This window comes from Pseudomonas peradeniyensis, from assembly GCF_014268935.2.
GTDB lineage: Bacteria > Pseudomonadota > Gammaproteobacteria > Pseudomonadales > Pseudomonadaceae > Aquipseudomonas > Aquipseudomonas peradeniyensis.
Genome location: NZ_JABWRJ020000001.1, coordinates 1,812,628 through 2,165,014 on the forward strand (window position 1 = coordinate 1,812,628; position 352,387 = coordinate 2,165,014).

General features: G+C 64.4%; 315 protein-coding genes, 4 tRNA genes and 3 pseudogenes (1 of these 322 cut by a window edge). 208 read left to right on the forward strand and 114 right to left on the reverse strand.

All coding sequences use genetic code 11. The features are described 5' to 3' along the window. Together HU751_RS07885 and HU751_RS07890 are read left to right on the forward strand one after the other, a co-directional pair. Positions 1-999, forward strand: partial view of a GNAT family N-acetyltransferase gene (locus tag HU751_RS07885; RefSeq protein WP_186735654.1) — the 3' portion only. Its footprint begins 174 nt before the window's first position; the window shows 999 of its 1,173 coding nt (coding positions 175-1,173); the start codon falls outside the window, past its left edge; its stop codon occupies positions 997-999. Next, positions 971-1,747, forward strand: coding sequence for a ChbG/HpnK family deacetylase (locus tag HU751_RS07890; RefSeq protein ID WP_186735652.1), 777 nt, complete (start codon positions 971-973; stop codon positions 1,745-1,747). Before HU751_RS07885 ends, HU751_RS07890 begins: the two co-directional genes overlap by 29 nt. Here HU751_RS07890 and HU751_RS07895 read toward each other — a convergent pair. Continuing rightward, positions 1,744-3,987 (reverse strand): putative bifunctional diguanylate cyclase/phosphodiesterase, encoded by a 2,244-nt coding sequence (locus tag HU751_RS07895; RefSeq protein ID WP_186735650.1) that lies wholly within the window; start codon positions 3,985-3,987, stop codon positions 1,744-1,746. The genes HU751_RS07890 and HU751_RS07895 overlap by 4 nt on opposite strands. 136 nt (positions 3,988-4,123) lie before the next feature. Between HU751_RS07895 and HU751_RS07900 the strand changes: the two genes are divergently transcribed. The 4 genes from HU751_RS07900 to HU751_RS07915 all read left to right on the forward strand — a co-directional run bounded on the left by HU751_RS07900 (position 4,124) and on the right by HU751_RS07915 (position 10,988). Then, a complete protein-coding gene (locus tag HU751_RS07900) occupies positions 4,124-7,252 on the forward strand; it encodes a dermonecrotic toxin domain-containing protein (RefSeq protein WP_186735648.1) in 3,129 nt (1,042 codons plus the stop codon). 97 nt (positions 7,253-7,349) lie between these two features. Beyond that, complete coding sequence (locus tag HU751_RS07905) at positions 7,350-8,969, forward strand: NADP-dependent glyceraldehyde-3-phosphate dehydrogenase (RefSeq protein ID WP_186735646.1); 1,620 nt, start codon at positions 7,350-7,352, stop codon at positions 8,967-8,969. Positions 8,970-9,239: 270 nt separating this feature from the next. Beyond that, positions 9,240-9,707 (forward strand): VOC family protein, encoded by a 468-nt coding sequence (locus tag HU751_RS07910; protein WP_186735644.1) that lies wholly within the window; start codon positions 9,240-9,242, stop codon positions 9,705-9,707. A gap of 87 nt (positions 9,708-9,794) precedes the next feature. After that, entirely contained in the window at positions 9,795-10,988 is a 1,194-nt protein-coding gene (locus tag HU751_RS07915) for a DUF8534 domain-containing protein (RefSeq protein ID WP_186735642.1), read from the forward strand. Positions 10,989-11,071: 83 nt separating this feature from the next. On the opposite strand, the gene yiaY is transcribed toward HU751_RS07915, so the two are convergent. Then, positions 11,072-12,220, reverse strand: a complete 1,149-nt coding sequence (gene yiaY / locus HU751_RS07920) for an L-threonine dehydrogenase (protein WP_186735640.1) — start codon at positions 12,218-12,220, stop codon at positions 11,072-11,074. A gap of 356 nt (positions 12,221-12,576) precedes the next feature. On the opposite strand from yiaY, the gene HU751_RS07925 reads away from it, so the two are divergent. From HU751_RS07925 to HU751_RS07955, 7 genes are all read left to right on the forward strand, one after another. After that, positions 12,577-14,685: a type VI secretion system Vgr family protein gene (locus tag HU751_RS07925; protein ID WP_217862535.1), complete on the forward strand. Its 2,109-nt coding sequence runs from the start codon at positions 12,577-12,579 to the stop codon at positions 14,683-14,685. Then, on the forward strand, positions 14,682-15,254 hold the full coding sequence (locus HU751_RS07930; RefSeq protein ID WP_186735966.1) for a DUF4123 domain-containing protein: 573 nt from the start codon (positions 14,682-14,684) through the stop codon (positions 15,252-15,254). The genes HU751_RS07925 and HU751_RS07930 overlap by 4 nt, the downstream gene beginning before the upstream one ends. Further along, entirely contained in the window at positions 15,251-16,090 is an 840-nt protein-coding gene (locus HU751_RS07935) for a hypothetical protein (protein WP_186735964.1), read from the forward strand. Before HU751_RS07930 ends, HU751_RS07935 begins: the two co-directional genes overlap by 4 nt. Next, positions 16,083-17,960: a hypothetical protein gene (locus tag HU751_RS26805; protein WP_225933246.1), complete on the forward strand. Its 1,878-nt coding sequence runs from the start codon at positions 16,083-16,085 to the stop codon at positions 17,958-17,960. The genes HU751_RS07935 and HU751_RS26805 overlap by 8 nt, the downstream gene beginning before the upstream one ends. Before the next feature lie 2 nt (positions 17,961-17,962). Continuing rightward, entirely contained in the window at positions 17,963-18,901 is a 939-nt protein-coding gene (locus HU751_RS26810) for a hypothetical protein (RefSeq protein ID WP_225933247.1), read from the forward strand. A gap of 89 nt (positions 18,902-18,990) precedes the next feature. Continuing rightward, positions 18,991-19,920 (forward strand): hypothetical protein, encoded by a 930-nt coding sequence (locus HU751_RS07950; RefSeq protein ID WP_225933248.1) that lies wholly within the window; start codon positions 18,991-18,993, stop codon positions 19,918-19,920. A gap of 3 nt (positions 19,921-19,923) precedes the next feature. Continuing rightward, positions 19,924-20,193 (forward strand): PAAR domain-containing protein, encoded by a 270-nt coding sequence (locus tag HU751_RS07955; RefSeq protein ID WP_186734355.1) that lies wholly within the window; start codon positions 19,924-19,926, stop codon positions 20,191-20,193. 81 nt (positions 20,194-20,274) lie between these two features. Here HU751_RS07955 and ilvA read toward each other — a convergent pair whose 3' ends face one another. Then, positions 20,275-21,837, reverse strand: a complete 1,563-nt coding sequence (gene ilvA, locus HU751_RS07960) for a threonine ammonia-lyase, biosynthetic (RefSeq protein ID WP_186734356.1) — start codon at positions 21,835-21,837, stop codon at positions 20,275-20,277. A 248-nt stretch (positions 21,838-22,085) separates the two neighbouring features. On the opposite strand from ilvA, the gene HU751_RS27010 reads away from it, so the two are divergent. Both HU751_RS27010 and HU751_RS07965 read left to right on the forward strand, forming a co-directional pair. After that, a complete protein-coding gene (locus tag HU751_RS27010) occupies positions 22,086-22,214 on the forward strand; it encodes a hypothetical protein (RefSeq protein ID WP_264082595.1) in 129 nt (42 codons plus the stop codon). A gap of 122 nt (positions 22,215-22,336) precedes the next feature. Next, complete coding sequence (locus HU751_RS07965) at positions 22,337-22,891, forward strand: RNA 2'-phosphotransferase (RefSeq protein WP_186734357.1); 555 nt, start codon at positions 22,337-22,339, stop codon at positions 22,889-22,891. 273 nt (positions 22,892-23,164) lie between these two features. On the opposite strand, the gene HU751_RS07970 is transcribed toward HU751_RS07965, so the two are convergent. The 16 genes and pseudogenes from HU751_RS07970 to HU751_RS08040 all read right to left on the reverse strand — a co-directional run bounded on the left by HU751_RS07970 (position 23,165) and on the right by HU751_RS08040 (position 41,673). Beyond that, complete coding sequence (locus HU751_RS07970) at positions 23,165-23,443, reverse strand: colicin immunity domain-containing protein (RefSeq protein WP_186734358.1); 279 nt, start codon at positions 23,441-23,443, stop codon at positions 23,165-23,167. Next, a complete protein-coding gene (locus HU751_RS07975) occupies positions 23,436-23,738 on the reverse strand; it encodes a contact-dependent growth inhibition system immunity protein (protein ID WP_186734359.1) in 303 nt (100 codons plus the stop codon). The genes HU751_RS07970 and HU751_RS07975 overlap by 8 nt, the downstream gene beginning before the upstream one ends. A gap of 75 nt (positions 23,739-23,813) precedes the next feature. Beyond that, positions 23,814-24,101, reverse strand: a complete 288-nt coding sequence (locus tag HU751_RS07980) for a DUF8617 domain-containing protein (protein ID WP_496197678.1) — start codon at positions 24,099-24,101, stop codon at positions 23,814-23,816. Positions 24,102-24,423: 322 nt separating this feature from the next. Continuing rightward, the gene (locus HU751_RS07985) at positions 24,424-24,627 is read right to left on the reverse strand and encodes a hypothetical protein (RefSeq protein ID WP_186734361.1); all 204 of its coding nucleotides are present in this window, start codon (positions 24,625-24,627) and stop codon (positions 24,424-24,426) included. Between the two features lie 378 nt (positions 24,628-25,005). Beyond that, complete coding sequence (locus HU751_RS07990) at positions 25,006-25,455, reverse strand: hypothetical protein (protein WP_186734362.1); 450 nt, start codon at positions 25,453-25,455, stop codon at positions 25,006-25,008. Between the two features lie 97 nt (positions 25,456-25,552). Next, positions 25,553-26,299 carry a hypothetical protein gene (locus tag HU751_RS07995; RefSeq protein ID WP_186734363.1) on the reverse strand — a complete coding sequence of 249 codons (747 nt, stop codon included), beginning with the start codon at positions 26,297-26,299 and terminating at the stop codon, positions 25,553-25,555. Between the two features lie 443 nt (positions 26,300-26,742). Beyond that, entirely contained in the window at positions 26,743-27,012 is a 270-nt protein-coding gene (locus HU751_RS08000; RefSeq protein WP_186734364.1) for a hypothetical protein, read from the reverse strand. Beyond that, entirely contained in the window at positions 26,993-27,229 is a 237-nt protein-coding gene (locus tag HU751_RS08005; RefSeq protein ID WP_186734365.1) for a hypothetical protein, read from the reverse strand. Before HU751_RS08005 ends, HU751_RS08000 begins: the two co-directional genes overlap by 20 nt. Before the next feature lie 373 nt (positions 27,230-27,602). Then, a complete protein-coding gene (locus HU751_RS08010; protein ID WP_186734366.1) occupies positions 27,603-27,923 on the reverse strand; it encodes a hypothetical protein in 321 nt (106 codons plus the stop codon). 423 nt (positions 27,924-28,346) lie between these two features. Then, a complete protein-coding gene (locus HU751_RS08015) occupies positions 28,347-28,601 on the reverse strand; it encodes a MafI family immunity protein (RefSeq protein ID WP_133595281.1) in 255 nt (84 codons plus the stop codon). A gap of 6 nt (positions 28,602-28,607) precedes the next feature. Beyond that, positions 28,608-28,970: pseudogene (locus HU751_RS27245) on the reverse strand (EndoU domain-containing protein); the annotation flags it as partial. Positions 28,971-30,287: 1,317 nt separating this feature from the next. Further along, positions 30,288-36,776: pseudogene (locus tag HU751_RS08020) on the reverse strand (two-partner secretion domain-containing protein); the annotation flags it as partial. A gap of 48 nt (positions 36,777-36,824) precedes the next feature. Beyond that, positions 36,825-38,534 carry a ShlB/FhaC/HecB family hemolysin secretion/activation protein gene (locus HU751_RS08025; protein WP_217862536.1) on the reverse strand — a complete coding sequence of 570 codons (1,710 nt, stop codon included), beginning with the start codon at positions 38,532-38,534 and terminating at the stop codon, positions 36,825-36,827. A gap of 192 nt (positions 38,535-38,726) precedes the next feature. Beyond that, the gene (locus HU751_RS08030) at positions 38,727-40,145 is read right to left on the reverse strand and encodes a short-chain fatty acid transporter (protein WP_186734369.1); all 1,419 of its coding nucleotides are present in this window, start codon (positions 40,143-40,145) and stop codon (positions 38,727-38,729) included. A gap of 137 nt (positions 40,146-40,282) precedes the next feature. Next, positions 40,283-40,939, reverse strand: a complete 657-nt coding sequence (locus HU751_RS08035) for a CoA transferase subunit B (RefSeq protein ID WP_050705131.1) — start codon at positions 40,937-40,939, stop codon at positions 40,283-40,285. A gap of 35 nt (positions 40,940-40,974) precedes the next feature. Continuing rightward, positions 40,975-41,673, reverse strand: a complete 699-nt coding sequence (locus HU751_RS08040; protein ID WP_110739717.1) for a CoA transferase subunit A — start codon at positions 41,671-41,673, stop codon at positions 40,975-40,977. Between the two features lie 118 nt (positions 41,674-41,791). Here HU751_RS08040 and HU751_RS08045 point away from each other — a divergent pair, with 118 nt between their 5' ends. From HU751_RS08045 to HU751_RS08065, 5 genes are all read left to right on the forward strand, one after another. Next, a complete protein-coding gene (locus HU751_RS08045) occupies positions 41,792-42,697 on the forward strand; it encodes a LysR family transcriptional regulator (protein WP_050705129.1) in 906 nt (301 codons plus the stop codon). After that, positions 42,685-43,506: an aldo/keto reductase gene (locus HU751_RS08050; RefSeq protein ID WP_186734370.1), complete on the forward strand. Its 822-nt coding sequence runs from the start codon at positions 42,685-42,687 to the stop codon at positions 43,504-43,506. The genes HU751_RS08045 and HU751_RS08050 overlap by 13 nt, the downstream gene beginning before the upstream one ends. Before the next feature lie 104 nt (positions 43,507-43,610). Then, positions 43,611-44,309: an AzlC family ABC transporter permease gene (locus HU751_RS08055; RefSeq protein ID WP_186712331.1), complete on the forward strand. Its 699-nt coding sequence runs from the start codon at positions 43,611-43,613 to the stop codon at positions 44,307-44,309. Beyond that, complete coding sequence (locus tag HU751_RS08060) at positions 44,306-44,620, forward strand: AzlD domain-containing protein (protein ID WP_062574311.1); 315 nt, start codon at positions 44,306-44,308, stop codon at positions 44,618-44,620. The genes HU751_RS08055 and HU751_RS08060 overlap by 4 nt, the downstream gene beginning before the upstream one ends. Next, the gene (locus tag HU751_RS08065; RefSeq protein WP_186734371.1) at positions 44,617-45,450 is read left to right on the forward strand and encodes an AraC family transcriptional regulator; all 834 of its coding nucleotides are present in this window, start codon (positions 44,617-44,619) and stop codon (positions 45,448-45,450) included. The genes HU751_RS08060 and HU751_RS08065 overlap by 4 nt, the downstream gene beginning before the upstream one ends. Here the strand turns inward: HU751_RS08065 and HU751_RS08070 are convergent. Beyond that, positions 45,410-46,219 (reverse strand): AraC family transcriptional regulator, encoded by an 810-nt coding sequence (locus tag HU751_RS08070; RefSeq protein WP_186734372.1) that lies wholly within the window; start codon positions 46,217-46,219, stop codon positions 45,410-45,412. The two genes, HU751_RS08065 and HU751_RS08070, sit on opposite strands and share 41 nt — an antisense overlap. Positions 46,220-46,327: 108 nt before the next feature. On the opposite strand from HU751_RS08070, the gene HU751_RS08075 reads away from it, so the two are divergent. Both HU751_RS08075 and HU751_RS08080 read left to right on the forward strand, forming a co-directional pair. Then, on the forward strand, positions 46,328-47,479 hold the full coding sequence (locus tag HU751_RS08075; protein ID WP_186734404.1) for an MFS transporter: 1,152 nt from the start codon (positions 46,328-46,330) through the stop codon (positions 47,477-47,479). A 15-nt stretch (positions 47,480-47,494) separates the two neighbouring features. After that, positions 47,495-47,722 carry a hypothetical protein gene (locus HU751_RS08080; RefSeq protein WP_023630605.1) on the forward strand — a complete coding sequence of 76 codons (228 nt, stop codon included), beginning with the start codon at positions 47,495-47,497 and terminating at the stop codon, positions 47,720-47,722. 77 nt (positions 47,723-47,799) lie between these two features. On the opposite strand, the gene HU751_RS08085 is transcribed toward HU751_RS08080, so the two are convergent. The 5 genes from HU751_RS08085 to HU751_RS08105 form a co-directional block, all read right to left on the reverse strand. After that, on the reverse strand, positions 47,800-48,282 hold the full coding sequence (locus HU751_RS08085) for a copper chaperone PCu(A)C (RefSeq protein WP_186734373.1): 483 nt from the start codon (positions 48,280-48,282) through the stop codon (positions 47,800-47,802). After that, a complete protein-coding gene (locus HU751_RS08090; RefSeq protein ID WP_028690719.1) occupies positions 48,283-48,891 on the reverse strand; it encodes an SCO family protein in 609 nt (202 codons plus the stop codon). It lies immediately after the preceding gene. Positions 48,892-49,182: 291 nt separating this feature from the next. Continuing rightward, entirely contained in the window at positions 49,183-49,767 is a 585-nt protein-coding gene (gene nfuA / locus HU751_RS08095; RefSeq protein WP_023630602.1) for a Fe-S biogenesis protein NfuA, read from the reverse strand. A 57-nt stretch (positions 49,768-49,824) separates the two neighbouring features. Further along, the gene (locus HU751_RS08100; RefSeq protein WP_186734374.1) at positions 49,825-50,859 is read right to left on the reverse strand and encodes an acyltransferase family protein; all 1,035 of its coding nucleotides are present in this window, start codon (positions 50,857-50,859) and stop codon (positions 49,825-49,827) included. A 190-nt stretch (positions 50,860-51,049) separates the two neighbouring features. Continuing rightward, positions 51,050-53,350, reverse strand: coding sequence for a fatty acid cis/trans isomerase (locus HU751_RS08105; protein WP_186734375.1), 2,301 nt, complete (start codon positions 53,348-53,350; stop codon positions 51,050-51,052). Positions 53,351-53,522: 172 nt separating this feature from the next. Between HU751_RS08105 and metH the strand changes: the two genes are divergently transcribed. The 4 genes from metH to HU751_RS08125 all read left to right on the forward strand — a co-directional run bounded on the left by metH (position 53,523) and on the right by HU751_RS08125 (position 60,317). Beyond that, positions 53,523-57,230, forward strand: coding sequence for a methionine synthase (metH, locus tag HU751_RS08110; protein ID WP_186734376.1), 3,708 nt, complete (start codon positions 53,523-53,525; stop codon positions 57,228-57,230). Positions 57,231-57,404: 174 nt separating this feature from the next. Beyond that, positions 57,405-58,517: a saccharopine dehydrogenase family protein gene (locus HU751_RS08115; RefSeq protein WP_186734377.1), complete on the forward strand. Its 1,113-nt coding sequence runs from the start codon at positions 57,405-57,407 to the stop codon at positions 58,515-58,517. A gap of 1 nt (position 58,518) precedes the next feature. Further along, positions 58,519-58,998 (forward strand): DUF2269 family protein, encoded by a 480-nt coding sequence (locus HU751_RS08120; RefSeq protein ID WP_186734378.1) that lies wholly within the window; start codon positions 58,519-58,521, stop codon positions 58,996-58,998. A 164-nt stretch (positions 58,999-59,162) separates the two neighbouring features. Continuing rightward, a complete protein-coding gene (locus HU751_RS08125; protein ID WP_186734379.1) occupies positions 59,163-60,317 on the forward strand; it encodes a cysteine desulfurase family protein in 1,155 nt (384 codons plus the stop codon). Positions 60,318-60,338: 21 nt separating this feature from the next. On the opposite strand, the gene HU751_RS08130 is transcribed toward HU751_RS08125, so the two are convergent. Beyond that, complete coding sequence (locus tag HU751_RS08130) at positions 60,339-62,507, reverse strand: TonB-dependent receptor (RefSeq protein ID WP_186734380.1); 2,169 nt, start codon at positions 62,505-62,507, stop codon at positions 60,339-60,341. A 263-nt stretch (positions 62,508-62,770) separates the two neighbouring features. On the opposite strand from HU751_RS08130, the gene HU751_RS08135 reads away from it, so the two are divergent. Next, a complete protein-coding gene (locus tag HU751_RS08135; protein ID WP_186734381.1) occupies positions 62,771-63,628 on the forward strand; it encodes a CAP domain-containing protein in 858 nt (285 codons plus the stop codon). Positions 63,629-63,761: 133 nt separating this feature from the next. Here HU751_RS08135 and HU751_RS08140 read toward each other — a convergent pair whose 3' ends face one another. After that, positions 63,762-64,742, reverse strand: coding sequence for a GlxA family transcriptional regulator (locus HU751_RS08140; RefSeq protein ID WP_186734382.1), 981 nt, complete (start codon positions 64,740-64,742; stop codon positions 63,762-63,764). A gap of 101 nt (positions 64,743-64,843) precedes the next feature. Here HU751_RS08140 and HU751_RS08145 point away from each other — a divergent pair, with 101 nt between their 5' ends. After that, entirely contained in the window at positions 64,844-65,455 is a 612-nt protein-coding gene (locus HU751_RS08145; RefSeq protein WP_186734383.1) for a LysE family translocator, read from the forward strand. An 11-nt stretch (positions 65,456-65,466) separates the two neighbouring features. On the opposite strand, the gene HU751_RS08150 is transcribed toward HU751_RS08145, so the two are convergent. Then, on the reverse strand, positions 65,467-66,663 hold the full coding sequence (locus HU751_RS08150; protein ID WP_186734384.1) for an MFS transporter: 1,197 nt from the start codon (positions 66,661-66,663) through the stop codon (positions 65,467-65,469). A 107-nt stretch (positions 66,664-66,770) separates the two neighbouring features. After that, positions 66,771-67,670, reverse strand: a complete 900-nt coding sequence (locus tag HU751_RS08155; protein WP_186734385.1) for a LysR family transcriptional regulator — start codon at positions 67,668-67,670, stop codon at positions 66,771-66,773. 75 nt (positions 67,671-67,745) lie between these two features. On the opposite strand from HU751_RS08155, the gene HU751_RS08160 reads away from it, so the two are divergent. After that, positions 67,746-68,075 (forward strand): cupin domain-containing protein, encoded by a 330-nt coding sequence (locus HU751_RS08160; protein WP_186734386.1) that lies wholly within the window; start codon positions 67,746-67,748, stop codon positions 68,073-68,075. Here the strand turns inward: HU751_RS08160 and HU751_RS08165 are convergent. Beyond that, positions 68,066-69,433 carry an MATE family efflux transporter gene (locus HU751_RS08165; RefSeq protein WP_186734387.1) on the reverse strand — a complete coding sequence of 456 codons (1,368 nt, stop codon included), beginning with the start codon at positions 69,431-69,433 and terminating at the stop codon, positions 68,066-68,068. The two genes, HU751_RS08160 and HU751_RS08165, sit on opposite strands and share 10 nt — an antisense overlap. A 104-nt stretch (positions 69,434-69,537) precedes the next feature. On the opposite strand from HU751_RS08165, the gene HU751_RS08170 reads away from it, so the two are divergent. Further along, on the forward strand, positions 69,538-70,131 hold the full coding sequence (locus HU751_RS08170) for a TetR/AcrR family transcriptional regulator (protein ID WP_186734388.1): 594 nt from the start codon (positions 69,538-69,540) through the stop codon (positions 70,129-70,131). A gap of 228 nt (positions 70,132-70,359) precedes the next feature. Next, complete coding sequence (locus tag HU751_RS08175) at positions 70,360-72,765, forward strand: glucose/quinate/shikimate family membrane-bound PQQ-dependent dehydrogenase (RefSeq protein ID WP_186734389.1); 2,406 nt, start codon at positions 70,360-70,362, stop codon at positions 72,763-72,765. A gap of 53 nt (positions 72,766-72,818) precedes the next feature. Here the strand turns inward: HU751_RS08175 and HU751_RS08180 are convergent, their stop codons facing one another. The 3 genes from HU751_RS08180 to arcD (HU751_RS08190) all read right to left on the reverse strand — a co-directional run bounded on the left by HU751_RS08180 (position 72,819) and on the right by arcD (HU751_RS08190) (position 76,613). Then, the gene (locus tag HU751_RS08180; RefSeq protein WP_186734107.1) at positions 72,819-73,829 is read right to left on the reverse strand and encodes an ornithine carbamoyltransferase; all 1,011 of its coding nucleotides are present in this window, start codon (positions 73,827-73,829) and stop codon (positions 72,819-72,821) included. A 69-nt stretch (positions 73,830-73,898) separates the two neighbouring features. Next, a complete protein-coding gene (gene arcA / locus HU751_RS08185) occupies positions 73,899-75,152 on the reverse strand; it encodes an arginine deiminase (protein WP_186713869.1) in 1,254 nt (417 codons plus the stop codon). Positions 75,153-75,185: 33 nt separating this feature from the next. Continuing rightward, a complete protein-coding gene (arcD, locus tag HU751_RS08190) occupies positions 75,186-76,613 on the reverse strand; it encodes an arginine-ornithine antiporter (protein WP_110738303.1) in 1,428 nt (475 codons plus the stop codon). A 425-nt stretch (positions 76,614-77,038) separates the two neighbouring features. On the opposite strand from arcD (HU751_RS08190), the gene arcD (HU751_RS08195) reads away from it, so the two are divergent. Beyond that, positions 77,039-78,466, forward strand: a complete 1,428-nt coding sequence (gene arcD, locus HU751_RS08195; RefSeq protein WP_186734106.1) for an arginine-ornithine antiporter — start codon at positions 77,039-77,041, stop codon at positions 78,464-78,466. A gap of 54 nt (positions 78,467-78,520) precedes the next feature. Here the strand turns inward: arcD (HU751_RS08195) and HU751_RS08200 are convergent, their stop codons facing one another. The 6 genes from HU751_RS08200 to gap form a co-directional block, all read right to left on the reverse strand. Beyond that, positions 78,521-78,934: a YbaN family protein gene (locus HU751_RS08200; RefSeq protein WP_186734105.1), complete on the reverse strand. Its 414-nt coding sequence runs from the start codon at positions 78,932-78,934 to the stop codon at positions 78,521-78,523. 49 nt (positions 78,935-78,983) lie between these two features. Further along, the gene (locus HU751_RS08205) at positions 78,984-79,589 is read right to left on the reverse strand and encodes a biliverdin-producing heme oxygenase (protein WP_062360424.1); all 606 of its coding nucleotides are present in this window, start codon (positions 79,587-79,589) and stop codon (positions 78,984-78,986) included. Between the two features lie 148 nt (positions 79,590-79,737). After that, positions 79,738-82,344: a TonB-dependent receptor gene (locus tag HU751_RS08210; RefSeq protein WP_186734104.1), complete on the reverse strand. Its 2,607-nt coding sequence runs from the start codon at positions 82,342-82,344 to the stop codon at positions 79,738-79,740. Between the two features lie 125 nt (positions 82,345-82,469). Next, complete coding sequence (locus tag HU751_RS08215) at positions 82,470-83,438, reverse strand: FecR family protein (RefSeq protein WP_186734103.1); 969 nt, start codon at positions 83,436-83,438, stop codon at positions 82,470-82,472. Positions 83,439-83,530: 92 nt separating this feature from the next. Next, positions 83,531-84,043, reverse strand: a complete 513-nt coding sequence (locus tag HU751_RS08220; RefSeq protein WP_186713872.1) for a sigma-70 family RNA polymerase sigma factor — start codon at positions 84,041-84,043, stop codon at positions 83,531-83,533. Between the two features lie 255 nt (positions 84,044-84,298). Beyond that, positions 84,299-85,300 carry a type I glyceraldehyde-3-phosphate dehydrogenase gene (gene gap / locus HU751_RS08225; RefSeq protein ID WP_050704137.1) on the reverse strand — a complete coding sequence of 334 codons (1,002 nt, stop codon included), beginning with the start codon at positions 85,298-85,300 and terminating at the stop codon, positions 84,299-84,301. Between the two features lie 266 nt (positions 85,301-85,566). Here gap and edd point away from each other — a divergent pair, with 266 nt between their 5' ends. From edd to HU751_RS08280, 11 genes are all read left to right on the forward strand, one after another. Then, entirely contained in the window at positions 85,567-87,393 is a 1,827-nt protein-coding gene (edd, locus tag HU751_RS08230; protein ID WP_186734102.1) for a phosphogluconate dehydratase, read from the forward strand. Continuing rightward, positions 87,390-88,346 (forward strand): glucokinase, encoded by a 957-nt coding sequence (locus HU751_RS08235; RefSeq protein WP_186734101.1) that lies wholly within the window; start codon positions 87,390-87,392, stop codon positions 88,344-88,346. The genes edd and HU751_RS08235 overlap by 4 nt, the downstream gene beginning before the upstream one ends. Positions 88,347-88,501: 155 nt before the next feature. Further along, positions 88,502-89,197, forward strand: a complete 696-nt coding sequence (locus tag HU751_RS08240) for a response regulator (RefSeq protein WP_189657396.1) — start codon at positions 88,502-88,504, stop codon at positions 89,195-89,197. Beyond that, positions 89,181-90,635 (forward strand): ATP-binding protein, encoded by a 1,455-nt coding sequence (locus tag HU751_RS08245; protein WP_186734099.1) that lies wholly within the window; start codon positions 89,181-89,183, stop codon positions 90,633-90,635. Before HU751_RS08240 ends, HU751_RS08245 begins: the two co-directional genes overlap by 17 nt. A gap of 179 nt (positions 90,636-90,814) precedes the next feature. Further along, positions 90,815-92,032 (forward strand): D-mannose isomerase, encoded by a 1,218-nt coding sequence (locus tag HU751_RS08250; RefSeq protein WP_186734098.1) that lies wholly within the window; start codon positions 90,815-90,817, stop codon positions 92,030-92,032. A 115-nt stretch (positions 92,033-92,147) separates the two neighbouring features. Continuing rightward, a complete protein-coding gene (locus HU751_RS08255; protein ID WP_186734097.1) occupies positions 92,148-93,434 on the forward strand; it encodes an ABC transporter substrate-binding protein in 1,287 nt (428 codons plus the stop codon). A 124-nt stretch (positions 93,435-93,558) separates the two neighbouring features. Beyond that, positions 93,559-94,467, forward strand: coding sequence for a carbohydrate ABC transporter permease (locus HU751_RS08260; RefSeq protein ID WP_050704143.1), 909 nt, complete (start codon positions 93,559-93,561; stop codon positions 94,465-94,467). Further along, a complete protein-coding gene (locus HU751_RS08265; RefSeq protein WP_084943463.1) occupies positions 94,460-95,305 on the forward strand; it encodes a carbohydrate ABC transporter permease in 846 nt (281 codons plus the stop codon). The genes HU751_RS08260 and HU751_RS08265 overlap by 8 nt, the downstream gene beginning before the upstream one ends. Before the next feature lie 3 nt (positions 95,306-95,308). Beyond that, positions 95,309-96,457, forward strand: a complete 1,149-nt coding sequence (locus HU751_RS08270; protein ID WP_186734096.1) for an ABC transporter ATP-binding protein — start codon at positions 95,309-95,311, stop codon at positions 96,455-96,457. Positions 96,458-96,516: 59 nt separating this feature from the next. Further along, a complete protein-coding gene (locus HU751_RS08275) occupies positions 96,517-97,860 on the forward strand; it encodes a carbohydrate porin (RefSeq protein ID WP_186734095.1) in 1,344 nt (447 codons plus the stop codon). Between the two features lie 118 nt (positions 97,861-97,978). Beyond that, positions 97,979-98,833: a D-hexose-6-phosphate mutarotase gene (locus HU751_RS08280; RefSeq protein ID WP_186734094.1), complete on the forward strand. Its 855-nt coding sequence runs from the start codon at positions 97,979-97,981 to the stop codon at positions 98,831-98,833. On the opposite strand, the gene hexR is transcribed toward HU751_RS08280, so the two are convergent. Next, positions 98,826-99,689 carry a DNA-binding transcriptional regulator HexR gene (gene hexR / locus HU751_RS08285; protein ID WP_172402443.1) on the reverse strand — a complete coding sequence of 288 codons (864 nt, stop codon included), beginning with the start codon at positions 99,687-99,689 and terminating at the stop codon, positions 98,826-98,828. The two genes, HU751_RS08280 and hexR, sit on opposite strands and share 8 nt — an antisense overlap. Positions 99,690-99,880: 191 nt before the next feature. On the opposite strand from hexR, the gene zwf reads away from it, so the two are divergent. From zwf to HU751_RS08300, 3 genes are read left to right on the forward strand one after another with little or no spacing between them, the layout of a single operon-like run. Continuing rightward, positions 99,881-101,350 carry a glucose-6-phosphate dehydrogenase gene (gene zwf, locus HU751_RS08290; RefSeq protein WP_186734093.1) on the forward strand — a complete coding sequence of 490 codons (1,470 nt, stop codon included), beginning with the start codon at positions 99,881-99,883 and terminating at the stop codon, positions 101,348-101,350. Continuing rightward, positions 101,337-102,050: a 6-phosphogluconolactonase gene (gene pgl, locus HU751_RS08295; RefSeq protein WP_186734092.1), complete on the forward strand. Its 714-nt coding sequence runs from the start codon at positions 101,337-101,339 to the stop codon at positions 102,048-102,050. The genes zwf and pgl overlap by 14 nt, the downstream gene beginning before the upstream one ends. 17 nt (positions 102,051-102,067) lie before the next feature. After that, positions 102,068-102,742 carry a bifunctional 4-hydroxy-2-oxoglutarate aldolase/2-dehydro-3-deoxy-phosphogluconate aldolase gene (locus HU751_RS08300; RefSeq protein WP_050704151.1) on the forward strand — a complete coding sequence of 225 codons (675 nt, stop codon included), beginning with the start codon at positions 102,068-102,070 and terminating at the stop codon, positions 102,740-102,742. A 286-nt stretch (positions 102,743-103,028) separates the two neighbouring features. On the opposite strand, the gene leuA is transcribed toward HU751_RS08300, so the two are convergent. From leuA to xseA, 3 genes are all read right to left on the reverse strand, one after another. After that, a complete protein-coding gene (gene leuA, locus HU751_RS08305; RefSeq protein WP_186713889.1) occupies positions 103,029-104,702 on the reverse strand; it encodes a 2-isopropylmalate synthase in 1,674 nt (557 codons plus the stop codon). Between the two features lie 369 nt (positions 104,703-105,071). Beyond that, positions 105,072-105,899 (reverse strand): M23 family metallopeptidase, encoded by an 828-nt coding sequence (locus HU751_RS08310; protein WP_186734091.1) that lies wholly within the window; start codon positions 105,897-105,899, stop codon positions 105,072-105,074. Between the two features lie 3 nt (positions 105,900-105,902). Further along, entirely contained in the window at positions 105,903-107,282 is a 1,380-nt protein-coding gene (xseA, locus tag HU751_RS08315; protein ID WP_186734090.1) for an exodeoxyribonuclease VII large subunit, read from the reverse strand. A 111-nt stretch (positions 107,283-107,393) separates the two neighbouring features. Here xseA and HU751_RS08320 point away from each other — a divergent pair, with 111 nt between their 5' ends. Beyond that, on the forward strand, positions 107,394-108,185 hold the full coding sequence (locus HU751_RS08320) for an N-acetylmuramoyl-L-alanine amidase (protein ID WP_189657394.1): 792 nt from the start codon (positions 107,394-107,396) through the stop codon (positions 108,183-108,185). Here HU751_RS08320 and HU751_RS08325 read toward each other — a convergent pair. Beyond that, complete coding sequence (locus HU751_RS08325; RefSeq protein ID WP_186734088.1) at positions 108,173-109,072, reverse strand: LysR family transcriptional regulator; 900 nt, start codon at positions 109,070-109,072, stop codon at positions 108,173-108,175. The genes HU751_RS08320 and HU751_RS08325 overlap by 13 nt on opposite strands. Before the next feature lie 97 nt (positions 109,073-109,169). On the opposite strand from HU751_RS08325, the gene HU751_RS08330 reads away from it, so the two are divergent. The 4 genes from HU751_RS08330 to guaA all read left to right on the forward strand — a co-directional run bounded on the left by HU751_RS08330 (position 109,170) and on the right by guaA (position 113,744). After that, complete coding sequence (locus HU751_RS08330; protein ID WP_186734087.1) at positions 109,170-109,925, forward strand: sulfite exporter TauE/SafE family protein; 756 nt, start codon at positions 109,170-109,172, stop codon at positions 109,923-109,925. A gap of 50 nt (positions 109,926-109,975) precedes the next feature. Then, a complete protein-coding gene (locus HU751_RS08335; protein WP_186734086.1) occupies positions 109,976-110,533 on the forward strand; it encodes a sugar ABC transporter ATPase in 558 nt (185 codons plus the stop codon). Positions 110,534-110,619: 86 nt separating this feature from the next. Then, the gene (gene guaB, locus HU751_RS08340) at positions 110,620-112,089 is read left to right on the forward strand and encodes an IMP dehydrogenase (protein ID WP_050704157.1); all 1,470 of its coding nucleotides are present in this window, start codon (positions 110,620-110,622) and stop codon (positions 112,087-112,089) included. A 77-nt stretch (positions 112,090-112,166) separates the two neighbouring features. Further along, a complete protein-coding gene (guaA, locus tag HU751_RS08345; protein ID WP_186658345.1) occupies positions 112,167-113,744 on the forward strand; it encodes a glutamine-hydrolyzing GMP synthase in 1,578 nt (525 codons plus the stop codon). An 81-nt stretch (positions 113,745-113,825) separates the two neighbouring features. On the opposite strand, the gene HU751_RS08350 is transcribed toward guaA, so the two are convergent. Then, complete coding sequence (locus HU751_RS08350; RefSeq protein WP_186734085.1) at positions 113,826-116,123, reverse strand: autotransporter family protein; 2,298 nt, start codon at positions 116,121-116,123, stop codon at positions 113,826-113,828. Between the two features lie 260 nt (positions 116,124-116,383). Then, positions 116,384-117,169 (reverse strand): alpha/beta hydrolase, encoded by a 786-nt coding sequence (locus tag HU751_RS08355; protein ID WP_186734084.1) that lies wholly within the window; start codon positions 117,167-117,169, stop codon positions 116,384-116,386. Between the two features lie 329 nt (positions 117,170-117,498). Between HU751_RS08355 and HU751_RS08360 the strand changes: the two genes are divergently transcribed. Next, on the forward strand, positions 117,499-118,881 hold the full coding sequence (locus HU751_RS08360) for a multicopper oxidase family protein (protein ID WP_186734083.1): 1,383 nt from the start codon (positions 117,499-117,501) through the stop codon (positions 118,879-118,881). Beyond that, positions 118,881-119,366, forward strand: coding sequence for a tRNA adenosine(34) deaminase TadA (tadA, locus tag HU751_RS08365; protein ID WP_186734082.1), 486 nt, complete (start codon positions 118,881-118,883; stop codon positions 119,364-119,366). The genes HU751_RS08360 and tadA overlap by 1 nt, the downstream gene beginning before the upstream one ends. 31 nt (positions 119,367-119,397) lie before the next feature. Here the strand turns inward: tadA and HU751_RS08370 are convergent, their stop codons facing one another. The 4 genes from HU751_RS08370 to mltF form a co-directional block, all read right to left on the reverse strand. After that, on the reverse strand, positions 119,398-121,608 hold the full coding sequence (locus HU751_RS08370) for an alpha-ketoglutarate-dependent dioxygenase AlkB (RefSeq protein WP_202892801.1): 2,211 nt from the start codon (positions 121,606-121,608) through the stop codon (positions 119,398-119,400). Then, complete coding sequence (locus tag HU751_RS08375) at positions 121,605-122,696, reverse strand: AAA family ATPase (RefSeq protein ID WP_186734081.1); 1,092 nt, start codon at positions 122,694-122,696, stop codon at positions 121,605-121,607. Before HU751_RS08375 ends, HU751_RS08370 begins: the two co-directional genes overlap by 4 nt. An 11-nt stretch (positions 122,697-122,707) precedes the next feature. Then, positions 122,708-123,514 (reverse strand): class I SAM-dependent methyltransferase, encoded by an 807-nt coding sequence (locus HU751_RS08380; RefSeq protein WP_186734080.1) that lies wholly within the window; start codon positions 123,512-123,514, stop codon positions 122,708-122,710. Positions 123,515-123,617: 103 nt separating this feature from the next. Further along, complete coding sequence (mltF, locus tag HU751_RS08385) at positions 123,618-125,075, reverse strand: membrane-bound lytic murein transglycosylase MltF (protein ID WP_186734079.1); 1,458 nt, start codon at positions 125,073-125,075, stop codon at positions 123,618-123,620. A gap of 325 nt (positions 125,076-125,400) precedes the next feature. On the opposite strand from mltF, the gene purL reads away from it, so the two are divergent. Further along, positions 125,401-129,300: a phosphoribosylformylglycinamidine synthase gene (gene purL, locus HU751_RS08390; RefSeq protein ID WP_186734078.1), complete on the forward strand. Its 3,900-nt coding sequence runs from the start codon at positions 125,401-125,403 to the stop codon at positions 129,298-129,300. 2 nt (positions 129,301-129,302) lie between these two features. After that, the gene (locus tag HU751_RS08395) at positions 129,303-129,614 is read left to right on the forward strand and encodes a YqfO family protein (RefSeq protein WP_050704166.1); all 312 of its coding nucleotides are present in this window, start codon (positions 129,303-129,305) and stop codon (positions 129,612-129,614) included. 87 nt (positions 129,615-129,701) lie between these two features. Here the strand turns inward: HU751_RS08395 and nagE are convergent, their stop codons facing one another. The 5 genes from nagE to HU751_RS08420 are packed head-to-tail and all read right to left on the reverse strand — an operon-like array spanning position 129,702 to position 136,785. Beyond that, entirely contained in the window at positions 129,702-131,360 is a 1,659-nt protein-coding gene (nagE, locus tag HU751_RS08400) for an N-acetylglucosamine-specific PTS transporter subunit IIBC (RefSeq protein ID WP_186734077.1), read from the reverse strand. Between the two features lie 12 nt (positions 131,361-131,372). After that, positions 131,373-133,916 (reverse strand): phosphoenolpyruvate--protein phosphotransferase, encoded by a 2,544-nt coding sequence (ptsP, locus tag HU751_RS08405; RefSeq protein ID WP_186734076.1) that lies wholly within the window; start codon positions 133,914-133,916, stop codon positions 131,373-131,375. A gap of 18 nt (positions 133,917-133,934) precedes the next feature. Then, positions 133,935-134,957, reverse strand: a complete 1,023-nt coding sequence (locus tag HU751_RS08410) for an SIS domain-containing protein (RefSeq protein WP_186734075.1) — start codon at positions 134,955-134,957, stop codon at positions 133,935-133,937. Then, the gene (gene nagA / locus HU751_RS08415; RefSeq protein ID WP_186713904.1) at positions 134,954-136,042 is read right to left on the reverse strand and encodes an N-acetylglucosamine-6-phosphate deacetylase; all 1,089 of its coding nucleotides are present in this window, start codon (positions 136,040-136,042) and stop codon (positions 134,954-134,956) included. Before nagA ends, HU751_RS08410 begins: the two co-directional genes overlap by 4 nt. 11 nt (positions 136,043-136,053) lie before the next feature. Continuing rightward, the gene (locus HU751_RS08420) at positions 136,054-136,785 is read right to left on the reverse strand and encodes a GntR family transcriptional regulator (RefSeq protein WP_110738341.1); all 732 of its coding nucleotides are present in this window, start codon (positions 136,783-136,785) and stop codon (positions 136,054-136,056) included. Between the two features lie 752 nt (positions 136,786-137,537). Between HU751_RS08420 and HU751_RS08425 the strand changes: the two genes are divergently transcribed. Then, the gene (locus tag HU751_RS08425) at positions 137,538-137,777 is read left to right on the forward strand and encodes a hypothetical protein (protein WP_186734902.1); all 240 of its coding nucleotides are present in this window, start codon (positions 137,538-137,540) and stop codon (positions 137,775-137,777) included. Then, positions 137,774-138,016 (forward strand): DUF3077 domain-containing protein, encoded by a 243-nt coding sequence (locus HU751_RS08430; protein ID WP_186734900.1) that lies wholly within the window; start codon positions 137,774-137,776, stop codon positions 138,014-138,016. The genes HU751_RS08425 and HU751_RS08430 overlap by 4 nt, the downstream gene beginning before the upstream one ends. Before the next feature lie 124 nt (positions 138,017-138,140). Here the strand turns inward: HU751_RS08430 and tatC are convergent, their stop codons facing one another. From tatC to tatA, 3 genes are read right to left on the reverse strand one after another with little or no spacing between them, the layout of a single operon-like run. Beyond that, positions 138,141-138,875, reverse strand: a complete 735-nt coding sequence (tatC, locus tag HU751_RS08435; protein WP_186734898.1) for a twin-arginine translocase subunit TatC — start codon at positions 138,873-138,875, stop codon at positions 138,141-138,143. Next, positions 138,875-139,162, reverse strand: a complete 288-nt coding sequence (gene tatB / locus HU751_RS08440) for a Sec-independent protein translocase protein TatB (protein ID WP_050704175.1) — start codon at positions 139,160-139,162, stop codon at positions 138,875-138,877. The genes tatC and tatB overlap by 1 nt, the downstream gene beginning before the upstream one ends. After that, on the reverse strand, positions 139,162-139,380 hold the full coding sequence (tatA, locus tag HU751_RS08445; RefSeq protein ID WP_186734896.1) for a twin-arginine translocase TatA/TatE family subunit: 219 nt from the start codon (positions 139,378-139,380) through the stop codon (positions 139,162-139,164). Before tatA ends, tatB begins: the two co-directional genes overlap by 1 nt. Before the next feature lie 136 nt (positions 139,381-139,516). On the opposite strand from tatA, the gene gspK reads away from it, so the two are divergent. Together gspK and HU751_RS08455 are read left to right on the forward strand one after the other, a co-directional pair. Beyond that, positions 139,517-140,482, forward strand: a complete 966-nt coding sequence (gene gspK, locus HU751_RS08450) for a type II secretion system minor pseudopilin GspK (protein ID WP_186734894.1) — start codon at positions 139,517-139,519, stop codon at positions 140,480-140,482. 194 nt (positions 140,483-140,676) lie between these two features. Then, complete coding sequence (locus tag HU751_RS08455) at positions 140,677-140,847, forward strand: hypothetical protein (protein WP_186734892.1); 171 nt, start codon at positions 140,677-140,679, stop codon at positions 140,845-140,847. Positions 140,848-140,922: 75 nt separating this feature from the next. Here the strand turns inward: HU751_RS08455 and HU751_RS08460 are convergent, their stop codons facing one another. Then, a complete protein-coding gene (locus tag HU751_RS08460; RefSeq protein ID WP_186734890.1) occupies positions 140,923-142,968 on the reverse strand; it encodes a PhoX family protein in 2,046 nt (681 codons plus the stop codon). Between the two features lie 218 nt (positions 142,969-143,186). On the opposite strand from HU751_RS08460, the gene HU751_RS08465 reads away from it, so the two are divergent. From HU751_RS08465 to HU751_RS08520, 12 genes are read left to right on the forward strand one after another with little or no spacing between them, the layout of a single operon-like run. Next, complete coding sequence (locus tag HU751_RS08465; RefSeq protein WP_186734888.1) at positions 143,187-144,830, forward strand: bifunctional UDP-sugar hydrolase/5'-nucleotidase; 1,644 nt, start codon at positions 143,187-143,189, stop codon at positions 144,828-144,830. Continuing rightward, positions 144,827-145,246, forward strand: a complete 420-nt coding sequence (locus HU751_RS08470) for a type II secretion system protein N (protein WP_186734886.1) — start codon at positions 144,827-144,829, stop codon at positions 145,244-145,246. The genes HU751_RS08465 and HU751_RS08470 overlap by 4 nt, the downstream gene beginning before the upstream one ends. A gap of 3 nt (positions 145,247-145,249) precedes the next feature. Then, a complete protein-coding gene (gene gspD / locus HU751_RS08475) occupies positions 145,250-147,202 on the forward strand; it encodes a type II secretion system secretin GspD (protein WP_186734884.1) in 1,953 nt (650 codons plus the stop codon). Continuing rightward, the gene (locus HU751_RS08480) at positions 147,202-148,650 is read left to right on the forward strand and encodes a GspE/PulE family protein (RefSeq protein ID WP_186734906.1); all 1,449 of its coding nucleotides are present in this window, start codon (positions 147,202-147,204) and stop codon (positions 148,648-148,650) included. Before gspD ends, HU751_RS08480 begins: the two co-directional genes overlap by 1 nt. Before the next feature lie 2 nt (positions 148,651-148,652). Continuing rightward, the gene (gene gspF / locus HU751_RS08485; protein ID WP_186734882.1) at positions 148,653-149,849 is read left to right on the forward strand and encodes a type II secretion system inner membrane protein GspF; all 1,197 of its coding nucleotides are present in this window, start codon (positions 148,653-148,655) and stop codon (positions 149,847-149,849) included. Positions 149,850-149,863: 14 nt separating this feature from the next. Further along, positions 149,864-150,298, forward strand: coding sequence for a type II secretion system major pseudopilin GspG (gspG, locus tag HU751_RS08490; protein WP_186734880.1), 435 nt, complete (start codon positions 149,864-149,866; stop codon positions 150,296-150,298). 1 nt (position 150,299) lies between these two features. Further along, positions 150,300-150,842, forward strand: coding sequence for a type II secretion system minor pseudopilin GspH (gspH, locus tag HU751_RS08495; protein ID WP_186734878.1), 543 nt, complete (start codon positions 150,300-150,302; stop codon positions 150,840-150,842). Next, a complete protein-coding gene (locus HU751_RS08500) occupies positions 150,839-151,207 on the forward strand; it encodes a type II secretion system protein (protein WP_186734876.1) in 369 nt (122 codons plus the stop codon). The genes gspH and HU751_RS08500 overlap by 4 nt, the downstream gene beginning before the upstream one ends. Continuing rightward, entirely contained in the window at positions 151,204-151,794 is a 591-nt protein-coding gene (locus HU751_RS08505; RefSeq protein WP_186734874.1) for a prepilin-type N-terminal cleavage/methylation domain-containing protein, read from the forward strand. The genes HU751_RS08500 and HU751_RS08505 overlap by 4 nt, the downstream gene beginning before the upstream one ends. Next, positions 151,791-152,852: a GspL/Epsl periplasmic domain-containing protein gene (locus tag HU751_RS08510; protein ID WP_186734872.1), complete on the forward strand. Its 1,062-nt coding sequence runs from the start codon at positions 151,791-151,793 to the stop codon at positions 152,850-152,852. The genes HU751_RS08505 and HU751_RS08510 overlap by 4 nt, the downstream gene beginning before the upstream one ends. Then, positions 152,849-153,235: a type II secretion system protein GspM gene (gspM, locus tag HU751_RS08515; RefSeq protein WP_186734870.1), complete on the forward strand. Its 387-nt coding sequence runs from the start codon at positions 152,849-152,851 to the stop codon at positions 153,233-153,235. The genes HU751_RS08510 and gspM overlap by 4 nt, the downstream gene beginning before the upstream one ends. After that, complete coding sequence (locus HU751_RS08520; protein ID WP_186734868.1) at positions 153,232-153,891, forward strand: general secretion pathway protein GspN; 660 nt, start codon at positions 153,232-153,234, stop codon at positions 153,889-153,891. Before gspM ends, HU751_RS08520 begins: the two co-directional genes overlap by 4 nt. Position 153,892: 1 nt before the next feature. Here the strand turns inward: HU751_RS08520 and HU751_RS08525 are convergent, their stop codons facing one another. The 4 genes from HU751_RS08525 to HU751_RS08540 all read right to left on the reverse strand — a co-directional run bounded on the left by HU751_RS08525 (position 153,893) and on the right by HU751_RS08540 (position 161,173). Next, complete coding sequence (locus tag HU751_RS08525) at positions 153,893-155,575, reverse strand: ShlB/FhaC/HecB family hemolysin secretion/activation protein (RefSeq protein ID WP_186734866.1); 1,683 nt, start codon at positions 155,573-155,575, stop codon at positions 153,893-153,895. A gap of 175 nt (positions 155,576-155,750) precedes the next feature. Next, complete coding sequence (locus tag HU751_RS08530; RefSeq protein ID WP_186734864.1) at positions 155,751-159,800, reverse strand: hemagglutinin repeat-containing protein; 4,050 nt, start codon at positions 159,798-159,800, stop codon at positions 155,751-155,753. A 234-nt stretch (positions 159,801-160,034) separates the two neighbouring features. Then, positions 160,035-160,598, reverse strand: coding sequence for a L,D-transpeptidase family protein (locus HU751_RS08535; protein ID WP_186734862.1), 564 nt, complete (start codon positions 160,596-160,598; stop codon positions 160,035-160,037). A 20-nt stretch (positions 160,599-160,618) separates the two neighbouring features. Further along, entirely contained in the window at positions 160,619-161,173 is a 555-nt protein-coding gene (locus tag HU751_RS08540) for an NUDIX hydrolase (RefSeq protein ID WP_186734860.1), read from the reverse strand. Positions 161,174-161,310: 137 nt separating this feature from the next. Here HU751_RS08540 and HU751_RS08545 point away from each other — a divergent pair, with 137 nt between their 5' ends. The 5 genes from HU751_RS08545 to purT all read left to right on the forward strand — a co-directional run bounded on the left by HU751_RS08545 (position 161,311) and on the right by purT (position 164,522). Further along, positions 161,311-161,910, forward strand: coding sequence for a CoA pyrophosphatase (locus HU751_RS08545; RefSeq protein ID WP_186734858.1), 600 nt, complete (start codon positions 161,311-161,313; stop codon positions 161,908-161,910). Between the two features lie 45 nt (positions 161,911-161,955). Beyond that, entirely contained in the window at positions 161,956-162,480 is a 525-nt protein-coding gene (locus tag HU751_RS08550) for a gamma carbonic anhydrase family protein (RefSeq protein WP_186734856.1), read from the forward strand. Then, complete coding sequence (locus HU751_RS08555; RefSeq protein ID WP_028691596.1) at positions 162,470-162,667, forward strand: DUF1289 domain-containing protein; 198 nt, start codon at positions 162,470-162,472, stop codon at positions 162,665-162,667. Before HU751_RS08550 ends, HU751_RS08555 begins: the two co-directional genes overlap by 11 nt. Before the next feature lie 86 nt (positions 162,668-162,753). Continuing rightward, complete coding sequence (locus HU751_RS08560; RefSeq protein ID WP_050704194.1) at positions 162,754-163,221, forward strand: VUT family protein; 468 nt, start codon at positions 162,754-162,756, stop codon at positions 163,219-163,221. Between the two features lie 119 nt (positions 163,222-163,340). After that, positions 163,341-164,522, forward strand: a complete 1,182-nt coding sequence (purT, locus tag HU751_RS08565; protein WP_050704195.1) for a formate-dependent phosphoribosylglycinamide formyltransferase — start codon at positions 163,341-163,343, stop codon at positions 164,520-164,522. A 78-nt stretch (positions 164,523-164,600) separates the two neighbouring features. Here purT and HU751_RS08570 read toward each other — a convergent pair whose 3' ends face one another. From HU751_RS08570 to HU751_RS08580, 3 genes are all read right to left on the reverse strand, one after another. Then, entirely contained in the window at positions 164,601-165,905 is a 1,305-nt protein-coding gene (locus HU751_RS08570) for an MFS transporter (protein WP_062574980.1), read from the reverse strand. Positions 165,906-166,147: 242 nt separating this feature from the next. Beyond that, positions 166,148-167,335, reverse strand: a complete 1,188-nt coding sequence (locus tag HU751_RS08575; protein WP_186734853.1) for a transporter associated domain-containing protein — start codon at positions 167,333-167,335, stop codon at positions 166,148-166,150. A 9-nt stretch (positions 167,336-167,344) separates the two neighbouring features. Then, positions 167,345-168,154: a cytochrome C assembly family protein gene (locus HU751_RS08580; protein ID WP_186734851.1), complete on the reverse strand. Its 810-nt coding sequence runs from the start codon at positions 168,152-168,154 to the stop codon at positions 167,345-167,347. Between the two features lie 218 nt (positions 168,155-168,372). On the opposite strand from HU751_RS08580, the gene ffh reads away from it, so the two are divergent. From ffh to HU751_RS08610, 6 genes are all read left to right on the forward strand, one after another. Continuing rightward, positions 168,373-169,749, forward strand: a complete 1,377-nt coding sequence (ffh, locus tag HU751_RS08585) for a signal recognition particle protein (RefSeq protein WP_050704199.1) — start codon at positions 168,373-168,375, stop codon at positions 169,747-169,749. A gap of 232 nt (positions 169,750-169,981) precedes the next feature. Next, positions 169,982-170,233: a 30S ribosomal protein S16 gene (gene rpsP / locus HU751_RS08590; protein WP_011535318.1), complete on the forward strand. Its 252-nt coding sequence runs from the start codon at positions 169,982-169,984 to the stop codon at positions 170,231-170,233. 5 nt (positions 170,234-170,238) lie between these two features. After that, complete coding sequence (gene rimM / locus HU751_RS08595; protein ID WP_028691589.1) at positions 170,239-170,775, forward strand: ribosome maturation factor RimM; 537 nt, start codon at positions 170,239-170,241, stop codon at positions 170,773-170,775. Between the two features lie 3 nt (positions 170,776-170,778). After that, entirely contained in the window at positions 170,779-171,531 is a 753-nt protein-coding gene (gene trmD / locus HU751_RS08600; RefSeq protein ID WP_028691588.1) for a tRNA (guanosine(37)-N1)-methyltransferase TrmD, read from the forward strand. A 42-nt stretch (positions 171,532-171,573) separates the two neighbouring features. After that, positions 171,574-171,924, forward strand: coding sequence for a 50S ribosomal protein L19 (gene rplS / locus HU751_RS08605; protein ID WP_011535315.1), 351 nt, complete (start codon positions 171,574-171,576; stop codon positions 171,922-171,924). A 100-nt stretch (positions 171,925-172,024) separates the two neighbouring features. Next, on the forward strand, positions 172,025-172,432 hold the full coding sequence (locus tag HU751_RS08610) for an acyl-CoA thioesterase (protein ID WP_186734849.1): 408 nt from the start codon (positions 172,025-172,027) through the stop codon (positions 172,430-172,432). A gap of 105 nt (positions 172,433-172,537) precedes the next feature. Here the strand turns inward: HU751_RS08610 and HU751_RS08615 are convergent, their stop codons facing one another. Continuing rightward, positions 172,538-174,358, reverse strand: coding sequence for a cation:proton antiporter (locus HU751_RS08615; protein ID WP_186734847.1), 1,821 nt, complete (start codon positions 174,356-174,358; stop codon positions 172,538-172,540). Positions 174,359-174,426: 68 nt separating this feature from the next. On the opposite strand from HU751_RS08615, the gene xerD reads away from it, so the two are divergent. The 10 genes and pseudogenes from xerD (at position 174,427) to HU751_RS08665 (ending at position 185,868) form a co-directional block, all read left to right on the forward strand. Further along, entirely contained in the window at positions 174,427-175,323 is an 897-nt protein-coding gene (gene xerD, locus HU751_RS08620; protein WP_050704202.1) for a site-specific tyrosine recombinase XerD, read from the forward strand. 105 nt (positions 175,324-175,428) lie between these two features. Beyond that, entirely contained in the window at positions 175,429-179,802 is a 4,374-nt protein-coding gene (locus HU751_RS08625) for an RHS repeat-associated core domain-containing protein (RefSeq protein WP_225933251.1), read from the forward strand. Then, complete coding sequence (locus tag HU751_RS08630) at positions 179,799-180,257, forward strand: hypothetical protein (RefSeq protein ID WP_186734845.1); 459 nt, start codon at positions 179,799-179,801, stop codon at positions 180,255-180,257. Before HU751_RS08625 ends, HU751_RS08630 begins: the two co-directional genes overlap by 4 nt. Beyond that, positions 180,258-180,497, forward strand: a pseudogene (locus HU751_RS27250) (RHS repeat-associated core domain-containing protein); the annotation flags it as partial. It abuts the gene before it with no gap. A 367-nt stretch (positions 180,498-180,864) separates the two neighbouring features. Continuing rightward, on the forward strand, positions 180,865-181,230 hold the full coding sequence (locus HU751_RS08640; protein WP_202892804.1) for a hypothetical protein: 366 nt from the start codon (positions 180,865-180,867) through the stop codon (positions 181,228-181,230). A 63-nt stretch (positions 181,231-181,293) separates the two neighbouring features. After that, positions 181,294-181,572 (forward strand): hypothetical protein, encoded by a 279-nt coding sequence (locus HU751_RS08645; protein ID WP_050704205.1) that lies wholly within the window; start codon positions 181,294-181,296, stop codon positions 181,570-181,572. 176 nt (positions 181,573-181,748) lie between these two features. Beyond that, positions 181,749-182,498, forward strand: a complete 750-nt coding sequence (locus HU751_RS08650) for a thioredoxin fold domain-containing protein (RefSeq protein ID WP_028691584.1) — start codon at positions 181,749-181,751, stop codon at positions 182,496-182,498. A gap of 81 nt (positions 182,499-182,579) precedes the next feature. Further along, positions 182,580-183,884: a homoserine dehydrogenase gene (locus HU751_RS08655; RefSeq protein ID WP_186734843.1), complete on the forward strand. Its 1,305-nt coding sequence runs from the start codon at positions 182,580-182,582 to the stop codon at positions 183,882-183,884. A 54-nt stretch (positions 183,885-183,938) separates the two neighbouring features. Continuing rightward, positions 183,939-185,348: a threonine synthase gene (thrC, locus tag HU751_RS08660; RefSeq protein WP_186735954.1), complete on the forward strand. Its 1,410-nt coding sequence runs from the start codon at positions 183,939-183,941 to the stop codon at positions 185,346-185,348. Between the two features lie 154 nt (positions 185,349-185,502). Next, positions 185,503-185,868 (forward strand): response regulator, encoded by a 366-nt coding sequence (locus tag HU751_RS08665; protein WP_186735952.1) that lies wholly within the window; start codon positions 185,503-185,505, stop codon positions 185,866-185,868. A 240-nt stretch (positions 185,869-186,108) separates the two neighbouring features. Here HU751_RS08665 and HU751_RS08670 read toward each other — a convergent pair whose 3' ends face one another. Both HU751_RS08670 and HU751_RS08675 read right to left on the reverse strand, forming a co-directional pair. Then, entirely contained in the window at positions 186,109-186,987 is an 879-nt protein-coding gene (locus HU751_RS08670) for a TIGR02285 family protein (protein WP_186735951.1), read from the reverse strand. 10 nt (positions 186,988-186,997) lie between these two features. After that, entirely contained in the window at positions 186,998-188,197 is a 1,200-nt protein-coding gene (locus HU751_RS08675) for a CaiB/BaiF CoA transferase family protein (RefSeq protein WP_186735949.1), read from the reverse strand. A 141-nt stretch (positions 188,198-188,338) separates the two neighbouring features. Here HU751_RS08675 and HU751_RS08680 point away from each other — a divergent pair, with 141 nt between their 5' ends. The 3 genes from HU751_RS08680 to HU751_RS08690 all read left to right on the forward strand — a co-directional run bounded on the left by HU751_RS08680 (position 188,339) and on the right by HU751_RS08690 (position 192,690). Beyond that, positions 188,339-188,881, forward strand: coding sequence for a YaeQ family protein (locus HU751_RS08680; RefSeq protein WP_050704212.1), 543 nt, complete (start codon positions 188,339-188,341; stop codon positions 188,879-188,881). 30 nt (positions 188,882-188,911) lie between these two features. After that, positions 188,912-190,621, forward strand: coding sequence for a single-stranded-DNA-specific exonuclease RecJ (gene recJ / locus HU751_RS08685; RefSeq protein WP_186735947.1), 1,710 nt, complete (start codon positions 188,912-188,914; stop codon positions 190,619-190,621). A 962-nt stretch (positions 190,622-191,583) separates the two neighbouring features. Then, positions 191,584-192,690, forward strand: a complete 1,107-nt coding sequence (locus tag HU751_RS08690) for an NADH:flavin oxidoreductase/NADH oxidase (protein WP_186735889.1) — start codon at positions 191,584-191,586, stop codon at positions 192,688-192,690. A 1-nt stretch (position 192,691) separates the two neighbouring features. On the opposite strand, the gene HU751_RS08695 is transcribed toward HU751_RS08690, so the two are convergent. Both HU751_RS08695 and HU751_RS08700 read right to left on the reverse strand, forming a co-directional pair. Further along, positions 192,692-193,024, reverse strand: a complete 333-nt coding sequence (locus HU751_RS08695; RefSeq protein WP_186735888.1) for a type II toxin-antitoxin system HicB family antitoxin — start codon at positions 193,022-193,024, stop codon at positions 192,692-192,694. Next, complete coding sequence (locus HU751_RS08700; protein WP_050704364.1) at positions 193,021-193,275, reverse strand: type II toxin-antitoxin system HicA family toxin; 255 nt, start codon at positions 193,273-193,275, stop codon at positions 193,021-193,023. The genes HU751_RS08695 and HU751_RS08700 overlap by 4 nt, the downstream gene beginning before the upstream one ends. 255 nt (positions 193,276-193,530) lie before the next feature. Here HU751_RS08700 and HU751_RS08705 point away from each other — a divergent pair, with 255 nt between their 5' ends. The 15 genes from HU751_RS08705 to HU751_RS08780 all read left to right on the forward strand — a co-directional run bounded on the left by HU751_RS08705 (position 193,531) and on the right by HU751_RS08780 (position 210,597). Next, the gene (locus HU751_RS08705) at positions 193,531-194,214 is read left to right on the forward strand and encodes a tellurite resistance TerB family protein (protein ID WP_186735887.1); all 684 of its coding nucleotides are present in this window, start codon (positions 193,531-193,533) and stop codon (positions 194,212-194,214) included. Positions 194,215-194,342: 128 nt separating this feature from the next. Then, positions 194,343-195,965 (forward strand): methyl-accepting chemotaxis protein, encoded by a 1,623-nt coding sequence (locus tag HU751_RS08710; RefSeq protein ID WP_186735886.1) that lies wholly within the window; start codon positions 194,343-194,345, stop codon positions 195,963-195,965. Positions 195,966-195,970: 5 nt separating this feature from the next. Further along, the gene (locus HU751_RS08715; protein WP_186735885.1) at positions 195,971-196,492 is read left to right on the forward strand and encodes a chemotaxis protein CheW; all 522 of its coding nucleotides are present in this window, start codon (positions 195,971-195,973) and stop codon (positions 196,490-196,492) included. Continuing rightward, positions 196,489-197,742 carry a CheR family methyltransferase gene (locus tag HU751_RS08720; RefSeq protein ID WP_186735884.1) on the forward strand — a complete coding sequence of 418 codons (1,254 nt, stop codon included), beginning with the start codon at positions 196,489-196,491 and terminating at the stop codon, positions 197,740-197,742. Before HU751_RS08715 ends, HU751_RS08720 begins: the two co-directional genes overlap by 4 nt. Beyond that, the gene (locus tag HU751_RS08725; protein WP_437181039.1) at positions 197,739-198,404 is read left to right on the forward strand and encodes a chemotaxis protein CheW; all 666 of its coding nucleotides are present in this window, start codon (positions 197,739-197,741) and stop codon (positions 198,402-198,404) included. The genes HU751_RS08720 and HU751_RS08725 overlap by 4 nt, the downstream gene beginning before the upstream one ends. Then, a complete protein-coding gene (locus HU751_RS08730) occupies positions 198,401-200,695 on the forward strand; it encodes a hybrid sensor histidine kinase/response regulator (RefSeq protein WP_186735880.1) in 2,295 nt (764 codons plus the stop codon). Before HU751_RS08725 ends, HU751_RS08730 begins: the two co-directional genes overlap by 4 nt. Next, positions 200,692-201,705 (forward strand): chemotaxis response regulator protein-glutamate methylesterase, encoded by a 1,014-nt coding sequence (locus HU751_RS08735; protein ID WP_186735878.1) that lies wholly within the window; start codon positions 200,692-200,694, stop codon positions 201,703-201,705. The genes HU751_RS08730 and HU751_RS08735 overlap by 4 nt, the downstream gene beginning before the upstream one ends. A 51-nt stretch (positions 201,706-201,756) precedes the next feature. Continuing rightward, complete coding sequence (locus HU751_RS08740) at positions 201,757-202,761, forward strand: response regulator (RefSeq protein WP_050704372.1); 1,005 nt, start codon at positions 201,757-201,759, stop codon at positions 202,759-202,761. Between the two features lie 1,066 nt (positions 202,762-203,827). Then, positions 203,828-204,923 (forward strand): peptide chain release factor 2 gene (gene prfB, locus HU751_RS08750; protein WP_139121065.1). Its coding sequence is split into 2 segments (ribosomal slippage): positions 203,828-203,899 and positions 203,901-204,923, totalling 1,095 coding nucleotides; the frame shifts between segments, so codons are not numbered across the junction. 93 nt (positions 204,924-205,016) lie between these two features. Then, positions 205,017-206,519 carry a lysine--tRNA ligase gene (lysS, locus tag HU751_RS08755; protein ID WP_186716337.1) on the forward strand — a complete coding sequence of 501 codons (1,503 nt, stop codon included), beginning with the start codon at positions 205,017-205,019 and terminating at the stop codon, positions 206,517-206,519. A gap of 207 nt (positions 206,520-206,726) precedes the next feature. Then, on the forward strand, positions 206,727-207,431 hold the full coding sequence (locus tag HU751_RS08760) for a TetR/AcrR family transcriptional regulator (protein ID WP_062360515.1): 705 nt from the start codon (positions 206,727-206,729) through the stop codon (positions 207,429-207,431). Positions 207,432-207,460: 29 nt separating this feature from the next. After that, positions 207,461-208,009 carry a LolA-like protein gene (locus HU751_RS08765; protein WP_062574967.1) on the forward strand — a complete coding sequence of 183 codons (549 nt, stop codon included), beginning with the start codon at positions 207,461-207,463 and terminating at the stop codon, positions 208,007-208,009. Between the two features lie 92 nt (positions 208,010-208,101). Further along, entirely contained in the window at positions 208,102-209,379 is a 1,278-nt protein-coding gene (locus tag HU751_RS08770; RefSeq protein ID WP_028691572.1) for a flavohemoglobin expression-modulating QEGLA motif protein, read from the forward strand. Then, complete coding sequence (locus HU751_RS08775) at positions 209,351-210,274, forward strand: alpha/beta hydrolase (protein WP_186735766.1); 924 nt, start codon at positions 209,351-209,353, stop codon at positions 210,272-210,274. The genes HU751_RS08770 and HU751_RS08775 overlap by 29 nt, the downstream gene beginning before the upstream one ends. Further along, on the forward strand, positions 210,271-210,597 hold the full coding sequence (locus HU751_RS08780) for a PA3694 family proteiin (protein WP_028691570.1): 327 nt from the start codon (positions 210,271-210,273) through the stop codon (positions 210,595-210,597). The genes HU751_RS08775 and HU751_RS08780 overlap by 4 nt, the downstream gene beginning before the upstream one ends. 162 nt (positions 210,598-210,759) lie before the next feature. On the opposite strand, the gene lptF is transcribed toward HU751_RS08780, so the two are convergent. The 3 genes from lptF to HU751_RS08795 form a co-directional block, all read right to left on the reverse strand. Beyond that, positions 210,760-211,548 carry a lipotoxin F family OmpA-related lipoprotein LptF gene (gene lptF, locus HU751_RS08785; protein ID WP_186735768.1) on the reverse strand — a complete coding sequence of 263 codons (789 nt, stop codon included), beginning with the start codon at positions 211,546-211,548 and terminating at the stop codon, positions 210,760-210,762. 49 nt (positions 211,549-211,597) lie between these two features. Further along, entirely contained in the window at positions 211,598-212,011 is a 414-nt protein-coding gene (locus tag HU751_RS08790) for a DUF4398 domain-containing protein (RefSeq protein WP_186735770.1), read from the reverse strand. A 255-nt stretch (positions 212,012-212,266) separates the two neighbouring features. After that, positions 212,267-212,611, reverse strand: a complete 345-nt coding sequence (locus HU751_RS08795; protein ID WP_050704382.1) for a hypothetical protein — start codon at positions 212,609-212,611, stop codon at positions 212,267-212,269. A 144-nt stretch (positions 212,612-212,755) separates the two neighbouring features. Here HU751_RS08795 and ppc point away from each other — a divergent pair, with 144 nt between their 5' ends. The 7 genes from ppc to HU751_RS08830 all read left to right on the forward strand — a co-directional run bounded on the left by ppc (position 212,756) and on the right by HU751_RS08830 (position 219,902). Continuing rightward, positions 212,756-215,383, forward strand: a complete 2,628-nt coding sequence (gene ppc, locus HU751_RS08800) for a phosphoenolpyruvate carboxylase (protein ID WP_186735772.1) — start codon at positions 212,756-212,758, stop codon at positions 215,381-215,383. A gap of 258 nt (positions 215,384-215,641) precedes the next feature. Beyond that, positions 215,642-216,292 (forward strand): adenylate kinase, encoded by a 651-nt coding sequence (gene adk / locus HU751_RS08805; protein ID WP_028691565.1) that lies wholly within the window; start codon positions 215,642-215,644, stop codon positions 216,290-216,292. Positions 216,293-216,382: 90 nt separating this feature from the next. After that, on the forward strand, positions 216,383-217,057 hold the full coding sequence (tsaB, locus tag HU751_RS08810; protein ID WP_186735774.1) for a tRNA (adenosine(37)-N6)-threonylcarbamoyltransferase complex dimerization subunit type 1 TsaB: 675 nt from the start codon (positions 216,383-216,385) through the stop codon (positions 217,055-217,057). Between the two features lie 132 nt (positions 217,058-217,189). Continuing rightward, positions 217,190-217,480 carry a hypothetical protein gene (locus HU751_RS08815; RefSeq protein ID WP_028691563.1) on the forward strand — a complete coding sequence of 97 codons (291 nt, stop codon included), beginning with the start codon at positions 217,190-217,192 and terminating at the stop codon, positions 217,478-217,480. A 3-nt stretch (positions 217,481-217,483) separates the two neighbouring features. Continuing rightward, the gene (locus HU751_RS08820) at positions 217,484-218,353 is read left to right on the forward strand and encodes a DUF72 domain-containing protein (protein WP_186735776.1); all 870 of its coding nucleotides are present in this window, start codon (positions 217,484-217,486) and stop codon (positions 218,351-218,353) included. A gap of 22 nt (positions 218,354-218,375) precedes the next feature. Beyond that, positions 218,376-219,206, forward strand: coding sequence for an isocitrate lyase/PEP mutase family protein (locus HU751_RS08825; RefSeq protein ID WP_186735778.1), 831 nt, complete (start codon positions 218,376-218,378; stop codon positions 219,204-219,206). Between the two features lie 6 nt (positions 219,207-219,212). Then, complete coding sequence (locus HU751_RS08830) at positions 219,213-219,902, forward strand: extensin-like domain-containing protein (protein WP_186735780.1); 690 nt, start codon at positions 219,213-219,215, stop codon at positions 219,900-219,902. Between the two features lie 2 nt (positions 219,903-219,904). On the opposite strand, the gene HU751_RS08835 is transcribed toward HU751_RS08830, so the two are convergent. Then, complete coding sequence (locus HU751_RS08835; RefSeq protein ID WP_186735782.1) at positions 219,905-220,525, reverse strand: energy transducer TonB; 621 nt, start codon at positions 220,523-220,525, stop codon at positions 219,905-219,907. 96 nt (positions 220,526-220,621) lie between these two features. Here HU751_RS08835 and HU751_RS08840 point away from each other — a divergent pair, with 96 nt between their 5' ends. Continuing rightward, entirely contained in the window at positions 220,622-221,404 is a 783-nt protein-coding gene (locus tag HU751_RS08840; protein WP_186735783.1) for a class I SAM-dependent methyltransferase, read from the forward strand. A gap of 948 nt (positions 221,405-222,352) precedes the next feature. Here the strand turns inward: HU751_RS08840 and HU751_RS08845 are convergent. Continuing rightward, on the reverse strand, positions 222,353-222,994 hold the full coding sequence (locus HU751_RS08845) for a TetR/AcrR family transcriptional regulator (RefSeq protein WP_084942489.1): 642 nt from the start codon (positions 222,992-222,994) through the stop codon (positions 222,353-222,355). 171 nt (positions 222,995-223,165) lie between these two features. Between HU751_RS08845 and HU751_RS08850 the strand changes: the two genes are divergently transcribed. Both HU751_RS08850 and HU751_RS08855 read left to right on the forward strand, forming a co-directional pair. Then, positions 223,166-224,266, forward strand: coding sequence for an efflux RND transporter periplasmic adaptor subunit (locus HU751_RS08850; RefSeq protein ID WP_186734243.1), 1,101 nt, complete (start codon positions 223,166-223,168; stop codon positions 224,264-224,266). Positions 224,267-224,272: 6 nt separating this feature from the next. Continuing rightward, a complete protein-coding gene (locus HU751_RS08855) occupies positions 224,273-227,338 on the forward strand; it encodes an efflux RND transporter permease subunit (protein ID WP_186734242.1) in 3,066 nt (1,021 codons plus the stop codon). 65 nt (positions 227,339-227,403) lie between these two features. Here the strand turns inward: HU751_RS08855 and HU751_RS08860 are convergent, their stop codons facing one another. Together HU751_RS08860 and plsB are read right to left on the reverse strand one after the other, a co-directional pair. Then, positions 227,404-228,093, reverse strand: coding sequence for a DUF4197 domain-containing protein (locus HU751_RS08860; protein ID WP_050704395.1), 690 nt, complete (start codon positions 228,091-228,093; stop codon positions 227,404-227,406). Between the two features lie 65 nt (positions 228,094-228,158). Beyond that, positions 228,159-230,648, reverse strand: coding sequence for a glycerol-3-phosphate 1-O-acyltransferase PlsB (plsB, locus tag HU751_RS08865; RefSeq protein ID WP_186734241.1), 2,490 nt, complete (start codon positions 230,646-230,648; stop codon positions 228,159-228,161). A gap of 228 nt (positions 230,649-230,876) precedes the next feature. On the opposite strand from plsB, the gene HU751_RS08870 reads away from it, so the two are divergent. Further along, positions 230,877-231,086, forward strand: coding sequence for a cold-shock protein (locus HU751_RS08870; protein WP_011535295.1), 210 nt, complete (start codon positions 230,877-230,879; stop codon positions 231,084-231,086). Between the two features lie 64 nt (positions 231,087-231,150). Here the strand turns inward: HU751_RS08870 and HU751_RS08875 are convergent, their stop codons facing one another. From HU751_RS08875 to HU751_RS08890, 4 genes are all read right to left on the reverse strand, one after another. After that, positions 231,151-231,528, reverse strand: a complete 378-nt coding sequence (locus tag HU751_RS08875; protein ID WP_186734240.1) for a hypothetical protein — start codon at positions 231,526-231,528, stop codon at positions 231,151-231,153. Positions 231,529-231,545: 17 nt separating this feature from the next. Next, entirely contained in the window at positions 231,546-232,358 is an 813-nt protein-coding gene (locus HU751_RS08880; protein WP_186734239.1) for a putative RNA methyltransferase, read from the reverse strand. Then, a complete protein-coding gene (gene dapE / locus HU751_RS08885; protein ID WP_186734238.1) occupies positions 232,358-233,509 on the reverse strand; it encodes a succinyl-diaminopimelate desuccinylase in 1,152 nt (383 codons plus the stop codon). The genes HU751_RS08880 and dapE overlap by 1 nt, the downstream gene beginning before the upstream one ends. 138 nt (positions 233,510-233,647) lie before the next feature. After that, positions 233,648-236,248 carry a glycosyltransferase gene (locus HU751_RS08890; RefSeq protein ID WP_217862537.1) on the reverse strand — a complete coding sequence of 867 codons (2,601 nt, stop codon included), beginning with the start codon at positions 236,246-236,248 and terminating at the stop codon, positions 233,648-233,650. A gap of 288 nt (positions 236,249-236,536) precedes the next feature. On the opposite strand from HU751_RS08890, the gene tcdA reads away from it, so the two are divergent. After that, entirely contained in the window at positions 236,537-237,346 is an 810-nt protein-coding gene (tcdA, locus tag HU751_RS08895) for a tRNA cyclic N6-threonylcarbamoyladenosine(37) synthase TcdA (RefSeq protein WP_186734236.1), read from the forward strand. Positions 237,347-237,437: 91 nt separating this feature from the next. On the opposite strand, the gene HU751_RS08900 is transcribed toward tcdA, so the two are convergent. The 4 genes from HU751_RS08900 to HU751_RS08915 form a co-directional block, all read right to left on the reverse strand. Next, positions 237,438-237,848, reverse strand: a complete 411-nt coding sequence (locus tag HU751_RS08900) for a SufE family protein (RefSeq protein WP_186734235.1) — start codon at positions 237,846-237,848, stop codon at positions 237,438-237,440. Beyond that, a complete protein-coding gene (locus tag HU751_RS08905; protein WP_186734234.1) occupies positions 237,845-239,050 on the reverse strand; it encodes an aminotransferase class V-fold PLP-dependent enzyme in 1,206 nt (401 codons plus the stop codon). Before HU751_RS08905 ends, HU751_RS08900 begins: the two co-directional genes overlap by 4 nt. Positions 239,051-239,140: 90 nt before the next feature. Then, complete coding sequence (dapD, locus tag HU751_RS08910) at positions 239,141-240,175, reverse strand: 2,3,4,5-tetrahydropyridine-2,6-dicarboxylate N-succinyltransferase (RefSeq protein WP_050704404.1); 1,035 nt, start codon at positions 240,173-240,175, stop codon at positions 239,141-239,143. Positions 240,176-240,217: 42 nt separating this feature from the next. Next, positions 240,218-240,565: an ArsC family reductase gene (locus tag HU751_RS08915; protein WP_186734233.1), complete on the reverse strand. Its 348-nt coding sequence runs from the start codon at positions 240,563-240,565 to the stop codon at positions 240,218-240,220. Positions 240,566-240,845: 280 nt separating this feature from the next. On the opposite strand from HU751_RS08915, the gene HU751_RS08920 reads away from it, so the two are divergent. After that, the gene (locus HU751_RS08920) at positions 240,846-242,492 is read left to right on the forward strand and encodes a Na+/H+ antiporter (protein WP_186734232.1); all 1,647 of its coding nucleotides are present in this window, start codon (positions 240,846-240,848) and stop codon (positions 242,490-242,492) included. Between the two features lie 6 nt (positions 242,493-242,498). Here HU751_RS08920 and HU751_RS08925 read toward each other — a convergent pair whose 3' ends face one another. From HU751_RS08925 to map, 4 genes are all read right to left on the reverse strand, one after another. Further along, positions 242,499-243,236 (reverse strand): zinc metalloprotease, encoded by a 738-nt coding sequence (locus HU751_RS08925; RefSeq protein WP_186734231.1) that lies wholly within the window; start codon positions 243,234-243,236, stop codon positions 242,499-242,501. Positions 243,237-243,358: 122 nt separating this feature from the next. Beyond that, entirely contained in the window at positions 243,359-244,552 is a 1,194-nt protein-coding gene (gene dapC / locus HU751_RS08930) for a succinyldiaminopimelate transaminase (RefSeq protein ID WP_186734230.1), read from the reverse strand. A 21-nt stretch (positions 244,553-244,573) separates the two neighbouring features. Next, on the reverse strand, positions 244,574-247,276 hold the full coding sequence (locus HU751_RS08935; RefSeq protein ID WP_186734229.1) for a [protein-PII] uridylyltransferase: 2,703 nt from the start codon (positions 247,274-247,276) through the stop codon (positions 244,574-244,576). 25 nt (positions 247,277-247,301) lie between these two features. Then, a complete protein-coding gene (map, locus tag HU751_RS08940; RefSeq protein ID WP_186714680.1) occupies positions 247,302-248,084 on the reverse strand; it encodes a type I methionyl aminopeptidase in 783 nt (260 codons plus the stop codon). Between the two features lie 348 nt (positions 248,085-248,432). Between map and rpsB the strand changes: the two genes are divergently transcribed. From rpsB to ispD, 23 genes are all read left to right on the forward strand, one after another. After that, complete coding sequence (gene rpsB / locus HU751_RS08945) at positions 248,433-249,170, forward strand: 30S ribosomal protein S2 (protein WP_028690678.1); 738 nt, start codon at positions 248,433-248,435, stop codon at positions 249,168-249,170. A gap of 185 nt (positions 249,171-249,355) precedes the next feature. After that, positions 249,356-250,219: a translation elongation factor Ts gene (gene tsf, locus HU751_RS08950; RefSeq protein WP_050704410.1), complete on the forward strand. Its 864-nt coding sequence runs from the start codon at positions 249,356-249,358 to the stop codon at positions 250,217-250,219. A 177-nt stretch (positions 250,220-250,396) separates the two neighbouring features. Further along, positions 250,397-251,140, forward strand: a complete 744-nt coding sequence (pyrH, locus tag HU751_RS08955; RefSeq protein WP_028690676.1) for a UMP kinase — start codon at positions 250,397-250,399, stop codon at positions 251,138-251,140. Next, positions 251,137-251,694 (forward strand): ribosome recycling factor, encoded by a 558-nt coding sequence (frr, locus tag HU751_RS08960; RefSeq protein ID WP_028690675.1) that lies wholly within the window; start codon positions 251,137-251,139, stop codon positions 251,692-251,694. Before pyrH ends, frr begins: the two co-directional genes overlap by 4 nt. Before the next feature lie 19 nt (positions 251,695-251,713). Next, positions 251,714-252,469, forward strand: coding sequence for a polyprenyl diphosphate synthase (gene uppS, locus HU751_RS08965; protein ID WP_028690674.1), 756 nt, complete (start codon positions 251,714-251,716; stop codon positions 252,467-252,469). Beyond that, positions 252,469-253,284, forward strand: coding sequence for a phosphatidate cytidylyltransferase (locus tag HU751_RS08970; RefSeq protein WP_186734228.1), 816 nt, complete (start codon positions 252,469-252,471; stop codon positions 253,282-253,284). Before uppS ends, HU751_RS08970 begins: the two co-directional genes overlap by 1 nt. Then, complete coding sequence (gene ispC / locus HU751_RS08975) at positions 253,281-254,471, forward strand: 1-deoxy-D-xylulose-5-phosphate reductoisomerase (protein ID WP_186734227.1); 1,191 nt, start codon at positions 253,281-253,283, stop codon at positions 254,469-254,471. The genes HU751_RS08970 and ispC overlap by 4 nt, the downstream gene beginning before the upstream one ends. 42 nt (positions 254,472-254,513) lie before the next feature. After that, on the forward strand, positions 254,514-255,866 hold the full coding sequence (rseP, locus tag HU751_RS08980) for a sigma E protease regulator RseP (protein ID WP_186734226.1): 1,353 nt from the start codon (positions 254,514-254,516) through the stop codon (positions 255,864-255,866). A 76-nt stretch (positions 255,867-255,942) separates the two neighbouring features. Next, entirely contained in the window at positions 255,943-258,303 is a 2,361-nt protein-coding gene (bamA, locus tag HU751_RS08985; RefSeq protein ID WP_028690670.1) for an outer membrane protein assembly factor BamA, read from the forward strand. Positions 258,304-258,347: 44 nt separating this feature from the next. Further along, on the forward strand, positions 258,348-258,851 hold the full coding sequence (locus HU751_RS08990) for an OmpH/Skp family outer membrane protein (RefSeq protein ID WP_023629834.1): 504 nt from the start codon (positions 258,348-258,350) through the stop codon (positions 258,849-258,851). A 1-nt stretch (position 258,852) separates the two neighbouring features. Next, a complete protein-coding gene (gene lpxD / locus HU751_RS08995; RefSeq protein WP_186734225.1) occupies positions 258,853-259,908 on the forward strand; it encodes a UDP-3-O-(3-hydroxymyristoyl)glucosamine N-acyltransferase in 1,056 nt (351 codons plus the stop codon). A 112-nt stretch (positions 259,909-260,020) separates the two neighbouring features. Further along, complete coding sequence (fabZ, locus tag HU751_RS09000) at positions 260,021-260,461, forward strand: 3-hydroxyacyl-ACP dehydratase FabZ (protein WP_003252314.1); 441 nt, start codon at positions 260,021-260,023, stop codon at positions 260,459-260,461. Further along, complete coding sequence (lpxA, locus tag HU751_RS09005; protein WP_028690667.1) at positions 260,458-261,234, forward strand: acyl-ACP--UDP-N-acetylglucosamine O-acyltransferase; 777 nt, start codon at positions 260,458-260,460, stop codon at positions 261,232-261,234. Before fabZ ends, lpxA begins: the two co-directional genes overlap by 4 nt. A 1-nt stretch (position 261,235) precedes the next feature. Continuing rightward, positions 261,236-262,363: a lipid-A-disaccharide synthase gene (lpxB, locus tag HU751_RS09010; protein ID WP_186734224.1), complete on the forward strand. Its 1,128-nt coding sequence runs from the start codon at positions 261,236-261,238 to the stop codon at positions 262,361-262,363. 1 nt (position 262,364) lies between these two features. Then, a complete protein-coding gene (rnhB, locus tag HU751_RS09015; protein WP_186714674.1) occupies positions 262,365-262,988 on the forward strand; it encodes a ribonuclease HII in 624 nt (207 codons plus the stop codon). A 167-nt stretch (positions 262,989-263,155) separates the two neighbouring features. Beyond that, the gene (gene dnaE / locus HU751_RS09020) at positions 263,156-266,680 is read left to right on the forward strand and encodes a DNA polymerase III subunit alpha (RefSeq protein ID WP_186734223.1); all 3,525 of its coding nucleotides are present in this window, start codon (positions 263,156-263,158) and stop codon (positions 266,678-266,680) included. A gap of 105 nt (positions 266,681-266,785) precedes the next feature. Beyond that, entirely contained in the window at positions 266,786-267,733 is a 948-nt protein-coding gene (locus HU751_RS09025; protein WP_186714672.1) for an acetyl-CoA carboxylase carboxyltransferase subunit alpha, read from the forward strand. A 98-nt stretch (positions 267,734-267,831) separates the two neighbouring features. After that, positions 267,832-269,127: a tRNA lysidine(34) synthetase TilS gene (tilS, locus tag HU751_RS09030; protein WP_186734222.1), complete on the forward strand. Its 1,296-nt coding sequence runs from the start codon at positions 267,832-267,834 to the stop codon at positions 269,125-269,127. 270 nt (positions 269,128-269,397) lie between these two features. Then, the gene (gene pyrG, locus HU751_RS09035) at positions 269,398-271,026 is read left to right on the forward strand and encodes a CTP synthase (RefSeq protein WP_186714670.1); all 1,629 of its coding nucleotides are present in this window, start codon (positions 269,398-269,400) and stop codon (positions 271,024-271,026) included. 3 nt (positions 271,027-271,029) lie between these two features. Continuing rightward, positions 271,030-271,875: a 3-deoxy-8-phosphooctulonate synthase gene (gene kdsA, locus HU751_RS09040; protein ID WP_028690660.1), complete on the forward strand. Its 846-nt coding sequence runs from the start codon at positions 271,030-271,032 to the stop codon at positions 271,873-271,875. 153 nt (positions 271,876-272,028) lie between these two features. After that, the gene (gene eno / locus HU751_RS09045; RefSeq protein WP_050704422.1) at positions 272,029-273,318 is read left to right on the forward strand and encodes a phosphopyruvate hydratase; all 1,290 of its coding nucleotides are present in this window, start codon (positions 272,029-272,031) and stop codon (positions 273,316-273,318) included. 157 nt (positions 273,319-273,475) lie between these two features. Then, positions 273,476-273,757, forward strand: coding sequence for a cell division protein FtsB (ftsB, locus tag HU751_RS09050; RefSeq protein ID WP_011535259.1), 282 nt, complete (start codon positions 273,476-273,478; stop codon positions 273,755-273,757). Further along, positions 273,754-274,461, forward strand: coding sequence for a 2-C-methyl-D-erythritol 4-phosphate cytidylyltransferase (gene ispD / locus HU751_RS09055; RefSeq protein ID WP_186734221.1), 708 nt, complete (start codon positions 273,754-273,756; stop codon positions 274,459-274,461). The genes ftsB and ispD overlap by 4 nt, the downstream gene beginning before the upstream one ends. Before the next feature lie 169 nt (positions 274,462-274,630). Here ispD and HU751_RS09060 read toward each other — a convergent pair whose 3' ends face one another. Further along, positions 274,631-275,533, reverse strand: a complete 903-nt coding sequence (locus tag HU751_RS09060) for a LysR substrate-binding domain-containing protein (RefSeq protein WP_186734220.1) — start codon at positions 275,531-275,533, stop codon at positions 274,631-274,633. Positions 275,534-275,641: 108 nt separating this feature from the next. On the opposite strand from HU751_RS09060, the gene HU751_RS09065 reads away from it, so the two are divergent. From HU751_RS09065 to rpoS, 8 genes are all read left to right on the forward strand, one after another. After that, complete coding sequence (locus HU751_RS09065) at positions 275,642-276,754, forward strand: S-(hydroxymethyl)glutathione dehydrogenase/class III alcohol dehydrogenase (RefSeq protein ID WP_016712915.1); 1,113 nt, start codon at positions 275,642-275,644, stop codon at positions 276,752-276,754. Between the two features lie 10 nt (positions 276,755-276,764). Beyond that, positions 276,765-277,613, forward strand: coding sequence for an S-formylglutathione hydrolase (gene fghA / locus HU751_RS09070; RefSeq protein ID WP_186734219.1), 849 nt, complete (start codon positions 276,765-276,767; stop codon positions 277,611-277,613). 76 nt (positions 277,614-277,689) lie between these two features. Beyond that, positions 277,690-278,163, forward strand: coding sequence for a 2-C-methyl-D-erythritol 2,4-cyclodiphosphate synthase (gene ispF / locus HU751_RS09075; RefSeq protein ID WP_028690655.1), 474 nt, complete (start codon positions 277,690-277,692; stop codon positions 278,161-278,163). Next, positions 278,160-279,218, forward strand: a complete 1,059-nt coding sequence (gene truD, locus HU751_RS09080) for a tRNA pseudouridine(13) synthase TruD (RefSeq protein ID WP_186734218.1) — start codon at positions 278,160-278,162, stop codon at positions 279,216-279,218. Before ispF ends, truD begins: the two co-directional genes overlap by 4 nt. Further along, positions 279,206-279,955 (forward strand): 5'/3'-nucleotidase SurE, encoded by a 750-nt coding sequence (gene surE, locus HU751_RS09085; RefSeq protein WP_186714664.1) that lies wholly within the window; start codon positions 279,206-279,208, stop codon positions 279,953-279,955. The genes truD and surE overlap by 13 nt, the downstream gene beginning before the upstream one ends. A gap of 38 nt (positions 279,956-279,993) precedes the next feature. Further along, positions 279,994-280,632 carry a protein-L-isoaspartate(D-aspartate) O-methyltransferase gene (locus HU751_RS09090; RefSeq protein WP_186714697.1) on the forward strand — a complete coding sequence of 213 codons (639 nt, stop codon included), beginning with the start codon at positions 279,994-279,996 and terminating at the stop codon, positions 280,630-280,632. A 184-nt stretch (positions 280,633-280,816) separates the two neighbouring features. Then, positions 280,817-281,671 (forward strand): peptidoglycan DD-metalloendopeptidase family protein, encoded by an 855-nt coding sequence (locus HU751_RS09095; protein WP_186734217.1) that lies wholly within the window; start codon positions 280,817-280,819, stop codon positions 281,669-281,671. Between the two features lie 105 nt (positions 281,672-281,776). After that, positions 281,777-282,784 (forward strand): RNA polymerase sigma factor RpoS, encoded by a 1,008-nt coding sequence (rpoS, locus tag HU751_RS09100; protein ID WP_011535249.1) that lies wholly within the window; start codon positions 281,777-281,779, stop codon positions 282,782-282,784. A 634-nt stretch (positions 282,785-283,418) separates the two neighbouring features. Here rpoS and fdxA read toward each other — a convergent pair. Together fdxA and mutS are read right to left on the reverse strand one after the other, a co-directional pair. Beyond that, positions 283,419-283,742, reverse strand: a complete 324-nt coding sequence (gene fdxA / locus HU751_RS09105; RefSeq protein WP_050704429.1) for a ferredoxin FdxA — start codon at positions 283,740-283,742, stop codon at positions 283,419-283,421. A 140-nt stretch (positions 283,743-283,882) separates the two neighbouring features. Then, positions 283,883-286,456 (reverse strand): DNA mismatch repair protein MutS, encoded by a 2,574-nt coding sequence (gene mutS / locus HU751_RS09110; RefSeq protein WP_186734246.1) that lies wholly within the window; start codon positions 286,454-286,456, stop codon positions 283,883-283,885. A 446-nt stretch (positions 286,457-286,902) separates the two neighbouring features. Here mutS and HU751_RS09115 point away from each other — a divergent pair, with 446 nt between their 5' ends. Further along, complete coding sequence (locus HU751_RS09115; RefSeq protein ID WP_202892803.1) at positions 286,903-288,657, forward strand: S-type pyocin domain-containing protein; 1,755 nt, start codon at positions 286,903-286,905, stop codon at positions 288,655-288,657. Further along, a complete protein-coding gene (locus HU751_RS09120; protein WP_186734216.1) occupies positions 288,657-288,920 on the forward strand; it encodes an immunity protein in 264 nt (87 codons plus the stop codon). Before HU751_RS09115 ends, HU751_RS09120 begins: the two co-directional genes overlap by 1 nt. 199 nt (positions 288,921-289,119) lie before the next feature. Here the strand turns inward: HU751_RS09120 and HU751_RS09125 are convergent, their stop codons facing one another. Then, on the reverse strand, positions 289,120-289,323 hold the full coding sequence (locus HU751_RS09125; protein ID WP_186734247.1) for a hypothetical protein: 204 nt from the start codon (positions 289,321-289,323) through the stop codon (positions 289,120-289,122). 114 nt (positions 289,324-289,437) lie between these two features. Between HU751_RS09125 and HU751_RS09130 the strand changes: the two genes are divergently transcribed. From HU751_RS09130 to recX, 25 genes are all read left to right on the forward strand, one after another. After that, entirely contained in the window at positions 289,438-290,184 is a 747-nt protein-coding gene (locus HU751_RS09130) for a LexA family transcriptional regulator (RefSeq protein ID WP_082337656.1), read from the forward strand. A 461-nt stretch (positions 290,185-290,645) separates the two neighbouring features. Further along, positions 290,646-290,993, forward strand: a complete 348-nt coding sequence (locus tag HU751_RS09135; RefSeq protein ID WP_186734215.1) for a phage holin family protein — start codon at positions 290,646-290,648, stop codon at positions 290,991-290,993. Positions 290,994-291,018: 25 nt separating this feature from the next. Then, a complete protein-coding gene (locus HU751_RS09140) occupies positions 291,019-291,207 on the forward strand; it encodes a Com family DNA-binding transcriptional regulator (RefSeq protein ID WP_186734214.1) in 189 nt (62 codons plus the stop codon). Between the two features lie 46 nt (positions 291,208-291,253). Then, entirely contained in the window at positions 291,254-291,751 is a 498-nt protein-coding gene (locus tag HU751_RS09145) for a hypothetical protein (protein ID WP_186734213.1), read from the forward strand. Beyond that, on the forward strand, positions 291,748-292,308 hold the full coding sequence (locus HU751_RS09150; protein WP_186734212.1) for a phage baseplate assembly protein V: 561 nt from the start codon (positions 291,748-291,750) through the stop codon (positions 292,306-292,308). The genes HU751_RS09145 and HU751_RS09150 overlap by 4 nt, the downstream gene beginning before the upstream one ends. A 92-nt stretch (positions 292,309-292,400) precedes the next feature. Then, positions 292,401-292,733, forward strand: a complete 333-nt coding sequence (locus HU751_RS09155) for a hypothetical protein (RefSeq protein ID WP_050704437.1) — start codon at positions 292,401-292,403, stop codon at positions 292,731-292,733. 103 nt (positions 292,734-292,836) lie between these two features. Then, positions 292,837-293,163 (forward strand): GPW/gp25 family protein, encoded by a 327-nt coding sequence (locus HU751_RS09160; protein WP_028690641.1) that lies wholly within the window; start codon positions 292,837-292,839, stop codon positions 293,161-293,163. Next, positions 293,160-294,041 carry a baseplate assembly protein gene (locus HU751_RS09165; RefSeq protein ID WP_186734211.1) on the forward strand — a complete coding sequence of 294 codons (882 nt, stop codon included), beginning with the start codon at positions 293,160-293,162 and terminating at the stop codon, positions 294,039-294,041. The genes HU751_RS09160 and HU751_RS09165 overlap by 4 nt, the downstream gene beginning before the upstream one ends. Position 294,042: 1 nt before the next feature. Then, positions 294,043-294,654, forward strand: a complete 612-nt coding sequence (locus HU751_RS09170; RefSeq protein WP_186734210.1) for a phage tail protein I — start codon at positions 294,043-294,045, stop codon at positions 294,652-294,654. Further along, positions 294,647-297,082, forward strand: coding sequence for a phage tail-collar fiber domain-containing protein (locus HU751_RS09175; RefSeq protein ID WP_225933254.1), 2,436 nt, complete (start codon positions 294,647-294,649; stop codon positions 297,080-297,082). The genes HU751_RS09170 and HU751_RS09175 overlap by 8 nt, the downstream gene beginning before the upstream one ends. Continuing rightward, the gene (locus tag HU751_RS09180) at positions 297,082-297,471 is read left to right on the forward strand and encodes a phage tail assembly chaperone (RefSeq protein WP_186734209.1); all 390 of its coding nucleotides are present in this window, start codon (positions 297,082-297,084) and stop codon (positions 297,469-297,471) included. Before HU751_RS09175 ends, HU751_RS09180 begins: the two co-directional genes overlap by 1 nt. Next, positions 297,468-297,893, forward strand: a complete 426-nt coding sequence (locus HU751_RS09185) for a gp53-like domain-containing protein (RefSeq protein ID WP_186734208.1) — start codon at positions 297,468-297,470, stop codon at positions 297,891-297,893. Before HU751_RS09180 ends, HU751_RS09185 begins: the two co-directional genes overlap by 4 nt. Positions 297,894-297,897: 4 nt before the next feature. Further along, the gene (locus HU751_RS09190; protein WP_186734207.1) at positions 297,898-298,317 is read left to right on the forward strand and encodes a tail fiber assembly protein; all 420 of its coding nucleotides are present in this window, start codon (positions 297,898-297,900) and stop codon (positions 298,315-298,317) included. Between the two features lie 80 nt (positions 298,318-298,397). Further along, a complete protein-coding gene (locus HU751_RS09195; RefSeq protein ID WP_069016700.1) occupies positions 298,398-299,564 on the forward strand; it encodes a phage tail sheath subtilisin-like domain-containing protein in 1,167 nt (388 codons plus the stop codon). A gap of 13 nt (positions 299,565-299,577) precedes the next feature. Next, positions 299,578-300,087 (forward strand): phage major tail tube protein, encoded by a 510-nt coding sequence (locus HU751_RS09200; protein ID WP_023628885.1) that lies wholly within the window; start codon positions 299,578-299,580, stop codon positions 300,085-300,087. 12 nt (positions 300,088-300,099) lie between these two features. Next, positions 300,100-300,402, forward strand: coding sequence for a phage tail assembly protein (locus HU751_RS09205; protein ID WP_028690637.1), 303 nt, complete (start codon positions 300,100-300,102; stop codon positions 300,400-300,402). Positions 300,403-300,527: 125 nt separating this feature from the next. After that, positions 300,528-302,822: a hypothetical protein gene (locus HU751_RS09210; protein WP_186734206.1), complete on the forward strand. Its 2,295-nt coding sequence runs from the start codon at positions 300,528-300,530 to the stop codon at positions 302,820-302,822. A gap of 9 nt (positions 302,823-302,831) precedes the next feature. Beyond that, positions 302,832-303,677 (forward strand): phage tail protein, encoded by an 846-nt coding sequence (locus tag HU751_RS09215; protein ID WP_186734205.1) that lies wholly within the window; start codon positions 302,832-302,834, stop codon positions 303,675-303,677. Beyond that, positions 303,652-303,858, forward strand: coding sequence for a tail protein X (locus tag HU751_RS09220; RefSeq protein WP_186734204.1), 207 nt, complete (start codon positions 303,652-303,654; stop codon positions 303,856-303,858). Before HU751_RS09215 ends, HU751_RS09220 begins: the two co-directional genes overlap by 26 nt. A gap of 114 nt (positions 303,859-303,972) precedes the next feature. Beyond that, positions 303,973-305,007 (forward strand): phage late control D family protein, encoded by a 1,035-nt coding sequence (locus HU751_RS09225; protein ID WP_186734001.1) that lies wholly within the window; start codon positions 303,973-303,975, stop codon positions 305,005-305,007. Positions 305,008-305,224: 217 nt separating this feature from the next. After that, complete coding sequence (locus HU751_RS09230; protein WP_186714650.1) at positions 305,225-305,776, forward strand: glycoside hydrolase family 19 protein; 552 nt, start codon at positions 305,225-305,227, stop codon at positions 305,774-305,776. Positions 305,777-305,808: 32 nt separating this feature from the next. Further along, positions 305,809-306,270 carry a lysis system i-spanin subunit Rz gene (locus tag HU751_RS09235; protein WP_186734004.1) on the forward strand — a complete coding sequence of 154 codons (462 nt, stop codon included), beginning with the start codon at positions 305,809-305,811 and terminating at the stop codon, positions 306,268-306,270. A gap of 59 nt (positions 306,271-306,329) precedes the next feature. Beyond that, positions 306,330-306,812: a CinA family protein gene (locus HU751_RS09240; protein ID WP_186734000.1), complete on the forward strand. Its 483-nt coding sequence runs from the start codon at positions 306,330-306,332 to the stop codon at positions 306,810-306,812. 104 nt (positions 306,813-306,916) lie between these two features. Next, the gene (gene recA / locus HU751_RS09245; RefSeq protein WP_186733999.1) at positions 306,917-307,993 is read left to right on the forward strand and encodes a recombinase RecA; all 1,077 of its coding nucleotides are present in this window, start codon (positions 306,917-306,919) and stop codon (positions 307,991-307,993) included. An 8-nt stretch (positions 307,994-308,001) separates the two neighbouring features. Next, entirely contained in the window at positions 308,002-308,472 is a 471-nt protein-coding gene (gene recX / locus HU751_RS09250) for a recombination regulator RecX (protein ID WP_186733998.1), read from the forward strand. A gap of 52 nt (positions 308,473-308,524) precedes the next feature. Here the strand turns inward: recX and HU751_RS09255 are convergent, their stop codons facing one another. Beyond that, positions 308,525-309,643 carry an LOG family protein gene (locus tag HU751_RS09255; protein WP_186733997.1) on the reverse strand — a complete coding sequence of 373 codons (1,119 nt, stop codon included), beginning with the start codon at positions 309,641-309,643 and terminating at the stop codon, positions 308,525-308,527. Between the two features lie 303 nt (positions 309,644-309,946). On the opposite strand from HU751_RS09255, the gene HU751_RS09260 reads away from it, so the two are divergent. Then, complete coding sequence (locus tag HU751_RS09260) at positions 309,947-310,153, forward strand: hypothetical protein (RefSeq protein WP_186714648.1); 207 nt, start codon at positions 309,947-309,949, stop codon at positions 310,151-310,153. Position 310,154: 1 nt separating this feature from the next. Here the strand turns inward: HU751_RS09260 and HU751_RS09265 are convergent, their stop codons facing one another. Next, complete coding sequence (locus HU751_RS09265; protein ID WP_186714647.1) at positions 310,155-310,574, reverse strand: quorum-sensing-regulated virulence factor family protein; 420 nt, start codon at positions 310,572-310,574, stop codon at positions 310,155-310,157. Between the two features lie 214 nt (positions 310,575-310,788). On the opposite strand from HU751_RS09265, the gene HU751_RS09270 reads away from it, so the two are divergent. From HU751_RS09270 to HU751_RS09280, 3 genes are all read left to right on the forward strand, one after another. Then, entirely contained in the window at positions 310,789-311,499 is a 711-nt protein-coding gene (locus HU751_RS09270; RefSeq protein WP_186714646.1) for a tRNA-uridine aminocarboxypropyltransferase, read from the forward strand. 257 nt (positions 311,500-311,756) lie between these two features. Further along, positions 311,757-312,407 carry a response regulator transcription factor ErdR gene (erdR, locus tag HU751_RS09275; RefSeq protein WP_110738443.1) on the forward strand — a complete coding sequence of 217 codons (651 nt, stop codon included), beginning with the start codon at positions 311,757-311,759 and terminating at the stop codon, positions 312,405-312,407. 77 nt (positions 312,408-312,484) lie between these two features. Continuing rightward, positions 312,485-312,850 (forward strand): diacylglycerol kinase, encoded by a 366-nt coding sequence (locus HU751_RS09280; protein ID WP_050704455.1) that lies wholly within the window; start codon positions 312,485-312,487, stop codon positions 312,848-312,850. A gap of 4 nt (positions 312,851-312,854) precedes the next feature. Here the strand turns inward: HU751_RS09280 and finR are convergent, their stop codons facing one another. Then, positions 312,855-313,781, reverse strand: a complete 927-nt coding sequence (gene finR / locus HU751_RS09285) for a LysR family transcriptional regulator FinR (RefSeq protein WP_186714645.1) — start codon at positions 313,779-313,781, stop codon at positions 312,855-312,857. A 120-nt stretch (positions 313,782-313,901) separates the two neighbouring features. On the opposite strand from finR, the gene fpr reads away from it, so the two are divergent. Next, entirely contained in the window at positions 313,902-314,681 is a 780-nt protein-coding gene (fpr, locus tag HU751_RS09290; RefSeq protein WP_050704457.1) for a ferredoxin-NADP reductase, read from the forward strand. 96 nt (positions 314,682-314,777) lie between these two features. Here the strand turns inward: fpr and tsaA are convergent, their stop codons facing one another. From tsaA to rimO, 5 genes are all read right to left on the reverse strand, one after another. Continuing rightward, positions 314,778-315,470, reverse strand: a complete 693-nt coding sequence (gene tsaA / locus HU751_RS09295; RefSeq protein WP_186733996.1) for a tRNA (N6-threonylcarbamoyladenosine(37)-N6)-methyltransferase TrmO — start codon at positions 315,468-315,470, stop codon at positions 314,778-314,780. Between the two features lie 6 nt (positions 315,471-315,476). Next, the gene (locus HU751_RS09300) at positions 315,477-315,938 is read right to left on the reverse strand and encodes a YehS family protein (protein ID WP_050704459.1); all 462 of its coding nucleotides are present in this window, start codon (positions 315,936-315,938) and stop codon (positions 315,477-315,479) included. Between the two features lie 50 nt (positions 315,939-315,988). After that, entirely contained in the window at positions 315,989-316,699 is a 711-nt protein-coding gene (locus HU751_RS09305) for an rRNA pseudouridine synthase (protein ID WP_186733995.1), read from the reverse strand. 121 nt (positions 316,700-316,820) lie between these two features. Further along, the gene (locus tag HU751_RS09310; protein WP_186733994.1) at positions 316,821-317,279 is read right to left on the reverse strand and encodes a GNAT family N-acetyltransferase; all 459 of its coding nucleotides are present in this window, start codon (positions 317,277-317,279) and stop codon (positions 316,821-316,823) included. Positions 317,280-317,364: 85 nt separating this feature from the next. After that, on the reverse strand, positions 317,365-318,696 hold the full coding sequence (gene rimO, locus HU751_RS09315) for a 30S ribosomal protein S12 methylthiotransferase RimO (RefSeq protein ID WP_050704462.1): 1,332 nt from the start codon (positions 318,694-318,696) through the stop codon (positions 317,365-317,367). Between the two features lie 236 nt (positions 318,697-318,932). Here rimO and HU751_RS09320 point away from each other — a divergent pair, with 236 nt between their 5' ends. Beyond that, the gene (locus HU751_RS09320) at positions 318,933-320,843 is read left to right on the forward strand and encodes a potassium transporter Kup (protein WP_186733993.1); all 1,911 of its coding nucleotides are present in this window, start codon (positions 318,933-318,935) and stop codon (positions 320,841-320,843) included. 102 nt (positions 320,844-320,945) lie between these two features. Here the strand turns inward: HU751_RS09320 and HU751_RS09325 are convergent, their stop codons facing one another. The 5 genes from HU751_RS09325 to HU751_RS09345 form a co-directional block, all read right to left on the reverse strand. Continuing rightward, the gene (locus HU751_RS09325) at positions 320,946-322,238 is read right to left on the reverse strand and encodes a virulence factor family protein (RefSeq protein ID WP_186714639.1); all 1,293 of its coding nucleotides are present in this window, start codon (positions 322,236-322,238) and stop codon (positions 320,946-320,948) included. Further along, a complete protein-coding gene (gene mprF, locus HU751_RS09330; RefSeq protein ID WP_186733992.1) occupies positions 322,238-324,880 on the reverse strand; it encodes a bifunctional lysylphosphatidylglycerol flippase/synthetase MprF in 2,643 nt (880 codons plus the stop codon). Before mprF ends, HU751_RS09325 begins: the two co-directional genes overlap by 1 nt. A 253-nt stretch (positions 324,881-325,133) precedes the next feature. Next, positions 325,134-325,210 (reverse strand) — tRNA-Met (locus HU751_RS09335). 125 nt (positions 325,211-325,335) lie between these two features. Then, a tRNA-Met gene (locus HU751_RS09340) sits at positions 325,336-325,412 on the reverse strand. A 136-nt stretch (positions 325,413-325,548) separates the two neighbouring features. Beyond that, positions 325,549-325,625: transfer RNA gene (locus HU751_RS09345), tRNA-Met, on the reverse strand. 210 nt (positions 325,626-325,835) lie between these two features. Here HU751_RS09345 and dinB point away from each other — a divergent pair. Beyond that, on the forward strand, positions 325,836-326,894 hold the full coding sequence (dinB, locus tag HU751_RS09350; protein WP_186734003.1) for a DNA polymerase IV: 1,059 nt from the start codon (positions 325,836-325,838) through the stop codon (positions 326,892-326,894). 31 nt (positions 326,895-326,925) lie between these two features. On the opposite strand, the gene HU751_RS09355 is transcribed toward dinB, so the two are convergent. The 3 genes from HU751_RS09355 to HU751_RS09365 form a co-directional block, all read right to left on the reverse strand. Continuing rightward, positions 326,926-327,879, reverse strand: coding sequence for a YceB family lipoprotein (locus tag HU751_RS09355; RefSeq protein WP_186733991.1), 954 nt, complete (start codon positions 327,877-327,879; stop codon positions 326,926-326,928). 21 nt (positions 327,880-327,900) lie between these two features. Then, positions 327,901-329,616 carry a proline--tRNA ligase gene (locus HU751_RS09360; protein ID WP_186733990.1) on the reverse strand — a complete coding sequence of 572 codons (1,716 nt, stop codon included), beginning with the start codon at positions 329,614-329,616 and terminating at the stop codon, positions 327,901-327,903. Positions 329,617-329,772: 156 nt separating this feature from the next. Further along, the gene (locus HU751_RS09365) at positions 329,773-331,089 is read right to left on the reverse strand and encodes an OprD family porin (RefSeq protein ID WP_186733989.1); all 1,317 of its coding nucleotides are present in this window, start codon (positions 331,087-331,089) and stop codon (positions 329,773-329,775) included. Between the two features lie 762 nt (positions 331,090-331,851). Here HU751_RS09365 and HU751_RS09370 point away from each other — a divergent pair. Continuing rightward, on the forward strand, positions 331,852-332,271 hold the full coding sequence (locus HU751_RS09370; protein ID WP_050704470.1) for an HIT family protein: 420 nt from the start codon (positions 331,852-331,854) through the stop codon (positions 332,269-332,271). Positions 332,272-332,273: 2 nt separating this feature from the next. Beyond that, entirely contained in the window at positions 332,274-332,486 is a 213-nt protein-coding gene (locus HU751_RS09375) for a SlyX family protein (RefSeq protein WP_225933256.1), read from the forward strand. Between the two features lie 16 nt (positions 332,487-332,502). On the opposite strand, the gene HU751_RS27075 is transcribed toward HU751_RS09375, so the two are convergent. Then, positions 332,503-333,096: a cold-shock protein gene (locus HU751_RS27075; RefSeq protein ID WP_186733988.1), complete on the reverse strand. Its 594-nt coding sequence runs from the start codon at positions 333,094-333,096 to the stop codon at positions 332,503-332,505. A 267-nt stretch (positions 333,097-333,363) separates the two neighbouring features. On the opposite strand from HU751_RS27075, the gene HU751_RS09385 reads away from it, so the two are divergent. From HU751_RS09385 to HU751_RS09470, 18 genes are all read left to right on the forward strand, one after another. Then, complete coding sequence (locus HU751_RS09385) at positions 333,364-333,837, forward strand: Dps family protein (protein ID WP_028690591.1); 474 nt, start codon at positions 333,364-333,366, stop codon at positions 333,835-333,837. 182 nt (positions 333,838-334,019) lie between these two features. Next, on the forward strand, positions 334,020-334,352 hold the full coding sequence (locus HU751_RS09390; RefSeq protein ID WP_225933257.1) for a ribbon-helix-helix domain-containing protein: 333 nt from the start codon (positions 334,020-334,022) through the stop codon (positions 334,350-334,352). A gap of 89 nt (positions 334,353-334,441) precedes the next feature. Beyond that, on the forward strand, positions 334,442-334,663 hold the full coding sequence (locus HU751_RS09395; RefSeq protein ID WP_050704473.1) for an FmdB family zinc ribbon protein: 222 nt from the start codon (positions 334,442-334,444) through the stop codon (positions 334,661-334,663). Between the two features lie 94 nt (positions 334,664-334,757). Next, complete coding sequence (gene aspS, locus HU751_RS09400) at positions 334,758-336,533, forward strand: aspartate--tRNA ligase (RefSeq protein WP_186716297.1); 1,776 nt, start codon at positions 334,758-334,760, stop codon at positions 336,531-336,533. A 110-nt stretch (positions 336,534-336,643) separates the two neighbouring features. Further along, positions 336,644-337,396, forward strand: coding sequence for a YebC/PmpR family DNA-binding transcriptional regulator (locus tag HU751_RS09405; protein WP_062574893.1), 753 nt, complete (start codon positions 336,644-336,646; stop codon positions 337,394-337,396). Between the two features lie 148 nt (positions 337,397-337,544). Then, positions 337,545-338,069, forward strand: a complete 525-nt coding sequence (gene ruvC, locus HU751_RS09410) for a crossover junction endodeoxyribonuclease RuvC (protein WP_050704476.1) — start codon at positions 337,545-337,547, stop codon at positions 338,067-338,069. Between the two features lie 108 nt (positions 338,070-338,177). Next, entirely contained in the window at positions 338,178-338,795 is a 618-nt protein-coding gene (ruvA, locus tag HU751_RS09415) for a Holliday junction branch migration protein RuvA (RefSeq protein WP_027919956.1), read from the forward strand. Then, positions 338,792-339,838, forward strand: coding sequence for a Holliday junction branch migration DNA helicase RuvB (gene ruvB, locus HU751_RS09420; RefSeq protein ID WP_011535158.1), 1,047 nt, complete (start codon positions 338,792-338,794; stop codon positions 339,836-339,838). Before ruvA ends, ruvB begins: the two co-directional genes overlap by 4 nt. A 125-nt stretch (positions 339,839-339,963) precedes the next feature. After that, positions 339,964-340,416 (forward strand): tol-pal system-associated acyl-CoA thioesterase, encoded by a 453-nt coding sequence (gene ybgC, locus HU751_RS09425; protein ID WP_186733987.1) that lies wholly within the window; start codon positions 339,964-339,966, stop codon positions 340,414-340,416. Between the two features lie 2 nt (positions 340,417-340,418). Continuing rightward, positions 340,419-341,114 carry a protein TolQ gene (tolQ, locus tag HU751_RS09430; RefSeq protein ID WP_023628695.1) on the forward strand — a complete coding sequence of 232 codons (696 nt, stop codon included), beginning with the start codon at positions 340,419-340,421 and terminating at the stop codon, positions 341,112-341,114. A 14-nt stretch (positions 341,115-341,128) separates the two neighbouring features. Then, positions 341,129-341,581 carry a protein TolR gene (gene tolR / locus HU751_RS09435; RefSeq protein ID WP_011535155.1) on the forward strand — a complete coding sequence of 151 codons (453 nt, stop codon included), beginning with the start codon at positions 341,129-341,131 and terminating at the stop codon, positions 341,579-341,581. Then, positions 341,581-342,645, forward strand: coding sequence for a cell envelope integrity protein TolA (gene tolA / locus HU751_RS09440; RefSeq protein ID WP_186733986.1), 1,065 nt, complete (start codon positions 341,581-341,583; stop codon positions 342,643-342,645). The genes tolR and tolA overlap by 1 nt, the downstream gene beginning before the upstream one ends. A gap of 47 nt (positions 342,646-342,692) precedes the next feature. Next, positions 342,693-343,943 carry a Tol-Pal system beta propeller repeat protein TolB gene (tolB, locus tag HU751_RS09445; RefSeq protein ID WP_044488355.1) on the forward strand — a complete coding sequence of 417 codons (1,251 nt, stop codon included), beginning with the start codon at positions 342,693-342,695 and terminating at the stop codon, positions 343,941-343,943. 54 nt (positions 343,944-343,997) lie between these two features. Next, positions 343,998-344,495 carry a peptidoglycan-associated lipoprotein Pal gene (gene pal, locus HU751_RS09450; protein ID WP_028690581.1) on the forward strand — a complete coding sequence of 166 codons (498 nt, stop codon included), beginning with the start codon at positions 343,998-344,000 and terminating at the stop codon, positions 344,493-344,495. A gap of 6 nt (positions 344,496-344,501) precedes the next feature. Then, positions 344,502-345,311: a tol-pal system protein YbgF gene (gene ybgF, locus HU751_RS09455; protein ID WP_050704480.1), complete on the forward strand. Its 810-nt coding sequence runs from the start codon at positions 344,502-344,504 to the stop codon at positions 345,309-345,311. A 160-nt stretch (positions 345,312-345,471) separates the two neighbouring features. Further along, the gene (gene queE / locus HU751_RS09460) at positions 345,472-346,119 is read left to right on the forward strand and encodes a 7-carboxy-7-deazaguanine synthase QueE (protein WP_050704519.1); all 648 of its coding nucleotides are present in this window, start codon (positions 345,472-345,474) and stop codon (positions 346,117-346,119) included. A gap of 10 nt (positions 346,120-346,129) precedes the next feature. After that, positions 346,130-346,804, forward strand: a complete 675-nt coding sequence (gene queC, locus HU751_RS09465; RefSeq protein WP_050704481.1) for a 7-cyano-7-deazaguanine synthase QueC — start codon at positions 346,130-346,132, stop codon at positions 346,802-346,804. A gap of 61 nt (positions 346,805-346,865) precedes the next feature. Further along, positions 346,866-346,941: transfer RNA gene (locus tag HU751_RS09470), tRNA-Lys, on the forward strand. A gap of 71 nt (positions 346,942-347,012) precedes the next feature. Here HU751_RS09470 and HU751_RS09475 read toward each other — a convergent pair. The 3 genes from HU751_RS09475 to HU751_RS09485 all read right to left on the reverse strand — a co-directional run bounded on the left by HU751_RS09475 (position 347,013) and on the right by HU751_RS09485 (position 352,174). Continuing rightward, positions 347,013-348,299: an NAD(P)/FAD-dependent oxidoreductase gene (locus HU751_RS09475; RefSeq protein ID WP_186733985.1), complete on the reverse strand. Its 1,287-nt coding sequence runs from the start codon at positions 348,297-348,299 to the stop codon at positions 347,013-347,015. A gap of 53 nt (positions 348,300-348,352) precedes the next feature. Continuing rightward, positions 348,353-349,906, reverse strand: coding sequence for an amino acid permease (locus HU751_RS09480; RefSeq protein ID WP_186733984.1), 1,554 nt, complete (start codon positions 349,904-349,906; stop codon positions 348,353-348,355). A 486-nt stretch (positions 349,907-350,392) separates the two neighbouring features. Beyond that, the gene (locus HU751_RS09485) at positions 350,393-352,174 is read right to left on the reverse strand and encodes a phosphoethanolamine transferase CptA (protein ID WP_186733983.1); all 1,782 of its coding nucleotides are present in this window, start codon (positions 352,172-352,174) and stop codon (positions 350,393-350,395) included. Positions 352,175-352,387: the final 213 nt, after the last annotated feature.

A 352,387-nucleotide genomic window follows, 5' to 3' on the forward strand; every position in this document is an offset into this window, starting at 1 on the left:
TACCAGGACGAACGCCTGTGCCTGTGCCTGCCCCTGGTTCGCGCCCGGGAGCCCTTCGGCCCGCTGTTCGCGCCGGTGGTACGCCACCTGGGCTATCCGCTGAGCGACCGCATCGCGCTGCTCATCGACCTGCCGGCGCTGTACGCCGACCAGGTCCTTCAGGCCATCCGCAAACACCTGCCCCATGCCCTGCTGCAACTGAACGAGGTGCCGGACAACGCCGAGCACGAAGGCTGGCTGCGCCAATGGGCCGGCGCCAGTTCCACCTGGCAGCAGCGCCTGACCTGCCGCGTGCCGGTGCACCGCATCAACGAACAGGATCGCCAGGAGGTCAGCGGCGATCCGCGCTACAAGCTGCGCCGCGCGCGCAAGCGGATCAACGCCTGCGGCGCCAGCGTGCGCCGGGTCATGGCGAGCGCCGAGAACATGGCTGAACTGCTCGACGCCATCAGCGCCGTCGAGGCCGTGAGCTGGAAAGGCGACGACGAGGTCGGCATCTTCTCCGGTCCCCAGCGCCGCCAGTGGATGGACCAGGCCTTCACCGCGCTGGCCGGCGAAGGCCTGGTGTGCCTGGTGCTGCTGGAGTTGGACGGGCGCTGCATCAGCTACCGCCTGGGCTTGGTGGAGCGCGGCCGGGTCTACGACTACAACCTCGCCTTCGTGCCCGAACACCGTGACCTGGGCAGCGGCCGCGTGCTGCTGGAGGAGTGGATCCACTGGGGCCTGGACGCCGACTGGAAATGGATCGACGCCTCGCGGGTGAGCCTGGACAACTCCAGCCACCAGCTGCATGAACGCATGACCGGCCAGCTCGAACAGTGGCGCCTGAGCAGCTACAGCTGGCGCCCCGACGGCGTGCTGCTGGGCCTGGCGCAGCGCTGCTGGCACTGGCTGAAACCACGCCTGCGCAGACGCTCGCCGCGCAACGAAGCCGATGTTGTCGCCCCCACCCCGCCACAGGAGCGCCCGGATGCCATCCCAGGTCATAGTCAACGCTGATGATTTCGGCCTCAGTGCCCACACCAACGCGGTCATCCTGCACGCCTTCCAGGCCGGGCTGATCAGCTCGGCCACGGCCATGGCCAACATGCCGGCCTTTGCCGCCGCCTGCGCGTTGGCCCAGCAGCCGGCGCTCAAGGGACGCATCGGGCTGCACTTCAACCTCACCTACGGTCGCCCGCTGAGCCAGGCAATCCTGGCCGAGCCACGCTTCTGCACGCCCCACGGCGAGTTCGACCTGCGCCTGAAGCAACGCACCCTGCGCCTGTCACGCCGCGAGCGGGCCGCCGTGGAAGCGGAGTTGGAGGCCCAATGGAAACACTGCCTGGATCATGGCCTGATGCCCAGCCACCTGGACTCGCACCAGCACGTGCACAACATCTGGCCGGTGGGCACCGTTGTCGCCCGCTTCGCCCGCGACCAGGGCGTGCCGGTGCGCCTGGCGCGCAACCTGGGGCACAACATCGGGCCGACCAAGCGCGCGTTCAAGACCCTGCTCAACTGGCGCCTGCGCCAGCTCGCCGGGAGCACCGCCGACTTCGTCTGCACCCCGGCCGACCTCAAGGCCGGCCTGGCTCCCGAGCATGGCGTGCTGGAGCTGGTGGCCCATCCCAGCGCGCTGGGTGGGCATGATTTCGGCGACGCCTACCTGGCCAGCGGCGAATCGCTGCTGGCGCTGGTCGAGCAACGCCTGGGGCAGGTGCCGCGGGTGGGGTATGCGAGCCTGAGCATCGAGCAAGCGAGCTAACGCCCCGGCGGCCGATGCCGCCGTTCGTGGTTCTCGGCCAGCCAGCGACGCAGCGCTTCGGCCGGCATCGGTCGTCCGAGCAGGAAGCCCTGGCCCTGATCGCAGCCGGCATGGCGCAGGAAATCGTATTGCTCCTGGGTCTCGATGCCCTCGGCGGTGATGCGAAAACCCAGGGCATGGCCCAAATCGATGATCGCCCGGGCGATGGCCACCGCGTCATCGTCGCCGGGCAGGTCCTTGATGAAGGCGCGGTCGATCTTCAGGTGATCGATCGGCAACGCGCGCAGGTAGGCCAGCGACGAATAGCCGGTGCCGAAGTCGTCCACCGCCGTGGCCACGCCCATGGCCTGCAGCTGCGCCAGCACCGCGCAGGCCTGCTGCTGGCTCTCCATCAGCAGGCTCTCGGTGATCTCCACTTCCAGCAGGTTGGCCGGCAGGCCATGGCGCTCCAGCGCCGAGGCCAGGCTGGTGACGTAGTCGCTGCGCTCGATCTGCAAGGCCGCGACGTTGATCGCCAGCGGTCCGGGCAGGCCATCGCCGGCGCGCCACTCGGCCAGTTGCGCGCAGGCCAGCTCCAGCACCCGCTCGCCGAGCGGGATGATCAGCCCGGTGCGCTCGGCCAGGGGAATGAACTCCCCCGGCGAGACCAGGCCATGCTCGGGGTCGCGCCAGCGCAGCAGGGCCTCGACGCCCTCCAGCTGCCCGCTGAACAGATCGACCTTGGGCTGGTACCACAGCTCGAATTCGTTGTGCTCCAGCGCCCGGCGCAGGTTACGTTCCAGCTCCAGGCGCTGCTGCAGGCGCTCGGTCATGTCCGGGTGGTAAGGCCGCCAGGCATCGCGCCCGGCTTCCTTGGCCGCGTACATGGCGGTGTCGGCGTGGCGCAGCAGGCTATCGGCGTCCTCGCCATGCTGCGGGCACCAGGCCAGGCCGATGCTGCCGGTGACCAGGGCGGCGTTGCCATTGAGGTCGAATGGCCGCTGCAGGCAGCGCAGCAAGGCGCGGACCTGATGGTTCACCTGGCCCTGGGCGCCTTGCAGCATGAACACGAATTCGTCACCGCCCAGGCGGCACAGGCGGTCCTGGCTGTCCAGCTCCTGCAAGAAGCGCGCGGTCGCCTGCTGCAGCAACAGATCGCCCATCGGATGCCCGAGGCTGTCGTTGACCTGCTTGAAACCGTCGATATCGAGCATCAGCACCGCCAGGCCATGCCCCTGCAGGATCGCCGCGCCCAGCTGCTGCTGGAACAGGATCCGGTTGGGCAGTCCGGTGATGGTGTCGTAATGGGCCAGGCGTTCGAGCTGGGCCTGGTAGCGCTGCAGCTCGCGGTTGCGCTGTTCGAGCAGGCGCTGCTTGCGGTTGAGCTGGGCGACGAACAGGCTGAACAGCCCCGTGCAGCTCAGGGCGAACAGGAACAACGGCGAACCGAACAGGTCCAGCCCCGACCAGCCGCCCCGTGGCGCCGCCACCAGTTGCCAGACGCCACCCGGTACTTCCACGTTCATCTTCACCTGCGACGTGTCAAACAGCTTTGGATCGCCCCAGATCAACGCACCCTCGGCGCCCTTGCCGTCGACGCCCCGCACGGCAACCTCGAACTCGGTATCCGGGCGCAATCCCGCCGTCAGCAGCAAGCGGTCGATATCGGCGACGATCGACACATTGCCCCAGTAGAAGCGCACGCCGCGCTTGCCAGTGACGAACACCGGGCGACGGTAGACCAGCGCCCGGCCACCCTGGTACAGCTGCAGGGGACCGGCCAGCACCGGCTGGGCCTGGTCGCGGGCCGAGCGCACCAGCGGAAACTGATCCGGCAGCTGGCGATAGTCCAGCCCGATCAGCCGCTCGTTGCCCGCCATCGGGTAGACATCGCTGATCACATCCCCCGGCGCCAGTGCGATATGACGCATGTAGGGGACCGACTGCACGGCATCGCGGGCCATGCCGTGAAAGTGCGCCGGGCTGATGCCACCGTCGGCGCTGATCAACTGGGCGATGCCTTCGGCCTCGCCAAATGCCGCGCCCAACTGGGCTTCCAGGGTGCCGCGCATCCCTGCCAGGCGGGCCGCAAGGTTGCCAAGTTGCTCACTGCGCTCGCGCTGCGCATCCAGGTGCCCCAGGGCCACCGACAGGCCGATGCCCACCAGGGCGAGACCGACCGGCAGCAGGCGATTGAGCGATTGACGCAACGTTCCGATTGGAGTCGGCGTGGGTTCTTGAGGGTGCTGAGGCGTGATCATAGGCAGGCGATGGCAGGCAATTACGCAGTTATCGGCGCTGCGCGGCCAATATTGAGGTTTGTTTTGCCGGTACAAACTTGTACCTCCGACAGCCCCGTCACGGCTGCTCTGATGTGCGCTTTGCAAGGAGCCACAGATGACAGCGGATACCTTCCACCCACACCACGCCCTTCTGCAACGCCGACTGCCCACCTGGGCAAGGGAGGCCAGTGCCGAACACTGGCAGCAACTGAGCGACGCCATCCTGCCGGCGCAGGGCCTGCCCGGCGCCGAGGCGGCCTGGTTCGCCAATGCCGCGCCGCACCTGCGTGAAGCGGTCCAGACCAGCCAGACACGCCTGATGCAGGCGCAACGTGCGCTGGCACGACACCTGCGCGGCTTGAAGAACATCAACGAATTCGCCGACCCCCTGCTCAGCGAACGCTTGCGCACGCAACACGGATTCAGCGCGCCGCTGCGCAGTACATCACTGGTCTGGGTGAAGCACCTCTACAGCTTCCAGGCCTACCTCACCCACCACGAACATCGCAGCCTGCTCGAAGCTGGCCTGCACAACTTCAGCGACGCCGTGACCTTCAACCGCGACAGCGCCCTCGCCCTGGACGGCGACTGGCAGGTCAGCCAGAGCGTGGTCACCGGCAAGACGACCCTGGGCGACAGCGAAACCGTAGTCGACATCGACCTGCCTTCGGAGCAGATCCGGATCAAGCCCCTGGCACTGACACCCGAGGCGTTCGCCAGGACCTGTCGCGAACTGGACCTCGGCCAGGCTTACCAGGATCACCTCGATACCGCCTTCGCCGAGTCCGGCGTGCGCCCGGCGGCGCGGCGCGTTCACCAGGACAGCCTGCGTCTGGCGGCGGACCTGGCGCGCGTACGCCACCAGCTCAGTGGCGCGCAATGGGATGCGCTGCAGGCATTGCTGGACGATGGCAAGGCGCTGCCCTGCAACCAGCTGAGCCTGTTCGGCATCACCCTGCACGAGGCGACCCTGATCGACACCGGCACTCCGGGCATCGTGCTGTACCTGCCGGGACAGGCAGACAGCCTGCGCGCCTTCGATGACCTCGAAACCCTGCACCGCCAGTTACGCAGCGACTTGCAGCAAGAGCCGTTTCACCAGGCTTTCATGGCTTACGTTCCAAGCGAGCAACAGGGCCGGTTCGCCAGCCGCCTGCGCCAGAATGCCGGTGGCAACCTGCGTTTGCGCACCCTGCCCATCGCCGCAGACCTGTACGACTTCCTCCACGACGATCACGTGGCACGCCTGAAGCACGAGGCCGGACAACTGGCCGTGCCCACCGCGCAGGCCGACGAACAGGCGCTCAAGGCGCGCAAGGCCCTCTGGGCCAGCGCCGGCCTCGACATGCTGATGATCGCCGGCATGTTCGTCCCCGTCTTGGGCACGGTCATGACCGCAGTGATTGCCTACCAACTGCTGGATGAAGCCTACGAAGGTTATGAGTCCTGGCAGGTCGGTGATCGCGAGCAGGCCATGGCCCACCTCAAGTCGGTGGGCCTGAACCTGGCGCTGATCGGCGGGCTGCATCTGGCCGGCAAGGCCGTGTCACGCCTAGCCAGCAGCCCGTTGATGGAGAGCCTCGAACCCGTCACCCTCGAAGACGGCAGCCAGCGCCTGCGGCGCGTCGATCAGCGTGACGAGAGCGTCCTGAAGAACGCCCTGAAGGGGCTGTATCTTCCCGAGCAAGCCAGCCTGCTGAGCGAGCGCCTGATCATCAACGCGATGCCGCAGCTGCCTGGCTGGCCGGAGCAACTGCGCCTGGAGCTGCGGGCCGCGTCCCCCCAAGGCCCGCTGCTGTTGGTCGCCGGTACCCAGGACGCCAGTCGTGTCTGTACCGTGCTCAAGTCTGCCGAGGGCTACGAAGCCTACCTCGGAGAACGACCGGTCCCCTTGCAACAGGACCACAACCTCTGCCGTGCTATCGTGCAGGCCCTGTCCTCCGGCGACCGTGCGGCCCTTGGCCTGACCGCCACCGACGTCGATCAACTGCGCCGCAAGATCCACGCGCTGGCCCTGTCGAACCCTGCAATGGCCGGACCTCTACTGAAGGACTCGACGTCAGGCTGGGGCAGCCACGGCCAACTGCGCGGCGGCATGGACGAGCCTGCACCGCCCGCGCAGCACATCGACGTCGGCGCATTCTCGCGCCGCTACCGCGCACTCTACCCCGAAACAGCCGATTACCAGGTCAATGAACAACTGACCCAATGGTTCGAGGCCGGCCTGGACCCGGCGCAGCAGCTCGCCGAACTGGAACGGCAACTGCTTGCATTCCGCGACCAGATGCGTGCCTGGGCAGGCAACAACCCGCTACGCCAGGCCGCCGCACGACGGCTGATGAGCAACTGGCAACGGATCTCGGAGTACTCCGAGGAAGAGGGCCAGGTCATCCACCTTGTCAGCCTGACCGACCTGGCCCTGACCAACGAAGACCTGGTCTCGTTGGCATTACCTGATCGCTTCACCCATATACAGCGCATCGACCTGGCCACCAACCCCGCCCTGAGCGAACTGCCCGCGGAGTTCCTCGAACGGTTTCCCCACTTGCAACGCCTGCACCTGATGAACTGCGGCTTCGAGCAAATACCAGCGGTAGCCGTGCCACATTCACTGGAATGTCTCGATATGCAAGGTAACAGCATCCTCTGGAACGACACCAACCAGATTGCCCTGGATCGCCTCGACAATCTTCGCTTGCTCGACCTGTCCCACAACCCGCTGGCCCGCAGCCCGGACCTGAGCCGCCTGGCCACGCTGGACATGCTCAACCTCAACACCTGCGAACTGACCGACTGGCCAAGCGGCATCCGCGGCGATGATGACTGGCAGCCCATCATTTTCGATCTTCGCGATAACCGCTTCACCCATTTGCCGGACGACCTGCGCCTGTCACGGGTGGCAGGCCAGGCCCTGTGGCTGGAGAGCGCCGAACTCAGCGAGCGCGTCAGCCAACAGATCCAGGCCTACTACGAGCACAATGGCGTCGACCTGCTGGTGGCCGACGCCGAGTACGAAGAGATCCTGGAGGACACCGGTGTCGACGACTGGAGCATCTGGAACACCTTGCCGCTGCAGTATCGCCGCGACCTGCGCGGGCTGCAGGACCTGCCGGACTACACTCAGCCGCAACTATGGCAGCGCCTGCGCACGTTCGCCGACCCTCGAGCCATGGACTATGGCCTGTCGATCGGCGCGATGCGGCTGATGGACGACGAGGTGTTCCCGCCGCCCTTCGAGGAATGACCGCGTGCGGCTGCGCCAGGCTGGCAATTTTCAGCCGGTCGGCGCATGCTCGCAGGCTGAAGCGTTTCACCATCCGGATTTGAGAGGTGCAGTACCCATGGACCGTCTGCTCGATTCGCTGTTTCCCACCCCCGAGGACATCCCCGAAGCCTGGCGCCTGGGCGCGCCGCTGGAGCAACGCGACTATCTGGTCGGCGGCGAGCTGCGCCGCTGGGACGGGCCGCTGGCCACCGTGCGCAGCCCGGTTTGGCTCAAGGAGGGCGACAGCGAACGCCAGGTGATCCTCGGCAGCGCGCCGCTGCTGGACGCCGACACCGCGCTGACCGCCCTCGACGCGGCCGTGGCCGCCTACGACAAGGGCCGCGGTGCCTGGCCGAACATGCGCGTGGCCGAACGCATCCAGCATGTCGAGGCCTTCCTGGCGCGCATGCGCGAGCAGCGCACGGCGGTGGTCAAGCTGTTGATGTGGGAGATCGGCAAGAACCTCAAGGACTCGGAAAAAGAGTTCGACCGCACCTGCGACTACATCGTCGACACCATCGACGCGCTCAAGGACCTCGACCGCCGTTCCAGCCGCTTCGAGCTCGAACAGGGCACCCTCGGCCAGATCCGCCGCGCGCCGCTGGGCGTGGCGCTGTGCATGGGCCCCTACAACTACCCGCTCAACGAGACCTTCACCACACTGATCCCGGCGCTGATCATGGGTAACACGGTGGTGTTCAAGCCGGCCAAGTTCGGCGTGCTGCTGATCCGTCCGCTGCTCGAGGCCTTCCGCGACAGCTTCCCGCCGGGGGTGATCAACGTCATCTACGGGCGCGGCCGCGAGACCGTCAGCGCGCTGATGGCCAGCGGCAAGGTCGACGTGTTCGCCTTCATCGGCACCCACAAGGCCGCCAGCGACCTGAAGAAGCTGCACCCGCGCCCGCACCGCCTGCGCGCGGCCCTGGGCCTGGACGCCAAGAACCCCGGCATCGTCCTGCCCCAGGTCGACCTGGACAACGCCGTCGAAGAGGCCGTCACCGGCGCCCTGTCGTTCAACGGCCAGCGCTGCACGGCGCTGAAGATCCTGTTCGTGCACGAAGACGTGGTCGATGCCTTCCTCGACAAATTCCAGCGCAAGCTCGCCGCGCTGAAGCCGGGCATGCCCTGGGAGCCGGGCGTCGCGCTGACGCCGCTGCCGGAGCCGGGCAAGGTCGACTACCTCGACGGTCTGGTGGCCGACGCCACCGCCAAGGGCGCGCGGGTACTCAATGAAGGCGGCGGGCACAGCCGTGGCTCGTTCTTCTATCCCGCCCTGCTCTACCCGGTCAGCCAGGACATGCGTGTCTATCACGAGGAACAGTTCGGCCCGCTGGTGCCGGTGGTGCCCTACCGCGACCTGCAGACGGTGATCGACTACGTGCTCGACTCCGACTACGGCCAGCAGCTGAGCCTGTTCGGCAACGACCCCGAGACCGTCGGCGCGCTGGTCGACACCTTCGCCAACCAGGTCGGCCGGATCAACCTCAACGCCCAGTGCCAGCGCGGGCCGGACACCTACCCGTTCAACGGCCGCAAGAACAGCGCCGAGGGGACCTTGTCGGTGCATGATGCATTGCGGGTGTTCTCCATTCGTACTTTGGTGGCGACCAGGTTCCAGGAGGCGAACAAGGAACTGATCAGCGAGATCATCCGTAATCGGCAGTCGAGTTTCCTGACGACCGACTACATTTTCTAAAGCTTCACACACTTCCCCTGTAGGAGCGGCCTTGTGTCGCGAAAGGGGCGCGCAGCGGCCCCAGATTTTCAGCGTAAAAGCATCAATCGCCGGGGCTGCTACGCAGCCCTTTCGCGACACAAGGCCGCTCCTACCCCTGACCGCATGAGCCACAAAACAGGTTTTTAATCGACAATCGATATAACGCGACTGTCGATTTTCCATCCGCGTAGACGACTCTAATTACCAGGCTGTTGCACACAACAACCCACGTGAAAGGAGCTTACGAAAATGCCAGTCAAACCCATCCCCGAAGGCCAGCACAGCATCACCCCCTACCTCGGCATCAGGGAGGCCGCCAAGGCCATCGAGTTCTACAAGCAGGCCTTCGGCGCCATCGAAATGTTCCGCCTCGAAGGCCCTGACGGCAGCATCGGCCATGCCGAGCTGAAAATCGGCGACTCGTCGCTGATGCTCGGCTCACCCTGTGACATGGAGGGCGGCCTCAAGCCCAGCGAGGACATCAAGGCCCCGGGGGTCGGCCTGCACTTGTATGTCGAGGACTGCGACAAAGTCTATGCCCAGGCCCTGCGTGCTGGCGCGACACAAGTGCGCGAAGTGCAGGACCAGTTCTACGGCGACCGCAGCGGCACCCTGATGGATCCGTTCAACAACCTGTGGTTCGTCTCCACCCACAAGGAAGACCTCACCCCCGAGGAAATCCGCGCCCGCGCCGCCAAGCTGTTCAGCGGCCAGTGAGCGGCGGGCCCCAGGCCGCAAGCTTCAAGTTGAAAGCCGCCGCGCTTTGCTGGAAGCTTGAGGCTTGTAGCTTGGAGCTGCCTCTCAATGCGTATCATCGAAAAATCCGGCGCGCAGGTGCGCAGCCTGACCCTGGCCGAAGAGGAACTGTTGGCCAATTTTGCCACCGGCACCCTGGCCGGCCCCCGCCTGCTGCAGGCCAACCAGTGGCTGATGAAAGTGCGCAGCGCCAACCAGTGGCTGGCCTGCGATTGCCGCCAGGACGCCCTGCCGGTGCTCAACGTGTCGCTGAACGGCAACACCGGCACCCTGTTCCTGCGCAACAACCCCGACACCCCCGAACACACCCCGGGTTGCCCGTTCAGCAAGGATGAGCGTGAGGTCGGCACAAGCGCCGAGGACAACACGCCTCCCGCGGCCTGGCTGGCCCCGGATGCGCCGTTGCGGCTGCTCGGGGACTACCGCCGTACCAGCGATGGCGAAACGGCCACCGGAGCACGCGATCCCGGCGAGCGCCGCGAGCAGCAACGCCTGCTGTCGCTGCTGCTGACCTGGATCGAGGCCAGCGGCCTGAACGTCTACGCCACCCACCTGAAGAAGGACCTCACCGCCCAGTTCGCCGAGCTGCGCGGCGTCGCCGGGCGCTACCCGCTGCTGGAACGGGTGCCGGCCAGCAACTACCTGGAAACGCGCCTGGACATGAAGCACATGATGATGCTCAAGGCGCGCCTGCGCGAGGCCACGGTGTTCGGCAACCATCGCCGGCATGGCCTGCTGCTCGACTGCGTCGACCAGATCAAGGGCCGCAAGCTGTTCAACAACCGCAGCGAGGACGGCTTCGACTTCCAGGGCCACCACCACTACTGGGGCGGCAACCGCGCTTCAGGCCCCTTGCTGGCCCTGGCGCTGTACTCGCCGGCCACCGCCGGCAGCCATTTCTACGAACTGATCCATGTCGCCAGCGTGCCGGTGCTGTCACGCGGGCACCTGTTCCCGGTGTACCGCGACGAAGAGCGCGAACCGCTCAAGGCGCTGGTGTCGCTGATCGACTGGATGGCGAGCAAGGGCGTCAAGGTGCTGATGCGCCGCCCGGTGATCGGCGGCCAGGTGATGGACGAGCTGGTGCTGACCTCGGACCAGGACCGGGTGCTGTCGGTGTCGTTGCTGGAGCAGCCGATCGGTCCGGAGCCGGATGCCGAGAACTTCAAGCGCTACGCCGACTTCAAGAGCCTGGAGACCTTCCGCAAGTACGTGGCCGGGTTCTTCATGCGCGAACGCTGAGCAAGCCCCACAAGGGCCGGTTTGCACGGCCCTCGTGGGAACGGGCTTGTATGGGAGCGGGCTAGCCCCGCGATGACGCCGGGCTAGAACGCCGCCTTGAAGATCGCCTCGATCTCCACCTGGCTGGCCACCCGCGGATTGGTCAACCCACAGGCATCCTTCAAGGCATTGGCCGCCAGCACCGGCACATCCTCGACCTTGGCCCCCAGTTCCGCCAACCCGGCCGGTATGCCGATGGCCGCCGCCAGGTGCTCGATGGCCGAAATCGCCGCCCCGGCCCCCTGCTCCGCGTCCAGCGCGCAGACCTTCACCCCCATGGCCTTGGCCACATCACGCAGGCGGGCGGCGCTGACCTTGGCGTTGAAGCGCTGCACATGGGGCAGCAGCACCGCGTTGCACACACCATGGGGCAGGTCGTAGAAGCCGCCCAGCTGGTGCGCCATGGCGTGCACATAGCCCAGCGAGGCATTGTTGAACGCCATGCCCGCCAGGAACTGGGCATAGGCCATGTTTTCCCGCGCCACCAGGTCGCCGCCGTCGGCGACCGCCTGGCGCAGGTTGTCGCTGATCAGGCTGACGGCCTTGAGCGCGCAGGCGTCGGTGATCGGCGTGGCGGCGGTGGAGACATAGGCCTCGATGGCGTGGGTCAGCGCGTCCATGCCGGTGGCGGCGGTGAGGCCCTTGGGCATGCCGACCATCAACGCGGGGTCGTTGACCGAGAGGATCGGCGTGACGTTGCGGTCGACGATGGCCATTTTCACGTGGCGCGCCTCGTCGGTGATGATGCAGAAGCGGGTCATCTCGCTGGCCGTGCCCGCCGTGGTGTTGATCGCGATCAGCGGCAGCTGCGGCCTGGCCGAGCGATCCACGCCTTCGTAGTCGCTGATATGCCCGCCGTTGGTGGCGCACAGGGCGATGCCCTTGGCGCAGTCATGGGGCGAGCCGCCCCCCAGCGAGACCACGCAGTCGCAGCCCTCGCGACGCAGCATCGCCAGGCCCGCCTCGACGTTGGCGATGCTCGGGTTGGGCTTGGCGCCGTCGAACACCCGCGAATCGATGTCGCGCATGGCCAGCATCCCGGCGATGCGCTCGGCGACGCCGGCCTTGGCCAGCCCGGCATCGGTGACAATCAGTGCCTTGCGCAGGCCATAGCCGGCGATAGCGGTCATCGCCTCGTCCAGGCAGTCGATGCCCATGATGTTCACGGCGGGGATGAAGAACGTGCTGCTCATGGCCGGATCCTCTCAAGCTGACGGTAGGTTTTCAGCATCCGCCGGAATGGGCGTGGAGGCGTTGATCCAGGGCAAGACTGATGCGTGCCGGGGTTCGAGAAAACGAATCTAGTTGTGTCTGACCGGATTCTTTTACCAAGTAGTAACAATTAATAAAACACCAACTAAGAAACATCCTACAAACCCACCAAAACAAGAACGCAAAGTTTATTTAATTATTTTAAATAGCGTTCTAGCCTAGGCCTTCGTCTTTGCCAGGGACATTTTCTTGCTCGCCATTTACAGGGTCCTACGGACTCTACGGCAGCCCTGACAATTCCAGATAACAACTAGTTACATATAAACACTGGAGTGCCATGACCCGCCAATCCGACCTGAGCTACCGCTTCGAGCCCCTGGCCAGCCAGGACCCGTTCGAAGTGGTCTCGTTCACCCTCGACGAAGCCCTCAGCACCCCGTTCCGGCTGGTGCTCGAACTGGTCAGCTACGAAGACAACGTCGACTTCGGCCACCTGCTCGACAAGCCCGCGCTGTTCACCATCCTGCGCGGCCAGCGCCCGATGCGCCACGTCCACGGCCTGATCAGCGCCTTCAGCCAGGGCGACACCGGCAACTGCCGCACCCGCTACCAGGCCGTGATCGAGCCCAAGCTGGCCCGCGCCGGGCTGCGTTCGAACTGGCGCATCTTCCAGCAGCAGAGCGTGCCGCAGATCCTCGAAACCCTGTTCAAGGCCCAGCGCATCACCGACTTCGAACTGGGCCACAGCTTCCCCCACGCGCCCCGCGAGTTCTGCGTCCAGGCCGGCGAAACCGACCTCGCCTTCATCACCCGCCTGGCCGCCGAGGAAGGCTTCATCTACCGCTTCGTCCACAGCGCCAAGGGCCACCGCCTGCTCGTCAGCGACCGCGTGCTGACCCTGGGCATGATCAGCTCCAGCCTGGTCAAGCCCGAGGACGATGACGACGACGAAGGCTTCATCGACGACGACTACCCCGATCCACTGGCCGTGCTCTACCACGCCAACAGCGGCGGCGACCAGGCCCGCCCCTGCCTGCGCCGCCTGCACTACCGCGAACAGGTGCGCACGGCCCGCCAGGTGCAGCGCGACTACTCCTTCACCCACCCGGCCTACCACCTGCAGCAGGAGTTCAACGCCAGCGACCTGCAGCACCAGGCCGACGACTACGAGCGCTTCGACTACCCCGGCCGCTACAAGCGCGACGAAGTCGGCATCCCCTTCACCCGCACCCGTCTCACCGCCCTGCGCCACGATGCGCGCATCGCCGAGGTCGAGGGCGACGACGTGCGCCTGCAGCCGGGCCTGAGCTTCGATCTGGTCGAACACCCCCGCGCAGACCTCAACATGCATTGGCGGGTGGCCAGCGTGCGCCACGAGGGCGCGCAGTTCACCAGCCTGCAGGAGGAAGCCGCCGGCGCCGAGCAAGGCACGCGCTACACGCAAAAGGCCCTGCTGGTACCTGGACGCATCGAATGGCGCCCCGAGGCGCCGCCCAAGCCGCGCATCGACGGCCCGCACATGGCCACCGTGGTCGGCCCCGAGGGCGAAGAAATCTTTTGCGACGAGTGGGGCCGGGTCAAGGTCAGCTTCCCCTGGGACCGCGAGAGCCGCGACAACGAGTACAGCTCCTGCTGGGTCCGGGTCTCCCAGGGCTGGGCCGGCGGCGGCTGGGGCGCCATGGCCATCCCGCGAATCGGCCAGGACGTGGTCATCCAGTACGTCAACGCCGATCCCGACCAGCCGATGATCACCGGCCGTACCTACTGCGGCAACCAGCGTCCGCCCTACGAACTGCCCAAGCACCGCACGCGCATGACCATCAAGAGCAAGACCCACAAGGGGCAAGGCTTCAACGAGCTGCGCTTCGAGGATGAGCTGGGGCAGGAAGAGGTGTTCATCCATGCGCAGCGGGACCTCAACGCCAAGATCAATCACGATGAAAGCCACACCGTGGGCAACGATCGCACCCTCTCCACCGGCCGAGACAGCAGCACCTGCATTGCCCGCGACGCGACACTCAGCACCGGTCGCGACCGCCGCGACCATGTGCGCCAGGACTGCTTCACCGACATCGACCGCAACCTGGTGCACACCATCGGCAACGCCTGCAGCGAGACGATCGGCAGCGACCACCACCTGAGCATCGGGCGTGACCAGACGCTGATCATCGAGGGCACCCAGACCCTCGAGGCCCGCACGGCCCAGCGCCTGCTGACACCGTCGTACATGCTGCAGGGCACCGAGCGAATCCATATCCGCGGCCCCGCCGGCAAGATCATCCTGGACGCCGACGGCATCACCCTCGAAGCCCTCAACATCCGCTTCAAGGGCAACGTCACCTACCATCCCCCGGTCCAGGCCCAGGTCGAGGCCATCGAAGCGGCAATCCGCGAAGGGACGCCCCTCATCGAGGAATGCCCATTTGCCGGGGAGGACGACGCATGAGCCTGCATCGGCAACTGAGCGAGGCCGGTGCGCCAGTCAGCGCCGACCAGCCTCTGTACCTGCTGGCGGAGGCCTGCGCCGTGCCTGGCCTGCCGGGGCGGCTGGAGTTCCATGGCGCGCATTACCAATACCTGTGGCACCTGCACCTGCGCCCGGGCCTGGAAAACCATGCGCCACTGCTCCTGCAACTGTTGCCCGGCGCTGACCTCGATACCTGGCTCGCAAGCCGACAGGCGACGTTCGCCTGCTCCGTGGTCCAGAGCACCCTGCCGCTCGCGGAACTGGCATCGCACTTGCGGCGTTTCGGCAAAGTGCAACAGGGTAGACAGCGTTACTTCCTGCGCCTTGGCGATCCCGCTTCGCTGCACCTGTATGTGGCCTCATTGGCGCAACAACCGCAGGCCCTGGCAGACCTGTTCGCCCATGGCCGCATACGCCAGCTGTATTTCCATGTCCCCCAGACCGGCCTGGCACAAGGCGTTCAACCCTTGTTCGAACAAACCGCGCAAGACTGCGAACAGGACGGCTGCCTGGCCTGGCTGGCACCGTCCATGGAGGTCGCCCGGTGAAACTGCCCACCCTCGACCTCGACGCCCTGACCACGGCCTCCCGGCAAAACGCCAATCGCCGGCTTGTCCGTTACCTGAAAGAGCACTTCGATGCGCTGGCGCATCTACCCATCACCCAGGAGCGTCTTCCCCATCTGATCGACCAGGCGGGCAGCATCACCTGGAGCAGTGACTCCCCCGACGCCACCGAGTACGCCACGCAGACCTTGATCCACGTGCTCCTGGGGCTCGCTTGGTGGAACGACCCCAGCTGCCAGCCACTGTGCTCGCAGCTTGAGGTCGATGGGCTGCACCATGACCAACGGCTGCACCTGCTGACCGCGCAGGCGATTGCCCAGGGCAAGCGCCAGCAGGCTGTGCTGCCCGGCATGCTTGCCGTCCTCCTCGACCTGCTGGGCTGGCATGACGACACCTGGGAGATGGATCGGCTCTGGGACACGCTGGCCCGGCTCATGACCCACCGAGGCCTGGCGCTGGAGACGCATGAGGAGATCTACCGCACCTACGAAACGGATGCCTGTGAGCGCTATGGCCTGCCGCCCCTGGTCCATCGCGAGCTCAATGGCCAGGAAGTGCTCGCCTACCGTCATTACGGCTGGCGCATCCCGAAGCTCTCCGATGCATTGGCACAACAGCCCGCACTGCAACGTAGCCAAATAGTGCAGCACATCTTGCTGGCGATCGTGTTCGGCCGCGCCTTCTTCCTCAGCGCGGCGTTCACCGAGTGGATGGCGGCACTGGACCAGCAAACATCCTCCAGGGAAAAACGCGCCACGCTGGCCGGGCTACTGACGACTTATCAACGCACGCTGGTGGAGGTCGTGACCCATGCCTGAAACAGCCCTTTCATCCCAAGACAAGATCTACCAGGACGTCCTCGACGGCAACCTGCCCAAGCCCGTCGAGCTGTGCATCCCCTGCACCCTCCCCGGCGCGATGTTCTCCCTCGAGGGCGACGAGGGCTGCGACTTCCTGCTGGGCATTCCACGCCAGGGCGTCGGCCCCGCCTGGTTCCGCGACAACCCATGGATCCGCGACACGGCCCGCAACCACCGCGACACCTTTCTGCAGCAGGTCCTGGAGCAGGCCGGCTGCACCTACGGCGACGCCTGGCTCGCCGAGTTCCATGCCTTCGCCGCGCGCGAAAAACTGCAGCTGGTCTGCGTCGACGAGCAGATGCGCCTGGACGACCTGGCGCCGCCCGTGCTCGACCACATGGGCGTGCGCACCCACCAGGGCATGGGCTTCGAACTGCACAGCAATTTCTTCTTCGCCGACCACAGCATCTACTTTGCCACCTTCACCCACGCCCGCTGGTCCGAAGCCCCCCGCGAGGAGTACCTGGACGACCAGGGCGAACGGCACATCAGCCCGCCCTACACCTGGCATTCGCCCAGCGGCCTCTACCCCATCGACCAGGCCTGCACGCAACTGGCCACCCACTTCGCCGAGGCCAAGGCCAGGTCGCGCACCTGGGAGGGCGTCAAGGGCGCCGCCGAACTCGCCCTCGGCCTGCTGGCCACGGTACCGGTGGTGCGCGGCATTCGCGGCGGCGTCAGCGCCGGGCGCTACGCCTTCCTCGCCCTGGAGGGCGCCCTGGCCGCCGACGCCATGGTCGACGGCAGCAGCCGCATGATCACCGGCGAAGGCCTGAGCATCGGCGAAGCGTTCTTCACCGAGCTGGCCAGCCTGGCCAACCCCACCACCGCCGAGGCCCGGGGCAAGCAGGTGTTCATGGCCATCAACCTGGCCCTGCTACTGCCCAACGCCCTGGGCGGCGCGCGCTGGTTGATGCATAAGCTGCGCCCCGGCAGCGTCACCACGGTACGCCTGGACAACGCCGCACTGACCGAGGAGCAGGTACGCCGCCTGGGCCGGCGTGAGGCCGGCGAGGTCAGCGTGCTCGAGACCCGCATCGACCGCCCGGCCCGCGACGGCGGGCTGGCGGTGCGCGCCAGCGAGCTGCACGCCATCGACCGCAACGCCAGCCGGATAGCGCTGGAGGTGGTCGGCGGGCGTGCCGACTACGCCTACATGGCCACGACGATGCGCGACCGCCTGGTGGCGCTGATCAGCCACGCCGTCGGGCCGGTGCGCATGGGCGGCGGCCTGACCCGGGTGGTGGCCGATGCAGGCGAAGAGGCACTGGCCGCGGCGCTGGTCAGCCACTGGAAGGTCAAGCCGGAGAACATCCTCGGCATGAGCACCCATCCCTCGCGAGCCAGCCAGTTCGGTTTGAAGAACAAGAGCGACCAGGGCATCGACATGCTGGTCTACGTGCCGCCACCGCCATCGATGAGCGTGCGCAACCCGACGAACCAGCAGATGCGGCATCACATCGATGGGATCAAGGGGGTGGCGCCGATGGAAGAGTTGCAGTTTGCCGAGGGGACGTTGCTGGTGATCGAGGTGAAGACGACATTGGGGAAAACCAAGACGCCGGGGTTTCTAAAGACCCAAGAAAACGGTGGAAAAGCCAATATCAGGAGAATTCAGCGGCTTATTGAGAGAAAAACCCAAGGGTGGGATCCCCATAAACTAATCAACTCAGACTCAAACGTCATAGACAAAATTGACGCCATCAACACTGCATTCAACGATAGAAAAATATCCTATATGCACGCCCAAGTATTTTTCGACGCACAGGGCTCCCTGAGCAAACTAACAAATAACATGACAGGCATTCAAATCAATCACTGGAACTAAAAATGACAAAAAACATATCTGTACGCCTTCAGAAAAACATTGATAAAATTCCCTCTTGGGGAATGAGCAGCTTCCCAGCCAGGGAACATTTGATCATTGATTATGCTAATGGAACCGGAAACTTCCACAAAGCAAGCCAGCAGTTATTTTCAATAGGTATGACTGAGTTAGGGAGCATCCTAGCATCAGCCACAATCAAGCAACACTTTGCGACCAGAATGGAGTTCTCCAATGCAATCATAAAAATGCTTACCGCAGACACAATTCGAACACATAAACTTAAAGGCACTCAAGAATTAGGTCTTGCAACACTGGATGACCTTACCCACCTCATGCTTTGTACACTGGCTTGTGGCCAGTTCAACTTAATTCACCCAGTTCATCAGACTGTCTTCGCAGGCCTTGGGCATGGCTATGGAGTAAGTGATGGACACGATCTCCCTATCGGCACCACACTACGTTACGCCGCCTTCGGTCTAGCAATCATTGGCGACTGGCTGGGCAAACCACTGGACCTCGACAAGCACGCCTTGCCCCGTGATCCAGCCTGGGGCCAACTGGTTGCTCATTGGCGCGAGCCTGACCCCGATAAACTCTTGCCTATCCTGATGGCAGCCTGCGATACCCATGTCGAGCGCATCGCCCTCAACTCCCGCGAACTTGATTCAGGCAACTTCGAATTCGGCTCTCCCTTCGAGGCCGTCTACCCTGCCGAGATTCTCGCCATTCTGAACCTGCGGCGATCACTGAAGCTGGCTAATCCCTTCATCGATCACCCATTGATGACAACCCCCTATGCGGCGCTCACCTGCCCGCCGGGCACCCGACTTGATAAAGACGAGTTGCTGGACCGCTTTCTGATCGCTGTCTGCAAGTACAACCCGGAGGCCATGCCAGAGGGGCTCTACGAAGCAGTACTGCAGAAACCACCGTTGGGTTGAGATCGGTAATTTCCCGATACATCCACGCCGCACCAAATAATCACTACCAGAGCATCCAACGACATACAACTGAACATGTGGAACTAACCATGAAAAAAAATCGCTTGCAGCGCAGCCTGCACGACCTGAGAAATTGGGCATCAGACATTACGCCTTACCACACCCACCATCTTGACCATTACCTTTTCAATGGTGGTGAACTTGGTTTGGCCTGTGACGCTCTTTTCAGGCAAGGGTTGAAAGAAGTAAAAAGAAATCTCCTGTTAGCGATGACGGAGAACAAGATCATTTCCTCCGCAAACCTTAGATCTGGTACAGCACGAATGCTTATCAGCGACGCCATACTGATTGAGCGACTTAGAAACACCAACCGCTCAGAAATTTCCACCCTCGATGGGGCCACTCATCTTATGTTCTGTGCAGCTGCAAATGGCCAGCACCAACTTCTAGAGGTTTTTTATAACGTTGTCCTCAATGGGCTAAACAATGGTTATGGTCTTCGGGATGGTCACGACCGTCCCATCGGCACCACTCTCCGATACGCCGCCTTCGGTCTGGCAATCATTGGCGACTGGCTGGGCAAACCACTGGATTTCGACAAGCACGTCCTGCCCCGTGATCCAGCCTGGGGTCAACTGGTCGCCCACTGGCGCGAGCCCGATCCAGCGAAACTGCTACCCATCCTGATGGCAGCCTGCGACACCCATGTCGAGCGCATCGCCCTCAACTCCCGCGAACTTGATTCAGGTAAATTCGAATTTGGCTCTCCCTTCGAGGCCGTCTACGCTGCCGAGATTCTCGCCATCCTCAATCTGCGACGATCACTGGGCCTGAGCAATCCCTTCATTGATCACCCACTGATGACAACCCCGTACGCGAAGCTCACCAGCCCGCCAGGCACCCGGCTTGAAAAAGACGAGTTGCTGGAACGTTTTATGGCTGCAGTCTGCAAATACGATCCACAAGCCATGCCGGAAGGACTTTACCAAGCCGTCATGCACACAATCGAGGAGCCTTGAGCCATGGCCCGACACGGCGCGATTCGCAAGGGTGACCGTCACAGCGGTGGCGGTCGGATGATCGAGGGCCGCGGTGTACTGATCGATGGTGTGCCGCAATGTGTGCTCGGCGATCGCGCAGCCTGCGCGCTGCACGGTGGTGAGTTCGCGCTGGTATCCAGCGCTGACAACACCGTGCTGTTCAACGACATCCCCTTGGTGTTCGAACCTGCGCAGCTGGCGTGTGGCTGCAGCGTTTTGTCTTCCTGCAGGCCGAGTAATGCCAGAGCGTAAGCTAACCAGGGGAGGTTGGCTGGCAGTGCCGTCGCCATCGCGGGGCAAGCCCGCTCCCACACTGCTCCAGTGGCGGCATGTTTACCCCATGAACAGACGGTAAGCCGGATTCTCCGTCTCGTCCCAGTACTGATAGCCCATCTCGTCCAGCGCCTGTGGCAACCTGGCCAGTTCGTCGTCCGGCACCTCCAGCCCGGCGAACACCCGCGCTTGTGCCGCGCCGTGGTTGCGGTAGTGGAACAGGCTGATGTTCCAGCGCTTGCCTAGGCGCTCTAGGAAGCCCAGCAGCGCCCCCGGACGCTCGGGGAACTCGAAGCGCAGCACCCGCTCGCCGGCCCCCGGCGCCGCGTGGCCGCCGACGGTGTGGCGCACGTGCAGCTTGGCCAGTTCGTTGTCGGTCAGGTCGAGCACCTGGTAGCCCTGCTCGTGCAGGCTGGTTAGCAGCTGCTCCCGTGGGTCGTGCTGGGGGTGGGTCTGCACGCCGACGAACAGGCGCGCCTCCTTGCCCGGGTAGTAGCGGTAGTTGAATTCGGTGATCTGGCGCTTGCCCAGGGCCAGGCAGAAGGCGCGGAAGCTGCCGGGGCGCTCGGGGATGGTCACGGCGATGATCGCCTCGCGCTGCTCGCCCAGCTCGGCGCGCTCGGCCACGTGGCGCAGGCGGTCGAAGTTGACGTTGGCACCGGAGTCGATGGCCACCAGGGCCTGGCCCTGCAGACCCTCGCGGGCCACGTAGCGTTTGATGCCGGCCACGGCCAGGGCGCCGGAGGGCTCGGTGATCGAGCGGGTGTCATCGTAGATGTCCTTGATCGCCGCGCACAGCTCGTCACTGCTGACCGTCACCACCTCGTCGACGAAGTGGCGGCACAGCTCGAAGCAGTGCGCGCCGATCTGCGCCACCGCCACGCCGTCGGCGAAGGTGCCGACCTGCGGCAGGATCACCCGCTCACCGGCGGCCATGGCGGCCTGCAGGCAGTTGGAGTCCTCCGGCTCGACGCCGATCACCTTGACCTCGGGGCGCAGGTACTTGACGTAGGCGGCGATGCCGGCGATCAGGCCACCGCCGCCGACCGGAACGAAGATCGCATGCAGCGGGCCGGGGTGCTGGCGAAGGATCTCCATGGCCACGGTGCCCTGCCCGGCGATGACGTCGGGGTCGTCGAACGGCGGCACGAAGGTCGCGCCGTCGCGATCGGCCAGTTGCAGGGCATGGGCCAGGGCGTGGGGGAAGCTTTCGCCGTGCAGCACCACATGGCCACCCCGTGAACGCACGCCTTCGACCTTGAGCGAGGGGGTGGTGGTGGGCATGACGATGGTGGTCTTGATGCCCAGGTGCGAGCCGGCCAGGGCCACGCCCTGGGCGTGGTTGCCGGCCGACGCGGTGATGACGCCGCGTTCGCGCTGGGTGGGGGTCAGGCGCGACAGCCGGGTGTAGGCGCCGCGGATCTTGAAGGAGAACGTCGGTTGCAGGTCTTCGCGCTTGAGCAGGACCTGGTTGCCCAGGCTGGCCGACAGGGCCGGCGCCGCTTGCAAGGGGGTTTCGATGGCCAGGTCGTACACCGGGGCCGAGAGAATCCGGCGCACTTGTTCGGACAGCAGTTGCTGGGGCGTAGCCGGGGTACGCAGGGTGGCGCTGAGGCTGGTCATCGATGACTCCTGGTTTTTTTGTAGTGCCCAGGAGTCAGAGAGAAGAAACCCGCCTCCAGGGCGGGTTCAGTGCATGTGTGCGCTAGCCCGCCAAGCTGATAATGGCGGTAATAATGCTGAGGGCGCGACGCTGCGGGAATAGGTTCATGGGGTGGGAAGCTAGCGTGGGGGACAGGCGCAAGTCAAGGACTTCAGCTTTGGCTCAAGCGTGTTGGTTTGAGTGTTTGTATGCACATTTATTGGCGAGGGTGATCATCAAGGCAGGCCTGGAGATGGCCGGGCTGCCGGTGGACGAGCCACGGCGGCGGGTGTTCGGGCTGGATGCCCAAGGCCGCGACCAGATGAAGACGCTGCTCGACGCCTTGCGTCAGGGCTAGTGTCAGCGACGTGCCCGTGGGAGTCCGCTCCCACAGGCCATCTGCACGCTTGAGAACTCAACCCCGAACCCGGAGAATGTACCGACCCAAACGACCAGAAGCCATGGAAAAGGACCTTTCCAGTGAACCAGAAACAACGCGACGCCCTCAGCAAATTCCTCAGCTACGTACTGCGCCACGCCCCCGAATCCATCGACCTGTCCCTCGATCGCGACGGCTGGGCCGATGTCGACGCGCTGATCCACGGCGCCGGCCGGCAAGGTCATGCCTTCGACCTGCACGCCCTGCGTGAAGTGGTCGAGACCAATGACAAGCGTCGTTTCACCCTCTCCGACGATGGCCGCCGCATCCGCGCCGCCCAGGGCCACAGCAGCGCCCAGGTCGAAGTGCGCCACGTCGCCAAGACGCCACCCGCCCTGCTCTATCACGGCACCGCCAGTCGTTTCATCGCCTCCATTGAAGCCCAGGGCCTCATCCCCGGCAGCCGCCACCATGTGCACCTGAGCGAGGACCCGCAGACCGCGCTGGCGGTGGGCAAGCGCTATGGTCAGCCGGTGCTGCTCACGGTCGATACCCGGGCCATGTGCGCAGCAGGAACAGTGTTCTACCAAGCCGACAACGGTGTCTGGCTGGTAGACCAAGTGCCAACGGCCCATCTGTCACGCCAAGCCCTGTAGGAGCGGCCTTGTGCCGCGAAAGGGCTGCGTAGCAGCCCCAGCGATATCAGCTTGATGCACGAATCCTGGGGGCGCTTCGCACCCCTTTCGCGACACAAGGCCGCTCCTACAGGGGAATGTGCAAAGCCTGGGACTAGGCTCTACCAAAAGGGGACAGATTTATTTTCTCCATGAAGATTCCGGCGCTGTTGGAGTCAGTTTCCATGTCCGTGATTTCTACACCTGGGTTCTCTGTGGTCAGCGGTGCCTCTTCTTCCTGCGGCGAGGTGAGCATCAACAACCCTTCAGTGCTTCGTAAGCACACCAAATGCAATGGCGAACCTGCTCTGCGCCAAGATAATAATCTGGATCGCTCTGAAGCAAGCGCTCATTCGTCGTGAAAGCATCAAGATCGCCGAACAGCTTGTCTAGTATGCCATAGGCTTCCTCGAAAAGAGGAGACTGCTCGTTTTTAAAAAGTTCAAAATATAGTTCGGAAAATCGCTCAAGTGAATATGCTCCAGCCAAATAGCCTTTGATCAGGATCATATAGGACGATATTGTCTCATCCATTTTTATCACCATCAGTCAGTACCTCCCGAACCATACGCAGCCAACCAGCATAATCCAGACCTTCTGAGTCGGGCGCAAAAAAGCAACCTACTTCCCGTACCACTATATATTCAAGCGCCTCCTCAGAGAAACTGAAATCCAGCAACTCATCAATCTCTCGCACACCTGCCACAAGCACTTCTTTTCGCTCGTCCACAAGCATACTGCGCAACGCCTCAGCGCTGTTGAAATATTCTTCCGGCCAATCCTGATGAAAGTAGCAACCCAGTAGATGAGAGAGCACGGAAAACTTCATAGACACCCAAGTCGAAGATGTGAAAACATGGAAACTCCAGACCCAGCCCCCTGCGCTATCATGTACGCAGCACGCTCAGGCCCTTTCCTCAAGGTAAGGGTAGTACTCTGGCTCGCCCTCCTTCTTTATCCAGATGCGTCCGCACTCCGGGCAGGCAATAACATCTCTGCTCAGGGCATCTATCTGCTCGAAAAACGCCTCAAATGAAACCTTCCTTTTGTCAGCCTGTTCCGCCAGCTCGTACAACAGCTTGTTCGGAACCAGCGTAAACTCCTCTGAAACAGGAGAGCTGACCAGGCTAATCACATGAGTGCACCTGCATAGAAATTTAGCCAACGTTAATCCCTCAAACAATTCCAGCATTCAGGCATTAAAAGAATCAAAGCCTTCAGCATAGGAGTTACTTACGCATAGCTTCTTACGAGGTCAATACTTGCAACACATCGCCGACCTTCATTCTTGCCATTTGAAATCTCTCAAACTTGGCACAGGTCTCCCTTGCCCAGCCTGGCTGCAACCAACTCATTGTGCTAGGCTCTGTACGAAATGTATCTGCACTCGCCCATACTGCGTTGAAACGGGGCTCGGAATGCTCATGTACTCCAGTACACTCCGCTTCCTCCCCCCGTTTCGCCTTGTCTGGCCTTCGCGCAGACACATTTCGTACAGACCCTAATCGCTGCTGTCACCCCTGCTCTTCCAGCGAATTGTCCACGTACATCAGCACGCACGTACCTCTGCCCTTCACAACCACACTGATTGGCTTGCTGGTCTCACCACTGTCCAGCGAGAGCTCGACCAGCAGCTGCTGATTCTCGAAGGACTGCTGCTCCCGGATCAGTTGTTCTATGGTTTTTCCGCGGCTTTCCCAGTCAATGCGTTCTGCCATTTGATCGCCTGTTCATTTCAGTGCTCATGTTAGAAGCGAGCTCAGGTCACGATGCGTTTAGCCGTCTGGCTATTTTCCTGGCTGCATGCCGTATCTGTTGAGTTTCCCCCGTCGTGCTCAACGCGTCCAGTTCCTGCTTCAGCCCCTGAGATCGCGGGACGAACAGGGCCCAGTTCAAAGCCAGGCCAGACCAAAACTCACTTGGGCTTCTGAGCCCTGCCCTGACAACTTCCTCGAACGGAAACAACTCCATGAACCTTGCGGATAGCCCACGGCGCTCAAGTCCATCAACCATCTTGCAACGAACCGTTTGCATCCCCTTTTTTGCCCGCGTTAGCTTTGCCCCAGCGCCTGCGCGCCCCTCAGACAACGTGGCGTTTACTCCACAAGCTCAATCTCAACCACCAATACGGCGCAGTTCAGCTTCACATCCCCCCCGCTGCATTCGAGCTTCACACTACTACCTGCCTGCGTCACCGAAATCCCAGCTTCTCCAACCCATGCCTGAACCAGATCACCGGCACGCCAGACATTCCAGAGTCTCAACTCTGCCGATGCTTTTGCCTTCACATCGAAGGTGACAACATCTGGACTGGTATCGGCCCACAGGATGACTTCCGCATGGGACTGCTCATTGATCTCGATGTCCCCTTTCACCGCCTTGATACGCAGCCCCGGCACCGAGGGCGCGTTGCACGCCAGGCGGCGAACTACGAACGTGTTGCGGCCTGCCCGTAATGGGATCTTGTGTATGGGGACAAAGGTACGCCCGTCCCGCTCGACGGGGGCACCCTGTGTTTTTTGAAACTGTTCAGACAGTGATTCCATCTTCGACTCAATATCCCGCTCGTCTGTAGGGGTCAACTATCGCATGGTCCTGAGGCCAGCGAGGAAAAAACTGGCGCGAGGCCAGTGTCGATGATGTTCAAATCGAAGGCTCTTCCTTGATGAGAAAAAGCCCTTCTCGAAACAAACGCTTAAGCTCAGCGCGGCGCTTTGAAAACAACGAAAAATCATCCACCACATCTTGAATATTATTGGTAACCCTCACCAAGTAACCATTACCTATTCTCTCAACAGGAAAGCCTGATGCCGCAATGAGATCTGCATTGACCTCCTGGGAAAATTCGTCTCCATAAAACATCCCCCAACCGACATTCGGAATATCTGGTTTCAATGCAGCATTGAACGAACCGATCTGAAAGCTACCCGTCCTTTCTGCGGGGTTTAGCTCGGGGTCAGTAAAAGGATGAAGCATTGCAAGTTGAGGAGGGAAAATTTCACACCATACCTTGAAGAGCGAATACCAATCAACCTTATCGCTATACGCTGCCTTGAAGGCAATCTCCCCTGGAACACGTTGCCCACGAGCATTTCTAAATGCATGAACAACACTGCCCAAGGACTTGATCGATTTTTTTCTTCTCCAGGCAAACCCCTGATAAAAGCCCGACAAGACGCCATTAGCACGACTCGACCCCTTAGCAGCCCAAATACGCTCGCACAAGGCCTTTTCCAAGAAAGACTCCGTGAACTTATCTGGATTATCCGACACCTGCTCCGGAAGCAGTAACCCTCCGTTCAGGCTCAACGAATCAATAAGCTTTTCGCCAACACCCCAGCCAGTCGTTTCGGTTTTTGTTCTGATTGCCACTTGGATATATGATTTCATAAGCTGTCAAAACCTCGCCAGATCACCTGTAACGGATTGTACCTGCAGACATCAACGTGTAGTGGTCTAATGAAACCGGACACCCATTTAGGCGAAAATGCTCGCCACAGGGAGGTGTCTGATGACCAAGCAACGCCGTACCTTTACACCTGAATTCAAGCGCGAAGCAGCCGACCAGCGAAAAAGGAGCGAAAAAGGGGACGAGCGAAAAAGGGGACCGATTTATTTTCCATACTCGAACTTCAGCGCGCCCCGCCTCCAGCGCTCAACCTCCTCACTGAGTCCTTAAACACTAGGCTTCGCCGTCATCTAGGCCATGCAACAGAAGGGAATAAAGTAGAATAAATAAATCTGTCCCCTTTTCAGCCAATCTGCCCCCTTTTCAGCCCGCCTCTTTTCAATATTTCTACTTCGCATAAAACTCAACGAGAACACCTGCAAACCTATACCCTGTAGCCCGCAAGCCTCATGTGCGCAAGCACCATTTCATCAAATACCTCATCAGACACTCCCCTATTTGACCTGACACTCTTCCAATTCCAAACAACCGAAAGAATTTTACTATCCAAGAGATCGCACTCTCCAAGAAGAATATTAGCCAAATCATATTTATCCAATCTTGGATTTCCCTCCAGCACTCTATTTAGCACAACGCTTGGCAGCATCCCACCCAGAATTTGCACCAGCAAATCGTTATTTTCCGAAAGTAGCATGGATCACCCCATTAACGTCCTCAACCTTTAAGACCTTAGTATACCCATACTTCTGAGACATCCGACCAGCCCACGTATTCAAAGCAGCATTTTCTTTTGTCATTCCATTCGCGACATTCTGTAAATACTGAGCAGTATTGACACTACCAGCACCCTCCATCCATGTGCCGCGAATTTGATTTACTTTGACCCAAAAGGGGGCAGGTTTATTTTTCATGCTCTAACTTCAGCGCGCCCCGCCTTCAGCGCTCAACCTCCTCACTGAGTCCTTAAACACTAGGCTTCGCCGTCGCCTAGGCCATGCAACAGCAGAGATTAAAGTAGAATAAATAAATTCGTCCTCTTTTCCCTCGCCCCCTTTTCACACTCTTCCTGAGCACTTCTACTATCGTGGTCCGACCAAGCAGCAAAAACTGAGGCTTGGAGAGAAGCCGGACAGCCGCTCCAAAATCCCTCAAGTACGCCCTCATCCGAAATGGATTTTGGTGCAAAAACGATCTTAAACAGTTCAAATTCTTATCAGTCATTTGAACGCCTGGACATCCCACCCACCACTACCCCAGTTTTTTCACCAAATACCATGGAGACTCTTAAAACACCTCATGCCTAAGCAACTTAAACCCCGCCTGCCTCATAATTCTTTCTAAAGCAGATGAACGATCTGTAGCATTTATATAAAGCAGGACCGTATAGTCCGGATAATTTTGTTCTACCGCATCACCATCGAAAGGATCAACATTCAGCTTTAGAACAAAAACCTCTGCATCACCCCCACCCAAAACATAATAAATACCTCCTTGATAAGAGCTATCTCTTTCCTCGAAAGCTTCTCCCAAGGTTCGTTCAACATTAACTTTCGCCGAGAGAAGACCTAAATCTTTCGCACCATACAAATCATACGCAACAGTCATTTTTGCAAGCTCATACAGCGAAAAAAGGGGACCAGCGAAAAGGAGCGAAAAAGGGCAGCGAAAAAGGGGACAAACGAAAAAGGGGACAGATTTATTTTTCACACTCTAAATTTCGACTTGCCCCATTTCCAGCGCTAGGCGTCCTCACTAACATCTTCAACATCAAGCTTCGTCGCCGCCTCGGCTATGCAAAGGCAGAAATCAGAGTAGAAAATAAATCTGTCCCCTTTTCAGTCCGCCAACGTCAAATGCCTCCCCAGTTTTAGACTTTTACCTGTTACGGCACTTCCTTGAAGAATTGGCTCTATATTTTCATAGCCAGCACGTGCCAAACCATCTCGCGTATCTGTGCCAAAGCGCACGAAATCATCTGCACTTGAAAAACCCTTTTGGATTACACCCCCTTTTGCACCAACAGTAAATCTATGACTTCAAGCCCTTCAGATGCTTGAATGGCCCCTCTTCCAAAGAGAACCCCATATCCAAGGCCAATTGAATAGCTTCGGCATATTCCTCATCACTTATAGATACATCATATTCGCAAATATGGTCACACAAAATCTCGAAAGCCAGACTCTCTTCACTATATCCGACATAATCTAATGCTCCCTGAAGCAGCGTAGAATCTAGCCGCCCCTGGAATCGCTCTCCAAATTTGACAATACGATCAGCGTACATAGAGACCTACTTTATGGGCTTATAGGTTGGAATTGGTGCATTATCGGGAAAGGCCGTGACCACCTTGCCTGTAGCTGGCTGGTAAACAACACGCATACGAACTCCGTCACGCACTTCATAAGCAACCCATTTGGCAGGATCGCCTTTGCTTGTATAAATCCCGCCAGTTCCTGTTTGGGCGTACCACTTGGTATTAGGAGACGTCGCAATGTCGCCAACCTCGTGAACTATTTTAACTGCCGACCAACTCTGAGGGAAAACTGTCTTCCCTGGTTGACCTGGCCACATATGGCCACCACTTCCAGGCTTGTCGCCATACAAAATATGTTTTTTAGCTTCAGGGGAAAGAATATCGACATAATCCTTTCCAGTCGCTTTTGCACCACCAAAGCCTGACGCACCTGCCCCGGGCCTAGATGCAATGATATCCCTTTCCGCCGCCGCCAGCTCAGCAAGGTTCCCCCCCACCTTCGGCTTGAGCCCTGACTCCGTATAGAAATACAGCTTTCCGTCCGAAGCCAGGTATTCAAAGCTGCCCGTCCTGCTGTTGAATACGGTTTGGTATCCATCCAGCTTGGCCACATTGGCGCCAACCCCACTGGCATCGAGATACCAGGCAGGTAGCCCGACCACCTCTCGAGCTGCAGCGCCCGCACCGGCCACGGTGCCCGCCCTCGCCGCCTCCTCGCTGGCTGCCAGCGCTCTAGCAACCTGCCCCAGTTTGGCCACCCGATTGACCGCGACGAAGTTCATGTAGAACTGCATCTGCCAGTCCATCTCGACCCTTGCCGCTTCCTCGGACTTGCCCTGCAGGCGCAGCAACCGTGATTGCACTTGCGCATCCTGCTTGGCCTGCAGGAACGACTTGACGACTGCCTGCGGGTCGCGGGCCGAGGTCATCAGTTCATTAAGTATTCCTGTCGTAGTACGCTCAGGTTGCTTGACCAGTCCCTCGGCCAGCCCGGCAAGGTCCTTGAGGACGCCACTCAGGGCATCGCCAATCCCTTTGCCTGCACCTACGGCGTCCCCGCCCAAGTCGACTTTTTCGAAGTTCAGGTTCTTCTGGTAATAGTCGGCCCCCTTACCCGTCAGCGTGAACTCGCCATTCAACCTTGCATTATTGAAGTCAGCGCTGTGGTTCGTCGCATATGCCTCCAGCAACCCTAGCGTCTGCTCCGTGGTGTAACGCTTGTCTGGGTCCTCTATTACCGGGACGTCTCCCATGGCCTGGGGCACGTCGAAGCGCTTGGCCAGTGGCGTCAGTGCCTGGGCCAGGTACCTCATGGTGACGGGGTCGATAACCAGGCCTTCCTTGGTCAACATCTCCTGCCATTGTTTGTCGGTGAGGTAGGCGAATGCCCGGGCCATGCGTTGCTCGGCCTCTTCGGGGCTGATGCCCTGCGCCTTGGCCAACGCCTCGGCCTGGCCCTTGATCAGGCGCATTTCGTCCGGGTGCGCCTGACGGTTGTACTGGTCGGCCATCTGCGCGACCCAAGAACCCTTGTGGATATCGCCCCCAGCCAAGCCGGCCGAGGTCATGCCGATCAGCTGGGCGAACGCTTCTCGCAACTCGGGCTTGGATGCGAAACGCTCCTTGAGCACGCCGGCCATGGCCTGGCTGGCCCCCGCCGCCACGGCACCCGTGATGAAATCGCCCCCCGTCGCCGAAGAAATGGCGCCACCGGCCAGTGCGTGCAGTGTGGTGCGGCCAATACCCCCTTCTTTCCACATCGCCGCAGTGCTGTTGTCCTTGGCCGACTCCGCCATGCTGACCTGCTTGTCGGCATAGGTCCCGATGTTGTTGAAGGCCACGGCAGCCGCGACGGTCGCCGCTTGCGAGACCAGCCCCTGGAGCAGGTTGTCGCTGAGGCTGCCGCCATTGACCGCCGTCTTGACCAGACCGGACGTCAGGCCGATAGCACCGGCATGCAGGCTGAAGCCACCGATACCTTCCAGGGTGCCCAGGTTGAAACCATTGGTTTTGTTGAATGCCGCATCGGTGCCGCGCAACGCCGGGGTGATGAACTTCTGCGCCAGCCCGGCGACCGCCATGGAGATCGCGGCATTCTTCAGGCTGTCCTTGCTGAACGTCTCCTTCAGCGCCTTGCCCAGGTTGCCCTTGTTGTTGATGGTGCTGGCCGCGCCGGTAGTCGCCAGGCTCGTGGCACCGGCCAACGGCACGCCTGTCAGCCCCAACCCCGCCGGGCCCATGGCCACGGCCATCAGAATGGCGATGGCCAGCTGGGCGGCCGGGCCAAGGCCGGAGTTGTTGTACTTGAAGCTGGTATGGATCTCTTGCACCTGGCGCCAGTCGACGCCGCCTTGCGCTTCCAGGTCCTTGAGCCAGGCCAGCTTGGGATCGGCCTTGACCATCGCGTCGATGGACTCATGCACCGACTGCTGGTTGACCTGCCGCACATCCGCGCGAATCTTGCCGACGGCGTTGATCAGTACTTCGCCCTGGGCCACCAGTTCGCTCTGACGCAAGGTCTCGTCGCTACGCCCCTTGCCCTTCATGCTGAACCAGCCGGCGTCGGACTTGCTCTTCTCGTGGCTCTCGTCGTGCAGGTCCTTGACCCCTTCGAAGGTGATGTCACCCCCGCTGTCCAGGGTCAGGTCGGCGCCACTGGTGAGTTTGGCGGCCTGGTAGAGCTGGTCACCCTTGCTTACCAGGTGCAGGTCGGCGCCGCTGGTAATCTTGCTGCCGACATGGGTGAGCTGGGTAACTTCGTCGCGCTGGGTCTGCTTGCTGCCCCAGCCTCCCTTCTTCTTCATGTCGTAGAGCGAGTAGTCGCGCTCCTGCCCGGCGATCAGGCTGATATCGTTGCCGGCATAGACATACGCCTCGTCACCGGCTTGCAGATTGCTGGCCACCAGGTTGACGTCGGTGCCGGCAACGGCATTCAGGCCGCTTCCGGCACTGAAGCTGGCCGCGACCAGACGGCTGTGCTCCTCGACTTCGTGGATTTTCTTGTTGCCTTTCTTGCTGCGGCTGTCGATCGCATGGGAGTCTTCACCGGCCACCAGGCTGATATTGCCCACGGCACTGGCTTCAAGGCGCTTGCCCGCCTTGGCGCTGCTCGCCTCGACATACAGATCACGGCCTGCCTGCAAGTTGACGTTGCCTGCGGCCTCCAGGCTGGAGCCCAGCTGGGTGACCGTATCTTCCGTGCGCAACCCACGGCGCAGGGCTTCGCGAGTGATGGTGCGATCCTGCACGGCAAGCAGGTTGATGTCGCCTCCGGCCTTGGCTTTCAGGTCGCCACCGCTGCTGATCTGGCCCTTGTTGGTCAGGTCGCCAGCGGCATTGAGGTTCATGGCGCCACGCGCCCGGATGATGGCGCCGGCATCCAGATGGGTCTTGCTCCCCGCACCCACCACCACTTCGGTAGCGGTACGGTCGTTGAGGATCTCGCCCTTGAGCGACTCAAGGTCGACCCGGTTGCCACGGATCTCACCGGCCAGGGCATTGCGGATGCTGTCCTGGGCCATCAGGGTCAGGTGTTCATTGGCCACGGCCAGGCCGCCCTGGTACAGACTGCCGCCGGCTACGGCCGTCAGGTCGTTGCTCGCCCGCAGGCTACCGACACTCTTCAGGTCGCCGCCGGTGACCAGGTTTAGGTCACGCCCCTGGATCAGGCTACCGCCACGCAGGTTGCGCGAATCGACCTTGGCCAGGTACAGCACCGGGGCCAGGACCTTCTCGCCCCCGACAACCCGCTCTTCCATCCAAACGATGTCATGGGTCAACGCCGCGACCTGTTCGCCGGTAAGGCCCACGCCCACGCTCAGGCCAAGGGCATCCTTGCTGGCCACGGCGTTGTCCATCAGGTACTTGAACTGCTCGTAGTCACTGGCCAGGCCATCGGCGAGGAAGCGCTGGCCGGTCTGCGCGCGCACTGCATCGGCGATCAGGCGCGTCTCGTAGCGGCCGTCGCCAAGGCGGCGCCAAGCCTGGTCGGGGTCGAAGCCGAGGTTGCCGAGCAGATAGTCCGAGGCCATGAAGCGCCCCAGGTCGGTAAGCTCGGGGTTGGTCTCGATCAGGTAGTGGGCGGTCGGGTCCTGAGTACGCACGAACAAGCCGTACTCACCCTGCGGCAAACGGAAACTCGGCAAGGCGGTCGGGTCGACGCTGACGAACGGGGCGCCGCTGAAGTCGACCGGGACGAAGCTGATCTGGGTGCTGCCGTCGGCAGCCGTGGTTTCGACACGTTTGACATCGGCTGGCAAGCCCGGATCACCGGCCTGGGTGCCGATTACTATGCGTACCCCACCCGCTCCTACGGCCGCACTGTCCAGGGTCTTGGCGCTGAGCTGGGCATTGCTCTGTGCATCGAGGGTGCCGTTGACCAGCTCGCCGCTGACGTTCAGCGCCAGGGTGCCACCGGCCTGGACGGTGCCGACGTAGGCGGTGTCGGTACCGGGCTCGACGCGGGTAATGGGCTTTTCACTGGGGTACATGGTCACGGCGGCCGGTATCGGCGCCTGCTTGTCCGGCGGCAGGCCTCGGTTCACCGCATTCCAGGCGTTGGTGGCCGCCTCGGTGACACGGTAGGCGCCCTTGCTCACCCCCTGCAGCCAGTAACTGACCTCCTCGATCTCCTTGTCCAGGGTCCGACCACGGTTGTGGAAGTTCACCGCACTGGCGGTCAGGTCGCCGTTGGCTGCCAGCAGGCTCTGGCGGTTGTCCACCGTGCTCGCATCGAGCGCCATGTCACGGTTGGCCAGCAGTCGAGCCGCGGGCGAATCGCTTTCGATGGTGCCTTTGTAGGTGGTGGTGACGATGTAGGATCCGGAGTGACTACGACCGCTGCAGTCAGTGCAGTTGATGCGGATGTAGCGGTCGGCGATGGTCCGGCCGGGGACGAAGATAGCCTTGGCGTTCTCCAGTGAATCGACCTTGAGGTCGATGCTGCCTTCACTCTCGATACTGCCCGAGAGGTTCTGCAGGCTCGCCGCCCGGCCTCCACCCAACGCCGCGTAACTGAAATCGCCCTTGCTGTAGATGTCGGCGTAGCGGTTGAGCAGGCTGCTACTGCGCAGCGCCAACGGACCGCCGGCGAACAGCAGGCTGTCCTGCTGGTTGTTGATCGCCCCGCTGGCGCGCAGGGTCGCCTTGCCCTGGGCGCCGAGGGTGCCCTGGTTGTCGATGCTCGCGGCCGTGATGTCCAGAATCTGGCTGCTGGTCAGCCGGCCACGGTTGCTCAGCGCACCGCCCAACTGCACGGTCATCGCCTCTTTGCTGGCGATACGGCCACCGTCCTGGGTCAGGTTGGCGCCGTTGATGCTCATGGCCTTCAAGCTGGAGAACAGGCCACGGTTGATCAGGTCGCCGGCAATCTCCAGGGTCAGCTTGCCGTCGGTGACCAGCTCGCCGGCATTGGTCAGCTGCGTGCCGGCCAGGCGCAGGTCGCTGGCACTGGCGATACGCTCGCCTGCGCCCAAAGTGATTGCCTGCAGGCCACTGACATCCAGGGCGCCATTGCTGTGCCAGGTGCCCACGCCGGTGACGTTGGCAAAGGTCCAGATGCCCTTGCCCATGCTGCTGAGGGTGCCCTGGCTACCACTGAAACTGTTGGCATCAAGCACCAGGCTGCCGAGCCCGGCGTGCTCCACGCTACCGCCCTGGTTGAGCAGGCTTGCGGCCTTGACCTCGAGGTCGGTGGTGGCGCTGGCAATACGGCCACCGCGGTTGTCCAGCACACCGCTCAGCGCGATGCTGGCCTTGTCGCCGGCATGGGCGATCAGCTTGCCGCCGCTGTTGTCCAGGCTCTGGCCCTTGAGCTGCACGGTGTCGCTGGCCTCGATCAGGCCGCTGCGGTTGATCAGGCGCTGCACGGTCAGTTGCTGGTTGCCGGCCAGGCTGGTCAGGCTGCCGTTGCTGTTGTCGGCATCGCCGGCCACCAGGGTGATGGCGCTGGCGGTCAGGCTGCCCTGCTGGTTGTCCAGGCGGCCTGCGCCGAGCAACAGTTCGGCCAGCGAGCCCCCAGCGACCAGCTTGCCTTGCTGGTTGCGCACGGCGGCGGCCTTGACCAGCAGGCCTTCGCTGCCGGCCAACACCTGGCCACCGACACGGTTGTCGACGCTGTCGGCGACCAGCTCCAGGCGGCTGCCGAGCAACTGCCCCGCGCGGTTGTCCAGGGTGCCGTGGGTAGCGCTGGTCTTCACCGTCTTCTGCCCGACCACCACGCCGGCCTGGTTATCGATACTGGCGGCGTCAATGTCCACATTGGCGACAGTCGCCTGCAAGCGTCCGCCACTGTTGTTCACGGCGCCGCTGGCCTTGACGCTCAGCGCGCCCTCGTCAGCCACCACGCGGCCTTTCTGGCTGTTGTCCAGTGAGGTGCCATCGAGCGTGACGCTGGCGCCCAGCAGGGCGCCGCCTTTGTTGATCAATGCACCGCCGTCGACCTGCAAGTGGGTCTTGGCCTGCAAGGTGCCGCCGCTGTTGTCCAGGCGCTGGTGCGCGGTGACGGTCGCCGTGCCCTCGGTGGCCACGACGCTGCCACCCTGGTTGTCGAACTGACCGGCCGTGACGACAAGGCTCTTGCCCACCACGCTGCCGCCCCGGTTGGCCAGGCTGCCCGCCTTGAGCTGCTGGTGGCTGGCAGAGAGCGTGCCGCCCAGGTTGTTCAGTTGCGTCACGTCGACGGTCAGCTGGCCATCGCTGGCGATCAGGCCTTTGACCCCGTTGTTGACCTGGCCGCCGTTTACCTGCAGTTCGCTTACCCCAAGCACCTGGCCGCCCTGGTTGTCCAGGCGCTCACGGGCGCTGACGGTGGTGCTGCCGTCGCTGCTCAAGACGCCGGCATCGCGGTTGTCCAGCACCCGGCTGGTGACCTTCAGCGCGCTGCTTGCGAGGATTTGGCCGTTGCGGTTGTCCAGTGTGTCGGCCGCCAGGGTCTGGCGTTGGCCTTTGAGCGCGCCGCCACTGTTCACTACGGTATCGCTGACCGTCAGCGTCAAGTCGCGGCTGGCCACTATCTGCCCGCTGTTGACCAGGCCGGTGCTGGTGAGGGTCAGGTCGGCATTATCGTTGCGGCGCTGGTCCGCCTCGACCCCGGCCTCGATCACCCCCTGGTTGCGCACCTGCGCGCCGTCCACCGTCACGTGCTGACGTGCCGCCAGGCTCTGGCGCACTTGCACGTCGCCGCCGCTGCGCACGTTGGCCTCGCCCCCGGCGTAGGTGTTGCCGGTCAGCTCCACCTCGCCGGCCTTGAGCTGAATGTCGCGGCTGGCACTGGCGTTGGCCAGGGTCAGCTTGCCACTGGCGTCGATATCCAGGTCGCCGCCTGCGGCCGCCACGTCGCCGGCCAGGCGTACACCCACGCCCTGTTCGGTACCCACCAGGCGGATCGCCCCGGCGTACATGCCGCCCAGCGCCGTGCTGTCGATGGCCAGGCTCGGCGCCGCGCTGCCATCGCTGGCGCGGGCGCTGGCCTTGAGGGTGTCGGCATCGACGTCGTTGCGCCCGGTGACGATATCCAGTTGCTTGGCGTGCAGCTTGGCGTTGACCTTGGCGCTGCGGGTGATCAGCTCGAAGCTGTCGAGGTTGCCGGCATCGAGCCCGGTGCCTTCGATGGCAATGGCACCGCCCTCGACCCGGTAGCTGCGCACCTGGCCGTTGTCGAGGATCGGCTTGCCGGTGCTCAGGGTCACCCGCGGCGTGTTGATGAAGCCGCAGCCGTCGCAGGTAATGCCGTGGGGGTTGGCGACGATGACCCGGGCGCTCTGCCCGGCCACCTCGGTGTAGCCGCGCATGATACTGGGGTTGCTGCCGGTCACCTCGTTGAGGATGGTGCTGGCCGCCGTGCCCTGCAGGTTTGGGTTGCCGAGGATGATCCCGCCCAGCTGGGTGCCCTGGGTGCGCCCGGTGGCATTGTTGAGGATCAGCCCCTGCTGGCCGACGTTGTAGTCGCTGAACTGGTTGTGTGACAGGCCGCTGCCGTTGGGCGCGGCGATGTTGACGATGGGCACGCCGTTGCCTGCCTGGCCCAGGCTGGTGCCTGGGGCGCTGACCGCGATACCGTCGGCCTGGGCCCAGATCGGCTGCCAGAACATGACGTTGGCCAGCAGAAACGCCAGGCCGCGCTTGGGCAGGCCGCAGAAGCGCTCACGGGGCTGAATTTGGGCCGAGCGTTGGCGGGCCAGGAAGGCAAACAGGCGGACGTCCATGTGGAATCTCGTGGGTAAGGCGGGGATGAGTCGGGTGAGTCAGATGAGTCAGATGAAGAAGTCGAGGCGGAAATACACTGGGCGTTCCTTTTCGGTCAGCACGTCAGGGCGTTCCAGGCTGTGGGCGAAGGTCACGCTGGCAGCCATATGTTGGCCGCGGGCGAACAGCTCCAGCGAGTGGCTGCTGGCACGGCCGTGGTACTCGCCGTTGTAGCGATCGTTGCGGATCACCCCGAGGTCGTAGCCCAGGCCCAGGCCGTACTCGGCCACCAGCGGCTGCAGCAGCGGCCAGTTCACCGGACGGGTCCAGCGCAGGTCGTTGCGCCAGTAGCCGCCGCTGTCGCCGGACAGCGACTGGTCCTTGAGGCCGCGCACCGACGACAGCCCGCCGAGGCTGATGCGCTGCGGGCTGAACAGCACGTCCTCGCTGCGCTGGCCGGTGGCCAGGCTGGTGAAGCTCAGGCGCTCGCCGAACAGGTCGAAACCCTGCACATAGCTGAGCGTGGCGCTGTACTTGCGGTAGCGCGCCACCGGCTGGCCCGGGCGTGGATGGCCATTGTCCTGGGCGTCAAAGGCGCCGATGCCTTCCTGAGTGCCCAGGTCGACGTTGACGAAGGCATTGCCCAGGCGCCGGCCATGGTTGATGCCGAACTGCGCCTCGCTCAGGCGGTTGCTGCTGCCTTCCAGGCGGCTGTCCTCGATGTAGTTGTTGGTGCGCAGGTGGGCCATGCCGGCATTCAGCGAAGTCTTGCTGGTGGCATCGCGGTGCACCACGCGCTCGGCGCGCAGCTGGTGGTTCTGGCTGTCGCCGGTCTGCTTGAAGGCAAAGCCGTTGGCCTGGGCCAGGGAGCGGTATTCGCTCTCGCTATAGCTGTAGCTGAAGTTCCACCAGCCCCACGGCAAGTTGTAATACAGCACGCCGTTCTTCGAACCCTGGGTATGGTCGCTGACCACGTCGTGCCCACCGCGCAGCATCAGCTGGTCGGCCAGGCCCAGCGGGCTGTCCCATTCCAGGCCGAGGTTGAGCATCTGCTCGCCGGTGCTGCGCTGGCCTTCGTTGTTGCGCGACAGCGAGGCGCGCCAGGGTTTCTGTTGGGTGTTGCGCACCAGCACTTCGCTGCCGCCGACGGCCTTGCCCGGGGTCAGCTCCATCTGCGCCTTGTTCGACGGCAGGCGGTTGAGCTGGTCGACCATCTGCTCGATCTCGCGCAGGTTCAGGCGCTGGTCGATATCGCCGGGGAAGGTCATGGCCAGCTCACGCTCGCTCAGGCCGCTGGCCGGGTCCGGGCGCAGCCCTTCCAGGCGCCCTTCCACCACCAGTACCTGCAGATGACCCGAGGACAGGTCCTGCTGCGGCAGGTAGGCGCGGCTGGTGACCAGGCCACGGCCCAGGTAATGGTCGGTGATGGCCTTGAGCAAGGCGTTGAGCTGGGTGACGCCCAGGCACTGATCGATGAAGGGCTTGAGCAGGCGCTCACGGTCGGCGGCGGGCAGGCTGTCGGCGCCCTTGAGCTCGATGGTGTGGATATCGAAGCAGCGGGTATCTTCGGACCGTTGCTGCTGGGTAGGTTGCGCGCTTTCGCCGGGCAGGTTGCGCAGGTCCTCGAGCCGCCGTTGCTGCTCTTCGAGCAGGCGGTTCTGGCGTTCGCGAATCAGGTCCTGGTCACCCGGTGAAACGGCCCAGGCCAACGGGCTGCACAGTGTTGCAACAAATGCGAAGCGCGCATAATTGCGCGCTGAGCGAAGACGTACCGGCATACCTGTCTCTGGTGATCAACGTAAAGTGGCGCGCATAGTAAGTGGCCATCATATTGACGTCAATTTGCCATCACCCAGCTTTTCCCGTTTTTCCGCCAGCGGCTGCACAAGCGCCGATCCATAGCGCTTGCAGCCGTCCACCGTCCGCCCATCAGACACCCTCCCAAGCAGGCGTCTGATGGGCCTGCCTGATCAGGGCATTACAGGCGGGACATAGTGCAGTGTGGTGCCCAGTGCCCACAGCAACACCAGCACCAGTGGCACATGCACCAGCAACTGCACGAACGAGAAGCCGATCAGGTCACGTGCCTTGAGCCCCAGCACCCCCAGCAGCGGCAGCATGTAGAAGGGGTTGATCAGGTTCGGCAGCGCCTCGGCGGCGTTGTAGATCTGCACCGCCCAGCCCAGGTGGTATTGCAGGTCGTTGGCCACCAGCATCACGTAGGGCGCCTCGATGATCCATTTGCCGCCGCCGGACGGAATGAAGAAACCGAGCACCGCCGAGTACACGCCCATCAGCAGCGCGTAGGTGTCATGGGTGGCAATCTGGGTGAAGAACACCGAGATGTGGTGGGCCAGGGTCTGGGCGTCCGCGCCCTTGACCTGGGTGAGGATGGCGGCGATCGAGCCGTACAGCGGGAACTGGATCAGCACCCCGGTGGTGGTCGGCACGGCGCGGGTCACTGCGTCGAGGAAGCTGCGCGGACGCCAGTGCAGCAAGGCGCCAAGCATGATGAACAGCAGGTTGTAGGTGTTCAAACCGGAGATCGCGGTGATCGCAGGCTTGGTGGCGAACTCCTGGTACAGCCAGCCGGCGGCCAGGGCGACCAGCAGCAGGATCAGGATCGGGCTGTATTCCAGCCATTCACCCGGGCGGGTGCGCTGTGGCGACGGCGGCGCGCTGAAGCTCGGGTCGACGCCGCAGCCCTGGGCGCTGCGGGCGCTGTTCGGCCCGGGAGCGGTGGCATAAGCCACGACCAGCGAGACGACCACCAGCGCGGCGAGCATCACCCCGGACTGCCAGAGGAAGATGGTCTCGGTGAACGGAATCACCCCGGTGATCGACAGGATCGACGGCGGCAGGCTGGCCGGGTTGGCCTGCAGCTGCGCGGCCGACGACGACAGGCCCAGCGCCCACACCGCGCCCAGGCCCAGGTAGGCGGCGGCGCCGGCGGCGCGGTAGTCCATTTTCAGGTCGCTGCGACGGGCCAGGGCGCGCACCAGCAGGCCGCCGAACACCAGCGACAGGCCCCAGTTGAGCAACGACGCGAGCATCGAGATCAGCGCCACCCAGCACACCGCCGAGCGGCCGTTCTTCGGCAACCGCGCCAGGCGGTCGATCAGCCGGGCGGCGGGCGGCGAGCTGGCGACCACATAGCCACCGATGACCACGAAGGCCATCTGCATGGTGAACGGGATCAGGCTCCAGAAGCCGTCACCGAAGGCCTTGGCGGTGTCGGTGGGCTTGCCGCCCATGGCCAGGGCGCCGAGGGACACCAGCATCACCGCCAGGGCGGCGAACACCCAGGAGTCGGGGAACCAGCGTTCGGCCCAGTTGGAGCAGCGCAGGGCAAAGCGGGCGGAGCGGCTGTCTTGGATATCAGCGGCCACGATGTTTTCCTTTTTCTGATTTTTATAGGACTGAAACGGCGTCGCCCCATCGCGGGGCAAGCCCGCTCCCACGAGGGATGCGTGGTCCTTCGTGGGAGCGGGCTTGCCCCGCGATGGGGCGCTTGCAGCGGTATTGCTTAGAAGGTCATTTCCTTCACATCGTCGGCCACGATCAGCTTGCCGGCGGTCTTCTCGATGATTTCCTCGACGCTCACGCCCGGGGCGGTCTCGCGCAGGATGAAGGCACCGTTTTCGATCTCAAGATACGCCAGGTCGGTGAGCACCTTGCGGATGCAGCCGGCACCGGTCAGCGGCAGGCTGCACTTGGGCAGCAGCTTGGACTCGCCGTCCTTGGAGGCGTGGGTCATGGTGACGATGATGTTGTCGGCGCCGGCCACCAGGTCCATGGCGCCGCCCATGCCCTTGACCAGCTTGCCGGGGATCATCCACGAGGCGATGTTGCCCTGCACATCCACCTCGAAGGCGCCAAGCACGGTGAGGTCGACATGGCCGCCACGGATCATGGCGAAGGATTGCGCCGAATCGAAGATCGACGCGCCACGGCGGGCGGTGACGGTCTGCTTGCCGGCGTTGATCATGTCGGCGTCGATGGTGGCTTCGGTGGGGAACTCGCCCATGCCCAGCAGGCCGTTCTCCGACTGCAGCATCACTTCCATGCCCTCGGGCACGTAGTTGGCCACCAGGGTGGGGATGCCGATGCCGAGGTTGACGTAGTAGCCGTCCTTCAGTTCACGGGCGACGCGTTGCGCCATTTGTTCGCGGGTCAATGCCATGGTCAGGATCTCTTTGTTGTTCTTGAGGACGGCGCTCAGGCCTTGACGGTGCGCTTTTCGATGCGCTTCTCGAAGGTGCCGACGATGACCCGGTCGACATAGATGCCCGGGGTATGGATCTCGCTGGGCAGCAGCACGCCGGGCTCGACGATCTCCTCGACCTCGACCACGGTGATCTTGCCGGCGGTGGCGGCCAGCGGGTTGAAGTTCTGCGCGGTGTTGCGGTACACCACGTTGCCGTAGTGGTCGGCCTTCCAGCCCTTGACGATGGCGAAGTCGCCGGTGATGGATTCTTCGAGGATGTACTTGCGGCCGTTGAACTCGCGCACTTCCTTGCCTTCGGCGACCGGGGTGCCGTAGCCGGTGGCGGTGAAGAAGGCCGGGATGCCGGCGCCGCCGGCACGCATCTTCTCGGCCAGGGTACCTTGCGGGGTGAGTTCCACTTCCAGTTCGCCGCTGAGCAGCTGGCGTTCGAACTCGGCGTTCTCGCCGACATAGGAGGCGACCATCTTGCGGATCTGCCGGTCCTCGAGCAGCACGCCCAGGCCGAAACCGTCGACGCCGCAGTTGTTGGACACCACGGTCAGGCCCTTGACGCCGCGACGCTTGATCTCGGCGATGAGGTTTTCGGGGATGCCGCACAGGCCAAAGCCGCCGGCCAGCACGGTCATGTCGTCGGTCAGGCCCGCCAGAGCCTCTTCATAAGTTGCTACACGCTTGTCCAGTCCGGCCATGCTCAGTCGCCTTTTGTAGTTGTTGGAACCGTACGGTCATCTTCACTGTAGTCGACTGATTTGTTAATTTTGTTTTCATCATCGATTGATAACTTTTACAAAACAAAGGGCCCGCCCCATGAACGTCAAGCAGCTGCGCGCCTTCGTCACCGTGGCCAAGTACCAGAGCTTCGCCCAGGCCGGCGAGCACCTGCATGTCTCGCAACCGGCGCTGAGCCTGACCATCAAGGCGCTGGAGGACAACCTCGGCGGCGCCCTGCTCACCCGCACCACCCGCAGCGTCAGCCTGACCCCCGAGGGCGAGGTGTTGTTGCCGCTTGCCCGACGCCTGCTGGCCGACTGGGACGACACCGAGGAGATGCTGCGCCAGCGTTTTACCCTGCAACTGGGGCGGGTCTCGGTGGCGGCCATGCCGGCCTTTGCCGGCAACCTGCTGCCGCAGTCGCTCAAGGTGTTTCGCCAGCGCTACCCCAAGGTCAACGTCACCGTGCACGATGTGATCAACGAGCAGGTGCTGGAACTGGTGCGCCACCGTCGCGTCGAACTGGGCATCGGCTTCGAGCCCGAGAGCAGCGAGGCGCTGCGCTTCCACCCGCTGTACCTGGACCGTTTCGTCGCGGTAGTGCCCGCCGACTCGCCCCTCGCCCGCCAGCCCCAGGTGCGCTGGCCGCAGCTGCTGGCCGAAGACTTCATCGCCCTGCAGCGGCCTTCCGCGGTGCGCCTGCTGCTGGAGCAGCACCTGGCCGCCAACCATGGCAAGCTGGCGGTGGCCTTCGAAAGCCACCAGCTGTCGACCATCGGCCGCATGGTCGCCAGTGGCCTGGGGGTCAGCGCGGTGCCGGCACTGTGCATCGGGCAGATGCAGGAGCTCGGCGCCCGCTGCGTGCCGTTGGTCGAACCGACCGTGGAGCGGCGCATCGGCGTGATCGCCCTGAGCGATCACAAGCTGTCCAAGGCTGCCGAGGCGCTGCTCGATGTGCTGCTGACCCATACCCATCCACAGGAGGTGACATGCGTTACGTGAATCTGGCGGGCTCCCGCGTTCCGGCCATCGGCCAGGGCACCTGGTACATGGGCGAGGATCCTGGCCGCACGGCTGCCGAGGTGGCGGCACTGCAACAGGGTATCGAGCTGGGCCTTAGCCTGATCGACACCGCCGAGATGTACGCCGAGGGCGGCGCCGAGCGCGTGGTCGGCCAGGCCATCGCCGGGCGCCGCGACCAGGTGTTCCTGGTCAGCAAGGTCTATCCGCACAATGCCAGCCGGCGCGGCGTGCCGGCCGCCTGCGAACGCAGCCTCGAACGCCTGGGCACCGACTGCATCGACCTGTACCTGCTGCACTGGCGCGGCCAGTATCCGCTGGAGGAGACCGTCGAGGCCTTTGAGCGCCTCATCGAACAGGGCAAGATTCGCCGCTGGGGCGTGTCCAACTTCGACCTCGACGACCTGCGCGAGCTCGACAAACCCGCCTGCGCCACCAACCAGGTGCTGTACAACCCGGCCGAGCGCGGCATCGAGTTCGACCTGCTGCCCTGGAGCCAGCAGCAGGGCCTGCCGACCATGGCCTACTGCCCGCTGGCCCAGGCCGGACGCCTGCTGCGACATCCCGTGCTGGGCGACATCGCCGCGCGCCATGGCGCCACGCCGGCCCAGGTGAGCCTGGCCTGGGTCACGCGCCAGGAGGGCGTGATCGCCATTCCCAAGGCCACCGACCCGGAGCATGTGCGCCTGAACGCGGTGGCGGCAGGGCTGATGTTGAGCGAAGCAGACCTGCGGGCCATCGACCAGGCCTTCCCCGCGCCGACCCGCAAGCAGCGCCTGGCAATGGCCTGAACCCCTACAGGGGCCGGCATGATCGACAACAAAGCAAGATCGTTCAAGCCGCCCCCGCGCCGCTCTGTCATGCTGGCCTGCCCTGTCGATTCGTTGTCGTTCCCATGTCCAGTCCACCGCTCGCCCGCCACGCCTTCCTCCACGGCGCCATCGCCATCCTGCCGCTGTCCCTGGCCGTCGCGCCCTGGGGCCTGCTGGCCGGCTCCATGGCCATCGAGGCTAACCTCAGCGCCTGGCAAGGCCAGGGCCTGTCGGCCATCGTCTTCGCCGGCGCCGCGCAACTGGTGGCCATCGGCATGCTCAAGGGTGGTGCCAACCTGCTGTCGATCCTGCTCACCACCCTGCTGCTGACCTCGCAGCACTTGCTCTACGGGCTGTCCATGCGCCCGGTGATGTCCGGCTTGCCGACCCGCTGGCGCCTGGGCCTGGGCTTTCTGCTCACCGACGAATTCTTCGCCCTGACCAGCCACCACGACCAGCAGCAGTTCAACCGCTGGTACGCCCTGGGGGTCGGCCTGACCTTCTATGTGGCGTGGAACCTGTTCACCCTGGCCGGCATCGTCCTCGGCCAGAACATCCCGCACCTGGACCAACTGGGCCTGGACTTCTCCATCGTCGCCACCTTCGTCGCACTGATCGCGCCGCTGGTGCGCAACCTGCCGACCGTGGTGTGCGTGGCGGTGTCGCTGTTCTGCTCGGTGCTGTTCAGCTACTGGCACTGGGAAACCGCCCTGGTGGTGGCAGGCCTGCTGGGCATGGCCGCTGGCTTTATCTGCCAGAAATTTTCCGGAGGTCGTTCATGATCTGGCTGCTGATCGTCGCCATGGGCGCGGTGGTGTTCCTCAACCGCTACGCCTTCCTCGAACCACGCCTGCCGCTGCGCCTGAGCTCCAATGCGCGGCAGTTCCTCGGTTTCGCCGTGCCCGGCATGCTCACCGCGATCTGCGGGCCGATCATCTTCCTGCCCGGCCACCAGCTCGAGCTGAGCCCGCTGAACCCTTACCTGCTCGGTTCGCTGGTAGCGATCGCCCTGGTGCTGTTGACCCGCAGCGTGTTGCTGAGCATGCTGGCGAGCATGCTGATCTTCTTCCTCCTGCGCAGCTGGCTGGCATGACCACGCCCCTGCGCGAACAGGCCCACCTGTGGCAGGCGCCCGCCCTCGGCGACGTCGAGATGCTGCACGCCCGCTACATCCAGCAACGCTTCGCCCCGCATGTGCACGAAGGCTATGTGTTCACCGTGATCGAATCCGGCGCCCAGCGTTTCTGGCACCGCGGCAGCGAGCACCTGGCGCCGGTGGGCAGCATGGTGCTGATCAATCCCGACGAGCTGCACACCGGTGCTACCGCCCACGAGGCCGGCTGGCGCTACCGTGGTTTCTACCCCGAGCACGAGCGGGTCACCGGCGTGCTCGACGAACTGGAGCTGGGCCGCCACGGCCTGCCGCGGTTCAAGGACAGCGTGATCCAGGACCCGGCCCTGGCCGCCGCGTTCAGCCAGCTGCACCAGTTGTCCGAGTCCTGCGCCAGCGCCCTGGAGCAACAGACCGCCTGGCGTCAGGCGGTGCTGGCGCTGGTGCAGCGCCACGGCCACTGCGCCGAGCCCGCCGCCCCTGGCAACGAGCCGCTGGCCGTGGCCCGCGCCCGTGAGCTGCTGGAGAGCCAACTGGCCGAGCCGCCCTCACTGGAAGCCCTGGCGGCGGCGGTGAACCTGTCGCCGTTCCATTTCGCCCGGGTGTTCCGCCAGGCCACCGGCCTGCCGCCCCACGCCTGGCTCAAGCAGCGCCGCCTGGCCCGCGCCCGGGAGCTGCTGCGCAGCGGCCTGCCGGCACTGGAAGTTGCCTTTGTCCTGGGCTTCGCTGACCAGAGCCACCTCAGCCGCCAGTTCAAGCAGGCCTATGGCGTTACCCCGGGGGCCTATCGCCAGGCCTGTCTGGGCCTGTAGCCGCGCCACGGTTCCAGGCGCCTGGCGTGGTGCCGGTCATGCCGCGAAAGAACGCGATAAAGGCGCTGTCGGTGGCGAACCCCAGGTCGTCGGCGATAGCGCCCAGCGGCCGCTGCAAAGCCAGCTGCTCCATTGCCCGCAGCAACCGCCACTGCTGGCGCCATTGCTGATAGGACATGCCGGTATCCCGGCGCAGCAGGCGGCTGATGGTCTTCTCGCTGGCGCCGACCTGTTGCGCCAGTTCACCCAGCGCCGGCGGCAGGCGCTCGAGCCGCGCGACCAACCCGGCCAGGCGACGATCGCCGGGCAATGGCAGGAACATCGGCTGGTGAGGTGCCAGGCGCAACTCACCCAGGCACAACGCCAGCAAATGCGTTTGGTCGCCTCGGTCCCAGGCCGTGTCGAACGGCGCTTGGGCGATGCGCTCGAGCAGTTCGCGCAGCAACGGGTTGACGCTGATGATCGTCACCTCCGCCGGCAACCCCTCGCTGAGCACGGCACTGAAGTACAGCGAGCGATAATCCACCGTCTCGCGCATGCGCGCCCGATGCTCCAGCCCCGCCGGAATCCATGCCGCCTGGGTTGGCGGCAGCAGGCACAGGCGCCCGGGGGTCTGGATGCGCACGCAGCCCTGGCGGGTGAACAGCACCTGGCCGCGGCCATGCCGGTGGCGCCCGGAGTCGTGGTCGCCCAGGGCCGAGCAGATGCCCAATACCGGCGCATCGAGAGCATCAGGGTCGAAGTGGGCGTCGGGGGCTAACCAGGCCATAACTGTGATTGTCCGATTTCAACGATAGATCAGCACAATTGCGATAATAGCCCACGATATAACGTCCCTACCATGAACACCCGTTTGTACTGCAAGGTGTTCAATCTCATGCTTTCCCGTACCTGGCTGGCCCTGGCGACCGCCCTGCTGATGTTTCCTCAGGTTGCCGAAACCCTCTACAGCCCTGCCCTGGTCTCCTTGGCCGAAGCATTCGCCGTCAGCCCTGCCCAGGCTTCGCTGACCCTGTCGCTGTACTTCGTCGCCTTTGCCGTCGGCGTGCTGGCCTGGGGGCGTGCCTGCGACCTGTGGGGGCGGCGCCCGGCCATGCTTGCCGGCCTGTTGCTCTACACCGGCGCGGCGCTGGCGGCATTGCTGGCGGTCGACTTCAGCCAACTGCTGCTGGCGCGGATCGTGGCGGCCTTCGCCGCAGCGGTGGGCTCCGTGGTCACCCAGACCGTCCTGCGCGATCGCCACGCCGGCCCTGAACTGGCCCGGGTGTTCTCGTTGATCGGCGTATGCCTGGCGCTCAGCCCGGCGCTGGGGCTGGTCAGCGGCGCCTGGCTGGAGCGGCTGTTCGGCTATCACGGTGTGCTCGCCGGCCAGCTGCTGATGGCCGCGCTGTTGCTCGCCTGGAGCTGGCGCGGCCTGCCCGAGACGCGCCCCGCCGCGCAGGCGACGCCCGCGCTCGGCCGGGTGCTGCGGCGCCTGCTGCGTGACCGTCGCGTGCTGCTGGCCAGCGCCCTGGTGGCGGTGTTCAACATCAGCGTGTTCAGCTGGTACAGCCTGGCGCCGTTTGTTTTCGAGCGCCTCGGCGCCAGCCCGTGGATGGGCTACTCAGGCGCGGCGCTGGCGCTCGGCTCGCTGCTGGGCGCGCGTCTCAATGCATGGTTGCTGCAACGCGGGGTGGCCATGGCGCGCCTGCTGCGCCTGGCGTGCCTGCTCGACCTGCTGGCAGCGCTGGCACTGCTGGGGATGGGCGACAGCCTGTGGACGGTGCTGGCCATGGCCCTGGTGATGTTCGCCTTCGCCATGGCGATTCCGCTGGTGCTGGGCTCGGCGCTGGTCGACTACGCCGACTGCCGTGGCACGGCGGGTGCGTTGTTCGGCCTGTTCTACTACCTGCAGATCGGCGTGGGACTGCTGCTGGCGGGCACTTGCCAGACCCTCGGGGCGACGCTGTTCGCCTGTGCCCTGGCGGCCTGGTTGCTGGCCATCGGCTACGAGCGGCCTGGCCGGGCGCTGCTACACTCAAGGGGCTGAATGGAGGATCGCGTCATGTCCGAACGAGAAATCACCACGCTCCTGTCGCTGATGAGCCAGCGCCAGGCCTGCCTGAGCAGCGCCTGCAAGGAGATCGCCGACTGGATCGACCGCCAGGGCGATGTGCCTGCCGCCGGCAAGATCCGCGCCAGCCTCAAGGCGCTGGAGGCCGAGGACGCGCAGGTGCGCAAGACCCTGACTTCGCTGAACATCGAGCGGCCGCTGCCACGTTTTCGTAGCTGACCGCCGAAAAGCATCGCGGGTCAAGCCCGCTCCCACCGATCGCGTGGGAGCGGGCTTGACCCGCGACAGTGGCCGTATCAGTGGTTCATGTGCATATGGTCATGCCCGCCGCCAGCCTCGGCGTTGAGCGCGCGCACCGGCGCCTGCACCTGCAGGGTTTCCTTGACGCCCTTGGCATCTTCGATGGTCAGGGTCAGCGGCACCTGCTCGCCTTCCTTCACTTGCTGGTTCAGGCCCATCAGCATCACGTGGTAGCCGTTCGGGTCCAGCTTCACCGCCTTGCCCGCCGGCAACTCGACTGACTTCACCTCACGCATGCCCATCACATCGCCGTTCATGGTCATCTCGTGCACCTGCACGGTCTTGGCCACGGGCGAAGCAACGCTCACCAGCTTGCTGTCGCTGCTGGCGGTCAGGGTCATGAAGGCACCGGTCGACTGCTGGTGCGGCACGCTGGCGCGGACCCAGGCGTCGCTCACGGTGGTCTGGGCGAACGCCGGCAGGGTCATGCCCAGCAGGGCCAGGGCGGCCAGGCCGCGTTTGATCGGTTGCATCGACATTCAGCAGATCTCCATCAGGGTGACCAGGTCTTCGGCGCATTCCTTGGCATTCAGGGAATGGCCCAGGCTCAGGCGCAGGGTGCCACGTGTATCGTAGACGTAGCTGGTGGACGAGTGAGAGATGGTATAGGTGTCGCCGGCCGGGACCTTTTCGTAGAACACCTTGAACTCCCGGGCCACCTCGGCGATTTCCTCGGGGGTGCCGGTCAGGGCGACGATCGACGGGTCGAAGGCCTTGGCGTAGGCGTCGAGCACCTCGGGGGTGTCGCGTTCCGGGTCCAGGGTGATGAACACCGGCTGGAACAGCTCGCGGTCACGACCCCTGAGGATCTTCCTGATCTGGACGATCCGCGCCAGCGCGGTCGGGCAGACTGCCGGGCACTGGGTAAAGCCGAAGAAGATCATCGGCATCGAGCCGTAGAAGCTCGACAGGGTGCGCTCGTTGCCTTGAGTGTCCTTGAGCTTGAATTTGCGCCCGAGGATCTCGTTGCTCATGTTCTTGCCGTACTTGAAGTCCAGGCCCCGGGCCGGGTTGCAACCCGCCAGCAGGCCAAGCCCCAGTACGCCCATCCCGGCGACAACCGCGCGCCGGGTCAACAGATCATTCATGGAACCATCCTTTACAGGGAAGGTGCCGACCCCTGGGATGGGCCGGCCAGAAAACCGGGGCATTCTGTCACGCTCCCCCCGCACCATCCACCCGACATCCGGCCAATCGGGCTGCAGCCCTTTGTTTACGGGGCGCGACCGGTTGTCGCAGGGGTTGAATCCGTAACACTTTGTTGCTAGGGATCAATGCGCAAAGCCTGAAAAGCATCGCGGGGCAAGCCCGCTCCCACACCGTGATCCAAGCGGGACCCAGGCGTGGGAGCGGGCTTGCCCCGCGATTGGAAAGCCGCCTTAGTAGTAGGCGTTTTCCTTCTGGCTGTGGTCGGTCACGTCACGCACGCCCTTGAGCTCCGGAATGCGCTCGAGCAGGGTGCGCTCGATGCCTTCCTTCAGCGTCACGTCGGCCTGGCCGCAGCCCTGGCAGCCGCCGCCGAACTGCAGCACGGCGATGCCGTCGTCGACCACGTCCACCAGGCTCACGGCGCCGCCGTGGCTGGCCAGACCCGGGTTGATCTCGGTCTGCAGGTAGTAGTTGATGCGCTCGTTGATCGGGCTGTCTTCGTTGACCATCGGCACCTTGGCGTTCGGCGCCTTGATGGTCAGCTGGCCGCCCATGCGGTCGGTGGCATAGTCGACCAGCGCGTCCTCGAGAAACGGCACGCTGACCGCGTCGAGGTAGGCGGTGAAGCTCTTCAGGCCCACCGGCTGGTCGTCGGGCTTCTCCTCGCCCGGCTTGCAGTAGGCGATGCAGGTCTCGGCGTAGGTGGTACCCGGCTGGGTGATGAAAATACGGATGCCGATGCCAGGCGTGTTCTGCTTGGAGAGCAGATCGGCCAGGTAATCATGGGCGGCGTCGGTAATGGTTATAGCGCTCATGGAAGTTCCTCACAGACTTGCCGGCAGTGTACGCCAACCCGGCCTTCGAACAAAGTCCTAGCATTTGACTCGGGATAGCGCCAGCGCGGGCTCCTGGCCGTCACGCCCCGTGAGTCCGGCCTTGAGCCGCCCATACAGGCCACGCTCCAGCCAGTGGTAGCTGAGCCACGACATTAGTCCGATTGACGGCACGCACAAGGCGAATACCAGGTACGGGTTCAGACGCAGGCGTTCGCTGGCGAACAGGCCGCCGTACAGTACCAAGACATGCACCAGGTAGACCGAATAGGAACAATCGCCCAGCGCCTTGAGCACCCGATTGCCCTTGAAGAAGGGCTCCAGGGCGATGAACGCCAGCACCACCAGGGCGCTGGGCAGGCCCCAGTGCAGCAAGCGCTGGGAGGCATCCAGGTGATACAGCGCATAGCCCGCCACGCCAAGCAGCCCCAGCGGCAGCCACAGGCCCTGGCGAATCAGCCCGCGGCGGTACAGCACGCCCAGGCCGATACCCAGCAGGAACTCATAGACGATGTCGTTGCTGTAGAAGCGACTGAGCACGCCGAGGCGGCCCAGCACCTCGCTGACCAGCAGTAGCGCCGCCGTCACCAGCAGCAGGTGATGGCGCTGGCGCACCAGGAACGCCAGGCCGAACAACAGGTAGAAGAACACCTCGAAGTTCAGCGTCCAGCCGACGTTCAAGGTCGGGTACAGGCCGTAGCCGCCCGGGTTTTCCGCTGGGATGAACAACAGCGACAGCAGCAGGTGCTGCCATTCGAACACCTGGTGCGGCATCCAACGGCTGGCGACCAGCATCAGCGCGGCCATCAGCAGGGTGTAGAACCAGTAGGCGGGCACGATGCGCAGGGCGCGGTTGAGCAGGAACTGAGCGGGCGCGATGTCCTTGTCGCGGGTCGAGAGGTAGATCACCAGGCCACTGATGACGAAGAAGATGTCCACCCCTACCGCACCACGGTCGGCGAGCAGTTGGCCGATAGGGCCGGTGGCATTGAAGTCGAAGAAGATCTGCATGAAATGGTGGCAGACCACCACCCAGGCGGCGAATGCCCGGAGAGCCTGAAGCGAATACAGCATGAAAAACCCTGCGATCGTCGATGCATTGAGGCCCGGCGAGCGCTTCGCGCTCGTTTCGCCGGCAAGCCGGCTCCCACAGGGTTCGCGTACGTCTGTGGGAGCCGGCTTGCCGGCGATGGGCTGCAAAGCAGCCCCAGGGCCTACCCATCGATTCCGACCGCAATAGCGCCGGAAAGGTCAGGCCAACCGATCAGAGGTTCTCGTAGCGGTTCATGTCCAGCACCCCCGCCTCCACCGGCTCGGTCTCCTTGATGTAGCTGTTCAGGTCATGGAAGTAGCGCCAGAACTCGGGATGGCTGCGACGCACGCCCCAGCGCATGACGATGCGCTCGAACTTCGCCGTGTCGTCCCGCGCCGCCTCCATGTCCTCGACGAACTCCGGCACATCGGCCGCCGGGATGTTGAAGATGAAGTTGGGGTAGCTGCTGAGCACGCCCGGGACCAGGGTCAGGGTGTCCAGCCCCGGCTGATAGCGGTAGGCCTCGCCGAGCAGGAACGCCACGTTGCTGTGGGCGCGGTTGCGCAGCAGGCTGTAGACCTGACGCTGGCCGCCCTGCCCCTCGATGCGCAGCATGGTCGCCTCGGGCAGTTGGCCGATCACCTTCAGCCCTGCGGCCGGGCGCGACACCAGGCGGCTCAGCGACTGCTCGACATCGCGCAACTCCTGGGACAGGCCGGGCCGCGAGCAGTAGGCGCCCTGGCAGCGGTTGATCGGGTCGGGCGCCACGTTCAGGCTGCCGGTGCGCTGCAGCAACTGCAGGCCGAAGTCACGCTTGGGGTCGTGCTTGTCCAGCTTCAGCGCGCTCGGCGTGCTGGTGTCGATGTCCTCGTAGTCCATCCACATCTTCACCTTGCCGCTGTTCTGGTACCAGTTGCCGAGGATCTCGCTACGCTTGCCGGCCGGCATCAGGCGCAGGAAGTTGACCTCGGCGCCATTGCGGATCAGGTCGAAGTACAGGCGGGTCTGCAGCTGGTGCGAGACGTTGCCGAACACGTCGAAGTTCACCGCCAGCTGGTAGTAGGTGCGCTCGAACAGCGGGTAGTCGAACAGCCACATCGTCAGCGGCACGTCACCGATCAGGCCCTTGGTCACCGAGGCGCTGTCGAAGTGGCGGAAGATGCTCAGCAGCGCGTTGTCGTTGCCGGCCCACAGGGTCGACCAGCTCGGCGCCGGCTGCTCGGCATAGGCCTCGCGACGCAGCGCCTCGTACTCGTTGCGCTTGTCGCGGTAGGCGTGCCACAGGCTCAGCACGCTGCCGACGTCGTCGATCTGCCCGGGCATCGCCAGCAGCGGCGTGGCCTCGCCCCGGTACTCGGCATCGGTGATGTACAGGTCGTGGGCCGGTTCCTGGAACAGCGCCCAGAAGTTGTCACGAATCACGTCGGTGGCGATCTGCCCGCGGCATACCGGGCCACGAATGAAGGTGCGGACGAAGTACTCGGCGTTGTCCAGCATGAACTGGTAGCGGGCCACCGCCGGGATCGCCTCGAAGGTCTCGAACGGGTTGGCGCGGTGGCGCGGACCGTAGCCGGGCAGCGACGAGGCATGCCAGTCGCCGCTGTAGAACAGCTGCTTGACCCGCTTGAGCTTCTGCGGCCCCATCGGGTAGGTGATGTGGGTCTTGTGGACGATCACGCCCTGCACCGGCATCAGCCGGTAGTAGAAATCGGTGCCCGGCGGGTCGTTGGGACGGCGGGTGGCGATCAGGTCCACCGCCTGGCCGCTCGGCGTGCGCGACCGCACCCACTGGAAGAAGTGTCCGGGCTCACCGCCGACGAAGTGGATGTGCGCCAGGAACAAGTGCTCGTACAGCCAGCGGCCGACCAGCGCCTCGGTCGAACCCGGGCGGTTGAGCAGCTCTTCCCAGTCGGCGATCTGCTTGGCCTCTGCCGCGCTGGGCTGGATCGGCGTCTTCTCGACCGGAGCGCCTGCGGCCAACCAACGCTGCAGGGTCTGGTACTCCTGGTCGGTCAGGCCGGTGACCGCCAGCGGCATGCCCTCTTTGGGGTGGGCGCCGGCGTAGGCGTCGAACTCGTGGGGCAACGGGCACATGTTGTTGCGGTTGAGCCCCAGGACGATCTCCTCGGGCAGTTTGGCATTGGGCGTGAGCGGGGTCTTGTGACCCAGCTCGAGCATGCGCGCCATCAGCGCCGCCTGGCTGCCCTGCTTGTCCAGCACCGAGTAGAAGCCCTGCTTGCGCCAGCCGGCTTCGTCGCGGGCGTCGTAGAACAGCCGCGTGGTGGGCACCGCCTGGCTGCGCTCGCCCTGGTAGACCGGCACCTTGGAAGCGCCGCGCTCGGCGCCCTCGGCGCTGCCCAGGTTGAGCTGGCAGGCAGCATCGTTGCAGGCGTGGCAGGCCACGCACTTCTCGGTGAAGATCGGTTGGATATCCCGGGTGTATGAAATCGTCGGGCTCGCTTGGGGGGCCTGCCCGAACGCCGCGCCACTGATGAGCAAGGCGAAGGCGCTGGCAAATATGCGATGCAGCATGTGCCGAATGTCCTGGTTACTTGAAGCCATCACGATGTGCCTGGCGGGTCCTGAGGTGTTGGGGCGCGCACCAACATGAAGGAAATTCATGCAAATGGGCAGTACGCCTAAAATCCGTGCAGCTTTGTTATTATTCGGCACCTTCTGATATTCGCCCGACCAGGTAGTTCCTATGTCCGACCGCAGCGCTCGTTACCAAGCACTCCAGAAAGCACTCAAAGAGCGCATCCTGATCCTCGACGGCGGCATGGGTACTATGATCCAGAGTTACCGCCTCGAGGAACACGACTATCGTGGCACGCGCTTCGCCGATTGGCCAAGCGATGTCAAAGGCAACAACGACCTGCTGCTGCTCAGCCGCCCGGATGTCATCGCCGCGATCGAGAAAGCCTACCTGGACGCCGGCGCCGATATCCTCGAGACCAACACCTTCAACGCCACGCAGATTTCCCAGGCCGACTATGGAATGGAAGCGCTGGTCTACGAGCTCAACGTCGAGGGCGCGCGCGTTGCCCGCCAGGTGGCCGACGCCAAGACCCTCGAGACCCCGGACAAGCCGCGCTTCGTCGCCGGCGTGCTCGGCCCGACCAGCCGCACCTGCTCGATCTCCCCCGACGTCAACGACCCGGGCTATCGCAACGTCACCTTCGACGAACTGGTGGAAAACTACATCGAGGCCACCCGTGGCCTGATCGAGGGCGGCGCCGACCTGATCCTGATCGAGACCATCTTCGACACCCTCAACGCCAAGGCGGCGATCTTCGCCGTGCAGCAGGTGTTCGAGGAGGACGACGTCGAACTGCCGATCATGATCTCCGGCACCATCACCGACGCCTCCGGCCGCACCCTGTCGGGCCAGACCACCGAAGCCTTCTGGAACTCGGTGCGCCACGCCAAGCCGATCTCCGTCGGCCTGAACTGCGCCCTTGGCGCCAAGGACCTGCGCCCGTACCTGGAAGAACTGGCGACCAAGGCCGACACCCATGTGTCCGCCCACCCCAACGCCGGCCTGCCCAACGCCTTCGGCGAGTACGACGAGACCCCGGCGGAGATGGCCGCGGTGGTCGAGGAGTTCGCCGCCAGCGGCTTCCTCAACATCATCGGCGGTTGCTGCGGCACCACCCCGCCGCACATCCAGGCCATCGCCGAGGCGGTCGCCAAGTACAAGCCGCGTGCGATTCCGGACATCCCCAAGGCCTGCCGCCTGTCGGGCCTGGAGCCGTTCACCATCGATCGCCAGTCGCTGTTCGTCAACGTCGGCGAGCGCACCAACATCACCGGTTCCGCCAAGTTCGCCCGGCTGATCCGCGAGGAGAACTACACCGAGGCCCTGGAAGTCGCCCTGCAGCAGGTCGAGGCCGGCGCCCAGGTGATCGACATCAACATGGACGAAGGGATGCTCGACTCCCAGGCCGCCATGGTGCGCTTCCTCAACCTGATCGCCGGCGAGCCGGACATCTCCCGGGTGCCGATCATGATCGACTCCTCCAAGTGGGAGGTGATCGAGGCGGGCCTTAAGTGCATCCAGGGCAAGGGCATCGTCAACTCGATCTCGATGAAGGAAGGCGTCGAGCAGTTCAAACACCATGCCCGCCTGTGCAAGCGCTACGGCGCGGCCGTGGTGGTGATGGCCTTCGACGAGGTCGGCCAGGCCGACACCGCCGCGCGCAAGCGCGAGATCTGCCAGCGCAGCTACGACATCCTGGTCAACGAGGTGGGCTTCCCGCCGGAAGACATCATCTTCGACCCGAACATCTTCGCCGTCGCCACCGGCATCGAGGAGCACAACAACTACGCCGTCGACTTCATCGAGGCCTGCGCCTACATCCGTGACCACCTGCCCTACGCCCTGAGCTCGGGCGGCGTGTCCAACGTGTCGTTCTCGTTCCGCGGCAACAACCCGGTGCGCGAGGCGATCCACTCGGTGTTCCTCTACCACGCGATCCAGAACGGCCTGACCATGGGCATCGTCAACGCCGGCCAGCTGGAGATCTACGACGAGATCCCCGCCGCCCTGCGCGAGAAGGTCGAGGACGTGGTGCTCAACCGCACCCCGCACGGTACCGACGCCCTGCTGGCGATTGCCGACGACTACAAGGGCGGCGGCGCCACCAAGGAAGTCGAGAACGAAGAATGGCGCTCGATGCCGGTGGACAAGCGCCTCGAACATGCGCTGGTCAAGGGCATCACCGCCTACATCGTCGAAGACACCGAAGAGTGCCGCCAGCAGTCGGCGCGCCCGATCGAAGTCATCGAAGGCCCGCTGATGAGCGGCATGAACGTGGTCGGCGACCTGTTCGGCGCCGGCAAGATGTTCCTGCCCCAGGTGGTGAAATCCGCCCGCGTGATGAAACAGGCCGTGGCTCACCTCATTCCGTTCATCGAGGAAGAGAAAGGCGACAAGCCCGAGGCCAAGGGCAAGATCCTCATGGCCACGGTCAAGGGCGACGTGCACGACATCGGCAAGAACATCGTCGGCGTGGTGCTCGGTTGCAACGGCTATGACATTGTCGACATGGGCGTGATGGTCCCGGCCGAGAAGATCCTGCAGACCGCCCGTGAGCAGAAATGCGACATCATCGGCCTGTCCGGCCTGATCACCCCGTCGCTGGACGAAATGGTTCACGTCGCCCGCGAGATGCAGCGCCAGGACTTCCACCTGCCGCTGATGATCGGTGGCGCCACCACCTCCAAGGCGCACACGGCGGTGAAGATCGAGCCGAAGTACTCCAACGACGCCGTGGTCTATGTCACCGACGCCTCGCGCGCGGTGGGCGTGGCCACCCAGCTGCTGTCCAAGGAGCTCAAGAGCGGCTTCGTCGAGAAGACCCGTCAGGAATACGTCGAGGTGCGCGAGCGCACCGCCAACCGCAGCGCCCGCACCGAGCGCCTGAGCTACGCCCAGGCCATCGCCGCCAAGCCGCAGTACGACTGGGCCGCCTACCAAGCCGCGGTGCCCGCCTTCACCGGCGTCAAGGTGCTGGAGGACATCGACCTGCGCACCCTGGCCGAGTACATCGACTGGACGCCGTTCTTCATCTCCTGGGACCTGGCCGGCAAGTTCCCGCGCATCCTCACCGACGAAGTGGTCGGCGAGGCCGCCACGGCGCTGTACAAGGACGCCCGCGAGATGCTCGACAAGCTGATCGACGAAAAGCTGATCAGCGCCCGCGCGGTGTTCGGCTTCTGGCCGGCCAACCAGGTCGAACACGACGACATCGAAGTGTACGGCGACAACGGTGAAACCCTGGCGACCCTGCACCACCTGCGCCAGCAGACCATCAAGCCCGACGGCAAGCCGAACTGGTCGCTGGCCGACTTCGTCGCGCCGAAGGACAGCGGCGTGACCGACTATGTCGGCGGCTTCATTACCACCGCTGGCATCGGCGCCGAGGAAGTGGCCAAGGCCTACCAGGACAAGGGCGACGACTACAGCTCGATCATGGTCAAGGCCCTGGCCGACCGCCTGGCCGAAGCCTGCGCCGAGTGGCTGCACGAGCAGGTGCGCAAGGAACACTGGGGTTACGCCAAGGACGAGCACCTGGACAACGAGGCGCTGATCAAGGAGCAGTACAGCGGCATTCGCCCGGCACCTGGCTACCCGGCCTGCCCGGACCACACCGAGAAGGAAACCCTGTTCCGCCTGCTCGACGGCACCGCCATCGGCGAGACCGGCCCGAGCGGCGTGTTCCTCACCGAGCACTTCGCCATGTTCCCGGCGGCGGCGGTCAGCGGTTGGTACTTCGCCCACCCGCAGGCGCAGTACTTCGCCGTGGGCAAGGTGGACAAGGACCAGATCGAACAGTACAGCGCCCGCAAGGGCCAGGACATCAGCGTCAGCGAGCGCTGGCTGGCGCCGAACCTGGGCTACGAGGGCTGAGTCCAGCCCTGCGTTGCCCCCTGTGTAGGAGCGGCCTTGCGCCGCGAAAGGGCCGCAAAACGGCCCCAGCGATCTTTAGATTCTGGGGCTGCTATGCAGCCCTTTCGCGGCGCAAGGCCGCTCCTACACACAGGGCACGCGTGAACCTCCCGACACATGCACAAGGACCCCCGCATGTCCCGCAGAATCCTGGTGATCGGCGCCTACGGCAACTTCGGCCGGATCATCTGCCGCCACCTGCAGCAGATGCCCGCCGTGCAACTGGTGATCGCCGGCCGTAACGCCAACAGCCTCGCCCGACTGGCCACCCAACTCAGCGGCAGCGAAAGCTGGTGCGGCGACGCCATGGCCCCCGGCTTTGCCGACGCACTGCGCGCACTGCGCATCGACTGGGTGATCCACACCGGCGGCCCCTTCCAGGGCCAGCCCTACCGCGTGGCCGAAGCCTGCATCGAGGCGGGCGCCAGCTATTGCGACCTCTCCGACTGCCGGGTGTTCGTCAACGGCATCGAGCGCCTGGACGCCCGCGCCCGCCAGGCCAATGTCGCGCTGCTTAGCGGCTGCAGCTCGGTGCCCAGCCTGTCGTCGGCGATCCTCGACGAACAGCGCCATCACTTCAGCCGCATCGAGCGCATCGAGCACGGCATTTCCTCCTCGGCGAAGATGCCCGGCCTGTCCACCATCGAAGGCGTGCTGGCCTACGCCGGGCGGCCGATCCGCCAGTGGCGCGACGGACGCCCGCACGCCGTGGACGGCTGGCTCGGCCTGCAGCTGCGCCACCTGCCCGGCCTGGGCTGGCGCCTGCTGAACAACGTCGATGTACCGGACATGGACATCTTCGCCGAGCGCTACGGCGCCCAGGACCTGGCGTTCAAGGCCGGCTCCGGGCTCATGGCCGGCGGCCTGGCCAATGCCGCGCTGGCGTTGCTGGTCAAGTACGGCCTGGTGCGCGACCCGCTGCCCTGGGCGCGGCGCCTGCATCGCCTGGGCGGCCATTTCGAGCGTTTTGGCGATGGCATGAGTGCGATGTACCTGGATGTCCGCGGGCTGGACATGCAGGGCCAGCCACTGCGCCTGCAGGCCCAGGTCAGCGCCAGTGACGACAAGGGCCCGGAAATCCCCAGCTGCGCGGCGGTGGCGCTGATGACCAGGGTGATCGAGGGCCACACCCCGCCCCCGGGCGCCCGCCCCTGCGTCGGCGAGATCAGTGTCGAGCAGTACCTGGCGGCCATCGGCGAACCCGACAAGGTGCGCTACAGCGTCAGCTTCCAGCACGGGCGAGGCTGAAATGAGCTACCTGCTGCTCAAGTACCTACATGTGATCGCCGCGGTGTTCCTGTTCGGTTTCGGCATGGGCTCGTACCTGTACCTGATCGCCGCGAACCGCAGCCGCGACCCACGGGTGATCGCCGCCGTGGCCAGGATGGTGGTGCGCTTCGATGCCTGGATCACCACGCCCGCCGGGGTCCTGCAGTTGCTGACCGGCTACGCCATGGTCAGCATGAGCGGCATGCCGTGGTCCACGGACTGGCTGCAGGGCGCGCTGCTGATCTTCTTCACGGTGGGCGCCCTGTGGCTGCCGGTGCTGCTGTTGCAGACACGCATGCAGCGCCTCGCCGCCCAGGCCGTCGAGCATGGCACCGCGCTGGGTGAGGACTATCAGCGGCTGTACCGCCCCTGGCTGTGGATGGGGGTCGCGGGGTTTGCCGGTATGTTCCTGATCGTGCTGGTGATGATCACCAAGCAGGCACCGTGGCAATGGCTTTGATCCAGGCAAGAAAAAAATTCTAAATACATAGCAAAAAAGAATAGAATTTTTTTCGAAAATCGCCCTGGAACGGGGAAAAGGAAAAACATTCATATCGGCAATTGCCTAGGATGGTGTCCATGGATGCCGACAGGCGGCGTCCACGCACGGACCCGCCCGCGATCATGCCCAGCACCCCGCTCTACTTCGATTACGCCGCCACCACTCCGGTCGATGACCGGGTCATTGCCGCCATGCTCACCTGCCTGGGCCGCGAAACCAACTTCGGCAATCCCGCTTCCAGCGGCCACTTCCATGGCCAGGCCGCCCGCGAGGCCGTCGAACAGGCCCGCCGCCAGGTGGCCGAGCAGGTCGGCGCCCAACCCGACGATCTGGTCTGGACCTCCGGCGCCACCGAATCCAACAACCTGGCGCTCAAGGGCATCGCCCAGGGCTTCGCCCAGCCGGGCCACCTGCTGACCAGCCAGCTCGAACACAAGGCCATCCTCGACACCGCCGCCGAACTGGAGCGCCAGGGCTGGACGGTGACCCGCCTGGCGCCCGACGCCCATGGCCTGATCCAGGCCGAGGCCGTGCAGGCCGCGCTGCGTCCGGACACGCGCCTGGTGTCGCTGATGGCGGTGAACAACGAACTGGGCACCGTGACCGACTTCGCCCGCATCGGCGAGCTGGTCCGCGACCATGGCGCCCTGCTGCATGTCGACGCGGCGCAGGCGGTGGGCAAGGTCCGCATCGACCTGGCGCACCAAGCCGTCGACCTGATGTCGTTCTCGGCGCACAAGGTCTACGGCCCCAAGGGCATCGGCGCCCTCTATGTCGGCCCCCGCGCCCGCCCTGCCATGCGGGCGCAGATGCACGGCGGCGGCCATGAGCGCGGCCTGCGCTCCGGCACCCTGGCCACCCACCAGATCGTCGGCATGGGCAGCGCCTTCGCCCTGGCCGGCCAGCCCGGCGAGGCGGAGTTCCAGCGCCTGGAGCAGCTCGCCCGGCGCCTGTGCGACGGCCTGCTGGCCCTGCCCGGGGTCACCCTCAACGGCTGCCCGGTACAGCGCATTCCGCACACCCTCAACCTGTGCATCGACGCCAAGGGGTTCAACAGCCTGGCCCTGGCCGGCGAGCTGGCGCTGTCCACCACCTCGGCCTGCAATTCGGCGAGCAACGCCGCGTCCCATGTGCTGCTGGCTCTCGGCCTCGACGAGCGCCAGGCGCGCAACAGCGTACGCCTGAGCCTCGGGCGCTACACCAGCGAGGCGGACGTGGACACGGCGCTGGCGGTGTTCGGCCGGGTGGTCGGGGCGGCGGCGGTAGCGCTCTGGTAGGCCACGCCGCCGGTACAGACGTCAGAAATCCAGGGTTCCCGAGAACTTCACCAGCCTCGGGTCGCCCTGGGTCAGGTACCCGCCATTGGCCGAGGCCCAGTAGTTCTTGTCGGTCAGGTTCTCTACGTTGACCCGCAAGGTCACGGCCTTCTCCTGCACCTTGAAGCGGTAGCGCGCACCGACGTCGAAGCGGTTCCAGGTCGGCAGGCTCAGGGTGTTGGCCGGGTTGGCGTACTGCCCGCCGGTGCGCAGCATGCGCGCATTGAGCGCCACCCCCTCCAGGCCCGGCACGTCCCAGTCGACACTGGCGTTGAGCTGGAAGGTTGGCACGCCGACGGCATGGTTGCCATCGGCCGTGCCGCCCTGGGTGTTCTTCAGCTCGGTGTCCATGCGCGTGCCACCGGCCATCAACCGCAGCCCCGGCAGTGGCTCGCCGAACACGCTGAGTTCGAGCCCCTTGTTGACCTGCTCGCCATCCTGGACGAACACGTTGCCCTCGACGAAGCCATCGGTGGGGCGCTCGATGCGGAACACCGCCAGGTTGGCGCCGAAGCGCTGGTAGTCGAGCTTCACCCCCGCCTCCACCTGCTTGGTCTTGGCCGGCGGGAACACCTCGCCGACGTTGACCACCTGCCCGGACGCCGTGGCCCCCTGGGCCAGGCCCTCGATGCGGTTGGCGTACAGCGAGACCGACGGGTTGAGCTTGTAGACGATGCCATACACCGGGGTGGTGACCGCCTCGTCATAGAAGGCGTTGCGCCCCAGGTCCGGGCCAGGGCCGTCGTAGGCGTAGCCTTCGACCCGCAGTTGCTGGCGGCGCACGCCCACCGTCAGCAGCAGCGTGTCGTCGAACAGGCCCACGGTATCGGACACCGCGATGCTGCGGTTGCGGGTCTTGCCGGTCACGCCGGGGTCGTCCAGCTTGCCGCCGACGAAGGTCGGTGTGGTCGGCTTGGGCAACGGGTCGGTGCGGTAGATATTGGTGGCCTGGGAGTTGTAGAAGACGAAGGCGTTCTCCTGCTGGGTCCAGATGCTCGCCGCGCCGATGTTCAGCTGGTGGCTGACCGGGCCGGTCTGGAAGCGGCCGTTGATGCCGCCCATGAAAGTGGTGTTGTCCTCATTGTGGGGGATCTTCGAGCCGCCGATGGTGGCACCGCCGGTGGCTGCGTCGGTAAGGATCGGCGTGCCGTAGAAGCCGTTCTCGTGGGTGTGCTTGACGCCGCCGGCCAGGTAGCCGCTCCAGTTGTCGTTGAAGTCGTAGTCGCCGCGCACCATGCCGAAGGTGTCCTCGGTCTCAGTCCAGGCCCAGTCCTGGCCGTAGTTGTGGTCGGCGTCCGGCGCGCGCGGGATGTCGGTCAGTCCCGCGCCCAGGCGTACCGAGTTGCGCATATGGTTGACCCGCTGCTTCTGATAGCCGAAGTCGCCGGACAGGCGGAAATTGTCGCCGCGGTAGTCAAGGCCGGCGACGAACAGCTTGCTGCGCTGGTCCTGGTCGTCGACCGCAGTCTCGCCCTCGCGCTGCGAGAGGTTCAGGCGCACACCGAAGCGATTGTCCGCGCCGAAGCGCTGGCCGAGGTCCAGGTGCTCGCCGATGCGCCCGTCGCTGCTGATGTCCTGGGTGTAGCGACGGGTCGGGGTGTCGCCGGCACGCTTGGGCTGCAGGTTGACGTTGCCACCCAGGCCCGTGCCGGTGGGGCTGGCGCCATTGAGAAAGGCATTGGGGCCCTTGAACACCTCGACCCGTTCCACCGCATCGGTGGAGATCATCTGCCGTGGCAGCACGCCGTACAGCCCGTTGAACGCCACATCGTCGCCGTTGAGCGGCAGGCCACGGATGACGAAGACCTGGGACTGGTTGCCAAAGCCGAACGACTGGCGCACCGACGGGTCGTTGAGCAGCACGTCGCCGACATCCTCGGCCTGTTGCTCCTCGATCAGTTGCGCGGTGTAGCTGGTCATGGTGAACGGCACGTCCATCATGTCCTGGTTGCCCAACACGCCCATCTGCCCACCCCGGGCCACCTGGCCGCCGGCGTAGGGCTCGGGCAGCTCGCCGGCGGGGGCCTTGAGCGCCTCGGCGTTGATCGCGGTGGCATCCAGCTCGATGGCGCCATCGGCGGCATGGGCGCCGACGGCAACGGAACAGCAAAGCGCCAGCAGGGTCGATTGATACGGACAGGTACGTGCCATGGAGGGCTCCCGGACAATGGGTAGAGGCCTTCCTGGCGAGTGAGAAACCTAGAGTGACTGAGTAGTGTTTCTAGCTGATAGTGCGAATTATTACCAAACCATCGCACTTTTTCGCCGACCAGCGGTCTACCCCCTCTTTTGCCAACCGCAATCGATTGCCAAGGCTCGTTTTTTTCACACTGCACAGGGCCGGGCCAAAAGCCTTGCGCTTGTGTAGGATGGGCAGCGCAGATCCAGACGCTGCCAGTTACAGGGAGATCCACATGCGCGTCCCATCCGTTGCCTGCCTCATCGGCCTGACGCTGGGCCTGCTTTGCGCGACCAGCGCCCAGGCCTTCACCGGTGAAGAGGCGCAACTGATCGATACGATCAACGTCTACCGCAGCCAGGCCCAGCGCTGTGGGGGCGAAGCCTCGCTGGAGCTGCCGCCGCTCAACAGCGACACCCGCCTGGCGCTGTCGCCCGAAGGCACCCGCGACCTGCAGCAGGCCATGACCCGCGCCGCCTACCCGATGGTCAACGTCCAGGCCATCAGCCTGTCCGGCCCGCGGGATGCCCTGGCAGCGATGAAGGCCGTCGAGGAGAGCTTCTGCCAGGTGGTGCTCGATCCGCAGTTCGTCGACATTGGCGTCAGCCAGGAGGGCCGCGACTGGCGCATCGTTCTGGCCCGGCCGCTGCTCAGCGCCCGTCTGGGCGACTGGCAGGCCGAAGGGCAGAAACTGCTGCAGGAGATCAACGCCGCGCGCAAGCTGCCCCGCCAGTGCGGCGGCCAGCCCTTCGCCGCCGCCCCGGCGCTGGCCTGGAGCACGACCCTGGCGGGCGTCGCCGCCAACCACACCCGGGCCATGGCCAACCAGAACTTCTTCGACCATATCGACCGCGATGGCCGCACCCCGGGCGACCGGGCGGAGCTGGCCGGCTACCTGTACCGGCAGATCGGCGAAAACATCGCCGCCGGACGCGACACCGCGCGCAAGGTGGTCGACGGCTGGCTGGCCAGCCCTGGGCACTGTGCCACGCTGATGAATCCGGACTTTCGCGAGCTGGGGGCGGCGTATGCGGTGGATCCGAAGAGCGATGCTGGGATCTACTGGACGGGGTTGTTCGGTACGCCGCAGTAGAACCAGCCAGGCACCGTCCCTGTAGGAGCGGCCTTGTGTCGCGAAAGGGCTGCGCAGCAGCCCTGTCTCGGTGAAACGCTGAAATTGCCGGGGCCGCTTTGCGGCAAATCCTATTAGCGACACAAGGCCGCTCCTACAGGGACGGCGCATGGCCCGAATTGCGCAACGCCAGCGCCGTGCAACCAAACCGCCGCCGCACCCACTTGCCCAGGTAGCTGGCATCCCCCATTCCCACCTCATCGGCGATCTGCGCCAGGCTGTGGCTGGAGTTGAGCAAACGCCAGCGCGCCTGCTGCAGACGCAGTTCCTGCCACCAGGCCTTGGCGCTCATGCCATGGCAGGCCTGGAACTGGCGGTCGAGCTGGCGCCGGCTGATGCCCAGCTCGGCCGCCAGCGCCTCCACCGGCAACTGCGCCGCCAGGTGATGGCGCATCAGCGCCGTGGCGCGCTGCACCTGGCGCCCTTGCCCGGCGTCGGCCTCCAGCGAACGCAAGGCGTGAAGGCTATCCCGGCTCTCGTCCACCAGCATGTCGGCCAGGCCCTTGAGCGCCCGGGCGCGGCCACTGGCGCGGGCGATCAGCTCCACCGCCAGGTCGATAGCCGCCGTGCCGCCGGCACAAGTGATGCGCTCACCGTCAAAGCAGAACAGCTGCCCGGTCAACAGGCGCACGCGGGGAAAGGCCAGGCGAAACTCCGCTTCATGGCGCCAGTGCACCACCACCTGGTGGCCGTCCAGCAGGCCACAGGCCGCCAACAGGAAGGCCGCGTTGTCGACACACACCAGCTTCACCCCGGCCTTGCTCGCCTGCTTGAGCAGGGCCTTGTAACGCGGTGCCAAAGCCGCCGTGGCACTGGCGTTGCGCCCACCGAACAGCACCAGGTGGTCGTAGTCATCCCAACGGATGTCCGTAGGGGTTGCCTCGACCTGAACAATCGCCGCGCTGCTGGAAACCACCGGATCCCGGTCCAGCCCAAGCACGGTCCAGCGGCAATAGCGCTGGCGGCTGTAGTCCTCGTCGTCGGCGGAGAAGCGCAACTTGTCGAGGAACGCGCCGAACGGCAGCAGGGCGAACTCCGGCAGCGGCAGGATCAGCAGGCGTAGGTCGGGCGTCATTGTGGGATGTCTAGATATGACTGTTGAATGACCAGATACTACCCCACATTCCCACTACCCTGCCCTACACTGGCGCCCTGCTCATCCACAAGGCTTCTCTCATGGCACTCGACACCTGGCTCATCTACCTGCTCGCCAGCATCGGCCTGTCGCTGACCCCAGGCCCAAACAGCCTGCTGGCCCTGACCCATGGCGCGCTGTATGGCGCCCGCCGCACGCTGTTCACCATCCTCGGCGGCGTACTGGGATTCAGTCTCCTGATCGCCCTGACCATGTTCGGCCTGAGTGCCCTGCTGCAGGCCTCGGCCTCGCTGCTGACGGTGCTCAAGTGGGTCGGCGGGGCCTACCTGGTCTGGCTCGGGATCCAGCTGTGGCGCACACCGGCGCTGCACCTGGAGCAACCGCGCGGCGGTGTGGCGCTGAGCAATGCCGGGTTGTTCCGCCAGGGCTGCCTGTCAGCGCTGGCCAACCCCAAGGTGCTGCTGTTCTATGGCGCGTTCCTGCCCCAGTTCATCGACCCGCAGCGCGGCCTGCTGGTGCAGTTCGTAGTGATGGCGGCGACCTTCGCCAGTGTCGAATGCCTGGTGGAGTACCTGCTGGCGCGCCTGGCGTTTCGCATCCGCCCGTGGCTGGCCAAGGGCGGCCGCGGGTTCAACCGCTGCTGCGGGAGCCTGTTCGCGCTGATCGGCGTGGCCCTGCCGCTGGGACGATAGACGCCCCGGGATCAACGCCGGGGAACGCTCAGGAACACCATCAGCGCCAGCGCCGGCAGTCCCGCGCCCAGCAACGCCACGCCACTCCAGCCGTACTGCGCATACACCCCGCTGGCCAGCGCCGAACCCAGCGCCCCACCGAGGAAGATGCTGGTCATGTACAAGGCATTCAGCCGGCCACGGCTGGCCGGGTCCAACGCGTACACCTCACGCTGGCCGATGACCATGTTCATCTGCACGGCGAAATCCAGCAGCACCCCGGTCAACCCCAGGCCGATGACGCTGGCACCGGGCGCGCTCAGGCCCAGCAGCAACGCCAGCGGCGCCAGGGCCATCGCCAGCAGCGAAGCGCGTCGCGCATGGCCGGCATCGGCCAACCGCCCGGCCAGCGGCGCCGCCACCGCGCCCACCGCCCCGACCAGGGCGAACAGCGCGATCTGGCTCTGCGACAGGCCGTGCTCGCCGGCCAGCGCCAGCGGCACCGCCGTCCAGTACAGGCTGAACGCGGCGAACATCAGCGCCTGGTACAGCGCCCGCTGGCGCAACACCGGATGGCGGTGCAACAGCACCAGCAACGAGGCCATCAGCCCGGCATAGCTGGCCTTGTGCTCCGGCACCCGGCGCGGCAAGGTCAGCGCCAGCAGCAGGATGATCGCCACCATGACCCCGGCGGCACCAACAAACACCGCGCGCCAGCCGAAGTGATCCGCCACCAGGCTCGCCAGCGGCCGCGCCAGCAGGATACCCAGCAGCAACCCGCCCATGATGTTGCCGACCACCCGGCCACGCTCACGCTCCGGCGCCAGGTGCGCCGCCAGTGGTATCAGCATCTGCACCGCCACCGAGCTGAAGCCGATCAGCAGCGCATACAGCAGGAACATCTCGCCCTGCCCGTGGCCACTGGTGCCGGCGAGCAACAGGCTGCCGGTGGCCAGCACCGCCGTGGCGATCATCAGCCGGCGGTTCTCCAGCAGGTCGGCCAGCGGCACCAGGAACAACAAACCCAGGGCGTAGCCGATCTGGGTCAGGGACACGATCAGGCTGGCGCGCTCGGTGGACAGCCCCAGGTCCGGCGCGATCAGGCCGACGATGGGCTGGGCGTAGTAGATGTTGGCGACGATGGCGCCGCAGCAGAACGCCAGCAGCGTCACCAGGGCCCGGCTCAGGCCCGGGGCCGATGCCTGGGCAACGGCGAGGGAGGAATTCATTCGAGGGTACCTCGGCTTGCGAAAGGATGTGCGCGAAGGGTGACGGACAACCGCCCCGACGAGAATCCATCGCCCGCGCAACGGGCCTTTGCGTGGCGCGCAACGCCTCAGCCGGTTAGCAACCCCTCGCAGAAGGCGACGAACGCCATGACCCGGCGCGAGCCACGGTGGTTGGGCAGGTACAAGGCGTTGATGCTGGCGCTGGCCGCCCCCGGGCTCACCGTCCAGTCGGCGAACAGCCGCTGCAGGCGCCCGGCCTCGACATCCTCGCGCACCAGCCAGTCGGCCAGCAGCGCCACGCCGCTGCCGGCAATGGCTGCCTCGCGCAACAGGTCGGCGTTGGCGCTGCGCAACGGGCCGTTGACGTCCAGTTCCAGGCGCTGCTCGCCCCGGCTCAACCGCCAGGGCCGCGCCGACTGGCCGTAGCGAAAGCGCAGGCAGGCGCACGCGGCCAGTTGCTGCGGTTCGCTCAGCGGCGGCTGCTGGTGCAGGTACGCCGGGCTGGCCACCAACCAGCGCTCGAAACGCCCCAGCGGGCGACACACCAGGTCATCGCTGGGCGCCGGCTCGCCGAGGCGGATGCTCAGGTCGTAGCGGCCATCGAGCAGGTCGTCGAAGCGGTCGCTCAGGTCGATGTCCAGCTCCAGTGCCGGGTGGCGGGCAAGGAACGCGCCCAGGTGCGGGGCGATCACCCGGCGACCGAACTCCACCGGCAGGCACAGGCGCAACACCCCGACCGGCTCCTCGCCGCGGTCGGCGACGCTGGCGTCGGCCTCGGCCAGGGCCTCGAGGATCTCGCGGGCCCGCTGGTAGTAGCTGGCGCCGGCTTCGGTCAGGCTGACCTGGCGGGTCGAGCGGTTGAGCAGGCTGGCCCCCAGCTCGAGTTCCAGGGCGTCGACCTGGCGGGTCACCGAGGAGGTCGCCACCCCGAGCCTGCGCGCGGCGGCGGAAAAGCCGCCGGCCTCGGCGGTGGCCATGAACACCTTGAGCGCCAGCAGCTTGTCCATCGTCAATCTTCCATGGGGCAAAGGCCGAAACCTTCCTACAATCACCGGCTGGAATCAACCACGCGCGAGACGCCCATGCCCGACAACCTGTTCACCGCCTTGCCCCCGCTCGCGCCCGACGCCGACGAGCAGTTCACCGACCTGCTGCGGCGGCCGGGCCTGCGCATCGAGCGTATCGTCTCCAGCGGCCAGGCCAGCCCGCCGGGGTTCTGGTACGACCAGGCCGAGGGCGAATGGGTGGTCGTGCTCAGCGGCAGCGCCGGGCTGCGCCTGGAGCACGAGCCACACACCCGCGTGCTGCGCCCCGGCGACCATCTGGACATCCCGCCCGGTTGCCGCCACCGCGTGGAATGGACCGAGACCGGCGTGGCCACGGTGTGGCTGGCGGTGTTCTATCAGGGCTGAGCCAAGGCCGCCGTGGCGGGCATCGCCTGCAACCGATAGAACCGCCACGGCAGCATCACCGCCGCCACGGCCAGGCCGCAGGCGAAGCCAACCCACACACCTACCGCGCCCAGCGAGGAGTGGAAGGCCAGCCAGTAGCTCAGCGGCAGCGCCAGCAACCAGTAGCTGACCATGGTCACGCCCACCGGCCAGCGATAGTCCTGCAGGCCGCGCAAGGCGCCCAGCGCGGTGGACTGCAGACCGTCTGCCACCTGCATGGCCGCGACCACCACGAACATCGGCACGGCGATGGCGATCACCTGCGGATCGTCGCTCATGGCTTCGGCGATGGAGCGTCCGAACAGCGCCAGCAGCACGGTGGCCACCAGCATCCAGGCGGTGACGCTGGCGAAGGTGGCGCTACCGATGGCACGGATGCGCGCCGTCTCGCCGCGCCCCTGGGCCTGGCTGATGCGGATGCTCACCGCCGCAGCCATGCCCAGCGGCAGCATGTACAGCAGCGCGCCGATCGACTGCACCACCTGGTTGGCCGCCAGGGCCGCATTGCCCAGCCAGCCGAGCATCCAGGCGGCGATCACCACCGCACCGGCCTCGGCGAGATACCCCAGGCCCAGTGGCCAGCCCTCGCCCAGCAGCGTGCGCCAGCTCAGTCGCGGCCCCTGTGGCGCCTGACGGTAACGCGCCAGCGAAGGCGCCAGGCGCCAGTAGGCCAGGGCCAGCAGCACCGCCAGCGATTCGGCGATCACCCCGGCGACGCCCGCGCCCAGCAGGCCCAGCGCCGGCAGGCCGAAATGGCCGTGGATCAGCCCGTAGCTCAGCGGAATGTTGAACAGCACCGCGCTCATCACCAGCAGCACGCCCACCCAGGGCCGGCCGATGGCTTCCAGCACATCCTTGAACACCACCGCCAGGCAGTACGGGATCAGGAACACCGCCATCGCCTGCCAGTACGGCGTCAGCAGCGCCACATCGGGCAGCGGCACGCCCAGCCATTGCACCAAGGGCAGACAGGCCAGCATCGCCAGGCAGCCGAGAATGCCCACCAACAGGCCATAACCCAGCCCGGCGCGCAGCGTGCGCGCCACGGTGCCAGGGTCATCGGCGCCGTAGGCATGGCCGACGCGCACGCTCAGGGTAGCGAGCATGCCGTACAGCCCGGCATGGAAGATTAACCCGGCGCTGCTGGTCAGCGCGACACAGGCCAGCACCACGGTGCCCAGCGAGGCCAGCAGCACGGTATCGGTCAGGCTGATCAGCTCGGCCGCCGACAGGCCCAGCACCAGCGGCAGCGCCAGGCGCAACAGGCCGGGCAGCTCGCCCAGCCAGGCAATATTCTTGGGTGAAACGAGGGCAGTCACGGTAGTAACCTCCAATTGACATACGCCGCGTATGCTAATGCCATTTATTGACATACGCAACGTATGCTAATTTGCAGCCATCGCTTTTTTACCCGGAGCCCTCCATGCCCACCCCTCGCCGCAGCCGCGCCGCCATGAGCGCGGACACCACCGAACGGCTGATCGCCGTCGCCCGCCGCCAGTTCGCCGAAAAGGGCTTTGCCGCCGTGGTGATGGACGAACTGTGTGCCGAAGCCGACCTCACCCGCGGCGCCCTGCACCACCATTTCGGCGGCAAGGCCGGGTTGTTCATCGCGGTGGTGGAGCACCTGCTCGAGGAGATCAACCAGGCAATCGACGCCCGCTACGCCACCCACGACGACCCGTGGGAGGGTTATATCGACACCTGCCTGTACTACTACGACCTGCTGCACGAGCCGGCCCTGCGGCGCATCCTGCTGCAGGACGCCCCCGGGGTACTCGGCCCGCGCCTGCGCGAGCTGGAGGAAGCCAGCTACATCGGGCCCATGGCCCAGGGGCTGGTGGAGTTGCAGCAGGCCGGCAGGCTGCGCGCCTTCGACGCCGTGGCCATGGCGCACCTGATCAACGGCGCGATGGGCGACAGCGGCATGTGGGTGATCGCCCAGGACGATCCGCAGGCGGCGGCGGAACGGGTGAAGGGGGCGCTGCGCTGTTTGATGGAGGGGTTGCAGGCCTGAGTCCATTATGGCGCGCGGCTGCGTGGGAGCGGGCTTGCCCCGCGATGGCGTCCCCCCAGCCAACCTGGTTGTAGCGACTGGCCTCATCGCGGGGCAAGCCCGCTCCCACGTGGACGGTTAATCGCCTGCTCTAACTGCGACAATCGGCCACGAATCAAAATGTACTAACTTGTTAATTAGCTTGCTAAGGGCTTAAACTTCCCGCATTCCACCTGCGAGATCCCTGGCATGAAAGACTCACCCCGCGCCTGCGGCGCCTCAACCTTCATCCTGGTCGGCCTGGGCGTCGTCATCGCCCTGCTCGGCCTGCTCCTGGCCGCCGGCGGCGTCAAGCTGGCCGGCCTGGGCGGTTCCTGGTACTTCCTGGTCGGCGGCCTGGCCATGGCCTTCGCCGGCCTGCTCATCGCCCGTCGCAAGCCGGCAGGCGCCTGGCTGTACGCGCTGTTCCTCGCCGGCACCGCGATCTGGGCCGTGGCCGACACCGGGCTGGTGTTCTGGCCGCTGTTCTCGCGGCTGTTCATGTTCGCCGCCATCGGCCTGGTGGTGGCGCTGCTGTATCCGCAACTGGTCCGGCGCCCTGCGCGTGGCGCCTATGGCGTCGCCGGCCTGCTGGGCGTGGCGCTGGTGATCGCCGCCGGCAACATGTTCGTCGCCCATCCCAGCGTCGCCCCCACTGGCAAGGGCCCGGGCCTGACCCCGGTGGAGCCGGGCCAGCAACAGAAAGACTGGGCCCATTACGGCAACACCGAGGGCGGCAGCCGCTTCGCCGCGCTGGACCAGATCAACCGAGGCAACGTCGAGCAGCTCAAGGTGGCCTGGACCTACCACACCGGTGACGTCGCCCTCAGCGACGGCAACGGCGCCGAAGACCAGCTCACCCCGCTGCAGGTAGGCGACAAGGTGTTCATCTGCACCCCGCACAACAACCTGATCGCCCTCGACGCCGACACCGGCAAGGAACTGTGGAAGAACGCCATCAACGCCCAGTCCAAGGTCTGGCAGCGTTGCCGTGGCATGGCCTATTTCGACGCCAGCGCGCCGATCGCCCAGCCATCCCAACCCGACAGCACACCGGTCAGTGTGGCCAGCGTGCCAGCTGGCGCCAACTGCCAACGCCGCCTGCTGACCAATACCATCGATGCCCGCCTGATCGCGGTCGATGCCGACACCGGCGCGTTCTGCGAAGGCTTCGGCGACAACGGCCAGGTCGACCTCAAGGCTGGCCTGGGTAACGTGCCGGACTCTTACTACCAGCTGTCCTCGGCGCCGCTGATGGCCGGCACCACCGTGGTGGTCGGCGGCCGCGTCGCCGACAACGTCCAGACCGACATGCCCGGCGGCGTGATCCGTGGCTTCGATGTGATCACCGGTGCCCAGCGCTGGGCTTTCGACCCGGGCAACCCGCAGGACCGCGACGCCCCGCAAGACGACCGGACCTACGTACGCAGCACCCCCAACAGCTGGGCGCCAATGTCGTACGACCCGGCGATGAACACCCTGTTCCTGCCGATGGGCTCCTCGTCCACCGACATCTACGGCGTCGAACGCAGCGAGCTGGATCACACCTACGGCGCTTCGGTGCTGGCGCTGGACGCCACCACGGGCAATGAAAAGTGGGTGTACCAGACCGTGCACAACGACCTCTGGGACTTCGACCTGCCGATGCAGCCGAGCCTGATCGACTTCAAAAAGGATGACGGCAACACCGTACCCGCGCTGGTGATCGGCACCAAGGCCGGGCAGATCTACGTGCTCGACCGCGCCACCGGCAAGCCGCTGACCCAGGTCGACGAAGTACCGGTCAAGCCGGGCAACATACCCAACGAGCCGTACTCGCCGACCCAGCCGAAGTCGGTGGGCATGCCGCAGATCGGCGCGCAGACCCTGACCGAATCGGACATGTGGGGCGCTACCCCGTATGACCAACTGCTGTGCCGCATCGACTTCAAGAAGATGCGCTACGACGGCCTGTACACCGCGCCAGGCACCGACCTGTCGCTGAGCTTCCCGGGCTCGCTGGGCGGCATGAACTGGGGCAGCCTCTCCACCGACCCGGTGCATGGCTTCATCTTCGTCAACGACATGCGCCTGGGCCTGTGGATCCAGATGATCCCGTCGCAGAACAAAGGCGCCGCCGCAGGTGGTGGCGAAGCACTGAACACCGGCATGGGCGCGGTGCCGCTCAAGGGCACGCCGTACGCGGTGAACAAGAACCGCTTCCTGTCGGTGGCCGGTATTCCGTGCCAGGCGCCGCCGTTCGGCACCCTCACCGCCATCGACATGAATACCCGGCAGGTCGCCTGGCAGGTGCCGGTCGGCACCGTCGAGGACACCGGCCCCTTGGGCATCCGCATGCACCTGCCGATCAAGATTGGCCTGCCGACCCTGGGCGGCACCCTGTCCACCCAAGGCGGCCTGGTATTCATCGCCGGTACCCAGGACTTCTACCTGCGCGCCTACGACAGCGGCAACGGCAACGAGATCTGGAAGGCCCGCCTGCCGGTCGGCAGCCAGGGCGGCCCGATGACCTATGTATCGCCGAAAACCGGCAAGCAGTACGTGGTGGTCACCGCTGGCGGCGCACGCCAGTCTACCGATCGTGGCGACTACGTGATGGCGTACGCCCTGCCGTAAATCACGTCGCCTGTATCGCCGGCAAGCCGGCTCCCACAGAGTCAAGGCCGCTGTCAGAGGTCAGCCAGGGTCGACACCAGGATCGCCTTGATCGTGTGCATGCGGTTTTCCGCCTGCTCGAAGGCGATGCACGCCGGCGACTCGAACACGTCATCGGTCACTTCGATGCCGTTGGCCAGGTCCGGATACTGCTCGGCGATCTGCTTGCCGACCTTGGTCTCGGAGTTGTGGAACGCCGGCAGGCAGTGCATGAACTTGGTGCGTGGATTGCCGGTGGCTATCATCAGCTCCTTGTTCACCTGGTAGGGCTTGAGCAGTTTGATGCGTTCGCCCCAGGCTTCGATCGGCTCGCCCATTGATACCCAGACGTCGGTATGCACGAAGTCGACGCCCTTGACCGCGGCTTTCGGGTCTTCGGTCAGGGTGATGCGCGCGCCGCTTTCCTCGGCGTATTTATGGCAGCGCTCGACCAGGTCATCATGGGGCCACAGGGCCTTGGGCGCGGCGATGCGCACGTCCATGCCGAGCTTGGCGCCGATCAGCAGCAGCGAGTTGCCCATGTTGTTGCGGGCGTCACCCAGGTAGGCGTAGCTGATGTCGTGCAGCGGCTTGTCGCTGTGCTCACGCATGGTCAGCACGTCGGCGATCATCTGGGTCGGGTGGTATTCGTCGGTCAGGCCGTTGAACACCGGTACACCGGCGAACTTGGCCAGTTCCTCGACGATCTCCTGCTTGAAGCCACGGTACTCGATGGCGTCGTACATGCGCCCGAGCACGCGGGCGGTGTCCTTCATGCTCTCCTTGTGGCCGATCTGCGAGGAGTTGGGGTCGATGTAGGTGACGTTGGCGCCCTGGTCGTAGGCGGCGACTTCGAAGGCGCAGCGGGTGCGGGTCGAGGTCTTCTCGAAGATCAGGGCGATGTTGTTGCCCTTCAGGTGCTGCTGCTCGGTACCGGTGTACTTGGCGCGCTTGAGATCGCGGGACAGGTCCAGCAGGTAGCGCAGCTCGCGGGTGCTGTGATGTTCGAGGCTGAGCAGGTTGCGATTGTGGATGTTGAACGCCATGACGGTTCTCCTTGGATTCGGTGAGGTGTCCGGCCGCCGCCTCGTGGGCGCGGCCGGGTTCGATGGGCGTTAGTAGTCGATAGGGTCGCGCACGATCGGGCAGGTCATGCAGTGGCCGCCGCCGCGGCCCCGGCCCAGTTCGCCGGCGCTGATGGTGATGACCTCGATCCCGGCCTTGCGCAGCAGGGTGTTGGTGTAGGTGTTGCGGTCATAGCCGATGACCACGCCGGGCTCCACGGCCACCACGTTGTTGCCGTCATCCCACTGTTCGCGCTCGGCGGCGAAGCTGTTGCCGCCGGTCTCGACCACGCGCAGCTTGACCCCCAGGTGCTCGCCGACCACTTCGATGAACGATTTGTTCTCGCGGCGCACGTCCATGCCATACGGCTTGCTTTCGTCCGGTCGGATGATGAACGGCACAATTTCCTTGACCACTTCCGGGAAGACCGTGACCAGGTCGCGGTCGCAGAAGCTGAACACGGTGTCCAGGTGCATCGCGGCGCGAGATTTCGGCAGGCCGGCGACGATGACTTTCTCCACCGCGCCCTTGGCGAACAGGTTCTGTGCCAGTTGGCCGATGGCCTGGCGCGAGGTGCGCTCGCCCATGCCGATGAGCACGACGCCCTTGCCGATCGGCATCACGTCGCCGCCTTCGAGGGTGGCGTTGCCGTGGTCCTTGTCCGGGTCGCCGTACCAGACCTGGAAGTCGGCGTTGGTGAACTCCTTGTGGAACTTGTAGATGGCGGTGGTCAGCAGGGTTTCCTGGCGTCGCGCCGGCCAGTACATCGGGTTGAGCGTCACGCCGCCGTAGATCCAGCAGGTGGTGTCGCGGGTGAACTGGGTGTTGGGCAGCGGCGGCAGGATGAAGCTGGAGTGGCCCAGGTAGTCGTTGTACATCTTGACCACGCTGGCGCCTTCGCTTTCCGGCAGGTCCTGGCCGGCCACGCCGCCGATCAGGAATTCGGCCAGGTGGCGTGGCTCGAGACCTTCGAGCCAGCTGCGCACTTCATTGGTGAGGCCGACGCCGACGGTGTCGGAGGTGATCTTGCGGTCGAGAATCCACTTCAGCGCGTCGGGCTGCTGGACGATGTCGGTCAGCAGGTTGTGCATCTCCAGCACATCGACGCCGCGCTCGCGCATCTTGGTGACGAAGTCGAAGTGGTCGCGCTTGGCCTGGTCGACCCAGATCACGTCGTCGAACAGCAGTTCGTCGCAGTTGCTCGGGGTCAGGCGCTTGTGCGCCAGGCCCGGGCTGCAGACCATCACTTTGCGCAGTTTGCCGGCTTCGGAATGGACGCCGTATTTCTGTTTCTCAGTGGACATGGTGAATCCTCCTGTAAAGCGAAGACGTGGGGTTCAGAGAGTCAGGAAGCCGTCGTACAGGCCGTAGGCCGCCACCAGGGCGCCCGCGACCACGGCGGCGAAGATCAGTTTTTCCACGCTGGTGAAGATCGGTTGGCCGACCTCGCGCTTGGCCTTGGCGAACAGGATCGCGCCAGGGGCGTAGAGCAGGGCCGAGAGCAGCAGGTATTTCACGCCGCCGGCGTACAGCAGCCAGATCGCGTAGAGCAGGGCGATGCCGCCGATGATCAGGTCTTTCTTGCGTTCGGCCAGGGCCTGTTCGTAGGTCTCGTTGCGCCAGGCCAGCAGGAAGGCATAGGCCGCCGACCACAGGTAAGGCACCAGGATCATCGAGGTGGCGAGGTAGATCAGCGACAGGTAGGTGCTGTTGGAGAACAGGGTGATGACCAGGAAGATCTGCACCATGGCGTTGGTCAGCCACAGGGCGTTGGCCGGCACATGGTTGGCGTTCTCGCGGCGCAGGAACTCCGGCATGGTGTGGTCCTTGGCGGCGGCGAACATGATCTCGGCGCACAGCAGCACCCACGACAGCAGGGCGCCCAGCAGCGAGATGATCAGGCCGACGCTGATCAGCACCGCGCCCCAGTGGCCGACCACGTGTTCAAGCACCGCGGCCATCGACGGGTTCTGCAGCTTGGCCAGCTCCGGCTGGGTCATCACGCCCAGCGACAGCACGTTGACCAGCACCAGGAACAGCAGCACGGTGACGAAGCCGATGACCGTGGCCTTGCCGACGTCGGAGCGTTTTTCCGCACGGGAAGAGAAGATGCTCGCGCCCTCGATGCCGATGAACACCCACACGGTGACCAGCATCATGTTGCGCACCTGGTTCATCACGCTGCCCAGCTCCGGCGTGCCGACAGCCCAGATGTCCGCGGTGAATACGTCGAGCTTGAAGGCGAACAGGCAGATCAGCGCGAACAGCGCCAGCGGCACGACCTTGGCCACGGTGGTGACCAGGTTGATGAAGGCGGCTTCCTTGATGCCGCGCAGCACCAGGAAGTGCACGGCCCACAGCAGGATCGAAGCACCGATCACCGCCGCCGGGGTGTTGCCTTCACCGAACACCGGGAAGAAATACCCCAAGGTGCTGAACAGCAGCACGAAGTAGCCGACGTTGCCCAGCCAGGCACTGATCCAGTAGCCCCAGGCCGAGGAAAAGCCCATGTAGTCGCCGAAGCCGGCCTTGGCGTAGGCGTACACCCCGCCGTCAAGATCGGGCTTGCGGTTGGCCAGGGTCTGGAAGACGAAGGCGAGGGTGAGCATGCCCACTGCGGTGATGGCCCAGCCGATCAGCACGGCGCCGACGCCGGCGCTGGCGGCCATGTTCTGGGGTAACGAGAAGATCCCGCCACCGATCATCGAGCCGACGACAAGTGCTACAAGTGCACCTAGTTTTAGTTTTCCGGGAGAATCAGACATTTAACGACTCCGTACCAGGAGAAAGTTGACCTCAGAATAAATCTGACGCCTGGATCATTCGCTGACTTAGATCAGTTCATGCCCGCATGAAGATCAGAAAAATCCTTCACGCGCCTCCTGGAGGATGCCGACAGCTCTGACGCAGGCCTTGTGCGCTGGCACCTCCATGCCCTTCTAGAGCAAACGCTCCGTTTCGCCTGCGAACTGAGAAGTTAGTCCGTTTTGCGGTTTTCGCAAATTTTTCACAGCAAATAGCGACGGGTTTAGACGATCCGCAAAGTAGTCGACTAATGTGGTTTTTATTAAGGTTTCGGTATAGACAGCATGGTTATGAGTGCTATAGGTTTAATGGCTTTATTTGATAAAAAACTTGTAACAATAATGTCGGCCAATACGTTCACGCGCGCCCGCGCACGAGGAGTCCTATGAGCGAACCGGGACAGAAACTGCGCCTAGGTGCGCTGATCGCGCTGGTGGTCGGGTCGATGATCGGTGGCGGGATCTTCTCGTTGCCGCAGAACATGGCCGCCCGCGCCGATGTCGGGGCGGTGCTGATCGGCTGGGGCATCACCGCGGTGGGGATGCTGGCGCTGGCCTTCGTGTTCCAGACCCTGGCCAACCGCAAGCCGGAGCTGGACTCCGGGGTGTATGCCTACGCCAAGGCCGGGTTCGGCGACTACATGGGGTTCTCCTCGGCCTGGGGCTACTGGATCAGTGCCTGGCTGGGCAACGTCGGCTACTTCGTATTGCTGTTCAGTACCCTTGGTTTCTACTTTCCTGTGTTCGGCGAAGGCAACACGCCGGTGGCCATCGGTTGCGCCTCGCTGCTGCTGTGGGCGGTGCATTTCCTGGTGCTGCGCGGCATCAAGGAGGCGGCCTTCATCAACCAGGTGACCACCGTGGCCAAGGTCGTGCCGCTGCTGATGTTCATCGTCATCGCCGCCTTCGCCTTTCGCGCCGACATCTTCACCCGTGATATCTGGGGCCTGAGCAATCCGCAGTTCGGCAGCGTGCTGGAGCAGGTGCGCAACATGATGCTGGTGACGGTGTTCGTGTTCATCGGCATCGAGGGCGCGAGTGTCTATTCGGGGCGGGCGCTGCATCGCTCGGATGTGGGCAAGGCCACCGTGGTTGGCTTTCTCGGCGTGCTGGCGCTGTTGGTACTGGTCAACGTGCTGTCGCTGGGGGTGATGACCCAGCCGGAGCTGGCCGGCTTGCAGAACCCTTCGCTGGCCTCGGTGCTGGAGCACATCGTCGGGCCCTGGGGGGCGCTGTTGATCAGCATCGGCCTGGCGGTGTCGCTGCTGGGCGCTCTGCTGTCGTGGGCGCTGCTGTGCGCCGAGATCCTCTACGCCACCGCCCGGGACAAGACCATGCCGCGCTTCCTGGCGCGGGAGAACGCCAACCAGGTGCCGGCCAACGCTCTGTGGCTGACCAATGTGATGATCCAGGGCTTCCTGCTGATCACCCTGTTCTCGGCGGGGACCTACACCAGCCTGATCTACCTGGCGTCATCGATGATCCTGGTGCCGTACTTCTGGTCGACGGCCTATGCCGTGCTGCTGGCCTGCCGCGGTGAAGGTTACCAGGGGCAGGCGGGGCTGCGGCGCAAGGACCTGCTGGTGGCGGCGATCGCGCTGTTGTACGCGGTCTGGCTGCTGTATGCCGGAGGGCTCAAGTACGTGCTGTTGTCGGCGCTGCTGTATGCGCCCGGGGTGATCCTGTTCGCCCGCGCCAAGCACGAGCAGGGGCAGGTGCTGTTCACTGCGTGGGAGAAATTGATCTTCGCGGCGGTGCTGGTGGGGGCGGGGCTGGCGGCGTATGCCCTGTATTCTGGGTTGTTGAGCCTTTGACCTTGCAGGCACCGACTCAACGTCGGTGTCATTTGGCGCCCTGGCGCAAATGAATCAGCCTTGCAGTTCGACGGCGCCTGCTGGCGTCGGACGTTCCGGGCGCGACCAGATCCACAGGTTGCCCAGGGCCATGCCGGTGATGGCGAGGAACACCGGCCAGTGGTGTTCGAGGAAGGTCAGCATCAGGCCGGCGCACAGCAGCATGCTGATGGTCGCGCTGACCTTGGCGCGGCGCTGGATCACCTTGCCGTTGCGCCAGTTGTAGAGGATCGGGCCGAACAGCCGGTGGTTCTCCAGCCAGGCGGACAGGCGCGGCGAGCTGCGAGTCGCGGCCCAGGCAGCGAGGAGGATGAATTCGGTGGTGGGCAGCCCGGGAATGACGATGGCCACCAGGCCAATGCCCAGGCTGACATAGGCCAGGATCGCGTAGAGCAGGCGGGACAGTTTCGAGCGGGCGATTCGGGTCATGGTCTCACTGCAACGGTGTGGCCGCCCGCAGGCGGCCGGGTAAAGCGTGTCAGGCCAGCGCTGCATCGGCGGCGTAGGCATGCTTGAGCAGCTCGGTGAAGCGCTCGAAGGCGGCGACCGCGCCACGCTCGGCGGCGGCGTCTTCCTCGGGCGATAGGTCCAGGCTGTCGAGGATGCGGGTGAACTGCTTCCAGCCTTCGGCACGGCCACCGGCCGGCTCGCCCAGGTGACGGGCACCGAAGGTCTCGGACAGCTCCAGGGCCACGGCGCGCTTGATCAGGAACGCGGCACCCAGTTTGGAGCCTTCGGAGACGAAGATCCAGCCCAGTGCCTCGCCCAGGCTTGGCTTGCCCAGGGCGCCGGCGAAGGGCGCGGGTACTTCGGTGTCGAGGTCGGCCAGGTCCAGGCGGGCCTGTTCGGCGCGGCAGCGCGCGGCGAGGTCGGGCACGATGGCGATCAGTTGCGGGTCGGTATACAGCGCCTGCAGCTCGGACTGGAACAGGTACTGGGCAACCACGAAGCGGGCGAAGCTTTCACGGCTGTCGAACGGCTTGTGCGACTTGACCAGGGCATCCAGCTCGGTGTGCGGGGCGTGGGTGACCTGGTTCAGGCGCTGGGAGCGCAGGGCGGCGCGTTCGGTGGAAGGGGCGGTCATGGGGGCATCCTTGGAAAATGGGGCTGTCTAGTGACAAGACGAAAGAGAAGACGCAGGACAGTAAAAAAACCTCACCTGCGAAGTGAAATCATTCTCATGATTTGAAACGGGCGGCACCTGCATTGCCGGCGCCGCCCTTTTCAGCCGATTAGATATCCCATACCAGGTTGATAGCGAAGTTGCGCCCCGGCGCGGTCAGGCGGTCGAGGTTGGCCGGCTGGGTCACGGCAGCTTCGCCCACACGGTTCTCGTCACCGACCATGGCGTACTTGCGCACGTCATCCCACTGCCAGTACTTCTTGTCGGCCAGGTTGTAGATGCCGCCGTTGACGGTCAGGTCGTCGGTGATCCGGTAGAAGCCGGTCAGGTCCAGCACACCGTAGCCGGGCGTGCGGAAGTTCGAGCTGGAACCGTCGGGGGCGAAGAACTTGGTGTCGTCCACGCGGTTCTTGCGCTTGACCACGGTCCAGCTGAGCTGGGTGCCATAGTCGACCTGCTCGTAGCCCAGGCCAAACACGCCGGTCAGCGGGTTGACGCTGTTCAGCGGTTGCCCGGTGTCGTCGTTGCGCCCGTAGGCGTAGGCGATGGAGCCGACGGTGTACAGGCCTTCAGGCGCGCCGAAGCGATCCAGGTTGAGGCGGCCCTTGACTTCGGCGCCCTTGATGGTGGCGTGCTTGATGTTGTTGGCCTGGAACGAGGTCCCCAGGTTGGTCGACTGCACGGCCTCTTCGTTGATGAAGTCGCGGTACTTGTTGTAGAACACCGCGACATCGAAGTTGCCGGCGTCGAAGTTACCACGCAGGCCGGTTTCGTAGCTCTTGCTCTTCTCAGGCTCCAGCCCCGGGTTGGGCTCGACCACATAGCCGCCGGCGAGGTTTTCGAAGCGGCCCCAGATCGCCTTGGCGCTCGGTGTGCGGAAACCTTCGGCGTACTGCCCGTACCAGGTGTAGTTGTCGTTGAAGGCATAGGTCACGCCCAGCTTGGGCGATACGCGGTGCCATTTCTTGTCGTCGTCGTTCAGACGGCTTTGCCCGGTGGGGCTGGTGCTCTGCACGCCGCGCAGGTATTCGGCGGTCATCTTCGGATCGATGCGGGTGTAGTCGTAGCGAGCGCCTGGCAGGAAGGTCCAGTTGTTCCAGCGGATCTCGTCCTGGGCGAACAGGCTGTAGGTGTTGACGGTCGGATCCGGGAAATCGCTGACCGGTGCCGGGGTGTCGGCCGGGCTGATCTGGCCGATGAATCGGCAGGCGCCGCCCACCACCAGGCAGGTGCCCTTGCCGGTGCGCAGGCCGGTGATCTTTTCGTGTTTGAGCGTGGTGCCGTAGGTGAGCAGGTGGTCGGTTTCACCGATGCGAAACGCCTTGTCCAGCTGGGCATCAAGCACCCATTGGCGGTCCTTGTAGGTGGTGTCGCGTTCGCGCAGCACCGTGCGGCTGAACGGGAAGTAGATTTCCGAGGTTGCCTGGTCGGTCTTGGCGATCTGGTAGTTCAGGCTCCACTTGACGTGGTCGGCGACCAGCGAATCCAGACCGAATTCATGATTGATGCCGAAACGCTCGCGGGTGACGGTATCGTTGCCGGTGCGGCTGCGGTACATGCCCATGGGCGAGCCACCGTTGAACGGTCCGCCCACTGCGCTGAGGATGTTCTGGTCGCGATCATCCTTGTAGTGCTCGTAGGTCAGCCCGAGGCGCGCGTCGTCGGCGTAGTTCCAGCCCAGCTTGGCCAGCACGTTGGTGGTGCGAACGTCTTCAGGGTTGGCTTTGGTCCGGTTGATGCCGACGCCGCCGTGCCCGCCATAGGACTCGGTCTCATGGCCATTGCGCTGGCTCAGGTGCAGCAGGCCGTCGAAGTCACCCTGGCGGCCCGCGACGGTGGCCGAGGTCAGCCAGCTTTCGTCGGCGGAGCTGTAGCCGGTCTTCAGGCGTGCACCGACATCCTTGCCTGGCTTGATGATGTCTTCGGGGTCAAGGGTGTAGTAGCTCACCGCGCCGCCGATGGCGTTGCTGCCGTACAGCACGGAGGCCGGGCCACGCAGGATCTCCACGCGCTTGACGATCTCGGGATCGACATAGTTGCGCTGGGTCTGGGCGTAGGGGCCGTTGAAGAAGCTGTCCGGGATCGACACACCGTCCACTTGGGTCAGCACCCGGTCGCCATCGATACCGCGAATGTTGTAGCCGTTCAGACCGCTGCGCTGGCCTGTGCCGGACACCGACACACCAGGTTCGTAGCGTACCAGTTGCTTGATGTCGTTGACGTTCTGCCGGTCCAGTTGCTCACGGGTCTGCACGCTGACGGTGCTCGGCACCTGGCTGACATCCTGGGCGCTGCGGGTGGCGCTGACGGTCACCTGTTGCAGGGCGATGGCGTTGCCGGCCGACTGGCGTTCGAGCACCACGTTGCCGTTGCCGATCTTGCGGAAGCTAAGGCCGGTGCCACGCAGCAGGCGCTGCAGCGCCGCCTCCGGGGCCAGCGAGCCCTGCACGCCTGGCGAGGCTACGCCATCGGCGAGCTCGGCGCTGAAACCGACCTGCCAACCGGTCACCTTGCTGAAGGCGTTGATGGCCTCGACCAGCGGCTGCTGGGCGATGGCGAAACGGTAGTCGCCCATGCGCGGGCTGCTGGCCTGGGCCGGTTCCACGGCCAGCGCCGGCAGGCTGCAGGCGCCGCTGGCGAGCAGGGCCAGGGTCAGCAGGGACAATTGCCCGCGACGGCGGGAAGAAGTGGACGGGCGGGTCTGACCTGTGGGCATCGAAAGCGCTCCCTGTCGCGCGTGAGTTATAGGCGGTGCTTGTTCTCGTTTTCGAACGAGAATCAATCGTATTGGCTATAACGAGACGGGCGAGCCAGGGTGATCGCGTAAAAAAACTTGCCGGGTCAGTTGAGAATCACCACGGCAGGGTACTCGTGCAGTTGCGCCGAGGTGATATGGGCGAGGGCGCGCAGGGTTTCCAGCGGCTGGTCGAGGCGGTAGTTGCCGGTGACCGCGACCTGCTCCAGGTGAGCGTTGCGGTTGATGATAAAGCCCGGGTAGTAGCGGCGGACTTCCGCGAGCACCTGGCTCAGCGGGCAGTTCTCGAACACCAGGCGGCCCTCGATCCAGGCCAGGTCCTTGCTCATGTCGGGGCGCTGGCGCTGGCCGAAGCCCTTGGGGCCGACGCTGATGCTGTCGCCGGCGCTCAGGCGGATGCGCTGGTCGCTCGTGGCCTGCAGGTCGACATCGCCGCGCTGAACCCGTACCTGGGCCTCGCCATCGAGGTAGCGTACGGCGAAGTCGGTGTCGCGCACGCTGGCGCGTAACGGGCCGGCCTGGACTTCCAGGGGCGGCTGGTTGGTGTTGGATACCTGGAAGTACGCCTCGCCCTGCAGCAGGCGGGCGACCTTGCGGCCTTCGCGCTCGTCGCTGGCGAAGGCCGAATTGGTGTTGAGCAGCACCTTGGCGCCTGGGTCCAGTTCCAGGCGCTGGCGTTCGCCGACCACGGTCAGATGGTCGGCCTGCAGGCGCACCGGCAGGTTGCCGAAGGTGAACAGCCCGACCAGCAGCACGGCGGCTGTGGCCAGCGGTTTCCAGTGGCTGCGCAGGCGCCCGGCGAGCGAGCGCTTGCGGTTGTGCTGCAGCTGACTGGCGGCCTGGCGCAGCGAGGCGCCGTTCCACAGTGCTTCGGCTTCGACATAGGCCTCGGCGTTTTCCGGCTCGGCCCCCAGCCAGTGCTCGAAGGCGAGGGTATCCTCCTCGCTGGCGCACTGCAGGCGGATCAACCAGTCGAGCGCCTCCTCGCGGGCACGGGCACGGGCGCGGGCATCAGGCTCGGCGGGTGACGGGCGAGGTGTGGGGCGGTCGGTCACGGGGGATCCTTGCTTGGGGCTTTTTTGCGCATGATCAGTGCAGACCCGGCCCGTGGCAAGGGCTTTGCGCGAGGCAGCGGCGAGCGGTCGCATCACTGGTGACGATCGGCCACGCCCATGCAGATGGCCATGATCAGTTTCAGCTCTTTCTGCACCGTGCTGGCCGAGACCTTCAGCTGGTCGGCGATTTCCAGGTAGCTGGCGCCGTGCAGGCGGCTGAGGATGAAGATGCGCTGCTGGCGTTCGCTGAGCTGGCCGAGGCTGACGCTCAGGTGCTTGAGCAGCTGCTCGGCGTGGGCGGCGTCCTCGCTGCTGGCCGAGGGCGCGGCGACATTGTGCAGGACCTGTTCGGGCACATCGTCCACCAGCGTGCGCGCCTGCACCCGACGTGCCCGCAGGTGGTCCAGGGCCAGGTTGCGGGCGGTCTGGAAGACGAAGGGTTCGAGGTGCTCGATCGGCCGCTCGCCCAGGGCGCGGGTGACCCGCAGGTAGGTTTCCTGCAGCAGGTCCTCGGCGGTGCTGGGGTTGCCCACCATGCGCTGCAAGGTGCGCAGCAGGGAGAGGCGCTGGGTGAGGAACACTGAGTTGAACCGGGACTGACTCACGGGGAAACCTGGTCGCTTTTCGGGTGAATGATAATGCTTATCATCCATGCTCGAGGTCAAGCGCGGAAATGTCACGAACAGGTAAATATTGCGGTTAACGCGGTCTCTGTAGGAGCGGCCTTGTGCCGCGAAAGGGGCGCGAAGCGGCCCCAGGATTTCAGCGTCGATGCAAAAAGAGCTGGGGCTGCTATGCAGCCTTTTCCGGCCGGTCCGACGCCTCGGCAAGGCCGCTCCTACAGGGAACCGTGCAAAACGTCACCTGGCGTTGAACAACGCCAGGCAGTTGTCCAGCATGCGGTTGGAGAAGCCCCATTCGTTGTCGTACCAGGCCAGCACCTTGAGCATGCGCCCGTTGGCGCGGGTGTGGTTGGCGTCGAAGATCGACGACAGCGGGTTGTGGTTGAAATCGCACGACACCAGCGGCAGGGCGTTGTAGCCCAGCACCCGCGAGTGGCGGCTGGCCTCGAGGAACAGCTGGTTGACCTCGTCGGCGCTGGCCTCGCGCTTGAGGTTGACCGTGAGGTCGACCAGCGACACGTTGATCACCGGCACCCGCACGGCCATACCGGTGAGCTTGCCAGCCAGTTCCGGCAGCACCAGGCCCACGGCTTCGGCGGCGCCGGTCTTGCTCGGGATCATCGACTGGGTGGCCGAGCGGGCACGGTACGGGTCGCCGTGGTAGACGTCGGTGAGCACCTGATCGTTGGTGTAGGCGTGGATGGTGGTCATCAGGCCTTGCTCGATGCCGAACTCGCGGTGCAGCACCTGGGCGATCGGCGCCAGGCAGTTGGTGGTGCACGAGGCGTTGGAGATGATCTGGTGCGAGGCGCGCAGCACATCGTGGTTGACCCCGTACACCACGGTGGCGTCGGCGCCCTTGGCCGGCGCGCTGACAATCACCTTGGCGGCGCCGGCCGTCAGGTGCGCGGCGGCCTTGGCGCGTTCGGTGAACAGCCCGGTGCACTCGAACACCACGTCGATGGCCAGGGTCTTCCAGGGCAGTTCGGCGGGGTTGCGGATGGCGCTGACGGCGATGCGGTCGCCATTGACGGTGAGGCTTTCGTGGTCGGCCTCGACGCTGGCGTCGAAAATGCCGTGGACGCTGTCGTACTTGAGCAGGTGGGCGTTCATCGCGCTGTCGCCCAGGTCGTTGATGGCGACGACCTGCAGGTCCTGGCGGTAGCCCTGCGTGTACAGTGCGCGCAGGACGTTGCGTCCGATGCGGCCGAATCCGTTGATGGCGATGCGTAGGGTCATGGCGTTACCTCTGGCAGTCGGGTGAAGCCTGTGGCACAAAGAGCAGCTTCACTGAAACGGTTTTGTTGTTGGAATTACAAGATTATTCACCGAGAGATAGAAAACAAGCCTTTTTGCTGGCAGTATTTTGTTTAAACATACAACGAGTGGTCGGGTCAGCCCCATTTCGAACGGTCCAGGCACCTTTTTCAAGAGCCTAGGTCGCAATCGTTTGGAGGGGAAATGGCCAGTGGAGGCCGCCCCACAGTTAGCCTGGAGTCCAGTACATGCATCCGCGCATCCTTGAGGTCACCGAACGGCTGATCGCCCGCAGCCGCCGTACCCGTGAATGCTACCTTGAGCTGATCCGTGGGGCGGCCAGTGACGGACCCATGCGCGCCAGCCTGCAGTGCGCCAACTTCGCCCATGGCGTGGCCGGCTGTGGTGGCGAGGACAAGCAGACCCTGCGCCTGATGAACGCCGCCAACGTGGCCATCGTCTCGGCTTACAACGACATGCTCTCGGCGCACCAGCCGTACCAGCACTTCCCCGAGCAGATCAAGCAGGCCCTGCGCGAAGTCGGCTCGGTCGGCCAGTTCGCCGGCGGCGTGCCGGCCATGTGCGATGGCGTCACCCAGGGCGAGCCGGGCATGGAGCTGGCCATCGCCAGCCGCGAAGTGATCGCCATGTCCACCGCCATTGCCCTGTCGCACAACATGTTCGACGCCGCGTTGATGCTGGGCATCTGCGACAAGATCGTTCCCGGCCTGATGATGGGCGCGCTGCGCTTCGGTCATCTGCCGACCATTTTCGTGCCGGGCGGGCCGATGGTCTCGGGCATCTCCAACAAGGAGAAGGCCGATGTGCGCCAGCGCTACGCCGAGGGCAAGGCCACCCGCGAGCAACTGCTCGAATCGGAAATGAAGAGCTACCACGGCCCGGGCACCTGCACCTTCTACGGCACCGCCAACACCAACCAGCTGGTGATGGAGGTGATGGGGCTGCACCTGCCGGGCGCCTCGTTCGTCAATCCGTACACGCCACTGCGCGACGCCCTCACCGCCGAAGCCGCGCGCCAGGTCACGCGCATGACCAAGGCCAGCGGCAACTTCATGCCCATCGGCGAGATCGTCGATGAAAAGGCGCTGGTCAACTCGATCGTCGCCCTGCACGCCACCGGCGGCTCGACCAACCACACCCTGCACATCCCGGCCATCGCCCAGGCCGCCGGCATCCAGCTGACCTGGCAGGACATGGCCGACCTGTCCGAGGTGGTGCCGACGCTGTCCCACGTCTATCCCAACGGCAAGGCCGACATCAACCACTTCCAGGCCTCCGGCGGCATGGCGTTCCTCATTCGCGAGCTGCTCGATGCGGGCCTGCTGCACGAGGACGTCAACACCGTGGCCGGGCATGGCCTGCGCCGTTATACCCAGGAGCCGTTCCTCGAGGATGGCCAACTGGTGTGGCGCGAAGGGCCGAAGGACAGCCTCGACGAAAGCATCCTGCGCCCGGTGGCGCGGCCGTTCTCCGCCGAGGGCGGCCTGCGGGTCATGGAGGGCAACCTCGGACGCGGCGTGATGAAGGTGTCGGCGGTGGCGCCGGAGCATCGCGTGGTCGAGGCGCCTGCCCGGGTGTTCCACGACCAGCAGGCGCTGGCCGATGCGTTCAAGGCCGGCGAACTGGAGCGCGACTTCGTCGCCGTGGTGCGCTTCCAGGGCCCGCGTTGCAACGGCATGCCCGAGCTGCACAAACTGACACCGTTCCTCGGCGTACTGCAGGACCGCGGCTTCAAGGTAGCGCTGGTTACCGACGGGCGCATGTCCGGCGCCTCGGGCAAGATCCCGGCGGCCATTCACGTGTGCCCGGAGGCTTTCGACGGCGGTCCGCTGGCGCGGGTGCGCGATGGTGATATCGTGCGCGTCGATGGTGCCGAAGGTACGCTGCGGATCATGGTCTCGGCCGAGGAACTGGCCAGCCGTGAACTGCCCGAGCCGCCCACGGGCAATGACCTGGGCTGTGGGCGCGAGCTGTTCGGCTTCATGCGCGTGGCGTTCAGTTCCGCCGAACAGGGCGCGAGCGCCTTCACCTTGGCCCTGGAGAACCTCAAATGAAGGCCTTGCTGGTCGGCGACATCGGTGGCACAAACGCACGTTTCGCTTTGTGGCGCGACAACGGGCTGCAGGCGGTCCAGGTGCTGGCCACCGCCGACTACACCAGCCCCGAGCAGGCCATCGAGGCCTACCTCGCCGACCAGGGCATCGCCCGTGGCGGCCTGGCGGCGGTGTGCCTGGCGGTGGCCGGTCCCGTGGACGGCGACGAATTCCGCTTCACCAACAACCACTGGCGCCTGAGCCGCAGCGCGTTCTGCCAGACACTGCAGGTCGAGCGTCTGTTGCTGATCAACGATTTTTCCGCCATGGCCCTGGGCATGACCCGGCTGCGCGACGGTGAGTTCCGCGAGGTCTGCGCAGGCCTCGCCGACCCGTCGCGCCCGGCACTGGTGATCGGCCCCGGCACCGGCCTGGGCGTGGGCAGCCTGCTGCGCCTGGGTGAGCACTGGCTGGCGCTGCCGGGGGAGGGCGGGCATGTCGACCTGCCGGTGGGCAATGCCCGCGAGGCGGCGATCCATCAGGAGATTCACCGGCAGATCGGCCATGTCAGCGCCGAGACGGTGCTCAGTGGCGGTGGGCTGGTGCGCTTGTACCAGGCGATCTGCGCGCTCGACGGCGCCACGCCGACGCACAAGACCCCGGCGCAGATCACCGACGCGGCCCTGGCCGGCGAGCCCCGGGCACTGGCGGTGATCGAGCAGTTCTGCCGCTTCCTCGGGCGGGTGGCGGGCAACAACGTGCTCACCCTGGGCGCCCGGGGTGGGGTCTACATTGTCGGCGGGGTGGTTCCGCGTTTCGCCGAGTTGTTCCTGGGCAGCGGATTCGCCGCGAGTTTCGCCGACAAGGGCTGCATGAGTGGTTATTTCGCCGGGGTGCCGGTATGGCTGGTGACGGCGGAGTTTTCCGGGTTGCTGGGGGCCGGGGTGGCCTTGCAGCAGTCACTGGAGCACTGATTCCTGTGGGAGCGGGTTTACCCGCGAATACTGTAGTTGCTTCACCGACGCATTCGCGGGTAAACCCGCTCCCACAGGGCCCCGTACAGCAGGCATGAAGACCTGCGTTTACAAGAGGACTGACCATTGTGACCACTGCCGGCAAATCGATCCTGATGGTCGACGACGACCAGGACATTCGCGAACTGTTGCAGACCTACCTTGCCCGCTGCGGCCTGCAGGTCCATGCCGAACCCGATGGCCAGGGCTTTCGCCGCGCCCTGGACGGCAGCTCCTACGACCTGGTGATCCTCGATGTGATGCTGCCCGACGAGGACGGCTTCAGCCTGTGCCGCTGGGTCCGCCAGCACCCGCGCCAGGCGCGGGTACCGATCATCATGCTGACCGCGAGCTCCGACGAGGCCGACCGGGTCATCGGCCTTGAGCTGGGCGCCGACGATTACCTCGGCAAACCCTTCAGCCCACGTGAACTGCAGGCCCGGATCAAGGCCCTGCTACGCCGCGCCGATTTCGGCCAGGCGGCGCCGGCCAGCGCGGTGCTGGCCTTCGACGACTGGCGGCTGGACACGATCAGCCATCGCCTGTTCCACCGCGATGGCGAGGAGGTGATCCTCTCTGGCGCCGACTTCGCCCTGCTCAAGCTGTTCCTCGACCATCCGCAGCAGATCCTCGACCGCGACACCATCGGCAACGCCACCCGCGGACGCGAGCCGATGCCGCTGGACCGTATCGTCGACATGGCGGTCAGCCGCCTGCGCCAGCGCCTGCGCGACACGGAAAAACCCCCTCGGCTGATCCGCACCGTACGCGGCAGCGGCTACCTGCTGGCGGCCAATGTCTGCCCGGCCTAGCGAGCGCCGCTGGCGCCTGCTGCCGCGCTCGCTGCTGGGGCGCATGCTGCTGCTGACCTTGCTGGTGGTGTTGCTGGCCCAGGGGCTGTCGAGCCTGATCTGGGTGGCGCAACTGCGCGCCAGCCAGCTGCAGGGTCTGCGTGCCAGCGCCGGCAGCCTGGCTCATTCGATGAGCGCCAGCGTCAGCTACTTCCGTTCGCTGCCGGTGGCCTACCGACCCATGGTCCTCGACCAGTTGCGCAGCATGGGCGGGACGCGCTTCTTCGTCTCGCTCAACGTCAAGCCGCTGGAGATGCCGGTGCTGCCGATCACCCCGCGCAAGCAGGCGGTGATCGATGTGTTCCAGGAGGTGTTGCACGAGCGCCTGGGCCAGCAGATGGAGATCTCCGTTGAGTTCGTCAGCCCCGACGACCTGCGGATCTTCAACAGCGGCCTGAAACTCGATGAGCTGCCTCGCTCCTGGGCGCACTACTCGTTGACTCTGGAGCCGCTCAACCCGCCGGTGCTGGTGACCCAGATCCGCCTGGGCGAGGGTGAGTGGCTGTACATCGCCTCGCTGCTGCCCGAGCCCTACACCAGCCTCGAGGCCGAGCGCCTGCCGCGTCAGCAGATCGGCTTCATCGCCATGACCACCGCCTTGCTGTTGCTGTTCATCGGCTTGTTGGTGCACTGGCAGAGCCGGCCGCTCAAGCGCCTGGCGCGGGCGGCGCGGGAAATGTCGCTGGGCGCCGACGTGCCCCCGGTGGCCGAGGGCGGCGGCAGCGAAGTGGTCGAGGTGGGGCGGGCGTTCAACAGCATGCGCGAGCGCATCAGCCGCTATCTCACTGAGCGCGCCCAGCTGTTCAGCGCCGTCTCCCACGACCTGCGCACGCCGATCACGCGGCTGCGCCTGCGGGTCGAGCTGCTCGAGGACGAGAAGCTGCAAGCGAAATTCAGCCGCGACCTCGACGAACTGGAGCTGCTGGTCAAGGGTGCGTTGCAGTGCGTGAAGGACACCGATATTCACGAGAACATCGAGCCGATCGACCTCAACCAGGTGCTGGAGATGCTCGCCGAGCCTTACCTCGGCGACGGCCGCATCACCCTCGAGGGACAGGCGCTGGCGCCGTACCCCGGCAAGTCGCTGGCCCTGCGCCGCTGCATCGGCAACCTGATCGACAACGCCATCAAGTACGGCGAGCGGGCGCACCTGCGGATCCTCGACAGTGTCGAGAGCTTCGTCCTGCAGGTGGACGACCAGGGGCCGGGGGTGCCGGAGCAACGTCTTGAGCAGGTGTTCGAGCCGCACTTCCGGTTGGCCGGGCAGCAGCAGGGCTATGGGTTGGGGCTGGGGATCGCGCGCAACATCGCCCACAGCCATGGCGGCGAGGTGAGCCTGTTCAACCTGCGTGAGGGTGGGTTGCGGGTGACTTTGTATCTACCCCGTACCGCCGAATGAGCCCTCATCGCGGGGTAAGCCCGCTCCCACGCCAACATGCGCGGCTGGCGTGGGAGCGGGCTTGCCCCGCGATAAGGGCTTCGATGTAACGATGTGGTGACAATCGAGCCGGTCTTCGTGACATGCCAGCCAGGACGGCTGACTAGAATCGGCTGACAACAACAAGGAAGACCACGCCCATGGCCAACCGCTGGATCGACTCCCCGACACACCATGCCTGGCTCGACGCCGAGGCCCTGCGCCTGCTCGCCTTCGCCAGGGCTTCGCGCCTGCCCCAGGGGTTCGGCAACCTCGACGACGAAGGCCGCCTGCCCCGTTGCGCCTTGGCCGAGACCATGAACACCGCGCGCATGACCCACAGCTTTGCCCTGGCGCATATCCAGGGCGTTCCGGGTTGCCGCGAGCTGGTCGAGCATGGCGTCGAGGCCTTGCTGGGCCCGCTGCGCGACCAGGAGCACGACGGCTGGTACGCGCAGCCTGAAGGCCACGGCGACACCGGCAAGGCCGCCTACCTGCATGCCTTCGTTGCCCTTGCCGCCAGCTCGGCGGTGGTAGCGGGTGTCACACCGGCCCAGGCACTGCTGGATGCTGTGGTCCAAGTTATCGAGCAGCGCTTCTGGTGCGAGGAGAAGGGTGCCCTGCGCGAGTCGTTCTCCCGCGACTGGCGGCAGGCGGAGGCCTACCGTGGCGCCAACAGCAACATGCACGGCGTCGAGGCGTTTCTCGCCCTGGCTGATGTGACCAGCGATACCCTGTGGTTGCGCCGCGCCCTGCGGATCGTCGAACGCTTGATCCTGGCCCAGGCCGCCGCCGATGGTTTGCGGGTCACCGAGCATTTCGACGAGCACTGGCAGGCATTGCCCGACTACAACCGCGACAACCCCGCCGACGGCTTCCGCCCCTATGGCACCACGCCCGGTCATGCCTTCGAATGGGCACGCCTGGTGCTGCACCTGGAAGCGGCCCTGCAACGGGCGCAACTGCCCGCGCCCGAGTCCTTGCTGCGCGCCGCCAGGGGCCTGTTCGACAGCGCCTGCAAGCATGCCTGGCAGGCCGATGGCACGCCGGGGCTGGTCTACACCCTGGACTGGCGCAACCGCCCGGTGGTGCGCGAGCGCCTGCACTGGGTGCATGCCGAGGCCAGCGCCACCGCTGCGGCGCTGTTGCGGCGTACCGGCGAGGCGCAATACGAACATTGGTATCGCTGCTTCTGGGACTTCATCGCCAGCCACTTCATCGACCGCAGCCACGGCAGCTGGCACCACGAGCTGGACCCGGCGCTGCTGCCCAGTGCGCGGATCTGGGGCGGCAAGCCCGACCTCTACCACGCCTACCAGGCCCTGCTGCTGCCGCGCCTGCCGCTGGCGCCGAGCCTGGCCACGGCCCTGGCTATGTAACCAGATGATGACATTCGCGCATCCGTTCGTTACCTGGCGGCGGGCGCGGGCTCCTTACACTCCATGCCATGCAAGCGACAGTCTTGCCTCGCATAACAACAAGAAAGGTATTCCCATGCATTCGACGCTTCGTCTCGCCGCCGCGATCTCCCTCGCCTCACTCTGCTCGCTCAATGCCCATGCCGCCGAATCCAAAGGCAACGTGGAGGTCGTCCATTGGTGGACCTCCGGTGGTGAAAAAGCTGCCGTCGACGTGCTCAAGGCCCAGGTCGAGAAAGATGGTTTCACCTGGAAGGACGGTGCCGTGGCTGGTGGTGGTGGCGCCACCGCGATGACCGTGCTCAAGAGCCGCGCGGTGGCCGGCAACCCGCCCGCCGTGGCCCAGATCAAAGGGCCGGATATCCAGGACTGGGCCGCGACCGGCCTGCTCGATCCCGATGTGCTCAAGGATGTGGCCAAAGCGGAGAAGTGGGACAGCCTGCTCGACAAGAAGGTCGCCGACACCGTCAAGTACGACGGCGACTACGTGGCCGTGCCGGTCAACATCCACCGCATCAACTGGCTGTGGATCAACCCCGAAGTGTTCAAGAAGGCCGGCATCGACAAGGCGCCGACCACCCTCGAAGAATTCTATGCCGCCGGTGACAAGCTCAAGGCCGCCGGCTTCATCCCGCTGGCCCACGGTGGCCAGCCGTGGCAGGACAGCACCGTGTTCGAGAGCGTGGTGCTCTCGGTGATGGGCGTCGAAGGCTACAAGAAGGCTCTCGTCGAGCTGGATGAAAAGGCCCTGACCGGCCCCGAGATGGTCAAGGCGCTCACCGAGCTGAAGAAAGTCGCCACCTACATGGACCCTGACGGCAAGGGCCAGGACTGGAACCTGGAGGCGGCCAAGGTCATCAACGGCAAGGCCGGCATGCAGATCATGGGCGACTGGGCCAAGAGCGAATGGACCTTGGCCAAGAAAACCGCCGGCAAGGACTACCAGTGCGTGGCCTTCCCCGGCACCGACCAGGCCTTCCTCTACAACATCGACTCGCTGGTGGTGTTCAAGCAGAAGGACAAGGGCACGGCGGCGGGCCAGCAGGACATCGCCCGCAAGGTGCTGGGCGAGGAGTTCCAGAAGGTCTTCAGCACCAACAAGGGCTCGATCCCGGTGCGTAACGACATGCTCGCCGACATGGGCAAGCATGGCTTCGACAGCTGCGCCCAGACCGCGGCCAAGGACTTCCTGGCCGACGCCAAGACCGGTGGCCTGCAACCGAGCATGGCGCACAACATGGCGACCACGCTGGCGGTGCAGGGGGCGTTCTTCGATGTGGTGACCAACTACATCAACGATCCGAAGGCCGATCCTGCGGATGCGGCGAAGAAACTGGCCGCCGCAGTCAACGCCGCCAAGTAACCCCGATCACGGGGCAAGTCGCATCGGCGCACCGCCGCTCCCACGATGAATCCACTGTCGGCGTGGGAGCGGCGGTGCGCCGATGCGACTTGACCCGCGATTCGGTGCATCGGGAATCCAGATCATGACCACAGCAACCGCCCGCCTGCGGGCCTCCCCCCTGGACGCGCTGCAGCGCTGGCTACCGAAGCTGGTGCTGGCGCCGAGCATGTTCATCGTCCTGGTGGGCTTCTATGGCTACATCCTGTGGACCTTCGTCCTCTCGTTCACCACCTCGACCTTCCTGCCCACCTACAAGTGGGCGGGCCTGGCGCAGTACGCCCGGCTGTTCGACAACGACCGCTGGTGGGTGGCGAGCAAGAACCTGCTGTTGTTCGGTGGCCTGTTCATCGGCATCACCCTGGCCATCGGCGTGTTCCTCGCCGTGCTGCTCGACCAGCGCATCCGCCGCGAAGGATTCATCCGCACCATCTACCTGTACCCCATGGCCCTGTCGATGATCGTCACCGGCACCGCCTGGAAGTGGCTGCTCAATCCCGGCATGGGCCTGGACAAGCTGCTGCGCGACTGGGGCTGGGAAGGCTTTCGCCTGGACTGGCTGATCGACCCCGACCGCGTGGTCTACTGCCTGGTGATCGCCGCCGTGTGGCAGGCCTCGGGCTTCATCATGGCGATGTTCCTCGCCGGCCTGCGCGGCGTCGACCAGTCGATCATCCGCGCCGCCCAGCTCGATGGCGCCAGCCTGCCGCGCATCTACTGGACCGTGGTGCTGCCCAGCCTGCGCCCGGTGTTCTTCAGCTCGCTGATGATCCTTTCGCACATCGCCATCAAGAGCTTCGACCTGGTGGCGGCGATGACCGCCGGCGGCCCGGGCTATTCCTCGGACCTTCCGGCCATGTTCATGTACTCGTTCACCTTCAGTCGCGGGCAGATGGGCATGGGCTCGGCCAGCGCGATCCTGATGCTCGGCGCGATCCTGGCGATCCTGGTGCCGTACCTGTATTCCGAATTGCGGGGCAAACGCCATGACTAGCCTGACCGACAAACCCGCACTGAACCTCAGCCGTATCGCCATCCACGCCGTACTGCTGCTGGCCGTGCTGCTGTACCTGGTGCCGCTGGTGGTGATGCTGCTGACCAGCTTCAAGACCCCCGAGGACATCGGCAGCGGCAACCTGCTGAGCTGGCCGACCGCGTTCACCGCCATTGGCTGGAGCAAGGCCTGGGCCACGGTCAGCGGCTACTTCGTCAATTCGATCCTGATCACTGTGCCGGCGGTGCTGATCTCCACCGCGATTGGCGCGCTCAATGGCTATGTGCTGTCGATGTGGCGCTTCCGTGGCTCGCAACTGTTCTTCGGCCTGTTGCTGTTCGGCTGCTTCCTGCCGTTCCAGACCGTGCTGCTGCCGGCCTCGTTCACCCTCGGCAAGCTGGGCCTGGCCAGCACCACCAGCGGGCTGGTGCTGGTGCACGTGGTGTACGGCCTGGCCTTCACCACGCTGTTCTTTCGCAACTACTACGTGAGCATCCCCGAGGCGCTGGTCAAGGCCGCGCGCCTGGACGGCGCCGGGTTCTTCACCATCTTCGGGCGGATCATCCTGCCGATGTCGACGCCGATCATCATGGTCTGCCTGATCTGGCAGTTCACCCAGATCTGGAACGACTTCCTGTTCGGCGTGGTGTTCTCCAGCGGCGACTCGCAACCGATCACCGTGGCCCTCAATAACCTGGTCAACACCAGCACCGGGGCCAAGGAATACAACGTCGACATGGCCGCGGCGATGATCGCCGGGCTGCCGACGCTGCTGGTCTACGTGGTCGCGGGCAAGTATTTCGTGCGCGGGCTGACCGCCGGCGCGGTCAAGGGGTAAGTCATGGCAACACTCGAACTTCGCAATGTGCACAAGACCTACGGCGTGGGCCTGCCGGACACGCTCAAGGACATCCAGCTGGCGATCAAGGACGGCGAGTTCCTGATCCTGGTCGGCCCCTCGGGCTGTGGCAAGTCGACGCTGATGAACTGCATCGCCGGCCTGGAAAGCATCAGCGGCGGGGCGATCCTCATCGACGACGAGGACGTCAGCGGCATGAGCCCGAAGGATCGCGACATCGCCATGGTGTTCCAGTCCTACGCGCTGTACCCGACCATGAACGTGCGCGACAACATCGCCTTCGGCCTGAAGATCCGCAAGATGCCCCAGGCCGCCATCGACCAGGAGGTGGCGCGGGTCGCCAAGCTGCTGCAGATCGAGCACCTGCTCGAGCGCAAGCCCGGGCAGCTGTCCGGTGGTCAGCAACAGCGCGTGGCCATGGGCCGGGCTCTGGCGCGGCGGCCGAAGATCTACCTGTTCGACGAGCCGCTGTCGAACCTCGATGCCAAGCTGCGGGTGGAGATGCGCACCGAGATCAAGCTGATGCACCAGCGCCTGAAGACCACCACGGTGTACGTCACCCACGACCAGATCGAGGCGATGACGCTCGGTGACAAGGTGGCGGTGATGAAGGACGGCATCATCCAGCAGTTCGGCACGCCGCAGCAGATCTACAACGATCCGGCCAACCTGTTCGTCGCCAGCTTCATCGGCTCGCCGCCGATGAACTTCATCCCGGTGCGCCTGACGAAGCAGGACGGCCGCGTGCTGGCGCTGCTCGACAGCGGCCAGGCGCGCTGCGAGCTGCCGCTGGGCGTGGCGGCGGACGAGCTGGAAGGCCGCGAGATCATCCTCGGCGTGCGCCCGGAGCAGATCGCCCTGGGGGCGGAGCAGGGCAATGGCCTGCCGGGCATCCGCGCCGAAGTGCAGGTCACCGAGCCCACCGGCCCGGACCTGCTGGTGTTCGTCACCCTCAATCAAACCAAGGTCTGCTGCCGCCTGGCACCGGATGTGGCATGCCGGGTCGGCGACAGCCTCAACCTGCAGTTCGACCCGGCGCGGGTGCTGCTGTTCGACGCCGGCAGCGGCGAACGCCTGGACCTTGCCGCCACCGCCGTAAAGGACAACGTGACGCGTTTCAAAGGCCGATAAGCCAAACGCGAACGCCGTTAAACCGTTCTGTTAATAACAAGAAAAGAGGACGCAAAGGGATGGAACATCGCAATCGCATCAGGACGCTGGGTTCACTGGCACTGCTGGCCGTGGTCGGCAGCAGTGGGGCCCAGGCCGCCGAGGCTTTCTCGTCGGAATCGAAATGGATGACCGGCGACTGGGGCGGCACCCGCACCGAGTTGCTGGAGAAGGGCTACGACTTCACCCTCGACTACGTCGGCGAGGTGGCCGGCAACCTTAACGGCGGCTACAACGACGACAAGACCGCGCGCTACAGCGACCAGTTCGCCCTGGGCGCGCACCTGGACCTGGAGAAGATCTTCGGCTGGAAGGACACCGAGTTCAAACTGGCGATCACCGAGCGTAGCGGTCGCAACCTGTCCAACGACCGCATCAGCGACCCGCGCGCCGGGCAGTTCAGCTCGGTGCAGGAGGTCTGGGGGCGGGGCCAGACCTGGCGCCTGACCCAGATGTGGATCAAGCAGAAGTACTTCGACGGCGCGCTGGACGTGAAATTCGGCCGCTTCGGCGAGGGCGAGGACTTCAACAGCTTCCCCTGCGACTTCCAGAACCTGGCGTTCTGCGGCTCGCAGGTGGGCAACTGGGTCGGCGGCATCTGGTACAACTGGCCGGTCAGCCAGTGGGCGCTGCGGGTCAAGTACAACATCACCCCGGAATTCTTCGTCCAGGTCGGCGCCTACGAGCAGAACCCGTCGAACCTTGAGACCGGCAACGGCTTCAAGCTCAGCGGCAGCGGCACCAAGGGCGCGATCCTGCCGGTGGAGGCGGTGTGGTCGCCGAAGGTCAACGGCCTGCCGGGCGAGTACCGCCTGGGCTACTACTACAGCACCGCCAAGGCCGACGACGTCTACGACGACATCAACGGCAACCCGCAGGCGCTGACCGGCGCGGCGTTCAAGTCGCACTCCAGCAAGCACGGCTGGTGGGTGGTGGCGCAGCAGCAGGTCACCGCCCATGCCGGCGACGTCAATCGTGGCCTGAGCCTGTTCGCCAACTTCACCGTGCATGACAAGGCCACCAACGTGGTCGACAACTACCAGCAGGTCGGCCTGGTCTACAAGGGCGCCTTCGACGCCCGGCCCAAGGACGACATCGGCTTCGGCATCGCCCGCATCCACGTCAACGACGACGTGAAGAAGCGCGCCGAGCTGCTCAATGCCCAGAGCGGTATCAATGACTACGACAACCCGGGCTTCAAGCCGCTGCAACGCACCGAGTACAACGCCGAGCTCTACTACGGCTTCCACGTCACCAACTGGCTGACCGTGCGCCCGAACCTGCAGTACATCAAGAGCCCGGGCGGTGTGGACGAGGTGGATAACGCGCTGGTCGCGGGGTTGAAGATTCAGTCGTCATTCTGAGAAAAATTGTTGTAAATTTACGCCATCCATCTCGACCTACCGCTAACCACTGGCCAGCAGTGGTTAGCGGGCACGGGTCGAGACAGCGCTATCTCGAACAACAAAAGAGCTCGGAACCATGCCTGAACATCCGCTACATCGCTTCTTCACCTCGCAACGGCCCAGGCCGACCTTCGAGTGGGAGCGTTACCAGCAGCGCGATGTGCTGATCATCGACCATCCACGCTGCCAGGCGGTGTTCAGCCGTCAGGGCGCGCAGCTGCTGCATTTCCAGCCGGCCGGCGAAAAGCCTTGGCTGTGGTGCGCCGAGCAGTGGCCGCAGGTGGGCGCCATCCGTGGGGGCGTGCCGGTATGCTGGCCATGGTATGGCCGTCATCCCAGCGAGGACCTGTGGCCGGCTCACGGCTGGGCGCGCCTGCTGGACTGGAAGCTGGTGGACAGCCTTGAGGACGAGCAGGGCGTGACCCTGAAGTGGCGCCTGGACCTGTGCGACTGGCAGGTCGACCTGCACGCCCGGCTTGGCGCGAGCATGGAGTTGAGCCTGAGCACCGAACACCAGGACAGCGAGCCCTGCCAGCTGAGCCATGCGCTGCTGGCCTACTGGCGAATCAGCGACGTGTCGAAGATAGCGCTGTCCGGACTCGAGGATATCCAAGGCTACGATCGCCTCAATCGCCAGGCCTGCCGCGAGGATGGCGCGCTGACCCTCAAGGGCGGCTGCCAGAAGGTCTATCCCGGTACACCCAAGGTGCAGTTGCAGGACCCGGACTGGCAGCGCGAGCTGTGCATCGACACCGGCGACAGCGACGACACCGTGGTCTGGCACCCAGGCAATCGCCCGTTGATGGGCGTGACCGGGCGTGAATGCCAGGGCTTCGTCTGTGTCGAGGCGGCCAGCGGCAGTGGCGAGGGCCTGAGCCTGGCGCCGGGGGAGCGGGCGCACCTGCGGCTGCAGGCGCACCGGCTCAGTTGAGGTCGTCGTCCTCGATCGGGTAGCGACTGGCGTTGAGGCTTTCCTTGATCTTGCGCAGGTGCGGCTGGAAGTCCACGCCGCGGCGCAGGGTCATGCCGGTAGCGAGCACGTCGAGCACGGTGAGCTGGATGATCCGCGAGGTCATCGGCATGTAGATGTCGGTGTCTTCCGGCAGCGGAATGTGCAGGCTCAGGCTGCAGGCCTGGGCCAGGGGCGAGCCGGCGGCGGTCAGGCCGAGCACCGAGGCGCCGTTTTCCCGGGCCAGGCGCGCCACCTCGACCAGCTCGCGGGTGCGCCCGGTGTAGGAAATGATCACGAACAGATCGCCGGTGTGGGCCACCGAGGCCAGCATGCGCTGCATCAGCACATCGGCATGGGCCGATACCGCGAGGTTGAAGCGGAAGAACTTGTGCTGGGCGTCGAGGGCCACGGGGGCCGAGGCGCCGAGGCCGAAGAAGTGGATCTGCCGGGCCTGGATCATCATGTCCACGGCACGGCTGACCTGCTGCGGGTCGAGCGCCTGGCAGGCGCTGTCCAGCGAGGCGATGGCGCTGCCGAAGATCTTCTGGGTGTAGGCGGCCGGATCGTCGTCGGCCTCCACCGCACGGCTGACATAGGCGGCGCCGCTGGCCAGGCTCTGCGCCAGCTGCAGCTTGAGCTCGGGGTAGCCGCTGACGCCGAACGAGCGGCAGAAGCGGTTGACCGTCGGTTCGCTGACCTTGGCCGCCTGGGCCAGGGCGGCGATGCTGAAGCGGGTGGCCTGTTGCGGGTTGAGCAGGATGACTTCGGCGACTTTGCGTTCGGCCTTGTTCAGCTCGTCGAGGCGGCCCTGGATCTGTTCCAGGAGGTTGCGCACGCGGTCCATGGTGTGTCCTTGGGTCGGGAAGCAGGCTTTTTGCGGTGGCGTGTATCGTACTGTCGGTAAGATTGTCACACCACTTGTCTGTAATGGCTGTATTCAATGTTGTGGTTTTTACTACATTAACCCTTGAAAAGCAGGGTTGAAACCGGTATTCCTAGTCCAACATTTATAAAAGAACCAACATCATGGCCGCGATCAGTGTCGAACCCTGCACCTTCGCCCTCTTTGGCGCCCTCGGCGACCTGGCATTGCGCAAGCTGTTTCCCGCGCTCTACCAGCTCGACCGCGCCGACCTCCTGCACCCGGACACCCGCCTGCTGGCCCTGGCCCGCGAGCCGGGCAGCGTGCAGGAACACCTGAATAACATCGAAGCCCATCTGCGCCGCCATGTGCCGGAGGCCGAGATCGATGCCGCTTCCCTGGGGCGCTTCCTCGGGCGCCTGAGCTACCTGCACCTGGACTTCGTCGAACCCGAGGGCTACCAGGCCCTGGCCGAACAGGCGCCGAGCGGGCAGCCGCTGATCGCCTACTTCGCCACGGCGGCGGCGGTCTACGGCGCGATCTGCGAGAACCTCGACAAGGCCGGCCTGGCCTCGCGCACCCGCGTGGTGCTGGAAAAGCCCATCGGCCACGACCTGGAGTCGTCGCGCCGGGTCAACGACGCCGTGGCGCGGTTCTTCCCCGAGAGCCGGGTCTACCGCATCGACCACTACCTGGGCAAGGAGACGGTGCAGAACCTGATCGCCCTGCGCTTCGCCAACAGCCTGTTCGAAACCCAGTGGAACCAGAATTCCATCTCCCATGTGGAGATCACCGTCGCCGAGAAGGTCGGCATCGAGGGCCGCTGGGGCTACTTCGACAAGGCCGGCCAGCTGCGCGACATGATCCAGAACCACCTGCTGCAGCTGCTCTGCCTGATCGCCATGGACCCGCCCAGCGACCTGTCGGCCGACAGCATTCGCGACGAGAAGGTCAAGGTGCTCAAGGCACTGGCGCCGATCACTGGCGAAGGCCTGAGCACCCATGTGGTGCGCGGCCAGTACATCGCCGGTTTCAGCGACGGCAAGCCGGTGCCGGGCTATCTGGAAGAGGACAACGCCAACGCCCAAAGCGACACCGAGACCTTCGTCGCCCTGCGCGCCGATATCCGCAACTGGCGCTGGTCGGGGGTGCCGTTCTACCTGCGCACCGGCAAGCGCATGCCGCAGAAACTGTCGCAGATCGTCATCCATTTCAAGGAAACCCCGCACTACATCTTCGCCCCGGAACAGCGTTTGCAGATCGGCAACAAACTGATCATCCGCCTGCAACCGGACGAAGGCATTTCGCTGCGGGTGATGACCAAGGAGCAGGGCCTGGACAAGGGCATGCAGCTGCGCAGCGGCCCGCTGCAGCTGAACTTCTCCGACACCTGGCGCAGCGCGCGGATTCCGGACGCCTATGAGCGTCTGCTGCTGGAAGTGATGCGCGGCAACCAGAACCTGTTCGTGCGCAAGGACGAGATCGAATACGCCTGGAAATGGTGCGATCAGCTGATCGCCGGCTGGAAAACCAGCGGCGACGCGCCCAAGCCCTATGCGGCCGGTTCCTGGGGGCCGATGAGCTCGATTGCATTGATCACTCGCGATGGGAGGGCCTGGTATGGCGATATCTGAACTGCAACTGCCGGCGACGGTGAAGGCGCATCAGCTGGCTGATGCGAAAACCCTGGCGGCGACCCTGGCCCGTGATGTGGCCGAGCGCCTGCGCCAGGCCATCGCCAGCAAGGGCCAGGCCTGCGTGGTGCTGTCCGGCGGCCGCAGCCCGGTGCCGTTTCTCGAGAAACTGGCGGCAGAGGCGCTGGACTGGTCGAAGGTCACCGTGAGCCTGGCGGACGAGCGCTGGGTGCCGGTGGCGCACGACGACAGCAACGCCGGCCTGTTGGCCCGTCACCTGCTCAAGGGCGGTGCGGCCAAGGCGCGCTTCATCGGCCTGTACCAAAGCGCCGCGACCCTGGAGGCCGCCGCCGAGCAGACCGACCAGGTGCTCGCCGACCTGCCGCCGATCGATGTGCTGGTGCTGGGCATGGGCGACGACGGCCACACGGCCTCGCTGTTCCCGGCCAGCCCCAACCTGCGCCAGGGCCTGGCCAAGGTCGGTGAGCGTCGCTGCCTGCCGATGCTGGCGCCGAGCGTGCCGCACCAGCGCCTGAGCATGACCCGCGCGCTGCTGGCCAGCGCCGGCTTCATCGCCCTGTCCGTGCAAGGCGCGGGCAAGCTCGCCACCCTGCGTGCCGCCCTGGCGGCCGAAGACCCTACCGAAATGCCGATTCGCGCCTTTCTTCACGACCCCCTGGACATCTACTGGTGCCCATGAGCCAAGGATCCATTGTCATGACCACCCTCGAACGCCCACAGCCTTTGCTCTCGATGGCCGACAAAGCCGCGCGGATCGACGCGATCTGCGACAAGGCGCGCATCCTGCCGGTGATCACCATCGCCCGTGAGGAAGACATCCTGCCCCTGGCCGACGCCCTGGCTGCCGGCGGCATCCGCACCCTGGAAGTGACCCTGCGCTCGCAGCACGGCCTGAAGGCCATCCAGGTGCTGCGCGAGCAGCGCCCGGAGCTGTGCGTCGGCGCCGGTACCGTGCTCGACCGCGGCATGTTCGCCGCCGTCGAAGCCGCGGGCGCGCAGTTCGTCGTCACCCCGGGCATCACCCAGGACATTCTCGAAGCGGGCGTGGACAGCGACATTCCGCTGCTGCCGGGCATCAGCACGCCGTCGGAAATCATGATGGGCTATGCCTTGGGCTACCGCCGTTTCAAGCTGTTCCCGGCGGAGATCAGTGGCGGCGTGGCGGCGATCAAGGCCTTTGCCGGCCCGTTCGGCGACATTCGCTTCTGCCCGACCGGCGGGGTGAACCCGGCCAACGTGCGCAACTACATGGCCCTGCCCAATGTGATGTGCGTGGGTGGCACCTGGATGCTCGACAGCAGCTGGATCAAGAACGGTGACTGGGCGCGGATCGAGGCGTGCAGCGCCGAGGCGATGGCGTTGCTGGACTGAAAGATTTCGTTGTGTGCTACACGGCTTGTGGGGCGCTTGGTCGGCGCCCCTTTTTTTTGCCTGCAGTTGCGCTTTGGGGATTCACGCATCCCCCTGTAGGAGCGGCCTTGTGCCGCGAAAGGGGCGCGCAGCGGCCCCCGGTTTCAGTGTTCATGCAAAGATCGCTGGGGCCGCCTTGCGGCCCTTTCGCGGCACAAGGCCGCTCCTACGCGGGCGGACGCAGGCCAAAGCAACAAGCATGAAAAAGCCCGCATCGGGGATGCGGGCTTCGATCATCGGCGAAGGCTTACGCCGCCTTGGCTTGCTGCTGGCTCAGCGACCGGTTCAGCGCGCTGAACAGCGCCTTGAAGCTGGCGGTGGTGATGTTCTCGTCGATACCCACGCCGTGCACCGGACGTCCACCGGCCACGCGCAGTTCGATGTACGCCGCCGCCTTGGCGTTGGTGCCGGCACCGATGGCGTGCTCGTTGTAGTCCATGATCTCCACGCTGACCGGCAGGCCGGCGACCAGCGCTTCCAGGGCGCCGTTGCCCTTGCCGTGCCAGTGCAGGGTGGTCTCGCCTTCACCGGAGACTTCCACCTGCACGTGGCTGCTGCCGTTCTCTTCCTGCAGGCGGTGGCTGACCAGCGCATACGGTGCGTTGGCCTGGAGGTATTCCTTCTGCAGCAGCTTGTAGATCTGCTCGGCGGTCATTTCCAGGCCGAGACGGTCGGTCTCGCCCTGTACCACCTGGCTGAACTCGATCTGCATGCGGCGCGGCAGGCTGATGCCGTATTCCTGCTCGAGCAGGTAGGTGATGCCGCCCTTGCCCGACTGGCTGTTGACGCGGATCACCGCCTCGTAGCTGCGGCCGATGTCGGCCGGGTCGATCGGCAGGTACGGCACTTCCCACAGTTCGCCGTCCTGCTGCTTGGCGAAGCCCTTGCGGATGGCGTCCTGGTGCGAGCCGGAGAAGGCGGTGTGGACCAGGTCGCCGACGTACGGGTGACGCGGGTGCACCGGCAGCTGGTTGCACTCCTCGACGACCTTGCGCACGCCGTCGATGTCGGAGAAGTCCAGCTGCGGGTCGATGCCCTGGGTGTAGAGGTTCAGGGCGAGGGTGACCAGGTCGACGTTGCCGGTGCGCTCGCCGTTGCCGAACAGGCAGCCTTCGGCACGGTCGGCGCCGGCCATCAGGCCCAGCTCGGTGGCGGCGATGCCGGTGCCACGGTCGTTGTGGGTGTGCAGGCTGATGATCACGCTGTCGCGACGGTTGATGTTGCGGCAGAACCATTCGATCTGGTCGGCGTAGACGTTCGGCGTGGCGACCTCGACGGTGGCCGGCAGGTTGAGGATGATCTTGTGCTCGGGGGTCGGGTTCCACACCTCGATCACCGCGTCGCACACTTCCTTGGCGAATTCCAGTTCGGTGGCGCTGAAGGTTTCAGGCGAGTACTGGAAGGTCCACTGGGTGTTCGGCTGCTGGGCGGCGTACTTGACGAAAAGCTTGGCGGCGTTGACCGCGATGTCCTTCACGCCCTGCTTGTCCTGGTTGAAGACGATGCGGCGGAACGACGGGCAGGTGGCGTTATACAGGTGCACGATGGCCTTCTTGGCCCCGCGCAGGGACTCGAAGGTACGGGCAATCAGGTCTTCACGGGCCTGGGTCAGCACCTGGATGGTGGTGTCGTCCGGGATGTGGCCGTCTTCGATCAGGGTGCGCACGAAGTCGAAGTCGGTCTGCGAGGCCGACGGGAACGAGGCTTCGATTTCCTTCACGCCCACCTGCACCAGGGTCTTCCAGAACCGCAGCTTCTTCTCCGAGTCCATCGGCTCGATCAGCGACTGGTTGCCATCACGCAGGTCGGAACTGCACCAGATCGGCGCCTGGGTGATGGTCTTCGACGGCCAGGTACGGTCGGGCAGGTCGATGGTCGGGAACGCGCGGTATTTCTTCGATGGGTCTTTGAGCATGGTCATGGAAGCAATCCTTTTTATGTGCGGCCGTGATCGGGCCTGCCAAACGAAAACGAGAGAAAAAGGCGAGGCGACGCGATTCACCCTGGTAGTCGGGCGCTGACCAGGCAGAGGCTGCGGTGTTGTCGGAGCAGGGTGCTGAAGATGTTCATAGGCTCAACCCTAACCAGTGGGTTGGGGGATGGCAAGCATTGCGGGAAAATTGAGAGGAATGCTTAAAAAAACGATGCTTCTGAGTTTTTGTGGCCGTTGATTAGGGTTTGTTGAGATTTTATTGCGTGATGTTTTTTCGTTGCGCAAATCGCGGGGCAAGCCCGCTCCCACGATCCCACCATGGCTGCGTGGGAGCGGGCTTGCCCCGCGATTGCGCTTTCAGGGCTGGAACGCGCCGATGAAAATTGCCGGATCGACCCGCGCATCGTTGAGGCTGACGTTCCAGTGCATGTGCGGCCCGGTGGCCCGGCCGGTCGAGCCCACGCGGCCGACCACCTCGCCCCGGCGCAGCACTTGCCCCGGCTTCACGTCGATCTTCGACATGTGGCAGAACATGCTGATGAAGCCCTGGCCATGGTCGACGAACACCGTGCGGCCATTGAAGAAGTAGTCGCCCACCAGGATCACCTTGCCGTTGGCCGGGGTCTTGATCGGCGTGCCGGCCGGCACGGCGAAGTCAAGGCCCGCATGGGGGTTGCGCTCCTCGCCATTGAAGAAGCGGCGCACGCCGAACTTGCTCGACAGCGGGCCGTTGACCGGCTTGTCGAGAATCAGGTTGCTCGGCAGGGTCGGGCTGAAGCTGCGGTAGGCCTTGACCTGCTCGGCCAGCTCGCGGTCGATGCGCTTGAGGTCCTCGGGCTCGGGGTTGACCTGGCGCTTGTTCTTCAGGGTGATGTGCTGTTCGGGGTATTTCTTGCTGCCCACGCTGAAGCGGATGTCGCGCCCACCCTGGCTGAGCACGGCGCTGCCGGGCTTCTGGGTGAGCGGGATGCCGACGATGGCCAGCCAGTTGTCCTGCTCCTTCACCACCAGCACCGGCTTGCCGTCGAAGCGGGCGCTCGGCGCGCTGGCGGCCGGCCCCAGGTTGACCACGGCCACGCCGCCGGGCACCGGCTTGTCGAGGGCGCGGGTGATGTAGCTGGCCTGGGCCGCAGTGAGCGGCAGCAGCAGGGCGAGGGCGAGCAGGGGCGCGAACAGGCGGGGCATGTGTCAGTCCAGTAGCGAGAGGGTGACCGGAGTCTGGTGGTTGTCCTCGACCCGCACCTTGAGCTCGCCTTCGTTGAGACGGGCGGTCAGGCGCTGGCCGTTGTGGGTCTGCGCGGCGCTGCGGATGGCCTGGCCGCGCTCGTCGAGGAGGATGCTGTAGCCGCGGGCGAGGGTGGCCAATGGGCTGACCACCTGCAGCGTCTGCAACTGCGCCTGGAAGCGCTGGCGGCGGTCCTTGATCACCTCGCGCATGGCCCGTGGCAGGCGTTCGGCCAGGCTGTCCAGGCGCTGCTTGAGCAGTTTCAGGTTACGTCCCGGGTGTTGCGCGGCCAGGCGCATGTCCAGGCGGCCGAGGCGTTCGTGGCGTCGGCTCATGGTCAGCGCGAAGGCGCGGCGCAGGCGCATGTCCAGATCGTCCAGGCGCTGGGCCTGCTGGCGCAGGCGTTCGCCCGGGTGGCGCAGGCGCCGGGCCAGGCCCTCCACGCGCAGGCGGTCATGGGCCAGGCGGCTCTGCATGCGCAACAACAGGCGCCGCTGCAGGCTGTCCAGGCGCTGTTGCAGGCCGCTGCTGTCGGGGGCGAGCAGTTCGGCGGCGGCTGATGGTGTGGGCGCACGCACGTCGGCGACGAAGTCGCTGATCGACACGTCGGTCTCGTGGCCCACGGCGCTGACGATCGGCGTCACGCAGGCAGCCACGGCACGGGCCACGGCCTCTTCGTTGAAGCACCAGAGGTCTTCCAGCGAGCCGCCGCCTCGGGCCAGGATCAGCGCGTCGAAGCCCTGCCGGTCGGCCATCTGCAGGGCGCGGACGATCTGCGCGATGGCCTCGCGGCCCTGCACGGCGGTGGGGATCAGGTTCAGTTCGACCTGCGGCGCGCGGCGCCGGAACACGCTGATGATGTCGCGGATCACCGCGCCGGTGGGCGAGGTGACGATGCCGATGCGCTGCGGGTGGGCCGGCAGTGGCTGCTTGCGTTCGGTGCTGAACAGCCCCTCGGCGCCGAGCTTTTCCTTCAGCGCCTCGAAGGCCAGGCGCAGGGCGCCGTCACCGGCTGGTTCAACGGTATCGAGGATCAGCTGGTAGTCGCCGCGGCCCTCGAACAACGAAACCTTGCCGCGCACCTTTACCGCCAGGCCGTCACGCAGGGCCTGGCGCACGCGGGCGGCGTTCTGCCGGAACAGCGCGCAGCGGATCTGCGCGCCGCTGTCCTTGAGGGTGAAGTACATGTGGCCGGAGGCCGGGCGGGCGAGGTTGGAAATCTCGCCTTCCACCCAGACGCTGCGGAACACGTCCTCGAGCAGCACGCGGGCGCGGCCGTTGAGCTGGCTGACGGTGAGGACCTCGCGGTCCAGGCCGAGTCGTTCGAAAGGGTCTCTGATCATGCCGGGCATCATAAAGGAGCTATCGCGCGGATGCACTGTGCCGGCTGCTGGCATGCCCAACCTTGGGAGCATTTCCGGCTGCCGGCTCCGATACACGGCGATGCAGTCTGGATGCCTGATTCCTTGAGGAGATTCGCCGTGTACCCCATAGATGCCCATACCTACCGCTCCAAGGCTTTCAACCGACGGGTGCGCTTCCTGGTGCTGCATTACACAGCTGTCAATTTCAACGGCTCGATCAATGCGCTGGTCAACGGCACCCAGGTCAGTGCCCATTACCTGGTGCCCGACCCGTCCGATCCGAGCTTCGCGAGTGCAGGTTTCGACGCGATGCGCACCTTCAACCTCGTCGACGAGAACGAGCGCGCCTGGCACGCGGGTGTCAGCGGCTGGGCCGGACGCAGCAACCTGAACGATACGTCGATCGGCATCGAGATCGTCAACCAGGCGTCGGTGAGCTACGGCCAGTTCGTGTTCCCGCCCTATCACCCGCAGCAGGTGGAAGCCTTGATCCAGCTGGGCCAGGCGATCCTGCAGCGCTATCCGGACATCACGCCGACCCAGGTGGTCGGCCATAGCGACATCGCCATTGGCCGCAAGAGCGACCCGGGCGCTGCTTTTCCCTGGCAGGCCCTGCACCAGGCCGGTATCGGTGCCTGGTATGACGAGGCGCGCAAGGCGTACTACCAGCAGCGCTTCGCGGGCTGCCTGCCGCAGAGCAAGGTCGTTCTCGACAAGCTTCGCCGATACGGCTACAGCTTCCCGACGAGCCCTGATCCGGCTCAGGTGCGTGCGCTGCTCAGGGCGTTCCAGCTGCATTTCCGGCCGGGCAACTTTGACGGTGTGCTGGATGCCGAGACTGCGGCGATCGTCTTTGCCCTGGTGGAGCGCTACATGCCCTGATCGCCCTGTGTTGAACTCAGGCGGTCCAGCAGTTTTCTCGACAGCGCTCCCGCGTCGCGTCGGCAGGCCAGGGCGACGGTGCTCTGGCAGGCCTCGGCCAGCGGCACGAAGCTGACCGAGGGCGGGGCGATCTCGCGCATGCTCAGGGGCAGCAACGCCACCCCGAACCCCGCCTGGATCAACTGCAGCTGCGTGGTCTTGCGTGACACCACCTGCGCCGCCTGGGGAAAGAATCCCTCGTTCATGCACAACGACGCCGACAGGTAGCTCAACCCGCCGCGCTGACGATGGGGAATGGAAATGAAGCGTTCCTCGCGCAGTTGCCCCAGCCGGACACTGCCCACCGTGGCCAGTGGGTGGCTTGCCGCCACCGCCAGCAGCAGGGGCTCGTCGAACAACGCATGCAGCTCAACGCCCTCGTGCTGGCGCAGCACCGGCAGGCGCAGCAGGCCGATCTCCAGACGGCCCTCGGCGATGTCCTCCAGTTGCGCCTCCGACGATTGCTGGGCGATCTCCAGGGAGACGCCGGGGTTGTCCTCCAGGTAACCGCCGAGGCGCTGCAGCAGTTGACCTGTCAACGGCACGGTACTGGAGTGATTCAGCCGCAGGCTGCCGCGCAGGCCCTGGCCGACCTCGCGGGCCAGGCGTTCGGCCTTGTCCAGGTCGGCCAGCAGGCGCCGGGCGCGGTCGAGGAAGGCAACCCCGGCGGCGGTCAGCCGTGGCTGGCGGGCGGTGCGTTCGAACAGTGCGGCCCCCAGGTGCAGCTCCAGCTCCTTGATCTGCCGGCTGAGGGCCGACTGGGCGATGTACAGCCGCTCGGCGGCGGCGCTGAAACTGCCGGCCTCGGCGATTTCGACGAAATAGCGCAGCTGACGGATCGAAGTCATGTCATGCCTTTTTCAGATAGCTCATGGCGTAAAGGCATATTAGTCGGCATGGCTGGTCGCTGGCTAACCTTCAGTGGTCTCCCGAGGAACTGCCGTGATGCTCGCTCAACTGTCGTTTTCCATGCTCGATTGGCTACCCATCCTGCTGGGTGTGGGGGTGGCCTATATCGTCTTCGGCATCGCCGGCTTCGGCACCGCGTTGGTCGCCGGCCCCGTGCTGATCCATTTCATGCCGCTGTCGCGGATCGTTCCGTTGCTGGTGCTGCTGGACTTCGTCGCCGCCTTCGGCAACCTGCTGCCGTCGCGGCGCGACGTGGTGCGCGGCGAACTGCTCAGGCTGCTGCCGTTCATGGCCGTGGGCTGCACGCTGGGCGTGGTGTTCCTGCTGCGCCTGAAGTCGGATGTGCTGCTGTTGCTGATGGGGCTGTTCGTCACCGCCTACGCGGTCTATGGCCTGGCGGTGAAGGTGCGGCCGGCGAGCCTGTCGGGCGCCTGGGCGGTGCCCATGGGCACGGTGGGCGGGTTGTTCGGCGCCTTGTTCGGTAGTGGTGGTTTCTTGTACGCGATCTACCTCAGCGCACGGCTGGAGGCCAAGGAGCAGGTGCGGGCGACCCAGGTCGCGCTGATCAGTTGCAGCACGGTGGTGCGCCTGTCGCTGTTCCTGATCGCCGGGGTGTATGCCGACGCCAGCCTGTTGCTGCTGGCCGCCTGCCTGCTGCCGGTGATGTTCGTCGGTACCTGGCTGGGCCGACGGTTGACCCTGAGGCTGTCCCGGGAGGCCTTCGTACGGCTGGTCACCTGGCTGGTGCTGGCCAGCGGCCTGGCGTTGATCGGTCGCTACCTGAGTGCCTGAGCAGGCGGTAGAATTGCGCCATTACCGCAGTTCGCAGGCCCGCCCCAAGCATGAACACCCAGAGCATCATCGTCCCCAAGCTGTCCACCGTGCCGGTTCACGAAGCCCGTGCCCGCGCCATCCTGCGCTGGCTGGTGCGCGAAAAGATCATCGAGGAGCAATTGAGCACCTGTGGCCGCACCGGCAACCGCATGGGTCATGCCCTGGCCGAGGGCGCGCGCAAGGTGGCCCTGCACCCCGATAAGCTGCCGTTCGGCGCACAGGTCAATGGCCTGGAGGTGATGCTCAAGCGCTGCATCTACACCCCCACCGACGGTTTTCTCGAGGAGGCCGGCTGCCCGGAGTGCCGGCGCGAGGTGGGCGAGCCGCTGTTCGAGAGCCTGGAGGAGTGGATGCCGGGGGTGAGCGACAACTTCACCTGCCCGCTGTGCGGCTTCGAGGATGACATCAATGGCTTCCTCTACCTGCAGCCGTGTGCCTTTTCCAACCTGGGGTTCATCTTCAATAACTGGGGCGAGGCCGGGTTCACCCAGGCCTTCCTCGACAGCTTCGCCGACTGGCTGGACCAGCCGGTTGCGGTGGTGCAGGTAAAACTGCCGCACGGCTGACCGAAGGCCCTTATTTTGCATTGAGCGGCGCGCCATGGATGGGTATAATGGCGCGCTTCCATTTTTCCCTCCCGGGAGCCCCCGCGATGCTGCGTATCAGCCAAGAAGCCCTGACCTTCGACGATATCCTCCTTGTACCTGGCTACTCCGAGGTACTGCCCAATGAAGTCAGTCTCAAGACCCGTTTGACTCGTGGCATCGAGCTGAACATTCCCCTGGTCTCCGCCGCCATGGATACCGTGACCGAAGCGCGCCTGGCCATCGCCATGGCCCAGGAAGGCGGCATCGGCATCATCCACAAGAACATGACCATCGAGCAGCAGGCCGGCGAAGTACGCAAGGTCAAGAAGTTCGAGGCTGGCGTGGTCAAGGACCCGATCACCATCGACGCCGACGCCACCGTGCGCGACCTGTTCGACCTGACCCGCCTGAACAACATCTCCGGCGTTCCGGTGCTGGCGAACGGCGACCTGGTCGGCATCGTCACCTCCCGTGACGTGCGCTTCGAAACCCGCCTGGACGCCAAGGTCCGCGACGTGATGACCCCCAAAGAGCGTCTGGTCACCGTCCGCGAAGGCGCCGACAAGAACGAAGTCCGCGAGCTGCTGCACAAGCACCGCCTGGAAAAAGTCCTGATCGTCGACGACAAGTTCGCCCTCAAGGGCATGATGACCGTCAAGGATATCGAAAAAGCCAAGGCCTACCCGCTGGCCAGCAAGGACGACCAGGGTCGCCTGCGCGTCGGCGCCGCGGTCGGCACCGGCAAGGACACCGGCGAGCGCGTTGCCGCCCTGGTGGCCGCCGGCGTTGACGTGGTGGTGGTGGACACCGCCCACGGTCACTCCAAAGGCGTGATCGACCGCGTTCGCTGGGTCAAGGAAACCTACCCGCAAGTGCAGGTGATCGGCGGCAACATCGCCACCGGCGCCGCCGCCAAGGCCCTGGCTGAAGCCGGCGCCGACGCGGTCAAGGTCGGTATCGGCCCGGGCTCGATCTGCACCACCCGTATCGTCGCCGGTGTCGGCGTGCCGCAGATCAGCGCCATCGCCAACGTCGCCGCCGCACTGGAAGGCACCGGCGTGCCGTTGATCGCCGACGGCGGCATCCGTTTCTCGGGTGACCTGTCCAAGGCCATCGTAGCCGGCGCTTCCTGCGTGATGATGGGCTCGATGTTCGCCGGTACCGAAGAAGCCCCGGGTGAAGTCGAACTGTTCCAGGGTCGTTCCTACAAGGCCTACCGCGGCATGGGCTCGCTGGGTGCCATGGCACAGGCGCAAGGTTCCTCCGACCGTTACTTCCAGGACTCCTCGGCCGGCGCCGAGAAGCTGGTACCGGAAGGCATCGAAGGCCGCGTGCCGTACAAGGGCGCCCTGGCCGCGATCATCCACCAGCTGATGGGCGGCCTGCGTTCGTCCATGGGCTACACCGGCAGCGCGACCATCGAAGAGATGCGTACCAAGCCGGAGTTCGTGCGCATCACCGGTGCCGGCATGGCCGAGTCCCACGTGCATGACGTGCAGATCACCAAAGAAGCCCCTAACTACCGCGTAGGCTGAGGCTTCCAGCAATTACCGAACGGGGCTGTCATACACAGCCCCGCGTCGTTTCCGATTTCCACTGACGAGATTGAGTCATGGCCCTCGACATTCACGCTCACCGCATCCTGATCCTCGATTTCGGTTCCCAGTACACCCAGCTGATCGCCCGCCGTGTGCGCGAGATCGGCGTGTACTGCGAACTGCACCCGTTCGACATGGACGATGAAGCGATCCGCGAATTCAACCCGCGCGGCATCATCCTGGCCGGTGGCCCCGAGTCGGTCCACGAAGCCAACAGCCCACGCGCCCCGCAGGCCGTGTTCGACCTGAAGGTCCCGGTGCTGGGCATCTGCTACGGCATGCAGACCATGGCCGAGCAGATGGGCGGCAAGGTCGAAGGTTCCGACCTGCGCGAGTTCGGCTACGCTCGCGTCGACGTGGTCGGCAAGAGCCGCCTGCTCGACGGCATCGAAGACCACGTCGATGACGACGGCGTGCTGGGCCTGGACGTGTGGATGAGCCACGGCGACAAGGTCACCCAGATGCCGGGCAACTTCAGTGTGCTGGCCAGCACCCCGAGCTGCCCGATCGCCGGCATGTACGACGACGCCCTGGGCTACTACGGCGTGCAGTTCCACCCGGAAGTGACCCACACCAAGCAAGGCGGTCGCATCCTGTCGCGCTTCGTCCAGGACATCTGCGGCTGTGAGGCCCTGTGGACCGCCTCGAACATCGTCGAGGACGCCATTGCCCAGGTGCGCGCCCAGGTGGGTTCGGCCAACGTCCTGCTCGGCCTGTCCGGCGGCGTCGACTCCTCCGTGGTTGCCGCGCTGCTGCACCGCGCCATCGGCGACCAGCTGACCTGCGTGTTCGTCGACAACGGCCTGCTGCGCCTGCACGAAGGCGACCAGGTGATGGCCATGTTCAAGGAGAACATGGGCGTCAAGGTGATCCGCGCCGATGCCGAGAAGCAGTTCCTCGACAACCTGGCCGGCGAAGCCGACCCTGAGAAGAAGCGCAAGATCATCGGCCGCACCTTCATCGACGTGTTCGATGCCGAGGCCAGCAAGCTGGAGAACATCCAGTTCCTCGCCCAGGGCACCATCTACCCCGACGTGATCGAGTCGGCCGGCGCCAAGAGTGGCAAGGCCCACGTGATCAAGTCGCACCACAACGTCGGTGGCCTGCCGGAGGAGATGAACCTCAAGCTGGTCGAACCGCTGCGCGAGCTGTTCAAGGACGAAGTGCGCAAGATCGGCCTGGAGCTGGGCCTGCCGTACGACATGGTCTACCGCCACCCGTTCCCAGGCCCGGGCCTGGGTGTGCGCATCCTCGGCGAAGTGAAGAAGGAATACGCCGACATCCTGCGTCGCGCCGACCACATCTTCATCGAAGAACTGCGCAAGGCCGACTGGTACCACAAGACCAGCCAGGCGTTCGTGGTGTTCCAGCCGGTCAAGTCGGTCGGCGTCGTCGGCGACGGCCGTCGCTACGCCTGGGTCGTGGCCCTGCGTGCCGTCGAGACCGTGGACTTCATGACCGCGCGCTGGGCGCACCTGCCGTACGAGCTGCTGGAAACCGTCAGCGGTCGTATCATCAACGAAATCGACGGTATCTCCCGCGTCACCTATGACGTGTCGAGCAAGCCGCCGGCTACCATCGAGTGGGAATGATCCCGCGTCCGGCATAGCCTGACAGCCTGAAACGACAAAGCCCGCATCAGCGGGCTTTGTCGTTTCAGGCGAAGACGTTGATCAGAAGTCGTAACGCACGTTCGCACTGAAGGTGTCTGCGTTGAAGCCGCTGCTGGCCAGGTAGTTGTACGTGCCTCCTACGCTCCACGCGCCCACGCGGTAGTTTGCACCCAGCCCCAGCTCGTAGCTGTCGCGCGCGGGTTTCGCGCCCGTGGTGGTGAACGGGGTGCCTCCGAGCACGAAGGTGGAGGTGGTGCTGGCCTTGTCAGCGATGAAGTCGTGCCAGGCCATCAGCTTGGCTTCCGGTTCCAGGGTGCCCACACCTACGTCGAAAGCGGCCGCCAGGCGAGCGCCCAGGCCCATCTCGCCTATTTCATAGCGCTGGCTGCCAACGTTGAGGGCGGCTGAGCTGCCTTTTTCACGGTACGAATCAATCGACACGTTGGCATAGCGCGCACCGACCTGTGGTTCCAGCAGCCACTGCTTGTCGAGCTGGAAGGTGTAGCCTGCCAGGGCGTTGATGCCGAAGATTTCACTGTCGTAGTCGGCCTTGGCGCGGGTACCGGCAATGTAGCGTTTGGACTCGTTGTCGTTCCAGCCATACATCAGCGAGGTGTCGACGAAGAAGTTGTCACGGGCCCAGTTGCCGTACAAGGTCAGTGCATGGCCGCTGACGTCGGTCTTGCTGCCCAGGTCGGATTTGACGTCGCTGGTGAGGTAGCTGTATGCCACGCCCAGGGTGGTATTGGCGTCGAGCTTGCCGTCAGCACCCACGGCGATGCCGTGGGTATTTGCGTCGTAGCCGTCGACGCCGTGGCGGCTGTCCTGGTTGGCATCGCTGGACAGCGCTTGCAGCCATACGCCTTGTTCTGCCAGGACGTCACCGGAGGACTGGCCATTGCGCGCTTTGCTGGCGCGACGGTTGATGGCGCTTGTGACCAGGTTCTGGCCGCTGGTGGCGGCATGAATCACCCCACGGCTGACATCCGGGGTCAGGGTTTCGGCAAGTTTGGCCAGCTCTTCGTTGGTGGCGGCGTTGGCGAAACGCTGGAACACCGGGTCGCTTTCGTCCATCAGGCCCAAGACGGTGTTCTTGAGCGGCTTGATCGCGTTCACCGCGTTGTCCGAGCCACTGGCACCCTGCAGGCTCTGTGTGATCGCCTCGTCACTGCGGGTGGCGACCAGCGCTTTGAGATCCTGGCCTTCGATGCCGAAGCTTTTCACCTCGAGCAGTGCCGAGGAGGAAACCACGGACAGGTTCTGCGGATCTTCCCAGGTGCCTGAGTTGATGAGGGTGTAACGAGTGCCCTGGGCTGGTGTACGGAAGTCGTCGGAGCGAGCTTGCAGTTCGACCTGGCTACCCTCGGAGAAGTAGGTGTTGCCTGTGACTTTGAGGATCGGCGTTTCAGGCAATGTGTCGTTATCCAGCAGCAGACGCAGGCGCGCAGTGTCGCTGTCCAGGTCGAGGCCGCCCACGATGGTCGTCTGCGGGCGGAGCAGCGTCAGGCGACCACCGTCGATATCGACGTAACCGGCACGGATGGTCGAACCATCGAATATTGCTTCACCGCTCACCAGCACACCGTTCAAGCCCAGCAGGTCACCTTTTACTTGCCCTGCGTGCCAGTAGAAATACGAGGGCGAGGTGTTGTCGTCCGCCAGGATTGCCGCAGTGCCGCCTTCGATCAGGCCACCTGTCTGCGTGATGGCGAAAATGCTGAAACCGCCCGAGGGGTCGAGGCTGACAAAGTGAATGCCCACCCCATCGGCCGAGATCGTCCCGCTATTGTTGATAGCGGTCTTGAAGTCGCCACCCAACACTTGAGCGGTGAAGCGGGCGTTCTCTACTTCGATACCCGCAGAGTCGATGCCGCGAGCGGTGATAGTGCCTGAGTTGTTGATGTTCGCCTGGGTCGAGGTGATCATCATGCCATTGGCACCTTCGCCAGTCACAGTGATGTTGCCGTTGTTGTTCACTTCACCCGCGATCTTCGCCAGGTACAGGTCCAGCCCCATGGCGCTGTTGCTGTTTACCGTAATGTCGCCCTGGTTGACCAGGTCGCCAGTGGCGGTGGAATTGAGGGTCATGCTGATACCCGACAGGACGTCGCTGGTGTTCGCCGCCGCCAGGTTGATTTTGCCCTGGTTGACCAGGTTGCCTGCCAGGGTCACGTTAACCAACGTTACACCTGCGTTCTGCGATGTGCCGGTGAAGGTGACGTTATTGAATACATCACCGGAGCTGTTGTAGGCCCCTGTACCCAGGTCATGGTTGAGGTCGGGTGCGGGTGTGGCATGGGCAGTAGCCGCGGCGACAGACAGCGCCAACAGCGAGCGGCGCAAGAGGTAGATGCTCAAGACAGTCGTATCCTTACAGGGAGAAACCGGCAGGGAACACTGCGCATCAGCGTTTGTTATAGGCATCCCAGCCAGCGTGTCGGTGAAGTGCTGATTTTAAACGCGTGCAATCTACACGATGCCTGCAGGAGAATTCATCATGAAAAAGACAAATCCGAACGAATAAGCCCAAAGAATGCTTCGAGGCAGCTTTTTGGAGCTTCCCCTTCAGTATTAACGGAACTCAACGATCAGGCGAAGAGCCTCGTCCAAGCCAGGTCTTAGGGGGCCGGTGCCAGTGGCGTTTGAGCCCATTGACTCCATGTTGCCTCCCACCCTCTGTCATGGCTTGCTTGTGGCACAAGGACACATTGGGAGAGGGGGGAGCCAAGCGCCTGTTGGTAACTGTCGGCCAAGCTGGCCGGGATGATCGGGTCTGCTGCTCCAATGAAATGACGCTGGGGTAGCGAGGCGAGCCGATCGCGATAGTCCAGCGGATCCAATGAGCCCTCGAGTGGCGACAAGCCTTTCATCCTTGCCCACAGATGTGGACTGAGGTTGCCAGCGAGGCTTTGCACCTGGGTAACGTCGTTGCGCTGCGCCGCCAACAGCAAGGCGAGGGCGGCGCCACCTGAATACCCCACCAGTTCGAATTCCCTGTTGGCATATCGCTGCTTCAACTGGTCCAGCGCGTGGCTGAGGCGGGTAACCACCTCACTGGAGAATCGTCGATGGGTCCAGAGGGAGGATTGGCAGGCAGCGGCCATGATGAACTGGCAGGGGCGTGCCAAATACACATTCGGGGTTGGATCATTGAGCGCCAGCCGTGGCACCAGCAGATTGTGTGGGCTCGGGTCCAGGCTGGGTTGAGTGGCCGTCGACCAGGCGTGACCATCGCCTTCCAGGTAGACACGCAGGCGGGTCATCTTTTCTGCAGGGTGCGGCGCTAGCATGACGAGCGGGTAAGTGTGGCCCGGGAGCACCTGTAATGGTCGGCCGTGCTCTTCGCCCAGTTGTTGCAGCGCCTCGCGCGGCGATTGGCAGGCGATCAAAAGCGCGCTGAGCATTAGCATCCAGATGCTATGCAGGCTGGTCGATAGCCACCGACAGCAAGCGTATCTGCTCACCCAGGGTCACAACACATGAGGCAAAGTCTCGTATCGCAGCGTACGGGGACGGTGCGTGATAGTGCAGGTGCCTTGGTTGAATTGCTAGCCTGAGTAGTTATTTTCGGCGCGGTGTCCTGTCCCGGCTGCGGTGGCCAGGGTGTCCTGCCCGTCAGCCGTTGCGACAACACTTCACTTAATCTTTCCTATTTGCAGGTGTATCGTATTCGCCCTTCATCGCCAGCCGCAGTTGGCGGACTGATTGTGCAAAACACGAGGTACCCGCACCGATGTCCTTTACCCGTCGACAAATGCTCAAGGGCCTGACCGGCCTCGTGGTGGTAGGCCTGGGCGCCGGAGGCGCGGCACGCTACTGGTTGGGCAAGGTCGAGGACGACAACGCCGGGCACGACTACGAGCTGATCGCCGCGCCCCTGGACGTCGAGCTGGTGCCGGGTTTCAAGACCGAGGCCTGGGCCTTCGGCCCGTCGGCGCCGGGTACCGAGCTGCGGGTGCGCCAGGGCACCTGGCTGCGGGTGCGCTTCATCAACCGTCTGCCGGTCGAGACCACCATCCACTGGCACGGCATCCGCCTGCCGCTGGAGATGGACGGTGTGCCCTATGTCTCGCAATTGCCGGTCAAGCCGGGCGAATACTTCGACTACAAGTTCAAGGTGCCGGATGCCGGCAGCTACTGGTATCACCCGCATGTCAGCAGCTCCGAGGAGCTGGGCCGCGGCCTGGTCGGGCCGCTGATCGTCGAGGAACGCGAGCCCACGGGCTTCCGGCATGAGCGCACCCTGAGCCTGAAGAACTGGCACGTGGACGAGCAGGGCGCCTGGCTGCCATTCAGCATCCCCCGCGAGGCGGCCCGCAACGGCACGGCTGGGCGCCTGATCACCATCAACGGCCAGGCTGACTCGGTTACCGAGCTGCCGGCCGGGCAGGTGGTGCGGGTACGGCTGCTGAACCTGGACAACACCTGGACTTACCGCTTGAACCTCAAGGGCAACTGCGAGGCGATGATCTACGCCCTCGATGGCAACCCGATCACTCCGCGGCCGCTGGACGACGAGTACTGGCTCGGGCCGGGCATGCGCATCTGCCTGGCGATCCGCATCCCCGAGGCGGGTGAAGAGATCTCCCTGCGTGATGGCTTCGTGCGCCTGGGCACCTTGCGCTCGGTGGCCAGCAGCGAGGCGCCCGGCGACTGGCCCAAGGCCCTGCCGCCGAACCCGGTGGCCGAGCCGGACCTGGAGAACGCCGAGAAGCTCAACTTCAATTTCGAATGGGTCGGCAAGGTCTCGGTGAACACCGAGAACGGCAAGCCGCCGAGCCTGTGGCAGATCAACGGCCAGGCCTGGGACATCACCGACAAGACCTGCGCCGATCGGCCGATCGCCACGCTGCAGAAGGGCAAGAGCTACATCCTCGAGCTGAAGAACATGACCCAGTACCAGCACCCGATCCACCTGCATGGCATGAGTTTCAAGGTGATCGCCTCCAATCGGCGCAAGATCGTCGAGCCGTGGTTCACCGACACCTACCTGCTGGGCAAGAACGAACGGGCGCAGGTGGCGCTGGTGGCGGACAACCCGGGTACCTGGATGTTCCACTGCCACGTCATCGACCACATGGAAACCGGCCTGATGGCCGCGATCGCGGTGGTCTGATGCGACCGCAGATCATCGATCGCAGCCGCGACCAGGAGTTCATGCGCCTGGCCCTGGAACTGGCGGCCCAGGGTGCCGCCATGGGCGAGGTGCCGGTGGGCGCGGTACTGGTGCAGCATGGCCAGGTGATCGGCCAGGGCTTCAACCGGCCGATCATCGACAGCGACCCCAGCGCCCACGCCGAAATGGTGGCGATCCGCGCTGCGGCCAAGTCCGCCAGCAACTACCGGTTGCCGGGCAGTACCCTGTACGTGACCCTGGAGCCATGCAGCATGTGCGCGGGGCTGATCGTCCATTCGCGGGTGGCGCGGGTGGTCTACGGGGCGCTGGAGCCCAAGGCGGGGATCGTGCAGAGCCAGGGGCAGTTCTTCAGCCAGGGGTTTCTCAACCATCGGGTGATGGTGGAGGGCGGGGTGATGGCGCAGGAGTGCGGACAGATTCTCAGCGATTTCTTCAGGGCCCGCAGATCAAGAAAAGGTACTTAATCTATAGAACCCTGGGAAGAACACTTATCGTTTATTTGTCATTGCTTATTTTAACTTTCCTAAATGTGATAGAAATTCTGCGTGATCTAAGGAAGTCTTTTTCATACTTTCTTTGAGGTATTTCATGAGTCCACTCATAGCGCGCAGGACCATCGAGCACGGTAGCGCTACGTTGCTTGAGCATTATGTCAGCTTTTTGACTGCCCTTTCTGAATATCATTTGCCAGCTTTCTAGCAAGCTTATGGTAATTACTGGGCCTTTGAAGCAATCAATGCAGTCAATGTGGCGGCTAATGCCCTGCTGTAAAATATACTCATTAATAATTACTTGGTCGGCCAATTCGGGCATTAACCCTTCTATAACCAGTCTATGGGCAAGATCTTGTGCCCAGTCTGGCAGTGGGCCGAGGTAAGCTGACGGCGAGATGCCCCGGGCTCTGTAGTCGTATTTCCAACCGTAATGTTGGACGCGCCTTTTTAATTCGGTTGACCATGGTGAATTATTAATTGTATTTACAAGATGTCGCTCCTGTTCTTCGCTGATGAAGTCAGGTACGGATCTTAGCCCTGCTACAGGAAAGTCTGAAGGCTCCTGTGTTGAGGTGGGCGCGGTACTAGTTGGTAGAGGGTCTAATTTATCTAAAGGCCCAGGAAGTCTGTTATCTACCGTGGCAGTAGCAATCCAGTGTTTGAAAATGTCTTTGTCCAGTCGTTTCACTATTGAAGTGGGGTCGCTGAATGGTAAGTAAAATTCCCCGCGAACGACCAGGCTTCTGTTGGTGCGAGGCTTACCAGTTTCCAGTTTAATTCTGCCTGAGCCCTGTATTGCGTTACGGCCGTTTTTGATCTTGATCGCTTGGAATAATGCTTCTGGGCAATGAGAGTGAGCGATCTCGATGGCTTGATTTTGAATGTCTGGTGAATCGAGATCGGCAGCGTACCATCGGCCTCGACGACCTAGTTTTTTTTCCGCCCAGACATGTGAGTCAGATAAAAGTAGCGCCTTATTGTTCTCTGTTTTTAGAGCTAATATCTGTGCTGGAGCAGAGGGCCACGCAATTTTTTTCTTGGTCGCCAAAGTCCATGTCTGTATGTCGATTAGCTTGCGGCTGCTTGAATTGTTGCGAAAACGGATATCGAGGTTTCGGTAACCATTAAGCAAGCCCGAAAGAATTGCGCCGCTCCAGAGTACGGAAGGAGGAAGTAGTGGTAGAGTAGAGCGCCAGGTAGTAAATTGTTCTGGTCTTGGACGCAGCAAGATCAGTTGTAAAATGAACCCCATTGGGTCATTTTGGATGATTGCAGTGTCTATTACTTTTTTGTTATCTAGTATCGCGCTTGTGCAATGAAGTAATTCGTCCAGAGATTCAGGAGGCACGCCTAGACGACGCGCCTCGTCGCAAACCTGTTCCAATACCTCGTGGGGTCTCCATGCTTCACGTATTTTTACGCGTGCGAACACCGTAAGCATTGCTCGCCATAAAAGCACGGAGCGCTCCTGCGTTTTTTGCGCAGGGCCAGAAATTAGATACCTCCAAGGAGTGTCTAGAAGCCAAGGGGCATCAGTGTCGGCTACTTTTCTAGGGCGGCTTGGTCTATCAGGCTTGCTGAGCATTTTGCAGAGCATGCTCAGCCAGGAAGAAATTGTCGGTACGCTCCATGTTGCCATAGCAGCAGCACCACGCAGGGCGTTCCATAGCTCGGGCGGTCTGAGGGTTTGCTCAAACTTGGGAGGAAGTGATGCTGGCACATGTTGGAAATGCTCTACCATCACGAGCTGCTCGTCGAGCGCAATATTCGCGAAACCATTAGCCATGGCCGTGATATGAGCTTTCCTTTCCTCTGTGGTTACGCTGAAGCGTTTTACAGAGAATAGAGGAAGGGGGCCTGGCCAGATGATTTGCTTATCGTTTGGCTGAATTGAAGAGCGTTTTGCCTTGATCCACTTGCCCTTGCGCAAAATTAAAATCTGCGTGTCCGGAAGCTCGTAGGGATCGATCCAGGCTAAGATATCGGTTGATGGAGTCTCTGTCGTGATTGGAGCTAAGACCCCAAGGCTCAACAAAGTGTCGCTGGACCGAACGGGCCACCATTCTTCTGCCAAAAAGCTCAACCATTCCCTGTGGTCAATGTTCAAGGCAAGCAGTAGTGGTGACGCAGAGGACGTCACCCGACGAGGATCTCTTGCAAGATCTTGATCTTCGAAAAGAGGAAGCGTTTCAGGAGAGGGGGCCTGAGTCATCGTATGAGTAGCTTATCGTCGGGAAGGTTGGCAAGTTCAGCCTGCGTCATTGGGCGGGGGCCGTCTAGCAAAATCAGATCATTTTTTGCTCTGGCGCAGAGCATGTACATTCTGCGGCATGCTTCGACAGTCAGCTTCGACGCAGATTGGTGAAGATCTTGCAGGTAGACGCAGTCGAACTCAAGCCCAATGACGGACTCGCTGGTGAGGATGGTGATGCCAGGGCTCAGTAAGCTAATACCGTGCTCCGCATCCGGTTCTGCCTCGCTGGTGTAAGTGTCGATGCGTGTGTCTATGGGAAGCGCTTGGCTAAGCAGGGAATGCAGGTGCTCGACGTCCCGTGTGCGACGGACCACCACACCGATGGATTGGTTTTGGTTGAGGTATCGAATGTGAACGTCTTGAGCAACTGTGGTCCAGTCGGTGAACCGCTCCAGTCGAGGTACTGTACCGCTGTGGCCTAGTTCGACATTCCCGGGAGCAACGACCTGTGAACGGTGGAAAAACTGGGCGAGCATCGCGATTTCTCGCGTATTTCGGTGATTGTTATGTAGGTGCATAGGGCGCGGCATTGGGGCATTTAGGATATCCTGAATGGTAGACCGCTCATTTAGGTCTGTTGTCTGAGCTTCGTCAGCGAAAACTGTAATATATCTAGCTCCGTGCTTTACAAGCCATGGATAGAAACCATGTGGAAGGTTCTGACCTTCATCAACGATGATATGATCATATCGTGGTGATGTAGGGCGGGCGTCGTAATCAGAGATGATAGTGGCCCAGTCGAAAACGTAACCTTGTTTTGGAATGTCACCTTGTAAGCGGTAGCGATAGTCTCCAGGAACAAACTTGTGCATAGTGCTGACATCGATCGTCCTGTCTCCGAGTTGGGTCGCAAGGGCAGTCAACATTCGGTTTTTCGTGATTATCAGAGTCTTTTTTTTCATCCGCAGGAGCATTTGTGCGCGGTGGACAGCTAAGGTTGTTTTACCTGAGCCAGGGGGGCCAACAACGAAAAGGTTCTCGTGGGGGCTTGCATCGTAAATGTCAAGCTGCTCTGGGATGAGGTCATCATATTGCGGGAGTTGCATTGCGCTGACACCTAAAAGCTGGCGGGTTTATAGAAAAGCGCGTAGTGCACCGAACGGGTCTTATTTCTGTGTGCTATGTGCGTTTGGTCGTCGGCCGGGCAGCGAAAACCAGCCTCCTCTAGCTGCTCTTTGAAGGCAGGGAATTTTTGCCCGGCGAGTGGGTGAGTTGTATTTGTGTAGAGGAGTAATGAGGGGCCGCGGCTGAATGTATCAGCAATATTCACGATTGATTTGACCAGAGGTTCGACTTCAATCGTACTGCTTGCGAGAAGGTAGGAGGCAACAAATATCTTTGGGTTTATCCTTGCGCCTATGGGGGGCTCGATGTCATCTAAACTTTCATAAAAATTGAACGTAGAGTAGCGACTGAGGGCGTTCATATCCTGAGCGCATTGCGCGATCTCTCTTCCTAATTCACGCATCGACTCATATAGGTCAATACCGTGGTAGGTTATTACATGCCGTTGATCAAGCGCGGTTGCAAGGGAGAGGCCTGCTGTGAATGGTCCACAGCCAATGTCGTATACGTAAGGGTCGCAAATAGTGCTATGTGCAGAGAACAACTGGCCGAAAGCTTCATCAAGCTCAGTCAGGTGACCAGGTTGGTTAAGCAGTGCGTAGAGGCGTGCTTTATCTATACCACTGAGGTTTCTATAGGGTTTGTCAAAGTCTGCTTGTCCAAACCGTATGGCTTCCCGGAATACGTCACTGATAGTGTAACCTAGCAAATTGCCATCAGTGGAGCGAGGGTCTAGATGAATGGGGTCTCGTACGACCTTCTGCAAAGCATTCTCACGCCAGTCGGCGATAACATTCACTTGTTCAAGTCCTTATGCCCGGTCAGCCGTCAGTGGCGCCAATCGGAATAAGTACTGTGAAAATAGCGATATGTCAATATGCCAGTATTCGAGGCGGATTCGTTTACATCGGCGGCGACTGCTCCGCCGGCTTGTCCTTGTTCACTGCGGGCACATGCAGATTACCCTCGGCCACCTGGCCCTCGAGCTGCGGCTGCGTGACCCAGGTGAGGATGTCGTAGTAGCGGCGGATGTTGGCCACGAAATGTACCGGCTCGCCGCCGCGGGCGTAGCCGTATTTGGTCTTGCTGTACCACTGCTTCTGCGACAGGCGCGGTAGCATCTTTTTCACGTCCAGCCACTTGTTCGGGTTCAGGCCTTCGCGCCTGGCCAGGGTGCGGGCGTCTTCCAGGTGGCCGCTGCCGACGTTGTAGGCGGCCAGGGCGAACCAGGTGCGGTCCGGCTCCTTGATGCTGTCGTCGAGCTGGTCCTTGACCAGCATGAAGTACTTGGCGCCGCCCTGGATGCTCTGCTTGGGGTCCAGGCGGTTGGACACGCCCATGGCCTGGGCGGTGCGCTGGGTCAGCATCATCAGGCCGCGCACGCCGGTCTTGGAGGTGACCTCCGGCTGCCACATCGACTCCTGGTAGCCGATCGCGGCGAGCAGGCGCCAGTCGACCTGCTCGACCTTGGAGCTGGTCTTGAAGTGCTTCTCGTACTTGGGCAGGCGCTGCTGCAGGTGCTGGGCGAAGGTGTAGGCACCGACGTAGCCGAGGACATCGACGTGGCCGTAGTAACGGTCCTTCAGGCGCTGCAGGGTGCCGTTCTTCTGCGACTTGTCGAGAAACTCGTTGATCTCGTTGAGCAGGCTGTTGTCTTCGCCGGCGGCCACCGCCCAGCGCTGGTCGCGGGTGTCGCCCAGGTCGAAGGCCACGCGCACGTTGGGGAAGTACACCTGGTTCATGGCCAGCTCGTTGGAATCGACCAGGGTCAGGTCGATCTGGCCCTCGTCGACCATGCGCAGCAGGTCGACCACCTCGACGGCGTCGGACTCCTCGTACTCCAGCCCCGGGTTCTGCTTTTTCAGCTCGGCGAGCTGGTCGGCGTGGCTGCTGCCCTTGAGCACCATGATCTTCTTGCCCACCAGGCCCTTGGCGCTGGTCGGCCGCGAGCGGCCATTGCGGTAGATGACCTGCGGGGTCACCTCGAGGTAAGGGTGGGAGAACTTCGCCTGGGTGGCGCGGCGCTCGCTGCTGACCAGGCCGGCGGCGGCCAGCACCGGGCCGGACGGCTTGCCCAGCTGGTCGAACAGCTCGTCGAGGTTGTCGGCGGTCTCGATCTCCAGCTTCACGCCCAGGTCGTCGGCGAAGCGCTTGACCAGTTCGTATTCGAAACCGGTTTCGCCGTTGCGGTCCTGGAAGTAGGTGGCCGGGCTGTTGCGGGTAATCACGCGCAATACGCCATCCTCCTTGACGCGTTCGAGGGTGCTGGGTTTTTCAACGCAGGCACCGAGCATCAGGAAGAGTCCGGTTGCGAGGAGCCATCTGGCGCATCGCTGGCGCAAAGCAGTGTGGGCGAACATAGGGTGCAGTATACGCAAAGGACCGGCGGCGCCATATCTCGACAATATGTGGCTTGTCTGGTAGCACGTCGCTGTGCCTGCGACAGGGCGCAGCAGGTCGTGGGAGCGGGCTTGCCCCGCGATTCGCCTGTTCAGGCAATCTCTTTGCCGGCAGGTGTCATCGCGGGGCAAGCCCGCTCCCACGATGAAATGCCCTGGATTTTTTTGACCCGAAAGTCCGGTTCCACCGCCCGGCAGCATTGGCTTTGAGCGGGTGCCGAAAGCCTGCGAATTAGGCTAGAATGCACGGCCTCTAAGCACACCCCTTCCTGAGGCTGTCCCGACGATGTTGATCCTGCGCGGCGCTCCTGCCCTTTCTGCCTTTCGCCACGGTAAATTACTCGAGCAACTGAGCCAGAAAGTCCCCGCTGTTACTGGTTTGTATGCCGAATTCGCCCACTTCGCCGACGTCGACGGCGAGCTGACCGCCGACCAGCAGCAGGTGCTGGGCCGTCTGCTCAAGTACGGCCCGAGCGTACCGGTGCAGGAGCCAGCCGGCCGCCTGTTCCTGGTCGTGCCGCGCCTGGGCACCATCTCGCCCTGGGCATCCAAGGCCAGCGACATCGCCCACAACTGCGGCCTGCAGTCGATCCAGCGCCTGGAGCGCGGCATCGCCTACTACGTCGCCGGTAACATTTCCGACGCCGACGCCCAGGTGCTTGCCGCCGAGCTGCACGACCGCATGACCCAGCGCGTGCTGGCCAAGCTGGAAGACGCCGCCGACCTGTTCAGCCACGCCCAGCCCAAGCCGATGACCTCTGTGGACATCCTCGCCGGTGGCCGCGCCGCCCTGGCGCAGGCCAACATCGACCTGGGCCTGGCCCTGGCCGAGGACGAGATCGACTACCTGGTCAACGCCTTCCAGAACCTTGCGCGCAACCCGAACGACATCGAACTGATGATGTTCGCCCAGGCCAACTCCGAACACTGCCGCCACAAGATCTTCAACGCCAGCTGGGACATCGACGGCCAGGCGCAGGAGAAGAGCCTGTTCGGCATGATCAAGAACACCTACCAGATGCACAGCGAAGGCGTGCTGTCTGCGTACAAGGACAACGCCTCGGTGATCGTCGGCAGCGTCGCCGGCCGCTTCTTCCCGAACCCTGAGACCCGCCAGTACGGCGCGGTACAGGAGCCGGTGCACATCCTGATGAAGGTCGAGACCCACAACCACCCGACCGCCATCGCCCCGTTCTCCGGCGCCTCCACCGGCTCCGGCGGCGAGATCCGCGACGAAGGCGCCACCGGCCGTGGCGCCAAGCCCAAGGCCGGCCTGACCGGCTTCACCGTATCCAACCTGCGTATCCCGGGCTTCGAGCAGCCATGGGAGAAGCCGTACGGCAAACCTGAGCGCATCGTCGACGCCCTCGACATCATGATCGAAGGCCCACTGGGCGGCGCCGCGTTCAACAACGAATTCGGCCGTCCGGCGCTGACCGGCTACTTCCGTACCTTCGAGCAGGGTATCAACACCCCGCACGGTGAAGAAGTCCGTGGCTACCACAAGCCGATCATGCTCGCCGGCGGCATGGGCAACATTCGTGAAGATCACGTGCAGAAGGGCGAGATCACCGTCGGCGCCAAGCTGATCGTGCTCGGTGGCCCGGCCATGCTGATCGGCCTGGGCGGCGGCGCCGCCTCGTCGGTCGCCACCGGCGCCAGCTCGGCTGACCTGGACTTCGCCTCGGTACAGCGCGAAAACCCGGAAATGGAACGCCGTTGCCAGGAGGTCATCGACCGCTGCTGGCAGCTGGGCGACAAGAACCCGATCGCCTTCATCCACGACGTCGGCGCCGGCGGCATCTCCAACGCCTTCCCGGAGCTGGTCAACGACGGTGGCCGCGGTGGCCGCTTCGAACTGCGCAACGTGCCCAACGACGAGCCGGGCATGGCCCCGCACGAGATCTGGTCCAACGAATCGCAGGAGCGCTACGTGCTGGCGGTCAGCGCCGAGGACTTCGAGCGCTTCCAGGCCATCTGCGAGCGTGAGCGTTGCCCGTTCGCGGTCGTGGGCGAGGCCACCGAAGAGAAGCACCTCACCGTCACCGACAGCCACTTCGACAACACCCCGGTGGACATGCCGCTGGACGTGCTGCTGGGCAAGCCGCCGCGCATGCACCGCTCGGTCACCCGCGAAGCGGAGCTGGGCGATGAGTTCGACCCGAGCACCCTGGAACTCAAGGATTCGGTCGAGCGCGTCCTGCGTCACCCGGCCGTGGCCAGCAAGAGCTTCCTGATCACCATCGGCGACCGCACCATCACCGGCCTTGTGGCCCGCGACCAGATGGTCGGCCCGTGGCAGGTACCGGTGGCCGACTGCGCCGTCACCGCCACCAGCTTCGACGTCTACACCGGTGAAGCCATGGCCATGGGCGAGCGCACACCGCTGGCCCTGCTCGACGCCCCGGCGTCCGGGCGCATGGCGATCGGCGAGACCCTGACCAACCTGGCGGCCTCGCGCATCGAGAAGCTGTCCGACATCAAACTGTCGGCCAACTGGATGTCCGCCGCCGGCCACCCGGGTGAAGACGCCCGTCTGTACGACACCGTCAAGGCCGTCGGCATGGAACTGTGCCCGGAGCTGGGCATCACCATTCCGGTCGGTAAAGACTCGATGTCGATGAAGACCCAGTGGAGCGAAGCGGGCGAGCAGAAGAGCGTCACCTCGCCGATGTCGCTGATCATCACCGGCTTCGCCCCGGTCACCGACATCCGCAAGACCCTGACCCCGCAACTGCGCATGGACAAGGGCGAAACCGACCTGATCCTGATCGACCTGGGCCGTGGCAAGAACCGCATGGGCGCCTCGATCCTGGCGCAGACCCACGGCAAGCTGGCCGCCCAGGCGCCGGACGTCGATGACGCCGAGGACCTCAAGGCGTTCTTCGCCGTGATCCAGGGCCTGAACGAAGACGGCCACCTGCTGGCCTACCACGACCGTTCCGACGGCGGCCTGCTGACCACCGTGCTGGAAATGGCCTTCGCCGGCCACTGTGGCCTGGAGCTGGAACTGGGCAACCTGACCAGCAAGCGCGAGAAAGTCGCGGCCATCCTCTTCAACGAAGAGCTGGGCGCGGTGATCCAGGTCCGTCAGGACGCCACGCCGGATGTGCTGGCGCAGTTCAGCGCCGCTGGCCTGGGTGAGGATTGCGTCGCCGTGATCGGCCAGCCGATCAACAACGGTGAAGTACTGATCAACTTCGAAGGCGAAGAGCTGTTCAACGGCGATCGCCGCCTGCTGCAGCGCCAGTGGGCCGAAACCAGCTATCAGGTCCAGCGCCTGCGCGACAACGCCGACTGCGCCGACCAGGAATTCGACGCCCTGCTCGAAGAAGACAACCCGGGCCTGTCGGTCAAGCTGGGCTACGACGTCAACGACGACATCGCCGCGCCTTACATCAAGAAAGGCGTGCGTCCGCAAGTGGCGATCCTGCGCGAGCAGGGCGTCAACGGCCAGGTCGAGATGGCTGCCGCCTTCGACCGCGCAGGCTTCGCTGCGGTCGACGTGCACATGAGCGACATCCTGTCTGGCCGTGTCGACTTCGAAGCCTTCAAAGGTCTGGTGGCCTGCGGCGGCTTCTCCTACGGCGACGTGCTGGGCGCCGGTGAAGGCTGGGCCAAGTCGGCGTTGTTCAACGCCCGTGCCCGCGACACCTTCCAGGCCTTCTTCGAGCGTACCGACAGCTTCGCCCTGGGCGTGTGCAACGGTTGCCAGATGATGTCCAACCTGCACGAGCTGATCCCGGGCACCGAGTACTGGCCGCACTTCGTGCGCAACCGCTCGGAGCAGTTCGAGGCGCGCGTGGCCATGGTCGAGGTGCAGAAGTCCAACTCGATCTTCCTGCAGGGCATGGCCGGTTCGCGCATGCCGATCGCCATCGCCCACGGTGAAGGCCATGCCGAATTCACCAGCGAAGAGGCACTGCTGGAAGCCGACCTGTCCGGTTGCGTGGCCCTGCGCTACGTCGACAACCACGGCAAGGTCACCGAAGCCTACCCGGCCAACCCGAACGGCTCGCCGCGTGGGATCACTGGCCTGACCAGCCGCGACGGCCGCGTGACCATCATGATGCCGCACCCGGAGCGGATGTTCCGCGCCGTGCAGAACTCCTGGCGCCCGGATGAGTGGCAGGAAGACGCGGCCCTGATGCGCATGTTCCGCAATGCGCGGGTGTGGGTGAACTAAGGGTGTACAAGCTCGCCTTCTTCGTCCCCGACAGCCATGTCGAGGTGGTCAAGGCCGCCGTGTTCGCCGCTGGTGGCGGACGCATCGGCGACTACGACCACTGCGCCTGGCAGACCCTCGGCCAGGGTCAGTTCCGCCCGTTGGACGGCAGCCAGCCGTACCTCGGGCAGACCGGCCAGGTCGAGGTGGTCGAGGAGTGGAAGGTGGAGCTGGTGGTGGCTGATGCGCTGATCGCCCAGGTGGTCGCCGCGCTCAAGCAGAGCCACCCGTATGAAACGCCGGCTTATGAGGTCTGGCCGCTGGCTGACTTCTAGAACGGCGTTGAATGACATCGCGGGGCAAGCCCGCTCCCACAAGGTATCAACAGGCCTTGTGGGAGCGGGCTTGCCCCGCGATGCTTTTCAGCCCTGTAAGGCAGTGCCCAGTGCTGGAGCCTTGCTGCCCACCAACAGATGCCACACCCCACCCGCCTGCGGACTCACTCCCTGGCAGCCCAAGGCGGCCAGGCGTTCCTGTTCTACCTTGGACTCATCCCTGACCCGTACCCGCACCCGGCTCGAGGCCACGCACTGGGCTTCCAGCAGATTGTCGCGCCCGCCCAGGGCCTGCAGCCATTCATCCGCGACGACCGTCTCGGTGACCACGGCGGCCTTCTCGACAACCGGTGCCGCCACCCGCGCATGGGGCAGTTCCCCGCGAATCTCGTCGGCCAGTGCATCGGCCATCGGCCCCACCACCACCTGCAGGCTGCCACCGGTACCGGGGCGTACCACGGCGAGGGCGCCGAGGGCTTTCAGGTCCTGGTCGCGGGCCAGGTTACGGTCGGCCAGTACCAGGCGCAGGCGCGTGGTGCAGGCATCCACGCCCTGCAGGTTGGCCGCGCCGCCGAGGGCGTCGATGTAGCGCCGGGCCCTTGGCGTATCGCTGCCCTCGGCCTGGCTGGCCACCTGTTCCTCGCGGCCGGGTGTCTTCAGGTCGAAACGGCGGATGCAGTAGTCGAACACGAAGTAGTAGACCAACCCATAGAGCACGCCCACGGGGAACACCAGCCAGCCGTTGCTCGAACGCCCCCAGCCCAGGGCCATGTCGATGCCGCCGCCGGAGAAGGTGAAGCCCAGGCGGATCCCCAGTAGGTCGCAGATGGCCATGGACAGCCCGGTCAGCAGTGCATGGATCAGGTACAGCAGCGGCGCGAGGAACATGAAGGCGAATTCGATCGGCTCGGTGACCCCGGTCAGCGCTGAGGTCAGCGCCATCGACAGCAGCACCCCGCCGATCAGTTTGCGCCGGGCCGGCAGGGCGTGGCGGTACATGGCCAGGCACGCGGCGGGCAAGCCGAAGATCATCACCGGGAACATGCCAGTCATGAACTGGCCGGCGTTCGGGTCGCCGGCGAAGAAGCGCGCCAGATCGCCGGTGACTACCTGGCCGCTGGCCGCCTGGAAGCTGCCGAAGACGAACCACACCAGGTTGTTGAGGATATGGTGCAGGCCGGTGATGATCAGCAGCCGGTTGAGCACGCCGAAGAAGAATGCGCCGATGCTGCCGCTCTCCAGCATCAGCTGGCCGAGTGCGTTGATGCCGTGCTGGATCGGCGGCCAGATCAGGCCGAACAGCAGCCCGAGGAACACCGCCGACACTCCGGTGGCGATCGGCACGAAGCGCCGGCCGCCGAAGAACGCCAGGTAGTCCGGCAGCTGGATGTCCTTGAAGCGGTTGTACAGGCCGCCGCCGAGCAGGCCGCAGATGATCCCGGCGAGCATGCCCATGTCGATCTTCGGATCGATCACCTTCAGCGTCGCCACCAGCACCAGGTAGCCGATGGCACCGGCCAGGCCCGCGGTGCCGTTGTTGTCGCGGGCGAAGCCCACGGCGATGCCGATGGCGAAGATCAGCGCCAGGTTGGCGAAGATCGCTTGGCCTGCGTCATGCACCAGGGCGATGTCGAGCAGGTCGGTGTCGCCGAGGCGCAGCAACAGGCCGGCGATGGGCAGGATGGCGATGGGCAGCATCAAGGCGCGGCCGAGCCGCTGCAGGCCCTGGATGAAGTGCTGGTACATGGTGCGCTCCGATTATTGTTGTAGGGCCACGGGGGCCGCGGGTTGGGCATGGGATTGCGCGGCGAAGTCGCGGCAGGCCTGGCGTACGGCGCCGGCGCTGGCCAGGCCCAGCAGGCCCTGGCTGAAGCGGCGGCAGGCGCTGGCGTCGAGCTGACGGACCAGGGCCTTGATCTCACCGATCTGTGGCGTGCTGACCGACAGCTCGGCCACGCCGAGGCCGACCAGCACCGGCGTGGCCAGCGGGTCGGAGGCCAGCGCGCCGCACACGCCGACCCAGCGGCCGTGTTTCGCCGCGCCCTGGCAGGTCAGCTCGATCAGGCGCAGCAGCGCCGGGTGCAGGGCATCGACCCGCGCCGCCAGCCCTGCATGGTCACGGTCCATGGCCAGGGTGTACTGGGACAGGTCGTTGGTGCCGATGGAGAAGAAGTCCGCGTGCTCGGCCAGGCGCTCGGCGAGCAGCGCCGCGGCCGGCACCTCGATCATCACCCCCAGTTCGGCGCGTGCCGTCACGCCCAGTTCGGCGGCCAGCCGGTCGAGGCGCTGGCGGATGGCGATCAGCTCGTCGACCTCGGTGACCATCGGCAGCATGATCCGGCAGCGCCGCTGCGGGCTGACCTGGAGCAGGGCGCGCAGTTGCTGGTCGAGCAGCTCCGGACGGACTTGGCCCAGGCGGATGCCGCGCAGGCCCAGCACCGGGTTGGCCTCGGCCGGCAGGGGCAGGTAGTCGAGCTGCTTGTCGCCGCCGACGTCGATGGTGCGGATGATCACCGGGCGCTCGGCCATGGCGTCGAGCACCGCCTGGTAGGCGTTGCGCTGCTCGGCCTCGTCCGGTGCGGTGGGGCGGTCGATGAACAGGAACTCGCTGCGCAGCAGGCCGATGCCGTCGGCGCCCAGAGCCAGGGCCTGGGCGGCCTCCTCGGCACTGGCCACGTTGGCCGCGACCTCGATCAACTGGCCATCGCGGGTACGCGCGCCTTGCTGCGCGGCGGCCTGCTGGCGCTGGCGGATTTCGCGGCGCTGCTGCAGGTGGCAGTGGACCTCGGCCAGGCGTTGCGGCGCGGCCTGGGTTTCCAGGCGGCCCTGGTCGGCGTCCAGCACCAGGGGCGTGCCGACGGGCAGGTCGAGCAGCGCTTCGCCCACGGCCACCAGGCATGGCAGGCCGCGGGCACGGGCGAGGATGGCGACGTGCGAGGTGGCGCCACCGGCGGCCATGCACAGCCCGGCGACATCGTGACGGGCGAGCAGCAGCAGGTCGGAGGGCGTCAGTTCGTGGGCGACGACGATGGCCGCCGGCGGCAGGCGCAGTTGCCGGGTTTCGCCGAGCAGGGCGCGCAGCACTCGCTGCTGCAGGTCATAGAGGTCGTTGGCGCGCTCGGCCAGCAACGGGTTGCCCAGGCTGCGCAGGACCTGGCACTGGGTCTCGATGGCGCGGCTCCAGGCATGGCTGGCGGCGACGCCGCCGGCGATATGCTGGCGGGCGTCGCCGAGCAGGGCCGGGTCGTCGAGCAGGGCCAGGTGGGCCTCGAGGATCGCCGCCGCGTCCTCCTGGCCGCGAGGCAGGTGCCGCCAGTCGCGGTCGATGGCATGGCGGACCTCGGCCAGGGCAGTGTTCAGCGCCTGGTGCTGCTCGGCGGGGTCGTTGTCGCCGCTGTCCGCCGGCAGGCTGATGCCGTCCAGGCGCGCCAGTGGCCCGAGGGCGAGGCCGGGGGCGGCGCAAACCCCGTTGAGCACGCCGGGCTCGGCATTGGGTTTGGGCGTGGCGACGCTTGTGGGGGCATGCGCGGCATGGCGTTCACCGACCGAGGCGGTCTGCACGGCGGCGATCAACGCCTGCAGCGCAGCCTGGCTGTCCGGCCCGGTGCAAATCAGTTCGACTTCGGCGCCTTCACCAACGCCCAGGCCCATGACCGCCACCAGGCTGGTGAGGTCGGCCTCGCGCTCGGCGAAACGCAGCACGGCATGGCTCTGGAAGCCTTGCGCGGTCTGGCGCAGCAGGGCGGCTGGGCGGGCGTGCAGACCGCCGTGATGAGCGACACGGGCATGACCGCGTGCACGCTCATGGCTGACCGGGCGTGCCTGCGCTTCGCTGCCTGTGGCCTCGACCTCCAGCAACGCCGCGCCCAGGCGCGAAGCGCCTGTGTCCAGTCGCGTCAGGCCAAAGCCCGGGCCATTGCTGACCAGCATCACGGTGACCAGGCTGACGCAGTGCTGCGCCACCAGGTCCATGTCGAAGCGCACCAGCGGTTGACCCAGGGTCACCTGGTCGCCCAGCGCCACCAGCGGCGAGAAGCCGCGCCCCTGCAACTGCACGGTGTCGACACCGATATGCAAGAGGACTTCCGCGCCGTTGGCCGCGCGCAGGGTCAGCGCATGGCCGGTGCGGGCCAGTTGCACCACTTCGCCCGCGCAGGGCGCGTGCAGCACGTCGTTCAACGGGTCGATGGCGACGCCGTCGCCCAGGGTACCGCTGCTGAACACCGGGTCCGGTACCTGGTCCAGCGGTACCTGCGGTCCGGCGAGCGGGGCATGGAGGATGATCTTGTTATTGTCGGGCATGCGCTGTTCCTCGCGGCTTCACTGCGTGCAGGTCACTTTGCTCAGGTGGCGCGGCTGGTCGGGGTCGAGGCCGCGGGCCTCGGCCAGGGCCGCGGCCATGATGTAGAAGCTCTGGATCGCCAGCAGCGGGTCCAGGGCCGGGTGTTCGGCGCAGCTCAGGGTGAGGTCGCGCCCGGCGATATCGGCCGGCGCCGCCAGCAGCACGCGGGCGCCGCGCTGACGCATGTCGGCGGCCAGCTGCAGCAACCCGGCCTGCTCGACGCCACGGGGGGCGAACACCAGCAACGGGTACTGGGCATCGATCAGGGCCATCGGGCCATGGCGCACTTCGGCGCTGCTGAAGGCCTCGGCCTGGATCACCGAGGTTTCCTTGAGTTTGAGCGCGGCCTCCTGGGCGATGGCGAAGCCCGCGCCACGGCCGATCACCATCAGGCGCTCGCTGTCGCGCAGGGTGTCGATGGCCGGGGTCCAGTCCTGCGCGGCGGCCTCGCGCAGCTGCGCGGGCAGGGCAAGGCCGGCTTCCAGCAGGGCGCGGTCCTGGCCCCAGTGGGCGACCAGGCGGGCGCCGGCAGCCAGGGTGGCGACGAAGCTCTTGGTCGCCGCCACCGACAGCTCAGGGCCTGCGCACAGCGGCAAGTGGTGCTGGCAGGCCTGCTCCAGGGGCGAGCCTTCGGCGTTGACCAGCGAGACCGTGGTCGCCCCGCACTGGCCCAGGCGGCGCAGGCTGTCGACCAGGTCCGGGCTCTGGCCCGACTGCGAGAAGCCCAGCGCCACCTGGCCACGCACCCGCAGCGGTGCCTGCTGCAGGGTCACCACCGACATCGGCAGCGAAGCCACCGGCAGCCCCAGTTGCTGCATGGCGATGTAGGCGAAGTAGCTGGCGGCGTGGTCCGAGCTGCCTCGGGCCACGGTCAGCGCCACTTGCGGATCGAGCCGGCGCAGCTGTTCGGCCAGGGTTTCCAGGCGAGGGTCCAGCGTCTGTGTCTGACGTTCGACGACCTCGGCGCAGGCGCGGGCTTCTTCGAGCATCCTTGAACTCATGCGGTTTCTCCTTCGATCATCACAGCGGTCAGGTTCAGTTGGCGGTCCAGCAGCACCGCGTCGGCCCAGGCGCCCGGTTGCAGGCGGCCACGGTCGGCGATGCCGAGATAATCGGCGGGATGGCGGGACAGGCGTTCGGAGGCTTCGGCCAGCGGCAGGCCGATCTTCACCAGGTTGCGCAGGGCCTGGTCCATGGTCAGGGTGCTGCCGGCCAGGGTGCCGTCGGGCAGGCGCACGCCGCCCAGGCACTTGGTCACGGTGTGGCTGCCCAGGCGGTATTCGCCGTCGGGCATGCCAGCGGCGGCGGTGGAGTCGGTCACGCAGTACAGGCACGGGATCGAGCGCAGGGCCACGCGCATGGCGCCGGGGTGCACGTGCAGCAGGTCGGGAATCAGCTCGGCGTAGCGGGCATGGGCCAGGGCCGCGCCGACGATGCCCGGCTCGCGGTGGTGCAGCGGGCTCATGGCGTTGTACAGGTGGGTGAAGCTGGTGGCGCCGGCCTCCAGGGCCGCCACGCCTTCTTCGTAGCTGCCCAGGGTGTGGCCGAGCTGCAGGCGGATGCCGCGCTGGCTCAGGGCCTGGATCAGCGGCAGGTGGCCGGCGATTTCCGGGGCGATGGTGATGACCTTGATCGGCGCCAGGGCCAGGTATTGCTCCACCTCGTCGAGCAGTGCCTGGTGGGCGAAGTTCGGTTGCGCGCCGAGCTTGCCGGGGTTGATGTACGGGCCTTCCAGGTGCACGCCGAGGATGCGCGCGCCCTGGCGCGGGTGCTTGAGGTGCTCGCCCAGTTCGGCGAGCACGCGGGTCAGTTCCTCGCGGGGCGCGGTCATGGTGGTGGCCAGCAGCGAGGTTGTGCCGAAACGCCGGTGGGTGCGGGCGATGGTGGCGAAGGCGTCGCCGCCCTGCATGATGTCGCTGCCGCCACCGCCGTGCACGTGCAGGTCGATGAAACCGGGCAACAGGTACGGCAGGTCGTTGGCCTGCGGGTCGCACGGCGTACCGTCGATGGCCCGGATGCGGCCGTTTTCGAGGTGCAGTTGTCCGCGCACCCAGCCGTCGGGGGTGAGGATGTTGGCGATGTCCATGGGGGCTCCGGTCAGCGTCGCAGTTCGGCGACGAAGTCGTAGTAGTCGTTGCGGCAGTAGGTGTCGGTCAGCTCAATGGCGGTGTTGTCGTCGAGGTAGCCGATCCGGGTCATCAGCAGCATGGCGGTGCCGGGGGCGATGCCCACCTGGGCGGCCAGCTCGTCGCCGGCGTTGATCGCGCGGATGTGTTGCAGGGCGCGGACCACCGGGCGGCCGAGCCGGTCGAGGTGCTGGTAGAGCGAATCGCCGATGGCCTGCGGGTCGCCGAGCAGGCGGGCGGGCAGGGTGCTGACCTCCACCGCCATGACGATGTCGTCGGCCTTGCGCAGGCGCTTGAGGTGGACCACCTGGTCGGTGGGCGATAGACCGAGGCGGATCAGTTCGTCGTTGCTCGGGGTGCCGATGCTGCGCTCGAGCCACTGGGAGCTGGGCACGAAGCCTTTCATGCGCAGCATTTCGCTGAAGCTCGACAGGCGTGACAGGGGCTGTTCCAGGCGCGGGGTGATGAAGGTGCCGGAGCCCTGGATGCGATGGATCAGGCCTTGTTCGAGCAGGACCTCGAGGGCCTTACGCGCGGTGACCCGGGAGATGTCCAGGGTTTCGCTGAGGGTGCGCTCCGAGGGCAGCGCCTGGTCGGCTGTCCATTGACCGGCGTGGATGGCCTGCTCAAGGTTGCGCGCCAGCTGCAGGTAGAGCGGGGTGGCGCTGGTGTCGTCGGGGCGCAGGGCCGATAGAGGACGCATGGGCGGTGTCCGGTATTGTTGTTGGGTGGAAATTAATACCACTTTAATACCAGGTCAATACCACTGGTCTGGATGAATGTGCCGATGGGATTTTTTTGGCGATCAGGATGTATGTCGATAGAGATTTGGCGCCTATGAGATCGAGCGCCGCCCGCGCGGCGCATCGCGGATGAATCCGCTCCTACATTTGTTGCAACGTACCGAACCTGTCAGGCCATGGTTGCCAGCCTTGGGGCATGTCTTGAGACAAGCGGGGCGGCGGCAACGTCCACCGAAAAACCGCGTCGAGCGCACTAGGCTTACAACCATGGCCTATCAGGCATGGCCACGTTGCAACAAATGTAGGAGCGGATTCATCCGCGATGCGCCGCGCGGGCGGCGCTCGATCTCCCAGGCGCAGAATCCCTCTCGGCGAACACCCCAGCCCCCCAAAATCCTATGTCAGACATTTCCGAACCTGAAACCAAATGCTTCAGCCAGCAAAGCTTGGGAACTATCCTACGCGCTTGCCGGAAGCCGCCGCGTTGTCGGGGAAATACCCCAGGGATAACTTCATCGGGTCGCCAGATTTGGTGACCGGGTGTGAGAACCCGCATCACGAAGAACGCCGCTCTGCTATGGCAGCCGTGCGCGGGCAGGTTCTGCCTGACCGGTTTTCTTCGTGACCGGGTTCTCACACCGTGTACGGCTGCCACCCAATCATGTGAGAACGATCAAGTGGCGGTTCCTGATAATCACGAAGGAACTTCCCAATGAAAAAACGCGTACCTGATCCACCCCGTCTCGCACCCTTCATCAGCATCCGTTCCACGCTCACCCGCGATGAGGCCATGACCGCCGCCGTCGAAGTGGCCACCGCCATTTCCGATGTCCTCGATATCTACTTCAAGACCGAACCCGGAGAAGCCCAGGACCGCCTGTTCACCGCCAGCGACTACCTAGGCCAACTGGCCTGCGCCCTGCTCGAACACAAACCGGAGGCCCGACCATGACTCGTGGCCATACCGCAGGCCGCACGGTTTGCCTGGATCTGTTCAAGGTCGAGCCAGGCGTTTGCTTCGAGGATGCCTTCAGCGAGTTGTCGGTGCTGCTTGGCTGCATCCGCCACCTGACCTGCGAGGCGGAAATGGAAGGTGACCTGCTGGCCGGCAGCTCGGCACGGATCCTCAGTGCCATGGCCAAGGCGTTGATCGATGACATGGAGGTAGGGTTGAACAGGAAGACCTCATGAGACCCGGGGGCCGCTTTGCGGCCCTTTCGCGACACAAGGCCGCTCCTACAGGAGTACGCGAATCCCTGTAGGAGCGGCCTTGTGTCGCGAAAGGGCTGCGCAGCAGCCCCGGCAATCCATCGGTCTACCCCGCCCGGCGCACCAACCCACACGCCAGCAACCCCACCTCGAACAGCACCCACATCGGCACCGCCAGCAGGGTCTGGGAAAACACATCCGGCGGCGTCAGGATCATCCCCACCACGAAACACCCGACGATCACATAGGGCCGGCTGCGCCGCAGCGTGGCCACGTCGGTCAGTCCCACCCAGACCACGATGAAGGTCGCCACCGGGATCTCGAAGGCCAGGCCGAACGCCAGGAACAGCGCCATGATGAAGTCCAGGTACAAGCCGATGTCGGTCATCATCGCCACCCCGTCCGGGGTCACGCTGGCGAAGAAACCGAACATCATCGGGAACACCAGGAAGAACGCGAAGGCCATGCCGCCGTAGAACAGCAGGATGCTCGACACCAGCAGCGGCAGGGCAATGCGCCGTTCGCGGCGGTACAGCCCCGGGGCGATGAAGCCCCAGGCCTGGTGCAGCAGCAGCGGCATGGCGACGAACAGCGCGCACATCGCCGTCAGCTTGAACGGTGTGAGGAACGGCGAGGTGACGCTGGTGGCGATCATGCTGGCGCCTTCGGGCAGGTAGCGGCGCAGCGGTTCGGAGATCTGCGTGTACAGCGTCTGGGCGAAGGGGAACAACCCGCAGAACACCAGCGCGACCACCAGCAGGCAGCGCACCAGGCGCTTGCGCAGGTCGCGCAGGTGGTCGGTCAGCGGCATGCGCGCCGCCTGGTCGAGGGCGAGGGTCATCAGGCGCTTTCCTTGGTATGGGCGACCGGGGTCGGGTCGTTGGCCGGCGTTGCGTCGAGCTGGATGCCCTGGCGGATCTCCTGCTCCAGGCGCTGCAATGGCGCGGCATCCAGGGCGGGCATGTCGATCTCCCTCTCTACCTGCGCCTTCAACGCATTCAGCGCCCGGCGTGCCTGGCCCAGCCCCCGGCCGAGGGTGCGCGCCGCCACCGGCAGGCGCTCGGGGCCGAGCACCAGCAAGGCGACGATGCCGACCAGCAGCAGTTCGGTGAAGCCGATCTCGAACATCAGGCCTGACGATCCGTCTGCGTCTGCTGTACCGGCTGATTGTTCAGCACCTGCGGTTGTTGCTCGACGTTGTTGTCGGCTGTACCGCCCATGGACTTGCGAAAGCCTTGGATCGCTTCACCGACATCACTGCCCAGCCCCTTGAGACGCTTGGTGCCGAACAGCAGGAAGACGATCAACAGCACGATCACCAATTGCCAGATTCCGATGCCACCCATGTAAGACCACTCCTGTCAGGCCAAAGAAAAAGGAAGGCCAATCCTGCCCTGCGCAGATGACGGGCACATGACTGCCATCTGGTTGAAACAACGGGCGTGTTGACTGGCGCTTTGCAGTGGCCACGGGAAGATAGGGATGGGGCGCAGGCGACAACAGGGCGCGGCACTGCTGATGGTGCTGGTGGTGTTGGCGATGCTCGCGGCGGGGCTGGCCTGGCTGGTTGAAGATGGCCGGCGCCAGGTGGACGAGGTGCGCCTGTTGCACCAGCGGGTACAGGTGCGGGCCATGGAGCAGGCCGGGCTGGCCTATGCCTCCCAGGCCCTGCGCGATCCGGCCTGGCGGGCCAGCCCGCTGTTCTGGCAGGCCCTGCGCGGGCAGCCGCTGGCCTATGACTTCGGTGCCGGCAAGGCGCAACTGCGGGTGATCGACCAGCACGGTTGCTTCAACGTGAATGCGTTGTTGGGCGAGGATGGCCCGCGGGCCGAGCGTCAACTGCGCCAACTGCTCGGTGACGACATGGCCGCCGAGCGGATGGTCGATGCCCTGGCCGACTGGCTGGACGCCGACAGCGATGCCCGCTTGCAAGGGGCCGAGAGTGCCCAGTACCTGCGCCAGCAGCCGCCCCGGTTGGCGGCCAACCAGCCGATGCTCGACACCAGTGAGCTCAACCTGCTGCTGGAGCCGGACAGTGGTCGGCAAGGCCGCTACCGAATGCTCTGCGCACTGCCCTCGACCGGCGGCTGGCGACTAAATGCCAACGCCCTGGGTCTGGAACACCTGCCGTTGCTGGAGGCCCTGTACGAGGGGCAGTTTTCCCGTTCGATGCTCAGCCGCATCATCAGCGGCCGGCCGGCGGCGGGCTATGTGGATGCCGCGGCATTGCGCCAGGCGCTGGGCGCGGTGGATGACGAGACCTTCGCCCGGCTAAGCGAAGGGTTGTTGCTCAACAGCGGCCATTTCGTGCTGCAGCTGTCGTTCGAGGAAGAGGGGCGCACGCTGCGCAGCCAGTTCCAGATCGAGGCGCTGGGCGTGGTGCAATGGCATGCGCGGGTGCCGGCGCAGCAGGTGCGGGTCAGGGGGCGGGAGCCCGTAGCCTGGTAAGGCTTGGTTACTGATGGTTGGAAATTCGCTACGTATCGTAGGAAATGTCGGATGAGTCGATCCGTTCAGCATGGACGGTGACGCGGGCGGCTAAGCTATCCGCCGACCACATGGTCTACTGGGCAAGATGCTAGCCTCGCCTGAGGCATGCCACGCTGGCGCGCAAGGCGTGCCCTGCGACAAGGAGCATGAATATGAGAATTGAGTTGCGTACACCACTGGTTCGCAAACCGACCCCCGCCAACACTGCGAAGAAGCGTGAGATGACCAGCGAGGAGTTGTCCAAGGCGATGGCCGAGCGGGCAGAGAAGATCCTCAAAGGGGAGCCCGTCGAACCGGTGGGCTGGAGCCTCGAGGTCTACTGAGCCTCAGTCGAACCGAAAGAAGCCGCCCATGGGCGGCTTTTTCGTTTGTCACAGTGCGTATGCCGGTCGCATCGATCAGGCAGTGCCGATCTCCCCACCATCGTTACGCTGGATCACCACCGTCGAAGCCCGTGGCCGCACCGAGGTGCCGGTCGGCGTGACATCGGTGGCCTTGTCGGTGGTCGGCCAGTTGTCCGGGTGCTGGATGTTGACGAACATCGTCTTGTTGTCCGGGGTGAAGGTGATGCCCGTCACCTCGCAACCGTTTGGCCCGACGAAGAAGCGGCGCAGGGCCGCCTGGTTGGTGGCGTTGACCGGGATCTGCTTGCCGTTGGCGTCCACCAGGTCGGTGGGGATCACCGCCAATACCTGGTCGTTGGTGTAGCTGGTCAGGGTGGCCTCGCCGTTGTCGGTCTCGAACCACAGCACGCCGCGGCTATCGAAGCTCATGCCGTCGGGGCTGGCGAACTGGTTCAGTTCGGTCAGGCCCGAGCGGTTGATGTCCGGGGCGCCGGCGGCGTTGGCGCCGAACACGAAGATGTCCCAGGTGAAGGTCTTGTGGTCGTCGCTGTCGTGCCAGCGAATGATGTGGCCGTGACGGTTCGGGCCACGCGGGTTGGCCGCGTCGACCTTGGCGGCGGTGCGCGCGCTGTTGTTGGTCAGGGTCAGGTAGACGTCGCCGTTGAGCGGGTTGACGGCGGTCCACTCCGGGCGGTCCATGGGCGTGGCGCCCACGGCGTCGGCAGCGCCACGGGTGTTGAGGATGATCCCCGGCAAATCGGTGAACAGTGCGCCGAGGGTGCTGCCGCCGGTGGTCGGGGTGGCGACGTCGAGCAGCAGCCAGGCGCCGGTGCCGTTGGCGTCGAAGCGGGCTACGTAGAGCTTGCCCTTGTCCATATATTTGGCACCGGTGGCCAGGCGGTCGGCCGGGTTGGCGTCGGCCGGGTCCCACAGCGCGTCGGAGACGAACTTGTACAGGTACTCGTTGTTGGAGTCGTCGCCGGTGTACCAGACCAGCGGCTTGCCGGCCACCGGCAGGCCCGGGCAGCAACCCTCGTGGCGGAATCGGCCCAGGGCGGTGCGCTTCACCGCCAGGGTGTTGCTGGTGTACGGGTCGATCTCGACGATGTAGCCGTAGGTGCTGGCTTCGTTGCGGAAGTCGTCGGTGGCGCTGGCGCCGGTGGGGGTGATGTCGAAGCGGGCGAACTCGCCGGCCACTTCGCTGGCGTCACCGGCCGCGGTTTCCCACTTGTACTGGCCGCTGCTGCTGGAGACGCCGATGCGCACCTGGTTGGCCGGGCGGGTGCCCTTGTTGACGAAGATACCGGGCCAGTTCTCCTCGCAGGTCAGGTAGGTGCCCCACGGGGTATAGCCGTTGCCGCAGTTGTTGTTGGTGCCGCGGCACTGGGTGCCGGTGGGCGAGAACTTGGTCTTGACGTGGTCGGTGCCGCGCATCGGGCCGGCAATGTCCATCAGCGAGACGGTGGTGAAGCGGCGGTTCAGCGGGTCGTTGTTGACCACCTGCCAGCGCCCGGCGACCTTGCTGATGCGCACCACGCCCGCGCCATGGGCGTTGATCTCCTTGCGCACCTCCTCGACCGGGCGCTTGCCGGCGACGGTGGTGGGGCCGGCCGGGTGCAGGGCGGCGGTGTCGATGTACTCGAAGTTGATCGCCAGCAGGCCATCGCTGGAGCTGCCGTTGATGGGGAAGAAGTGCATGCCATCGTGGTGCATGCCCATGGCGTTGGCCTGGTCGGTGGAGGTGTTGCTGCCGTCGGCCTTCCAGGGGTTGGCGGTGGCGTTCAGCGGCGTGCCCCAGGGCGCCAGCACATAGGCGCTGTAGCCGGCGGCAACCACGCAGGCATCGGTGCGCGAGCCTGGGATGGAATTGAAGCCCAGCTTGAGTTTCGGTTTTTCCGGCTGGGGCGCCGGATCGTCATTGTCGGAACCGCCGCCGCCGTCGAAGCAACCGGTCAGGCCGGTGCCGGCGATCATGGCGATGGCGGCGCCGAGGCTGCCGCGCACCACGGCGCGGCGGCTCAGGTAGGTGTCCATGACACTGGCCATCGGCAGGTTGCCGCTCAGGTTCCGGTCCAGGTTATCGCCGGTATCTCGACTCATCAGGGTGTCCTTTTTTGGCTGAGTTGAAGGAAACCGCGACTGTAGACGGCAAGTATGTCGATTGATTGGCAGAAATGTTAAAGGGCGTTTAAAACGCGCTGCTATTACTAAAGGCCTAATCAAGGCTGTTTTGGAATTAGCAGCGGATTTCTGCCATCAAACTGTCACGCCAACGCCGCAATATCCGGGTCCCAACGTGAACAGGGATGGCGGAGTCGATGGCAAGCAGTGTGGGCAGGCGCGAGGTGATCGGGTGGATGGGCGTCGGTGCGCTGGCGCCGCTGCTCGGCGCCTGTTCCGCGCTGCCGGGGCCGCGTGGCGGCAGCGACCGGGCGCTGGACCTGCTGTATGTGGCCGACACCCTCGATGCCCGTCAGCCGGGCCAGGCCGTGGTACCGGCCACGCGCCTGGGGCCGGTCAGCCATCTGGGCCGCGCGCCGTGGATGAGCGGGCCCAACGCCAGTGCCGGGCAGCCGGAGCTGGCGCCGTTGCTCGACGCGGGCTTGGCCGGCCAGGCCCGTACCGGCGGTTACGCGGTGCTCGCGGCACTGCTCGAACAATTGCGCGCCGACGCCGGTAGTGAGCAGTGCCTGACCCTGGAGAACGGCCAGTGCTGGAATGGCAGCGGCCTGGCCTACCTCACCCAGGGCGAAAGCGGCGTGCAGGGCAGCCAACTGCTGGGCAGCGAGGCGCGGGTCAGCAGCGATGAGCGGGTGCTGTGGCCGCAGCGCAGCGCCGGGCTCTATCGCCAGTCTTCGTCTATTACCCTCGGCGCCGGCCTTGCCGACACCCAGGCCAAGGCGCTGGGCGTTGAAGGCGTCAAGGTGTTCCAGCGCGCAGGTGTGCGCATTGCGGTGGTGGGGGTCACCGACCCTTACGCCCAGGACCAGAAAGCTTCCCTGAAACAGTGGTACCAGTCGCTGCAACCGAGCTTCCAGCAGGCCCGGCGCGAGGCCGATCTGGTGGTGGCGCTGGCGGATGTCGGTACCGGCCCCGGTCTGTGGCTGGCCGAGCGGGTGCCGGAAGTGGATGTGCTGTTGTGCGCCCGTGGTCAGGACCTGTGGCCCGCGCCGGTACTGGCGAGCCAGGCCAGTGGCCGGCGGGTGCCGGTGCTGTTCGCCGGCTGCCGGGCCAGTGGCGCGTTTCGCCTGCGTTGCCGCCAGGCCGGTGGCCAGTGGCAGTTCGAGGCGCGTTTTTTTCCGGCCTTCGAGCACAGCCTCGGCGCGCCAGCCCAGGCCCGCGCCAGCCAGTTGCGCGGCGAGCTGCAACGCCAGCGCAGCGGCCACGCCGCCTGGCTCGACCAGCCCCTGGCCCGCGCCCCTGAGGCGCTGTGGCGTCGCGATACCCGTGGCGGCAGTTGGGACCGCGTGCTGCACCAGGCCCTGGCCGATGATTCGAGCATGCCTGTGCTGCTGCCTGGCCTGCGTTACGACTTCCCGCTGCGGGCGGGCGAGCCGATCACCCGCGAACACCTGATCAACCTCACCGGTGGCTACCCCGCGCCAGTGGTCGAAGCCCCGGCGCGCCAGGTCGAACAGGTGCTGGAGAACGCCGCCGAGCAACTGTTCGGCGATCCACTGCTGCTGGACAACAGCCAGGACCTGCCGCGCTGGCAGAGCCAGAACTGGCAGGTGAGCTACAGCCCCAACGGCAAGCGCATCATCGGCCTGCAGCCGGTCGAGGGCCTGTGCCGCACCTTCGGCCTGCACTTCGATGCCCAGGCCGGCGTACCGCTGTGGCAGACCCTGGAAGCCTGGTTGACCCGGCAGACGCCGGGCTGGGCACTGGCAGCGCTGCAATTGCCAGCGGTGCGCTACGTCCAGGGCCATCCGGGCTGGCACCCGCACCAGGTGGCGGCGTGACTTCGCGCCTGGTCAGCTTCGCCTTGCTGACCCTGGCAGGTTGGCTGGCGGCGCAGTGCGTGCTGCTGCTCAGCCGCCAGCCGCTGCCGGCCACTGCGCCCGTTCAGGCGGACGTCGCGCTGCCGGGCCTGCTGGTGGAGCACTGGCAGGCCCCCGCCGATGACGCAAGCATCCCCATCACCCGCCTGCCCCTGGCCTACCTGGGCGGGCTCAAGGCCCAGCCGCTGTCGGCCAGCGTGGTGGTGCTGCGCCATGGCCAGCAGGTGCGCACCCTCGGCCGTGGCCAGCGCCTGGCGCCGGGCATCGTGCTGCAGGACATCGACGCCGATGGCCTGATCTTCGACAACAACGGGCGGCGCGAGCGTCTGCCCTGGCCGCCACGCCCCGCCGTGACCGGCTTCAAGCGCCAAGGATGAATGATGATCGCAAGGTACTGTCTGGCCGGGCTGCTGATGCTCGGCATGTCCCTGGCCCGGGCCGAAGAGCCGGAGGTGTTCGCCGACGACGGCACGCCGCTGTACGAGGTCAATTTCGTCGACACCGAGCTCGGTGAGTTCATCGATAGCGTGTCGCGCATCACCGGCACCACCTTCATCGTCGATCCGCGGGTGCAGGGCAAGGTCACCGTGCGCACGGTCGATCGGCATGACGCTGACGCCATCTACGATATCTTCCTGGCCCAGTTGCGGGCCCAGGGCTTCGCCGCCGTGGACCTGCCCAACGGCAGCGTGAAGATCGTCCCCGACCAGGCCGCGCGCCTGGAGCCGGTGCCGGTGGAAAGCGCCGGCAAGAAGTCCGAGGGCAGCGATGGCGTGGCCACTCGCGTGTTCAATGTACGCAACGCCGCCAGCGAGCAGATGCTCGGCATCCTCAAACCACTGATCGACCCGCGGGTCGGCGTGATCACCCCGTACCCGGCCGCCAACCTGCTGGTGGTCACCGACTGGCGCAGCAACCTGGAGCGTATCGACAGCCTGCTGCGCCAGCTCGACCAGGTCAGCGACGAGCCGTTGCAGGTCATCCCGCTCAAGCATGCCAGCGCCGCCGATACCGCGGGCCTGGTGACCCGCCTGCTGGCCCGCGAGCAGGGCAGTGATGCCGCCCAGGTGGTCGCCGACCCGCGCAGCAATGCCTTGCTGGTACGCGGCAGCGCCGACAGCCGCGAGCGGGTGCGGGCTTTGCTGGCCCAGCTCGACCGGCCCGGCGACAACCTGCGCAGCAGCAATACCCAGGTCATGTACCTGCGCCACGCCAATGCCGCCGAGGTGGTCAAGGTGTTGCGCGGCCTGAGCCAGGCCGGCGCGGTGCCGGCCGCCGAAGGCGAGGGCAAGGATGCGCCGCCGGTGCCGGCGGCCAGCGATTCGGGGATCCGCCTGGAGTACGAGGAGGGCACCAATGCCGTGGTGATGGTCGGCCCGGACAGCGAGCTGGCGGCCTTCCGCAGCATTGTCGAGCAGCTGGACATCCGCCGGGCGCAGGTGGTGGTCGAAGCGATCATCGCCGAGGTGTCCGACAGCAGCGCCCAGGAGCTGGGCGTGCAGTGGCTGTTCGCCGACGAGAAGTTCGGCGCCGGCATCGTCAACTTCGGCGGCAACGGGGTGAACATCGCCAGCATCGCCGGGGCCGCCAGCAGCGGCGACAACGAAAAACTCGGCAAGCTGCTGTCGGCCACCACCGGCGCCACCGCCGGCATCGGCCATATCGGCGGCGGCTTCAATTTCGCCATGCTGGTCAACGCGCTCAAGGGCAAGAGCGGCTTCAACCTGCTGTCCACGCCAACCCTGCTGACCCTGGACAACGCCGAAGCGTCGATCCTGGTCGGCCAGGAGGTGCCGTTCGTCACCGGCTCCGTCACCCAGAACAACGCCAACCCCTACCAGACCATCGAGCGCAAGGAAGTGGGGGTGAAACTGCGCATCAAGCCGCAGGTCAACGTCGACAACAGCGTGCGCCTGGACATCGTCCAGGAGGTGTCGTCGATCGCCGACTCCAGCGCCGCCAGCGACGTGATCACCAACAAGCGAGAGATCAAGACCAAGGTGATGGTCGAGGACAACGGCCTGGTGATACTAGGCGGGCTGATCAGCGATGAACTCTCCACCAGCAACCAGCGCGTGCCGTTGCTCGGCGACATTCCCTACCTGGGCCGGCTGTTCCGCTCCGACGCCAGCAAGAACACCAAGCAGAACCTGATGGTGTTCATCCGCCCGCGCATCCTGCGTGACGGCGAGAGCCTGGCCGGCCTGAGCCAGCAGAAGTACCAGAGCCTGCAACAGAACACGCCACTCAAGCTGCCGTCCCTGGCCGAGGGCCTGCCGTTGCTGCAGGTGTTCCCCTCCAGCCGGGCGCGCCTCGAAGGCGGTGACTGGTGATGCTGCCCTATCGCCTGGCACGCCAGAGCGGCGTGGCCATGGCGCCGACCGAGGGCGGCTGGCAGCTGTGGCTGCGCGGCGACGCCGACAGCGACCAGTTGCAGGAGCTGTTGCGCGTACATGGCCTGCCGGCCAGCCTGGAACGTCTCGACGGCGCGCAGTTCGACGAGCGCCTCGGCCAGCTCTACCAGGCCGGCGAGGCGGCGACCGAGGCCCTGATCGAAGGCATCGGCGAGCAGGTCGACCTGGACAGCCTGATGAGCGAGATGCCGCGCATCGAGGACCTGCTGGAAAGCGACGACGAAGCCCCGGTGATCCGCCTGATCAACGGCCTGTTCGGCCAGGCCTTGCGCCTGCGTGCCTCGGATATCCATATCGAGACCTTCGAGCAGAGTCTGGTGGTGCGCCTGCGCGTCGACGGCCACCTGCGCGAGGTGCTGCGCCCGCCGCGGGCGCTGTCGGCGATGCTGGTGTCGCGGATCAAGGTCATGGCCCGGCTCGATATCGCCGAGAAGCGCCAGCCCCAGGACGGTCGCATCACCCTGCGCGCCGCCGGGCGCGAGGTGGATGTGCGGGTCTCGACCCTGCCCGGCATCCATGGCGAGCGGGTGGTGATGCGCGTGCTCGACAAGCAGGCCAGCCTGCTGGCGCTGGACAACCTGGGCATGCCCGCCGCCGTGCTGCGTGGGCTGCGCGGCTGCCTGGCGCGGCCCAACGGCATCGTGCTGTCCACCGGCCCCACGGGTTCGGGCAAGACCACCACGCTATACGCCAGCCTCAACAGCCTGAACGACGGCAGCCGCAACATTCTCACCGTCGAGGATCCGGTCGAGTACGCCATCGCCGGCATCGGCCAGACCGCCATCAACCCCCGCGCCGGACTGACTTTTGCCAGCGGCCTGCGCGCGATCCTGCGCCAGGACCCGGACGTGATCATGCTCGGCGAGATCCGCGACCAGGAAACCGCGCAGATCGCCGTGCAGGCCAGCCTCACCGGGCACCTGGTGCTGTCGACCCTGCACACCAACAGCGCCGTCGGCGCGGTGACCCGCCTGCGCGACATGGGCATCGAGCCGTTTCTGATCGCCTCGTGCCTGCGCGGCGTGCTGGCCCAGCGCCTGGTGCGGCGACTGTGTGCCTGCGCGGTGGCCCAGCCACTGCAAAGCGCCGAGCGCGAGCTGTGGCCGGAACTGGGCAGCCTGCGCGAGAGCTATCACCCGGTTGGCTGCGAGCATTGCCAGGGCAGTGGCTATATCGGTCGGCTGGGGCTGTACGAATTCATCGAGCTGGATGCCGGGCTGGTCGCCTTGCTCTACGACGGCGAGAGCGAGCTGGCCATGCAGGCCTACCTGGATGGCCGTCGGCAGAGCCTGGTGGCTGAGGCCCGCGATTGCCTGGCCCGTGGCGAGACCAGCCTGGCCGAAGTGCTGCGCGTGGTGCAGGGCTGAGCATGCCGACCTATCGCTACCAGGCCGTGGACATGAACGGCAAGGCGCACAAGGCCAGCGTGCAGGCCGACAGCGAGCGGCATGCGCGCCAGTTGCTGCGCGAGCAGGGGCTGTTCGCCCGGCAGTTGCAGCGCCAGGACAGCGCGCAGCCCCGTCGCCAGCGCCTGACCCGCGCCCAGCTGTGCGAGCTGACCCGCCAGCTGGCGACCCTGATCGGTGCCGGCATTCCACTGGTCGACGCCCTGGCCACCCTGGAGCGGCAACTGCGCCAGCCGGCCCTGCATGCGGTGCTGGTGACCCTGCGTGGTTCCCTCGCCGAAGGCCTGGGGCTGGCCCGTAGCCTGGCACGCCAAGGCGCGCCGTTCACCGGGCTGTATTGCGCGCTGGTCGAGGCCGGCGAGCGCTCCGGGCGCCTGGGCCAGGTGCTGGCGCGCCTCGCCGATCACCTGGAGCAGGTCCAGCGCCAGCGCCACAAGGCGCGCACCGCGCTGATTTATCCGGTGGTGCTGATGGGCGTGTCGCTGGCGGTGGTGATTGGCCTGATGACCTTCGTGGTGCCCAAGCTCACCGAGCAGTTCGCCCATTCCGGGCAGAGCCTGCCGCTGATTACTTCGCTGCTGATCGGCATTAGCCAGGGGTTGGTCCAGGCCGGGGCGTACCTGTTGGCGCTGGCGATCGGGCTGGCCGTGGCCGGCGGCTGGCTGCTGCGCAAGCCGCACTGGCGTCTGCGCCGCGACGACCTGCTGCTGCGCCTGCCGCGTGTCGGCGCGCTGCTGCAGGTGCTGGAGAGCGCGCGCCTGGCGCGCAGCCTGGCGATTCTCTGCGGCAGTGGCGTGGCGCTGCTCGAAGCCTTGCAGGTGGCCACCGAGACGGTGGGCAACCTGCGTATCCGCGCTGCCATGGCGCAGGTACGCCAGCAGGTGCAGGGCGGTACCAGCCTGCACCGGGCGCTGGACGGCGCCGGCCAGTTTCCGCCGCTGTTGGTGAACATGGTCGGCAGCGGCGAGGCCAGCGGCACCCTGGCCGACATGCTCGAGCGCGTGGCCGATGACCAGGAGCGCGGCTTCGCCCGCCAGGTAGACACCGCCATGGCGCTGTTCGAACCGCTGATGATCCTGGTGATGGGCGCGGTGGTGCTGTTCATCGTGCTGGCGGTGCTGCTGCCGATCATGCAGCTCAACCAGGGATTGCAACTGTGACAAGGAGACTTCTCATGCAACAACGACGCAACCGCCAGGGTGGCTTCACGCTGATGGAAATCATGGTGGTGATCTTCATCATCGGCCTGCTGATCGCCGTGGTCGCGCCCAGCGTGCTGGGCAACCAGGACAAGGCCATGAAGCAGAAAGTCCTGGCCGACCTTGCGACCCTGGAGCAGGCGCTGGACATGTACCGCCTGGACAACCTGCGCTTCCCCAGCAACGAACAGGGCCTGGCGGCGCTGGCAAAGAAACCGACCCAGGAGCCGCTGCCGCGCAGCTGGCGCAGCGATGGGTATATCCGTCGTCTGCCGGAAGATCCGTGGGGCACGCCGTACCAGTACCGCATGCCCGGCGAGCATGGCCGGGTCGATGTCTATTCGCTGGGCGCCGATGGCGTGCCGGGCGGCGAAGGGCTCGATACCGACCTGGGCAACTGGGCGCTCTGAAATGTCTGCCCGAAGTGAGTGCAACTGCGTGGGAGCGGGCTTGCCCCGCGATGGCAATGTTGGCCATGCCACCGCTATCGCGGGACAAGCCCGCTCCCACGCTGTCGCGATCCAACAGCGTGGCTTCAGCCTGCTCGAACTGCTGGTGGTGCTGGCCATCGCAGCGCTGATGACCAGCCTGGCGGTGGCCTGGCTCGACAGCGGCAGGAGCAGCGTCGACCAGACCCTTGACCGCCTGGCTGCCGCCACCGTGGCCCAGGCTGACCTGGCGCGCCATGCCGGGCAACTGCGGGGGATACGCTGGAACGGACAGCGGCCTGAGTTCGTGCGCCGTCAAGGGGATCAATGGCAGGTGGAAGCCGTGGCCTTGGGCGATTGGCCCAAGGGCCTGCGCCCGGACTGGCCCGCCAGCCAGACGCCCGCACTGCTGTTCACCCCCGATGGCTGGGCCCGCCCGGGCACCGTGCGCTGGCGCTGGGCCGAGGGCGGTCGGCGTTGGGACTGGGACCGCAGTGGCCAGTTGCGCGTGAGCGTGATGCCATGAAGCGCGGGCAACGGGGGTTCACCTTGCTCGAAGTGAGCGTGGCCCTGGGCATCGCCGCAGTCCTGGCGGTGATCACTAGCCAGGTCCTGCGCCAGCGTCTGGCCGTACAGGACACCGTGCAGCAGCATCGCCTGGGCCTGCTGTGCGCCCGTGAGCTGCAGGCGCGTTTCGTCGTCGAGCAGTACTGGCCGGCGGCCAACCAGGACAGCGGTGTGCTGGTCGAGGGCGGGCAGGCCTGCCATTGGCAGCTGCAACTGCGCCGTACCGGCGTGCGCGACCTGCGTCGCGGCGAACTGCTGCTGCATGCCGACCGCGACCAGCGCCTGCCGCTGGGGCAGTACACCGTGTTCCTGGAGCGGCCATGAAGCGGCGCCAGGCGGGCATGACCCTGGTCGAACTGCTGGTGGCTCTGGCCCTCACCGCCTTGCTCGGGGTGTTGCTGTCGGCACTGGTCAACGGTTGGCTGAAGGTGCGCGAGCGGCTCGACGAACAGGTGCGCGAAACTGGCGTGCTGGATTTTTGCCTGGCGTTGGAGCGGCGTTTCGACAGCCCGGTGCTGCGCCGTGTGTATGAACAGCGTCTGCCGCTGGCGCCGCGCTGGCTCGACTGGCAACCCGACCGCCAGCAACTGCTGTGGGTGGCCGCCGCTGCCTGGCCCCAGGCTGAGGGCGGCTCGCGCCTGCAACGCCAGCGTCTGCGTTTCGAGCCCCGCGAACAACGCCTGCTGCTGGAAACCTCGGCCGAGCTCTACGCTGCCTCGACCCCGCAATGGGTGATGCGCGAACGGCTGGAGCGGGTCAGCGCGATGAACATCCTCTACCACCAGTCCGGCCGCTGGCTGGCCTGGCCTTCCGAACAACCGACGCACCCCGGGCGGGGTGTGCGCGTGGAGCTAGTGCGTGATGGAGCACCGTTTACCTGCACCTTCGTTCTGCCCTGGGGGCGCTCATGAAGCTTGAATGGCGCCGCCGGGCGCCGACCCAACCCTGGCTGCTGCTGCGCCCCGGTGAGGTCTGGGAGTGGCTGCTGGTGATTCAGGGCCGTCCGGTGCGCGAGGGACTGGGGGAGCCACCGCCAGGGCTTGAGGCGCGCGTCGCCCTGATCGTCCCCGGCGAACATTGCAGCCACTTCCAAGTGGCCGCGCCGCCGGGGCTCAAGCGCGAGGAGTGGCCGTTGCTGGTCGAGGACCGCTTGCTGCAAGGCGTCGATGAGGTGCTGTGTGCCTGTATCGGGCGTCACGCGGGGCAGGTGCAATTGCTGGTGGTGGCGCGGGCGATGCTGGACGAATGGCGTGCACAGTGCGCCGCCTGGGCGCTGCCGGTGGAGCGTTGCTGGGCTGAGTTCCAGCTGCTACCCGACAGCGTGGGCGCGGCGGGTTGGCATTGGCGACGAGGGACGACGAGCCTGTACAAAAGCCAGGCGCGTTGGTTGGCCTGGCCACAGGTGCTCGGCCTGCCGCCGGCGTTGGACTGGCTGGCCGATGACGCCGAATGCATCGAGGGCCCATGGCCAGAGGTGCTGGCGCCGCTCGATGGCCTGCCGGGGGTGTTCGAGGCGCGACGTGCCCGCTCACGCCCGTGCTTGCCGGGCGGGCAATCGCGCCTGGCCGTCGCCTGCCTGGCGCTTGCCCTGGCGTGGGGCGGACTGTGGTGCGGGCAACAGTGGCGACAGGCCCAGGTCTATCGTGCCCAGGTGCTGGCGGTGACCGGTCCCCAGGCGACACCGCGCCAGGCGGCGCTGGCGCTCAGGCGCCTGCGGGACGACGCCGGTGAAAGCCAGGTGCGCCTGCGTCTGCTCGATGCGGTGCAGGCGCAGGTCCACGCCTGGTTGAGCGATCACCCTGGCTGGCAGGTGCGGGCGGTGCGGTACGACGGCCAGCGCTGGCACCTGGAGCTGGAAGGCGAGGGCGACGTCGCGCCCTGGCAGGACATGGCCACGGCGATCGGCGTGCAGGTCCAGGTGGAAGATGAAGCGCGTCGCGTGGTGTTCGACCTGGGGAGCGCAGCATGAATCGCGAATGGTTGCAGCAGCATCGGCTATCGCTGGCCTGGGGCCTCGTCGCGCTGTTGGTTGCGCTGCTGGCGCTGCGCGAGGGTATCGCCTATTGGCGCGAGCAGGCGCAGTGGCGGGCGCTGGCCGAATCGCTGACGGTGCAAGCGCAGCAACCCGCATTGACCCTGGAAGGGCTGCACCAGTCGGCCCAGGCGCGACACATCGAGTTGGCCGAGGTGCAGCCCGAGGACGAAGGCTGGCTGGCGCGTGGCAAGGTGGCCGATGCCCAGGCGCTGCAGGGCTGGTTACAGGCCTTGCGCGATGATGGCGCGCAGCCTTTGCAGTGGGGATTGGAGCGGGATACCGAGGGGCTGCGCTTTACCGTGCGGTTGCGGCCATGACGCGGCGGGCAGGTCTGTGGGTGGCCCTGGTGTTCGGCCTGACACTGTTGGCCGAGCTGCCGGCGCGCTGGCTGGTCGCGGGGTTCGGGCTACCGGCCGAGGGCGTGAGCGGCAGCCTGTGGCAAGGGCAGGCCGCCCGGCTGGGTGCGGCAGGACCGCTGCAATGGACATGGCGACCATGGCAGCGCGACCTGCAGGTGCGCTTGGGCTTTCAAGGCCAGGGTTGGCAAGGGCGCCTGAGCGGTTGGCCGTGGCGTTGGCAGGCCGGGCTACAGGCAGTGGGCGCGCAGCCCAGCACGGCCCTGGGATACCGCCTGACCGGGCAGTGGCAAGGGGGCATCAGCCTGCAAGGCTCGGGGCAGCGTTGCCTGGCCGCCGATGGGCGGATCACGGTGGCCGACCTGGCGTTGAGTGCACCGTGGTCCCTGGGATTGGGGCAGGGGACGCTGGAAATGGACTGCCGCCAGGGCTGGCGGCTGGTCGCTGGGCTGGTTCGCCAAGGGCAGCACCAGCTCGGCCTGGAGGCCGACCTGGTGGCACGACGGGCGCAGCTCGACTTCGCAATGTCGGCCGATGCCGGCCTGACGCCGGTGTTGCGCGGCCTGCAATGGCTGGGGCCGGAGGACAGCGTCGGGCAGCGCCGGCTGAGCTGGTAGCTCAGATGTTCAGTGACCACTGCGCGACCCAGAAGCCTTGCTCCAGCGCCTTGCGTGGTCGATCGCTGGCATACAGCCCGCGCTGGTAGTCCAGGCGCAGCTGGCTGCGTGGCAGGCTCAGCTCGACGCCTGCCGAGGCGCCGACCAGGCGCTGCGACGGGCTGCTGCGAGCATAGCGGGCCCAGCCCAGGTCCAGGCCTAGGGTGGGGCGCACCTGTACCAGCAACGGAAGTGGCTGGCTCAGGGTATTGCGCCAGGCGCCAGCGCTGGCGCCGGAGACGTTGTGCTGGCGGAAACCACGCACGGCCGAATGATCGCTCAGTGACATCTGTTCGACGGCGGGCAGCACATGGGGGCTGTATTGCAGGGCCAGTTCGCTCTGCCAGCGCCATGGCCACTGGACGGGGCCTTGGCGCAGGTGCAGCAGGTTGACGCGGTACTTGGTGAAGTCCGGTCGTGGCGCCTGCTTGTGGACGAACGGGCGGTCGGCGCCGAGCCAGTGCATGCCCTGGCTCAGCCCCAGGTAGGCGTTCCACAGCCCGCCTTCGAGCCAAAGCAGGTTGAGGCCGGCCTCGACGGTGGCCAGGGTCGGGCTCTGCAGGGCCAGCACGGCAGGGCCGAAGCGGTTGACCAGTTGCTTGCGGTCCAGCCGGGCGCTGGCGCTGAGCATGCCCTGGTGATTGCGCCAGAGCACGCGCTCGACGCCGAGGCCGAAGAACTCGCTGCGACCGCTGCTGGCATGGCGGGTGTTCGGGATCGGCGCGCGGTAGCGCATGCGGCTGGCGTTGAGGGTGAAGGTCCAGCGGCCATGGGGCAGGCTGTAGTACAGGTTGGTCCCTTCGCTTTGCCCGGGCGCGCCGAACACCACTGAGTTCAGCGACAGGCGCAGGTCGTCGTTCAGCCCCAGCGGGCTGTCCAGGCCAAGGCCGAGGGTGAGCCGATGTCGGCCGGTGTGCTCACCGCCGCGGTTGTCGAAGTGGGCGTCCAGGTGCGCGGGCGAGGCGACCCGTCGTGGTTCGACCACGACACGGGTGCCGCCGCGCAACTCACCCGGCAGCAGGGCCATCTCCAGGTCATAGGCGCGTAGCCGGTTGAGCTGATCCAGGCCCTGTTCGAGGTCCGGTAGATAAAGCGGCTGGCCCAGCTGGTCGGGGAACGCGCCGCGTAGCGAGAGTGGCAGGTCGGCGTCGGCCAGCTCGATCGACTCGATGAGCCCTTCGACGATGACTATGTCCAGTGGCGCGCCGTGCTCGGGCGGGCTGGCCACATAGGGACGGCTGGTGGGGTAGCCGGCCTCGACGTAGTGCCGGGTCAGTTGCTTGAGCAGGTGGTCGATCTCGGTGACGCCCATGCACGAGGAAGACCATGCGCGCACGGTCGGTTCCAGCTGTTGGCTATCGAGTGTGCGGTTGCCGGCCAGGCGCACGCCGCTGATCGCCCAGCAGTGCTGGTCGGGCGCGGTGAGGGCTGTGTCGGTGGCGTCCAGGGCAGTGGAGGGCTGGGGACGTTGCCAGCGTTCAAGGCGCTGTTGCTGCTCCAGCTTTCGTAGCGTCTGCTGCTGGTCGCGTAGTTGCTGGCTGGCCGGGTCGGCCTGGGCCAGGGGGATTGCCGTTGCGAGGAAGGCAAGCAGGAGTTGGGGGATGTGTCGCGTATTGGCGATTGAGTGGGGTCGTTGTGTGGTCATTGGCATCTGGTCTGGTCACGGAGCCGTTGTGCAGGGAGCAGAGTTCCAGCGTGGGAGCGGGCTTGCCCCGCGATGCGGTGTATGGCACCGGCATAGCCGGTGATCGCGGGGCAAGCCCGCTCCCACGTTTCCCCAGTTAAATCAAGGAATTACGTTATGTTCCATGAAAGCGGACTTAGTACCTGCGGCCCTCCTCGATCTTCGAAACGTACTCGACGCTGCGGTTGTGCCCGCTGGTGCGGACCAGGCCGATGTCGAGTGGCTTGTCGCCGTTGTCGGCACCGTCATTTCCCTTGATCTTGTTCTTGATGAACGAGAACAGTGTGCCTGCCAGCTCGACGGGCGAGAGCGACGCATCGACCTTCACCTCCCGCTGGTAGTCGCGACCACTCAAGGCCTTGCGGGTGACCCCGCCATAGCCAAGCTCGACCTGGCCTTCGCTGGCACGCAGCGTGGCGCCGGCCAGACGGGTATCGCCGTCAACCTCCAGTTCAATGCCTTGGGTGCCCGAAAGCAGGGTCTGCTGGTTGACGGTGTCGTTCTTGCGCTGGTTGTAATCAGCCTTGAGAGAGGGAGTGAACTTTGCCGTGATGCTGTCCCAGAGCGCTCCGGCTATTTCTCCGATGTTGCCGCTGGCAAGCGCCTCCAGTGGGCTGGTCGATTCGACAGGGCCTTCGGCGGCTTGCTTCTGGGTCAGGCTGGCGTCGACATTGAGGGTCTGACTGTCGACCCGGTCCTGGCGGCTGGTGACGAGCAGTTCGCCGCCGACCTTGCCTTCTATTCGCTTGGCCAGCACCTGGGCGCCTTCGATACGGGTATCGCCCTGGCTGCGCAGGTCGACCAGGTCGGCGCGCAGGTTGCTGTCGAGCCAGGTGGTGTTGTCGCGTTTGTCCAGCTTGAGGGCGACCTGGCCGTTGATGCCGCCGAGCGCCGTGGCCGCCAGCTCGAAGCCGCCGCCAGTGGTGATGGCAAGGTTGTCATGTCGCTCGGTGTTGCCAGCCGCCTCGATCAGCACACCGCCATTGCGGGCATCCAGGCCAACCCGGCTGGCACTGGCCTGCAGCCCTTGCACCTGCAGCGCGATCCCTTCACGGGCGAGGCTGGTGAGCTGCAGCGCGCCCTTGCCGGTGAACTGCGCGCCAACGGCTGTGCTGCCCTGTTCGTTGACCCAGGCAATGGTCCCATGGCCGCTGAGGTCGCCACCCGTGGTACCACCGGTGATATCCAGCCCGCCACCCAGCGTCCTGCCCTCGCTCTTGCGCGAGTCGTGGGCGGCCGTCACGCTCAGTACACCATCGCTGTGCAAGCGGATATCGCCCTCACGGCTGCTGATACGCGTGGCTTCCAGGCGCATGTCCCCCGCGCTGGACAGCACGACCGTGCCTTTGCCGTCGATCTGCGCGACCTGTGCCTTGCTGGTGTGCTCCTCGAGCGTGCTGTGCGTAAGACTGCCGTCCAGGCCGCCCCGGGGGCCGAGCAGGCCGATACCGCCCTTGGCCGCCAGGCTGGCATCAAGCCTTGTCTCGGTCTTGCCGGTTAGGTCGTGGGCCGCAGCCAGGGTCAGGTTGCCGGCACTGTTCAGGCTGACCGTCGCATTGCCGCCATCGATGCGGGTACCTTCGTAGTGCCCATCACGCCCAAGTTGCACCCGTACACCGTTGCTGCCGCGCAGGCTGCCGACACGGGCCAGCGACGTGTGCTCCAGCTGTATCAGGCTGTCGTGCTTGCCTTCGAGCCTCGCGTTGACGTCGGTGCCCAGGGTGGTGCCCACCTGCAGGCCGCCACCTTGTGAGCTGTTATTTATCTCACGGGTTTTCCGGTCTCTGGCGGCCAGTGCCTGGTGGTCATCGGCTTCGATTCGCAAGCTGCCGGCCCTGGCGTTGTAATCGCTACCCTCGTCCTTGATGTGTCTGGCCTGGACAGTGACATTGCCACTGGTGAATGTGCTGACTTGTGCGGTGTTGTCGGTGTCTTTCTGCAGATGTGCCTGGTGCCCGATGGACAGTCCGACGGCGGTCTTCGGTGGGGCCAATGTGTCCGTGAGCGAGGCGGATGCAGCGTTATCGGTTTGCTTGCCGCTGAACAGGCGTTCGATAGGGCGGGTAATGTGCTGGTAGTCGGTGCTGACGCCAAGGTGGCCATCCCAGTTGTCGAGGCGGGTCTCGGTTTCCCTGGTATTGGCTGCCGCACGGTTGTCGATGCTGTCGGCGGTTACCTGCAGTGTACCTCCTGCCTGTAGCCGCGCCGCCGTGGTGGTCAGTTTCGTGGTGTCGAGCAGCAGGTCGCCGCTGGTCTGCAAGGTGCTGCGGCGCACCCTGGCCTCACGTTCGTTCTGGCCTGTCGGACCACGGTAGGCGTCGACACCGAGGCCCAGACGTTGCGTGCCGCCGGTGACGCTCAGCGCCGCGCTGGAGCGGGTATCGATCGTCTGCCTGGCCTCGCCGTTGTAGGCGGCGCCAAGGTCGACTTCGCCGGCCGAGACCCGGATGCCCCCGGCGCTGGCCTTTACGTCGGAGCTACTGAGGGTCAGCTTGCGGTCACTGCGCAGGTTGACGGATGCGCCGCTGAGGGTGCTGGCGGCCTGGCGCGTGGCGGCGGTCTGCTCGTCACTGTGCAACACTTCATAGCCGACACTTGCTGTGTACTGGCGCGAGCCTGGTTGGCTATCCTGCCCTGGCTGGGCCTGGCCGGCTCTGGCGGTGACGTGGCGCTTGTCGGTGGAGCGCTGGGTGTGGGCCTGCTCCTCCATGCTTTCGATGCTCAGCTCACCTTTGGCCTCAAGCGCCAGGGCCCTGCGGGCTTCGAGGGTGGCACCTCGAACCTGAAGATCGCCAGCGGCACTGGCGACGAGAGTACCGCCCTTGAGCGTGCTAGGTTTGACCTGCTCCGTATAGGACCGACTGTCGCTGTCCGTGTGGTTCAGATAGACGCGATGGTCGACCTGCTCATTGACCGTCTCGCTGTTTACCGCGCCGCTGATTGTCAGCTTGCCGCCGCTGCTCAGTCGCAGGTCGTTGTCGGCTTCGAGCTGCGCGGCGGTCAACTGCAGGGCGGTGCCTGCCCGCAGGTTCAGGCTGTCCTCGGCGCGCAACCGGCTGCCCAGTTGTTGGCGGCTGGTCGTCAGGGTGTTGCCTTCCCGGCTTTCGACCGGGACGAACAGCCATTCCCTTTTCCAGCTGATAGGGTCTACCTGCACCCTTTCCCGGGTGACGGTGTCCAGGGTCAGCTTCTTTCCGGCATTGACCTCGATCTGCCTGGCCTTGCCCTGGGTGGTGGTGAGCCGCAGGTCGCCGGCGGCGTTCAGGTCGAGCTTGCCGGTGCTGCTGGTGAGGCTGGCCTGGCGTCTGTCGCTGCCCTGCACATGCAGGTCACCGGCGGAATGGATAATCAGATCCCGATCCGCGAGCAGGCTGGTGTCACCGACCTGTACGCCGGCGCCTTCGGCGGTGCTGACGATGCGGATGCGCCCCCCCTGCATGGCGCCAAGCAGCTTGGCATCGATGGAGGCGCTGGCGGCGGGCAGGTGCTCGAGGACCTCGCGGTTACCGGCATCGATCCGGTTGCGACCAACGGTCAGGTTCAACTGGCCCTGGGCCAGGAGGGGACCTTTGCTGTCGATGCGCGGGGCGATCAGGTCGAGGGCGCCGCTGGCATTGCCAAGGCCGCCTCCCAGCACCTGCAGGGTGCCGCTGGCACTGCGGCTGTCGAGGTGCTTGAGCTGGCCGTCCTGGATGTCCAGGTTGCCGACCAGGAATCCGGCACGGGTGGTGTTGATGAAACTGCCACCGTTGAGGGTGATGCCATTGGGATTGGCGAGCAGGTAGTCGGCCTTGTGGCCAAAGATTTCTTGCGGGCCTTCGATCCGCGAGGCGTTCCGACTGACCACCTCGTTGAGGATGGTCGAGGCGGCCTGGCCCTGAAACTGCGGGTTGGCGTGTAGCTGACCGGCCAGCTGTGATTGCCCGGCCTGCAGGGCGTTGTTCAGTATCACGCCGTGCTTGCCGACGTTGTAGTCAAGGAACTGATTGTGCGACAGGCCGCTGGCATTGGGCGCGACGATGTCTATGACCGGCACGCCATGGCCATTGTCGATGATCGGGGTGCCGCCAGGGCCGGGCGTCGGCGTGAGGGCGCCTTGCGCCTCGACCTGGGTGCTGCCCAGCAGGGCGAGGAACACCGCCCAGCGTAAAGTGTCCGGTCTGGTCGTGAGAGCAGGGATGTGCATGAGAACCTCGCAAATGATGTATGAAACCGAGAAATCATTTGCGGGAATTTTAAGAATGCTGGTAATGGCATTTGTATGGCTCAAAGCCATCGCACAGTAGAAAGGAAGGCTACTGTGTGCGTAGGAAAAGTGAGCAGTTATGCGTCGAAAGGGAATATAGGCGGTGAAAGACAAAGGCCTGCCCCGCATGAGCGGGACAGGCCTTTGTTTTAATCGAAAGCTGTCGAGGGTGGTTCAGGGCCGGATTTCGATCAGCGTGCCGTCCTTGACCATGCTCCACACCTCGCGCATGTCGTCGTTGCGCATGGCGATGCAGCCCTCGGTCCAGTCGAGGGTGTGGAAGTACCACTCGGGGTACTCCTCGTTGATCGGCGTGCCGTGGATCATGATCATGCTGCCGGCGGCCACGCCTTCGCTGCGGGCCTTGGCGGCATCGGTGATGTTCGGGTAGGAGATGTGCATGGCCAGGTTGTAGCGGTCGCTGACCTTGCGCCAGTCCAGCCAGTACAGGCCTTCGGGGGTCTTCTTGTCGCCCTCGCGCTGCTTGGCGCCCTTGGGCTGCTTGCCCAGGGAGATGCGGTAGGTCTTGAGCGGCTCGCCGCGGCTGATCAGCTGCAGGCGGCGTTCGGACTTGATCACCAGCACCTTGTCGATCAGCCGTTCCTGCTGGACGCCGCCAGCGGCGGGCTGGACCGGCGACGGCACGGCCGACGGCGTCTTGCGGATGATGGTCTCGGTGAAGGCGGCTTGCGACACCGAGGCGACACTGAGGCAGAAGAGGGCAAGCAGCCAGCGCATGAAACCGTATCCCTGAAGACTTATGTGGTGGACGACGAAACGTTCATCGGCGGCAGGTATTCATGGCCTATCGGGTAGTGCTGCCTGATGCGGTCGCGATAATAGCATTCTAGTGTGCGTGTGACGGTGCGGAAAGCCAGCTCGCCCCAGGGAATCTCGTGTTCCTCGAACAGGCGCACCTCCAGGCTCTCGACCCCCACGGCGAAGTCCAGGTCGGCCAGTTCGGCGCGGAAGAACACGTGCACCTGGTTGATGTGCGGCAGGTCGAACAGCTGGTACAGGCTCATCTCGGTGACCCGGGCGCAGGCCTCCTCGACGGTTTCGCGACGGGCGGCGGCATCCAGGGTCTCGCCGTTTTCCATGAACCCGGCGGGCAGGGTCCAGAAGCCCCGGCGCGGCTCGATGGCGCGGCGGCACAGCAGCACCTGCGAGCCGCAGGTGGGCAGCACCCCGGCGACGATGTTGGGGTTCTGGTAGTGGATGGTCTGGCAATGGTCGCAGACATACCGCAGGCGGCTGTCGCCTTCGGGGATCCGCTGGGTGACCGGTTGGCCGCACGCGCTGCAGAATTTCATGCTTACATTCATTCCAATGGGGTCGGACTATCTTGGCGCGCCCGGCCCGCCCACCGCAAGCGGCCTGCGGGCGGGGCTTGGGTGCCTCGCGGCTTTGGTGCATCATGCACAGCAGGCCTTGGACACGAGAGTGCGTAATGCTGGACGAGCTTCTTCGCCGAATGAGCAACCATACCCCCGCGTCACTGGAGACGGACCGCCGTTTCCCCGAAGCGGCGGTGTTGCTGCCCATTACCCGCAGCGAAGAGCCGGAGCTGGTGCTGACCCTGCGCGCCCAGGGCCTGTCGACCCACGGCGGCGAAGTTGCCTTTCCCGGTGGCCGACGCGATCCGGAAGACCCCGACCTGGTGTTTACCGCCCTGCGCGAGGCCGAGGAAGAAATCGGCCTGCCGCCCGGGCTGGTCGAGGTGATCGGGCCGCTGAGCCCGGTGATCTCGCTGCACGGTCTTAAAGTGACACCGTTCGTCGGCTTGATCCCCGACTATGTCGAGTACCGCGCCAACGACGCGGAAATTGCCGCGGTGTTCACCGTGCCGTTGGAATTCTTCCGCCAGGACCCTCGTGAGCATACCCATCGTATCGACTACCAGGGACGCAGTTGGTACGTGCCCAGCTACCGCTACGGCGACTACAAGATCTGGGGGCTGTCGGCGATCATGATCGTCGAACTGGTCAACCTGCTGTTCGATGCCGGCATCAGCCTGCACCAGCCACCCGAGCGTTTCATCAAAAGCTGAGCGGGGCACACCCCGCCACTGACGTTCAACCGTGAGGAGCGATACATGAAATACCGCCTGGGCGACCTGCGGGTCGAGACCCATCCCGAGAGCTGGACCGCGCCCAACGCCACCCTGATCGGCAAGGTGCGCCTGCAGGCGCGTGCCAGCGTCTGGTTCGGCGCGGTGCTGCGCGGCGACAACGAGCTGATCGACATCGGCGAGGACAGCAACGTCCAGGACGGCACGGTGATGCACACCGACATGGGCGCGCCGTTGACCATCGGCCGTGGCGTGACCATCGGCCACAACGTCATGCTGCATGGCTGCACGGTCGGCGACTACAGCCTGATCGGCATCAACGCGGTGATCCTCAACGGGGCGCGGATCGGCAAGCATTGCATCATCGGCGCCAATGCGCTGATTCCCGAAGGCAAGGAAATCCCCGACGGTTCGCTGGTGATGGGCTCGCCGGGCAAGGTGGTGCGCGAGCTCACCGAGCAGCAGAAGCGCATGCTCGAGGCCAGCGCCGCGCACTACGTGCACAACGCCCAGCGCTATGCGCGCGAGCTGGTGATCGATGAAGACTGACGAACGGCCCGTGGCCTCGCCCTGCGTCAGCATCTGCGCGCTGGACGAGCAGGATATCTGCACCGGGTGCCAGCGCACGGTGGACGAGATCACCCGTTGGGGGCGGATGGACAACGAACAGCGCCGGGAGGTGCTGAAGAAGTGCCATGAGCGGGCGCTGGCGGCGGGTCTGGTGATAGGCCTGTAATACTGACGCCCGTGGCGTGGGAGCGGGCTTGTCCCGCGATGGGGCCGGCGCTAATCTGTGCGGCTGGCCCACCGAACGCAAAGACCATGTTCTATCTCATCGCCTATATCAGCAGCGTGGTGCTGATCAACTACGCCTTTTCCAGCGCGCCGCACCTGGACGTGATCTGGTCCGCCTGGGGCGGATTGGTGTTCATCCTGCGCGACATGGTGCAGACCCGCTACGGCCACGGTGCGCTGTTGGCAATGCTGGTAGCGCTGGTGCTGTCCTATGCGACGTCGGAGCCGGCCATCGCCTTGGCCAGCGCCACCGCGTTCTTCGTCTCCGAGCTGATCGACTGGCTGGTGTTCAGCGTCACCCGCCGGCCCCTGCGTGACCGCCTGTGGCTGAGTTCGGCGCTGAGCATCCCGGTGGACACCTTCATCTTCTTCGGCATGATCGGCGCGCTAACCCCGGCGGTGATCGGCACGGCGCTGGCCTCGAAGTTCGCCGGGGTCACGGCGGTGTGGTTGATCATGGCTTGGCGGGCACGGCGCGCGGCGCTGGCCGGCTGATCGTCGTCGCTACCATCGCGGGGCAAGCCCACTGCCATGGAATCTTGTAGAATACGGGTCCATTTTTCAGCGGGCGGCAGCCAGCGTGGCGCGGCCCCGGACGCCTTCGAGGACCTGAAATGACCCGTATCGGAACCCCATTGTCGCCCACCGCGACCCGTGTACTGCTGTGCGGCTGCGGCGAGCTGGGCAAGGAAGTGGTGATCGAGCTGCAGCGCCTGGGTGTCGAGGTGATTGCCGTGGACCGTTACGCCAATGCGCCGGCCATGCAGGTCGCGCACCGCAGCCACGTGATCAACATGCTCGACGGCGTCGCCCTGCGCGCGGTGATCGAGGCCGAGAAGCCGCACTACATCGTGCCCGAGATCGAGGCCATCGCCACCGCCACCCTGGTCGAGCTGGAAAACGAAGGCTTCAACGTGGTGCCCACCGCCCGTGCCACCCAGCTGACCATGAACCGTGAAGGTATCCGCCGCCTGGCGGCCGAAGAGCTCGACCTGCCGACTTCGCCGTATCACTTCGCCGACACCTACGAGGACTACGCCAAGGCCGTGGCCGACCTGGGCTACCCGTGCGTGGTCAAGCCGGTGATGAGCTCCTCGGGCAAGGGCCAGAGCCTGCTGCGCGGCGACGATGACCTGCGCAAGGCCTGGGACTACGCCCAGGAAGGCGGCCGCGCCGGCAAGGGCCGGGTGATCATCGAGGGCTTCATCGACTTCGAGTACGAGATCACCCTGCTGACCGTGCGCCATGTGGGCGGCACCACCTTCCTCGCGCCGGTCGGACACCGTCAGGAGAAGGGCGACTACCAGGAGTCCTGGCAGCCCCAGGCCATGAGCCCGAAGGCACTGGCTGAGTCGCAGCGCGTGGCCCAGGCGGTCACCGATGCGCTGGGCGGGCGTGGCTTGTTCGGCGTGGAGCTGTTCGTCAAGGGCGACCAGGTGTGGTTCAGCGAGGTCTCGCCGCGTCCGCACGACACCGGCCTTGTGACCCTGATTTCCCAGGACCTGTCGCAGTTCGCCCTGCATGCCCGGGCCATTCTCGGCCTGCCGATCCCGGTGGTGCGCCAGTTTGGCCCATCCGCCTCGGCGGTGATCCTGCCGGAAGGCCAGTCGCAGCAGACCAGCTTCGCCAACCTCGGTGCCGCCCTGAGCGAGCCGGATACCGCCATTCGCCTGTTCGGCAAACCGGAGATCAACGGCACCCGTCGCATGGGCGTGTGCCTGGCCCGCGACGAGTCGGTCGAGGCGGCGCGAGCCAAGGCGACCCGTGCTTCGCAGGCGGTAAAGGTCGAGTTCTGATCTGCAACGATCGCGGGGCAAGCCCGCTCCCACGCCAGTATCAGTCTGGCGTGGGAGCGGGCTTGCCCCGCGATTGATTCAAAGCTCGGTATTACGGGTTTCTTTCAGGCACAACACGGCAATCAGGCTGATCACCGCCGCCACCGACACATACCCTCCCACCCAGCTCAATCCCCCCATGCTCACCAGTTTCTGGGCAAAGAACGGTGCCGCCGAGGCGCCGACGATGCCGCCCAGGTTGTAGGCCGCCGAGGCGCCGGTGTAGCGCACATGGGTCGGGAACAGCTCGGGCAGCAGCGCGCCCATCGGCGCGAAGGTCACCCCCATCAGGAACAGCTCGATGGCCAGGAACAGCGCCACGCCCGTGGTCGAACCCGAGGTCAGCAGCGGCTCCATGGTAAAGCCCGAGGCGATCGCCAGCAGGCCGCCGACCACCAGCACCGGCTTGCGCCCGTAACGGTCGCTGAGCCAGGCCGACAGCGGTGTGGCCAGGGCCATGAACACCACGGCGAAGCACAGCAGGCCGAGGAAGGTCTCGCGGCTGTAGCCCAGGGTGGTCACGCCATAGCTGAGCGAGAACACCGTGGAGATGTAGAACAGCGCGTAGCACACCACCATCGCCGCGGCGCCCAGCAGGGTCGGCAGCCAGTAGCGGGCGAACAGGTCGACCACCGGCATCTTCACCCGTTCGTGACGGGCCACCGCCTTGGCGAACACCGGGCTCTCCTCCAGCTTCAGGCGCACATACAGGCCGACCAGTACGAGCGCCGCGCTGAGTAGGAACGGAATGCGCCAGCCCCATTCGCGGAACTGCTCATCGCTGAGCACCAGGGCCAGGGTGAGGAACAGGCCGTTGGCGGCGAGAAAGCCGATCGACGGGCCCAGCTGCGGGAACATGCCGAACCAGGCGCGCTTGCCCTGTGGCGCGTTTTCGGTGGCCAGCAGCGCCGCGCCGCCCCATTCACCGCCCAACCCCAGGCCTTGGCCGAAGCGCAGCAGGCAAAGAATGATCGGGGCCCAGACGCCGATGCTGTCATAGCCGGGCAGCACGCCGATCAGTGTGGTGGACACGCCCATCAGCAGCAGCGAGGCGACCAGCGTCGACTTGCGTCCGATGCGGTCGCCGAAGTGGCCGAACAGCGCCGAGCCCAGCGGGCGGGCAAGGAAGGCGATACCGAAGGTGAGGAAGGCCGCGAGCATCTGCGCGGTGCCGGAGCCGGACGGGAAGAACACCGGCCCGATCACCAGCGCGGCGGCAGTGGCGTAGACATAGAAATCGTAGAACTCGATGGCGGTGCCGATGAAACTGGCGGTGGCCACCCGGGCCGGTGAATTGACCGGTGTTGCCGAGGCAGGTTCGGCGTAGGTGCTGCTGGTAGTCATGCGAAGGTCCCTGACAGTCATGCTCCATGGGGCACGGCCCATGTGACGGGCACACGGGAGCCGGAGCGTATTGTTGTTGGTCGCGCGACTGACGATAGCCCAGGGGATAGGCGGTGAGCGGTTGCTGTTCGGGGTGCTGAAGCAGGACCGCGGGGCGTGTCAGTGGTGCGGACTGGCCGTCGGGCGCCGGGTGCGGGTAGCGAGCGGGACGGCAGGGCTGGGTAAGCGTGACCTGAGTATAGCTAGCGAGTCAGTGTCCAGACCAGTACCTTGCTTGCGCAATTATCCTCGGTTTCGAGGATTTCCAGCCGATATCTGCCAATTTTCAGGCAGACTGCGCTTGCAGGGATGCTTTCCAGCGCCTCGGTGACCAGGCCGTTGAGGGTTTTTGGCCCGCCGTCGCAGGGCAGGTGCCAGCCCAGGGTGCGGTTGATCTCGCGCAGCGAGGCGGTCCCTTCGATGACGAAGCGGCCGTCGGCTTGAGGATGGACGTGAGGATTGTCCAGGCTCTGCTCGTCCTCGAATTCGCCGACGATCTCCTCGAGGATGTCCTCCAGGGTGACGATGCCCAGCACCTCGCCGTATTCGTCCACCACCACGCCCATGCGCCGCTGCTGCTTGTGGAAGTTCAGCAACTGCATCTGCAACGGCGTGCTTTCGGGGACGAAGTAGGGTTCGTAGCAGGCCGCCTGGAGTTTCTCCGGGGTCAGCTCGGCCCGTGGCAGCAAATGGCTGATCAGCTTGGTGTTGAGTACCGCTTCGACCTGGTTGATGTCGTTGTGGTAGACCGGCAGGCGGGTGTGACGGCTGACGATCAGCTGCTCGATGATGCGTTCGATGGGGTCGTCGAGGTTGATGCCGTCGACTTCGTTGCGCGGCACCAGGATGTCGTTGACGGTGATCTTGTCCAGCGCCTGCAGGCCTTCCAGCAGGCCGTTGCGGGTGTTGTCGACCGGGCCGTCCTCGTCGAAGTCGTCGTCTGCCTGCGGGTGCAGGGCCACCGCGGTGGGCTGCACGCGGAACGGGCGCAGGATCAGCCTGGCGCAGCCATCGAGCAGGCAGCCCAGCGGCTGCAGCAGCGCCAGTGGCCACTTCAGCAGGTTGCCGCCCAGGCTCATGAAGGCTTGCGGATCGCGGCGGGCCAGGCGGCGCGGCAGATAGTCGGCGAGCACCAGCAGGGTGAAGGTGGCCCCGAGGCCCGCCAGCCAGAAACCGTGCTCACCGTCGTAGCGCTGGCCGATCAGGCAGGCCAGGCCCAGTACCAGCAGCTTGCCGAGGCTGGCGCCGAGCACCAGACCCTGGGCGGGGAGGGTGGCGTCGCCCTGGCCAGCGGCTTGCTGGCGGGCGCTGTCGACCGCTGTGAACAGCGCCGACCACAGCAGCGCCAGTGCGATGATGCCGAGCAGCGGGGCGTACGGCAGGGTGTCCATGGGCGGCCGTCAGATATGCAGGATGAATTCGCGGACCAGCTTGCTGCCGAAATAGGCCAGCATCAGCAGGCAGAAGCCGGCCAGGGTCCAGCGGATCGCCTTGTGACCGCGCCAGCCAAGGCGTGTGCGGCCCCACAGCAGCACGCTGAACACGATCCAGGCCACGCAGGCCAGCAGGGTCTTGTGCACCAGGTGCTGGGCGAACAGGTTATCGAGGAACAGCCAGCCGGAGATCAGCGACAGCGACAGCAGCACCCAGCCGGCCCAGAGGAAGCCGAACAGCAGGCTTTCCATGGTCTGCAGCGGCGGGAAGTTGCGGATCAGCCCGGACGGATGCTTGTGCTTGAGCTGGTGGTCCTGCAGCAACAGCAGCAGGGCCTGGAACACGGCGATGGTGAACAGGCCGTAGGCCAGGATCGACAGCAGGATATGCGCGAGGATGCCGGGCTCTTCGTTGATCAGCGGCACCGTGCCGGGCGGGGCGAACTGGGCCAGCAGCGCGGTCACCGCGCCGAGCGGGAACAGCAGCACCAGCAGGTTCTCCACCGGGATGCTCAGGCAGGCGAGCAGGGTCAGGCCGATCACCGCCACGGCGATCAGGCTGGCGGCGCTGAAAAAGTCCAGGCTTAGGCCCAGGGGCGTGATCAGCTGGAAGAACAGGGCGCCGCCCTGGGCGACCACCGCCAGCGTGCCGAGCAGGCCCAGCAGCCGTTTGTCGGCGCGGGCGCCACGGGCCAGTCCGGTGGCCTGGTAGACGGTCGCGGCCAGATAAAGGAAGGCGGCGAGCAGATTGGGGATGAGGCTGGGTGAAGAGAACATAAGTCCTGGCAGGCAAGCCCTAAAGGGACGGAGTTTGGCATAGATCGCGGTGGGCAAGGAAGACTGCGTATCAATCGCGGGGCAAGCCGATGGTCCCGAGCGAGGTGTGCGCAGGAAGCAGTCTCCGCTATAATCGCCGCCTTGCTCTGCCCGGCGCGTGTACATGTTCACCTGGGCATCTGAAAAACCTCGGCTCCACTGGGCCTGAAAGGATCACCATGTTCGAAAACCTGACCGACCGCCTGTCACAGACGCTGCGCCATGTCACCGGCAAGGCCAAGCTGACCGAAGACAACATCAAGGACACGCTGCGCGAAGTGCGCATGGCCCTGCTCGAGGCCGACGTCGCCCTGCCGGTGGTCAAGGATTTCGTCAACAGCATCAAGGAACGCGCGGTCGGCACCGAAGTGTCGCGCAGCCTGACTCCGGGCCAGGCCTTCGTGAAGATCGTCCAGGCCGAGCTGGAAAGCCTGATGGGCGCGGCCAACGAAGAGCTGACCCTCAACGCCGCGCCACCTGCCGTGGTGCTGATGGCCGGCCTGCAGGGCGCCGGTAAGACCACCACCGCCGGCAAGCTGGCGCGTCACCTGAAAGAGCGCAAGAAGAAGAGCGTGATGGTGGTGTCGGCCGACGTCTACCGTCCGGCGGCGATCAAGCAGCTCGAAACCCTGGCCAACGACATCGGAGTGACCTTCTTCCCGTCGGATATCAGCCAGAAGCCGGTGGCCATCGCCGAGGCGGCGATCCGCGAAGCCAAGCTCAAGTTCATCGACGTGGTGATCGTCGACACCGCCGGCCGTCTGCATGTCGATGCCGACATGATGGACGAGATCAAGGCGCTGCACGCCGCGGTCAAGCCGATCGAGACCCTGTTCGTGGTCGACGCCATGACCGGCCAGGACGCCGCCAACACCGCCAAGGCCTTTGGCGACGCCCTGCCGCTGACCGGCGTGGTGCTGACCAAGGTCGACGGCGACGCCCGTGGCGGTGCCGCGCTGTCGGTACGCGCCATCACCGGCAAGCCGATCAAGTTCATCGGCATGGGCGAGAAGACCGAGGCCCTGGAGCCGTTCCACCCGGATCGTATCGCCTCGCGCATCCTCGGCATGGGCGACGTGCTCAGCCTGATCGAGCAGGCCGAGCAGAACATCGACAAGGCCAAGGCCGACAAGCTGGCCAAGAAGCTGAAGAAGGGCAAGGGCTTCGACCTCGAGGACTTCCGCGACCAGCTGCAACAGATGAAGAACATGGGCGGCCTGGGCGGCCTGATGGACAAGCTGCCGAGCATCGGTGGCGTGAACCTGTCGCAGATGGGCAATGCCCAGGGCGCGGCCGAGAAGCAGTTCAAGCAGATGGAGGCGATCATCAACTCCATGACCCCGGCCGAGCGTCGCGACCCCGACCTGATCAGCGGTTCGCGCAAGCGCCGCATCGCCCTCGGCTCCGGCACCCAGGTGCAGGACATCGGCCGCTTGATCAAGCAGCACAAGCAGATGCAGAAGATGATGAAGAAATTCTCCGCCAAGGGCGGCATGGCCAAGATGATGCGTGGCCTTGGCGGGATGCTGCCGGGTGGCGGCATGCCAAAACTGTAAAAGAATCCGGTGGGCTTCCTTATATGAGGAAGCCCGCCAGACCCCCGCTACGGCGGGACCATGGCCACCGCGAGGTGGCCCAAACCGGCAGAACTGAGCGGCAGGCCCCGGCATTGCCGAAAAAGGCATTTGCAAATGTCCGTGTATTCCCCGAGAATATGCGGCCTTTTGGGCACCCGTGTGCCCATTGGGCATTCAGTTTTGCAGCACCGACTATAGGAACGATGTTCACATGGTAACCATTCGTCTGGCCCGTGGCGGCTCGAAAAAGCGCCCATTCTACCACCTGACCGTGACCAACTCGCGTAACGCCCGTGACGGCCGTTTCGTTGAGCGCGTTGGCTTCTTCAACCCGATCGCATCGGGCGCCGAAGTCAAGCTGTCGGTCAACCAAGAGCGCGTCACCTACTGGCTGAGCCAGGGCGCACAGCCGTCTGAGCGCGTTGCTCAGCTGCTGAAGGAAGCTGCCAAGGCTGCAGCCTGAGCAGTATGAACGCGACGCCAGAAAAGGCTGATGACCTCATCGTCGTTGGCAAGATTTTTTCGGTTCACGGCGTTCGCGGCGAGGTGAAGGTGTATTCCTTTACCGATCCGATTGAAAACCTGTTGGATTACCCGCGCTGGACGCTCAAGCACGAAGGCAAGGTAAAACAGGTCGAGCTGGTCAGCGGTCGTGGCTCCCAGAAGGGCCTGGTCGTGAAACTCAAAGGCCTCGATGATCGTGATGAAGCCCGTCTTCTGAGCGGTTACGAAATCTGCATCCCGCGGAGCCTTTTGCCCAACCTGGCAGCCGACGAGTACTACTGGTACCAGTTGGTGGGCCTGAAGGTCATCAATCAGGACGAACAACTGTTCGGCAAGATCGATCACCTGTTGGAGACCGGCGCGAACGATGTAATGGTGGTCAAGCCCTGCGCAGGCAGCCTGGATGATCGCGAGCGTCTGTTGCCCTATACCGGGCAATGCGTGCTGGCAATCGACCTGGAAGCAGGCGTGATGCGGGTTGAGTGGGACGCGGACTTCTAGACGATGGGTAACCTTCGCGTAGACGTCATCACGTTGTTCCCCGAGATGTTCTCGGCCATCACGGAGTACGGCATTACCAGCCGCGCGGTGAAACAGGGGTTGCTGCAAGTGACCTGCTGGAACCCGCGGGACTACACCACAGATCGCCACCACACCGTGGATGATCGGCCGTTTGGCGGTGGTCCGGGCATGGTGATGAAGATCAAGCCTCTGGAAGACGCCCTGGTTAGCGCCAGGCAGGCAACCGGAGCATCGGCAAAGGTGATCTACCTTTCGCCACAAGGCCGCAAGCTGACCCAGCAGGCGGTCAAAGGCCTGGCCGAACAGGAATCGTTGATCCTGATCGCCGGTCGTTATGAAGGCATCGACGAGCGCTTTATCGAGGCTCATGTCGATGAGGAGTGGTCGATTGGCGACTATGTGCTTTCCGGTGGCGAGCTGCCGGCCATGGTACTGATCGATGCGGTTACACGGCTGCTGCCCGGAGCTTTAGGGCATGTGGACTCGGCGGAGGAAGACTCTTTCACCGACGGTCTGCTGGATTGCCCGCACTACACCCGACCTGAGGTGTATGCGGATCAGCGTGTTCCCGACGTGTTGCTAAGTGGCAACCATGCACATATCCGGCGTTGGCGGATGAAGCAGTCCCTTGGTAGGACCTTCGAACGACGCGCCGATCTTCTGGAAAGTCGCTCGCTTTCTGGAGAAGAGAAGAAGCTGCTCGAGGAATACATCCGCGAGCGGGACGATAGTTAAACGTATCGATGGTGGATCAAGTATCCATCTTAGGAGCACAGCATGACCAACAAGATCATCCAGCAGCTCGAAGCCGAGCAGATGAGCAAAGAGATCCCGACCTTCGCACCAGGCGACACCGTTGTCGTTCAGGTTAAAGTGAAGGAAGGCGACCGCTCGCGTCTGCAGGCGTTCGAAGGCGTCGTTATCGCCAAGCGTAACCGCGGTCTGAACAGCGCCTTCACCGTGCGCAAGATCTCCAGCGGCGTTGGCGTAGAGCGTACCTTCCAGACCTACAGCCCGCAGATCGACAGCCTGGCCGTGAAACGTCGTGGTGACGTGCGTAAAGCCAAGCTGTACTACCTGCGCGACCTGTCCGGCAAAGCCGCTCGCATCAAGGAAAAACTGTCCTGAGTACAGTTTGCCTGGCGGCCTAGGCCGCCTTGCGAGAAAAAAGCAGCCTTCGGGCTGCTTTTTTGCTTTCTGCAACCCGACCTTGCGATGTGACCCGAAGATGACCACCCGAGACCAGGAAATCCAGCGCCGCACCGAGCTGTCGGTGACCCGCGTGACCAAGGCGGTGTTCCCCAACACCACCAACCACCACAACACCCTGTTCGGCGGCACCGCCCTGGCGTGGATGGACGAAGTGTCGTTCATCGCCGCCACCCGGTTCTGCCGGTTGCCGCTGGTGACCGTGTCCACCGATCGTATCGATTTCAAGCACCCGATCCCGGCCGGTTCGATCGTCGAGCTGGTGGGCACGGTGATCAAGGTCGGCAACACCAGCCTGCAGGTGCAGGTGGATGTGTTCGTCGAGAACATGTACCTCGATGGCCGCGAGCAGGCGATCCATGGCGTGTTCAGCTTTGTCGCCATCGATGAGGACAAGCGCCCGGTGCCGGTGCTGCCGTTGGCCTGATTGCCCTCGCGTTGGTTTGACGCGTTCCTGTAGGAGCGGCTTCAGCCGCGATCACCCGCAACGCGGGTGCCAGGCATTCATCGCGGCTAAAGCCGCTTCTGCAGGTCAATGCGCCACAGGCTGCTCGGTTAGCTCCGGCTCCACCAGTGCCACCAATGTCCATCCAGGCTGCGGCTTGAGCGGATTGTCCGGGCTGGCCACATGCACCCAGCCTTGCCCGTCCCGGGCGAACAGCAGCGTGGCCCGCAGGCCATGCAGTTGCTGGTAATCGCTCCAGCCGAAGGCCTCGGTCAGCGTGGTGCTGTACAGCTCGGCACCCTGGTGCAGCAGCTTGGCCAGCTGTCCATAGGTCATCGGGCTCGACCCGAGCAATTGCCCGCGATGCTCCTCGCTGGCCCGGTGCTTGTCGCTGCGCTGTTTTTCCAGGCCGCTGGCCAGCACGAACAATCGGGCCTGGCCGAAGTCATGGCGAAAACGCGCACAGGCCAGGGCATTGAGCTCGCCCGCCGGTGACAGCCCCAGCAGATGGCCCAGGCCGACCAGGTCGAGGTGGGCGTCGGCGTGCTGCGAGGCAGGGTTGCCGAAGTAGGTCGGCAGGTTGTCCATGCGCGCGGCGCGGATGTTCTCCCAGCTCGAGTCGGTCAGCAGCACCCGACAGCCCAGTTGCTGCAGGGCCTTGGCGACTGCCCGCGCAGGCGGGTTGGCGCCGACCACGAGGAACCCGCTCGGCGCCGGCTCCGCCACCTTCAACAGGCGGGCCAAAGGCCTGGCGGTGGCGCTTTGCAGCACCACGGTGCCGATGATCACAGCGAAGGTCAGCGGCACCAGCAGCAGCGCGCCGTCGTGCCCGGCCTGGTCCAGGCGAATGGCGAAGATCGCCGACACGGCCGCCGCCACGATGCCCCGTGGCGCGATCCAGGCCAGCAATGCCCGTTCCCGCCAGCTCAGCGGCGAGCCCAGGGTCGACAGCAGGACATTCAGCGGCCGTGCCAGCAACTGGATCACCAGCAGCAGCGCCAGTACCGCCGGCCCCAGGGCCAGCAGCGCGTGCAAGTCGAGTCGCGCGGCCAGGAGAATGAACAGCCCGGAGATCAGCAGCACGCTGAGGTTCTCCTTGAAATGCAGGATCTGCCGCACGTCCACGCCGGGCATGTTGGCCAGCCACATGCCCATGAGCGTGACCGCCAGCAGGCCCGATTCGTGGACGATCTGGTTGGCGGCGATGAAGATGCCCAGCACCGCCGCCAGCGAGGCCAGGTTGTGCAGGTATTCCGGCAGCCACTGCTCGCGCATGACCTGCCCGAGCAGCCAGCCACCGGCAACGCCCAGCGCGCTGCCGCAGAAGATCACCCCGGCAAAGGTCGCCAGGCTGTGGCTCAGGCCGTCGCCGGCGGCGCTGGCGATGATGAAGCTGTATACCACCACCGCCAGCAGCGCGCCGATCGGGTCGATGACGATGCCTTCCCAGCGCAGGATGTTGGCGATCGCCGCCTTCGGTCGCACCACCCTCAGCATGGGCACGATCACTGTGGGGCCGGTGACCAGGGTCAGGGTGCCGAACAGGATCGCCAGCGGCCAGTCGAAGCCCAGCAGCCAGTGGGTGGCCAGGGCGATCACCAGCCAGGTGCTCAGCGCGCCGACGGTGACCAGGCGGTGCACCACGCTGCCGATCTCGCGCCATTGCGACAGGTGCAGGGTCAGGCTGCCCTCGAACAGGATCAGCGCCACCGCCAGCGACACCAGTGGCATCAGCAGCGGGCCGAACAGCGCCTGGGGCTGCAGCCAGCCCAGCACCGGCCCGGCGAGGATGCCGCACAGCAGCAGGAACAGGATCGCCGGCAGCTTCAGGCGCCAGGCCAGCCATTGGCAGAGCAGGGCGGCAGCGCCGATGCCGCCGACACTCAAAAGAATCTGCTGTTCGTTCACGCGGGCTCCCTCTGCATGCCGTGTTATGAAAGACTAAGCGTCATTTCGTCGTTTGCCACCGAGTCTTCATGCCTGCACTGGACCACCCCCTGATCGACCAGTTCCTCGATGCCCTTTGGCTGGAGAAGGGGCTGTCCGACAACACCCGCGCTTCGTACCGCAGCGACCTGGCGCTGTTCAATGGCTGGCTGCAGGAGCATGGCGTGGCACTGCCTGATGCCGGGCGTGAGCTGATCCTCGACCACCTGGCCTGGCGTTTCGACCAGGGCTACAAGCCGCGTTCGACCGCGCGTTTTCTTTCCGGGGTGCGCGGGTTCTTCCGTTACCTGCTGCGCGAGCGGCTGGTCGCTGTCGACCCGACGCTGCAGGTGGACATGCCGCAACTGGGTCGGCCGTTGCCGAAGTCGCTGTCGGAGGCCGATGTCGAAGCCCTGCTGCAGGCGCCGGACCTCGGCGAGGCCATCGGCCAGCGCGACCGTGCCATGCTCGAGGTGCTCTATGCCTGTGGCCTGCGCGTGACCGAGCTGGTCAGCCTGACCCTGGACCAGGTCAACCTGCGCCAGGGCGTGCTGCGGGTGATGGGCAAGGGCAGCAAGGAGCGCCTGGTGCCGATGGGCGAGGAGGCGGTGGTGTGGATCGAGCGCTACCTGCGCGATGGCCGAGCCGAGTTGCTGGGCGGGCGCCCCAGCGACGTGCTGTTTCCCAGCCAGCGCGGCGAGCAGATGACCCGCCAGACCTTCTGGCACCGCATCAAGCACCAGGCGCGGGTGGCCGGCATCGACAAGCCGCTGTCGCCGCACACGCTGCGCCACGCCTTTGCCACGCACCTGCTCAACCATGGCGCCGACCTGCGCGTGGTGCAGATGCTGCTGGGCCACAGCGACCTGTCCACCACGCAGATCTACACCCATGTGGCCAAGGCGCGGTTGCAGGAACTACACGCTTTGCATCACCCTCGAGGTTGACGCTCGGGCGATCATCCAGCAGATTCCGACACCTCAAACGCTCGATATGGAAATCAAGCATGACCAGGTTCAAGTGCCCTGCAGCCGTGCGGTTGCCGGTCAGTAATGTCTGACGCCCTGTGGGCCGCCCGCGAGGGCGATGCGCTGATGCACACCTCAATGATGGCCGACATCGTCAGCGGCGTGCTGGAAGTGGCCGCCAACGTCGCCATCGGCATGCTGGCCACCGCGGCGGTAACCGCGGCGTTGGGCCTGACCGTGGCCACTGGCGGCCTCGGCTGCTTCGTGCTCGGCGCGGTGGTGGGCATCGTGGTCGGCGTGGTCATGAGCAAGACCGGGGCCGACAAGGGCTTGAGCAGTTTATGCGAGGGTATCGGCAACTTCCTGTTCCCGCCCTCGGTGCAAGCCAACATCCTCAGCGGCTCGAAGAATACCCACACCAATGGCAAACCGGCCGCCCGCGCTGCCGGCGTCATCGTTGCCGCCGCTGCGCCCGCTGGCAGCGACGCGGCTCAGCCACCGGCCGAGGAGGAGGAAGAAAGCTTCCTCGACATGGCCAAGGGCTTTTTCTCGCAGATGTGGCGGCCTACGGTCGCCAGCCCGGCGCCGAACACCGAGCCTGCCGACGACGACAAGATCCTCTGCAGCAAGCATCCGCCGATGCCGCCGCAGTACCTGGCCGAAGGCTCGAGCAAGGTCACCATCAACGGACACCCGGCCTGTCGCAGCGGCGATCGCAGCACCTGCGAGGCGGTGATCGTCGACGCCGGGCTGGTCTCCGATAATGTGCGCATCGGCGGCGACTCGATCGTGGTCCGCGAGATTCGCAGCGGCAAGACCCCGGGCATCGGCCTGGCGATTACCGCCTTGATGATGCTGCGCGGGCGCGGCGGCAAGTTCTACAGCAAGTTCGGCTGCATGGTGATTGGTGGCATCGGCAGCGCCGTCACCAGCCAGGTGACCGGCGCGATCACCAGCGCCATCGCCGGCTCACCCAACCCGGTCCACAGCGCCACTGGCGCCAAACTGTTGAGCGGCGAAGCCGAGCTTGATTTCAGCCTTCCGGGCTTGATCCCGTTGGACTGGCAGCGCTACTACAACAGCCGGGATGAACGCCGCAACGGCCTGTTCGGTGCTGGCTGGAGCGTCGATTACGAAGTCTTCGTCGCTATCGAGGCACATCCTGAAGGCGGCGAGCGCCTGCTGTTCACCGACGAACAGGCACGGGTCGTCGACATGGGCCATATCCCTCTTGGTGATGGCGTGTTCAGCGCCGGCGAAGGCCTCAGCGTGCGTCGCGCGCACAATGGCGAGCTGCTGATCGAAAGCGTCGACGGTCTCTATCGCCTGTTCCAGCCCGCCCCGAACAATCCGCAGCGCCTGCGCCTGGCGCAACTGGGTGACCGCAACGACAACCGCATCTACCTGGACTACGACAGCAACGGCCGCTTGCTCAGGCTGCGCGATACCTTCGATGTGGTCCAGGTGCAGGTGGTTTACAGCAGCCAATGGCCAGCCCGGGTCAGCCATATCGAGCGATGGTACAGCGACGAGTCGAACGAGCTGCTGGTCAGCTATGCCTATGACAGCAACGGCGACTTGGCCGAAGTCCGCGACGCCAGCGGCCAGGTGCAACGGCGCTTCGCCTATGACCAGGGCCGGCGCATGGTCGAACACCAGCTGCCCAGCGGCCTGCGCTGCTTCTATGAATGGACTCGTGCTGCAGACGACTGGCGCGTGGCCCGGCACTGGACCGACGACGGTGACGAGTACCGTTTCGACTACGACATCGAGGCTGGCATCACCCGGGTCACCGACGGCCTGCAGCGGGTCAGCAGCCGCCACTGGAACCCGCAGTACCAGATCACCCAGTACACCGACGCCCTCGGCCACACCTGGCGTTTCGAGTGGAACGACGAACGCCAGTTGCTGGCCGCCACCGACCCGCAGGGCGGGCAATGGCAGTACCTGTACGATGAGTCCGGCAACCTCTGCGAAAGCATCGACCCACTGGGCCGCAGTGAGGCGACCCAGTGGCTGGAACACTGGTCGCTGCCCCGGGTACAGACCGACAAGGCCGGCAGGCGTTGGCGCTATCGCTACGACCAGCGCGGCAACTGCAGCAGCGAAACCGACCCGCTGGGCCACACCACCCGCTACCGCCATGACGAACGCGGCCAGGTGGTGGAGATCATCGATGCGGCGGGCAAGCACAAGCACCTGCGCTGGAACGAATTGGGCCTGCTGATTGAACAGGTCGATTGTTCGGGGTATCCGACCCGCTTCAGCTATGACCGGCGCGGGCATCTGCAGGCGGTCACCGATGCCCTCGGCGAACGTACCGAGTACCAGTACGATGCCCAGGGCCGATTGCTCGGCTCGCAATTGCCCGATGGGCGCAGTGAGCACTATCAGCTTGATCGCAACGGCCAGCTCAACAGCTATACCGACCCCGCCGGGCACTCCACCCAATACCGCTATAACCGGCGTGGCCAGGTGCAGCAGCGTATCGATCCGCATGGTCGGCGGGTGCAGTTCAGTTACGACGCCTACGGGCGGCTGCTGGCGCTGACCAATGAAAATAGCGAAAGCTACAGGTTCAGCTGGGACCTGGCTGATCGCCTGACTGAACAGCAGGATCTGGACGGCAGCGCCAGCCGCTATCACTACGACCGGCTGGATAACCTCAGTTGCGTTGAGTACCTCCCCGCCCCCCAAGGCGATGCTGAAGCGATCATTCATCAATTGCACCGGGATGCCGTCGGGCGCTTGATCGAAAAGCGCACCGATGATGGTGAAACCCAGTACAGCTACGATCCCCTTGATCAACTGACGGCAATCAGCTTCACCGACAAGGCAGGCAACAGCGAGCAACTGGCCTTCGCTTACGATGCCCTTGGCCAATTGCTGGAAGAGCACAGCGCCAATGGTGTGCTGCAACATCACTACGACGAACTCGGCAACCTGGTCCAGACCCAGCTGCCCGACGGCCGCTGGCTCAACCGCCTGTACTACGGCAGCGGCCATCTGCATCAGCTCAACCTCGACGGCAAGGTGATCAGCGATTTCGAACGCGACCGCCTGCATCGTGAAGTGCTGCGCACCCAGGGCCGGGTCAGCACCCGCAGCGAGTACGACCGCAGCGGTCGTTTGCGCTCACGCCTGCGCCGCCCCAACCACCAGCCGCCGCAACTGCCGGCTACGGTACAGCAACGTTTCGATTTCGACTCGGCAGACAACCTGATCGGCCGTTTCAACCAGCAGCCCGGCAGCCAGCACCAGCAATTGCTGCACTACGATGCCAGCGGCCGGATCATGGCCAGCCAGGACGCTGGCCAGGGCCAGAGCGAAACCTTCGCCTACGACGCTGCCGCCAACCTGCTCGACGGCCCCCAGGCCGGCATCGGCCTGGTACGTCATAACCGCTTGCTCACCTACCAGGACAAACGCTACCGCTACGACGGCTTCGGCCGCCTGATCGAGAAACGCAGCAGCCGACGTGGCATCCAGCACTTCAGCTACGACGCCGAGCACCGCCTGATCCAGGTGCGCAGCCAGCACGGTGGGCGCGAACGGATACTGAACATGCGCTACGACCCGCTCGGACGGCGTGTCGAGAAAAGCGAATATGACGATCAGGGCAATCTGCTCGACCAGACCCGCTTCGCCTGGAATGGCCTGCGCTTGTTGCAGGAGCATCGCTACAGCCAGACCAGCCTTTACCTGTATGTCGAAGACAGCCACGAACCCTTGGCGCGGGTTGACGGTGCGGGGCAGCACCAGCAGGTGCGCTACTACCATAACGATCTCAATGGCCTGCCCGAACAGTTGACGGATGACAGTGGCGAGGCGGTCTGGCAGGCGCGCTATCAGGTCTGGGGCAATACCCTGCAGGAAGTGCGTGAGGCGCATTTCATCGAAGAGCAGAACCTCAGGTTTCAGGGACAGTACCTGGACCGTGAAACGGGCCTGCACTACAACACGTTTCGGTTTTATGATCCGGATGTCGGGCGGTTCACGCAGCCGGATCCGGTGGGGCTTGAGGGCGGGCTGAATCTATACTATTACGCGCTTAATCCTTTTACCTGGCTTGACCCGCTCGGTCTGACCAGTTGCGGCACACCGAGGAAGTCCGCAAATCCGGCAAAAGTCATTAATGATCTTAAGGCATTCGGCGGTAGGCGTTTCCGTTTTGGCGGTAATACATTCAAACTTGACAAGAGTGGTATGAAGCATATTCTTGAGCGTCATCATCCTAAATACTGGGATGGCTCGGTCAAGGCGCGTCAAAGTTTCCTGTCTCCGAAATTATCGATCCAAGATGTTTCGAGTGTTGTTCGCGATGTCATGAGGCAGAATAGAGATGTGTTGGTCGGTAAGGGTACTGTTGGTAAATACCAGGTCAGTGGTACTTCCGGGGGTGTAGAGTACGTTGTTGGACTTAATAACGGCAGAGTAGGGCAATTGTATCCAAAATGAAGAATAAAATTATTATTGAAACCTATGTAAAGACGGGTGAACGGTTTGCCGATTTCTTCGAATATGAAGGAGGATTTAATGGCCAGGCGTCTATCGAAGGTGCGCTGGTTCTTACGATTGATGGCACAGCGCTTATTGACAGAAGCATGTTTGATTACGTCGATGACCTGTGGAGCTATTTGTCAGAAGGATTGCTACAGGTCAGTGAAGGCAAATCGTTTAGCTGTTTTTTTCCTGACCAGCCCATCGAAGTCAAACTGACTCCCAGCAACGGTCGTCTGCAGGTGAGCGTCACCTGCCATAGTGAGGTTTCTGTTGCAGTCGATAAAGATGAATTTGTCAGGGTCATGAGCGAGCACGCACGCAAATTTTTCACCTGGTTGCAGGCGATAGAGCCTGGCGCCAAAGGTACTTGCGATTACGCACTGGGACACCTGAACAAAATTCGTCGGTAACATCAGGTCTGGGGCAATACACTACATGAAGTGCGCGAAGCGCATTTCATCGAAGAGCAGAACCTCAGGTTTCAGGGCCAGTATCTGGACCGTGAGACGGGTCTGCACTACAACACGTTTCGGTTTTATGATCCGGATGTCGGGCGGTTCACGCAGCCGGATCCGATAGGGTTGCTGGGTGGCACGAATCTTTATCAGTATGCGCCGAATCCGAACGGGTGGGTTGATCCGCTTGGATTATCTCCTGTTAGTCCTAAAACGATTTTATTCTCACAAGACAGTATTAATGGTGTGTTTGAGGATGGAAGAAGTGTTAATGGATTAACGCATAGACTTATAAATGATCCCTCGTATATAAATTAAGTTGAGCTAATCAGAAAAGTCAGGATGCAGGATTTACCCACTAATGTTCAAGAGCGCTTATTGTCTCAAGGAGCACATAAAGATTCAGTGTCTAGCTTGGATAATAGAAGGCTGTGCGCGGCTAAAGAAGCTGGTGTATCCAAAATCCCATCCAGATGGGCAACTCCAGAGGAATTGTCTAAAATAAATCTTGATCGAAGGTTTTCAACTGGTGATGGTGGTGAATCGATAAGGACAAGAGGTTGTGGCTAATATGAATGTTAAGGCAATAGAAACAAGATATGGTCTGATTTATGGGCGAGATGCTTTGGTTCTTTTAGGGGCTGAATTAATACTCTATCCTTTTAAATTTGTCATTAAAGCATCGTTATCTTTGCGTTCCTGCAAGCCAATGATTACAGACGCACCTGATGTTAGCGTTGAGTTTTTGTTTAGTGATATTAAAAGTATGTCTGTGTATAAAATGGATGATTACCCATATGAAAAACACTCTCTGTCGAGCTTTGATTTGATAGATAACATAGATGGAGATGGATTTCAGCATATAGTTCTTAGCACTTATGACCATGTTTTCGATGTGATTGGAAAATATGATATTAAATATTCTTAGATGAATTTCTTAATAAACCGGGAAAGAGATTCTGATTCTCCAGGTTTATTATAGGGTTTTGTAATGCTGGACATCTCCTATCTGTCGGACACGCTAGGCGACAAGCCCTACCTTCAACTGAGTGACGCTGAGGTGAAGCGTGTGCAGGGCGCATTTATTGAGTTGCGTGAAAAGACGGGGCTTTATATCGATCCTTATGGGCGATCCAGGATTTATCCCAGACAGCAGAAGATGTTGATTGCGCTGCTGTTACAGGACATTGATCGCGATGTGCTTGCTTTGGTTGATTTTCTGAAAGTTTCCAGTGATGCAGATGAGGTCTTGCTGGTAGACGGTGATTGATAGCCGAGGTGACCGCCGCCCCCTGGCGCACGCAGCCTTGCGCTCCCGATCGAGCACGCCTCGACCGCCGCCGCTTCTGTGGTAGGCTTGGACGGTTTGCACCGAGGGCCGCAATGACACCCCGTTTTCAGTACGGGCGTGCTGCATCCGGCCCCGTCCGCCTTCAGGAGTACCCCATGCGCGTGACCCAGATTTTCGCCGCCGCCGCCCTGGCGTTGGCCAGTACCTTTGCCGTCGCCGCGGCCACCGATGCCAACGCCGGTGCCGAGCAGGCGATCCGCAAGTCCTTGCAGAACCTCGAGCTGGAAGTGCCGGTCGAGAGCGTCAGCAGCAGCCCGCTCAATGGCCTGTACGAAGTCAAGCTGCAGGGTGGTCGCGTGCTGTACGCCAGCGCCGACGGCCAGTTCGTCATGCAGGGCTACCTGTTCCAGATCCAGGACGGCAAGCCGGTCAACCTCACCGAGAAGACCGAGCGCCAGGGCATTGCCAAGCTGATCAACGGCATTCCGGTTGGCGAGATGGTGGTCTACCCGGCCAAGGGTGAAACCAAGTCGCACATCACCGTGTTCACCGACACCACCTGCCCGTACTGCCACAAGCTGCACGCCGAAGTGCCGGAGCTCAATCGCCGTGGCATCGAAGTGCGCTACGTCGCCTTCCCGCGCCAGGGCCTGGGTTCGCCGGGTGACGAGCAGCTGCAGGCGGTATGGTGCTCCAGCGATCGCCGCGCGGCGCTGGACAAGATGGTCGACGGCAAGGAGATCAAGGCCGCCAAGTGCGCCAACCCGGTCAGCAAGCAATTCCAGCTGGGCCAATCGATTGGTGTAAATGGCACGCCGGCGATCGTTCTACAGAATGGCCAGGTGATTCCGGGTTACCAGCCGGCGCCGCAAGTGGCCAAGCTGGCCCTGGCAGAGAGCAAGTAATCAATTCAGACGCCGTCGTCATGGGGTGACGGCATGTTTCACGGTCGGCGCAGGTGCCGGCCGTTCTATGGGGAGTTCACAGTGAAACCGGTCAAAGTAGGCATCTGTGGGTTGGGGACCGTCGGTGGCGGAACCTTCAATGTACTTCAGCGCAACGCCGAGGAGATCGCCCGCCGTGCCGGGCGCGGTATTGAAGTGGCACAGATTGCCATGCGCTCGCAGAACCCGAATTGCCAGATTACCGGTACCCCCATTACCGCTGATGTGTTCGAAGTTGCGAGCAACCCTGAGATTGATATCGTCATCGAGCTGATCGGCGGCTACACCATCGCCCGCGACCTGGTGCTCAAGGCCATCGACAACGGCAAGCACGTGGTCACCGCCAACAAGGCGCTGATCGCCGTGCACGGCAACGAGATCTTCGCCAAGGCCCGCGAGAAGGGCGTCATCGTCGCCTTCGAAGCCGCCGTGGCCGGCGGCATCCCGGTGATCAAGGCGATCCGCGAGGGCCTGTCGGCCAACCGCATCAACTGGCTGGCCGGCATCATCAACGGCACTGGCAACTTCATTCTCACCGAAATGCGCGACAAGGGCCGCGCCTTCCCCGACGTGCTGGCCGAAGCCCAGGCGCTGGGTTATGCCGAGGCCGACCCGACCTTCGACGTCGAAGGCATCGACGCCGCGCACAAGCTGACCATCCTGGCGTCCATCGCCTTCGGCATCCCGCTGCAGTTCGACAAGGCCTACACCGAGGGCATCACCCAGCTGACCACCGCCGACGTCAACTACGCCGAGGCCCTGGGCTACCGCATCAAGCACCTGGGCGTGGCCCGTCGCACCGCCGACGGCATCGAGCTGCGCGTGCACCCGACGCTGATCCCCAACGACCGCCTGATCGCCAACGTCAACGGCGTGATGAACGCGGTGATGGTCAACGGTGACGCCGCCGGTTCCACCCTGTACTACGGCGCCGGTGCCGGCATGGAGCCGACCGCCTCGTCGGTGGTCGCCGACCTGGTCGACGTGGTTCGTGCAATGACTTCCGACCCGGAGAACCGCGTGCCGCACCTGGCGTTCCAGCCGGACGCACTGTCGGCCCACCCGATCCTGCCGATCGAAGCCTGCGAAAGTGCCTACTACCTGCGTATCCAGGCCAAGGACCACCCGGGCGTGCTGGCCCAGGTCGCCAGCATCCTCTCGGAGCGCGGCATCAACATCGAGTCGATCATGCAGAAGGAGGCCGAGGAACAGGACGGCCTGGTACCGATGATCCTGCTGACCCACCGTGTGGTCGAGCAGCGCATCGACGACGCCATCGTCGCCCTGGAAGCGCTCCAGGACGTGATCGGCAAGGTCGTGCGCATCCGCGTCGAACAGCTCAATTAATTCCGGCGGCGGGCCGCGACGGCGGCCCGCGCCCAGCATCGAAGGTTTGCACCCATGCGCTATATCAGTACCCGCGGCCAGGCTCCGGCCCTGAACTTCGAAGACGTCCTGCTGGCGGGCCTCGCCAGCGACGGCGGCCTGTACGTACCCGAGAACCTGCCGCGCTTCACCCAGGAAGAGATTGCCTCCTGGGCGGGCCTGCCGTACCACGAACTGGCTTTCCGGGTGATGCGCCCGTTCGTCGACGGCAGCATCGCCGACGCCGATTTCAAGAAGATCCTCGAAGAGACCTACGGCAACTTCGCCCACGCCGCCGTCGCGCCGCTGCGCCAGCTCAACGGCAACGAGTGGGTTATGGAGCTGTTCCACGGCCCGACCCTGGCCTTCAAGGACTTCGCCCTGCAACTGCTCGGCCGCCTGCTCGACCATGTGCTGGTCAAGCGTGGCGAGCGCGTGGTGATCGTCGGCGCCACCAGCGGTGATACCGGCTCGGCCGCCATCGAAGGCTGCCGCCGTTGCGACAACGTCGACATCTTCATCCTGCACCCGCACCAGCGCGTGTCGGAAGTGCAGCGCCGGCAGATGACCACCATCCTCGGCGACAACATCCACAACATTGCCATCGAAGGCAACTTCGACGACTGCCAGGAGATGGTCAAGGCCAGCTTTGCCGACCAGTCGTTCCTCAAGGGCACCCGCCTGGTGGCGGTGAACTCGATCAACTGGGCGCGGATCATGGCCCAGATCGTCTACTACTTCCACGCAGCATTGCAGCTCGGCGGCCCGGCCCGTTCGGTGGCGTTCTCGGTGCCGACCGGCAACTTCGGCGATATCTTCGCCGGTTACCTGGCGCGCAACATGGGCCTGCCGATCAGCCAGCTGGTAGTGGCGACCAACCGCAACGACATCCTGCACCGCTTCATGAGCGGCAACCAGTATGTCAAGGATTCCTTGCACCCGACCCTGTCGCCGTCGATGGACATCATGGTCTCGTCCAACTTCGAGCGCCTGCTGTTCGACCTGCACGGTCGTAATGGCGCCGCGGTTGCCCAGCTGATGGACACCTTCAAGCAAGGCGGTGGTTTCAGCGTCGAGCAGGATCGCTGGACCGAGGCGCGCAAGCTGTTCGACTCGCTGGCTGTCACCGACGAGCAGACCTGCGAGACCATCGCCGAGGTGTTCAAGGCCACCGGTGAAGTCCTCGACCCGCACACCGCGATCGGCGTCAAGGCTGCCCGCGAGTGCCGCCGCAGCCTGGATACGCCGATGGTGGTGCTGGGCACCGCGCACCCGGTCAAGTTCCCCGAGGCGGTGGAGAAGGCCGGTGTCGACAAGGCCCTGGAGCTGCCGGCGCACCTGAGCGATCTGTTCAGCCGCGAGGAGCGCTGCACGGTGCTGGCCAACGACCTGAAGACCGTCCAGGCCTTCGTCAGCCAGCATGGCAACCGCGGCAAGCCGCTGTAAGCCGAGCGCTATGCGAAAAGCCCGTCCTAGACGGGCTTTTTTGTGTCCGCGACACAGGGTTTCGATCTTTCAGATTTTTCCCATGTAGTTCGGCGCCTGCACCTACTAGAGTGGTTTCTCCAACCTACAAGGCTCACTGCTCCAGAGGTGGCTCATGCGTCAGCTCAATGTCCTTATCCATCAGGGTCGGCCCTCTCACCAGATGCTCTTGCACCAGGCCTTCAATGCGCAGGGTGTGTACAACGTCCGGCTCACCGACGACGTACCGACCGCGACGGCGCGACAGCGGCCTGTGGATGTGCTGGTGCTCGACCAGGGCATGCCCTGGCGCCATGCGCGGCGCTTGTTCAAGTACCTGGTTCAGGCTTCCTGCGCGGGCGGGTTGCTGTTTGTCGGGTGTGGCGGCGCTGGGGGGAAAGACCTCGCGCTCGAGGCACGCGAGCATGGTTTGAACGTGCTGGCGGAGTTGTCCTGGCCGATGTCGATGGTGGGGCTGGAGCGGGCGCTGGAACGCCTCTAGTCGGCCGCAGGCTGGGGGCGTCCGGCACGGGTGATCGCCGACCTGCAACATCAGCGGCAGATGCAGGGAACCTTTGCCTCACCAGCCCATCAGAATTTGTAAGGGCCGTCTGATGGTGCTTTGCTCCGGTACCGTCCAGGCTGTCACTGGAAGTCCCAAGGACTTTCGCTTGACCCTGGTCGTCCTCCCCAGCGGCCGGGGTTTCTTTTTGCCTTGAACCTGGGGGTTGCCCGGAGAGCGTCAGCGTATCGGCGGTTCACCCTGCTCGAAGAAGTGCCTGGCCTGCTCCAGGTAGTCTTCCTGCAGTCCAGGATCCAGCCAGTGGGCGTAGAGGTCAGGCAAGGTATCGCGACGCAATGCCGGCAGCAGTTGGTCGATATGGGCGATCGCCTCGCGCCCCAGCGGGGTATCCGAGCAGCCTACATGCAGGAACTGGTAGCGGTTTACGCCAAGGATGGGGTGGAAACTGTAGTCGTCCAGCGAGCCATTTTGCTGCTGGATCAGGTAACGCATCTCCGGCCAGTAGCCGAGCACCAGTTGCAGGCGGCCCAATTGCTGCATCTGCAGCAGGCTGGCCGTGGCATCGTTGCCGTAGTGGCGGCTGAAGGCGGTATCAGGCAATTGCCGGAGCACCTCGTCGACCTGCACGCTGTAGCTGCGCTCGGCGACGATGCCCAGCTTCAGGCGGGTCTCGGCCAGCAAGCGCTGCAGGTCGACCTGCTGGCCGTCCAGGTACGGCGCGAGCAGGGCCTGGTCCTGCTTGCGCACGATCAGGCCACTGCTCAGCACGCCCAGCGAAGGTTGGGAGAAATGCACATACCTGGCGCGCTCGGGGGTCCACAGCAGGGTCGGGTCACAGGTGAAACTGCGCTCCTGGAGCATCTGCAGGCCCCGGGCCCGGTTGACCCGAACGATGCTGTGGTCGTACTCGGGCATCTGGGCGATCAGCATCGGCAGCAACTGGTCGATCACCCCCTGGCCCTTGGCCGGCCCTTCGAAGATGGTGAACGGCGGCAGGTCGCGCACCAGCCACAACAGGCGCTCCCTGGCCTCGGCCGATTGACCCGCGAGTGCGAACAGCAACAGGCAGAGCACGATGGGCAAATGGCGGATCCGCATGGTGCGTGGGTCAGACCGTGCCGGCCGCGCGCAGGCGGGCAATGGCGGCTGCGTCGTAGCCCAGGTCGGCCAGCACCGTGGCCGTATGCTCGCCCAGTGCCGGGCCGACCCACTCGGCGGAGCCCGGCGTGTCGGACAACTTGGGCACGATGCCCGGCATCTTGAATGGCTTGCCGTCCGGCAGCCGGGCCTGGAGGAACATCTCGCGGGCGAGGAACTGCGGATCGCCCAGCATGTCCTCGGCGGAGTAGATCCGGCTGGCCGGTACCTCGGCATCGTTCAGCACCTGCATCACCTCGGCCAGCGGCAGGCTGTTGGCCCAGCGGTCGATGACCCCGTACAACTCGTCGCGGCGGGCATCGCGGCCGTCGTTGGTGGCCAGGGTCGCATCGTTGGCCAGGTCGTCGCGGCCAATGGCCTGCATGAAACGCTTGAAGATCGCATCGCCATTGGCGCCGATCTGCACGTGACGGCCATCGGCGGTGGTGTGGATGCAGGAGGGGGTGATGCCCGGCATGATGTTGCCGGTGCGTTCACGGATGAAGCCGAATACATCGAACTCCGGGACCATGCTTTCCATCATGGCGAAGATCGCTTCGTACAGCGCCACGTCCACCACCTGGCCCGCGCCGCCGTTGACCTCGCGATGACGCAGGGCCATCAGCGCGCCGATCACGCCCCACAGGGCGGCAATGGAGTCGCCGATGGAGATCCCGGTGCGTACCGGCGGGCGGTCCTCGAAACCGGTGATGTAGCGCAGCCCGCCCATGGACTCGCCGACCGCGCCGAAGCCCGGCTGGTCTTTCATCGGCCCAGTCTGGCCAAAGCCCGACAGCCGCACCATGACCAGGCGCGGATTGAGGGCATGGAGCACGTCCCAGCCCAGCCCCAGCTTCTCCAGCACGCCGGGGCGGAAGTTCTCGATCAGGATGTCGGCATCGGCCAGCAGGCGCTTGAGCACGTCGCGGCCTTCCGGATGCTTGAGGTTGAGGGTCAGCGACTGCTTGTTGCGGGCCTGTACGAACCACCACAGCGAGGTGCCTTCATAGAGCTTGCGCCATTTGCGCAGCGGGTCGCCGCCATCGGGGGACTCGACCTTGATCACCTCGGCGCCGAATTCGGCGCAGATCCGCGAGGCGAACGGGCCGGCGATCAGGGTGCCGAGCTCGATGACTTTCAGGCCGGCGAGGGGTTTGCTGGGCGTAGGCATGGGGCATCCGTGGCGGCTGGGCGTGTGCGCAGGTTGTATCACAGCTCGGCGGTGGCAGGTATATCGGTGTTGTCTGATCCGACGCTGGCGCCCGGGATCAGTTAGACTGTGCGACTTTCTCTCGCAAGAAGCCTATTGCCCATGGCCCAGCCGTCCACCACCTACAAGTTCGAACTGAATCTGACCGACCTCGACCGCGGCGTGTACGAGAACGTCCGCCAGACCATCGCCCGTCATCCTTCGGAAACCGAAGAACGCATGGCCGTGCGCCTGCTGGCCTATGCCCTCTGGTACAACGAGCAGCTGTCCTTCGGTCGCGGTTTGTCGGATGTCGATGAGGCGGCCCTGTGGGAAAAGAGCCTGGACGACCGCATCCTGCACTGGATCGAAGTCGGCCAGCCCGACGCCGACCGCCTGACCTGGTGCTCGCGGCGGACCGAGCGCACCAGCCTGTTGGCCTACGGCAGCTTGCGCGTCTGGGAAAACAAGGTGCTCGGCGCGGTCAAGGGCCTGAAGAACCTGAGCATCGCCGCCGTGCCGCAGGACGTGCTGGAAGTCCTCGCCACCGACATGCCGCGCACCATCAAGTGGGATGTGATGATCAGCGAAGGCACGGTGTTCGTCACCGACGACCGTGGCCAGCACGAAGTGCAGCTGCAGTGGCTGCTCGGCGAGCGCGGCTGACCTGATTCACAGCGGATTATCGAAGACCCCATGCGTATCGAACCTCGTCCCCTGCCGTCGCCCCTGCCATTGCTGGGCAACCTGCCACCCCTGCTGACCCGCCTGTACGCCGCCCGTGGCGTACAGTCCGAGGCTGAACTGGACAAGAGCCTGGCACGCCTGCTGCCGTTCCAGCAGCTCAAGGGCATCGATGCGGCGGTGGACCTGCTGGTCGAGGCGCTCGACCAGCGCCAGCGCATTCTCATCGTCGGTGACTTCGACGCCGACGGTGCCACCGCCAGCACTGTCGGTGTGCTTGGCCTGCGTCTGCTGGGCGCGGCACATGTCGATTATCTGGTACCCAATCGCTTCGAATACGGCTACGGCCTGACCCCGGAGATTGTCGAGGTCGCCCTGCAGCGCCAGCCGCAGTTGCTGATCACCGTGGACAACGGCATCTCCAGCGTCGAGGGTGTGGCGGCAGCCAAAGCTGCCGGGCTCAAGGTGCTGGTCACCGACCACCACCTGCCGGGCGAACAGTTGCCCGCCGCCGATGCCATCGTCAACCCGAACCAGCCAGGGTGCGGGTTCCCGAGCAAGTCCCTGGCCGGCGTGGGGGTGATCTTCTACGTGCTGATGGCCCTGCGCGCGCGGCTGCGCAGCCTGGGGCGCTATGAGACGCAGCCGCAGCCGAACATCGGCGAGCTGCTCGACCTGGTAGCGCTGGGCAGTGTCGCCGACGTGGTGCCGCTGGATGCCAACAACCGCATCCTGGTGCACCAGGGGTTGGAGCGTATCCGTGCCGGCCGTGCCCGCGCCGGGCTCAAGGCCATCCTCGAGGTGGCGCGGCGCGATCATCGACGCATCACCTCCACCGACCTGGGCTTCATCCTCGGCCCTCGGCTGAATGCCGCCGGGCGCCTGGACGACATGAGCCTGGGTATCGAATGCCTGTTGTGTGAGGACGCGGCGTTGGCGCTGGACATGGCCCAGCAGCTGGATGGTCTGAACCAGGACCGCAAGTCCATCGAGCAGGGTATGCAGCGCGAGGCGCTGGCCCAGCTCAAGGATCTGCCGGTCGAGTCCATGCCCTATGGCCTGTGCCTGTTCGACGCCGACTGGCACCAGGGGGTGATCGGTATCCTCGCTTCGCGGTTGAAGGAGCGTTACCACCGTCCGACCATCGCCTTCGCCGATGCGGGGGAGGGGATGCTCAAGGGCTCGGCGCGTTCGGTGGCGGGGTTCCATATCCGTGATGCGCTGGATGCCGTGGCGGCGCGGCATCCGGCCCTGATCAGCAAGTTTGGCGGGCACGCGATGGCGGCGGGGTTGTCGTTGCCGGCCGAGCATTTCCCGGCGTTTGCCGAGGCGTTCGATGAAGAGGTACGGCGTCAGCTGCGTGAGGATGACCTGACCGGTCGGCTGTTATCGGATGGCACCCTGGCGGTCGAGGAGTTTCACCTTGACCTGGCGCGGGCATTGCGCAATGCCGGGCCGTGGGGGCAGCACTTTCCTGAGCCGTTGTTCCATGGGGTGTTCCAGCTGGTCGAACAACGGGTGGTCGGGGAGCGACATCTGAAGGTGGTGCTCAAGAGCGAGTGTGGGGCGGTGCGGTTGGATGGGATTGCCTTTGGGGTTGATCGGGAGGTTTGGCCGAATCCTACTGTGCGGTGGGTGGAGTTGGCTTACAAGCTGGATGTGAATGAGTTTCGGGGGAATGAGAGTGTGCAGTTGATGATTGCTCACATGGAAGCTCGGTGATTTTGTTTTGATTAGTTAATTGGTTAACTGGTTGTTTTGAGGGTTGTATGCGCATTCATTTGTGATGTCGACGCTTATTCACCTTTCCGCCCTTACGGCGGGTAACTTTTTGAAGGATCAAAAAGTCACCAAAAAATCCTCGCTCCATTCATCCGGCCCTACGCTTCGCTCCGGGTCCCCTCACTCCGGCCTTGCTCCCGGGAGGACCGCGCTGCAGGGCCCATCCTGGGCCCCAGCGCTTGATGGGCATCCATGCCCGTCACCTCCCTCCGCAAGTCCTGCGTTCGGCCTCCTGAAGTCGCGAAGTTACGAGCGGCGCCTGGACTGGCGCAGCTGTCGCTAGTTGAAATTTAATTGATCTCTCGATTGTATCGCGGGGCAAGCCCGCTCCCACGCGATAGTCGCCGTTATATATAACCCTGTAGGAGCGGGCTTGCCCCGCGAAAGGGCCGGAACAGCCAATACATAACTAATGGCCAAAAAACTAACTTCGCATTTCTTGCTCTTGCTCTTGCTCTTGCTCTTGCTTCTAAGCGCGCAATAGTCCAGGCGCCGCCAATTGCGACTTCAGGAGGCCGAGCGGAGTTCTTGCGGAGGGAGGTGACGGCCATGGATGGCCGTCAAGCGCTGCGCCCCAGGATGGGGCGTTCAGCGCGGTCCTCCCGGGAGCAAGAACGGAGCGAGGGAACCCCGGAGCGAAGCGTAGGGGCCGGATGAATGGAGCGAGGATTTTTTGGTTCCTTTTTGATCCTTCAAAAAGGGACCCGCCGTAAGGGCGGAAAGGTGACTATGCGTCCCCATCGCCAATGAATGCGCATAAAAAAATCAAAACAATCATCCCCGAACCCAAGACCCCAGAACACCCCCCACCCCATGGTCTAGTCTGAAACCTACCGGTACCGGCCCACCCCCAAACCACAAAAGCCGGCCCGGAAACCATTGGAGTCCCTGGGAGGTGCCCCATGAGCCTGCTGCTCGAGCCATACACCCTGCGTCAGCTGACCCTGCCCAACCGCATCGCCGTATCCCCCATGTGCCAGTACTCCGCCGTAGACGGCCTGGCCAACGACTGGCACCTGGTCCACCTCGGCAGCCGCGCGGTCGGTGGCGCGGGTCTGGTAATCAGCGAGGCCGTCGCGGTCACCGCCGACGGACGCATCACCGCCGAGGACCTCGGCTTGTGGACCGACGACCAGATCAAACCCCTGCAACGCATCACCCGTTTCATCACCGCCCAAGGCGCCGTCCCCGGTATCCAGCTGGCCCATGCCGGGCGCAAGGCCAGCACCCACAGGCCGTGGCTCGGCAAGCAGGGCAGCGTCAAGATCGAGGAGGGCGGCTGGCAACCGGTCGGGCCGTCGAAGATAGCCTTCGACCCGCAGCACACCCCGCCACGTGAATTGACCAAGGACGAGATCCAGGACGTGGTCGCCGCGTTCGTCGCCGCGACCGAGCGGGCATTGCAGGCCGGCTTCAAGGTGGTCGAGATCCACGCCGCCCACGGCTACCTGCTGCACCAGTTTCTCTCGCCCCTGAGCAACCAGCGTCGCGATGAATACGGCAGCTGTTTCGAGAACCGCATCCGTTTAACCCTGCAGGTTGCCGAGGCAGTACGCAAGGCCTGGCCGCAGGAACTGCCGCTGTTCGTGCGGGTATCGGCCACCGATTGGGTCGAGGATGGCTGGAACCCGGACGAGACCGTCGAGCTGGCCCGTCGCCTGCGCGCCCTGGGTGTCGACCTGATCGACGTGTCTTCAGGGGGCACCTCGGTCAATGCCGAGATTCCCACCGGCCCCGGCTACCAGACCCGCTTCGCCGAACGGGTACGCAAGGAGTCGGAAATCGCCACCGGCACCGTCGGCATGATCACCGAACCGGCCCAGGCCGAGCATATCCTGCGCACCGGCCAGGCCGATGTGATCTTCCTTGCCCGCGAGCTGCTGCGCGACCCGTACTGGCCATTGCATGCCGATGACGACCTGGGTGGCAACAAGGCGACCTGGCCGGCGCAGTATCAGCGGGCCACCAGCCGGGCCAACCCCATCCACGAGTCGGACCTGCGCGACTGACTCAGCTACAGGCCGCCTGGCTGAGGATGTCGCTGACCCACTGGTTGATGCTCTTCTGCGCCAGCTCGGCCTTGGCCGCCACGCTGGCGTGGAGGGTGGGCTCCAGGCGCAGGCTGAGTTTTCCGGAGTAGGTCTTCTGCGGTTCGCGCCCCAGGCGCTGGCAGGTTTCGAGGTAGTCGTCGACGGCTTCCTCGAATGCCTGGCGCAGTTCGCTGATCGATTCGCCATGGAAGCCGATCACATCGCGGATGCCGGCGACATGGCCAACCAGCAGCTGGTCTTCGTCGCTGTATTCGATGCGGGCCGAGTAGCCGCAGTAGTTCATTACATTCATGGGGTAACTCCTGCCTGCTCCAGGAACTGGCGGGCATCGCGCACCTGATAGGGCTTGGCGTGCCGGTCGGGGTGAGGGCGATGGAAGGTCGCGACCTCGCCATTGAGCTCGAACCGCACGCGTGAACCCCTGCCTTCGATCACCCGGGCACCGAGCGAAACCAGCAGGGACTCCAGGCGCGACCAGTCCAGCGTTCGTGGAACGGGCTTCTTGAAGACGAGTTCGAGTAACGCACGTTGATGATTATTCATGGTATCAGTCTGTGATACCAGTGCCGCAAAGCTCAATAGATCAACGGTAGGGCGCCGCAGGGGCAACCCGTGGGAAATGTCGCGCGGTTGTGCGGAAAAACCGCTGCGCCATGGTAACGCTCCCTACTGGAAGCAACTGGCGCAGCCAACAAACCAAACTGGGCAACATCCGGATGCAAATGCGTTAAGCGTGGCTTCAGCTTGCAGGCCTACTCTGGAGGCCTACCTACTTTGGATGCTTGCGAGGTCTGCCAGATGAACACCCGTGGTCTGCTCGATCAGCTATTGAAAACCGGTCAATCCATGCTGCAGAACCAACAGGGCAAGGGCACCAGTCACAAGGGCTCCGGGAGCCTCGGCAGCCTGTTGTCCGGTGCTGGCGGTGGCGCATTGGCGGCCGGCGCGATGGGCCTGCTGCTGGGGAACAAGAAGGCGCGCAAGTACGGCGGCAAGGCGCTCACCTACGGCGGATTGGCCGCGCTTGGGGTGCTGGCCTACAAGGCCTATGGCAACTGGCAGGCGCGCCAGGGCGCGGGCAATCACGAACCGCAGACCCTCGACCGCCTGCCGCCGGCCCAGGCCGAACAGCATAGCCAGGCCGTGCTTCGGGCGTTGGTGGCCGCGGCCAAGTCCGACGGTCATATCGACGAGCGCGAGCGGGCGTTGATCGAAGGCGAGTTCACCCGCCTGGACAGCGACCGCGAATTGCAGCACTGGCTGCATGCCGAGCTGAACAAGCCGTTGGATCCGGCCGAGGTCGCCCGCGCCGCGCAGACCCCGGAAATGGCCGCCGAGATGTACCTGGCCAGCGTGATGATGGTCGATCAGGAGAACTTCATGGAGCGCGCCTATCTCGATGAATTGGCCCGCCAGCTACGCCTCGACCCGAACCTGCGCCAGGAACTGGAGAACCAGGTCAAGCTTGCCGCGAGTCAATGAACCGGCATTTGGCCACCTGAACGGGCACGGACGCCTGAATACCGCTGCATTCAGCCGCAATTGAACGGGAAGCCTGGGCTATACTTCGGCGATTTTTCCCGCTCGTATCGAATTCCTGAGGGCTGAATGTGAAGAACTGGACCTTGCGCCAACGGATCCTGGCAAGTTTCGCCGTGATCATCGCCATCATGCTGCTGATGATCGTGGCCGCTTACTCGCGGCTGGTGGCGATCGAGTCCAGCGAGGAAGCCGTGGGGTCCGACAGCATCCCCGGCGTCTACTACAGCTCGATGATCCGCAGTGCCTGGGTCGACAGCTACGTCACCAGCCAGCAGTTGGTGGGGCTGTCCAACCACCGTGAGATCACCACGGCCGATCTTGAACTGTTCAAGAGCTTCGATGATCGCCTCAAGAAGCACATGGCCAGCTATCAGGCGACCATCCGCGACGCGGCCGACCAGGCGGCGTTCGACGATTTCACCCGTCTGGAGGAGGAGTATGTCAAGCTCGTCGACCAGGTCCTGGAAACCTATCGCCAGAAGAACTATCCCGAAGCCCAGCGGCTGATCATGGATGTGCTCACGCCTGCCTGGAAGGAAGGGCGCCAGCACCTGAACGAAGTGATCGAGCGTAACCGCGAGTCCGCCGACAAGGCCACCAACGACATTGTCAGCGCGGTCAATACCGCCAAGGGCAGTATGATCGTCTCGTTGCTGCTGGCCATCATCGCCGCCGGTGTCTGCGGTCTGTTGCTCATGCGTGCTATCACCGCACCCATGCTGCGCATCGTCCATGGGTTGGACGGCCTGCGCTCCGGTGACCTGAGCATGCGCCTGAACCTGGACCGCAAGGATGAGTTCGGCGCGATCGAAGGGGGCTTCAACGAGATGGCCGAGTCCTTGGCCAACCTGGTGGCCCAGGCCCAGCGCTCGTCGGTGCAGGTGACCACCTCGGTCACCGAGATCGCCGCCACCTCCAAGCAGCAACAGGCCACCGCCACCGAAACCGCCGCCACCACCACCGAGATCGGCGCCACGTCGCGGGAAATCGCCGCCACCTCGCGCGACCTGGTGCGCACCATGACCGAAGTCACCAGCGCCGCCGACCAGGCTTCGAGCCTCGCCGGCTCCGGTCAGCAGGGCCTGGCACGCATGGAAGAAACCATGCACCAGGTGATGGGCGCCGCCGACCTGGTCAATGCCAAGCTGGCGATCCTCAACGAGAAGGCCAGCAACATCACCCAGATGGTGGTGACCATCGTCAAGGTCGCCGACCAGACCAACCTGCTGTCGCTCAACGCCGCCATCGAGGCGGAGAAGGCCGGCGAATACGGTCGCGGTTTCGCCGTGGTCGCCACCGAGGTGCGGCGCCTGGCCGACCAGACCGCCGTGGCCACCTACGACATCGAGCAGATGGTGCGCGAGATCCAGTCGGCGGTGTCGGCGGGGGTGATGGGCATGGACAAGTTCTCCGAGGAAGTGCGCCGCGGCATGTTCGAGGTGCAGCAGGTCGGCGAGCAACTGAGCCAGATCATCCACCAGGTGCAGGCGCTTGCGCCGCGGGTGCTGATGGTCAACGAGGGCATGCAGGCCCAGGCCACCGGCGCCGAGCAGATCAACCAGGCGCTGGCCCAGCTCAGCGATGCCAGCACCCAGACCGTCGAGTCGCTGCGCCAGGCCAGCTTCGCCATCGACGAACTGAGCCAGGTGGCCGCCGGGCTGAGGGGTGGTGTGTCGCGGTTCAAAGTCTGACGACGATGAACGACATGTCCCCCCGCGAGGCGCGCGCCACCACTGAAAAGGGCGTGCTGTACCTGCAGTTTCGCATTGCCGACCAACGTTTCGCCCTGGATGTGCGCGAGGTGATCGAGGTCCTGCCGCATCGTGCGCTCAAGCCCATCGCCCAGGCTCCGGCCTGGGTGGCCGGCGTGCTCGCCCATCGCGGTGCGCTGGTGCCGGTGATCGACCTGTCGGCACTCAGTTTCGGCTCCCCGGCCCAGTCGCGCAGCAGTACGCGACTGGTGCTGGTGCACTACCGCGCCGATCCGCAGCGTCCGCAGTTGCAGCTGGGATTGATCCTGGAGCAGGCCACCGACACCCTGCGCTGCGCTCCCGACGACTTCCAACCCTATGGCCTGGACAATGCCGAGGCGCGTTACCTCGGGCCTGTGCGCCAGGACGCCCGGGGTTTGTTGCAACGCATCGAGGTGGACGACCTGCTGTCGGATGCGGTGCGCGTGTTGCTGTATCCGCTGGAGCCAGGGCAGGTGCAGGTATGAGTGAGCAGCGTTTTTTCCGTTTCCTGCAGGAGCGTATCGGCCTGGACGTCGAGTCGGTCGGCACGGCGATGGTCGAGCGTGCCTTGCGCCAGCGCTGCACACTCGTGGCGGCGGTAAACCTGGACGACTACTGGGTACGCCTGCAGCAGTCGACCGATGAGCAGCAGGCCCTGATCGAGGCGGTCATCGTTCCGGAGACCTGGTTCTTCCGCTACCCCGAATCCTTCACCGCGCTGGCGGGCCTGGCCCACAAGCGCGTGGCCGAGCTGGCCGGCGCCCGGCCGCTGCGGATCCTCAGCCTGCCGTGCTCTACCGGCGAGGAGCCGTATTCGATCGCCATGGCGTTGCTCGACGGCGGGCTGAACCCCGGGGCATTCCGTATCGACGGCATCGACATCAGCCCCAGCTCGGTGGCCAAGGGCGAGCAAGGTGTCTATGGCCGCAACTCGTTCCGCGGCAGTGAGCTGGCCTTTCGCGAGCGGCATTTCAGCGTCGTCGACGAGGCCCATCGCCTGGATGAGCGGGTGCGCCAGCAGGTCAGCCTGCAGGTGGGCAACGTGCTCGATCCGGCGCTGCGGGCGCGTGAAGGCCTCTACGATTTCGTGTTCTGTCGTAATCTGCTGATCTATTTCGACGTACCGACCCAGCAGCGGGTGTTCGAGGTGCTCAAGCACCTGACCCATGCCCAGGGCGTGCTGTTCATCGGTCCGGCCGAGGGCAGCCTGCTGGCGCGCCTGGGTATGCGACCACTGGGGATTGCCCAGTCGTTCGCCTACGTCCGTCAGGATGAAGCGCCGCCGGTCATCATCGCCAAGCCGGCGCCGGTGGCCCGCCCAGCAGTCGTGCCACCCGTGCCAGCGCGTATCGTGACGCTACCGCCGCGGGTCGGCAGGCCGAATGCCGTGCCAGTCGCCAAGCCGATGCCGGCCAAGGATGAGGCGCAACTGCTGGCCAGCATCGCCCAGCATGCCAATGCCGGTGACAGCGCCCAGGCCAGGGAAGGCTGCGAGCGCTATCTGCGCAAGTTCGCGCCCAAGGCACAGGTTTACTACTGGATGGGGTTGCTCAGCGATACCGAGGGCGATGCCGCGCAGGCCATCACCCATTACCGCAAGGCCCTCTACCTTGAGCCGCAGCACCCGGAGGCGCTGATGCACCTGGCCATGCTGCTGGCCGCGCAGGGCGACGAGGCGGGCGCGCGACGCCTGCAGGAGCGTGCCGCTCGGGCTGGCCGGGAGTCTGAACGATGAGCGGCGGATACCATATGCAACTGATTGCCCACGATGACGAGCAGATCGATGACTGCTGGAACCGTATCGGGGTGCATGGCGACAAACAGTGTCCCTTGCTGCCGCGGCATGTGCACTGCCGCAACTGCGAGGTTTATGCCGAGGCAGCCACGCGCCTGCTCGACCGTTATGCGCTGATCCAGGATGAACAGCTCGAGGCACCCGCTGTGCAGGAGGAGGCGGTCGGCCGCTCGATGCTGCTGTTCCGCCTGGGCGAGGAATGGCTGGCCCTGGCCACCGCCTGCCTGGCCGAGATCGCCCCGTTGCAGCCGGTGCACTCGTTGCCTCACCAGCGTTCGCGGGTGCTGCAGGGGGTCGCCAATGTGCGCGGGGCGCTGGTGCCTTGCCTGTCGCTGGCCGACCTGCTGGGCGTGCCGGTCGAGGGGGGCGGCGAGCGTGGCGGGCGGAGCATGCCGCGCATGCTGATCCTGGCGGCCGAAGGTGGGCCGGTGGTGGTACCGGTGGACGAGATCGACGGGATCCATCGCCTCGACCCGGCGAGCCTGGACAATGGTCGCGATGCGGCGCACTTCACCGCGGCGGTGCTGCAGTGGCGCGGGCGCAGCGTGCGTGTGCTGGATGAACAACACCTGATGTCAGCCGTGAAGCGGAGCCTGTCATGACCCCGGAGCAAATGCGCGATGCGTCGCTGCTCGAGCTGTTCAGCCTGGAGGCCGAGGCCCAGACCCAGGTGCTCAGCGCGGGCCTGATGGCGCTGGAGCGCAACCCTGCGCAACCCGATCAGCTCGAGGCCTGCATGCGTGCGGCGCACTCGCTCAAGGGGGCGGCACGGATCGTCGGCATCGACGCCGGGGTCAGTGTCGCCCATGTCATGGAAGACTGCCTGGTGGCCGCCCAGGAGGGCCGCCTGCTGCTGCGCCCCGAGCATATCGACGCACTGTTGCAGGGCACCGATCTGCTGATGCGTATCGCCACGCCGGGCGATCAGGACAGCGAAGCCGCCGTGGCGGTGTTCCTGGCACAGATGGCGGCCTTGCTCGACCCCTCGGCGCCCTTGCTGGCCAACGCGCAGCCGAGCACAGCGAACCTGCCGCCAGTCGTCCAGCCCGCACCGCCGGAGCCTGAGCCCCTGTCGCCACCTGAACCCGACGTCGAGGCAGAGCCGGTGCCTGCCCGCAAGGTCGGAAAACGCGGTGGCGAGGGCGGCGAGCGGGTGTTGCGGGTCACCGCCGACCGACTGAACAGCCTGCTGGACCTGTCGAGCAAATCGCTGGTCGAGACCCAGCGCCTGAAACCCTACCTGGCCACCCTGCAGCGCCTGAAGCGTATGCATGGCCAGGGCATGCGGGGGCTTGATGGACTGAAGGCCCAACTGGAGGAGAGCGGCCAGGGGCCTGAAGTACTCGAAGCCCTGGCCCAGACCCAGCAGTTGCTGGCCGAAACCCAGCAAATCCTGTTGCAACAGGCGGCTGACCTGGACGAATTCGGCTGGCAGGCCAGTCAGCGCGCGCAGTTGCTCTACGACACGGCTTTGGCCTGTCGCATGCGTCCGTTCGCCGATGTGCTGACCGGGCAGAGCCGGATGGTCCGCGACCTTGGCCGCTCGCTGGACAAGCCCGTGCGCCTGCTGGTCGAGGGCGAGAAGACCCAGGTCGACCGCGATGTGCTGGAAAAGCTCGAGGCTCCGCTGACGCACCTGCTGCGCAACGCGGTCGATCACGGTATCGAGCTGCCCGAGCAGCGCCTGCTGGCCGGCAAGCCGAGCGAGGGCACGGTACGCCTGCGCGCCTCGCACCAGGCCGGACTGCTGATCCTCGAATTGTCCGACGACGGTGCCGGTATCGATCTGCAGCGCCTGCGCCGTAGTATCGTCGAGCGAGCACTGTCGCCGGCCGAGACCGTGGCGCAGATGAGCGAGGCCGAGCTGCTGACGTTCCTGTTCCTGCCGGGCTTCAGCCTGCGCGACACCGTCACCGAGGTGTCCGGTCGCGGTGTCGGGTTGGACGCGGTGCAGCACATGGTCCGCGAACTGCGCGGCTCCATCGAGCTGACCCAGGTGGCTGGGCAGGGCTGCTGCTTCCACCTGGAAGTGCCATTGACCCTGTCGGTGGTGCGCAGCCTGGTGGTCGAGGTGGGCGGCGAGGCCTATGCCTTCCCACTGGCGCATATCGAGCGCACCGTCGAAGTGCCGGCCGAGGCCATCGTGCAGATCGAAGGCCGTCAGCACTTCTGGCACGAAGGGCGGCATATCGGCCTGGTGGCTGCCAGTCAGTTGCTCAACCGGCCGGCGGCCCAGGGGGATGAACAGAGCCTGCGGGTAGTGGTGATCCGTGAGCGCGATCAACTCTATGGGGTGGCGGTCGAGCGGTTGATCGGCGAACGGGTGCTGGTGGTGATGCCACTGGACGCGCGCCTGGGCAAGGTCCAGGACATTTCCGCCGGCGCCCTGCTCGATGATGGCTCGGTGGTGCTGATCGTCGATGTCGAGGACCTGCTGCGCTCGGTGGACAAACTGCTCAGCACCGGCCGCCTGGAACGTATCGAACGGGGCGGGCGGGGCGGCAAGGGCGTGGCACGCAAGCGCATCCTGGTGGTCGACGACTCGCTCACCGTACGCGAGCTGCAGCGCAAACTGTTGGGCAACCGCGGCTATGACGTGGCGGTGGCCGTCGATGGCATGGACGGCTGGAACGCCCTGCGCAGTGATGATTTCGACCTGCTGATCACCGACATCGACATGCCGCGCATGGACGGTATCGAGCTGGTCACCTTGGTAAGGCGCGACAACCGCCTGCAATCGCTGCCGGTGATGGTGGTGTCCTACAAGGATCGTGAAGAAGACCGGCGTCGTGGACTGGATGCCGGTGCCGACTATTATTTGGCCAAGGCCAGCTTCCACGACGATGCGTTGCTGGAGGCGGTCGTGGAGCTGATCGGAGGTGCCCAGGGATGAGAATCGCCATCGTCAACGACATGCCCATGGCCGTGGAGGCCCTGCGCCGTGCGTTGGCCTTCGAGCCCGCGCACCAGGTGATCTGGGTGGCGGGCAATGGCGCCGAGGCGGTGCGCCTGTGCGCCGAGCAGACCCCGGACCTGATCCTCATGGACCTGATCATGCCGGTGATGGACGGGGTCGAGGCCACCCGCCGGATCATGGCCGAGACTCCCTGCGCCATCGTCATCGTCACGGTGGACCGCAAGCAGAATGTGCACCGGGTGTTCGAGGCCATGGGCCATGGCGCCCTGGATGTGGTCGATACCCCGGCGCTGGGCGCGGGCGACGCCCGGGAGGCGGCCGCGCCGCTGTTGCGCAAGATCCTCAACATCGGCTGGCTGATCGGCCAGCAGCGTCCCAGCGCCGCCCGTGCGGTGGCCGCGCCGCTGCGCGAGACTTCGCAGCGCCGTGCCCTGGTGGCCATCGGCTCGTCGGCCGGTGGGCCGGCGGCGCTCGAGGTACTGCTCAAGGGCCTGCCGCGCAGTTTCCCGGCGGCCATCGTGCTGGTCCAGCATGTCGACCAGGTGTTCGCCGCCGGCATGGCCGAATGGCTCAGTACCGCGTCCGGCCTGCCGGTGCGCCTGGCCCGCGAGGGTGAGCCTCCGCAGCCGGGGCAGGTGCTGCTGGCCGGCACCAACCACCATATCCGTCTGCTGAAGAACGGCGAGCTGGCCTACACTGCCGAGCCCGTCAACGAAATCTACCGGCCCTCGATCGATGTGTTCTTCGAGAGCGTGGCGCGCTACTGGTCTGGTGATGCGGTGGGCGTGCTGCTTACCGGGATGGGGCGCGACGGCGCCCAGGGCCTGAAGCTGATGCGCCAGCAGGGCTTCCTGACCATCGCCCAGGACCAGCAGAGCAGCGCGGTATACGGCATGCCCAAGGCCGCCGCGGCAATCGACGCGGCGGTGGAAATCCGTCCGCTGGAGCGAATTGCCGGGCGACTGATGGAAATCTTTTCGAAATGACGATATGTATTGAGGCGCGCCGCGTGGCCGGCGGTCAACGGGTGACTACGGATGAATGATCTACCGATCGAAGGTTTCACGACCATCAACGAAAGCGCGGCGATGGTCCTGCTGGTCGATGATCAGGCGATGATCGGCGAAGCGGTGCGCCGTGGTCTGGCCCATGAAGAGAACATCGACTTTCACTTCTGCGCCGACCCGCACCAGGCGGTGGCCCAGGCCATGCGCATCAAGCCCACGGTGATCCTCCAGGACCTGATCATGCCGGGCCTCGACGGCCTGACCCTGGTGCGCGAGTACCGCAACAACCCGGCCACCCAGGACATCCCGATCATCGTCCTGTCGACCAAGGAGGACCCGCTGGTCAAGAGCGCTGCCTTCGCCGCCGGGGCCAACGACTACCTGGTGAAGCTGCCGGACACCATCGAGCTGGTGGCGCGTATTCGCTATCACTCGCGCTCGTACCTGACGCTGCTGCAGCGTGACGAGGCTTATCGCGCCCTGCGGGTGAGCCAGCAGCAGTTGCTCGACACCAACCTGATGTTGCAGCGGTTGATGAACTCGGACGGGCTCACCGGGCTGTCCAACCGCCGTCACTTCGACGAGTACCTGGAGCTGGAGTGGCGTCGGGCTATTCGTGAGCAGCAGCAGTTGTCGTTGCTGATGGTCGATGTCGACTACTTCAAGGCGTTCAACGACAGTTTCGGCCACCTGGCCGGTGACGAGGCCCTGCGTCAGGTGGCCGAGGCCATTCGCGGCTGCTGCTCGCGGCCGACCGACCTGCCGGCGCGCTATGGCGGCGAGGAGTTCGCCCTGGTGCTGCCCAATACTTCGCCTGGTGGCGCGCGGCTGGTGGCGGAAAAGCTGCGCCAGACCATCATGGGCCTGAAGATTGCCCACACAGTGCCCGAGGCGGCCTCGCACCTGACCGTTAGCATCGGTCTGGCGACCTTGACGCCGAGTGTCGGCAGTCATTGCCGGCAACTGATCTCGGCGGCGGACAAGGGGTTGTATCTGGCCAAGAATAGCGGGCGTAATCAAGTCGGTATTGCCTAAGAGAGTTCCTGCAGGGTGTTAGTGTTTTCAGAACTTCACTAACCCTGCGGGACCGGCTTGTCGGCAGAGGTATAAACAACAATTGCTGGCTGAAACCTAAACTCCAATCTCTTCGCTCTTCGCTCTTCGCTCTTCGCTCTTCGCTCTTCGCTCTTCGCTTTTGCTTCTAAGTGCGCGGTAGATCAGGCAACACCAATTGCGACTTCAGGAGGCCGAGCGGAGTTCTTGCGAAGGGAGGTGACGGGCATGGATGCCCGTCAAGCGCTGCGCCCCAGGATGGGGCGTTCAGCGCGGTCCTCCCGGGAGCAAGAACGGAGCGAGGGACCCCGGAGCGAAGCGTAGCTGGGAAGCGGCGAAGCGTAGGGGCCGGATGAATGGAGCGAGGATTTTTTGGTTCCTTTTTGATCCTTCAAAAAGGGACCCGCCGTAAGGGCGGAAAGGTGACTTTGCGTCACCATCGCAAATGAATGCGCATATAACTTTCAAAACTCATGCTCTAAAAGTCAAAGTCAAAGTCAAAGTCAAAGTCAAATGCGGTCGGTGTCGGTTTTAATAGTTGTAAGTGCATTCATTTGTGATGTCGACGCATAGTCACCTTTTCGCCCTTACGGCGAGTCCCTTTTTGAAGGATCAAAAAGGAACCAAAAAATCCTCGCTCCATTCATCCGGCCCTCCGCTACGCTCCGGGTCCCCTCACTCCGGCCTTGCTCCCGGGAGGACCGCGCTGCAGGGCCCATCCTGGGCCCCAGCGCTTGACGGGCATCCATGCCCGTCACCTCCCTCCGCAAGGCCTGCGCTCGGCCTCCTGAAGTCGCGAAGGTACGGGCGGCGCCTGGGCTGACGTAGCTGTCGCTAGTTGAGTATGGCGCTAGACTCTTGATCGGCAACGGCAACGGCAACGGCAACGGCAACGGCAACGGCAACGGCAACGGCAACGGCAACGGCAACGCCGGGAATCGGGCGTAAAGGGGTTTGCGCCCAGACCGCCCGGCGGGTCTGCCGCCAGACCCCAGACTCGGTTATACTCGCGGGCTTTTCACCGAATTCGTACGAGAGCTGCCCGCCCATGGAAATCCAACCGATCCTGAACACCATCAAGGACCTCACCGAGCGTTCCCAGTCCATTCGGGGGTATCTTTGACTACGATCACAAACATGATCGTCTGGTCGAAGTAAACCGCGAGCTGGAAGACGCCGCTGTCTGGAACAAACCCGAGTACGCCCAGGCCTTGGGCCGCGAGCGCGCCATGCTGGCGCAGGTGGTCGAGACCCTCGATAAACTGTCCAACGGCCTGACCGACTGCAAGGACCTGCTCGACATGGCTGTCGAGGAGGGCGATGAAGGCGCTGTCAGCGATGTCGAGACCGAGCTGCAAGGGCTTGAGGAATCCCTCGCCCAGCTCGAGTTCCGTCGCATGTTCAGCGGCGAGATGGACCCGAACAACGCCTACCTGGACATCCAGGCCGGCTCCGGCGGCACCGAGGCCCAGGACTGGGCCAACATCCTGCTGCGCATGTACCTGCGCTGGGCCGACAAGCGCGGCTTCGACGCCACCATCATCGAACTGTCCGAAGGCGAAGTCGCCGGCATCAAGGGCGCCACCGTGCACATCAAGGGCGAGTACGCCTTCGGCTGGCTGCGCACCGAGATCGGCGTGCACCGCCTGGTGCGCAAGAGCCCGTTCGACTCCGGCGCCCGTCGCCATACCTCGTTCTCGGCGGTGTTCGTCTCGCCCGAGATCGACGACAAGGTCGAGATCGAGATCAACCCGTCCGACCTGCGCATCGACACCTACCGCTCCTCCGGTGCCGGTGGTCAGCACGTCAACACCACCGACTCGGCGGTGCGTATCACCCACGTGCCGACCAACACCGTGGTGGCCTGCCAGAACGAACGCTCCCAGCACGCCAACAAGGACACCGCCATGAAAATGCTGCGGGCCAAGTTGTACGAGCTGGAAATGCAGAAGCGCAACGCCGCCTCCCAGGCCCTGGAAGACAGCAAGTCGGACATCGGCTGGGGCCACCAGATCCGCTCCTACGTGCTCGACGACTCGCGCATCAAGGACCTGCGGACCGGCGTCGAGCGCAGCGACTGCCAGAAGGTCCTGGATGGCGACCTCGACCAGTACCTGGAAGCGAGCCTCAAGCAGGGGCTGTAAACCGTACACCACCGCCGCGATACGAGGCCCAGGGCCCGTATCGCGTGCCCTGCCCGACAGGGGCAACGAACACCTGATGGAAAGAATGACGACATGAGCGACCTCAAGACCGAAGCGCAAGACCTGCAACAGGAAGAAAACGCCCTGATCGCCCTGCGCAAGGAAAAACTTGCCGCCGAGCGCGCCAAGGGCAATGCCTTCCCCAACGACTTCCGCCGCGACAGCTACTGCAACGACCTGCAGAAACAGTACGCGGACAAGACCAAGGAAGAGCTGGAAGCAGCCGCCATCCCGGTCAAGGTCGCCGGTCGCATCATGCTCAACCGGGGTTCGTTCATGGTCATCCAGGACATGACCGGCCGCATCCAGGTCTACGTCAACCGCAAGACCCTGCCGGAAGAAACCCTGGCCGCGGTCAAGACCTGGGACCTGGGCGACATCATCAGCGCCGAAGGCACCCTGGCCCGCTCCGGCAAGGGCGACCTGTACGTCGAGATGACCAGCGTGCGCCTGCTGACCAAGTCGCTGCGCCCGCTGCCGGACAAGCACCACGGCCTGACCGACACCGAGCAGCGCTACCGCCAGCGCTACGTCGACCTGATGGTCAACGAGGAAACCCGCCACACCTTCCGTGTGCGTTCGCAGGTGATCTCGCACATCCGCAAGTTCCTCATCGAGCGCGACTTCCTCGAAGTCGAAACCCCGATGCTGCAGACCATCCCCGGCGGCGCCGCGGCCAAGCCGTTCGAAACCCACCACAACGCCCTGGACATGGCCATGTTCCTGCGCATCGCGCCGGAGCTGTACCTCAAGCGCCTGGTGGTCGGTGGCTTCGAGAAGGTGTTCGAGATCAACCGCAACTTCCGTAACGAAGGCGTTTCGACTCGTCACAACCCTGAATTCACCATGCTCGAGTTCTACCAGGCCTACGCCGACTACCGCGACAACATGGACCTCACCGAGGAACTGTTCCGCGAGCTGGCGCAGCTGGTACTGGGCAGCACCGATGTGCCGTACGGCGACAAGGTGTTCCACTTCGGCGAGCCGTTCGTGCGCCTGTCGGTGTTCGACTCGATCCTCAAGTACAACCCGGAGCTCACCGCCGCCGACCTGCAGGACGTCGACCGTGCCCGCGAGATCGCCAAGAAAGCCGGCGCCAAGGTGCTCGGCCACGAAGGCCTGGGCAAGCTGCAGGTGATGATTTTCGAAGAGCTGGTCGAGCACAAGCTGGAGCAGCCGCACTTCATCACCGAGTACCCGTTCGAAGTCTCGCCGCTGGCCCGTCGCAACGACGACAACCCGGCCGTGACCGACCGCTTCGAGCTGTTCATCGGTGGCCGCGAAATCGCCAACGCCTACTCCGAGCTCAACGATGCCGAAGACCAGGCCGAGCGCTTCCTGGCCCAGGTGGCCGAGAAGGACGCCGGTGACGACGAGGCCATGCACTACGACGCCGACTTCGTCCGCGCCCTGGAATACGGCATGCCGCCGACCGCCGGTGAGGGCATCGGCATCGACCGCCTGGTGATGCTGTTGACCAACTCGCCGTCGATCCGCGACGTGATCCTGTTCCCGCACATGCGTCCACAGGCCTGAGCGATCTGAACAAGCCGCCTTTCGAGGCGGCTTTTTCATGCCTGAAGCTTTATGTTGTCAGTGCGGGCCTCATCGCGGGGCAAGCCCGCTCCCACAGTTGCACCGCAGGGCTTGAGCGTTGTGGTGTAACGTGGGAGCGGGCTTGCCCCGCGATGAGGTCGGCACCGGTAACCCACTGTTCATGAGGTACCTCCAGTGACCCCCGCAATGCCCCACCAGGGCGCCGCCGGCATCGCCACCGCCGTCGCCGAGAGCGTGCAGTACCAGGGCCGCAAGACCGCCCGCCAGGGCAGCGAGCAGCGCCGCCAGCAGATCCTCGACGCCGCCATGCGCATCGTCGTGCGCGATGGCGTGCGCGGCGTGCGCCACCGCGCCGTGGCTGCCGAGGCCGGCGTGCCGTTGTCGGCCACCACCTACTACTTCAAGGATATCCAGGACCTGCTGGCCGATACCTTCGCCCAGTATGTCGAGCGCAGCGCGGCCTACATGGCCAAGCTCTGGACCAACACCGAAGGCGTGCTGCGCCAGTTGCTGGCCCAGGGCGACGGTACCCCCGAGGCCCGGGCGCACCTGGCCGATGAAGTGGCGCGCATGCTGGCCGACTACGTCCTGCGCCAGCTGAACAACCGCCGCGACTTCCTCATGGCCGAGCAGGCCTTCCGCCAGGAGGCGCTGCTGTGCCCGCGCCTGGCCGAACTGGTGCAGGCCCACGAGCAGATCCTGCTGCATGGCGCGCGACAGATCCTGCAGGTGGTCGGTTCGCGTCAGCCCGAGCAGGATGCCCAGATGTTGACGGCGATAATCGAGCAGATGGAATATCAGGGCCTGCTCAAGGATGCGAATGCGCAGGCCGATGAGCAGATGCTCGCTATCCTTGTCCGATACCTGCAGATGGTGCTGGCCTCGGCCTGAGTGGCGAACGACTTTTCAAGGAGAACCTGATGAAAGCCTGGCGTGTGGTGTTGTTGACCTTGTCATTCCTCCTGCTGGGCGGTTGTCTGGTGACGTTCGACGAGCCGCTGCCGGCCAACCAGCCGGCGCCTAAGGCCCTGCTCGGGCAGTGGAGCAGCAAGGACGCCTGGGGCCAGCCGCTGAAGCTGAGCATCAGCCGCGCCGGCGGCAACACCTACAAGGCGGTGGCCCGTGCCCAGGGCAAGGCCCCCGAGGAATACGCCTTCACCGTGGCCCGGCATGGCAACCGCTGGTACCTGTCGGCCGGCGTGCCCAAGCGCCTGGGCGGCAACTTCCTGATCGGTGGCTTCGAGGTGATCGACGGCAAGCAGCTGGTGGTCTACAACCTCGATGTCGAGCAGGTGCAGCAGGCCGTCGCCAAGAAAGAACTGAGCGGACGCAATACCGAAGTGCCGGAAGATAACGGCGAGGGCGTGCTTATCGACAGCCCCACCGAGCGGGTGCTGGCGTACCTGGACGATCCCGCCAACTCCGATCTGTTCGTCGAGGTGGCGCGCTTCCAGCGTTCCGGTAAATAGCAGTGAGCATACCGGCCTCGTCGCGGGGCAAACCCGCTCCTGGTTGTGGGAGCGGGATTGCCCCGCGATGAGGCTCCAAGAAGGAGTCCCGCGTGGACGAGTACCAGCAGACCATACGCACGTTGTCCGACCGCATCGTCGCCACCCAGACCCCGATCCGCGTGCTCGACGCGGTGAAATGGGACGACGGCATCCGCCAGGGCTTCCTCAAGGCCAAGGGCAAGGAGCCACCGGCGGTGGACCGTGCCTACTACCAGAACCGCCCGCTGTCGTTCGACTCCAGCGCGGTGAAGGCCGAGTTCCAGAGCATCGAGCGCGACATCACCCGGCAGTTGGGCCAGTTCAACCCGGTCGGGCAGATCATGCGGCGCATGTGCAAGGAATACCGCATGGTGGTGCGCATGCTCGAAGCACGCGGCACCGAGGACTTCGGATTGATCTCCCAGGAGCTCTACGGCGCCGCCTCCGATGCCTTCCACGCCGGTGATCCGACCCTGGCCGACCTGGGCCTGATGCTCTCGGACTACCTGAACAACATCGACGGTCGCGGCGACCTGAAGGACGAGCCGAAGAACCTCACGGCCAAGGAAGCAGTGGAGATCCTCCAGCGTCGCCTGAACAAGGTGTTCGGCGAGGCCGAGGAGACCATTCGTGTGTTCGAGTCCGACGGCATCGTCGCCGACGCCGCGGCCGGCGCCGACTACATCAAGGTGCGCGCCGACGCCATGTTCAACAGCCGCGACGTGCGCGCCCTGGAAGTGCATGAAGGCCTGGTGCACGTCGGTACCACCCTCAACGGCCTGAACCAGCCGATCTGCACCTTCCTGGCCAAGGGCCCGCCCTCGTCGACGGTGACCCAGGAGGGCTTGGCCATCCTCATGGAGGTGATCGCCTTCGCCTCCTACCCCAGCCGCCTGCGCAAGCTCACCAACCGCACCCGTGCCATCCACATGGTGGAGGAGGGCGCCGACTTCCTGCAGGTCTTCGAGTTCTTCCGCGGCCAGGGCTTCGAGATGGGGCAGAGCTACAGCAACGCCAGCCGGGTGTTCCGTGGCTCGGTGCCCAACGGCCTGCCATTCACCAAGGACTTGTCCTACCTCAAGGGCTTCATCATGGTTTACAACTACATTCAGTTGGCCGTGAAGAAGGGCAAGCTCGAGCAGATCCCATTGCTGTTCTGCGGCAAGACCACCCTGGAAGACATGCGCACGCTGCGCCAGCTGGTCGAGGAAGGGCTGGTCGAACCGCCCAAGTACCTGCCCGAGCAGTTCCGCGACCTCAACGCGCTGTCGGCCTGGATGTGCTTCTCCAACTTCCTCAACCACCTGAGCCTGGACCGTATTGAAGCCGACTACGCGAACATTCTCTGACGCCTGCCGTCACCTCGCCTTCGGCTTCGGGTTGCTGCTGTTGGGCGGCTGCAGCAACCTGCTGTTCTATCCCGAGCCCGGCCAGCCGTTCACCCCGGAAAAGGCCCGCCTGCAGTATCAGGACCTGACCCTCCACGCCGCCGACGGCACGCGCCTGCATGGCTGGTGGCTGCCCGTGCCGGCGGGTACCGAGGTCAAGGGCACGGTGCTGCACCTGCATGGCAATGGTGGCAACCTGGCCTGGCACCTGGGCGGCAGCTACTGGCTGCCGAAGGCGGGCTACCAGGTGCTGATGATCGACTATCGCGGCTATGGGCTGTCCCAGGGCAAGCCGACATTGCCTGAAGTCTATGGTGACATCGGCGCGGCGCTGGACTGGCTCGACAAGGCGCCCCAGGCCCAGGGCAGGCCGCTGGTGCTGCTCGGCCAGAGCCTCGGCGGGGCCATGGCCATCCACTACCTGGCCCAGCACCCCGAGCAGCGCCGACGCTTCAGCGCCCTGGTGTTCGATGGCGTGCCGGCCAGCTACCGGGCGGTGGGGCGTCATGCACTGAGCACTTCGTGGATGACCTGGCCGCTGCAGGTGCCGCTGTCATGGCTGGTGCCGGACGGCGACAGCGCGATCAACTCGATCGCCCGCCTGGACAGCCCGCCGAAGCTGTTCTTCCACAGCATCGACGACAACCTCGTGCCGTTGGACAACGGCCTGCGTCTGTACCGCCAGGCGCCGCCGCCCCGGGTGCTGCAGCTTACCCGGGGCGACCATGTGCAGACTTTCGCCGACCCGACCTGGCGCCAGGTGATGCTGCGCTTCCTGGAAGACCCTACCCATTTCAACGGCCTGCGCCGCTTGGCCGAAGTACCCAACTACCCTGACGAGAAGAACAAGCAATGAGTGAAGAACGCAACGCCATCCCGCTGATCCTGACTGGCGTCGGCAGCATCATCGTGACGGTGGGAGCCCTCTGGTACTACGGCTACCTGCATTTCGCCAAGCCCGAGGATGCGCTGTTACTGCAGGATTTCACCATGCTCAAGACCATTCCGGGGGAAGACTACAAGGTCTCGCTGACGCCGGCACCACAGGTGGCACAGTGCATCGATGGCGTGCTGGTGCTGTTCGACACCGAGCAGAAGGGCCTGACCGGGGTGCTGGTGGACAACCGCAAACGCGCGGTGCGCTGCATGGGGCAGGAGACGCCGCAGCAGGTGCAGTGAGCGTGTCCTGACTTTCAGATGGGGTCGGTGCTAGGGCAGGTTCAGGAGGATGTTGTCTGCGTGGGAGCGGGCTTGCCCCGCGAAGTGTCGCACGCACGATGTTCAATCCCAAACCATGAAAAACCCCGCCATCAGGCGGGGTTTTCACTCAAGCGCCAGCGATTACTGGATCTGGCTCACCGCCCGCGGCGCCACCGGCTGGTTGTCGTTGGAGATGGTCACCTCCACCCGACGGTTCTGCGCGCGGCCCGAGTTGCTGCTGTTGTCGGCCACCGGGTACTCCTTGCCGTACCCCTGGGCGACGATGCGCGCAGGATCCACGCCGGCACGTACCAGTGCCATGCGCACCGCGCCGGCGCGGCGCTCGGACAGGGTCTGGTTGTAGTTGGCCGAGCCGACGCTGTCGGTGTAGCCCTCGACGATCACCTTGCGCTCGGGGTTCTCCTGGAGGAACTGGGCCAGTTTGGTAACGTTGGGGTAGGCGCTGCTCTTGAGCACGGCCTTGTTGAAGTCGAACAGCACGTCACCGAAGGTCACCAGGGTGCCACGGTCGGTCTGCTTGGCGTTCAGGCTGTCCTGCAGCTTCTTGATCTGCGCGTCGCGGGCGTCCAGCTTGGCCTGGGCGCGCTGGGCGGCGGCGTTCTTGAGTTCGGCCTCGGCGCCGCGCAGGGCGATGGTCTGCTTGGCCACTTCGACACGCTGGTTGGTCAGGTAGGCGAGCTGGTCGACCTTCTTCGAGTCCTCGCGCTCCATGTAGGCCTTGTCGGCCTTGTTCAGCCAGTCCTGGGCGTCCTTGGTCTCGAGGGCGGCCACCTTGCTCGACTGCGGGTCGCTCTGCAGGGCGGAGAAGTTGGTGCGGGCCGACTCCAGGTTGGCGTTCGGGTCGTGGGAGCAGGCGGCGAGGCCCACGCTCAGGGCCAGCAGGGCGGGAATCATGACGTAGTTGCGCATAGTGTTCATCCTTTGATCGTTAACGAAGGCTCATGAGGCTGGGCAGGGCTCATTCGGCGCTGCGCAGGCCTTCCTCGCGTACGTCGTTGATGCCTTGACGGGCATCCTGCACGGCCTTCTGGGCCTTGGCCGCCTGGGCCTTGCGCTCGGCGACGCGGGCGTCCCATTCGGCCTGCTCAGCCAGCAGCTTGGCCTGGTCGTACTGCTTGTCGTGCATGGCGATCTCGGCCTTCTTGAACTTGTCCTGGGCAGCCTTCATCTCCACCGCGGCGAATTCGGTGCCACCGGCACTGACCGCCGAGTTGACCGCCGATTGGGTCACGGCGTACTGCTCGGTGGGCGGCTTGCCCGCGCAGCCGGCCAGCACCAGGCTGCTGCTCAGGGCCAGCGCGGCCAGCTTGAGCCCGCGCAGGTGAGTGGAGGAAGGTTGTGCGATGCGGGTCTTCATGGTGGTCAACTCCATTGGGTCACTCCTGTTAAACGACGATGCCACGTGGTGGCTATCGCTGTTCCCCTGTGGCCAGCGTCGGGCGCAAAGGCCCGTGTTTACAGGGTTTTGCCGTGATGGCTATTGGCTGTGACCGAGGCGTTTTTTGAATAGTTCAGAAAAATTTGCACGCTAAAGGTATTTTTTTCTGACTAATCAGTCAGCGGAATTTCCGTGGAACTTCCGCTGTGGATGACGGTATGCCGGGTCTTGCCCGGCACCCGGAAAGGCTCAGTGCGACTGCTCTTCCCGAACCCGGCCAAGGGCCTGCAGGTGGCGCCGGGAGAGGGCCAGGAAGCGTGGCGTGGGGCCGATGTCCTCGTACAGCGGGTCGCCTTCCTCGTCGGTGGCGATCACCTGCTGGCCCTTGATGTAGGGAAAGCTGGCCTCAAGCTCTTCAAGCGCCGCCGCCACCAGTTCGCCCAGCAGTTCCTCGGGGCTGCGCTTGGGGTACATGTCGATCAGCGCGGCCAGGCGCGCTTCGGCTTCCATGTCCAGGTGCAGGACATGGCCGGTGGGGCTCAGGCGGCCGGCGGCGTTCTGTTCCCAGTGCTGGGCGAGTTGGCGAATTTTCATGATGACCTCTGTCAAAGCCTGGTAATGGCATTGCTTCGGATGTCCTGTGTTCACTTTAGTCGCTCTGGCCGCTTCCGGCTTGCCAGGCGCGGGCGCGAGTGGGCACTCTTGGGCGCATGCGGTTTCCTGGAGTGGAGAAGGCTGATGAGTGATATCGATCTGCGCTTGCGCGAGGATGTGCACCTTTTGGGAGAACTGCTGGGCGAGACCATCCGCCAGCAGCATGGCGAGGCGTTCCTGCAGAAGATCGAGGACATCCGCCACAGCGCCAAGGCCGATCGGCGTGGGCAGGGCGAGCGACTGAGCTCGACCCTGGGCGACCTGGCCGAGGAGGACCTGCTGCCAGTGGCGCGGGCGTTCAACCAGTTTCTCAACCTGGCCAACATCGCCGAGCAGTACCAGCTGATCCGTCGCCGCGATGCCGACCAGCCCGAGCCGTTCGAGGCGCGGGTGCTGCCGGAACTGCTGACGCGGCTGAAGGCGGCGGGCCACGGCAACGATGAGCTGGGCCGGCAGCTGGCCAGGCTGAACATCGAGCTGGTGCTTACCGCCCATCCCACCGAGGTGGCCCGCCGCACCCTGATCCAGAAGTACGACGCCATTGCCGCGCAACTGGCCGCGCAGGATCATCGCGACCTCGTTCCCGGCGAGCGCCAGCAGGTACGCGAGCGCTTGCGCCGCCTGATCGCCGAAGCGTGGCACACCGAGGAGATCCGTCGCACCCGGCCGACCCCGGTGGATGAAGCCAAGTGGGGCTTCGCGGTCATCGAGCACTCGTTGTGGCAGGCGATCCCCAACCACCTGCGCAAGGTCGACGCGGCCCTGTTCGAGGCCACCGGGCTGCGCCTGCCGCTGGAGTCGGCGCCGGTGCGCTTCGCCTCCTGGATGGGCGGTGACCGCGACGGCAACCCCAACGTTACGGCGGCGGTCACCCGCGAAGTCCTGCTGCTGGCGCGCTGGATGGCCGCCGACCTGTTCCTGCGCGATATCGACGGACTGGCCGCCGAACTGTCCATGCAGCAGGCCAGCGCCGCGTTGAAAGACAAGGTCGGCGACAGCGCCGAGCCTTATCGCGCCCTGCTCAAGCAGCTGCGTGACCGCCTGCGCGCCACCCGCGCCTGGGCCCATGCCTCGCTGACGAGCACGCAGCCGGCCAGCGCCGCGGTGCTGGTGGACAATCGCGAGCTGATCGCGCCGCTGGAGCTGGCCTACCAGTCGCTGCATGAATGCGGCATGGGTGTGATCGCCGACGGCCCGTTGCTCGACTGCCTGCGCCGGGCGGTGACCTTCGGCCTGTTCCTGGTCCGCCTGGACGTGCGCCAGGATGCCGCCCGCCACCGCGACGCGCTGTCTGAAATCACCGACTACCTCGGCCTCGGTCGCTATGCCGAGTGGGACGAGGAGCGCCGCATCACGTTCCTTCAGGCTGAGCTGAAAAACCGTCGCCCGCTGTTGCCGGCGCACTTCCAGCCTCAGGCCGAGACGGCCGAGGTGCTCGCCACCTGCCGCGAGATCGCCGCCGCGCCTGCGGCGTCGCTGGGGTCGTACGTGATCTCCATGGCCGGCGCGGCCTCTGATGTGCTGGCGGTACAGTTGCTGCTCAAGGAGGCCGGGCTGACCCGGTCAATGCGCGTGGTGCCGCTGTTCGAGACCCTGGCTGACCTGGACAACGCAGGCCCGGTGATGGAACGCCTGCTCGGTTTGCCGGGCTACCGCGCCGGCTTGCAAGGGCCGCAGGAGGTGATGATCGGCTATTCCGACTCGGCCAAGGACGCCGGCACCACCGCGGCGGCCTGGGCCCAGTACCGCGCCCAGGAGAACCTGGTGCGCATTTGCCGCGAGCACCAGGTCGAACTGTTGCTGTTCCATGGCCGGGGCGGCACGGTCGGGCGCGGCGGCGGCCCGGCCCACGCGGCGATCCTGTCGCAACCGCCGGGCTCGGTGGGCGGGCGTTTCCGCACCACCGAGCAGGGCGAGATGATCCGTTTCAAGTTCGGCTTGCCGGGTATTGCCGAGCAGAACCTCAACCTCTACCTGGCCGCCGTGCTGGAGGCGACCCTGTTGCCGCCGCCACCGCCGGAGCCGGCGTGGCGCGCGTTGATGGACCAGCTGGCCGCCGATGGCGTCAAGGCCTACCGCGGCGTGGTGCGCGAGAATCCGGACTTCGTCGAATACTTCCGCCAGTCCACCCCCGAGCAGGAGCTCGGTCGCTTGCCGCTGGGCAGCCGCCCGGCCAAGCGCCGCGCCGGGGGCATCGAGAGCCTGCGGGCGATTCCGTGGATCTTCGGCTGGACCCAGACAAGGCTGATGCTGCCGGCCTGGCTGGGCTGGGAAACGGCGTTGAACAATGCACTGGCACGCGGGCAGGGGGCGCTGCTGGCGCAGATGCGCGAGCAATGGCCGTTCTTCCGCACCCGCATCGATATGCTGGAGATGGTCCTGGCCAAGGCTGATGCACAAATCGCCGAGGCCTACGACGAACGTCTGGTGCAACCCGAACTGCTGCCGTTGGGCGCGCACCTGCGCGACCTATTGTCGCAGTCGTGCCAGGTGGTACTGGGCCTGACCGGGCAGCCGGTGCTACTGGCGCACAGCCCGGAAACCCTGGAATTCATCCGCCTGCGCAACACCTACCTGGACCCGTTGCACCGCCTGCAGGCCGAGCTGCTGGCGCGCTCGCGCAGCCGTGAAGCCGCTCTGGACAGCCCGTTGGAGCAGGCCTTGCTGGTGACCGTGGCAGGGATCGCGGCAGGTTTGCGCAATACCGGCTGAGGTCGTTCGAGACCGGTCTCGGTGATTGGCGGGGTTGCTCCTGCGCCAACCCCCGACGGCCGGTTGCGCCGGGCGCAACCAGTGCCCCGGCCAGCGGCGGGCGGCCCGTTCCTGGCACTTTTGGACGCTTGTCGGGGGGGCGGGCGCTGTGTATCTTGAGCAGCCTTTTGACCGATTTTACGGTCTCGTCCGATTTTCCGGAGTTGGCCTTGTGCGCCGAATCCGTTGATTTGCAAAGAAAAATATGAGGAGCACAAGATGCGCGTAATTCTGCTGGGAGCTCCCGGGGCCGGTAAAGGTACTCAGGCAAAGTTCATCACCGAGAAGTTCGGTATTCCGCAGATCTCCACCGGTGACATGCTGCGTGCCGCCGTCAAGGCCGGAACCCCGCTGGGCCTGGAGCTGAAAAAGGTCATGGATGCCGGCCAGCTGGTCTCCGACGAGCTGATCATCAGCCTGGTCAAGGAGCGCATCGCTCAGCCGGACTGCGCCAACGGCTGCCTGTTCGACGGCTTCCCGCGCACCATCCCGCAAGCTGAAGCCATGGTCGCCGCCGGTGTCGACATCGACGCCGTGGTCGAGATCGCCGTGGACGACGAAGAAATCGTCGGCCGCATGGCCGGTCGCCGTGTGCACCTGGCCTCGGGCCGCACCTACCACATCCAGTACAACCCGCCGAAGGTGGAAGGCAAGGACGACGTCACCGGCGAAGACCTGATCCAGCGCGACGACGACAAGGAAGAAACCGTGCGTCACCGCCTGTCGGTCTACCACAGCCAGACCAAGCCGCTGGTGGACTTCTACCAGAAGCTGTCGGCCGCCAACGCCGGCAAGCCTAAGTACAGCCACATCGAAGGCGTCGGCTCGGTCGAGTCGATCACCGCCAAGGTGCTGGCAGCCCTGAGCTGATCCATCACCGTGCGTCACGACGGCCCGCTTGCGGGCCGTTGTCGTTTATACTGCCGCTCTTTTTCCCCTGTCGCCTGGATACCTCGTTCGATGACCACCTTGCTGGCCCTGGATACCGCCACCGAAGCCTGTTCCGTCGCGCTGCTGCACGACGGCAAGGTGACCAGCCACTACGAGGTGGCCCCACGCCTGCACGCGCAGAAGCTGCTGCCGATGATCAAGCAGCTGCTGGCCGACTCGGGCGTGGCGCTGAGCGCGCTGGACGCCATCGCCTTCGGTCGTGGCCCGGGCGCCTTCACCGGCGTGCGTATCGCCATCGGCGTGGTCCAGGGGCTGGCTTTCGCCCTCGAGCGTCCGGTGCTGCCGGTGTCCAACCTGGCGGCACTGGCACAGGGCGCGCTGCGTGAGCGGGGCGTGCAACAGGTGGCCGCGGCCATCGATGCGCGCATGGACGAGGTGTATTGGGGCTGCTATCGCGCCGAGCAGGGTGAGATGCGTCTGATCGGCCAGGAAATGGTGCTTCCACCCGAGCGGGTTGCGCTGCCGCAAGACCTGGATGGCGAGTGGTTTGGCGCCGGCACCGGTTGGGGCTATGCCGAGCGGCTGGCCGTGCAGGTCGCGGCCAGCGATGCCATCGCGCTGCCCAATGCCCTGGATATCCTCACCCTGGCCGGCTTCGCCTGGGCGCGGGGCGAGGCGGTCGTCGCCGAGCAGGCGCAACCGGTCTACCTGCGCGATAATGTGGCTACGCCCAAGGCGCGTTGAATGCAGTTCGTCGGCTATCGCCGTTCACGATAAAACCTTTTGCGCGTTCTGTGGTCCAGTTATCAGTTCGGGCATTAGCGAAGGATTCCTGATGCTGCTAAATTGCCATCATTGATCCTGAGTGCCCCTGTCATGCGTATCGACGGCTTCTCCTCACAGAGCTACCCCATCAAGCGCGCGCCTCGCAAGGCGCCGGCGCGTGACGAAGCCATCGACGAAGCCGACGCCGAGATCATCGAGGACATCGACGCGCAGGTCAGCCGTGCCAGCCGTCGCGGCGAGAACCTGCCGGCCCGCCAGCAGGACCTGATCTTCCCCCGCGCCCGCGACCGGCGTACCTCCACGGCGCTGGCCAGCTACCTGACCACTGCCGGCTTCACCGACTGGGAGATGGAAGTGCTGGGGCTGGACCTGTACATTTGATGGATGACGCCATCACCCCTCCCTTATTTCCTCGGTTGCCCGTCCTGGGCTGAAAACGCCTGGCGCGAGTACCTGTACCCCGCCGACGCCCGCACTAGCGAGTTCCTCGGGCTGTACAGCCAGGTATTCAACGCCGTCGAAGGCAACACCACGTTCTATGCCCGGCCAGCGCCAGCAACGGTAGAGCGTTGGTCGCAGATCATGCCGACGGGGTTTCGCTTCACCGCCAAGTTTCCTGGTGATGTCAGCCACGCGGGCGATCTGCGTGAACAGCTCGACTCGGCGCTGGACTTCACACGGCTAATGGCTCCCTTGGGCGAGCGCGTGTCGCCTTACTGGCTGCAATTGCCGGCGATGTTCGGTCCGGCGCGCCTGGGCGAGCTTGCGCACTTTCTCGACGGGATCGGCGTGCCGGTGGCGGTGGAGGTGCGCAACGACGCGTTCTTTGCCCGTGGCGAGGAGGAGCGTCAGCTCAACCGCCTGTTGCATGAGCGTGGTGTCGAGCGCATCTGCCTGGATCCGCGTGCGCTGTTCAGCTGCGCTTCGCGCGAGCCCGCGGTGCTCCATGCCCAGGCCAAGAAGCCCAAGGTGCCGCCGCGCCCGGCAGCCTTTACCCAACATCCGCAGGTGCGCTTCATCGGCCATCCCGAGCTCGAGGCCAACGAGCCCTTTCTCACGCCCTGGGTGGACAAGGTCGCCGCCTGGATCGAGGAGGGGCGCCGCCCGTACGTATTCCTGCATACCTCGGACAACCGCCTGGCCGCGGCACTGGCCCAGCGTTTTCACCAGCGCCTGATGACCTTGTTGCCAGGCTTGGCGTCGCTGCCTGAATTGCCGCGCGCCCCTGAGGTCGAACAACTGGGGCTACTGTGATCTGACTGTCGGAGGTTGAACCATGGATGTGCAAACCCTGCGAGCCGAAGCCTTCAAGGCACTGCATGAGCGTGATGGCGCGTTCGTCATTCCCAACCCGTGGGATGCCGGCTCCGCACGGATGCTGGCCAGCCTGGGCTTCGAGGCGCTGGCCACCACCAGTGCCGGGTTGGCGTTCAGTCTCGGGCGGCCGGATGCCGAAGGCGCGCTGACGCTCGAGGAAACCCTCGACAATGCCCGCGCCATCGTCGATGCCACGCCGCTGCCGGTGGCGGCCGATCTGGAAAACGGCTTCGGCGACTTGCCGGAAGACTGCGCGCAAACCATCGTTCGCGCTGCCGGGGCGGGGCTGGTGGGTGGTTCGATCGAAGATGCCAGTGGGCGCAACGATGCGCCGATCTACGATTTCGAACTCTCCGTGGCACGGGTGCGCGCCGCCGTCGCGGCCGCCCGCAGCCTGTCCTTCCCCTTCACCCTCTGTGCCCGCGCCGAGAACCTGCTGCACGGGCGTCTCGACCTGGACGACACCATCCGCCGGTTGCAGGCCTATGCCGAGGCCGGAGCGGACGTGTTGTACGCGCCCGGCCTGCGCAGCGTCGACGAGATCCGGGCGGTGGTGCAGGCTGTAGCGCCCAGGCCTGTGAATGTGCTGATGGGCATGCCGGGGGTGACGTTGAGCGTGAATCAGCTGCAGGACCTTGGCGTGAAGCGCATCAGTGTCGGCTCCTCGCTGGCGCGGGTGGCGTTGGGCGCTTTCCAGCGGGCCGCGCTGGAGATCCGTGAGCAGGGCACCTTCGGCTATGGCGAGCAGGCTCTACCATTTGCCCAGCTCAATGACTTGTTCCGCCGTTGAGGGCCCATGGGTAGAGCGTTGACTGCGTTGGTCAGCCTGCTGTTGGTTGTGCTGCTCGCCTGGTTGATGGGCTGGCGCCCGCCGGCTGCCTGGAACCCCTGGGCCGCTCTGGATGTTCGGCAACCCCCGAATCTGCTGACGCCTTACAAGCTGTCGCGTCTGCGCGACGATCCCGAGCTATGCCGCCAGGCGTTGCAGACCACCACGCTGCGTTATCGACCGCAGAGTGACAGCCCGCCGCAGGCTGCTTGCCCGCTGCGCAACGTCTGGCGTGTGGAGGGCGGGCAGGCGCGCTTGAGCAGCAGCTTCCTCGCCAGTTGTCCGCTGGCGGTGGCCTATGCACTGTTCGAAATGCATGGATTGCAGCCGGCGGCGCAGCGGGTGTTCGGTCAGCCGGTGACCCAGGTCGATCATCTGGGCAGTTTCGCCTGCCGCAATGTCTACCACCGCAAGCAAGGCCGGCTCAGCCAGCATGCCACGGCCAATGCGCTGGATATCAGTGGTTTTCGTCTGAAGGATGGTCGGCGCATCGTGCTGGCCCAGGATTGGTCGGGAGAAGGCCCCAAGGCTGACTTCCTGCGGCAAGTTCAGGCGGCGGCCTGCGAGAGCTTCAGCACGGCGCTGGGGCCGGACTACAATGCCGCGCACCACAACCACTTTCACCTGGACATGGGCTTCTGGCAGATCTGCCGTTGATCTCAGGCGTGTACGCGCACGTTGTTCAGCACCACCGGGCGCGCCCAGTGGATATCGAACTCCAGGTCGTTCTGCTGCTTGGCCAGCGTCTGCTCGTCGAAGGGTTCGGGCGCAGGGTCGAGCAGGTTGGTCTCGAACTCGGCTATCGGCAGGAACAGTGGTCGTGGCGATGGGCCGGGGCCGGGCTCGGCGGTGGGGTGGCCCTGGCTCATGACCACCGGGCGCAGCCAGCTGTTGCTGATATCGAGCTGGCGCTGTTGTTCGATCAGTTCGACGGTGCCGAAGGGCTCGGGGGCGGGCGGCAGCAGCTTGGCTTCCAGTTCCGCCTTGGGCAGGAACAGCGGCTCGGGCGGGGCAACCTCGGTGTCATGAACCGGCAGGGCGCGCTGGGCGTCGATCAGGGCCAGGGCACGGGCGCCGCCGACCGGTTCGCCGCTGTCCTGGTCGCATTGCATCAGCGCCTGGCTGAAGGTGTCGACTTCGCCTTGCGATTGCTCTGCCATGGCCTGGGCGAAGAAATCCTGCCACAGGTGGCTAACGCCACCCAGTGCCTGGGTATTCTGTCGACCGTAGTTGCCGACTGGCGACAAGTAGGTCAAGCCGATGGGAAGAGTGTCTGACATGGCAGTCGCGGACGTTGAGCTCTGGCAGAATAGCGGGATATTGCCTGTATCGGCTCTGGCCGGGGTTTCATTAATTTTTTTCGAGTGCGGGAACGGATGGTAGAGCAGCAGCAAGGCGCAGGTATCAGGGTCGAGGCACTGGCCCCGCAATTCCAGGCGCAGGCCGAGGCATGGGCCGAGCGGCTGGGCTTGCCGTTGGTCGATGAAGCCGCGGAATTTGCCGTGCAGCTGGGGGGCGAGGGGCTGCAGATCCAGCAGCTCGGGCCACAGGCGCCGGGGCCGGTGCGGGTGGATTTCGTCGAGGGGCAGGCGGCGCACCGGCGGCTGTATGGGGGTGGTAACGGGCAGATGATCGCCAAGGCCGTGGGCATCGCCCAGGGCGTGCGGCCGCAGGTGCTCGATGCTACGGCGGGGCTGGGCAAGGATGCGTTCGTACTGGCCAGCCTGGGTTGCCAGATGACCCTGATCGAGCGTCAGCCGTTGATTGCCGCGCTGCTGGAAGATGGGTTGGTGCGGGCGCGGGGGGATGAGGAGATTGCTCCGATTGTTGCGCGCATGCGGTTGTTGACTGGTAATGCGATCGAGCGGATGCGGGCTTGGGAGGGGGAGGCGCCGCAGGTGATCTACCTGGATCCGATGTTTCCGCATCGGGACAAGAGTGCCTTGGTGAAGAAGGAAATGCGGGTGTTCAGGCCTTTGGTCGGCGATGACCTGGATGCGCCGGCTTTGCTCGAGGCGGCTTTGGCGCTTGCCACGCATCGGGTGGTGGTCAAGCGGCCGCGCAAGGCGCCTATTATCGAGGGGGCCAAGCCGAGTCATAGTCTGGAGGGGAAGTCGAGTCGGTACGATATATATCCCAAGAAGGCTCTGAAGGCTTGACTGTTCGTTAGTTCGTTAGTTCGTTAGTTCGTTTGTTCGTTGGTTCGTTGGTTCGTTGGTTCGTTGGTTTTGGGCGGTGTTTGTCTTTAAAGTTGTATGCGCATTCATTTGCGATGTCGACGCTTATTCACCTTTCCGCCCTTACGGCGGGTTACTTTGGTCGTGGCCAAAGTAACCAAAGCCGTGGCGCTCCATTCATCCGGCCCTCCGCTTCGCTCCGGGTTCCCTCACTCCGGCCTTGCTCCCGGGAGGACCGCGCTGCAGGGCCCATCCTGGGCCCCAGCGCTTGACGGGCATCCATGCCCGTCACCTCCCTCCGCAAGACCTCCGTTCGGCCTCCTGAAGTCGCGAAGTTACGGGCGGCGCCTGCACTGGCGCAGCTGTCGCTAGTTTAAACTTAGTTAATCTCTAGATCGTATCGCGGGGCAAGCCCGCTCCCACGCAGATGATTCAGCTTGGGGCGGTAATAGCGTGGGAGCGGGCTTGCCCCGCGAAAAGACCGGAATAGCCAATAAATAATTAACAGCAAAATAAATAACTTCGCATTTCTTGCTCTTGCTCTTGCTCTTGCTCTTGCTCTTGCTCTTGCTCTTGCTCTTGCTCTTGCTCTTGCTCTTGTTCTTGCTTCTAAGCGCGCAATAGTTCAGGCGCCGCCAATTGCGACTTCAGGAGGCCGAGCGGAGTTCTTGCGTAGGGAGGTGACGGCCATGGATGGCCGTCAAGCGCTGCGCCCCAGGATGGGGCGTTCAGCGCGGTCCTCCCGGGAGCAAGAACGGAGCGAGGGAACCCCGGAGCGAAGCGTAGGGGCCGGATGAATGGAGCGAGGATTTTTTGGTTCCTTTTTGATCCTTCAAAAAGGGACCCGCCGTAAGGGCGGAAAGGTGACTATGCGTCACCATCGCCAATGAATGCGCATAAAAAAATCAAAACAATCACCCCGAACCCAAACTACCCCCGGAAAGCCCGAACAAAAACCCCAACAGCCTCCCGCACATGCGCCTCAGCCTCATCCCCACTCAGCGCCTGCGCACACCCCAGCAACAACCGATAATCCGGCGCCCCCTTCACCAGGCAGAAGAAATGCTCCGCCGCCCGCAACGGGTTGTCGATCCGCAGCAACCCCCGCTGGTCGACACAATGCAGCAGCGCCGCCATCCCGGCCATCACCCGCTTCGGCCCCGCCTCGTAGAAATACTGCCCAAACCCCGGATCCTGGCTACCCAGGGCAAAGATCAGGCGACTCAGCTTGACCGCCTCGTCACTGCTGATCAGCGCCTGGAACCCCCGGGCAATGTTCAGCAGCACATCCTCCACCGCCACCCCTTCCGGATACTCGAACATCAAGTCAGGCAACTGGTTCTGGCAGGTGGACATGACCGCCGCGCCAAACAGCGTCTGCTTGTCGGTGAAATGGCTGTAGACGGTGAGCTTTGAAACACCTGCCGCCGCAGCGACCGCATCCATGCTGGTGTTGGCATAGCCAAGGCTGAGGAACAGGTGCTTGGCGGCTTCGAGGATGGCCTCGCGCTTGGCCAGGTCCTTGGGCCGGCCTGGGCCGATGGGTGCGTCGTTGGACATGAGGGACCGCATTCAGTGTGAAAGGGACACATCTTACCGGGTCGTGAAGGTGTCGGCTGCAGCATACGTCGCAAGGCTAATATGGATTTTCTCTGACACGCCCGCTTCCCCGGCCCGGTTCGCTGACTTAATATACTCGTCAGTATAAATATTCGATGCGCCCTCTGCCAAAGGTCATTCATCATGTTGCGTCGTGCGTTGTCCCTCGCCCTGCCGGCAGCCGCCGTGCTCCTGCTTTCCGCCTGCGGCCAGGAGGCCGCGCCACCCGCCGCGCCGCGCCCGGCGCTGGTGGTTCAGCCGCAACCCGCGCAGGCTTCGGCCGACAGCTATCCGGGCGAGGTGCGCGCGCGCTTCGAGCCTGAACTTGCGTTCCGCATCGGCGGTAAGGTCAGCAAGCGCCTGGTGGAAGAGGGGCAGCGGGTCAAGGCCGAGCAGCCGCTGGCCGAACTCGATCCCCAGGACGTGCGCCTGCAACTGGAGGCCAACCGCGCCCAGCTGGCGGCGGCCGAGGCCAACCTGGCGCTGGTCCGTGCCGAACGCGACCGCTATCAGAAGCTGCTGGACCGGCAGATGGTCAGCCGCTCCCAGTTCGACAACGCCGAGAACCTCTACCGCGCCGGCCAGGCGCGGCTGAAGCAGGCCAAGGCCGAGTTCGAAGTGGCCGGCAACCAGGCCGAGTACGCAGTGCTGCGCGCGCCCCAGGCCGGGGTGATCGCCAAGCGCCAGGTCGAGGTGGGCCAGGTGGTGGCCGCCGGGCAGACCGTGTTCACCCTTGCCGCCGACGGTGAGCGCGAAGTGGCCATCGGCCTGCCCGAGCAACAGTTCGCCCGCTTCGCCGTCGGCCAGGCGGTGAGCGTGGAGCTGTGGTCGCATCCGAACCGACGCTTCGAGGGCCGCATTCGCGAGCTTTCCCCGGCGGCGGACCCGCGTTCGCGGACCTTTGCCGCACGCATCGCCTTCACCTCCAACGATACGCCGGCCGAACTCGGCCAGAGCGCCCGGGTGTTCATTGACCATGCCGAACGCTCGCCGCTGGCGGTGCCGCTCTCGGCGGTGACCGCCGAGGCCGGCCAGGCCTATGTCTGGAAGGTCGGCAAGGACAACCGCCTGGAGCGCGCTCAGGTGCGCCTGGGCGCCTATGGCGCCGACAGCGTGCCGGTGCTCGAAGGGCTGCAGGCCGGCGACTGGGTGGTCGCCGCGGGCGGTCATGTACTGCGCGAAGGGCAACAGGTGCGGCCTGTGGACCGTAGCAACCGTGAAGTGAACCTGGCGGCCAAGGAGTAAGTCCCGATGGGTTTCAACCTTTCCGCCTGGGCGCTGCGCAATCGCCAGATCGTGTTGTTCCTGATGATCCTGCTGGCGGCGATCGGCGCCATGTCCTACACCAAGTTGGGGCAGAGCGAGGATCCACCCTTTACCTTCAAGGCCATGGTCATCCGCACCCTGTGGCCCGGGGCGACCGCCGAGGAAGTGTCGCGCCAGGTCACCGAGCGCATCGAAAAGAAGCTGATGGAGACCGGCGAGTACGAGCGGATCGTCTCGTTCTCGCGGCCTGGTGAGTCCCAGGTCACCTTCATGGCCCGCGACTCGATGCATTCCGCGGACATCCCCGAGCTGTGGTACCAGATCCGCAAGAAAGTCGCGGACATCAAGCACACCCTGCCGCCCGAGGCGCAGGGGCCGTTCTTCAATGACGAGTTCGGCACCACCTTCGGCAACATCTATGCCCTGACCGGCGCCGGCTTCGACTATGCGGTGCTCAAGGACTACGCCGACCGTATCCAGATCCAGCTGCAACGGGTCAAGGACGTGGGCAAGGTCGAGCTGATCGGCCTGCAGGACGAGAAGGTCTGGATCGAACTGTCCAACGTCAAGCTGGCCACCCTGGGCGTGCCGCTCGCCGCCGTGCAGCAAGCGCTCCGCGAGCAGAACGCGGTGAGCACCGCAGGCTTCTTCGAAACCCCCAGCGAGCGCCTGCAATTGCGGGTCAGCGGGCGCTTCGACAGCGTCGAGCAGATTCGCCAGTTCCCCATCCGCGTAGGTGACCGCACCTTCCGTATCGGCGACGTCGCCGACGTGCAGCGTGGCTTCAACGACCCACCCGCGCCGCGCATGCGCTTCATGGGCGAGGATGCCATCGGCCTGGCGGTGTCGATGAAGGACGGCGGTGACATCCTGGTACTCGGCAAGGCCCTGGAAACCGAGTTCGCCCGCCTGGCGCAGAGCCTGCCGGCGGGGATGGAGCTACGCAAGGTGTCTGACCAGCCGGCGGCGGTGAAGGCCGGGGTCGGCGAGTTCGTGCAGGTACTGATCGAGGCCCTGGCGATCGTCCTGCTGGTGAGCTTCTTCTCCCTGGGCCTGCGTACCGGCCTGGTGGTGGCGCTGGCCATTCCGCTGGTGCTGGCCATGACCTTTGCCGCCATGCACTACTTCGGCATCGGCCTGCACAAGATCTCGCTGGGGGCGCTGGTGCTGGCCCTGGGGCTGCTGGTGGACGACGCGATCATCGCGGTGGAGATGATGGCGATCAAGATGGAGCAGGGCTACGACCGGCTCAAGGCGGCGAGCTACGCCTGGACCAGTACCGCGTTCCCGATGCTCACCGGCACCCTGATCACCGCCGCCGGTTTCCTGCCGATCGCCACGGCGGCTTCGAGCACGGGGGAGTACACCCGCTCGATCTTCCAGGTGGTGACCATCGCCCTGCTGACCTCCTGGGTCGCCGCGGTGGTGTTCGTGCCCTACCTGGGCGAGCGCCTGCTGCCGGACCTGGCCAAGCTTCACGCGGCCCGCCATGGTGCCGACGGGCATGCCCCCGACCCTTATGCCACGCCGTTCTACCAGCGTGTCAGGCGGGTGGTGGAGTGGTGCGTGCGGCGGCGCAAGACGGTGATCGTCCTGACCATCGCCGCGTTCGTCGGCAGCATCCTGCTGTTCCGTTTCGTGCCGCAGCAGTTCTTCCCGGCCTCCGGCCGTCCGGAGCTGATGGTCGACCTGAAGCTGGCCGAAGGCGCCTCGCTGAACAACACCGCCGAACGGGTCAAGCAGCTGGAGGCGCTGCTCAAGCAGCAGGACGGCATCGCCAACTACGTCGCCTACGTCGGCACCGGCTCGCCGCGCTTCTACCTGCCGCTGGACCAGCAGCTGCCGGCGGCGAGCTTTGCCCAGTTCGTGGTACTGGCCAAGTCGCTGGAGGACCGTGAGCGGCTGCGCAGCTGGCTGATCGGCACCCTCGACCAACAGTTCCCCGACCTGCGCTCGCGGGTCACGCGCCTGGAAAACGGCCCGCCCGTGGGCTATCCGGTGCAGTTCCGCGTCACCGGCGAGCACATCGAGAAGGTCCGCGCCCTGGCCCGCGAGGTGGCGGCCAAGGTGCGCGAGAACCCCCATGTGGTCAACGTGCACCTGGACTGGGAAGAGCCGAGCAAGGCGGTCTACCTGGATATCGACCAGGACCGCGCCCGGGCGCTGGGGGTGAGCACCGCGCACCTGTCGAGCTTCCTGCAGAGCTCGCTGACCGGCAGCAGCGTCAGTCAGTACCGCGAGGACAACGAGCTGATCGAGATCCTTCTGCGCGGCACTCCGGAGGAGCGGCGCGAACTGGGTAACCTCGGCAGCCTGGCGGTGCCCACCGAAAACGGCCAGAGCGTGGCCCTGTCGCAGGTGGCGACCCTGGAGTACGGTTTCGAGGAAGGCATCATCTGGCACCGCAACCGCCTGCCCACCGTCACCGTGCGCGCCGACATCTACGACAAGGAGCAGCCGGCGACCCTGGTCAAGCAGATCCAGCCGACCCTGGCCCAGATCAAGAGCGAGCTGCCCGATGGCTACCTGCTGGAAGTGGGCGGTACGGTGGAGGACTCCGAGCGTGGTCAGCGCTCGGTGAACGCCGGCATGCCCTTGTTCATCGTGGTGGTGCTGAGCCTGCTGATGATCCAGCTGCGCAGTTTCTCGCGGATGTTCATGGTGTTCCTCACCGCGCCCCTCGGGCTGATCGGCGTGACCCTGTTCCTGCTGGTGTTCCGCCAGCCGTTCGGTTTCGTCGCCATGCTCGGGACCATCGCCCTGGCGGGGATGATCATGCGCAACTCGGTGATCCTGGTGGACCAGATCGAACAGGATATCGCTGCGGGGATGGAGCGTTGGCAGGCGATCATCGAGGCCACAGTGCGGCGCTTCCGGCCGATCGTGCTGACCGCATTGGCGGCGGTGCTGGCGATGATTCCGCTGTCGAGGAGCGTGTTCTACGGGCCGATGGCGGTGGCGATCATGGGCGGGTTGATCGTCGCCACGGTGTTGACCCTGCTGTTCCTGCCGGCGCTATATGCGGCGTGGTTCAGGGTCAGGAAGGACTGACAACATCGCGGGTCAAGCCGCTCCCACGGTGGGAGCGGGCTTGACCCGCGATCGGAACCGACGCCTCAGAGTGCGCCGAACACCTTCTTGGCCAGGCTGGTCGCTGCACCGGCCGGGTTCTGGCGAATGCTCTCTTCCTGCTTGGCGATCATCTCGAACAGCCCGTCCAGGGCCTTCTCGGTCACGTAGCTCTCGATGTTGGCGCTCTTGGCATCGACCACGCCCAGGCCTGCGGCCTGCCCGGCGAAGTTGTTGTACTGCTGGGCCAGGCCGACCTTGTCGGTGGCCTGCTTGACGATCGGCAGGAACTTGGCGCGGATCTGCTCGCGGCTGCTCTTGTTCAGGTACTGGGTGGCCGAGTCCTGGCCGCCGCTGAGGATGCCCTTGGCATCGGTCACGGTCATCTTCTTCACCGCGTCCACCAGGATCGCCTGGGCTTGCGGCACTGCAGCCTCGGCGGCCTTGTTCATGCTGGTTTCCAGGGCCTCGACCTGTTCACCCTTGCCGAACATCTTCATGGCCTTGGCGGCCTTGCCGAGGTTGCCCGGCAGTTCGATGCGCACGTCGGGGTTGTTGCTGAAACCGCCGGGGGTGCTCAGTTGCTTGACGGCGATCTGAGCGCCTTGGGTGAGGGCGTCCTTCAGGCCGCCGGAGGCGTCGCTCTGGGACAGGTCGCCGAGCGACAGGGCCAGGGCGCTGGCCGACAGCAGCAGGCCGGCGCACAGGGTGGTGAAGCGCAAGGAGGAGCGAATCATGGGGATTTCCTTATGGGCAGAATGGAGCAGGTTCAGCGTATCGGGTAGACCGGGATCGGGCCAGTTCACTCAACCGCCACAGGTTCCGGTGTTTCATCGCGGTGCAAGGCTACCTGGCGGATCGACAGGCGCAGCTCCGCCGACAGTACCCGCTTGGCCACGCCTTCGGCCAGCTCGGCAAGCTTGTCGTGGTAACCCAGCTTGCCATCGTCGTCCGGTTGCAGCACGCCTTCGCGCACCAGGGTCTGGATGAAGTGGCGGAACAGGGTCTTGTCGAAGAACTCCGGGGCATTCAGGCCATGCAGGATCGACAGGCGCTGGGCCATCATCACGCACAGCTCCTCCAGCTCCTCGGCGCTCAGCGTGTGCTGGCCGCTGTTGAGCAGCAACGAGGTGGCCATGTAGAAGCGCTGCAGGGTCTGGGTGATGGTGCGCGCCAGCAGCGTCAGCAGGACGAACTGCCGCGAGCTGGGTGCTGGACGCATGTAGATGTCCTGCTCCCTGCGCAGCAGCCCCTGCTCGACCAGCGCGGTCAGCCACTGGTCGATGACCTCGTCCAGCTGCTCGGGCGTCCAGCGCAGGAACAGCTCGGCCTGCAGGTACGGATACAGCGCCCTTACGTACTGGCCCAGCAGATCGCGGCTCATGCGCGAGCTGCTGAGGAAGAAGCTCGCCAGCAGCCCTGGCAGGGCGAAGATGTGCAGCACGTTGTTGCGGTAGTAGGTCATCAGCACCGCGTTGGCTTCGTCCAGGTAGAGGATGCGGCCCAGCGCGTCCTTCTGCTCGGCCAGCAGGTCCATGCCCAGCACGTGGTCGATCAGCGCCTTGCCGTCGCCATCGGGCAGGGTGGTGTGAGGCGAGTAGGGCACCTGGCGCAGCAGGGCCAGGTACAGGTCGAGCACGCGGGTCAGGGCGCGCTCGTCCAGGGCCAGGCGGCTGGTCGACAGCAGGGCCAGGGCCACCAGGTTGACCGGGTTGATTGCCGCGGCTTCGTTCAGGTGACGGGCGACCGTCTCGCCCAGGCGGGTGGTGGTGTCGTTGAGCCAGGCCGGGCGGAACTGCGGGCCGAGCGGCTGATCGCGCCAGCCGGGTTGCTGTTCGTCGAGGAAGCTATTGAGGCGGATCGGCTCGCCGAAGTTGACGTAGACCTGGCCAAAGCGCTGCTTGAGCGCGCCGATGACCTTGAAAATGTCGAAGATAGACTCCTTCTTCTTGCTGGCGCCGCGTAGCTCGCCCAGGTAGGTGCGGCCTTCGAGCACCCGCTCATAGCCGATGTACACCGGGACGAAGACAATCGGCGTGCGCGAGGAGCGCAGGAAGCTGCGCAGGGTGATCGCCAGCATGCCGGTGCGCGGCTGCAGCATGCGCCCGGTGCGCGAACGGCCGCCCTCGACGAAGTACTCCACCGGGAAACCCTTGGTGAACAGGGTGTGCAGGTACTCGTTGAACACCGCGGTGTACAGCGGGTTGCCCTTGAATGTGCGGCGCATGAAGAAGGCGCCGCCGCGGCGCAGCAGGCCGCCGATCACCGGCATGTTGAGGTTGATGCCGGCGGCGATGTGCGGTGGCGTCAGGCCGTTGCGGAACAGCAGGTAGGACAGCAGCAGGTAGTCGATGTGGCTGCGGTGGCAGGGCACGTAGATCACCTCGTGGCCGGGGGCGATGCCCTGCACCTGCTCGATGTGGTTGACCTTGATGCCGTCGTAGATCTTGTTCCAGAACCAGCTGAGCACCACTTCGAGGAAGCGGATGGCAGTGTAGGTGTAGTCCGAGGCGATCTCGTTGCCGTAGTGCAGCGCCTTGGCTTCGGCCTTGGCGTAGGGGATTTTCTCGCGGTCGGCCTCGTCGCTGATGGCCTGGCGCACCAGCGGGTCGTGCACCAGGCCCTTGACCAGGTTGCGTCGGTGCGAGATGTCCGGGCCGATCACCGCGGTCTTCAGGTTGCGGAAATGCACGCGCATCATGCGCTGGGCCATGCGCACGGTGCGCTCATGGCCCTTGTTGTGCTGCACCAGTTCGCGCAGGTGGATCGGCGCGGAGAACTGCACCCGGGTCTTGCGCCCCAGGATCAGCACGCTGAGCAGGCGGCGCAGGCGGCCGGTGACGGCCCAGCTGTCGGCGAACAGCAGCTTCCATGGGCTCGACTCGCTGGCGGGGGTCTGGCCCCAGAACACGCTGACCGGAATGATCTGCGCGTCTTCCTCGGCGTGCTGGCTGATCGCCGCGACCAGGCGCTCCAGCGTCGGTGGCGCGCCGCGTTTGTCCTGGCGGCCGAGCCAGTCAGGCTCGGGAGTCAGGTAGAAGAACGCCGCAGGCTCCTGCAGCGGGCCGACGGCCACCGGCAGCACCGGGCGTGGCAGCCCCGCCTTGGTGCACTCGTGGTCGATCACGGCCAGGTCGGTGAGCGACGGCGAGGAGAGGGCGTAGAACACCGGTCGGCTGCGGTCGAGCTTGAGCGTCAGCGAGGACTGGTTGATGGTTTCGGAGCGCACCCACAGGTAGAGAACGCGACGCAGGGCGCCGAAGATGAGGCGGCGCAGGGGAGAACGGGTCATGGGGTGGGGCCCTGGGTGAAAGTTTTCGTGTTTTACAGCCCGTTAGTCTGCCGTATCTGCGTAAGTTCAGCAAAATTCGGCCAAAAATGACCCTGTCATGAATTTTTTTTGTTCCCTGTCATATACTCGGCCTGCCGCTTGCAGGATATTCGTGCAAGCTGCGTCGGCGCGGACGGTGAACCCGCGCCAGCAAGGCGATCTTCAAAATAAAAATCCGGAGTAGTTCAGATGTCGTCTCGTGAGACTGGGAATGTGAAGTGGTTCAACGATGCCAAGGGTTATGGCTTCATTCAGCGCGAAGGTGGTGCGGACGTGTTCGTCCACTATCGGGCTATCCGCGGTGAGGGGCATCGCACCCTGGTCGAAGGGCAGCAGGTCGAGTACGCCCTCGTGCAAGGCCAGAAAGGCCTGCAGGCCGAGGACGTGGTAGGGCTCTGAGCCTCGCGGCTGTACGCTCAAGCTGCAAGTTGACCGTGGAACTTGCAGCCTGATGCGAACGCCTTCAGCTAGTGCGCCAGGTGATTTCCTGTTCACCGTCGGCGCTGATGCGGATCCAGCGATCGGCATCTTCTTCCCCGTCTTCCTCCGTCCAGCTGCCAGGCGCGCAACGCACTTCGACGTTGAGTGCAACGAATGCTGCGCGTGCGCAGGCGATATCGTCGGCCCATGGGGTCTGGTCGCTTTCCAGGTACAGGCTGTTCCATTTCCCCACAGCCTTCGGTAACCAGGTGACCGGAATGTTACCGGCCGTGCACTTGAAGGTCTGGCCTTTCTGCTTCCATTCGCTGCACGGGCCCAGGGCCTGGGTGAGCCAGTCGGCGATCTGCTTGTGATCGACGTCGTCGTCCTTGAGGTAGATCTCGATATCGGGTTGACGCATGGGGGGCTCCAGTGTGCTCAGTCTTGGCGCACGAAATAGTCATAACGCATGGAAACGGTGACCTCGAAGGGTTCGGGCTGGTCGATCACCCGCGCGCGCTTCTCGGCGCTGGCGCGCCAGCCGTGCGGGGTCATGGCCAGCAGGTCGGCGCGGGCCTTGGCGTCGGCCAGGCTCAGACGGAATTCGAGGATCTCGCCGTGGGCGTGGGCCATGCCTTCGGGGACCAGGGCCAGGTGCTTGTCGTCGGCGTACGGGCGCACTTCATCGTAGAGCACCTCGCGCAGCTCCATCAGGTGGCCGCTGGTCGGGCCGACCCGCATCAGGCCGCCGCCGGGGGCCAGCAGGCGCTTGGCCTCCTGCCAGTCGAGCGGGCTGAACACGCTGGCGATGAAGCCGCAGCTGGCATCGGCCATGGGCACGCGGGCCATGCTGGCGACCATCCAGGTCACCTCGGGGGCGCGGCGGCAGGCGCGCTTGACCGCCTCGCGGGAGATATCCAGGGCGTAGCCGTCGGCCGCTGGCAGGGCCTGGGCGATCTGCGCGGTGTAGTAGCCTTCGCCGCAGCCGATGTCCAGCCAGGCCTGTGGCTGGCGCTCGGCGGCCAGTTGCGCCAGGCGCCGGGCCACTGGGGCGTAGTGGCCGGCGTCGAGGAAATCGCGGCGGGCTTCGACCATGGCCTGGTTGTCGCCCGGATCGCGGCTGTTCTTGTGCTGCACCGGCAGCAGGTTCAGGTAGCCCTGGCGGGCGCGGTCGAAACGGTGGCCGGCGGGGCAGGCCACGCCGTTGTCGAGTCGCGCCAGGGGCGCCTGGCAGAGTGGGCAGGCGAGCATCAGGCGAGCAACCGCACCAGGGTCTGGTAGTAGATCTCGGTCAGCAGGTCGAGGTCGCTGGCCAGGATGCGTTCGTCCACCTGGTGGATGGTGGCGTTGACCGGACCGAGCTCGACCACCTGGGTGCCCATGGTGGCGATGAAGCGGCCGTCGGAGGTGCCGCCGCTGGTCGATGGACGGGTCTCGCGACCGGTGACCGCCTTGATGCTCGACGACACTGCATCGAGCAGATCGCCCGGCTCGGTGAGGAACGGCAGGCCCGACAGTGCCCAGTCGATGCTCCATTCCAGCTGATGCTTGTCGAGGATCGCCGCGACGCGTTGCTGCAGGCCCTCGACCGTCGATTCGGTAGAGAAACGGAAGTTGAACAACGCGGTCAGCTCGCCCGGGACCACGTTGGTGGCGCCGGTACCGGAGTTGAGGTTGGAGATCTGGAAGCTGGTCGGCGGGAAGAACGCGTTGCCTTCGTCCCAGTGCTCGGCGGCAAGTTCCGCCAGGGCCGGCGCGGCCAGGTGGATCGGGTTGCGCGCCAGGTGCGGGTAGGCCACGTGGCCTTGTTTGCCGCGCACGGTCAGCTTGGCGCCAAGCGAGCCGCGACGGCCGTTCTTGACCACGTCACCGAGCAGGGTGGTGCTGGACGGTTCGCCGACGATGCACCAGTCCAGGCGTTCGTTGCGTGCCTTGAGGCGCTCGACCACGGCCTTGGTGCCATGGTGGGCCGGGCCTTCCTCGTCGCTGGTGATCAGGAAGGCGACCTTGCCGCGGTGGTTTGGGTAGTCGTGCACGAAGCGCTCGCTGGCCACCACCATGGAGGCCAGGCTGCCCTTCATGTCGGCGGCGCCACGGCCGCAGAGCATGCCGTCGGCATCGATCAGCGCCTCGAACGGTTCATGCTGCCATTGCTGCACCGGGCCGGTGGGGACCACATCGGTGTGGCCGGCGAAGCACAGCACCGGGCCATCCTGGGCGCCATGGCTGGCCCAGAAGTTGTCGACGTCCTCGATGCGCATCGGCTCGAGCTGGAAGCCGACGGCGCCCAGGCGGTTCATCATCTGGGTCTGGCAGTCGGCATCGACCGGGGTGACCGAGGGGCGACGGATCAGGTCGCAGGCCAGTTGCAGGGTAGGCGAGAGCTCGGCTGGGGCCGTCATTGAGGGACTCCGGGGGCAAGGCAAGGCGGGAAACTGGGGCGTTATCTTATATCAAATGATGTTTGCGGACACGCTGTGCTTCGTGGGAGCGGGCTTGCCCCGCGATCGATCGCGGGGCAAGCCCGCTCCCACGAAGCATCAAACGACCTGTGCTTCGCTTACCTTGTCTGCCGGCTTGGGCAACGACGACAGCAACGCCATCACCAGCGCCGCCAGGTACGGCAACGACTGCACCAGCAACATCGCCACCCAGAAGCGCATGTCCGAACTCGGCAGCCCCTGCACCAGGTAGATCCCCAGCGCCGCGCCCCACAGCAACAACATGATGAACAGCTCTTCGCGGGCCTCGGAAATCGCCACCAGCAGCCCATGGCTGTCGGCGTTCTTCGGCGTGCGGAAGAACGGCATGCTGCTGGTGAAGAACCCGTACAGCACCGCCTTGGCGATGGTGTGCGACAGCGCCAGCCCCGCCAGCGCGGCGGCGAAGGCGTCCTTGAGGTTGACCCCCACCGCGCGGCGGTAGAGGAAGACGATCTTGCCGACCTTGAAGAAGAACAGCGCCAGCGGTGGAATGGCGAACATCATCAGCGGTGGGTCGACCCGGTGCGGCACGATGATCATCGCCGCCGACCACAGCAGCGCGCCGACGGTGAAGAAGATGTTCATGCCGTCGGCGATCCACGGCAGCCAGCCGGCCAGGAAGTGGTAGCGCTGGCCACGGGTCAGTTCGCTGTCCTTGCCGCGCAGCAGGGCGCCGGCATGGTGCTTGATGATCTGGATGGCGCCGTAAGCCCAGCGGAAGCGCTGCTTCTTGAAGTCGATGAAGGTGTCGGGCATCAGGCCCTTGCCGTAGCTGTTGTGGGCGTAGGCTGCCGACAGGCCCTTCTCGAACACCCGCAGGCCCAGCTCGGCGTCCTCGCAGATGCACCACTCGGCCCAGCCCAGTTCCTCGAGCACGCTGCGCCTGGTCATGGTCATGGTGCCGTGCTGGATGATCGCGTCACGGTCGTTGCGGGTGACCATGCCGATATGGAAGAAGCCCTTGTATTCGCTGTAGCACAGCTTCTTGAAGGCGCTCTCGTGCTGGTCGCGGTAGTCCTGGGGCGACTGCACCACGGCGATCTTCGGGTCGGCAAAGTGCGGCACCATGTGCTTGAGCCAGTTGCGATCGACACAGTAGTCCGAGTCGATCACCGCGATCACCTCGGCGTCCCTGGCCGTGTGCGGGATCAGGTAGTTCAGCGCGCCACCCTTGAAGCCGGCCAAGGGGGCTACGTGGAAGAACCTGAAGCGCTCGCCGAGCTTCTCGCAGTGGGCCTTGAGCGGCTCCCACACGGCCGGATCCTTGGTGTTGTTGTCGATCACCAGCACTTCGTAGTCCGGATAATCCAGCGCGGCGAGGGCGTCCAGGGTCTGCTTCACCATCTCCGGCGGCTCGTTGTAGCACGGCACATGTACAGAGACCTTCGGCCGATAGGCGCTGTCGCCCTGCACGGGCAGGAACTCCCGCCGCCGCTTGTGAATCCACACCGCCTCGGCCAGTTCGTGGGCCTCGGTCAGCAGCACGATGAACACCCCGAGGGCGCCCAACGCCAGCAGCACGCCCACGGTGAGGCTGAACCAGGTGCTGTACTGCTGGCTGTAGTCGTAGGCGATCCACACCAGTACCGACCCGCACAGGAAGGTGATGAAGGTGAGGAAGGTGCGCCCGCGCTGGCGTAGTGCCGAGCCGTCGATCAGCAGGATGGCCAGAGCGATCATCGCCAGCACCACCGAGGCCACGGCCAGGGCGCGCCACTGCGGGATCGCCACGATCGGGCCCTCGAAGTTGAATTTCTGCTGGCGCTCGGCGTTGTACACGCCCCAGTAGGCGCCCACCGAGCCTTCGTCGCTGGCCTTCCACGGCTGGTCGTAGGCCTCGATGACGAAATAGTTGTAGCCGCGGCGGTTGAGGGTGTTGACCAGGGTACGCAGGTAGATGGCCTGGTCGGCCTGGTTTGCGTCGACGCCGCTGGCGCCACCGCGCATGCGGCCGTTGCTTGGCCAGCCGACCTCGGACAGCAGCAGCGGCTTGCGTGGGAACTGCTTGCGCAGCTCGCGGGCACGATCGAGGACGAACTGCACCGAGTCCTTCATGGGCTTTGACTCCCAGTAGGGCAGGATGTGTGCCGCGACCAGGTCGACGTGCTTCGCCAACTCCGGATGCTCCTTCCAGATGTGCCACTGTTCGCTGGTGGTCACCGGTACCTTGACCGCAGCGCGGACCCGGTCCAGATAGCCGATCAGTTGCTCGGGCGTGACCTCCTCGCGAAACAGTGTTTCGTTGCCGACCACTACCCGCACCACGCTGCGCGAGGTGTTGGCCAGGCCGATGGCCTTTTCGATCTCCCGCTCGTTGCGTTCCAGGTCGTTGCTGATCCAGATCCCCAGGGTGACGCGCAGGCCAAGTTCTTCGGCCAGGCGCGGGACCTCGGCCTGGGTACCCTCGACGGTGTAGATACGGATGTTGTCGGTCAGCTTGTTCAGTTGCTCGAGGTCCTGGCGGATTTCGTCCTCGCTGGGGTACTGGCCTTTCTGCGGGCTCTGGCCGAGACGGAAGGGCGAGTAGGAGAAACCGGAAATCTGTTCCGGCCAGGCGGGGGCGGATACCGGGCGGTTGATCAAGGCCCAGAACCCGGTGAACAGCGCGGCGATGGCCAGGACCACTACCAGGTTGAGACCGAATTTGCGTGATGACATAGGTGTTAGAGGTTCCGAAGAGGGGAGCGAGGCATCGCCGCTGGGGCGTGGGTCCTACGGATTCCGGGGAAGGTAATCCGTTGGATTGTCGACAGAGGATGTAGTTCTCGGTCCGCCTGGCTGTCGTCCAGATATAGTTGCTTGATAGGACATTAAAGCAGGCATGGCAGGATTTTTTCCAACCCGTGGTCGCTCTGGCACGCCCAGGTGGCGTGATCGGGCCGTGCGCTATGCCCGCGAACCCATGGCTTGACCTATAATGCGCGCCGGTTTTTTCGGGGTATCAGCATGAGCACAGAAGATCCACGCTTCGCCGGCGTCGCCCGGCTCTACGGCGACGACGGCCTGCAGCGCCTGAGTCAGGCCCACGTGGCCATCGTCGGCATTGGCGGGGTCGGCTCGTGGGCGGCCGAGGCCCTGGCCCGCAGCGGCGTGGGCGAGATCAGCCTGTTCGACCTGGACGATGTCTGCGTAAGCAACACCAACCGTCAGGCCCATGCCCTCGAAGGCCAGGTCGGCCGGGCCAAGGTCGAGGTGATGGCCGAGCGCCTGCGGGCAATCAACCCGGCCTGCACGGTGCACGCGGTGGCCGATTTCGTCACCCGCGAGACCATGGCCGAGTACATTACCGAGCAGATGGACTGCGTGATCGACTGCATCGACAGCGTGATGGCCAAGGCGGCGCTGATCGCCTGGTGCCGCCGCCGCAAGATCGCCATCGTCACCACCGGTGGCGCCGGCGGGCAGATCGACCCGACCCAGATCCAGATCGGCGACCTCAACAAGACCTTCAACGATCCACTGGCTTCACGGGTGCGCTCGACCCTGCGCCGCGACTACAACTTCTCGCGCAACACCAGCCGCAACTATGGCGTGCCGTGCGTGTTCTCCAGCGAACAGCTGCGCTACCCCAAGGGGGATGGCAGCGTGTGCCTGCAGAAGAGCTTTGTCGGTGAAGGCGTGCGCCTGGACTGCGCCGGTGGATTCGGCGCGGTGATGATGGTGACCGCGACCTTCGGCATGGTCGCGGCGAGCAAGGCGGTGGAGAAACTGGTAGCAGGGGCGCGGCGGCCTTCGGAGCGGATCAAGGTCGAATAGGTTCTCGCGGGGCAAGCCCGCTCCCACGAGTACGGAACAGTCAGGTGTATGCGTGGGAGCGGGCTTGCCCCGCGATGAATCCAACAGCGATTCAGTTCTGGGCAGCGAGTTCGGTCATCCTCAGCAACACCGCATGCAGCCCGTTGCTGCGCGACGGCGACAACTGCCGCTCCAGCCCCAACTGGGTAAACCAGGCGCTCAGGTCGAGCGCTGCCAATCGATCGCTGGCCAAACCCTGTACCCGCACCAGCAGCAGTGCCAGCAAGCCGCGCAGCAGCCGTGCATCACTGGCGGCTTTGAAATGCCACTGACCATTTTCCTGTTGGGCCACCAGCCACACCAGGCTCTCGCAGCCATGCACCCGGTTGGCTTCGGTCTTGTCGCTGTCGTCCAGTGGTTCCAGCCGATCACCCCATTGCATCAGCAACCGCGCCCGTTGCTCCCACCCGCGCGCCTGCTCGAAGCTTTCCAGCGCCTGGCTGGCCTCGGCCGACAGGCTCATCGCAGCAGCTCCAGGCCCTGGTCGAGCGCGTCGAAGAAGCGTTGCAGGTCGTCGCTGTCGGAGTAGAACCCTAGTGACACGCGGATCGCGCCGTCCAGGCCCAGGTGCCTGAGCAGCGGCATGGCGCAATGATGCCCGGCGCGCACGGCGATGCCCTGTTCGGTCAGCAGGTGGGCGATATCGGCGTTGTGCACGCCATCGATGACGAAACTGGCCAGCGCCGCCTGAGGCGAGCCGAGCAGGCGAACCCCCTCGCGATCAGCCAGGCCGCGCACCAGGTGCTGGTGCAGGGTGGCCTCATGGGCGGCCACCGCATTGGCGTCGAGGCTGGCCAGGTAATCCAGGGTAGCGCCCAGACCGATGACACCGGCGATCGGCGGCGTGCCGGCCTCGAAACCCAGCGGTGCCGGACGGAAGCTGGCGTCCTGATAGTCCGCCATCTGCACCATCTCGCCGCCGTACTGCCAGTGGCGCAACAGTGCCAGCGCCTGCTGGCGGCCGTACAGCACGCCCACGCCATCCGGGCCGTAGAGCTTGTGGCTGGAGAACACATAGAAATCGCAGTCCAGTTGCTGCACGTCATGGCGACCATGGACCACGCCCTGGGCGCCATCGACCACGCTCAGCGCGCCTTGGGCTCGGGCATGGGCCAGCAATGGCGCCAGCGGCTGCCAGGTCCCCAGCACATTGGACAGCTGGCTGATAGCCAGCAAGCGGGTGCGCGGGCCGATCAATTGCAGGGCCTGTTCCAGGTCGACATGCCCCAGGTCGTTCACCGGCAGGATCACCAGGCGCAGTTGGCGCCGGTGCGCCAGTTGTTGCCAGGGCAGCAGGTTGGCGTGGTGCTCCAGGGCGCTGACGGCGATTTCGTCACCTGACTCGAAGCGGTGTTCCAGGCCATAGGCCAGCAGGTTCAGGGCCGAGGTGGCGCCGTGGGTGAAGACGATCTGCCGCGAGTCGGCGGCATTGAGCCAGGCGGCGACCTTGTCGCGGGAGCCCTCGAAGGCCTGGGTGGCCAGGGCGCCGGGCAGGTGCTGGGCGCGGTGCACATTGGCGGCGCCATGGCCATAGTAATGGCTCAGGGCATCCAGCAGGGCCTGGGGCTTCTGGGTGGTAGCGGCGCTGTCCAGGTAGGTCTGGTGCTGCCGTTGCAGGGCGCCGATGGCGGGGAAATCGGCACGCCAGGGGGAGGGCTGGAACATGTTAGCGGGGCCTGGAATAAAAATCGGGTCTGCCCACAAGCAAAGCCTGGGAGCAGACCCGATCTTATCACTTCAAACCCGGGCAGGTTCTCAGTTGTGCGCGTGCAGCGCCTCGTTCAGCTCGATGGCCGACTTGTGGGTCTTGCACTCCACCGCGCCATTGAGCGAGTTGCGACGGAACAGCAGGTCGGTCTGGCCGGCCAGGTCGCGGGCCTTGACCACCTTGACCAGCTGGTTGTTCTCGTCCAGCAGGTTCACCTTGGTACCAGCGGTGATGTACAGGCCGGCCTCGACGGTGTTGCGGTCGCCCAGCGGAATACCGATGCCGGCGTTGGCGCCGATCAGGCAGCCTTCGCCGACCTTGATGACGATGTTGCCGCCACCGGACAGGGTGCCCATGGTCGAGCAGCCGCCGCCCAGGTCCGAACCCTTGCCGACGAACACGCCAGCGGAGACGCGGCCTTCGATCATGCCTGGGCCTTCGGTGCCGGCGTTAAAGTTGACGAAACCTTCGTGCATGATGGTGGTGCCTTCGCCGATGTAGGCGCCCAGGCGCACACGGGCGGTGTCGGCGATGCGCACGCCGGCCGGCACGACGTAGTCGGTCATCTTCGGGAACTTGTCCACCGAGAACACTTCCAGCAGTTCGCCTTTCAGGCGTGCTTCCAGTTGCAGCTCGGCCAGCTCGGCCAGGTCGACCGCGCCCTGGTTGGTCCAGGCGACGTTCGGCAGCAGCGGGAAGATGCCGGCCAGCGATACGCCGTGCGGCTTGACCAGGCGGTGCGACAGCAGGTGCAGCTTGAGGTAGGCCTCGGGGGTGGAGGTCAGCGCGCCGTCTTCGGCCAGCAGGGTGGCGACCAGCGGCTTGTGGCTCTCGGCCAGGCGGGTCAGCAGCGCGGCCTGGGCGGCATCGACGCCCTTGAGCGCGTCGGCCAGCTGGGCGGCCTGGGCGGTGGTGAAGGCGATGGCCTGGTTGCCCCCTTCATAGCCCAGCACCGGCGCGATGGCCGCGACCAGTTCGGCGGACGGCTTGAGCACGGGTTGTGCGTAGAAGACTTCCAGCCAGGCGCCCTGGCGGTTCTGGGTGCCGACACCGAAGGCCAGGCTGAACAGCGATTGAGACATGCGATTACCTCGTACGAAAAGGGGATGGAGCGTAATGCGGGATCAGGCCAGCGCCGCGGCGTACAGGTCGGGCTTGAAGCCGACCAGCGTGCGCTCGCCGAGGTCGAGCACCGGACGCTTGATCATCGACGGTTGGGCGAGCATCAGTTCGACGGCCTTGGCCTGGTCGAGGTCGGCCTTGCTGGCGTCGTCGAGCTTGCGGAAGGTGGTCCCGGCGCGGTTCAGCACGGCTTCCCAGCCGTGCTCGTCGCACCAGCGGTTCAGGCTGTCGCGGTCGATGCCCTGGGTCTTGTAGTCGTGGAAGTCGAAGCCGATGGCCTTGTCTTCAAGCCAGGTGCGGGCCTTTTTCATGGTGTCGCAGGCTTTGATGCCGTAGAGAGTGTAAGCCATTGAATGCCTGGGGCAGCCTGGTCGGGCCGGGCGTCCCCGATGCTCCTTGAAGATTGGGTGGGCCGATTATGCGGCATCGATGGGGCTGGCGCCACGGCTGCGGGCTGGAAGGCCGCGCCGATGTGTTTCACCGCTTCTCGCGTAGCATTGTGTTACATATTCCCGGCCAGGCTGCGACTATCGTGCAGCGGTCCACGATAGCGCATCCCCGCTAACATATTGTTTCAATGGCGATGTTTCGCCTCGCTGTGGTTTCTCCGATCAAACAGGAAGCTTGCCGATGCAGTCAGCCTATACCGTTCTAATCCTGCTGATGCTGGTGAGCGTGTCGAAACTGGTCGGGCGGGTGCTGCCGCTGCCCCTGCCGCTGGTGCAGATCGGCGCCGGCGCCTTGCTGGCCTGGCCGACCCTGGGCCTGCACGTGGCGCTGGACCCGGAACTGTTCCTGTTCCTGTTCCTGCCGCCGCTGCTGTTCGCCGACGGCTGGCGCATGCCCAAGCGCGAACTGTGGCGCATCCGCGGGCCGGTGGTGGCGCTGGCGGTGGGGCTGGTGCTGTTCACCGTGGTCGGCGCCGGCTACTTCATCCACTGGTTGCTGCCGAGCATTCCGCTGCCGGTGGCCTTCGCCCTGGCGGCGGTGCTGTCGCCCACCGACGCCGTGGCCGTTTCGGCCATCACCCAGGACCGCCTGCCGACACCACTGATGCACATGCTTCAGGGCGAGGCGCTGATGAACGACGCCTCGGGCCTGGTGACCTTCAAGTTCGCCCTGGTGGCGGCGATCACAGGAGTGTTCTCGTTGACCGAGGCCAGCCTGACCTTCGTCCTGGTCGCCCTCGGCGGCCTGGCGGTGGGGGTGGCGCTGAGCTGGCTGGTCGGGCGCCTGCGCATGTGGATGATCGCCCGCGGCTGGGACGACCCGGCCACCCACGTGGTGTTCATGCTGCTGTTGCCCTTTGCCGCCTACGTGCTCGCCGAACGGCTTGGCGTGTCCGGCATTCTCTCGGCGGTGGCCGCCGGGATGATGCAGAGCTGGCTGGACCTGCTGCCCCGGCAGACCAGCACCCGCCTGCTCAACCGCAGTGTCTGGTCGCTGCTGGAGTTCGCCTTCAATGGCTTGATCTTCCTGCTGCTGGGCCTGCAGTTGCCGGACATCATCAAGGCGGTGGTGAGCGACGAGGCCGCCGCGTGGCCAACGCTTGCCTGGCGCTGCCTGGACGTGGTGGCGATCTTCGCCGCGCTGGTGCTCTTGCGGTTCATCTGGGTGCAGAGCATCTGGCGGGCCATCGGCGTGGTTAGACGCTGGCGTGGCAAGCCCGCGCTGGTGCTGATGCCGACCGCGCGCTCCTGCTGGTTGCTGACCCTGGGCGGCGTACGCGGCGCGGTGACCCTGGCGGGCGTGATGTCGGTGCCGCTGCTGATCGGCGCGGGCAAGGCTTTTCCCGAGCGCGACTTGCTCATCTTCATCGCCGCCGGGGTGATCCTGCTGTCGCTGGTCAGCGCCTGCATCGCTTTGCCGATCCTGCTGCGCGGCGTGACCAAGAGCCCGGACGAGCGCTTGCACCAGGAAGTGCAAGAAGCCTGGCGGCGCACCGCCGAGGCGGCGATCCATGCGCTCGAGGCCGAAGAGGTGATCGATGCCAACGCGCCGCAGGATGCCGCCCAGGCGACCCTGGCCACTGAGCTCAAGGCGCGGCTGATGGCCGAGTACCGCGACGAACTGGACAGCTACAACGACAGCGCCGAGGCCAGGGCGCTGGCCGAGCAGATGGATCAGCTGGAGCGTCGTCTGCGCCTGCGGGCCCTGCGTGCGCAGCGGCTGGAGTTGTACGAGCTGCATCGCCAGCACCTGGTGGGGGATGAAGTGGTCCGCCAGGTGCTGGGCGAGCTGGACCTGAGCGAGGCCAATCTCGGGCAGGTCCGCTAAGCAGTGCTATTTACATGAGGCCGGATAGACCAGGCGCATGAAGCGCTTGTCCTTCTTGCTGATCTTCAGGTTGTGGCTGCGCTTGAACGCGTGGCGCGTGAGTTTCTGCCTGATGCGGTAATGCATGATCGACTGCCTGTCATAGGGCAGGATGAGCAGGTCGCCGTTATCGGGCAGTGGCAGGAATTGAATGGCGAGGTCCTCTTCGATCAGGTCGGCGAGCTCATCCGGGCTGCTGGCCTCGTCGGCCAGGACCGCTGCCAACAACTTGCGCACCGCGTCCAGGTCCCAGGGAATGTTGGCCCGTGGGTGTTGGTGTTCATGCTCCATGCCCAATGCGTGTCCGAACTCATGCAATACGAACGACTCGAACAGCGGGTCGGACAGCTTGCTTCCCAAGGCCATGGTGGGGCCATCCACATCCTGGGCCTGGGTTCCCAGGAAACTGAAATTCACGCCTTCCTGCACATCGGTCTGGATGCGGATCTCGGCTTCTTCGACATCGTTGTCGAGGAGTTCGAATTTCAGGTTGGCGTATTTCAGCCATTGGCACGCGGTGTCGAAAATCGATTTCTTGAGCCACGGGCATGGCGTGCCGATGAAGGAGATCCTGAGCGTCTGGCCTGGACGCCAGAACACGGAATGATCGGCCACCGAGCGTTTCTTGCGCGGCTTCATCGCCTGGGGTAGTTGCAGCTTCTGGCGTAGGCGGTAGATCGCGTTTGCCACAAGAACATCGGACATCGTTGTGCACCTTCAGGGGTTGAGAGGTGCCAACTATCGGTCGTCAGCGTTCTGTGCTGACGGTACTTAATGCTTGTCTCGATTTGGATTGCGCCCCCCCCTGTGAGGAGGGGCGCCTGCCATTAACGACCGAGGAACGCGCGAATCCGCTCGGCCGCCTCGATGCACTCGGCCAGCGGCGCTACCAGGGCCATGCGCACGCGCCCGGCGCCCGGGTTGACCCCATCTACTTCGCGGGAGAGGTACGAACCTGGCACTACGGTCACATGCTCGGCCTCGAACAGGTCGCGGGTGAAGTCGGCGTCGCTGCCCGGCACCTTGGCCCACAGGTAGAAGCTGCCGTCCGGGCGTTGCACGTCGAGCACCGGCTGCAGGATGTCGAGCACGGCGTCGTACTTGGCGCGGTACTGGTCGCGGTTTTCTCGTACATGGGCCTCGTCCTGCCAGGCGGCGATGCTGGCCAGCTGGGTTTGCACCGGCATGGCGCAACCATGGTAGGTGCGGTACAGCAGGAACGGCTTGATGATTTCGGCATCGCCGGCGACGAAGCCCGAGCGCAGCCCCGGCAGGTTGGAGCGCTTGGACAGGCTGTGGAACACCACGCAGCGCTTGAAGTCATTTCGGCCCAGTTCCGCGCAGGCGCTGAGCAGGCCCGGTGGCGGCGCGTCCTCGTCGAAGTACAGCTCGCTATAGCACTCGTCGGCGGCGATCACGAAGTCGTGCTCGTCGGCCAGGGCGATCAGCTTTTTCAGGGTGTCCATTGGCACCAAGGCGCCGGTGGGGTTGCCCGGGGAGCACAGGAACAGGATCTGGCAACGCTTCCAGACATCGGCCGGCACGGCGTCGAAGTCCGGGTTGAAACCGTTGTTTTCCAGGCAGGGCAGGTAGTGCGGGGAGGCGCCGGCCAGCAGGGCCGCGCCTTCGTAGATCTGGTAGAACGGGTTGGGGCTGACCACCAGGCCATCTGCCGAGCGATCGACCACGGCCTGGGTGAAGGCGAACAGCGCCTCGCGGGTGCCGTTGACCGGCAGGATATGGCGGTCGGCGTCCAGCCAGCCGGCCGGCACGCTGAAGCGCCGCTCGCACCACTGGCCGATGGCCTGGCGCAGGGCCGGCAGGCCCAGGGTGCTGGGGTAGACCGCCAGCTTGTCGAGGTTGTCGGCCATGGCCTTGGAGACGAAGGCCGGCGATTCGTGCTTCGGCTCGCCGATCGACAGGGCGATCGGGCGTTTGTCCGCCGCCGGCTTCACGCTCCCCAGCAGGGCACGCAGTTTCTCGAACGGGTAGGGCTGGAGCTGGGTCAGTGCTGGGTTCATTGGCGCAAGGTCTCGTTATCGTCAAAAGGTCATGCGGGTGGGGCTGGCATCGCTGGCCTGGCCGGCCTGCAGCTGCTGGACGATGGCCTCCTGCAGGCGGCTGCACAGCTGCGGGTCGGACAGCGGCTGGTTGTCGGCGTCGGTGATGAAGAACACGTCCTCCACGCGTTCGCCGAGGGTGGCGATCTTGGCGTTCTGCAGCGAGATGTCGAACTCCAGGAAGATCCGCCCGATCCGCGCCAGCAGGCCGGGGCGGTCCGGTGCGGTGATCTCGAGGATGGTCACCGGGCGCTGGGCGTCGTTGAGGATGGTCACCTGCGGCGGGAAGTCGAAGTGCTTGAGCTGGCGCGGCACCCGGCGCTGGATGATTGCCGGGTAGTCCTCGGGGGTACGCAGCGCTTCGGTCAGGCCGTCGCGGATCTGCCTGACCCGCTGCGGGTTGTCGCCGATCGAGCCGCCGTCGTTGTCGAGCACGATGTAGGTGTCGAGGGTGAACTGGCTGCTCGAGGTGATGATCCGGGCGTCGTGGATGTTCAGGTTGAGCTGGGCCATGGCGGCCACGGTCACGGCGAAGAAGTCATGCTGGTCGGGGGCGTAGATGAAGATCTGCGTGCCACCTTCGAACTCGCGCTGGGTGGTTTCCTTGATCAGCACCAGCGGCCCGCCGTCGGCCGGCTGCTGGAGGATCGCGTCGCTGTGCCAGGCCACGTCAGCGGCGTTGTGCTTGAGGAAGTAGTCGTCACCCAGTTGCGACCAGAGTTGTTCGACGTCGTCCGGGTCGGTGCCTTCGCGCACCAGGATGTCCAGCGCCGCGCTCTGGGTCTGGCGGATCTGCTCCTCGCGGTCCAGCGGGTTCTCCAGGCCCCGGCGCAGGGCGCGCTTGGTCTCGGTGTAGAGCTGGCGCAGCAGGCTCGCCCGCCAGGAGTTCCACAGGCTGGGGTTGGTGGCGTTGATGTCGGCCACGGTCAGCACGTAGAGGTAGTCCAGGCGTGTCTCGTCGCCCACGTGCAGGGCGAAGTCGTTGATCACCTGCGGGTCGGAGAGGTCCTTGCGCTGGGCGGTGGTGGACATCACCAGGTGGTTCTGCACCAGCCAGACGATCAGCCGACTGTCCCATGCAGGCAGCTGGTGGCGCGCGCAGAAGGCCTGTGCGTCCACTGCGCCCAGCTCGGAGTGGTCGCCCTGGCGACCCTTGCCGATGTCGTGGTAGAGGCCGGCCAGGTAGATCAGCTCGGGCTTGGGCAGGCGCCCCATGAGCTTGCTGGCCAGCGGGAATTTCTCGGAAACCGGGGTGTACTGCAGCTTGCGCAGGTGCTTGATCAGGTTGAGGGTGTGGGCATCGACCGTGTAGATGTGGAACAGGTCGTGCTGCATCTGCCCGACGATCAGGCCGAACTCCGGCAGGTAGCGGCCGAGGATGCCGTAGCGGTTCATCCGCCGCAGGTTGCGGTGGATGCCGATCTCGCACTTGAACAGCTCGATGAACAGGCTGGTGTCGCGGATATCGTTGCGGAACTTGTCGTCGATCAGGTGGCGATGCTCGCGCAGCAGGCGCACGGTGTCGGCGCGCACCCCCTTGATCTCGGGGTGCTGGGCCATCAGCACGAAGATCTCCAGCATGGCGAACGGGGTGCGCCGGAAGACGTTCGGGTTGACCGCTTCTATATAGCCGTCGTGCAGGCGGAAGCGCGCGTTCAGCGGCTGGGTGGCGCCGCTGTCGTCATCGGCGAGGATCACCTCCTCGAAGTGCTGGATGATCAGGTCGCACAGCTGGCTGATGCTCATCACCACCCGGTAGTACTGCTGCATGAACTGTTCGATGGCGCGCTTGGGGTTGTCGTCGGTGTAGCCCAGCAGCGCGGCGATGCTGCGCTGGTGGTCGAACAGCAGGCGGTCCTCGGCGCGTCCGGCGAGCATGTGCAGGGCATAGCGCACGCGCCAGAGGAAGGCCTGGGACGAGGCCAGCAGTTCGTTCTCGCTTTCCAGCAGGAAGTCCTCGCCGGCCAGGGCGTGCAGGTTCAGGGTGCCGTACTGGCGCCGGGCCACCCAAAGCACCGTCTGGATGTCGCGCAGGCCGCCCGGCCCACCCTTGACGTTGGGCTCGAGGTTGTACTCGGTGTCGTTGTACTTGTGGTGGCGGGCCTTGAGCTCGGCGCGCTTGGCCAGGAAGAACTCCTTGCTCGGCCACATGTGCGCGGTGCTGGTGGCGTCGAGCATGCGTTGGCGCAGCGACTCGGGGCCGGCGATGGTGCGGCTTTCCATCAGGTTGGTGATGACCGTGAGGTCGGCCCGGGCCTGCTCGGCGCATTCGTCGACGGTGCGCACGCTCTGGCCGACTTCCAGGCCGATGTCCCACAGCAGCGTGAGGAAGCGCTCGATGGCGTCGCGATACTGCTCGTGCTCGGCGGCGTCGAGCAGGATCAGCAGGTCGATGTCCGAGAACGGGTGCAGCTCGCCGCGGCCATAGCCGCCCACCGCCACCAGGGCGATGCCGTCCGGCGCGCCCCAGCTGAACTGGTGCCAGGCCTGCTGCAGGATGTTGTCGACGAACCAGGCGCGGTCCTCGATCAGCCGGCGGATCTCGCGGCCTTCACGGAAACGCTTGTCGAGCACCTCGCCGGCCATGCGGATGGCCTTCTTGAAAGCGGCGATGGGGCTTGCCTTGAGGGCCAGTTCCGCCTGGAACTGGCCGCGGTCGAACAGCTCGGGATCCACCTGGGGCATCGAGTCGCGTTCCTGTTAGTCAGTATCAGGCCGAGGTGCGCGGGAGGGTGTCGTCCTTGCGCAGGGTGAAGATCTCGTAGCCGCTGGCGGTCACCACCAGGGTGTGTTCCCACTGGGCAGAGAGCTTGCGGTCCTTGGTGATGGCGGTCCAGCCGTCACCCAGTACCTTGGTGTCGGCCTTGCCCTGGTTGATCATCGGCTCGATGGTGAAGGTCATGCCTTCCTTGAGTTCCATGCCGGTGCCGGCGCGGCCGTAGTGGAGGATCTGCGGTTCTTCGTGGAACACCTTGCCAATGCCGTGGCCGCAGAACTCGCGGACCACCGAGAAACCGTTCTTCTCGGCGTGTTTCTGGATCACTTCGCCGATGTCGCCCAGGCGGCAGCCGGGCTTGACCAGCTCGATGGCCTTGTACAGGCACTCCTGGGTGACCTTGGACAGGCGCTCGGCCCATGGCGCGACGGTGCCGACATGGAACATGCGGCTGGTGTCGCCGTGGTAGCCGTCCTTGATCACGGTCACGTCGATGTTGATGGTGTCGCCGTCCTTGAGCGCCTTGTCATTGGGAATGCCATGGCAGACCACATGGTTGATCGAGGTGCAGATCGACTTGGGGAAGCCCTTGTAGTTGAGAGGGGCGGGGATCGCCTGCTGGACGTTGACGATGTAGTCGTGGCACAGGCGGTCGAGTTCTTCGGTGGTGACGCCGGGCTTGACGTGCTCCTCGATCATTTCCAGCACTTCGGCGGCCAGGCGGCCAGCGATGCGCATCTTCTCGATGTCTTCTGCGGTCTTGATGGTGACGGTCATGAACAGGCTCTCTACGGCGCCCTGTGTGGCGCGAACAAACGGGAAAGACCGGATTCTACCAGAGCGCGGCGGCGATCTGTCGGGAGAGTCCCGTGGATCCGGTGGTCTATTGAAGGCATTCTGGCCGCAAAGCACGGGTGCTGCAAAAGCCACTGACGGACGAAGCATCATCCGGGTTCCGTTCGCGCTCGGCCTGTGGTATAAAATGCGCCGCTTTCGGGGGATGTCCTCCGTCAGCTCAAACCCACACACGTGTCGACACGATGGCCTGGGTGCCCGGTTTCCCTGGAAGCACGGGTTGGTCATTGGGATACGTGGAGGCCCAACCCGACTTATCAAGGAACTATCATGTCCCAAGTCAACATGCGCGATATGCTGAAGGCCGGTGTGCACTTCGGCCACCAGACCCGTTACTGGAACCCGAAAATGGGCAAGTACATTTTCGGCGCGCGTAACAAGATCCACATCATCAACCTGGAAAAAACCCTGCCAATGTTCAACGAAGCTCTGTCCTTCGTAGAGCGCCTGGCCCAGGGCAAGAACAAGATCATGTTCGTCGGCACCAAGCGTTCCGCCGGCAAGATCGTCGCCGAGCAAGCTGCTCGTTGCGGTTCGCCATACGTTGATCACCGTTGGTTGGGCGGCATGCTGACCAACTACAAGACCATCCGCGCCTCGATCAAGCGTCTGCGCGACCTGGAAACCCAGGCCGAAGACGGCACCTTTGCCAAGCTGACCAAGAAAGAAGCCCTGATGCGTTCGCGCGATCTGGAAAAGCTGGACCGCAGCCTGGGTGGTATCAAGGACATGGGCGGCCTGCCTGATGCTCTGTTCGTGATCGACGTCGACCACGAGCGCATTGCCATCACCGAAGCCAACAAACTGGGCATCCCGGTCATCGGCGTTGTCGATACCAACAGCAGCCCGGAAGGTGTTGACTACATCATCCCAGGTAACGATGACGCCATCCGCGCCATCGAGCTGTACATGACTTCGATGGCTGACGCCGTCATCCGCGGCCGCAACAACGTTGCCGGCGGCACTGAAGTCTACGCTGAAGAAGCGGCTGCACCTGCTGCTGAGTAATTGACGCCTGGCGTCTACTTGGCACGCAAAAAGGGGGCTTGGCCCCCTTTTTGCCACCTTGAAATCCTGCTGTCAGCAACGACCCCGCATCATGGGCGAGCTGATATAAAAGCAGCGATTTGCAGAATTTAACGCCCGTGACGAGCGGGTGGAATGGTTGAAAAACTTTCCAAGAGGATTTTGAAATGGCAGCAATTACTGCGGCGCTGGTCAAAGAACTGCGCGAGCGTACCGGCGAAGGCATGATGGATTGCAAAAAGGCCCTGGAAAAGGCCGGCGGCGACATCGAGAAAGCCATTGACGACATGCGTGCCTCGGGCGCCATCAAGGCCGCCAAGAAGGCTGGCAACGTCGCTGCTGAAGGCGCTATCGCCGTCAAGACCGACGGTAAATCCGCCGTTCTGCTGGAAGTGAACTCGCAGACCGACTTCCTGGCCCTGCAAGACGACTTCAAGAACTTCGTTGCCGAAAGCATCGAAGAAGCCTTCGCCCAGAAGCTGACCGACGCCGCTCCGCTGATCGCCTCGCGTGAAGCCGCCCGTGAAGCCCTGGTTGCCAAGTGCGGCGAGAACGTCAACATCCGTCGCCTGGTGCGCGTTGAGGGTGACGTTGTCGGTGCCTACCTGCACGGCAACAAGATCGGTGCCGTTGTTGTCCTGAAAGGCGGCGACGTCGATCTGGCCAAGAACATCGCCATGCACGTTGCAGCCTCGAACCCAGAGTTCCTGGACGCGTCGGAAATCTCCGCCGAGGCCATCGAGCGCGAGAAGAACGTCTTCCTGCAGCTGAACGCCGACAAGATCGCTGGCAAGCCGGAAAACATCGTTGAGAACATGATCAACGGTCGTATCTCCAAGTTCAAAGCCGAAGCCTCGCTGAAAGAGCAAGCCTTCGTCATGGATCCGGAAGTCAAAGTCGGCGCGCTGGCCAAGAAAGCCGGTGCTGAAATCGTTTCCTTCACCTACTTCAAGGTCGGCGAAGGCATCGAGAAGCCGGTTGACGACTTCGCTGCCGAAGTTGCCGCCCAGGTAGCTGCCGCCAAGCAGTAAGACGGATTCGTCTGTCGCCCCGAAGAGGCTGCCCGCTTACGCGCGCAGCCTCTTTGTCAAAGCGGGAGCGGTTCACGAGACCGTTGCTCGCTGACGCATGAAGTGCGTCACGCTAGAGTTACGCGCAGGCTGAAACAGCCCGCCAGATTTTTACAAACGCCGCAGGAGAGATTCGCAATGGCTCAGCAGGGCAGTGGTCATCAGGCTCGCTATAAACGCATTCTACTCAAACTTAGCGGCGAGGCCCTGATGGGCTCGGAAGAGTTCGGGATCGACCCCAAGGTCCTGGATCGCATGGCGCTGGAAGTCGGCCAGCTGGTCGGCATCGGCGTTCAGGTCGGCCTGGTGATCGGTGGCGGCAACCTGTTCCGTGGCGCGGCGCTCAGTGCAGCCGGCATGGACCGCGTTACCGGTGACCACATGGGCATGCTGGCCACCGTGATGAACGGCCTGGCCATGCGCGACGCGCTGGAGCGGGCGAACATCACCGCCATCGTCATGTCGGCCATCTCCATGGTGGGCGTGACCGATCACTACGATCGCCGCAAGGCCATGCGCCACCTGAACTCCAAGGAAGTCGTGATCTTCGCTGCCGGTACCGGCAACCCGTTCTTCACCACCGACTCCGCCGCTTGCCTGCGCGCCATCGAAATCGATGCCGACGTGGTATTGAAGGCAACCAAGGTCGATGGTGTATACACTGCAGATCCATTCAAGGACCCGCATGCCGAGAAGTTCGATCATCTGTCCTACGATGAAGTGCTGGATCGCAAGCTGGGCGTAATGGACCTCACGGCAATCTGCCTTTGCCGCGATCACAAGATGCCGCTGCGCGTCTTCAACATGAACAAGCCCGGCGCCCTGCTCAACATTGTGCATGGTGGTGCGGAAGGAACTCTGATCGAGGAAGTTCAAAAATGATCAACGACATCAAGAAAGACGCCCAGGAGCGCATGGGCAAGTCCCTCGAGGCCCTGGCCCGCAACCTGGCGGCGATCCGTACCGGTCGCGCCCACCCAAGCATCCTGGACAGCGTCAAGGTGCCGGCCTGGGGCAGCGACATGCCGCTGAACCAGGTGGCCGCGATCACCGTCGAGGACGCCCGTACCCTGAAGATCGTCGCCCACGACAAGAACCTCAGCGCCGCCATCGAGAAGGCCATCCTGACCTCCGACCTGGGCCTGAACCCGTCCAGCGCCGGCACCACCATCCGTGTGCCGATGCCGGCCCTGACCGAGGAAACCCGCAAGGGCTACACCAAGCAGGCCAGCGGCGTTGCCGAGGACGCCAAGGTCGCTGTGCGCAACGTGCGTCGCGATGCCCTGGCCGACCTGAAGAAGCTGACCAAGGACAAGGAAATCAGCGAGGACGAAGAGCGTCGCGCGGCTGACGAGATCCAGAAGCTGACCGACAAGTTCGTCGCTGAAGTCGATGCCGCCTTCAAGGCCAAGGAAAAGGACCTGATGGCCGTTTGAGGCCAGGGTTGCTCTCTTAATGGAAAAGACCAAGTCGGCGGCACCGGGCTCGGTGCCGCGTCATGTCGCGATCATCATGGATGGCAACAACCGCTGGGCGAAGAAGCGTCTTCTGCCCGGCGTCGCCGGCCACAAGGCCGGCGTGGATGCCGTTCGCGCGGTGATCGAAGTCTGCGCCGAGGCCAAGGTCGAGGTGCTCACGCTCTTCGCCTTCTCCAGCGAGAACTGGCAGCGTCCGGCCGAGGAGGTCGGCGCGCTGATGGAGCTGTTCTTCTCGGCATTGCGTCGCGAGGCCAAGCGCCTGAACGACAACAACATCAGCCTGCGCATCATCGGTGATCGCTCGCGCTTCCACCCTGAGCTTCAGGCGGCGATGCGCGAAGCCGAAGCGGCGACGGTGGGCAGCAACCGCTTCATCCTGCAGATCGCCGCCAATTACGGCGGCCAGTGGGACATCGCCCAGGCCGCGCAGCGCCTGGCGCGGGAAGTCCAGGCCGGCCACCTGCGCCCCGAGGACATTACCCCGGACCTGCTGCAGACCTGCCTGGCCACCGGCGACCTGCCGTTGCCCGACCTGTGCATCCGCACCGGCGGCGAGCACCGCATCAGCAACTTCCTGTTGTGGCAGCTGGCCTACGCCGAGCTGTACTTCTCCGACCTCTACTGGCCGGACTTCAAACACGAGGCCATGCGCAACGCGCTGGCCGATTTCGCTTCGCGCCAGCGCCGCTTCGGTAAGACCAGCGAGCAGGTCGAAGCCGGAGCCCGTGCTTAATGCTTAAACAACGCATCATTACCGCGCTGATCCTGCTGCCGATCGCGTTGGGTGGTTTCTTCCTGCTCAACGGCGGGGATTTCGCCCTGTTCATCGGCTTCGTGGTAACGCTCGGCGCCTGGGAGTGGGCACGCCTGGCCGGCCTGGTGGCGCAGCCGCTGCGCATCGCCTACGCCGCCGTGGTGGCGGGCGGCCTGATGCTGCTCTACCTGATGCCCGACCTCGCGCCCTGGGTGCTGGGCGCCTCGGTGATCTGGTGGGCCCTGGCCACCTGGCTGGTGCTGACCTACCCGCGTAGCGGCGAGCTGTGGAGCAGCGCCGCCTGTCGCCTGCTGATCGGCCTGTTGGTACTGCTGCCTGCCTGGCAGGGCCTGGTGCTGCTCAAGCACTGGCCGCTGGGCAACTGGCTGATCCTGGCGGTCATGGTGCTGGTCTGGGCTGCCGATATCGGCGCGTACTTCTCCGGCCGGGCCTTCGGCAAGCGCAAGCTGGCGCCGCAGGTCAGCCCGGGCAAGAGCTGGGAGGGCGTCTATGGCGGTCTCGCGGTCAGCCTGCTGATCACCCTGGCCGTGGGTTTCGCCCGCGACTGGAGTATTGGCCAGGTGCTGCTGGGGCTGCTGGGGGCTGTCGTTGTAGTGATGTCCTCGGTGGTCGGCGACCTGACTGAAAGCATGTTCAAGCGCCGTGAAGGCATCAAGGACAGCAGCAGCCTGCTGCCGGGTCATGGCGGCGTGCTCGATCGCATCGACAGCCTGACCGCGGCGATTCCGATGTTTGCCGTGCTGCTGTGGGCGGCTGAGTGGGGTGTGATGTGAGTGCCGTGCAACGCATAACCGTGCTGGGGGCCACAGGCTCCATCGGCCTGAGCACGCTGGACGTCATTGCTCGACACCCTGACCGTTACCAGGTGTTCGCCCTGAGCGGCTATTCGCGAATCGACGAACTGCTGGCCCTGTGCGAGCGTCATCGTCCGGCGTTCGCCGTGGTGCCGAACGCCGAGGCGGCCATGCGCCTGCGTCAGGGGCTGGCCGCAGCGGGCTGCGCCACCGAGGTGCTCGAGGGCGAGGCCGGGTTGTGCCAGGTAGCCGCTGCGTCCGAGGTGGATACCGTGATGGCGGCCATCGTCGGCGCCGCCGGCCTGCGCCCGACCCTGGCCGCGGTCGAGGCGGGCAAGAAGGTGCTGCTGGCCAACAAGGAGGCCCTGGTGATGTCCGGGGCCTTGTTCATGGATGCAGTGCATCGCAGTGGTTCGGTGTTGCTGCCGATCGACAGCGAGCACAACGCGATCTTCCAGTGCATGCCCGGCGATTACGCCCGTGGCCTGGGCGCTGTTGGCGTGCGCCGGATCCTGCTGACCGCCTCCGGTGGACCGTTCCGCGAAACCCCTGCTGAAGCATTGCTGGATGTAACACCGGAGCAGGCCTGCGCGCACCCGAACTGGTCCATGGGTCGCAAGATCTCGGTTGACTCGGCCAGCATGCTGAACAAAGGCCTGGAACTGATCGAGGCCTGCTGGCTGTTCGATGCCAAGCCGTCGCAGATTGAAGTGGTGGTGCACCCGCAGAGCGTCATTCACTCGCTGGTGGATTACGTCGATGGCTCGGTGCTTGCCCAGCTGGGCAACCCGGACATGCGCACGCCGATCTCCAACGCCCTGGCCTGGCCGGAGCGTATCGATTCGGGCGTCGCGCCGCTGGACCTGTTCGCCATCGCCCGTCTGGATTTCCAGGCGCCCGACGAACAGCGCTTCCCATGCCTGCGCCTGGCGCGTCAGGCTGCCGAGGCGGGCAACAGCGCGCCGGCGGTGCTCAACGCCGCCAACGAAGTGGCCGTCGAGGCGTTTCTCCAGCGGCGTATCCGCTTCCCGGAGATCGCGGTTATGATCGAACAGGTGCTCGACCAGGAGCCCGTGGTGGCATTGCCCACCCTCGAGGCGGTGTTCGCCGCCGACCAGCGTGCCCGGGAGCTGTCCCGGGAATGGCTGCGACGCCACGGCCGCTGAAGCCTGCGGCCGACTCCGCCGAATGTCATCCGGAGATTGGACATGACTGCGCTCTACATGATTGTCGGTACCCTGATTGCACTGGGTGTACTGGTTACCTTCCACGAGTTCGGCCACTTCTGGGTGGCGCGGCGTTGCGGGGTCAAGGTCCTGCGCTTCTCGGTTGGCTTCGGCACGCCGCTGGTGCGCTGGCATGACCGGCACGGCACCGAGTTCGTCGTCGCCGCGATCCCCTTGGGCGGCTACGTCAAGATGCTCGACGAGCGCGAGGGCGAGGTCCCGCCGGCACTGGTCGAGCAGTCGTTCAACCGCAAGTCGGTCCGTCAGCGCATCGCTATCGTGGCCGCCGGTCCCATCGCCAACTTCCTGCTCGCCATCCTGTTCTTCTGGGTGGTGGCCATGCTGGGTTCGCAGCAGGTGCGTCCGGTCATCGGTGGCGTCGAGGCCGGAAGCCTGGCGGCCAGTGCCGGCCTGAGCGTCGGCCAGGAAATCGTCTCCATCGATGGCGAACCGACCAATGGCTGGTCAGCGGTCAACCTGCAACTGGTGCGCCGCCTCGGCGAGAGCGGCACGCTGCGGGTCGGGGTGCTCGACGAGGGCGCGACCACCGAGCGCCAGCTCGATGTTTCCCTGAATCATTGGCTCAAGGGCGTCGACGAGCCGGAGCCTATCCAGTCCCTTGGCCTGCGCCCCTGGCGTCCGGCGGTGGTGCCGGTGCTGGCCGAGATCGATCCGAAGGGGCCAGCGGCGGCGGCCGGGCTCAAGACCGGTGACAGGCTGCTGGCGCTCGACGGCGTGGAGCTGGCCGACTGGCAGCAGGTGGTCGACGCGGTCCGCGCCCGTCCCGAGAAAAAGGTCAGCCTGCGCATCGAGCGCGACGGCGCGCCACTCGAGGTTGCCGTCACCCTGGCGCGCAAAGGCGAGGGCCAGGCTTCCGGCGGCTATCTGGGCGCTGGGGTCAAGGCCGCCGAGTGGCCGGCGAAGATGCTCCGCGAGGTCAGCTATGGGCCGCTGGAAGCAGTCGGCGAGGGACTTTCCCGCACCTGGAACATGAGCGTCCTGACCCTCGAATCGCTGAAGAAAATGCTGTTCGGGGAGCTCTCGGTAAAAAACTTGAGCGGACCGATAACCATTGCTAAAGTGGCGGGCGCTTCAGCCCAGTCGGGCGTTGGGGATTTCCTGAATTTCCTGGCCTACCTGAGCATAAGCCTGGGGGTTCTGAACCTGCTGCCCATCCCGGTACTGGATGGGGGGCATTTGCTGTTCTACCTGATCGAGTGGGCGCGCGGTCGTCCGCTCTCGGATCGGGTGCAAGGTTGGGGGGTCCAGATCGGTATCAGTTTGGTCGTCGGGGTGATGTTGCTCGCCCTGATCAACGATCTGGGTCGACTATAAAAGCTTCGCTCAATCGCGAAAACCTGCCGCCTTGTCGCGGCAGGTTGTTTATTGCCAGTTGGAATAAAAGGACTTCATGAAACGTCTGCTGCTAACTGCGGTGCTCTCCGCACTGATGATCGCTGAAGTTCACGCCGAGTCCTTCACCATCTCCGATATTCGTGTCAACGGCCTGCAGCGGGTGTCCGCCGGCAGCGTGTTCGGCGCGTTGCCGCTGAACGTCGGTGACCAGGTCGACGACCGCCGTCTGGTCGAATCGACCCGCTCGCTGTTCAAGACCGGCTTCTTCCAGGACATCCAGCTGAACCGCGACGGCAATGTCCTGATCATCAACGTGGTCGAGCGCCCCTCGGTGTCGAGCATCGAGATCGAAGGCAACAAGGCGATCAGCACCGAAGACCTGATGAAGGGCCTGAAACAGTCGGGCCTGGCCGAAGGCGAGATCTTCCAGCGCGCGACGCTGGAAGGCGTGCGTAACGAACTGCAGCGCCAGTACGTGGCCCAGGGCCGCTACTCCGCCGAGGTCGACGCCGAGGTCGTGCCGCAGCCGCGCAACCGCGTCGGCCTGAAGATCAAGATCAACGAAGGCACCGTGGCCGCGATCCAGCACATCAACGTGGTGGGCAACACGGTCTTCGACGACGAGACCCTCGGCCAGCTGTTCGAGCTCAAGACCACCAACTGGCTGTCGTTCTTCAAGAACGACGACAAGTACGCCCGGGAAAAACTCTCCGGTGACCTGGAGCGCCTGCGTTCCTACTACCTGGACCGCGGCTACATCAACATGGACATCGCGTCCACCCAGGTGTCGATCACCCCGGACAAGAAGCACGTCTACATCACCGTCAACATCAACGAGGGCGAGAAGTACACCGTCCGCGACGTGAAGTTGTCCGGTGACCTGAAAGTGCCGGAAGACCAGGTCAAGTCGCTGCTGCTGGTGCAGCCGGGCCAGGTATTCTCGCGCAAGGTGATGACCACCACTTCCGACCTGATCACCCGTCGTCTGGGCAACGAAGGCTACACCTTCGCCAACGTCAACGGCGTGCCGCAGCCGAACGACCAGGATCACACCGTCGACATCATGTTCGTCGTCGATCCGGGCAAGCGTGCCTACGTCAACCGCATCAACTACCGCGGCAACACCAAGACCGAAGACGAAGTGCTGCGTCGCGAAATGCGTCAGATGGAAGGTGGCTGGGCCTCGACCTACCTGATCGACCAGTCCAAGACTCGCCTCGAGCGCCTGGGCTTCTTCAAGGAAGTCAACGTCGAGACGCCGCCGGTACCGGGCACCGACGACCAGGTCGACGTGAACTACAGCGTCGAAGAGCAGGCCTCCGGCTCGATCACCGCCAGCGTCGGTTTCGCCCAGAGCGCCGGCCTGATCCTGGGTGGCTCGATCAGCCAGAACAACTTCCTCGGTACCGGTAACAAGGTCTCCATCGGCCTGACCCGTTCCGAATACCAGACCCGCTACAACTTCGGCTATGTCGATCCCTACTTCACCGCCGATGGCGTGAGCCTGGGCTACAACGCCTTCTACCGCAGCACCGACTACGACGACCTCGACGTCGACGTGGCCAGCTATGCGGTGGACAGCCTCGGTGCCGGTGTCAGCCTCGGCTACCCGATCAGCGAGACTTCGCGCCTGACCTACGGCCTGACCGTGCAGCAGGACAAGATCAAGACCGGCCGCTACACCGTCGACGAGATCTTCAAGTTCCTCCAGGACGAGGGCGACAACTTCCTGAACTTCAAGGCCTCGATCGGCTGGTCCGAGTCGACCCTGAACAAAGGCGTACTGGCTACCCGCGGTCACTCCCAGAGCCTGACCCTGGAAACCACCGTGCCGGGCAGCGACCTGTCGTTCTACAAGCTCGACTACCGCGGCCAGCTGTTCAAGCCAATCAACAACGACTACACCCTGCGCCTGCACACCGAACTGGGCTATGGTGATGGTTTCGGCTCGACCTCCGGCCTGCCGTTCTATGAAAACTACTACGCGGGCGGCTTCAACTCCGTGCGCGGCTTCAAGGACAGCACCCTGGGCCCACGCAGTACCCCGAGCCGTGGCGCTGCGGTGACCGGCAACCAGGGCACCATCGCCGACCCGGACCAGGATCCACTGCCGTTCGGTGGTAACGTCCTCGTCCAGGGTGGCGTGGAGCTGCTGTTCCCGCTGCCGTTCGTCAAGGATCAGCGTTCGCTGCGCACGTCCGTGTTCTGGGACGTGGGTAACGTGTTCGACACCAACTGCGGCTCGAAGCCCGATTGCACCAAGGTCGGTTTCTCGGACATGGCCAGCTCGGTCGGTCTGGGCGTGACCTGGATCACCGCGCTGGGCCCGTTGAGCTTCAGCCTGGCGATGCCGATCAAGAAACCGGACGACGCCGACACGCAAGTGTTCCAATTCTCTCTGGGCCAGACCTTCTGAGGTCGGCCCTTGCATAACGACAACGGATTATCCAGGAGTGCATCGTGCGTAAGTTGACCCAACTGGCCCTCGTGGCCGCGGCGCTGGTCGCCACCCCGGCTTTCGCCGAAATGAAAGTTGCCGTGCTGAACTATCAGATGGCCCTGCTGGAATCCGACGCGGCCAAGAAGTACGCCGTTGACGCCGAGAAGAAGTTCGGCCCGCAACTGACCAAGCTCAAGGGCCTGGAAAGCAGCGCCAAGGGTATCCAGGATCGCCTGATCAAGGGCGGCGACAAGATGCCTCAGCCTGAGCGTGAACGCCTGGAGCTCGAGTTCAAGCAAAAAGCCCGCGACTTCCAGTTCCAGTCCAAGGAGCTTAACGAAGCCAAGGCCGTGGCCGATCGCGACATGCTCAAGCAGCTCAAGCCGAAACTCGACGGCGCTGTCGAGGAAGTGATCAAGAAGGGCGGTTTCGACCTGGTTCTGGAGCGTGGCGCGGTCATCGATGTCAAACCGCAGTACGACATCACCCGCCAGGTCATCGAGCGCATGAACCAAGCCCGTTGATATGACCGTGACCATGACGCTCGGCCAGCTGGCCGAGGCCCTCGGGGCCGAACTCAAAGGCCCCGAGGCGCTGCAGATCACCGGGCTGGCCACCTTGCAGGAGGCCGGTTCCGGGCAGTTGAGCTTCCTGGCCAACAAGCAGTACCGCAAGTTCCTGGACGACTCCTCGGCCAGCGCGGTATTGCTCAAGGCCGAGGACGCCGAAGGTTTTGCCGGCAACGCCCTGATCGTTCCCGACCCTTACCTGGCCTATGCACGCATTTCACACCTGTTCGATCCGAAGCCCAAGGCTGTGGCGGGAGTCCATCCCAGCGCCGTGGTAGCCGAGGATGCCCAGGTGGATGCCAGCGCCAGCATCGGCCCGTTCGCGGTGATCGAGAGCGGCGCGCGCATTGGCGCCAATGTGACGGTCGGCGCGCACTGCTTCGTCGGTGCCCGCTGCGTCATCGGCGAGGGTGGCTGGCTGGCCCCACGGGTCACGCTGTATCACGACGTGACCATCGGCAAGCGCGTGGTCATCCAGTCTGGCGCGGTGATCGGTGGCGAGGGCTTCGGCTTTGCCAACGAGAAGGGTATCTGGCGCAAGATTGCGCAGATCGGCGGCGTCACCCTGGGTGATGATGTGGAGATCGGCGTGAACACCGCAGTAGACCGCGGCGCGCTGTCGGACACCCGTATCGGCGATGGCGTCAAGCTCGACAACCAGATCCAGATCGCCCACAACGTGCAGGTCGGCGACCACACGGCGATGGCGGCCTGCGTCGGGATTTCCGGCAGCACCCGCATCGGCAAGCATTGCATGATTGCCGGCGGCGTCGGGATGGTCGGCCACATCGACGTCTGCGACAATGTCTTCGTTTCCGGCATGACCATGGTGACCCGCTCGATTACCGAGCCGGGTGGCTATTCTTCCGGTACGGCCATGCAACCCTTGGCCGAGTGGCGCAAGAGCGCCGCTCGCATTCGCCAGCTGGACGAGATGTCCAAGCGTCTCCAGCAGCTGGAAAAGCGTGTCGACACCGTGACCTCAGGTGGCCAGCCGACATCAGAAGGCTGATACCATTTACTGAGCAAGCGTTACAGTCGCTAGCTGGCTCCTCTTTGGATCTGCAAAAGGAGCGTGTGGTCAGCACCTGCGCTCCCTATTCTTATACAGGCTTCCCCCCGAAATGATGGACATCAACGAGATTCGCGAATACCTGCCTCACCGTTACCCGTTCCTGCTGGTGGACCGTGTGACGGACCTGGACTTCGAGGCCCAAAGCATTCGTGCCTACAAGAATGTCAGCATCAACGAGCCGTTCTTCAATGGCCACTTCCCGGCGCATCCAATCATGCCGGGCGTACTGATCATCGAGGCGATGGCCCAGGCGGCCGGGATTCTCGGATTCAAGATGCTCGACGCCAAGCCGGCGGACGGCACCCTCTACTACTTCGTCGGCTCCGACAAGCTGCGCTTCCGCCAGCCGGTGCTGCCGGGCGACCAGCTGGTGCTGGAAGCCAAGTTCCTCAGCCGCAAGAGCATGATCTGGAAATTCGAGTGCCGGGCCCTGGTGGACGGCAAGCCGGTCTGCTCGGCCGAGATCACCTGCGCGGAACGCTCCCTATGAGTTCGATTGACCCAAGGGCGATCATCGATCCCTCGGCCAAGTTGGCCGAGGGCGTCGAGGTCGGCCCCTGGTCGATCGTAGGCCCCGATGTGGAAATCGGGGAGGGTACCGTCATCGGTCCTCACGTGGTGCTCAAGGGGCCGACCCGTATCGGCAAGCACAACCGCATCTACCAGTTTTCCTCGATCGGCGAAGACACTCCTGACCTGAAGTACAAGGGTGAGCCGACGCGCCTGGTGATCGGAGACCACAACGTGATCCGCGAGGGTGTCACCATCCACCGCGGCACCGTGCAGGACCGTTCGGAAACGACCCTGGGCGATCACAACCTGATCATGGCCTATGCCCACATCGGCCACGACAGCGTCATCGGCAATCACTGCATCCTGGTCAACAACACCGCGCTGGCGGGCCATGTGCATGTCGGCGACTGGGCGATCCTGTCCGGCTACACGCTGGTGCACCAGTACTGCCATATCGGCGCCCACGCGTTTTCCGGCATGGGCACCGCGATCGGCAAGGACGTACCGGCCTACGTCACCGTGTTCGGCAGCCCGGCCGAGGCGCGCAGCATGAACTTCGAAGGCCTGCGCCGTCGCGGTTTCAGCGACGAAGTGCTGCACGCCCTGCGCCGCGCCTACAAGATCGTCTACCGCCAGGGCCTGACCGTCGAAGAAGCGCTCAAGGAACTGGATGAGCTGGTCACGCAGTTCCCCGAAGTCGACCTGTTCCGCCAATCGATCGCCAATTCCGCACGCGGCATCACCCGCTGACATGGCCCAGCTCTGCGTGGCGCTGGTCGCGGGCGAGGCCAGCGGCGACATTCTCGGTTCCGGCCTGATGCGCGCCATCAAGGCACGTCATCCCGATGTACGGTTCATCGGTGTTGGCGGTCCCTTGATGGAAGCCGAGGGCATGACCTCCTACTTTCCGATGGAACGCCTGGCCGTCATGGGCCTGGTCGAGGTGCTCGGGCGCCTGCGCGAGCTGCTCAAGCGGCGCAAGGAGCTGATCCAGACACTGATCGGCGAAAAGCCCGACGTGTTCATCGGCATCGACGCCCCTGATTTCACCCTCAATATCGAACTCAAGCTGCGCCAGGCCGGGATCAAGACGGTGCATTACGTCAGCCCGTCGGTCTGGGCCTGGCGGCAGAAGCGCGTGCTGAAGATTCGCGAGGGTTGCGACCTGATGCTCACCCTGCTGCCGTTCGAGGCGCGCTTCTATGAAGAGCAGGGCGTGCCGGTGCGTTTCGTCGGCCATCCGCTGGCGGACACGATTCCCCTGGAGGCCGACCGTGGCGCGGCGCGTGCCGAACTGGGGCTGGGCGAAGGCCCGGTGATCGCGCTGATGCCCGGCAGCCGGGGTGGTGAGGTGGGGCGCTTGGGTGCCTTGTTCCTCGATGCCGCCCAGCGCCTGCGCGAGCTGGTGCCCGGCGTGCGCTTCGTGCTGCCGTGCGCCAATGCCACCCGGCGTGCCCAGGTCGAGCAGATGCTCGAAGGGCGCGAGTTGCCGCTGACCCTGCTGGATGGCCGCTCGCACCAGGCGCTGGCCGCCTGTGACGCGGTGCTGATCGCCTCCGGCACCGCCACCCTGGAAGCGATGCTGTACAAGCGACCGATGGTGGTGGCCTACCGCCTGGCACCGCTGACGTACTGGATCCTCAAGCGCATGGTCAAGAGCCCGTACGTGTCGCTGCCCAACCTGCTGGCCCAGCGCCTGCTGGTACCGGAGCTGCTGCAGGACGCCGCCACCAGCGAAGCCCTGGCGCAGACCCTGGCACCGCTGGTCAAGGACGGCTCGCAGCAGACCGACAGCTTCGACCAGATCCACCGCACCCTGCGCCGCGACGCCTCCAACCAGGCGGCCGACGCGGTGCTCGCCCTGTTGAAGGACCGCTGACATGCAGATGGGACTGGATTTCAACCTGGTTGAAGAACTGGTGGCCGGCGTCGATGAAGTGGGCCGTGGCCCGCTGTGCGGCGCGGTGGTCACCGCGGCGGTGATTCTCGACCCGCGCCGGCCGATCCTCGGCCTGAACGACTCGAAGAAACTCACCGAGGCCAAGCGCGACGCGCTGTTCGACGAGATCCGCGAAAAGGCCCTGAGCTTTTGCATCGCCCGGGCCGAGGTCGAGGAGATCGATCGCCTGAACATCCTCCAGGCCACCATGCTGGCCATGCAGCGCGCGGTCGAAGGGCTGCACATCACGCCGAAACTGGCGCTGATCGACGGCAACCGTTGCCCGAAGCTGGCCGTGCCGGCGGCGCCGGTGGTCAAGGGCGACTCCCAGGTGCCAGCGATCGCGGCGGCCTCGATCCTGGCCAAGGTCACCCGTGACCGCGAGATGAGCGAGTTCGAGCTGATCTACCCGGGTTACGGGATCGGCGGGCACAAGGGTTATCCGACCCCGGTGCACCTCGAGGCCCTGGCCCGTCTTGGGCCGACGCCCATTCATCGGCGCTCGTTCGCGCCTGTTCGGGCCGCATGGGAAGCCCGTGAAGGCATTTCCACCTCGCTGATCTGATCGGCGCCATTCATCGCGGGGCAAGCCCGCTCCTACGCCGAGCTGTGTGGGGGCGGGCTTGCCCCGCGATGCATTCTGCAATCAACCGCTGACCTCCAGGCGAGGCAAGCGAAGAGCAATACGCTACAATCCCGCCCTTGTCGTTCAGCACTGCTACAGGATCCTCCATGTCGGTCTCCTTCGTTCACCTTCGCGTGCACTCCGAATTCTCCCTGGTCGACGGCCTGGTGCGGATCAAGCCGCTGGCCAAGGCCCTGGCCGGGATGAACATGCCGGCGGTGGCGATCACCGACCAGAGCAACATGTGCTCGCTGGTGAAGTTCTACAAGACCGCCATGGGCGCCGGCATCAAGCCGATCTGCGGCGCCGACCTTTGGCTGGCCGGGGCCGATCCCGAGGCACCGCTGTCGCGCATCTGCTTCCTGGCCATGAACCCCAAGGGCTATCGCAACCTCACCGAGCTGATCTCCCGTGGCTGGACCGACGGCCAGCGCAATGGCCTGGTGATCATCCAGCGCGACTGGATCGCCCCGGCCAGCGAGGGGCTGATCGCCCTGTCCGCAGGCAAGGAAGGCGATATCGGCGTGGCCCTGATGGCCGGACGCCAGGACGAGGCCGAGGCGCTGCTCGGCGATTGGATGGGCATGTTCCCGGATCGTTTCTACGTCGAGCTGCAGCGCACCAATCGCGCCGGTGACGAAGAATACGTGCACGCCGCCGTGGCCCTGGCCGACAAGCTCGGCGCGCCGCTGGTGGCGACCAACGACGTGCGCTTCATCAAGCAGTCTGACTTCGATGCCCACGAGACCCGCGTGTGCATCGGCGAGGGCTGGACCCTCGACGACCCGCGCCGCCCACGTGGCTACAGCGACCAGCAGTACCTCAAGTCGCCCGAAGAGATGGCCGAGCTGTTCAGCGACCTGCCGGACGCCATCGCCAACACCGTGGAGATCGCCAAGCGCTGCAACATCACCGTGCAGCTGGGCAAGTACTTCCTCCCCGATTTCCCCACGCCCAACGGCATGGGTATCGACGACTACCTGCGCCATGTCTCCCACGAAGGCCTGGAGGAGCGCCTCGCGGTGCTCTGGCCGAAGGAGACCACGCCCAACTACGAAGAGAAGCGCCAGGTCTACCTGGACCGCCTGAAGTTCGAGCTGGATATCATCATCCAGATGGGCTTCCCCGGTTACTTCCTGATCGTTATGGACTTCATCAAGTGGGCGAAGAACAACGACGTGCCGGTTGGTCCGGGCCGGGGGTCGGGTGCCGGTTCCCTGGTGGCCTATGTACTGAAGATCACCGACCTCGACCCGCTGGCCTATGACCTGCTGTTCGAGCGCTTCCTCAACCCTGAACGTATTTCCATGCCCGACTTCGACGTCGACTTCTGCATGGATGGCCGCGACCGGGTGATCGACTACGTGGCCGAGGCCTACGGGCGTAACGCGGTGAGCCAGATCATCACCTTCGGCACCATGGCCGCCAAGGCGGTGGTGCGCGACGTGGCGCGGGTGCAGGGCAAGTCCTACGGCCTGGCCGACCGCCTGTCGAAGATGATCCCGTTCGAAGTGGGCATGACCCTGGAGAAGGCCTACGAGCAGGAAGAGATCCTGCGCGACTTCCTCAAGAGTGACGAGGACGGCCGCGAGATCTGGGACATGGCCCTCAAGCTCGAAGGTGTCACCCGCGGTACCGGCAAGCACGCCGGTGGCGTGGTGATCGCGCCGACCAAGCTCACCGATTTTTCGCCGATCGCCTGTGACGAAGAGGGCGGCGGCCTGGTGACCCAGTTCGACAAGGATGACGTCGAGGCCGCGGGCCTGGTGAAGTTCGACTTCCTCGGCCTGCGGACCCTGACCATCATCAAGTGGGCGATGGAGATCATCAACCGCGAGCAGGCCAAGAAGAACCTGCCCGACGTCAACATCGACTTCATCCCGCTGGACGACCGCAAGACCTACGAGCTGCTGCAGAAAGCCGAGACCACGGCGGTGTTCCAGCTCGAATCCCGTGGCATGAAGGAGCTGATCAAGAAGCTCAAGCCCGACTGCCTGGAAGACCTCATCGCACTGGTGGCGCTGTTCCGTCCGGGCCCGCTGCAATCGGGCATGGTCGACGACTTCATCAACCGCAAGCACGGCCGGGCAGAGCTGGCCTACCCGCACTCCGACTACCAGTACGAAGGCCTCAAGCCGGTACTCGCGCCAACCTACGGCATCATCCTGTACCAGGAACAGGTGATGCAGATCGCCCAGGTGATGGCCGGCTACACCCTCGGTGGCGCCGACATGCTGCGTCGGGCCATGGGCAAGAAAAAGCCCGAGGAGATGGCCAAGCAGCGCGGTGGTTTTATCGAAGGCTGCGTGGCCAACAACATCGATGCGGACCTGGCCGGTAACATTTTCGACCTGGTAGAGAAATTCGCCGGCTACGGCTTCAACAAATCCCACTCCGCCGCCTATGGCCTTGTGTCATACCAGACCGCCTGGCTGAAGACCCACTACCCGGCGCCGTTCATGGCCGCGGTGCTGTCGGCGGATATGCACAACACCGACAAGGTGGTGGTGCTGGTCGAGGAAGTGCGCAGCATGAAGCTGCGCCTGGACGCGCCGGACGTGAACTTCTCCGACTTCAAGTTCACCGTCAACAATGACGGGCGCATCGTTTATGGCCTGGGCGCGATCAAGGGCGTGGGTGAAGGGCCGGTCGAGGCGATCGTCGAAGCCCGTGCCCAGGGTGGCCCGTTCAAGGACCTGTTCGACTTCTGTGAACGGATCGACCTCAAGCGGGTCAACAAGCGGACCCTCGACGCGCTGATCCGCAGTGGTGCGCTGGACCGCCTGGGGCCGCACTTCCATGACGAGATCAAGGCTTATCAGGCCAACATCGACATCAACCGTGCGACCTTGCTGTCGGCGCTGGGCGAGGCGGTCAAGGCTGCCGAGCAGGCCGCCCATACCGCGGACAGTGGCCACGTCGACCTGTTCGGCGGCATGTTCGACGAGGCGGATGTCGATGTCTACGCCAACCATCGCAAGGTGCGCGAGCTGACCCTCAAGGAGCGCCTCAAGGGTGAGAAAGACACCCTCGGCCTGTACCTGACCGGTCATCCTATCGACGAATACGAGACCGAGATCCGCCGCTTCGCCCGCCAGCGCATCGTCGACCTCAAGCCGGCGCGGGACACGCAGACCATCGCCGGCATGATCATTGCCCTGCGGGTGATGAAGAACAAGAAGGGTGACAAGATGGGTTTCGTCACCCTGGATGACCGTTCCGGGCGTATCGAGGCCTCGCTGTTCGCCGATGCCTTCATGGGCGCCCAGGCCTTGCTGCAGACCGACGCCATGGTGGTGGTGGAAGGGGAGGTGAGCAACGACGACTTCTCTGGCGGCCTGCGCCTGCGGGTCAAGACCGTGATGACCATGGAGGACGCCCGGACCAAGCTGGCCGAGAGCCTGCGCCTGAAGGTCGGCCACGACGCCCTCAAGGGCGATCGGCTGAAGTGGCTGGGCGAGCTGATCACCCGCCACCGCGGTGGTTGCCCGATCACCCTGGAGTACACCGGCAGCGACGCCAAAGCCATGCTGCAGTTCGGCGACCAGTGGTCGATCGACCCGGCCGATGGCCTGATTCAGGCACTGCGTGACCAGTTCGGGCGTGAGAACGTCTTCCTGCAATACCGTTGAAACGACGCATTTTAATCTCGACCTTTATGCGCCTGATCCCTTAAGGTAGGGCGCCAAACGGATCAACCGGCCGGCCGCCTGGCCGTAGACCCAAGACGGAAGCCTATGAACCCGAATTTCCTCGATTTCGAACAGCCGATTGCCGACCTGCAAGCCAAGATCGAAGAGCTGCGCCTGGTGGGCAACGACAACTCGCTGAACATCAGCGATGAAATTGCCCGTCTGCAGGACAAGAGCAGCACCCTGACCGAGAGCATCTTCGGCAACCTGACCAGCTGGCAGATCGCCCGCTTGGCCCGTCATCCTCGCCGTCCGTACACCCTCGACTACATTGACCACATCTTCACCGAGTTCGAGGAGCTGCACGGCGATCGTCACTTTGCCGACGACGCGGCCATCGTTGGTGGCACCGCGCGCCTGAACGACAAGCCGGTCATGGTCATCGGTCACCAGAAGGGCCGTGAAGTACGCGAGAAGGTACGCCGCAACTTCGGCATGCCGCGCCCTGAAGGCTACCGCAAGGCCTGCCGCCTGATGGAAATGGCCGAGCGCTTCAAGATGCCGATCCTGACCTTCATCGATACCCCGGGCGCCTACCCGGGCATCGACGCCGAAGAGCGCAACCAGAGCGAGGCCATCGCCTGGAACCTGCGCGTGATGGCGCGCCTGAAGACGCCGATCATCGCCACCGTGATCGGTGAGGGTGGTTCCGGCGGTGCGCTGGCCATCGGCGTGTGCGACCAGCTGAACATGCTGCAGTACTCCACCTACTCGGTGATCTCGCCGGAAGGTTGCGCCTCGATCCTGTGGAAGACCGCCGACCGCGCGGCTGATGCCGCCGAGGCCATGGGCGTTACCGCCGAGCGCCTGAAGAGCCTGAACATCGTCGACAAGGTCATCCCGGAGCCGCTGGGCGGTGCCCACCGTGATCCGGCGAAGATGGCGGCGAGCGTTCGCGCCGACCTGATCGAACAGCTGGACATGCTCGGCAAGCTCGACAACGACGCGCTGCTCAAGCGCCGTTACGATCGCCTGATGAGCTACGGCCTCTGATCGTAGTCTGACGCCCTCGATCGCGGGGCAAGCCCGCTCCCACGTTCTGTAGCGTGGGAGCGGGCTTGCCCCGCGATGCGATTTGAAGAGGGACTGCTATGCTCGACCTCACTGCGCAACTCACCCCCTGGCTCAACGCCCCCGCCTGGTACGTCGCCTTCTCCGGCGGCCTGGACTCCACCGTCCTCCTGCACCAGCTCGCCGAATACGCCCGCCACCATTCAACGCCGCCCTTGCGCGCGATCCATGTCCACCACGGCCTGCAAGCCGCCGCCGATGCCTGGCCCGATCACTGTCGAGCGGTGTGCGCCGCCCTGGGTGTCGATCTTGATGTGATTTCTGTCCAGGTCGCCCCCGGCGCCAGCCTGGAGCAGGCGGCCCGCAATGCCCGCTACGGCGCCTTCGAAAAACGGCTGGGCGCAGGCGAGGTGCTGTTCACCGGCCAGCACCGTGACGATCAGGCCGAAACCCTGCTGTTTCGCCTGCTGCGCGGCGCCGGCCTGCGTGGGTTGTCCGCCATGCCGCAACAGCGGCCGCTAGGGCAGGGCAGGCTGGTGCGCCCGTTGCTGGGGCTGTCGCGCCAGCAGTTGCAGGCTTACGCCGACAGGCACGGGCTGGTATGGGTCGACGACCCTTCCAACAGCGACACCACCTTCGCCCGCAACTTCCTCCGTGGCGAGGTCTTGCCGATGCTGCGCCAGCGCTGGCCCCAGGCCGAAGCCAATCTGGCGCGCAGCGCGGAACACCTGGGCGAGGCATTGGGCCTGCTGGATGAGCTGGCCGCCAGCGACCTGGCGAGTGCCTGCGACAATGCGCCGCTGCCCTGGTTGGAATTGGATTCACTCAGATTCGAGGCGCTCACCGCACTGTCCCTGGCGCGTCAACGCAATGCCTTGCAGTTCTGGCTCAGCCAGCGCACCCGCCTGCCCGACAGCCGCCACTGGGCCGGCTGGAACGATCTGCGCGATGCGGCAGCCGATGCCTGTCCGGTCTGGTGTCTGACCGACGGCGAACTGCATCGCAGCCATGGGCGTATCTGGTGGCTGAGTGGCGATTGGCTGGCTGCGGTGTCGGGTGATTACCCCTGGCTCGACAGCGGGCAACCGTTGCGCCTGCCGGGTAATGGCAGCGTTCGCCTGATGTCGGGCCCGTCAGGTGAAGGCCTGCACATCCGCTATCGCCAGGGCGGCGAGATCATGCAGTTGTCCGGCCGCGGTCGGCGCGATCTCAAGCGCCTGCTCAATGAACTGCAGGTCCCGCACTTCGTGCGCCCGCGCCTGCCGCTGCTGTATCGCGGCGAGCAGTTGCTGGCGGTGGCCAACCTGCCCGAGCTGGCGCAGGCGGATTGCCAGCTGCATTGGCAGCCGCCGACGAACGTGCAAGGTTTGAGCTGAAGGGTACATTCAGGTAGACTACCCTCCCTTCTTGATACAGCTTCTGTGGGTTGCGCAAAAACACAGGAGTTGCCGATTACCAAGCAGTTTTTTGCTGGGCTGATTTCTTAAAATGACGAGCGAGCTCCATGCCGGGGATACCCCTGGTCTGTACAGACGCGGCAGTTTTTCGAGATGCACTGTGATTGACGCAGGTGATCGGGGGCTTCGGCCTTCCTTCGCTTTCTCCGGCGGCGCTGGCCGCCTTAACGCAGACTTCTAGGGTTTTTCATGACGCGCTACATATTCGTCACGGGCGGTGTTGTTTCTTCATTGGGGAAAGGCATTGCCTCGGCTTCCCTGGCGGCCATCCTGGAAGCGCGGGGGCTCAAAGTCACCATGCTCAAGCTGGACCCGTACATCAACGTCGACCCGGGCACCATGAGCCCGTTCCAGCACGGTGAAGTATTCGTCACCCATGACGGCGCCGAGACCGACCTCGACCTGGGCCACTACGAGCGGTTCATCCGCACCACGATGACCCAGAACAACAACTTCACCACCGGCCGTATCTACGAGCACGTGCTGCGCAAGGAGCGTCGTGGTGATTACCTGGGCGCGACCATCCAGGTCATCCCGCACATCACCGACGAGATCAAGCGCCGTATCATCAAGGGCGCCGGCGATGCCGACGTCGCGCTGGTCGAGATCGGCGGCACCGTGGGTGACATCGAGTCGCAACCGTTCCTCGAGGCGATCCGCCAGCTGCGCGTCGAAGTGGGCTCCAAGCGCGCCATGCTGATGCACCTGACCCTGGTCCCGTACATCGCCACCGCCGGCGAGACCAAGACCAAGCCGACCCAGCACTCGGTCAAGGAGCTGCGCTCCATCGGCCTGCAGCCAGATGTGCTGATCTGCCGCTCCGACCACCCGGTCGATGCGTCGTCGCGTCGCAAGATCGCGCTGTTCACCAACGTCGAAGAACGTGCGGTGATCTCGCTGGAAGACGTCGACACCATCTACAAGATCCCAGGCGTCCTGCACGCCCAGGGCCTGGACGACTTTGTCGTCGAGCGCTTCGGCCTGCAGTGCAACAGCGCCGACCTGTCCGAGTGGGACAAGGTCGTCGACGCCAAGCTCAACCCTGAGCAGGAAGTGACCATCGCCATGGTCGGCAAGTACATGGAGCTGCTGGACGCGTACAAGTCGCTGATCGAAGCGATGAGCCACGCCGGTATCACCAACCGGACCAAGGTCAACCTGCGCTACATCGACTCCGAAGACATCGAGAACCAGGGCACCAGCCTGCTCGAAGGCGCCGATGCCATCCTGGTCCCGGGCGGTTTCGGCCTGCGCGGCGTGGAAGGCAAGATCACTGCGGTGCAGTATGCCCGTGAGAACAAGGTCCCGTACCTGGGCATCTGCCTCGGCATGCAGGTGGCCGTGATCGAGTTCGCCCGCAACGTGATGGGCTGGAAAGACGCCAACTCCACCGAGTTCGACCGCAACAGCGGCCACCCGGTCGTCGGCCTGATCACCGAGTGGGCCGATGCCACCGGCGCGGTCGAGACCCGTACCGAAGCCTCCGACCTGGGCGGCACCATGCGCCTGGGCGCCCAGGACTGCCAGCTGGCGGCCGGCTCCAAGGTTCACGACTGCTACGGCAAGGACGTGATCACCGAGCGTCACCGTCACCGCTACGAGGTCAACAACAACCTGCTGCCGCAGCTGGTCGACGCTGGCCTGGTGGTTTCCGGCCGTTCCGAGGACGGCGCGCTGGTCGAAGTGGTCGAGTCCAAGGAGCACCCATGGTTCGTCGCTTGCCAGTTCCACCCGGAATTCACCTCGACCCCGCGTGACGGCCACCCGCTGTTCAGCGGCTTCGTCAAGGCTGCCCTGGCACAGAAGAACAAGGCCTGATCCATGACTCAGAAGATCATTCGCGTCGGTAACATCGAGATCGCCAACGACAAGCCGTTCGTCCTGTTCGGCGGCATGAACGTCCTGGAGTCCCGTGACCTGGCCCTGAAGGTCTGCGAGGAGTACGTGCGGGTGACCGAGAAGCTCGGCATCCCGTACGTGTTCAAGGCCAGCTTCGACAAGGCCAACCGTTCGTCGGTCAACTCGTACCGCGGCCCCGGCATGGAAGAAGGCCTGAAGATCTTCGAGGAGATCAAGCAGACCTTCAACGTGCCGGTGATCACCGACGTGCACGAGCCCTACCAGTGCGAGCCGGTGGCCAAGGTCTGCGACATCATCCAGTTGCCGGCCTTCCTGTCGCGCCAGACCGACCTGGTCGTGGCCATGGCCAAGACCGGTGCCGTGATCAACATCAAGAAGGCGCAGTTCCTGGCGCCCCACGAGATGAAGCACATCCTCGCCAAGTGCGTCGAGGCCGGCAACGACCAGCTCATCCTCTGTGAGCGCGGTTCGAGCTTCGGCTACAACAACCTGGTCGTGGACATGCTCGGCTTCGGCATCATGAAGCAGTTCGAGTACCCGGTGTTCTTCGACGTGACCCACTCGCTGCAGACCCCGGGTGGTCGCGCAGACTCCGCAGGCGGCCGTCGCGCCCAGGTCACCGACTTGGCCAAGGCCGGCATGAGCCAGGGCCTGGCAGGCCTGTTCCTCGAGGCCCATCCGGATCCGGACAACGCCAAGTGCGACGGTCCGTGCGCCCTGCGCCTGGACAAGCTGGAGCCGTTCCTGGCCCAGCTCAAGCAACTGGACGACCTGGTGAAAAGTTTTCCGACGGTAGAAACCGCGTAAAGCTCGTTTCTCGGGTAAAGTACCGCCCGTTCCACCCCTGACCTGTCGGTCAGGGGCTCCCTTCGCCAGGCCTGCCCGTGCCATGTCGCCTGGTGAACGGCAAGAATTCCCAAAAGCTGCGTTGTTTTCGTCAATTCTGGAGTGCTTACAACAATGGCAAAGATCGTCGACATCAAAGGTCGTGAAGTTCTCGATTCGCGTGGCAACCCCACCGTGGAAGCCGATGTACTGCTCGACAACGGCATCATCGGCAGCGCCTGCGCGCCGTCGGGTGCCTCCACTGGCTCGCGCGAAGCGCTGGAGCTGCGTGATGGCGACAAGAGCCGTTACCTGGGCAAGGGCGTGCTGAAGGCCGTCGGCAACATCAACGGCCCGATCCGCGACCTGCTGCTGGGCAAGGACCCGGCCGACCAGAAAGCCCTGGACCGCGCCATGATCGAGCTGGACGGTACCGAGAACAAGGCCAAGCTGGGCGCCAACGCCATCCTGGCCGTGTCCCTGGCCGCCGCCAAGGCCGCCGCCCAGGACCTGGACCTGCCGCTGTACGCCCACATCGCCAACCTCAATGGCACCCCGGGCCAGTACTCCATGCCGGTGCCGATGATGAACATCATCAACGGCGGCGAGCACGCCGACAACAACGTCGACATCCAGGAGTTCATGGTGCAGCCGGTTGGCGCCAAGACCTTCTCCGACGGCCTGCGCATGGGCACCGAGATCTTCCACCACCTCAAGGCCGTGCTGAAGGCCCGTGGCCTGAACACCGCCGTCGGTGACGAAGGCGGCTTCGCGCCGAACCTGGCTTCCAACGAAGACGCCCTGGCAGCCATTGCCGAAGCCGTCGAGAAGGCCGGCTACAAGCTGGGCACCGACGTGACCCTGGCCCTGGACTGCGCGGCTTCCGAGTTCTATGAAGACGGCAAGTACAACCTGTCCGGCGAAGGCAAGTCGTTCGATGCCGAAGGTTTCGCCGACTACCTGAAGGGCCTGACCGAGCGCTTCCCGATCATCTCGATCGAAGATGGCCTGGACGAGTCCGACTGGGCTGGCTGGAAGATCCTGACCGACAAGATCGGTGCCAAGGTGCAACTGGTCGGCGACGACCTGTTCGTGACCAACACCAAGATCCTCAAGGAAGGCATCGAGAAGGGCATCGGCAACTCGATCCTGATCAAGTTCAACCAGATCGGCTCGCTGACCGAGACCCTGGAAGCCATCCAGATGGCCAAGGCCGCCGGCTACACCGCGGTGATCTCGCACCGTTCCGGTGAAACCGAGGACTCGACCATCGCCGACCTGGCCGTGGGTACCGCCGCCGGCCAGATCAAGACCGGTTCGCTGTGCCGTTCCGACCGCGTCAGCAAGTACAACCAACTGCTGCGCATCGAAGAGCAACTGGGCGCCAAGGCTGTATATCGCGGCCGTGCCGAGTTTCGCGGCTGAGCAAGAGATGGTAAAAAGGCAGCAGCCGGGGCCGGCTGAACGTTCGCACTGATCGTTCGGTCGTTTCCACGGGTTTCTGTCGACGAAGCCTGGCCTCGGCCAGGCTTCGTGCTATCGGAAGCTCGCTGCGGCGGCCTTTTTTACCCTGGATATCTTCATGCGCAGTCCCTATTGGTTGTTCCTCGTCCTGCTCCTGCTGCTCGGCGGCCTGCAATATCGCCTTTGGGTAGGCAATGGCAGCCTGGCGCAAGTGACCGAACTCAAGCAGCAGATCGCCGACCAGCATGCGGAAAACGAGCGCCTGCTGGAGCGCAATCGCGTGCTCGACGCTGAAGTCCTGGAGTTGAAGAAAGGTATGGAGACCGTGGAAGAACGGGCTCGTCATGAACTGGGGATGGTCAAGGAGGGCGAAACCCTCTACCAGTTGCCGCAGAAATGACAAATGAACTGCCGGCCTTCTGGGCCGTGATTCCCGCTGCGGGCGTCGGTGCCCGCATGGCTGCCGACCGTCCCAAGCAGTACCTGCAACTGGGCGGGCAGACGATTCTCGAGCACAGTCTCGACTGTTTCCTCGACCATCCCATGCTCAAGGGCGTGGTGGTCAGCGTGGCTGAACAAGACCCTTACTGGCCCGGCCTGCGCTGCGCCAGCGATCCGCGCATCCAGCGCGCCCCGGGCGGCCGTGAGCGCGCCGACTCGGTGCTCAACGCGCTGTTGCTGCTGCACGCCCAGGGCGCATCGGATGACGATTGGGTGCTGGTGCACGACGCCGCGCGGCCGAACCTGGCGCGCAGCGATCTGGACAAGTTGCTGTCAGCCCTGGCTGAAGATCCCGTCGGTGGATTGCTCGCCGTTCCCGCCCGGGACACGCTCAAGCGTGCCGACGGCGAGGGCAGGGTGGCGGCCACGGTCGATCGCAGTACTGTCTGGCAGGCCTATACCCCGCAGATGTTCCGCCTGGGCATGTTGCATCGGGCGCTGGCCGAGTGCCTGGTGTCCGATGTGGCGGTTACCGACGAGTCGTCGGCCATCGAATGGGCCGGTTATGCGCCGCGCCTGGTCGAAGGGCGCAGCGACAACATCAAGGTGACCCGGCCGGAAGACCTGGAATGGTTGCGCCAGCGCTGGGCCGGGCGACGCTGAAATAGGCGCTGCTGATGCGGGCGGCGTGGGAGCGGGCTTGCCCCGCGATGCGGCGTTTGGCACCGGCTACGCCGGTGATCGCGGGGCAAGTCGCATCGGCGCACCGCCGCTCCCACGCTGGAACTCTGTTCCCTGCTCGACAGCGTAGCCCGAAGGGCTGGGCGATCTCCTACAGGGGGGGGCTGCTATATTCCGGCAACTGCGCCAACCCTTCCTTCAGGTAATCGACCAACCTGCGCACCTTCGGTGACAGATGCCGCTGCTGCGGATACAACGCCCACACCGCCGTATTCGGCGGCTGATGCCCTTCCAGCAACGACACCAGTGCCCCGCTGTGCAAATGCTCAAGCACGTAGTAGTCCGGCAACTGGCACAACCCCATGCCTTGCAGCGCCGCATCCAGCACCGCTTGGCCGCTGTTGCAGCGCCAGTTGCCCTGCACCCGCTGGCTGATCTCGCGCCCCTCCTGCTGCAGCGCCCACAGGTCCGAACTACCCACCAGGCAGTTGTGCCGCGCCAGCTCCGACAGGCTGTGCGGCCGCCCATAGCGCTCCAGGTAGGCTGGCGATGCGCACAGGTACATGCGCCGCGGCGCCAGGCGCGTGGCCACCAGCCGCGAATCCTGCAGGCGCCCCAGGCGAATCGCCAGGTCCATGCCTTCATGCAACAGGTCGAGGGTGCGGTTGCTCAGCTCCACGTCGACCCGCAACTGTGGGTACTGCGCCATGAAGCGCGTCACCAGCGGCACGATGAAGCGTTCGCCATAGGCCACCGCGCAGGTCATGCGCAGCAGGCCCTTGGGTTCGCTGGCCAGGTCGCCCATGGCCCGCAGCGCCTCCTCGCGGCCATCCTGCAGGCGCTGGCAGTGCTGGAGAAAGGTCTGCCCGGCTTCGCTCAGGGTCACCCGCCGGGTGCTGCGGTACAGCAGCCGCGTCTGCAGGCGTTCTTCGAGTCGGGCGATCTGACGGCTGATGTGCGAGGACGACACCCCCAGGCGTTCGGCGGCGGCGGTGAACCGGCCCGATTCGGCCACCGCGACGAACTCGTCGATGCCCTCCCAGCGACTGCTCATGGATTATCCCTGCATGGCAATAATGTTTTGTGAATGCCTGGATTATTCATCAAAAGGCTGTGAATTACACTGCCAGCCAGTAACCGCCCCCTTTTCTGGAGACCTTTGATGATCAAGTCCCGCGCCGCCGTCGCCTTCGAGGCCAAGAAACCCCTGGAAATCGTCGAAGTGGACGTGGCCATGCCCAAGGCCGGTGAAGTGCTGCTGCGTGTCGTCGCCTCGGGTGTCTGCCACACCGACGCCTACACCCTGTCCGGCGCCGACCCGGAAGGCATTTTCCCGTCGATCCTCGGCCATGAGGGTGGTGCGATTGTCGAAGCAGTAGGCGAGGGCGTCACCTCGGTGGCGGTCGGCGACCATGTGATCCCGCTGTACACCCCGGAATGCGGCAAGTGCAAATTCTGCCTGTCGGGCAAGACCAACCTGTGCCAGGCCATTCGCGCCACCCAGGGCAAAGGCCTGATGCCCGACGGCACCACCCGCTTCAGCTACAAGGGTCAGCAGCTGTTCCACTACATGGGCACCTCGACCTTCTCCGAGTACACCGTGCTGCCGGAAATCTCCGTGGCCAAGATCCAGAAGGAAGCCCCGCTGGAGAAGGTCTGCCTGCTCGGTTGCGGCGTGACCACCGGTATCGGCGCGGTACTCAACACCGCCAAGGTCAAGCCGGGTGACACCGTGGCCATCTTCGGCCTCGGTGGCATTGGCCTGTCGGCAGTGATCGGCGCGGTCAAGGCCAAGGCTTCGCGCATCATCGCCATCGACATCAACCCGGCCAAGTTCGAGATCGCCCGCCAGTTGGGCGCCACCGACTGCATCAACCCGAAAGACTACGACCGCCCGATCCAGGAAGTGATCGTCGACCTCACCGACGGCGGCGTCGATTTCTCCTTCGAGTGCATCGGCAACGTGCAGCTGATGCGCGCGGCGCTGGAGTGCTGCCACAAGGGCTGGGGCGAATCGGTGATCATCGGCGTGGCCGGTGCCGGCCAGGAGATCGCCACCCGTCCGTTCCAGCTGGTCACCGGCCGCGTCTGGCGCGGTTCGGCCTTCGGTGGCGTGCGGGGGCGCAGCGAGCTGCCGAGCTACGTCGAGATGTCCGAGAAGGGCGAGATCCCGCTGGACACCTTCATCACCCACACCATGGGCCTGGAGGACATCAACAAGGCCTTCGACCTGATGCACGAAGGCAAGAGCATCCGCAGCGTGATCCACTTCTGAGGGCCTCGCCATGACCCTGGAAAACCTCTCCTGCCAGAAGAGCTTCGGCGGCTGGCACAAGCGTTACCGGCACAGCTCCAAGGTGCTCGGCTGCGACATGGTGTTCGCCGTCTACCTGCCGCCCCAGGCCGAGCAGGGCGAGAAGCTGCCGGTGCTGTACTGGCTCAGTGGCCTGACCTGTACCGACGAGAACTTCATGCAGAAGGCCGGTGCCCAGCGCCTGGCCGCGGAGCTCGGGCTGATCATCGTCGCCCCGGATACCAGTCCGCGTGGCGAGCAGGTGCCGGGCGATCCGGATGGTGCCTGGGACTTCGGCCTGGGCGCAGGGTTCTACCTCAATGCCACCCAGCAGCCCTGGGCCCAGCATTACCGGATGCACGACTACGTGGTGGAGGAGTTGCCGGCCCTGATCGAGGCGCACTTCCCGGCGTCCGACCAGCGCAGCATCAGCGGTCACTCGATGGGCGGACACGGCGCGCTGGTCTGCGCCCTGCGCAACCCCGGGCGCTACCGTTCGGTGTCGGCGTTCTCGCCGATCAGCAACCCGATGGATTGCCCCTGGGGCGAGAAGGCGTTTTCCCGCTACCTGGGCGAGGACCGTGCGCGCTGGCGCGAGTGGGACGCCAGCGTGCTGCTGGCCGAGGCCGGGCAGTGCCCGGCGTTACTGGTGGACCAGGGCGATCGCGATGACTTCCTCGACAAGCAGCTCAAGCCGCAAGCTTTGGAGCAGGCAGCGCGCAAGGGTGGCCATGCGCTGACCCTGCGCCTGCAGCCGGGCTATGACCACAGCTACTACTTCATCGCCAGCTTCATCGAGGAACACCTGCGTCATCATGCGGTGGCGTTGGGCAGGGTTTAAAGGTCGATGGCTGAGCGGCCCAATACTGCATGAAAGCAGGTAGAATCACGCCCTGACTCAATCAGGGCGTTTTTCTATGCGTATTGGCCACGGCTACGATGTCCACCGTTTCTGCGACGGTGATTTCATTACCTTGGGCGGGGTGCGTATCCCCCACAAGTTCGGCCTGCTGGCCCATTCCGACGGTGATGTGCTGCTGCACGCCCTGAGCGATGCCCTGCTCGGCGCTGCGGCGCTGGGCGACATCGGCAAGCATTTCCCCGACACCGACCCGCAGTTCAAGGGCGCCGACAGCCGCGTGCTGCTGCGCCACGTGGTCGCCGTCGTGCGCGACAAGGGCTGGAAGGTCGGCAACGTCGACGCCACCATCGTCGCCCAGGCGCCGAAGATGGCCCCGCATATCGAGACTATGCGCCAGCAGATCGCCGCAGACCTGCAGGTCGAACTCGACCAGGTCAACGTCAAGGCCACCACCGAAGAAAAGCTGGGCTTCACCGGCCGCGAGGAGGGCATCGCCGTGCACGCGGTCGCCCTGCTGCTGCCAGCATGACCGAACTCGAACTGCTGGGCCCACGGGCCTCGGGCGAAGCCTTGGGCACTGCGGTGCTCAAGGCGGTGGCCGAAGACTTCCAGGTCGATGAAGTCCTCGATATCCCGCTGTCCGGCCAGGGCGAGCACCTGTGGCTGTGGGTCGAGAAGCGTGACCTCAACACCGAGGAGGCGGCCCGCCGCCTGGCCCGCGCCGCCGGCGTGCCGGTGCGCGCCATCAGCTATGCCGGTCTCAAGGACCGCCACGCCCTGACCCGCCAGTGGTTCAGCCTGCATCTGCCGGGTAAGGCCGACCCCGACCTGTCCCGCGCCGAGGACGACACCCTGCGGGTGCTCAAGCAGGTGCGCCACCAGCGCAAGCTGCAGCGTGGCGCGCATTCGGCCAATGGCTTCACCCTGCGCCTGACCGCGCTGCAGGCCGACCACCAGGCCCTCGATGCCCGTCTTGAACAACTCAAGCAGCAGGGCGTGCCCAACTACTTCGGCAGCCAGCGCTTCGGCCATGCCGGCGGCAACGTGCACGACGCCCAGGACTGGGCCGCCCGCCAGGCGCTGCCCGAGCAGCGCAACGTGCGCTCGCGGCTGCTGTCGGCCGGGCGCAGCTACCTGTTCAACCAGGTGCTGGCGGCTCGGGTGGCCGATGGCAGCTGGCAGCGCGCCCAGGTCGGCGACTTGCTGGCGTTCACCGACAGCCGCAGTTTCTTCCCGGCGGGGGAGGCCGAGTGCAGCGACCCGCGCCTGGCCATTCTCGACCTGCACCCCACCGGCCCGCTGTGGGGCGAGGGGCAATCGCCCTGCGCCGGCGCGACCCAGGTGCTCGAGAGCGAGGTCGCCGACCGCCATCCGGCGTTGTGCCAATGGCTGGCGCGAGCGGGCATGGATCACGAACGGCGCATCCTGCGGCTCCCTATTGGGCGTCTGTCGTGGCATTATCCCGAGCCTGATATCCTGCAACTGGAATTCGTCCTTCCGGCCGGATGCTTCGCCACCGTGGTGGTGCGCGAACTCGTCGATCTGGTGCCGGCAGGGCAGACGGACAGCCCATGCGTATTCTGATTTCGAATGACGACGGTGTTACCGCACCCGGCATCGCCGCGCTGCATGAAGCGTTGGTTGATTACGCCGAGTGCGTGGTGATTGCCCCGGATCAAGACAAGAGCGGCGCCGGCAGTTCGCTGACGCTCGACCGGCCACTGCACCCGCAGACCCTGGCCAACGGCTTCATCAGCCTCAACGGCACGCCCACCGACTGCGTGCACCTGGGGCTCAACGGCCTGCTGCCGGAAACCCCCGACATGGTGGTGTCCGGTATCAACCTGGGCGCCAACCTGGGGGATGATGTGCTGTATTCCGGCACGGTCGCCGCCGCGCTGGAAGGGCGTTTCCTCGGCGGCACCTCGCTGGCGTTTTCGCTCTTGTCGCGCCTGCCCGACAATCTGCCGACCGCCGCCTATATCGCCCGGCGCCTGGTCGAGGCGCAGTCGCGCCTGGAGCTGCCGCCGCGCACCGTGCTCAATGTCAACATCCCCAACCTGCCGCTGGAGCACATCCGCGGTATCCAGCTCACCCGCCTGGGGCACCGGGCACGTGCCGCGGCGCCGACCAAGGTGGTCAACCCGCGGGGCAAGGAAGGCTACTGGATCGCCGTGGCCGGCGATGCCGAGGACGGCGGGCCGGGCACCGATTTCCATGCGGTGATGCAAGGCTACGTGTCGATCACGCCGTTGCAGCTGGACCGCACCTTCAATGATGCCTTCGAGCGCTTCGACGGCTGGCTGGAGGGCGTGCTCTGATGCGCGAACAGGACGATCTGCAGCGTCGCGGCATCGGCATGACCTCCCAGCGTACCCGGGAGCGGCTGATCCAGCGTCTCTGCGAAGAAGGCGTGTCGAACGCCAAGGTGCTCGAGGCCATTCGCCGTACCCCGCGCCATCTGTTCGTCGATGAAGCCCTGGCCCATCGAGCCTACGAGGACACGGCGCTGCCGATCGGCCACAACCAGACGATCTCCCAGCCGTTCATGGTCGCCCACATGAGCGAGCTGTTGCTGGAGGCCGGGCCCCTGGACAAGGTGCTGGAGATCGGCACCGGCTCGGGCTACCAGACGGCGATCCTGGCCCAACTGGTGGAACGGGTGTTTTCGGTGGAGCGGATCAAGGTCCTGCAGGACCGGGCCAAGGAGCGCCTGGTCGAGCTCAACCTGCGCAACGTGGTGTTCCGCTGGGGCGACGGCTGCGAAGGTTGGCCGGCGCTGGCGCCGTACAACGGCATCATCGTCACCGCGGTTGCACCCGAGGTGCCCCAGGCACTGCTCGACCAACTGGCGCCGGGTGGGCGCATGGTGATCCCGGTCGGGCCAGCGGGGGAGACCCAGCAACTGATGCTGATCGTGCGCGAAGAACATGGCTTCTCACGCCGGGTGCTCGGGGCCGTGCGCTTCGTGCCCCTGCTCAACGGCCCGCTGGCCTGAGCGGCGCAACGGAATATTTGCGCCGGCGACGAATTCTTGCGCCTGGCCCCTGTCTATCTGGCGTGGCGTTTTTCGTACACCGATCAGGCCAATTGCGAGTCACCCCTGGCAGGGTGGCTCGGTTATAATTGAAACAATATTGCATTTTGTATCGTCATTATTTGACAGCATGAGGGGAGCGCGGGTGGGTCACACAGGCATGCGGCAGCGCAAGGAACGGTCGGTATTGAAGCTTCTGGTGATTGCGCTGGCCATGGGCACCCTGCTGGCTGGCTGTTCCAGCACCAGCTCCAACGGCGCCCGCGTGGTCGACCGCAACAACGCCGCGCCCAAGCGCCCGACCGTCACTTCGGGGCAGTACATCGTCAAGCCCGGTGACACGCTGTTCTCCATCGCCTTCCGCTATGGCTGGGACTACAAGGAGCTGGCGGCGCGCAACAACATTCCCGCCCCCTACACCATTCGCCCGGGTCAGCCGATTCGTTTCAGCAGCGGCGCGGGGGGTAGCACCACGGTTGTCAGCAGCCCTTCTTCGTCGAGCAAGACCACCGTCATCCGCCGACCGGTCGCGACCACGACGCCAGCGACCGGTAATGGCAAAAGTGCCACTACTGCCTCTTCCACCACCTCGCAAACGGTTGCCCAGGTGCCCGCCGCAGAGCGCGCCGTCGGCGGTTGGACGTGGCCGGCGAACGGCGTGCTGATTGGTAAATTCGCTTCAAACGGTAGTTTGAATAAAGGCATTGATATCGCCGGTGATTTGGGACAGCCTGTTTTTGCTGCGTCTGATGGAGCGGTGGTCTACGCCGGCAGTGGCTTGAGGGGCTATGGCGAGCTCATCATCATCAAACACAGCGATACCTACGTCAGTGCCTACGGTCACAACCGCAGGCTTTTGGTTCGGGAGGGGCAGCAGGTCAAGGCAGGGCAGACGATCGCAGAAATGGGGTCCACGGGCACTGATCGGGTGAAGCTGCATTTCGAGATTCGCCGCCAGGGCAAACCCGTCGATCCTCTCCAGTTCCTGCCACGCCGTTGATCATTGTCCCGGCCTGTTCCTTGGATGTAGAGGGGACAGGCTCCAGCGCTGCCATGGAAGGGTGACGCTCGAGTCTGAGTTCGAACTCAGCAAAGGACTATAACAATGGCTCTCAGTAAAGAAGTGCCGGAGTTTGACATCGACGATGACCTCCTTCTCATGGAGACAGGCATCGTTTTGGAAACGGATGTGGTGTCAGACGAACCTGCTGTACCTTCGGTTCGGACCAAGTCGAAACAGGGCGCGTCGCTCAAGCAGCACAAGTACATCGACTACAGTCGCGCACTTGATGCCACTCAACTGTATCTCAATGAAATCGGCTTCTCACCCCTGCTTTCGCCAGAGGAAGAAGTGCATTTCGCGCGCCTGTCGCAAAAAGGCGACCCGGCTGGTCGCAAGCGCATGATCGAAAGCAACCTGCGCCTGGTGGTCAAGATCGCCCGCCGTTACGTCAATCGTGGCCTGTCGTTGCTCGACCTGATCGAGGAAGGCAACCTGGGCCTGATCCGTGCGGTGGAGAAATTCGACCCCGAGCGGGGCTTCCGCTTCTCGACCTACGCGACCTGGTGGATCCGCCAGACCATCGAGCGGGCGATCATGAACCAGACCCGCACCATTCGCCTGCCCATCCACGTGGTCAAGGAGCTCAACGTCTACCTGCGCGCTGCCCGCGAGCTGACGCAAAAACTCGACCACGAGCCGTCGCCGGAAGAAATCGCCAGCCTGTTGGAGAAGCCGGTGGCCGAGGTCAAGCGCATGCTCGGCCTGAACGAGCGGGTGTCCTCGGTGGATGTCTCGCTCGGCCCTGACTCGGACAAGACGCTGCTCGACACGCTCACCGACGACCGCCCCACCGATCCGTGCGAACTGCTGCAGGACGACGACCTGTCGCAGAGCATCGACCAGTGGCTGGGCGAGCTGACCGACAAGCAACGCGAGGTGGTGGTGCGGCGTTTCGGCCTGCGTGGGCATGAAAGCAGCACCCTCGAGGATGTCGGCCTGGAGATCGGCCTTACCCGCGAGCGTGTGCGGCAGATCCAGGTCGAAGGCCTCAAGCGCCTGCGAGAGATTCTCGAGAAGAACGGCCTGTCCAGCGAGTCGCTGTTCCAGTAGTCACTGACGTGTACCAGGCAAACGCCCCGACGTGTTCGGGGCGTTTGCGTTCTGGCGCAGGCGACAATCTCATTGGCTGATCTGACGCCATCGCGGGGCAAGCCCGCTCCCACGCTACAAGGTTCCAACGTTCTGGAGCTGGACGCAAAACCTGTAGGAGCGGGCTTGTCCCGCGAAGGCGTCCTCGGCTCCAATCTCATAGCCTGCTCCTGACAGCCCCCCAAAGTATTTATTTCTCCACCCTCGTAGCATCGCGTGTAAGCATTCGCTTACTCGTCATGTAAGTGATCGCTGTAGGGATCAGTAAATCAATGTCGTTTCCAGTGGCGTACTTTTTCTAACTATATGAAATATATGAACTTTCTAAATATCAAAAGATGTGTCGCCTGAATCATCCTGAGATATTCGTCGCTTGTTCCGTACCGGGGAATCGCTAGTATTCGAACTGTGTCAAGGGACAGACACAGGCCTTCAAGGATGACGGCCAGGGACATCGCGGGACGCGATTCATCAGGATGATGATTGGGACATACAGGGACTACGGAAAAAATGTGGGCGGGTCAAACCGCCCCTTTTTTTTGCCCGTCGGAAATGAAAAAAGGCCCTTTCGGGCCTTTTTCGCAACTGGGCGCGATCAGCGCTCCAGGTCGGCAATCTTGCCCGTCTTGCCATCCCACTCTTCGGCGTCCGGCAGGGCGTCTTTCTTCTCGGTGATGTTCGGCCAGATCTCCGCCAGCTCGGCGTTCAACTCGATGAAGTTCTCCATGCCGGACGGCACTTCGTCTTCCGAGAAAATCGCCTGGGCCGGGCACTCCGGCTCGCACAGCGCACAGTCGATGCACTCGTCCGGGTGAATCACCAGGAAGTTCGGGCCTTCGTAGAAGCAGTCCACCGGACAGACTTCCACGCAGTCGGTGTACTTGCATTTGATGCAGTTGTCGGTGACGACGAAGGTCATTTCTAATTCTCTCCTCAGGCGACGGCAGCTTGCCCTTCCTTACCAGGGCAGCGCGGTTCACGGTGCTGGCTGCAGGCCAGGCTAATAACCTGCAGTGCTCGCAAACCGCGCCGGATTCTACCAGCTTGCGCGGTGGGCCGTTATAACAGGTTTTTCAGTTGATATAGCATTTCGATAGCTTGGCGCGGCGTCATGTCGTCCAGGTCCAGCTTGCCCAGCTTCTCGATGGCCGGGTGTGGCAGGCTGGCGAACAGGTCGCTCTGGTGCGGCACGTGAGGCATGTTGTCGCGCGTTGGCGTGACCGGCGCCTCGTGGGGCAGGCTGGCGGTCTCCAGCCGGCCGAGGTGCTCGCGGGCGCGCTGGATCACCGCCGCCGGCACGCCCGCCAGTTGCGCCACGGCCAGGCCGTAGCTCTGGCTCGCCGGGCCCGGCAGGACGTGGTGCAGGAACACGATGCGTTCGTTGTGCTCGGTGGCGTTCAGGTGCACGTTGGCCACCAGCGGTTCGCTGTCCGGCAGCACGGTCAGTTCGAAGTAGTGGGTGGCGAACAGCGTGTAGGCGCGCAGCTGGGCCAGGCGCTCGGCGGCGGCCCAGGCCAGCGACAGGCCATCGAAGGTACTGGTGCCGCGGCCGACTTCGTCCATCAGCACCAGGCTGCGGTCGGTGGCGTTGTGCAGGATGTTGGCGGTCTCGCTCATCTCGACCATGAAGGTCGAACGTCCGCCGGCCAGGTCGTCGCTGGAGCCGATACGGGTGAAGATGCGGTCGACCGGTGACAGTTCGCAGGCGGCGGCCGGGACGAAGCTGCCGATATGGGCCATCAGCACGATCAGGGCGGTCTGGCGCATGTAGGTGGACTTACCGCCCATGTTCGGGCCGGTGATGATCAGCATGCGCGTGCTGTTGTCCAGGCCCAGGTCGTTGGCCACGAACGGCGTGGTCAGCACCTGCTCGACCACCGGGTGACGGCCCTGCTCGATGCGCAGGCATGGCTCGTCGACGAAGCTTGGGCAGTTCAGGTCCAGGTTCAGGGCGCGCTCGGCCAGGTTGCTCAGCACATCCAGCTCGGCCAGGGCGGCGGCGCTGTCCTGCAGTGGCGCCAGGTGCTCGATCAGGGTTTCGAGCAGGGCGTCGTAGAGCATCTTCTCGCGGGCCAGGGCGCGGCTCTTGGCCGACAGCGCCTTGTCCTCGAACGCCTTGAGCTCGGGGGTGATGAAGCGTTCGGCCCCTTTGAGCGTCTGCCGGCGGATGTAGTCGACCGGCGCCTGCTCGGCCTGCTTGGTCGGCAGCTCGATGAAGTAGCCGTGCACGCGGTTGTAGCCGACCTTGAGGTTGGCCAGGCCCGTGCGGGCCTTCTCGCGGGCTTCCAGGTCGATGAGGAACTGGCCGGCGTTCTCGCTGATCGCCAGCAGCTCGTCCAGCTCGCTGTCGTAACCGGTCTTGAGCACGCCACCGTCGCGGATCACCGCCGGCGGGTTGTCGATGATCGCCCGTTCCAGCAGGCCGGCCAGCTCCGGGTAGGTGCCGGTGATCGCGGCCAGGCGTGCCAAGTGCGGCGCCTCCAACTCGGCCATGGCGTTCTGCAGCTCGGGCAGGGCGCCGAGGGCGTCGCGCAGGCGCGCCAGGTCACGGGGGCGGGCGTTGCGCAGGCCGATCCGCGCGAGGATCCGCTCGATGTCACCGATTTCCTTGAGCTGCGGCTGCAGCTTCTCGAAACGGTAGCCGTCGAGCAGGCAGCGGATCGAGTCCTGGCGGGCCTTGAGCACCTTCAGGTCGCGCAGCGGACGGTTCAGCCAGCGGGTCAGCAGGCGGCTGGCCATGGCGGTCTGGCAACGGTCGATGACCGATTGCAGGGTGTTGTCGCGGCCACCGGCCAGGTTGATGTCCAGCTCCAGGTTGCGGCGGCTGGCGGCATCGAGGATGACCGTGTCGTCCATGCGCTCGTGGCGCAGGCTGCGCAGGTGCGGTAGGGCGGTGCGCTGGGTTTCCTTGGCGTAGGTCAGCAGGCAGCCGGCGGCGCCGATGGCCAAGGTCAGCTTGTCGCAGCCAAAGCCCTTGAGGTCCTGGGTGGCGAACTGCTGGCAGAGGCTCTTGCGCGCCGTGTCGCGGTCGAAGTCCCACGGTGCGCGACGGCGGGCACCGGGGCGCTTCTCGGCCGGCAGGCCCTGCGGCCAGTCGTCGGGGATCAGCAGTTCCACCGGGTTGATGCGCTCGAGCTCGGCCAGCAGGTTCTCCCAGCCCTTGATCTCCTGCACGCTGAAGTTGCCGCTGGTGATGTCCAGCACCGCCAGGCCGAACAGGCGCTCGTCACCGAGCAGGGCGGCGATCAGGTTGTCGCGGCGCTCGTCGAGCAAGGCCTCGTCGCTGATCGTGCCCGGGGTGATGATGCGCACCACCTGGCGCTCCACCGGGCCCTTGCTGGTGGCCGGGTCGCCGATCTGCTCGCAGATCACCACCGATTCGCCGAGCTTGACCAGCTTGGCCAGGTAGCCTTCCAGCGAGTGGAACGGAATCCCGCACATGGGAATCGACTGGCCCGCCGACTGCCCGCGGGCGGTCAGGGTGATATCCAGCAGTTTCGCGGCTTTCTTCGCATCTTCGTAGAAGATCTCGTAGAAATCGCCCATGCGGTAGAACATCAGCTGGTCCGGGTGCTGGTTCTTCAGCTTCCAGTACTGCTGCATCATCGGGGTGTGTGCGGAGAGATCGGAGATTGCTTTATTCATCAATAGGCTATGGCTTTCTGCGCGTGGCATGGGGCTGGATTGGGGCATTGACGACCTTTTGCCTCGCCCCCCGTTCGACGGGCAGCAGGGTACCACAAATGCGGTTGTAGATCGGGGGGGGCGCAGTCCTAAGACCCTGTTCTTCGAGAGCGAGATCAGGCGCTTCACTGCCCAGCTAAAATACGCATGACGCTGTGATAAATTAGGCTGTTTTCGCTAATTTTCGGCGAAATTAATGGATGTTTAAGCAAAATAATAAAGTGTAATAGCGTTGCAAGAAAGCGGCGCTTGCCAAAAATACTGTATGCATGTACAGTATTTTGGCTGCAAACCTGTGTTCCTTGCTGGAGCACCAAGCAGCTGACGAATGTAGTCGCCTGCCGCTGAAGGCGGCGAACTACTTAAATGGAGATTACTTTCATGGATAGCTTTGGATGACAATTGAACTTCCCGATAGCATTGTCGAGGCACGACCACCCTCGGACCCTAATGGTGTATTGACTGGTCCAATTGGTCGGGGTAGGAATCACGAGTTCACTCATATCGAGGAACAACGGATGCTTTCTGCTGCGAACAAGAGGGAAGAAAAAACACGAAAAACTATTGCGGATGAGTACCCTGGCCGGGAGGAGAAAATTGCGAAAAATACCAATGATGAAGTTGCAAGGATCAGATCCGGCAATTTAACTGAGCACGGTGCATCGGTTGAAGGGCTTCAGGCTGTTAGGGCTTCGCTGGAAAGAGTGATTGCGGAAACAGCTGTGCAGCACAATGCGAAATTTGCATTGGCGATGAATTACAATGGGCAGGATCCAACGGTTTTCAATCCGATCCGTACTCAGCCAGGTTTTCGTTGGCGTGATGCGCTGGACTATAAATTCAACGAGTTAAACTGGGAACGTTCGTATGAAGCGTTCTACGATGCCAGGCTTTATAAACATGCGCTTTCGCTGTTAGACAAGCATCTTGCGAATGTCAAAGCGGAAATTAAAAGGCTGGCTGAGCAAACGGTTCTTCAACCATTTGATCATAGCACCTACCGCTTGACGGCAAATGGTGTTCCCGCTGTTACCTTGCCGGGCTTGGGTACGATCCCCGTTGCGCAAACAGCTACTGTGTTGCGTCAAGGTATCGCGGATGCGGTTTCCGCTCTAGGGCGGCTGGCGCTAGCAGGGCCAGGAGCCTCTATCGCAACCTTCCTGACCTTGGTTACCTATTCCACGCCTACCGCCAGTGAAAAACAGGACCGTATACCCGAGCGGTTTCGATTCGCTTTGGGCGTGAATGCTGATCAGCTTGGACTAGCCGCAGGTACCAACCTGCAGCAGATTGCTGCATCCCAAGGCAGTGTCGAGCTGCCATGGCGCTTGATAAACCGAATTCTAAATGATGGTCATGTCGGTGTTTCGGTTGCTAAAGCCGACGGCATGAACGTGTCAAAAAGTGTCCCTGTGCGATCGGCGGCATTTGACCCTAAATCAGGCCTTTATACAGCGGTGTTGCCAAGTCGAGCCCATGACCGGCCCGCTATCACGCTGACCTGGACACCGTCGACCCCTCCAGGAAATCACTCCTCGAGTAGTAGTACGCCGGCAGTGCCACCGCCTGTCCCCGTTTACAATGGGGTGGAACTGAAACCGCAAGTGATCAAGCCTGAAGTCTACCCAGGCATCTTGCCCGACGTCAGTGACCTGATCATAACCTTCCCTGCTGACGCGGGCTTGCCTGCGGTTTATGTGATGTTCAGCAATCCGTATGGTGAGACCAACGCGAAAGGGCGATACAGTGGTCGGGCCTTTAATACAGAGAAAGCGGGAGGACCGATTCTTGATCTTGATTGGCGCTCGGCAGTGATTGATCAGGCGGGTGTGTCGGCTGTGAAATTGCATACTGCACGCTTCGGCGAGTCACCTGATAATACAGTCATGATTGACCGGTTGGAACGAATCCTGAAAGGGACGTTGAAAATTTCTGATACGGATAAACGTTTTTATACTCATGAGCTCAGGGAGCTGGAGCGCTATAGGGCACTGGGTGTTAAAGATGGCGAGCGTCCTGACAATCTGGCTGAGGTTTGGAATAATACTCATACGGCAACACTGGAAGATTACAAAATTAATGAAAGGACACAACCTCTCTATACCGCAGAGGCTGAAGAGGCATATTTCAAGGGGGCTGGAGGTCAGTAATGTTGGATTTTGAAAGTATTGTTAAAAATGAAAGTGTAGAAGATGTTTTATTGTACTTCTCGCTGAGAACTCCTTACCCTGCTATCGATCGGATGTATGTCAAATATCACTTTGACGTTGTCGCGAGTGGTGAGTTGATAAGCACGTACCAACGGCTGGTGCGTGAGGGCAAGCTGCGTGAGCACGGGCAGGCGTTGCCTGAAAAAGGTCCACACTGGAGAGCGCCTGATTTTATTCTTCAAAAGAAATACGGGCTTAAGTAGCTGATGCGCTACGGGGTCTAGATGAGTGCAATCGTATAGCCTCAGTATTTTATTGAGCCACAGAACATGATGATGGCAAGTAGCGCGCTAGCTGTCGTGCTACCTGGCATGGATTCTTTTGCGCCTCGTCACGTTGCAAGCGTGGGTGCTCGGCATCGTATCCGACCGATTCAGCTGAGCAGGCTGTTCGTGCTGGGCGTCAGACCGGGTGGCCAAACAGTTGGTTGAGGAGGATCAGTTCCAGAACGACGACCAACACACAGATCATCACGAAACCTCGGCTAAAGACTCGCTGTGGCCGTTCGCGTGAAGGCCATTCCTGGAAGTTCAGGGCAGCCATCAAGGCAATGCACAATCCGAGATACAAATAGGTGGGCCAGCGGCGCCGAGGCGAAAGGTCCATGCCGTTTTGCGATCCTTGGTGAGAAAAGGGCGACGATAGCAATGGCCTGGGAGAGGGGACAACCGGTCTTTTCCTATTGCCTGGCCATTGCATTTCCGCTTTCGCGGTTGCATTATGCGCATTATGCAAAAACGCAACGTAGCCTCCGTACTCAGAGAACTGCTCGCCCGCCACGGCCTGTCCCCCACAGAGCTGCATCGGCGCACGGGCGTGCCTCAATCCACCCTGTCGCGGATCCTCAGCGAGAAGATCGTCGATCCTTCGGACAAGCACGTCTCGAAGATCGCCGAGTACTTCGGCGTGAGCACCGACCAGTTGCGCGGCCGTGTCGAACTGGGCGAGTCCCGTGACGCGGCCCCGCTCGCCCAGGGCCATGCGGCCCTGAGCGATATCAGCCTGTGGGACGATGAAACCCCCGTCGAGGACGACGAGGTGTCCGTTCCTTTTCTTCGTGAGGTCGAGTTGGCAGCAGGATCAGGAAGATTCGTCATCGAGGAAAGCGAGAACGCTCGCTTGCGCTTCGGCAAACGCAGCCTGCGCCACAATGGCGTGCAGTTCGACAACGCCAAGTGCGTGACGGTACGCGGCAACAGCATGCTGCCGGTGCTGCGCGATGGCGCCACGGTCGGGGTCAATACCGGTAAAAGCACCATCGGCGACATCATCGACGGTGACCTTTATGCCATCAATCACAATGGCCAGCTGCGGGTGAAACAGGTGTACCGCCTGCCTACCGGGATTCGCCTGCGCAGCTTCAACCGCGACGAGCACCCCGACGAGGACTACAGCTTCCAGCAGATGCAGGAAGAACAGATCAGCCTTCTTGGCCACGTCTTCTGGTGGGGCATGTACGCCCGTTGATCCCCAGCCCTCGATAAAAACCCGCCTCGGCGGGTTTTTTTCGCCCTCAGAAACCCCCTACACCCACGTCAGATCAGGCCTCCATGCATAGGAGCAAGAGCTGATGCATAAATTTTTGAATTTGTGCATTGACTGCATATGCATGAATGCATAAAATGTATCCCAAGCCGGACGCAAACCGGTTGAGATACAGGCAGCGATGAACAGGCCTCGACTGTTCAGAGGGTTGGCAACTGGCCCGGGTGTGCAGCGTAAAGCACCACGATCAGTTATCCGGCGGGCAGGCGGCCGCGGTCGGAGTCACTAATTTGAAGCGCAACCGCACGGCGTCACCAGTCGTGGCCGGCGGTTACACCGCGCATTACTGAAAAGCCTGCGGAGCGGGCTTTTTGGAATGCCGAGTCAAGCCAATCACGATCCGCCGGCCTGTCGCCGGCGGGCAACACACAGGAGACAGGAACGTGACGAACGAGCAACAGACGTTGCTGGAGATGCCGCTCTGGCTGGTGATCCTCCTGGCATTGCTGGGCGGACTTTCCGGCGAGATGTGGCGCGCCGACAAGGCCGGTGCCCGCGGCTGGGGGCTGCTCAGGCGGCTGGCGCTGCGCTCCGGGGCCTGCATGGTCTGCGGGGTGTCGACGGTCATGCTGCTGTACGCCAGCGGCATGTCGATCTGGAGTGCCAGCGCCTTCGGCTGCCTTACCGCCATGGCCGGCGCCGACGTGGCCATCGGCCTTTACGAGCGCTGGGCCGCTCGGCGACTGGGATTGGGCGAGCAGCCAGCAACTGTGCGCCAGGACGAAGAATGAACGTGGCAACAAGGAAGATAGGCGGATGTTCAACGATTTTCGCTGCGGTAAATGCAACCGCTTGCTGGCCCGCATCGGCGGGTCGGCGCTGGTCCAGATCAAGTGCTCGCGTTGCGCGACCTTGAACCACATGAAGGCCACGGGCCTCGACAACGTGCCGACGAGCGATCAGGACGGGCCGCAGGGCCCGGCTCCCGTTCAATCGATCCGGTAGGAGAGGCCCTCATGACAGGTCGTACCCGCATTCAAGGAGCACAATCATGAGCGAATTGGCCCAGTTGTACGCGGCCGTCACCTCCACCCTGCGGGCGGCGTTGCCGGCCTTCGCCACGGTCGCCACGGAGGGCGACGCCACGCTCGAGCCAGCCCTGCCGGCCTTGGTGCATGGCGTGTTGCGCATGCGCGGCGACGAGGCGCTGCGTGACGGTCGCTCATTGCTGATGGCGACCTTCGAGGCCCGCGTCACCGCCCAGGGCACCCCCGCGCAGGCACGAACGCAGGCCGGCGTGCTGGCGGCGCAGCTGATCGATGTGCTGCGCCAGCAGTCCTGGGGGCTTGATTACGTCGAGGGCGCACGGGACATCCTCGCCGAGGCCGAGGGCACCACCTGGCGGGTGCAATGGGAACAACCGGTCCTGCTGGGGAATGTCCATTGGCCCTGGCCCGACCAGCCGCCGGGCAGCCTGATGCTGGGCTTCGCCCCGGACACCGGGCCAGGCAACCAGGACAAGTACCTGTCACCGGAGGACCTGGCATGAGCTACGCCAGTGCCATGCACGATCGCATGCTGGCCAGCCTGGTGATCCCCTGCCGGGTGGTAGCGGTGGACCTGGCCGCGGCCCGGGTGCGGGTGTCCGACGGCGGCGGCTGGACCAGCGCCTGGGTGCGCTGGCATGCCCAGGCGGCCGGCAAGGCCCGCCACTGGCGGGTGCCGAGCCTGGACGAGCAGGGCGTGCTGATCAGCCCCAGCGGCGAGCCGGCCCTGGGCACCTTCGTTCCGGGGTTGTACGGCAATGCCGGGACGGCGCCGGACAACCGCGACCATGTCGAGGTCTGGCGCTTCGACGATGGCGGCTCGCTGGCCTACGACTGGCAGGCCAGACGCTATGACATCCAGCTGCCCAGCGGCCAGGCCACGGTCAAGGTCGGCGCCAGCACCCTGGTGGTCAGCGACAACGCCATCACCCTCGACGCCGCATCGATCACACTGACCGGCAAAGTTGCCATCAACGGTCCGCTGACGGTCAGCGGCGATATCAACGGCGGTGGCCGGATCATTGATACGGCGGGAAACACCGCCAACCACAAACATTGAACTACGGCCTTGAGCCCAGCAAGATCGCCATTGAGCGACATGAACGCGGCGTGTGCCGCGACCCATCATTTCGACTCAAAAGGTAAAGCAACATGGAAGCAGTAAAAGTAGGCAAGCATTTCTTCAACGCCCACCCAACCGCCGTCAGCCAGGTCTTCAGCGCCGCGGATAACAAGGATGGCGTGTACCTGCGCACCGCCACCCTGTGCACCGGCGGCGGCATCCTCAACCTGTACACCGGCCCGAAGGCGCCGGCCTACCTCGGTGACATGAGCGTCCACGCGATCATGGGCGGGATCAACGGCGGCATCGATTCGCAGTACACCCTGCCTTATCAGCTGTTCATCCCGGCGGGTTACGGCCTGTGGACCGTCGCCAACAACGCCACGGCGGCCGTCGCCCTGACCTACGACTTCGTCTCCTGAAACGGCTGCCCGGCTTGTCCGGGCAACCCTTTCCTGCCTGCCAGGTGATAACCATGCGCTATCCGAACAGGCTACCTGGAGCCTCAATTCCAGGAGGTGCCCCATGATCGGTATGGACCGCCGCACCGGCCAGCCCCTGTCGGGCGTGGCCCACCTGCGTCAATCCATCGAGGACATCCTCACCACGCCGCTGGGCAGCCGGCGCATGCGCCCGGAGTACGGCAGCCAGCTGCGCCGCTACGTCGACCTGCCGGTCAACGAAGGCTGGAAGAGTGCGGTGCAGGCCGAGGTGGCCCGAGCCCTGGGGCGTTGGGAGCCGCGGCTGAAGCTGGAGCGGGTCAAGGTCGTCGCCGTACTTGATGGCCAGGTCAGCCTGGCCCTGAGCGGTCGTTACCTGGGGGATGACGCCCTGGTGGAGGTGACTGTATGAGCCAGGTCGACCTATCGAAACTGCCTGCCCCGCAATTGCTTGAGGACCTCGATTTCGAGGCGTTGTACCAGGAAGACCTGGCCAGCTTCCGCTCCCAGCTGGGCGACGGCTGGACCGCCAACCTGGAAAGCGACCCGGTGACCAAGCTGCTCGAAGTCGGTGCCTACCGCAAGCTGCTCAACCGGGCACGGGTCAATGACGCGGCCAAGGCGCTGTTGCTGGCCTATGCACAAGGCAGCGATCTCGACCAGCTGGCGGCCAACGTCAGCCTGCAACGCCTGGTGATCCAGGCCGCGGACCCAAGCACGATTCCACCGACCGAGGCGGTGCTCGAGTCCGACGACGCCCTGCGCGAACGGGTGCAACTGGTCTACGAAGGCCTGACCACCGCCGGCCCGCGCAACAGCTACATCCTCCATGCCCGCAACGCTTCGGGGCGGGTCGCCGACGCGACCGCCGAGAGTCCGTCGCCGGCGGTGGTGGATGTCACTGTGCTGAGCCTGGACAGCGACGGTGTGGCCAGCCCCGAGCTGCTGGCGCAGGTAAACGCCTACCTCAACGACGACGATATTCGCCCGGTCGCCGACCGGGTCAATGTGCGCAGCGCCGAGGTGTTGCCGTACCGCGTCGAGGCGGTGCTGCACATGGCCGACAATGGCCCGGAGTTCGAGGCGATCCTCAGCGAGTGCCGGCGTCGCCTCCAGGCCTGGGTCAATCCGCGTCGACGCCTTGGCGTCGAGGTCGCCCGCTCCGGGATCGACGCGCAGTTGCACATCGATGGCGTGAGCCGTGTCGAGCTGGTCGGCTGGAGCGACATTCGCCCGAGCAAGGCCCAGGCGGCCTGGTGCACCTGCATCGAACTGCGGCGGGGGGGCTGACATGCAGAGTCTTCTGCCGCTCAACCGCACGCCGCTGGAACGGGCCATCGAGGTGGCGGCCGACGAGGACCTCAAGGTCACGTTGCGCAGCCTCTACAACCCCGACACTTGCCCGGCGCACCTGCTTTACCAGCTGGCCTGGGCCTGGTCGGTGGACCGCTGGGACGACAACTGGAGCGAGGCGATCAAGCGTTCGGTGATCCGCTCGGCGTTCTTCGTCCACGCCCACAAGGGCACCCTCGGCGCCCTCCGGCGAGTGGTCGAGCCGTTCGGCTACCTGATCGAGGTGCAGGAATGGTGGCAGAGCCAGCCTGCCGGCGTGCCGGGGACCTTTGCCCTGAAGGTCGGGGTGGCGGACAGCGGCATCGACGAACAGACCTACCAGGAGCTTACCCGCCTGATCGAGGACGCCAAGCCGGTAAGCCGGCATCTGGTTGGCCTCGACATCAGCCTGGAAAGCCTCATCCCTGCGTATCAGGCTGTCGCTCTCTATGAGGGTGAACTGCTGGAGGTGCATCCCTGGCAGGCATCGGACATCGATGTGCATGTGGGCGCCTACAACCTGGTAAACGACCAAACTCTGGACATACTGGACATCTACCTCAATGGCTAACTCAACCACGCAATTCGGTGGGTTCCTGACCAACGTGGGCATTGCCCAGCAGGCCAACACCGCCGTGCTGGGGCTGCCCTGGAACATCACCCACATGTTGATCGGTGATGCCGGTGGCGAGCCTTCGCAAACGCCGGACCCTACACCGAAACCTACCCAGACCGCGCTGGTGCGCCAGGTCTACCGGGCGCAACTGAACGCCCTCTATCAATCGCCTGCCGATCCCGGCGTGCTGGTCGCCGAGCTGGTCCTGCCGCCGGAAACCGGCGGCTGGTGGATCCGCGAGCTGGCGCTGGAGGATGCCAACGGCAACTTCATCGCCGTCGCCAAACCGGCGCCCAGCTACAAGCCGTTGCTGGCGCAAGGTTCCGGACGTACCCAGACCATTCGCATGCACGTGGTGTTCGGCAACCTCGCCAATGTCACGTTGAAAGTCGACCCGAGCATCGTCCTTGCGACACGTGACTATGTGGACAAGGCCCGCGAAGCGGCCGAGCTCTACGCTCGCAACCAGCTCAAGGCGCACGTGGAGGCCGCCGACCCGCACCCGCAGTACCTGCGCCGCGCCGATGCGGCCAAGGACGTCGGGCCGCTGGCGTGGCTGGGTGTCGCCACTGGCACCGCCGATGCCCTTACGCTGAAGCTCAAGAGCGGTGAGTCGGCCCTGGCGGCCTACGCCGCTGGCCAGCGCTTCCAGTTCCAGGCCAGCGCCACGAACACCGGCGCCGTGACGGTGCGTATCAATGGCTTGGCTGCCGTGGCAGTGAAGAAGTCCGGCAATGCCGGCCTGGTCGACCTGGTAGGCGGGGACATTCGTAGTGGCGTCTTGTACGACCTGAACTATGATGGGACCTGCTTCCAGCTCGGCGGTGGTGTCGGTGCCAGCAAGGCGTTCGAGCGTTTCTCGTTCGAGGCGTCGGTCGGCCAGACCGTCTTCAACCTGGCGCACACCGTCGGCAGCACCATCGTGCTGCGCAATGGCCGTGAGATCACCGACTACCTGTCCGATGGCCTGAAGATTACCTTCAAGGCACCGTGCAGCCTTGGCGAGGCGGTCGAGATCCTGGCGTTCAGCTCGTTCTCAGCGGCCAACACCTACACCAAGGCCGAAATCCAGACGCTGCTGACTACTGCTTCGGCGCTGCCAGTGGGCAGTATGTTGCCGTTCCCCAAGGGAACGGTGCCGCCGGGGTTTCTGGAGGTTGACGGTAGCGTGCAGAGCGCGACGGTTTACCCAGACTTGGCCGCTTATCTGGCCGGCTCGTTCAACAAAGGGGATGAGCCGGCAGGTTACTTCCGACTGCCGGACTCGCGGGGCGAGTTCCTGCGCGGCTGGGACCATGGGCGGGGGGTCGATCCGGGCAGGGGTGTTGGGAGCTGGGCAGCCGACTCTCTGCTCGACCACTACCATGCGGTGTATTCCGCCGAGCCAGGCTTTGGGAAGCTGCCGATTGACGCCAATGTCGTCGGAAGCGCGGGGGATCTGGGGTCGATCGTCAAGCCCGCCGGCAGCTCAGTTCTCGATGCGACTCTCACCTCAAACGTGTTCCTCCCAAATGCCGCGAAAGGCGGTAAGGAAACCCGCCCCCGTAGCCTGGCAGTCATGTGGTGTGTCAAGGCTTGGAACACGCCGGTGAATCAGGGGCAGATCGATGTTTCAGCGCTCGCTACGCAGGTGCAGGCACTTCGCCAGGAAATTTCCGGCGCGTTGCCATTACCTGCCCTGGACTATCCGACAGTCGGCACCACGGATGGTCGTCTCGCCGTTACCTCAGCCGCAGTCGCAGGAAACGGCGGCACTGTGTCGATTCCTGCTGGAATCGCGATTGCTTTGGCCGAGGCGGACGAGCTGGTCGAATTGGGACGGTTGCGGACAATGAAGACCTTCGCCTGGACCAGCGTGCCTCTGGTTGTTAACGCGACCCTTTATCTTCGCGCAAAGATTAAAGACCGATCGCTGTATTTCTACGTTGCGCCTGGTTCAGACACGGACGTGGTGCCTGTCTCTTTGCGTTCAGACTCAGGGCAGATTGCTTCAGGCTTCGATTCGACGGTGATTGATGTGTTGTTGGCCAAGATTGTCACTGGAGCGGCAGGCTCTGTTCCTAATGTGCTTCCACTCGCTAACCGCAGGCGCCTCGAGGCTGTCGCTTTCTGGTCTGGAGCCGTTGGCAATTACACGCTTGCACTGAATTGGGCGCGTGCTCCGCGCGCCTACATCGCCAGTTTTGCGGATCATGACGACAATACAAAATCCGATTACTCGATCGTTGCCGAGCCCGTTGGTCTCCATGCCAATGGGAGTGTCATCGGAGCGGCCACTGGATTCAGTGATCGTTACACCGGTCGAGTCGGTATCAGTTCCTGGATCCCAACCATCACAACAGGCGCAGGCAAGATCAACGCACGAGTACGCTGGGAGGCATGATGAAAGCATTGATTCAGGAGGGTGTTGTTGTCGGCTTTGTAAGCGGCGATGCGTTCGGCGAGAGTTTGCCCGATACGCTACCTGTAAATGTTGGTTGGCGCTTTGAGAACGGCGAGTTCCTTGCGCCCGCTGAACTGACGGCAACTGATCTCATATCCAGGGAGCGAGCATGGCGTGACATTGAACTGACGAGAGTGGTCTGGTTACGAGACCGTCACCGCGACCAGTTAGAGGTCGGTATGGACACTCACTTCACTCAGCCACAATTCACTGAGCTTCTGCAATACCTTCAGGCACTGCGCGACTGGCCCCAGTCTGCCGTTTTCCCTGAAATTTCGGCGCGCCCCGTGCAGCCAGCATTTCTTTTATCGGCGAGGGTTGAGCAATGAGTCGCGCGGACATTCTGGCGGTTAATGACAAGGCCGTTCAAGACTTCGTCATCGACGGTGAAGTCAGCGAAGCGGAAATCACGGCCGGCGCCGCCCAGGGCCGCAAATGGTTTAGCCTGCGCCGGCTTCAGTGGGGGCTGCTCTACAGCCTGGGGACTAACGGTTACGTGCGTCTGCCCTGGTGGCTTGCCGGACTGATCTTCCAGTGGGGCTACATCAACAAGCCAAGCGCGGCGATGGTTCCCGTGTCCTGGCCCATGGCATTTACGCGAGGTTTCGGCCGCTGCGTCGCCGTCTTCGGCGGTTCGGGCAATCCGAACGCTCCAATTTCCGTGGGCTCGCCATCGCTGACGGGGGCAAATCTTTATTCGAGTTACGGCGGCGAAGGTGTCGACGTGAGCTACTGGGTAGTGGGGTGGTAGGAGGATGAAGCGATTTTACAGTCAGTCAACAGGCACCACCTACCTGGTAGGCGTGCATCAGGACATTCCGGCGGATGCCTTAGAGATTCCTGAGACGCTGTATCTGGAGGTCATCACAAACCGCCCTCGCGACAAGATGTTGGCTCACGATGAGCGCGGGTTGCCGTTCTTGATCGATGTGCAGATTAACCCAGCCGTGCTGGAGCGCGAATGGCGTGATGTGGAGATCGCTAAGCATGAGTGGTTGGTCTCACGTCACCGTGCGGAGATCGATCTACGGCGTGAGACAACGATAAGCGCAGAGCGTTTTGCTGAATTGCAGGGGTACCTGCAAGTGCTGCGTGACTGGCCACTAGCGCAGGCTTTTCCAGACGCCGCTGAGCGTCCGACACCGCCGACGTGGCTTGTTGACCTAATTCCCTGACGCCCCATTTGCCGGGGCGTTTTCTTTCTTGCTGGACCAACGGCCTCGCACTGCGGGGCCTTATCATATCTGGAGATTTTATGAGTGGATTCTTCCACGGCGTCACCGTGACCAACGTCGACACCGGCGCCCGCAGCATCGCGCTGCCGTCGTCCTCGATCATCGGCCTGGTCGACACCTTCACCGAAGGCCCGGGCGTCACCGCCAAGGCCAATGACCTGATCCTGATCACCAGCGAGCGCGAAGCGGTCGCGGCGTTCGGCCAGGACGCCGCGATCACCAAGGCCTGCCGCGCCATCTACAGCCGCGCCAAGGCGGTCATCGTCGCCTGCGGCGTGGCCAAGCTCGAAGACGCCGCCGAGCAGACCTCGGCGATCATCGGCAACGTGCTGGCCGACGGCAAGCGTACCGGCCTGCAGGCGCTGCTCGACGGCAAGAGCCGCTTCAACGCCCAGCCGCGCCTGCTGGTCACCCCCAAGCACAGCGCCACCCAGGCCGTCGGCACCGCCCTGGTGGCGCTGGCCGACAAGCTGCGCGCCATCGCCATCATCGACGGCCCCAACACCACCGATGAAGCGGCCATCGCCTACGCCAAGAACTTCGGTGCCAAGCGCGCCTTCCTGGTCGATCCGGGTGTGCGCTACTGGGACAACGCCGAAGAGGCCACCGTCGACGCGCCGGGTTCGGCCTGGGTCGCCGGCCTGTTTGCCTTCACCGACCGCGAGTACGGCTTCTGGGCTTCGCCTTCGAACAAGGAGTTCGTCGGCATTACCGGCACCACCCGCGCCGTGGAGTTCCTCGATGGCGACGACACCTGCCGCGCCAACCTGCTGAACAACGCCAACATCGCCACCATCATCCGCGACGACGGCTTCCGCCTGTGGGGCAACCGCACTCTGTCGAGCGACCCGAAATGGGCCTTCGTCACCCGCGTGCGGACCATGGACATCGTCATGGACGCGATCCTCTACGGCCACAAGTGGGCCGTCGACCGCTCCATCACCGCCACCTACGTCAAGGACGTCACCGAGGGCCTGCAGGCCTTCATGCGCGACCTGAAGAACCAGGGCGCGATCATCAACTTCGAGGTCTTCGCCGATCCGGAGCTGAACACCGCCAGTCAACTGGAGCAGGGCAAGGTGTACTGGAACATCCGTTTCACCGATGTGCCGCCTGCCGAAAACCCCAATTTCCGTGTCGAAGTCACCAACCAGTGGCTGACCGAAGTCCTCGATTCCGCCGCTTAAGGAGCGCATCCACATGGCAATGATTCCCGAAACACTGGCCAACCTGAACCTGTTCGTCGATGGCGTCAGCTTCCAGGGCGACGTGCCCAGCCTGACTCTGCCCAAGCTCACCCTGAAGATGGAAGAGCACCGTCCCGGCGGCATGGACATGCCGGTCGAGATGGACCAGGGCATGGAGAAACAGGAAGCCGCCTTCACCACCACCGGCGTGCGCCGCGAGTCGCTGAAATTCTTCGGCCTGGCCGACGGCACCGCCTTCAACGGCACCTTCCGCGGCGCCTTCAAGGGCCTGAAGGGCAAGATCAACCCGGTCATCGTCACCCTGCGCGGCTCGCTGAAAGAAATCGACATGGGTGACTGGAAGTCCGGCGACAAGGCCGAGATCAAGCACAGCGTCGCCGTCACCTACTACAAGCTCGAAGTCGATGGCCGCCTGGTCTACGAAATCGACGCCCTGGGCATGAAACGGGTGATCGACGGCGTCGACCAACTGGCCGCCCAGCGTGCCGCCCTGGGTCTTTAAGGAGAACACTCGATGGCTCAAGCGAAGAAACTGCCGCAATGGCTGACCGTCGACGCCGAGCGCGTGACCGTGCGCCTGTCGCGCCCCAGCGAGGCCAACGGTGTGCAGGTCGACAGCCTGTCGCTGCGCGCACCGACCGTGCGTGACATCCGCAATGCCCAGGCCGGTGGCGTGGGCGATGACGAGCAACGCGAACTGAACCTGTTCGCCTCGCTGGCCGAGGTTGGCGTCAAGGACCTCGAGGGCCTGGCCCTGAAGGACTACAGCCGCCTGCAGACTGGCTATTTTCGCCTGGTGCAGGACGACGAGGTTTGACCCTGCCCGGCAGAAGGCCGCCGCCAGGCGGTTGGCCAAGGAGCTGAACTTTTCCGCCAGCGAAATCATGACCATGTCGTACAGCGACATGGTCTGGTGGCTGGCGGAGTGACAAGGAGCAAGCCATGGCGAACACACAGGTGTTCACCCTCGGCGTCACCAGCGACCAGGCATTGGGCAGGACCGTCGACAGCTTGCGTGGCCAGGTCGAGCGCCTGCGCAGGCAAGCGGACGGTACCCGGCTCGGGCGGTTGATCGGCGAGGTCATCCGCCTGGGGCTCGAGCTGGACAAGGTGGGCCAGGCCGAAAGGCAGCTGGATAACGACCAGGCATGGGCACATGAGGCGCAGATCGACCGATTGCGCCGTGAGGGGAACGAGGTCGAGCGCTTGCGCAGGCTTTACCTGTCACTTGGGCGCAAGCCGCTGGAACTGCGTGCGATGGTGGTGGCCTCGAGCGCGGCCGCCGCCAAGGAATCACCAGCCCCTACGTTGGAGCAGCGCAAGGCGGCCTTGCTGGAGGGGACGAGCCCCGCGCCACGGCCGAGCCGGGGTGATCCGCCCGAGGCGCGCAGCGCGGAGCAGGGGCGTGTGCCTCTGGAATCGGCGAATGCGGGTTTGGCGGTGCTCAAGGCTGGAGCGGTCGGTGCCGGTACTGTCGCTGTAGCAGCTGGCACTGCCTGGGGAGCCCGTTCGTATTATCAAAGCCGAACGCCCGAAAGACAAAGCGAGATCACCAAGGGCCTGAAGGAGAATGGTGGCAAGGCTGCCGCTAAAGGCCTCACCAAGCTTGGCTTGGTCATGCTCAAGGACAAGGGCGAGGACAAGGCCGAGGCTGCTGGCGCAGCGCTTGGAGGCGTACTTGGCAACCTGGGAGCGGAGCTCCTGGGCGGTCTGACCAAGAACAAGCAGATCCAGAAGTACGGCGGTGAAATCGGCGAGATGATCGGCGAAGGTGTCGGCGGATTTTTCGGCAAGAAAGTCTTCGGCTGGTTCTCCGATACGCCCGCCGCCAACGATGCCCCAGACAAGGACAAGGCCGCAGCTGACGCTTCAGCTCAAGGTTCTGTCGATGCACCCGAGGGGACCGCCACGCCGCCAGGAGAGGCCCGAAGCGCTGTACCCGAGAGCGCTGCTGCAACGCAAGAACGCCCCCCCGAAGGGCCCGCCAATGGGGCTCGGGAGATCATGAAGGGCGGATTGATCGCGGCAGGCGCACTGGGTGGTACCGCGTTTGCCGCCTGGGGCGCGCGGACCTACCAAGGGCAATCTCCCGAGCGACGCAGCGAGATCACCAGCGGTCTCAGGGAGAACGGTGGCAAGGCCGCCGCCAAGGGCGCCACCAAGCTTGGCCTGGCCGTGCTCAAGGACAAGAGCGAGGACCAGGCCGAGGCGGTAGGCGCCGCTTTCGGCAGTGTACTGGGGAGCCTTGGGGCGGAACTGCTCGGAGGCGTGACCAAGAACAAGCGGATCCAGAAGTACGGCGGTGAGATTGGCGAAATGATCGGTGAAGGTCTTGGCGGCCTGGCTGGCAAGACGCTCCATGGATTGTTCTCCGACAAGCCCGCCGCCAACGAGGCTCCTGCCGACAAGGCCAAGACTTCCGCGACTGCCGCTCGCATGCCGAAAGCGGGTGACGATGCCGAGGAGCCTGAGGAAGAGGAGGAGGAAGAAGAGGTCGACGAAGCCGAGGACGAGGCGGCCTTCTTCGAGGGGCAGGAGGCTGTTCCGGACAGCCCGTCAGCCGCCGCATCGGCAGCCAGCGCTATCGGGCTCGCCGGTACTGCGGTCACGGGCCAGGTGGGTAGGGCGGTGGCCGGCAATGCCGGCGCCTCGGTGGCAAGGCGAGTGTTCAGGCGCATTCCTGGTGCCAACTTGCTCGACACCGGTATGCAACTTGCCGAGACCTACAACAGCGATGCCACCCCCGAGCAGAAACTCGAGGGATATGGCACCGCCGTCGGAGGCCTGGGAGGCGGCCTGGCCGGTGCTGCGGCAGGTGCCGCCATCGGGTCGGTGGTACCGGTGATCGGCACCGCGATCGGTGGCCTGATCGGTGGCGTGCTGGGCAGCATGGGAGGTGAAAGTATCGGTGGCTGGCTGGGCAAGGCGCTGGGTTCGGGCAAGGAAGAGCCCGCCGCCAAGCCGGGCCTGGGTGAGGCGGCACGGGCAATGGATAGCCCCGCAGCACAGCCGCCGGCACCTGCACCACCGGTAGCGGCGGCCACGCCAGCGGTCCCCCCCGCGCCGATCAACCAGCAGTTCACCTTCACCGCCAACATGCCGGTCACGTTCAGCAACAGTCTCGATGACCCGTCGGTGTTGCAACAGTTGGAGGCCATCGCCCGTCGTCAGCTCGAGGAGCTCATGCGTCAGGCCCGTTCCGCGCAGTTGGCCGACACCCCACATATCGCACTTTAAGGAGGATCCATGACCTATCTGGAGCAGCTGCAAGCCACGCTGCATGCCCTGGTCAAGGCGGGAGAGGCAGGGCGTCGGCGTGCCGATGCCATGCTCGATCCGATGAACGACGCGATCGTCCATATACAGGGCGCGGTGGGTGAGCTGGAAGGTTTGCCGGTGGTCGGCCCGATCATCGGGGCCAAGCTGCAGCGCACCATGCGCGCGATAACCAATGCCCAAGCCCGGGTTGCCAAGGTGGTGGCCAAGTACGACCAGGCGGTGGCGGTGGTGCGTCAGGTACGCGATCGCATCGACGGTTTCGCCGCTCATGCCGCCAAGGCCGGTGCGGCGATTCGTCGTGTGGTGGGGGAGGTGCGCTCGACCGTCAATGGCGTGCTGTCGACGCTGGGCTTCGCGCCCGAGGCGACGCCTGCTGCCGAAGCGGTCAAGGCGTTCCCGCACTTGCTGGTGCTGCAACCGCTCAAGGCGGGCGCGGCGCCGTACTACTTCAACCTGGATACCGCCGCCTTCGACCAATTGCGCCGGCAGACGCGTTTTCGCTGGGCCGGGCAGGAGCGCCTGAGCCGCGAGAGCGCCCAGCAGGCGGTCAGCCTGGGCGAGGAGAGCATCAACATCCGTGGCGCGATCTTCCCCGGCTTCAAGGGGGGGCTCGGTCAGTTGCAGACGCTGCGTAGCATCGGCCGCCAGCTGCTGCCGCTGTCGTTGACCACCGGCTACGGCGAGGTGCTCGGCACCTGGTGCCTGACCAGCATCGAGGAGGAGCAGAGCGTCCTGCTGGCAGGCGGCATTCCGCGCAAACAAGGGTTTTCACTGGAGTTCGTGAGCTATGGCCAAGACTTGCACAACGTCTGAGGGTGACCTGCTCGATACCCTCTGCCAGCACTATTACGGCCATCTGTCCGGCACGGTCGAGGCCGTTCTGGATGCCAACCAGGGCCTGGCGGACGAGGCGCAGCCGTTTCGCGCCGGGGTGAGGATCCTGTTGCCGGAACTGCCGACGACGACGAGCAACAGTCTGCAGCTGTGGGATTGAGCACTCACCTTTCCTGAACTGCACGTGGGAGCGGGCTTGCCCCGCGATGGCGCCGTCGCGGGCAAGCCCGCTCCCACGCCGTCCTTGCTACATCAACACTGCGGAGCTCCACCCATGCAACCTCAATTTCGTATCATCGCGGACGGCAATGACATCACCACGCTGCTTAACGACCGCCTGTTGCTGTTACGCACCACTGATAAACCAGGTATGGAGTCCGACGAGTTCGAACTGCGCCTCGATGCCCGCGACGGCGCCCTGGCCTTGCCAGCAAGGGGTGCAGTGCTCGAGGTGCACCTGGGTTACGCCGGGCAGGCGCTGAACCGCCTGGGCCGCTACACCGTGGATGAGGTCGAGCTGTCCGGCCCACCGGACACCCTGGTGATTCGCGGCAAGGCCAGCGACCTGCGCGGTAGCGGCAAGACCATCCGCAGCGGCAGCTGGGAGAACGCGACGCTGCAGCTCATCGTCGCCGAGATCGGCGCCCGCAATGGCTGGCAGGCCGTGTGCCCGGTGGCCGTGCAGGTGCCGCGAGTGGACCAGTACAGCGAGTCGGACTTCAACTTCATCACCCGCCTGGCACGCCTGCACGACTGCACCGCCAAGCTCGCCAACGGCCAGTTGCTGGTGCTGCCGCGCCAGGGTGGCCAGAGCGCCAGCGGCAAGCCCCTGGGGGTGATCGGCATTGCCCGCAGCGACGTCAGCCAGTGGCAGTTTCGCCTGGCTGACAAGAGTACCCACAAGGCCGTCAGGACCCGCCACCAGGACAGCGCCAGCGGGCGCCTGCAGGCGGTGGAACTGGTCAATGGCGATGCTCCGGACGGCCTGCAGCCTGTCTACACCGACCGCCACCTGTACCCCAACCGCGCGGCGGCGGAACAGGCCGCCCGCGCCCGCCTGGCCAGCTTCAACCGCGACACCGCCAGCGTGCGCCTCGACATGCCCGGGCGCACCGACCTGTTTGCCGAGCGCGCCATCGATGTCCAGGGCTTTCTGGCCGGGCTCGATGGGCACTACCTGATCGAGTCGGTCGAGCAGGTGTTCACCAGCAGCGGCTGGCGCACCACCGTGCAGTGCAACGGCGGCCGCCAGGGCAAGGCCAAGGCCAAGGGGGCCGCGCCTCGGCGGGCGGGTTCGCTCAAGGCCTGAAACGGGGCGGTGAGGGTTTCCCGATGCCTGCCGGCGGTGGCGCTCCCTATAGTCGCTGTCAGCCGGCCGCATCACCCTGTTTCCGAGCTCCAGATCAGGTGCGGCGCTCGCCACACCTTGAATCCTGTGAAAGCCAAGCGCTTCGAGCCATCGCCCATGAGCGAGCCACAGGCGGCACCGGCCGCCTTTCGATCAGACCGCAATGGAGAATGCACCGATGCCGCTCACTGAACAGCAACTCAAGCAGATCTACCCGCTCGCCGGCCAACGCGTCGCCGCCTTCCTGCCGGCGCTGAACACGGCCATGGCCAACTGGGAGATCGACCACCCCAAGCGCATTGCCGCGTTCCTGGCCCAGGTCGGCCATGAGTCCGGCCAACTGCGTTACGTCAAGGAGCTGGGCAACGACCGCTACCTGGCTCGTTATGACACCGGCACCCTGGCCCTGCGCCTGGGTAACACCCCCGAAGCCGACGGCGACGGCCAGCGCTATTGCGGCCGTGGCCTGATCCAGGTGACCGGACGCAACAACTACCAGGCCTGCAGCCGTGCGCTGTTCGGCGACGAACGCCTGCTGGCGCAGCCGCAGATGCTCGAACAGCCGCGCTGGGCCTGCGAGTCGGCGGCCTGGTTCTGGCACTCGCGCGGGCTCAATGCCCTGGCCGACCAGGGTGAGTTCAACCGCATCACCCGGCATATCAACGGCGGCCTGAACGGCTTGTCGGAACGGCTCGAGCTGTGGGCGCGGGCGCGGGAGGTACTGTGCTGAACCGCCTGCAACCGGTGTTGTGCCTCGGCTTGATGGCGCTGTCCGCCGCGTTGGCCTGGCAGCTGCAGGGCTGGCGCCTTGGACGTCAGCTGGCCGAGCAGGAACAGGCGCTGGTGCAGCAGCGCCTTGACCAGGCCGAGGCGCTGCACGGCCTGCTGCTCGCCGAGCGCGATCAGCGCCAGGGCCTCGAACAACGCCTGCACGACAGTGAAACGAAGCATTTCCAGGAGCTGACCGATGCCCAACAGACTCAGGCTCGCCTGCGTGACCGCCTTGCTACTGCCGATCTGCGCCTGTCGGTCCTGGTCGAGCGCGACACCGCCTGTGCCCCAGTGCCTGCCGCCGCCGGCGCCGGCGGCGTGGATCATGGCCCCGTACGCGCCCGACTTGACCCGGCGCATGCTCGACGAATTGTCGCCATCACCGACGACGGCGACCGTGGACTGATCGCCTTGCGGGCGTGCCAGGCCTATATCCGTGCGCTGTCGCCCTGAGCGCTTGCCAGCAGGGGCGGGAGTGGTAGGGTAGGGCGCAGTCTTGCCAGGAGCTAGCCATGGACTCGATCACCGTACTCTCCACCCGCCTGGGCGAACACCTGCGGCGCTTCAACGCCCAGGTGAGCACTGCTGAATCCTGCACCGGCGGCGGCATCGCCGAGGCGATCACCCGCATCCCCGGCAGCTCGGCCTGGTTCGAGGCCGGCTACGTCACCTATTCCAATGCCCAGAAGACCCGCCAGTTGGGCGTCCCCGAGGCGTTGTTCGCCCAGGTGGGGGCGGTCAGCCAGGAAGTGGTCGAGGCCATGGTGCGGGGCGCCCAGGCCGCCAGCGGAGCGCGCTTCGCGGTGGCGGTCAGTGGTGTGGCCGGGCCAGACGGCGGTTCGCCGGCCAAGCCGGTGGGCACGGTGTGGCTGGCCTGGGCCGACGGAACCCACGTGAGCAGCGAGCGCCGACACTTCGACGGCGACCGCGAAGCGGTGCGCCGACAGACGGTGATCGCCGCGTTAGACGGCTTGTTACAGCTTGGCGCGGAGTAAATCGCCCGACGGGGGTTTGCGGAAACGAATCGCTGTGGAATAATACTGGCTACTTATACAGTTATTCCGGCCGTCAGGGCCACGTCGAACACGTGAGGATTTCAATGGACGACAACAAGAAGCGCGCCTTGGCTGCGGCCCTGGGTCAAATCGAACGCCAATTTGGCAAGGGCGCGGTCATGCGCATGGGCGACCACGAGCGCCAGGCCATCCCTGCCATTTCCACCGGTTCCCTGGGCCTGGACATCGCCCTGGGCATCGGCGGCCTGCCGAAAGGCCGTATCGTCGAGATCTACGGCCCGGAATCCTCGGGTAAAACCACGCTGACCCTGTCGGTCATCGCCGAAGCCCAGAAGAACGGTGCCACCTGCGCCTTCGTCGACGCCGAGCACGCCCTCGACCCTGAATACGCCGGCAAGCTGGGCGTCAACGTCGACGACCTGCTGGTCTCGCAGCCGGACACCGGCGAGCAAGCCCTGGAAATCACCGACATGCTGGTGCGCTCCAACGCCGTCGACGTGATCATCGTCGACTCCGTGGCCGCCCTGGTACCGAAGGCCGAGATCGAAGGCGAGATGGGCGACATGCACGTCGGCCTGCAGGCCCGCCTGATGTCCCAGGCGCTGCGCAAGATCACCGGTAACATCAAGAACGCCAACTGCCTGGTCATCTTCATCAACCAGATCCGCATGAAGATCGGCGTGATGTTCGGCAGCCCGGAAACCACCACCGGTGGTAACGCCCTGAAGTTCTACGCCTCGGTGCGCCTGGACATCCGCCGTACCGGCGCGGTCAAGGAAGGCGACGAAGTGGTTGGTAGCGAAACCCGCGTCAAGATCGTCAAGAACAAGGTTTCGCCACCGTTCCGTCAGGCCGAGTTCCAGATTCTCTACGGCAAGGGTATCTACCGCAACGGCGAAATCATCGACCTGGGTGTGTCCCAAGGCCTGGTGGAAAAATCCGGTGCCTGGTACAGCTACCAGGGCAACAAGATCGGTCAAGGCAAGGCCAACGCCGCCAAGTACCTGCAAGAGAACCCGGCCATTGGCAGCGAGGTCGAGAAGCAGATTCGCGACAAGCTGCTGACCGCTGGTGCCGCCGCCGCTGCAGCAGCTGCCGCCAAGGCCGGTGCAGCCGAAGCCGATGCCGACGACCTGGCTGACGCCGACGCCGGTTATTGATTGGCCCCATGTCCGTCGTACTCGACACCCCCGTCGCCGTTCGGCGGACAGCCATGGACCTGCTCGCACGCCGCGAGCATGGTCGCGTCGAGCTGACGCGCAAGCTGCGTCAGCGTGGCGCACCGGACGAGCTGATCGAGCCTGCGCTTGATCGGCTGGCCGAAGAAGGGCTGCTTAGTGAAGCCCGCTATCTGGAAAGCTTCATCCGCTACCGGTCCAGTGCCGGCTACGGCCCCGCGCGAATTCGCGAGGAGCTCGGCCAGCGCGGTTTGAACCGTGGCGATATCGACCAGGCCCTGCGCGACAGCGAAGTGGACTGGGCGACGCAATTGCGTGATGTCTGGCATCGCAAGTTCGCCGGGCAACGCCCGCAAGACCCACGCAGCCGGGCGCAGCAGACGCGCTTTCTCGCCTACCGTGGTTTCCCCATGGACATGATCGGCCGGCTGCTCAGCGGTCGCGATCTCGACGATTATTGATGCCCTGTACGGCTGACGCCCATGCGTGTCAGCCGTACAGGGCATTTTGCGTTCAGCTGACCCGCAAGGCTTCCCGGGCGCGCTGGGTGGTGTGCATCGGCTGGGGTTTGGCCCAGTTCTCCGGCAGGTTGATGAAGTCCACCAGTTCGCGCAGGCGGCCCTGGTCGCGGCCGTTGAAGGCGAAGGTCAGGCGCGTCAGGTGGCTGAAGTTGCCTTCCTCGTGTTCGGCGCCGCTGTCCGCTTGCTGGTGGTACCTGCCGCTCAGGCGCAAGTCGGCGAAGCCTTCCTCCACATCATGCAGGGCCGCCTCGCTCAAGGGGTGGTGCATGCGGATCACGAACTGGCTCTTCAGCCAGCGGCTGGAGTGGTAGTTGCTGTAGAACTGGTTGATTTCCTCGACCGCCTCGTCGGCGCTGTGCACCAGGCGCACCAGCTTGAGGTCGCTGGGCAGGATGTAGCGGTTCTCTTCGAGCTGGCGGCTGATGAAGGCCAGCGCGTCCTGCCAGAAACTGCCGCCGGGCGAGTCGAGCAGCACCACCGGCACCAACGGGCTCTTGCCGGTCTGGATCAGCGTCAGTACCTCCAGCGCCTCGTCGAGGGTGCCGAATCCGCCGGGGCAGAGCACCAGCGCGTCGGCTTCCTTGACGAAGAACAGCTTGCGGATAAAGAAAAAATGGAACGGCAGCAGCTTGTCGGTGCCATTGACCGTGGCATTGGCGTGCTGCTCGAACGGCAGGGTGATGTTGAAGCCCAGGCTGTGGTCGGTGCCGGCGCCTTCATGGGCGGCGGCCATGATGCCGCCGCCGGCGCCGGTGATGACCATCAGGTCCGAGCGCGCCAGCGTTGCGCCCAACTCTCGGGCAAGCGCGTACATGGGGTGTTCCATTGGTGTGCGTGCCGATCCAAACACGGTGACCTTGCGTCTTCCCTTGTAGTGCTCGAGGGTGCGGAACGAATGGTCGAGCTCGCGCAGGGCCTGCAGGGTGATCTTGGCGTTCCAGCGGTTGCGGTCGTCATGGGCCATGCGCAGTACGGTCAGCAGCATGTCGCGGTACAGCGGCAGGTTGGGACTGTTCGGCGCGACCAGTTGCAGTTGTTCGTCGATCTTGCTCAGGTCGATGCCGTTGTCCCTGAAATGGTTGAACAGCAGCTCGTTCGATTGGTAAGGCATTCAACGTCTCCTTCTGCAGCAAAACCTCTGACCGGGTCGATGGCGTGTCCCGGCCGCGACACTGCGTGTGTCGCTGGCTGCTGTGGCTCGAGTGTGCCCCCCGAGCGTTGCAGTAGGCCTTCAAGGCCATGTTGCAGTGGCAATTCCATCGCGTTGTCGTTGTTATGGGTACTCGTTATCAATCTAGACGCTGGCGCGGCTTCGTGCCGCCACAGGCGCGCACTACCGCCGGTCAGGCGCAAACCAGTGCTGGCGGGACTTTGGTTAACTGGGGGCAGTAGGGCGATACAGCGAGGTGGCGGTATGCACCGGCTGGTGATCGAGGTGGATGGGCAACTGTTGCAGTTGCTCGAGTACGAGGCCAAGGCTCATCACCTGAGCCTTGAGGGGGAGTGCGTGCGTCGGCTGCAGGGCGCCGAGGCGCATTCGCGTTACCTGCAGGCCCTGCTGGCTGAGTTGCGCGCCGATGATGAGCAGCGGCGCGCCAGAAACAGCGATCAGCTGGCCTGAATCACTTCTTCTTGTTGCCGGCTGTGCAGCTGGCGGCGTCGAAGGCCTGGTCCATGACCGGCTGGTTGGTCTTGTAGACGGTGAAGCGGTAGACCATCACGGCGCCCTTGGACATCAGCTGGCGGTAGCCGTTGTTGCGGCACACGCTGTCACCCAGCTGGCTGCGAACCTGCGCGGGATTGGCCTGCATGCGCTGGGCGTGCTCCTGGCGTACGCTCAGGTGGTTGACCAGTGCCTTGCCTTCGACGGTGTAGCCCTGGTCGAGGATGTCCTCGTTGATGGCCCGCGGGGTGCCGACGCTGCTTTCCTTGGCGACCTTCTGCAGCATCTGGTTCAGCTCGTATTCCTGCTTGGACGCAGCTTGGGCGGCCAGGGGCAGGGCGAGCAGCAGGCTCAGGGTCGGGACGATAAGACGCAGCATGGATCTCTCCTGGTTCGATGACTGGCGCTTTGACCAGCGCCGGCGGGCGGCGTTCCATGAAAGCGCAGGGTTTCCAGGCCGCCAGAACCTGTGATTATAAAGGAGCGGCGGCGCTGGCTGCACGGCAAATGACGTGGGCTCTGGTAGACTGGGCGCCTTGTTTTCATCGAGTTGTCGCCGTGCCCCTCCCACTTCCCTGCCAAGGCCTGCTGCCATGAGCCACGCGGTAGCGCGCCTGCGCGCCGAGCGCCTGGCGCGCAGCATCAAACCCTTTGTCGCCCGAGGCTCGCGCGCCGAGCGCTGCCCGGACTGCCGGGTGATCGCCACGCACTGCCTGTGCGCCTGGAAACCCCGGGTGCCGGCCGAGTCCGGCATGTGCCTGCTGATGCACGACACCGAGCCGTTGAAACCGACCAACACCGGCTGGCTGATCGCCGATGTGATCGAGGACACCTCGGCCTTCGGCTGGCTGCGCACCTCGGTGGACGAGGGGCTGCTGGCGCTGCTGGACGATCCCCGCTGGCAGCCCTACATCGTCTTTCCAGGCGAGTTCGTCAAGGAAGAGCGGGTGGTCAGTGAGGTCGTGCGTGAGCCGGGCAAGCGCCCGTTGTTCATCCTGCTCGACGCCACCTGGACCGAGGCGCGCAAGATGTTCCGCAAGAGCCCCTACCTCGACCGCTTCCCGGTACTGAGTCTGCAACCGGAGCAGATGTCGCGCTATCGCCTGCGCCGTTCCAAGCGCGACGACCACTTCTGCACCGCCGAAGTGGCCGCCATGTGCCTGGAGCTGGCCGGTGACGGCCAAGCCTCGCAGGCCCTGGACGCCTACCTGGACGTCTTCAGCCTGCACTACCTGAGCGGCAAGCGGCGCCTGCCGCTGGACGAGCAGGACGAGGTCCACCAGCGTTTGCATACCTTCCTATAGTCCAAGGGGCAGGCGCCGCGGATTGGTTCATACTGTCGGGGCTGGCAGCCAGGGTAGGCGGGTTCGACCGGGCAATTGGCTTGACCACCCGGAGCGTGCTCGGCATCCTTGGCGCCGCTTCGGGCACGACGAAGCTGCTGTTACCCCGGACTTCGCCGTGCCATCCCGGCCGGCGGCCCTGCCGTTCGCGCCATGAGTTGCCCGCCAGGCGTCTCCCGTATCCCCTGCGCCTGGCACAGAACAGGATCCATAGATCGATGGCCACATACGAAATCCTGATTGCCGATGACCACCCGCTGTTTCGCAGCGCACTGCGCCAGGCCGTTACCCTCGGCCTGGGCCCGGACGTGCGCCTGGTCGAGGTGGCGAGCATCGCCGAACTGGAAACCAGCCTCACCGAGAAAGCCGACTGGGACCTGGTCCTGCTGGACCTGAACATGCCCGGCGCCTATGGCTTCTCCGGCCTGGTCCTGCTGCGCGGCCAGTACCCGCAGATCCCGGTGGTGATGGTCTCGGCCCAGGAAGAGGCGGCCGTCGTGGTCAAGTCCCGCGAATTCGGCGCCAGCGGTTTCATCCCCAAGTCCAGCGAGCTGGGCAAGATCCAGGAAGCGGTGCGCAATGTACTTGACGGCGACGTCTGGTGGCCGCCGCAGGCCTTCGACAAGGTCGATGTGTCGGCCGAGGCGAAGGCCGCCAGCGAAGGCCTGGCCAGCCTCACCCCGCAGCAGTTCCGCGTGCTGACCATGGTCTGCGAAGGGCTGCTGAACAAGCAGATCGCCTATGAGCTGAACGTTTCCGAAGCGACCATCAAGGCCCACGTGACGGCGATCTTCCGCAAGCTGGGGGTGCGCACTCGGACCCAGGCGGCGCTGCTGCTGCAACAACTTGAATCGGTTTCGGCCAGCTAAGTACCCGTGCATTCACGCTTTTTTGACTCCGACTGGACTAGCCTGCGGGCCTTTCTCCGGTGAAGTGACGGACACACATGTCGCCATTCAAAGGCCAGACCGGCCTCAAACGCATCGTCAACGCCGCCGGCTATTCGCTGGACGGCCTGCGCACCGCCTTCAAGGGCGAGGCCGCTTTCCGTCAACTGGTGCTGCTCAACGTGGTGCTGGTGCCGCTGGCCTTCTGGCTGCCGGTCAGCCGCGGTGAGCGGGCAATCCTCATTGCCGTGTGCCTGCTGGGGCTGATCGTCGAATTGCTTAATTCGGCGGTGGAGGCGGCCATCGATCGCATCTCCCTCGATCGCCACCCGCTGTCGAAGAACGCCAAGGACATGGGCAGCGCCGCGCAGTTGGTGGCCATGAGCATGGTCGCGGTGGTCTGGGGCGTGATCCTGCTCGGTTGAGCCTTCAGGCGATCGGTGGCAGCACGATCTCGTCGCTGCGCCGAACGCCGGCGGTGAAGCTCCGGCACAGCTCGAGGAACTCGCGCATGGCCGAAGTCTGGTACTTCTGCTTGTGCCAGATGAAGTAGAACTGCCGCGCCAGGTCCAGGGTCGGGGTTTCCACCGGCACCAGGCTGCCGCGGCGGAAGGCGTCACGCAGGGCCAGACGCGAAATGCAGCCGATGCCAAGGCCCGACTCCACGGCGCGCTTGATCGCCTCGGTATGTTCCAGTTCCAGGCGGATGTTCAGGTTGGCGCGGTGATGGCGCATGGCCTGGTCGAAGGTCAGGCGCGTGCCCGAGCCCTGCTCGCGCAGGATCCAGGCTTCATGGGATAACTGCTCGATACTGGCATGGCCGACCTTCGCCAGGGGATGCTGGGGCGCGCAGAACACCACCAGTTCGTCTTCCACCCAGGGCTGAACCTCCAGATCGGGGTGGTTGCAGTCACCCTCGATTAGACCCAGGTCAATTTCATAGTGGGCGACCTGTTGCACGATATGCGCAGTGTTCTGCACGTGCAGCTTGACCTGGCTTTCCGGGTGCACCTGCATGAAGCTGCCGATCAGCAGGGTGGCCAGGTAGTTGCCGATGGTCAGCGTGGCGCCGACGGCCAGCGAGCCGAACCCTGACTTGCCGTTGAGCAGGTCCTCGATCTCCTTGGCCTGGTCGAGCAGGGCCACGGCCTGGGGCAGCAGTTGATGGCCCAGGGCATTGAGGCTCAGGCGTTTGCCAGCGCGGTCGAACAACTGGCAGCTGGATTGGCGTTCCAGTTCGGTGATCGAGGTGCTGGCGGCCGATTGCGACAAGGCCAGCACGCCAGCGGCCCGGGACACGCTCTGGTGCTGGGCGACGGCGACGAAGACCTGGAGCTGACGGAGTGTGAATCGCATATCTATATAACCGATAACACATATCTTGATAATTCAGTTAACAGATATTGTCGCTGCCCCTAAACTATCGCGCAACTGCGCGTCTTGCGCGCGCCGCGTTTTCCTTCAGGAGCCCCATCGATGAGCAACATGAACCACGAACGTGTCCTCAGTGTGCACCACTGGAACGACACCCTGTTCAGCTTCAAGTGCACCCGTGACCCGGGCCTGCGCTTCGAGAACGGTCAGTTCGTGATGATCGGCCTGCAGCAGGACAGCGGCCGTCCGCTCATGCGCGCCTACTCCATCGCCTCGCCGAACTGGGAAGAGCACTTGGAGTTCTTCAGCATCAAGGTGCCGGACGGCCCGCTGACCTCGCAGCTGCAGCACCTGAAGGAAGGCGACGAGATCATCATCAGCAAGAAGCCTACCGGTACCCTGGTGCTCGACGACCTGAACCCGGGCAAGCACCTGTACCTGCTGAGCACCGGCACTGGCCTGGCGCCGTTCATGAGCGTCATCCAGGACCCGGAGACCTACGAGCGCTTCGAGAAGGTGATCCTGGTCCACGGCGTGCGCTACGTCAACGAAGTGGCCTACCGCGAGTTCATCACCGAGCACCTGCCGCAAAACGAGTTCTTCGGTGACGCGGTGCGCGACAAGCTGATCTACTACCCGACCGTGACTCGCGAGCCGTTCGAGAACCAGGGTCGCCTGACCGACCTGATGCGCAGCGGCAAGCTGTTCACCGATATCGGCCTGCCACCGATCAACCCGCAGGACGACCGTGCAATGATCTGCGGCAGCCCGAGCATGCTCGACGAAACCAGCGAAGTGCTGGACAGCTTCGGCCTGAAGATCTCCGCGCGCATGCGTGAGCCGGGTGATTACCTGATCGAGCGTGCGTTCGTCGAGAAGTAAGGCGAGCCGCGCTAATAAAAAAACGCAGACCTGAGTCTGCGTTTTTTTATGCTCGCAAAACAGGTTCGCCGCGATAGGTCCCGCAACGACACCAAATCATTCCGGTGTCACCTCCAGCACCCGGATCCGATCCGGCTGGGGATAATGCCAGCGCACCTGCACGTCCCAGAACTTCACCCCATACACGCGCTCGGGTGGCGGTACCTGGTAGGCAGGCCTTGGGTCCTGCGCAAGACACTGTTCGATCAGCTCCACCAATGGCTGATCCAGGCGCAGTGCATGGTCGCGGGCCTGGTGCAGGGCGCTTTCGCTCCATTCGACGGCAATCGCCTCTGGTGCATCTTTGGCCATCAGGTTGCTCGCGCCGACAATGCTGTCGGCATAGGGCACGTAAGGCTTGATATCCAGCACCGGGGTACCGTCCAGCAGGTCGATCCCCGACAGCAGCAAACGCCCAGGCTCGACGCCTTCCAGGCGCACCACCGACTGGCCGATGCCATTGGGCCGATGGGTGGCCCGGGTGGCGAACACTCCCATGCTCTTGTTGCCGCCCAAGCGCGGTGGCCGCACTTTCAGGCGTGGCTTGTCTTCCAGTGCCTGATGGAACAGGAACAGCAGCCACACATGGCTGACCTGATCCAGGCCTTCGACGGCATCGCCCTGGTCAAAGGGCGGCAGCAGCTCCAGCACGCCACGAGCGGCCGGCGCCAGCTGAGGCTGGCGCGGGATGGCGAACTTCTCCTTGAAGCAGGAGCGGACGATGCCGACCGGCGAGACGGTATGCTGCATCACGGCTCAGCCGCGCACGCGAAGGGTCAGGCCCTTAAGGAAGTTGCGCAGCAACTGGTCGCCGCAGGGGCGGTAGTTGTCGTGGCCGACCTTGCGGAACAGCGCGCTCAGTTCAGGCTTGGACACCGGGAAGTTGACCGAATTGAGCACCGCGTGCAGGTCGTCTTCCTTCAGTTCGAAGGCCACCCGCAGCTTCTTGAGCACGGTGTTGTTGGTCACCGGCACTTCGATCGGCTGCGCTGGGCGGCTGTCGTCGCGACCGCGACGGTGGATCACCAGGCCGTCGAGGAAGTGCGCCATGACCTTCTCCGGGCAGCGCACGAAGCCGGGTTCCTCTTCCTTCTTGACGTAGCCGGCGATGGCCTCGGCGGAAACTTCCAGGCCTGAGAGCTTGATGATCTCGGCCAGCTTCTGGTCGTTGGCCTTGAGCATGTAGCGCAGGCTGCGCAGTACATCGTTGTGGTTCATTGCAGCGAATCCTGTTCTGTTGCCGCGTCAGTCATTGCGCGGCGGTAATGCTAGAAGCGTTCTGTAGCGGCCACATAGCGCCACTGGCCCAGCGGCAGCTTGCCCATCGACACGCCGCCCAGGCGAATGCGGCGCATCGCCAGGACCTTGAGGCCAGCGGTCTCGCACAGTTGTTCGATCAACCCGGGCTGCGGGTTCTTCAGGACCATGCGCAGGTTCTGTTCGTTCTGCCAGCTGGCCTTTGCTTTCGGCAGTTCGACGCCCTTGCGCTCGACACCGCGGGCCAGGCGCTCGATGGCGCCGGGCTTGGCCTCGCCGCTGACCTGGACGATATATTCCTGCTCCATGCGGCGCAGGTCGGCTTCGAGCTTGCGGGTCACCCGCCAGTCCTGGGTGAACAGTTGCAGGCCACTGGCACCTGGCAGCAGCGGGGCGATACAGGCCTGGCGGGCGAAATGCCCGTGCAGCGGACGCACGCCTTCGCGGTGCGCTTCGCTGAGGCTGGCCATGCTCATGCCCGCCTGGGCGCTGGCGGCGTCCTGCCCGGGCTGCTGGTTGAGTAGCAGGGTCACCGGTTCAAGTGTTTCGGCACGGGCGCCCGGGAGCAGTTCGACGTGTTGCCCGGCGACCTTGAACTGCGGCTGCTCGACCACCTCGCCGTCGACCGTGACCCAGCCTCCCTCGATGTACAGTTCGGCCTCTCGGCGGGAGCAGCCAAGCTGTTCGATGAGGCGTTTGGAGAGACGAATGGGTTCGGACATGGACACGGGCATCACGCGGCAGGGAAAGCTTTCATTGTACCTGCCTGCGCGGGGCAGCGGCTGCAAATCGATGTCATTTCCGCCATTTCGGAGCGGGGTGGTGGTTTCCTTGGCTTTTGTCCTAGGACGTTGTACGAACCAGCCTCATATGCAGCAGGGGATAGGGCTGCCCCAGACCGTCGGTTTCAGAGCGTCCGTACACCTCGAAGCCTTCGTGCAGATAGAAGCCCAGGGCCTGGGGGTTCTGCTCGTTGACGTCCAGACGTTCGGCATTGAGCTCGCTCACTGCATGTCGCAGCAGACGCTGGCCGATACCCTGGCCACGGTGCTCCGGCGCGACGAAAAGCATGTCGACACGGCCGTTGGCCACGCCGGCGAAGCCGAGGATGCGTCGCCTGGCGTCCTTGCAGCAGACCAGCATCACCGCGTCGAGGTACTTGCACAGCACATACTCGCGCAGCAGCACGATGTAGCCGTCGGGCAGGAAGTCGTGGGTGGCGCGCACCGACGCCTCCCACACCCGCACCAGTTCTGGGTAGTCGCTCAGGTGGGGCGTTTGCAGCGTGACGGTGGGCGACATCCTGTAATCCTCAGGGCCATTGAGGAAAACATAGATGCAAAAAAATACCCCGCCAGTGGGCGGGGTATCTTCAGGCGATCATCGCTCAGACGGGCTCGGCCCACATGTCGTACTCGTCGGCATCGACGATGCGGCAACGGACCTTGTCGCCCGGCTTGAAGCCGTGGTCGCCGTCGATGAACACGTTGCCGTCGATTTCCGGCGCGTCGAAGAAGCTGCGCCCGACCGAGCCTTGTTCCTCGACCTCGTCGATCAGTACTTCGATTTCCTTGCCGATACGCTGTTGCAGGCGCGCGGCGCTGATCGCCTGCTGGTGGGCCATGAAGCGGTCCCAGCGTTCCTGCTTGACGTCGTCCGGCACTTCATCCAGGCCCAGGTCATTGGCCGGGGCGCCTTCGACCGGCGAGTACTGGAAGCAGCCGACGCGGTCGAGCTGGGCTTCGGTCAGCCAGTCGAGCAGGTACTGGAAGTCCTCTTCGGTCTCGCCGGGGAAGCCGACGATGAAGGTCGAACGGATCACCAGCTCAGGGCACTGCTCGCGCCAGCTCTTGATGCGCGCCAGGGTGCGGTCTTCGAAGGCCGGGCGCTTCATCGACTTGAGCACCTTGGGGCTGGCGTGCTGGAACGGAATGTCCAGGTACGGCAGGATCTTGCCGGCGGCCATCAGCGGGATCACGTCGTCGACGTTCGGGTACGGGTAGACATAGTGCAGGCGCACCCAGGCGCCCAGGCTGCTCAGTGCCTCGCACAGCTCGAGCATGCGGGTCTTGACCGGGCGACCGTTCCAGAAGTCGGTCTTGTACTTGACGTCGACGCCGTAGGCGCTGGTGTCCTGGGAGATCACCAGGATCTCCTTGACGCCAGCCTTGACCAGACGCTCGGCCTCGCTCAGCACTTCACCGACCGGACGGCTGACCAGCTTGCCGCGCATCGACGGGATGATGCAGAAACTGCAGCTGTGGTTGCAGCCTTCGGAAATCTTCAGGTAGGCGTAGTGGCGCGGGGTCAGCTTGATGCCCTGGGGCGGTACCAGGTCGATCAGCGGGTTGTGGTCCTGACGCGGCGGTACCACCTCGTGCACGGCGTTGACCACCTGCTCGTACTGCTGGGGGCCGCTGACCGACAGCACACTCGGGTGCACATCGCGGATATTGCCTTCCTCGACACCCATGCAGCCGGTGACGATGACCTTGCCGTTCTCCTTGATCGCCTCGCCGATCACTTCCAGCGACTCGGCCTTGGCGCTGTCGATGAAGCCGCAGGTGTTGACCACCACCACGTCGGCGCCATCGTAGGTAGGCACGACTTCATAGCCTTCCATGCGCAGCTGGGTCAGGATGCGCTCGGAATCGACCAGGGCCTTTGGGCAACCCAGGGAAACGAAGCCGACCTTTGGGGTGGCGGGAGTGGTGGACATGGCTAACCTCGGTATTGAATACAGGTCGCCCGGCTGGAATCGCGGGCGATCTTGACGGGCGCTTTTTGGCGCCTCTGATCAAAAAGTGCGCAATTCTAGCGAGCACAAGGTCGCTTTACCAGCAGAAATACGACGAACGCTGCGCTATGCTTCGCGCCGTTGCGCCGGGGCATCCGGGATGGTCCGGCGCGGGTAGGAATTCAACCGGTCTAGTTGGCCTTCTGCGGGAGTGGTCGATGGTTCAGGCAAGCAGTCACGCCGAAGGCGGGCACGAGGGCAAGCAGGGGGCTGCGAAGTCGCTGGGGCTGCTCGTGGCAGCTGTTGGGGTGGTCTATGGCGATATCGGCACCAGTCCGCTGTACACCCTCAAAGAGGTCTTCACCGGTGGTTACGGCGTGCAGGTCAATCACGATGGAGTACTGGGCATCCTGTCGCTGATCCTGTGGTCGCTGCTATGGGTGGTGTCGTTCAAGTACGTGATGTTCATCCTGCGCGCCGACAACCAGGGCGAGGGCGGGACCATGGCGCTCACCGCGCTGGCACGGCGCGCCACGGCTGAATACCCGAAACTGCGGGCACTGATGGTCGGCTGTGGTCTGGTCGGTGCCTCGCTGTTCTACGGCGACAGCATGATCACCCCGGCGGTATCGGTGCTGTCTGCGGTGGAGGGCATGGGCCTGGCCTTCGAAGGCATCGACCACTGGGTGGTGCCGATCTCGCTGGTGGTGCTGGTGGCGCTGTTTCTGGTGCAGAAGCACGGTACCGAGAAGATCGGCAAGCTGTTCGGCCCGATCATGGTCACCTGGTTCGTGGTGCTGGGGGCGCTGGGGGTACACGGCATCTCGCAGAGCCCTGAAGTGCTCAAGGCCTTCAACCCGGCCTGGGCGCTGAATTTCTTCATCGTTCATCCGGGCATGGGCGTGGCCATACTCGGTGCCGTGGTGCTGGCGCTGACCGGCGCCGAGGCCCTGTATGCCGACATGGGCCACTTCGGCCGCAAGCCCATCGCCCGCGCATGGTTCGCCCTGGTGCTGCCGGCGCTGGTGCTCAACTACTTCGGCCAGGGCGCGATACTGCTGCAGAACCCCGAGGCCGCGCGCAATCCGTTCTACTTGCTGGCGCCGAGTTGGGCGCTGCTGCCGCTGGTCGGCCTGGCAACCATGGCCACGGTGATTGCTTCCCAGGCGGTAATCTCGGGTGCCTTCTCCCTGACCCGCCAGGCCATCCAGCTGGGCTACGTGCCGCGCATGCAGATCCAGCACACCTCCAGCGACGAGCAGGGGCAGATCTACATCGGTGCGGTGAACTGGACGCTGATGGTCGGCGTGGTGCTGCTGGTGATCGGCTTCGAGTCGTCCGGCGCCCTGGCTGCGGCCTATGGCGTGGCGGTGACCGGCACCATGCTGATGACCACCATCCTGGTCTCGGCGGTCATGCTGCTGCTGTGGAAGTGGCCACCAGTGCTGGCGGTCCCGCTGTTGGTGGGCTTCCTGTTCGTCGACGGGCTGTTCTTCGCCGCCAACGTGCCGAAGATCGTCCAGGGCGGCGCCTTCCCGGTGCTGGCGGGGATCGTGTTGTTTGTGCTGATGAGCACCTGGAAGCGCGGCAAGCAGATCCTGGTAGACCGCATCGACGAGGGCGGTTTGCCGTTGCCGGTGTTCATCGGCAGCATCCGCGTGCAGCCGCCGCACCGGGTCGAGGGCACCGCGGTGTTCCTCACCGCCCGGCCCGATGCCGTGCCCCATGCGCTGTTGCACAACATGCTGCACAACCAGGTACTGCACAGCCAGGTGGTGCTGCTGACGGTGGTCAGCGAAGACCGGCCACGGGTGCCGGAGCAGGAGCGGTTCGAGGTGGAGGCCTATGGCGACGGGTTCTTCCGGGTGCTGCTGCACTTCGGCTTCATGGACGAGCCGGACGTGCCGGCGGCGCTGAAGCTGTGCCATTTGGACGAGCTGGACTTCAGCCCGATGCGCACCACCTACTTCCTCAGCCGGGAAACGGTGATCGCCTCGCGCCTTGAAGGCATGTCGCGCTGGCGCGGGAACCTGTTCGCGTTCCTGCTGAAGAACGCCAACGGCAACCTGCGGTTCTTCAACCTGCCGCTCAATCGGGTAATCGAGCTGGGAACGCAGGTCGAGATCTGAGGGCGAAAGCATCGCGGGGCAAGCCCGCTCCCACAAGGATTACACAGGTCCTGTGGGAGCGGGCTTGCCCCGCGATGGGCCGCAAAGCGGCCCCTTTCCCCATCATTTCTCAGCGACGTTGGCCTTTCCCTGGCGGGTCTCGATCTCGCCGATCAGGCGCTTGGCCAGCGCCGGGTAGTTCTCGTCGAAGTGATGGCCGCCCGGCAGCTTCATGCGCTCGCCCACGGCCGTCTTGTCGGTGCAGCCGCTTTCGTCGGTCTCTTCCACGCCGTAGATGCATACCACCTTCGCTGCCGGCAGCCTGGCCATCTCAGGCCCGGTCGGGGCCTCCTGACCTTCCTTGCCCAGCCAGCCCTCCACCTCGATCTCGAAGCTGCCGCTGCGGGCGAAGGCCAGCAGGATCACCGCGTCGATGCGCTTCTGGTCTTCCTCGGAGAGGCGGTTGTAGATGGCCGGCAGCACGTCGGCGCCGAACGAGTAACCGGTCAGCACGAAGCGCTTGGTGCCCCATTTCTGGCGGTAGTGCTGCATCAGTTCGGACAGGTCGGCGGCGCTCTGTTCCGGGGTCTTGTGCTGCCAGTAGTAGCGCAGGGTGTCGATGCCCACCACCGGATAGCCGAGCTTGGCCATCTCGCCGGCCACGTCGCGGTCCAGGTCGCGCCAGCCGCCGTCGCCGGACAGGAACAGGGTCACGGTGTCGGTGGTCTGCCCAGCCGGGACTTCCACCACCGGGATCGCCAGGGCGTTGCCGTCGTGGCCGACCAGGGCCTGGGTCAGCTGGGCCTTGAGCACCTGGGGCAGGTGGATGTCGTAGTCGGCGATGCTGGTCTCGGCGTTGGCCTGGTCGCGCACGAAGGCGGCGCTGGCATCATCCGGGTTGTCATTCCAGGCCACGTTCCAGTGGCCGTGGGCGGCAGACTTGGGCAGGGCGGCCTGGCAACCGGGTTGCTCGAGGGTGAAGTCCACCGAGATCGCCCGGGCCTTGTCGTCGCCCTGCGCGGCCAGCCAGCGCCAGGCCTGGGCCGCGCCCGGGCCGATGCCGGCGACCAGGGTCGGCTTGTCGGCCAGGCGGGTGAGGGCCTGGTCCATTGCCGCCTGCTGCTTGGCGCAGTCGGCGGGCGGCAGGATCACCTGCACCAATTGGGCTTCGCCGGCCTGGCTCAGGTCGAGCAATTGCTTGTCGGTCAGGGCCTGGTCCTGGGGCACGCCGATGGCCACCCGGGCCTTGGCGTGCACGCCGGGGGTGGCACGGGTAAGGGCGCTGCCGTCGTCGAGGGTGAGGTGCTCCAGGCGCGCCTCGGGCGCCGGCCGGGTCCACAGCCAGAAGGCCGCGCCGCCGGCCAGCACGGCCAGCAGCAGGGGAATCAGTACGTACAACCAATAGCGTCGGATCATCAACGTTTCACCAATCCAGTCAGGCCGCCAGCGATCAGGGCGGCGGTGTCAGCCAGTGCCACCAGCGGGTCGAGCCCGGCCGGCACGGCCATGTAGCGGGGTTCCCAGTCCGGCTGGAACTTGTCCTTGAAGCGCCGCAGGCCCTGGAAGTTGTAGAGCTGCTCGCCGCGCTGGAACACCATCGAGCCCAGGCGCTGGGTCAAGGGGGCGCCACGGCGCGGCTGCAAGCCGGAGAGGGGGACCATCCCCAGGCTGAAACGGCCATAGTCATGGCTCTTGTAGTGCAGGATCAGGCCGACCATCATGAATTCCATGGTCAGTTTCGGCGCTTCCGGGTGCGCGCGCATCAGGTCGAGACTGGCCAGCTCGTTGCTGTGGGTCTCCAACAGGTTGGCGAAGGCCACCGGGCGGCCCTGGAAGCGGATCAGCGCGATGCGGAAATGCTGCAGGTACTCGGGGCTGAAGCGGCCGAGGGAGAAGCCTTTCTCGCGCACGTTCTTGCCGCCGAGCCAGGCGTCGGAGATTTCCTTGAGCTCGTCCAGCGGCGCCTGGCCGGGCTCGTGGATCTCCAGGCTCAGGCCGTCGCGTCCGCCTCGGTTCCAGGTGTAGCGCAGGTCTTTCATTTCCTTGCCCTTGGCCTCGATGTCGAAGCGCCGCAGGTCGACCCGGGCTTCTTCGCCGAGCTTGATCGCGGTCAGGCCGATGTCCATGTAGAACGGCAGGTTCTCCGCCCGCACCTGGTAGAACACCGGGCGCGCATGGTGCAGGTCGCACAGGTCGCGGAACTGCCAGATCATCTCGGCGCGCTCCTGGGCCGGGCCGATCGGGTCGTACAGGGCCACCAGGCTGCGACCGCGGCGGGCGTACATGAGGAAGGCGTTGTCGTTGGGGTGGAACAGCAGCGCCTTGTCGCCGGTCAGGGCCAGGCCGCCGTCGGGCTGGTCGGAGGCCAGCAGGATGCGGTTGGCGCGTTGCAACTCGTCCTCGGTCGGCAGGTGGATGACCGGGCGGGCGGTGCGCAGCAGCCAGGTCAGGGCGACGATCACCAGCAGCACGGCGCTGCCGAGGGCGGCGCGCAGGCCGCGCGGCGCGTCGGCGTCGAGGGTGAACTGCCACCACAGCTTGTGGGTGTAGGGCACGTCCTGGTAGGCGAACAGCAGCAACCACACCGAGGCACCGACCACGCAGGCGCTGGCCACCAGGTACACCGGCGAGAACGGCAGTTCCAGCAAGCGGCTGGGGCGGTAGAACGAGCGGCGGAACAGGGCGAGCAGGGCGGCGGTGAAGCACATCAGGCTGGCTTCTTCCCAGTCGAAGCCCTTGAGCAGCGACAGTACCGCGCCCACCAGCAGCAGCACCGTGGTCAGCAGCCAGGCAGCCGACAGGCGCCGGCGCAGGCCCTGGGCAAGCAGCAGGCAGAGCACGCCGATCAGGCTGGCGCCGAAGTGCGAGGCATCGATCAGGCGGTGCGGAATCAGGAAGCCCATGTGTTCCAGGCGGCTGTCGATTTCCGGGGTGGCGCCGGAGAACAGCAGCACCACGCCGGAGAGGAATACCAGGATCGCCAGCACTGGCGCGGCCAGCCCCGAGGCGGCGCGGATCGCCTGCTGGGTGACCATCAGGCGCCGGGCCTCGTTGGCCAGCAGCAGCACACAGGCCACCAGCAGCGGCATGACCACGTAGATCAGCCGGTACAGCAGCAGCGCGGCGGCCAGCGGCGCGGCCCCCAGCTGGTTGGCGAAGGCCGCCAGCAGGATCGCCTCGAACACGCCGACGCCGCCCGGCACATGGCTGAGCACGCCGGCGGCGAGGGCGAGCAGGTAGACCAGCACGAAAGCGCCGAACGGCGGCGCTTCTGGCAGCAGCAGGTAGAGCACGGTGGCGGCGGCGGCGACATCCAGCGCGGTGATTAGCAGTTGCAGCGCGGTCAGTCGGGCGCCCGGCAGGCGCAGGGTGCGGCGGCCGAACTGCACCAGCAGGTTGTCGGCCAGCGGTTGTTCGGGCAGGCGCCGGCGATACAGGCCCATCACCAGGGCGGCGGCGGCCACCAGCACGGCGACTGCGATACCGCCCAGCAGCGGTGCTGGCAGGCGCAGTGCGGTTGCCGCCGCCGGCAGATCGCTCAGGGTGGCCAGTGCCGCCAGGGGCGGGAGGGCGCAGCCCAGCGAGAGACTGGCAAAGACCGTCATGCGCGCGACTTCCGCTGCGCCCAGGCCTTGGCGCGCGTAGAGGCGATAGCGTACTGAACCGCCAGACAGCATCGACAGGCCAATGGCGTTGCCGATGGCGAAGGCACTGAAGCCGCCCAGCACCAGGGTGCGTGGCGGCAGTTGCACGGCCGCGTAGCGGCTGGCCGACCATTCATAACCCAGCAGGATGACGAAACCGACCACGGTGGCCAGGACCGCGCCGAGCAGTGCATTGGCCGGTACGCTGAGCATGGCATCGTGCAGGGCATAGATGTCCAGTTCGCTCAGCAGATGGCGACAGGCGATCAGGCCCATGGCGAACAGCACCAAGGTCACTGCCAGCCCCAGCGGTTGGCGGTACTTGCTCAGGCGCTCCAGCCAGGGCAGGCGCTGGGCAGCCGTGGGCAAGGCCGCCGTCAGCGGTGCCTGGGTTTCGGGAGTGGGGGCGGTCATGGGGTGCCTCGTGCGGTCTGCGCGAGGTGGAGGCAAGGTACGGCCAAGTGAAAGTCCCTTTGGAAAAACGTATCCGAATATTACTCCGGGCCGACGGCTTAATCTGTTTCAGGATAGTTAAAGATAGTTCATTCAGCCGCAGGGGCACGGCAAGGGAGGCAGGTAGCGGGGAAGGGGCAATTGGCTTTTGTGGAGCCTGAATGCAACAAACCCCGCACTATCTTGCGACAGGCGGGGCTTGTTCTGACGAATATGGTTGCGGGAGCCGGATTTGAACCGACGACCTTCGGGTTATGAGCCCGACGAGCTACCAGGCTGCTCCATCCCGCGTCAGAGGGGCGCATTCTACAGATTGGCCATGCACTGTCAAGTGCTAACAGTGAGTGAAACGTCATTTGGTTGATCAGCAGACAATAAAAAAGGCCACTGTCGAGACAGTGGCCTTTTTTTGAATCTGGTTGCGGGAGCCGGATTTGAACCGACGACCTTCGGGTTATGAGCCCGACGAGCTACCAGGCTGCTCCATCCCGCGCCTGTGGAACCGAATTCTACCGATTTCTAGTTTGCTGTCAAGCGTTACTGCTTGATTTTCCATGGGTTTTTAATAATCGGAAATCGAAATGCAATAAAAAAAGGCCACTGTCGAAACAGTGGCCTTTTTTTGAATCTGGTTGCGGGAGCCGGATTTGAACCGACGACCTTCGGGTTATGAGCCCGACGAGCTACCAGGCTGCTCCATCCCGCGCCTGTGGGATCGAATTCTACGGATTTCCTTTTCGGTGTCAAGCATTAATTCAAAAAAATCCTTTTTTGTTCAAACCCTTAGCGTCTCAGATCGGCACGCGGCTCAGTCGTGACGGGGCTTGCAGGCCGATCGTCCCGCACAGGCTGTTTCGTGGCGGGGGCATGGGATATTATCTGTATGAATTTACAGTAGTGGCTGTCGTCCATGTCCCTGCGCAAGATCATCCACATTGATTGTGACTGTTTCTACGCCGCCATCGAGATGCGTGACGACCCGCGCCTGGTCGGTCGCCCCATGGCGGTGGGCGGGCAGCCGGGGCAGCGCGGGGTGATTGCCACCTGCAACTATGAGGCGCGTGCCTATGGGGTTCGTTCGGCGATGGCGTCCGGGCATGCCCTGAAGCTGTGTCCGGACCTAGAGATCGTCAAGCCGCGCTTCGAGGCCTACCGCGAGGCGTCGCGGGAGATCCATACGATCTTTCGCGACTACACCGAGTTGATCGAGCCCTTGTCGCTGGACGAGGCCTACCTGGATGTCAGCGACAGCCAGTGGTTTGCCGGCAGTGCCACGCGCATTGCCGAGGATATTCGCCGTCGAGTGGCCCAGCAGCTGCACATTACGGTTTCCGCCGGGGTGGCGCCGAACAAGTTCCTGGCCAAGATCGCCAGTGACTGGCGCAAGCCCAACGGTTTGTTCGTCATCACTCCGGATCAGGTGGAGGAATTCGTTGCGAACCTGCCGGTGGCGCGCTTGCACGGAGTCGGCAAGGTGACGGCGGACAAGCTCTCGCGGCTGGGGATCGATACCTGCCTGTCGCTACGCGACTGGTCGCGGCTGGCGCTGGTTCGCGAGTTCGGCAGTTTTGGCGAGCGCCTGTGGGGGCTGGCGCGGGGGATCGACGAGCGGGCGGTACAGAACGACAGCCGGCGACAGTCGGTCAGCGTCGAGAACACCTACGACCATGACCTGCCCGACCTGAACAGCTGCCTGGAAAAATTGCCGGAGCTGTTGGCCAGCCTGAACGAGCGGATAGCGCGGATGGACAGCAGCTATCGGCCCGACAAGCCCTTCGTCAAGGTCAAGTTCCATGACTTCAGCCAGACCACGATGGAGCAGGCGGGGGCGGGTAGGGATCTGGAGAGTTACCGGCAGTTGCTCAGTCAGGCGTTTGCCCGGGGCGGCAAGCCGGTGCGGTTGTTGGGTGTGGGGGTGAGGCTGCGCGACCTGCGCGGGGCGCATGAGCAGTTGGAGTTGTTCGGAGATAAATAGAAGAGGGGCTGCAAGGCAGCCCCTTTTCGTGTTACTGCACGCCTGGATCGGCCACCAGGCGCCCGGTGGCCTTGGTCAGCGTCTGCAGGAATTCCTGTTGCAGTTCCGGATCGTTGCGGGTCAGCTCGATCAGGCTCTGCTCCAGTTCACTGGCTTCTTCTTCCAGGCCCAGCTCCGACAGGCGCTTGACCCGATGCACCCACTGGCCGACATCATCATCCTCGAGGTCATCGAAGATCAGCTCGTGAGCCTCGAGCAGCTTGCCGCGCAGGTTGCCGCTGACCAGCAGGCTGGCATCGCCGCGCACCTGGTTGTCCTCGTCGGCCACCTGCAGGTGCAGGGTGCCGATATGGTTGAGGTTCTGCTCGGAGAACGGGCTGTCGAGCAGGTTCAGGCGCAGCACACCGTTCTTGTCGGTAGTCAGCTCGTGGGTCATCTTGCCGGCTTTGACCTCGACCAGGCGCTCGTTCCACGGCAGGCTGATGGACTCCTCGCGCTTGCCCTTCTCAACCTCGTCGATACCGGCCAGGTTCTGCTGGGCGCGACCGTTGGACGGCACGTTCATGAACGGGTTGACGCCCGCCACGCCATAGCTGAGCCAGTCGTGGGTGACGCTGTCCGGCAGGTTGCCCAGGGCGAACACGTTGACCACGTTGGCGCCGATACCGGCCACCACCGCTACCGCGCCAAGCGGGATCTCGTAGATCTCCCGCCAGGGTTGGTAGGGGGTGTAGCGGTCGTAGCGGCGGGTCACCTCGAACTCGGTGACCTCGAAGCGCTTGAGCTCATGGATGCGCACACGTCGTTGCGGAAGCTCCATCACCTTCGGCTCGCCGACATCGATCTGCAGACTGTGCTCGAGCAGCTTGCGCTCGACGCGCTCCTCGTGGTCGCTGCGCTGAGACATCTGGTTGGCGCAGCCGCTGAGGAGCAGGGCACCGCACAGTGCGGCGCCCCCCAGGGTGTAGGTACTTCGCTTGGACATGATCACTCGCGTAACGGGTTATCAGCGGCGGATGCGGGCCTGCAGGAAGGTCAGCACGTCCGCGAGCGGCAGTGCCTGGGCCTCCGATTCGGTGCGGTGCTTGTATTCCAGGTTGCCGTCGGCCAGACCACGGTCGCTGACGACGATGCGGTGCGGAATGCCGATCAGCTCCATGTCGGCGAACTTGATGCCGGGGCTGGTCTTCTTGTCGCGGTCGTCCAGCAGCACTTCGAAGCCGGCGGCGGTCAGTTCGGCATACAGCTTGTCGGTGGCTTCGCGGACCACATCGGTCTCGTAGCGCAGCGGTACCAGGGCGATCTGGAACGGTGCCAGGGCGTCGTTCCAGATGATGCCTTTTTCGTCATAGCTCTGCTCGATGGCGGCAGCGACCACGCGGGACACGCCGATGCCGTAGCAGCCCATGGACAGTACGACAGGCTTGCCGTTCTCACCCAGCACCTGGCACTTGAGCGCCTCGCTGTACTTGGTGCCGAGCTGGAAGATATGGCCGACTTCGATGCCGCGCTTGATCACCAGGGTACCCTGGCCGTCCGGGCTCGGGTCGCCCTCGACCACGTTGCGCAGGTCGGCGACCTGTGGAACCGGCAGGTCGCGCTCCCAGTTGACGCCGAAGTAGTGCTTGTCGTCGATGTTAGCGCCGATGCCGAAGTCGCTCATCAGGGCGACCGAGCGGTCGATGATGCATTCCAGCGGCAGGTTCAGCGGGCCGAGCGAGCCTGCGCCGGCACCGATGGCGGCGCGCAGCTCGGCGTCGGAAGCCATGACCAACGGGTCGGCGACCTGCTCCAGCTTGGCAGCCTTGATCTCGTTGAGCTCATGGTCGCCACGGACGATCAGGGCGACCAGCTTGCCTTCCTCGGCGCCATGCACGATCAGGGTCTTGACGGTCTTCTCGATCGCCAGGCCAAAGTTTTCCACCAGTTCGGCGATGGTCTTGGCATTCGGGGTGTCGACCAGGCGCAGCTCTTCGGTCGGGGCCGGACGCACGGTTTCACGCGGGATGGCCTCGGCCTTCTCGATGTTGGCGGCGTAGTCGGAGGTGTCGCTGAAGATCACGTCGTCCTCGCCGGAGGAGGCGAGCACGTGGAACTCGTGGGAGTAGCTGCCACCGATGGAGCCGGTGTCGGCCTGCACCGGACGGAAGTCCAGGCCCAGGCGGGTAAAGATGTTGGAGTACGCCAGGTGCATGCGGTCGTAGGTTTCCTGCAGGGAAGCCTGGTCGGCATGGAAGGAGTAGGCGTCCTTCATGATGAACTCGCGGCCGCGCATCAGGCCGAAGCGCGGACGGATCTCGTCACGGAACTTGGTCTGGATCTGGTACATGTTCAGCGGCAGCTGCTTGTAGCTGGACAGCTCGTTGCGCGCCAGGTCGGTGATGACCTCTTCATGGGTCGGGCCGACGCAGAAGTCGCGCTGGTGGCGGTCCTTCAGGCGCAGCAGCTCGGGGCCGTACTGCTCCCAGCGGCCGGATTCCTGCCACAGTTCAGCCGGCTGGATGCTCGGCATCAGCACTTCGAGGGCACCGGCAGCGTTCATTTCCTCGCGGACCACGGCTTCGACCTTGCGCATCACCCGCAGGCCCATCGGCAGCCAGGTGTACAGGCCGGAGGCCAGTTTGCGGATCATGCCGGCACGCAGCATGAGCTGGTGGCTGATGACCACTGCATCGGCAGGGGTTTCTTTTTGGGTGGCGAGCAAATATTGACTGGTGCGCATGGTGGGCCGTGTCGATTGCCTGAATGTGAAATGACCCCGCATTGTACGGGGGCGAAACGAAAGCGTACAGAATGCAGCAGTAAGGCTTTTCTGTCAGCCACGAAAAAGCCCGGCGATCGCCGGGCTTCTTCATTTTCGGGCGTCGCAAACCTGGGTTTACAGGATGCTCAGCGGGTACTCGACGATCAGGCGCAGTTCGTCGATGGAGTTGGAGCCGTAGTACACGCCGTCCGCGGAGCGGTAGGTAGCTTGACGCACGCGCAGGCTCAGGTCCTTGGCCGGGCCGCTTTGCAGGACGTACTTGACGTCGATGTCGCGTTCCCATTCCTTGCCGTCGTCGGTGGTGCGGGTGGTGGCGCCGGTGCCGCGAGCGTAACGGGTCATGAAGGTCAGGCCAGGGATCCCGTACTCGGCGAAGTTCAGGTCGTAACGGGCCTGCCAGGACTTCTCGTCTTCGGCGTTGAAGTCGGAGCGGGCGATGGAGTTGGCCAGGAACACGGTACCGCCACCGTCGACGCCATAGGCATAGTCACCGTCGCCGCTGACTTTCTGGTAGGCCAGGGTGAAGGTGTGCGCGCCGATATTGTAGGCAGCCGAGAGGCTGGCGGCGATGTTGTCGAGCTCGTTGGTGCCATCCGCTTTCTTGACGAAGGCGCCGGTGCGGTTTTCACCGATGGACTTGGTGTCATAGATGTTGAAGTCGAACACCAGGCCTTGCTTGTCGCTGATCGGCAGCGCCCAGTTGACGTTGCCGTACCACTTGCGGAAATGGTCTTCGACGCGGGAGTAGTACAGGGTGGTGCTCAGGCTGTCGGTGATGGCGTAGGTGCCACCGAAGACGTTCGCTTCGGTCAGACCAGGGCGCTTCTCACGCGCATCGTTGAGACCACCGATGCTGTCCTTATAGCTTGCCGCCTGTGCATCGAGACGGGTGAAGTGACCGGCGTTCAGTTCCAGGCCCTTGATTTCCTTGCTGGTCAGCAAGAAGCCTTCGGCAACTTCAGGCAGCAGTCGGCTGTCGTCGGTGGCAAAGACCGGCATGGCGGTGTACTGGCCGCCATATTTCAGGACGGTGTCGGAAATACGGAATTTGACCGCGCCGTAGCCCTTGGAGTAATCGTCTTGCGAACGGCCGTCAGAGCCGGTAGGGAACAGGCCGGTGCCGGCGCGGCCCTTGCCGCTGTCGACCTTGACGCCCAGCAGGCCGATGGCGTCGACGCCGACGCCGACGGTGCCTTGGGTGAAGCCGGACTCGAAGGTGCCATGGAAGCCCAGGCCTGTTTCTTCTGCACGGCTCTGGTCGCCAGCCGGGGCATTACGGAAGTCACGGCTGAAATACAGCATCCGGGTCTTGACATTCAGCTTGCTGTCTTCGACGAAGCCCTTGGACTCGTCCTGGGAAGAGGCGATAGCCAGCTGCGAAGTCCCTGCCGCTACGGCCAGGGCGATCATGCTCCACTTCATCACGCGCATCGTGATTTGCTCCTTTGGTTTTTAGGAAGAGTACCGCCGCACCCGGGTATTTTAGTTATGGGGCCGGCTCTTTCTTGTTATGTCGGCGAAAATGTATATCACGCGGACTATTCTTGGCGATATGGGTAAAAACAACCTTTCGGTAACTTTATGGCCATGTCGCTGTTGGTTGTCTCCATGTCGCAAATCACGCCTGTCATATAATGGCGTACAACTCCAGCGCTGTCTCGAAACCGTCATATTTGTATAAATACAAAGTACGGCTTGTGAAACTCCCTGGTTTATCCGATGCCGCTGTTGTTATTTGTCGCGTTCACCCTGCAATGCAGGGGTCGTGCCGACTTGGCGTGAAACGAATGCAACAAGCGTGCTCAAAATCACGAACGCTTGATGAAATTTTCACATTTGCCTCGAGCGGGGCTGGAAAACCTCCGCAAACACGGGGCGCGACCAGTTCGTCGGCGGGTCGCGATCCTTCCTTGTGTTTGCTTGGGAAGCTGCCTTCCAAGTCAAGGTGTTACCGCCGATTGTTTATCCTGGCTGTTTTATGTGAAGGATGTGTGGCGAAGGTCTGACGAGCGGCATCATTTTGGTGCGAAAAGTAGCGCAGTGTTACCGAAGCGGGGCGTTGATGTTGTCATTCGCGTGCCACAAATGCCCAGGATCGACGTCGACGGGTGTGGCAGCGGTCGAAGCGGAGTATCCTTGCGCGCCTGTGCCCGACCGCTCGGAAGGGCTGTATCGCTTGTAAGGAGGTTTGCCGTGTTCACCCTCGATTCGCGTCTGCAGGAGGATTCCCTGGTGCTGGGCGATCTGCCGCTGTGCCGCCTGCTGCTGAGCAAGGATGCCAACTACCCCTGGTTCATCCTGGTGCCGCGTCGCGCCGATATCACCGAAGTGTTCGAGCTCGAGGAGGCCGACCAGCAGCAGCTGTGGGTCGAGACCACCGCCCTGGCCGAGGCGCTGAAGGATGCCTTCGCCGCCGATAAGATGAATGTCGCGGCCCTGGGCAACGTGGTCAGCCAGTTGCACATGCATGTGATCGTGCGGCGCCAGGGCGATGCCGCCTGGCCTGCCCCGGTCTGGGGCAAAGTGTCGGCCATCGGCTACACCCAGGAACAGGTCGATGGTATTCGCCAGCAAGTGCGCGCGCTGCTGGGTGAAAGCTTCAAGGAGGCTTGAGGATGTCGCAGGAGCTGGAAGTGCGCATGATCGAGCTGGAGACCCGCCAGGCGTTCCAGGATGACAGCTTGCAGGCGCTCAATGATGTGATTGTCGAGCAGGGCCGGGCGATCGAACGCTTGCAATTGCAGATGGCGGAGCTGATCAAGCGCTACGAGGAGATGGCCGGCCAGCAGGGCGGCGGGGGAGAGGAAGCGCCGCCGCCTCATTATTGAGCGCGGCGGCAAAGGGTCAGCGGCGCGCGACGGCGACCACGTCTTCGGCCTGCAGGCCCTTGTCGCGGTGCATCACCGAGAACTCCACGCGCTGGCCTTCGACCAGCACCCGGTGGCCCTCGCCGCGGATGGCGCGAAAGTGCACGAAGATATCGTCACCGGAATCGCGGGAGATGAAGCCGAAGCCCTTGGAGGTGTTGAACCACTTCACGGTGCCGGTATCGCGATTTCCGACGTCATGCGAGGTGCCCTGGCTGGAGCGGGCCTTTCGCGTGCTGCGAACGAAGCCGGCAATCAGGTGCAGGGCGCAGGCCAGGACAGCACAGGCCAGTGCTGCCAGGTTGCCCAGCTCCGGGCGGGCCAGCAGGGTCACGGTCTGTAATACCACGGCCAGCACCAGCAGCAGGCTGGCGGCGTGTTGCAATTGCTGGCGCATGCCTTTGTAGTACTGCGGCAGTACCGGGGCAATGACCAGGTTGAGCAGCCCGAGCAGCGCCAGGTAGACGGCCTCGGGTTGTTGCAGGAAGGGTGTTGCGTCAGCTTTCAGGCTGGGTATGAGCGATAGCAGCAACGCTGCCAGGCCCGTCACCAGATGGACGATCTTGAACATTGGTTTGGCTCACATTGATAAGGCCGATCACAGGATGAGCTGGTCGCACGGTGCGCGTGAACGGTAGGCGCGAAAACGTGGCGGGCCAGCCTATGCACCCGGCATTGACAATCCGCACGGGTGGCACACTGCCTATTTAACAGCAAAGACGCAGGCTTCTCAAACCGGCTGGCGCGGGCGGCCCTGTGCCGCATGCGCCGGGCGGCAACTCTTGTTAGAGTGTTTGCTGCCCGCTTGATGATCAAGCCTTATGGAAAGGGGAGCTTCATGGCAATCGATATCGGTATCAGTGAAGAAGATCGCAAGTCCATCGTCGATGGATTGTCCCGCCTGTTGTCGGATACCTATGTACTGTATCTGAAAACCCATAACTTCCATTGGAACGTCACCGGTCCGTCGTTCCGCACCCTGCACCTGATGTTCGAGGAGCAATACAACGAGCTGGCCCTGGCGGTCGATTCGATTGCCGAGCGCATTCGTGCCCTGGGATTCCCGGCGCCGGGTTCCTACGCCTTCTATGCCCGCCACTCCTCCATCAAGGAAGAGGAGGGCGTGCCGCCCGCCGAGGAAATGATCCGCCAGCTGGTGCAGGGGCAGGAGGCGGTGGTGCGCACCGCGCGCAGCATCTTCCCGGTGGTGGACAAGGTCAGCGATGAGCCGACCGCCGACCTGCTGACCCAGCGCATGCAGGTCCACGAGAAAACGGCGTGGATGCTGCGAGTCCTGCTCGACGGAAACTGATTGCCGGTTGCTTGTCGTTCTGCCCAATGAACACGGGCTCGATACCGTTGACGGTATCGGGCCAGGGCGTTTGTGGGGAAGACTTTGCCGCTGCTATCGAGCTGGTCGATGGCGCTTCATGACGGTCATGGACCCATTCGGCTGACGAACGGGGTGTGGTTTCGTGACGATGGAGCGGTGCGATGGGCGATCCGATGCGTGGTATCGACGGTAATGCAAGGCAGGGAGGAGGCAATCCGCGTCTCGACCCGTTCAGGCGGGATTTCGACATGACCCAGGCCGGGCCCGTGTCGCGCTCGGTGCGGCTCAACGGCTTTGCCACCTGCCTGCGCCTGGAGGTGGTGTATTGGCGCATCCTGGAGCGCATCGCCCAGGCCAACCGTTGTTCGGTGAGCGCCGTGTTGTCCTATGTGGATCGCGAGGTGCACCTGCGCCATGGCGGGGTGAGGAATTTCAGCGGCCTGGTCAGGGTGATCTGCGTCGCCTGGCTGCAGGAAGCGCGAGACGCGCACTGATCGCCGGGCTGCACTGCTCTCCTTTACCATATATAATCCCGCTCTTTGCTGCCTTGGGCAGCGTGCGATGTGGTTGACGAGAGACACCCATGCCCCTGTACGACTATCAATGTGCATCCTGCGAACACCAAATGGAGGTGTTGCAGAAGATCAGTGCCGCGCCGCTGACCGATTGCCCGGCGTGCCAGGCGCCGGCATTGAAGAAGCTGCTGTCGGTCCCCGGCTTTCGCCTGAGTGGCAACGGCTGGTACGAGACCGACTTCAAGACCGGGGCGAAAAAGAATCTGGCAGGCGGCGACAAGGCCGACTGAGTTGAATTGCATCCGCCAGGTCTTGCAGTATTAGCCCCTTGGGCGGCCAAGACCTCCACCGAACACACGAATCACGAGAAGCGAAACCACGATCATGATGCGCAGCCATTATTGCGGCCAACTGAACGAGTCCCTGGACGGCCAGGAAGTCACCCTTTGCGGCTGGGTCCATCGTCGCCGCGACCACGGCGGGGTGATTTTCCTCGACATCCGTGACCGCGAGGGCATGGCCCAGGTCGTATTCGACCCGGATCGCGCCGAAACCTTCGCCGCCGCCGACCGCGTGCGCAGCGAATATGTCGTGCAGATCACCGGCAAGGTACGCAAGCGCCCAGAAGGCGCGGTGAACGCCAACATGGCCTCCGGTGCCATCGAGATCCTCGGCTACCAGCTGAACGTGCTCAACGAAGCGGAAACCCCGCCGTTCCCGCTGAACGAATACTCCGATGTCGGCGAGGAAACCCGCCTGCGCTATCGCTTCATCGACCTGCGCCGTCCGGAAATGGCCGACAAGCTGCGCCTGCGTTCGCGCATCACCAGCAGCATCCGTCGCTTCCTCGACGAAAACGGCTTCCTCGATGTCGAAACACCGATCCTGACCCGTGCCACCCCTGAAGGCGCGCGCGACTACCTGGTGCCGAGCCGCACCCACGCCGGCAGCTTCTTCGCCCTGCCGCAGTCGCCGCAGCTGTTCAAGCAACTGCTGATGGTCGCCGGCTTCGACCGCTACTACCAGATCGCCAAGTGCTTCCGTGACGAAGACCTGCGCGCCGACCGCCAGCCGGAATTCACCCAGATCGACATCGAGACCAGCTTCCTCGACGAGTCCGAGATCATGGGTCTGACCGAAAGCATGATCCGCAAGCTGTTCAAGGAAGTGCTGGACCTGGAGTTCGGTGAGTTCCCGCACATGACCTTCGAAGAAGCCATGCGCCGCTACGGTTCCGACAAGCCGGACCTGCGTATTCCGCTGGAGCTGGTTGACGTCGCCGACCAGTTGAAAGATGTCGACTTCAAGGTCTTCGCCGGTCCAGCCAACGATCCGAAGTGCCGCGTCACCGCCCTGCGCCTGCCGGGCGGCGCCAGCATGCCGCGCAGCAAGATCGATGAGTACACCAAGTTCGTCGGCATCTACGGCGCCAAGGGCCTGGCCTACATCAAGGTCAACGAGCGCGCCAAGGGTGTCGAGGGTCTGCAGTCGCCGATCGTCAAGAACATCCCCGAGGCCAACCTCAACAACATCCTCGACCGCGTAGGCGCCGTGGATGGCGACATCGTGTTCTTCGGTGCCGACAAGTTCAAGATCGTCAGCGAGGCTCTGGGCGCGCTGCGTATCCGCCTGGGCCACGACTTCGAGCTGCTGACCTGCGAGTGGGCGCCGATGTGGGTCGTCGACTTCCCGATGTTCGAAGAGAACGAAGACGGCAGCTTCACCGCGCTGCACCACCCGTTCACCGCGCCGAAGTGCACCCCCGAAGAGCTGGAGGCCAACCCGGCCACCGCGCTGTCGCGTGCCTACGACATGGTCCTGAACGGCACCGAGCTGGGTGGCGGTTCGATCCGTATCCACCGCAAAGAGATGCAGCAAGCGGTGTTCCGTCTGCTGGGCATCGAAGCGGCAGAACAGGAAGAGAAGTTCGGCTTCCTGCTCGACGCCCTGAAGTTCGGCGCACCGCCGCACGGTGGCCTGGCCTTCGGCCTGGATCGCCTGGTCATGCTGATGACCGGCGCCCAGTCGATCCGTGAAGTGATCGCTTTCCCGAAAACCCAGAGCGCCGCGTGCGTCATGACCCAGGCCCCTGGCCTGGTCGACGCCAAGGCCCTGCGTGAGCTGCACATCCGTCTGCGCGAGCAGACCAAGGTCGAGTGATCGACCGGGGCGCCTCGGTCACGGGGTGCCCCCGCGCTTGATGCGCAGGATTCTTCACGTTCCGCCCTTCGGGGCGGAACCTGTTTCTGTTTCAAGGATTCGGAGTCGTTATGGCTGGTCATTCCAAGTGGGCGAACATCAAGCACCGCAAAGAGCGCCAGGATGCCAAGAGAGGCAAGGTCTTCACCAAATGGATCCGCGAACTGACCGTCGCGGCCAAGCAGGGCGGTCCTGACCCGGCCTCCAACCCGCGCCTGCGTCTGGCGCTGGACAAGGCCCTGGGTGCCAACATGAGCCGCGACATCATCGATCGCGCCGTGGCCCGTGGTGCCGGCACCAACGAAAGCGACAACGTCGAAGAGCTGAGCTACGAGGGCTACGGCCCGGGCGGCGTGGCGATCATGGTCGAGGCCATGACCGACAACCGCAACCGTACCGCCGCCGCCGTGCGCCATGCCTTCACCAAATGCGGTGGCAACCTGGGCACCGACGGCTCGGTGGCCTACCTGTTCGAGCGCAAGGGGCAGATCAGCTTCGCCGCCGAGCTTGCGGTCGACGAGGACGCGCTGATGGAGGCCGCGATGGAGGCCGACGCCGACGACGTGGTGGCCAACGACGATGGCTCCTTCGAGGTGTTCACCTCGTTCAACAGCTTCTATGCCGTGCGCAATGCGCTCGAAGAGGCCGGCTTCAAGGCCTCGGACGCAGAGATCGTGATGCAGCCGACCACCAGCGCCGAGCTGGACAAGGACGGCGCGGAGAAGGTGCTCAAGCTGATCGACATGCTCGAGGACCTGGACGACGTGCAGAACGTCTACTCCAATGCGCAGATCTCCGATGAGATCATGGAAACGCTGGGCTGATAAGCATTCGGCTACCAGTGCGCCTGTACTGGCGCAATCGCGGGGCAAGTCCGCTCCCACGAGACCGGCAAATGCTGGCGTGGGAGCGGGCTTGCCCCGCGATTGCGTCCAGCAAAACCTTATGCATCGACGACTGACTGCACATGCTATGACTCTGATTCTTGGTATCGACCCCGGCTCGCGCATCACCGGCTTCGGCGTGGTCCGCCAGACCGCCCGTGGTTGCGAATATGTGGCCTCGGGCTGCATTCGCACCGGCGGCGGCGAGTTGCCCGAACGTCTGCAGATCGTCTTTCGCGGGGTGAGCGAGATCATCCGCGAGCATGGTCCGGTGACCATGGGCATCGAGCGGGTGTTCATGGCGCGCAACGCCGATTCGGCGCTCAAGCTGGGCCAGGCCCGGGGCGCGGCCATCGTTGCCGCGGCCGAGGCGGGCCTGGAGATCGCCGAGTACAGCGCCAGCCAGGTCAAGCAGGCCGTGGCCGGCACCGGCGGGGCCAATAAAGAGCAGGTGATGATGATGGTCATGCACCTGCTCAAACTGACCCAGAAGCCGCAGATCGACGCCTCTGACGCCCTGGCAATCGCCCTGTGCCATGCCCATACCCGTTCCAGCCTGATTCCCCATGGGCTGGCGACGGCGCGGCGGCGCGGCGGACGCTTGCGTCTGTAACCGCTTCATGCGCTGATACACATTTTGTCCGGGTGACGCGCGCTCCCGGCGCATTTGCTGATAGGGTGGACCGGTTTTCGACCGGCGCCCGAGAGGAAGGATCGGAACGTGATTGGACGTTTGCGTGGCACCCTGGCGGAAAAACAGCCGCCACACCTGATTATCGACGTCAACGGCGTGGGCTATGAGCTGGAAGTGCCGATGACCACCCTGTATCGCCTGCCCAAGGTCGGCGAGCCAGTGACTGTGCATACCCACCTGGTTGTGCGTGAAGATGCCCATCTGCTCTATGGTTTCGCGGAAAAACGCGAGCGCGAGCTGTTCCGCGAGCTGATCCGCCTGAACGGCGTGGGGCCGAAGCTGGCGCTGGCGCTGATGTCCGGCCTGGAAGTGGACGAACTGGTGCGCTGCGTGCAGGCCCAGGACGCCTCGGTCCTGGTGCGCGTGCCCGGCGTCGGCAAGAAAACCGCCGAACGCCTGCTGGTCGAACTCAAGGACCGCTTCAAGGCGTGGGAAACCTCCCCGGCGATGTTCACCCTGGTCTCCGACGGCCCGTTGCCGGTCGCCAGTGAGTCCTCGGCCGAGGCCGACGCGGTCAGTGCCCTGGTCTCCCTGGGCTACAAACCACAGGAAGCGAGCAAGGCGATTGCCGCGATCAAGGACAAGGCGGGCCTGAGCAGCGAGGAGCTGATCCGTCGCAGCCTTAAAGGGATGATTACCAAGTGATCGAGACCGACCGCCTGATCGCCGCCAGTGGCCGCGACCGCGAAGAAGTCCAGGACCGCGCGATCCGCCCGCTGCGCTTGGACGAGTACATCGGCCAGCCGGTGGTGCGCGAGCAGATGGCGTTGTTCATCCAGGCCGCGCGCGGGCGCAACGAGTCCCTCGACCATACCCTGATCTTCGGCCCGCCGGGCCTGGGCAAGACCACCCTGGCCAACATCATCGCCCAGGAGATGGGCGTGTCGGTCAAGAGTACCTCGGGCCCGATTCTCGAGCGCCCGGGCGACCTCGCGGCAATGCTGACCAACCTCGAGCCCCATGACGTGCTGTTCATCGACGAGATCCACCGGTTGTCACCAGTGGTCGAGGAGGTGCTCTATCCGGCGATGGAAGACTTCCAGCTGGACATCATGATCGGCGAAGGCCCGGCCGCGCGCTCGATCAAGCTCGACCTACCGCCGTTCACCCTGGTCGGCGCCACCACCCGCGCCGGCATGCTGACCAACCCGCTGCGCGACCGTTTCGGCATCGTCCAGCGCCTGGAGTTCTACAGCAACAAGGACCTGGCCACCATCGTCAGCCGTTCGGCCGGTATTCTCGGGCTGCCGATGGACGACAAGGGCGCCTTCGAGATCGCCCGCCGGGCGCGGGGTACGCCACGGATCGCCAACCGCCTGCTGCGGCGGGTGCGCGACTTTGCCGAAGTGCGCGGCAAGGGCGAGATCACCAAGGCCGTCGCGGATATGGCGCTGAACCTGCTGGATGTCGACGAACGTGGCTTCGATCACTCCGACCGGCGTCTGCTGCTGACCATGATCGAGAAGTTCGACGGCGGTCCGGTGGGGCTCGACAACATTGCCGCAGCGATCGGCGAGGAACGTCACACTATCGAGGACGTGCTCGAACCCTATCTGATCCAGCAGGGCTACATCATGCGTACCCCGCGAGGCCGCGTGGTGACCCGACACGCCTACCTGCATTTCGGCCTGAACATCCCCGGACGCTTCTGCGAAGGTGGCGAATATGCCGCCCAGGACGACGAATGACAGATCGAATCGGGTTTTTCGTGGTCCTACCGCTGGCACGGCGCAGGCTCGCTGGCAATACGACATTATCGATGCAAAAACAGTTGCCGGGGCGGATTGGCAAGTTCAGGAGTAACCACTAGAGTATGCGCGCGCAAAATGGGCTGGAACCGTTCGCACACCGCTGTCGCGTCTATTACGAGGATACCGACGCCGGTGGCGTGGTGTATTACGTCAACTACCTCAAGTTCATGGAGCGCGCCCGCACCGAGCGGCTGCGGCACCTGGGGTTCTCCCAGGCCCAGCTGGCGCAGGACAACCTGTTGTTCGTGGTCCATTCCAGCGAGGCGCGCTATCACGCGCCGGCCCGCCTGGACGATGAGCTGCGGGTGACCGCGCAAGTGCTTGAATTGAATCGTGCCAGCCTGCGCTTCGTGCAGCAGGTGTGGCGAACACAGGATGAAGTGCTGCTCTGCGAGGGGCAGTTCCTGGTGGCCGCCGTGCGCGCCGACACTTTCAAACCCCGGGCCATTCCCCCAGAACTGCGCGACGCATTCCTGGCGGACGGCGCGGGTACTCAATCGAACGCAGGAGAATAAGCGTGGAAGCAAACGTCGTCGACCATACCTCCATGTGGAGCCTGGTCGCCAATGCCAGTGTCGTGGTTCAGCTGGTAATGCTGACCCTCGTGGCAGCCTCGGTGACCTCTTGGATCATGATCTTCCAGCGCAGCACCATGCTGCGCGCCGGTCGTCGTGCACTGGACGCTTTCGAAGAGCGCTTCTGGTCGGGCATCGACCTGTCCAAGCTGTACCGTCAGGCAGGCAGCAACCCTGACCCGGACTCGGGTGTCGAGCAGGTCTTCCGCGCCGGCTTCAAGGAATTCTCGCGTCTGCGCCAGCAGCCGGGCGTTGACCCGGACGCGGTCATGGAAGGTGTCGGTCGTGCCATGCGCGTGGCGATCTCCCGCGAGGAAGAAAAGCTCGAGCAGAGCCTGCCGTTCCTGGCCACCGTCGGTTCCACCAGCCCGTACATCGGTCTGTTCGGTACCGTGTGGGGCATCATGAACTCGTTCCGTGGCCTGGCCAGCGCCCAGCAGGCGACCCTGGCCACCGTGGCCCCCGGTATCGCCGAGGCCCTGATCGCCACCGCGATCGGCCTGTTCGCCGCGATCCCGGCCGTTATCGCCTACAACCGTTTTGCCGCGCGCAGTGAAGTGCTGATTGGCCGCTACTACACCTTCGCCGACGAGTTCCAGGCGATCCTGCACCGCAAAGTACACACCAGCGAAGAGTGATCAGGTAGAAACCCATGGCCCGAGTTCGCCACAAACGCAAGCCGGTCGCCGAGATGAACGTGGTGCCCTACATCGACGTGATGCTGGTGCTGCTGGTCATCTTCATGGTGACCGCCCCCATGCTCAACCAGGGCGTGAAGGTGGACCTGCCCAAGGTTTCCAGCGAAGCCTTGCCGCAGGACAACAACGTCCAGGTCCTGACCATCTCGATCAAGGCCGACAAGACCTACTACTGGAACCTTGGCAGCGAAGTCGACACCGACAAGCAGATGGACAAGGCCATGACCTTGCCGGAAATGACCGGTGCGGTGACCAAGATCATCGCCGCCGGCCGTGACCAGGGCAAGCAGACCCAGGTCTTCATCCGTGGCGACAAGGCCGTCGACTACGGTGCGGTCATGGGCGCCATGGGCGGGTTGCAGAAGGCCGGTGTCGGTAACGTTGGCCTGATTACCGAGGCGCCCTGATGCAGCAGCGAGAGCCATCCGCCTCGGAAAGCTACTTCTGGCCCAGCGTCTGGGCCATTGGCCTGCATGTGCTCGTGTTCGGCATGCTGTTCGTCAGCTTTGCCATGACCCCCGAGCTGCCGCCGTCCAAGCCCATCGTCCAGGCCACGCTCTACCAGCTCAAGTCCAAGAGCCAGGCGACCACCCAGACCAATCAGAAGATTGCCGGGGAAGCGAAGAAAACCGCCTCGCGCCAGACTGAGGTCGAGCAGCTGGAACAGAAGAAGATCGAGCAGGAGGCCGTGAAGGCCGCGGAACAAAAGAAAGCCGACGCCGCTCAAAAGGCCGAGGAGGCTCGCGAAGCCGCCGAGGCGAAGAAAGCCGAGGCCGCCGAGCAGAAGAAAGCCGCCGAGGCCAAGAAAGCCGAGGAGGCGAAGAAGGCCGCTGAAAAGCAGCAGGCTGACATCGCCAAGAAGAAGGCTGAGGAAGAGGCCAAGAAACAGGCCGAGGAAGAAGCCAAGAAAGAAGCTGCGGAAGAGGCGAAGAAGAAAGCCGCCGAAGACGCGAAGAAAAAAGCAGCCGAGGACGCCAAGAAGAAAGCGGCGGCCGAGGACGCGAAGAAGAAGGCAGCTGAAGAGGCCAAGAAAAAGGCCGCGGCAGATGCCCAGAAGAAAAAGGCACAGGAAGCGGCCCGCAAGGCGGCAGAAGACAAGAAGGCCCAGGCGCTCGCCGAGCTGTTGTCCGACACCACCGAGCGGCAGCAGGCGCTGGCCGACGAGCAGGGTGACCAGGTGGCCGGCGACTTCGACGACCTGATCCGTATGCGCGCGGCCGAAGGTTGGGCGCGTCCGCCATCTGCGCGCAAGGGCATGACGGTAGTTCTGCAGATCAACATGCTGCCGGACGGCACCATCACCAACGTGAGTGTGGCCAAGTCCAGCGGCGACGGTCCGTTCGACAGCTCGGCCGTGGCCGCGGTGAAGAACATTGGTCGGTTGACCGAGATGCAGGGCTTGAAGCCGAGCGATTTCAATCCGTATCGTTCATTCAAGATGACATTTACACCTGAGGATCTAGCGTTGTGATTAAACGTCTGAGAGGACTCCTGGTCTTGCTCTGCTGCGTGGCAGGCATGGCCATGGCAGAGGAAAAGAACATCCTGGTCACCAGCGGTAGCGACCGGGCAACTCCCATTGCGGTAGTGCCGTTCGGCGTGCAGGGCGGCAGCGTGCTGCCCGAAGACATGGCTGACATCATCAGCAACGACCTGCGCAACTCCGGCTACTACGGGCCGATCCCGCGGCAGAACATGATCAGCCTGCCAACCCAGGCCAGCGAAGTGATCTTCCGTGACTGGAAAGCCCTGGGCGCCCAGTACGTCATGGTCGGCAGCATCGTTCCGTCCGGTGGCCGCCTGCAGGTGAGCTACGCGCTGTTCAACGTCGCCACCGAGCAGCAAGTGCTGACCGGCAGCGTTGCCGGCGGCGTCGACCAGCTGCGCGACATGGCCCACTACATCGCCGACCAGTCGTTCGAGAAACTCACCGGCATCAAGGGTGCGTTCTCCACCCGCATGCTGTACGTGACCGCCGAGCGTTTCTCGACCAACAACACCCGCTACACCCTGCAGCGTTCGGATTACGACGGTGCCCGTGCAGTGACCCTGTTGCAGTCGCGTGAACCGATCCTGTCGCCGCGTTTCGCGCCGGATGGCAAGCGTATCGCCTATGTCTCGTTCGAGCAGAAGCGCCCGCGTATCTTCATCCAGCACATCGACACCGGCCGCCGCGAGCAGATCACCAACTTCGAGGGCCTGAACGGCGCCCCGGCCTGGTCGCCTGACGGCACCCGCCTGGCGTTCGTGCTGTCCAAGGACGGCAACCCGGACATCTACGTGATGAACGTGGCCTCGCGCCAGATCACCCGCGTGACCGCAGGCCCGGGTATCAACACCGAGCCGTTCTGGGGCAAGGATGGCAACACCCTGTACTTCACCTCCGACCGTGGCGGCAAGCCGCAGATCTACAAACAGTCGGTCGGTGGTGGTGGCGCCGAGCGCGTGACATTCGTGGGCAACTACAACGCCAACCCGAAACTGTCGGCGGACGAGAAGACCCTGGTGATGATCCATCGTCAGCAGGGCTTCACCAACTTCAAGGTGGCCGCTCAGGACCTGCAACGCGGAAGTGTAAAGATTCTCACCGAGACCAGTCTTGATGAGTCTCCCACTGTTGCGCCAAACGGCACCATGCTAATCTACGCCACCCGCCAGCAGGGCCGGGGAGTCTTGATGCTCGTGTCGCTTAACGGCCGCGTGAGGCTCCCACTTCCTACCGCTCAAGGCGAAGTCAGAGAACCGTCCTGGTCCCCTTACCTGAACTGATTGCGGCGTAACACGTTTTGCTTAACACACTGGGGTTTCATTAGGAGTTTCACGATGGAAATGCTGAAGTTTGGTAAATTCGCTGCGCTGGCTCTGGCCATGGCCGTAGCTGTAGGTTGCTCCTCGAAGGGCGGTGACAACGCTGGTGAAGGCGCTGTTGACCCGAACGCTGGCTACGGTGCCAACACTGGCGCTGTTGACGGCTCCCTGAGCGAAGAAGCCGCCCTGCGCGCAATCACCACCTTCTACTTCGAATACGACAGCTCGGATCTGAAGCCAGAAGCCATGCGCTCCCTGGACGTTCACGCCAAGGACCTGAAAGCCAACGGCAACCGCGTTGTTCTGGAAGGCAACACCGACGAGCGCGGCACCCGCGAGTACAACATGGCTCTGGGTGAGCGTCGTGCCAAGGCCGTTCAGCGCTACCTGGTTCTGCAGGGCGTTTCCCCTGCTCAGCTGGAACTGGTTTCCTACGGCGAAGAGCGTCCAGTTGCCACCGGCAACGACGAGCAGTCCTGGGCTCAGAACCGTCGCGTAGAACTGCGTAAGTAAGTTCTTATGCGTATGTGCCGTCGTGCTGTAACCGTCCTCGCACTCAGCCTGCCCCTTTCGGCGTGGGCTGCGGTTCCCGTAGTAGATGACAACGCGGGTGGCTATCCACCTGCGGGTTATGGCACGAGCGGCGCCTATGCCGGAGCAGGGGCTTCGGCCCCTGCTTCTGCAAATGGCCAGCTGTTCATGCAGCTGCAGCAGATGCAGGACCAGATTTCCCGCCAGCAAGGCATCATCGAAGAGTTGCAGAACGATGTGTCGCGCATGAAGCAGGAAAACCTCGAGCGCTATCAGGATCTCGACCGCCGCCTCAGCAGCGGTGCCGCGCCTGCCGCGACTCCAGACAATTCCTCCACCGGTGGCGCGAACAACGCAGCCACGGGTGCCGCCGCCGGCGCCAGCGCCGCGCAGCCACCGGCCGCCAGCAGCGAGCCGGGTGATCCGGCGAAAGAGAAGCTGTATTACGACGCCGCTTTCGACCTGATCAAGCAGAAGGACTTCGACAAGGCCAGCCAGGCCTTCAACGCCTTCCTGCGCAAGTACCCCAACAGCCAGTACGCCGGCAATGCCCAGTACTGGCTTGGCGAGGTCAACCTGGCCAAGGGCGACCTGCAAGGCGCCAGCCAGGCGTTCGCCGAAGTTGGCCAGAAGTACCCGAAACACAGCAAGGTGCCGGATTCGCTGTACAAGCTGGCCGATGTCGAGCGCCGCATGGGCCACACCGACAAGGTCAAGGGCATCCTGCAGCAGGTCATCACCCAGTACCCCGGCACTTCCGCCGCACAACTGGCCCAGCGCGACCTGCAAAAGCTCTGAGCGACCCGTTGATGAAGAAACCCGCGCCTGTCGCGGGTTTTTTCGTTAGAATCACGGCCCTTTTTTCGTAAACACGCTGCTGCGGATAACGCCATGTCGAGTCCGCGACAGTGCCTGACGGAGGCGGACAGCCTGTTCAGCTGTCACGCCCGTGGCGATCATGCAAGACACATTACGCATCACCGAAGTGTTTTACTCATTGCAGGGTGAAACGCGAACGGCCGGGCTGCCCACGGTTTTCGTGCGCCTGACCGGTTGCCCCCTGCGCTGCCAGTACTGCGACAGTGCCTACGCTTTCAGTGGCGGCACCATCCGCACGCTCGATTCGATCCTCGAGCAGGTCGCCGGCTTCAAGCCGCGCTACGTCTGCGTGACCGGCGGCGAGCCGCTGGCCCAGCCCAACGCGCTGCCGTTACTGCAGCGCCTGTGCGACGCCGGTTATGACGTGTCGCTGGAAACCAGCGGCGCCCTCGACATCAGTGGCGTCGACACCCGGGTCAGTCGCGTGGTCGACCTCAAGACCCCGGGCTCGGAAGAGTCCCATCGCAACCGCTACGAGAACATCGAGCTGCTGACCGGCAACGACCAGGTCAAGTTCGTCATCTGTTCCCGCGAGGACTACGATTGGGCGGTTTCCAAGCTGATTCAGTACAACCTGGCCGAGCGTGCCGGGGAGGTGCTGTTTTCGCCCAGCCACCATCAGGTGAGCGCCACCGACCTGGCCGACTGGATCGTCGCCGACAACCTGCCCGTGCGTTTCCAGCTGCAGCTGCACAAGCTGCTGTGGAACGACGAACCCGGACGTTGAGGAGCAAGACATGACTGACAAACGCGCGGTAATCCTGCTGTCCGGTGGCCTGGACTCGGCCACCGTGGTGGCCATGGCCAAGGCCGACGGCTACCAGTGCTACACCATGAGTTTCGACTACGGCCAGCGCCATCGCGCCGAGCTCAACGCCGCGGCACGGGTGGCCCGTGACCTGGGCGTGGTCGAACACAAGGTGATCGGCCTGAACCTCGACGGCATCGGTGGCTCGGCCCTGACCGACAGCAGCATCGATGTGCCCGAGGCGCCGAGCGAGGGGATTCCGGTCACCTACGTGCCGGCTCGCAATACCGTTTTCCTGTCCCTGGCCCTGGGCTGGGCGGAGGTGCTCGAAGCCCGTGACATCTTCATCGGTGTCAACGCCGTGGACTACTCCGGTTATCCGGACTGCCGCCCGGAATTCGTCGAAGCCTTCGAGCGCATGGCCAACCTGGCCACCAAGGCGGGTGTGGAGGGGCAGGGCTTCCGCATCCAGGCACCGTTGCAGAACCTGAGCAAGGCACAGATCGTCCAGGCGGGCATTGCCCGTGGCGTGGACTACAGCCTGACCGTTTCCTGCTACCAGGCCGATGACGACGGGCGTGCCTGCGGCAAGTGCGACAGCTGCCGCCTGCGTGCCGACGGCTTCAAGGCGGCCGGCGTAGAGGACCCCACCCGGTATTTCTGAAAATTTTTGCGATGGGGTGTTGATTTCCTCTGAGAAATCAGTAATATACGCGCCATCCAACGGGTCGTTAGCTCAGTTGGTAGAGCAGTTGGCTTTTAACCAATTGGTCGTAGGTTCGAATCCTACACGACCCACCATATGCTGTACGAAAGAGCCCGCCTTCATGGCGGGCTTTTTCATGCCTGTCGAAAAGTGGCCAGATCCACTGTCAACGGTTCAGCCGCCGCGCATCGAAGGCATCGCGCGCCTGGTAGGCGGTGTAGGTGGCCTGCGCGGCCACCAGGCCGGCCAGGCCGAAGGTGCGGTCGAGGCCGAACTGGCTGAAACCGCTCGGGATCGGCAGGCGGCGGGCGATGGCGTCCGCCAGCACTTCGCCGGCGACCGTGGTCGGTGCCATGCCGTGGCCGCCGAAGCCGACTGCGTGCCAGATGCTGTTGTGGTCCTGGCCGATCTGCGCCATCTGGTGGCGCCCGTAGCTCATCAGGCCGCCCCAGGAGTATTCCAGTTCTATGTCCTCAAGTTGCGGGTAGACGCTCACCAGGTCGGCCTTGAGCAGCCTGGCGATGGCCTGTGGTCCACGGTCGAGGATGGAGATGCGTCCGCCCCAGAGAATCCGGGTGTCTTTCAGCGGGCGGTAGTAATCGAAGGCGAAGCGTGTGTCGTAGATGGCCGACTGGCAGTCGACGGCATCCGGCAGGCGTGCGCCCAGTGGCGGTGTGGTCACCACGTAGGTGGCGATCGGCAGCACGGCGCGTTCGATCGGGGCATAGACGCCGCGGGCATAGCCCCCTGCGGAGAACACCACTTCCTCGGCATGGACTTCGCCCTGGTCGGTGCGCACGATGTAGCCACCGGCCTTCTTCTCGATGCTGGTCACCGGCGACTGCTCGTAGAGCGTCACCCCGGCCTGTGCCGCAGCCTGGGCGATGCCGCAGACGTACTTGAGCGGGTGGAAGTGGAATGCGTTGCGCTCCAGCAACCCGCCGTAATAACGCTCGGTCCTGAGCTGTTCCTTCAGCTCGCCAGGGGCGATGTACTTCCAGTCGACGCCATAGGCCTGCTTCATCAGTTGGCGCGGTTTCTCCAGGCGCGACGGATCGTTGAACCAGTTGGCGAGGATCACGCCCTGGTCGACCAGGTCGCAGTCGATGGCGTAGCGGCGGGTGCGTTCGCGGATCAGGTCGACGGCATCGAGGGTCAGTCGATACAGCTTGCGTGCCTCGTTGGCGCCCAAGGTCGACAGCAGGTCGGCGTTGCCGAGGCTGTAGCCGCCGAAGACGAAGCCGCCGTTGCGTCCCGAGGCGCCATGGCCGACACGATGTGATTCAAGGATCGTCACATCGCTCACCCCGCGCTCGGCAAGCCCTATCGCGGTCGACAGGCCAGCCAGGCCGCCACCGAGGATGCACACGCGGGTATCGGTGCGTCCGCTTTGGGCGGGGTAGAAGGTTCTGCTGGCGGTGGCTTCGTAGTAGGAGTCGAAGGTGCTGTTCATCAGGGTTCCGGAGCAGTGGTGGGCGGACCGGGGCGGGTCCGCCAATGGAGTGTTCAGGCGGGCTGCTGGCTGGCCACGAGCGCATCGCTGGCGGGCTCTGCCTTGCTGCGTTCGGCCTTGCGCATCTCGATACTGGAGAAGTCCATTTCCCTGTAGCGCACCACCCTGGAACCTGTGACCAGCTTGTGGCCGAACCAGACCACCACGAACAGCACCAGGCCGACATAGGTGGCGAAGGCGCCGATCCAGTCGATCTGCCCGCCGATGAATGCCTGGTAGTTCTGCCCGAGCATCACCACCATGCACAGGCCGAAGGCGAACAGCGGGCCGAATGGGAAGTACTTCGACACATACGGCAGTTTTGCCAGGTCGTTGCCGTGGAACAGGTAGCCGCGGCGGAAGCGGTAATGGCTGATCGCGATGCCCAGCCAAGCGATGAAGCCGAGCATGCCGGAGGTGTTGAGCAGCCACAGGTAGAGCTTGCCGGGGCTGAACAGGAAGCTCAGCAGGCACAGGCCGGCGACCGCGGCGGTGGCCAGCAGCGCCCAGACCGGCGTGCCGCTGCGGGTCACCCGGGCGAAGATGGCCGGCGCCTTGCGCTCCAGTGCCAGGCTGTAGAGCATGCGCGAGGAGGCGTACATGCCTGAGTTGCCGGCAGACAGTACCGAGGTCAGGATCACTGCGTTCATCACGGCCGCGGCGGCGAGCATGTCGGCCTTGGCGAAGATCAGGGTGAACGGGCTGATGGTGACGTCCGACAGGCCATCCTTGAGCAGTCGTGGGTCGGTGTAGGGGATCAGCAGGCCGATCACGACGATGGTGAGCACGTAGAACAGCAGGATGCGCCAGAAGATCTGGCGCACGGCCTTGGGAATGTTGCGCCCCGGGTTTTCGGTTTCGCCGGCGGCGATGCCGACGAACTCGGTACCCTGGAACGAGAAGCCGACGATCATCGCCACGCCGATCAGCGCTGGCAGGCCGCCGGCGATGGGCGCGTCGCCAATCTGCCAGAGGTGGGCGCCGCCGTCCTGGCCGCCTTCGAGGATGCCCAGCAGCATCAGCACGCCCACGGCGATGAAGATGATGATGGTGATGACCTTGATCAGGGCGAACCAGAACTCCGCCTCGCCGAAGAAGCGCACCGAGGCGACGTTGAGGGCGAACAGCAGCACCAGGAAGGCCGCGCTCCAGATCACCCCGGGCGTGTCCGGGAACCAGTAGAGCATGATGATCTGCACGGCCACCAGGTCCACGGCGATGGTCACGGCCCAGGAGTACCAGTAGTTCCAGCCCAGGGCGAAACCAAAACTTTCTTCCACGTAGCGTGAGGCATAGGTGGAGAACGAACCGCTGACCGGCATGCATGCGGCCATTTCGCCGAGGCTGGTCATCAGGAAGTAGACCATCAGGCCGATTACCGCGAAGGCCAGCAGCGCACCGCCGGGGCCGGACTGGGCGATGGTGGCGCCGGAGGAGACGAACAGGCCGGTGCCGATGGAGCCGCCGATGGCGATCATGTTCAGGTGGCGGCTGGTGAGGGTGCGTTTGAGGTGTCCGGAAGGCGGGGCTGCGGCAGTCAAACTTGCGTTGTTGTTCGAATGGGTCATGGGCAACCTATTGGATCTGCATTCGGGTGAGTTGTTGTTTTTGTTGTGATCTGACCACTTCCAGTTGCAGGTGACGGGCGCGGTTTGGGCGCCGGTCGGCCGGCGGCTTCTCCAGTGCCGCGGCGGTCGCGATTGCATTGATTGAAATCAGTATTGGCGTTGAAAGGCGTTCGCAACAAACGACAATTAGTTGCTACATCATTCCTTTTAGGAATGTTCGATTTCGTCGTTTTGATGATGTGCCAAAGCGAATGTTTGCACGTACTCATTTGAATTGCCCAAGATTACTGGGGTGTATTGACGTCATTGTGGAGTGGAATATTGTCGTTTTGTAATTGTCATGAAATGTACGAAACAATATGGCAGAAATTTATTCATCATTGATGCAGCAAAAAACCGATACCTGGGGGCCAGATATCGGTTCTTGAGGGGGAGTGTCCCTTCAAGCGGAGGGACTGGTGTGAGGGGCGGCCTTGTCTCGGGTTTTCAGCCTTCGTCAGGGTGAACTGTGGTGCTGCTGCTGCTGCTGCTGGCGGTCCGCTGTTCCTGTTTCACTCGGGTGCCTGGCAGGTTGTCGAACTCGTGCAGCCCGTTTTTCGCGTATGGGTCGCCGATCCAGCGTGGGCTGGCGGTGAACGCTTCGTTGACCAGGCTCTTGGCCGGCTCGTAGCGGTCGTAGCTAAGGCCCGCCAGGTCGGAGAGGGTGTGGATCAGGTGTGCGCTGCTGTAGGGGCGGTTGGCCATCGACTGCAGGTCGCGCGGGTGCTCCGCCTGCCAGCTGGGCGAGGTCCAGAGCAGGAAGGGGATGGTGTACATCGGCCGGGTCGGGTCGGCCTCGTTGCGGCCGAGGCGATCATGATTGCCGGAGCTGTAGACGTCCTCGCCATGGTCGGAGAGGTACACCAGGAAGCCGTTCGGGGTGCTGGCCGAATAGCGCTTGATCAGGTCGGACACGACGAAATCGTTGTAGCGCACGGCGTTGTCATAGAAGTTGTAGGTCCGTAGCTGGTCGGGGGACAGTGCCGCCGGCGCGCCGGTGTTGTCCTTGAAGTGGTCGAAGCCGGCCGGATAGCGGTAGCGGTAATCCATGTGCGTGCCGAGCAGGTGAACGATGATCAGCTTCTTGCCGGCCGGGTCCTGCAGGGCCTTTTCGAAAGGCTCCAGCACCACGCTGTCGTACTGGCTGGCGTTCTGGTTGCGCTGGTTGTTCAGGTAGACCGGCACATCCGTCTGCTGTGAGAAGGTGGTGAGCATGGTGTTGCGCTTGGTCATCGTCTGCTGGTTGGTGATCCAGAAGGTCTTGTAGCCGGCCTGTTTCATCAGGTTGATCAGCGATGGATCGGTGAGGAAGCGGTCAGGGTGCTGTTGATCGCCGAAGGTGAGGATCTGCTGCATCACTTCGATGGTGTACGGGCGTGGCGAGACGACGTTGCGGAACACGGTGAGGCCCTTGTCGCGGGCGGCCAGGGCATCGAGGTTCGGCGTGGTGTCGCGGTCGTAGCCGTACAGGTGCATGTGTTCGCGGGTGGTGGACTCGCCCAGTACCAGCACCAGGGTGCGCGGCGCGTCGCCGCTGTTGTCCTTGAGGTTCTTTAGTGGCGGCAGGGCGGCGTTCTGCTCCAGCAGGGCCTGCATGTTGTCCAGTTGCTGGCGGTATTGCCGGTAGCCGACCACCAGTTGCCAGGGCACCGCGGCCGCCATGCGTTGCTCGACCTTTTCCCGGGCGTCGGCGAAGCTGCGTTGTTGGGAGACCATCTGCTTGTAGAACGGGTAGCCCAGGGTTGCCGTCAGCAACAGGACGACCACGGGCAGGCGGCTGTACAACGGCAGGGTGACCGGGCGGATGCGCCGCCACAGCAGCACGGCGATCGCGCTGTAGAGCAGCAGCCCCAGGCATAGCCAGACGCTGAAGTACTGGCTGAAGTATTCCCCGGCCTCGGCGGTGTTGGACTCGAACATCACGAAGATGACGCTCTGCGAGAACTCCTGGCGGTAGATGCCGAAATAGCTCAGGCCGACGAGTGAGCTGGCCCACAACACCAGTCCGATCAGGGCGGCGAGGGGGCGGGTCAGGCGTGGTAGCAGCAGGACCGGTGCCAGCCACAGGCTGCTGAGAAACAGGGCGTCGCGAAAGCCGGCGAAGCCGGTGGTGCCGCTGAACAACAGCAGGGCCTGGGTGATGCCGGAGAAGTACCAGAAGAACAGCAGGAGCCAGCCGAGACCGGGCCAGTCGATGGATTTGCGGGCGGGGGGAGTTGTACGGGACACGTATGCCTCAGAGAGCGGTTGCCTGCCGGATTGGTTGGCAGGCGACGCTAGAGGGGGCAGCGTGAAAAGATCGTCAACAATTCATGAAAGTCCCGGAGAGACCGACGAGTGAGATACGAGTAACTTGCTCTTGTTGTTTGCTCTTGTTGTTTGCTCTTGTTGTTTGCTCTTGTTGTTTGCTCTTGTTGTTGCTGTTTGCTTTTGCTTCTAAGC

Coding starts and splice junctions, on each gene's coding strand:
- aspS (WP_186716297.1), top strand. CDS start 334,758: ATGATGCGCAGCCATTATTGCGGCCAACTGAACGAGTCCCTGGACGGC.
- lpxD (WP_186734225.1), top strand. CDS start 258,853: ATGACCGTGACCATGACGCTCGGCCAGCTGGCCGAGGCCCTCGGGGCC.
- HU751_RS08270 (WP_186734096.1), top strand. CDS start 95,309: ATGGCAACACTCGAACTTCGCAATGTGCACAAGACCTACGGCGTGGGC.
- HU751_RS08010 (WP_186734366.1), bottom strand. CDS start 27,923: ATGACTGTTGCGTATGATTTGTATGGTGCGAAAGATTTAGGTCTTCTC.
- recX (WP_186733998.1), top strand. CDS start 308,002: ATGTCCGTCGTACTCGACACCCCCGTCGCCGTTCGGCGGACAGCCATG.
- HU751_RS08840 (WP_186735783.1), top strand. CDS start 220,622: ATGGTAGAGCAGCAGCAAGGCGCAGGTATCAGGGTCGAGGCACTGGCC.
- tsf (WP_050704410.1), top strand. CDS start 249,356: ATGGCAGCAATTACTGCGGCGCTGGTCAAAGAACTGCGCGAGCGTACC.
- HU751_RS08085 (WP_186734373.1), bottom strand. CDS start 48,282: ATGTCGATGCAACCGATCAAACGCGGCCTGGCCGCCCTGGCCCTGCTG.
- HU751_RS09320 (WP_186733993.1), top strand. CDS start 318,933: ATGGTTCAGGCAAGCAGTCACGCCGAAGGCGGGCACGAGGGCAAGCAG.
- HU751_RS08740 (WP_050704372.1), top strand. CDS start 201,757: ATGAATGATCTACCGATCGAAGGTTTCACGACCATCAACGAAAGCGCG.
- HU751_RS09155 (WP_050704437.1), top strand. CDS start 292,401: ATGGAAGCAGTAAAAGTAGGCAAGCATTTCTTCAACGCCCACCCAACC.
- nagE (WP_186734077.1), bottom strand. CDS start 131,360: ATGTACCAGCACTTCATCCAGGGCCTGCAGCGGCTCGGCCGCGCCTTG.
- metH (WP_186734376.1), top strand. CDS start 53,523: ATGTCCGACCGCAGCGCTCGTTACCAAGCACTCCAGAAAGCACTCAAA.
- nagA (WP_186713904.1), bottom strand. CDS start 136,042: ATGGACATCGCCAACATCCTCACCCCCGACGGCTGGGTGCGCGGACAA.
- HU751_RS08360 (WP_186734083.1), top strand. CDS start 117,499: ATGTCCTTTACCCGTCGACAAATGCTCAAGGGCCTGACCGGCCTCGTG.
- HU751_RS08000 (WP_186734364.1), bottom strand. CDS start 27,012: ATGCTACTTTCGGAAAATAACGATTTGCTGGTGCAAATTCTGGGTGGG.
- HU751_RS08625 (WP_225933251.1), top strand. CDS start 175,429: ATGTCTGACGCCCTGTGGGCCGCCCGCGAGGGCGATGCGCTGATGCAC.
- gap (WP_050704137.1), bottom strand. CDS start 85,300: ATGACCCTACGCATCGCCATCAACGGATTCGGCCGCATCGGACGCAAC.
- HU751_RS08105 (WP_186734375.1), bottom strand. CDS start 53,350: ATGCTGCATCGCATATTTGCCAGCGCCTTCGCCTTGCTCATCAGTGGC.
- HU751_RS07905 (WP_186735646.1), top strand. CDS start 7,350: ATGGACCGTCTGCTCGATTCGCTGTTTCCCACCCCCGAGGACATCCCC.
- frr (WP_028690675.1), top strand. CDS start 251,137: ATGATCAACGACATCAAGAAAGACGCCCAGGAGCGCATGGGCAAGTCC.
- HU751_RS08720 (WP_186735884.1), top strand. CDS start 196,489: ATGAGTGAGCAGCGTTTTTTCCGTTTCCTGCAGGAGCGTATCGGCCTG.
- HU751_RS08855 (WP_186734242.1), top strand. CDS start 224,273: ATGGGTTTCAACCTTTCCGCCTGGGCGCTGCGCAATCGCCAGATCGTG.
- HU751_RS08090 (WP_028690719.1), bottom strand. CDS start 48,891: ATGAATGATCTGTTGACCCGGCGCGCGGTTGTCGCCGGGATGGGCGTA.
- HU751_RS09190 (WP_186734207.1), top strand. CDS start 297,898: ATGAAGCGATTTTACAGTCAGTCAACAGGCACCACCTACCTGGTAGGC.
- xseA (WP_186734090.1), bottom strand. CDS start 107,282: ATGATCAGAGACCCTTTCGAACGACTCGGCCTGGACCGCGAGGTCCTC.
- ispF (WP_028690655.1), top strand. CDS start 277,690: ATGCGTATTGGCCACGGCTACGATGTCCACCGTTTCTGCGACGGTGAT.
- guaB (WP_050704157.1), top strand. CDS start 110,620: ATGCTGCGTATCAGCCAAGAAGCCCTGACCTTCGACGATATCCTCCTT.
- ispD (WP_186734221.1), top strand. CDS start 273,754: ATGACAAATGAACTGCCGGCCTTCTGGGCCGTGATTCCCGCTGCGGGC.
- tsaA (WP_186733996.1), bottom strand. CDS start 315,470: ATGCAGCATACCGTCTCGCCGGTCGGCATCGTCCGCTCCTGCTTCAAG.
- HU751_RS08370 (WP_202892801.1), bottom strand. CDS start 121,608: ATGACTCAGGCCCCCTCTCCTGAAACGCTTCCTCTTTTCGAAGATCAA.
- HU751_RS09310 (WP_186733994.1), bottom strand. CDS start 317,279: ATGTCGCCCACCGTCACGCTGCAAACGCCCCACCTGAGCGACTACCCA.
- HU751_RS08695 (WP_186735888.1), bottom strand. CDS start 193,024: ATGAATGTAATGAACTACTGCGGCTACTCGGCCCGCATCGAATACAGC.
- HU751_RS27075 (WP_186733988.1), bottom strand. CDS start 333,096: ATGTTCAAGATCGTCCATCTGGTGACGGGCCTGGCAGCGTTGCTGCTA.
- truD (WP_186734218.1), top strand. CDS start 278,160: ATGACCGAACTCGAACTGCTGGGCCCACGGGCCTCGGGCGAAGCCTTG.
- nfuA (WP_023630602.1), bottom strand. CDS start 49,767: ATGAGCGCTATAACCATTACCGACGCCGCCCATGATTACCTGGCCGAT.
- HU751_RS09215 (WP_186734205.1), top strand. CDS start 302,832: ATGACCTATCTGGAGCAGCTGCAAGCCACGCTGCATGCCCTGGTCAAG.
- HU751_RS09140 (WP_186734214.1), top strand. CDS start 291,019: ATGTTCAACGATTTTCGCTGCGGTAAATGCAACCGCTTGCTGGCCCGC.
- ybgF (WP_050704480.1), top strand. CDS start 344,502: ATGCGTATGTGCCGTCGTGCTGTAACCGTCCTCGCACTCAGCCTGCCC.
- HU751_RS09065 (WP_016712915.1), top strand. CDS start 275,642: ATGATCAAGTCCCGCGCCGCCGTCGCCTTCGAGGCCAAGAAACCCCTG.
- HU751_RS09280 (WP_050704455.1), top strand. CDS start 312,485: ATGTCGCCATTCAAAGGCCAGACCGGCCTCAAACGCATCGTCAACGCC.
- HU751_RS07915 (WP_186735642.1), top strand. CDS start 9,795: ATGCGTATCATCGAAAAATCCGGCGCGCAGGTGCGCAGCCTGACCCTG.
- HU751_RS08780 (WP_028691570.1), top strand. CDS start 210,271: ATGAGTGAAGAACGCAACGCCATCCCGCTGATCCTGACTGGCGTCGGC.
- recJ (WP_186735947.1), top strand. CDS start 188,912: ATGCGTATCGAACCTCGTCCCCTGCCGTCGCCCCTGCCATTGCTGGGC.
- HU751_RS08375 (WP_186734081.1), bottom strand. CDS start 122,696: ATGCAACTCCCGCAATATGATGACCTCATCCCAGAGCAGCTTGACATT.
- HU751_RS08765 (WP_062574967.1), top strand. CDS start 207,461: ATGAAAGCCTGGCGTGTGGTGTTGTTGACCTTGTCATTCCTCCTGCTG.
- HU751_RS08265 (WP_084943463.1), top strand. CDS start 94,460: ATGACTAGCCTGACCGACAAACCCGCACTGAACCTCAGCCGTATCGCC.
- HU751_RS09200 (WP_023628885.1), top strand. CDS start 299,578: ATGGCAATGATTCCCGAAACACTGGCCAACCTGAACCTGTTCGTCGAT.
- HU751_RS07955 (WP_186734355.1), top strand. CDS start 19,924: ATGGCCCGACACGGCGCGATTCGCAAGGGTGACCGTCACAGCGGTGGC.
- HU751_RS07930 (WP_186735966.1), top strand. CDS start 14,682: ATGAGCCTGCATCGGCAACTGAGCGAGGCCGGTGCGCCAGTCAGCGCC.
- HU751_RS08240 (WP_189657396.1), top strand. CDS start 88,502: ATGGTCGACGACGACCAGGACATTCGCGAACTGTTGCAGACCTACCTT.
- dapD (WP_050704404.1), bottom strand. CDS start 240,175: ATGTCTCAATCGCTGTTCAGCCTGGCCTTCGGTGTCGGCACCCAGAAC.
- arcA (WP_186713869.1), bottom strand. CDS start 75,152: ATGTCCACTGAGAAACAGAAATACGGCGTCCATTCCGAAGCCGGCAAA.
- HU751_RS08915 (WP_186734233.1), bottom strand. CDS start 240,565: ATGGCTTACACTCTCTACGGCATCAAAGCCTGCGACACCATGAAAAAG.
- HU751_RS08175 (WP_186734389.1), top strand. CDS start 70,360: ATGAAAGACTCACCCCGCGCCTGCGGCGCCTCAACCTTCATCCTGGTC.
- HU751_RS08905 (WP_186734234.1), bottom strand. CDS start 239,050: ATGTTCCAGCCCTCCCCCTGGCGTGCCGATTTCCCCGCCATCGGCGCC.
- HU751_RS08060 (WP_062574311.1), top strand. CDS start 44,306: ATGATCTGGCTGCTGATCGTCGCCATGGGCGCGGTGGTGTTCCTCAAC.
- HU751_RS08300 (WP_050704151.1), top strand. CDS start 102,068: ATGACCACCCTCGAACGCCCACAGCCTTTGCTCTCGATGGCCGACAAA.
- HU751_RS09255 (WP_186733997.1), bottom strand. CDS start 309,643: ATGCCTTACCAATCGAACGAGCTGCTGTTCAACCATTTCAGGGACAAC.
- tolB (WP_044488355.1), top strand. CDS start 342,693: ATGGCCATGGCAGAGGAAAAGAACATCCTGGTCACCAGCGGTAGCGAC.
- HU751_RS08410 (WP_186734075.1), bottom strand. CDS start 134,957: ATGAGTTCAAGGATGCTCGAAGAAGCCCGCGCCTGCGCCGAGGTCGTC.
- HU751_RS08880 (WP_186734239.1), bottom strand. CDS start 232,358: ATGCTCGCCTGCCCACTCTGCCAGGCGCCCCTGGCGCGACTCGACAAC.
- dnaE (WP_186734223.1), top strand. CDS start 263,156: ATGTCGGTCTCCTTCGTTCACCTTCGCGTGCACTCCGAATTCTCCCTG.
- HU751_RS09355 (WP_186733991.1), bottom strand. CDS start 327,879: ATGTCCAAGCGAAGTACCTACACCCTGGGGGGCGCCGCACTGTGCGGT.
- HU751_RS08670 (WP_186735951.1), bottom strand. CDS start 186,987: ATGCGGATCCGCCATTTGCCCATCGTGCTCTGCCTGTTGCTGTTCGCA.
- HU751_RS08200 (WP_186734105.1), bottom strand. CDS start 78,934: ATGACCCGAATCGCCCGCTCGAAACTGTCCCGCCTGCTCTACGCGATC.
- HU751_RS08145 (WP_186734383.1), top strand. CDS start 64,844: ATGGCACTCGACACCTGGCTCATCTACCTGCTCGCCAGCATCGGCCTG.
- HU751_RS08790 (WP_186735770.1), bottom strand. CDS start 212,011: ATGGAGTTGACCACCATGAAGACCCGCATCGCACAACCTTCCTCCACT.
- eno (WP_050704422.1), top strand. CDS start 272,029: ATGGCAAAGATCGTCGACATCAAAGGTCGTGAAGTTCTCGATTCGCGT.
- ffh (WP_050704199.1), top strand. CDS start 168,373: ATGTTCGAAAACCTGACCGACCGCCTGTCACAGACGCTGCGCCATGTC.
- HU751_RS08520 (WP_186734868.1), top strand. CDS start 153,232: ATGACGCGGCGGGCAGGTCTGTGGGTGGCCCTGGTGTTCGGCCTGACA.
- HU751_RS08650 (WP_028691584.1), top strand. CDS start 181,749: ATGCGCGTGACCCAGATTTTCGCCGCCGCCGCCCTGGCGTTGGCCAGT.
- tatA (WP_186734896.1), bottom strand. CDS start 139,380: ATGGGTGGCATCGGAATCTGGCAATTGGTGATCGTGCTGTTGATCGTC.
- HU751_RS09265 (WP_186714647.1), bottom strand. CDS start 310,574: ATGCTGCGTCTTATCGTCCCGACCCTGAGCCTGCTGCTCGCCCTGCCC.
- HU751_RS08665 (WP_186735952.1), top strand. CDS start 185,503: ATGCGTCAGCTCAATGTCCTTATCCATCAGGGTCGGCCCTCTCACCAG.
- HU751_RS07995 (WP_186734363.1), bottom strand. CDS start 26,299: ATGAAATCATATATCCAAGTGGCAATCAGAACAAAAACCGAAACGACT.
- tolA (WP_186733986.1), top strand. CDS start 341,581: ATGCAGCAGCGAGAGCCATCCGCCTCGGAAAGCTACTTCTGGCCCAGC.
- arcD (WP_110738303.1), bottom strand. CDS start 76,613: ATGTCTGATTCTCCCGGAAAACTAAAACTAGGTGCACTTGTAGCACTT.
- lpxA (WP_028690667.1), top strand. CDS start 260,458: ATGAGTTCGATTGACCCAAGGGCGATCATCGATCCCTCGGCCAAGTTG.
- HU751_RS07985 (WP_186734361.1), bottom strand. CDS start 24,627: ATGGCAGAACGCATTGACTGGGAAAGCCGCGGAAAAACCATAGAACAA.
- rpoS (WP_011535249.1), top strand. CDS start 281,777: ATGGCTCTCAGTAAAGAAGTGCCGGAGTTTGACATCGACGATGACCTC.
- lpxB (WP_186734224.1), top strand. CDS start 261,236: ATGGCCCAGCTCTGCGTGGCGCTGGTCGCGGGCGAGGCCAGCGGCGAC.
- HU751_RS26810 (WP_225933247.1), top strand. CDS start 17,963: ATGACAAAAAACATATCTGTACGCCTTCAGAAAAACATTGATAAAATT.
- gspF (WP_186734882.1), top strand. CDS start 148,653: ATGCCGACCTATCGCTACCAGGCCGTGGACATGAACGGCAAGGCGCAC.
- HU751_RS08555 (WP_028691596.1), top strand. CDS start 162,470: ATGAAGACTGACGAACGGCCCGTGGCCTCGCCCTGCGTCAGCATCTGC.
- HU751_RS08815 (WP_028691563.1), top strand. CDS start 217,190: ATGCGTATCGACGGCTTCTCCTCACAGAGCTACCCCATCAAGCGCGCG.
- gspM (WP_186734870.1), top strand. CDS start 152,849: ATGAATCGCGAATGGTTGCAGCAGCATCGGCTATCGCTGGCCTGGGGC.
- HU751_RS08080 (WP_023630605.1), top strand. CDS start 47,495: ATGTCCGAACGAGAAATCACCACGCTCCTGTCGCTGATGAGCCAGCGC.
- HU751_RS08310 (WP_186734091.1), bottom strand. CDS start 105,899: ATGCCCCGCCTGTTCGCGCCCCTGCTCGCCCTCGCCCTGCTGCTGCCG.
- fabZ (WP_003252314.1), top strand. CDS start 260,021: ATGATGGACATCAACGAGATTCGCGAATACCTGCCTCACCGTTACCCG.
- HU751_RS09165 (WP_186734211.1), top strand. CDS start 293,160: ATGAGCCAGGTCGACCTATCGAAACTGCCTGCCCCGCAATTGCTTGAG.
- HU751_RS08730 (WP_186735880.1), top strand. CDS start 198,401: ATGACCCCGGAGCAAATGCGCGATGCGTCGCTGCTCGAGCTGTTCAGC.
- HU751_RS08355 (WP_186734084.1), bottom strand. CDS start 117,169: ATGCTCAGCGCGCTTTTGATCGCCTGCCAATCGCCGCGCGAGGCGCTG.
- rpsP (WP_011535318.1), top strand. CDS start 169,982: ATGGTAACCATTCGTCTGGCCCGTGGCGGCTCGAAAAAGCGCCCATTC.
- mltF (WP_186734079.1), bottom strand. CDS start 125,075: ATGTTCGCCCACACTGCTTTGCGCCAGCGATGCGCCAGATGGCTCCTC.
- queE (WP_050704519.1), top strand. CDS start 345,472: ATGCAAGACACATTACGCATCACCGAAGTGTTTTACTCATTGCAGGGT.
- HU751_RS08580 (WP_186734851.1), bottom strand. CDS start 168,154: ATGTTCTCTTCACCCAGCCTCATCCCCAATCTGCTCGCCGCCTTCCTT.
- HU751_RS08065 (WP_186734371.1), top strand. CDS start 44,617: ATGACCACGCCCCTGCGCGAACAGGCCCACCTGTGGCAGGCGCCCGCC.
- HU751_RS09480 (WP_186733984.1), bottom strand. CDS start 349,906: ATGACCCATTCGAACAACAACGCAAGTTTGACTGCCGCAGCCCCGCCT.
- HU751_RS08680 (WP_050704212.1), top strand. CDS start 188,339: ATGGCCCAGCCGTCCACCACCTACAAGTTCGAACTGAATCTGACCGAC.
- ruvC (WP_050704476.1), top strand. CDS start 337,545: ATGACTCTGATTCTTGGTATCGACCCCGGCTCGCGCATCACCGGCTTC.
- HU751_RS07925 (WP_217862535.1), top strand. CDS start 12,577: ATGACCCGCCAATCCGACCTGAGCTACCGCTTCGAGCCCCTGGCCAGC.
- ftsB (WP_011535259.1), top strand. CDS start 273,476: ATGCGCAGTCCCTATTGGTTGTTCCTCGTCCTGCTCCTGCTGCTCGGC.
- HU751_RS08850 (WP_186734243.1), top strand. CDS start 223,166: ATGTTGCGTCGTGCGTTGTCCCTCGCCCTGCCGGCAGCCGCCGTGCTC.
- HU751_RS08180 (WP_186734107.1), bottom strand. CDS start 73,829: ATGGCGTTCAACATCCACAATCGCAACCTGCTCAGCCTCGAACATCAC.
- HU751_RS09240 (WP_186734000.1), top strand. CDS start 306,330: ATGGACTCGATCACCGTACTCTCCACCCGCCTGGGCGAACACCTGCGG.
- HU751_RS07895 (WP_186735650.1), bottom strand. CDS start 3,987: ATGATCACGCCTCAGCACCCTCAAGAACCCACGCCGACTCCAATCGGA.
- HU751_RS08135 (WP_186734381.1), top strand. CDS start 62,771: ATGCGCGTCCCATCCGTTGCCTGCCTCATCGGCCTGACGCTGGGCCTG.
- yiaY (WP_186735640.1), bottom strand. CDS start 12,220: ATGAGCAGCACGTTCTTCATCCCCGCCGTGAACATCATGGGCATCGAC.
- HU751_RS08530 (WP_186734864.1), bottom strand. CDS start 159,800: ATGCACATCCCTGCTCTCACGACCAGACCGGACACTTTACGCTGGGCG.
- purT (WP_050704195.1), top strand. CDS start 163,341: ATGACCCGTATCGGAACCCCATTGTCGCCCACCGCGACCCGTGTACTG.
- HU751_RS09385 (WP_028690591.1), top strand. CDS start 333,364: ATGGCAATCGATATCGGTATCAGTGAAGAAGATCGCAAGTCCATCGTC.
- HU751_RS07970 (WP_186734358.1), bottom strand. CDS start 23,443: ATGGATGAGACAATATCGTCCTATATGATCCTGATCAAAGGCTATTTG.
- gspD (WP_186734884.1), top strand. CDS start 145,250: ATGATCGCAAGGTACTGTCTGGCCGGGCTGCTGATGCTCGGCATGTCC.
- HU751_RS08525 (WP_186734866.1), bottom strand. CDS start 155,575: ATGACCACACAACGACCCCACTCAATCGCCAATACGCGACACATCCCC.
- map (WP_186714680.1), bottom strand. CDS start 248,084: ATGACCGTCACCATCAAGACCGCAGAAGACATCGAGAAGATGCGCATC.
- dapC (WP_186734230.1), bottom strand. CDS start 244,552: ATGAACCCAGCACTGACCCAGCTCCAGCCCTACCCGTTCGAGAAACTG.
- uppS (WP_028690674.1), top strand. CDS start 251,714: ATGGAAAAGACCAAGTCGGCGGCACCGGGCTCGGTGCCGCGTCATGTC.
- fdxA (WP_050704429.1), bottom strand. CDS start 283,742: ATGACCTTCGTCGTCACCGACAACTGCATCAAATGCAAGTACACCGAC.
- HU751_RS08160 (WP_186734386.1), top strand. CDS start 67,746: ATGCCCGACAACCTGTTCACCGCCTTGCCCCCGCTCGCGCCCGACGCC.
- tatB (WP_050704175.1), bottom strand. CDS start 139,162: ATGTTCGAGATCGGCTTCACCGAACTGCTGCTGGTCGGCATCGTCGCC.
- HU751_RS07900 (WP_186735648.1), top strand. CDS start 4,124: ATGACAGCGGATACCTTCCACCCACACCACGCCCTTCTGCAACGCCGA.
- HU751_RS08690 (WP_186735889.1), top strand. CDS start 191,584: ATGAGCCTGCTGCTCGAGCCATACACCCTGCGTCAGCTGACCCTGCCC.
- HU751_RS08920 (WP_186734232.1), top strand. CDS start 240,846: ATGCAGTCAGCCTATACCGTTCTAATCCTGCTGATGCTGGTGAGCGTG.
- HU751_RS08630 (WP_186734845.1), top strand. CDS start 179,799: ATGAAGAATAAAATTATTATTGAAACCTATGTAAAGACGGGTGAACGG.
- gspG (WP_186734880.1), top strand. CDS start 149,864: ATGCAACAACGACGCAACCGCCAGGGTGGCTTCACGCTGATGGAAATC.
- HU751_RS09395 (WP_050704473.1), top strand. CDS start 334,442: ATGCCCCTGTACGACTATCAATGTGCATCCTGCGAACACCAAATGGAG.
- HU751_RS09120 (WP_186734216.1), top strand. CDS start 288,657: ATGTTGGATTTTGAAAGTATTGTTAAAAATGAAAGTGTAGAAGATGTT.
- HU751_RS09405 (WP_062574893.1), top strand. CDS start 336,644: ATGGCTGGTCATTCCAAGTGGGCGAACATCAAGCACCGCAAAGAGCGC.
- HU751_RS08645 (WP_050704205.1), top strand. CDS start 181,294: ATGCTGGACATCTCCTATCTGTCGGACACGCTAGGCGACAAGCCCTAC.
- HU751_RS08795 (WP_050704382.1), bottom strand. CDS start 212,611: ATGAAAATTCGCCAACTCGCCCAGCACTGGGAACAGAACGCCGCCGGC.
- HU751_RS08335 (WP_186734086.1), top strand. CDS start 109,976: ATGAACACCCAGAGCATCATCGTCCCCAAGCTGTCCACCGTGCCGGTT.
- HU751_RS09025 (WP_186714672.1), top strand. CDS start 266,786: ATGAACCCGAATTTCCTCGATTTCGAACAGCCGATTGCCGACCTGCAA.
- HU751_RS08870 (WP_011535295.1), top strand. CDS start 230,877: ATGTCGTCTCGTGAGACTGGGAATGTGAAGTGGTTCAACGATGCCAAG.
- HU751_RS08545 (WP_186734858.1), top strand. CDS start 161,311: ATGCTGGACGAGCTTCTTCGCCGAATGAGCAACCATACCCCCGCGTCA.
- HU751_RS08155 (WP_186734385.1), bottom strand. CDS start 67,670: ATGGACAAGCTGCTGGCGCTCAAGGTGTTCATGGCCACCGCCGAGGCC.
- HU751_RS08015 (WP_133595281.1), bottom strand. CDS start 28,601: ATGTACGCTGATCGTATTGTCAAATTTGGAGAGCGATTCCAGGGGCGG.
- HU751_RS08455 (WP_186734892.1), top strand. CDS start 140,677: ATGAGAATTGAGTTGCGTACACCACTGGTTCGCAAACCGACCCCCGCC.
- HU751_RS08675 (WP_186735949.1), bottom strand. CDS start 188,197: ATGCCTACGCCCAGCAAACCCCTCGCCGGCCTGAAAGTCATCGAGCTC.
- HU751_RS07910 (WP_186735644.1), top strand. CDS start 9,240: ATGCCAGTCAAACCCATCCCCGAAGGCCAGCACAGCATCACCCCCTAC.
- HU751_RS08420 (WP_110738341.1), bottom strand. CDS start 136,785: ATGCGTCCTCTATCGGCCCTGCGCCCCGACGACACCAGCGCCACCCCG.
- HU751_RS08130 (WP_186734380.1), bottom strand. CDS start 62,507: ATGGCACGTACCTGTCCGTATCAATCGACCCTGCTGGCGCTTTGCTGT.
- adk (WP_028691565.1), top strand. CDS start 215,642: ATGCGCGTAATTCTGCTGGGAGCTCCCGGGGCCGGTAAAGGTACTCAG.
- HU751_RS09060 (WP_186734220.1), bottom strand. CDS start 275,533: ATGAGCAGTCGCTGGGAGGGCATCGACGAGTTCGTCGCGGTGGCCGAA.
- HU751_RS09145 (WP_186734213.1), top strand. CDS start 291,254: ATGAGCGAATTGGCCCAGTTGTACGCGGCCGTCACCTCCACCCTGCGG.
- HU751_RS08045 (WP_050705129.1), top strand. CDS start 41,792: ATGAACGTCAAGCAGCTGCGCGCCTTCGTCACCGTGGCCAAGTACCAG.
- HU751_RS09375 (WP_225933256.1), top strand. CDS start 332,274: ATGTCGCAGGAGCTGGAAGTGCGCATGATCGAGCTGGAGACCCGCCAG.
- kdsA (WP_028690660.1), top strand. CDS start 271,030: ATGACTCAGAAGATCATTCGCGTCGGTAACATCGAGATCGCCAACGAC.
- HU751_RS08465 (WP_186734888.1), top strand. CDS start 143,187: ATGGCAAGCAGTGTGGGCAGGCGCGAGGTGATCGGGTGGATGGGCGTC.
- zwf (WP_186734093.1), top strand. CDS start 99,881: ATGGCCGCGATCAGTGTCGAACCCTGCACCTTCGCCCTCTTTGGCGCC.
- HU751_RS09360 (WP_186733990.1), bottom strand. CDS start 329,616: ATGCGCACCAGTCAATATTTGCTCGCCACCCAAAAAGAAACCCCTGCC.
- HU751_RS08845 (WP_084942489.1), bottom strand. CDS start 222,994: ATGCGGTCCCTCATGTCCAACGACGCACCCATCGGCCCAGGCCGGCCC.
- HU751_RS08255 (WP_186734097.1), top strand. CDS start 92,148: ATGCATTCGACGCTTCGTCTCGCCGCCGCGATCTCCCTCGCCTCACTC.
- HU751_RS09235 (WP_186734004.1), top strand. CDS start 305,809: ATGGCGCTGTCCGCCGCGTTGGCCTGGCAGCTGCAGGGCTGGCGCCTT.
- HU751_RS08510 (WP_186734872.1), top strand. CDS start 151,791: ATGAAGCTTGAATGGCGCCGCCGGGCGCCGACCCAACCCTGGCTGCTG.
- HU751_RS08035 (WP_050705131.1), bottom strand. CDS start 40,939: ATGGCATTGACCCGCGAACAAATGGCGCAACGCGTCGCCCGTGAACTG.
- HU751_RS08210 (WP_186734104.1), bottom strand. CDS start 82,344: ATGCCCACAGGTCAGACCCGCCCGTCCACTTCTTCCCGCCGTCGCGGG.
- HU751_RS08480 (WP_186734906.1), top strand. CDS start 147,202: ATGCTGCCCTATCGCCTGGCACGCCAGAGCGGCGTGGCCATGGCGCCG.
- lptF (WP_186735768.1), bottom strand. CDS start 211,548: ATGCGCAACTACGTCATGATTCCCGCCCTGCTGGCCCTGAGCGTGGGC.
- gspK (WP_186734894.1), top strand. CDS start 139,517: ATGGGGCGCAGGCGACAACAGGGCGCGGCACTGCTGATGGTGCTGGTG.
- HU751_RS08575 (WP_186734853.1), bottom strand. CDS start 167,335: ATGGACACCCTGCCGTACGCCCCGCTGCTCGGCATCATCGCACTGGCG.
- HU751_RS08550 (WP_186734856.1), top strand. CDS start 161,956: ATGAAATACCGCCTGGGCGACCTGCGGGTCGAGACCCATCCCGAGAGC.
- HU751_RS08820 (WP_186735776.1), top strand. CDS start 217,484: ATGACGCCATCACCCCTCCCTTATTTCCTCGGTTGCCCGTCCTGGGCT.
- HU751_RS09170 (WP_186734210.1), top strand. CDS start 294,043: ATGCAGAGTCTTCTGCCGCTCAACCGCACGCCGCTGGAACGGGCCATC.
- HU751_RS09225 (WP_186734001.1), top strand. CDS start 303,973: ATGCAACCTCAATTTCGTATCATCGCGGACGGCAATGACATCACCACG.
- HU751_RS07975 (WP_186734359.1), bottom strand. CDS start 23,738: ATGAAGTTTTCCGTGCTCTCTCATCTACTGGGTTGCTACTTTCATCAG.
- plsB (WP_186734241.1), bottom strand. CDS start 230,648: ATGACCCGTTCTCCCCTGCGCCGCCTCATCTTCGGCGCCCTGCGTCGC.
- HU751_RS09130 (WP_082337656.1), top strand. CDS start 289,438: ATGCGCATTATGCAAAAACGCAACGTAGCCTCCGTACTCAGAGAACTG.
- ppc (WP_186735772.1), top strand. CDS start 212,756: ATGAGTGATATCGATCTGCGCTTGCGCGAGGATGTGCACCTTTTGGGA.
- rimO (WP_050704462.1), bottom strand. CDS start 318,696: ATGTCCACCACTCCCGCCACCCCAAAGGTCGGCTTCGTTTCCCTGGGT.
- HU751_RS08170 (WP_186734388.1), top strand. CDS start 69,538: ATGCCCACCCCTCGCCGCAGCCGCGCCGCCATGAGCGCGGACACCACC.
- tatC (WP_186734898.1), bottom strand. CDS start 138,875: ATGACCCTCGCCCTCGACCAGGCGGCGCGCATGCCGCTGACCGACCAC.
- HU751_RS08830 (WP_186735780.1), top strand. CDS start 219,213: ATGGGTAGAGCGTTGACTGCGTTGGTCAGCCTGCTGTTGGTTGTGCTG.
- surE (WP_186714664.1), top strand. CDS start 279,206: ATGCGTATTCTGATTTCGAATGACGACGGTGTTACCGCACCCGGCATC.
- HU751_RS08260 (WP_050704143.1), top strand. CDS start 93,559: ATGACCACAGCAACCGCCCGCCTGCGGGCCTCCCCCCTGGACGCGCTG.
- HU751_RS08140 (WP_186734382.1), bottom strand. CDS start 64,742: ATGACGCCCGACCTACGCCTGCTGATCCTGCCGCTGCCGGAGTTCGCC.
- HU751_RS08330 (WP_186734087.1), top strand. CDS start 109,170: ATGCTCGCTCAACTGTCGTTTTCCATGCTCGATTGGCTACCCATCCTG.
- HU751_RS08055 (WP_186712331.1), top strand. CDS start 43,611: ATGTCCAGTCCACCGCTCGCCCGCCACGCCTTCCTCCACGGCGCCATC.
- HU751_RS08125 (WP_186734379.1), top strand. CDS start 59,163: ATGCCCAGCACCCCGCTCTACTTCGATTACGCCGCCACCACTCCGGTC.
- fghA (WP_186734219.1), top strand. CDS start 276,765: ATGACCCTGGAAAACCTCTCCTGCCAGAAGAGCTTCGGCGGCTGGCAC.
- HU751_RS08760 (WP_062360515.1), top strand. CDS start 206,727: ATGCCCCACCAGGGCGCCGCCGGCATCGCCACCGCCGTCGCCGAGAGC.
- HU751_RS09220 (WP_186734204.1), top strand. CDS start 303,652: ATGGCCAAGACTTGCACAACGTCTGAGGGTGACCTGCTCGATACCCTC.
- HU751_RS08505 (WP_186734874.1), top strand. CDS start 151,204: ATGAAGCGGCGCCAGGCGGGCATGACCCTGGTCGAACTGCTGGTGGCT.
- HU751_RS08825 (WP_186735778.1), top strand. CDS start 218,376: ATGGATGTGCAAACCCTGCGAGCCGAAGCCTTCAAGGCACTGCATGAG.
- HU751_RS09090 (WP_186714697.1), top strand. CDS start 279,994: ATGACCTCCCAGCGTACCCGGGAGCGGCTGATCCAGCGTCTCTGCGAA.
- HU751_RS08900 (WP_186734235.1), bottom strand. CDS start 237,848: ATGAGCCTGTCGGCCGAGGCCAGCCAGGCGCTGGAAAGCTTCGAGCAG.
- HU751_RS08735 (WP_186735878.1), top strand. CDS start 200,692: ATGAGAATCGCCATCGTCAACGACATGCCCATGGCCGTGGAGGCCCTG.
- HU751_RS08860 (WP_050704395.1), bottom strand. CDS start 228,093: ATGATTCGCTCCTCCTTGCGCTTCACCACCCTGTGCGCCGGCCTGCTG.
- HU751_RS08700 (WP_050704364.1), bottom strand. CDS start 193,275: ATGAATAATCATCAACGTGCGTTACTCGAACTCGTCTTCAAGAAGCCC.
- HU751_RS09365 (WP_186733989.1), bottom strand. CDS start 331,089: ATGCGCGTGATGAAGTGGAGCATGATCGCCCTGGCCGTAGCGGCAGGG.
- tolR (WP_011535155.1), top strand. CDS start 341,129: ATGGCCCGAGTTCGCCACAAACGCAAGCCGGTCGCCGAGATGAACGTG.
- arcD (WP_186734106.1), top strand. CDS start 77,039: ATGAGCGAACCGGGACAGAAACTGCGCCTAGGTGCGCTGATCGCGCTG.
- HU751_RS26805 (WP_225933246.1), top strand. CDS start 16,083: ATGCCTGAAACAGCCCTTTCATCCCAAGACAAGATCTACCAGGACGTC.
- rplS (WP_011535315.1), top strand. CDS start 171,574: ATGACCAACAAGATCATCCAGCAGCTCGAAGCCGAGCAGATGAGCAAA.
- HU751_RS08040 (WP_110739717.1), bottom strand. CDS start 41,673: ATGGCCGGACTGGACAAGCGTGTAGCAACTTATGAAGAGGCTCTGGCG.
- rimM (WP_028691589.1), top strand. CDS start 170,239: ATGAACGCGACGCCAGAAAAGGCTGATGACCTCATCGTCGTTGGCAAG.
- HU751_RS09270 (WP_186714646.1), top strand. CDS start 310,789: ATGAGCCACGCGGTAGCGCGCCTGCGCGCCGAGCGCCTGGCGCGCAGC.
- HU751_RS09325 (WP_186714639.1), bottom strand. CDS start 322,238: ATGATCCGACGCTATTGGTTGTACGTACTGATTCCCCTGCTGCTGGCC.
- purL (WP_186734078.1), top strand. CDS start 125,401: ATGTTGATCCTGCGCGGCGCTCCTGCCCTTTCTGCCTTTCGCCACGGT.
- HU751_RS08025 (WP_217862536.1), bottom strand. CDS start 38,534: ATGCCGGTACGTCTTCGCTCAGCGCGCAATTATGCGCGCTTCGCATTT.
- HU751_RS07950 (WP_225933248.1), top strand. CDS start 18,991: ATGAAAAAAAATCGCTTGCAGCGCAGCCTGCACGACCTGAGAAATTGG.
- HU751_RS09115 (WP_202892803.1), top strand. CDS start 286,903: ATGACAATTGAACTTCCCGATAGCATTGTCGAGGCACGACCACCCTCG.
- rnhB (WP_186714674.1), top strand. CDS start 262,365: ATGCAGATGGGACTGGATTTCAACCTGGTTGAAGAACTGGTGGCCGGC.
- rseP (WP_186734226.1), top strand. CDS start 254,514: ATGACTGCGCTCTACATGATTGTCGGTACCCTGATTGCACTGGGTGTA.
- HU751_RS09125 (WP_186734247.1), bottom strand. CDS start 289,323: ATGGACCTTTCGCCTCGGCGCCGCTGGCCCACCTATTTGTATCTCGGA.
- HU751_RS09475 (WP_186733985.1), bottom strand. CDS start 348,299: ATGAACAGCACCTTCGACTCCTACTACGAAGCCACCGCCAGCAGAACC.
- HU751_RS08875 (WP_186734240.1), bottom strand. CDS start 231,528: ATGCGTCAACCCGATATCGAGATCTACCTCAAGGACGACGACGTCGAT.
- HU751_RS08460 (WP_186734890.1), bottom strand. CDS start 142,968: ATGAGTCGAGATACCGGCGATAACCTGGACCGGAACCTGAGCGGCAAC.
- HU751_RS08280 (WP_186734094.1), top strand. CDS start 97,979: ATGCCTGAACATCCGCTACATCGCTTCTTCACCTCGCAACGGCCCAGG.
- HU751_RS09160 (WP_028690641.1), top strand. CDS start 292,837: ATGATCGGTATGGACCGCCGCACCGGCCAGCCCCTGTCGGGCGTGGCC.
- HU751_RS08430 (WP_186734900.1), top strand. CDS start 137,774: ATGACTCGTGGCCATACCGCAGGCCGCACGGTTTGCCTGGATCTGTTC.
- mprF (WP_186733992.1), bottom strand. CDS start 324,880: ATGACCGCCCCCACTCCCGAAACCCAGGCACCGCTGACGGCGGCCTTG.
- HU751_RS08235 (WP_186734101.1), top strand. CDS start 87,390: ATGAAGGCCTTGCTGGTCGGCGACATCGGTGGCACAAACGCACGTTTC.
- HU751_RS09210 (WP_186734206.1), top strand. CDS start 300,528: ATGGCGAACACACAGGTGTTCACCCTCGGCGTCACCAGCGACCAGGCA.
- HU751_RS08835 (WP_186735782.1), bottom strand. CDS start 220,525: ATGTCAGACACTCTTCCCATCGGCTTGACCTACTTGTCGCCAGTCGGC.
- HU751_RS08570 (WP_062574980.1), bottom strand. CDS start 165,905: ATGACTACCAGCAGCACCTACGCCGAACCTGCCTCGGCAACACCGGTC.
- HU751_RS09180 (WP_186734209.1), top strand. CDS start 297,082: ATGAAAGCATTGATTCAGGAGGGTGTTGTTGTCGGCTTTGTAAGCGGC.
- HU751_RS09185 (WP_186734208.1), top strand. CDS start 297,468: ATGAGTCGCGCGGACATTCTGGCGGTTAATGACAAGGCCGTTCAAGAC.
- lysS (WP_186716337.1), top strand. CDS start 205,017: ATGAGCGACCTCAAGACCGAAGCGCAAGACCTGCAACAGGAAGAAAAC.
- HU751_RS08245 (WP_186734099.1), top strand. CDS start 89,181: ATGTCTGCCCGGCCTAGCGAGCGCCGCTGGCGCCTGCTGCCGCGCTCG.
- tilS (WP_186734222.1), top strand. CDS start 267,832: ATGCTCGACCTCACTGCGCAACTCACCCCCTGGCTCAACGCCCCCGCC.
- queC (WP_050704481.1), top strand. CDS start 346,130: ATGACTGACAAACGCGCGGTAATCCTGCTGTCCGGTGGCCTGGACTCG.
- HU751_RS08275 (WP_186734095.1), top strand. CDS start 96,517: ATGGAACATCGCAATCGCATCAGGACGCTGGGTTCACTGGCACTGCTG.
- ptsP (WP_186734076.1), bottom strand. CDS start 133,916: ATGCCCGACAATAACAAGATCATCCTCCATGCCCCGCTCGCCGGACCG.
- HU751_RS08935 (WP_186734229.1), bottom strand. CDS start 247,276: ATGCCCCAGGTGGATCCCGAGCTGTTCGACCGCGGCCAGTTCCAGGCG.
- pyrH (WP_028690676.1), top strand. CDS start 250,397: ATGGCTCAGCAGGGCAGTGGTCATCAGGCTCGCTATAAACGCATTCTA.
- HU751_RS09390 (WP_225933257.1), top strand. CDS start 334,020: ATGGGCGATCCGATGCGTGGTATCGACGGTAATGCAAGGCAGGGAGGA.
- tsaB (WP_186735774.1), top strand. CDS start 216,383: ATGACCACCTTGCTGGCCCTGGATACCGCCACCGAAGCCTGTTCCGTC.
- finR (WP_186714645.1), bottom strand. CDS start 313,781: ATGCGATTCACACTCCGTCAGCTCCAGGTCTTCGTCGCCGTCGCCCAG.
- HU751_RS08250 (WP_186734098.1), top strand. CDS start 90,815: ATGGCCAACCGCTGGATCGACTCCCCGACACACCATGCCTGGCTCGAC.
- HU751_RS08500 (WP_186734876.1), top strand. CDS start 150,839: ATGAAGCGCGGGCAACGGGGGTTCACCTTGCTCGAAGTGAGCGTGGCC.
- HU751_RS08970 (WP_186734228.1), top strand. CDS start 252,469: ATGCTTAAACAACGCATCATTACCGCGCTGATCCTGCTGCCGATCGCG.
- fpr (WP_050704457.1), top strand. CDS start 313,902: ATGAGCAACATGAACCACGAACGTGTCCTCAGTGTGCACCACTGGAAC.
- HU751_RS09205 (WP_028690637.1), top strand. CDS start 300,100: ATGGCTCAAGCGAAGAAACTGCCGCAATGGCTGACCGTCGACGCCGAG.
- HU751_RS09150 (WP_186734212.1), top strand. CDS start 291,748: ATGAGCTACGCCAGTGCCATGCACGATCGCATGCTGGCCAGCCTGGTG.
- HU751_RS08425 (WP_186734902.1), top strand. CDS start 137,538: ATGAAAAAACGCGTACCTGATCCACCCCGTCTCGCACCCTTCATCAGC.
- HU751_RS08705 (WP_186735887.1), top strand. CDS start 193,531: ATGAACACCCGTGGTCTGCTCGATCAGCTATTGAAAACCGGTCAATCC.
- HU751_RS09230 (WP_186714650.1), top strand. CDS start 305,225: ATGCCGCTCACTGAACAGCAACTCAAGCAGATCTACCCGCTCGCCGGC.
- leuA (WP_186713889.1), bottom strand. CDS start 104,702: ATGACCATGCTCAAAGACCCATCGAAGAAATACCGCGCGTTCCCGACC.
- pyrG (WP_186714670.1), top strand. CDS start 269,398: ATGACGCGCTACATATTCGTCACGGGCGGTGTTGTTTCTTCATTGGGG.
- HU751_RS08075 (WP_186734404.1), top strand. CDS start 46,328: ATGCTTTCCCGTACCTGGCTGGCCCTGGCGACCGCCCTGCTGATGTTT.
- HU751_RS08610 (WP_186734849.1), top strand. CDS start 172,025: ATGACCACCCGAGACCAGGAAATCCAGCGCCGCACCGAGCTGTCGGTG.
- gspH (WP_186734878.1), top strand. CDS start 150,300: ATGTCTGCCCGAAGTGAGTGCAACTGCGTGGGAGCGGGCTTGCCCCGC.
- tcdA (WP_186734236.1), top strand. CDS start 236,537: ATGAGCACAGAAGATCCACGCTTCGCCGGCGTCGCCCGGCTCTACGGC.
- rpsB (WP_028690678.1), top strand. CDS start 248,433: ATGTCCCAAGTCAACATGCGCGATATGCTGAAGGCCGGTGTGCACTTC.
- xerD (WP_050704202.1), top strand. CDS start 174,427: ATGCCTGCACTGGACCACCCCCTGATCGACCAGTTCCTCGATGCCCTT.
- HU751_RS08560 (WP_050704194.1), top strand. CDS start 162,754: ATGTTCTATCTCATCGCCTATATCAGCAGCGTGGTGCTGATCAACTAC.
- HU751_RS08325 (WP_186734088.1), bottom strand. CDS start 109,072: ATGACTTCGATCCGTCAGCTGCGCTATTTCGTCGAAATCGCCGAGGCC.
- HU751_RS07990 (WP_186734362.1), bottom strand. CDS start 25,455: ATGGAATCACTGTCTGAACAGTTTCAAAAAACACAGGGTGCCCCCGTC.
- HU751_RS08005 (WP_186734365.1), bottom strand. CDS start 27,229: ATGAAAAATAAACCTGCCCCCTTTTGGGTCAAAGTAAATCAAATTCGC.
- HU751_RS08535 (WP_186734862.1), bottom strand. CDS start 160,598: ATGCGCTGGCTGCTTGCCCTCTTCTGCCTCAGTGTCGCCTCGGTGTCG.
- guaA (WP_186658345.1), top strand. CDS start 112,167: ATGGCCCTCGACATTCACGCTCACCGCATCCTGATCCTCGATTTCGGT.
- HU751_RS08100 (WP_186734374.1), bottom strand. CDS start 50,859: ATGCTGTATTCGCTTCAGGCTCTCCGGGCATTCGCCGCCTGGGTGGTG.
- HU751_RS08050 (WP_186734370.1), top strand. CDS start 42,685: ATGCGTTACGTGAATCTGGCGGGCTCCCGCGTTCCGGCCATCGGCCAG.
- HU751_RS09195 (WP_069016700.1), top strand. CDS start 298,398: ATGAGTGGATTCTTCCACGGCGTCACCGTGACCAACGTCGACACCGGC.
- HU751_RS09175 (WP_225933254.1), top strand. CDS start 294,647: ATGGCTAACTCAACCACGCAATTCGGTGGGTTCCTGACCAACGTGGGC.
- erdR (WP_110738443.1), top strand. CDS start 311,757: ATGGCCACATACGAAATCCTGATTGCCGATGACCACCCGCTGTTTCGC.
- pal (WP_028690581.1), top strand. CDS start 343,998: ATGGAAATGCTGAAGTTTGGTAAATTCGCTGCGCTGGCTCTGGCCATG.
- HU751_RS09305 (WP_186733995.1), bottom strand. CDS start 316,699: ATGTCCGAACCCATTCGTCTCTCCAAACGCCTCATCGAACAGCTTGGC.
- HU751_RS08540 (WP_186734860.1), bottom strand. CDS start 161,173: ATGAAATTCTGCAGCGCGTGCGGCCAACCGGTCACCCAGCGGATCCCC.
- HU751_RS08925 (WP_186734231.1), bottom strand. CDS start 243,236: ATGTCCGATGTTCTTGTGGCAAACGCGATCTACCGCCTACGCCAGAAG.
- HU751_RS08890 (WP_217862537.1), bottom strand. CDS start 236,248: ATGTCATCACGCAAATTCGGTCTCAACCTGGTAGTGGTCCTGGCCATC.
- bamA (WP_028690670.1), top strand. CDS start 255,943: ATGAAACGTCTGCTGCTAACTGCGGTGCTCTCCGCACTGATGATCGCT.
- HU751_RS08120 (WP_186734378.1), top strand. CDS start 58,519: ATGAGCTACCTGCTGCTCAAGTACCTACATGTGATCGCCGCGGTGTTC.
- recA (WP_186733999.1), top strand. CDS start 306,917: ATGGACGACAACAAGAAGCGCGCCTTGGCTGCGGCCCTGGGTCAAATC.
- trmD (WP_028691588.1), top strand. CDS start 170,779: ATGGGTAACCTTCGCGTAGACGTCATCACGTTGTTCCCCGAGATGTTC.
- tadA (WP_186734082.1), top strand. CDS start 118,881: ATGCGACCGCAGATCATCGATCGCAGCCGCGACCAGGAGTTCATGCGC.
- HU751_RS07890 (WP_186735652.1), top strand. CDS start 971: ATGCCATCCCAGGTCATAGTCAACGCTGATGATTTCGGCCTCAGTGCC.
- HU751_RS07980 (WP_496197678.1), bottom strand. CDS start 24,101: ATGCTGGAATTGTTTGAGGGATTAACGTTGGCTAAATTTCTATGCAGG.
- HU751_RS08205 (WP_062360424.1), bottom strand. CDS start 79,589: ATGACCGCCCCTTCCACCGAACGCGCCGCCCTGCGCTCCCAGCGCCTG.
- HU751_RS09300 (WP_050704459.1), bottom strand. CDS start 315,938: ATGAACCACAACGATGTACTGCGCAGCCTGCGCTACATGCTCAAGGCC.
- pgl (WP_186734092.1), top strand. CDS start 101,337: ATGGCGATATCTGAACTGCAACTGCCGGCGACGGTGAAGGCGCATCAG.
- ybgC (WP_186733987.1), top strand. CDS start 339,964: ATGCGCGCGCAAAATGGGCTGGAACCGTTCGCACACCGCTGTCGCGTC.
- ilvA (WP_186734356.1), bottom strand. CDS start 21,837: ATGACCAGCCTCAGCGCCACCCTGCGTACCCCGGCTACGCCCCAGCAA.
- HU751_RS08070 (WP_186734372.1), bottom strand. CDS start 46,219: ATGGCCTGGTTAGCCCCCGACGCCCACTTCGACCCTGATGCTCTCGAT.
- edd (WP_186734102.1), top strand. CDS start 85,567: ATGCATCCGCGCATCCTTGAGGTCACCGAACGGCTGATCGCCCGCAGC.
- HU751_RS08320 (WP_189657394.1), top strand. CDS start 107,394: ATGCCTGATTCCTTGAGGAGATTCGCCGTGTACCCCATAGATGCCCAT.
- HU751_RS08715 (WP_186735885.1), top strand. CDS start 195,971: ATGAACGACATGTCCCCCCGCGAGGCGCGCGCCACCACTGAAAAGGGC.
- HU751_RS08150 (WP_186734384.1), bottom strand. CDS start 66,663: ATGAATTCCTCCCTCGCCGTTGCCCAGGCATCGGCCCCGGGCCTGAGC.
- HU751_RS08115 (WP_186734377.1), top strand. CDS start 57,405: ATGTCCCGCAGAATCCTGGTGATCGGCGCCTACGGCAACTTCGGCCGG.
- dapE (WP_186734238.1), bottom strand. CDS start 233,509: ATGACGGCCCCAGCCGAGCTCTCGCCTACCCTGCAACTGGCCTGCGAC.
- thrC (WP_186735954.1), top strand. CDS start 183,939: ATGCGCTATATCAGTACCCGCGGCCAGGCTCCGGCCCTGAACTTCGAA.
- HU751_RS09260 (WP_186714648.1), top strand. CDS start 309,947: ATGCACCGGCTGGTGATCGAGGTGGATGGGCAACTGTTGCAGTTGCTC.
- HU751_RS08725 (WP_437181039.1), top strand. CDS start 197,739: ATGAGCGGCGGATACCATATGCAACTGATTGCCCACGATGACGAGCAG.